The following is a 450,387-nucleotide window of genomic DNA, read 5'->3' as shown; positions in this document are numbered from 1 at the left end:
TGCCAGGAGAGGCATCAATTCATAAGCATAACATACGGAATTTCTTATAATAATTTTTGAGTCAAAAACAATCTACCCGCAAATCTACCCGCATTTCACAAGCGTGGCATAACCATTCTTATCATGCATATCGCTTGAACGACTAAGCATGATGAGCGTCAAATTACATAGGCTGCGGCTCGTTCACAGCCTGAAAAGCGGTCAACTGATTAGGAAAAGCAGAACATCTGGATTCTGAGAAAGCTGATTTTCTGTGATCAGCCCAACACTATTCGAATTTGCAAGATCCGCAGCTGCCCTCGTGAATTCAGACGTGCTAATGACCACGCCACCGTCGCAACCAAAATGCTTTGCCCCCGCAATGACTTCTTGAACGGCCTTTATTCCGATCAGATTATTGTGGTCTTTGCATTGAATCGCTATTCGCAAACCATTCTTTTCAGCAATAAGATCTACCCCGTAGTCTGGTCCTGATGGCGTTTGCTCAATTTGAAAACCGTTTTGTTTTAAGGCATTTGAAATCGCCTTTTCGAAATCAGCCCCTTTCTGATGATTTGAAATAGGTGCAGAGCGTTCTTGGAGTGCCCAATATGCGAAAGCATCGCTATCGAATGCTGCAGTCAATCGTTTGGGTAGTTCAGACCAGCGCTCGGGATAACCACTACGGTCGTATGTACCCGCTGCTTTTTGGATTGCCCTAGAAAACGTTTCGAAAATTTCCTTTTCTGATCCAAGGCCTTCCAATTTTCTTGGGTAGGCGCGGTCAATTTCCGAGCGCTTTAATTCATATAGATTCCGCGTATCTCTCAAAGCATCGTGTCGAAACTTGAAATTTCGAGCCGCCATTATCAACTGCAGGCTCTTCCAATCGAGTATCTCCGAGGCTTTTCGAACTAACTTTTCAAAAAACTCCCGTGAGTTCAGATAATAGAAGAAGTCTGAATCAATGGAATCATTAGACCAACAGTTTCCACCGACGCCGCGTTTGATAGCTGTGCGCTCAAAATACAGATCAACTTCACCATCAATGGAAAGTGCGTTGTGCAGGCATTTTGGGAAGCTTGATCCGCCAGTGTAACTGTCATGTTTTGATATGTATCCACAATCGACCTGTAGATAGAAAACAGATGTGTTGTCAGCTGAGTGAAGGTTGGTTTGCTTTATGAGACCCCGGTGACGATCAGAAAATTTACGCAGTAGACCTGAGTTGGCATCAATTGCTATTTGTTTCTCAAAATTAGCAACTTCGCTTAGATAGAGTTCGACATCCGGATCTGTTTGACCTTGTAGTTCTTCTCGCTGCTCAAAGTATAATTCGGCCAAGCAATGATTGTAACTCGACCAGTTCGCTGGGTTCGATAATCTGACAACAAATTCGGCATCGAAAAGATACTCAAGCTCACCAAGTGAATTATAGATCTTGGTGATTTCGTCGTAATTCTGGAAAGGCGTGCTCGTGCGCGGCCCCATCATGTTGGGGATGCAATCGAATTGATCAACATCGCAAATGTTTTCGAGATAGCTGGCCATCAGATCAACGTATCAAATCCAAGATTTTGAAATATCGAAACTAGTCCAATCTACCACAAAAGTTGCCCCCCCTATGGGAACGCCCAAAAACGCAACCCAATCACCTTAATGAAAAACGACCGATTGCTTGGCGTTCGACCAGCTTCGCTTGACCCGGATCATAAATAAAATTCGAAATCGTACCGTCTTTGATTCTGTTTACCGCTTCATCGATTACGAAATCCGGGACGAGGAACCATTCGCGCGCGGCCACTTTATTTCCAAAGCGATCGGGTATCTGGATATCCAGTTGAGCGGGTTGAAAGATCCGGTGAAGAAGCGTCTCGAGTTTTGTTCGGTTGATATTAAAAAGCTCATAGGTCGCTAAAACCTCGACATCAGCCATGAGAAAAGTCGGCTGAAGGCGAGCGCCAGCTATCCGTTTCTTCACTCCGATGTTTGTGACACCGATCTTGTGGACCAGATCGCGGTTTTCGGCGACGCGTGGATGATCAGATTTGCTTCGTAGAACGTAGATCGTTCCGCTGGCCTCATCGCCATCTATGGGCTCTCCGCCGAATAACGGCCCGGCCACCGGCTCTGTAATCCTGCGGCCCGCTTCATCCTTATTCAGCGCCCGCTGAAGCGACCGCATGAGCATGTTGCTCTGGGTGCCATTGTCGAAAACCACACGCAGGCGCGCATCGGTTCGGCCCTGATCAGTGAGGGTTAGTTCGCCTATCTCTGCAACATAGGCTTTCTGACCGCCGAGAATGAAAAAGGCGCCAGGCTGGATTTCCGCTTTCAATTCGAATGGGCGTGTCTCGCGGGCGCCGCTGTCCAGTTCCTGCTGGATCTCTTCGAACATCGGTTTGAACTTTTCGAAATCTGGGCACGTGTCGCGCCGGGCGATTTCTTCCGCAGCGCGCCTTTCTGCTGTGGGGCGGACATGCTTCAGCTCGGTCAGCGGCTCTGCGACACCGGCAACGCCCAACTGTTCTAACAGGGCGTCATCATCCAGATCTTCCTCGGCGTCGACGGTCTCTGGCTGATCACCAAGGAGCCCTTGGTGGTCGAGTGGCTCCAGAAGCGATCGGCATTCTTCCAGTTGACGCAGACGATCGAGCCGGACCGCATACATGCGCTCGAAAATATCACGGCCTTCGCCATGCCGCGGCAGGCGGTCATGCTCTTCGAAAAAGCGCTGGATATCTTCAAAGCCTGCAATGATACGTTCCTCACACGGCGTTCGCGTGGGAGCGGTCTTTTTCTCGTCCTCGACGCCGAGTTCACCGAGCAGCGCATCGTCTTCATCTGTGAAAGCAGATTTAGCCATTACCAGCCTCGGCCTTCATTCGTTTGAGAAACTCGATGCCCTCCGCCATACGGCGCTCCCAGGCATCCTGCGAGTTGATATCCGGCAATCGCCCGCGTTCATTTTTGAATGTCAGAGCGCGCTTTGCCAGATCGCGGGCCTCCTCCGGCGTCAATTTGATCCGCTTGCCCGAAATGATCGCACCAACCTGCCGCAAGCTCTCCTCGCTCATCGTCTTGGCGAGGATGGCATAGGCCTCGCCGAACGGGTTGATACGGTCGATCATGTCGATATCAAGATCGCGAACATCCATGGCGAATTGGCGCACGCCATCAATCAGCGCGGTATTGGCTTTGGGCTCGCCGTTATCTCCAGACAGTACCGTTTCCTTGGCCTTCTGGGTGAGGTTCAGGGCCGCAATGGCGTGCTGCCGTACGGCTTCCTGATCGCCATCATCCAGCTCCGGATACTTCTCTTGAATGATCTTGCCCATGCGAAGCTGTGTCAGCTCTTCCGGCACGAGATTTTGATCAAACATGCCGCGCTCGGTCGCGGTCTTGTCCTGTACAAAGCTGGTAATCACCTCGTTGAGGTCTTCCTTGCAGATCCGCTCGGCTTCCTTTGACTTCGGCTCGACCAGCCCGTTGATCTCGATAAGGAACTCACCCTGCTCCTCATTGACGCCAACATTGCATTGGCCTTCCTGGTAACCTCCAGGCCCATAATCAAAACCCTCTACGGGGCCGCTATCAGCACGCTTGGGTTTGAAGTTGAATCGTGGTGCCAGCACTTGCTCCATCAAAAGGCTGGCCGCGATGGCTTTCAGCGTATCGTTCACGGCTTCTGTGACGAGCTGCTCGGACGCATCCGGTTCGGCAATCAGATTGGTGAAACGCGCACGTGTCTTGCCTTCCGCATCGCGAGTGGCGCGGCCAATGATCTGGACGATCTCGGTCAGGCTGGCGCGATAACCAACGGTCAGCGCATGTTCGCACCAGATCCAGTCAAAGCCCTCTTTGGCCATGCCCAGCGCGATGATGATATCAACGTGATCACGATTATTCTTCTGCTTGGGGTCTTTCAGGGCGGCAGAGACGCGATCGCGGCGGACCGGATCATCGTCAACCAGATCCGCGATCCTCAAAGTGCGGCCATCCTCGCGCTTGACCAGCTGAAAGCCGGTGTCCTTGTCTGTCCCCTCCCAATCGCCCAGCGCCTCTATGATGTGCTCGACTTCCTTGTGCTTGTCCTTGGTGCTTTCCCGCGACTGGACACTCGGAATATGGACGATGGTTTTCTCACTGGGGTCCAGCACATTCAGGATTTCATCGGCATAGGGACCGGAATAGAAATAATATCCGATATCCAGTGATTTCAGCCATTTATAGCCGTTCAATTGCTCGTAATAGGTATAAGTGACAGGCTCGAAACGGTTCTCGTCCTCAGGCAGAAGGACAGGCACGGCATCGCCGCGGAAATAAGACCCGGTCATCGCCACGATATGGCATTTGTCTCGCGTCATTATCGCGGCCAGATGGGCGCCGAGCTTGTTGTCTTCGCTCGCCGAGACATGGTGAAATTCATCCACGGCAATCAGCCGGTTGTCGAAGGCTTCAATCCCCAGACGGTCGACCGCAAAGCGGAAGGTCGCATGGGTGCAGACCAGAATATCGTCTTTGCTTTCCAGAAATTTGCTCAGCGAATTGACCTTGCCACCATCTGTCCCCGGCGAGTTGCAGAGGTTCCAGCGCGGCGGAACGGTCCAGTCCGTCCAGAAGCCGAAATTGGACAGGGGCTCATCGTTAAAGCTGGAGCCGATCGATTTCTCCGGCACGACAATGATGGCTTGTCGCAGGCCCTGATTGGCCAGCTTGTCGAGCGCGATGAACATCAGCGCCCGGCTCTTGCCTGAAGCAGGCGGCGACTTGATCAGCAGATATTGTTCACCTCGCCGTTCGTAGGCCCGCTCCTGCATGGGCCGCATACCCATTTCGTTGGACTTCATCGACGCGCCGGTCTGGGCATAGGTGACGGAGACGGAAGGGACGGTTTTGGTCATGCTTATACCTTGTATTCTTCAAGCATTGCGCGAGACCATTTTGAGAGCCTGGGCCAAGAGTATGCTTTGGTTCCCGTCCACGCACGGGAAGAATTTATTTTGTTCAGCGACAGAACGGCGTTCAAGACGGTATCGTGCGGATAGACATAGCAAACGTCACCATCAAGAAAGGCGATGTAAATGTCCTTTCCGAGATACTTGCTGTCGATCGTCATTCTTCCTTTCAGTTGGATTTTCAGGAAGCGGTTTCCGTCAATGTGGCATGCAATGAAATCTGCGCCCTGCCAATCATCATTCAATCGAAGGCAATTATAGCCAAAATCAGCCAGCTCACCGGCGACCTTCTGAAAATTGTAATTCTCCTTCTGGCGAGAATTCAGATCCTTGTATTCAATGCGTTGAAACATCAGGCCGCGACCTCATTTGTCATCTTGGTGTAGAGCTCGAACAGTTTTCGATGCGCTCATAATCGCGACATGCCCAGCTCGTTCGATTTCATCGATGCGCCGGTTTGCGCGTGGTTGACGGAGGCGGTCGGGACAGGAGGAGCCGCGGCAGCATTGGACAACGACACTTCCATCAGAAAACTCCCCACTCGCGTCCACTGGCCATTTTGAAATCCGCGTCGATCGCCTTGCTCCTTTTTAGCCAACCAGCCTTATCGGATTTGGTACCTATCGTAAGATTGAACTTGTGGGGCGCGACCTCTCGGAACAACAAGTATTCTTTGTCATACGCCGCCGGGCCTATTGTACCGGGCATTGGGAGATTAAGCTTGTCCATCTTATTGTCGCTATAGGAGAGCGTGTATGAGGCGAATGCCCCTCCGCTAAAGGAAATTTCAGCACTGCCTATGATCGTATTCACTGGAACTGGAGAAGGGTCATATCCGAAGAAAACGCGTGAAAGGCGTTTCATCATTAGTTGATTGCCGGGCAAGTGAGCCCCCCGATTCTTAGTAATGTTTCCCGCTTCGATCCAAAAATGGGAACAAACTCTTAACTTCTGAAGGTCTTGGCTAGAGAGTGCGCGCTTTGTCGTTTCCTCACTGGCCAAGTCATCTTCGGTCGCGGCTGGGTGAGTCAGATTCGGCACGCTTTCATAAAGCGCCGCGTATCGTTTAAGCAGCGCGGAGTTCAATGGTGTCGCTTTTTCCCAAGCATCTTTATACCACCGCCAAAGAGCCTTCATTGCTGACGCTGAGGTCGGCTCAGACGGACTTTTCCGGTTTACCGTCAGCGAAAACCCTACTTCAACGCCCTTGGACAATCCTGAACGTGACATATTGCCAGAACCCGCAACGGCGAAATCATTGTCTTTGCCTCGGAACAAGAACGCTTTCGGATGGAAGGGTACCTTAGGCCTACCGCCATGAGAAAGGCAGAAATGCGCGTCGTAAACACGCACCGACGAAGCTGGCAACGAGAGCAAAGCCTCCAGAGCAACTGGTTGCGTGCGGCAGTAGTCGAAAGAGGTGAGCCACCGTTTCTTGACAACTGTCCAACGCGACCCAAGTGTCCCTTCAATTCGGTTGAGAAGGTCATATGCGCCGCTGGAGGTCACGTAGGCCGCTGCGACATCCAATTTAGTCAAGGAGCCATGCTTGGCTATCGACTCAATTGCGGCCATCGTTGTCCGTACCGCTGGCTGAGCAATAAGACTAACTTTGCTCATTCGCCGCCCCCCTTAAATTGGCGCTGGAATCGTTTAAACTCACCTCCTGCCCCTGCGCATAGAGGGCAAAGAGTTTTTCTAGACGCTCGGTGTCGTTCTTGAATTTCCGACCAATATAAATGCGCTCAAGGGTTTCATCATTGCGATCATGCGCCTCTCTTAAAAGCTCGTATTCGCTGTTGAATTTATCGGGATCATACATACTCCCGAGCGTTTCCGGGTAGTAATGCTCCCTCGCAAGAAGGATTTGGCTGGCCGAATCGAATAGATCAACTTTGTTCTTTTCAGTTAACATCGGAATGGGAAATGTGTTCCATCCGAGTGTATTCGAATAGCGATAATCTGTTTTCAACTTGCCGCAGACAGCGGCAACCCAGACTAAATGGAGGCGAGAAGCGATCATGGCTAGGTGCCAGAGCGGGGCGTCATAGAGCGCGAAGGCACTGTCGGCGATCACGGCATTCTTATCGAGTAGCCCGACGGGGAGGTAAGGGCGGCGCTCCGAACTGACCCGAGGAATAATCAGAGTAGATTGGCGAGCAGCCCCTTGAATCTGCACAAAGCGATAGGGGGCCTTTGCGAAGTCCCGTGTCGAGCCTGCTTTACTCTCTAAACGCATCTTCCGCACCGCCTCCAATCGTCCAGCAATAATTGGCGATCGGAGTGAATCTTGATACTGGCCCTGCTCTATCCAAAGGCAATATCGGATCTTTCCCTGAATAAAGTCTTCCGATCCAAAAAACGGTCTCAAATAACGCTGAAAGACGTGATCAGCTTGGCTTTCGCCATTTTTAACATCGTGAGAAACAATCAAATGCCCACCGTCCCTGGGCATGTTACCGAAGAGCATTGGCGCGATTCCCTTTGGCGGCTTGCGCTTACTCTCAACAACCAAGTTGGGCGCATCGACAAGGTAAGGGTTGATGTTGCCGCTAATTTTCTCGAGGACGGTCCCATCTGCATCAAGCGAGTAGAGCCGTTTTCTGCCACTACTGCCGGTCGTTATTCCGATCACGATCACAATCACGCCAGCATTGTGGCTGGCGAGGTTTGCCCATTTGAACGACGTATAGGCAAACTCGATTACATGACCCGTTTTGAAGATGGTTGGCCATAAAATGGGAACCTGCTGGCCCTGACAAAGAGAGTTCGTAGTCACAAAAGCTGATGCTGATTCTGTTCGGAGACCGTATTCGGCGGCCTTCATTAGCCACCCGGCAACATAGTCGAGGGATTTCCAGCCAACTACTTTACCGTCAAAAATGGCGCGAAGATCATCCTTCTGCTCTATAGATTGTAGCTTGTTCCCGAGATAGGGCGGATTCCCACAAATATAGGTCTCCCCGCCCTCATTCTCGAAATCGATCTCGGCCTGGTCCAGCGGTGTCTCGAAAAGATCATCTGAGGCCACCTTCACGCCCGTCCCGGTGGGCGGACAGATGGAGAGCCAATCGAGCCGCAGCGCATTGCCGCACGTAATCCAGTTCTTCGCATCCAGCGGCAGGAAGTCGGCCAGCGCCTCTTTCTGACCGCGATAAAGGACGTCGCACTGATATTCCGCGATGATAAGAGCGAGGCGTGCAATCTCCGCCGCAAAATCCCGCAACTCAATGCCCCGAAAATTGGTCGGCGGAATGTCCGACGCACGATCGGCCTCGCCCCTTCGCTGGTTGATTTCGGCTTCAATGCTGCGCATTTCCTTATATGCGATCACCAGAAAATTGCCCGAGCCACAGGCCGGATCAAACACCCGGATTTTCGCCATCCGGTTTCGCAGATTGAGGAGTTTGCGGGCATTGTCGCCGGCCGCTTCCAGCTGTTCTCGCAAATCATCCAGGAAGAGCGGATTCAGGACTTTCAATATATTCGGCACAGACGTGTAGTGCATGCCCAGCGCGCCGCGCTCTTCATCATCGGCAACCGCCTGGATCATCGATCCGAAAATATCCGGATTGATCTTCTGCCAGTCGAGACTGCCGCCATGCAGGAAGAGCGAGCGCGCATGCCGGGAAAAGCGCGGCGTGTCAGTGGAGCCTGAAAACAGACCGCCATTCACATAAGGGAAGGCATCGGCCCAGCGCGGCAGCGGGTCTTTCCGGCGCGCATCTGGATGGGTGTTCATCGCCGCGAAAATCGTCGCCAGAATTTCGTGCGTATTCGAGGCGTCGCGCTCGCTCATCTGCTCGACCGTGTCAGTGAAGACATCGGTCTTGTTGAAGATGCCTGTGTCCTCGGCAAAGAAGCAGAAGATTAGTCGCGCCATGAAATGGTTCATGTCGTGGCGGCGCTCTTCCGTACCCCAGTCCGGATTGTCCTTTAGAAGCTCGACATAGAGCCGGTTGAGCTTGCTCGTCGCGCGAATGTCGATCGAGCTTTCGCGGATCTGTTTGACTGTGGAAATGCCTGCCAGCGGCAGGAAGACGCCGAAATGATCCGGGAATTTTGCAAAGTCACAGGCAATGACATCGCCGGTCGCCAGGTCTTCAGCCTCGAACTGGTTCCCATCGGTTGCGAGGATGAACTTCGCCTTCGCCTTGGTTGTCGCCGGGCTGGAGCGCAATTCAGCCAGGGCCGCCGTCACCTGCCCCGGCGCGGCCACCTTGATATGGATATTATTGCGCTGGAGCACGCCGCCAACGTCGGAGCTGTTGGATGACCCCGCGCGCAGCTTCTTGATCGTGGTGGCCTTGTTCCCGAAGGCTTCCAGAAACTGATACGGGAATTCGGCCGCATCGAACACTGCCTTGGCCAGCTCGGATATCGCCTGTTCAATTTCAACGGCATTCATGCCTGAACCCATCCCCCGTGAATCGCTAGGCTACTCTATTCCCAGTTGCTAATCATCGGCAACGACAGGACCCATTCGGGGTGTCGGTGGGCGGTCACGTCACAAGCCGAATGGGACATTTTCTATTTGCCCAGACCAAGCAGAGAGGCAGTATTAGAAAGTGGCCTCGTGACACCACAGATCGTGAACTATAGCGGGCATAGGCTCGCAAAATTAACTAGGGATCAGAGAGCTCAGATCAGGATCGACCCAATTTCGCGTTTTTAATATTAGTCACGAATTCTGAAGAGTTTTTTGATTTTGCATTGGAAGATATATGCCCTCTCTGGACAAGCCCCCCCCAAAAATACAAATCCAGAAAACGCTTTCGGATGGCTAGACGATCCTGACGTTGCAGCTGTATTCGAAAAGGTTTGTGCGGAACTGCTCCCTGAATCTGATAGAGGTGCAGTTCTAATTGCGGCCGATATTGCCACACAGCAGCTGGACAAGGCTTTCGTTTCTCGTGGCCCAAAGTACATGAAGTCGCGCATCAGACGAATGCAGTCCTATCCCGGAATTGCGAGTACGCTATCGGCAAAAGCCGAAATTGCAGGGCTCTGCGGTTGGATAGATGAGAAGTGTCTAAATGCGATAGATAGTCTCCGTAAAATTCGAAACGAAGCGGCACATTCAGACGGTCAATTCTCACTCGAAACACAAACTGAACAATTAAATAATATGTTGGCTCTCGGCAAAGGGGTTTCCAATGCAGTGCACAACATGGCTGTCGAATTGCTTGTGCTGAATTTCTTCCACACCCTCCGAAAGGATGGCGAGAAATTAGTGAATGTGCTGGGCGAAAACCCGTTTGGCAGTTTTGAAAAGATCGTCGAAGAGTTGGAGAAAAGGCCGGAATGGTCGACCACGCTAGAGGCTCGGATTCCAAGAATAAAACTTGGTCTCGGCCTTTGCCTAATCGTTTGGTTGATTGCGCAGAAACAAGAGGCTCCTGATGTCTGAAGCCCGCGATGTTTGCTCTGACCGTGGATCGCAATCCTTCTGCGGTCATGAACGACCTGGCTCATAGGCCTCACTTTATTCCCTTGCTGGAGAAGAGCGTCTCTTCGAATGGAGCGTAGCGAAGCATATCACACTTCAGTTTCCGCGCGGTGGGTTAGTTCCTAGGGTTAAATTGTCTTTTTGATTCCAATTTGGCTGAGATGCACGATTACCAGCAAGGGGTCGCGTCCCCAGTGGTAAATGCAAACGTCAAACAATGGAGAGGGTTAGCTTTGGTGGACCATCAAGCGTGCCGACATGCGAATCAGAAAATGAGATCCAAAATCAAATTAGAAAACATGATGATCAAGGTTCCGAAAAACGCGAAAATATTTGAAAAAAGCGACGAAAATTTATCTGAGCTCCTTTTCCTAGAGCCATACCTTGATACGTTTTACCTTGTTGCTCTTTTGAGAGGTTTTGAGCTGAAGGCATAGGACTAGCTAGCCCTCGGATTCCTCCGAAGCCTAGCCCCATGCCTCCGCGATCTTAGCTGCTCTCCCGAGCCGGCTCGTCGCATTGGCCCAATCAGTACTACACCCTGTCTGATCGGTTGGCCGCTAAAAGCACCGGGTGCGGTGCTTGGGATCAGGCTTCGGCCTTTCGGACTACCTATGATCTGTGATCCCGCCCCGTGGTAAATCATCAAACCCAGCGCCACGGTCGTGCAACCCTCCACTGGATTTCCCCCGCTTTACCGAGGTGTCAATTATGCGATGCGTGCCTCCTTTGCCGCATTGTTCACTGAGCCGCGCTAGGCGACACCGGTTTCAATCAGCGCACGGATTTCTTCCACTCGCCAGACCGTCACGCGGGCACCCAATTTCTGCGGCTTGGGGAAACGTCCGTCCTTCACGCCAGCCCACCAAGTCGATTTACTGACAGGAATGGGGCCGTTGGGTGCCAGGATGGATTTCAGGCGAAGAAAGCCCGTTTCGGGCAAGCTTGTTTCGTGGGGCATTGTCGATCTCCGTGTATTGGTTGACGACAATGTCCAGCATGGTGCGATTGAATAATAGACACCCAAGTTTGGGTTTTTGTAGGCTTGGTTGGGCAACAACTAAATGTCGAGTTCGATATAACCCAACGGATCCGCTAGCTTCCGAAAGCGCAACTCTATGAATAAAAACAATATTTGTTGAGTTAGGTTTTGCTTACTTTTTTGGCGCTCCGCCGCCTGGCTTCCAATTTGTAAGCTTGGCAACGTCCCTAATCATTGTGTCGCTCGGTTCACCATGTTTGTTTATGAGTTCTAATCGAACAGCGTGTTCCCAAAGCCAATTTGTGATGCGTTGTTTCACACTTCCAGATGCATTGGGTTGCTCATCAAAGGCCTCCCACGCTTCAACCGCTGCTATCAGCTTAACAGAACGACGGCGATGTTTCCGATCCATATACTGCGGTCCTTGGCTATTTGATCGTGCTGACAGCGAATTCGAAAACCCGCGCTCGGAAAGCCATGTTCTCAACGCTGCCATGTCTATATTTGACGCATGGTAGTCGATAATATCATGGTCCTCAGGTGCACCGTAAACTCCCGACATATCCTCATATCTTAGCGTGCCGTCGAGCTGACCATTCTCAATCGCTGTCACAAGCACATTTCTCGTTGCCAGATAGTCAGGCGGATATTGACTAGATGCGCTACCTTCTACCCCGTGTGAGAATTCCTGCGGTTCAATTTCCAACATGAGAAGCGTTGCTTCGGCAACAGAAACAGTGACGGAGTATCTCCAGTTCGGAGACGGCTTCGCATATAATTCTGATTGATCAGTCATGGCTTTTTTCTCCGCCGTTATCGCTAGCTTAGATGAGCAAAAATTTCGTCTGCCCACCAGTCTGCCATCTTTACACGTTCCTCCCAGTAGCGCGCCCGATGGTAGGCCCGACGCACTTCGTCAGCGCCAACATGGCCAAGCTCGGCTTCAATCGCATCGGCATTCCATCGACCACTCTCATTGAGTAGGCTGGACGCGCTGGCACGAAATCCGTGCGACGTATGCTCATCCTTGTCAAAGCCCATGCGCCGGAGTGCCTGATTGAGTGTGTTTTCGCTGATTGGCCTGTCTCGCGCGATTGATGACGGGAAGACGCGGTAATTGCTGCCCGTCTCGGCCAACAGATTACGCAGAGTATCCACCGCCAATTGCGGCAAGGGCTTTGTGTGTTCCCGGCGCATTTTCGTTCGCTCGGCAGGTATGGTCCAAATCGCCCTTTCAAGGTCAAACTCCTCCCAAAGCGCCAGCCTTAGTTCGCCGGGACGTGTATAGAGCAATGCCATCAGCTTTAGCGCCGCCCGCGTGGATGGGGACCCGCCCCCATAATCCCATATCGCCTTGATCAGGCCGGCAAACCCTTTCCGGTCTGTTATCGCAGCCATGTGCGAAACCTTCGGGGCGATCAATGCGCCGCGAAGCCCATAAGTCGGATCATTCTCAGCACATGCCGTGGCGATGGCATAACGAAACACTTGTCCGATTGTTGAGCGCAGCCGCTTGGCGGTTTCGTAATTTCCTTTCGACTCCACTTTTCGGAGTGTCGTCAGAATATCCGCTGCGCTGATGGTGGTGATGGGCCGGTCGCCAAAGTCACCACTGGCCATATCCAGCAGCCATTGCTTTTTTTTCAGCGTGATTTCGGCCTTCCCCTCCATTCGGAGCTTGTCCACGAGTTCAGTAGAGATTTTCGCGAAGGTGTGTTCGGTGAGCGCGACCTGGCGGGCCTTTTTTTCCTTGGCGTGTGCGCTGGGGTCTATTCCCTCGGCAAGGAGTTTCTTTGCCTCAGCCCGCAATTCGCGCGCCCGCGCCAGGCTGATCGCCGGGTATGGACCGAAAGAGAGCACATTTTCCTTGCCATCGAAGCGGTATCGCAATCGCCAGAGTTTTGAGCCGGTGCGTTGAACTTGCACGTAGAGCCCGCCACCATCGGCCTTTTTATAGTCATTTTCGCGCGGGCCAAGCTGGCGGACCTGAATATCAGTTAGCGGCATGTGCGGGTATCTCGATCACCTAGTCCGGTCAAAAAGGCCGGGATACCCGCAAATCTACCCGCAAAATACCCGCATGCCAACGGATATACCCGCACAGCATCGGACAACAAAAGTGCCGCCTGCCTTGGTTATTCTAGTTATTTTAGTAATTTATGAAGTTCTGCGGTCGCTTTCGGAGAAAGCAATGGTGCCCAGGAGAGGACTCGAACCTCCACTTCCATACAGAAACCAGCACCTGAAGCTGGCGCGTCTACCAGTTCCGCCACCTGGGCAGGTAAGCAAGGCGGGCGACATACGAATTGCGCGCGCCCCTGTCAATTCGGATATCACCGCCGGGGCGGCTTTCCGTCAGTGATCGCTCAGCGTTTCTTGCCCGAGACGGTGTCGACGATGGCATTGGCGTCCTCCGCGCCGCGGCGCACATGCACCAGATCGCCCGGCTCGGCCCAGGCCGGCCGCAGGGAATCGGACGCCAGAATGACCGCCGAATAATCGCCCATCTGGTCCAGCGCCGCCCGGTTGAACAGGCGCTGGGAAGCAGAATCGCCCTCAAACAGGGCGCGCGGTGTATCATCCTGTCGCAGCGATTCCGGTGAGCTTGATGTGGGTGCCATGGGCAATCCATCCTTCGAGAGTTTGCGGTAGCGATACCGTTTCATTGTCTAGTCCCCCTTCCCCAGTCCGGGTCCCGTCAACGCCTCTATGGGCGCCTTGCGTTTGACCCATTTAAACCCTTCGCGCTTGGTAATCACGGCGGTATCGACGGGGCCGCCGACCCCCTCCGGCCCCAGCGACATGCGCATCTTAACAGAAGTCAGGTGAACCAGCGACTCTGCCAGCCATGCCATCTCGTCCGGCGGCATGCCCTGCAGGGTCGAGGCAAATGGCCCCAGATGCATGTCCTGAATATAATCGCGCAGATAATCGAGAAAGACCGAGATGAAATCATCCGACATTGCGGCGTTTTCATGCATCAGCCGCGATTTCTCCTGCTCATTCTTGGCAAACTGGTTGATCAGCCGGTCGCCATTGGCGCGGATGAGGTCGCGGAAAACGGTCAGGGAATAGTCCAGAAAGGACGGATCCACCCCGTGCACCATCGAGATCATCACATTGCGCACCGCAAAGGGCAGAACATCCGCCGGATGATCCACGGTGATATGGCTCTCCGAGCGCGGCGACACGGTCAGGCGTCCGGCAATGACGCCATCGGTTTCCAGATTGACCAGCGACGGAAAGGTCTCGTCACCGCCAAATCCGGCGACCACCAGGCCGGAGCGGGCCACGGTCTCGATATCCGCAATGGAGAGCCGGTGCAGGAGGCGCGGCAATTGCCGCTTGATGTCGGCATTCATCCGGTCGCCGATGCGTGAATGCAGCAGCGTTTCATAGCGCTGCATCAGATCGGGGAAATTGCGCAGGAACTCGCCTTCGCTGAGATCGGCCAGCGCCGGGTGAATGCGCCGCGATTCGACATCGCTGATCAGAGGCTCCAGCGAGCGATTGACGAGAGCGCTGGCTTCGATGGCGCGCAGGAAGGCGGCGGTTTTGGTGAACACGGCGATTTCGCTATCGCGTATGGAAAAATCGTGGAACTGGCCGGCAAAGTCGAAAAAAGCGTCGCCCCAGCCTTCAATCGTGGCGTGCCCGGTATCGCCATGACGCTCGCGGAATTCCTTGATGATGACTTCCCACGGCACCCGCATGAATTCGGCATTGCCATAGATCATCACCCCGACCGGGTGGTCCCGTGACAGGTTGAACAGCTTGTCGACGCTGTCATAGGTCTTGATATTCATGCCGGAGCCGAACGTGGCCTTGGAGTCCGCAGCCAATGCCACGGCCTGCTTGTTCAGCAAGGCGACCTCTGCCGTCATCCCCTCAAATTACCCCCGTCAAACCGTGTTTTTGTTCTGGTTAAGCCGAACCCTAGCGCCGCAAGGCGGCCAAGAGGAGTCGGTTCGCGCGCCACGGGAATGTGAAACGCAGTGACGCATGGACAGGCGCGCCGATTTCTGGTCTATGCAGACCCTCTGTTGAAACGCTTTCCGGAGGCATTTGGCTGATGCTGCGCGAAGACATGATCACGGTATTTGGCGGGTCCGGCTTTGTCGGGCGCTATGTGGTGCGGGCTCTGGTGAAAAAGGGCTATCGCGTCCGGGTCGCCACACGCCGCCCGCATCTTGCGCTGGACATGAAAGTTACCGGCGTCGTCGGCCAGGTCGAGCTGATGCAGGCCAATGTCCGCAATCCGGCTTCTGTCGCCCGCGCCGTTGCCGGCGCGCATGGCGTGGTCAATCTCGTCGGTATTCTCGCCGAAGGTGGCAAACAGCGCTTTGCCAGCCTGCAGGCCAAGGGCGCGCAGAATATTGCCGAAGCCGCCGCTGAAGCCGGCGTCGAGCGCTTTGTCCAGATCTCCGCCATTGGCGCCGATGCGGATTCCGCCTCGCGCTATGCCGCGACCAAGGCGCAAGGCGAGGCCGCAGTGAAAGCGGCCTTCCCGGGCGCTGTCATCCTGCGGCCCTCCATCATTTTCGGAACCGAGGACGAATTCTTCAATCGCTTTGCGAATATGGCGCGTTACGCCCCGGCCCTGCCTTTGCCGGGCGGTGGCAAGATGAAGATGCAGCCGGTTTTTGTTGGCGATGTCGCCGCAAGCGTCGCGACTGCGATCGAGAATACAGCGATCAGCGGTGTCTACGAACTCGGTGGCCCCCGCACCTATACCTACAAGGAATTGATGGAATTCATCCTGAAAACCATTGATCGCCCGCGTTTCCTCGTGCCGGTGCCGATGTTTGCCATGTCACTGATCGGACTGGCCGCGGAAATTGCCGCCATCATTCCTTTTGTTCAGCCTGTCCTGACGCGCGATCAGGTCACCTTGCTGGGTGAGGACAATGTGGTGGCGTCCGATGCGCACGGCATCGGTGATCTGGGTATTACCCCGGAAACCATCGAATCCATCGTGCCGGTCTATCTGGAACGCTATCGCCGCAACGGCCAGTTCCACGAAATGGCCTAGACCAGCAGCCAGAAGATCAGACCGGCGAGGATCAGTCGGTAGATCACGAAGGGCAGAAAGCCGACGCGCTCGACAAAGCGCATCATGACGGCAATCGACGCCCAGGCCGAGAGGAAGGACAGGGCCGCCACGATCAGCCCGTCCATCAGGCTCGCGCCTTCATTTCCGCCCTGCGCCAGATCGAGCCCGGCCACCAGCGCAAAGGCGGCAATCACCGGAATCGCCATCAGCATGGAAAACCGCGCGGCTTCGCTGCGGCCCAACCCCAGTGCGCGGCCCGCTGTCATGGTCACGCCCGACCGGCTCGCGCCGGGGATCAGGGCAAAGATCTGAACCAGTCCGATCAGGAACGCATCGCGATACGTCATCGTTGCGGTGGTAAAGGTGGTGCGTCCGAACTTGTCAGCCGCCCACAAGGGAACAGCGAAGACCAGAGTGGCAATGCCGATTATCAGGGGAGAGCGGAACAGATCGGTATGGCCGGTAAGATAGAGCGCGCCGGCACCGATGATGATCGGCGGCGTCGCCGCGCCGATCAGCAATGCCAGGCGTCCCCCCGGCGTCATCCGGCCGGACAGCCAGGCCAGCTTGCCAACGGCAACGTCGCGAATATCCCGCCAGAAATAGACCAGCACCGCCACGAGGCTTCCGGCATGGGCCATCACATCAATCAGCGGGCTTTGATCCTCCATCCCGGCAGCGATGGGCGCGAGGATCAGGTGTGCGGACGACGAGACCGGAAGAAATTCGGTCAGGCCCTGGACCAGCGACAGGAGAATGAGTTGGGAAAGCGGCATCAGCGCCTCGTCATGGCAGAATCAATTACGCTTTTCTGACGCCAAGTCGTGACGAAATAGAAAACGCCCGGCCGCGAGGGGTTGCGGCCGGGCGCTTGCTGTGCGCCGTCGAAACTGTTGCGCATGCATCGGGAGGGGATCCGATGCGATCAGGACGGCAGACCCGTCAGCGGGGGGACGACGCCGATCCAGCGCCCCAATCAGCCGTTACATTAAAGACACGAGTGCGAAAAAAGTGCAAATTAAAAATAATAAAGAATTTGTATGTGGCATTGATGTTACACGCTGTGAAACAGAATGTGATCGCTACTGACGGCGTCCCCGGCGATCCTCCTCCGGATCTTCCAGAACAAAAAGCCGTGGATTCAAACGCACATCGGTTTCCACATCGGTCAGTGTCACCCGCGTGGTATAGCCCAGCGAATCGGTAACGAACCATTCTTCCAGAACGTAAGTCTCCGGATTGAAGGCGAAGAGCGCCGTGCCATCCATTTCATCGCTGCGGTCGCGTGTGGCGACATAGAGATAGCCATCTTCCTGCCAGACATCGGTGACATTGGCATCTTCGGCCAGATTGACATCGGGCTTCAGCAACCACCAGAGCGGTGTGGACCGCAGCGGTACGCGGTCGACCGTGTCCAGATCAGAGTCGGAAATCGCGACGGTCGTGCCATCGGCAACGACGAGCAGCGGCGAGGGGGCATCATATTCAAAGCGCAAACGGCCGGGCCGCCGGATCGACAGCACACCGCTGGAGGATGAAAAGTCCGGCGCGATCTGGGTAAAGCGGGCCTGATAGGTCTCGATACCGTTCAGCCACGCATTGACACCGGCCAGGGCGGTTTCGGCATCAAAGGACTCTGCTTCGCCTTCTACGTTTTCAGCTGGCAGCGCTTCGGTCATAGCCTCATTGGTCACCGTGTCAGCCGCCTCGGGCGCATCCTGAGCCATGAGGGCGAGAGAGAGAAAGAGTTCGATCATCATAACCGCCATAATGCCCGCGAAAATGCGGCGGCGTCATGGCATAAGCGCAGCGTATCAGTGGCTGAACCGGATCTGCCAGGCGGAAACCTCGCCCGGCTGCCAGTGCGGAATGATCAGGACATCGCCGATCACATAGCCGTCATTCATATAGATGCCGGCCTCTCTGGTGTCGGCGATGACGGAAAACGACCCGTCCGGCATCAGGTGATACAGCTGTCCTGGCCATTCACTGGCGAAATAGGCACCCTGGCCATCGGGCGCGATCAGATCGCCATCGCCGAGACCTTCGCTGATAACGGTGATGTCTCCGTCGGCCAGACCGATGGATACAAACCGGCCCGCCATGGTGACGGCCAGCATGCGGTCCGCTTCCAGCCACAGCCCGTTGATGGCGGAAAGCGCCTCATCTTCGGCCCAGACATGCACCATGCCATCTTCCAGCACATAGATTCGCGAGGTCGCAGAATCCGACACATAGATGTGGCCATCCGGGCCGGCGACGGCATCGTTGAGAAAGCCCGCCCCGGGCGCTGGCCAGCTATCCACAATCTCGCCCGTTTCCCGATCAAGGCACACAATCCGCGTGATGTCGGTGACGTAGAGACGGTCGCCGACGAGCGCCATACCCTTGGGCGCATCCAGCCCGGTGGCCCATTCCAGCGACTCGATCTCGCCTTCCGGCGTCAGGCGGGAAATGAAACCATTGCCGTCGCTTGCATCGCCTTCGCCATTGACGTTGGACACAAAGATCAGCCCGCTTTGCGGGTCGGGCAGGACACTTTCCGGAGAGGCAAAACCCTCCGTCCGCCAGACCTCCGTCAGTTCAACCGTCTCCATCGGCGACGATGTGGATGGCGAACAGGCCAGACACAGCAATCCGGCAATCGGGGCGAGCGGGGCAATCAGCGATAATTTCATCATGCGCAGGATTATGCCCGCTTCGGTCAGCGGAATAATCTCAAAATCGCGTGAGAATCAGGCCGCGTTATGTTCAGGCAGGAAAATCTCGCGCTTGCCGGCATGGTCGGCGGGGCCGATCATGCCCTCATCCTCCATGCGCTCGATCAGCGTGGCGGCCCGGTTATAACCGATCTGCAAACGGCGCTGGATATAGCTGGTCGAGGCCTTGCGATCGCGCGCCACCACGGCCACGGCCTGATCGAACAGGTCGTCGCCAGATCCGCCGCCCGCCTCGTCAAAGGGCGAGGGCGCATCGTCATTCTCTTCGGTCACTTCTTCCAGATATTCCGGCGTGCCCTGTTTTTTCAGATAGGCAGCGACATCCTCGACTTCCTGATCGGACACGAAGGGGCCGTGAAGCCGGCGAATGCGTCCACCCCCGGCCATGTAGAGAAGGTCACCCATGCCAAGGAGCTGTTCAGCGCCCTGTTCACCGAGGATGGTGCGGGAATCGATCTTGGACGTCACCTGATAGGAGATACGCGTCGGGAAGTTCGCCTTGATCGTGCCGGTAATGACATCGACGGACGGGCGCTGTGTGGCGGTAATCATATGAATACCGGCGGCGCGGGCCATCTGGGCCAGACGCTGAACCGTACCTTCAATCTCCTTGCCGGCGACCATCATCAGATCCGCCATCTCGTCGATGACGACCACGATATAGGGCATCTTCACCGCTTCGATGGTCTCGGTCTCGTACATCGGCTCGCCGGATTCCCGGTCATAGCCAACCTGAACCGTGCGTTCGAGCGGCTCGTCCTTCTCCAGCGCCTCGGCGACCCGTTCATTGAAGCCCGCCACATTGCGCACGCCGATCTTGGACATGCGCAGATAGCGGCTTTCCATTTCGCGCACCGTCCATTTCAGGGCGGCAACGGCCTTCTTCGGATCGGTCACGACGGGCGAGAGCAGGTGCGGAATACCGTCATAGACCGACAATTCCAGCATCTTCGGATCAATCATGATCATGCGGCAGTCTTCCGGCGGCAAGCGGTAGAGCAGCGACAATATCATGGCATTGATGCCGACCGATTTCCCCGAGCCGGTGGTTCCGGCGATCAAGAGGTGCGGCATGCGCGCTAGGTCGGCGACAAAAGGCTCGCCGCCGATGGTCTCGCCCAACGCCATGGGCAGTTCGGCTTTCGAGGACTCAAAGGCCGAGGAATTGAACAGTGCTCGCAGGAAAACGGTCTCGCGATGCGGATTGGGCAGCTCGATACCGATGGCATTTTTGCCGGGCACCACCGCCACGCGGGCGGCGGTCGCGCTCATCGAGCGCGCGATATCATCCGACAGGCCGATGACGCGGGAGGATTTCACACCGGCTGCGGGCTCGAATTCGTAAAGCGTCACCACAGGGCCCGGGCGGACCTGCCCGATCTCGCCGCGGACGCCGAAATCCTCCAGCACGCCCTGAAGCAGCTCGGCATTTTGTTGCAATGCCTGCGCATCAACAGATTCCGTGCGTGCCTTGGGCCGGACCAGAAGATCCAGACGCGGCAGTTTGAACCCGCCGGACTGTGCAAAGGGCAAGGCCCCCTGTGCTTCGCGCGCTTCGCGGCCCGAGGCGCGCGGCTTGCGCGTCGGCGCCACTTTCACAGCCGGAATCACCGGTTCCATGGGCTTGCGGCGCTTGGCGCGCGGTCTGGGCGCGGCCACCACGTCATCGGCATCGCGCGCTTCGGCTTCGCGTTCGCCTTCACGCCAGGGCAGATAGCCCAGTGCGCTGTCGATCCAGACCCGTATTGTCGCCCAGACGAGGCTGGCCGTATCGGCCGCCGCGACAATATCAGACGGTCGCAGGCCGAAAGTGAAGAACACACCCAGTATCGACACCAGCAGGCCCAGCCCGGCGGCAATCGCCATCGGCGCGGGAGCACCGATGGATGTCAGCGGATCGACGAGCGTAAAGAGCAGGCCATCGCCCAGCACCCCGCCGAGGCTGACGGCGAACGGCCAGGTGTCCGGGATGGGCAGGGCGGCCACCGCCATGGCAAAGCCGAGAATGGCAAATCCGGCGGCCAGGATGCGCAAGAGCTTGAAACCGAGCGAGCGCGGCTGATAGCGGCGCGTCATCTTCATCACGCCCCAGCCGGCCAGAACCAGAGAAACACCGCCGGCGGCCCATCCGAGTGTCTGCAACAGGAGGTCGGAGAGGATCGCACCAAATGCGCCCAGCGAATGGGTCACGGCTTGCGACGAGGCGACATTCCAGCTCGGGTCCAGCGGATTATGATCCAGCAAGGCAAAACCGGTCAGCCCGGCCAGCACGACCAGCAGGCCGCCCGTGATCCAGGCACCCAGACGCGTCATCCAGCCGGAACCCGCACGGCGGACCCGGCCCGAAATATCGTCGGAAGAAACAGCATCATAACCCGCCATGCGCGTATTCAATCGCGAAAGCGTGAGTCGATGGTAAATACGGGTTAAGATAATGCGGTTGGGGGACAGACCGATGGTCCCGTATGTTTGACATCAACGCCAAGGTTGCCGATGGCCAGAGTCGTGGTTCAAGCCGGTCGCGGCTTTCGCATTCGCCAGCCAAGAATGACAGCGGCGAACAAAATGAGAAGTGACCCGATGCCCATCCACAAAAGCATGGCTTCAATGGACATCAGGAACATCAGGCTGTCGATATTGCCGGTCTTCCAGAACACCCATTCGCCTGCCAGTCGCGTGGCCAGCATTTCGCTGCCGGTCGACAGGATCACGAGGCCGTCCCCGCTTGCCGGGTCAAAGCGGGCGGCCGTATTGATGGCCGGACCATTATTTCCGTCATGACCGATTATGTAGCCACCCGTATTGTTCGGGGCGTAGAGCATGGGGCCTGCCCCCCATATATCCGCGCCCATTTGCGACGCATGAGGCGTTTGCATCAGCGCCAGTGACGCTTCGGTCAGGACGGATTGGGCGCCCTGCGCTGCCTGCGCATTGATAAACACGGCGAGATCGTCGGCGGTGGTAAAAAGCGATGTCGCCGCTAGCGCCGTATACCAGCGGAAGGGTTCGGTATGGCCGTCCAGATCATAATTCTCGGCAAGGCCCAGCCGGAGCGCCTCTTCATGGTCGAATGTCGTGCGCTCCATGCCGAGCGGAACAAATACGCGCTGGGACATGAATTCTGCAAAGGACTGACCGGACACCTCTTCGATCAGCAATTGCAGAAGGGTGTAGCCGCCGCCGGAATAATTCCACTCACTGCCCGGCTCGGACCCCAGTTCAACAATTCCGCTATTTCCCGGCGAGGCATCGCAGGCGCGTGTCAGTGAGTCTTCAAGTGTCTGAACGTCCTCCGGGCCGTCAAATCCGTCATAACCCAGACCATCGCCCAGCCCGGCCGTGTGGCTGAGTAGCCGCCGCACCGTCACACCGGAATTATCGAATTCGCTGTCAGGTAATTGCCAGCGGGTGAGATAGTCCGAGACCGGACGATCAAGATCAATGGCGCCGTCTTCGACCAGCGTCATGACACCCCAGGCCGTCAGCCATTTGCCGAGCGAGGCCACCTGAAAGACCGATGATCCGTCGACCGGATCACCCGTCGAGACGCTGTATCGCTCGGCAACACGCCCGTCTTCCAGAACCAGAAGGACCAGATTGCCAGAATGGTCGCGCTCGACAATCCGGGTAGCCGCCTCAACGAAGCTGGCGGTGTCGTCCGATGGCGTCAGAGCCGGCCGGCCCCAGCCTTCACTCGTCGCGGCAAAAACCAGCACAATCCAGGCTGCGAGTGCCACAATCGCGCCGAGGGAAAGGAAAAGTATGCGTTTCATGTCAGGTCTCCGATTCTGATGAAGCCTATGCCGGCGCGCTGCTGATGAGCGCAATTGCGGCAAGGATGTAGAGACCGGCCGTCAGAACGCTGCCGATCGTTCGGAAGTGATTGAGCCGGGTCCAGCGGCGGCCATAGACCTGCCAATAATCGGCGGCTTCAGGGCTTGCCGGATCGAATGAATCCAGCCGGTTATTCATCGGCACATTGCCAAACAGCGTCATCAGGAAGACCGATGACACATAGATGGCGGGTGCGAGAACCAGGGCGAAAAGTGCAACGCCTTCCATTGTGTAGGCGGAATGGACCGCGAACAGGATCGACAGCACCGGGATCAACAGGATTCCGGCAACAAATTGGGTCCGGATTACGGTCTTGTTGATCTGCTGCATCGCCTGGATGCCGGCTTTGGGCTCGGCCCGCAGCAGGCCGGCCATGATGAATTCGGAGAAGGCGGAAAACACACCGCCGACGACAGCGCTCCAGAGTGCCAGGAAGGCGCAGGCAAAGAGAGTCCATTCATAGGTCATGATTCTTGTCCTTGATTTGATGACAGAAAAGGAAGGCGTTCAGACGACGACACCGTCGAATTCATCCTCGTTCCGGCCTTGCTGTTTTCGGGATGGCGAAGCGAGCCAGAGCGCTGACAGCGTGGCCGCGATGCCCAGCTCGATGACTGTCGCGGCAATGAGCGAGTCAGACGGCAGACCGTGGAGTGCCATGCTGATCAATCGCCCTGCGCCATAGCTGCCATAGATGATGGCACCAATCGCCAGCGCCAGATCGGCAAAGCGGATTCTGACCGCTCCGGCCAGCATGAGGGCGCCGGAGATCAGGAGGACGCCGCCCGGGGCGGCCAGCTCGAACATCAGCCCGGGATCGCTGTCGATGACAACATGGCTCATGGAGAGGAAATCCTGCGGGACCAGGATCAGCGCACCGCCAATCCCGCCCAGAAGTGCACCGGCTGTGACCAGAGCGGATCGTGTGAGAAGCCGGTTCATTGCGCCGTCTCCCACACGCCGGTCGCCGCGACATCGCGGGCATAATCCGCGAAATCCTTGGGCGCGCGGCCCAGCGCGCGCTGGACACCGTCGGTCAGATGCGCATTGCGCCCATCCAGAACCGTCGAGAACAGATAATCCAGCATCCAGACGACATCTTTGGGCGCGCCGGATTTTTCGACTTCGGCGACGAAGCCGTCATGCGGCACATTCACATAGGCAATCTCGCGCCCGGTCGCCTGTGACAGGTCCGCGGCGACATCGGTGAGGCTCATCAAACGCGGGCCGCTGACCTCATAGATCTCGCCATTGTGGTGGTCTTCCGTAAAAGCGGCGACGGCCACATCGGCAATGTCATCGACATCAACGAAAGGCTCGACCTGATCGCCGGCCGGCAGTGTGATCGTGCCGTTCAGCACCATGTCGATAAAGGCACCTTCGGAGAAATTCTGGTTGAACCAGCTGGCGCGCACGATGGTCCATTCGAGACCCGAGGCCTGGACGATCCGCTCACAGGCCTGCGCTTCGGCTTCGCCGCGGCCTGACAACAGGACCAGCCGCTTGACGCCGGCGCGTTTCGCCAGCTCGACGAAGGCGGCAATTGCGTCGGTTGCACCCGGCATGGCGAGATCCGGCGCATAATTGATGTAGGCAGCGGATGCGCCGTCGAGACAGGCCTCCCAGCCTTGCTCATTGTGCCAGTCGAAAGACGGCACCGAGCCGCGCGATCCGATGCGGACTTCATGGCCAGCAGCTTTCAGACGGTCGGCGACGCGCCGTCCGGTCTTTCCGGTGCCGCCCAGTACGAGGGTGAGGCCTTGTGGGGTGGTTTGTGTTTTCATTGACTTGCTCCATTTGGGGTTTGCAAGTCGAGGCATAAGGCCCGGCGCCGTCAGGCTCTTGCCCGTGCGCGTCAAAGATTTGACCGATCGCGTCAAAGACGGCTTTTCAGCCCTTGCCGGACCCCAGCCGGTAGGAGCGGGGCGTTTCACCTGCCCATCGTTTGAAGGCACGGGTAAAAGCGCTCTGCTCGGAAAACCCCGTCAGGAAGGCCACTTCAGCCAGGCTGTAGCTGGTTTCGCGCAGCAATCGGCGCGCCAGCTCCTTGCGCGCCATGTCCACGACGCTCTGGAAGGAATGCCCCTGTTCTGACAGCCGCCTTTGAAGTGTACGCGTTCCAAGGCCCAGCTTGGAGGCAATTCGCGACAGAGTCGGCACGCCATCGCTGAGCTCTTCCGTCACGGCGCGGCGCACTTGCGGTTCCAGCGCGTCATCGGCGCTCAACGAGGCCAGCTGCTCCTCCAGATGTTGGTCGAAGAAGCGCGCAATCGTTTCATCGCCAACCCGGTTGGGCGCATCAACCTGCGCGGCACTCACCTGCAAGGCATCGCGCCCGGAGTCGAAATGAACCGGACACCCGAAATGCGCTTCATAGGCCGCAACCGGGCCTCTCGGCGAATGCTTGAAATGAACAGAAAGCGGCTGGAAATCGGCCGTCGTCACCTCGCGGCAGATCACATCCACTGCCGCCATGCTGGCTTCATTCGACAACAGCATGCCGGCCCGGCCGTCGCCGGCTTTCTCGAGGCAGAAGAATAATTTCCCGCCCGATTCTTCGAGGTGATAGGTTTCAGCGCTCCCCAGGACACGGCCATAGCGCTCGGACCGCCAGAAGGAATCCCGCAGCGAAGGCGCGGATTTCCAGGCGAGACCAAACGCGCCGTATTCCTCTGTCCGCATGGAGGCGCCGATGCGCCAGGGCAGGCCAAGGCCTTCCGGATCCCGATCAGCGAGCGTCTCGAAGAAATCATAATAGTCGGCCGACGCGATCAGGTGCGCCGGATTGATTGCCCCGTCAGGGTCGAGGCCCAAATCTTCCAACAGATCACGCGTCTCAACGCCGGGAGAGGCCTGGCTGATGACCTTGTAAACATAGAGAGATGTGATCTTCGTCATGGCAGACGTTATAGGACATTTCGCCCGCTGTCCTAGACGAAACCGGGTCGCGCCGGGATTATGCCATTGGAAGAGCGGTTCCGAATGTTCCTGCGGCAGCGCGCCCTCTTCCCACTCGCGGCAAGCGGTATAAAGTCCGCCTCATGACAAATTCCTTCGATAGCGATGTGATTGTGCTCGGTGGCGGGCTGGCGGGACAGACCCTTGCGTTGGCGCTGGATCAGGCAGGTGTTTCGGTGACGCTGGTCGATGCCGCGCCGCTGGATGACATGCTGGCGCCCGAATTTGATGGCCGCGCCTCGGCGCTGGCCTATACGTCCTATCGCATGCTGGAAGTGATCGGCGCCGCCGACCGCATGCGCGAGCACGTGCAACGGATCGAGCATATCCTGGTCTGTGATGGCCGGCCCTATGGCGGACCAAAGCCCGGCGGCCCGGGCCCGAACACGCTGCATTTCGACCGCCGTGAAATTCACCCGGAGGATGATGGCGAACCCCTGGGCTGGATGTGTGAGAACCGCCATACCCGCCATGCGCTGACCGCCTGTCTGAAAGCGCGCAAGGACATCCGGCTGATCGCGCCGGTCAAGGCCGATCGCTGGGAGCATATTCCCGGCGGGATTGAGCTCTATCTGGAGGATGGCCGCGTCCTGCGAGCGCGCCTCTTGTGCGCCAGCGACGGCAAATTCTCCCGTATGCGGCAACAGGCCGGCACCCGCACCGCTGGCTGGGGCTATGACCAGTCCGGCATTGTCGCGACGGTCGAACATGAAAAACCGCATAACGGCGTGGCGTATGAATATTTCCTGCCGGGCGGCCCCTTTGCCATCCTGCCCTTGCCCGGCAATCGCTCCTCCCTCGTCTGGACCGAGCGTACCCATATCGCCAACGCCATATTGAAACTGGATGCCGATGGCTTTCAAACCGAGCTCGACAAGCGTTTCGGCGATTTTCTGGGCGCGGTGAAGGAAACCGGTCCGCGCTGGGGCTATCCCCTGTCCGTGAAATTTGCCGAACGGTTTTATGAGGACCGGATCGCCTATGTCGGCGACGCGGCGCGCGGCATCCACCCGCTGGCCGGGCAGGGTTTCAATCTCGGCATCCGCGATGCGGCTGCGCTCGCTGAAGTGCTGGCGGACGCGAAATCGCTGGGTATGGAGCTTGGCTCGCCCGTCACCCTGCAACGCTATGCCAAATGGCGGAAACTGGATTCCATGGGGCTGGTTGCGGCAACCGACATGTTCAACGGACTGTTTTCAAACGATATCGGCCCGCTGCGCATGGCGCGCGGGCTGGGTCTCTCACTGGTCGACAAAATCCCGGCCGCCCGGCAATTCTTCATGCGTGAAGCGGGCGGAGAGACAGGCGATCTTCCGAAATTGTTGAAGGGCGAAAGCCTCGCGGCGTAAATCAGGCCACGCCGATGCGCGGCTCTCCACCTTCCATCGCCTCGGACGGGCCGAAAGCCCGGTCAAGGATATTGGTGGAATCCTGCGCCAGCTCGATCGCAGCGGTCAGATGCTCCAGCACCTTCATATTGTTGGACAGCACTTTCAGCGCTTCCGGGCGATGATCACCGGCAATCTTGGTGCAACGGATCAGAACGTCCGACCGCAGCTCCATCAGAATGTCTTCCAGTTTATGACCAGCCGGATTGCTATCCGATTTTAGAAAACGGGTCATGGCCGTCTCCTTTCCATCCACAGAAGACATCATGTAAGCAGAAACGCGTTAATTTTCGGCTGACACACAAGGGCAACAGAGAATTGATCCTGATCCTGGCCATACTGGGCGGCGCCATCTGCCTCTTCCTGATCGCGATTCTGCTGGCAAAACGTCCGTTTGCGGCCGCCGAGGCCAGCCTGCTCTTCTGGCTGGCAGCGCAAGGCGGCGCCTTTGCCTCTATCGCTTTTAGCGCTGGGTGGCCGGACTTCTGGCCGCTTATCTGGTTGTCGCTGGGCCAGTTCCTGCTTTTCTGTCTGGGGCCGGCGCAATTGATCTATGCGCGGGCCAGCCTGTCGCGTCCGCTGAACGTCGTGCCCCAGATGGGAGTCATGGCGGGCGTGGCAACCGTTTTGGCGCTTTTGCCTCTGACGGTGCAGCTGGAAACGCGCTCGGGCGCCATCATCGCGCAGCAGGCCCCGGTCTGGCTGGTTCTCCTGCCACTCATGGCCCTGCTGATTTCGGCCGCCTGGCCCATCATGGTCCTGCGCCTGGCGCGGCAAGCGCGCCGAAAGCTGAAAGACAGGTATTCCAATCTGGCGGAGGTCGACCCCGGCTGGATGGAAGTCTGGGCGATTTCATCGTTGATCGTCATTCTCGCAGCCTTGCTGGCTGTGCCCACGTCCACTCTGGGCATATGGCCGATCAATGTGCATGTCGGGGCGCTATTGGGCTTCCAGATTCTGCAGGTTGCCTATGTCGCGCATCGCGGCCTGACCCGCCCCGGTATTTTCCTGTCGCCGCCCGCCAGCGCCCCTCGCCCCGTCGTGGACGCCGCAGCCGCCAGAGCCGATTTTGAAGCGGTAACCCTCCGCCTTGCCGAGAGCCGCCTTTTTCTCGATCCCGTCCTGACGGCCCCTCGATTGTCCGACGAGATGGGATGGGCACCGGAGCGCCTGACACAGGCCTTCCGGGTCGGCGGCGAAACCAGTTTCCACGACGCTGTACTGAGGGCGCGCTTGCAGGAAATGGAGAAACTGGCGCGTGACCCGGCGAATGCCCGCGTGACGACACTGGCCCTTGGTCTGGATGCGGGATTCGGCTCTAAATCGGCCATGTATGAGGCCTTCCGGCGCGAATTGAACACATCACCCGCAGCCTGGCGTCGGCTTTTTGTGCATCAATAAAGTATTGAATATAATAAATAATAACGTCCGGTCTGTCTTTTTATAGCCATCCGGACGACGCGCCCGCGGAAACCGGCTTGTTTGCGCTCCGACACCTTCAACCGGTCATCACGGAGCCAGAACATGACCTCACCTCACATCGCATTCGAACCTGCCAATCGTACATTCAGGATTGTCCCGGCCTTTGCCGGCGGTCTGGAAGTCGTCCTCCTGATCGGCGCATCCACCGGCGCGGCGATCATGGCGCAATCCCTGTTCACCCCGTCACTCGGCGAAGCACTGGGGCTGGCGGGCAATGAGCAGAATCTTCTGGGCGGTGCCTGGACGATGTTGCGGATCTTCGCAATCCAGTACGGCGTGCTGATCGGTCTCGCCGCGCTATTCGGCCTTTTACGGGGCCGTCGCAGTCTAAAAAGTCACGCCCTCGGCAAGGGCAATCTCTCCACACTCGGTATCCTGAAATGGGGCGCTGCGCTGGGCTTGATTGCCGGTGCGCCTGCCACGCTGGTGCTGTTTCTTCAGGACGTCGCTCCGTTCGGGCAGGACACGCCGGTCTGGGCGGCCTTGCGTGAAGCGCCCTGGGACATGCGCTTCTGGACCTTCCTTTTTGTCGGCAGTTTCGGCCTTGTTCCGCTCCTGGAGGAAGTGACGTGGCGCGGCTATGCGCTGGGCCGGATGACGGAAGTCATCGCGCCGGGGGCCGCCATTCTTTTCACCTCTGTGCCGTTTGCGCTTCTGCACGTGCAATACGCTTCAACCGATCCTGCGATGATCGCGACCAGTATTTCGGTGATGATTGTCAGTCTCACCCTCGCGTTCGCGACCTTGCGCACGGGTACGATCTGGCCGGCTGTGATCGGCCACGCCATCACCAACTTTCCGGCGGACAGCTGGTTGGGCGCGGTTCAACTCGGCCTTGCCGTTCTGGTGCTGATTGTCTTCATCCGGCCCATTGCATCGGAAGTCGGGAAATGGCTGGCGCTGTTCTTCCGCTGGACCACGCTACAGGCCTTCGTCGCCCTGGTGCCGGTAATCGCCCTCGCTGTGCTGGCCATGACGTTCCAGGCCAATGCGATGTGGATCGGTCTGGCCGCCTTTGTCGTAACGTTGGGGCTCGGCCTGATCTATCGCTCGGCCTGGCGGCACAAGCCCGCTTGATCCGACGCGCGCAATCGGCATGCTGCCTCCCGCATTGAAAACGGGAGGCAGTCATGGCCGAAAAACTTGGCGCACAAAAAGCGGTTTCGCAATTATCCGGATGGGACATTGTTGAAGGACGCGATGCCATCCGCAAAGTCTTCCAGTTCGGCGATTTCAACGAGGCCTTCGGCTTCATGTCGCGTGTGGCGATCAAGGCCGATCAGATGGACCACCATCCGGAATGGTTCAATGTCTACAACAAGGTCGACGTTTTGTTGTCCACGCATGATGCCGATGGCGTCACAACGCTGGATCTCGATCTCGCCCGCTTCATGGACGGTATCGCCTAGTTTTCGTGAATGATCACCATGCCGAGCAGGATGTCGGCCTCGCCAGCCCCAAGAACCTCGTCTGTCGCCTGCTGAAGCAGCTCTGAAATCCGGTCGGCATCCGGCACATCGCCAAAACGGTAATTGGCACCCGTATACATGGCGAGTGCCGAGACATAGCGATCGCGCAGGCGCGGCATCAACCGTTCAGCCCGTTCTCTCTGGCGGTTGTTCGGAATTTCCAGCCCGGCTTCGATATGCATGATGCCGCGTAAGCGAAAGTCCGATTGAACTGTCGCCGTCAGGGGGGCCAGCGGTACATATCCTGCCGATGACGTAATCGGCCGATGCTGCCGGCCGCTGCCCTGTTGGGCCGGTGCGGCCCCATGAGCATCCGCGCTGGCTCCACCGCCGCCTCCGCCAGCAAAGGCGGTTGGCGTCATCAGGAGCGAGCAGATCGAGAAGGCGAGAAGAAATCTTTTCATGCCGGGATCAATATCAGATGAGCGTATAAAATCCGCTTCCGGACTCATCCGATTTCGCCGAGTTTTCGTAAGACTCTGCAAACCATGAATGGAGTGACCCCATGTTGCGTATAGCTGCCCTCGCCAGCCTGCTTATGACTGCCCCCGTCCTGGCCCAGGAAGAAGAGGGTGGCCCCGGCAATTTCGTGGCCGTCGGTGTCGCCGCCCTGCCGGAATCTCCCGGTGGAGACAGCTACCGCTTCATTCCGTTTGCGGCCGGACGTGCCACGCTGGGCGGGGTCGTCTATCAGGTTGAAGGTCCGGGCATTTCCGCCAGCTTCTACAATGAGGGCAAGGTCGAGGCCGGTGCCTATTTCCGGGTTTATGGCGGACGCGATGATGATACCGGCGATGTCGTCGTTGACCTTCTGCCGGAAGTCGATGGCGGCGTTGTGGCGGGCGGATTTGTCCGCGTCGAGGTCGCACAGGGCGTTTTGAGTCAATACGACCGTGTCTTCGTCAGTGGCCGCCTCGGCGCCGATGTGACAGGTGAGTTTGGCGGCGCTTTCTGGTCCGGCTCGGTGGCCTATGCCACGCCGCTGTCGCGCACCACATTGCTGATCGCGAACCTGTCGGTCTCCGGCTCACCGGATGATTATGCCGACCGTCTTTTCTCGGTCGACGCCGCCGGGTCTCTGGCCAGCGGTCTGCCGGTTTATCAGGCCCAATCCGGCATTCAGGATATCGGGGTCACCTTCCTCCTGGATCAGCAGATCACCGAGGACTGGTCGGTGACCGGCATTTTCGGTGCCAACCGCCTGCAGGGCGATTATGCTGACACGCCGATCGTGACCCTGCGCGGCGATGAGATGCAGTATTTTGCGGGCGTTGGTATTGGCCGGCGTTTTTAGCGGGTCCGGAACTGGGAAATGGTGCCGCTACTGCCGGGCGCAGCCTCTGTGGGGCGTTGCCGGGCCTGATCAAGGAATTGCCGGAGCTGATCGAGCGGCAAGGCCTTGGACAGGCCATAGCCCTGAGCGACATCGCATCCCATGACCCGCAGCGCTGTCAGGATATCATCATCCTCGACGCCCTCGGCCGTGACTGACATGCCCAGATTATGGGCCAGATCGATGGTCGATTTGAGTAGCGTCCGGTCCTTGGCAGACGTATGCGCGCCTTTGACAAAGACCTGATCGACCTTCAATTCCTCACACGGCAGGCGTTTGAGGTAGGCGAGCGACGAAAAGCCTGTGCCATAATCATCAATCGCCAGCTTGATCCCGGCATCCACCCAGCGGTCAAGATTGTGAATCGCCTTGTCCGGATTGGACATCATGGCGGTTTCGGTGATCTCGAAGATCAGGCCGGATGCTCCGAAGCCGACAATTTCCAGAATGCGCTGACCGAATTTCGGGTCGGCCACCAAAACGCCGGACACATTCACGGCGATGGATATGTCATGGCCCATCCGGGCCAGATGTGCCTTGTCGGCCATCGCTTGACGCACGGTCCATTCGGTCAGCTCGCGAATTTTTCCGGTGCCCTCGGCCTGGGGAATGAAGTTATCCGGACTGATATAGCCGCGTTCGGGATCATTCCACCGGCAAAGGGCTTCTGCAGCAGTAAAGACGCCACGCCGCAGATCCAGCTTCGGCTGGTAATGCATCTGCATATGACCCGCTTCTGTCGCGGCCATCATTCGGGTCATCAGGCTGAGATTTTCGGTCGGATCGCCGAAGCGGCGCTCATTATACAGCGCATGGGGAGTGGACTGATCTTCCGCCTGGCTCACGCCAATCATGGCATTGCGGACGGCCATTTCGCTATCGGCGGAATTGTCCAGACCGATCGTGGCGCTGACATCGACATCGACCCCGTCAATCATGATCGGACGCCCGAATGCGCGAAGTAATTCGTTGATCTCGTCCTCAACAACCAGCTCGTCATCGGTATCAAGCTGGATTCCGAACTCGCCAGGTCCGATAAGAGAAACGAATGTTAAGCCGTCAATATCACCCAGACGCGCCCCCAGCTGCTTCTGTAATTCCACGAAGTTCGCGAAGCCGAGAAGGCTTTCAATGTGAGAGGCGCGATTGAGGTTCACTGCGGCGACAAAAGTATTCAGGCCGTCATCGGAAACATCCCGATTGCGCCGTCTGACAAGGGCATGGCGCGTGGGCAGGCCGGTTTCGGCATCAATATTCAGCTGCTCCCGCATCAGCCGGGCCCGCGCCCGGAAACTGAGCATGGCCAGAACCATTCCGATCAGCAGGAGCAGCATCAATCCGCCGGCTCCGCTGGCGATGATCATGCGCTGGCGGGCTTCACTCTGCGCCAGCGCCAGGTCACGCGCCAGACCTTCGGCGCGCAATTGCTGGATCTGCAGATCCTGCGCAGCAAAGTCGAACTGCGCCCCGATCAGGGCGGAATTGGCATTGGCGGCGAATTCCCGGCCATCATCCTCAAGACGTTTGAACGCGCGTAAATGAGAAATCGCCAGCTCATACTCGCCCAGCGCCTCGTAAATCCGCGCGGCGGAATCATGGAAATCGGTGAAGTGATGATTGGTCGCGGAAATCTCCACACCGTCAAAGACACGCTCGATACCGGTGCGCGCAGCCGCATACTCGCCGCGGCCCAGCGCGGCCTGCGCGCGCACGCCCCACAAGAAGCGCGACCATTCTGCACCGGATGTCTCTCCGGCCGCAGCAAAGGCCTGATCCACCGCCATGTCGGCGGCCTGCCAGTCGCCACTGGCAATATGAAGCGAGGCCACATTGTTCAGAATCCGGGCCTGCAACATGCCGCTGCCCATCTCCTCTGCGGCCGCCAGCGCCTGCGTGTAGTAGTCCAGCGCATGCGGATAGTCCTCGAGCGCGGTGTACGCATTGCCGAGATTGTTGAAGGCTGCGAGGTCCAGATTGGTATCGCGGTGCCGCTCGACGGCGTCGGAGAAATACTCGATCGCGCGATCATATTGTCGGGCATCATTGTAGATGGATCCGATGGATTGCAGCACAATGGCCTGACTGCGGGTTTCGCCGATGGCGACATAGACATCGAAGGCGTTCTGGAAGCTTTCCAGCGCCTCGCCATGCTCGCCGGTCAGCTTCAGAATCCGCCCCATGGAGAGAAGAACATCGGCGTAGAGTTTGGTTGGAACCGGATTTACGCCCAGCAAGGCCAGCGCGCGCTCGGCGAGGGGCAGAGCCTCATTCGGACGCCCCAGGCGCGTCATCGCTTCCGATTGCAGCCATGCGGCGGACGCCAGCGCCATCTCCTGCGTCGCCCCGTCAAAATCCACGGGCACAAGCTGTTCAGCGTGCTGGGCATGCTCCAGCGCGGTCTGCGGATCGCTCATCATGTTGGTGCGTGCCGCCTCAATGGCGTCGGCATAGGGAGACACCACTTGAAGGTCGGATTGGGCATGAGCGGCCGAACCCGCCATCAAGGCGAGGGCCAGCAAGACACCAGAAATCCATTTCCACCACGACATCGCTGTCTCCGCGTCCGGCCAACGGTCTGGCCGACGAGGCCATAGACAACCACAAAGGGCTTAAGATTTATCGAATCAGCTGGTGTTCATTTGCGCCATGGCCCTGTGAACAAAGAAAAACCCCCTCCCGGAGACCGGGAGGGGGCGAGGTGGACCACAGGTCGTAGGCTTAGAATTCAAAGCGGAGGCGGCCGCCGGCGGTGAAGCCGCTGATATCGTCTGCCTGCTGGTCGCCGGACACTTCCACTCGCGAATAGACGCTGAATTCGGTCGATCCGCTGAAGAGATAGGTGCCATACATGGCTTCTGCGAAGAGCGGGCGCTCGCCGCCCAGACGCCAGGTCTGGGTAGAAACGTCCAGCGTGCCATTCTCGCGATCCACCACACCGGCAGCGGTGTAACGCATCTCGCCGCTTTCGATGTGCAGGGGCTGGATCAGGATGACGCGCAGCGCATCTCCGTCCGAAACCAGCCCATTGCGGGTCATGGTGACCTGGAAAGCCGTCGACAGCGTGTCCTGCGACAATTCCAGCACGTCGCTGTCAAAGTCACCGGCACGAGTGCGGGCCATCGTGGCGGACGCATCGAAGTTGAGCGCCATCGGCAAAGCCACAGACGTTCCGAACGTGACCGCGTCGGTCATCGTACCGCCGCTGAAGTCCAGCGGGCCGGTGCCTTGCGCCCCGAGGAAGCCGGTCTCTTCCCGAAGCAGGGTGTAGGAGAGATTGACCTCCAACCCGTCACGAAGCGTGTGTTCGATGCCTCCAACAAAGGCGGTTGCCTGATAGGCATCAAGCCCCTCGACGCGTGCTCGTTCCTCGCCGGAATAGGGCAGGACATACATGTCCTCATCCCGCTCGGTCGAGACACCGAAGTTGAGGCGGGTACGGGTATCCAGCGTATAGCCGGCCATGCCGTAGAGACCGCCCGAGGCAAATCCGAGGACCGGATTGACGCCGCCCGTTTCCGGACGATGGTCGGAGAAGAGGCCGAACCCGTCCTGGCCAGAGAAGGCCAGCGCGCCATTGCCAAGACCGAAGCGCATTTCGCGGCCCGACACCTCATCGCTCATGCGGATGCCGATCTGGACCGGCAATTCGCCATCGCTGATATTCTCGCGCGGATCGTGGCTGGACATCACCGCCGTGACACGGAAGGCGCCGCGGGACGCCAGCGGGGCCGCATATTCGGTGGTGTCGCGGAAATCCGCCGTACCATCGCTATCGCTGTCCGCATTGCCGTTGCGTTCCAGGAGATAGGTTTCCGCATTCACAGCGGAGGCCAGGTCTTCGTCGCCCATGTCCAGTGTCAAATCATCCAGCGAGACGACGAAGTCGCGGAAGGTGTCATTGAGGTCTTCAAACAGGACGACGCTGTTTTCATCCGCCGTATGGAAGGTCAACCGGCCCCTTGCCCATTGCGGGCCCCGCACATTGCGGCGCTGCATATCGCCGGTCACGATGTAGAGGCTGTCAGTATCCAGCGGCGACATGGCGGCACCGATGTCCAGCATGCCGCGGCCATAGACCGCATCTGTCCCAGGATCACCCAGATCACGGGCCGAGCGCAAGAGGACGTCGGCGACATCAACAGATTCCAGCCAGCCCCAGCGGCCCTGGACCAGTGCGGCGGCACCTGAGACTAGCGGCGCGGCAAAGGAGGTGCCGGACTGGCGGACAACGCCGCCCTGGCCGTCGGAAACGAGGATCAGCTCGCCCGGGGCCACCAGGAAGCGGTCCATCAGACGGTTCCCTTCTTCGCAAATCCCATTGATGGTGAAGCAGGCATCGCCCGGACGGTTGGAGAAGAAGGAGATGTTGCTGGCCGGATCGACAGAGCCGACGATGATCAGGTTCGACACATCGCCCACGCTGGTCCAGTCGACGTCAAAGTCCTGCGTGTAGCCGTCATTACCCGCCGCGACGACAAACAAGGCGTCGCTGGCATTGCGCGCAACTCGACGATGGCTGAACACATCCGCCCATTCCTGGGCGAAAGTCGTGCCCGGCACACCCAGCGACATGTTGATGACGCGGGCATGGTCCTTGAGCAGGCGCTCGACACCCATCGCCACATCGTCGAAATTCGTCGACAGACTTTCATCGAACGGGTTGTAGGTCGCCAGGGACGCGTTCGGAGCGATCCCCATCACGCCTTGGCCATCCAGCGGGGCGTTGATGAGACCGGCCACGGCGGCGCCGTGATTGATGTAGAAAGTCCCGTCGCCACGTGTCCGGCGTACATTCAGGCCTTCATCACCGCCAAAGGCGAAGTCCAGAACACCGACAACCACGTTTTCTCCGCCACCGGCACGCTGCGAGAGCGCCGGTGTCCAGTTGACCTGCGGCATCCAGTGATCGACGCGATCCAGACCGGTAAAGCCCATCAGGCCATCATAGAAGTCCAGGAAGAAGGCCGAACGGTCGGCGGCGTCCATATTGGCGAGGCTGTCCGGATTGGAAAGGTCGAGGCCATAACGGGCGAGCAAGTCGGCGAGAACCGCTTCCTGTACTGATTGTCCGGTCTCATGCGCCACCGCGCCGCCAAACACGTCTTCAGCACGGTCAAAAATTGTCTGAAGCTGTTCAGCCACCGACGCATAGTCGGATGTTGCCGTGTCCTGGAAGGGGTCGATATCGCCCCAGAAAGCGTTGATGTCGCCCCAGAACGGACCGATATCGCCCCAGAACGGGCTGATGTCGCCGTAGAACGGATTGATATCACCATAGAAGGGGTCGATGTCACCGTAGAAGGGAGAGATATCTCCCCAGAAGGGAGAGATGTCGCCATGGAAGGGATTGATATCGCCGTGGAACGGGTTGATGTCGCCCCAGAAGGGTGAAATGTCGCCCCAGAACGGAGAGATGTCGCCGTAGAAGGGAGAGATATCCCCGCGGAACGGGTTGATGTCCCCATGGAAGGGATCGATATCGCCATAGAAGGGGCTGATATCGCCGCGGAAAGGATTGATGTCTCCGCGATAGGCGAACAGGAAGGTCGGCGTTTCGGCTGACTGCTCGTCATTCTTTTTTCCGGCCCAGACGGGCGCTGTTGTCAGCGGCGTTATGGCCAGTGCCAGAACCGAGGCGGCAGCTGTGTTGCGCAGAAACTTTTTCATGTCATCCCCCATCAGGATTGCCTGAATGTGGGATCAGTTCTCGCGCATTTATTTCAAATTCGACCTAATTTTATTGGTTTCCAAAGGGTTAATTGATCTATTGGTTTACAAGCCGATAACGGATTTCTGCAGATTTTAGGGTTGGCCTGGCGCATCAGGGCACAAAAGAAAACGCCGCGCTGATGTCAACGCGGCGTTTGTTCTTTATGTCCGCTTTCGCCTTTCAGGCTCCGGCAGTAAAGATGGTGGAGCTAGTCGGAATCGAACCGACGACCTCTTGCATGCCATGCAAGCGCTCTCCCAACTGAGCTATAGCCCCGAATTTCAAAGACACCGTCGGGCCGGTATGCGGCGCGGAAACTAGTCAAAGCCTTCGCACCGATCAAGCGTCATGAGCGCCTAGATGTCATCCTCATCATCATCGTCGTCGATATCGAAGTCGTCTTCATCGTCATCATCGTCAAGAAGGACGTCGTCATCGTCGTCATCATCGTCCAGGTCGAGGTCGGCGTCCGCGTCGATATCGATGGAATCATCATCGTCATCATCGCTATCATCATCGTCGTCATCAGCATCCGAAAGCGAGACAACGGCATCGGCGTCGAGCTCGGGGACATCGTCCTCTTCCTCGTCATCCTCGTCGTCTTCATCCTTGGCCTGATCGTCCTTTTCGTTGGACTTCTCGGGCGCAGGCGCTTTGGTCACCGGCGGCAATACGGCCTCCGGCTTGAATTCGTGATCACATTTCGGGCAATGGGCAGGATCCTTGTTCAGGTCGTAGAATTTCGACCCGCATTCCGGACAAACCTGCTTCTCACCGAGATCGGTTTTAGCCATGACGATCCCCATAGACAGATGTTTTCGGCGCGCGTCGTTGCCACGATAGCCGCCTCCTGTCAAAAGCCTATGTCTGCTGACCCGTAAAAAGTTCATTTCCCTTATGATACGCACCCATCAACCTGCTCGCCGAGAGGCTGTTTCCCGACCGGGTAAACCCTTGCAAGGCTGTGTGAATACGCCGGGCGACAAGTCGGTTTCCCACCGCGCGCTCATTCTCGGCGCGCTCGCGCAGGGCCAGACCCGCATTACGGGCTTGCTGGAATCCGATGACGTTCTGGCGACGCTGGACGCCGTGAGTCGTTTGGGCGCGCGCGTCGAACGCCTGGGCGGGGGGCAATATGTTGTTCAGGGGACAGGCGGAAGATTCCGGCCGGCGAAGGACGCGCTCGACTTCGGCAATTCCGGCACTGGCGTGCGTTTGATGATGGGGGCCATTGCGGGTGCAGGTGGGCAGGCGCTTCTGGTCGGAGATGACAGCCTGTCGTCCCGGCCCATGGGCCGCGTGACAATACCGCTGGAGCAGATGGGCGCACACTGCCGCTCGACTGAAGCACGCTTGCCTGTCGAGATTCAACCGGCCCCGCTCACCGGAATAGATTATCGCCTGCCGGTCGCCTCCGCGCAGGTCAAATCTGCTATCCTCCTCACGGCGCTGGGCGCGTCCGGCGAGACCGTCGTGCGCGAAGACCGCGCGACCCGCGATCACACCGAGACCATGCTGAGATTGTTCGGCGCGGATATCTCGGTGGAGGCCGGCGGTGAGGGACGTATCATTCGGCTGAATGGCCCCCAGATTCTGACCGGTTGTCAGATCGACGTACCGGGTGACCCCTCATCGGCGGCATTCGCGGCGGTGGCAGCGTTGATCACGCCGGGCTCGGACGTGACGTTGAAACAGGTGATGATCAACCCGTCGCGCACGGGGCTCTATAAAGTGCTGGAACGCATGGGCGCGTCGATCGCCGTTACTCCGGCGGGAGAGGCGGCGGGCGAATCCATTGCCAATTTCGGCCTGCGCTACAGCACGCTGAACGCCATTGACCTTGAACCCGATATCGCCCCGTCCCTGATCGACGAATATCCCGTCCTGGCTGTGGCCTGCGCCTTTGCCAGAGGTAGGTCGCGTCTGCGCGGTCTGGCCGAGTTGCGTGCCAAGGAAAGCGATCGGCTCGCGGCCACTCATGCGCTCCTGGCGGTGAATGGCGTCGAGGCTCATATCGAAGGTGATGATCTGGTGATCGAGGGCGGCACAGTGCGCGGCGGCGGGTCTGTGCGGTCGCTGGGAGATCACCGCATCGCCATGTCGGCGCTCGTCATGGGGCTCGCTGCACGGGAGGCTGTGACCGTGGATGATATCTCCATGATCGCGACCAGCTATCCTGCCTTCATTGACGATATGACGGCGCTGGGCGCCATGATAAGAGTGCATCCATGATCATTGCGGTAGATGGCACTCTGGCGTCCGGCAAGGGCACGGTCGCGCGCGGCATCGCGAAAGCTTTCGGCCTGGCGCATCTCGATACCGGTGCGCTCTATCGTGCCGTCGCCGTGGAGGTCCTGAAAGCCGGGGACGATCCGCGTGATCATGACGCCGCATTGATGGCCGCAAAAACGCTGGACCCGTCGAGGATTGACGAAATTGCCATCCGCACGGCCGAGGCGGGGGCGGCCGCGTCAGTCGTGGCGGCGCAGCCGGACGTTCGATCAGCCCTGTTCGATCTTCAACGCCGCTTCGCCGAACAGGAAGGCGGGGCCGTCCTGGATGGCCGCGATATTGGAACAGTCGTTTGCCCCGATGCCGATGTGAAATTCTATATCGATGCCGACCCGCGCATCCGCGCGGAACGTCGCTGGCGCGAATTGACCGCCAAGGGAGAGAGCGTTCAGCTGGAGGATATCGAACGTCAGCTCGCCGAACGGGACGCCCGCGACTCGTCCCGGGAAACCGCCCCGCTGATGCGGGCAGAGGATGCCGTCTTGCTGGATACGACTCATTTGAGTATAGACGCCACGCTCGCTGAGGCCGTCCGCATGATACAGAACAAGACGGGCGTCGCACCGCGCAACTAGCCGGACCTTCTCACGATCAGGCCCGCCGCATGAGGGACTCCTCTCCCTTTGGCACCTGACCCGTTGAAAAGGCCCATTATTTAACCTCCCGCCTTTCGGCGGTACAACGCGTATGAAATTGGCTCATTGTGGCAAGACCGCCGGAGACAACCGGCTGGCCGGAATATCGTTTCATACCGGAGTTCACTTCCAACCATGTCCGATACCCAATCCCAAATCCCGTCCCGCGATGATTTCGCGAGCATGCTTGAAGCAAGCTTTGCGGGTCAGGACCTTGCTGAAGGTTCTGTGATCACTGGCCGCGTCACCGCGGTCGAAAACGATTTCGTCACCGTCGATATCGGTCTCAAGACCGAAGGCCGCATCCCGGTCCGTGAATTCACCGGCCCGGGCTCCAAGGCTCCGTCTGTCGGCGATGACGTTGAAGTCTATCTCGAGCGCATCGAAAACGCGCTGGGTGATGCCGTTATCTCGCGCGACAAGGCCCGCCGCGAAGAAAGCTGGGATCGCCTCGAGAAGGCCTTCGACAAGAAAGAGCCGACCAATGGCGCGATTGTTGGCCGCGTGAAGGGTGGTTTCACCGTCGATCTCGGCGGCGCCTCGGCCTTCCTGCCAGGCTCGCAAGTCGATATCCGCCCGGTCCGCGATGTCGGCCCGCTGATGAATATCGAGCAGCCTTTCGCCATCCTGAAAATGGACCGTCCGCGCGGCAATATCGTTGTTTCCCGCCGGGCCGTTCTGGAAGAATCCCGTGCCGAGCAGCGCGCCGAACTTGTTGGCCAGCTGGCCGAGGGTGAAGCCCGCGAAGGTATCGTCAAGAACATCACCGATTACGGCGCATTCGTCGATCTCGGCGGCATTGACGGCCTGCTGCACGTCACCGACATGTCCTGGAGCCGCGTCGGTCACCCGTCCGAAGTGGTCGAGGTTGGCCAGACGGTCAATGTCCAGATCATCCGCATCAACCCGGAAACCCAGCGCATCTCGCTCGGCATGAAACAACTCATGTCCGATCCGTGGGAAGGCATTGCGGCCAAATATCCGGTAGGTGCCACCTTCAAGGGCCGCGTCACGAATATTGCCGAATACGGTGCCTTCGTCGAGCTGGAAGCCGGTGTCGAAGGCCTGGTGCACGTCTCCGAAATGTCCTGGACGAAGAAGAATGTTCATCCGGGCAAGATCGTTTCGACGTCCGAGGAAGTGGACGTCATGGTTCTGGACGTGGATTCGGACAAGCGCCGCATCTCGCTCGGCATCAAGCAAACCCAGCGTAACCCCTGGGATATGCTGGCCGAGAAGCACCCGATCGGTTCGACCGTTGAAGGTGAAGTCAAGAACATCACCGAATTCGGCCTCTTTGTCGGCATCGACGACGAGATCGACGGCATGGTCCACCTCTCCGACATCGACTGGAACAAGTCCGGTGACGAAGCGGTCAAGGACTACAACAAGGGTGACACGGTTCACGCCAAGGTTCTGGACATCGATATCGAGAAAGAGCGCGTCTCTCTCGGCATCAAGCAATTGGCCAGCGACCCGATGGACGAGGGCGGCTATCGCCGCAACGAGACCATCACCGTGACCGTCAGCGAAATCACCTCCGGTGGTATCGAAGTGACCTTCGGCGATGACAACAATCTGAAGTCCTTCATCCGCAAGTCCGACCTGTCCCGCGACCGCGACGAGCAGCGCCCCGAGCGTTTTGCCGTGGGTGACAAGATCGATGCCCGAGTCATGAATATCGACAAGGGTTCGCGTCGTGTCTCTCTCTCCATCAAGGCGCTGCAAATCGCCGAGGAGAAAGAAGCGGTTCAGCAATACGGTTCTTCGGATTCCGGCGCTTCACTCGGGGATATCCTCGGTGCGGCCCTGAAAGATGCAGCACCTGCCGCTGAAGAGAAGAAGCCGGCGGCGAAGAAAGCCGCTGCGAAAGCAGATGACAAAGCCGAAGCCGCTGATGCGGGTGAGGACTTTGATGCGATGACAAAGGCCCAGCTGGTCGAATACGCTGAAGCCAATGACATCGAGATCGTGAAATCGGCAAAAGTTGCTGAAGTTCGCGACGCTGTGAAAGCGGCCGCCGGGAAGTAACCTGGCCCGCCATCACGGAAAATTCAGGCCGGGCGCACTGCGTCCGGCCTTTTTCTTGATATCTTTCATTGACTCATGGCCTTTTACTGGCGCAACTTAAAACCTTACGACACGCAGGGAGACACGCATGATCAAGTCGGAACTCATTGCAAAGCTGGCGGAAGAGAATCCGAATTTGTTTCAGCGCGATGTCGAGCGGGTCGTCAACGCCATCTTTGATGAAATCGGTGATGCGCTGGCCCGGGGTGACCGGGTGGAGCTTCGCGGCTTCGGGGCCTTTTCGGTCCGCCACCGCAAGGCCCGTGAAGGCCGCAACCCGCGCACCGGCGCGTCGGTTTCGGTGAAGGACAAATACGTGCCCTTCTTCAAGACGGGCAAGGAATTGCGCGAGCGGGTCGACGCTTCCGCAAAATAGGCTATTTGCCTTTTCATGACTGACATCAAATTCTGCGGCCTGCGGACGCAAGGCGATGTATTGGACGCCGTCCGGCTGGGGGCCCGCTGGGTGGGCTTTGTCCACTTCCCGCCCTCTCCCCGGCATATCGAGCCCGCTGACGCCGCGCATGCGTGGGGCACCGGTCAGGGGACGGCCGAGACCGTTTCCGTAACCGTCAATGCCGACCCCGCCTTGCTGGAGCATATTCGTATGACGCTGGCACCCGACTGGATCCAGCTGCACGGCCGGGAAACGCCCGAACAGGTTAAGGCTGCCAGACCTTTTGCCCGCAAGGGTGTGATCAAGGCGGTGCCGGTGGCAGACCGCGCCGATCTCGACGCCGCGTCCGCCTTTGATGGCGTCGCCGATAAAATCCTCTTTGATGCCAAACCACCTGAAGGCGCATCGCGCCCCGGCGGCTGGGGCGCGACCTATGATTATGCGCTGCTGAAATCGCTGAACATCACCACGCCCTGGCTCTTGTCCGGTGGGCTGGATGCCGCCAATGTCCGCGCCGCTGTCGCAGCGTCCGGCGCAAGGGCGGTCGATGTCTCATCGGGCATTGAAACGTCACCCGGCGAAAAGTCGGCAGCAAAAATGGCGAATTTCGCCACGGCATTGAACGGATGATGGCATGACCAAACCCAACGCTTTTTCGCAATATCCGGATGCGCAAGGCCGCTTTGGTGAGTTCGGCGGCCGCTATGTCGCCGAAACCCTGATGCCGAACATTCTCGCGCTGGAAAAAGCCTATGAGGCGGCCAAGGCCGACCCGGCCTTTACCGCCGAGTTCGAGGACTTCCTGACGAACTATATCGGCCGCCCCAGCCCCTTGTATTTCGCCGAGCGCCTGACTGAGCATTTCGGCGGCGCGCAGATCTGGCTGAAGCGCGACGAGCTCAATCATACCGGCGCGCACAAGATCAATAATTGCCTGGGCCAGGTCCTTCTGGCCAAGCGCATGGGCAAGACCCGCATTATCGCCGAGACCGGCGCGGGGCAGCATGGCGTCGCCACCGCGACGGTCGCGGCCCGCTTCGGACTGCCCTGCGAGGTTTTCATGGGCGCGACCGATGTGGAACGGCAGGCGCCCAACGTCTTCCGCATGAAGCTTCTGGGCGCGAAGGTGCATGCCGTCACCTCCGGACGCGGCACGCTGAAGGACGCGATGAACGAAGCGCTGCGCGATTGGGTGACCTATCCGGACGAGACCTTTTACGTCATCGGCACAGTTGCGGGTCCACACCCCTATCCGATGATGGTCCGCGATTTCCAGTCCGTCATCGGCCGCGAGGCCCGCGAACAGATGCTGCAACGCATCGGCAGATTGCCAGATGCCGCTGTCGCCTGCATTGGCGGTGGCTCCAACGCGATGGGCCTCTTCCATCCTTTCCTGGAAGACGAATCCGTCCGTCTGATCGGGGTAGAGGCCGCCGGCAAGGGGCTGGATACGCCCGATCATGCCGCCAGCCTCAATGGCGGCGAGCCCGGCATCCTGCATGGCAACCGCACCTACCTCTTGCAGGACGCCGACGGCCAGATCGTCGAGGGCCACTCCATCTCGGCCGGGCTCGATTATCCCGGCATCGGCCCCGAACATGCCTTCCTGCATGATGTGAAGCGCGCCGAATATGTTTCGGCGACGGATGACGAGGCGCTGGACATGTTCCAGCTCTGCTCCAAGCTCGAAGGCATTATCCCGGCGCTGGAACCCGCCCACGCGCTCGCCCGCGTCCGCGACCTCGCCAAAGAGCTCGGCCCGGAGGGCGTGATCCTCATGAATATGTGTGGCCGCGGCGACAAGGATGTCCCGCAAGTCGCAAGGATGCTGGGGGTGGAGGTATGAATCGCCTCACCACCACATTTGCCCACCTGAAAGCCGAAAACCGCACCGGTTTTGTCACCTACATCATGGCCGGGGATGGCGAGACGGCAGACTTGCTCGACCAACTCCCCTCCGCAGGGGCAGACGTAATTGAGCTGGGCATGCCCTTTACCGACCCGATGGCGGATGGCCCGCCCATCCAGGGTGCGGCCCTGCGCGCGCTCGACAATGGTATGACGCTGAAAGGCACGCTGGCCCTCGCCAAGACCTTCCGCGCGAACCATCCCGACACGCCGCTGGTCCTGATGGGTTATGCCAATCCGGTCCACCATATGGGCTATGCCGCTTTCGCAAAGGCAGCGGCTGACGCTGGCGTCGATGGACTCATCTGCGTGGACCTGCCGCCGGAAGAAGACACAGAGCTGCGCGAAGCCCTCGCGGCGGAAAACATCTCCATCATCCGGCTGGCCACACCCACCACGAATGACGACCGGTTGAAAGCCGTGGCCGAAGGCTCTTCCGGCTTTGTCTATTATGTCTCTACCACCGGCGTGACTGGCATGGGCAAGGGCGCGGCCACCGATGTCGCCGAGGCCGTGAAGCGCGTTCAGACCGCGACCGGTCTGCCCGTCGCGGTCGGTTTTGGCGTCAGAACGCCGGAAGAAGCGGCTGAAATTGCCTCTGGCGGAGCCGATGCCGTTGTGGTGGGTAGCGCCATTGTGAGCGCAAACCATGACGGCGGCACGAAAACTGCGTTAGAACTCGTCAGGAATATATCGGCAGCCGTGCGCGCTGCGCCCTAGAACAGGATTGTCATGAGCTGGCTGGAACGACTGACCCCTCCGGGTGTCTCGAAAATCTTCTCCAAGCGCGACACGCCGGAAAATCTCTGGGTGAAGTGCCCGATATCGGGCGAGATGGTTTTTCACAAGGATCTCGAAGCCGGGATGTTCGTGACGCCGGCCGGCCATCATATGCGCATTGGTCCGGACTATCGTTTCAAATTCACATTTGACGGTGACTGGACGACGCTGGACATGCCGGACGTGCCCAAGGACCCGCTGAAGTTCAAGGACGACAAGCCCTATACCAGCCGCCTCGCCGCCGCCCGCAAGAAGACCGGGCGCGAGGATGTCATGTCCATCGGGCAGGGCGCGATTGGCGGCGTCCCGTCCACCGTGCTGGTCCAGGATTTTGCCTTCATGGGCGGATCACTCGGCATGGCGGCGGGCGAAGCCTTCATCACTGCGGCCAATGCCGCCGTGAAAGACCGCACACCCTTGATCGCTTTTACCGCCGCCGGTGGAGCGCGCATGCAGGAGGGCTGTCTCTCCCTGATGCAGATGCCGCGCACGACGCTGGCGGTTCAGGACCTCAACGAGGCGGGCCTGCCCTATATCGTCGTGCTGGCCGACCCAACGACCGGCGGCGTCACGGCGTCCTATGCCATGCTCGGCGATGTTCATATTTCCGAACCCGGCGCGATGATCGGCTTTGCCGGCCGCCGCGTGATCGAGCAGACCATTCGCGAGAAACTGCCCGAAGGCTTCCAGACGTCCGAATATGTGCTGGAAAAGGGCATGATTGACCGCGTGGTGCATCGCCATGAAATGCGCGACACGCTGGGCCGGATGCTGCGCACGCTGATGAAGCGCGGCGGCTCCAATGTTCCGGCGATCAAGCGCAATTCCCCGCCTGCCGACTATGCCGGCGACTGACCGTCTGCAGCCGGTTCTCGACCGGCTGGCGGCCCTGCATCCGAAAAAGATCGATCTGTCGCTGGGGCGGCTGGAAGCCTTGCTGGACAAGCTTGGCCGCCCGCAGGACAGGCTGCCGCCCGTCATCCATGTCGCTGGCACAAACGGTAAGGGCTCGGTCTGTGCCTATCTGACCGCGATTGCCGAAGCCACTGGCGAGAAGGTTCATGTCTATACCTCGCCGCATCTGGTGCGCTTCAACGAGCGTATCGTGCTGGCCGGGAAGGCGGTGGATGATGCCCACCTGATCGACGCCTTCGAACGCTGTGAGGCCGCCAATGACGGTGCGCCGATCACCTTCTTTGAAATCACCACGGCAGCAGCCTTTATGCTGTTCGCCGAAACGCCGGCCGACCGCCTCATCCTGGAAGTCGGACTGGGCGGCCGGTTGGATGCCACCAATGTCATTGGCAAGCCGCAGGTCAGCGTTATCACGCCGGTCAGTCTTGATCATGCCGAGTTTCTCGGCAGCGATATCGCCGGGATTGCCGGCGAGAAGGCCGGTATTTTGAAGAAAGGCGTACCCGCCATCATCGGCCCGCAACGCAGCGAAGCCGAAGACCGCATCGGGGCGATCGGCAATGCCATTGGCGCACCCTTGCGCCTCTGGGGCCGCGACTATCGCGCCTGGTCGGAACATGACCGCCTCGTCTATGAGGAAGAAAACCTGCTCTGGGATTTGCCGCGTCCCGCTCTCGCCGGCGAACACCAGATCATCAATGCCGGCATTGCCGCCGCCGCTGCGCGCGCTGCCGGTTATAACGAACCCGCCGTGCGCTCGGGACTGGAAAACGCGGTCTGGCCCGCCCGCCTGCAGCGTCTGACATCCGGCCCGGTCGTCGCCGCTGCGGGCGAGGCCGAAGTCTGGCTCGATGGCGGGCACAATGAAGCCGCCGGACAGGCGCTGGCGCGCGCTATGGCAGATCTGGAAGCCCGTTCGCCGCGGCCGCTCATGCTGATCTGTGCCTTCTCGCCCAACAAGGATGCAGCCGCCTTCCTGAGCCATTTTGACGGGCTGGCCCGCCGGGCGCAGGCGATCAGCTTTTCCGGTGGACGCGGCGGCTCCCAGACACAGGTCGAAATCGTCGCCGCCGCGGGAAAGGCCGGTCTGCAGGCCGAGGCCAATACCGATCTCTTTTCCGCCATTGCCGATGCCACGCGCGATGCCCCGTCGCCCCGCATCCTCATCTGCGGCTCACTCTATCTGGCGGGAGAGGTTCTGGGGCTCACCGATGGCGTGACGCCGCACGCAACGAGCGGGTAAAGAAAAAGGGCCCGCCAATCAGCGAGCCCTTCATTCAAGCGTGATGGAGGCCGGATCAGGCTTCCGCTGAAACCAGCGTTTCCTTGATCCATTCCTCGATCTTGGTCTTGGCCATGGCACCGATCTTGGTGGAGACCACTTCGCCGCCACGGACGATCATGAGCGTCGGGATGCCGCGCACGCCATATTTACCTGGGGTCATCGGATTGTCGTCGATATTGACCTTGGCGATGGTGATCTCGCCCGACATGCTCGTCGCGATTTCTTCCAGAGCCGGGCCGATCTGTTTGCACGGACCGCACCATTCTGCCCAGAAGTCCACGAGGACGGGCTTGTCTGATTTCAGAACTTCGCTTTCAAACGAGTCATCGCTGACCGCTATGGTCGACATCGCAACTCTCCTTCATAAATTTCGAATCCTGCAAACCGCAGTTTTCGCTCGGGGCTGACCTAGGTATTGCGGCCCCCGCCGTCAAGCTTTCACACCCGCCGCGAGTGCCTGTTCAAGGGCTGCATCTTCCAGTTCCATCAATCGCGGACCATCGGTCCAGACCAGTGCACACCGCACTTTCCGGCCCGGGTGGATCGCCCGCAGAAGGGCTTGGTAGGCGGCCATTTGGGCCAGATAAAGGCGCGGCACGTCTTTCGCCTCGGTCGGGGGCGGACGGTTGGTTTTATAGTCCACAATCAGGATTTCGTGATCGGTGATGACCAGCCGGTCGACCTGTCCGTTCAAACGCGTGCCGGACGGCAGGCCGGGGGCGGTGCCGGTTAATGACACTTCGGCGAGACTGCCTGGCCCGAAAATCGGCGCAAAGTCGGGATGCAAGATCACCGCCAGCGTCTCATGGGCGATCTGCTCGCGCTGAGCGTCGTCCAGATCGGTTTGCGAGGCCAGATAGGCGCGTGCCGACTCTTCGCGCCGCCCCTCCGGCAGATCGGGCAGGGTTTCCAGCAATTTGTGGATCAGTGAGCCGCGCCGGAAGCGGTGGCCGCCATCATCGGCCAGCGGCGACATCACCGGGCTGTCCATCCCGTCGGCAAGGTGGGACGGCGCAATGGTGCGGGCGATGCCGGCCTCTTCCGCCGCCGGAGCCAGCGCCCAGTCCGGCAGCGTGATCCGCTCGTCCCGCCGGGTCACCTTGCCCAGTTTATCCGGGACGATGCCGAAGCGTTTGGCCGGTTCCATCTCGCCATCTTCGTTGAAAACGGGACTGTCACATTCGGCCCAGCCATCTCCCGTCCAAAGCGTATCAAGGCGTTCATACCAGCTGCGCTTTTCCACGCGGCCCGGCGCGGCATAGCGCTTCCAGCCACAGACCAGCAGGCGGTCGCTGGCTCGCGTCAGCGCGACATAGAGCAGGCGTGCATTCTCGCCATCGGCGCTGGCAGTATCCGCTTCGGAATAAGCCTCGATCAATGGCGGCTTGATCTGTCCGCTCGGTCCCCAGACGATCCCGAAATCTTCTGTGAAGTAGAGGCTGCGATCAGCGCGCGGCTTGGGCGACTGTGTGGTATCGGGAAGAATGACGATGGGCGCTTCCAGCCCTTTCGAGCCGTGCACCGTCATCACCCGGACTTCGCCGCGACCCTGATCCATCTCCCGTTTGATCTGTCCCTCGCCGGCTTTCAGATCGACGATAAAGCCCCGCAGGGACGCCGTATTCTGCTGTTCGAAGCTGATCGCGCGGGCAAGGAATTCCTCGACCGGATCGCGGGCCTCTTCACCCAGGCGCGCAAACAGACGCTTCTGGCGGGTTTCGCCGGTGGCGGAACGCTCATTCAGGAAATCCGCAAAGAAGCCATAGACGCCTGCCATCTCGATCCGGTTGCGCGCCCGCACCAGAGCTTCGCGCGCTTCAGCCAGCGCCGGATCAGTGCTGTCCTGAAGCCGGGACCAGAGGCTTTGCTTGCCGCGATTGTGGGCGAGGTTGAACACGACCTGCTCATCTATCGCCGGCGGGCTTTCGGCAGGGTCGAAGAAGGGCGTCTTCAGGAATTCCGCCAGTTTCAGATCATCCAGCGGATTGAGCGCAATTTCGGCCAGATTGATCAGGTCCTGCACGGCCAGTTCTTCGGTCAGCACCATGCGATCCGCACCGGCCACCGGCACAGAAAGCTGTTTCAGTCGCCGGATCAGCTCCCGGAAAAAGCTGCTGCGGGTGCTGACCAGAACCAGAATGTCTTTGGATTCAGCCGCTCGCAGACCTTTGGTATCCTCGTCATGCACCGCATCGCCATCATCCAGAATGCGGCGAATCTCTGCAGCCACCAGCCCGGCGAGGCGGTGGCTGGAGCTTTGCTGGCTTTCGCGGTCGACCGGTGCAGTCGGATCCGGGTTCTCGGCCTTTTTCTCCGGCGAAACCGCTGGCCAGATCTCGACGAGCCCAGGCCGCTCATCCCACGCGGCCTGATGCGGCCGATAGCGCTCGAAGGCCTGCTGTGAGGGCTCATAGCCCGCACTGACGACGTCGCCATCCGGGGCGACGAACTTGGTTTCGGGCGCAGACAGGACGGCCTTGCGTTCGCCCAGCAGGCGTTCCGGATCGAAGGCCTGATCAACGGCCGACAGAATGACCGGTGCGGACCGGAAGGAGACCGACAGGGACGGCGTTTCAAACTTTTGCCGGGCCGCGTTCGCATCGGTGCGCACGCGTTCGCCCCAGGCCAGGAATTGCCGGGGTTCGGCGCCCTGGAAGGAATAGATCGACTGCTTTTCATCGCCGACCGTAAAGACAGTTTTCGGCGTTGCGCGGTCTATGCCCGCACCGGAGAAATAATCTTCGACCAGAGCGCCAATGACGCGCCATTGCTCGGGCGCATTGTCCTGCGCTTCATCCACCAGAACATGCTCAATGCCCTGATCCAGCTTGTAGCGGACCCAGTCCCGCGCCTGGGAATCATCCAGCAATTTCACCGCAAAGGCGATCAGATCGGCATAATCCAGCCGGCGGCGGGCGCGCAGTCCCGCTTCATGGCGGCGGATATAGTCTGCACTGATCCGCGTGGCCGCTTCTGACGCCTCGGCCATATCGGCGGCGGCGACCCGAAGGCGCAAATCCGAAAGGCGAGCGGCTTCGCGATTGAGCAAATCATCAATCGCCGGAAACGCCTCGCGGATTGACTTGGTAACGAGGCTTTTCCGTAACTCGCCTTTCTGCGTGAAATAGACATCATTGATGAGCGCCAGCGCCGCCGCAGGCTCGGTCGCTCGCAGGGCCGCCCGGATACGGTCCGCCTGTTGCTGGTCTGTTTTGGACCCGGTGGCGAGCGTCTCAGCGGCCGACAGCAGCGCGTCCTGCGGTGCGTCCAGCCAGCCGCTTTCGGTCAGGCCGCTGGCAGTCTCATTGTCCGACAGACCCAGCTCGGCCCGCAGCGCTGCCCGCAAGCCCGCTTCGCCGCGTTCAAGAAGCAGGCGGGAAAAATCCAGACGTTTGCCCGCCGCCAGCCGGACGATCAGGTCAAAACTGTCCACACTGCGCGCATTGAGCACTTCCAGCGCTTCATGCAGGGCCGAGTCCGTTTGGGCGGCCAACAGCAGACCGCGCCGTGCCTCGGCAGCTATGGCGCGATTATCGGCATCATCCGCCACATCAAAACCGGGCGGCAGACCCGCTTCCAGCGGGAAGCGCTGCAGGAGCGACTGGCAGAAGGCGTGGATGGTTTGCACCGCCAGACCACCCGGCGTTTCCAGTGCGCGGGCAAAGAGCTTTCGCGCCTCGGCGAGTTCCTCACGGGAATAGTCCGCGCCTTTGACATTGTGCAGATCGTTCAGCTCTTTGGTCAGGGCCTCATCATCGGCGATTGACCAACTGCCAAGCCGGGCAAACAGGCGCGATTTCATCTCGCCCGCCGCCGCCTTGGTATAGGTCAGGCAGAGAATCTTGTCCGGCCTGGAGCCCGTCAACAGAAGGCGTGCCACCCGGCTGACCAGAACGCGGGTTTTGCCCGACCCGGCATTGGCCTCCACGTGAATGTGGTGATCGGGCCGGGCCGCCAGCGTCTGTTGCTCAGTGGCGTGTTCAATGGCGGGGGTCATGCCGGGCCTCCGTCAGAATCTTCCGCCGATGACCACTCCGCGCGGCGGCTGAGTCGGTCATAATCGCCCCATTCATTCTCGAATTGCGGGAAGACCTGCGCCAGATAGGGCGTGCTCTCCTTGCTGTATCGCTCGATCAGCCGCCGCAATATGTCTTCATACTGGACAACAAAATCCTCGGTGGATTTCGGCTCGCGCCCGCTATCATTGATCTTCACTTCGGTGCCGGCCTCGCGCCCACCGGACAGCTTGATGTAGAGAAGATCGCCCGGTTCGGCCGGGTCAATTCCCTCAAATGCGCCATCGCGCAGCATTGCCGCTTCTAGCGGCGTCTGGGGTTCAAACCCTGCTGCCGTGGCGGTCGCCGAGGGCGTGCGGCCGGTTTTGTAGTCGAGAATGTCGATCCGGTTATCCGGACGATCATCCAGACGGTCCGCCCTGCCGCGCAAGGTGAAGTCCGTGCCGGCAACCTGCCATTCCGCTCTTTTCTCCAGCCCGATAGGCCGGATGTCCCTCGCACGGCGGGCCGCCTCCCAATCGAGGAACCACCGGGCGAGGCGCTCGAACCGGATCATGTCCGGCACCAGTTCGGCCTCGTCCATCCCGGCCTCGATCGCCGCATCACGACCCAGTTTCATCAGATCATGAAGAGCATGCTCGGGCAGAGGTCCCGGGCCGGTATTTTTCAGAAACAGCTCGAATGCCTTGTGGATGGCGGTGCCACGCGTGGAGGGAAGCGCATTCTGATCGAGATCATCCTGTGGCCTCAGACCCAGAATGCGGCGCGCATAAATCGTGTAGGGATCACGGATCCAGTTGCGGATTTCAGTGACCGACAGGGTTTTCGGGCGCACCGAGACAGGCGGGCAGGGCCGCGGCTCGGTCACAGCGACCGGGTCTGGGGTATGATCCAGCGCGCGGGCGAGTGCGAGATAGTCTGTCGCCGGTGACAGGACCTTGCCGGCATCCTCGCCCAGAGCGCCTCGGGCCAGCGTTTTCAGACGCCACAGCCAGCGCGAGGCGACGGCAGGCGCGCCATCCTGTTTCACGGACCGGGTTAGCATGGCCTCGGGCGCACAAGCCAGCTGCGCAAAGTCGTGCGCGGCCAGACCCAGCCGCTTTTCGCGCGGCGGCAGTCCGGCCTCTGCGCGCATGCCGCGTGACATCCACGGATCAATGCCCAGACCGGCAGGCCAGATACCTTCATTGAGCCCCGCCAGAATAACGCGATCCGCGGACAGCAGACGCGCTTCGATTGGCCCCAGCAGACGCAGGCGTGGATGGACTTCGCCGCGCGGACGAACCGGGCGCGCGCGGGCCAGCGTATCAAACAGCTCGGCATAATCGCGCAGGGTCAGGTCCGGCAAAATCTCCGATTCGGTAATGAGTTCACGGATCAGGGTCGCGGCCGCTTCGCCGTCTTCATTGATCCAGAGCCGCTCTGCTCCGGCGCGCATGTCATCTGCGGCGAGGGCTTCTCCTGTTTCCGCTTGCAGGCGCGCCCAGTCGGCGACGGGCCGGGTCTCGCCTGCCAGACGCGACAGATGCCCCGTCAGCTGGTCCATCAGCGCCTTGTCGCCTGCTGCCTCAAGGCGCGCGGAGATCGAGGCAAAGGATCTCCCCGGCCGCGCACCGCGGAGGGCGATATCAATCGCATCAAATCGCTGCCGGGCCTTCCCGCGCGACAGGCCCAGCGCGAAAAATGGCGAGGCCCACAGCGCGGCCAGAGGCTGGGTTGCGCCGGGATCGGCGGCGGCATCCAGGATCAGCCGCAGAAAACTGCCCGCTGGCGTCTGCGACAATGGCCGCCCGGCGGAATCGTCCAGCGCCACGCCATAGCCCCGCATGGCGGCCAGGACGCGGTCCGCAATGCCCCGGTCCGGTGTCACGACCATGGCCGTTTTGCCGGGCGTTTCGAGGGTTTCGCGAACCGCAAGCGCAATCGCGCGGGCCTCCACTTCAGGTGTCGGTGCTTCCAGAATGGAGAGCCCCTTGAAGCCGGCATCTAGAAAACCCGCCCCCCAGCCGCTTTCGATCTCATCGATCCGCGACAGCCAGTCGCTCGTTTCCTCGGCGGGCCGAAGGGATTCCGCGAGGATGCGTTGCCGCGCAGCGCCCTGATTATCGGCGGCATGACCGGGCCAGTTGGCGACCTTGCTGCGCGGAAGATCGATCTTCTTCAGGAAAGCCTGCATGGCCTGCTGGGGATGCTGGTCATCATCTTCCAGCGCCGCCCAGGCCTTGTCATCCATATCCCGATCAAGACCGGGAAGGACAACCGCGCCTTGCGGCATGTGGGCGATGGCGGCCATCAGATCGGCTGCGGCCGGAATCGACCCGGTCGAGCCGGCCGCAATCACCGGGCCCGGCGGCGGGTCTTCCCGCCATCGATCTGCCAGAGCTGAGAGAAGCGCCGACCGCCGTTGAGCGGGATCGCTCATGCCCAGCTCGGCCAGACGCAGCGGCCAGGCGGCCATAACGATGGTGATGAAGTCGGCGGATTCTTTCAGATGGTCCGGCAGGAGGGCGCGAATGGTTTCGCCCAGAGCGGACACATCACCGGTTTCCTCGGTCCAGATATCATCAATCAGCTGGCTCAGCGGGCCCGCCAGTGCGATGGCCTCTGCCGTCGCCATGGTACCGCCCTGAGCGGCGTCCTTGGCGAGGATCAGCCGCGCGAGCTCGAACGTGCGGCGCACCGGGTTGATGGCTGGCGGCGCAATCGTGGCGAGCTCACCCGGCTCGAACGGCGGATCATCGGCATCCACATCGCCGATCGGACGGATAAGCGGCAGAAGCGTGGCCTCAGCACTGTTGGCGAGACTGGAAAAAGCTGCGGCCAGGGCGCGTCCGGCACGGCGGGTTGGCGTCAAAATGGTGACCCGCGCCAGCGATTCCGGTGTGGCGCCAAACTCGGCTTTCAGGGTTTCGGCCAGAAGCTTCAGGAAATCGGTTTGCGGCGGCGTTGTGAAAACGCGTGGACAATCGGGTTTGAAGATTTCGCTCATGTCAGCCGCGCCTCTGCGGCGTCGCGGGCATCAGGGTCCCCGACATGCATCCAGAAGGCGTTCATGACCAGACCATGGACACGCCCCTTTGCGAGCAGTTCATCCCAGATCCGGTTGAGCGAGAACGCCTCCTCGGGATATCCCTCAATCACCTGCGGGTTGAGAATCTGGGTTCCAGCGAAGACGAAGGGCGCGCTGTCAGCGTAGCCGCGACGGCGGACACGGCCGTCATCATCAAGAAAGAAGTCTCCTGCACCGCCATAGCCCGACGTGTCCTCGCGGCGCGCCAGCAGGAGCAGGGCGTCCATGTCATCGCCCCGCCATGCCGCGCGGAGCCGATCCAGCTCGCACGTTGCACCCTCGCTCCAGAGCGCGTCGATATTGGAAACAAAAATGGGCGCATCACCGAGCAAAGGCCGTGCCTTGACCAGTCCGCCCCCGGTTTCGAGAACCTGATCACTTTCGTCTGAAATCTGGAGGGCTGGAGGGCCGGTCCGCGCAGCGAGATGGTCGCGCATCAGATCGGTAAAATGGTGGATATTGACCACGGCATTGGAAACACCGGCAAGGGCGAACCGGTCAAGCACATGATCGAGCAGCGGCTTTCCGCACACCTCGACCAGCGCTTTGGGCCGGGTCAGGGTCAGCGGCCGCATCCGTGTGCCCAAACCCGCGGCCAGCGCCATGCCCGTTTCAATCGTGATCATCCGCTCGCCATTTCTTTCAGTTCAGGCGCGAGAGCATGGATCAGGGCGCGCACATCTGAAAGGGCAGGATGGGAGATATCTGTGAGGAAGTGGCGGGCGACACGCGGCAACAGGTCGAGATATTTCGGTTTGCCATCCCTCAGGGCCAGCCGCACGAATATACCGAGGATTTTGGCATTCCGCTGAGCCCCCAGAACCGCATAGGCGGCATCGAACGCATCCGCGTCGGAAATATGCGACGCTCTAAGAAAATGCGCCTTCATATCTGCCGCCAGATCCGGCGGCACGTCGCGGCGCGCATCTTCCAGCAGGGACACCAGATCATAGGCCGGGTGAACAAACAGAGCGTCCTGATAATCGATGAGTCCGGCACGAGCCGGACCGGTCCGTGTCGGCAGCCAGAGTAAATTCTCTGCATGATAGTCGCGGAGCGCCAGACCTGTGGCTTCCGTTCCCAGCGCCGGGAAAACGGCCGACCAGACATGCCGCCAGCTTTGCCGGTCAGCGGACGAGACCGCCCGGCCCAGATGTTTTTCGACATACCAGTCGAGGAAAAGTTCGGTCTCCGCCAGCAGGGCCGGACCGTCATAATCGAGAATATGCCATTCGCCGCCATGATGGTGGAGCTCGGACGGAAAGCTGGAGCGATAAATGGCCGCCAGCGCTTCGACGCCATGACGATAAAGCTCGCCCTCGTCCGCGCCTGCCGGAATGGCGCGGGCAAAGAGGTCATCGCCCAGATCCTCCAGCAGGAGCAGGCCGCCGGGTAGATCCGCAGACAGGATGCGGGGTGCTGAAAACCCGCGGGCCGTCAGTTCCTCGGTCAGGCCGGCAAAGGCCGCCAGATTGGGCCCGGCCAACCGCGCCAGCGCGTTATAGCCGAGGGCCGCGCGTTCCTCCGGTGTGGCATCCGGCGGGCAGGCGGGCGCTTCGGCCTGCGCGGGAGCATTCATTAGTACGGCGGTCTCATCGCCCAGATAAAGCCGACGATAACTGCGGGTGGACGCATCACCGGGAAAGGCCTGCTGTCGGGCAGTGTCCCAACCCGCCGCTTTCAGAAATCCTGAAATCTCGTTCTCGCGATCAGACATGTGTGAGCGCGTCTCCCCATTCGCCGACCGGGGAAATCTGCGCGATTCTCTGCGGCCCGTCCTGCACCAGATGTAGGTCGAGCCGCCGCCCCGGCAGATAGCGCCCCAGCCGGTCCGGCCATTCGATCAGGCAGATCGCATCTTCGAAGGCGTCATCCAGTCCGAGCTCCTCCAGCTCGCTTTCGTCTTCAATGCGGTAGAGATCGGCATGCAACAGCCAGTCGCCGCTTTCCGTGTCATAGGACTGCACCAGCGTATAGGTCGGGCTCGGCGCATCGGTCACGCCGCAAAGGGCCGCAATCATGCCGCGTGCGAGCGTGGTCTTGCCCATGCCCAGATCACCATGCAGGAGGACAATATCGCCGGGCTTCAGCACGGTGCCGAGGCGGGCACCAAGCCTTTCGGTCGCGGCGGCATCCGGCAGGGGAAAAGAGATCGGTGGAGCGGTCATCCCCTTCGATTAGTGAAGCGCGCCGCGCCCGGCAAGCACCCTCGTCTTGACTTTCCGCGCCCGAGCCGCCAATTCGCCACCGACTTGCGGAGGCGGAACATGGCGAAAATCACCTATATCGAGCACGATGGCACGAAGCATGAGATTGATGTGGCCGATGGCCTGACGGTCATGGAAGGCGCGATTCGCAACATGGTGCCGGGTATTGATGCCGATTGCGGCGGCGCCTGCGCTTGCGCGACCTGCCATGTCTATGTCGATGAAGCCTGGACCGGCAAGATAGGTGAGAAATCCGGCGTCGAGGAATCCATGCTCGATTTCGCGAGCGATGTTCAGGAGACCTCGCGCCTGTCCTGCCAGATCAAGGTCTCACCGGAGCTGGACGGTCTGATCGTCCGCATGCCCGAATATCAGGGCTAGCCTTCCGCGGCGGCCTTCTCGCCATCCGGGCGCAAGAGGCCGGTCAGGTCGAGTTCCGGCGCTGATGCCACTTTGGCGATGACCGGCAGGTGGCAGACGACCGTCGTACCTTCTTCCGGGGCTGAGGCGAGATCGACCCAGCCGCCATGCATCTCAACGATTTCCTTGACGAGGGCGAGGCCAAGCCCGGCCCCTCCGCGCTGCCCGCGCTCGAAGCGTTCAAACACGCGGGCCTGACGATCGGGCGAAATGCCCTCGCCGGTATCCGCGACGGTGATCGACGCTGAATCCTCATCGCGCTTGACGGTCAGCGTGATGCGGCCATCGCGCGGCGTATGGTTCAGGGCGTTGGACAGGAGATTGACGGTAATCTGGCGCAAGCGCTTGGCATCGCCGGTGATAACCGCCTCGCCCGACGGCGCATTCACGGCCAGACGCACACCTGCATGCTCGGCCTTGGAGGCCAGCAGCTCGACGGCATCTGATGCCAGTTCCTTCAGATCGACATCGCCGGGATCAAGCTCCAGCTGGCCGGCATCAATGGCTGCGACATCGAGAATGTCGGTGACCATTTTTTCCAGCTCGTCGGCTGCGGAACGCACATAGCCGAGATAATTCTGTTGTTGTTCGCTCAGCTCGCCGGCAATGCCCTGCAGGATCATGTCGGAATAGCCGGTGATCGTCGTCAGCGGGGTGCGCAGCTGATAGCTGACATGCTCCACAAACTCGCCCTTGATCCGCTCCGACGCTTCCAGCGCCTCTGCGCGCTCGCGAAGCGCATCCTCGATCCGGCGGCTATCGGTGACATCCTGCCAGGCGATCAGCGTGGCGCCATCCGGCAGCGGACGGGACAGCCAGACCAGAACCTTGCCGTCTTCGCGTTCCATTTCGCCTGTGACATGGCGGCGCGCTTCCGGGCTCGGATCGGCGACGCGGGCCTTCATATCCGCCCAGACGCCCGGATTATCAAACAGGGCCGAGCATTTCTCGGCGACTATTTCAAGCTCCGGCTGACCGTCGAGTTCGGCGGCTTCCAGATTCCACAATTGCTCGAATTCCGAATTGTGCAGGCGCAGCCGGCCATCCGAACCGAACACGGCGACGGCCTCATGCAGCTTGTCCAGCGTGGCGCGCTGCACATTGATCAGCGTGTTATAGCGCGAGCGCAGGGAGAGCTCGTCTGTCTTGTCCTCGAACACCAGGAGCAGGCCGCCCAGCGGGTTGCGCTGGCGGGCGACGCGCAGCGTGCGTCCATCGGGCAGATTCCACAATTCGTCCGGGATTTCGGTGTCCGGGGCATCGTCATAGCGGGCCAGCTCGGCCTTCTTCCAGCCGGCATAATCGGCCTGTTCGGGGATTTTGCGGGCTTCGCGCAAACGGTCCAGCATCTCGCCATGACCGGGGCGTCCATCCAGCATCTGCCGGTCAAGGCCGAAGAGATTGTCGAAAGCGGTATTGCGGAAGACCATTTTCTGACCGCGATCAAATACGGCCACAGCTTCAGCCAGCTGATCCAGCGTATCGTCAAAGGCGCGGCGGAAGCGTTTCAGCGCGGTCTTGGCCTCTTCGCCATCGGTGACATCCAGCGCAAAACCGGCAGCCCCGCCCGAAATCGGGAAGCTGACCAGATCCAGCGCGCGGCGCGAGCCTTCGACCACGACCGGCTTCAATGCCGAGACCGCTTCGCCGGATTTGGCCGCTTCCATCGCCAGATCCTTGATGGCGGGCTCCAGAGCGATCTGCTTTTCCAGCACGTCGGCTGGCGTATCGACCTCGACGGCGCGGGCATAGGCGGCATTGGCCCAGACAATGCGGCCGGTTGCATTCATCCGCCAGGACGGATAGGGCGCACGCTCCAGCGTATCGAGAATGGCAATCGGGTCGGCTTCCAGCTGGCGGCGGGCATCCTCGACCCGGCCGCGCGCTTCGGATTCATCCAGTCCGCGGATCGTGGCGTCCGACAGCCAGACGACAAGCTGTGTCCCGGCGGCGCGGGCATCGGCTTCCAGAAAGCGGCCTTCCGGGCCGATAATGGTCAGCGAGAAGGGTCGGCCATCGGCAATCAGCTCCGCAAAGCGGCGGCGCAGCGTGGTGTCATCTCCGGCCGCCGAGCGTGCTTCATAGTCCGCAACGCCTTCCAGCAGCAATCCCGCCGGATTGGGACCATCGCTGGCCTCGGCAAATTTCAGCAGGCTGGCGAGCGCGCTTGGCGAACCGAATATGCGCGGCGTGCCCCAGCCGGACAGCTTGCCGTCGTCGAGTTCGGGAATGTCATCCCAGACCAGGACCAGTCCGGGGAAGGCGCCGAATACGCCATCGGCGCGGGCAATCTTGTCTTCCAGTTCGCGGGATCGCTTGCGCCACAAGGCCTGTGCCGCCCGTGCGCCCGCCGTCAGGCGATAGGCCCACAGACCCGCAATCAGGCCGAACACTACGGCCGCCAGCGTGACGGAAATCGAGACGATCTCGGTTATGTTGATCCCGCCCTCGGGCATACCGGCGAAGTCCCCCATGGATAAAGACGGCGCAAGCGCGCGCCTTTTCGAATCACCACTCTACCCGCTTCGCGAATCGAGGGGGAGGGGGGATGTGGATTAGGTGTATTCTTCCAGTACCAGTGGGAAATAATAGATTCCGTCTTCGGTCGGCTGGCCGTCCATGAGACAGTCCGCCAGGAGATCTATCCTAAAACGAAATCCACAACGGATTCCAATCCTGTTTGATTGAAACCCTTCCGGGCACCCCGAGAAACTTAACCGACAAACGGTTGGTTGCGTCGGAAGGTTGGGTTCTGAACCGAACGAGTGCAATTCCTGATCCAACTCCTCCGACTCTCGAGCGAGCAAAAAACTTCTGTCGTTTCTATCGGTCCATCGAACTGCGGAAGGCGAGTTGTTGCCAGCTCTGTATTCGAAAGCAAGCTGGCCCACGCCAAAACTCGACGCCATTGGCGATTCGTGCAGTCGCGGCAAACTATCCAGCAGGGAGCCCACGTCGCAATCAGACCGCTCGTATGAGATTGCCAGTACCCGATAGAAAGCCTGAGTCTCAACCAATGGCAGATAATTGTCACCGGCGCACTCTTCACAGGGCAAAAACTGCCATGAAAACGGTTCGCGCTCTTCGCGAGGATAGTAAATCGCATATTACCGGTGAAATTCTTCGCCGGCCTCCGGGCTATCCACCTGCAAAAGAGCAGGCATGGCAAGGAAAGTCGCGACAGTGAGTATTGCCGCCCCGGCCAGTGACCCGATCCATCTAAAAATCATGTGCGCCTCCCTCTGTATGGCAGACTATCGCAGATTGCGGCCAATCTTTGACTGACGATTGGGGGCAATATCGCATTCCCCTCCCCCTCTGTAGGGAGGGGAAGGGGTGGGGGCTTCCGGATATCACCCCACCCTGACGGCTGCGCCGTCTTCCCTCCCCATAAAGGGGAGGGGAATAAGTGCACCATCACCAACACACCTCCCCATTTGACGCGCCGCCTCTCAAGCGCGATATGAGCGCCAATGACAGATGACCGCCCCCGAGGGCGAGGGAGAGACGAGATGCGCGAGATCAATCACTTCATCGATGGCAAGAGCTTTACCGGCAAGACCGGCAAGTTCGGCGATGTCTACAACCCCAATACCGGGGAGGTGCAGGCGCGCGTCCAGTTTGCCGATGAGGCCGAAGTCGCTAGGGCGATTGAGGGTGCCAAGAAAGGCCAGCGCATCTGGGCCGCGATGAACCCGCAGCGGCGTGCCCGCGTCCTGATGACCTACAAGACTCTGGTCGAAAACGAGATGGATGAGCTGGCGCATCTCCTCTCCTCCGAGCATGGCAAGGTGATTGCCGACGCCAAGGGCGATCTGATCCGTGGGTTGGAAGTGATCGAATTCGCCTGCGGCGTGCCGCATCTGATGAAAGGCGAGTACACCGAAGGCGCCGGCCCCGGCATCGACGTCTATTCCATGCGTCAGGCCTTGGGGGTGGTCGCAGGGATCACGCCGTTCAACTTCCCCGCCATGATCCCGATGTGGTTCATGGGTATGTCGATCGCGACGGGCAATGCGCTGGTTCTGAAGCCGTCGGAAAAAGACCCCTCCGTCCCGGTCCGCCTCGCCGAATTGTGGATGGAAGCCGGCCTGCCCGAAGGCGTGCTGCAGATCGTGCATGGCGACAAGCAGGCGGTTGATGCCCTGCTGACCCATGACGATATCAAGGCGGTTTCCTTCGTCGGATCGTCCGATATCGCGCACTATATCGCCCGCACCTGCACCGAGCAGGGCAAGCGCTTCCAGGCCATGGGCGGCGCGAAAAACCACGGCATCATCATGCCGGATGCGGATATGGATCAGGTCGTCAATGATTTCCTCGGCGCAGCCTATGGTTCGGCCGGCGAACGCTGCATGGCGCTGCCCGTGGCTGTCCCGGTCGGCAAGGATACGGCGGATGAATTCGTCGGCCGCATGCTGGAAGAAGCCAAGAAGCTGCGCGTCGGCGTCTCCACCGACAGTGATGCGCATTACGGCCCGGTCGTATCAGCTGCGCACAAGCAGCGCGTCGAAGACTATATCACTATGGGCGTGGAAGAGGGCGCGGACCTTCTCCTCGATGGCCGCGGCTTCAAGCTGCAGGGCCATGAAAATGGCTATTTCATCGGCCCGACCCTGTTCGATAATGTCAAACCCGGTATGAAGACTTATGAAGAGGAAATCTTCGGGCCCGTCCTGCAAGTCGTGCGTGCCGAAAACCTCGACGAAGCCGCGCATCTGCCCAGCGATCACCAGTATGGCAATGGCGTGGCGCTCTTCACCCGCTCCGGTCTGGCGGCGCGTGAATTCGCTGCGAAAGTCCAGGTCGGCATGGTCGGCATCAATGTGCCGATTCCGGTGCCGGTGGCCTATCACTCCTTCGGTGGCTGGAAGCGTTCGGCCTTCACCGACACCAACCAGTACGGCACCGAGGGCATCCGCTTCTTCACCAAGATCAAGACCGTGACCCAGCGCTGGCCGACCGGCGATATCGGCGATCAGGCGTTTGTGATTCCGACAATGCAGTAGAATTCAACCGTCATCCCGGACAGGCGTCAGCCTGATCCGGGACCCATTCCGGAACGCAGATGTCACGGTGTGGGTCCCGGGTTCGCGCATTTTGCGCGCCCCGGAATGACGAATGGAATACTTGCCTCCCGCACAGGCCCGGCTAATCTCCCGCCCATGCACAATTTTTCCTTCCGCACCGTTCCCCACATCGTCTTTGAAGCTGGCGCGTCCAAACGCCTGTCAAAGCTCGCCGCGCCTGTCCTGAAAGACGCAAAGCGCCTCTTCTTTGTCACCGACAAGGGCGTGCGCAAGGCCGGTCTGATTGATGAGGCGCTGGCCGCACTGAAGGCCGACGGTTTTGATGTCTTCGTCTTTGACGAGGTGGTCGCCGATCCGCCCGAAGCCGTAGTGCTGGGTGCCGCCGGGAAAGCCCGCGACTTCGGCGCGCAGGCGATCATCGCCTTTGGCGGCGGCTCGCCCATGGATACGGCCAAGGTGGTGTCGCTCCTCGCGGGCGGTGATCAGCCCCTGTCGGAAATGTATGGCGTCGAGCAGGTGCAGGTGACCGGCCTGCCCTCGATCATGATCCCGACCACGGCAGGCACGGGTTCGGAAGTGACGAATGTCGCCGTCCTGACCACGGGTGCGACCTCCAAGCGCGGTATCGCCGCCGGGCCGCTTTATGCCGACATGGCCATTCTCGATCCGGAGCTGACGCTGGGCTTGCCGCGCCATGCCACGGCCGCAACCGGAATTGATGCCATGGTCCACGCCATCGAGGCCTTCACCAACAAGCGCTCGAAAAACCCGGTTTCGGATGCCCTGGCGCTGGCCGCGCTGAAGAAATTGCAGGGCGCCATCCTCACCGCCTGCGATGAGCCCTCCAACATCGAGGCCCGCGGCGACATGCTGCTCGGTGCCATGCTGGCCGGCCAAGCCTTCTCGAACTCGCCGGTCGGCGCCGTCCATGCCATGGCCTATCCGCTGGGCGGGATTTTCCATGTGCCGCACGGCCTGTCGAACTCGGTCGTCCTGCCGCCGGTGCTGAAGTTCAACGCGGTCGCCGCCGAGAACCTCTATGCCGAGATGGCGGGCCATCTGGGTCTGGAGGCCAGCTCGTCCGCGCTGATCACCGAGATGGAGCGCATCGCCGATGCCACCGGCATCGAGACGCGCCTCTCGCAGCTGGGCATCTCGCATAACGATATTCCGCGCATGGCAGAGGATGTGGCCGCCAATGACCGCCTCCTGCCGAACAATCCGCGCGAATTGACCTATGACGATATCGTCCGCCTGTATGAGGAAATCGTATGAGTGGCGAGCGCACCTCTCGCGCCGACTATCCCGTCTTCATGGAAATCGCCACGCGCTGGCAGGACAATGATGTCTACGGCCACCTGAACAATGTCGTTTATTACGAGCTGCTCGATACGGTCGTGAACCGGCACCTGATCGAGGCTGGCGTGCTCGACCCGGCGACCAGCGATCAGATCGGTCTCGTCGTCGAATCCGGCTGCCGGTATTTCGCGTCTCTGGCCTATCCGGAAGTGATCGATGTCGGTCTTCGCGTGGCGCATATCGGCAATTCCTCGGTGCGCTATGAGGTCGGGGCCTTCGCAAAAGGTTCCGACACGGCCGCCGCCGAAGCCTTCTTCGTCCACGTTTATGTCGCTGCTGAAACCCGCCGGCCCAAGCCGCTGCCAGACGATTTCCGGGCGGTGTTGACGCAGCTGGCGGTTGCCTAGTCCAGGCCAGCCTGTCATTAGCGATGCCATGCGAGAGATCAAACGTCCGCTCTATCTTGTGGCCGCCGCCGCCATTGCCTTCGGCGGGCTGCTGGCCGTGTTGATTTTCGCCTCATGACCCCCATCGAGAACCTGCGGCAGCGCATTTCCGACGGCACGCTGGCCGAGGACGCCGGACAGCTGGCGGCCGCCGAAGCGTTGACGGATCTGCACCAGCGGCTGGCCAGCTGGCGCATTCGGGATGGCTGGTTCCGCCACAAGACACCGCCGCCGCGCGGGCTTTATCTCTGGGGCGGAGTCGGGCGCGGCAAATCCATGCTGATGGATCTGTTTTTCAGGACCGCACCGGTGGCGCAGAAACGCCGCGTCCATTTCCACGAATTCATGCAGGAAACCCATGCGCGGATCGGCGCATGGCGCAAGCGTCTGGAGCGCAAGAAGGGGCAGGATGACCCCATCCCGCCCGTCGCCAAGGCCATCGCCGCAGAGGCGCGCCTGCTCTGTTTTGACGAGTTCCAGGTCACAGATATCGCCGATGCCATGCTGCTGGGACGACTGTTCGAGCAATTGTTCGAGATTGGCGTCGTGGTCGTGGCCACCTCAAATCGCGTACCGGACGATCTCTACAAGGACGGCATCAACCGCCAGCTTTTCCTGCCCTTCATTGCCGAGCTGAAAGACCGGTTGGATGTCATGGAAATCGCCACCGGCGTGGATCATCGCCTGCAGCAACTCACCGCTGCGCCGGTCTATTATACGCCGCTGGGCGGGCAGGCTGAGGCCGCCCTGGACGATGCCTGGCAGCGGCTGACACAGGGTGCAGAGCCGCGCGCCTGCACCATCACCGTTCAGGGCCGCGCCGTTCCCGTGCCGCGCGAAGCGGCAGGTGTGGCGCGTTTCACTTTCGAGGAATTATGCGCAAGGCCGCTGGGCGCCGCCGACTATCTGGCGCTGGCCGCCCAGTTCCATACCCTGTTGATCGGGAATGTCCCGCAGCTCTCGCCGGAGAAGCGCAATGAGGCGAAGCGCTTTGTCACATTGATTGACGCGCTCTACGAAGCGAAAACCAAGCTGATCATGAGTGCCGCCGCCCAGCCGGATGACCTTTATCCGGCGGGCGATGGATCCTTTGAATTTGAACGCACGGCCTCGCGCCTCATGGAAATGCGGTCGGAAGACTATCTCGCCGCCGCCCATGAAGAGGCGAGACCGGAAACAGGAGAAAACTGATGTCCCGCTCCATCAGTCTCGACGAGACCCTCACCACCTATGTCCGCAACGCCAATCGCGCCGAATCCCCGGCGCTGGAACGCTGCCGCATCGAAACCGATGCGCGCGAGGACAAGATGATGCAGATCAGCCCGGAGCAGGGCGCTTTCATGAAGCTGATCGCGCGCATGGTGAATGCGAAGACAGCGGTCGAGGTCGGCGTGTTTACGGGTTATTCCGCGCTCGCCACGGCGGAAACGATGAAGGAAATGCACGGATCAAAAGCCCGGCTCTTTGCCTGCGACGTGTCCTATGACTTCATCGGCATTGCCGAAGATTACTGGAAGGAAGGCGGCGTCGCCGACATCATCCAGCCGGTGATTGGTGATGCCCGCCAGAGCCTGATCGGTCTGTTGAATGACGGGCTCTCGGAGAGCGTCGATCTGATGTTCGTCGATGCCGATAAAACCGGCTATCCCGATTATTACACCGCCGGTCTCAGCCTGCTGCGTCCGGGGGGCATCATGTTGTTCGACAATGTGCTCTGGTCCGGCTCGGTCGCGGACCCTGCCAAAAAGGATGCCGACACCGAAGCCCTGCGCGCCATTGCCGACAAGCTGCGCGAGGATGATCGCGTCGAGATCGCCTTTACCGCCATTGGCGATGGTGTGTTGATGGCGATGAAGCGCTAGTCCTCGGCCCGCTCCCACCCGAAGCTGAATGCCTGCTCGCCGGACAGATCCGAAATCGTGGCGGTCAGCGCATCGCCTTCGCGCACATAGGTGATGCGCTGCGGGAAATCGTGATCGGGATTCTCGAAGGTCACACTGTGTTCCGCGCTGTCCACGCGCTCAAAGCAGACCGCCTCGCCGCCGCCGGGCTGCGCGCAATAAGCGGCGCCATCAACGCTCTCGACAATGCGCATGAATTCAAAGGCCCGCGCCTGTCCGTCTTCGATCGTGCGATTGACGCCGAGATAGAGCCCGCCCTCGCCATTGGTCCAGATTTCTTCGGACACGCGGCCTTCCGCCTCGCTGCGCCAATGACCTTCCATCCAGGACAGGTCATCCGCGGAAGCGCAGGCGGTCATCAGCAAGGCGAGACCAGAAGCAGAAACAGATTTGAACATGGATATTCCTCCGATTTCCTCGCACATTATGGCCGGACAATCGACAGGTCTTGAAGAATATGGACACGCCGCCCGCCTATGCATTTCAGCCCGTAAACGGCCATGACGTCATTGCAGGTGTCTGGCAGCTGGAATCGGGTCCCGGCGAGGATCGTATTGCGCCGGATACGCGCTGCGAGATCATTTTTCATCTGGCCGAGCCCCCGCAGGAAAAGGCCGGAGACGCCTGGGTGCGTCAGCCATCGCATATGATCTATGGCCCGCTCACCCGGGTTCTGGAATTAAGGCGCACCTCGCCCATGCGGCTTGCGGCCATTCGCTTGCGGCCGGAGGGCATAGGCGCCATCGCACCGGACCCGCGGCATCTCCGCAATCGCAGCCGGGATCTGGCGGACTTGCTGCCGGCGCCGGCGATTGCCACCCTGGCAGGTGCCGCAAGGCGGCCGCTTGCGGACTTCGCAAAGACCGCCTGTGAAACCCTCCCCTTCCGCACGCCCGAATCTCGGGCTACCGGGCGTGTCCGCACCGCCATCGACAGGCTGGAACAGGACCCGGCTATTCGCCCATCGGCGCTGGCCCGGGTGGCCAACATCTCGATTCGGACGCTGGACCGGGATTTCATGCGCTGCACCGGGCTCACCCCCGGTGAATTCCTGCAGATCACCCGCTATCATCTGGCGCGTCAGGCGATCCGCAACGGCGCGGGCTCGCTGTCGGACATTGCAGTGGATGCCGGCTACGCCGATCAGGCGCACATGACGCGGGATTTCCGGCGCTTTGCCGGGCGGACACCGCGGTTGAAGCGCGGCGAGGATGCGTCCGACATTTTCTACGAAGCGGGATGACAATCCGCCCACTTGCCGCCGGACGCAGCGGGGTTTAGACCGTGCGCGAATTTCTGCACTTGCGAAGGAGCGCCCACATGGCCCGTAATAAAATTGCCCTCATCGGTTCCGGAATGATTGGCGGCACGCTCGCCCATCTCGCTGCGAAGAAGGAATTGGGCGACATTGTCCTCTTCGACATTGCTGAAGGCATGCCACAGGGCAAGGCGCTGGATCTTTCACAGTGCGGCCCGATCGAAGGGTTCGACGCGAAAATCACCGGATCCAACGATTATGCCGACATTGCCGGAGCCGATGTTGTGATCGTCACCGCCGGTGTGCCGCGCAAGCCGGGCATGAGCCGCGATGATCTTCTGGGCATCAATCTGAAGGTCATGAAATCTGTCGGCGAGGGCATCCGGAATAATTGCCCCGACGCCTTCGTCATCTGCATTACCAATCCGCTGGATGCCATGGTCTGGGCACTGCGCGAGTTCTCCGGCCTTCCGCACAACAAGGTCGTGGGCATGGCGGGCGTGCTCGATTCGGCCCGTTTCGCCACCTTCCTGGCCTGGGAATTTGATGTGTCGGTCCGCGATGTGAACGCCTTTGTGCTGGGCGGACATGGCGACACCATGGTGCCGGTCCTGTCCTATTCCACGATCAATGGTATCCCGGTCGCGGACATGGCCAAGATCAAGGGCGTCGATGTCAGCCGCCTCGACGAAATCGTCGACCGCACCCGCAAGGGCGGCGGCGAGATTGTCGGCCTGCTGGGCAATGGCTCGGCCTATTACGCCCCGGCCTCCAGCGCCATCGCCATGGCCGAAGCCTATCTGGGCGACCAGAAGCGCGTTTTGCCTTGCGCGTCCTTCGTTGAGGGCAAGTATGGTCTCGACGGGCTCTATGTCGGCGTGCCGACAATGATTGGCGCCGGTGGCACAGAGGACGTGATCGAGATCGATCTCTCGGACGAGGAAAAATCCAACCTCACGGTCAGCGTCAATGCGGTGAAGGAATTGCTTGAAGCCTGCAAGGCGCTGGATTCCAGCCTCGGCTAGACCGGCGCTTTATACATATTGCGTTATTGGCAGAGCCGCCCGACATCTCGGGCGGCTCTTTTTTTTATTTAGACAAATGGGTCAGAGCCCGACCAGTTGCATGCTCGTATTCAGCCGCATCAGCTCAAAGGACACGGTCAGCATGAAGGTCGTCCAGGCAAAGATCGGCCACATCAGCGCCGCCGCAAATTTCTGGGCCCGGCCAATGACAAGCAGGGCAAGTGCCGTCAGCACCCAGCTGCCGAGAATGGCATAAAATCCGAAGGTCACATCGCGCAGGATGACGAATCCGGCCAGCCATCCGCCCGAGGCCAGATAGAGCAGGACCAGGAGCCCGATTGATACCCGCCGGGCCCAGCCATGGCCGAAGCGGTCCACCACCCAGAGCGCCAGCGCCATCACCATGGTCTTGGCGATCCAAAACCAGGTCAGGATCATGACCGGCGGCAGCCAGAGCGGCCTCTGCAAATCCTCATACACCCATTCCACAACGCCGGTCGCAAAGGCGAGGCCGGAGATGATGCCGGTCATGCCTGCGGCAATGATCCAGTATACGGCGAGGCGTATGATTGTGGGACGGTTTGTATGGGCCATGCGAAGGACGGATTGCTCCAGTATTGATCAACATCCCTCCATCGCAAGGAATGCGCCAATTGTGGCATCAGCGAGGCATTGCGCTTGCCAGCCGCAGCACGGCGGCATATTCCGGCGTCCCGCTGGCACTTCTGGAGGTTAGAATGGCGCTTGATGTTTCAACTTTCGGACCGCGTCTGGAAACAGACCGTCTTGTGCTTCGAGTCCCGGAGGAGCGCGATCTGGAACCGCTGGCGGCAGCCATGGCAGATGAGGAAACTGCGCGCCATATCGGCGGCACGCAATCACCGCCCATGGTATGGCGCGCCATCGCCAGCATAATCGGCCACTGGGCCTTGCGGGGATACGGGTTCTTCACGGTCGAGGACCGGACGACCGGCGAATGGCTTGGCCGGGTTGGGCCCTGGTTTCCACATGGATGGCCGCAGCCGGAAGTGGGCTGGACCATCAAGCGCGAAGCCTGGGGAAAAGGCTATGCCAGCGAAGCTGCCGCCCGGTCGATCGACTGGGCGTTTGACGCGCTTGGATGGGATTCGGTGATCCACCTGATCGACGAAAAGAATACAGGCTCGCAAGGAGTCGCAAGGAAACTCGGCTCCCGCAATCTGGGCCGTAAGGCGGAGGTCGCGGGCTTCGGCATGATTGTCGATGTCTGGGGCCAATCGAAAGCCGACTGGCAAGCCGGTCGCCGCTAGATCCAGCCCCGGTCGCGCAGGTCCGGATAGAAGCTGCGGCTGACCGGCGCCTCGATCTCACCGGTCAGGGTCAGAACGGCACGTCCACCCGACTTTTCGGCATGGTGTATTGCGGCCCGCGCCACCCACCAGGACCGGTGGGTCTGTGCCCCCTCCAGGCCTTCGACTGCCGCTATCGCGTCGCTCAACCGCATCAGGATCAGGGCATCTCCGCGGTTGGTATGCACTCGCAGATAATGATCTTCCGATTGCAGGGCGAGGATGTCGGCAGACCTCAGCCGCACGGGCAGTTTGTCGGTCAATGCCCGTCCGGCCGTTGGCGTGGCAGCATCTTCGTTCCGGCTCTCCAGCATGTAATTGATGGCGGTCACGGCGGCCGAAATCACGAAGACCAGCCCGTAGATCATCGGCCATGTATAGATCGGAGGCGCCGGGCCCAGCACGGCCTGTATGCTGATGACGGCGATGGACACGGGTAGCGACACCAGTGCGGCAATTAAAGCGTAGGCCGCGAGTTTTGGCATGTCGGGCGCAAACCGGCTCAGGGCCCAAGCGGCGGCATTTCCGGACGCGCCGCCGAGCAGCATAAGTGACACCCAGTAGATCCAGATCCACGGCCAGCCGAGCCCGCCGGTATTATAGGGGGCGAGTATCGCCAGAAACGTTCCGATCCCGGCTACGAATAGATAGCCAGTGCCGTGATCCTTGAGCCAGTTGGTCAGTCCCTGCACGAACAAGCCCTCCATTCGCGTTTCGTGAATGGAAACCTAGCGCCATTCGCGACGGGAAACAGCCCGTTTGCGTAGTCACGCTTCTATGTCTCCAGCCGCTCTGACACTGAGGTCCCGTCATCGCAAACTGTCAGAAGGAATTTCGTCATGCACACACTTCGTCAATTTGCCTGGGCCGTGGGGCTTGTGGCGGTCGTTGTCGGGATCGCGCTCATTCAGGGCGGGCTGTTCGAAAACGGCATGCTGCAGGCTTATGGCCGCGAATTCGGGAATATGGCGGCCGGTTTCAATCCGGATTTTGCGGCGTTTTTCCGCGCGCCCCTCATCATCCAGATCCATGCCGGCGCGGCGCTATCGGCACTTTTGCTCGGCGCGGTTCAGCTGCTGGCCCCCAAGGGCACAATTCCGCATCGGACGCTCGGCTATGTCTGGGCAGGGTTAATGTTCACCACCGCGATCACGGCGATTTTCATTCGCGAAATCAACGACGGCAACTTCAGCTTCATCCATATATTCGTGCCGCTAACGCTGATGGGTTTGTATGGCATGATTACCCACGCCCGCGCCATGCGCACCGACAAGCACCGGAATGCGGTACTCGGCCTTTTTCTGGGTGCGTTGGTTGTGCCCGGCCTGTTTGCCTTCATGCCGGGGCGGTTGATGTTCCAGATGTTTTTCGGTGGCTAAAACGGTTCCGTGAACTCCTTGAACAAAGTTTCAGTTTTTCAATCCCTGGAATATGCCATGCTTTCTGGATAGCTGAAGAAATTGGGGACAATCATGAAATCTTTTCTAGTGGGCACCTTTGCAGCCTTGGGGATCGCGGCCGCCGCCTCTGCTCAGGACGACTGGCGTACCGAAGCCGTCGCGGCCTTGCCGCAGGTTGGAGAAATGCATCTTCAGCTGATCAATAATGAGGAAGCTGACGGCTTTATGCGTCTTGGCTGGGCACGGGACGACGAGAACGGCATCATCCAGTTCTACGACCGTACCATGCTGGCGAGCCAGGAAATCTACGAGACAATGGGGGGATCCATCCGGGCCGACACGCTGGCTCCCATTGATGTTGCAATCCGCTTTCATCAGCAATCTGCCATCCTCTCTGTCGAAGCTTCCGCTCAGGACGGGGTGATGATCGGCGGCCGCACCCTGACCCAACCTTTTGCCGGACAGCAATCGGCGGAAATCAACACACCCATTACCGATGGCATGATGATGCGGGCTGCCGTATTCCTGCTGTCCCAGACTTTCCCGCTGGATGCTGGCGACTCGATTGGTTTTGACTGGTTTTCATCCCTGACGGGTTCGCCGGGCACGGTCACCATCACCGCATTTGACGGCGGCCGGATCGATACGATCGGCGGTTCTTTTGACACCTTGCGTCTCGAACTGCGTGGAGCGTCGCCGGAAAACGACATCTACGTGACCGATAATGACGGGCTGCGACAGGTCGTCAGGATTGATGTGATCGGCCAGCCCATGCGCTTTGAAGCCTTCCCGGTAGAAGGGGCCGCAGCGGAATAGAGTTTTCGCTGGCAAGCCGGGGCGGGTTCGTTAAGCTCGCCCCATGCGTGCTTTGTTTGGTATTATAATATTTCTGTTGAGCGCGGCCGCCGTCGAGGCGCAAGCGGCGCGTCCGATCCTGCTGGAAGCCTGCAATGATGCACCCTTTCCAATCGGGATTGCAGCAGCCTATCGCAATGACCCAACCTCCCGGCGCGTCGCGCAGGGTTGGTTCGAAGTTGCCCCGGGAGAGTGTCTCGAAGGAGGGCTCGGCGATATTGTTGGTGATGAGATCTGGCTGGGTGCGGCGTCCGGGTCCTGGCGTTGGCCCCAAGCCGGTCAGGCCGATGTCCGGTATTGCACGCCGGCGCAGACATTCTTTGGTCTGGCCCGATCCGGTGATTGTGTTGATGTGGAACGGCTGACCGGTTTCGAGCGCGTCGCCATTTCGCCCTATCGTTCGGGATAGGGCCGTGTGCAAATTCGCTATTCCTGCGATGATTTCGGGCCGGATGATGCCGTCCTGTGCCGTCAGACGCAGATTGGGCGCGATGGCCTGGCTGTGCCGGTCAATCATCTTGAGGTCTGCAATATATGGTCCGTTGATGCCGAAGTCGCGGCAGGAGCCAGCACGGATTTCGTCGGTTTCGAAGTTTCAGGTTGGGGCCGGATTCCGCCGACGCATTGCCGGATCGTTTATCGCGGTTTTCCGGCGGGCGGCGAGGTCTGGTTTGCGAGCCGGATTGCGGAGACGGGTGAAATCGTTCCGGCCTATGAAGGAAATCTGTGTGTTGCTGCGACCAATGCGAACGCCTCGGGCCCCCGCGGGGCCTTCGTGAATGCCGGCCAGTGTCCGGTCGATGCGCCGATTAGTGCCGGGGCTGAGCGAATCCGCTTTGGTCCGAATGTCGAAAATTATCAGGCCTATGTGCCGCGCCAGCCGCGCTAGCGTCGTTTGCGTTTCACAATTCGGGTGTAGAATGCGCCTGTTCATTACGGAGCTTCCCGATGCGCGCATTCCGCCTTTGCCTGCCATTCACCTTGCTTTTTGCAGCCTCGGCCTGTGCACAGGGTCCGTCCAGCCAGGCTCATGAGGCCGCGGCTCCGCCGCGCACCGTTTTCGAGGCGCTTCGCCCCTATTATGATCAACTCGACATCGAGCGGCCGACCGCCGGACCGTCTGCATCACGCGACCCATCGCTGGCCCTGACGCGGATTGCTTTTGGCTCCTGCAGCGATCCGGCAAGGGACATGTCAATCCTGAATCGAATCGCTGCGGATGACGCTGACCTCTTTATCTATGCGGGCGACAATGTTTACGGCGATGCCTGGTCGTGGGACCCTACAATGCCGGAACTGCGCAGTGCCTATGAATCACTTGCGGCTTCATCCGAGTTTCAGGCCCTGCGTGCCCGGACGCCCATGCTGGCAGTCTGGGATGACCATGATTATGGCATGAATGATTTCGGCCGATCCTTCCTCTTCAAGGAATATGCAGAACGGCTCTTCCTCGATTTCTGGGCCGTGCCGGAAAATGATGAGCGCCGCAGCCGCGAAGGCATATATACGTCCCGCGTTTACGGACCCGAAGGGCAGCGCACACAGATCATCCTGCTGGATACCCGGTATTTCCGGTCGGATCTGACACGCACACCGGAGCGCGGAGCCGTCGGGAGAGAACGTTATATCCCGTCTGAAGCTGACGGCCAGGATATGCTGGGCGATGCACAATGGGACTGGCTGGAAGCGCAACTGGCGGTGCCAGCCGACCTTCGCCTGATCGTCAGCTCTATCCAGGTGCATGCAGATGGTCACGGCTGGGAAGCCTGGCGGACTCTGCCGCAGGAAAGGGCCCGTTTTTACGATCTTATCGAGCAATCGGGTGCCGAAGGCGTGATCCTGATGTCCGGTGATCGTCACTCGGCCGGCATATATGTTCGCGAAGACGTGATCGGATACCCGCTCTACGAGATAACCTCGTCAGCCCTGAACATGTCGTTTCAGGATGAAAACAACGAATCCGGCCCGCATCGTATCGGCGAAATGTACGCGCCTGTGAACTATGGCGTGATTGATGTGAACTGGGAGGGCCGTTCCGTGAACCTTGAAATTCGCGACGCCGAAGGCCGTGCTGTAAGGGAAATATCTGTGTCGCTCGCAGACCTCGCCCCTCGGTAGCATTACAGATCGTTCACGAAATCCCGCAGTTTGATGATAACGCGATAACGGCGACGTCAGCACGATCCATCAGACGTGATTGGCAAAGCCGCGTCTATTCAGCCAGTTTTCATCTCGCTGGCCGGGGATGGTCCCGACCGGTGAAACACATCACCCCCTGGAGGTCTTGATACCATGAATACCCAAACCAAATTTGCCGCACTTGCCGCATCCGCTCTGGCGCTGTCCCTGTCGGCGGCGGCATCCGCCGACGATTCCGACATGTCTGATGCGGGCGACATGGAGCGCTGCTATGGCGTGTCTCTTGCCGGCGAGAATGATTGCGCCGCTGGGCCGGGCACGTCCTGTGAAGGCACGTCAACGGTCGATTATCAGGGCAATGCCTGGACCTATGTTCCGGAAGGCACGTGCGAGAACATCGAAACGCCTTACGGCAATGGCTCGCTCGAGCCGGTCGAGCGCCCGTAAGCGCTGGCACCGAAGATGACCTCCGCTCACCTCCCCCTTGCTCCGGCACCCGAAATGGGTGCCGGCATCGGCCTCAAGCCGCAACATTATCGCAGTGTGCTGGAAAGCCGGGCCGAGGGGATGTGGGCGGAAGTTCATCCGGAAAACTACATGACCGAGGGCGGCCCCCGTCTGGCCTGGCTGGACGCTATCCGCCGCGAGCACGCGCTCTCCCTCCATGGAGTTGCGCTATCGCTCGGTGGGGCCGATCGTCCCGATCGCGGGCATCTGAAAAAACTGCGCGCCCTCGCTGACCGGTATCAACCGGCACTGATGAGTGAGCATCTCGCCTGGTGTGCGCATGACGGCACCTATTTCGGCGACCTTCTCCCCACGCCCTATACGAGCGCGCAACTGGATCGCTTCTGTGCCCATGTTGATGAGACCCAGGACGCGCTGGGCCGGACCATTCTGATCGAGAATCCATCCATCTATCTGCCACTGAAGTCAGAAATGACCGAGCAGGAATTCCTGGCCGAAGCGGTCAGGCGCACGGGGTGCGGATTGTTGCTGGACATTAACAATGTCTTCGTGACCAGCTGGAATCTCGGACAGGACCCCTATGCCTATATTGACCACGTACCCGGGGAAGCCGTCGGAGAAATCCATCTCGCCGGCCATGAACAGGATAAAAACCTGGGCGATCAATTGCTGATCGACACACATGGCGCGCCGGTGCGCGATGATGTCTGGAAGCTCTATGATTACGCCATTGCGAGGACCGGACCGAAGCCGACCCTCATCGAGCGCGACAGCAATCTTCCAGCCTTCGATGAGCTGATGGCCGAGCGCGATCGCGCACAGGGCCTGTTGGAGACCGCCCATGGCTGACTTCCATGATGCTTTCGCGCAGGCGCTGAAATCCGGGGATGCCTCGGCGCTGCCGGCCTTTACCGACGGCGCTCCGGATACGAATTTCAAGGTCTATCGCAATAATGTGGTCAAAGGTGCCGCGGACACGCTGGGCGATGCCTATCCGGTGATCCGGCGGCTGGTTGGCGAGGCATTCTTTCAGGGCATGGCGCGCGCCTTCTGGGCGGCGCACCCGCCGGCAGAGCGCACCCTGGCCCTTTATGGTGCAGGCTTTGCTGACTTCGTTGAAAGCTTCGAGCCGGCCCGGCCGCTGGTTTATCTTGCCGATGTCGCCCGCATTGAACGCGCCTGGCTGGAAGCCCACCATGCGCCAGATGCGGCACCGCTCGGGCTGGCGGATGTGAAGGGGTTGGCGCCCCACGATCTGGCCGCCATTGCGCCGGGCCTTCATCCCTCTGTCCGTATTCTGGCATCCGCTCTTCCCGCCTTTTCGATCTGGCGCACCAATCGCGAAGATGAAACCGTCAGGAAAATCTCGCTGGAGGCCGGGGGCGAGATGGCACTGCTGCATCGTCCGAAGATGGAGGTGCGCTACCGGCGCCTGTTTCCGGCGGAAGCCCTTTTTATCGCGCGCATAGAGGCCGGACAGAGCTTTGAGACCGCATCCAGTGCCGTTGCCGACCATTTTCCGGGCGTCGAGCCCGCTCCGCTATTCATTGCCTTGCTGAAGGAAGGCATTTTCAAAGGGACCAATCATGAGCACTGAGAAATTTGACGGCAATCCGCCGGTTCTGGGCGCGTTTGGCGCGCTCTATCAATCCGTCTATGGCAAGGTTCAGGACCTGATCGGGCACAATGGTCTGGCGCTTTTTGCCCGTCTGGCGATTGCCGGCGTTTTCTGGCGGTCCTTTCTCAACAAGGTCGAGACAAATGGGTATTTCGATTTTGTCGAGGTCATCAATAATTTCGAGATCCAGCGATCCCTGATCAAGCTGCCCGCTTTTCCCGTCACGATTACTGATCAGACCTTTGCCAATTTCGCCGACGGCGGCCGCAACGCCCTGCCACTAATTCCCGGTGATATCGCGGCGGTCATGGCGACCACCGGTGAGGGGCTATTATCCCTCCTGCTGGTCATGGGGCTGTTCTCGCGCTTTGCGGCCACCGGGCTGATATTCATGGCGCTGGTCATCCAGTTTTTTGTCTTTCCGACCAATGCCCATTTCTGGGGAACGGTCGCTTTATGGCTGATTCCGCTGCTTTACCTTGTCGGCCGCGGATCGGGCGCTATCTCCCTCGACTATGTCCTGACACGCCAACTGTCTCGATAACCCTCCGAGCGTTTGGACATGACACGCCGCTGACCGTTCCCCCGGTCAGCGGCGCTCTCCATTTGGCGTTGGCGTCCAAACCGGCTAGGACGCGGTCAGGCACGAATTTCATGGGGCAAGACGATGAAAGTCTTCTTGAAGACATTGCAGGCCCGCCTGCGCGACCCGCGTCAGTTTTCGGTAAAATCGCCGGACCGGATCTGTCCGATCTGCGGCTATGAGGGTCGCTTTTTGTCGCTCGGCACACCGCCGCGCTGGGATGGCCGCTGCCCCAATTGCTCCTCACGCGAACGCCATCGCCTGCTGCACATTTGCCTGGAGCGTGAAGGCATAGATCTAACCGACGGCCGTTCCATCCTGCATTTTGCGCCCGAAGGCTATTTCAAGAAAATGATGGGCGACAGCCCGGCCTATCACACCGCTGATCTGGTGCCCGGCAAGGCCCGTCACGCCATGGATATGGCCGACATGACGTTTGACGATGACAGCGTCGATGTCGTGATCGCCAATCACGTCCTGGAACATGTGCCGGACGACCGGAAGGCCATGCGCGAAAGCTATCGCGTGCTCAAGCCCGGCGGTCTGGCCATCTTTACTGTGCCGCAAAACTGGGCCCGGGCCGAAACCTATGAGAATCCGGATGTCACCTCAGCGGCGGACAAGTATGCGCATTATGATGATGCTAGCCATGTCCGCTATTATGGCCGGGATTTTGCCGATCGCGTAAGAGAGGCCGGTTTCGAGGTCACCGAATGGCGCCTCCCGCCGGAAGAGGAGCCGAAATACGGCCTTTTCAAGCAGGACATCATCTATCTCTGCCGCAAAGCCGCCTAGCCGCGCTCAAAGACCAGATAGACGCTCACGGGAAAGACGGGTGTGATTCCGTCCAGCCCGGCAATGCCGGCCAGGGCCTCGACGGCCGCTCCGAGTCCGAATTCACGCGCATCGATCAGCGCCGGTTCGGATGACACGACCAGGACACTGTCGGCTCCGTTCCGTATGACGCGCACGGGCGCGTAAACCGTCCGCGCTTCACCATGCAGGCTGACAGCGAGCTGTAATTCGGTTTCCAGATTGTCGCCGACCGCAAGGTCCGCAAACAGGGACGGGTCGAGATTGGCCGTGAGCTGGATGTGAGGAAATTCGCTGACTTCAAAGAATATGTCGCGCAAGCGCTCATTGCGGATATCGACATAGCTTTCAAAGCTGGCCGCATCGATATTCAGCCGGGCTTCGCCCGACGCGGAGACCGAACCGGATAGCGTCTCAAACCGGCTGGTTTCAACAACATTGCCATTCTTCACACTGATGACAGTGATATCCGACGCCGCGCCATCTAATTGCCATGACGTGCTGGTAACTGGCGTCTCGGCTGAACAGGCGACCAGAAAAGCGGCGAAAAGAATTGCGGCTACACCCTTGAACATGTCAGAGCCTTCCTGTTGCTTTGGCGAATAAGTCTAATCTGAATCTAGGACAAATATTGTGATTTTCTACCGTAACGTTTCCGTCGTCATGCTGGCCATCGCGGTCTGGCAGATCGCCAACGGGCTGCTCAACGTCGCCCTGCCGCTGGCGATGGCGGGAGCGGAATGGTCCGGCCTCGCCATTGGCGCGATTGCTTCGGCCTATGCGCTGGGCTTCATGGCGGGGGCCTTCTACGCACCGAGCCTGATCGCGCGCATTGGACATATTCGCGCCTTCGCGGCCGCTGGCGGCCTGGCCGCCGCAGCGACCCTCTTCCTTGGCGTCGACACCAATGCCTGGCTCTGGTTCGCCCTGCGCCTGTTCTTCGGTGCCAGTGCCGCGGTATTGTTTGCGGTTGCGGAAAGCTGGATTGCGGATGCCACGCCGGCAAAGAGCCGCGGCGGTGTGATTTCCGCCTATCAGATTGCAGGCCGGGCCGGGATCGTCATTGGTCCATTCCTGATTGCCGGGGGGGCTGAAGGCATTGGCGGCGCCCTGTTGATTGCGGGCGCGTTTCTGGCGCTCGCCATTTCGCCCATTGCGGCGACCAGCAAGGCCCAGCCGGCCTTGCCGGATCATCCGCAGGGCTCACCTCTGGAAGTGCTGAAAATTGCGCCATCAGCAGCGATCGCCGTATTTGCCGCCGGTCTCGTGAATACCGGTGTTCTGGCCTTCATTCCCATCTGGGCCGGGGGTCTGGGCGGCGAGAATGCCAATGAGAATGTCACAGCCGCTGCCGCTCTGGTGATGGGCGTGATCTACGCTGCTTCCATGGCCAGCCAGTGGCCGGCCGGGAAAATTTCGGATCACTATGACCGCCGGCTGGTCATTGGCGCGCTGGGCGCGGGCTGGACGCTCGTCTCCCTGGTGCTCGTCGCTTTCGTAAATCCCGGCCTGATACTGGGCGTTGTTCTGATTGGCCTCTGGGGCGCGACCTCTCTGGCGCATTATGGCGTCGCCATCGCTCACGCAGCCGACCGGGCAGAGCACGGCCAATTGCCGGCCATGGCGTCCGGCCTGCTTCTGGTTTGGGCGATCGGGTCGGTCATCGGCCCGCTCATCGCCGGCGCGCTCTATGCCAGCCCGATGGGGATGCGCGGTGTCTTTCTGTTTTCAGCCATTTCCGGCGCCTTGCTGGCCGGGGCGATGGTGTTGAGGAAGCGCAACAAGGCTGCCGCGCCGGAAGCGGAGCGGGAGGATTTCGTCAATCTGCATGCCACCTCTGCAGCGCTGGCGGAAATCGACCCGGATGAAGCCGAGGCCTGACCTCTGCGATTGAAGGGGCTAACGCGCATTGCACCGCATCATGCCGGTGTTATAAGCGCGCTATATCTTTCCGCCTGAACGCTGATTCTCCACGCGAGGCTTCAATCCATGAATATCCACGAATACCAGGCCAAATCCCTTCTGAAATCCTTTGGTGCGCCGGTCGCCGATGGCGGTGTCGCCATGACCCCGGCAGAAGCCGAAGCTGCCGCCAAAAATCTGCCCGGCCCCCTGTGGGTGGTGAAAGCGCAAATCCACGCCGGTGGACGCGGCAAGGGCAAGTTCAAGGAAGCCGAAGCCGGCGACAAGGGCGGGGTTCGCCTCGCCAAATCGACCGCCGAGGTTCGCGAATTTGCGGCGCAGATGCTCGGCAACACGCTGGTCACCAAGCAGACGGGTGAGGCCGGCAAGCAGGTCAACCGCATCTATGTGGAGGACGGCGCGGATATTTCCCGCGAGCTGTACCTGTCCATTCTCGTGGATCGCGCCACCAGCCGTGTCGCCTTTGTCTGCTCGACCGAAGGCGGCATGGATATCGAGGCGGTCGCCGAGGAAACACCGGAAAAAATCCACACCATTCATGTCGATCCGGCGGCAGGATATAGCGGCTATGTCGGCCGCAAGATTGCCGCCGCGCTGGAGCTCGACAATGCCCAGACCAAGCAATGCGTGAAGCTGATGGGTCAGCTTTACACCGCCTTTGTCGAGACCGACATGGCGCTTCTGGAGATCAACCCGCTCATCGTTACGGACGCCGGCAATCTGCACGTCCTCGATGCCAAGGTCGGCTTTGACAATAATGCCATGTATCGCCACCCGGACATTGCCGAATTGCGCGATCTGACCGAGGAAGACGAAAAGGAAATCGAGGCGTCCAAATACGATCTCGCCTATATTGCGCTGGAAGGTGATATCGGCTGCATGGTCAACGGGGCGGGCCTTGCCATGTCGACCATGGACATCATCAAACTCTATGGCGCCGAGCCGGCCAACTTCCTCGACGTTGGCGGTGGTGCGACCAAGGAAAAAGTGACCGCCGCCTTCAAGATCATCACCGCTGATCCGAATGTGAAGGGCATTCTGGTCAATATTTTCGGCGGCATCATGAAGTGTGATGTCATCGCCGAGGGCGTGATCGCCGCGGTGAAAGAGGTCGGTCTCAAAGTGCCTCTGGTGGTTCGCCTCGAAGGCACGAATGTCGAAAAAGGCAAGAAGATCATTTCCGAATCCGGCCTCGATGTAATTTCGGCCGATGATCTCGACGATGCCGCCCAGAAAATCGTGAAAGCGGTGAAGGGGTAAGTGGCTTTAGCGGACGCCCCACAAGCCATCGCCTTGGGTGATCGGGCCAGCAGCACGTCGCGCTTTCTCGCGGCGTCAATCGATCTCGGCCTGATTTTTTTACTTGTAATAGGTCTGGATCGTTTGCTCGACCTTGGAACGCTCTCCTTGCCATTCGCTGGCCAAAGCTCGACAGCAGGTATGACCGGGGTGCTGGTCGCGGGGTTGGGTCTGGCATTTATGGCAAAATTCTGGAGCACGTCGCCGGGAAAAAGTTTGCTTGGATTGCGCATCGCGCACGCGAGTTCGCAGGGAGATATCGCAGCGTGGCAGGCAGCCGTTCGGCAGGCGCTCTGGTTTGTTTCACTATTGGGTGGATGGGCTTTTCTTTGGATGCTCTGTGACCGCCGGGGGCAAGGTTTGCACGACAAGTTGGCGCGCACTGTTGTGGTGAAGGTTTAATGACCGGCCTTTTCCAGATCATCCTGATGGTGGCGCTGCCGGTTGCAGCCGGGGGCTATGCCGCCTGGTTTCTGCGAGGCCGTCTGTCGGCCATGCGCTGGAATGTCTACGCCGCCGTTTTGATGATCGGCCTTCTGGCACCAGTCCTGTTGGGCCTTCTGATCGCGCAAGCCATGATCGGCATGGTGGAAACCGGCATGACTCTAGCCATTCCCATGATCATGGGCGTGTCCGCAGGCACAGGCTGGCTGGCCGGGGCCCTGATGTTCCGCTTCAACGGAGAGGGCGCATGACCAACCGCTCCGATTTCACCTTCTTCCACGAACACCGCGTGCGCTGGGCCGAGGTCGATCCGCAGGCTATCGTCTTCAATGCGAATTATTTCGTCTTCGTCGATCACGCTGTGACCGAATATTTCCGCGTCAACAATCTGATGTGGGACGAGACGCTGAAAGCCGGCTTCGACTTCTTCACTGTCAATGCCAATTGCAATTTCCGCAGCCCGGCGCGGCTGGACGAGCTGATCCAGATCGGCTTCCGCTGCAAGCGCTTCGGCACGTCGTCTGTGGATTATGCCTTCGGCATTTTCCGGGGCGATGAATTGCTGGCCGATGGCACGATGACCTATGTCTGCGCGGACGCGAAAACCCGTCGCCCCATCCCGCTGCCGGACACCTATACCGACCGCATTCTGGCGTTTGAGCGCCATCCGATTGAAACAAAACAAGCTGCCTGAGGTTCGAATACTATGGCCGTACTCGTCGACAAGAATACCAAAGTGATCTGCCAGGGCCTGACCGGCAAGAATGGCACCTTCCATACCGAACAGGCCATGGCCTATGGCACGCAGATGGTCGGCGGTGTGACGCCGGGCAAGGGCGGTCAGACCTGGCACGGGGATGAGGATCAGAGCCTCTCCCTGCCGATCTATAATACGGTGGCCGAAGCGGTTGCCACGACCGGCGCCAATGCCTCGGTCATCTATGTGCCGCCGCCTTTTGCCGGTGACGCAATCCTGGAAGCCATTGATGCCGGCGTCGAGCTGATCGTGACCATCACCGAAGGCGTGCCGGTCTCCGACATGATCAAGGTAAAGCGCGCCCTGACGGGTACGAAATCCCGCCTTGTGGGGCCGAATTGTCCGGGCGTCATCACGCCGGGTGAATGCAAGATCGGCATCATGCCGGGCCATATCCACCAGCGCGGCACGGTCGGCGTGGTCTCGCGCTCCGGCACGCTGACCTATGAAGCGGTCAAGCAGACCTCGGATGTCGGCCTCGGCCAGTCCACATGTATCGGGATTGGGGGTGATCCCGTGAATGGCACCAATTTCATCGATTGCCTCGAGCTATTTCTCGGCGATGACGAGACGCAATCCATCGTCATGATTGGCGAAATCGGCGGCTCTGCCGAAGAAGAGGCCGCGCAATTCCTGAAGGATGAAGCGAAAAAAGGCCGCTCCAAGCCGGTCGTCGGCTTTATTGCCGGCCGCACAGCGCCTCCGGGCCGCACCATGGGCCATGCGGGCGCGGTTGTGTCCGGCGGCAAGGGCGGCGCGGAAGACAAGATCGAGGCCATGAAATCGGCCGGGATCACCGTCTCCGATAGCCCGGCGCGTCTCGGCACCACCATGATTGAGGTCTTGAAAGGCTAGCCGATCGTTCAAAATCCAGGGGAGGCGGCAGGAAAACCGGCCCCGCCCCTGTCCGGTTTGGGGTTTACAAAGGGGGTAGGCTCACCGGAAATACAATCAACAGGTCCGCCAGCGGGGGTTGGGCCAAGCAGGAAGCAACATGTCAGACGCAAAGCGCACTGATCGTAATCAGAATTTCCTCGATACCTCCTTTCTCTATGGCGGCAACGCCCATTTCGTCGAGCAGATGGCGGCCAGCTGGGCGGAAGATCCCACGTCGGTGCCTGATGAATGGCGCCGGTATTTTGACGAGAATGGTGCCGATCCGGCGGCCTCGGGCCGGGCTGCGCGCGGTGCCAGCTGGAAACGCGCTGACTGGCCGCGTGAAGCGAAAGGCGACCTGACCTCGGCGCTGGGCGCGATTGATGCCGCTGCCGAGCCCGCCCTGATCGAGAAAGTCGCGGAACGCCTGCCGGACGCGGATCCGGCAGATGTCCGCAAGGCAACGCAGGATTCCATCCGCGCCATCATGATGATCCGGGCCTACCGGATGCGCGGCCATCTTGCGGCCAATCTTGACCCGCTTTCCATGTCCGATTTCGGAGAACAGCCGGAATTGCAGCCGCAATCCTACGGCTTCGAACAGGCCGATCTCGACCGCGAGATTTTCATCGATGGCTATCTCGGTCTGCAAACGGCGACGCCGCGCCAGATGCTGGATATTCTGCGCCGCACTTATTGCTCCACCGTCGGCGTCGAGTTCATGCATATCTCCAATCCGCAGGAGAAAGCCTGGCTGCAGGAGCGATTTGAGGGGCCGGACAAGGGCGTCAATTTTACCGCTGATGGCAAGAAGGCGATCTTCTCACGTCTCGTCGAGGCCGAAGCCTTCGAGCGTTTCCTGCACAAACGCTATCCCGGCACCAAGCGTTTCGGCATTGATGGCGGCGAATCCATGGTTCCGGCGCTGGAGCAGATCATCAAGCGCGGCAGCCAGATGGGCGTCTCCGACATGATTCTCGGCATGCCCCACCGCGGTCGCCTGAATGTGCTGGCCGCCGTGATGGGCAAACCCTATCATCAGATTTTCCATGAATTCCAGGGCGGCTCGACGCAAGGCGGCGAATTCGGTTCCGGCGATGTGAAATACCATCTCGGTGCCTCATCGGATCGGGAATTCGATGGCAAGACGGTACACCTTTCCCTCACCGCCAACCCGTCTCACCTGGAGGCGGTCGATCCGGTGGTTCTGGGCAAGGCGCGCGCCAAGCAGACCAAATACCGGCGCGAACAGGGCGATGACGTGAACACGTCCGAACAGGTTCTGCCGCTGCTGCTGCATGGTGATGCAGCCTTTGCCGGTCAGGGCATTGTCGCGGAATGTTTCGGCCTCTCGGGGCTGAAAGGGCACCGCACCGGCGGCGCCATCCACTTCATCGTCAACAATCAGATCGGTTTCACCACCGACCCGAAGGATTCGCGTTCCTCGCCCTATCCATCCGACGTCGCATTGATGGTGCAGGCCCCGATCTTCCACGTGAATGGGGACGATCCCGAGGCCGTGGTCTATGCCGCCAAGATGGCGACGGAATACCGCCAGCTCTTCGGCAAGGACGCCATTGTCGACATGTTCTGCTACCGGCGATATGGCCACAATGAAGGCGATGATCCGTCCTTCACCCAGCCGCAAATGTATCAGGTCATCAAGACCCATCCGACGACGCGCGAGCTTTATCAGCAGCGCCTGGTGGCCGAAGGCGTACTCACCGAAGAGGACGCCGAGAAAATGGCGCGCGACTTCGATGACTATCTCGATGCCGAGTTCGAGAAAGGCAAGGACTTCAAGTCCAAGGATGCTGACTGGCTGGACGGGGTCTGGTCAGGTCTTGGCCTGCCGGAAGAGGATGATCGCCGCGGCGAAACGGCAGTGCCCGAAGGCAAGCTGAAAGAGCTCGGCCAGAAGCTGACCGAAATTCCCGGCGATATGGACGTCCACAAGACCTTGCGCCGTGTTCTGGAAGGCCGCCGCAATGCCATTGAGGCTGGCGAAGGACTGGACTGGGCCACAGCGGAAAGCCTTGCTTTCGCAACCTTGCTTGATGAAGGTTTCCCGGTGCGCCTGTCCGGACAGGATTCCGGCCGCGGCACTTTCTCGCAGCGGCACTCCCACATCATTGACCAGACGACGGGTGAAAAACACACACGGCTGAACCAGCTGGGCACCGACCCGATCCGTTATGAAGTGATCGACACCATGTTATCGGAAGAGGCCGTGCTCGGCTTCGAATATGGCTACTCGCTGTCCGCCCCCAATACGCTGGTCATGTGGGAAGCCCAGTTCGGCGATTTCGTGAATGGCGCGCAAGTCATCATCGATCAGTTTCTCGCCGCCGGCGAACGCAAATGGCTGCGCATGTCCGGCCTCGTCATGCTGTTGCCGCATGGCTATGAGGGGCAGGGGCCGGAGCACTCCTCCGCCCGCCTTGAACGCTTCCTGCAGCTGTGCGCGCAGGACAATATGCAGGTCGCCAACTGCTCCACCCCGGCCAATTACTTCCACATTCTGCGCCGCCAGATTCACCGCGGCTTCCGCAAGCCGCTCATCCTGATGACGCCGAAATCCCTATTGCGTCACAAGAAGTGCGTTTCTTCACTTGCGGCCATGAGTGACGGTTCTTCCTTCCACCGGGTCTTGTGGGATGATGCCGATCCCTCCAACCGCCCGGAGGGCGCCTCAGAAGTCACCACGACCAAGCTGGTCGGGGACGAGAAAATCCGGCGCGTCGTCATGTGCTCTGGCAAGGTTTACTATGACCTGCTCGAAGCGCGCGAGGAGAAGGGCATCGATGATGTCTATCTCTTGCGGGTCGAGCAATTCTATCCCATCCCGGCGCGCTCCATGCTGCAGGAATTCTCGCGTTTTCCGAATGCCGAACTGGTCTGGTGCCAGGAAGAGCCCCAGAATATGGGAGCCTGGACCTTTATCCAGCCCACGCTCGACTGGGTGCTGATCCAGACCGGAAATTCGCAATCCCGGCCCAAATATGCCGGTCGCTCTGCGGCCGCATCGACCGCTGCCGGCACCGCCGCTGCTCACAAATCCGAACAATCCGCCCTGATCGACGAAGCCCTCGCCTGATCGCGACACGAAGGACACGAACGCCATGACTGATATCAACGTCCCCGAACTCGGTGAATCCGTCTCCGAAGCCACCGTCGGCAGCTGGAATTTCTCCGAAGGCGATAGCGTGAAGAAGGATGACATTCTCGTCGAGCTGGAGACCGACAAGGTGTCCATCGAGGTGCGCGCCGAGGAAGACGGTATCCTGACCCGGATTGTCGCGGCTGAAGGTGACACGGTCGAGATCGGGGCGCAGCTCGCCGTGATCGGTGGCGACAGCAAGGACGATCAGAAGGCGGCTGACGACACGGCGAATGACAGCGATTCAAGCCAGGACGACGACACGGCCGACGAATCCGTCAAAGCGAAAGACGAGGGCGACGCCAGCTCCGGGAACGACGAGTCCACAGACGATGAGGATTCTTCTGACGAAGACGATAGCGCTTCGGCAGACGCATCATCGGGCAGCGATGACAGCCTCGTCGATGCCAAAATCCCGGAAATGGGCGAGAGCGTCTCCGAAGGCACGGTCGGCGCCTGGCTGGTCGATGTCGGCGCAGCGGTGAAGAAGGATCAGGCGCTGGTCGAGATTGAAACAGACAAGGTGGCGGTGGAAGTGCCATGCCCGGTCGACGGTGTGCTGGAAGAGCGTAAGGCCGAAGAGGGCGACATGGTCGCGCCCGGCGATGTGATCGCCCTTATCCGTGAAGGTGGCGCAGCCAAAGCCGATACTGCCGGGAAAGGCGATGCCGGAAAAGACAGCCAGAAGGATGACAAGCAGGACGATAAGTCCGACGCGTCATCCGAGGTAAAGGCCATGCCATCGGCGGCGCGTATTGCCGAGGAAAACGACCTCGATCTGGCAAAAGTTGAAGGTACAGGCCGCGACGGGCGGGTGACAAAAGGCGATGCGCTGAAAGCCGTTGAAGCCGGTGCCCGGTCTCCCGAACCGGCCCCCAAGCCGCAAGACGATGGCGAATCGTCGTCGCCGGCCTCCGGGGACCGCAGCGAAGAGCGGGTCAAGATGACCCGCTTGCGCCAGACCATCGCCCGCCGCCTGAAGGAGGCGCAGGACACGGCCGCCATGCTGACCACGTTCAACGAGGCGGACATGACGGCGATCATGACGGCACGCAAGACCCATCAGGAGGCCTTCGTTGCCAAACATGGCGTCAAGCTCGGCTTCATGAGCTTCTTCGTGAAGGCGTGTGTCAATGCGCTGAAAGAAATCCCGAACGTCAATGCCGAGATTGATGGCGACGAGATCGTCTACAAGAATTACTATGATATGGGCGTCGCCGTATCCTCGCCGCGCGGGCTGGTCGTGCCGGTTGTGCGCGATGCCGACAAGCTGTCACTGGCTGATATCGAAAAGAAAATCATCGAGCTTGGCACCAAGGCGCGTGACGGCAAGCTATCCATCGGCGAGATGCAGGGCGCGACCTTCACGCTCTCCAATGGCGGAATTTTCGGATCCCTGCTCTCCACGCCGATCCTCAATGCGCCGCAATCGGGCATTCTGGGCATGCACAAGATCCAGGAGCGCCCGGTCGCGGAGAATGGTCAGGTCGTCATCCGCCCGATGATGTATCTGGCGCTGTCCTATGATCACCGTATCGTCGACGGCAAGGAAGCCGTGACCTTCCTTGTGCGCGTCAAGGAAGCGCTCGAGGATCCGCAACGGCTCTTGTTTGATATCTGATCAGGCCTCTGATTTCGGCCAATAAAACCCCTCCCCTTTTCAGGGTTATCGCGTTAAGATGGCATCCTCTGGGGAGGGATAATCATGTCTGATACACGCGCAAAAACACCCATCTGGTTCTGGATTCTGGCCGTTATCGGCTTGCTCTGGTTTGCCATGGGTGCGTTTGACTACAGCGCCACGCAATTGCGGCTCGACTTCTATATGTCGGCGTTCACCGAAGAGCAGCTCGCCTATTTCTATGGCTTTCCAGCCTGGTATGTGGCGACCTGGGCCATCTCTGTCTGGGGTTCCTTCGCAGGCGCTGTTCTCTTGCTGATGCGCAAGAAAGCCGCATCGCTGATGTTCCTGATCAGCCTGATCAGCTTCATCATCGGTGCCATCTACAGCTATGGTTTCACCAACGCGATGGAGATGATGGGCGGGATCGGATCGGTGATTTTCTCAGCCGTCATCTTCCTGTCCATACTCGGCTATTTCTGGTTGGCGCGATCAGCCAGTGCCAGCGGAATCCTGCGTTAGCGTGTATTGCGCAAACGGCTGAGGCCGGCGATCAGTCCGCCGAGGATGGCTCCGGCCAGCCCCGCTTCGAGGCCGAGATAAAGCAGTGCCTCAAGCGCTAGCGCGTCGGTGGGTTGCACCGCAACAAGGCCAAGAATGATGATCATTGCGGCCATCAGTCCGAGGGCGCCGCCGATCAGGCGGCCCTTGAGAATGCCGCGCGCAAGCGTCCGTCTCGGACGTTTTGCGTCCTGGTTCTGGGTTGTGAAGGCCATTTTGTCCTCCTCTTCCGCTTGAGAGGATAACGTTGCTTCGCGGCCGCGGGTTCCATCGGGGCGGCGGCGCGAATTGCCGCCGGGTCAGTCGCGGGCCTTGTCGAAAACCGTCCTGAGCTTGGTCAGAAACGGCAGGGCCGCCGCCGCCTCCTCCGCAGAGATGTGTTCGGCAATCGGCACCAGAGCCGGGACCGCCATCATCAATGCTTCATTCCGGCGGGCAAGACCGGCGGGTGTGAGGCTGACCTGCTTGCTGCGGCCATCTTCCGGAGCCGGTTCGACGCAAACATAACCCTTCGCTTCCATCCGCTTCACCGTATTGGTGATCGCCCCCTTGGTGACCTGCAATGCGTTGGCCAGCCGGGCCGGGCTCCAATGGCCTCCAAGGCGCGCAAGATGATGGAGTAGGGCAAAATGCGACAACCGCATATCATCAGGCAGGACACGCTCGAACGCCGTTGAGCTCAGCTGATGGATAATCCCGATTTCCGTAAGAACAGAAAACAGGTCGTCCGGGCGGGCATGAGAATCACTCATTCCGCAAGTTTACCCGTTTTCACGTAAGCGGGACTCCAGCGGCCAGCGGGGCGCTTCAGACACCGGCCGGGCATATCCCAGACGCGCCAGCATCTGTATCGTTCCCCCCTCGGGCGCCAGCTCCTGATGGACGTCGCGATACAGGGCGGCCATCTCCGGATATTCCTGCAGGGATTGGCTCATGGGCTGCATCGCCAGGCCATCGCGGGTCGCAGACAGCGCAGCCCGCAGATAGGCGGACCCGGCATCAATCTGTTCCGCGCGGGTATTGCTGCGCGTCCGGATCCAGAAAAACGCCATGGCCGTCTGCGACCAGCCTTCCTGCATGGCGAGGCTTTCGGCAAAGGCGCGGTGGTCAGGATCGGCCATGGTTTCGGTCGTCATGATGCCCGCCATTTGCAGCGCTTCCATCATGGCGCCCGAAATGGCAATGCCGTCGGGATTGGCTTCGATCTGTCGGCGCCCGATCCGCATGACATCCAGGCTCTCCTGCCACGTCGCGGGGGTAAGCTGTTCGATCCGGCTCGCTTCCTGACACAGGGACCGAAGCGCATCCCGGCGCGTACCATTTGAAGTATAACCCGTGGTCAGGCGGCTACCCGTAGCAGATTGCATGGCGGTCAGGGCGGTTTCTGGTACATCGCGTTCAGTGTCGTAAGGGCTGCGATTGGTGCGGCGGAAGGGAATATGGGCAAAGAGGGGGTCAGCCTGACCGCCAGGTGTCAGCGCCATGCGCGCGACGGGCCGCTGATCGAGACGCGGCCGGGATTCCCCCTCAGGAAAAATCTCGATCTCTGCCACAAAACCGACCTCGGCGGCGGCGAGCCGGAATATTTCCAGAAAACACCCCAGTCCGATCGTGATCTGGCGATCAAAGGGATCGGTCTCCGGGAGCCGCCGCTCCAGATCACAATACAACACTGCTTCCGTTTCGCTGATCAGATCGACGATCCAGGGTTGCCGGTTGTGCGGGTTCGGCGCCAGAACCGCCCAGGACAGGGCGCGCCGCATGGGATCAGGATAACGACCGGCATTGCGCCACGGAGCCTGGGCCGCAACGGGTTCGCGGGTCAGGACGAAGCCGGTTCCTGCGGCTGCCAGAATGACGGCCGAACTGCCAAGGATTTGCATAAATCGACGACGGGAGGATTCCATATCTTGCCTCAATCGTTTAACATTAAACGATTAATGATTTAACGTTAAACCAATGTCAAGGCGAGGCGTTGAACCGGGGTAGATGCGTGCCTAGATTGGCGTTACACGACCGCGAGTCGCCGATTTGTTTCGTTTCACCCATTGCAGGAGCCACCCTATGTCCGAAGTCTATGATGTGGTGATTATCGGCGGCGGCCCCGGCGGCTATAACTGCGCCATCCGCGCAGGCCAGCTGGGTCTGAAGACGGCCTGTATCGAGTCGCGCAAGACGCTGGGCGGCACCTGCCTGAATGTGGGCTGCATTCCGTCCAAGGCTTTGCTGCATACCTCGGAGTTGTATGAAGCCGCCGCGAAGGATTTCGAGGGGATGGGCATCAAGGTCGACGGGCTGAGTTATGACCTGCCGAAAATGATGGAAGGCAAGGCTGAGGCCGTGAAGGGCCTCACCGAGGGCGTCGCCTTCCTTCTGAAGAAGAACAAGGTGGATCATATTCGCGGCAAGGGCCGGATTGCGGGTAAGGGGAAAGTCGAAGTTGACGGCCCCGATGGCAAACAGACCCTCGAGACCAAAAACATCGTGATCGCGACCGGATCGGAGGTCACGCCTCTGCCCGGCGTCGAGATCGACGAGGAGCGGATTGTTTCGTCCACCGGTGCGCTGGAATTGAGCGCAGTGCCGAAAAAACTTGTCCTGATCGGGGCGGGCGTGATCGGGCTTGAGCTCGGCTCGGTCTGGCGCCGCCTGGGTGCCGAGGTGACGGTCGTTGAATATCTCGACCGCATTCTTCCCGGTATAGACGGCGAAATCGCCAAACAGTCCCAGCGTATCTTCAAGAAGCAGGGCTTTTCTTTCGAGCTCGCCCGCAAGGTGACGGGCATCGACAAGACGGACAGCGGGCTGACCATCGCCACAGAGGCAGCGGACGGCGGCAAGGAAAAATCATTCGAAGCCGATGTGGCTATAGTTTGTATTGGCCGGCGGCCTTACACCGACGGCCTCGGCCTGGAGACTGTGGGGATCGAGCCCGACAAGCGCGGCTTCATTGCCAATGATCATTTCCAGACCAGTGCCGAAGGCGTCTGGGTTGTCGGCGATTGCACGCACGGACCCATGCTGGCGCACAAGGCCGAGGATGAGGGCACGGCCTGCGCCGAGCGGATTGCGGGCAAGGCCGGGCATGTGAACTACGATGCCATTCCAGGCGTCGTCTATACGCATCCGGAAATCGCTTCTGTGGGCGCGACCGAAGAGCAGTTGAAAGAACAGGGCCGCAAATACAAGACCGGCAAATTCTCATTCATGGCCAATTCCCGCGCTCGTGCCAATCACGAGACCGATGGCATGGTCAAGCTGCTGGCCGATGCCGAGACCGATGAATTGCTCGGCGCCCACATGATCGGCAAGGGCGTTGGCGAGATGATCGCCGAGCTCTGCCTCGCGCTCGAATTCCGGGCCGCATCGGAAGATATCGCCCGGACGTCCCACCCGCACCCGACCATGACGGAAGCCATCAGGCAGGCGGCGATGGGCGTCGAGGGCTGGACGATGCAGGCATAAAAAACGCTATTCTGACGAAAAGTTCAGACCGCGAATCAGCAAATCATGTTATAAACGACACAGTGAGACCCGCGTTTGCGAGACGTTTTGGTCTGTGTTCGGACATTATGATTTTTTGGCGGCCAGCTTGCGGGCCGCCTTGCTGTGCAGGAAGTTGCCCATGTTGGCTATCAATGCAGAACGACTGAAACTGGTGGCGCTTGATGCGCGCCTGGCCGGTCTGCAATCGCGCGCACCGGCGGCCTTTTTCGAAGCCCTGAATGTCATGTCCGAAGCCAGCTGGCCGCCGGATCTGATGGATCAGCCGGCCATGAATGCCTGCGAATTGAAGCTGGCAGAACACCCCGATCAGACGGGTTGGTATTTCTGGGCCTTTATCTGGCCGGACTTTATCGGCGGCATGGACCGGCTTGTGGGGGGTGGTGGTTTCAAGGGGCCGCCCGGCAAGAATGGCGTGGTTGAAATCGCCTATTCCATGCTGACCTCATTCCGCGAACAGGGTCTGGCCACCGAAGCCGTCAATGCCCTCATCGACTGGGCCTTCTCCACGGGTCAGGTCCGCGAAGTGATCGCCGAGACTCTGCCACATCTGATAGCCTCGCAAAGGGTTCTGGAGAAAACCGGCTTTATCGAGGCCGGAACGCGCGAGGAGGACGGCGTGACGATTATCCGTTTTGCCCTGCAGCGGGAACGCGCTGCAGCCTAGCCTCCGGTTAGACGCCGCAATTCCTCCAGATAGATAATCCAGGCCTTGCGCCCCACCGGAGTCAGTGAAAGCGTGGTGCGCGGGCGCCGTCCCACAAAGCTCTTGTCGACCGCGATATAGCCCGCTTCTTCCAGCTTCCGCATATGGACAGACAGATTCCCGTCCGACGCTTCGGTTTTGTCCTTCAGCTCGGTGAAACTCGCTTCGCTCACCGCCGAAAGATAGGCCATGATCCCGAGGCGCAATTTGCCGTGTATGACTTCATCGAGCTTTGCGGCATTGAAATCGGACTCAGTCATTGCTGGACGCGGGCTCCTTGCCCATCAACCGCATGCCGGGGACAACGGCCGCAAACAGAATGACCGCGGCGATCAGTAAATAGAGCTCGGGCCGGCCATAGAATGCGGGTGACAGTGCCGCCCCGGCGATCGACATCCAGGCCGGACCGAAAAGCCATTTCTCCGACGACAGTGCCGCCGTGACGGCAAAGGCAATGGCGTATCCGAACAGGGCAATGGTCAGGATGGAATCAAACAGGATGGGCGCGGCATCCAGCGCGGTCACGGAAAACAGAACGCCGGCGAAATAGAGACCGATGCCAATGCCGACATACTGCCAGGCTACGCGGTTCACGCGATTCCCGATCGAGCCAATGCCCGGCTTGTTCGACAAACCGCGCGCCGCGATGAAATTGGCCAGTAGTCCGATGACGCCATAGCCCAGCCAGACGGCGCCGACATATTGGGGTTCTATCGGAACCATTCCCGCCTGAATCGCCCAGTGCGCCACACAGGCGATGATAGCAAGTCCGCCCCATATCACCAGAAACCGTCCGCCGATAAGCGGCGCTTGCGCCCCGGATTCGGCGACGTTTCGCAGATAGTCGAGATCCGATTGGGAAGAGTCCGCCATGCTTACCTCCAAATAACTTTGAATTACAAAGTAACAGAAAGCGGGCAAGAAGCAAGGGCCATTTTTCGGGGTTCTGGAAAGTCCTGCTGGCGTCAGGAAGACGACCGCCGCGCGCGCGGATGGGCGGCGGCATGAACAGCGGTCAGATGCGCCCCTTCGACAGCGGCATAGACCTGCGTGGTCGACAGGCTGGCATGTCCCAGCAATTCCTGGATCGTGCGCAGATCGCCCCCGCCGGCCAGAAGGTGGGTGGCAAAGCTGTGACGCAGGGCATGCGGTGTCGCGCTGGCCGGCAGTCCCAATCGGGATCGCAGATTGACGACCAGCTCCTGCACCGCGCGTGCGCCGAGTACGCCGCCGCGCACAGCGCGAAAGACCGGTTCGCCAGCTTCAGGGCTGAACGGACAGAGTGCGGCATAGGCCGCCATCGCCTCGCGCACCGCCGGCAGAACCGGCACCAGGCGTGTTTTCCGGCCCTTTCCGGTCACGCGCAAGACATCTCCAAGCGGAAGATCATCGGCCGTGATTGCCAGCGCTTCGCTGATCCGGAGCCCGCAGCCATAGAGCAGGAGCAGGACGGCGGCATCGCGGGCAGCGATCCAGTCCGGCATGTCCCGGCCGCCGGTCTCGGCAATCATCTGCCGGGCGGCATCAGCGCTCACGGGCTTGGGCAGGCTGCGCGGCACTTTCGGCGTTTCGACGAGCCCGAGCGCGCTGCATTCGACGCCGCGGCGTTTTTCCAGATAGCGATAGAAGCTGCGCACCGATGACAGGAACCGCGCCAGAGAACGCGCCGACACGCCATCGCGCCGCCGATCCGCCAGCCAGGCGCGAAAATCGGTGGCTTTCAGATCGCCCAGATGTCGAAGGGTCAGGCGTGTCCCGCGATGGGCGAATTGGAAGTCGAGAAAAGCCGAGACATCCCGGCCATAGCTTTCCAGCGTTTTCGGGCTGTAGCGCTTTTCCCCCGCCAGGTAGCCCAGCCAGTCTTTCAGTGCCGTATCGGCGAGGGTGTCTAGGCCTCGCTCAGCCATCGATCCATCAGGCGCTCAACGGCGCGCGACACAAAATTCAGGATTTCCGTGCCCTGTCCGGTGAAGAACTGATCCGGTTCAGTTGCCGCCAGCGCCAACAGCCCGGTGCGGCCTCCGGCTTCTATCCGGCAAAGGGCATGGCTGCCCATGTCTTCACCATAGAGGGTCCGGGCGGTGCGCGGTGCGCAACCGCCGGTGAAATCATTTTCATCGCCCAGAAGCTCATCTGCCAGACCGTGTCCACAGGCATGAATGGCTTCGGACACAATCATCGGCGTTGCGCCTTCCAGAAACAGGCGAACCTTCTCGACGCCCAGCGCGGCCGGCGCTTCCCACGCTAGCTTGTAATCGAGTTCATCCAGATTGGCGCATTCCATGACCGACAGAACAAATGTCTGGGCCCGCGCCAGCAGGGCCAGATTATTGCGCGCATGATCGGCAATCGCCTGTTCGCGCCGTTTCAGTTCGCGAACCTCGCCGAGCAGCTTCTCGCGCACGACAAACCCCAGATCCGCCACGCCGTCTGCGGTTGGTCCTGCCGCAAGATGCGACAACAATTCGGTATCTTCGCGAACCCAGTCGGGATTATTCATCAGCATCTGGCGCACCAAAGCGCGATCCATCGCATCGGGCGCGGTGCCCGGCTGTGTCGTAAAATCTGTCAATGTCCCACCATCCGTTTTCGGATTTGTATTGAAGCCTGTCTAGCAGACAGGCATTGGCGTTCCGTAAACGCCGCAGAAGATGATTTGCAGAAGCGATGCGAACTCCCACTATGGGAGGATGAGTCGCGCGCCCACCCTCAAAGCCAAGGCCTCCATCCTGTTTCCGATGCCTTTGCCGGAACCGTTTGACTATGCAGTGCCCGAAGGCATGGAGCTGCGCGTGGGTGATCATGTGCGGGCGCCTTTGGGCAAGCGCTCGGCCCGCGGCGTGGTCTGGGCGCTCTCGTCCGATGATGGCAGCCGGAATCTGAAAAGCGTCGAAAGCGTCTATGACGCGCCGCCGCTCTCCGAAGCCATGATCGAATTTGTGAACTGGTCGGCACGTTATCTGGTGCAGTGGCCGGGCATCGTTTTGCGGATGGTCTTGCGCAGCGAGGATGCGCTATTGCCGTCTCCGACCGAGATACAGTTCGACGTCGCGGGTGATCTGCCAGCGCGCATGACCGAGGCGCGTTCGCGGGTGATCGAGGCCGTGACCGAATATGGTCCGAATTCGGCAGCCGAACTCGCCCGCCTGGCCGGTGTGACGCCGGGCGTGGTATCGGGGCTCGCCAAGGCGGGCGGACTCACGCGGCTCGAGCGTCCGGCGGACCCGCCCTTTGATGCGCCAGATCCTGACGGGCCGGGTGTCAAACTGGTCCCGCAACAGGCCGAGGCAGCTGATCAGCTCAAACGCATGATCAATGCCGGCGGATTTCAGGCGGCCTTGCTGGATGGCGTCACCGGCTCGGGAAAGACAGAAGTCTATTTCGAGGCCATCGCCCATGCGCTCCGTCAGGACCCCGAGGCGCAAATTCTCGTCCTCCTTCCCGAGATCGCCCTGACCCGTGCCGTCACCGCGCGCTTTATCCAGCGCTTTGGTGCCGAGCCTGCGCTCTGGCATTCCGACCAGGGTCACCGGGAAAGGCGCCGTATCTGGCGTGAGGTCAATGAAAACCGGGCGCGGATTGTCATCGGCGCGCGCTCGGCCCTGTTTCTGCCCTTCCAGAATCTGCGCTTCATCGTCGTCGATGAGGAACATGATGCCACCTACAAGCAGGGCGATGGCCTGCACTATCAGGCGCGCGATCTCGCCGTCGTGCGCGCCCGCGCCTCGAAAGCGCCCATCGTCTTGGCCTCGGCGACGCCCTCGATTGAAAGTCTCGCGAATGCGCGGGCCGGGCGCTATGCCTATATCCAGCTGCCAGACCGTATCGGCAAAGCGGTCCTGCCCGAAATCACGACCATCGATCTGCGCGAGCCTGAGAATCGTCCTGCCAGCGGCATGTGGCTCTCCGCTCCTCTGGTCGAGGCCATGGCCGAAACGCTGGCGCGCAAGGAGCAGGTTCTGCTCTATCTCAATCGCCGGGGCTATGCGCCTCTGGTCCTGTGCCGCGATTGCGGACACAAAATGAAGTCACCGGATGTCGACGCCTATCTCACAGAGCACCGTTATACCGGGCGGCTGGTCTGTCACCTCACCGGCTTTTCCATGCCGCGCCCAGACAAATGCCCGGAATGTGGCGCCATTGATTCCCTGGCCAGCGTCGGACCGGGCGTCGAGCGCGTGGCCGAGGAGGCGAAGGCGCGTTTTCCCGATGCGAAGATTGAAATCCTCTCCTCCGACACGGCCCACTCGGCGGAAAAATTGCTGGCCCTGATCGACCGGATGGAACGCGGCGAGATTGATATTCTCGTCGGCACCCAGATTGCGGCCAAGGGGCATAACTTCCTGAACCTCACGCTCATAGGCGTCGTCGATGCCGATCTCGGTCTGGCGGGCGGAGACCCACGGGCCGGAGAGCGGACCTATCAGACGCTGGTTCAGGTGGCGGGGCGGGCCGGCCGGGCGGATCGGCCGGGCCGGGCACTTCTTCAGACACATGACCCCGAGCATGACGCCATCGCCGCGCTGGTCGCCGGAGATCGTGATCGTTTCATGGAAACCGAAACTATGGCCCGCGAAGTGCTGGGGCTGCCGCCCTATGGGCGTCTGGCGGCCATCATCCTCTCCGCCCGGGATCCGTCGCAGGCCGACACGGTCGCCAGAGACTGGGCGCGACAGGCGCCGAATGCCGACGGCATCCAGATCTGGGGGCCGGCCGAGCCGCGTTATGGCATGGTCCGTGGCTGGCATCGGCGGCGGCTTTTGATCCGGGCAGATCGCGATGTCGATCTGTCGGCATGGCTCTGGGCCTGGAAGAAGACGATGAAACCGGTGTCCTCCGTCCGCGTCACTATCGATATCGAGCCCTACAGCTTCGTCTGATGCGCCAGCGTAAACGGCGAGAGGTCCACCGACGGCGGTAAGTCCAGCGCCAGTGCGACGGCGGCTTCGCCGATGGCCGGCGCGAACTTGTAGCCATGGCCGGAACATGCTGCGATCAACACCATGCCCGGATCATCGGGAGCCTGATCGACCACGAAGCGTCCATCCACTGTGTTGGTGAACCGGCAAACCTCGAAGCGGTCAGGCGGCGGACAATCCGGCAGAACCGCTTTCAGGCAGTCGGTCAGAATCCGCCGGTCTTCGTGATCGACCTCGCTGGGGCCACAATGAGCCGGGCCGCGCTGCTGACGATGATGATAGAGGCCAAGCTTCCATCGACCGGGATTGGCCGCCGGCAAGAGATAGATGCGGCGGCCATCGTGCAGTTCACGCTGGAAGGGCGGCACATCGCCTTCCGGCCCGTCAAAATAGGCAATGACTTGCCGTTCGACGGTCAGGATTGTCTGAAGGTCGGACGAAAATTGCTCCGCCCAGGGCCCGGCGGCGTTGATCACGCGGCGTACCGGCACTTCGTCCTGATCAGTGCGAATGACAAAGCCGTCCCCATCCCGTGTGACGTTCTGAACCGGCGTCTCCCAGTGGAGATCGGCACCGCTCTCCTGCGCCAATCTTGCCATGGCGACATTGGCGCGGTCGCTCATCAGAACCCCGCTTTCGCCAGACTTGATCGCGGCGCAATTGTCCGGCAGGTGCAGGGCGGGCCAGCACTCATTGGCCGTCGCCGCATCCATCAGGATGCAGGCGCGGTCATACGCGTCGGCGCAAGCCAGCGATTCATCCAGCAGAGATGAGCCTTTGACGGCAATGTCCAGACCGCCGAGGCGTTTGAGCAGCGTTTCGCCCGATTCTTCTTCCAGCCTGGCCCAGAGCGCATAGCTGCGATCAAGCAGCGGCATATAAACGCGCCCCTCACTGTAGAGGCCGCGAATCATCCGCGTTTCGCCGTGGCTGGAGCCCTGGCGGTGATTCTGTGGGAACTGGTCAAAACCGATGACCTTCGCCCCGGCGCGGCTTGCCGCCCACGCGCTGGCCAGGCCCATCGCGCCAAGACCCACTACCCCTATATCGTGCATGCCACTCTCCCCGTCGTGCATGCCGAACGCCCCGGGGCCACTCTCCGTGCTTTTTTTCAAGCAATCAAGCCATGCCGATAATGCCGCAAGCGGGTTGCCGCCTGATAGGCCCTATGCTAAGCGGGCGCGCAACTGGAGAAGCGCGCGTCTCAAGGGCGAAAGCGTGCTTCAGATTTCGCAATGTTCTCAAGTATTTGACGGTTGATCAAATCGGCTCGTCAATACAATCGGCAAAGGCAGGCGACAGAACGGTCAGATGAGTGGTGATCACGTAACAATCACCGGCGCAGCCGGACGGTATGCCAGCGCCCTGTTCGAGCTGGCTTCGGACGCCAAATTGGCGGACAAGGTCGAAGCCGACATGGCCGCTCTGGGCGAGTTGTTGGCCGGCAGTGAAGAGCTGTCAGCCGCGCTGAAAAGCCCGATGGTCGATGGCGACGCGAAATCCGGAATTATCACGGCCATTGCCGAGAAGGCCGGATTCCAGGACATGACGCGGAACGCGCTGAAAGTCGCAGCTGAAAATGGCCGCGCCGGTGAGTTCGGGTCAATTGCTGCCGCCTATGCCAAGATGGCGGCTGCGGCGCGCGGTGTGGTATCTGCGGATGTCACCAGCGCTGCCAAGCTGACGGCCAAGGAAATCGACGCTTTGACAGCGTCCTTGAAACGCGCCCTCGGGCGTGAAGTTGACGTCCGGACTCATGAGAATCCGGACATTCTCGGCGGGCTGATCGTTCAGGTCGGTTCGCGCATGTATGATTCCTCACTTCGGACCAAGCTCGATGGGCTCCGGACAGCGATGAAAGAGGCTTAGAAACGCCATGGACATCCGTGCTGCGGAAATTTCCGCAATCCTCAAAGATCAAGCTCGGCCGGGTCGTCAACGCACTGGGTGAGCCGATCGACGGCAAGGGCCCGATCGGCGGAAACGCAGGCGAATGACGTGTCGGCCTATATCCCGACCAATGTGATCTCGATCACCGATGGCCAGATCTTCCTGGAAACCGACCTTTTCTTCCAGGGCATCCGCCCGGCCGTGAACGTCGGTCTGTCCGTGTCCCGCGTGGGGTCTGCCGCTCAGACCAAGGCCATGAAGCAGGTAGCCGGCAAGATGAAGGGCGAACTCGCCCAGTATCGCGAAATGGCCGCCTTTGCGCAGTTCGGCTCCGATCTGGATGCGGCAACGCAGCGCCTTCTCAACCGGGGTCAGCGCCTGACCGAGCTTCTGAAGCAGCCGCAATTCTCGCCGCTGTCGATGGAAGAGCAGGTCTGCGTGATTTTCGCCGGTACGCGGGGCTATCTCGACAAGGTACCGGTTGGCGATGTGCGCCAGTACGAAGCCGAGCTTCTGCGTCACCTGCATGCCGATCATGCTGATCTTCTGTCCGCCATCCGCGACGAACAGAAGCTGAGCGATGACAGTGAAAGCAAGCTGGCCTCCGTGGTCGAAGCGTTCACGAAGAACTTCGCTTAGGGTCAGGGTTTAGGAGAGCCGCATGGCTTCGCTTAAAGAGCTTCGCAATCGCATCTCGAGCGTGAAATCCACGCAGAAGATCACCAAGGCGATGCAAATGGTGGCCGCAGCCAAATTGCGCCGTGCACAGGACGCCGCCGAAGCGGCTGGGCCCTATGCCGAGCGTATGGCGTCGGTCATGGCGAATCTGTCCACGTCGATGAAGGATTCTCCCGGCGCGTCACCGCTTCTGGTGGGGACGGGCAAGTCCGACACCGTGCTCCTTCTCGTGCTGACAGCTGACCGTGGTCTGTGTGGGGGTTTCAACACCAACATCGTCCGCAAGACTCGCGAACGCATCACGGCGCTGCAAGCTGATGGCAAGACCGTCAAGATTGTCACTGTCGGCAAAAAGGGCGCAGATCAGCTCAAGCGCCTCTACAGCAGCCTGATCGTCAAGCAATACGATCTGGCCGGTGGCAAGAATGTCGGCCGCGATGCGGCGTCCGAATTCGGCCTCATGATCCGTGAAATGTTTGCCGCCGGTGAGTTCGACGTGTGCGAGCTGATCTCGTCGGAATTCGTTTCCGTCATTTCGCAGAAGCCACGGGCCCAAACGCTGATCCCGGCGGTTGATGCAATTGATGAAAGCGTCAAGCGCCCCGATCTGGGTGGCGCTGTCTATGAATATGAGCCCGACGAGGAGGAAATCCTCAACGTGCTCCTGCCGCGTTATGTCGATACAATCATCCTGTCCGCCCTTCTGGAAAATTCCGCAGGCGAGATGGGGGCCCGCATGGCCGCGATGGACAATGCCACGCGCAATGCCGGCGAACTGATCGACAAACTGAACCTTGTTTATAACCGTACACGCCAGGCCAAGATCACGACGGAGCTGACCGAAATCATCTCCGGCGCCGAAGCCTTGTAAGAAATACGTCCGCAAAAGGAATTATGCAGATGGCACAGCTCAAAGGACGCGTCGTTCAGATTACCGGCGCTGTTGTTGACGTCGAATTTGACGGTGGATTGCCGGATATTCTGAACGCCGTTGAAACCAAGAATGGCGAGCAGAAGCTGGTTCTGGAAGTCGCCCAGCACCTGGGTGAGAACACCGTCCGGACCATCGCCATGGACGCCACGGAAGGCCTGCAACGCGGCGCCGTAGTGACGGATACGGGTTCGCCGATCACCGTGCCGGTTGGCCCGGGCGTGCTCGGTCGCATCCTGAACGTCACCGGTGACCCGATCGATGAGGCTGGCGAGGTTTCCTTCGAACAGCGCGCCCCGATCCACCGCTCCGCTCCGGCGTTTGACGAACAGGCGACCGAAGCAGAAATCCTGCCGACCGGTATCAAGGTTATCGACCTGCTCTGCCCCTATGCAAAAGGCGGCAAGATCGGTCTCTTCGGCGGTGCCGGTGTTGGCAAGACGGTTCTGATTCAGGAGCTGATCAACAACATCGCCAAACTGTTCGGCGGTTACTCGGTCTTCGCCGGCGTGGGTGAACGCACCCGCGAAGGAAATGACCTGTACTGGGAAATGATCGAATCCGGCGTGAACAAGGACCCGTCCAAGGGCTCCACGGAAGGCTCGCGCTGCGCCCTGGTCTTCGGCCAGATGAACGAGCCTCCGGGTGCCCGTGCCCGCGTGGCCCTGTCCGGTCTCGCTCAGGCGGAATATTTCCGCGATGAGGAAGGCAAGGACGTGCTGTTCTTCGTGGACAACATCTTCCGCTTCACCCAGGCCGGCGCCGAAGTGTCCGCGCTGCTGGGCCGCATCCCGTCCGCCGTGGGCTATCAGCCGACCCTGTCCACCGACATGGGCGCGCTGCAGGAACGCATCACCTCCACCAAGAAGGGGTCCATCACCTCGGTGCAGGCTGTGTACGTGCCGGCCGATGACCTGACCGACCCGGCTCCGGCCACGACCTTCTCGCACCTCGACGCCACGACCGTGTTGAACCGTGCGATCTCGGAAAAGGGTATTTACCCGGCTGTGGACCCGCTCGACTCCACCTCGCGTATCCTAGACCCGCGTATTGTCGGTGAAGAACACTATGAAACGGCCCGCGCCGTGCAGGAAATTCTGCAGCGCTACAAAGCCCTTCAGGACATTATCGCCATTCTGGGTATGGATGAGCTTTCCGAGGAAGACAAGCTGACCGTGGCCCGCGCCCGGAAAGTGGAGCGCTTCCTGTCGCAGCCGTTCGACGTGGCCCAGATCTTCACCGGCTTCCCGGGTGTTCAGGTGCCGGTCGCCGATACGGTCAAGGCGTTCAAGGCGATCGTTGCCGGTGAATATGATCACCTGCCGGAGCCGGCCTTCTACATGGTTGGCACCATTGAGGATGCCGTGAAGAAAGCTGAACAGCTGGCCGCTGAAGCCGCCTAGGCTTTGCTTTTAACCGAATTGAAAAGGCCGGTCCTCGCGACCGGCCTTTTCTTTTGCCCCGCACTCGGTCAAAGTCTGTTTCAGATCGGGGGACGCCAATGACACGACTGCAAATCATTCTGACTGCTTTTACCGCATCTTTGTTCTGCAATTTCGCCGATGCGAGTGTGCCCCCTCCACCTCCGCCGCCGCCAGAAGGTCTTCCGGCAGCCTATGACGGTTATTCGACGGAGTCGCTCTGGTATGCCTACCTATTCTGGGTGCGCGGCGAGACGGTTACCCGCCGCGAAGCAGCATTCGAGGCGCTTCGTCTGCCGGGATACAGTGATGATCCGGTGGCCTGGCGAACCGACCTGGACGGTCCGTCCTATACCTCAATCAGCTGGTGGATTCCCCACGGCACGCTTTTCGCGTTCGAAGAGGTCTGTCCGGTCGGCGACGGATATGCCAATCAGGAAAGTTGTCTCTGGCGGTATCGTTCGGCCGCCTTCGACGCGCGCGAGCGCGACATTCACGCCATCGCCTACGACACGTTTGACGGCGCCGCTTTTGCAGCGCATCTGGCAGAGCAAGGCGTTCCGCCAGAAGCGGTAACGCGCGCCTATCGCAGCGATTTCGGACAAGCGGCCAGAGTCCATGAGCGGCTCGACGCCATGATTGTCAGCCGCGATATCCGCGCCGATTCCTGTCCGGGCGTCCAGGATGGCATCGAGGCTTTGGCGCAGATATCATTGCCACTTTCGCCCTACGGCCCGCCAGACGGTACGCCGCCTCCGCCGCCGCCTGCTCCGCCCTCGGGCGATACCCAGACCCTGACGATTCCGGCCGGTTATTTTCCCGATATGGACGTCACCATTACAATCGAAAGCAATGGAGCCGGCTCGATGCGCAGTCTTCTCGACGCGCTGATCGGACCAGTTCAAGCCTGTATCGATTCGCAAGCGGATTGACTTGCACAATGGGGTTTCACATTCGCGGATTAACCTGCTAGAGAGCGCGCGAACGAAAGGTATGGCAGATGGCTGACAAACTTCATTTTGACCTCGTTTCTCCCGAACGCCGCCTGTTTCAGGGCGATGTCGACATGGTTGTGGTGCCCGGCGAAGAGGGTGATTTCGGTGTCCTTCCGGGCCATGCGCCCGTCATGAGCGCCATCCGCTCCGGCGCGATCTCCGTGCATGATGGTTCCGACGTTCGCCGCACCTTCATCCATGGCGGGTTTGCCGAAGTCACGCCGGAAGGCCTGACTGTGCTCGCCGAGGAGGCCATTGACCTGTCCGCTGTTGATCGCGATCAACTGGCGAAGGATTTGTCCGATGCGCGTGAGGATATCGGCCTCGCCCGGGATGATCACGAGCGTCATATCGCCGAAGCGAAACTCGCCAAGTTCGAGGCGCTGACCGAAGCGCTGAACGGCTGATCGACTTTCTTACCTCTCTCGGACTAACAGACTTCATCGGCTTTGCCGGTGTCGCCTGCGTTCTGTTTGCCTATTTCTGGCAGCAGACGCGGGGCGTCCGTGACGATGATTGGCGACACCCCGTCATCAACGGAGTCGGCGCTGTGCTCCTGCTCGTATCCTTGGTGTTCAAGCCCAATCCAGCGTCCGTCCTGATCGAATTCTGCTGGTTTGCGATCAGTCTGATCGGACTGGTGCGGGCGCTAAAGAATCGTCAGCGCGCGAAAGCGGAAAACGCCTCGACGACTTCTTCATAGACAGCGCGTTTCCAGCCAATGATGAGCGGCGGAATGTTGGACAGCTTTTCCCACCGCCATTCGGCAAACTCCTGTGGCGGCACCGCGGTCAGATCAAAATCTGAATCCTTGCCCGTATAGCGGAAGGCAAACCAGCGCTGTTTCTGACCCTTCCACTTGTATCGCTTCTGGTCCGGCCGTGCCGGCAGGCCCGGCGGGAAATCATAGGCGATCCAGTGATCAATGGAGCCGAGCAGGTCGAGTTGATCTGACCGCGCGCCGGTCTCTTCATAGGCTTCGCGGCGGGCGGCCGCTTCGGCGTCCTCGCCCTCATCCATGCCGCCTTGTGGAAACTGCCAGATCTGCGGGCCATTGACGTCCGCGCGGCGGCCAATCCAGACCAGCCCGTCGCGATTGAACAGGACCACACCGGCATTGGGCCGGTGTTGCGGATAGGGGTCATCCATCAATGACCGCCGGCAGAGGCCGCGGATTGTGCGCCACCGCGTTCAGCCTGCTGCCGCGCCATGACGGCAGATGGCGGTGCCAGCGCATAGCCGCGCGCTTCCAGCCCCTCGGCCCAGCGGGCGACCTGGTCGACCGTGGAGCGATAGGCAAAGCCGGCGCCGACCGAACTGCCATTCTGCAGCGCAAGCGCCTCCAGCGTCAGCAGGCGGTCATCCACGGCGGATGGTGAGGGATCTTCATCCAGCACGCGGTCAGCAATGCCCCAATGCGCACCGGCATTCCCGCCTGCCGCCTCAATCGTTGACCGGCGGCCCGTGCCATCATGCAGGAAGGAGACGCCTCGTTCCTCCAGCGTGGCCATCAGATGACCCAATGCCGGTTCGGACGTGGAGAAGCGCGCGCCCAGATAATTGGTCATGGCGAAATAGCCGGTCGCCTGGCTCATCAGCCAGTAGAGGCGGCGGGAGTTTTCGGTATTAGGCGCGTCGGCCAGCAGCGTGTGCGGTCCCGGATCATTATTGGGATAATCAAACGGCTCCATCGGAACCTCGATCAGCACTTCATGACCCGCGGCCCGCGCCTGATCGATCCAGCTTTGCAGATCGCGGGAATAGGGCGCAAAGCTGAGCGCGACTTCCGGCGGTAGATCGTTAATCGCGGCCTCGGTGACGGCACGGTTCAGCCCCATGCCGCCGATCACCACGGCAATCATCGGCATGTTGGGGTCGCCATGCCAGGGCCGGGCATAGGCCTGATCCGGGCGGGTACCATCGGGGCCAATGGCCGGCAGAGGCCCGGAGGGCCCTGGCGTGGTCAGGCCGGTCAGCGGCGCGGCCACCAGTGCGTTCGGATTGGTCTGTCCGGCATGCTGCGCTTCGGCATGCGACGGGTCAGAGCCGCTATCCGGCGGCGTGGCTTCGAAGGTTTCCGGCACGCCCGACAATGACGGTTCGATCTCTGAATCCGGCGCGGTGAATTCGACCGGGCGGCGGATTTCGGCGGTCTGTACTTCCTGAGGCGCCGGTTCGGGGATCGGCGCAAGCGCCTGACGGGCCACGGGCGGGCTTCCTGCAGGGTCGCCGAGCAGCGCGATCATCAATGCGCCGATACCAAACAGCGTCGCCGCCCCCAGCCCGGCGAGGGCAGGCGCTTTGAAAGCTTGTGTCGCGCTTGTTGTGCTTCCGCTCATCTTTACCCGGCAAGTCAGCCTGCGGGTCCGGCCGAATCAATTCGGTCGGACCTTTGCCTGATTGCTGCCCGCTGGCGGGTAAGAAAGGGTTAAGACGGGAGGCTGAAGGCCTGTCCTATTGCAGTGCGGCCTGCTCGCGTTCAGCCAGTCCGGCGAGGATTTCCAGAGCCCGCTCCAGCTGGAAGTCATTGCCTTCGTAGTCTTCCGGCGGCTGTTCGATTGCAGCAATGTTTTCGGCTTCCCGCTCCGTGCCGTCCTCATTCTGAAGAGCACCATCCAGCGCGGACTCGCTGTAACGCGCTTCGGCACTGTCCTCGATCGGGCGGAACGCCACCAGCCAGTCCGGTACAATACCGGTCGCCTGAATGGAGCGGCCCGAGGGCGTGTAATAGCGTGAGGTGGTCAGGCGCAGACCGCCATCACGGCCGCCACGCAGCGGGATTAGCGTCTGAACCGAGCCTTTGCCGAAGCTGGTCCGGCCCACAAGCGTGGCGCGCTCGCGGTCCTGCAGGGCACCCGCGACGATTTCCGACGCGCTGGCGGAGCCTTCATTGATCAGAACGACCACAGGGGCCCCATTGATCATGTCACCTGGACGGGCATTGAAGCGCTGGTTTTCGCCCGGATTGCGATAGCGTGTGGTGACGATTTCGCCGCCATCCAGGAAGGTATCGGTAACGCCGACCGCCTGATCCAGCAGACCGCCCGGATTAAAGCGCAGATCGACAATCACGCCCGGTATCGTACCGCCAAAGGCTTCGCGCATTTCAGCAATCGCTTCATGCAGCGTTTCTGTCGTGTGCTCATTGAAACCCGCAATGCGCAAATAGCCGAAGCCTTCTTCCTCGCGCCAGGCGACAGTGCGCAGCGGAATGATCTCACGCACCAGATTCAGATCGAAATTTTCCTCGTCCTCGCGGGCGATGGTGATGGTGACCGGGGCGCCAACAGGGCCGCGCATCAGATCCACGGCTTCATCGGTTGAGAACCCGATGATGGAATCGCCATCGACGGCAATGATCTGGTCGCCGGGCTGCAATCCGGCCCGGCCGGCAGGCGTATCTTCATAGGGCGAGACGATCGTGATGCGGTCATCGCGGACGGTGATTTCCATACCGAGGCCGCCATATTCACCGCGCGTCGAAACCTGCATATCCTGGAAGCTGTCGGGCGAAAGATAGGAGGAGTGCGGGTCCAGGCTTTCCAGCATGCCTTCAATGGCCGCCTCGATCAGCGCCGCATCATCGACATCGGTCACATAATCCGACTCGATCCGCGACAGGACATCGCCGAACAATTCGAGCTGGCGATATGTGTCTTCGCGGGAGTTGTCGAAGCCTTCTGCGGATACCGCGAGGGCACCGGCGCCAAGAGCGAAAGCAATGGCTGCTGCAATGAAATTCAAACGCATGATCTAACGAGTCCTTTTCTCTCGCCCGCACTACCCGGATTGCGATCTGACCCTTAACCAGGGCTCAGGGTCAACCGCTGTTTCTCCGCGCCGGATCTCCAGATACAAATCCGGTGCCACTTCATCATGATCGGGCATCTCCCCGATGGGTTCGCCCGCCAATACCGACTGGCCCGCCTCGGCATAGATGGAAGCTAGGCCAGCCAGCACAATATAGTAGTCATCGCCTGCACTCAGGATCAATAGTCCGTTATATGTATTAAATGATCCGGCGTATTCGACCCGCGCATCGAAGGGGGCGACCACCTGCCCGCCGGCGCGGGCACGAATACGGATGCCTTCCAGTGGTTCGTTATTCTCGTCATCCTGCCGGAAACGCAGCACGATCGGCCCTTCTACAGGCGGCCGCAGCTCACCCCGGCTGTCGGCAAAGCGGAGTGTTTCAATGGGAGCCATGGCCGCTCGGGCCACCACCAGACCGTCTTCCGGACGCAGGGCCGGTGCCGGAATGTCATCACTCCGGATCAGCCGCCGCGGATTAAAGCGGGGTGAAATTTCTGTCATCCCGCGCAGGGTTTCGAGTAATTGCCGCAAGGAACGCGCCTGTTCCCCCGCCGTGGCGGCGACATCGGCCAGACGTTCGGCCTCTCCCCGGCGGCGCGCTTCCAACTGCCGCCGTTCGGCGAGAAGCTGGCGGATCGTGTCTTGTCGCTCATCCAGTTCCTGCTCGGTCGAGGCCAGTTCAAGCCGCTCGGCTTCAACCTCTGCCCGCACGGCGCGCAAATTGTCGAGCTCCGCCGCCAGCACAGCGGCCCGATCCTGTAATTCCGGCGTGATCGCAGCCAGAAGGCTTGCGGCCCGAGCGGCCTCTTCGGCTTCACCCGGCGATGTCGCCAGCGCGGGCGGTGTGCCGCGTTCAATACGCTGAAGGGCCGCAAGCACATCGATCAGGGCGTCCCGATCGGCCAACAGGCGTTCCAGAATGGCATCTTCCTGCGTGGTGAGGGCCTCGATGCGGCGTTCGATATCCAGCGCCGCCTGCTCACTGCTCGAGACACGATTGGCCGCATTCACCAGCCGGGTTTGCAATTCGACAATCTCGGCCGCGAGCGCCTCGGCTTCCAGCCGCGCGGCTTCGGCGCGCTCGGCGGCCTCATCCTCCTCCTGCTCCAGACGTTCGATCTCGGCAGGATCGGGCGGCGGCGGATCGCCGGCGGTCTGGAAAGCGAGAATAAGGGCAGGAAGCCACATGGCATCAATCCCGGTGATAGGGCGAGCCGGACAGGATGGAGACCGCCCGGTAAAGTTGCTCGGCCAGCATGGCGCGAACCAGCATGTGGGGCCAGACCGCTTTTCCAAACGACATCGTCAGATCCGGATTGCCGAAGGCGGCCCGGTCAAGCCCATCAGCGCCACCAATCACGAAACAGGCGTCGCGAATGCCGTCATCACGCCAGCGCGCCAGCGCATCGGACAGGTCGCGCGAAGAGAGCGCCTTGCCCCGTTCATCCATCAGACAAACCGCCGAACCGTCTGGAATCTGGGCGGCCAGGGCCGTTGATTCTGCATTGCGGGACTTGAACGGTTTGGGATCAATCTCTGTTTCCGTCAGCGGACCCAGAGCAATCTGCGGCCTGCTGGCCCGGATGCGGTCGGCATAGCGCTGGATCAATTCGCGTTCCGGGCCGGACTTCAGCCGCCCGGATGCGATGATCCGCAATTGCATACCGGATCAGCCTTCAGGCTTTTCAGGGGAATCCACCGACCACATGCGTTCCAGATTATAGAAGGTGCGCACTTCCGGCCGGAAAAGATGGACTACGACATCCCCGGCATCGATCAGCACCCAGTCCGCCGTTGCCAGCCCTTCGGCGCGCGCGCGGCCGTGACCGGACTCCTTCAGCGCCCGGATCACATGATCGGCAATCGCGCCGACATGGCGGTGCGAGCGTCCTGAAGCGATAATCATGAAGTCGGTGACCGATGATTTTCCACGCAGGTCGATGGAAATGATATCTTCCGCCTTGTCATCCTCCAGAAGGCCCGTGATGAGGCTTTCGAGGGCTTCGCTGGTGGCATCGCCGCCTTTGGCGATGACGGGGGCGGTCTCGGCGGTTTTGGCCGTCCGATCAGTTTGCGTGGTCAGTGGTCTGCTCCTGCATGAATGTCTGAAGGATCAGCATAGCACAGACTTTACGCACGTTCGAGCCAGTAGAGTGTGAAATAGCCGCGCGCATCACTCCAGTTCTGCCGAACGGCTAGCCCGGCGCTTTCCGCCAGCGCCGTGAAGCGCTCGATCGAGAATTTATGGGAGTTTTCGGTATGGATCGTCTCGCCGGCTGAAAAGCGGAAGGTCTGGCCCGAGACAGAGAATTCCGTGTCACGATTGGCTACCAGATGCATTTCGACCCGCGCTGCTTCGCTGTTCCAGACTGCCTTGTGATCAAACGCATCTGTCTCGATCGTGCCGTTCAGCTCGCGATTGATCCGGGTCAGGAGGTTGAGATTGAAGGCGGCGGTCACGCCGCGCGCGTCGTCATAGGCATTTTCCAGAATATCCGCTGACTTGACCCGGTCGGCCCCGATCAACAGGGCATCTCCCGGCCGCAGCCAGTCGCGGATCGTCTCCAGCAGCGCCTTGGCTCCGCCCGGTTCGAAATTTCCGATTGTCGAGCCCGGAAAGAAGACTAGCCGTTTTCCATCCGGGATAGGCAGGTCTTCGAGGGGGACGGGCTGGGTGAAGTCGGCACAGATCGCCCCGACCGACAGGCCGTCATAGCGCGCCGCGAGGTCTTCACAGGCAGAGATCAGATGCTCTTTCGAGATATCGAGACCGATATAGGCTGCCGGTCGGTCCAACGCATTGAGCAGCTTGTCGATCTTCACACTTGAGCCGGAGCCCGGCTCGATCACGACCGCGCCAGGCCCGGCTTTCGCGGCGATGTCGCCGGCGATCGCGTCCAGAATACCGATCTCCGTCCGAGTGACGTAATAGTCTTCCGTATCGGTGATATCATCGAACAAAGCCGAGCCGCGCGCATCATAGAAATGCTTGGGCGGAATGGACTTCTGGGGCCGGGATAGGCCTTCCAGCACGTCATCCTGAAAGCGGGATTTGGGCGGGTGCAGGTCCTTGAAAAAGGACAGTTTGCCAGCAGGGCTCGGCGTCGTCATGAAAAGGCTCGATAGTGGCTGGCAGAACGGGGCTAGGTGTCGCGCATTTGCGACGAGGCCTCACTATGTAGGGGTTCGGTCAGATAGGTCCACCCCGGAACCCGACGGCGGGCGATCAGTTTGGCGTGAGATTCTGCAATCCGGCTGCCGGCCATGCCGCGTGCTGCCGGCGAGAGACGCGCCCGGATCGGGTCCTGAGGCCGCGCGATAATGGCAATAGGGGTGGAGGCCGCGATCTCGCGCCAACGCCGCCAGCGGTGAAATTGCTTGAGATTGTCTGCCCCCATAATCCAGACAAAGTGAACCTTGGGATAGCGCTTGTTCAGGACGTTCAAAAGCTCTGCCGTCGTGCGGATGGCGGTGCGCTTTTCAATATCGCTGATCACCATGCGCGGTCCGGGGGCGGCCATCTCGACGCTGACAAACCGCCGGGAATAATCTCCGGCCTGATGTGACTTCAGCGGGTTTTGCGGCGAGACAATCCACCAGACCCGATCCAGCCCCAGTTGTTTCAAGGCGGTCTGCGCGACATGGCGGTGACCGGCGTGCACAGGATCAAAACTGCCGCCGAACAGTCCCACCGTCATACCGGCGGCCAGAGCCTCGCTTTTCAAGGGCGAAGCGCGGCGGCCGCGCCGTATGGCGCCGGCAAAACGGACCGGACGAGACCGCGGATTCACGGCGTCCAGCGCTCTTCGGGCTCGCCGTCCGATTCCGCTTCGATCCGTTCTTCTTTCTCCTGAGCGCGGGCGGCCTTGATCTGCTCCCAGAGGGCAAACTGCGCCTCGCGCATGCCCTTATTGCTGGCTGCGGACAATTGCATCACCGGCTTGCCACATTCGGCCTCCAGAGCTGCGGATTTTTCGGCGATTGCTTCGTCGTCCATGGCGTCAATCTTTGACAGGGCGACGATCTCGGGCTTGTCGACCAGCCCCTCGCCATAGGCATCCAGTTCGGTGCGAACAGTCCGATAGGCGGCGGCGACATCGTCCTGTGTGCCATCGACGAGATGCAGCAAGGTGGCGCACCGTTCGATATGACCCAGGAAGCGGGCACCGATGCCGGCGCCCTCGTGCGCGCCTTCAATCAGGCCCGGAATATCTGCAATGATAAACCGCGCATCGGCGGCCAGATCAACCACGCCGAGATGGGGATGCAGCGTGGTAAACGGATAGGCCGCGATCTTCGGGTGCGCGCGGCTGACTGCGGACAGAAAGGTGGATTTCCCGGCATTGGGCAGCCCCACCAGCCCGGCATCGGCAATCAGTTTCAGGCGCAGCCAGATCCAGCGTTCAACGCCGGGCTCACCTTTCTGGGCGTGGCGCGGCGCCTGATTGGTGGACGATTTGAAGAAGGCATTGCCCTTGCCGCCGCGGCCGCCTTCCATCAGCAGGACACGCTCGCCCGGCTTGGTCAGGTCAAGCAGCACGGTCTCGCGGTCCTCATCGAGGATTTGGGTGCCGACGGGCAGTTTCAGGACCACATCCTCACCCGCGCCGCCCGTGCGATTGGCACCGGAGCCGCCTTCGCCCTTGGCCGCCTTGAAGTGCTGCTGATAGCGGTAGTCGATCAACGTATTGAGCCCTTCAACGGTCTCGGCCCAGACGTCACCGCCCTTGCCGCCATCGCCGCCATCCGGACCGCCGAATTCGACATACTTCTCCCGCCGGAAACCGACCGCGCCGTTTCCGCCATCGCCGGATTTGATAAAGATTTTGGCCTGATCAAGAAATTTCATGTTTCGCCGACTTTGCGTTTCGCGCCTCTATACGCGGTCTTGCCCCAAATAGCAGCCACCGCACTGAAAATCCGTGCCCGGACACGTTTTTACTTGCGTGAATCCTGTCCGGGCCAAAAACTTGGTTTGCCGTGACGCGATTCAATTGGATTGCCAGCGAGCAATTTTGTCTCCTGAAGCCACGGAGTAACGGACGCAATGGCTAGAAAACCTCGAAGCAAGAAAAGCGAAGCACTGGAGATTCGCGTTTCTCATGAGGAGAAACAAGCCTTCATGAAAGCGGTCGCCAGCCGGGGAGAGTCAGCCAGCTCCGTCATCCGGGATGCCATGCACGGTTTTGTGCGCAATGGCCGAAGCAGAAGGAGAAACATCATGATCACCACAATTCTTGTGACGGGCGCCGTCGGCCTCTTGACTTTTCAACTTTCCACAGACGGCGAGGCGTTGACCTATGCCGGTATCAGCGAATTCACCGAAATGGACGATAATGGCGACCGCATTCTGACCTTTGAGGAATACCGCACCTTCCACGATAGCGCCTACAATAATCTCACGGGGGCCAATGGTCCGGGGGCTTTTGGCTCGGCTGTCGGTGCGCTTCTCGCAATCTATGGCGGTGAACTTCCCTCCGGTTTCGGCCGCCGGGCCCGTGAAAATCCCGATAGTATTTCTACTGGGTGCTGGGCCGCCCTCGAGGACAGCTGGCATGCGCACCTGGTCCGGCGACACGGCATGATGGATGCCGATTCTGACGGCCAGGTATCGGTGCTGGAGTACAGCGAACGCCGGACAAACCAGTTGCGGGCGCAGTTCGGGTATATGGATCGTGACGGGGACGGCCTGCTCGACCCGTACGAGGTGATGCCTTCTGCCGAGGACGAGATCGCCATGCGCGCCTCTACCTCCCGCAATGAATCCGCTCATGTCGCGATCTGTTTTGGCGACACACCGCCGGAACAACGCGAACCCATGTCAGAGGCCTCGCGAATACAATCCCGCAACGCGCTGATGACCATGATGGACCTGGATGGAGATAACGAGATCAGCTGGGCGGAATTCCACGCCAGTATGGGTAGTTAGTTCTCCAAAACCATGTCCAGACTTGTCGCGTAGGCGAGGCGTCCCATGCAGAAAAGGCGCGTGGTTTCTCCTGTATAGGTGAATCCCAGGCGCGCCAATACACGGCCCGACGCCGGATTGTCGTCAAAATGCCCGGCCGTAATCCGCCGGGGCGTCAGATCGGCTGATGCGGCGCTGATCAGCCCGGCGGCGGCCTCGGTGGCGATGCCTCGCCCACGCGCATCAGGTCCGATCCAATAGCCGATTTCCCAGTCGGGCGCGTCCGGGTGCCGTTTGAACACACCGCTCGCCCCGACCAAGGCGTCGGACTGCCGGTCCGCGATGGCATAGACATAGCCAGCCTTGCGGCCGGCCCCGGCCCGGACGCTCAATACGTAGAGTTCGGCCGCCAGAAGCGGGTAGGGGTCGGGTATGCGCGCCGTATTGCGCGCAATACTGCCATCCCGGCAATGATGATGAATGGCGGGTGCGTCGCTGATCTCCAGCGGCCGCAAAATCAGCCTGTCGGTTTCGATCCTGTCCCTCATGGGTCGATCTCCGGCGGGGAAAAGAAAAGGGGAGGCGGAACCCGCCTCCCCTGAATTCTTGTCCAGCCACCGGTTCCGCCCTTGCGTGGGGCGGTCCGGGTCTGTCCGTCCGCCCTATTTGGCTGCGTCAGCCGCGACGACCGAACAGAACATCTTGCCACCGGCTTTCTTGGCAAAAGCCACACGGCCTTCGGTCAGCGCGAACAGGGTGTGATCCTTGCCCATGCCGACATTCTCGCCCGGATAATACTTGGTGCCGCGCTGACGCACGATGATGTTGCCCGGAATGACCGCCTGGCCACCGGATTTCTTGACTCCAAGGCGCCGGCCTTCTGAGTCGCGTCCGTTACGGGATGAACCGCCAGCTTTCTTATGTGCCATGGATTAGTCCTCCGACTTCTTCGCAGCCGGCTTCTTGGCCGCGGTGGATTTCTTCGGGGCAGCCTTTTTGGCGGCCGCAGCTTTCTTGGCTGCCGGCTTGGCATCGGCTTTGGCCGCTGCCTTCTTCGGGGCTGCTTTCTTGGTTGCCGGTGCGTTATCAGCGGCAGCTTTCTTCGGCGCTGCGGCTTTCTTGGCGGCCGGCTTGTCGCCCGGGGCCAGGATTTCCGAAATGCGCAGCTTGGAGAACCACTGGCGATGACCGGCCTTGCGGCGATAATTCTGACGGCGGCGCTTCTTGAAGACGATGATCTTCTTGCCACGGCCGTTTTCAACCAGCTCGGCCACGACCGACGCGCCGGTGACCATCGGTGCGCCGACGGTGACACCCTTGTCGCCGCCCAGCATCAGCACGTTCTCGAGAACGATGCTGTCACCGGCTTCACCTTCAATTTTTTCGACGGAGATCTCGTCGCCCGGAGCGACGGTATACTGCTTGCCGCCAGTCTGAATGACTGCGAACATGGAATTTTCCTTTCTACAACAGGACTTTATGCCTGCTCTTTTTCTTCCCCGCCTGTCCCGGCGGGCGTTGTGGATCGGCTTTAAGCCGGAGTGAGCGCGGGACATACCCCTGCGAGCCGTCTTTTGTCAACGCGCAACGCGCATGGCTACGGGATATTTCCAGTTCACTCTCTTGATTTTCCCAAACCACTCGGCCAAAAGGCCTGTCCCCGCGGAGAGGTGCCAGAGTGGTCGAATGGGGCGGTCTCGAAAACCGTTGAGCGCGCAAGCGTTCCGAGGGTTCGAATCCCTCTCTCTCCGCCATATTCCAGGATGTCTGATTTGAGCGATACGGCCGGTTCAAGGAGAACCGGCAAATCGCGCCGGCCGAATGGTGCCAGCTTGCGGCCTGAATTCACAAAACCCTGGCGAGCAGGGATCCGTTCGCTTTTGTCGGGCAGCGTGCCGCAGCGTTGTGCCTTATTCGCTCGCAGCCTCAGTCAGATGGGCGTTCAATTGGCCGAGTGACCAGGCGTTCGCTTGCAGGAAAAACTCCCTCATGGGGCTATCCTCGTCAGTATAGCCAACGCCTGAGATCGTCACGCGCGTCAGGTTTGGCTCCAGGCTCTCAAATTCAACAACCGATACCAACCGATCGAGAACATCCTGCGATGCGAAGTCAGGGGGGGCCTGGATGGTTTTAAGTACCAAGAACTGTTCCGGCAGATATGCCAATATCGATATGACTATGTTTGCAGGATCCCCGACAGTCGCATCGTCTGCGTAGGACGCCTCAATCGTTCCATTCACCCGAAGGTCAATGACCGCAAAGGGCGAGGCCCAGGCTTGATAGCCTTCACTTGTCGTAAACGCGGCCCATACGTCCTCAACAGGCGCAGCTATGGCAATAGCTTGAGTTGGAATCGGGAATTCGCTCAAGGTTTGGACTTCGCCTGTGGTCTCCGGCGGTGCGGCACTCAGCGAAATGGATGACTGCCCACATGCGGCAAGCACGAGGCTCAAGCCAGCAATCACGGTGCGACTGAAAAATTTCGGCATATTGTAATCCCCTCTGGACGGTAAAATTAGGCCACCCAAGGGCATTTCGCCAGCCGTAATCCAGCTCAATGCCGTTTTCAGAAGAAACTCGGTGGTCGCCGGTAGGCCGCCAACCTGGCGGCATGAGCAAGAACCCTTTTCGCCATTCCAGGATATCGCCCGAGGTGATCCGTCTTGCGGTGATGTTGTACGTCCGGTTTCCGCTGTCGCTTCGGAACGTCGAGGATCTGCTCCACGAACGGGGCATCGATATCACACACGAGACGGTGCGGTTCTGGCGGAACCGGTTCGGCCCGATGTTCGCTGCGGAGATAGGGCGAAAGCGTACCGACAATAATTCCTCGGAATGGGCGTGGCCCCTGAACGGGCAGTGTCAGATTAAACGCGCCGTTATCGGTTCGCCGGTAAAAATGCATGGATGAACAGCCCATTTCGCTACTTCAAGACGTCGCCTGAGGTGATCCGCCTTGCGGTTATGATGTATGTCCGTTTTCCATTGTCGTTGCGAAACGTCGAGGACCTGCTCCATGAGCGCGGCATCGATATTTGCCATGAGACGGTGCGGTTCTGGTGGAATAGGTTTGGGCCAATGTTCGCAGGTGAAATCCGCCGGAAGCGGGCGGATCGCCTTCGCGCCTGGCCCCAGTGGCAATGGCATCTGGACGAAGTCTTCGTGAAGATAAATGGGGTCACTCACTACCTCTGGCGCGCCGTCGATCACGAAGGCGAGGTCCTCGAAGCCTATGTCACAAAGCGCCGCGATCGCCATGCTGCGTTGAAGTTTCTGCGCAGGGCGATGAAGCGATATGGCAATCCAGAGGTCGTCGTGACTGATCGACTAAAGTCGTATCGGGCGGCCATGAAAGTGATTGGCAATGAGGGCAAACAGGATGTCGGGAGGTGGCTCAACAACAGAGCCGAGAACAGCCACTTACCCTTACGAAGACGAGAGCGAGCCATGCTTCGTTTCCGACGAATGCGAAGTCTACAACTCTTCGCTTCCGTTCATTCCTCAATCCACAATCACTTCAATCTCGAACGACATCTCAACAACAGAAACTGGTTCAAGGAGCACCGGCAAAACGCGCTGGCAGAGTGGCGGCAACTTGCCGCCTAAACTCCGATTTTCCTGGATAGGCGAGACCACTTCGCTTTAGTCTGACACCACCTTCCGGAGGCATTGCTGAGAAGCCTGCCGGGCGGCCTGGGAGACGAGATATTCCTTGCGAGTCAGAACATCTATCCGGCGCAGCTTTTGGCCACCGGCTTTGAATTTGACGCACCCGATATCGAAACGGCGTTCACGCAAATCCTCCGCGGCCCGCTGGCAAAGACACCTCCAACTGCCATCGCCATGGCTTGAGGCGCCGGCCAGACATCGCCGCAACTGGCGCTCGGGAAGAAAGCTGATCCGTCCCTCAGGGGCGCGCGCATTCGTGCGCCCGCCCCTGTATCCGGAACAGGCCCTATTCTTCGCTGTCCGCGACTTCCTCGTCTTCGACTTCTTCTTCGTCCTGACCCGGAATGATGAAATTCCGGTCGCTGAATCCGAAGGCCGGATCGGGCATGGCGCCGCTTGCCGGCGTAACAGCCAGCTGGAAGCGCTCGCCGCTGCACTCACCGGGGGCGGGCGGCATGGCCGTATTCATCACCATGAGGCCGAGATGCTCCCATCCCGTCGGATCCACCGTGCCAGACGACCCCAGCGGGATAACCTGGATCTCGCCATTGCGCTGTCCCAGTACGAAAAGGCCGATATTCTCCCCGCGATTCACGGAGATTGTGGTTGGTTCAGCCAGATCGAGCGCGAAAAAGTTGACGCCCAGTTGCTCGAGAAGCCCCTTGCTTCCGGCCCGGCTGGCCGGGCTGATCGTCCCAGAGACTTCGACCGTGCGGTTGAAAACCGGCGCCAGATCATAGTCCAGCGCATAGTTCTGGGCCCGCCAGCGGATGACGGCTTCGTTCAGGCTTGAGCCTTCTTCCCGCAAGGCAGCGTCCATGGTTTCCAGACCATCCAGATGCGCCGCATTTTCCCAGAAGCGGACAATCATCTCGTTGCCATGGACATCGGCGATGGATTGCAGCAGCGTCCACTGTCCATAATCCAGGCCTTCATCGGACGTGCTCCAGCAGCGGCCGGGGCGGGAAAAGTCCGACGACACATAATCGGTGGCGTCCTGATCATCGCCGACCGTAACCGTTTCGATCCAAGAGGCGGTGGATTCATAGAGCCAGTCGAGTCCCTCGGTGGAGTCATAACCATACTGGACGATATGGTTCAGCTCATGCGTGGCCGTCGCGCGGATCAGGCTGGACGGTCCGGCATCGCCAAGACCGGCAAAATCGTTGTCGATCACAAACACGGCGCGCGAAGCCGTTTCCTCGCGTGAGTCCGTCGTCCACGGATTGTCAAACACCGTTTCGACCGGGCGTGCAAAGCCGAGCACGCCGCCCGCCTCGGTGATGAAGGCACGGAAAACGCCTTCATCGTCGCGGATGGGTTCGGCAAAACCGATGGCAATCTGGGCATCGAGACTTTCCTGCAGGGCGGCCCCGACCTCGATCGCGTAGGCTTCGGAGGAGGCGTCTTCACCCTCCAGCGTGTAGAAGACGATGAAATCGTCCGTCCGGATTGAAAGGACTTCGCCGCTGAGCGAGATATTCTCTCGCAAGGCTCGCAATTCGTCGACGATGGCGGCGTCGACGAGTGACAGCACAAGGCTGAATTCACCCGATGAGTTGCCGCCGCGATAGCGTTCCATGCTGACGGTATAGTCACCGGATTCTTCGATGGTCAGCGCAATCGCCGAATTGAGCGATCCATCGCCGCGGTCATCATTGAGCGCAACGGGTTGACCGTCCGGACCCAGAAGCCGCAGAACCGGGTCGAGATCGCCCGACAGCGCATCGGCCAGAACCAGCAAAGTCTGTCCTGCGTCTAGCGAGACCGGGTATTCCTGCGAAGACTGGTTGTCATCGATTATCCCGGTATAGCGGGCAATCTCCGTGCCCTCGATCGCGGAAAAATCATACGGCAATTCGGCTTCGGGATCGATCGCTGCCGATATCATGACATCGCCAACATCGGCACCCGAATAGGAGCCGAGCACCAGCTGATAACGGCCGGTCTGGTTGATTTGCAGCAGAATGCGGGAATTCAGCGTGCCGCCTTCGCGGCTATCATCGTTTTGCGCGGCAACGCTGCCAGTCGGCGAGCGTAACTCCAGCGTCGTATCGACATTGGGGCTGATCGCGTAAGTGTCGGCAACGAGAATATCGCCTTCGGTCAGGTCCAGACCGACCGAATGGGTCGGGCTGCCATTGTTCAGCGTGACAACTTCCTGCGTGAGAATTTGCGCCGCATCAGACAGGCCGAAATCCACGCCATCGGTGACATGCAGTTCAAATGCGCCGAAGCTGCCGCCATACCCGGTCACCGATGCCGTATAAACACCCGGCGAAGGAGGTTGAAAAATGATCTGCGATTGCAACCCGCCACCCGCATAGTCGTCGTTTTCGGCCAGTATCTGACCATTCGCGCTAACAATGCGCAGGACGGTATCAAAGTTGGTATCCGATTCCGTTGTCAGAGTGACCATCTGGCCGTTCGACAAATCAATCTGGAAATCAACACTGGGCTGGGTCTGACTGACCTCGCCCGGGCGAATGTCGTCTTGTGCGCCTTGCGCAAATGCCGACGCTGTCGCGCATGCCAGGATAAGTGAAAGAGCCCCGTAACGCATGAACATCCCCTGTCTTTGTATGATTTCGTGCTGTTGCTGGCAGAGGGCATAGCCATGCCATTTGACGACTGCAAGGCGCAAATGTGCCGCAGCCCTTACGACCGTCCCGGTTTGGGCCCTTTGCGTTTCACGCGCTTGAAGGATTGGTTGCCGTCATCATAGCTGGCGCGATGCGGTTTGGGCTTGCCTCTGGATTTGAACTTAGACGGACTGCCGCCGGCCTTCGTTGCGGCATTCCCCGCTGCGGGACGCGCATCCGGGCTATCCGTTTTTCTGAAGTGACTTTTTCCGGCAAAGGGCGGCTTCGGCTTGTCCGAATTCGCACGGAATTTCGGCTTTCCACCATGGGCTTTTCGGGGGCGTGGCTCCGCTGACGCGGTTTCGGCTTGTTCGTCGCGGCGGCGGGGTGGTCCGTCATCGGGATTATAGCGCGGCGTGGCCGGCGAAGCCGGACGGCCCCGTTTTTCTCCGGCGGCAGGTTTGCGGAAGGGCTTGTCCTCCCGCGCTCTGGGCGGCCGCGAACCTTGCGGACGCTCCGCCCGGTCCGGTCGATCTTCGCGAGCCGGGCGCTCGACAGGCGCAGGCCGTTCCGCCGGACGGGCGGGTTGTTCGGTGACATCTACCCGCTTTGCCGGACGGGCCGGACGGTCTGTTGCCTCGGATCGCGCCTCGGTCCGGGGTTCGAACTTGCGTTTCGGCCGCTCCTCGCGGACGCGGTTTTGCGGTTTGTTGGTCGGCGCATTGGCGGGATGAATGTAGATTGAACCTTCCGCCCCGCCGGAAGCTTTGACGTGCGCAGCGAACCGTTCGGCATGATCGGCTGCAATTTCAAACAGGGTTTCGGTATCGCCAATCTCGATGGCGCCGACTTCATTACGGGTAACATCGCCCATCCGGCAGATCATCGGCAGGAGCCAGCGCGGCTCGGCGCGCTGATTGCGTCCGGCGGTCAGCTTGAACCAGGCCCCGCCGACAAAAGGTTCGCGGCGCGGATTTTTGGTGCGTTCACCAGCGGCAGGCACCACCATCAGATCTTCGGCTGACGGCGTTGAGGCCTGCATGCGGTTCAGGAAAGCCGCCGCGATTTTTTCCGGACTATGCAGCGCCAGCAATTCGCGCGCTTCGCTCAGCGCCTCTTCATCATAGTCCTGTTGCAGACTTGGATCATTCAGCAGGCGTTCGCGATCCTTCTCCTTGATATCGTTCAGGCTGGGCGCTTCACCCCACGCCGCTTCGATATGGGCGCCGCGCAAAAGACGGTTCATGCGGCCGCGCTGGTTTTGCGGCACGATCATCACGCAGACACCTTGCTGGCCTGCGCGGCCGGTCCGGCCGGATCGGTGTTTGAGAACATCGCTATTGGTCGGCAAGTCGGAATGGACGACAAGTTCCAGACCCGGCAGATCGAGACCGCGCGCGGCAACATCCGTCGCGATACAGACCCGGGCGCGGCCATCGCGCAGGGCCTGCAGGGCATGAGTGCGTTCTTTCTGCGACAATTCACCGGACAGGGCGACGGCCGCAAAACCGCGATTGCCAAGGCGGGCCGAAAGGCGGTTCACGCCTTCCCGGGTCGCGCAAAACACAATGGCGCGTTCCGCCTCGTAATAGCGCAAGACATTGATGAGGGCATTCTCGCGATCGGCCGGCGCGACGCTCAATGCGCGGTATTCGATATCGGCGTGCTGCTGGCGCTCGCTGACCGTCGACAGCCGGACGGCATTCGTCTGATAACGCCGCGCAATATCGGCGATGGATTTCGGTACGGTGGCCGAGAAGAGCAGGGTCCGCCGATCTTCCGGCGCACCTTCGAGGATGAATTCCAGATCTTCACGGAAGCCGAGGTCGAGCATCTCGTCTGCTTCGTCCAGGACCACAGCGCGCAAGGACGACATGTCCAGCGATTTACGTTCGATATGATCGCGCAAGCGGCCGGGCGTGCCAACGACTATGTGGCATCCGCGTTCCAGCGCCTTGCGTTCCGAGCGGGCATCCATGCCGCCGACGCAGGAGACGATACGGGCCCCGGCTTCGCCGTAGAGCCAGAGCAATTCGCGCTGCACCTGAAGCGCCAACTCGCGCGTCGGCGCAACGACAAGGGCCAGCGGCGCAGCGGCATGGTCAAATCGGTCATCTTCGCCCAGCAAAGTCGGGGCGATGGCAATGCCAAAGGCGACGGTCTTGCCAGAGCCGGTCTGGGCAGAAACGAGGAGGTCGGCGCCAGCGGCCTCGTCGGTCAGGACGGCCTCCTGGACTTCGGTCATCTTGGTATAGCCCTTGCCTTCAAGGGCGCGCGCCAATGCGGGCGCGATACGGGAATTCATGGTCATGACAGGTGTTTTTCCAAATGGGCGCAAGGCTTTGATCCGTCTGGACCAAGGCTCCGGTGAGTTATCAAAGTGCGCTTATCAAGCGTCACCCCATACCGAAGCTTTTCCGCGCGAGGCGCGTCTAGCACACTCTGTTTCGAAACGCGATAGGGCGGCGTGGCCTAGCCAGGAGCCGTGCCTTCGCGTTACGGTGAGCCATATATTGCACTTCACCCGTCCGGGTCAGGGTGAAGGTTATTCAGAAGATTAAATCGTGCGAGCCGGGACTCGACGAGGAGAGACAGTGTTTTTTGATGAAATGCTCGATGAGGCAGGCGCAGCCCGCGAACCCTACGCGGATTATTGCGACTGGCTGAAAGACCGCGATATTCCCGCCCTGCGGCGAAAGTCACGAGAGGCTGACGCCTTCTTTCGCCGGACAGGCATCACCTTCAATGTCTACAGTGAGGCGGCGGCCGATGAACGTCTGATCCCTTTTGATCAGGTTCCGCGGATCATCTCGGCGCGGGAATGGGCGAAATTGTCGAAGGGCATCGAGCAAAGGGTCCGGGCGCTCAACGCCTTCCTGCACGACATTTATCATGATCAGGAAATCATAAAGGCCGGGCGGGTTCCGCTCGATCTCATCGCCAACAATGAAGCCCTATTGCCGCAAATGATGGGCATGGAGCCGCCCGGCGGCGTTTATACCCACATTGTCGGCGTCGATCTGGTCCGCACCGGCAAGGATGAATTCTATGTGCTGGAGGACAATGCCCGCACACCATCCGGCGTGTCCTACATGCTGGAAAACCGGGAAACCATGCTGCACATGTATCCCGAGCTGTTCTCGCGGATCAATGTCGCCTCGGTCAGCGATTATCCCCTGAATTTGCGTCGGTCCCTGTCGCGTTGTGCGCCAGATGCCTGCGATGGCAAGCCGGTGATCGCCGTTCTGACGCCGGGCCTGCATAATTCAGCCTATTACGAGCATGCCTTTCTGGCCGAGCAGATGGGCGCTGAACTGGTTGAGGGTCATGACCTCCGCGTCATCGACGGCCGGGTCGCGATGCGCACCACGCAGGGCTATCAACCGGTTGATGTTATCTACCGCCGTGTCGATGACGACTTCCTGGACCCGCTGAATTTCAATCCCGAATCCATGCTGGGCGTGCCCGGCATTTTCGACGTCTATCGCGCCGGCGGGGTCACCATCGCCAATGCGCCGGGGACCGGGATTTCAGACGACAAGGCGCTTTATTCCTACATGCCCGATATCGTCGAATTCTATACCGGGCAGAGCGCCATTCTCGAAAACGTTCCGACCTGGCGCTGTTCGGAAAGCGACTCGCTCGCTTACGTGCTGGAACACCTCGAAGACCTGGTGGTCAAGGAGGTCCATGGATCGGGCGGCTATGGCATGCTGGTGGGACCGGCCGCCAGCAAGAAGGAGGTCGCGGCCTTCCGCGAGAAGCTGAAGGCCAACCCATCCGGCTATATCGCTCAACCTACATTGGCCTTGTCGACCGTGCCGGTACTTGCGAAATCCGGAATGGCGCCGCGCCATGTGGATTTGCGGCCCTTTGTTCTGGTTTCGCCCGACAGTATCGACATCACGCCCGGGGGGCTGACCCGCGTGGCGATGAAGGAAGGGTCGCTGGTGGTCAATTCCAGCCAGGGCGGTGGCACAAAAGACACTTGGGTATTGGAAGACTGACGGTATGCTTGGCAAAACCGCAAATGGCCTCTTCTGGATGTTCCGCCAGCTGGAGCGCAGCGAGAACACAGCGCGCCTCGTGGAGGCCGGATTCCGCATGGCGTTGACGCGCCAGGCGTCCGGCCAGAATGAGTGGGCCTCGATTGTTCGCACGGCAGGATGTGATGACACCTACCGCGCGCATCACGATGAATATACCGCCGATCGCGTAATCGATTTTCTCCTGCGGGATTCAGAAAACCCGTCCAGCGTCTATTCGGTTTTCCAGCAGGCCAGAAACAATGCCCGAATGGTGCGCCCGGCGCTGACACGTGAGGTTTGGGAGGCCACAAATGAGGGCTGGCTGACCTTGAAGGATCTGTTCGCCAAACCTGTGCGGCAAAGCGAACTGCCGAATGTTCTGGCGACGATCCGCCAGAGCAGTGCTCTGGTCCGCGGATCCTGGCACGGGACCGCGCTGCGCAATGACATATACAGTTTTGCCCGCCTCGGAACCCGGATTGAGCGCGCCGATAACACGGCGCGTATTCTGGACGTCAAATATTACGTCCTTCTGCCGACATCCGCGTCGGTCGGGTCTTCGCTGGACAATGTCCAATGGGAATCAATTTTGCGCTCGGCCTCGGCGGCACGTGCCTTCAACTGGCTGCATGGGGGCGAGACCACGCCGCTGAAGATTGCCGATTTCCTTATCTTCAACAGACAGGTGCCGCGTTCCCTGATCTACTGCTGCAAGGATATGGCGCGGGCTTGCGAGGAGTTGGGCGACAACTATGGAGCGCGGCTTGCCTCGGCTGACATGGCGCAATCCATGTTCGACCTTCTGGACGCGCAATCCGCAGAAACGGTGTTCAAAGCCGGGTTGCACGAATTTCTGACCGATTTCCTTAGCCGCAATAACGCGCTCGGGATCCAAATCGAAGCCGATTACAGGTTCAATGCGTGATCCGATGCGTCTGAAAATCTCTCACACAACCCGTTATGACTATGGCCAGCCGATCCTCTACGGCCTTCAACAATTACGGCTGACACCACATTCCTCTTCCTCGCAGCAAATCCTCGACTGGTCGGTCAGCCTTGAGGGTGCGCGGCGGGAAGCATCCTTTCTCGATCAGCATGGCAATCGGGTTGAACTCGTGAGTGTCGAGCCCGGTGCGTCTGCCATCGAGATCACCAGTGTCGGTGAAGTCGAAACAGAAGACAGGGCGGGCGTCGTCGGTGACCATGCCTGTGCCGCACCGCTCTGGTACTTCAAGCGCCAGACCGGATTTACGCAATCGGGGCCGGCTCTGATGAAATTGCTGTCGGGATTTGAGTCCGCCGACCTGAACAGCGTAGAGCGCCTGCACGCGCTGATGGCCTATATCGGCGCACAGATTGTCTATGATACCGACGCCACACATTCGGGGACGACCGCCGAAAGTGCGGCCCGAACCGGGCGCGGTGTTTGCCAGGATCACACCCATATCTTTATCGGCATGGCCCGCGAGCTGGGGTTTCCGGCGCGATATGTCAGCGGCTATCTGATGATGGATGATCGCGTTCAGCAGGAGGCCAGCCACGCCTGGGCGGAGGCCTATGTCGATGGGTTGGGTTGGGTCGGGTTTGATGTGTCCAACAAGATTTCACCGGATGAGCGCTATGTGCGTATCTCCAGCGGGCTAGACTATTCTGAAGCGGCTCCAATTTCCGGATTTATTTATGGCGGCGGCAAGGAATCAATGATTGTCACGCTTCAGGTTCAGCAGTAACGGATGAGCGGAAAAGCTGTTTCTTCGGACACAATGAAATGACTTATTGCGTCGGCATGCGCCTTGATAAAGGCCTTGTTTTTATGTCGGACACCCGGACCAATGCCGGCGTCGACAATGTTTTCACCTTCAACAAGCTCTTCACCTGGGCCACGCCGGGCGAGCGCGTCATCGCCATTCAAACCGCCGGCAATCTCGCGACCACACAGGCGGTTGTGAGCCTCTTGAATGAACGCATGAAGGCACCAGAGGATCGCAACCCCAGCATCCTGGAAGTGCCGACCATGTTCCAGGTGGCCAAACTCGTCGGCGAAACCCTGAAGGAAATTGTCAGGGCCCAGACAGGTGAAGGCCCGGTGAGCGAATCACAGTTCAGCGCCACGATCATTGTCGGCGGTCAGATTGCGGGGTCCGAACCACGCCTCTTTCTGATCTATCCCGAAGGCAATTTCATCGAGGCGTCGAAGGAAAACCCCTATTTCCAGATCGGTGAAGCCAAATATGGCCGGCCGATTCTGGTGCGGGGGTATGATCCGGCCATGACATTCGAGCAGGCTGCAAAACTTTTGCTTCTGTCCTTCGATTCAACGCTAAAGGCCAACCTTTCAGTCGGCATGCCACTGGATTTGTTGGCCTATGAAGCTGATAGCTTTGTCATCGACCGCGCAAAACGGTTTGAAAAGGACGATGCCTATTTTGCGGCTTTGTCCGAGCATTGGGGGAATGCCCTTCGCGAGGCGATTCGTTCGCTTCCCGATTTCAGCTTCTAGCGCCAGATACTCCGCTGAAACAGCATGCTGACTGTCTGGCCGCCTGCAAATTCTGCCGGATGCGCCTTTGTCATTTCAGACCGCGCGCCTATCGTTACCCAAAGCGGGGGATCAATTAATGAAAAACTGGGCATTGGAAATCGAGAAGGCTGCGATACCGATGGCTGATCTCGTCGAGGTGCCGGAACGCGCACTGATCGATGGGGAAGCGCGGCTCAAGATCGATGTTTTCGCCCTGACGGCCAACAATATTACCTATGCGGCGTTTGGCGACGCCATGCGCTATTGGGACTTTTTCCCTGCGGCGGGCGAAGGCATGGGCCGCCTGCCGGTCTGGGGATTCGCTGACGTGTCTGAAAGCCGCCACCCGGACCTACCGGTCGGAGAGCGTATTTACGGCTATTTCCCGGCGGCTTCGGAGTTGATTGTGGCGCCGGCAAAAGTCTCGGCTACAGGCTTTATCGATGCCAGCACCCACCGGGCACATCTGCCACCGGCCTATAATCGTTACATCCGATGCAGTGGCGATGCCGGCTATGATCCGGATCTGGAAGCCGAGCAAATGGTGCTTCAGCCGCTCTATCTGACGGGATGGTTGCTGGCGCGGTATCTTCGCGAGGAGGCGACCTTTGGTGCCAGCCGGGTCTATCTGACCAGCGCGTCCAGTAAAACCGCGATCGGCATGGCGAGATGCCTGAAGGATTCGCCCATTTCCGGCGTGAAGATTTGCGCACTGACCTCAGCGGGTTCACGTGAATTCGTCGACGGTTTGAATTTGTACGACGAGGTACATCTCTATTCCGACATTGATCGCATGCCGGCATCGCGGGCATCCGTTATGGTCGATTTCGCCGGCGACGCCTCTGTGAACCGCGATTTTCACACGCGTTTTGCGGACCAATTGAAAGCCAATATCCGTGTGGGCGGCGCGCATTGGGAACAAAGCGCTCCGGCCAGGAACTTGCCCGGGCCAAAACCGAATTTCTTTTTTGCGCCGGATCATCTTGAAAAGGCGCGAGCGGCATTGGGTCCTGGAGGTTTTCAGGCCGCCTATGGCAAAGACTGGGTGGCATTCGCCAGGTCCGCGAAAAGCTGGCTGCAATTTCGTGAATTCAGCGGCGCTAAAGCCTGCCTTGAAATCTACAACGGTTTGATCGCTGGGGATGCCATGGCACGGGACGGGTTGACCGTGCGGGTATAAAAAAGCCGCCGGCATTGCCGGCGGCTTTCAACACTATGAGGGCTGTATTAGCCGCCAAAACCTTGATCGGGTGACGATGGCCGAACATTGCCGCGATCCAGACCATCATGGCCTTCCTGGGCGTCACGTTCCATTTGTTCCCATTCCTCATCGGTCCGGCAAACACGGTTGCCGAGCCGGGATCCCGTCTGGCGAATGGTACGGCAACGCAGACCGCCTTCCTCGGCCGTCTGGGTTTCCTGCGCCCGTTGTTCCTGAACAACGGCCCGTTCTTCCGCTGTCATTGTGGTGCAGGCGGCAAGCGTAAGCGGCAGTACCGCAAGAAGCGAAATAGTACGAAACATGGTAATCCCCGAAAAGCTGAATTGGCGAAATTAGCCCAGTTAGGTTGTGTGTCCATTGCCCGGCACATGAAAATTCCGTAATCATTTGCGAGAGCGTCGCAAAAGCAAAAGCGCCCGCCGGTGAGGGCGGGCGCAATGCTCGGTATAGGGCGTTGGCTTAGTGATCGCCCTGGATGATCAGGGTCACATTGCCGCTGCCGCGTTGACGCAGCGTACCGCTATTGCCATTTCCGACCTGGATGATCGCACCGGCATTGTTGTTGCCAGCCTGATCGGTCACAGCCGAATTGTTCGACCCCATCTGATACGTGCCAGACAGGTTGTTATTTCCGGTCTGAACCGCCGTTGCACCGTTATTGTAACCCTGTTGGCCAATCACGGCGTCGTTGCGGCGGCCATACTGGTCAACATAGGCGTCATTATAGCTGCCCTGCTGGGCAACCGTTGTGCCGTTATGGCTGCCATCCTGCATGATCAGGATATGCTGGCGATAGCCGTCCTGGCGAAGCGAGGCGCTATTGCGCGTGCCGTACTGACGTCCGGCCACTTCATTCTGAACGCCATACTGGTTCACGCGAACCTCATTGCGGCGGGACTGAGCATCAGCAGCACCGGCCATGCTGACAACGGAAGCGGCGACGAATGCGCCTGCGATCAAGGTACGAAGTTTCATTTCTAGTCTCCTGTCAAACGGGCCGGTGCGGAATTGCTTGACCGGCTATGCCCCCTGTCTAGACGAACCGGCATGAGGCGATCCTGAGCGCCGTATTCATAATGAATTCAGCTACATAAATAGGCGCAAAAGAAAACGCCCGGCGCGGGGCCGGGCGTCAGATCCTCAGGAGGGAGAGGCGGTTAGTAGTTGAAGCGCGAAAAGTTCAGCCGCTGTGTATTGAGCGGCAGATAGGCACGGCCGCGCGGCGGCGTGGCTGGCATGGCCTGCTGATTGATGCCGTCCCGGCAGACCAGGCGGCCCGCAGCGTCGTAAACCCGCAATTCTGCGGCGACCGAGACATCCACGCCGTAGGCGCCTTCATTCAGACGTTCGTCCTGTGGGCGCACGCCATAGGGCGCTTCCGGTCCATAATGCGCAGGGCCCCGATACATTGTCGTCAGATAGTTCCGCGACAGGGTCGACATATAGCGGCTCGGACGAACCTGGCCGGATTGCGACATGTCGAGATAACCGGTCGGCGTAATCTGATAGGCCGTCATTTCCCAATGTCCGGGACGGTCCGCTGCTGCGCTGGCGGTCAGAAAGCCGCTCCCATCACCGGAGTGGCGCACATCCAGTGCGCAATCAGCGGCGCTGGCAGCGCCCGCAGAGATCGCGGCCAAAGCAGCGGCGGAGGCCAGAAGTTTCATCGTAAAGCGTGACATGACAGGCTCCTTTCGTGTTGGCGTGATCAAGTCGAGGGCCAACATGCCTGTTCCCGCCTGACCAGGACGTGAGGTCCGCGTTCACTTTCAATTCAGCCGTAGAAAGAAGCGGCGGTGTGCGCCATTCGGTCTGGAATTGAACAGTGTTTACTCTACTGTAAGCGATAGAGAAATTTCATCGGGGGAATGTGTCTTGGGCAAGGTAGATCCGCTTTACGAAGCAAAAACCTGGGGTAATCGCGCCGCCAATCTTGATATTCTGGCGGACCTGCGCGCCAATGAGCCCTACTAATTCAATCGGAAAGAGGGCTATGTCGATCTCTGGCACCTGACGCGTCACGCCGATATTTTCGAGGTCGAGAAGAATACAGACAGCTTCATCACCGCGCCGCGCATGGTGCTGATGCCGACTGCGCGAGAAGACGAGATCAAGGCCTTTACCGGCGGCACGGTCCACATCATCAAGAGCCTCGTGTCCATCGACAAGCCTGAGCACCCGCCCCTGCGCATGCTGACGCAAGGCTGGTTCATGCCCAAAAACCTGTCCCGGCTTCAGGGGGCGATGGACGCGTCGGCAGAAACGGCGCTGGAGCGCCTGGCAGGATCCGGCGGGGAATGTGACTTCGCCCAGGATATCGCGCTGGAATACCCGCTACGCGTGATCATGGCTGCCATGGGCATCCCTTCCGGCGATTATCCGAAAATGCTCAAGCTGACGCAGGAATTATTCTCCCCCGAAGACCCTGACGTTTCTGCGGATGGAAAAACACAGGAGGAGGTGACGGCGGGCATCATCAATACCTTCCTCGAATTTCACGCCTATTTCACAGCGCTCACCGCGGATCGAAAGGCCAATCCGCGCGATGATCTCGCCAGCCTGATTGCGAATGCCGAGATTGACGGTCAGCCGATCGGCGAGGCCGAGCAGCTTGGCTATTACATCATCGTTGCCACCGCCGGGCACGATACGACCAGCTTCTCGCTGTCAGAAGCCATCTGGCATCTGGCGCAACATCCGGACCTGTTTGCGGAGCTGAAAGCCAATCCGGGTGAAATGTCGAAAAAGATCGTCGAGGAAGCCATTCGTCTTGCCTCACCCGTGCGTCACTTCCTGCGGACCGCAACCGAAGACATCAGGATTGGCGACAAGCAATTCCATGAAGGCGATACGTTGATGCTGTGGTTCCCGTCCGGTAGCCGCGATGAGGCCGTTTTTGACGATCCGGATACGTTCAATCCGCATCGGGATATGTCGACCCGCCACGCCTCTTTCGGACACGGAGCCCATATCTGCCTCGGTATGCACCTGGCGCGGCAGGAAAACGCCGCTTTCCTTGCGCGGATGGCCGAACGCGTGAAATCCATCGAGCTGACCGGCGAGCCGGAATTCAATCATTCGCACTTTGTCGGCGGCATCAAACACTTGCCGGTGAAAATCGAGCTGGAATAGCGCCGGCGAGGAGACGTTATTCGGCCGCCTGACCAATCGGTTCCAATCCCTCACGGCATAGCCAGCGTGACCGGTTCTGACGGGCCGGATTGGCGTTCCATCCGGTGATATCCGCTCCCACCAGGTCGAAATTGACAGGTACGGTCAGCGGGGCATGCGGTACTTCTTCCAGCAGGACTTCTTCCGCTGCCCCGAACAGGCGTTGTCGATCTGCCGCATCGTGGGTGAGTAGTCCGGCCTCGATGAGTGCGTCGTATTCAGGATTGGTCCAGCGGCTGTAATTGATTTCGCCGGCGCGGCTCTCCCACATCAGGAGGGAGGCATAGGGATCGCCATATACCGGCGTCCAGCCATTATTGCCGAAGGTGAAATCGCCAGCCCGCATTGCGGAATAGTGAAACTGTGCGTCGCCGACGCTGATTTCGACAGAGACCCAAGGGGCGATCAGCGCCCAGTCCTGTTGCAAAACCGGCGCAATACGCTGTTGGGATGGCGTGTGTTGATAGACGACGGTCAGCGGATTGTCGGGTCCGTAACCGGCCTCGATCAAAAGGGCTCTCGCCCGTTCCCGCCGTGTCTCCATATTGTCGTCCGCATAGGACAGCCGCAGGCCCGGCGCCGCGTTCGGGACCGCTTCAGAAATCATCCGGAAACTCGGATTGGAGGCACCATTCAGCACTTCATTGGCGATAAAGCGCCGGTCGATTGCCATGGAAAAGGCTTGGCGTACGCGGACATCCACAAACGGTCCCGCCGCCGTATTGAATAGGATGTCTTCGGCAGTATAGCCTGCGGATTCCCGCAGCAATTCACCGTGTTGCTCGCGCAACATGCTGATATTCGACCCCTCAATGTCGGTGTTGAGGTCAAGCTCGCCGGTCCGGACCATGCGTTCACCGGTGACGCGATCGGATACGGGATAATAATAGACGGTATCAAAACAGACCTGGTCGGCCTCGAAGAATTCCGGATTGGCGGTCAATTCGATGAAATTGTTCGTTCGCCACTGCGACAGAATATAGGGTCCGTTCGTGACGATATTTTCGGGTTGAATCCAGGCATCGCCATGAATGTCGTAAACATGGCGAGGCAGCGGGTAGCTGTTATTTACAAGAAAACCCTCAAGATGTGGCATCGGATAGGCCAGCCGTATTTCCAGAGTCTGATCATCCAGCGCTTCAACACCGAGCGCCTCCGGCTGCAGAGAACCGGAAATGACCTCCGCACCGTTTTCGAAAACAAAGTATTTGGAGCTGTTTTCATTGAGTGTCGCCGGCGCCGCCGCCCGCTGCATTCCGGCAGCCACATCATGGGCCGTCACAGGAACACCGTCAGACCATCGGCTATCGCGCAGCGTAAACCGCCAGGTCAGCCCATCGTCCGATGTCTCGGCGTGCGTCACCAGTCCGGGTATGGTGTCGCCAAATTCATTCGCGACATAGAGGCCGGAAAACATGTCCATGATGATCGCAAACTCGACGAGCAAAATCGTCTTTTGAGGATCCAGCGTCAGCGGTTCTCCGTCATTGCCGCGATGCAGCGTTCGGGACTCATCTGAGCCGCCACTGCATGCGGCCAGAAAAGCCGCTGTAAAAACACCTGCAAGCCCAAGAAATTTTGACATGTTTTGCCCCCGCATTCACCTTGGTCAGGATGTTGTCGGGGGTCAAGCAAAAGCCAAGCGAGCGGCAAACTAAACAGAGGTGGCCAGAACGCCATCCAGCCATTTACGCGCCCGGCGATTGGCTGTCCGGCCCTCAGGCACCAATGGCTGGAATATCGGGAAGACATGCCACAGCCCTGTCCAGATCTCGCATGAGACATCGACATCTGCGGCATCAAGACGCTCGAACAGCCGCGTTGTATCATCCAGCAGGACTTCATCCGACCCGGTCTGGATCAGGGTCGGCGGGAAGCCGTCAAAATCGCCAAACAGTGGCGACACACGCGGGTCGGCGAGGTCCATCTCGCCGCCATAAAGGGGGGCGGCCTCTTGTAGCCATTCCGCTTGCAGGAGCGGATCGACGGCATTGTTGGAAAAGGTGTTCTCGCCGCTGACGGTCAGATCACACCAGGGCGAGTAGAGGATGAGCGCATCCGGCAGGGCGTCGCCCAGTTCTTTCAGGCGCAGAGTCAGGGCGAGCGCAAGGCCACCGCCGGCCGAATCTCCGGCGACTACGACGGGGCCTTCGATGCCCTTGCGCATGTCACGATAGGCCGCCAGACAATCATCGACTGCCGCCGGGCACGGATGCTCCGGTGCCAGCCGGTAATCCGGCGCGCGCGTTTTCATGTTCAACGCAGCGGCCAGCCGGGAAATGAAGGGGCGGTGGCTGTAGGCAGAACCCCGGCAATATCCACCGCCATGGATATAGAGAAGCTGCCCGTCTCGCGGCGCTTTCGGACCAAAGACCAGCGTGCGCAGCCCGGCCAGTTGCACATCCGCATACACAATGGACTTGTCCATCGGAATGCGCTTGCCCGTGGCGTCCATGATTTTGCGGCCGACCTCCATGTCGACCTCGGGGCTCAGCCCCTTCGAAGCCCGGCGCGCCATTCGGCGGCCCAGTGCGGTCCGTATTTTCAGGCCAAAGCGTGGTGGAATGGTCTCGATCATCTTGTCCCCCGTTGGACGTTATATTGCCCGCAGGAAGGAGTAGACAACCAGCCCTAAATCGCAGCGCGATTACGGTGGCCGTCCCGTCCCGGTTCAGCTCCAGCGACATGGGCATCCATGAACGATACGAGCGCCTCAAAGCCGAGCGGCCGGGAAATATGATAGCCTTGCGCGATATCGGCACCCAGGGACGCGAGGATGGCGAGGCTCATGGCGTTCTCGACCCCTTCTGCGGTGACCTTCATGCCCAGGCTATGGGCGAGATCGATCGTCGATTTCACGAGCAGGGCATCATTCTCGCGCTGGTCGAGTTTGAGAATGAAGCTCTTGTCGATCTTCAACTCCTCGGCGGGCATGGACCGCACATAGGAGAGAGAGGAGAGCCCTTCGCCGTAATCATCAATCGAGATCATCACGCCAGCTTCCCGGAAGGCATTCATGCTGTCCAGCGCGGTTTCAGGATCATCGATAACGGCCGTTTCCGTGATCTCGAAACACAGGCGCGCCGCGCTTTCTGCCAGCGTCTTCAGCGCCGAGTCGACGAAACGGGAATCCGTCAGCAACCGGCCTGAAATGTTGAGCGAGAAAAGAAGATCGTGTCCGGCCTCGCGTAGGCGATTCTGTTCGGAAATGACCTGTTGCAGCACCCATTCGGTAATCGGCGCAATATGTCCGGTTTCCTCGGCTCGTTCGATGAAGATGTCGGGCCGGACCTGGCCGAATACCGGATCCTTCCAGCGCAACAGGGTTTCAACGCCCGTGACAGATTGCTTGCGAATGTCGAATTTGGGCTGGTGCTCCAGATAGACAGCGCCGGTGCTCAGACCGGAAATCAGCCGGCTCATCATCGACAGTGTCGCACCGGGATCGCCATATGCGTCCGCATCATAACGCGCGGTTCGCTGCCGGCTGGCGCGCGTCGATCGCAGGGTTGCATTGAGGACCAGACTGTTGGCGAGATCGATCCGGGTTGCGCTGACATAGATATCAATGTCGGAATCATCCTGCGCCCCGACTGCGCGGACAATCGCATCGCGATTGGCGTCCTTGTACTGAACGCCCACGGCCACCTGCGGCAGCCAGCTATCCTGACCGTAAACCGCGTCTCCGAAGAGCCGCAGCTTGGCACCGAATACATCCTGCTGGAAGGTAAAACCCTGTCCTAGACCCAGCGCCGCACCGGCATCGCGCGTATCAAACCGCTGCCGTGTATAGGAGAGCTCGAACCGGTCATAGAAACCGATGGCGGCACCATACGTATTGACCGTGAAGTCATTGAGGAAGACAGCGCTGGTATAGGCCGTGCCGCCAATGCCGCGCTCGGTCTCGTTCCCTGTGATCAGCGCTCAGGGCACGATGCCGCCGCCGCCTGCCCCCTCGATATTGGAAATGCCACGTGTCAGCAGCAGTTTTCCACCCGTTTCGATGGATGGCATTTGCGCGGCAGCCTGTCCGGCCAGGGCCAGCAGGGCAATGCCCGCACCCAACCAACGAAGAAAAATCATGAGAGCATCCCGAATTCGCCTGGACCGATGTCTAGCAATCACTCCTTTCCAGACCCTAAAACCTGAATTTCTGTGGGGTTTTTGGGTCAGGGGGCTGGCACCCGCGCGTGCGGCTGACTATATCGGCAGGCCTTGCTTGCCTGTCCGTTCAAAGGATGGGATCAAGCAACCTTCCTTCGGCCCTTGAATCGGTATCGCCATGACACAGAAATTTCCCTCGCTGCCATCGCCCATGTCCATCCCGGCGATCGACACGGAAATTCTGGCGTTCTGGGATGAGGACAAGACGTTCGAGGCGTCGGTGTCTGAACGCCCCGAGCAGGATCAGTTTGTCTTCTATGATGGCCCGCCCTTTGCGAATGGCTTGCCGCACTATGGACACCTGCTGACCGGTTTCGTGAAGGATGTGATCCCGCGCTACCAGACCATGAAAGGAAAGCGCGTCGAGCGCCGCTTTGGCTGGGACACGCATGGCTTGCCGGCCGAACTGGCGGCGGAAAAGGAAATCGGCGTCTCCGGCCGCAAGGCGGTGCTGGATCTCGGTATCGACAAGTTCAATGAGGCCTGCCGGTCCGCCGTCCTGCGCTATACCGAAGACTGGGAGGAATATATCCGCCGGTCCGCGCGCTGGGTCGACATGGAGAATGACTACAAGACGCTGGATGTCTCCTTCATGGAGAGCTGCATCTGGGCGTTCAAGCAGCTCTACGACAAGGGGCTGGTCTACAAGGATTATCGCGTCGTTCCCTATAGCTGGGCGGTCGAATCGCCGTTGTCGAACTTCGAAACGCGGCTGGATAATTCCTATCGCATGCGCACGGATCCGGCCGTCACGGTGGCCTTCCCGCTGACCGATGGCACCGGTTTGCTGGAAGATGCGCGCGTTCTGATCTGGACGACGACACCCTGGACCTTGCCGTCCAACCTCGCCATCGCGGTTGGCGAGGACATCACCTATGCGGTGATGGGTAATGGCTCCGACAAGCTCGTTCTGTCGGCCAATGGCCTGGAAAAATACAATAAAGAGCTCGACGGCTATGAGAAGCTGGGTGAGGTCAAAGGCACAGAGCTGAAAGGCCTGCATTACACGCCGCCCTTTGACTATTTCATCAATCAGGAAAACGCCTTCCAGGTGCTGTCGGGCGACTTCGTCGTTGACGAAGACGGAACGGCCATCGTGCATATGGCGCCGGGATTTGGTGAGGATGACCTGCGCGCCTGCAAGGAGGCCGGTATCGGCGTCGTCGTGCCGGTCGATCACACCGGCAAATACACCAGTGCCATCCCCGACTACGAAGGCATGCTGGTGTTTGACGCCAACAAGCCGATCACCCAGCGTTTGAAGGATGAAGGCAAGCTCATCCGTCACGACACGATCGACCACAATTATCCGCATTGCTGGCGCACGGACGAACCGCTCATCTACAAGGCGGTCGAGTCCTGGTATCTGGAAGTCTCGAAATTCCGCGAGCGCATGGTCGAATTGAACCAGCAGATTGACTGGACGCCCTCGCATGTCAAAGACGGGCTGTTCGGCAATTGGCTCGCCAATGCGCAGGACTGGAATATCTCGCGCTCGCGTTTCTGGGGCACGCCAATCCCGGTCTGGGTGTCGGATAATCCGAATTATCCGCGCGTCGATGTCTATGGCTCGATCGAGGAATTGCAGGCGGATTTCGGCACTGAAGTGACCGACCTTCACCGGCCGTATGTCGATGACCTGGTCCGTCCAAATCCCGACGACCCGACCGGCAAGTCCATGATGCGCCGGGTCGAGGATGTCTTCGATTGCTGGTTTGAATCCGGCTCAATGCCCTATGCGGCCGTGCATTACCCGTTCGAGAACAAGGACTGGTTCGAGGATAATTTTCCGGCCGACTTCATCGTCGAATATGTCGCCCAGACGCGCGGCTGGTTCTACACGCTGATGGTGCTGGGCACGATGCTGTTTGATAGCCCGCCCTTCAAATCGGCCATCTGTCACGGCGTCGTTCTGGACGAAAATCGCCAGAAACTGTCCAAACGCCTGCGCAACTATCCTGATCCGCTGGAATTCTTCGACGATTACGGCTCGGACGTGATGCGCTGGTTCCTGATCTCCTCACCGGTTCTGACCGGGGGCGACCTTCTGGTGCCGAAGGAAGGCCGCGAAGTTGCGGCCGTTCAGCGTGAAGCAATCGCACCGCTCCTGAACGCCTATGCCTTCTTCTCGCTCTATGCGAATCTGGAAGAGCGTAAGCCGCAACTGGTCTCCAGAGCCGATGATGCGCTGGATAAATACATCCTGACCAAGACGGGCGAGCTTGCGGCGGTCGTGGCCGAGCGCCTGGATGCCTATGACGTGCCCGGCGCCTGCCGCGAGACCAAGGCTTTCATGGATGCGCTGACGAACTGGTATATCCGTCGCTCGAGGGCCCGTTTCTGGGGCAGTGAGGATGCGCAGGCGCAGGCCGCCGCGTTTGATACGCTCTACACCGTGCTGGTGCGGGTCTCGCAAATCGTCGCGCCGCTGATGCCGATCGTCGCCGAAAAGCTATACAAGAGCCTGACCGGCGAGCGCTCCGTGCATCTGACGACGTGGCCGACTGCAGATCTCTTCCCGCAGGATCACGACATGGTCGCCGCTATGGATCGCGTCCGTGAAGCTTGTTCGGCAACGCTGGCGGTGCGCGAACGTTTCCGGCTTCGTGTCCGCCTGCCCCTGAAGTCACTGGTCGTGGCGCACCCGGAAGCCATGAGCTTGAAGCCTTATGCCGGCCTGATCGCGGATGAGGTAAATGTCCGCGACGTCATTTTTGCCGAAGACCTAGCCCAATATGGCGAGCTTCAGATGAAGGTGAATCCCGTCATTGGCCGCCGCCTCGGCGCGAAGATGAAAGATGTCATGGTGGCGTCGCGACAGGGCGAGTTTACCCTCAATGATGACGGCACCGCTGTCGTCGCGGGCGAAACGCTGGGCGTGGATGATTTCGAAATGCGTCTGGAAAGCGCTGAGGGCACCGCCGCCGAGCCTTTCGACAAGATCGGCGCCGCCGTGCTGGATGTATCGGTTGATGCCGATCAGGAAAGCGAAGGACTGGCCCGAGACCTCATCCGCGCCGTGCAAACCGCGCGCAAGGAAGCCGATCTCGACGTCTCCGACCGGATTATTCTGGGCGTGGAAGGCGATGACGCCGTGGCCTCGGCCATTTCGGCGCATGGTGAGATGATCAAGACGGAAACGCTGGCCGTTGAATTGATCGCAACGCTTGGCGATGGCTTCACCACCGAAGCCAAGCTGACGGGTCATGTGGCGAAAGTGTCGGTGAAGAAGGCGTAGGCGCGACGCCGTTCGAACATAAACCGTCATTCCGGGGCGCGCCGGAGGCGTAAACCCGGGACCCAATCCGAGATGGTTTTGTTTCCGCATGGGTCCCGGATCAGGCTAGCGCCTGTCCGGGATGACGGGTTAGTTGGTATCGGGCTCCGTCAGCTCCCGGATCGCCAACAAGCCGTCCACAGATGCTTCGCCTTTCTCGGCGGACAGATCCGCCGTAGCCCGGGCGAGCGCGGCATAGAGCACCGCCCGATCCGGGTCCGCAGCCGCAAGCTTTTCCAGATGCCGCGACACCGTCTCGGCATCGCCGCGCGCGACTGGTCCGGTCAGAGCCGCGGCGGGGCCGCGCCCCAACACCGCTTCCAGCGTATCGCGCAGGATAGGGCCGGCGATGGCAAGGCCGTCTGCGCGAGAGATGCCCACCTGCGCGAACGTCTCCAGCCCGGCCTGTATGAGCGTCGGCAAATGGTTGGCCATAAACACGATCGCGGCGTGATAAAGCGTCCGGTCAATGCCGTCAGGCAATGCGAGCGTTTGCGCACCGATGGCCTGAAACGCAGAGGCCAGTTCGGCTTGCGCCGATGCTTCGCCATCCAGCGTCACCATTGTGCCGGCAAAAGTCGCCACCGAGCGGTCCGGATCGGAAAACGCCTTGACCGGATGGGTACAGACACAGCGGACAGGAAGACCGGTCAGCGAAGCAAACGCTTCCAGTCCGCGCGCGCCGGACGTGTGGGTAATAATCGTATCCGGCTTGAGATCACACAGGGCGAGGCGCGCCAGCGCGCTTTCCAGCTCCGGGTCCGGCACAGAGACCAGAATGATATCGGCCTCTGCCGGATCACCTTTTACTCGGCCCGCACCGATGAAGTCGGCGGCGTCTGCTGCGGTTTCCGGGCGTCGCGCGACGATGGCGCCTATCTCGAAGACTTGCGCCTCATGAAACAGTTTGGCCAGCGTCCGCCCGACCTTGCCGGGACCGATGATGGCGAGGCGTTTCATCAGGCTTTCAGGCGTGCGGGCAGCCAGCTCGCCGGATCGGCCACAGCCTGCTCGCCCGCACCCAAATCCTTGACCTCATGCGTGTCTCCGGCAAACCAGAAATAGGGGATGGATTTGCGCTCGGCATAGCGGAACTGGTTCTTCAGCTTCGCGGCCTCGTGATAAACCTCGACATTAATCCCGCGCTCCCGCAACTGATTGGCCAGCCGGTCGAGCTCCAGAACATCGCTTTCGGGAAAACGTGCAATCAGCACATCGGTGGGCGAGGCGCGCTCGCCTGTGATGACGCCCTCCTTCACCAGCTTGGCGAAAAGGCGTGTCAGCCCGATGGATATGCCCACGCCCGGCAGGTCGCGCTTGATATAGGCCCCGACCAGGTCAGCATAGCGGCCGCCCGCGCAGATCGTGGAATAATCCGGATAGTCGATCAGCTGCACTTCGTAGACGACGCCGGTATAGTAATCGAGCCCGCGCGCGATCGCGAGATTGGCCTCCACCACGCTGTCGCCGGTATCGGCGGCATTCAACCGGTCCATGACGGTCTCAAGCTCGGTCAGACCTTCTTCAAATAGCGCGTTTTCAACGCCCAGCTTGCGCGCCTCGTCGGCGAACGCATTGTCGGTTGACCGGATTTGCGCCAGCGCCAGACAAGCCCTGGCCGCATCAGCCGACAGGTCCAGCTCCTCTAGGAGGATACGCTCGATCTCGCCGACGGGCAGCTTGTCGATCTTGTCGACGACGCGGATGACGTCTCCGGCATTTTCAATGCCGAGACCCTCATAGAAGCCGACGAGGATTTTTCGGTTGTTCAGCATGAAGCGGACAGGGCCGGCGCCCACCGCGTTCAGCGCCTGCAGTGCGATCAGCGGAATCTCTGCATCGAAATCGTGCGAAATCCCGTCCTGATCGATGACATCGACATCGCATTGCAGAAATTCGCGGAAACGGCCTTCCTGCGGACGCTCGCCGCGCCAGACGCGCTGGATCTGATAGCGTTTGAACGGAAAGGTCAGCGCGTTGAAATGCTGGGCCACATAGCGGGCCGTTGGCACGGTCAGGTCGAAGTGCAGAGCGAGGCGCGCGCCCTTATCCTCGCCTTCCGCGTTGAGGCGTTGCAGCCCGTAGATTTCCTTGTCCACATCGCCGCCCTTGGCGGCCAGAGTTTCGACCTCCTCCACGGACGGTGTTTCGATATTCACATAGCCATAGCGCTCGAACGTCTGGCGGATGGTATCAATCCAGCGCAGCTCGGCCCGGCGTATTTCGGGTGTGTATTCCGGAAATCCGCTGATGGCGCGGGCTTTGGCGACGGGTTTTGATTTGTCGGACAAGGCGATAGGCTCTCTTCTTGTGGGCGCGGAACAGGCGATAGCGCTGCAAGGGCCTGCCTGTCCATACTCGCACGTGCTTGACGCGGCATATAGGCCTTCTATAACCCGCCTCCTTGAGTTTGTGGCGGCTGTAGCTCAGCTGGTAGAGCACTCGGTTGTGATCCGAGCGGTCGCGGGTTCAAACCCCGTCAGTCGCCCCACTCACTCCTCCAACTCAGCCCCGTGCCGTTCGGCGCGACTTGCCCAGCCGCCATCGTCTATTGGGTTGGCGGTCTGGAAGAAGAGTGCGCGGTCGCGCGCAACGACGATCAGCGCGATAAAACCGAAAACGGCAGCCATATAGAGCGCAGCCAAAGCCTCATACTGTGAGGTAACAGCTTCCAGACCAGGAAACTGCCGGGCATAGGCATATTCTGTCGTCGCATTAAACACGCCATGGGCGAAAAGTAACAGGAAGAGCGAATCGGTTTTCGCGTAGAGCCAGCTCGCCAATAGTGTCGCGGGCATCAGCAGCACTGTGAAGGCAGCAATGACGTTCAGCCCCCCACCGCTGAGCAACAGGATCGGCCAGTGCCAGAATGACCAAAGGGCCCAGATCACGAGCGATGCGGGGAAAAGGCGCATTCTTGTCAATAAAATCGCCGTCAGGAAGAAGCGCCATCCGGTTTCTTCGCCGTTTGTCACAAAGACGTAGGCGATTTCCCGCCCATAATCGATCAGGCGGCTGATCAATGTGAAATCCGATGAAGCAAGATCCGTTTCGATCAGCGCGGAAACGTCCGCGCCGCTACCCGATGCGACCAGTCCGGCAGCTATGGCCCAACCGGCGATCATGATCAGAAGAATGCCCAGATAATAGGCCGGATGGACCGCCACTCTGAAAAGCTGCGCCAGCCAGGCCCGGAAGGCGGGCGTGCCATAGACCGTGGCCATCATGAAGAGGGCCACAAGGGTCGGAGCATATCGCGAGACGGTTCCGGTGATGAGGTCATCCCGGATTCCATCCGGCATTATGTCCTGAAGCGGTTGCAAGCCGATCAATGCGGCAATTCCGAGCGGGTAGGTGACGATCATGGTCAGAATCATAAAGATCGTCACGGGCCTGCGAGCGAGAAGCTGGATCATGATGATCTCCACGGCTTGAAAAATGCAGAAAGCGTTGTTGCAGCTTCGATGGATAGATGGCCCAGCTTGCGGATGCTTAACGCCAAAGCTGATACGCCAGTGACAAGAAGAAAGCTGGTCAGTACTGGCCCAAGAAGACTTGTTGCATCTGACGAAGCTGCAAAAATACGAAGCTGGATTTCGTCGTCACCGATCAGGTGAAGCCCGAATTGACCAGGAAGCAGGAAAGCGCCGGCGAGGAAGCCCAAAAGGGCGAATCCCGCTGCTGCGAGCGACAGAAAAGCCAACAATTTCAAACTGAATAGGGCGGCTCCGATCGCGAGCCGGGTACGGCCCCGATTTCCAATATCGTCGACAGGCTGAAGTCGGATGCCGCTGATACCTTCGGCCTGCAGCAAGTCGGGCAGGAAGTCATCCAAACGGCCGAGGCGCGCCAGGGCAGCCGTGAGTCCTCCGGTGGCAGCGGCCTCGCGAACAGAGCTATTGAGATCACCAATTACGCGCCGTCGGATCTGCCGGGGAACATCCCGCAGGGCAAAACGGAGCCTTGCATTATGGGCGGCCCAGATCAGGCGCGCCCGGAACGTTGTGAAGGGAGTATGTTTCATGGCTCAGCCTCGGTCCGGTCCGGTCCGGTCTGGGTCGCAGCGATGGTTTCTGCCCAGGCGCGTTCCAATTGTTGCAGCAAGACGATACCGGTATCGGTGATCGCATAGTATTTGCGGGCCGGGCCGGATTTGGATTTCTCGTGATAGAAGCGAATGGCCTGGATGGCGGTCAGGCGGCTGAGCACCGAATATAGCGCACCATCAGAGAACTGAACGCCAAGAATATTCTTGAGTCTTTCTGACAGATCGTAGCCATAATTGTCGCCGGTTGTGAGTTCCCGCAACATCAAGAGCTCCAGCAATCCCTTGCGCGATTGCATGCGCCAGTTTTCAAGAAACGATGATGTATTCTCAGCCATGAAGCGGCTTGCTCCCGATATTTCAGGTATCAGTATACCGGTATCCGATATAGTCAAGCCCATTTGGATATCATTGCTTGGGCAGACCCCACCGATCTACTCTGGAACCGGCGCTATCTAACTGTTTTCGGCTTCGATTTCTTCCCGCAGGGCTTCCAGCTCCAGCCACTGGTTTTCCTTGGCGTCGAGCTCTTCCTGTGCGGCGGCCAGTTGTTTCGATGCGGCGGCAAACCGGTCCGGGTTTTTCGTAAACAGGTCCGGCGCGGCGAGTTCGGCTTCCAGTTTTGTGATGGTCGTGGTCAGGGAATCGATTTCGCCGGGCAGGCGTTCCAGCGCATACTTGTCCTTGTTCGCCATTTTCCGCTTTTCAGCTTTTGGAGCGGCGGAAGGCGTGCTGGATTTTGGCGCAGACGTTGACTTTGCCGCCTTGCGGGCAGCTACATCCGCACCGCGCTGCGCCATCATGTCGGAATAGCCGCCCGCATAGATCTGCCACTTGCCGCCGCCTTCCGGCGCGACCACGCGCTGGGCGATACGGTCGAGAAAATCCCGGTCGTGGGTGATGAGGATCACGGTGCCCTCATAATTGGCGATGAAGTCCTCCAGAAGATCCAGCGTTTCCAGATCGAGATCATTCGTCGGCTCGTCCAGCACCATCAGATTGGACGGGCGGGCCAGCGATCGCGCCAGCAGGAGGCGCGCCTTTTCACCACCTGACAGGGTGCGAACCGGCGTCCGGGCCTGTTCCGGGCGGAACAGGAAATCCTTCATATAGGCCATGACGTGCTTGGTCTGGCCGCCGACCTCGATCATGTCGCCACCGGGCGAAAGCGCATCCTTCACCGACCATTCCGGATCGAGCACGGCGCGGTGCTGGTCGAGCGTCGCGATTTCCAGATTGGTGCCCAGGCGGATCTCGCCGCTATCGGGTTCGATCTTGCCGATAAGCAGATTGAGCAGCGTCGTTTTCCCCGCGCCATTGGGCCCGATCAGGCCGATCCGCTCGCCGCGATCAATCCGGATCGAGAAATCGCGGACTATCGGCGTCTCACCCCAGCTTTTGTTCAGCCCCTTGGCCTCGACCACGCGCTTGCCGGACTTGCCGGCATCGGTTTGCTCGATATTGGCGAGGCCGACGCTTTTTTCGTAATTCTGGCGCTTGTCTTTCAGGTCGCCCAGTTCGCGCATGCGGCGGACATTGCGCTTGCGGCGGGCGGTCACGCCATAACGCACCCAATGCTCCTCTCGGGCAATCTCGCGCGAGAGTTTGTGCTGTTCTTCGGCCTCTTTCTCGAGAAGATCGTCACGCCAGTCTTCGAAGGCGGCAAAGCCCTTGTTCAATTCCTGTGTCGCGCCTCGGTCCAGCCAGACGGTCTTGCGCGACAGATTGGACAGAAAGCGCCGGTCGTGACTGATCAACACGAAGGCCGATCCACAGGATTTCAGCTCGCCTTCCAGCCATTCAATCGCCGGCAGATCAAGATGGTTGGTCGGTTCATCCAGCAGGAGCAGGTCGGGCGCCGGTGCCAGCGCGCGTGCCAGAGCCGCCCGGCGGCGCTCGCCGCCTGATAGCGTTCCGGTCGTCTCGTCCCCGGTCAGGCCGAGCGAGTTGAGATAATAGAGCGCACGGTGTTCATCATCGCCCGGCGTCATTCCGGCCCGGACATAGTCGAGAACGGTCGGCCAGCTGGTCAGGTCCGGGTCCTGTTCCAGATAGCGAACAGTGGCACCCGGATGCAGGAAGCGCTCGCCGCTATCGGCTTCGACGAGTCCTGCGGCGATTTTCAGGAAAGTCGACTTGCCCGAGCCATTGCGCCCGACCAGACAGATGCGGTCGCCCTCTGCCACCGTCAGATTGGCCTCACGCAGAAGCGGCGTCACCCCGAAGGTCAGCGAGGTATTTTGCAGGGTCAGGAGTGGCGGGCTGGCCATGCCGGGCTAGACGCCTTCTCCGGCGAAGGCTTTCTCGATCACGAACTGCGCTGGAGCCGCGTTCGAGCCTTCGGTAAATCCCTTGTCCAGCATGATCTGCTTGAGGTCCCGCAGCATGGCGTCGGAGCCACAAATCATCACCCGGTCAGTGGCGGGATCGAGGGGGGGGCGCCCGATGACAGAGGCCAGCTCGCCATTATGGATGAGATCGGTAATGCGACCGCGCTGGTCCTGTGTTTCATCCCGCGTGGTAGAGGTGAAATGGATCAGGCGGTCCCCGACGAGTTCGCCGACCAGCGGGTCCTTGCGGATGTCTGCCACCAGCTGCTTGCCATATTCCAGCTCGGCACCCGTTCGGCAGGTGTGGGTCAGAATGACTTCCTTGAATTTGTCATAGGTTTCCGGCTCGCGGATGACACTGGCAAAGGGCGCCAGACCCGTCCCGGTCGAGAACAGGTAGAGATGATCGCCGGGCACCAGCGCATCATGAACCAGCGTGCCCGTCGGCTTCTTGCCCAGCAGCACCCCGTCACCCACTTCAATGTGTTGAAGCTCGGTCGTCAGTTTTCCGCCCGGGGCCTTGATGGAGTAGAATTCCAGCTCTTCATCCCAGGTCGGGCTGCAGATGGAATAGGCGCGCAGGACCGGTTTTCCGTCAATCATCAGGCCGATCATGATGAATTCGCCGGCTCGGAAACGGAAGGCTGCCGGGCGCGTAATCCGGAAGGAAAACAGCGTGTCGGTCCAGTGTTTGACGGCGGTTACGCGCTCGACCGTACAGGTCTTCGGCGGCGTAAAATCGTCGGTCAGGATATTGTCGAACATGGCGGCGATCCGGCAGGTCTGTTGAACGTGCCGGTCTCTTAGCCCGCCTCGCGCTCAATTGCACGGGGACGCGCTGTCACAGCTTCAGGCCCGCTGACTCACGACTCTCATTGACTCTTTTCTGTTCTGGAACAAAACTGGAACATATGATCAATAAGAGAGGTCTTCAAAGCCTCGTGCGGCCCGCTTCCGGGCTGCGCGACGATGCCGCGACCCCCGCCTTCCCCTTCGGACTGGCGCGCGAGGGCGTGCATGAAATTGCCGAAGCCGCCTATGGCGATGCCGGGGCGGCAGCGGGATTTGCGCTTTCGGCTCTGAAAACCGCCCGGCCCGGCATCTGGCTGTGGATCCGCGAGCGCGCCCTGGTCATGGATCAGGGGCGGGTGACGGGTCTGGGGGCCGCGGCCTTCGGGCTCGACCCGGCGCGCTTTGTTTTTGTCGATGTCGGATCCTCCATGGAGGCCCTGATGGCGACCGAGGAGGGCATCAGGTCCGGGGCGGTGTCCACCGTCATCACCGAAGCCAGAAGCGCCAGTTTTACCGCGACGCGCCGTCTGATCATGGCCAGCGAGGCCGGCGGCACGCCCGCCCTCCTGCTCTTGCCGCATAATCGTCAGGGCGCGACCGCGGCCCATGCCCGCTGGCGTATATCGCCTGCGCCATCTACCCCCAACCTGTTTGATGCGCGCGCGCCCGGCTCTCCCCGCTGGACCGCCCGGCTGGAACGCTGCCGCACAGCCCCCGGACAGGCGGGCCGCCAATTTGATCTGGAGTTTGATGATGAGACGCTATGCCTGCGTCTGGTTTCCGGACTGGTCGATGGACCGGCTGCGGCGCGCCCGGCGCGGCCAGCCGATATCCTGCCATTCCGAAAAGCCGGATGAGCCCCCTTTCATTCTGACCGAGCAGGGCGTGACGGGTTTGCGTGTCGCGGCGGCGAATGCGTCCGCCACCCGCCTGGGCATTGGTCCGGGCCTGCGGTTTGCCGATGCCAAGTCCCGCGCTCCGGATGTGCAGGCTGAACCGATTGATCGCGGCGCAGATGCCGCAGCGCTGGAAGCATTGGGCCTGTGGGCCACCCGCTGGACGCCTCTGTCGGCGGTGGACGGGATGGACACTCTGCGGCTGGACATTACCGGCTGCGCCCGTTTTTTCGGCGGCGAGGGCGCGCTCCTCAATGATATCGGAGAGCGCATGGCGGCGGGCGGTCTGTCCTGCCGTCTCGGGGCTGGCCCGACGCCGGGGGCCGCCTGGGCACTGGCGCGCCATGGCGACAGCCGCGTCAATGTCTGCCGTAGTGATCAGTCCGTTGAGGCGGCCTTGAAGGATCTGCCGGTGACGGGCCTGCGCCTGACCGAAAATGCCGAGCGCCTTTTGCGCCGTTTCGGCCTGACCCGGATTGGCCAGCTTTATCCCATTGACCGCATGGCTCTGGCGCGCCGTTTTGCCTCGAAGGACGCGGCCAATGCGGTCCGCTTCCGGCTCGATCAGGCGCTGGGACTGTATGCCGAACCTCTGGTGCCATTGCGGCCGCCGCCGGATTATGCCGCCCGGCGTTCTTTCGTCGAGCCGCTGATTTCCGGGGAGGGGATTACCGCTGCCCTGGAAGGCCTCGCTGAAACCCTGTGTGACCACCTTGAACAGGATGGGTGTGGCGCGCGCGATTTCACCCTGACGGCCTTCCGTTCGAACGGATCCGCCAGTTTTGTCGCCCTGTCGACGGCGCGGCCCGTGCGTGATGTTGCGCATATTCTCCGCCTCTTCCGGGACCGGATTGAAAAGATTGATCCCGGCTTCGGCATTGACCTTCTGGCGCTGACGGCGGCCCGGCCCGACACGCTGGAAACCGAGGCCCGGCCCCTTTCGGCGGAGCTGGCGCCCGGTCCGGTTGATCGTGTGGCGCTCGCTGCTCTGGCGGACCGGCTGACGGCGCGGCTGGGGGAGGGAAGTGTCCGCATGCCGCGGGCCATTGCCAGCCATGATCCGGCCCGTGCCGAAGCGCTCGCCGTGTTCGAGGGGCAGGAAGAAGACTGGGAGGACGCCGTCCTGGCCCCGCGCAGCGATCGGCCGGCCCGCCTTCTGGAACGGCCCGAAGCGGTCGATGTGCTGGCCGAAGTGCCCGATGGCCCGCCCGTCCGCTTTATCTGGCGGCGCGTGCCAAGACGGGTCAAGCGCGCCGATGGCCCGGAACGCATCGCCCCGGAATGGTGGCGAACTTTCAATGCCGAGGCCCGCGCCCGGGATTATTACCGCGTCGAGGATGAAGAGGGCCGCCGTTACTGGGTCTTTCGCGAGGGTCTGTATCAGGATGGGCGGGGCGGAAATCCGCGCTGGTTTGTGCATGCACTCTTCTCATGACGGACTATGCCGAGCTTCAGGTCACGACCAATTTCTCCTTTCTGCGCGGGGCCTCCCATGCCGAAGAACTGGTCCTGCAAGCGCGCGCCTCTGGCCTGTCAGCCATCGGGATTTGTGATCGCAACACGCTGGCCGGTGTCGTACGCGCCCATCTGGCGGCAAAGGAGCATGGCCTCAAACTTCTGGTGGGGTGCCGGCTTGATCTCGTTTGCGGGCTCAGCCTGCTCTGCTACCCGATGGACCGCGCTGCCTATGGTCGCCTCTCCACCCTCCTCTCCCATGGCAAGATGGGGACAACAAAAAAAGGCGAGTGCCACATCACGCTGGAAGATGTAGCGGCGCACGCTGAAGGACAGATTTTCATCGCCGTGCCGCCGCGGCGTGTGGATGAGGCATTTGAAGTCCGGCTGACCGAGCTTTCAACGCTCTGGCCGGGACGATGCTATCTGGCGGTGAGCTTTCGTCATGGCGGCCGCAATCGGGAGCAGATTGCCCGGCTGATGGCGCTGGGGGATCGCACCGGCACGCCCGGCGTGGCCACCAATGATGTCCTCTATCACATCCCCCACCGGCGGCCCTTGCAGGATGTGATGACCTGTATCCGCGAGGGTAAGACGATTGAGACGGCGGGTTTCCTGTTGGAACCCAATGCCGAGCGCTATGTCAAACACCCGGCGGAAATGGCGCGCCTCTTTGCCGGGCATGAGGTGGCGCTGCATCGCACGATGGAAATCTCCGGCCGTTGCCGGTTCTCCCTCGATGAGCTGGCCTATCATTACCCGGATGAGCCGGTGCCCCCCGGAACGACTCCGCAACGGCATCTGGAACATCTGACGCGCGAAGGCGCAAAGGCCCGCTATCCCGCAGGCGTGCCGCAACGCGTGCAATCCGCGATCGACAAGGAACTCGCCCTGATCAGGGAGCTGGATTACGCGACCTATTTTCTGACCGTGAATGACATTGTCGCCTGGGCCCGTTCGCAGGACATTCTCTGTCAGGGGCGCGGCTCTGCCGCCAACTCTGCCGTCTGTTTCTGCCTCGGCATCACCAGTGTCGACCCCGACAAATCCAGCCTTCTGTTTGAACGCTTCATGTCGAAGGAGCGCCGCGAGCCGCCCGATATCGACGTGGATTTCGAGCATGAGCGCCGGGAAGAAGTGATTCAGTATGTCTATCGCCGATATGGCCGCCACCGGGCCGCCCTGACCGCCACCGTCATCTCCTACCGCCCGCGCTCGGCGGTGCGTGAAGTGACCAAGGCGCTGGGCCTGTCGGAAGATGTCGGCGCGGCGGTGGCGGGTACGGTCTGGGGCAGTTGGGGCAAGGACGTCTCCGACAAGCGCATTGCCGAAGCCGGTCTGGACCCGGCCAACCCGATGATCCGCCGGGCGATAAAACTCACCACCGAGCTGATCGGTTTTCCGCGTCACCTTTCCCAGCATGTGGGTGGTTTCGTTCTGACCCAGGGGCCGCTGATCGAGACCGTGCCCATCGGCAATGCCGCCATGGATGACCGCACCTTCATCGAATGGGACAAGGACGATATCGACGCGCTCGGCATTATGAAGGTGGATGTGCTGGCGCTGGGCATGCTGACCTGCATCCGCAAGGGATTTGACCTCATCGCCCTGCATGGTGGGCCGCGCTATGACCTGGCCAGCGTGCCGCCAGAAGATCCCGAAACCTATGACATGCTGTGTGCCGCGGATTCTGTCGGCGTGTTTCAGGTCGAAAGCCGGGCGCAGATGAACATGCTGCCCCGGCTCAAGCCCCGCAATTTCTATGATCTGGTGATCGAGGTGGCGATTGTCCGGCCCGGACCCATTCAGGGGGATATGGTGCATCCCTATTTGCGGCGGCGGAACGGTCTGGAGCCGGTGGTCTTTCCCTCGCCTTCACCCGATCACGGTCCGGCGGATGAGCTGGAGCAGATACTGGGCCGCACAAAGGGCGTCCCCCTGTTTCAGGAGCAGGCGATGCAGATCGCGATTGATGCCGCCAAATTCACGCCCGACGAAGCCAATGGTTTGCGCCGCGCCATGGCCACCTTCCGCAAGGTCGGCACCATCCAGCATTATGAGGAGAAGATGGTGAACGGCATGGTGACACGCGGCTATGAGGCCGAGTTCGCCCGGCGCTGTTTTGATCAGGTGAAGGGGTTTGGCGAATACGGCTTTCCGGAAAGCCACGCCGCCAGCTTTGCGCTTCTGGTCTATGTCTCGTCCTGGATGAAATGCCACCGGCCCGATGCCTTTGCAGCCGCCATCCTGAATTCCCAGCCCATGGGCTTCTATGCGCCCGCCCAGCTGGTCCGCGATGCCCGCGATCATGATGTCGAAGTACGGGATGTGGACGTCAATCATTCTGACTGGGACTGTACGCTGGAGCCGGCCGGTCGCGGGCCCTGGCCCTGCGCGGTGCGTCTGGGTATGCGCCTCGTTGACGGGCTCGGCCGGGACGATGCCGAACGCCTGATGCAGGCACGGGGAGAGGGCTATGACGACCCGGCCGCGATCCGGCGCCGGGCCGGTTTGCGGCGCGCGCCTCTGGAGGCTCTGGCCGCTGCGGATGCCTTCCGCTCGGCGGGGCTCGACCGGCGGCAGGCGCTGTGGTCGGTCCGGGGGGAGAGCAAGGATATGGCCTTGCCGCTTTTTGCCGCCGCCGATGCGAAGGAGCAGGGCGCCGATGCCACCGTTCAGCTGCCGGACATGCCGCGTTCTGAACATGTCCTGCAGGACTATCAGACCATCCGCCTGTCGCTGAAGGATCACCCGATGCGGTTTTTGCGTCAGGCCTATGGACATATGGGGATCAGGACCACGCAGGAGATCAATCATTTGCGCAATGGCAGCCGGGCCAGCCTGGCCGGTGTGGTGCTGGTGCGGCAGCGCCCCGGCTCGGCCAAGGGCGTGTGCTTCATCACCGTCGAGGATGAGACCGGCGTCTCCAATCTCGTCGTCTGGCCGCGCGTGATGGAGACCTATCGTCCGGTGGTCATGGGTGCGCGACTCCTTTTGGTGAAGGGGCGGGTGCAATCAGCCGAAGGCGTCACCCACCTTGTCGCCGAGGAACTCATCGACCGCACGGCCGACCTGACCCTGCTATCGGAAGATGCCAGCCGGGCGCTGGACAATGCGCTGGCCCATGCCGACGAGGTGCGCCGTCCGATCGATGATCATCGTGTGCCGGCGGCCCGTCACCCGCGTCAGGTCCGCATCATCCCGAAAAGTCGGGATTTCCACTAGACCCGGCGCATCCTTGGCAGATTACCATAGGTCAGGGCACGCCAGACCCATTCCAGCGGGCCAAAATGGAAAGCTTTCAGCCAGAAATGGCTGAACACGATCTGGAAGGCAAAGCCGGCAAACGCAATCGCCATGGCGGACGTTGCCGTCGCCTGACTCATCAGATCCAGGCCCGGCCCGATGCCGAACAGGGCAAAGCCGATGATGAAGCTCTGCATCACATAATTGGTGAGGGCCATGCGTCCGACCGGTGCAAATATTCCGAAAAGCCTCGCGCCCAATCCCGTGCGTAGGGCGAGCACAATGGCCGAAACATAACCGGCCGCAATCAGGGGTGTCGCGACCATGTGCAGGAATTCACCGAAGAAATCCCCGGCCAGACTATCGCCCAGCAGGCCGATATCATCGCCAAACTGGTTGAGAATTTCCAGACCAAGACCAAGGGGTAAAGCGATGAGCAGGACATTGCGGAAGCCCGGCAGGAAATCTCCGGCGCGGTGAAGCCATTGTTTCCGCCCCACCCACATGCCGATCAGGAAGCGGCCAAAAGTGTAAAACGCCAGACCGATGATCGGCCCGTTGAAATAATCAACCTGGTTTACGTGCCAGAAGTCCTGAACCAGCGCCCAGTAGTCTCCGGCGGCGGAGAGCGCCTGACGTTCCAGAACCGCCGCGTCAGACGACAGTGCGTCATAGACGGCAGTGTCATACAGGCCGGATAGTTCGGCGAACATGCTGAACCCCAGCCGGCCGAAAATCGCCAGAATGAGGCCCCAGAACAGGATCATCCGGTCGCTCGCCTTTCGCACCAGCAGCAGGGCGAAACCCAGAAAGGCGTAAAGGTGCAGAATGTCCCAGAACCAGATGAAGGTGATGTGCAGGACGCCGATCACCATCAGGATCAGAAGACGCCGCGCATATAACCCGGTAAAGCCCGCGCCCCGTTCGCCAAGGCGCGTCATCTGGACATAGAATCCCAGACCGAACAGAAAGGCGAACAGCGTATTGGCCTTGTCATCGACAAAAATCCGCACGGCAAGATGCACGAGCCGGTCGAGGCTGCGGATGGTGGAGGCCTCCAGCTGGGCCTCTGTCGTCACATAGCCCCAGACGACGATACCGACGAGATTGGCCAGGAAGACGCCAAAGAGCGCAAATCCCCGCAAGACATCGAGGTCGGTGATGCGCTCACCCGACCCAATCGGTGCAGCCTGCTGATCGGTCATACTTGTCCCCTGCCCCATTCACCCTTCCTGCCTAGACAATGAAAGTTGACGGATCACTCATGCCATCGTCCGCCGGGGATTCGGGGGGACGGTGCAAAAGACCATCCCCCTTTTCCGGAAACATGGACTCCTGTTCATTGGCGCTCAAAGGGGAAAATCCCCTATGGTCGATCGAACAGGGCAGGCGAGGGACGCCGCGTTTCGACGCGGTGCGGAAATCATGTTGGAAATCAGGAATCTTTCGAAGACGTATGGCAATGGCGTCAAGGCGCTGGACGATGTGTCGTTGAGCATACCGAAAGGTATGTTTGGGTTGCTGGGCCCGAACGGGGCCGGGAAATCCACGCTGATGCGGACCATTGCCACGCTTCAGAATGCCGACAAGGGCTCGATCGATTTCAACGGGATCGATGTTCTCAAGCACCCGGCAAAGCTTCGCTCGCAGCTCGGCTACCTGCCGCAGGATTTCGGCGTCTATCCGCGCATGTCGGCCCGCGCCATGCTGGACCATCTCGCCATCCTTAAGGGCATTTCCGACAACAAGGAAAGAAAGCGCGTGGTCGAAGGCCTGCTCGAGCAGACAAACCTCGCCAAGGTCGCCAAGAAAGCCGTCGCCTCCTATTCCGGCGGCATGCGCCAGCGTTTCGGTATCGCCCAGGCCCTGATCGGCGATCCGCAGCTCATCATCGTGGATGAACCCACCGCCGGTCTCGACCCGGAAGAACGCAACCGTTTCCACAACCTCCTGTCGGAGATCGGCGAGAATGTCGTCGTCATCCTCTCCACCCACATTGTGGAAGATGTCGCCGATCTCTGCCCCCGGATGGCCATTCTCAATCAGGGTCAGATCGCGGCGGAAGGCGCGCCGGCCGAGTTGATCACCCGTCTCGACGGCAAGGTCTGGAAGAAGCGGATTTCGAAGGCGGAGCTGCCAGCCTACCGGTCCAGATACAATGTCATTTCGATGCGCCTGACCCAGGGCGAGGTTCTGGTCCATGTCGAGGCAGACGAAAATCCGGGAGAAGGTTTCGAAGCCATCGCGCCTGATCTGGAAGACGTCTACTTCTCGACGATCACATCCGGCCGCGCAGAAGCCGAAGCGGCGTAAGCCCCGAGCACAAAGGAGTCCTGTCATGCTCGGTAAAATCGCCAGCTTCGAATTTCGCTATCAGATTATGGCCCCGGCCTTTTTCTGGATTTTTGCCATTTTCTTTCTGTTCGTGTTCGGCGCCGCCGCCTCCGACCAAATCCAGATTGGAGACAGTGCGACGGTTCATGCCAATTCACCGTTCGCGATTTCACTGAACATTCTGGTGTTCTCGCTGTTCGGAATGATCATCCCGATTGTCTTTCTGGCCAGCGGTATCCTGCGAGATCGCAGCTTCAACACTTACGAGCTATTCTATTCCACGCCTGTGCGTGAACGAGACTACCTGCTGGGCCGGTTTCTCGGCGGCTTTGCGGTCACGGCACTGGTCATCTTCAGTCTTCCATTAGGCAATCTCGTTGGGTCCCTGATGCCGTGGGTAGACCCGGAATCCATCGGTCCCTTCCGCGTGGAATATTACCTCTACCCCTATCTGGTAATTGGCGTCGCGAACATGTTCATCATTGGCATGATCCTGTTCACGATCGCCAATCTGAGCCGGTCTCTGGTCATCACCTGGGTGGGATTGCTGGGCCTGTTCGTGTTCAATGTGGTGGGTGGATTCCTCGATTCCCAGCCGGAATGGCGGACCCTGGCGGCGTTGACAGATCCGTTCGGCGGCAATGCGTTGGCGGATGTCACACGCTATTGGACCGCCGCCGAACAGAATACACGCCTGATCCCGATGGAAGGCATTTTTCTCCAGAACCGCCTGATCTGGATGAGCGTCGCCATCGCGCTTTTCATTTTCAATGTTGTCATTTTCTCTTTCCGCAGCGGCAATGCCCGGCTTGGCGGAAAGAAGATACGCCGCGCGGAAACGCCTTTTGTACCGACGGAAATCGAGTTGCCGAAAGCCACACCGACGCCCGAAAAGGCGGCCTGGGCCCAATTCTGGGCGCGTGTGGATTTCGAGGTTAAAGGCGTTATTTTCAATATCGGATTCTGGGTTCTGCTGGCCCTCGGCGTGCTGCTTGTGAGCGTGAATGTCTTCCTGATCGCGCCGGTCTATGGGACGCCCAGCTATCCGCTGACCCGGGTGATGGTGTTCAGCATGATAGGGGGCTTCGTGCTGATTCCGCTCGTCGTCATCATCTATTATGCATCGGAACTGATCTGGCGGGAGCGGACTGTTCGCTTCTCGGAAATCGTCGATGCGTCACCCACGCCCAGCTGGGTCTTCATGACCGCCAAACTGATCGGCATGATGGCCGTTATCGGCGGTCTTTTGATGGTTGCGGTGCTGATCACGATCACCGCCCAGCTGATCCGGGGTTACACAAGTCTGGAACTGGACCAATACGCCATTAGAACCCTGGTGGACTTGGCCATTCCTCTGACCTTCCTGTCCATGGTCGCGATCTTTTTGCAAGTGGTCAGCAACAACAAATGGGTCGGCATTGCGGCCATGGGCGCGCTTTTCATTATCACCGCATTTGTGCTGCCCAATATCGGGCTAGCCCACAATCTCTACCTTTTCCCCTTCGTGTCGATAAATCCCTATTCCGACATGAATCAGTATGGGCACTTCCTTGGCATTCAGATGTGGTTCCACCTCTACTGGGCGGCCATTTCCCTCTTTCTGTTTCTTGTTGCAGCGGTCATGTTCAATCGCGGCGCGCTGGCGCCGATCTGGCAGCGGCTGCGGTCTTTGCCCGGCGCTTTCAACGCGCCCACCGCAGGCCTTGCCGCCGCAGCGCTTCTGGTGGCCATCGGTTCGGGAAGCTGGATCTATTACAACACGGTTGTCCTGAACGATTATACGACCGGCCCACAGGTGGAACGTCAGACCGCCGAGTTCGAACGCGATTGGCGCGACCAGCTGGAAGGCTTGCCCCAGCCGACCATTACGGATGTGGAATACACCGTCGACATCTACAATAGAGAGCGCCGCTACACTGCCTCGGGCACGAATACGCTGGTCAATAATACGAGCGAGGCCATTCCCGTGGTCTGGGTATCCTACGGGTCGGCAGAGGTGCTGAACCAGTCGCTCGATGGCGATGGCGCGGAACTGCGCAGCGAGCTGGTCAACCTATACGCCTTTGAGCTGGAAACCCCGATGCAGCCGGGTGAAACGCGCACGCTCAGTTTCGAGGTCGAAGTCGCCAATCCCGGATTCCGCAATTCCGGGAATGTCAGCTCGGTCAATTTCAACGGCACCTTCTTCAATAATGGGGAATTCGCACCATCCATCGGCTTCAATCGCGGTTTCCTCCTGCAGGATCCGGCGGTGCGCCGCCGGCAGGATCTGCCGCCCATCGACCGGGCCTTCGCGCTCGAGGACGAGGAGCATTGGGACGAAAACTATATCCGTCAGGATTCGGATTACGTCACCTTTCGCACACTCGTTTCGACCGATGAAGGCCAGACGGTGGTCGCGCCCGGCTATCTCCAGCGCGACTGGGTCGAGGACGGCCGGCATTATTTCGAATACGTGATGGAGGATCGAAGCCTCAACTTCTTCAACTGGATGTCCGCCGAATACGCGTTGCTGGAAGAAGAAGAGGAGGGCATCAATTACCAGGTCTTCTACCACCCGGAGCATGACTGGAATATCGAGCGTATGATGCAGGGCGCACAGGATTCACTCGCCTATATGAGCGAGCACATCAGCCCCTATCAGTATCGGCAATACCGCATGCTGGAATTCCCGGCCTATGCCAGCTTTGCCCAGTCCTTCCCGAACACGATCGCCTATTCGGAGGCAATCGGCTTTACCGCCGACCTGCGCGACGAAGACAATATCGACTATGTCTACTACGTCACCGCGCACGAGGCCGCGCACCAGTGGTGGGCGCACCAGATCATGGGGCCGAATGTGCAAGGCGGCTCCATGCTGGTGGAGACCTTCGCCCAGTATTCGGCCCTGATGGTGATGCGGCAGGAATATGGCGACGATCATATGCGCCGCTTCCTGAAGTATGAGCTCGACAGCTATCTCTCGGCGCGCGGAAATGAAACCCGAGAGGAATTGCCGCTTTACCGGGTCGAGAACCAACAGCACATCCATTACCGCAAGGGCGCGGTCATCATGTATGCGCTGCAGGATTATATTGGCGAGGACACGGTAAACCGGGCGTTGGCGCGGCTGGTGGAAGAGTTCCAGTATCAGTCCAACCCCTATCCGACGACGCTGGATTTCCTTCGTATCCTGCGCGAGGAAGCCGGGCCCGAACATGAGCGGATCATCCACGATTTCTTCGAGCGGATCATGCTGTTCGATCTGTCCATCGATACGGACACGGCCGAACGACGAGAGCTCGAGGACGGGCGCTGGGAGACGACCTTCACTGTGAATGCGCATCTTTATGAAGCAGATGGCGAAGGCAACGAGACCGAGGAACCGATCGATTATGACATTGATGTCGGGCTCTTCATGCGCAGTCCGGACACCGTGAATGAAGGCACGGATCACATCCTCTACTTCCAGCGTCATCGCATCAATCAGGCGGAAACGACGCTCTCCATTATCACCGATGAAGAGCCTGCCTGGGTCGGCATTGATCCCTATAACAAGCTGATCGATCGCAACTCCGACGACAATATCATCCAGCCCCCGCGCGCTGAAGATGATGCAGAGGATGACGAGTCCGGAGGCGCAGAAACCGGAGAGACAGAGACCGCAGCTCTGATTACGGAATAGGGCAGGGCGAGCGGTGCTTGATGGCGCTGATCGAGAAATTCGTCTCGATCGCGCCAATGCCCGGCACGGGATGCAACTCCTCGCGCATGAAGCGCTCATAGCCGTCATGGCCGGAAACCACGACTTCCAGCAGATAGTCCTCGCCGCCTGACATCAGATGGCATTCGATTACCGCGTCGATGGCGGCGATTTTCCGTTCGAATGTCGCCACCGTGTCCGGCGAATGATCCTTCAGCCGGATCCGCACGAAGGCCGTCACCGCCAGCCCGCACGCCTTGCGGTCGATTTCCGCGAAATAGGTGCGGATCAGCCCTGCCGTTTCGAGCGCCCGCACTCGCTTCAGGCAAGGCGAAGGAGACAGGCCCACCAGATCGGCCAGCGACTGATTCGTCAGCCGGCCATCCGACTGTAGCGCCATCAGGATTTTTCGATCAATACGATCCAGGCGTTTCATAGCAGAAAATGCTCCAAATAAATAATCTGGAAGCAGAATACGGCAGCACATGGCAATGTGGAAGCGCTAATCTGATCGCAAATGGGAGGTCGACATGGACGGTTCGGGTCAGATCAAGCGCGAAAAAGGGTTTTCCACCCGCGCTATTCACGAAGGTTATCACCCGGCAGATGAGGGTGGTGCCCTCACGCCGCCCGTGCATTTCACCTCCACCTTCACCTTTCCGGATGTGGAATCGGCGGGCGCGGCTTTCTCCGGTGAACAGCCCGCCCATATCTATTCGCGGATATCCAACCCGACCGTGGACCTGCTGGAACGCCGCATGGCGTCACTGGAGGGCGCAGAAGCGGCTGTCGCCTTTGCTTCGGGCATGGGCGCGATCACGGCGGTTTTCTGGAGCCTCGTTGAGCCGGACGACGAAATCCTCGTCGACAAGACGCTCTATGGCTGCACCTACGCTTTCTTCAATCACGGCCTCGCCAGGTTTGGCGTTCGCGTCAGCCATGTCGACATGACGGATGAGGCAGCTTTGGAAGCTGCGCTGCAATCCCGGCCGAAAATCGTCTATTTCGAGACCCCGGCCAATCCGAACATGCGGATCATCGATATTCGCCGCACCGCCACGCTGGCGCACGCAGCGGGCGCGCAGGTCATTGTCGATAATACCTATGCCAGCCCGTGTCTGACGCAGCCGATTGCGCTGGGCGCGGATGTGGTGGTGCATTCGGCCACCAAATATCTCGGCGGTCATGGCGATCTGATCGGCGGGCTCGCCTGTGGCACGCAGGAAATCATGGATCAGATCCGCTTTTACGGGCTGAAGGACATGACCGGGGCGGCGCTCGCTCCCTTCAATGCCATGCTGATCCTGCGCGGACTGAAAACGCTGGGCCTGCGCATGCGCGAACACTCGGCCAGCGCCGGGATTGTTGCGCGGTTTCTGGAAGCCCGTCCGGAGGTCAGCAGTGTCGCCTGGCCCGGGCTGTATAGCTTCCCGCAATACGAGCTGGCTGCGCGCCAGATGCAATTGCCCGGCGGCATGATCGCCTTCGAGCTGAAGGCCGGAAAAGACGCGGCCATGACCTTCATGAACCGTCTGACCATGATCCAGCGGGCTGTCAGCCTGGGCGATGCCGAGAGCCTGATCCAGCACCCGGCCTCGATGACGCATTCAACCTACACGCCGGAGGAGCAAGCCGAGCACGGCATTACACCCGGCCTGATCCGTCTGTCGGTCGGTCTGGAAGATGTCGAGGACATTCTGGCCGACATCGCGCAGGCGTTATCTGCCTGACAGTCCTGTCACTTGCCGGTCATCTGACCGCGCACTAGTGTCCCCGGCATCTATCCAGTGAATGATACCGGGGAGGCATCATGTTCCGCACTTTTGCTGCGCTGACCGCAAGCGCGCTCGCTTTTTCCCTTGCCTATGCACAAGAGGCTGACACGGCGACCGACACCGCCGCCGAAGAAGAGGGGCCCTGGGATGTGGCGGCACCGCCCATGCCGACCCGCTTCATTCCGATCCGCGTCGATGAAGGCACCTGGCTGAGCCTCGATGTCAGCCCTGATGGCCAGACCATCGCGTTCGATCTTCTCGGCGATATCTACACCATGCCGATTACCGGCGGCCCGGCGACGAATATCGCGTCCGGCCTGCCCTGGGAAATCCAGCCGCGTTTCTCGCCGGATGGCTCCATGATCGCCTTCACCTCGGACCGCGCAGGCGGCGACAATATCTGGATCATGAATGCAGACGGTACCGATCGCCGGCAGGTGACGAATGAAAGCTTCCGGCTTCTGAACAATCCGACATGGCATCCGTCCGGTGACTTCATTGCGGCGCGCAAGCATTACACCACATCGCGCTCTGCCGGTGCCGGTGAAATCTGGATGTATCATATCTCCGGCGGCAGCGGCGTTCAGCTGGTCGAGCGCCCGAGCGAAGCCTTCCAGAAAGAACTGGGCGAGCCGATTTTCTCCCCCGATGGTCGCTATGTCTATTACACGCAGAACGTCACTTCCGGCAGCACGTTTATCTATGCGCAGGATTCCAACACCGACCTGTTCAATATCCTTCGCTACGAGCTCGAGACGGGTGAAATCACCACCGCGGTGTCCGGCGCAGGCGGCTCTGTCCGTCCTGCACCGTCGCCGGATGGCAATTTCATGGCCTTTGTCCGCCGTGACCGGCTGCAATCCCAGCTCTGGGTGAAGGATCTGCGATCGGGCGAAGAGCGCATGATTTATGATGATCTCGACCGGGACAATCAGGAAACCTGGGGCGTTTACGGCATGTATCCGAACATGGACTGGACGCCGGATGGAAACTCCATCGTCTTCTGGGCGGGAGGACATATCAACCGCGTCAATGTCGAATCGGGCGAAGCGCAGATCATCCCGTTCGAAGTGGATGACAGCCGCGAAGTCATCGATCCGCCGCGCCCGCAGACCGAGGTCGCCCCGGCAACATTTGAAACCCGCATGCCGCGCTTTGCGAATGTCTCTCCGGATGGGTCGCAGGTCGTGTTCGAAACGCTCGGCCGCCTCTACATTGCCAATACGTCGGGCGGTGATCCACGCCCGCTGACCCGCAATGATGGCAGCTATCGCGAACTCTTCCCGTCCTGGTCGCGCGATGGCCGCTCCATCGTTTTTGCGACCTGGGATGATGAAGAGCTGGGCTCCATTCGCGTCGTGAATGCCAATGGCCGCGGCGAACGCATTGTGACAAGCGAACCCGGTCATTACCGCCGTCCGGTTTTCTCGCCGAATGGTCAGACCATCGTGTTCGAAAAAGGCTCGGGTGGATTCCTGACGGCGCGTGAGTGGTCGGAAACGACCGGCATTTTCGCCGTTCCGGCATCGGGTGGCGACATGCGCCGTATCTCCGATTCCGGTTCGGAGCCGCAATTTGGCGCGTCGAATGACCGGCTCTTCCTGTCCACTTTCGAAGGCGGACAGAACCGTCTGGTTAGCGTCGACATGAATGGCGAGGCGCAACGCGTTCACGCCCAGTCCGACATGATCGCTGATTATCGTGTCTCACCGGATGGCCGCTATCTCGCCTTCCGCGAAAACTACGATGCCTATGTCATGCCCATGCCGCCGGGACCGCAGGAAGTCTCTGCCGGCATGTCGGCTTCCGCGCTTCCGGTTGTGGAAGTCTCGCTCAACGGCGCGACCTATCTGTCCTGGTCGGGGGGCAGTGAAAGCCTTCACTGGACCATGGGGCCGGTGCTCTATTCCGCTGCGATCGCGGACGTTATCCCCCATGCTCCAGCTGCCGAGGATGAGGAGCGCGAGGCGTTCTCTCCGCCCGAAACCGGCCGGTCTCTGGCCATCACGGTCGAGGCCGACCGGCCGACCGGCGTGGTTGCTCTGACCGGCGCCCGTATCATCACCATGTCTGATGAAGACGGCGGCATCATCGAGAACGGCGTTGTCGTGGTGGACGGCAACCGTATCGTCGCGGTCGGAACCGCCGATGAGGTGGACATCCCGGCCGGCGCGCAAAACGTTGATGTAACGGGGCGCACCATCATTCCGGGCCTGATCGATGCACACGCGCACGGCCCGCAGGGCACGGACGAGATCATTCCCGAAGAGAACTGGTCGACTCTGGCCCATCTGGCATTTGGCGTGACCACAATCTTCGATCCGTCCAGCCAGGCCAGCACTATTTTCCCGGCCAGCGAGTATCAGCGGGCCGGCCTGCAATTGCAGCCGCGCACCTATTCAACGGGCGAGGTGGTCTATGGTGCTCGCGCGCCGGGTTTCTTTGCCCGTATCGAGGATGCGTCTGATGCCGAGGAGCATGTCTTCCGCCTCGCCAGTCAGGGCGCTCACGGCATCAAGAACTACAACCAGCCGCGCCGTGAACAGCGTCAGCAAGTGGTGCTGGCTTCGCACGAAGCGGGTGTCATTGTCGTCGCCGAAGGCGGGTCCAACTACCATATGGACATGTCCATGATCGCCGACGGCAATACGTCCATCGAACACAATATTCCGGTGGAAATGATCTATGAGGATGTCCTTCAGCTGTTCTCGCAAACGCAGGTCGCCAATAACCCGACCCTGGTGGTCACTTATGGCGGCCTGGCTGGCGACCCCTATTGGCGCTCGCGCATGAATATCTGGGAGCACCCGATTCTGTCGCGGCATGCGCCGCCCGCCTATCTACGCGGCTCGATCCGCCGTCCATGGGCGCCGGAACACGATTATGTTGATGATGATGCGGCAACCGTGGCGCTGATGTTGGCGCGCCGCGGCGTCACGATGGCGATCGGTGCCCATGGTCAGCAGGAGGGTCTTGCGGCGCACTGGGAGATGTGGTCGCTGGGGCGCGGTGGTGCGACGCCGATCGAGGCCTTGCGGGCGACAACGATCGACCCTGCCCGCCATCTCGGTTTCGACCATGACCTCGGCTCGATCGAGGAAGGCAAACTGGCCGATCTCGTCATTCTCGACGGCGACATTCTCGCCGATCTGCGCAATTCGGATCAGATCGAGATGATCATGCTGAATGGCCGTCTCTATGAAGCGGAAACGCTGAACGAGACCGTCACCGGCGATCGGCAGCGGGGCGCTTACTTCTGGGAGTAAGCGGGTTCCTTTAGCCGATCTTTGAAAGCCAGGCCGCGAAGCGTTCAATCACCGCTTCGCGGCCGTTTTCATTGAGGGTCTCGTGCCGGAAGCCGTCCAGGATTTCTTGCGTCGCACCATACCCCGCCGCGCGGAGCCGCTCGCCGAGCTTTTCCATGGCTTTGGCGTTATTCGTCGCCGGATCATCCGTACCGCCGACAAGGTGGAAAGGCAGAGATTTGGGCACCCGCTTCAGATTCCTGTCGTCTGCCGCATAGGAGATGCCGCTCGCAAAGTCCCGCCAGAGTGACCAGCTGGCCGTCCAGCCACACAAGGGATCAGCGACATATTTGTCCACTTCGGCCAGGTCCCGCGACAGCCAACCGGATTCCGGCCTGTCGGATTTAAACTTCTTGTCCCAGGCCTTGAAGGTCAGGTTGTCGATCAATCCGGCCGGCTGATCGGGTTTCGAGAATAACAGGCCAAGACCGGTCACCGATTTAATCAGGCTCGCGGCGCTCTTGTCGATATTGGCGTTCCAGATAGCGCAGCCGGCAATGGTCTCAGGATACCGCATCGCATAATTCATCGAGATCGAACCGCCCATGGAATGGCCGAACACAACAATGGGAAGGCCCGGATGTCTCTCGCGCGCCTCGGCATTCACCGCAGCGGCGTCTTCCATTACTTTCGACCAGCCATTTTCATAGGCGTAGAGCCGGGGCTCGCCGTCCGGCGCGGTCGTCAGCCCGTGTCCGCGATGATCCTGCGCAATCGTCGCCCAGCCTTTCTGCGCCAGAGCATCGGCAAAGCCTTCATAGCGGGCGGCGTGCTCGGCCAGTCCGTGATTGTCGTGAACCACACCGCGGGTTTCGCCCTCGGCCTCGCGCTCGTAGAGCGCCAGAAGCGCGCCGGTCGGGCTTTCCAGTGTCCGTTTGGTAAAGGCCATGCTCATCCTCTCTTTGCCGCAACGCTATCGCGCTCTGTTCGCACGCGCCAGCCAAGTTATAGTCGTAACCGACAGGAATCGGGGAGAGCGCATGTTCAGCGACAAGACGGCTATTCTGGCCATTGATCAGGGAACGACTTCATCGCGGGCGATCGTGTTTTCCAGAAAAGGCGAGGTCATCGCGCTGGCCCAGCAGGAATTTGCGCAAATCTATCCCAAACCCGGTTGGGTGGAACATGATCCCGAAGTGATCTGGGCGACGGTTATCGCAACAGCGAGAAAAGCGCTGAAGGATGCGAGGGCAAAAGGCTGGAAAACGGCCTGCCTCGGCATCACCAATCAGCGCGAAACCGCCATCATCTGGGACAGGGAGACGGGTGATCCGATCCATAATGCCATTGTCTGGCAAGACAGACGCACAGCGAAAACCTGTCAGAAGCTGGCCGCGGACGGCCATGAAGCCATGGTCCGGCAAAAGACCGGTCTGGTGCTCGACCCGTATTTTTCAGCGACGAAATTCGCCTTCATTCTCGACTCCGTGGACGGCGCACGCGGCCGCGCCGCCAAGGGCGAACTGGCCTTTGGCACGATTGACAGTTTTCTGCTCTGGCGGCTGACTGGTGGAGCGTCTCACAAGACCGATGCCAGCAATGCCAGCCGGACATCCCTGTTTGATATGAAATCCGGGCAGTGGGATGAGGCGCTCTGTCAGCTGTTTAACGTTCCGATGTCCGGCCTGCCGGAAGTCTGCGATAATGCCGCCGCCTTCGGCACCAGCCTGAAAGCCACGATTGGCGAGGCCTTGCCGATCACCGGCATGGCCGGCGACCAGCAATCGGCCGCCATCGGTCAGGCTTGTTTCAAACCCGGCGAGGTGAAGTCGACCTATGGAACCGGCGCCTTCCTGATCATGAATACGGGCGGCGAAATGGCGGCGTCGGAAAACCGTCTGCTGTCCACCATTGGCTGGCGGATTGAGGGCCAGACCACGTTTGCGCTGGAGGGTTCCATCCTGTCCGCTGGCGCAACCGTCCAATGGTTGCGCGACGGGCTGGGCCTGTTTTCGAAAGCCTCCGAGATTGAGGCGCTTGCCGCCTCTGCCGATCCTGATAGCGGGGTCTATCTCGTGCCCGCTTTCGCCGGCTTGGGTGCGCCGCACTGGGCGGCTGACGCCCGCGGCACAATTGTCGGTCTGACCCGCGGTGCCGGGCGTGCCGAAATCGCGCAGGCGGCGCTGGATGCCGCCGCGCATCAGACCGCCGACCTGCTCGAAGCGATGGCCCGCGATGGCGTGCCCACAGCGCGCCTGAAAGTGGATGGCGGGATGGCGAATAATAATCGTTTCCTGTCACGGCTGGCGGACATCTGTGATGTGCCGGTTGTCCGCCCGGTGAATACGGAAACAACGGCCTGGGGGGCGGCTTTCCTTGCTGGAATGGGCGCAGATCTCTTCGGCGGGCTCGAAGAAGGCCGCAAACTCTGGAAAGCCGATCAGGCGTTTGAGCCGCATATCAGGGCGGCAGACCGGGACCGGCAACGGATTGGCTGGCAGACCGCGGTCAAACAAACGCTGGCCGGGATTTGACGCGGGCGTGAATTGCGCCAGATTACCGGGAAAGTCGGGGGAAACGAGATGCGCTTTATTCCAGTCATTCTGATGTCGATTTTGGTGTTGGCCGGATGTGCCGAACGCGAGGAAGTCACGGTCGCTGATCCGGTCACGCGGATTCAAACGCCCAGTGGCGCTTTGGTGGGATATGTTTCGGATGCAGGCGCCCATGTCTGGCGCGCCATTCCCTATGCGGCCCCGCCGGTCGGCGATTTGCGTTGGCGCGCACCGCGCCCGCCGGAAAGCTGGGATGGAGAACGTCAGTCGATCACAGCCCCGGATTTTTGTCCCCAGCTGGCCAACTCCCTCAGCGCCGACCTTGCCGGCGTGGAAGCGGGAGCGCTGATTGGCAATGAGGATTGCCTCTATGTCGACGTCTATGCGCCGCCAAATGCCGACAATCTGCCGGTGATGATGTGGATTCACGGCGGCAGCAACACCTGGGGCTGGGGCGATCAGTATGATGGTTCACAACTGGCCATGGACCAGAATGTGATCGTCGTCGTGCTTCAGTACCGCCTCGGACCGCTCGGCTTTTTCTCGCACCCGTCCTTGCGCGAGGATGCGCAGACCGAATCCGACCGCGCCGCCAATTTCGCCACACTGGACCAGATCGCCGCGCTGGAATGGATCCGCGACAATATTGCGGCGTTTGGCGGAGATGCGGGCACGGTCACGATCTTTGGTGAAAGCGCAGGCGGCACCAATGTCGCGGCGCTGATGGGTTCACCCATGGCCGCGGGCCTGTTCCACCGCGCCATCATGCAATCGGGTTCGGCAAACGCGATTTCCGTCGAAGAAGCCGAAGGCACGGCAGGTTCGGAAGCCAACGCCTCTCTGGATATTGCCCCGGTTATCACGGGTGGCGGCGTCAGCGCGGAAGATCTGCGCGGCGCTTCGCTGGCGGCGGTTTACAATGCCTACAGCCCGGAGGGCGAATCGGTGGATTTGCCGACCGTGATTGCAGACGGCATCACCATTCCCGAGGGCGGGCTGATGCAGGCTTTCTCCAGCCCGGAAACCTTCAATGCCGTGCCGCTGATCACCGGCACCAACCGCGACGAGGTCAAACTCTATAACGGCCTGAATCCCGATCTGGTGAACCGGCGTCTCGGCATCTTCTTCCGCATACGCGATGAGGCGCTCTATGAGGCTGTCTCCGCATATCAAAGCCGGATCTGGGCAATCAATGCGGTTGACGAAGTGGCCGCCACCATGACCGCGGGCGGCCATGACGATGTCTGGGCCTATCGCTTTGACTGGGATGAGGGCGGATCAAATCTCTTCCTCGATTCCGCGCAGATTTTCGGCGCCATGCACTCGATGGAAATCCCCTTCGTTTTCAACACATTCGAATTCTTCGGCTCCCGCCTCGACCCGATTGTGTTTAATGATAACAATGCCGAAAGCCGTATTGCCCTCGCCCGCGAGATGGGCGGCTACTGGGCGCGTTTTGCCCGGCAGGGCACGCCCGGCGGCGACTGGGCCCGCTGGAGTGAAGGTCCGGCGCGCATGCGGTTTGATACCCCGGCCGACGGTGGCTCCGTGATGATGGCGGGCGAGTTCACCATTGAGGGGCTCGCCAGTGACATCAGCTCTGATGAGCGCTTGACCGTTGAGGAGCGCTGCCGGCTCGTGGCGTCGATGGAAGGCCGCTATTTCGACGACACAAGGGAATTGCGTCCGCTGACAGGCTGCTAGAGCTCATCGCTCGCATAGGGGCCGGCGGCTTGCCGCCAGGGATTGATATTCATCTCCCGCTGCATGGACGGGAAGGCCCGATGCGCGCAGGCCTCCCGCTCGCACAGGCGGCAGGTCAGGCCCACCGGGGTGGGCGGTGTCCGCGACAGCGCGTCGGCATAGATCGTTTCTTCGGCCCGGCCCCATTCACAGCCAACCGCAATCACATGCAGGACCGGCGGTTCGCTGGCGCTGGCTGGCCGGGACACGGCGCGGGCGATGGACAGGTATTCGGAATTATCCGGCAGGGCGAAGCGCTGGGTGAGCAATTTCTCGGGCGTGCGGAACGCTTCTGACAGGGTCCATTTCGGGCAGGAGCCACCCGACCGCGCAAACGGCAAAACCCCGCCGCCAAATCGCTTCGAGACATTTCCAGCCGGATCCATTCGGACCATGAAGAAGGGGATGCCAGGCTGCTTCAGATCGTGCAGCGTGGTCAATCGGTGACATACCGTCTCGAAGCCCAGCCCGAAGCGTCTTTGCAGGCGGTCGATATCATATCGGCTCTTCTCTGCCAGTGTCAGAAACGCCTCATAGGGTGCCAGAACGGCGCCGGCGAAATACCGCGCCAGCCCGTTGCGGTAGAGCGACTCCTCAACCCGTGTGTCAAACCCGGCCGCCTCGACTTCCGCATCCAGAATGTCGGCGTGCTCCAAAAGAGCCAGCGTGGTAGCCATCTGCATGGGCCGGGCATTCGCAGACAGGCGATCCGACAGCATCAGACGCCGGGTATGAAAATCCATCCGCTGGCGTGCCCCGCCCATAATGTCGTCTTCAAACGTCCGGACGATTATTCCGTGTTCCGCCTTCAAGCGCTCTTCGAGAACCGCAGAGCGATTATCGACGGTCAGCTTCAACCGGCTGCCAAAACGTTCCGCCGCTTCCTCCAGGGCTGGGAAAAAATTATGCCGTTGGTCGAGCGCATTCCGCACGGCCTCGGTCTCATTCATCCGGCCGGCCCGATCACCGCCCTCCAGCTGCGCCGCCAGATCAGCGGACGATTCCGAGGCATTGCGATAGGCCTGATGTAGCCGGGTCAATGCTTCGGCCGCCCGCGGCTGGGTCTCGGCCAGTTCGGTCAGTTCGGTCCGGTCCAGCTCCAGCGAAGCGAGCGCGGGGTCGGCCGCCGCGGCTTCCAGATCGGTAACCAATTGCCGGTCCGATCCTTCAGCCAGACTGCGCACATCAATGTCGAAGGTTGCAGCGACAGCAAGCAGCACGCGCGCGGTCAAGGGGCGCTGATTGCGTTCCAGCAGGTTGAGATAGCTGGGAGACAGACCCAGCATGTCGGCAGCATCAGCCTGCGTCAGACTGCGCTCGCGCCGCAATCGCCGCAGCCGGGCACCGGCGAAGATTTTCTCGTTTTGCAAATCCATGTTGTCAATTATTCACAAAATAACAGAATGACAAGTAATTAATGAATACAGCCGCGCTCTTTTAGAACTTTGCCTGTGTAGACAGGGCTTATCCGTATCGTCAGGGTGATCGTCGAAACCACCGGTTATTCCGGCTGACAGACAAAAGGATTGCGCCATGACCACCTTCAACGATCTCGTCCCCGCCGCCACGCCAGACCGCTTTGCCGGTATCGACCGTGATTATTCCGCCGAAGATGTGCTGAAACTGCGCGGCTCGGTTCAGATTCAGCACACGCTTGCCGAACGCGGTGCGGTGAAACTCTGGACCCTCCTGAAAACCGAACCCTATATCAATGCGCTGGGCGCCCTGTCGGGCAACCAGGCCATGCAGATGGTTCGTGCGGGCCTGAAAGCGATCTATCTGTCGGGTTGGCAGGTCGCCGCCGACGCCAATGTCGCCGGCGCCATGTATCCCGACCAGTCTCTGTATCCGGCGAACTCCGCCCCGGAGCTGGCCAAGAAAATCAACCGCACCCTTCAGCGCGCCGACCAGATCGAAGTCGCTGAAAATGGCGAAGCCAGCCGTGACTGGTTCGCGCCGATCGTGGCTGACGCTGAAGCCGGTTTTGGCGGCACGCTGAACTGCTATGAGATCATGAAGGCCTTCATCGAAGCGGGCGCTGCGGGCGTTCACTTCGAAGACCAGGTCGCCGCGGAAAAGAAATGCGGGCATCTGGGCGGCAAGGTCCTGATCCCGACAAAGGCCCACCAGCGCAACCTCAATGCGGCCCGACTCGCGGCTGACGTCATGGGTGTACCCACACTCACCGTCGCCCGGACAGATGCGGAATCGGCGACGCTGATCAATTCCGACATCGACGAGCGCGATCATGAATTCATCGACTACGATGCCGGCCGTACGGCGGAAGGCTTCTACCGTCTGAGAAAGGGCATGGGCGTTGATCACTGCATCAAGCGCGGACTGGCCTATGCCAAATATGCCGACCTTCTGTGGTGGGAGACATCCAAGCCAAATCTGGACGATGCCCGGCGCTTTGCAGAAGCCATACAGAAAGAGTTCCCTGGCAAGATGATGGCCTATAATTGCTCGCCATCCTTCAACTGGGAAGCCAATCTGGATAAGGAAACCATCGCCATTTACCAGCGCGAATTGGGAGCCATGGGCTACAAGTTCCAGTTTGTCACCCTCGCCGGTTTCCACCAGCTCAATTACGGCATGTTCAACCTCGCCATGGGGTATCGCGATCGCGGCATGGGCGCATATTCGGAGCTTCAGCAAGCCGAATTTGCCTCCGAGAAGGACGGTTACACAGCCACCCGCCATCAGCGCGAAGTCGGCACCGGTTATTTCGATCTTGTGAACCAGACCCTTTCCGGCGGTCAGTCTTCGACGACGGCCATGGGCGAATCCACGGAATCTGCTCAGTTCGCGGCGGAATAGGTGGCGGACGGGAGCAAGATCATGAACAAGTCAAATCCCAATGGCGTCGATCTTCTGGGCCCTCTGGAGCCCGGCTATCGCGCCATCCTCGCCCCGCACGCCCTGTCATTCCTGATCGGACTGCACCGGCGTTTCGACAGCCGCCGCAAGGCGCTGCTGGAAGACCGCCAGAAACGCCAGGCCGAATATGATGCCGGCGGATTGCCGGACTTCCCGGAAGAGACCGCCGATATCCGTGCCTCGGAATGGACGGTTCGTCCGGCGCCATCCGATCTCAAGGACCGCCGCGTCGAGATTACCGGGCCGGTGGATCGCAAGATGGTCGTCAATGCACTCAATTCCGGCGCCCGCTGCTTCATGGCGGATTTCGAGGATGCCTCTTCGCCGACCTGGACCAATATGGTCGACGGCCAGATCAATCTGCGCGAGGCCATCCGCCGCAAGATCGATTTCACCGACGACAAGAACGGCAAGCGCTATCGTGTCTCTTCCGATGCCGCGACGCTGATCGTCCGTCCGCGTGGACTGCACCTTGATGAACGTCACATGCAGGTCAACGGCCAGCCGATTTCTGCCTCTCTCTTCGATTTCGGCCTGTATCTGTATCACAATCATGATGCGCTCGATGTGCGCGGCACGGGGCCTTACTTCTATCTGCCAAAGCTGGAAAGCCGGTTTGAAGCGCGCTTCTGGGCGCTGGTTTTCAGCCATGCCGAGGAAGTTCTGGGCCTGGAACGCGGCACGGTGCGCATCACGGTGCTGATCGAGACCTTGCCGGCGGCCTTTGAGCTCGACGAAATCCTCTACGAGCTGCGCGACTATTGCGTCGGGCTCAATTGCGGACGCTGGGACTATATCTTCTCCTATATCAAACGCTTGCGGGGCCACACCGATCGTGTCCTGCCGGATCGGTCCCAGATCACGATGGCAACGCCATTCATGCGCGCCTATTCCAAGCGTGTGATCGCGGTCTGTCACCGGCGCGGAGCCCATGCCATGGGCGGCATGTCAGCCTTCATCCCCGTCAAGGGCGACGAAACGGCCAATGCACTGGCCTTCGAACAGGTCAAGGCCGACAAGACCCGCGAAGCGACGGACGGTCATGATGGCTGCTGGGTTGCGCACCCGGATCTCGTCCCGGTCGCCAAGGCCGCCTTTGATGATGTCATGACGGGGCCCAACCAGATCGACCGCAAATTCGCGGTCACAGGCTCGGCGGCCGACCTGGTTGCCGCACCGGACGGCACGATCACCGAGGCGGGCGCACGCGAGAATGTGGATGTCGCCATCCGCTATATCGCGGGCTGGCTGGCCGGTCGTGGCGCGGCCCCGATCCGCAACATGATGGAAGATGCGGCAACGGCCGAGATCGCTCGCGCACAGTTATGGCAGTGGCGTGTGACGGGAGCGAAGACCGAAAACGGTATCGGTCTGGATGCCAGCTGGATGGAAGAGGCGATAAATATTGCCGAAGCTGAAATCCTTGAGGATGGTCAATATCGCCTGTCCGGTCCGGATGAAGTGAAAGCGGCCGCCAAACTGATGCGAGAGCTCGTCCTGGCAGATGACTTCGATGAATTCCTGACGCTCAAAGCCTACGACCAACTGACAAAAGGTCTGCAGGTCTCTATGCGCCTGACCGAATTCGACTAGATCACCTCGAGATGCCCACCGGCGGGACCGGGAGGCAGGCGCGGCGAACCCTTTGCAATCCGGGTTCGTCGCGCCACTTTTTATCCGGTGTAGAAATCCGGATAGGCTTCCATCCCCAGTTCGGATTTATCCAGCCCGGCGATTTCTTCATCCACACTCGGGCGCAGGCCGATCGTGTGCTTCAGTGCCAGCCAGACACCCGCACTCAGTGCCGCGACAAAAGCGCCGATGCTGAGAATGCCGACCAGCTGAACGCCCAGCTGGCTGAGAATATTCAAGCCTTCAGCCTGGGTTGTGAGAGCTGCGACCAGCGTTCCCCAGATGCCGCAGACAAGGTGCGCCGGGATGGCACCGACGACATCATCAATTTTCAGCTTGTCGAGCAGAGGCACAGTGACAACGACCAGAATTCCGCCGACCGCGCCGATGAGCATGGATTGCCAGAGGGCGGCATCCAGCGGCCCGGCTGTGATCGCCACAAGTCCGCCAATCGCGCCATTGAGCACAAGCGTCAGGTCCGGCTTCTTGAAGACAAAATAGGCCGTCGCAAACGCGCCCAGAACGCCTGCCGCCGCAGCCGTGTTCGTGTTGGCGAGGATTTTGCCGACCGCACTTACATCCTCGATCGTGCCTGCCGCAAGCTGCGAGCCACCGTTAAACCCGAACCAGCCGAACCAGAGGATAAACGTCCCCAGCGCGGCCAGCGGCAGGTTGGAGCCGGGCATGGGTTTCTGGATACGGCCATCGGCGGCGTATTTGCCATAACGGGGCCCGAGGATCAGCGCGCCGGTCAGCGCCGCCCAGCCGCCGACGGAATGGACCAGTGTCGATCCCGCAAAGTCCTGAAAGCCCATGACATGCAGCCAACCCTCGCCCCATTTCCAGGCGCCGGCAATCGGATAGATGATGGCCGTGAGAACGACGATAAAAAGGAGGAAGGGCCCCAGCTTGATCCGCTCGGCCAGTGTTCCCGACACAATGGAAGCCGCTGTCGCAACGAACGCCATCTGGAAAAACCAGTCGGCGGACGAGGCGGCCGAGCCGCCCGGTTCTCCAAGCGCATCGGGCGACCAGACGCCCAATGTTCCGATCAGCCCGCCATCGACCCCGTCATACATCAAGCGGTAGCCGACAAGATAATAGGTGAGCGCGGCAATCGAAAAGAGCGTGATATTTTTAAGAGAGATGGTCGCGGCATTCTTGGCCCGCACCAAACCAGTCTCCAGCATGCAGAAGCCGGCCACCATGAAGACGACCACCATGCCGGATATCATCAGCAACATTGTGTCGGCCACAAACGCCATGACATCGGGTTGAGACGGAGCCGCCACCGCCCCCGTGACTTGTGCTGCCAGTGCGAACATATCTTCCCCCATCATGTTGCGCTGCAGCATGATGGCCAGTCTGACCGTCTCTGTAAAGATGTCCGGGGCCGGATAATTCGAACAACTTCATTTCCGCCGCGCTAACCTTCGGTCAACCTCCCGAGCGATCGTTCGAATTTGAACAAAGCGTTTAAACGCCCCTTATCGGCTGGTGTGGTGGATTTCGCATCAGACAGCCGGAAAACCGGCGCGGATGGTGTGAGGGTAAGTATGGCGAACCGGGCGAATGTCGTCGTTTTCGCGTCGCAGAAAGGCGGGTCGGGCAAGACCACGCTCTCCGGGCATATTGCGGTTGAGGCCGAGCGCGCCGGTGACGGACCCGTGGCCCTGATCGATACCGATCCGCAAGGCTCCCTGGCGAAATGGTGGAATGCCCGCTCCAGTGCGACACCGGCTTACGCCCGCGTGTCCATTGGCGAGCTCGATGCCGGCATCAAGCATCTCGAGAAATCCGGCTTCAAACTGATTGTGATTGATACCCCCCCGGCCGTGACCGAGTCCATTGCCGGGGTTGTTCGTCATGCGGATCTGGTCGTCGTCCCGACCCGGCCCAGCCCGCATGATCTGCGCGCCGTTGGTCCGACGGTCGACATTGTCGAGAGTTTCTCCAAACCGCTCGTCTTTGTCGTGAATTCGGCCACGGAGCGCGCACGCATTACCGGCGAGACGGCCGTGGCCCTGTCCCAGCATGGCGTCGTGGCACCGGTCACCATTCACCACCGCACCGATTTTGCCGCTTCGATGATTGATGGTCGCACGGTGGGCGAGGTCAACGAAGGATCAAAGTCAGCCGAGGAGGTGTCCAAACTCTGGCGTTATCTGCGCGCCCGTTTTGTCCGCAATGGTCTGGCGCTCAATGGCAAGGATTCGATCGGGGATCTGGCTGTGGCCGCTTTGACGCCAGGCGGTGGAAGCCCGGATATCTTTGGCGACGAAGATGAAGATGAAAACCTGCCCGGTCTGGGTGAACTGGTCCTGCCGGGCTGGAATGAAGACGAATTGCCCAAGCCTCAAGCCATGGGGCAGTCCGGCTGGGACGGCGTTGACCGCCGAAAAGAGGATCGCGGCGCGCCCAAGGGCGTTCCTGATCGCCGCCAACCGCCGCGCGCGGTCTTTGGACGGCGCACCGCCTTTGTCCATCGCATTGCGGGGGAGGGCTGAATATGACGACATCGCCTTTTGCCTCCCTGCATTCCAGCCTTCTCGTGCGCAAGGGAGCGGCTGTGCCGTCGCCCGCCGGCACGCGCACAGCGCCGGAAGCTGTCTTTGATCCATACTCCATCGCCCGCCGCGATGCCTCGGATGCGGATACCGCCCCCCCACCCCAACCGCATCCGGGGCCCTGCGACGCACATCACGAGGCCGCCGCAGCCGATGAGGATTTCGGCTTCGCTCTGAGTGATCAACAGGATCGCCGTCTTCGTCTGGCCGCGGCCAAGCTCGATACGACCCGAGAGCAATTATTGTCGGAGGCGGTGGATAATCTGCTCAACCATCTCGCAGAGACCGAGCTGGCAGCCTGTTCCTGTTATCGTGCGATGGCCGATAGCAGCTAGAAACAGCTGCCATCCATTTCGGCAATCCAGGACCGGATCAGCTCGACGCCTTCCGCATGGACGAGCGAACGCCCCAGCTCCGGCATCATGATATCCCCCTGCCGCGAATCCATGCGGTAGATGAAAATCGACGCATCCGGATCGCCCGGTACGATGTCGAAACGGTGTCCGCCCGAGCCGGGCCCGGCCGCAATCGGCGGCTTGCAAATGCCCAGATTGGGGCCTACCGGCGCATCGAAATTGAGATGCAGACCGGACGTGTCCGCGGCCCCGACTGGATTATGGCAATGCGCGCAATTGATATCGAGATAGGATCGCGCCCGCGTCGCCAGCGGGATATCGGGATCATTCCAGACGGCTGCGCGGGGTGCGAGGTCGATATCCGGTGCGCCAGCCAGATAACCGGTGGCAATGAAATGCGTCAGCTGGTTTTCCACGCCTTCCGCATAGGCGAAATCCCGATTGAGGTGACGGGGCGCCGGGCCGATCGGTGACAATTCCCGCGTCGTGTTATTGGTCGCGTGACAGCCGGCGCACTGGTTCACATTCGGCACGAGGTAATGGATATCCTGAAGCGTACCATCGGCTTCCGCCAGCGTCAGTGTTTCTGAATATCCTGCCCGCATCAATTCGGCATCGCTCTCGTCTTCATTCCAGACATAGGGCAGGGCGGTCCAGCCATCCTCGCGGCGGATCAGGAGGCGGGTTTCCACCAGACGAACGCGGTCGAGGTCCAGGGTTTCCGGCGTATCCGACACCTGAATCCCGGCATCGCCACGCAATACATGCCCCGCATCATCTACCGGATAGTAGAATGTCTTGGTGATGACGGTGCCGACCGGAAAATCAAGAACCTGACCTTCCCGGTAAGTGGCGGTAACGCCCTCGGGCATCCAGATCGTCCGCAGCTTGCCGGCATGATCGGTAAAGAGCGGCGTATTGAGATCATAGGGCTCAACCCCGTCCGACAAGACCAGCTGCCCGCCCGACGTCGTGACAAGCCCCCATTCCGACAGCAATGCGGGCCGGCCCTCGGCGTGGAAGGTCGGCGTGGCCGCCTCATTTCCGCAGGCCGCCAGAATCAGGGCGAAGGCAGGAAGAAAAGCGCGCATCAGAACGGCAGGACAATCTCCGGCAGGCGTTCATGCAGGCAGGCCGTGTCCTCGACAATATGCGGGTCGGAATAGCCATTGGGCCCGTCCACATTCAGCAATTGCGCATCGCCATTATCGAGGCAAATCCGGTATTGGGCCGGCATTTCTCCGTCGGCCAACAATTCGGCATTCACATAACCATCCCAGAGAACATCCGGAATATTGCCGGTCAGGCCGAACATCAGAACGCGCAGGGCCTGAAGCTCTGCATTGTCGGGATTGCCACCGCCCTCGCCCAGCGTGTTGCCCGCGATCCAGATTGTCTCCGGATAGGGGTCGAAGTTTTCCTGAACGCCGATATCGGAAAACCCGGTCGAATAGACCGAGGAGATGATGATATTGGCCGTGCGGTGGTCGCGGATATCGTTATTGAAAATCTCGACACGGTCATTGGAGTTGATGACGATGCCGGATCCGGCAGGTACGCTGGCGACCGGCGTGCCCGGATGGCCGAAATTACCGGTATTATTTTCAAAAACCTGATTGTCGTAGACGCGCGTGGAATGGCCGGGTTGCGGCAAATTGGGCATGTTGAAGACCAGAATGCCGCCCGTATTGTTGGTCGCAACATTATTGTAGACGTCGGCGCCGATCGTATTCTCGATCTCAATGCCCGCCACATTGAATTCAGCGCGGCTGTCGCGAACGATCACATTGCGCGACTGGCCGACATAGATACCAGCATCCGAAGCGCCAATCGCGACCGCGCCTTCAATCAGCGTATTCGTCGTCTGGACCGGGTAGATGCCATAGGCGCCATTGTCGGTATCCGGGCCGTTCGTCCATTCGGTCCGCACCCGGCGGATGATGATGTTCTCGCCTTCATTGACCTTCAGCGCATCGCCGCGCGTATCTTCGATAGCCAGGTCCTCGATCGTGAAATCGCTGGCCGTGACCAGCAGGCCTTCCGCGCCGGATGTCTGATTGGCGAAGGACAGAATGGTTTCGTCCATCCCGGCACCGCGAATGGTCACACCATCCACTGTCAGGGACAGCGAGCGGTCAAAGGAAAACACGCCGGCCGGAATCTCGATGACATCGCCAGGTTGGGCATCAATCAGTTGTTCCATCAGCGTCGTCTGGAAATCAGTATCGGCGCTGGAAATGTCGCGCCCCTCATTGCCGCCGCCGCAAGATGCCAGCAAAAGGCTAGCGCCCAGTACCACCGCCGAAGAAAATTGAAACTTGACCATGGATGCCTCCCCATACGTCCGGTCTGAACAGTGTTCACTTTGCGGTAGAGTAGGCAGGCCAACCCCGGCTTGTCGAGTGTTTTAGTCCGGCGGGATCGCCGCCTTCACCCGTTCTTCCAGCTTGTCCACGGGCTCGTTGACAATATCCAACGGGACGTCCTCGATCAGACGGCGTTTGAGCTCATCGTGATAATGCGGTCGGATTGCCCCCAGCGAGTCACTATCGGCGAAAATCAGGATCTGGTCGAAGGCATTATCCAGGGCGGCGGCGTTGAGATGGTCGACCAGTTCTTCGACAAATCGCTTTTCTTCGTATTCATGGGCATCGCCCTGATCCACGGCGCTGCGATGGCCGGTACCGTCAAACATCCGACCGGGCCGGTCGGTATGAATATCCCGGTCGGCCGGAATGTCCTGCTTGTTGATCTCTACAGGCCGGAGCACCGGATACTCCGCGTCGCCCTCATTTCGGTAGATCAATCCCTTGCTGCCATCGAGAACAGCAACCCAAAGGGTTTTCCGGGGTCCATTTGCCATCGTTTGTGCTCCCTTCATGCGTGTTGCGAATATGCAGAAAGATAACGCATCCGCTGCTCCGAAGGTTCAGTCCGGGTTGCAACCGGCGCCGTTTACCGGATGATCATCCGGCAAACCGGGGGAAAACATGACGGATGCTGCGGCGCTCGACGCGATTGAAGTGACATTGGGCGGCGGCTCCACAATCGGTTTGACCGTCAGCCTGGCGATCATGATGTTTTCGGTGTCATTGACGCTGAAGCCGCAGGATTTTGTCTTTCTGGGCCGCAACCCGAAAATGTTTTTTGGCGGCCTTGCTACACAGGTATTGCTTCTGCCGCTGATGTCACTTGGTCTGGCGCACCTGATCGCGCCGACACCCTCTCTGGCTTTCGGAATGATTGTGATCGCCTGCTGCCCGGGGGGCAATGTGTCCAACTTGATGGTTTTGATGGCCCGCGGAAACGCGGCCTACTCCGTCTCTTTGACGTCCGCTTCCAGTGCGCTCGCCTTTATCATTACCCCTGTCGCGATCTTGTTCTGGGCCGGCCTGTATCCACCGACGGCAGAGCTGATCCGGACTGTGGAGATCGACACGCTGTCTTTCATTCTGCAGACGGGGTTGGCGCTGGGTGTGCCGCTCGCCCTCGGAATGTTGCTGGCGACCTTCCAGCCCGGGTTTGCGCAGCGCATCCAGCCTGCCGTCTACGCTATCGCGATCGGAATACTCTTGCTTCTTGTGGTCGTCGCCATTGTCCGCAACTGGGAAATCATTCTTTCAGCAGGATATATCATTGCGCCAGTGGCAATCATTCACAACACGGCCGCATTCGCTCTGGGCGCATTCGCGGGACGATTGATGAGACTTGAAGCGGCTTCCCGACGCGCTCTGACCTTCGAGATCGGGATTCAGAATGCGGGCCTCGGCCTCGTCATCCTGCTGACGCAGTTTCCGACATTGGGCGGCGCTGCTGCCGTCACCGGCTTCTGGTCACTCTGGCATTTGTTTGCCGGATTGGCGCTGGCGGCGGGTTTCCGCCTCTGGGATCGTCATTCGTCCATGCGCGAATAGTGGATCACCCAGAGATCGCCCCAGTCCTCATCATCGGTCGCGCGACCCTGCCAGCGCCAGGTAAATTCGTCCGCTGTCACATCCTGCCAGACCATGCGGCGGTGGGGAGCGGTTTCGGTCAGCCGGGTATTGGTCAGGACGAAGTCAAATTCGCCTGACGCATCCGGTCCGCCGGAGAGCGAAAAGAAGCCGCCCTGATCATCCACCCAGGCCTGACGCCACAGGCCGAGAGGCGCGAAATAGGTCGAGACCGACATGCCATTCAGACCGGCCCCGGAAAAGCGTTCATAGATGACGCAATCGCCAAACTCGTCGCGGGTGATGTGGTTTTCGCCATGGCCGGTGGTACCGTCGCCATTATCCCATTCCGCGTGCCAGCTACCGACCCAGAAGTCGAGCTGGCGGAATTCCTCGCTTGAGCACGGCGCTGGGGGCGTCGGCGTATTGCTTTGGCTGTGGGCTGCCGCACTCAAGCAGGTCCCGGCCACGAGAGTGGCCAGAATTACCAAGTTATTCAATGTCATAACCGTTGTCCTCCAACAGTCTCATTTACGCACTTGTTAGCGCGGCATACGGCGCGGCGTCTTGACCCCACTCCGCAAGCTGCAGATCATACGGGTATGGAAAAACGGCTGACCTTCGATCCACTGGCGCTCTCAGCCAATTTGCGCCGGAGTGCGGACTGCATTCATTTCGTGAAGGATGCAGAACGACGCTATGTCACGGCAAATATTCGGCTGGCGGCCTTTTTTGGCTCAACAGATGTCTCCGAAATTTTGGGCCGCCGGACCTCAGATTTTTTCGATGATTCCATTGTCGCGCGCTATGATCGGCTGGACCGCGAGATTTCGGAAGGCCGCACGCTGATCGACCGCTTTGATTGCACCTATGATCATACCGGGCGCGCACGCTGGTATCTGTATGCACGTACGAAGCATCATGACCCGGCCCGGCCTTGCGTAAGGGGTATTTCCTATCCGCTTCCGGAATTCACCCATTCTGATCGGGTTTACCGGCGGCTGGCGACTGCGACAGATACGATCGCCGCGTCGCTGGATGAACCGGTCAGCATGCCGGATCTCGCAGATCGGGCCGACTGCTCGGTGGCCCAGATCGAGCGCGATTTTGCAAGGGTACTCGGAGAGAGTCCGAAGCAATACCGGTCCCGCTTGCGCGTTCAATGCGCCATGGACGGCATTCGGCAGGGCCGGGCCTTCACGGATATCGCGCATGATAGCGGCTATTCCGAGCACAGCGCACTGAGCCGGGCCTTCAAGGCAGCAACAGGCTTAACGCCGAAGGAATTTCGCGCCACACTCTCCTGAGACAAAGGTTCGGGGAGCGAGCATGACCTACGACATCAAGATTAGCGGCGGCACTGTCTTTGACGGAACGGGCGCGCCCGGCCGCAAGGCAGACATCGGTATCAGCGATGGCAAGATTGTCGCCGTCGGGGCGTGCCCGGACGCGGGCAAGAGGGAAATTGACGCCAGCGGCTGTATCGTCACGCCCGGCTTTCTGGATTTGCACTCGCATTATGATGGGCAGGCGACCTGGGATGATCAGCTGGAGCCCTCCTCGCGTCATGGCGTGACCACCACCATTATGGGCAATTGCGGTGTCGGTTTTGCCCCGGTGAAGTCCACCGATCATGAGCGCCTGATCAAGCTGATGGAAGGGGTGGAGGACATTCCCGGAACCGCGCTTGCCGAAGGGCTGAGCTGGGATTGGGAGAGCTTCCCCGATTATCTCGACGCGCTGGAGGCCCAGAACCGCACCATCGATATCGCTGTTCATATCGGCCATGACCCGCTGCGCGTCTATGTCATGGGCGACCGCGCCATTGCCGATGAAGAGGCCAGCGATGACGACATCGCCACCATGCGCGCGATTGTCCGCGAGGCCATGGAGGCCGGTGCGATCGGATTCTCCACCGGACGGTCGGATGTCCACAAGACGGCAGATGGCGACTGGACGCCGTCTTCAGAAGCCACTTCGCGCGAACTGGCCGGGATTGCTCAGGCGTTTGACGGGTTGGATTATGGCGTCGTGCAGGCGGTTTCCGACTTTGACCTGGAACGCGAGGGCGACCGCTTTGAAGCCGAATGGAAGGTGCTGGAAGCCTATGCCAAGGCCGCGGGCGGCCGCCCCTTCTCCATGTCGCTGATGCAGCGCGATTTCGCCCCGGACCAATGGACGCGGATTCTGGCCAAAGCCGAGGAAATGAAGGCCGAAGGGGTGGATATGCGGGTGCAGACGGCCCCGCGCGGTATCGGCGTTTTCCTTGGCCTGCAATGCACCTTCCATTTCTTCATGGGCTATCCGAGCTACAAGAAGATTGCGGACAAGCCGTTCGAGGAACGCGTCGCAATCATGAAGACGCCGGAATTCCGGGCGCAGATCCTTTCGGAAAAAACCGACAAATTGTCGGGTCCGGGTTCGTCCATTCCGCCGCTCGCCGACCTCCTGATGGAGAATATCGAATACGTCGCGACCAAGCTCTTCCAGCTGGGTGATCCACCGGACTATGAGCAGCCGCCCGAGAACGCCCTGGCCGCAAAGGCGCAGGCTGAAGGCATTCCGCTGATGGAAAAGCTCTACGACACCATCCTTGAGCGCGATGGAAAGGAGCTGATCTACTTCCCGATCTATAACTATACCGAGGGCGATTATAACAACGTCATGAAGATGATGACGCATCCGCAAGCCCTGCAGGGTCTGGGCGATGGCGGGGCGCATGTCGGCACGATCTGCGATGCCTCCATGCCAACCTATCTCCTCTCGCACTGGACGCGGGACCGGACGCGGGGCGAGAAAATTCCCGTCGAGCGCGCCGTCCGGATGATGACCGGCGATATTGCCGAATTCCTGTCCCTGAAGGATCGCGGATTTATCCGAGAAGGCCTGAAGGCCGATATCAACATCATCGATTATGACGGGCTACAACTCGAGCCGCCGCACATGGTGAAGGATCTGCCAGCCGGTGGTCAGCGCCTCCTGCAGGGCGCGCGCGGGTATAGAGCGACGATTGTCGGCGGCGTGCCGGTTCTGCTGGACGATAAATTCACCGGCGAGAAGCCGGGGCGTCTGGTGCGGGTGGGGCGAAGCTAGCTTTCCCTCCCCCTTGATGGGGGAGGTGAATTCAGGAGTCTGATTTGAAACTTTCCCAGAAAACCAAAATTTCCACGCCGCGCATGGCCGAGGTTCAGGCCTGGTATCAACGCCTCTTCAACATGGTGGTCGTCGAGGAATGGGATGAGGCGGGCGACAAAGGCGTCATTCTGGCCTTCAAGGACGGACACAATGAGGCATTGCTGGAAATCTACGACACCGATGTTGTCTATGATTTCTCCGGCCTCAGCCTGCAATACAGGGCCGAGCCGCTGGATGATTTCATCAAGACCCTGCCGGATGATATCCAGCCGGAAGACCTCAAAGACCGGCCCTGGGGTGCGCGCTATCTCTATCTGCGCGACCCTCTGGGTATCCAGGTCATCGTTTATGAGGGTTGTTGGTAGGGCTTCAGGTGTTCAATTAGTCCTGCACGTGTCGAAATGCTCAAATAGGTGGCGAGAAGACAAGCCAAGAATAAAACGGCAAGACCTTCGACAGCTGCCAGCACACCCACGCCCAGCCAGAAAACAGCAATGGCCCCGTAAAGAATGGTCACTGTAATCGAATAAGCCGGTCGATGCGGTCGCCACACACCCATTCGGGCGGGCAATTGCATGAAGCCCACATGTGCAAGGCTTAAAACGAAGGCGGCGGGTACCAGCAACGTCAACAAGAAAGCAAGCGCAGCAAGCGGAATGGCTGCGGAGTCAGCCCAAGGCGGAACTTCCCAGCGCTCTAGCGCTTTAACTATATCGAGATAAAACTCGATGCCGATTAGCGCCACAAACACCAACCAAAGAACCAAGTATATCCATCTCTTTGGTGGTGTCTGCCAATCAAAAGAATTGTCTTGTTTGAATGCCAGCAGGCTAACCAAGATGGTCAGTGCGCCCGCTAAAAATACGCTGCCTAAATCGCGTAGGACATACTTGGCCGTCCGAAGCTCGTTCATCCGGTCATGCCAGTTCCGGGCGAATGCGTCGTAGGCTTCCCGACCATGCAAGTTGGGCGATGGCCCCCAAAAGATTTCATCCGCTAATTGCTGATCAGAAAATGCCGGCATTTCATTGGCTACAATCCAGAGCCCGACGCCCACAAGCAGGGACAGGACCGCTAATTGGCACAGAATCCGCTGCAATATAATCCTCCCTCGTTTACCGAGGGTTTTGTAAACTGATTGCGGCGACCTGGCGGCAACAATCGTATGATCGCTAGGCATTCAGGTCATTGTCTATGAAGGCTGCTGGTAACCCGCCTCCTTTGCGGGTGAATACCGCACCACCTTGGCGAACCGCGCCGCATAGTCCGGATGCTCGGTGCCCATGACACGGTCCCAGAAGGTGAAATAGAGCCCGAAATTCCAACCCGCTTGCGCATGGTGCAGATCATGATGCGTGACGGTCGTCAGCCAGCCAAAGAGCGGCTTTCCGCGCCACGCCGGAAACAGCTCATACCCGCAATGACCGACCGCATTCCGCAACATCATATGGCTGGTGAAGATCAGCATCGCCAGGGGCGATACGGGCAGAAACAGGACGATCAGCGGCAGATAGGCGGCGTTGACGAAGGCTTCGGCGATATCAAAGGAATAGGAGGTAAAGGGCGACGGATTGTTCGAGCGATGATGGCGGCGATGCACCGCACGAAACAGGCGCGGATGGTGGATCAGGCGATGCGTCCAGTAGAACCAGGCATCATGCGCCACGATCAGGATGATGACGCTCATCCAGAAATACAGCCATCCGCGTTCCGCCGGGTCCATGTAGAGATCGATCCAGCCCGCAGCGACACCTGCCGCGATCAGCAAACCGCCGGCGGTTGCAAAGATGAAGACCGTCCGCAGCGAGACGAAAAACTCGGTCACCAATTGACGGGTCTGCGGAGAGTCCGGCCGGATCTTCCGTCCGGCGAGCAGACCCGCCAGTGCCAGATTGATAAGCAGGAAAATACCGAAAGCCCCCACCAGATACCGCATCAGATCGGAGATCAGGATGGCCGACCAGATGGCGGGCAGGGAGGAGAGAAAGTCGGACATGGCAGCCTCGTTTGAAATGGAGACCGCTTCTTGATGGATCGCGCGCAGGCGGGCTCGCCGGTTTCAAAAACCGGCAGACCAATGATGAAATCGGCTAGTCTTTTCCGGAATCGGCGAGTACGGCGCGGCGATATTCGGTCGGCGTCTGGCCCGTCACCTCCTTGAAGGCGCGGTTGAACGGGCCGAGCGAAGCATAGCCCAGATCATAGGCCAGCCCCGAGACCGGCGTGAGACCGTGTTCGGGGTCTTCCAGCCAGATTTTCGCTTCAGCCACCCGCCGCTCGTTCAGAAAGGCCGAAAAATTTCGATAGCCCAGACCCTGATTGATGATTTTCCGCAGGCGGTGTTCGGGCACGCCCACGCGCTCGGCCAGTTTTGCAACGGTGAGGCCTTCCTCGCGATAGATGCCTTGATCCATCAGCGCCTTCAGCTTGTCGAGAAAATGCGCATCTTCGGGACCCATGCGGCGGCGCGCTTCCTTTTCGGGAAGCACAGCGCGCGGTGCCAGCAAGTCACGCCGCAGGCCGAGAAAAGCCGCGCCGAACAAAAGCGTGGTTCCGGTCAGGGCGAGGGTAGGCAGGCCGGTGCGCGCATTCACGAATTCAAACGAGATGATGACGACGCCCAGCACGCCGGCGGCTATGGCAAAGGCGGCACGAATGGCCCGCCGTCTCTCGATCAGGTCCGAGGCGCGGTCCTGCAGGGGCAGCCAGATAACCAGCGCAAAGACGGCGATGGAGCCGGCCGTGTGGACCAGTAGCTGCGCGAAGCTCTCCACGCCTATGATGAGCTCCCACAGCACATAATTGCCGAGCAGCACGGCCGCCGGGATCAGTCGCCAGCCGAGGACGGGAAAACGGTCCTTGAACAGGGCGCCGGTAAACCACCACAGGAAGACCGGATTGATCACCGAAAACGGGATCAGAATGCCGAACCGCCAGACATCCGGCAGAACCGTCTGCAGCGATTGGGATGCATTCAGCGTGTAACAGGCAATGCCGAAGGCGAGCAGGGCCCCGCGCCGGGCGGCATCAAACCCTTTTCCGGCCCACGCCAGAATCAGAATGTACAGCCCCAAAAGACCCAGAATAGCGCCCCGGATCAGGAGATCTAGGACAAGTCCATCCATGCCGTTCAGCCTAGTCCATCGCCTTGACGATGGATTCCGTCATCTTCTTGGCATCGCCCAGCAGCATCATCGTGTTGTCACGGAAGAAGAGCGGGTTTTCGACACCCGCATAGCCCGAGCCCAGCGACCGTTTGATGAAGAAGACGGTTCCGGCTTTCCAGACCTGCAGCACCGGCATGCCATAGATCGGAGAGGACGGATCTTCTTCTGCCGCCGGATTGGTGACGTCATTGGCGCCGATAACAAAAGCCACATCGGCGTTGGAGAAGTCCGAATTGATGTCCTCCAGCTCGAAGACTTCGTCATAGGGCACATTCGCTTCAGCCAGCAGCACATTCATGTGACCGGGCATGCGGCCTGCCACAGGGTGAACCGCATAGGCCACTTCAACCCCTTCGGCCTTCATCGTATCGGCCATGTCTTTCAGCGCGTGCTGGGCCTGGGCGACGGCCATGCCATAGCCCGGAACGATGATGACCTTGCGGGCATTTTTCAGGATAAAGGCGGCATCATCCGCCGATCCCTGCTTCACCGTGCCGGTCGGGCCTTCGCCTGCCGGGCCGGCCGCTTCGCCGCCAAATCCGCCAAGAATGACCGAAATGAAAGAGCGATTCATGCTCTTGCACATGATGTAGGACAGGATCGCGCCAGACGAGCCGACCAGCGCGCCGGTGACGATCAGCGCCGTGTTTTCCAGCGTGAAGCCGAGCGCCGCGGCGGCCCAGCCCGAATAGGAATTGAGCATGGAGACCACGACCGGCATGTCCGCCCCGCCAATCGGGATGATCAGGGTGACGCCGAGAACAAAGGCCACAATGGTCAGCGCCCAGAAGGCGAAGGTCAGCTGACCGCCGGAGGCCACCAGAAAGACCACCATCAGGGCAATAATCCCGCCTAGCGCAAGATTGAGCCAGTGCTGCCCCTTGAAGATGACCGGCGCGCCGGAGACCAGGCCCTGCAGCTTCATGAAGGCAATGACTGAGCCTGAAAACGTGATCGCCCCAATGGCCGAGCCGAGCGACAATTCCACGAGGCTGATATGCTTGATGTCACCGGCGACACCAATATGGAAGACATCCGGCCGGTAGAAGGCGGCGAGCGCCACCAGCACGGCCGACATGCCGACCAGCGAGTGAAAGGCCGCGACCAGCTGCGGCATCGCCGTCATCGGGATGCGTTTGGCAACGACCGCGCCCACGCCGCCGCCGATCGTCATCAGCACCAGAATGGTCAGGAAACCGCCAAATCCGACACCGGCCGCAAGAAGCGAGGTGATGATCGCCACCGCCATACCGGCCATGCCGAAATAATTGCCCTGCCGGGCGGTTTCCGGGTGGGACAGACCGCGTAGCGCGAGAATGAACAACACGCCGGAGACGAGATAGAGAATGGCAGCAAGATCAGCGTTCATGAGAAGGACTCAATCCGTTTCTAGTCGATGACGGCGAGAATGCGGTAGCAGGTGATGGGGGAGCGGGCACTGGCACCACGAAGCCCCGAAGCATCGCAGATTTCCTGCGTTGCGGCATCGGCGGCCTCGTAATTCACGGTGATCGTATTGCGGGCCGAGCCGCTCTGACGCGCTTCGAGCAACCAGCTCATGAAAGCGGAAATACCGCCCGGGCGTGTTCCGCCGTCTGTTGCCATCAGGACGCGGCCATCCGAACCCATGTCACAGACAAAGCCGGCGCCACCGCGCGCATAGACGATCTGCCCGACCCGGCACTGGGCCGCCCCCGGTCCAGGCCGCGCATCCTGATTGGTCATTCGGGCGCGTTGTTGTGCATCAGCCAGACCGGCGGCCGTGAATGTCAGAAGGGCGATCAGGACAGCGCGGATCATGACTTCGCCTCTGGTGCCGCCGGCTTTTCCTTTTTCTTGTACATGGCCAGCATGCGCTGGGTGACAAGAAACCCGCCGAAAATGTTCACGCTGGCAAGGATGACGGCTATTGCGCCGGAGACATTGGCAAACCCCGATGCACCGGATGTTTCTCCGATCAGCGCGGGCGCCGCCGCGGCCAGCAAGGCGCCAACGATGATGACCGAGGAGATGGCGTTGGTGACCGCCATCAAGGGCGTGTGCAGGGCCGGGGTTACCGACCAGACCACATAATAGCCCACAAAAATCGCCATCACGAAAATGGCGAGGCGGAGGGTAATCGGATCAACAGCGTCCATTAGAGTCTACTCCGTGGTTTTTATCTGTTGGCGCAACATGATGCCGCCAGCGATCAGCAATAGCGAGGCAATGAAAATCCAGCCAGGGTGCATTGGTATGACCGAATGGATACCCTGGCCATTCTGAGGTGGTCCGCCGCCCGCAATCGCCATGACATCCATCACTGCAAAGAACGAGATGATAGGCAGGACGAGTCCGGCAATGCCGAACGCAATCTGTAAGTTGCCGACCCATCGTCTCATTTCCGCGTAGTCCTATTTCAGCGTTTCGTGCACGACTTTGCCGTCGCGTGTCAGCGTCATCCCGACAATGATTTCATCGTCCCAGTGCGGCGCGATTTTCCCGTCATCGTCCACCAGAAGCGGCGTCAGATTGACCAGATTGCGCGCATAGAGGCTGGAGGCATCGGCGGCGAGACGGCCCGGCAGGTTCGAAAATCCCGCAATCGACACGCCATTATGCTCGACAATCTCATCTGCCCGGGTCAGTTCGCAATTCCCGCCCATCGGCGCGGCAATATCCACGATCACCGATCCCGGCTTCATGGCTTCCACCATGGCCTTGGTGATCAGTTTCGGAGCCGGACGCCCGGGAATGAGCGCAGTCGTCACGACGACATCCTGTTTGGCGATGTGACTGGCGACCAGCTCGGCCTGTTTGGCCTGGTACTCCTTCGACATTTCCTTGGCATATCCGCCTGCGGTTTCAGCCGCCTTGAACTCTTCATCCTCGACGGCGACAAATTTCGCGCCGAGCGAGGCCACCTGTTCCTTGGCCGCCGGGCGGACATCGGTGGCGGTCACAACCGCGCCAAGGCGGCGGGCCGTGGCAATCGCCTGAAGTCCGGCGACACCTGCGCCCATGACAAAGGCCTTGGCGGCGGCAATCGTTCCGGCGGCAGTCATCATCATCGGAAAGGCGCGGTGATAGATTTGCGAGGCTTCGATCACGGCGCGGTAGCCGGCCAGATTGGATTGACTTGAAAGTGCATCCATCGCCTGGGCGCGCGTGATGCGCGGGGTGAATTCCATGGCCAGCGCGTCGATCCCGGCATCGGCAAACGCCTTGGCCTGAGCCTTGTCGCCATGGGGTTCCAGCTGGCCGACCAGCACGCACCCTTTGGGCAGCTTGGCCAGTGTTTCGGCGTCCGGCGTCCGGACTGCATAGACAACATCCGCGCCCTTCAGTGTCGCCGCCAGCGTGCCCATTTTGGCACCGACGGCCTCATACAGGCTGTCCGGCATGCTGGCCGTGTCGCCAGCGCCTTTTTCGATCTGGATGTCATGCCCGGCTGCGATCAGCTTCTTGACCGACTCAGGCGTAGCCGCAACCCGGGTTTCCCCGTCGCGGCGTTCTTTCAGAATGGCAATTTTCATGCGTGCCGGGCTTCCCTTGGAACGCGAACAGATGACCCACCATGCGCTATTTCGTCAGGCAGGAAAAGGGGGGAAGGTTATCATCACAGACTCGCATTTTCGAACTGAAGCCAATATAAAAATCAACCGGTTGACGGAGGCTGCATATGTATTGTCGCTGGCTGATGATTTTGGCTACTTTCGTGGCCTTGGTTTCTCCGGGGTTTGCTGACCCCGAATTGCATGGTGCGACAGCTCCTGCCACGCGAACGGTCGCCACCGATCAGATGGCGACAGCGTTTTTCACGGTCTTGAACAGTGGTGATCTCGATGCCACGAATTGCCAGCTCAATACAACGACATTCGCGGGCTCTAATCTTGATGACTTCGTGATCGAAAACCGCCTGGTTGAAAATGGCGTCGCAACCGGTGACGCCAACCCGTCGTTTACCGTTTCGGCAAATGGCCGAGTCGATCTGGTGGTGGGCGTATCGAAAGCGCCTGGAAACTCCTTTATCAATGATGCCTACGTGCACCTCTTCGTCACGTGTGACAACAATCACGAGAGTCTGGTGTGGCCTGCGGTGAACGAATTCCATGCGCAGTTCCGGGACAGTTCACCGGACATCATCCTGGCGGTAGAAACCCTGTCGAATGACGGGATTGCGCGATTCAATGAAACCCGCACGGCCGCAATTGCGATCGCCGCCATGAATATCGGCGAGGGCGATGGTCCAGCGGGTGATCCTGCTGCGCCAGCCGCGAACGAGGCCACGGTGGAGGTGAGGAGCGCCTATCCGGGCCCCTGGCAGCAGGGTTTGCTCGATATTTTTGTTTGCCAGACAGATGCCAGCGGAGCCTGCATGGCGCCGCCCGTATCCTGCCTGCCTTCGGATGGTGCGTGCCTCAGCGTGCCGGTTGGAACGGACCCGGTATTCTTCACCTATCTCTTGCGTGCGCCTGATCAGGCCGGGACACCCTTCCTGCCCGCCATCCAGAGATTTCAGCCAATTCTGCGGTCGCCGACATCTTTTAATGACGCAGCAAATTCCGTGGCGCTCGGGGCGGTTTCCCCTCGCGAGGCGGAGGATACGCTCGCGGGTCAATATCTGACGGTTTCCCGAAACACCAATGAGGCCGAAGGAGGAACGATCACCAGCGGCCGCCGGGTCTTCGACGGAGAGGATGGTTTCTTCGGACGTTTCACGCGGGCGGTCGATCGTGGCGCTTTCACCCAACTGGTGGACCAGAGCCTTATCGGAATAGTCTCGGAGGCACTTTCGCAGATGGATTTCGCCGCGCTCGATACACGAGAGGAAGGCAATGACCGACCCAATGATCATTATCACGTGGATGGTGACCGAAGCACTTGTGCGCTGACCGCCGGTCAGGGCGGGCGATGTGCGTTCTCAGCCGGTCAGGCGGAACAGGTCCCCGGGCAGGAAGTGTTTTTTGATGCCGGAGAAGAATACGTCAGCATGCTGGTGCCTGATGACATTTTTGTTGACCCCCGGGTGGAAGGCGTTCTGGGCCGAATTTCAGATTGGCGGATGCGATCTTTTCGCTCCAACACGCTGTCCGTGGATTATGAAGACACTCCTTTTGGGAATCCTAGCTCGGACCTCGTATCCGGCGAGTTCGGCATCGTGATCAATGGTTGTCCCGCTGTTCTGGTCGTCCAACGAACTGATGTCGGTGTTTCCCGAACCAACGCTGATATCACGCGGCCAGTATTTTCGGCCTATATCAGAATCGACGCCGACAGGTGTGACAACGATTCGTTCCTCGGGCGCATGGCAGCGGCCCGCGGTCAGGATCTGGAGGCTGATGGCGCCACGATCGTTTTGATTACCACGGTGGAGGAGGGCCTGTTTGGCGAAGTCGCCTTCAGGTTCACGATCACCGGGGAAAACACAGATGTCCTTTCGCCGGCGCTTTTGCCAGCGGATATGGAATCTCACTCATTTATCGTGGATTTCGGACTTCAGGGCCCGGAGTAGAAGCGCCTAGAGCATCATCCCGACCAGGCTGGCAATGATGGCAGAAAAGAAGCTCACAGCCGCAAAACCGATCACGGTCGCATACCAGTTGGCTTTCAGGCCCAGCGCCAGACCCATCAGGATACCGACAATCGTGGTGATGATGAGCGACACCATCCAGCCGACATGGGCGGCAAAGGTGAGTGCCAGAAACAGGATCGTCAGAACGGTCAGACCGCCAAACCAGACGGACATGCCGATGAAGCTCGAAAACGTACGCGCTTGCTCGGTGACTTCCATCGTGCCGCGTTGATATTCAGCCATTCTTGAATCCCCCTGCAGGTCTGGACCGATTTGAAAAGCGGATTATCACGCTGTTTCGCGTCCGCCAAGTCTTTAGCGATGCGGCGTGTCAGCGCTGGCCCCAACCCGATTGCATCAGCGTTTCCAGAGCCGAGGCTACAGCCAGTGGCTGATCCAGAATCAGATGGTGCTGGGCATCGGGAATGGAGATCATCGGCGTATCGGGGCCGAAAGTATCACGCATGAATGTCCAGATTTCATCGGTGACGAGCGAGGTGTCCGAACCCCGGAAAAATGCCAGCGGGCATTTTGCGGAATCACGCAGGACTTCCGGGTCGCGTCTTTGATACTCCAGCTTGGCCCAGAGATTGGGATCAAACTTCCAGCTCCATCCGCCTTCGACGGCTTTCAGCGAATTGCGGGCAATATGGTCGACGACATACACCGTCTCGCAGGGCTGGGGCGGCAGCAGGCGGAAACGGGCAATGGCGGTTTCAAGCTTCTCATAAGTCTTTCCGCCGCGCTGCGGCGGTGAAGAGGAGCGTTGCTCTTCCGGCGGGCGCACAGGCGAATCGAGAATGATCGCGCCGGCCAGTTCATCGCCAAATTCCATGGACGACACCATAGTCACAAAGCCACCGAAGGAATGACCGACGACAAAGGGCTTGCCGGCGTCGAACAGCCCGGCGTCGTGCGCAACCGCTTTCACTTCCTGAGCATAGAGCGGCATACGATAGACATCGCGATGGCCGCTATCGCCCATGCCGGACAGGTCAATCGCGACAACGTGGCGGCCTTCCGAGATGAAAGGGGCAATCGCATCCCACCATTGCTTGTGAGCGACCCCGCCATGAACAAGGATCACGCCCCGCTGACCCCGGTCGCCCCAGGCCTTCCAGACGATCTCGGCACCTTCGACAGTTACGCGCCCGGCTTCTGTGGGCATGGCCAGCGCTTTTTCAAACCAGACCGGATGTGGCGGCATCTCGCCCTTGAAGCTTTCAAGCGGCGGGCGGATTTCGCGGAGCGCATTCGAGGCAGTAGACATGCTTATCGGCTAGCCCCGATTGTGCAGTGCGTCAATTCGGTTTTGCCCTTTACGTCAACGTCAGAAGGGCAGGGAGGCAAACACATTATTGGCGAAATGGACCACAATCGGCGCCCATAACCGCCCGGTCATCCGCCGCGCCATACCGGCCGCAAATCCCAGAACACTTGTGTAGATCACCGTCTCCATGCCTATGGCAAAGTGCAAAAGGCCGAAGGCAAGGGATGTGACCACCAGAGGCAGGATCCAGCCGCCCATCCGCGCCACCAGCATGGGCAAGAGCCAGCCGCGCATGACCAGCTCTTCCACGATCGGCGCAAAGATGATGACCGTCGCCGTCACCAGAAGCGCACCGATCACGCCGCCATGAGAATACAATTCGTCCGGCGCCGATGGCGTAACCGGCAGGACGGGAAGAAGGACATCCACCGCCGTGACGGAAAAGATCATACCGATCGCGAACAGGACAAGGCCATACCCGGTCTCGATCACCCAGCGCACCGGGCGAAGGTCAAAGACGGCATGGGTCAGCCCCTGCGGTGCGAGCCAGGCTGCAAACAGCCAGAGAAAGCCAACCTCCATCGCCATGTAGAGCGCGTAATAGGACCGGAAGAGCATGTCTGCGACACCCTCTTCCGGTACGCCTCCCAGCAGGATCAGTGCAGTGGCAGTGATACTGGCCAGATAGCCGGTGGCCAGCGACCCCAATGTCCATACAGCCAGCCAGAAGAGCCCGGTATCCGGCTGCGCCTTCTGAAAATACCGGAACATCGGATCATGTGGCTCGAACGGGTTGCGCGCGCGCGGCGGCTGCCGATAGCCGAAGGGAGGAGGTGGCGTACTCATGCCATCCTAATGATGGCGGGTCGTGCCCCGGTCAAGCGCGTGCGGATTGAGCCGGCAGTGTCGTCGCCGCTCGGCTGGATGCCGCGTAGCCGGCCAGCACGCCTGCTATAGTGCCGAGCACGACGGACGCTATGATCACCGGGTAATCGAACTGCACCGGCCATCCCAGCCAGTCGGCCGTTGGAATGCCCAGCAGCAGCGCAATTGCTATGCCGCATATCCCGCCGAGCGTGCCCAGAAAGATATTTTCCAGAATGAATTGCACGAAGATATCGCCCGCTGATGCGCCGAGCGTCATTTGCAAGCCGATATTCCTGCGGCGGAGTTCGGCCAGTGTCCAGCTGGATGCGCCATAGCCGATGATCGCCGCCATCATTGCCCCGCTGGCGACGGCGATCAGCAAGCGGGATAGCAAATCGCGTTGCTGCTCCATGTTGGCCGTTGGTGCCGAGGGGTCGGCAAAGCGGAATGGCGAGGCCTGGGATTGGGGAACGCCGTGCTGGCGCCGCAGAATCCGGTCGGCTCTGTTACGCGCCCAATGCAGGGATTCGCGGTCGCGTAACACCACGGTCAGGCGGCTGGCCTCATTAGGCGCTAGCGTGTTCTGCGACATGAAGTACCGTGCAGCGGAATCGAAAGGCGCGATGATCGCGTTCGAATACCGTGCCGCAACCAGTGTATCGCCGGGTTCAAAAACGCCTTGAATATAACAATTGACCCCGTCGACACGAATGGTCTGGCCCGCTGCGCGGCTATCGGGAAATAGCGCCGCTGCGGCGCCGGCGCCCAACATGCATTGCCGGGCGGAAGTCTCCAGTTCAGAGGCGGTGAAAGCACGTCCCTGTGCGACATCCATATCCGCTTCGTAGCGATAATCGCCGCGCACGCCAAAAACGGTGAGGTCGGCACGGCGTCCCTGGATGCTCACCGGTACCTGATATGCAATGCGCCAGGCGGCGCTACCCTCTATAAGATCCTCGCCTATGCCTTCGATAAGACGATCAAGATCAGTCAGGCGGCTGAAGCGGGCTTGATCCGATGCCAGCACATTAGGGGTGATCACAAGCGACCGGGCATAGGCTCCGAAAGATAATCGCTCGATCTCGTGACCGAAGCCGGAAATGACAGCGGCCGATAACGTAACGACGGCCACCCCGGCTCCGATCGTCAATGTCATCATGACTGAGCGTACAGGCCGGCCGGACATCGCCACCACGGCCAAACGAAACAAGTGAGGGCCGCGCGTGACGGCTTTTGGAGGGGCGGCCAACAGCCACAACACGATGAGTTTCAGGATGCGGGCGATCCGCAAGGGCAGGTATGTGAGTCCATGAAACGTCAGAGAAATCAGGCGGCGTACGCGGTTCTCAGGCCTGATTGGCAGCCCTTCGGAAACTTCCGGCTCCGTCATGCGCCGGGTCATGCGTTACGCCGGCATTTTCTGACGCGCGCGCATCCTTCATCCAGCTCAATAATGTAGTTTGCGATATTCGCTTCAATCAGGACCGGGTCGTGCGTGGCAATGAAGACACACGCGCCGCGCTCGGCTTCTTCTTCCAGAATTTTGCGCACCAGCTGGCCGGTGTCTTTATCCAGTGCGGCGGTTGGTTCATCGCAAATAACAATTTCCGCCCGCCGCGCTATCGTGCGGGCAAGGCCAACGCGGTGACGTTCGCCGCCCGACAGTTGCGAGATATGCTTGCCGATCTTGTCGGCCAGTCCCACCCGCTCCAGTGCGCGCCGGCAGGCTTCACGGCTTTCTCTGGCGTTCGCGGCTGCATAGCGAAGCGGCAGCATGACGTTCTCCATCACGCTCATTTCCTCGATCAGCCCACCGTCCTGAAAGAGGTAGCAGACTTTTTCGCGGCGATAATGTGCCAGGCCGCGATGGTCACGTGGCATGTCTCTCTGCTTGGCTTGCTGGTGCACATCCCAACGGATTCGCAACTGACCGCCCTGTGGCAGGTCCAGCCCGCCGATCAGGTTGAGAAGGGTTGATTTGCCAGAGCCGGACCGGCCGACGAGCAATGTGATATCCTGCGGTTTGAACTCGAATCGTTGGGGTGACGAAAACCAGACAGTGTGTTCGCGTTCCAGATCCTTGTAGGAGTGATTGAGGCCCTCGAAAAAGAGCACCCACGGCGGGCGGCAGCTCTCCGCCGACTCCATCAGAACCGCTCCCGGTCTCTTGTCAGAACCGGGTCGCCGACAAGAAGGTCGCCATCGACGACCTCGACAAACTGATCATCCTCGGCGCCGAGACGAACCCGGCGCATTTGCGGCTCACCGTCTTCCAGAACAAAGACGCGGCGTTGTCCGGCAATAATCAGCTGGGCACCCAGAATTCCGACATAGGCGGCGCATCGATCCGCAGTTGACATCTGCGCTGCATCATATCCCGGGGTGGCATTGATATCGTCGAAACTGATCCCTTCATCCGGGCACCAGCCGACCGGAAAAGTCGACAGGGCTTCAATTGGAATTCGCAAAACGGAGCGAGCCTCCGAGTGAACAAATTCAACCGAAGCCGTCATTCCAGGCAACAGGCGTTGCTGAGGGTCGGAGGCCTCGATCATCACCGGGTAGGATACAAAGCGCCCGCGTTGACGCGGTGCACGTCGCACCGGCCCGGATACGCCATAGAACTCCTCATTGGGATAGGCTTCGACCGTAAAGCGGACTTCCAGCCCCTCCTCGATCCGTCCGATATCATTTTCGGCGACCAGCGCCTCGATCACGACATTTGAAAGATCGGAGGAAACGATAAAAAGCGTTGGAGTGGACTGGGCCGCGGAAACGATCTGGCCAGCCTCGATCCGGCGATCCTGAATGAAGCCGTCAATGGGGCTGTGGATTTCGGTTCGGCTGAGATCAATCCGTGCCTGTTCAACCCGGCTCGTCGCCAGCTCCACCTCCGCTACGGCTTGCTCGAGGCGGGCATTGAGGGTCGCCAGCGCGAACTCCCGCGTTTCTACCAGATTGACCGGCGCGGTTCCGCGCTGGGCAAGTTCACGGGCTCTTTGCAGTTCGTTCAGGGCATTGTCCCGCTCGGCGCGAGCTGCGGCCACGCTGGCATTGGCGGTCCGCAAACTGGCTTCAGCCTGATCGAGTCTTGCCCGATAGGGAGCCGGATCAAGGCGTGCGAGTAACTCGCCTGCCTCTACGGAATCGTCAAAGTCGGCGAGTATTTCGATGACGCGCCCGGTGATCTCCGCACCTACTTCTACCTGACCGGCCGGACGAATTTCCCCGACAGCGGGTACAACATCTCGGATATCTCCGAATGAGACGGTCTCTGTTACAAATCTGGGATGATCGGCACCGGCGCGCGGGTCGCAGGCAGCAAGCGCAATGCTTGCCAGAATGAAGAGTGGCTTCGCCTGTCTCAACATATTTCCTACCCCTAATCAGGCGCAGTTTATGCCCAAAATCGCAATATGCAAGTTTAAGGCGAAAAACGGCAGGCTGGATAACCCATTTCAACGGCAGGGTTAGTCTGAGGTGAAAGCACTGCTCGCAAAGGTTTCGACCCCGGAAACATGATCTGTTTCGCCTAACCACCACCCGCTATCACGATCCAGCCAGACCTCGCGATTCTGGAGGATCTGCTCGTCATCACTCATTTGAATGATCCGATAGACGTTGGCGGGCCTTGGCGATCCGTCAATGTCCAGGCTCTCACAGCCCGTGAATGTCAACTCGATCTGATAGCGCTCGCCAGCGGCGCTACTCCGCTCGTGCACGAAGATTTCCCGGCTTTCGCCTGGCTGGAGGCTGGCCAGAACCGACTCCGGGTCCGGGCTATAAGACCATTGACGGTCGCGCCCGCCTCCCGAAACGGATCGAGGGAAAGTCGGCCCTGATATTCCGCGGATCGGGGTGCCTTGCGACATTTCAATGGCGTCATCCGATGGCCCACCCCCCTGCCGGAAGGTCGTCTGGAGCCCGCGCATTGAAACAATCTCCATTCGCATGACGATGCTCAAGGGCTGGCCATTCATTGTGCCTTCGTAGTGAAACGCATCCCCTGCGTTGAGCGGTTCCGCATCGGTGAGGGGCAGGCATTCCGTCGTCGGCAACAGGCCCAGTAGGAGAAGGTTGATCATTTCCGCACCTATTCAGAACAGGCGGGTGGATTGTCGGAATCCACCCGCAATCTGCAGTTTCAGGATCAGTTCCCGCCGGGCGGAAGCTGATTGGTGGTGCAGAAACCATAGCACTGGTTGTAACAAGTATACCACTGGGCGCCGACATGCCCCTCACACATCACAATACACGCAGACGCGCATTGCGTGGCAATCGCCATCGACGATGATGCCAGAACGGCGACAATACCGCCCAGAAGGGCTTTTCCGATTTTCAAGGTGATTTCTCCCCTGTTGGTAACAGAGTCAGAAATACAACTTTTGATATTATATGCAACTATAAATCGAATTGACGATTATCACTCACCTGTTGACAGTTATGCTTAACGCTTGGTCACCGGCGTCTTAGCGTGAATTTTACTACCCATGTCCCATAACGGCACCCGGATGGATTGCCCCCTCGACCAGAGACAACTCCGGGGAGGGAGAGGCCAAAGGCCCGGCAATTGAATTATTGGGTAGCCGAAAGGGCTTGGGTGAGATGGCAAAAACGGTGCTGATCGTCGACGACGATCCGACGCAACGCCGCCTGTTGCAGGCGGTCATCGAAAAGCAGGGTTTTGAAGTCGCGTCCGCCGACAGTGGCGAAGCCGCGATGGATGTCCTGGCGCGTGGCGGGGTGGACGTCATGCTGCTGGACCTGGTCATGCCGGGCATGGACGGGATGGACGTGCTCGATGCGGTTCAGCGCAAGGGCATTGATACGCCGGTCATCGTTCTGACGGCGCATGGCGGGATTGAAACCGTTGTCGCCGCGATGCGGGCCGGCGCAGCCGATTTCTTCATCAAGCCGGCCAGCCCCGAACGGATCACTGTATCGGTGCGCAATGCGCTGAAGATGCAAACCCTGACCGGAGAAGTGAAACGTCTCACCAAGAAGACGGTCGGCGGGTCACTGGGCTTTGAAGACATGATTGCGGGTGCGCCCGCCATGCGCCAGGTGGTTCGCCTGGGCCAGCGCGCGGCGGCGTCGACGATCCCGATCCTCATCACCGGGGAAAGCGGTGTCGGTAAGGAATTGGTGGCAGGCGCCATCCGCGCCGCCTCCGAGCGTGCCGACAAGCCCTTCGTCGCGGTCAACTGCGGCGCCATTCCGGCCAATCTGGTGGAATCCACGCTTTTCGGTCACGAGAAGGGCTCCTTCACCGGCGCGACCGGCAAGCATATGGGCAAATTCCAGGAGGCCGATGGCGGCACGCTCTTCCTCGACGAGATCGGCGAATTGCCGCTCGACATGCAGGTCAAGCTGCTGCGCGCTCTGCAAGAGGGCGAGGTTGACCCGGTCGGTTCAAAGCGCCCGGTCAAGGTGGATGTCCGTATCATCTCGGCGACCAATCGCGATCTCACTGAAGAAGTCGAGGCCGGACGGTTCCGCGAAGACCTTTTCTATCGGTTGAATGTGTTCCCGATCGAAGTGCCGTCGCTGCGTTCCCGCAAGGAAGACATTTCCGCGCTGGTTCGCCATTTTATTACGCGCTTCAACGCGCAGGAAAACCGCGCCGTGGTAGATGCCGCCCCGGAGACGATGGCGATGCTCGCGGCCTTCGAATGGCCAGGCAATGTCCGTCAGCTCGAAAACACGGTCTTCCGCGCCGTCGTCCTGTGTGAGGGCGATTATCTCAAACCCGAGGATTTCCCGCAGATTTCCGGCGTCGTTGCCGATCCGGCCGATCTGCCACCTCCGCCCTTGCCGGGTGACAACATGGCGTTCGAACATGCCGGTGCGCCCGAAGAACTGCCGCCCGTGCCGATCATGGATGAGGGCGGGCATTTGCGGCCGCTGGAATCGATCGAGCGGGATCTGATCGAATTTGCCATTGAAACCTACGCCGGACGTATGGCCGAAGTTGCCCGCCGGCTGGGGCTGGGCCGATCAACCCTCTATCGCAAGGTTCGGGAATACGACCTCGATGTGGATCAGGCGCGCACGGCCTGAACCAACAGAAATTGGTGCAACTGAACCCCCGGACGATTCCGGGGGTTTTCTTTTGACCGCTAGCCGGCGGGTGACCACACCAGCTCGAAGCGTTCAAAGCAGGCGTCAAGGTTCTCGGAAAATTCAAAGCCTTCCCGCGCCGCCTCGCGTTGCCAATAGGCTAGATGCGCCTCTTTCCACCATTTGAACGACCGGTCGCCTTCGCCCTCATCCCAGGCAAATTGCGCATCCGCTTCCCGCACCGGCTTGATCTCGACGGAGGTCGTTCGGATCACGCAGGCCGGTTGACCGCGTCCATCCAGAATGAGCGACAGATCGCCGGGCTCCGGAAATCGCGCGCCCGGCTGCTCGTACCAGCGGGCCAGCGCGCAGGTAGCCTGCTTCTGTCCGATCAGGACAAGGCCGAGCAATTCATCCGCCAACACTTCACTGTCGCCGAACTGATCGACATCAAACGGTTCGCCGGAATGCCCGGTCTCGGCGCAGAACCGTGCCCAGAAAGACTGCTGATCAGGCGTCATCATCCCCACCCTTGATCACGCGCAGCTGCGGCGGGCCGGACGGGCGCGGCGGAGAGGGCGGTTCGGTGGCCGTATCGTCCCCGACATCCTCGTTGATATCCCGCACGCGCGGGCCGGACGATCTGGCTTTCGACTTGAATGAGGAGTGCTTGAAGCCCCTGCCGCGGTTCATCGGCTTGCGGGCCTTGCCGTCGGCTTTCTTTTCGATCTCGCGCAGCTTGACGGCCTGCAGGCCGGAGAGGGCTTCGTCCAGTCTGCCCTTGTCCGGGTCGTTGAAGGCCGAGCCATAGGTTTCCAGCCGGTCGCCGACCGAGGTGATGAACTCGTCTTCCCATTCGGAAAGCGTGTCTTCGCCCTTTTTCTCGGCGATTTTCCGACGTGTGCGTTCGAGGCGGCGGAGCGCCTTGCGGGTCTTCTTGGGGTCGACCTCGCGCGTCAATCCGGGCTCAGCCCTCGACCGCGCCCAGATAGAGCTCAAGCAGGGCTTCGGTTTCCTGCCGCTCATTGCGGTCGATTTTGCGCAGGGCGACGACGCGCCGGAGGATTTTGGTGTCATAGCCCATGGATTTCGCCTCGGCATAGACTTCCTTGGTATCGTCCATCACCTGCTTCTTGTCTTCTTCCAGACGCTCGATACGCGCCACGAAAGCCTTCAATTGCTCGCGCGCGGCTTCGCCGATGGAGTGAGAATTGTCCGTAACGGCAGATTGGGATGCATCATCCATGGCGCGGCCTCTGATCAGTCAGGTTGAATTGAAGGCCGCAAGCTAGGGGCCGTCAACCGATTCCTCAAGCGCGCCATCAGCGCCAAAATCAGTTGGCATCATTTCCATGAAGGCGGCGCACTGCGTCCGCGACGACATCTGGCGCAGAATGGTGCAGCATATGCCCCCAGTCCTCGCGGACGATCAGTTCGGCATTGGGCATGGTGGCCGCCACCGGCCGCGAATGGCGATCCGTATAAACCACCCGGTCGGATTCTCCGGCGAGAAAGACCGTTGGCAGATCAAGGCTGGAATACAGGTCTTCCTGCCGGGCCAGATGATCATTGACCTGTGCCATATCCTCGGCATTCGCCTTGAAAACACTGGTGCGGAAGATGCGGTTAACCTGTACGGCTTCGGCATAACCATCCGGAACGGGTTGCGGGTGGAAAGTCTCTTCCAGCCCCGCTTCAATCCGCGACGGGCCGACCAGCGGGATGATGATGCGCGTGATAATCGGCCCGATCCCGAACCAGCGGGAGGCGCGATTATACCAGGCGGCCTCGCCGACGCCGGAATGCAGCGGCGCGCCGATCAGCACAATGCCGGAAAGATCATCGCCATGATCAATGGCCAGCCGCATGGTGATGGCCCCGCCCCAGGAATGACCCACAACCACGGGGGCATCCATATCGAGACGCTGGATCAACTCGGCCAGCAGGGCCGCTTCGCGTTCCGGAGTCCAGGCCACATCCGGCCGCTCGCTCCAGCCCAGGCCCGGGCGGTCGACATAGACAGCGCGAAACCCGTCCAGATGCCCGCTCAGCGCCAGGCGCATGTCCTCGGCGTTGGAAGAGGCGCCATGCAGAATCAGCACGTCTGGCCCGGAGCCTTCCTCGACATAGCGAATTCGGGCCTCGTCGATGTCAACAAATTGTCCGGCAGGGGGCATATCGTCAGCCAGGGCTGTGGGCAGGAAAAACAGGATTAAGAGGAAAATCGATGCCGTTCGAAAAATCAAAGCGCCCGCCCGGTCAACTGCGCGCGCATGCGGGCGGCACCGCGTCCGGCCAATTCATACGCCGGATAGATGGTCAGCGCTTCCTGATAGGCCTCCAGCGCGGCTTCCGGTTGCTCGGCCGCTTCCAGAGTGGCCCCGAGTAGATAGTAGGCATCAAAGCGCCGCGGCTCCAGCGCCAGCGTCGTATTCAGGGCTTCCAGCGCATAGCTATAGTCATTCATTTCAAAGGCCACCTGCGCCGCCCGCAGCCAGCCTTCGGCATAATCCGGCTCCAGACGGGTGACATGATCGAACATGCGCGCGGCAATGTCGGCATTTTCAGCGGCCATGGCGGTTTCACCGCGATCCATCAGAAGATCAATCGTATCGCTGCCGGATGTCGCCCACAGCGCCAGGATTTCATCGACCAGCGGCGTCGCCTGCTCCGGATTGGCGGATTGCAGGTTGTCCAGCCTTTCGCTGAGGCGCTCTTGCGGCGTCTGGAAAGGCAGTGTCTGGATCAGAAGGGCGAGGATCAGGGCTTTCATGAGCGCAGAAGATAAGCGGCTTTGCGCTGAGGTCCAGCGGGGCGCACCGTGCCTGTATGAAGTTTAATGCCGGTGCCGGAATCAAAAAAGCCCCGGCAAAACCGGGGCGCAACGCATTTCCTGTCGGCAGCCAGACTAGCCGGCGCGCGCCTTGAAACGCGGGTCTTTCTTGTTGATCACGAAGACACGGCCGCGGCGACGCACAACCTGACAGGCGGCGTGGCGGTTTTTCAGCGATTTGATCGAGCTGCGAACTTTCATCGGACTGGCCCTGTGATTTCAACAAAAAACCCGGCGCAGTCGCCGGAGAGGCGCGGTATCTACGGGGCGGGCTGCATATTGTCAACCGGATCAGGCGGCAAAAATCAGCGCCTTACAAACCCGTTAGTTGCCCTTGCGATCAACCGCGCCTAGCTTCCCGCGCCATGCGCAAGATCATAGCCATTCTGTTCGGACTGTTCCCTGCCATGGAGGCGGCGGCGCAGGACATGATCGAGGTTGATCTCGAGCTCGTGCTCGCGGTCGATATCTCCTATTCCGTAGATGAAGACGAGGCCCGGCGTCAGCGCGAAGGCTATGTCGCGGCGCTCGCCCATCCCGATGTGATTTCGGCGATCGAGGGCGGTCCGCTGGGCCGGATTGCGGTCACCTATGTCGAATGGGCCGATTCGCGCTTCCAGCGCGCGGCTGCGGACTGGACAGTGATCGCCTCTGAGGAAGACGCGCTGGAGTTCGCTGCCATTGTTGCCGCCGCGCCTCTGGAGCGCGGTCATTACACTGCCATCGGGGCGGCCATTGCCGATTCGGTGCGCCGGATCGAGACCAATCAGTATCAGGGCTATCGCCGCCTGATCGATATCTCCGGCGACGGGCCGCAAAATCAGGGCATGGCGCTTGATGAAGCCCGCGCCATGGCGGACGAGGCCCGGATCATCGTCAATGGTTTGCCGGTCATCACCGACCAGCCCGGCCGCTGGGTGCGTCCGGTTGAAGTCAATCTGGATGCCTATTTCGAAGAAAATGTGATTACCGGACCGGGCGCCTTCGTGCTGGCCGCCCGCACGGCAGACGAGTTCCGAACCGCCATTCTGCGCAAGATGACGCTGGAGATCGCCGGTGCGGCACCCGCGCCGGCCGAGCTGGTCCAGGCCGCGCCGTGATGCGTTGGGCGGTCATAGCGTTGGCGTGCGTGGCGGTCGCATCGCCCGCCTGCGCGCAATATTTTTCAGATCCGTCGGCCTATGCCGGCGAAGACAGTCTCGTTCGGGAGCGTCAATATACCGAGGACGGCCGGCTGATTGTCGATCTGGAACTGGTGTTCGCCGTCGATGTGTCAGCGTCCATTGATGAGATGGAAGCGCTGCAACAGCGCCGCGGTCATGTGCAGGCCCTGGCAGATCCCGATGTCATTTCCTCCATTCAGGCCGGAGGACATGGCCGGATCGCGGTGATGTATCTGGAATGGGCGGATGCCGACTTCCAGCGCGTTGTGGCGCCGTGGACGGTGATCGAGACGGAAGCGGACGCTCTGGCCTTCGCTGCGGTTCTCGCCGAGGCCGACTTTGTGTCCGGCCGCCGCACCGCCATCGGTGCCGCGCTCTCCAATTCGGTTCAGCTGATCGAATCCAACCCCTATCAGGGTATTCGCCGGGTCATCGATCTGTCGGGTGACGGACCGCAGAATGCCGGCCCCAGCCTGCCGGATGCACGCGCAGCGGCGGAAGCCGCCGAGATCACCATCAATGGCATCTCCATGCAGAACGATCGGCAAAACCCGTTCCGCCCGCCAGTGAACATTGATGTCGCACGGTATTTTGAGAACCACGTCATCGTTGGGCCACGATCTTTTGTTTTACCCAGCCGCACACACGAAGATTTCGTGGAAGCCTTGCGAAGAAAGCTTATTATCGAAATTGCCGGGCTGTTTCCGGTCGAGATGACGGATAAGGGATAATGCGTTTATTCATTGCTGTATTGCTTGCGGTCTGGCCGGTTGCGGCGCAGGCGCAAGAAGAGAGTTTTGCCGACTGGCTGGCTGATTTCCGTCCCCGGCTCGAGGCCTCCGGTGCAAGCAGTTCCACTGTTGCCGCCATGCTGGATGGCATCGAACCGGAATTATCCGCAATCGAACGCGATCGGACCCAGCCGGAATTTGTCCGGCCGTTGTGGGAATATCTCGATATCGCCGCCTCCGGCCTCCGGGTCAGAAACGGGGCGGATGAAATCGCCGGCCGCCGCGGCATGCTGACCAATATCGAAAACCGTTTCGGCGTCGATTATGAAATTCTTGTCGCCGTCTGGGGACTGGAAAGCTCCTACGGCGCCATTCAGGGTGACCGCGATGTGGTGCAATCCCTCGCAACGCTTGCCTGGGAAGGCCGCCGGCGGTCCTGGGCCGAAGCGCAATTGATCGCCGTAGCCCGCATGATTGATCGCGGTTATGCCACCCGTGATGAGCTTTACGGCTCATGGGCCGGGGCGATGGGACAAACGCAATTCATCCCGGAAACCTACCTCGCACGCGCCGCCGATTTCGACGGCGACGGCCATATCGACATCTGGAATAATGTCGGCGATGCGCTGGCCTCCTCGGCCAACCTCCTCAGCGAGGCCGGATGGACACGCGAAGCGCCTGTGGTCGTCGAAGTCATTCTTCCGGACGCATTTGATCTCACCACCTGGAATCCCGGCGCTGCCCGTATGACCGCTGAATGGTCGATGCGCGGCGTGACGCGGGCTGACGGGACAGACTGGTCAGCCGATACGCTGATGTATGCATCGCGGTTGAATCTTCCGGCAGGCCGGAGAGGCCCGGCCTTCCTGACCTTCCCGAATTTTCAGGCCCTGATGCGCTACAACAATTCGACGTCCTACGGTATCGGCGTTTGGCTGTTGTCGCAGCGTTTCAACGGTGAATTCACCATTCGCGGCGACTGGCCGGAAGATGATCCGCCGATCACCCGGTCGCAAACGCTGGCCTTGCAGGAAGGTCTGCTGGAGCTGGGCTATAATCCGGGTACGCCGGATGGCATGTTCGGCCCGAATACCCGCCGGGCGCTGATGGGCTTCCAGCGCGATAATGGTTATCCGGTCGACGGCTATGCGGGACGTATCATGTATGATCAGGTGATCGCCACGCTGGCGGCGTCCGGATCGACGGGCGATTGACCGTGGCGTTCGACACGAAGCTGCTCGTCCCGCTGATATTTGCCGGATTTGCGCTTCTGGAGATACTGACCCGCCGCTTTTTCCAGCATCAAAGAGGCACGGCGCGGGATGTCTGGATCGAGGCCATTGGCACGCCGGTCTTCATCCTGATCACGGTTCCGGCGATATTCTTCACGGCGCCGGTGCTGATGAACTGGGTCTTCCCGGGCAGCGAGAATGCCTGGGCTGGCCTGCCCTGGTGGGGCATGCTCGCCATTCTCCTCGTCGGTGACGACATGACCCAGTACTGGTGGCATCGCGCCTCGCACTCGAACCCGTGGCTCTACAGTTTTCACCGGGCTCATCACTCGGGAAATTATATGAGCATTCGCATCGCCTACCGGAATGCGATTGCCTATTACATCTTCATGCCCGGCCTGTGGATTGCCGCCGTGCTGGTGCACCTCGGCTTCGGGCCGGTTTATGCGATCTATCTACTGGTCAAGATGACAGTGATTTTCGGGGCCCATTCCGCCATCCGCTGGGATGAGCCCTTGTACAAGATCAAATGGCTATCGCCCGTCATGTGGGTGGTCGAGCGCACCATCTCGACACCGGCCACACACTTTGCGCATCACGGCATGCACAAGGATGATGGCGTGACTCACTACAAGGGCAATTACGGCAATCTGCTCTTCTTCTGGGATGTGTTGTTTGGCACCGCACACATCACGCGCCGTTACCCGGAAGACTACGGAATCGAAAACCTCGAGGACCGCAGCGCGGGCGGCGAACTCGCCTGGCCGCTGATCCGGAAATAGCGCCTAGATCGGCCCGCGCGGTTCGATATCCGGCTGGATGATGGTGGTGACAGACCGGATGCCGGGGTGCAGCACTGCCAATACGGCCGAAACGGCGGCAATCCCGGCGGTCAGAATGTAGGGCGTTTCCGGTCCATAGGTCTGATAGAGCCAGAGCCCGGCCACCGGTGCGATCAGAAAACCGAGCCCCGCTGTCGCGGTTGTCGTGCCCGCGGCACGGCCCTGTTCTTCCGGCGTCACCGCAATCGACGCCCCGCCCACAAATCCGGATCGCGACAGGCCAAATGCAAACGCGCTCAGCATGTAGCCAAAGACGATGGACGCGTAATTTCCCGCGATCACCATTTCTATGCTGGCGAAAATCGACAAGACACCGCCGGTGATCATCAGGGCGCGCGGACTGGCTTTCAGCGCCGGAATCACGACCAGCTGGGCAAAAATCAGCGCCCCGGCACCGGCGGTCAGAGCCACACCGGCAAGCTGCAAGCCTTCCTCCGGGCCAACCTCCATCTTGTCCATGACGTAAAAACCGATGGCTTGCAGGCTGATCGCCTGCACCAGCCATAATCCGCATCCATAGGCGAAGAATGGCGCGATCCGCTTGTCAAAGGCGAAAGCGAGCGGCGTCAGTGGATTGATTGGGCGCGCTTGCTGGCGCGGCGGTGTCTTCTCCGGCAGGAAGAGGCGCACCATCACCGCCGCTGCGGCGACCAGTATCGCCACCGCGACCATGAAGGGCGCAATGCCGATCCGCTCGACAAAGGCCGCGGCCAGAGCCGGGCCGACAACACCGCCCAGGCCGAAGGCAGCCGTCAGACCGGCGAGCGCCTCGGTTCTTTCCCCCGGAGAGGTACGATCGGCAACATAGGCCTGGGCGGCGGGATTGGTCGCCGAGCCGAGCCCGCCAAAAAGCGCGCGGGCGGCGGCCATGCCGAAAATGGCAATCAGCGGCGGCGCCCAGCCCATTTGCCCGGCAAGCGCCGCAGCCGCAAACACCAGTGTCGAGACCGCAAAACTGGCCAGGCCGAACATGATCAGGGGACGGCGGCCATATTGGTCGGACAGCGCGCCCCAGACCGGGCTCATGATCAGAAAAAGCAGCGCCGATATCGTATAGATGGCCCCGATATAGGCTTCCGCGACACCCAGATCCCGCGCCAGCGGCGGCAGGATCGCAAACAGCATGGAATTGCCGATGCCGGTGGCCATCAGGCACAGAAAGAGAAGGCGGAAAGACATGCGCCTTTCTGCGGGGCTCGACGGGTTGGCGGGATCATAAACGGGCGGCATGGGCGTGACTTAGGCCTGTTATCGCAGGCCGTAAAGCAAGCGGCCATAAATTGCGGTTACCGTGTATTTCATAACGGCCAGACCCGCCGGACCGGTTTTCTGTAAACCACCTCCTAACGCGCGCTACACCGGGCATTAAACTTAATGCGCCATATTCCGTCTCGAAACCGGACAGTCCCGTCAAAAGAGGACGCCGGGTAAAGAACAACGGGTGGTGGACGTAAGATGTTTCAGATCATTGGGATAGTTGTGGTTCTGGCCATGGTATTCGGCGGGTTCGCGCTGGCCGGCGGCCATTTCGATATCATTATCGCGGCCATGCCGTTCGAATTGATGATGATTGGCGGCGCAGCTGTCGGGGCCTTCCTCATCGGTAATTCCGGCAAGACGGTGATGAAAACGCTGGGTGATTTTGCCAAGATCATCGCTGGGCCAAAATGGAAAACGCAGGACTATCGCGATCTCCTCGCCCTGCTGTTCCAGTTGACCAAAACCATGAAGACCAAGGGCGTGATTGCGCTGGAAGCCCATATCGAGAATCCCAAGGATTCGTCGATTTTCCAGAACTATCCGCGTATTCTGAAAGATCACTTCGCGACCGATTTCATCTGCGACACGCTGCGGATGATGACGATGAATCTGGAAGACCCGCATCAGGTCGAGGATGCGATGGAAACCCAGCTGGAAAAGCATCACCATGAGGTCGCCGGGCCGGCGCATGCCATGCAGAACATGGCCGACGCACTGCCCGCTCTCGGTATTGTGGCGGCGGTGCTGGGCATCATCAAGACGATGGGCGCAATCAACTCACCGCCGGAAGTCCTGGGTGCAAAGATCGGCTCGGCTCTTGTCGGAACCTTTCTCGGCGTGTTTCTCGCCTATGGCTTTGTCGGCCCGATGGCGGCGCGCCTGAAGGAAATCTACGACGAGGAGCATACCTTCTACACCATTATTCAGGCGGTTCTGGTGGCCCACCTTCACGGCAATGCCGCGCAGATCTCTGTGGAAATCGGACGCGGCAGCGTGCCGAGCGCGGCCCAGCCGACCTTCATGGAGCTGGAAGAGGCTCTGGGGAATATCCAGACCGAAGCATAACAAATGGAAAGCTGACGCTTCCGGCGTTCTTCGCTAGACTCCCTTGTCCCGAACCGGATGAGGGAGTTTTCTTTTGGGCATTCATATTGTGGGTCCCTTGGGCCTCCTCGTTCTCGTCTTTGATATCTATGCCATCCTCAATGTGGCGCGGTCGACGGCCTCCTCGCTGGTACGGGTCATCTGGATCGCGCTCATTCTCATTGCGCCCGTCATTGGATTTATTCTCTGGGTCTTTCTCGGCCCACGGGAGGAACGCAGTCTTTTCCGCCGCTGATGACGCGTTATAAGCCGTCCCATGAAAATTCGTGACGCAGACATTCTCATCGTGCCGGGGCTTGGCAATGCCTCTCCCTTGCACTGGCAAAGCCGCTGGCAGGACAAGATGCCGACCGCCCGCCGCGTGAAGCAGGGCCATTGGGATCATCCCGTCTGTTCGGCCTGGACGGCCCGCCTGAAAGCCGAGATCGATGCGGCATCCCGGCCCCTGATTCTGGTCGCGCATTCGGTGGGCGTCTTGACCGTCGCGCATGCCGCGAAAGACTGGGCGGCGGAGAAGATTGCCGGCGCTTTCCTTGTCGGGCCTTCGGATTGGGACCGGCCAGAAATGGAGCAAAAATATCCCGGCCACGGTTTTGCGCCCGTTCCCGAAAAACCGCTGGGATGTCCGGCGATCGTCCTCGCCAGCTCCAACGATCCCGCCTGTTCGCCGGACACTGCAGAGCGCTGGGCGAAAGCCTGGTCGGCGAAATTCGCTATTGCCGGTGAGGTCGGGCATTTTGACGAATCCGACGGTTTTGGTCCCTGGCCGGAAGGCCTGCTGGCCTTCGCCCGCTTCATGAAGTCGCTGTGAAACTCTACTGCGACCCGCCCCGGCTGGAGTGGCGCGAGACCGGACCCGTTGCGCCGGACTTTGACGACATCTACTTCTCGGCGGAAGGCGGGCTTGACGAAACCCGTGCCGTCTTTTTGGTCGGGTGTGGTTTGCCGGAGCGCTGGCAGGGCCGGCGCAATTTCGTCATTGGCGAACTGGGATTTGGCACCGGATTGAACTTTCTCGCGGCCTGGCAGCTCTGGAAAGAGACGCGGCCGGAAGACGGCTGGTTGCACTTCATCTCCATCGAGAAATTTCCCCTGCGGCCAGTGGATCTCCGCAAAGCCCTGTCCGCTTTCCCCGAGCTGGCGGCACTGTCTGATCAATTGATGGCCCAATGGCCACAAGCGCTGAAAGGCGCTCACCGGCTCCGCTTCGACGAAGACCGGGTCACCCTGACGCTCTTTCAGGATGACATTACTGACGCGCTGCCGCAGATTGAGGCCCGCGTGGACGCTTGGTTTCTCGACGGGTTTGCGCCCGCCAATAACGATGCCATGTGGAGCGAAGCCGTCTGGCCGGAGCTGGCGCGGCTGTCGGCACCGGATGCGCGCGTCTCCACGTTTACGGTCGCAGGCGCGGTCCGCCGCGGCTTGGCGGCGGCAGGCTTTGCCGTCGAGAAAAAGCCCGGCTTCGGGCGAAAGCGCGAGCGTCTGGAAGCTGTGTTTCACGGTCCGTCGCCGCGCCCTCCGGCGACGCCCTATCAACGCATAAGGCCGGCAGACGGCATCGCCGTCATTCGCGGTGGTGGCATTGCTGGCGCCAGCCTCGCTCATGCTTTGCGGCGTCGCGGGCGGGAAGTCCTGATCCTTGATCCCCGCGGTCTGGCAGGAGGCGCATCCGGTGCGCCATCGGGTCTCCTGACGCCGCGCCTCGAAAACGCGGATCGTCCTCATGTCCGGGCGACACTCGCCGCATTTGAATATGCCCGCCGGCTCTATGCCGATCTCGGCGTTTTTGAAGCCGAAGGTGCTTTGCGTTTGCTGGTGAATGCAAAGGAAGAGGCACGCTATGCCGCCATCGCCACAGCCATGGGCGAGGGATATGAGATCCGGGAGGACGGACTCTGGATGGAACGCGCCGGGCGATTTGATCCGGCCGCGGTCGTCAGGGCGCTGGCCGGTGACGTCCGGGTGATTACCAAAACCGAATCCGTCATGGAGGCCTCTCTGGTCGTGGACTGCCGGGGCGCAGAGACCGCATTCCATGAGCTGGGCAAGAGCGCCGGCCGCGTCATGGTCATGGACGGCTTGCCGCCAAATCACCCACTGGTCTGGGGCGGATATACGTCCGCAACACCCGACGGAAGAGTGCTGGTTGGCGCAACGCATGAAAAGGGCGGGAAGGCCGGTGATCCGGATCTGGCGGCAAAGCGCTTGCGGTCCGATCTTGAACGGCGTGCGCCGGAGTTGTCTCGGCAGCTGGCCGGAACGCCTGAGCACTGGTCGGGTGTGCGGGCAACAACGCCGGATCGTCTTCCTGCAACCGGCGAAACCCCCGGCTGGGAATTTGGCTCACACTGGCAAGGCTGGGCCGTGGGCGGCAACTTGCCGGAAGCCGATTACGAGACATCCGGTCCACAACATATCATCTTGTCCGGCTTCGGATCGCGCGGTTTTGCTCATGCGCCCTTGCTGGCCGAGGCGCTGGCCTCCGATCTTTGCGGCGAGCCGTCTCCGCTCGAGCGTCTGGGGCGCGAAGCTTTCCACCCAGCCCGCTTCGCCATCCGGCAGCTGAAACGTGGCCAGATTTAACCGCACCTTTACCATAGCGCCCGGTTTGGCCGCCTTTGGCACAACAAGGCCCACGGCTTGCAATTAACCGTCTCGAAGCTGCGCAACTGGCGCGAAACGGGACGGTTGGGTTAATGTCACGGCGAAGCACACATCGGGATGGTTCAGAACGGCGCGTCCGCTCGCGCCATATCTGGTTTCTGAATACAGCTTTCGACAATATCGATTTTCCAACGACGGTTCTGCGCCTTGCCGAACGCAATCCGGAGGCGCCGTTCCAGTTTGTCGTGACACCGAATGTGGACCATCTCGTCCGCCTGCGCCGCGATGGCATTCTCGCACCCCTGTATGCGCAAGCCTGGCTGACCGTCTGCGATAGCCGCGTTCTGGAGCTCATCGCCTCGCTATCGGGTGAAGACGTTGACGTCACGCCCGGTTCGGACCTGACACAAACCCTCTTCGACAATGTCGTCTTGCGCCATGAGCCCGTGACCATCATCGGCGGATCGAAAGAGGTCGTCGACAATGTGAAGACGCGCTATGGCTTGCGGGATGTGCGCTGGCATGAACCGCCCATGGGGCTGCGAAACAATCCCGAAGCCATTGCCGAATGCGCGCAGTTTGTGGCCGACAACCCGTCCCGTTTCACCTTCCTGTGCGTCGGCTCGCCCCAGCAGGAAATGATCGCCGAAGCCTGCCTCGATCGCGGCGATTGCAAGGGTATTGGCCTGTGTGTCGGCGCCTCGCTCGATTTCCTGGGCGGTGCCGCAGATCGCGCACCGGTCTGGATGCAGAAATCGCGTCTGGAATGGCTCCACCGGCTGGCGCAGGAGCCGAGCCGCATGTGGAAACGCTACCTCGTCGATGGCCCCAAGATCGCTTTCCTCTGGTGGGAATGGCGCAAGGCGCGCTCGAAACTGCGCGATCTCGAAAAGCGGCTGGCGGAAGTCGGCCTCTAGGCAAATCTCCTGACCCGCGCTAATCACAAAACCGTACAGGTGGCCGCAAGGCCTTGATAGGGAAGTTGAGGTGAAAGTCCTCCGCTGTGCCCGCAGCCGTAAACGGAGAGCGGACTCACACCAAGTCACTGGCGCAAGCCGGGAAGACGTGAGACCCCGCAGAGACCCGTAAGCCGGAAGACCTGCCTGTGCCGTCGCTCGTCCACCCGTGCGGGGTCACGTGGGTATGGCGCGGTTTATCCGTTTGTAGCGACTCCTTGAAAACCGGCTGCGGGATATCTCGCGCAGCCGCAAACGGAGTTGTTTTTGATGTGCCTGAAATCCTCTTTGCGGCGAAGTTGCGCCGCGATTTTCCTCTTCTCGTCCTCAGCTTTCGCTCAGACCGGTATTATCGAGCCAGAAACCTCCGATACGATCATCGTCATCGGCGGACGCATCCCGGCCCTGGCTGAGGATATTACCTCGGCCACCAGCATTGTGGACGAAGATGACATTGCCTTGCGGGGCGGTCTCACCCTCGCCGACACCTTGCGGTCCGTACCCGGCATCGCCATGTCGCGTTCCGGCGGGACGGGCGGACTGACGGATCTGCGTCTGCGCGGGTCGGAGGCCAATCATGTACTGGTTCTGATCGACGGGATTGAAGCTTCCGTGCCTCTGACGGGGGGCTATGATTTTGCCCATGCACCGGGCTTTGGTGTTGAGCGCGTCGAGGTTTTGCGCGGGGAGCAATCGGCACTCTGGGGCTCGGATGCCATCGGCGGCGTCATCAATATCCGCACAGCGGGCTCAACCGGGCAGGATGGCCGGTCGGCCCAGATCGAAACGGGTTCCTTTGGAACAGTGTTCGCAGGCGCAAACATATCCGGTGAGCGAGGCCGGCTGCGGGGCGGCGCATCCATTTCCTGGCTTCAAACCGATGGCATTGATGTGTCGGATCTGGGCGGTGAGAAAGACGCGTATCAGCGCTTCTTTGCCTCCACGACAGGTGATCTCAATTTGGGAGAAGGAGAGTCAATTCAATGGACTGCGCGCGTCGCGGATTTTGAAAGCGAATTTGATTCCGATTCTGATTTCAATGGCTTGCTCGACAATACCAACCAGTTCAGCGTCGGCCAGCAAATGGCCCTCGGGGCACGGCTGACGCTGCAGCGTTTTGGCCTGCGGCATGATCTGGCCGTCAACGTCTCGCAGGACGATCTGGCCAACTATTCCAATGCCGCCTTTCAGAGCGAAAGCCGGGCGCGACGCTGGCAGGCCTTCTATCAACCGACAATGAACTGGCAGACCGGCGGCATCGCGCATCAGCTGACGGGGCTTGTCGAATTCGAGCGGGACACATTCGACAGCTTCTCTGGCGCGGGCGCCGGTTCGAACCAGTCGCAGGAGACCGAAAACAGTGCCGCCGCGTTCGACTACCGGCTCTCAAGCGGCCCCGCGCGTTTGTCGGCGTCCGTGCGTCAGGACTGGAATGACCGGTTTGAAGATGCAGCCACATGGCGGGTCGGCGGCGCCTGGCAGTTTGACACGATCGGAGGCCGTGTCCGCGCCAGTTTTGGAGACGGTGTCAAGAATCCCGGCATCTATGAGCTTTTCGGTTTCTTCCCCGGCTTTTTTGCGGGCAATCCAGACCTGACCCCGGAACGCTCACGGGGCTGGGAAATTGGCTGGGATCAGACGTTTGCCGATATGGCACGTGTGTCACTCACCTGGTTCGAGGCCGAACTGGAAGATGAGATTTTCACCGATTTCTCGGCGTCGCCATCGACCGCTCGAAACCGGGCAACACGCTCGCATCGGTCGGGAATTGAAATTGACGGTGATGCCCGGCTTACAGATCGGATTTCGATCTCCGGATCCGCGACCTTTCAGCAATCGGACGAAAACGGCGCGCCGGAAATCCGGCGCCCGGAATTCACCGGCAGTGTGGCGATCAACTGGCAATCAGCGGACGAACGCTGGCAGGCCGGTCTCGCGGCCGACCATACGGGAGATCAGCTGGATACCGATTTCGGGACCTTCACCAACGTCACATTGCCGGCCTACACGCTGTTGTCGGCCCGCCTTGCCTGGCAGGCGTCTCCGGCTTTGCAAGTCTATCTGCGCGGCACCAATCTGAGCGAAGAGGAGGGAAGGGATGTCTTTGGATATGAATCTGAAGGCCGTGGCCTGTTTCTGGGCCTGCGCCTCGGCCACTAGTTTCGCCGACGGTCCAACGCGCATCGTCTCTGCCGATGTGTGCGCAGACGCCTATGTTCTGGCACTGGCAGACCGGGAGGCGGTTGCGGCCGTCTCCTGGCAGGCCGGACAGACCGTCTCCGGCGCGCCGGACTGGGCGCGGGATTTGCCGCGCGCGAATGGTGAGGCCGAACGCCTGATCGCGCTTCAGCCCGACCTTGTCGTGTTCGGGCCATCGGGGGCTGGGGATGCGGCGCGCTTTCTCGATCGCGCGGGCATTGACCATGTCAGCCTTCAATGGGGCGAAGACTGGTCGGGCGTGGTGGTCAATCTTCGCACGATCGGCGAAGCGCTGGGCGAAGCGGATCGCGCCGACATATTGCTCCGCGATCTGGGGGACCGTCGACTGGCATTGGACCGGCGCGCCGCAGGGCGTCATGGCCCGCCCTCCATCTTCTATCTCAGCGTAACGGGCGGCGCGGCCGGCGCCGGCACGCTGGTCGATGAAGCGATCCGCATGGCGGGCGGACGTAACGCCGCCGCCGAAGCCGGGGCGAACGGCTGGCTGGCGGCGAATGCTGAATGGGCCTTCCGCGTCGATCCGGATATCATCGTCACCAGCTATTTCATCGATGGCTATGCCACCCGGAACGATACGGGTGCCCGGCATTCTGCCTTTCAACGCCTGATGGCCAGCCGGCCGCGCATTGATGTGCCGGCCTCGGCCTGGTCCTGTGCTGGTCCGGCCCTGATGGATGCAGCCGAACAGATCGCCGATGCACTGGACCAATTGGAGCAAGGCTCATGACGGATATCCGCCTGATCCTCGGACTTGCTGCGCTTTGCCTTTTGGCAGGCGGACTTGGGCTGGCAGTTGAGGGTTTTCCCCTTGCCGCCCTGTTGTCCGGTGACGAAACGGCCCGCCTGATCCTGATTGAATTGCGATTGCCCCGTGTGGTGCTCGGCTTCCTGGTCGGGGCGGCACTCGGTCTGTCGGGCGCAGCCTTGCAAGGCTATTTCCGCAATCCGCTGGCAGATCCGGGCGTCATTGGTGTGTCCGCCAGCGCAGCGGCGGGGGCCGTGGCAACCCTCTATTTCGGCCTTTCCGCCATTTCGGCTCTGGCCTTGCCGGTTATGGCCATTGCAGGAGCTGCGCTGGGCGGCGTGACCCTGCTGCTCATTGCAGGCCGCGGCGCGACGGCGACCACGCTGATTTTGTCCGGCGTGGCCGTCGGCGCGCTGGCCAATGCCATAGTCGCACTGGCGATGAATTTCTCGCCCAATCCCTGGGCCTTGTCCGAGATCGCCTACTGGCTGATGGGATCGCTGCGAAATACCAGCTGGACAGACGTGCAGATTGCCCTGCCACTGATCGTCCTGGGCACCGCCATCAGTCTCACCACGGCGCGGGATCTCGACAGCCTCAGCCTCGGCGAAGACGGGGCGCGTGCGCTGGGCGTCAATCTTCGGGGGGTGCAGATTCGTTTGATAGCGGGAACGTCCCTCGCAGTGGGGGCTGCGGTAGCGGTGGCCGGGGCCATCGGCTTTGTCGGACTGGTCGTCCCGCACCTTCTCCGGCCGCTTGTCCGGTATGAGCCGTCGCGATTGCTTCTGCCCTCGGCACTGGGCGGCGGCGCGCTGCTGATGATGGCAGATATGGGCACGCGACTGGTTTCCGGCGATGGCGTGCCTCTCTATCTCGGCGTGATGACCGCAATCATCGGCGTGCCCTTTTTCTTCCACCTCATCCGGAAGACGGGGAGGCTGGCGCCATGAGGCCGCGCTTTGACCTGCAGGATGTCGAGTGCCGCTATGGAGCCCGGATGGCGCTGCACTGCGATGCCCTGGCGCTCAACGCCGGTGAACTGACCGCCATTGTTGGTCCGAATGGGGCGGGCAAGTCGACGCTGATCAAGACACTGGCGGGCTTGTTGCGGCCCGCAAAAGGCGATGTCCGGCTGGAAGGGGTGGCGCTCGAGCGATTTGCCGATCGCGAGCGGGCGCGACGGATCGCCTATCTCCCGGCCGATTCGAGTCTGGCCTGGCCCATGATAGCCCGGCGCGTTGTCGAGCTCGGCCGTTATCCTTTCCTGAAGCCGCTGTCCCGGCCCTCGAAAGCGGACGACGAGGCGGTGGGCGCCGCCATTGACCGGGCGGGTGCAACCGGTCTGACAGACCGGCGCTTTGACGAATTGTCCTCGGGGGAAAAGGCCCGCATTCTTCTGGCGCGCGCCCTGGCCACGCGGGCAGACACGCTCTTGCTCGACGAGCCGGGCGCGGCGCTGGATCCCCGGCATCAACTGGCGGTTATGGATATCCTCAAGGCCGAAGCCGACCGCGGCGTTTGCGTCGTCTTTGCGGGCCATAGCCTGGAATGGGTCAGCCGCTATGTGGATCGCGTGCTGGTGATCGATCAGGGGCAAGTGGTTGCGGACGGGCGCCCCGATGCGGCGCTGTCGCCAGAAATTCTGCGCGATGTCTTTGGCCTGGAGGCCCCGAACGGGATCACCGTGCCCGACTGGACACTCGTCTAGCTGGAGAAAGCGATCTCGGGTGCCGGTTTGCGCGCCTCGTCTGCAGAGGCCAGCATGGCGTCGGCGGCGCGGGCAAAGGCATCGGCGACGGGCCCGTCCCCGAACGCCACCGGATGACCGGAGTCCGACCGTTCCCGCAGTTCGATGGTCAGCGGAATTTCGCCCAGGAAAGGCACGCCCATGGCCTCGGCTTCGGCACGGGCACCGCCATGGCCGAAAATGTCGCTGGGTTCGCCGCAATGCGGGCACAGGAAGACGCTCATATTCTCGATCAGGCCGAGAATCGGCGTGTGGGTTTTTTCAAACATGCCCATGGCCTTGCGGGCATCATCCAGCGCCAGGTCTTGCGGCGTGCAGGCAATGACCGCTCCGTCAATCGCGACCGTCTGGGCAATCGCCAGCTGCGCATCGCCCGTGCCCGGCGGCATGTCGATGAAGAGCACGTCCGGATCACCCCAATCGGCCTCGTTGAGGAATTGCTGGATTGCGCCCTGCACCATGGGACCGCGCCAGACAACAGGCTGATCGGGCTTGGTCAGAAAGCCCATGGATACAATGCGCACGCCATGTGACTCGGCCGGCTTGATGCCCTTGTCGGTCTTTTTGAGACCCTTGATGTCGCGCAGGCCGAAGAGCCGCGGAATCGACGGGCCGTAAATATCGGCGTCGAGAATCGCCACACGCAAACCCTGTTTGGCGAGGGCTGCCGCCAGATTCGCAGCAACCGTTGACTTGCCGACGCCGCCCTTGCCGGCCGCCACGGCAATGATGCGCTTGGCCGGGCGAGGCGAATCGGCCGCCGCCTGCCGCGGAGCATCGGCCTTCGTTGGCGCACCGGGCGATCGTTGAATCGTCGTAATCACCCGCACGCGCTCGACATCATTCAATTCCAGGGCTGCCGACTCGATGGCGGCCTTGAGCGTGGCCGAATCCTCGTCTGCATTGGCTTTGAGCACAATTGTGGCGACGCCCTTGTCGATCACAGCACCATCGAGCCGCGCGGCATCCACCAATCCCTTCCCGCTTGCAGGGTCGGTGATCTTGTCGAGTCGGGCGAGCAGCGCGTCAGACATGTCATTATCCTCATAGTGTTCGGCCACAAGATAGGCATGCGAAATGCCCTGCCAATGCGTCAATCGCGCAAAGGCTCACAAGTGTTCGGAAATATTGAAGAAATGGTGGGCGCGGCAAGGATTGAACTTGCGACCCCTACGATGTCAACGTAGTGCTCTCCCACTGAGCTACGCGCCCGTCCACCAAGGGAGGCGAGCTATTAGCCCCGGTCTCTCCGAGATGCAAGACGAAGCTGCATTGCGAGCTGACATGACAGCCGCCTGACGGTCCTATGACTTTTATGCAACATTCGCGGCTGAAATACGGCGAAGATGGGGCGCACGCTTTACGAGCGCGAGAGAGGCGTTGATAGTGAGGTCAGGAAAGTAGCCACTTTCCGGCTGTGCGCGTTTGCCTCGGTGTTTGTTCTGTCGCGGTGAACCAAATAAAACAAGTCATGAAGGGGTATGACAGTGAGCAATTTCTGGGATCGCGAGCGACTCTTGCGCTCAACCATTCTGGCAGGCTTCGCGGCAGCGGGTCTGGCAGGTGCGTCTGCGTACGCGCAAGACGTCGAAGAAGATGAAGAGGCTGTTGAAGAGGAAGAAGAGCAGGATACGGTTGTCGTAACCGGTTCGCGCATTCAGCGCTCCGAATTCAACTCGCTCTCTCCGGTGCAGGTCATTTCGGGCGAAGTGTCGCGCGAAGTCGGTCTTGTGAACGCCGCAGACATTCTGCAGGCGCAGTCGCAAGCGACCGGTACACAGATCGACACCACATTCGTCGGTTTCGTTCTCGACAACGGCCCGGGTTCGGTTCAGCTGAACCTGCGCGGCCTGAATGCCGAGCGGACACTGACGCTGGTTAATGGTCGCCGTCTGGCTCCGGCCGGCATCGGTGGCGCGCCGACCAGCCCGGATCTCACGCTGATCCCGGGTCTGATCATCGAGCGTATCGACCTGCTTCTGGACGGCGCTTCCTCGATCTACGGTTCGGACGCTGTTGCTGGTGTGGCAAACGTCGTCCTCCGTCAGGACTTTGAAGGCGTTGAATTCGAATATAATCGCACCACTCCGTTTGACAGCGGTGGAGAGCAAACCCAGTTTGCAGCCGCTTGGGGAATCAACTCCGACCGTGGCTTCGCCGGTTTTGCTTTCGAGTATTCGCAAACGGAAGTTCAGCTGATGGGCGATCGCGATTTCACGCGCGGCTGCCCGCGTAACCATGAAATCGGTAATGACGGCATCATTCGTTCCGTTGACGTCTCCACTTGGGATTTCTCCGGTGCCAATCCGGGTGATATCAATAATGGCCGGAATGTTGGTCTGTTCACCGGCGCCAATGCGTCCTGTAACACCAGCCTGATCAACCGTCTGTTCATTCCACTTGGCTTCGGTTCGACCTATTACACGCCGGGCTTCTCCAACATCGGCATTCCGAATTTCTCGGAATCCAATCTTGGTGGCGCTGTTGGCGGCCCGCTCGGTTCCAACGCCTGGAGCCTGGCGCGACTGCAAGGCCAGCCTGGTCCGTACACCACGGACTTTGACTTTGCCTCGCCGCTCTACAACCAGAACACGGCATCAAACTACAATACGCAGGACTTCATTCCTGAACAGCAGCGCTGGAGCTTCTACAGCTATGGCGAACACGACATCAGCTGGGGCAGCAATACCTCGGCCTACTACGAGCTGCTGGTCGCCAATCGTCAAACGACGATCAACTCGATCGATCCGGGTTTCTTCCCGACAGTTCCGGCCGCTAACCCGTTCAACCCGTGTAATCAGGCCACAAACCCGAATGGCGTGAACTGCCTCGGAACCGTCTTCGGTGCCAACCTCGGCAGCTTTGACGTTGTTCCGATCATCCAGATCAATGGTGATCGGGATCGTCAGGAAGCCGATATCACACAGATCAGCTCTGTCATCGGTTTCCGCGGCGATATGCCATTCTTCAATTCCTGGAGCTATGATATCTTCACGAGCTATGCCCGCTCGGAAGGTTTCAGCCGCTTCGTCGGGATTGATAATGACCGCCTGCAATTGTCGCTCAACACCTCTGTCCGCCTGCCAAACGGCAATGTGGTCTGCGGTATCGACATAGATGGCGATGGTATTCCGGATAACGAAGTTGGCGCATTCGGCGGTGAATTCCTGAACAATGTGCCGTGTGTTCCGGTCAACCTGTTCCAGCCATCCATCTATCAGGAAGGCGGCGGTGTTCTGTCGCAGGCCGAAATGGATTACCTGCTGGCACCGGCCACCATCCGGACCGTTTACGAGCAATTGCTCGTCGGTGGTACAACAACGGGCAATCTGTTCACGCTGAACAATGGCTCTGATGTCCCGCTGGTTCTCGGTTTCGAATATCGCCGTGATACGATCCAGTCTCAGGCCGATGATACTTTCGGCCGCGGCGACATCATCTTCCGCTCGGCTGACCAGGGCGCGACCGGTAACCGTTATCTGTGGGAATTCTTCGCAGAAACGGAATTCCAGCCAATCCTGGGCCGCCGCTTCGCTGAAGAAGTGACGATCAACCTTTCGGGCCGCTGGACGGATGAGAGCAATTACGGCTCCGACGTTACCTACTCGATCAAGGGTAACTGGCGTCCGACCAACTGGTTGAACTTCCGCGGTTCGTACGGCACGTCCTATCGTGCGCCGAATGCTCGCGAGCAGTTCCTTGCCGGACAGACCGGTTTTGCGACCGTGACCGATCCGTGTATCGTTCCGACCGCTGCTCGTGTCGATCTCGACAACAACCCGGCGACGCCGCTGACATATGATCCGAATCTCGACACACGTTCGCAGATCACGATCGCCAACTGTCAGGCCGCTGGCGTTGACCCGACCACTCTGGGTCTGGTTGGCAACCTGCTTGCCAACACGTCTGTCGAAACAGCTTCGGGTGGTACGACCCTGCTGGATCCGGAAACGTCCCGGTCCCAGACCTGGGGTGTAGTGGCAGAGCAGCCCTGGTTTGACGCCTTCGATCTGCGTCTCGCAGTCAGCTATTACGACATCGTCGTCAGTGATTCGGTCAACGAGCCGACCGCTGCCTTCATCGTCGGTGATTGCTACAACACGATCCCGGGCTTCCAGTCTGCATTCTGTAACCGTATCCAGCGTGATGGCAGTGGCTTCCTGAACTTCATCGATGCCTCCTTCATCAACATCGGTACGATCAACTCGAAGGGCGTCGACTTCAACCTTCTCTATGAAGACGAAATCCCGTGGTTCGGTGGTTGGGGCCTCACGGCTGACGTCCGCGCAACCCGCCTGAATGAGCAGGTCTTCAATGTTCAGGGTACGCCGGATGATAACGCCGGTGAAACCGAAGCGCCGCATTGGACGGGTTCGTTCCGCGTCGCTCTGGATCAGGATAACTGGCGCTTTACGTGGCTGACCCGCTACATTGGTGGCGGTGAGGAGAACAATCCGGGCACGACCGGTGTGACCTGCCGTCAGGTCAACGCCGCCGGCACGGGCCTCACGAACTGCGGTACGCCGGTCTACTACACCGACGATTACTATGTTCACACGGCTGGCATCTCCTGGACGCCGGATACGTGGGTGATCAACTTCGGTATACAGAACGTCTTCGACGAAGAGCCGCCGGTTGTTGACCCGGCTGGTGTGTTCGCTATCGGCAACGTGCCGATCGGTATCGGCCACGACCTTCGCGGTCGCCGCTGGTTCCTCGGCGTACGCAAGTCGTTCTAGTAGCGGCGTTATTGCTGAAAATGGGCGGCCCCGGAGAAATCCGGGGCCGTTTTTTCTGCGCAGACTGCTGTGTATACGGGCTTATCGGCCCTTGCCCTTGGCGCGCAATTTGCGCACTCTATCTTCTGACCGGTAGAGACAGACTCAGGGGTTTTGATATGCGTAAACTCGTTTTGGGAGCCATTGCGGGCCTGATGGCCTCGGGTTCCGCCCTTGCCGTCCAGGGCGAGGTCGTTCCGCTGGAATATTTTGCCACCTATGCGGCCGTCGCAGATGTCGGCCTGTCACCCGATGGTGAGCATCTGGCCATGCGGCGGCTGACCGCCCGCGATGGCGACTATATTATCGAAGTCTATTCGACAGACGACTTCTCGGCAGATCCCGTGCGACTGGGCGCGGAGCGGATGGAAGTCCTCGGCGTCAGCTGGATTTCACCTGAATACCTGCTGGTGAGTTTCCGGCAACAGGTTCGGGATCGGATTGAGGGCGTCAATCAGGGCGTTTACGAATACAAGCGTGCGATCGTGCATTGGTCGGGTGAGGGCGGCTTCCGCGCGCTGGACGATGATGTACAGGTCGTTCGGCGCATGGCAGACGATCCGGATCATATTATTATCCGCACCGCCGGTCTGAACAATTCCGACACGATTGAAGACCTTAGGGGCCGGTCTATCGGCCGGGTCAGCACGCCTGACTTCTATCGTTACAATGTCCGTACTGGACGGCAGACGCGGATCCTCCGCGGCAGCAGCCGGTTCGGCAATTACGTTCTCGACCAGGAAGGCAATCCGCGCTTTGCAACCGAGCTCGATGTTGGCACTGAGGAAGTAAGCTACTTCTGGCGCCCTGATCCTTCTGATCCCGAATGGCGCGAGGTTATGCGCTGGTCCCTGACGGAATACGACACCTACGGTTCAACAGGCGTCAACGTTGTCGGCTTTGATCCGGACCGCGATTACCGCGCCTACGTTCTGGCACACAATGGCGAGAACACGGTGGGTGCCCACATCATGGATCTGCGCACCGGCGAATATGTCCGCACCATCTATCAGCGTGAGGATGTCGACATTCTGGGCCCACGGTTCGAGCCTCATATCGATCGCGAGCCGGAATTGGCCGGATTCAGTTTCTATGCGGACGGCCAGCGCCAATATGCATGGATCAATCAGGAAATGGCGGACCTTCAGGCCGTCGTCGACAATGCGTTTCCGGACACGAGAAATACCATCCTCAACTGCGTGAACAATTGCGCGCAAATGCTGGTCTTCTCGCAGTCAGCTCAGGAGCCCGGCGTCTATTACTATATCGCGGGCGGGCAGCCGGTTGTTATCGGCCGCTCATTCCCGCAGCTGATGGACGCCGCTTTCGGTCGTGAGGAATTCATTACCTATCCCGCTCGCGATGGACTGCAAATTCCGGCCATTCTCACCCTGCCGCCTTTCGGCGAAGCGCCCTATCCGCTCGTCGTGATGCCGCACGGGGGGCCCTGGGTGTCTGAAACCCGGGCGTTTGACGAATGGGCCACCGTGCTCGCCAATCGCGGCTATATGGTCATGCAGCCGCAATATCGAGGATCGCTCGGTTACGGTATTGATCACTGGCTGCGCAGCTGGGGACAGTGGGGGATCACCATGTCGGACGATAAGGATGATGGTGTCCGCTACCTCATAGATGCGGGTATGACGACACCAGACCAGGTTGCCATGTTCGGCTGGAGTTATGGCGGCTATGCGGCCTTCGCAGCGGCCGTTCGCCAGCCTCCTGTCTATAATTGCGCCATCGCAGGGGCCGGCGTGTCCGACCTCGACGTGATCCAGCGTGACTTCGGTGGCGGTGGCATTCAGAGCGAACTCATCGATGAGGGCTATACCGGCATGTCGCCAAATGAATTCGCCGAGGATATGCGCATCCCGCTGCTCATCATCCACGGTGAAGTTGATCAGCGTGTTCCGCAGTATCAGAGCCAGTTCATGATCCGGGCTCTGGAACGCAATGGTATTCCGCACCGCTATGTGGAATTGCCGGACGCGGACCACTTCTCGAACACACTCAATTACGACAACCAGGTCACGCTCTACACCGAGCTGACCGGCTGGCTGGCGAATGAGTGTGGCATGCCGACGCCGCAAAACCCGGCCCGGTAGGCCGGTTCACCGCGCAAGGAAAAGGCCCGCTCGGTTGAGCGGGCCTTTTTTCATTATCGGGGCGGACGCGTCAGGCGGCCATGACCCGGTCTACCTCATCCACCAGTTCGCGCAGATGGAAGGGCTTGGACAGCACTTTCGCATTTGTCGGCGCACTCGAGCCGGCATTCAGGGCGACCGCCGCAAATCCGGTGATGAACATGATCTTCAAGGCTGGCGTCAGTTCGGCGGCCCGCCGCGCCAGTTCGATGCCATCAATGCCAGGCATCACAATATCGGTGAGCAACAGGTCAAACGCGTCCTTGTTCGCCTCGAACACGGACAGGCCTTCATCGCCATCCGCACACGCCACGACATCATGACCCGCCCGTTTCAGGGCCTTGGCCAAAAAGTCGCGCATCGACCCGTCATCTTCCGCCAGTAGTATTTTTGCCATTCCGGAATCTCCACCCGTCCGTTTCCAGAACCGTCTTTAGACCATTAAGGTAAAAGTCCGCTGAACGAATCGAAAAACGCTCTGGCATTGGCTTGACCGGACGACACTGATCCCACCAAGGTATAAACATGGTCCGAAACAACCCGATATCGCCCGATGTGGCCATGGATTCATCGCCCGCCATCATTGCGCGGATTGACCAACCCGTCATTGTGCGCCGGCCCGAGGAACGGACCTCGCCCATTCTGGCCGCATCTCCGCACAGCGGGCGCATCTATCCGCCCGATCTGCTGGCACAATCCTCACTGCCGCTGGCGCTGTTGCGGCGATCCGAGGATGCCTATGTCGATACGCTAATCGCGGCGGCACCGGATTTCGGCATCGCAACGGTCACTGCCCCCTTTCCACGGGTATTCATTGATCCGAACCGCTCCACACGAGAGCTGGATACCGTGCTGTTTCCCGATCTTCCCGGCCCGAGCGCGGGGGCAACCCCTCATGTCCAGGCGGGACTCGGCGTCATCCCGAGGATGAGTGCCGGTGGGCGGCCGCTCTATGATGGGCCGTTAAATGTGGCAGAGGCCCGCCAGCGTATTGCCGACTATTACCGGCCTTATCACGGCGCGATCGATGTCGATCTTAAAGCCTCTCATGATGTCTTCGGGATCGCCATTCTGCTCGATTTCCACTCCATGCCAGCCATCGCGGCGGGCGGGGTGGATATTGTTCTGGGCGACCGCCATGGAAGTGCCTGCGATCCCGCCATCATGGCGCATGTCGAAGCTGTCTTCCGAGATCAGGGTTTCCTGGTGCGCCGCAATCGACCCTATGCGGGCGGGTATACGACCGCCTGTTACGGCAAGCCCGGACAAAACCGGCATGCCATCCAGATCGAGATCAATCGCGGTCTCTATCTCAATGAAGAACAGGTGACCCGTTCCGGGACATTTCCCGCAACACGGGAGAAAGTCGAAGCGGTTCTTCGCGCGCTGGCAGAAGAAAGCTGGACCTGAAAATTCACATAAGGTTCTGAAATATAGCATCTAATGATTGGACGGTCGGCTACGGCATGGCCTTTGCTCTCCTCTAACGCGAACGCGTCGAGGGGACGTAGGTCAAGAAGCGATTACTGGAGCCGACACGATGACAAATGAAATCGATTTCCACATTGGCAAGAGGCTGCGCCGCCGTCGCCGCCTGCTCGGCCTGACACAGCAGCAACTGGCCGAATCGGTCGGTATCCGCTTTCAGCAGATCCAGAAATATGAGTGCGGTGCCAATCGGGTCAGCGCCAGCCGCCTCTATGAACTCTCCGAATCCCTGGATGTCCCGGCCCAGTATTTCTACGAGGGTCTTTCGCAGGATGAGGACAAGGGCGATGATCCAGACGTCATGGCTGCGGATATCCTGTCGCAGAAAGAAACCATGGATCTGGTGCGCGCCTACTATCGCCTCGGGGAGCGGCCTCGCAAGCGTCTGCTCGAACTGGCGAAATCGCTGGAACCGGCAGAGCCGGCCAACGACGCCGCCTGAACTTCCGATAGCTGACAAGCGCTGGCCGGACTGATAGGTCAGCGTCATGACAGAACGTAATCTCCAGAATGACCTCGCGTTTGCGCACCGGTTGGCGGATGCCGCCGGTGCCGCCATTTTACCGCACTTTCGCCGGCAGGCGTCGGTCGAGAACAAGGCCAGCTACGGGTTCGATCCGGTGACCATTGCTGACCGGTCCGCCGAACAGGCCATGCGGGATATCATCAATATCGAACGTCCGGACGACGGCGTGTTGGGCGAGGAATTCCCGGTCCTGGAAAGCCGCAATGGCTGGTCCTGGACGCTCGACCCCATTGACGGGACGCGCGGTTTCATTGCCGGCACCCCAACCTGGACGACCCTCATTGCCCTGACATTTGAAGATGTGCCCGTGCTCGGCGTCATTGACCAACCGCATACGGGAGAGCGGTTTTCCGGTCATGAGAGCTGGGCCGAGCTGGCGACCCGATCGGAGCGCCGCGCGATGCAGGTGTCGGACGTGACCAGCCTCGGAACGGCCATTCTGGCAACGACCGATCCCTATCTGTTTCAGGGCAGCGAAGCCGATCAGTTCGCCGCCGTGCGCAAGGCAGCCCGCCTGACGCGCTATGGCATGGATGGATATGGCTATGGCCTGTTGGCGGCCGGCGGCGTCGATCTGGTGATCGAGTCCGGCCTCGCCCCCTATGACTGGCACGCCCTCATTCCGGTCATCAAGGGCGCTGGTGGCGTCGTCACCAACTGGTCAGGTGAAGGGGAGTATAGCGACGGCGCGCTGGTTGCGGCCGCCACGCCGCAACTCCACGCAGCGGCCATCGCCACACTCAATTCGGCCTAGTCCTCGGCGTCGTCGGCCGGAACGGCGTCTGTTTCCGGCTTGCGGAACAGCAATGTCATCCGGTCGCTCTCGCCAATTGCGGCATAGGGCGATGAGTCGAAGCCTTCTGCATCCCAGCCGCTTTGCGAGGGCGGCAACGTCCACACGCCATTCGGGTGATCGGCGGGATCTGCCGGATTGGCGTTGATTTCGCTGCTGTCGACCAGTTCAAATCCGGCTTCCCGTGCAATGGCGATAACATAGGCTTCCTGCACATATCCGGATTCCGCAAGCGGATCCTGTTCGCGCGTATCGGGCAGGCGGTGTTCGACCACGCCCAGCACGCCGCCGGGCCGGAGAACGTCGTAGAAATCATCGAAGGCCCGTTCCGTGAAGCCGCCCCGCATCCAGTTATGGACATTGCGGAAGGTCAGAACCGCATCGGCAGAGGCCGGCTCGCCAAGGCCCGGATTGTCGGGGCCCCAGCTGCGGATAACCACATCGCCAAACAGGTCTGACCCTGAAAACCGCGTATCAAAAGCGGCCCGGCTGCGTTGCCGGTAGCTGCTCTGGCTGTCAGCGGCAAAGTGCGCGGCGACATATGTGCCGCCATTGGCATTGAGCCACGGTGCCAGAATCTCCGCATACCAACCGCCGCCCGGCCAGATTTCAATCACCGTATCGGTGGGCTCAATGCCAAAAAAGGCCAGCGTTTCAGCCGGGTGGCGCGCACCATCGCGCTCGCCATTCGTGCCGCGCCAATCGCCCGCCAATGCCCATTCCAGCGTCCCGGCCGGATTGGCATCGGCTGTATTCTCCGCCGTCATTTCGGCCGCTGCATTGTCTGAAGTGGCTACCTCCGGACTGTCGTCATTGACCGCTACGGGCTCTACACTGCCGGAACAGGCGGTAAGGGCAAGACTTGCCAGACCGGTCAACCAGAATGCACGCTGCATGAGAAACTCCCGAAATCGCTAATTAATTTGACTATACGCCTAAAGACTCACCGCCCCTCTTGCAAGCTGCGATCCGTCTTCCTAACTGAATTGGTGCAGGCCGCCACAATGGGGTCTGTGCATGGGCCGATCCGGCCTCAAAGGCGGATCATGTCCTGTGCAAATCCCGCCCGGTCATGGCTATGGCCGTGCGCACAACTTGTCGCTTCTGAAGGAGGATGAGACTATGAGAAACTTGGATTACACACCGCTTTACCGTTCCATTGTCGGCTTTGACCGTCTGGCGAATATGATGGACTCGGCATCCAAAACCGATCCCTCGACCGGCTTTCCGCCGTATAACATCGAACAACTTGGCGAGAATGACTATCGCATCGAGTTGGCCGTGGCCGGCTTCGGCGAGGATGACCTGACCGTCGAGGTTCAGGAAAACGTGCTGACCGTTTCGGGCCGCAAGGAGCAGAAATCGGAAAGCGAGAACCCGAATTATCTGTACCGTGGTATCGCCGAACGCGCTTTTGAACGGCGCTTCCATCTGGCTGACCATGTCGTCGTCGAGAATGCCGAACTGAAGAACGGCCTTCTGGCGGTAACATTGCGCCGCGAAATCCCGGAGAGCGCCAAGCCGCGCCGGATTTCGATTGGCAATGCCACGGCGAAAAGCCGAAAGGTCATTGAGGGCGGCAAGTCGAAAGCGGCTTAACCCTCTGATCTGATACGCACAGCAAAGCGCGCGCCTTATTCCCTTCAGGCGCGCGCTTTTTCGTGTCAGGCAGCGTCCAGATCGACGACGCCATCCGCGTCATCCACATCTTCCATGAAGGTTCGGCTGACCCGCGTACCGGTGAAACAGGATCCGGTAAAATGGGCATGGCGGACATCCGCGCCATATAGCGTCGAATAGGAAAAATCGGCGCCGGTGGCTTTCAACCGGCGAAGGTCGGCCCCGGTCAGGTCGGAATAGCGGATCTTGGCAGCGGCCAGCGAGGCCGGCAGCAGGCGGTCACCCTCCAGAAGGAGCGGGCCCAGCTTGCAGTCACGCAGATCGGCATTATTGAGCTTGGCGCCCGTCAGATCGGCTCCGCGCAAATCGGCCCCCCGCAAAGAGGTCATCCGCAGATCGGCGCGTTCCAGCCGCGCGCCCTGCAATTGCGCGCCTTCCATGTCCAGCCCGTAAAGCGTTGCGCCGCGCGCATGAAAGGCGGTCAGCGTCTTGCCGGCCAGCGATCCCAGAGGCCGCAAATCGGTCTCATCAAACGAAGAGGGCTTGCCTTCTTTTCCGCCCGTTGCGCACCAGCGGATATGATCCTCGATCATGTCTTCGACCGGACGATCAAGTTCCCGCATATTCTTGCCGACAGGCTCATCGGTGAGCGCGCCGGTCCGATCACAATTGTCCAGCCGCGCCATTGTCAGGGTGGTGCCGATGAGGACGGTATCGGTCATGTCGGCATCGGTCAGATCGGCCCCGGAAAGGTCGGCACCTTCCAGATTGGCACCCGAGAATACGGTGGATCGCAGATTGGCCCGCACCAGTTTCGTGCCCAGCATGACGGCATCGGTAAAGTCAGCGCGTTGGGCGGATGATCCCGACATTTTGGATCGAGACAGATTGGCTCCCTGAAAGTTCGCCATGGTCATTTCGCCTGGACGCTTCTGGTGCTTCAGAACGGCGAGGCCGCGTTCACGGTCCATTTGTGCAATCGTGCCTTCGCGAAGATCGCATTCGGACAGGTCCGCGCCTTGCAGGTTTGCCCCGCGCAATGCCGCGCCGCGCATATCCGCCCGGCGGAGCGTTGCGCCTTGCAGATTGGCTCTGCGCAAATCACATCCATAAAGGCTGCTGGAATTGAGAACCGAACCCGACAAATCTGCGCCGACAAGCGTCGCACCGGTAAAATCAGCGTCCGACAAGTCGCGATTGGAAAGGATCAGACCGTCCAGCACGCAATAGGTGAAGGAGGCGCGGGCACCGCCCGGCTTGCCGCTCCATAATAGCGCATGACGGCGGCAGACCTCATCGACCTGCGCCTGGTCCAGTGTCCGATATTGAACCCGTTCCGACATGAGCGGCTCTAATTCCCAGATACGAAGGAAAATTATCCGGAATTTGGGTTAACGCCGGGTGTTTAAGGCTGTGGCGGTCACATCGACGAGATGGGCCTCTTGCGCCGCCTGTGCGGCCGGTGACCCCGGAGCCAGCCGAATCCGCGTAATGCCGCTCGCACCGAGTGACTTCAGGGCGGTCAGCGCATTCGCATCGTCAAATCTTTCAACCGCAAGGTCATAACCTGCGGCATTGGCATCAATGGCGACAAGCGGCCATCCGCGCCCGATGCGGCAGAAGAAGCCGGCGTGAAGCGTCTCGGCCTCTTTACGGCGTAGTCCCGTTTCTACCGCGATGCCGGCACGGGTGAGTTTTTCGATGCCCTGACCGGCGGTGCGTGGGTCCGGGTCGCTGCAGGCGATGACCACGCGCGCAATACCGGCCTCAATCAGGGCGTCTGCGCACGGCGGCGTCTGACCGAAATGAGCGCAGGGCTCCAGGGTGACATAAGCAGTGGCGCCGCTGGCGGCTGAGCCGGCCATATCCAGAGCGCAGCATTCCGCATGGGGCCGTCCGCCCGGTGCCGTCACGCCGGTGCCGACGATCTTTCCGTCTTTGACAAGAACGCACCCGACGCTCGGATTCGGGGCTGTGGTGCCCAGCCCGGACCGCGCCATTGCCAGCGCGGTATCCATCAGACGAAGATCGCTCAGCCGGCTCAAGGAATGGCAGGCAGTTTCTGCGCGCGTTCCGTGTCCAGATAGCGCGCCGTCACCGGCAGTTTGCCTTCACCATCCATGCCGATTTCCAGCGGATTGCCCGTCGGGATTTCAATCTGGACGATTTCTTCGCCGGTCAGCTGGAACAGCAGTTTCACAATGGCCCGCAGGGAATTTCCGTGCGCGACGACCAGCACGTCTTCCCCGGCTTCCAGAAGCGGAGCGATGGTGCTGTCCCAGTATGGTTGAACGCGGTCGAGCGTGATTTTCAGGGATTCGGTGGCCGGCAATTGATCCGCGGGCAGGTCCGCATAGCGCGGATCATGCGATGGGTGGCGTTCGTCTGTTGTCTCCAGCGCCGGCGGCGGAGTGTCAAAACTGCGGCGCCAGATCTGGACCTGCGCATCGCCATGGCGTTCGCGGGTCTCGTCCTTGTTGAGCCCGGTCAGCCCGCCATAATGGCGTTCATTCAGACGCCAGGACTTTTCCACCGGGATCCAGACGCGGTCCATTTCTTCCAGCGTCAGCCAGAGCGTCCGGATCGCCCTTGTCAGAACAGACGTAAAAGCCTGTTTGGGAGCAAATCCTGTTTCGGCCAGAAGATGCCCGGCTTTGCGGGCCTGGGCTTCGCCCTCGGCGGTGAGTTTGACATCCACCCAGCCGGTGAACCGGTTTTGCAAATTCCACTCGCTCTGCCCGTGACGGATCAATACCAGCTTGGCCATGTGAACTCCTGACATTTTCCTGCTCCGGATAGCGCGCGGGCGAGGCCGGAGCAAGCCAAAGGGCAGCAATCGCCCTTTCCGCATTCCGCTGGCTTCTGCTATGCCGAATAAAGATCAAGGCAGATACTCCATGACTGACATCAACTCGCTGCACGTCGCCCGCCGCGTCATCCGCCTGGAGCAGGACGGGCTGGGGCAATTGGCCGACACTCTCGACGAGTCTTTCAATGCCATTGTTGACCGTTTGAAGGACATCAAGGGCCGGATCATCTGCGCGGGTATTGGCAAGTCCGGACATGTTGCGCGCAAGATCGCGGCAACGCTCGCGTCCACCGGCGCACCGGCGCAATTTGTTCACCCGACCGAAGCGAGCCATGGCGATCTGGGCATGATCACGCCTGATGATGCGGTGCTCGCCCTGTCGAAATCCGGAGAGACCAAAGAGCTCGGCGATCTCATGGCCTATTGCCGCCGCTTCGGAACGCCGCTCATCGGCATGACGTGTGGTGCCGATTCCGGTCTGGCCAAAGCCAGCGATCACCTCCTTTTGGTCCCTGACGCGCCCGAAGCATGCGCCGAAACCCGCGCGCCGACGACATCGACCACTCTGATGATGGCGTTGGGCGATGCGCTGGCGGTCGCCCTGCTGGAGGCCCGCGGTTTCACGGCGCAGGATTTCAAGATGTATCATCCCGGCGGCGCGCTCGGCGCCGCGCTCTCGACCGTCGGCGATTTGATGCATGCGGGCGAGGATATGCCGGTTATCGGGCTTGATGCGCGGATGAGCGATGCCTTGATCGAGATCAGCGCAAAGGGCCTGGGTTGCGTTGGCGTCGTGGCGGCCGATGGCAAGCTGGCCGGCATGGTAACGGATGGGGATTTGCGTCGCCATATGGGGCCGAATCTGCTGGACCAGCCCGTGGCGGAAGTCATGACGCGCGATCCGAAAACGGTGACCCGCCAGACGCTGGCGGCGGATGCCCTGCGCATCATGACGTCAGGGTCGGTAAAGATCACCCAGCTCTTCGCGGTGGAGAACGGCAAACCCGCTGGTCTGCTTCACATTCACGACCTTTTGCGGGCCGGTGTTAAATAGGCCTTGCGCATTGACCGTATAGCCCCCTTATCGGTAGACGGTCAGCAACACGATAAAAGAAGGAACGCCCGATGCGCGTAGCCATGATTGGGACCGGATATGTCGGACTGGTGTCCGGCGCCTGCTTTGCCGATTTCGGCCACCATGTGACCTGTATCGACAAGGATCAGGAAAAGGTGGACATGCTGCGCTCTGGCGGCATACCGATTTACGAGCCGGGCCTGGATCAACTGGTTCAGCGCAATGTGCGCGAGGAGCGGTTGAGCTTCGACACGGATCTGACGCAGGCGGTGAAGGAAGCCGATGCCGTCTTCATCGCGGTGGGAACCCCTTCGCGCCGCGGCGATGGCTTTGCGGATCTCTCCTATGTGCATGCTGCGGCACGGGAAATTGCCGCCGTGATGGACGGCTACACCGTCGTCGTCACCAAATCGACCGTTCCGGTTGGCACCGGTGACGAGGTCGAGAAAATCATTCGTGAAACCCGTCCGGATGGTGAGTTCGCGGTTGTCTCCAACCCTGAATTCCTGCGCGAAGGCGCCGCGATCGGCGATTTCAAGCGCCCGGATCGCGTGGTGGTCGGCACCGATGACACCCGCGCTCAGAGCGTGATGAGCGAGCTCTATCGGCCGCTCTATCTCAATGAAACACCAATCCTGTTTACCAGCCGCCGGACCTCCGAGCTGATCAAATATGCGGCGAATGCGTTCCTCGCGGTGAAGATCACCTTCATCAATGAAATGGCCGACCTGTGCGAGGCGGTGGGCGCCAATGTCCAAGAGGTCTCGCGCGGCATTGGTCTTGATAATCGTATCGGCGGAAAATTCCTCCATGCCGGCCCCGGTTATGGCGGATCCTGTTTTCCCAAGGATACCCTGGCCCTGACCCGCACCGCGCAGGAAGCCGGCACACCCCTTCGCCTGATTGAGACAACGGTCGAGGTGAATGACCGCCGCAAGCAGGACATGGCCCAGAAAGTCGTCAAGGCGATGGGCGGCGATGTCACCGGCAAGACCATTGCGGTACTGGGTCTGACCTTCAAGCCGAGTACGGATGATATGCGCGCTGCCCCGTCGCTGGACATCATTCCGGCGCTGCAGGCGGCGGGCGCGAAGGTGCGGGCCTATGACCCGGCGGGGATCGTCGAAGCCGAGAAATTGCTCAAGGATGTCGAGTTTACCTCCGGCCCCTATCTCTGCGCTGAAGGCGCGGATGCGCTGGTGATCATCACCGAATGGAATGAATTCCGCGCGCTTGATACCAAACGCCTCAAGGAGATCATGACGGGTGATGTCGTGGTCGATCTGCGCAATATCTACAGCCCGGACGATATGCGCAGCCGCGGTTTCACCTATGTCAGCGTCGGCCGCTAGGCCGAGCAATCAAGGAGTGCCTGCATGAGCCAGCCCCCTCGCGCCGATCTTGTGCCCAATAGTTGGGATTTTGAAACCTCGGCCCAGATCAAGCCGACCGGCTTTCGGGAGTATGACGCGCGCTGGTGGTTCGGCCATCCGGGCTCTGACAAGCCGCCCCAGATCAATCTCTATGGCATACAGGCGCTTGGGCTGGGCCTCGGCACGCTGATCCACGAGCTCGGCGTTGAGCCGAAAATCGTCACCGGACATGATTTCCGCGGCTATTCGCTCGGCGTGAAGCAGGCGCTGACGGTTGGCCTGATGTCCGCGGGTATCGAGGTCCATGACATAGGATTGGCGCTGTCGCCGACCGCTTATTTCGCCCAGTTTGATCTCGATATCGACTGCGTGGCCATGGTGACGGCCAGCCATAATTCCAATGGCTGGACAGGCGTGAAAATGGGCGTTGAAAAAGCGCTCACCTTTGGTCCGGATGAAATGGGCCGGCTCAAGGACATCGTTCTAAAGGGCGAGGGCAAGACCCGCGCCGGCGGCGGATATGTCCGCGAAGACGGTGTCGCTGAACGCTATCTCGCGGATCTGTCGAAGGATGTGAATATCACCCGGCCACTGAAAGTCGTGGCGGCCTGCGGCAATGGCACGGCCGGGGCTTTTGCGCCGAAGGCGCTGGCCGCGATGGGCGTTGAGGTCATTCCGCTGGATTGCGAGCTGGACCATACCTTCCCGCGCTACAATCCCAATCCCGAAGACATGAAGATGCTTCATGCCGTGCGCGATGCCGTGCTCGAACACAAGGCGGATGTGGGCCTCGCCTTTGATGGAGATGGCGACCGCTGCGGCGTGGTCGACAATGAAGGCGAGGAGATATTCGCGGACAAGGTGGGCCTGATGCTCGCCCGGGACTTATCGGCGCGTCACGAGGCCGCGAAATTCGTGGTGGATGTGAAATCCACCGGTCTGTTCCTGACCGATCCGGTCCTGAAGGCCAATGGCGCGACAACGGAATACTGGAAAACCGGCCATTCCTACATCAAGCGCTATTCGAAACAGACCGGCGCCCTCGTCGGCTTTGAAAAATCCGGTCACTTCTTCTTCCAGCCGCCCCTGGGGCGCGGCTATGATGACGGCATTGTCGCTGGCCGTGCCGTGCTCGACATGCTGAATCGCAATCCGCGTCAGACCATGGCCGATATGCGCCGCGCTTTACCGGTCAGCTTTTCGTCGCCGACCATGTCGCCAGCCTGCACGGACGAGGAGAAATACGGCATCGTCGATCAGATCGCGGAATCCTACAAAGCCCGAACCGAGATTCTCGGCCGGAAAGTGCGGGATGTTCTGACGGTCAATGGTGTGCGCTTCACGCTGGAAGACGGCGCCTGGGGACTGGTCCGCGCTTCATCCAATACGCCCAATCTCGTGATTGTGGTGGAAAGCCCGAATTCTGCCGAAGACATGAAGGCCATCTTCCGGGACATTCAGACCGAACTCGCCAAACATCCCGAAGTCGGCGCGTTCGATCAGGAAGTCTAAACTCGGACATTTCATCGGCCAACGGCCGCTGTATACGCGCAGGCACCCCGCCAGAAGCGAACCTATGCCCATGCCCGGTCAGCCAATCCCTGATTTACAGGGACTCTACAGGGAAAATCGCGCAATTTTTGCGACAAATTCTAGCGCAATACGCCGTTAAGCTACCGATTTCTAACAATAATAGGCGGGCGTTTGCGCGATCGCTGCGGCCAATATCAGGGAAATAACAGGGAAATCTGCAAATTTGCAGAAATATCCAATCGCCTCCAAGCTTTGACCGAAAGATAAAAGCATAATAAAAACAATAAAAAAAGATTCAACTATATTGAAAAGCTAGTGCCGACAAAGTTTCAAAATCTGCATACATCCAATCATGAGGGTGCCAAAACAGCGATTTCCGCTAAACAACGCGGCGCCTCCGAAAAGCTTCAATACCACCCCGCATGGGGACAACTCCCTTAAAAAGCCTCGAAACAGCAAAAAGGGCTACACACAGCTGATTGAACCTAGCTTCTTATGCAAAACGGCAAAATGGATAACGGTTGGCCACTTATGCAATCGCAAAAAAGCGCGCCGATACACAGGATAAAACCCAGCATGGAGCCATCGCGACTACGCCGGTTGTCCAACGCGAAAAGGGATAACGAGAGGGTTAAGCGGCGATAGCGCTTGTTTTTGGCATACATTTGTCGCCGGTATCGGGTACATTTGTCGCCGCTTACGAGATTGTCCGTTGCAAAATATGCGGTCGTTTTCTGTTTTTCCAGGTCAAGTCGCGCCCTGCGATCCGATCGTCACGACCCATCCGCATCAAGCCCGCTCCCAAGACCCTGAAAATAGCGCAAAGGTTAGGATAAGCCAACGAGCGGCCAAGACCGAATCTGTCAGCGTGGGCGGGCTCTAATCCGTATTTAAACGCTCATACACCTCATCGCCGATAGCCAAGGATGCAGTAAGCCCGGGGCTCTCGATGCCGGTTAAACACATGAGCCCCGGCACGCTATGATATTCAGGCCCAAAAATGCCAAAATCGGCAAACCCCTGACCGGCGCCTGCAAGCTTAGGCCGCACACCTGAATGATCGGGATGAAGTTTTTCACGATCGATATCCGGCCAATACTGCACGATAGCTTCGACAAAGGAATCGCGGCGCAAAGCCTCCACACCATAATCAATATTCTCGCTACATGTATCCGGCAACCATTCTACATCCGGTCCAAATTTAACGCGGCCCGCCCCATCTAATGTCGCATGGATGCCCAACCCTCCCTCAACGGGCACCGGATAGATATGACGTTTAAACGGAGAGGCACCAGCATAGGAAAAATAGCTTCCCTTAGCCCATACCTGTTCCGCGATCGGTTTTGCGAGATCAATCGCCGAGGCCGCCAAAAGCCGGTCAAAACCAAGCCCCGCGGCAAGCACCAACGTCTTACATTCAATAACGCCGCCCTGAGACTTACAGAGGACGTCAAATCCAGACGGTGTTTGTTCCACCCGTTCGACCGGAGAGTTGCAAAACACCAAACCGCCAGACGTCCCGATATCCGCATCAAAGGCGTCAATCAGCGCGTGGACATCCACCCACCCTGTATCCGGTGAAGATAACGCCATCAGCGCCTTAACGTTCGGCTCGTGGCGCTCAAGCCAGCTTGAGGCAACAAGCTCAAGGCCCTCACACCCGGATAAATGCGCATTCTCTTTAAGCGCAATCAAAGCATCAGCCTGGACCGCATTTTGCGCCAGAACAAGCTTGCCATGGCGGGTAAACGGGACCGATCGCTCGCGAAGAAACCCGTAAAGCGCTCGGCGACCCTTAACGCAAAGCCGGGCTTTTAAGGATTGGGGCGGATAATAAAGCCCGGCATGGATAACCCCGCTATTGCGCGACGTTGTGCCGGCCCCAAGGCGAGGCGCCTGTTCAAGAACAATCACCTCGCGGCCTTGTAGAGCCAGAGCGCGGGCGCAAGCTAAACCGACAACGCCTCCGCCGATTATGATAGCATCAACCCGCAATCGGTAGTTGTTTTCCGTAGCCATGAAATTGTCCGAAAATATGCGCGAAACTGGTGTTAAGGCAAAACCAAAATGTCCCTAACAAGCACTTGTCGCTATCCTAGTTTCATACATAATCAATCACCTTAGCATAGCAGGAGGCGGCCAATCGATCATCGTCACCATGCAAAACGGATTCTAAAACCTCGCTTCAGTCAACCAACACCGAATTCATTTTTTCACGTTCTTTGATGTGACCTGCGCCGCTTGGCTCCCTCGTTTATTTCGAGAGTCTGATCCTTTCATAGTCCATGGTTTGAAGGTTGGCGAGCGTGCCGGGAGCGGTGCCTTCGGTTAGCTCGAGCGACCGGCACGCTGCGGGCGTGAGCCCGTCCAGGGATGAGTGGGGCCGGTTGTGATTGTAGTCATGTCGCCAATGCGCCAGCACCTTTCTCGCGTGGGCTAAGCTGTCGAACACTTCTTCGTTCAGGCATTCGTCGCGAAGCTTGCCGTTGAAGCTTTCCACGAAGCCGTTCTGCTGGGGCTTGCCCGGCGCGATGTAATGCCATGCGATGCCGGTCTGGTTTTGCCATTCCAGAACGGCGCGGCTGGTCAGCTCTGTGCCGTTGTCGGACACGATAGTCTCAGGCTTGCCATAGAGCCGGATGCAGCGATCAAGCTCTCGAACTACGCGGGCACCTGACAGCGAAGTATCTGCCACCAGCGCCAGACATTCCCGGGTATAATCGTCGATCACATTGAGCATGCGGAAGCGCCGGGCTGGGCCGAAGACGTCGGATACGAAGTCGAGGCTCCACCGCTTTGTGGGGCCATCAGGCACTGGCATCGGTTCGCGCGTTCCTGTGGCCCGCTTGCGGCCGCGCCTGCGCTTCACCGCCAGCCCTTCTTCCTTGTAGAGCCGCCTCAGCTTCTTGTGGTTCATGGTAATGCCTTCTCGTTCCAGCATCAGACCGATCCGCCGATAGCCGAACCGGCGGCGTGTGGCCGCGATCTCACGCATACGAGCACGCACGTCCGGATTATCCGGCTCGGCTTCCCGCCGCACCGTCTTCGGATCGACGCTGACCAGACGACAGGCCCGGCGTTGCGAGATGGCATAAGTCTCCATCACCTTACACGCCGCGTCCCGCCTCATCCGGGGCGTCGTCAGGGCTTTCCCAGAAAGTCTTTCAGGATCGAGTTGTCGAGCAGGCTGTCGGCCAACAACTTCTTGAGTCGCGCATTCTCCGTCTCAAGCACCTTCAACCGGCGGGCGTCCGAGACGTCCATACCGCCGAACTTGGCCTTCCACTTATAAAACGTCGCCGAACTCACCCCGTGACGCCGGCAGACTTCCGCCGTCGACATGCCGCGTTCCTGTTCAGCAAGGATCGCGATGATCTGCTCTTCCGTGAATTTGCTCTTACGCATCGTCTGTCTCCGTATCGACAGACTCTCAATTCAAATGCGGGACCAAACGGGGCTCAGGTCAAACGCCGTGAAGCTGAAAAACAGATTTGGCCAGATCAATGCCGATTGTTGTAAGAGTTATCATGGACGGTTCCTTCCGTTGCTGCTGTCTAACAGCTCCAGCATGGCATATTGCGATGCCGTAGGTCGGGGCCGTCCTCCCCATCAGACAAGAATTTGCACAGGACAATAAATTGACACAATCAAGAACGACGATTCTGGAATCAAACAGACCGTGGGTGGGCTAAAATATTTGCCGAGGAGGCATATTATGTCCGATCTTCAGATACTTATAGTGCATGCCTGTGCATCCATGCGCCAGGCTATACGGCTGGCATTGCTAGAAGACGATGGTTTGAGTTTTTGCGAAGCTGAGAACATTGAAACAGCACAGCTTATGTGTGGGATCCAGGATTTTGACGTTGTCATATCTGGTCGGCATTTTGACAAACAAAACTGGTCCCATCTTTATAATTATCTACGCCCCGCCAATGCTCATAAACCACATGAACGCTTTATTCTGATTGGCAATTTAGGTCCGATCGATAGACTAAGGGCAATTTTCAACGGGATCGACAAGATCGAGCCAAAATCCCTTTTTGTTTCACAAGCCGCAAACAGGCTGATTGCTGCTGTAGAAGGACGGAGTGCCGCATAAGCGCAGTTTTACATCTGCGTTTTTCTACATCCGGTGACCCAGCCCCCTGATCCGGGCTGATCGTTAGTAGAGTCTGTTCGCCTTTCTTTCTGGTTTTGGTTCAAGGTTCAAGGCCCGGTGAGCGGAGCCCATGCGTAGCTCAGGCGAACCGGGCCGGTGTTTGCGGGTTTGCTGGGCGTAGATGACCGGGGCCAGCCCTCCCAGCGAGGTGTGGGGCCGGCAGGTATTGTAGTCGATCCGCCAAGCCTCGATCAGGGTTCGCGCTTCGGAGAGTGACGAGAACAGGTGCTCGTTCAGGCACTCGTCCCGCAGGCGGCCATTGAAGCTCTCCACGAAGCCATTCTGCTGGGGCTTTCCCGGGGCGATGTAATGCCATTCGACACCGCGCTCTTTCTGCCAGCGTAGGATGGCGTGGCTTGTCAGCTCCGTGCCATTGTCCGAGACGATCATGGCCGGCTTGCCGCGCCGGGCGATGATCCGGTCCAGTTCCCGGCCCACGCGCACGCCCGAGAGCGAGGTGTCGACCGTGATCGCCAGTGCTTCACGGGTGAAGTCGTCCACCACGCACAGGGTGCGGAAGCGACGCCCGTCGGTAAGCGCATCCGCCACGAAGTCCAGGCTCCAGCGCTGGTTGGCGCCGCTCGGCAGCAGCATGGGACGGCGCGTTCCCGTGGCCCGCTTGCGGCCCCGGCGTCGGCGTACCGCCAGACCTTCCTCGCGGTAGATACGGTAAAGCTTCTTGTGGTTCGCATTCAGCCCCTCCCGGGCCAGAAGAATGCCCAGACGGCGATAGCCGAAGCGGCGACGTTCGCCAGCCAGGTCGCGCAACCGCTCACGTAGACGCTCATCGCCCGCATCGCGCTTGCGATACTGGAAGGTCGAGCGGTCCAGCCGGACCAACCGGCACGCCCGACGCTCGCTCAGCCCGTGCGCCTCCACCAGGTGACGCGCGACCCGCCGCTTCACATCGGGCGTTAGAAGTTTTTTGAGGCGAGATCCTTCAGCGCCGCATTGTCCAGCATCTGCTCGGCCAGTAACCGCTTCAGCTTGGCATTCTCTGCTTCCAGCGTCCGTAGACGCTGAGCATCCGACACCGTCATGCCGCCGAACTTGGCCTTGTACTTGTAAAAGGTCGCGTCCGAGATGCCGTACTTGCGGCATAGCTCCTTCGTCGTGACACCCGCTTCGTGCTCGCGGAGCATCCCGATAATCTGTTCTTCCGAATAACGGCTCTTGCGCATCGTCCATCCTCTTCTCGATGGACTCTACCATCCCGTGGCCGGAATTCAGGGGGCTGGGTCAGGTGCATTGTGTGTAACTCCTTAACTGAACATCAGCCATTGGAGTGCTCGACGGGCGATGGAAGTCCAGTCGCTAAATCGAGACGCGCGATCATCTAAGGATGCTGTCTCATCATGGAGACAGAGGCTATCGGCAAACAGAACAAATCATCCCAAAAAATTTGGGTAGACGATTTTAGCGCGCTAATTGCTCACTCAATTTTGAAAGAATCGCGGCGGCGGATGTCACATCAACTGCATATTCTGCGGACATCGCGACTTTCCGATCGTCCAATCCATAGTCGCTTGCAGGGTCGCCGAGAATGACGTCTGCATCTCTTAGAATGTGTTTCGCGCCAACTTGCGATTCTCCGGATTCGGATTTTGTTTGACCGCTTATTGTTGCGGATTGAAAATCAGCAATAAATACAATGCCTTTGTGCAGCATAATATTTTCGACCATCCCATTATGCCATGGAGCAATAACCCAAACCGCACACGGTTTTTTTTGTGCGAGCGCTGCCCAGACTAAAAAAGAGCTAATTGTCTCAACAAGTTGATCGCGCAGACGCCTCCCATACCGGCTCGCGATAAACACCGACGCGGCAACTAAAGACCAAAACAACACCGTCATGGCCGTTGGCAAAAACCGCGTGAAATATCCAAAAATGATAGCCGCAATGATAAGTTGGCTGCCAAAAATCAGGATTGCCAAAGCGCGGTTCCGCAAAACAACGACGTTATCGGGAACATCTTTAACGCGCGACCTCTCGGCGATTAAAGAGGCAAAAAACCCTTCAGCCCGCAGTGCTTCTTCTATCCGAGACAATTGTGCATCGGCAGGATCAAAAAGGGGCGAAAAGATATAGACGAGGTTCATCGTAAAGAGTCGGCTCCTGGGGCGAGATCAAATATGAAGGGCTGTCAGAGAAGGGCGATAAAGAATAACGATTGCGGCATTTCCAGAAGAGCGGAGATCATGCGAGAATCGGACAAGGAGGAGGCGCACACTACCCATCAACCGTCTCGCGATAACGTTCCGCAACGTCTTTTGCTCCGCCGAATGCCTTAACGTGGCCCGCATCAAGCCAGAGAACACGGTCCGCCATCCGCTCAACAAGATCAAGATCGTGGCTTGCAAGAATCAAAGCGCCCGCAGCATCAACGAGCCCTTGCATGCGAGAGCGCGCTTTTTTTTGAAAGGCGCGGTCACCGGCTCCGATCCATTCATCGACGATGAGAATATCGGGATTAAAGGCGGTAGCGATAGAAAAATTAAGGCGCATTGCCATGCCAGAAGAATACGTCCGAACCGGCATTTTTATAAAATCGCCCAACTCCGCGAAAGTCGCAATATCGCTGATACGTCTTTTCGCCTCCCGCTTGGACAGACCTGCGATCATGCCTCTTAGCAATATATTGCGCTCACCTGTTGCCTCAATTCGCATCCCATGGGCGATATCGATAAGCGAAGATACCTGACCTTCAATACTTATGGTTCCTTTAGTTGCCGGCAAAAGCCCGGCAATAACTTTTAAAAGCGTCGACTTACCAGACCCATTACGGCCGATAATGCCCAGGCGCTGGCCTTCTTGCAGATCAAAATTAATGTTTGAAAGCGCTTCTACCCATCGATGCGACCGGTTGCGCTGCGCAAAAACGCCCGCACCTTCAGGGCTTGTTGTTCCCGGCGTTTTTTCATAAACGCGAAAACGCACGCTAAGATCTTTAACGTTGACCGAGCTCATCGCATCAATACCAGAACGCCATACGGTTGCGGAAAATCGCAAAAGTGAAGAAAGAAACGATGCCCAAACCAACGGTTATACCCGCTGAGACCACCCAGCTCGTCAACGGAATGATATTGTCGACAAGCGGAGCGCGAACAATATCAATCAAATATGTAAAAGGGTTCCATACAAGGAAGCCTGCGATTGGCCCCACCTGATCAACGGTCCAGACCAAAGGCGTTAAAAAGAACAAAACGCGCATTGCGGTTTGCACTACCTGCACGACATCGCGGTATCGAAGGCAAATCACGCCGAGCAGCATATGCAAAAAAAGACCGTTTAGAACCAACAATAAAAGAGCAGGCGCCACAGACAGCGCCGCCCATCCCGGAACATGTCCGGTCACCACCAACACAACGCCCGCAACAACAGCGCTATACGCAAAGATAATCAAATCCCGGCTAATACTTTCAAAGAAATAGGTCGAATAGGGCAGCTGTACCCCTTTCACCCAGGTTTCTGAATTTATCAGGGAGGTAGAGCCGTCCACAACAAATGAGCTGATAATCTGCCAGATTAAAAACCCTACCGTAACGTAAGCTGCAAACCAGGCCATGGGGGCAGGGTTTAAAGCGCCGAAAATGAAAATTTTAGCCAGAATAAAGACAAGATAGGAAAGCGTCAGCCAGGCAAGGCCGAAAACGGTTCGGCGATATCTCTGACGAAGATCGTCCTGCGCGAGTGACGTCCAAAGCTCATATCTCATAAAGCCGCGCACCACATCGATGCCAGCCGCTTTTAATAGCTCGACTAATCCTGAGCTGTTTGAAGAGCGGGTGAATGGCAGCATTATGTTCATTACAATAAACTTGATCCTTGCGCGGCAAATGCCACTGAGAGCGAATAAGGGCCCAAATTGCCGGTTATTCCAACCGGCACTGTTATAGTTTCTATAGCGTGTGTTTGTTCATTATGGCGATCGGGGCAAGGCACACTCGCAGATTTCTCAGCGCCAAAAAGAAAAACGCGAGGAATGCGGACATTCCTCGCGGGGGTCACTTTAGTAAAATGGACCTTTAGTTTTCACCCCTCAAGTCTCCAATAAGAGGCCTGAAGACCGCTACCTTCAAATTGGATGCAATAATTGTCAACGCGTTTTGCTCGCCGAGCTCAAACACTTGAGGCAGCATTTTCATCCAAAAGGCGGCGCAGCGTTGCATGCGAAGCTTCGCCTTCCAGTTGATGATCGAGCGCATATCGCAAGAAAGCACGCAAATAGCCCTGTTTGCTCCCACAATCAAAACTCTCGCCCTGATACTCAAGCGCAAAAAAGTCTTGGGTTTCCATAAGTGTTGCCATCGCATCGGTGAGCTGAATTTCTCCACCTGACCCGCGAGCCTGGTTGCTAAGGAGATTGAATATCTCCGGCTGGAGTATATACCGTCCGGTGATCGAAAGGTTTGACGGCGCATCATCGATGCTCGGTTTTTCGACCATTCCAGCCATTTCGATAATGGCGCCGTCGCGCGATTTGGGCTCAATGATTCCATACATATTGACTTGATCATGCGGTACCGGCTCAACGGCGATGATATTGCCACCGCGATCATTATAGGCCGCAATCATCTGGGTAAGACAGCTGGGTTTCGCTTTGACCAGAACATCAGGAAGAAGCACCGCAAACGGTTCATCGCCGATCACGTCGCGCGCACACCATACAGCATGGCCCAATCCCAAAGGCGATTGCTGTCGCACAAAACTCATAGAGCCGGCGATAGGCCTTTCGCCTTCCAATTGGTCTAGAATATCGGATTTGTTTTTCTCGCGCAGCGAGGATTCAAGCTCGTATGCTCGGTCAAAATGATCATCAATCGAGCTTTTATTTCGGCCCGTTACAAATACGATATGTTCGATTCCAGCCTCAAAGGCCTCATTAACGACATATTGAATCGCTGGCCGGTCAAAAACGGGCAGCATTTCTTTCGGAACCGATTTGGTTGCCGGCAGGACGCGCGTTCCAAGCCCTGCGACGGGCAGCACTGCTTTCCGAACAGTTTTCATGAAAATTTCACTTCATACTTGGGTTGAGATCGGCGGTAACTCTTATTAGAGACGCCTAACTGTAAACGATCAAGTCCGACGACAAAGGAGTGCCTGCATGAGCCAGCCCCCTCGCGCCGATCTTGTGCCCAATAGTTGGGATTTTGAAACCTCGGCCCAGATCAAGCCGACCGGTTTCCGGGAATATGATGCGCGCTGGTGGTTTGGTCACCCGGCTTCTGACAAGACGCCGGAGATCAATCTTTACGGCATTCAGGCGCTGGGGCTGGGCCTCGGCACGCTGATCCACGAGCTCGGCGTTGAGCCGAAAATCGTCACCGGACATGATTTCCGCGGCTATTCGCTCGGCGTGAAGCAGGCGCTGACGGTTGGCCTGATGTCCGCGGGTATCGAGGTCCATGACATAGGATTGGCGCTGTCGCCGACCGCTTATTTCGCCCAGTTTGATCTCGATATCGACTGCGTGGCCATGGTGACGGCCAGCCATAATTCCAATGGCTGGACAGGCGTGAAAATGGGCGTTGAAAAAGCGCTCACCTTTGGTCCGGATGAAATGGGCCGGCTCAAGGACATCGTTCTAAAGGGCGAGGGCAAGACCCGCGCCGGCGGCGGATATGTCCGCGAAGACGGTGTCGCTGAACGCTATCTCGCGGATCTGTCGAAGGATGTGAATATCACCCGGCCACTGAAAGTCGTGGCGGCCTGCGGCAATGGCACGGCCGGGGCTTTTGCGCCGAAGGCGCTGGCCGCGATGGGCGTTGAGGTCATTCCGCTGGATTGCGAGCTGGACCATACCTTCCCGCGCTACAATCCCAATCCCGAAGACATGAAGATGCTTCATGCCGTGCGCGATGCCGTGCTCGAACACAAGGCGGATGTGGGCCTCGCCTTTGATGGAGATGGCGACCGCTGCGGCGTGGTCGACAATGAAGGCGAGGAGATATTCGCGGACAAGGTGGGCCTGATGCTCGCCCGGGACTTATCGGCGCGTCACGAGGCCGCGAAATTCGTGGTGGATGTGAAATCCACCGGTCTGTTCCTGACCGATCCGGTCCTGAAGGCCAATGGCGCGACAACGGAATACTGGAAAACCGGCCATTCCTACATCAAGCGCTATTCGAAACAGACCGGCGCCCTCGTCGGCTTTGAAAAATCCGGTCACTTCTTCTTCCAGCCGCCCCTGGGGCGCGGCTATGATGACGGCATTGTCGCTGGCCGTGCCGTGCTCGACATGCTGAATCGCAATCCGCGTCAGACCATGGCCGATATGCGCCGCGCTTTACCGGTCAGCTTTTCGTCGCCGACCATGTCGCCAGCCTGCACGGACGAGGAGAAATACGGCATCGTCGATCAGATCGCGGAATCCTACAAAGCCCGAACCGAGATTCTCGGCCGGAAAGTGCGGGATGTTCTGACGGTCAATGGTGTGCGCTTCACGCTGGAAGACGGCGCCTGGGGACTGGTCCGCGCTTCATCCAATACGCCCAATCTCGTGATTGTGGTGGAAAGCCCGAATTCTGCCGAAGACATGAAGGCCATCTTCCGGGACATTCAGACCGAACTCGCCAAACATCCCGAAGTCGGCGCGTTCGATCAGGAAGTCTAAACTCGGACATTTCATCGGCCAACGGCCGCTGTATGCGCGCAGCTATCCCGCCAGAAGCGAACCTATGCCCATGCCCGGTCAGCCAATCCCTGATTTACAGGGAATTAGACCCATAAAGCAGGCGGCCGTGGAAGCGCGCCTTTTCCATAAACTGCGCGACGCTATCGTCCGGTATTGTGGAGCGAGCAGCCAGCGTGCAAAAAAAGTTAGCCCGGATCCTTTGCTCAGAACCGGTTCAAGAACATATTTTCGATAACGGATGAAAAAATCGGGCTTCGCCATGTGTTGACGGCGTCAATTTTGCACGGATTGCATTGAGCATCTTTGGCGCGCGGGCCTATCAGGAGATCGCGCGGCCGGTGCAGCATCATCACACCCTTGGCGCCAGGTAGTCTTTACCGGAACAAAAGAGCACGGGAGGGCCGCCTCGCAGATGGCTTCGGCGTCAGCCGTACTTTTTTGGACTATCCCCGGCGAGAAAGCAGATGAACTCTCGACTCACCGGCCCGGTCATAAATTCGCCGGTAGCCGAGCAGGGCCTGCGAAAGAGCGTCGACTTGGTCGTCATTGCTGCCTTCTGGAAAGGCGCGGCATTCTTCGGTGAATTCCCTCACCCAGGCGTAGCGATTGGAGTTGGGGATATGGAGACGGCCTTCCGATACCAGCAGGCTGGCCTCGTCCCAACGCGCTTCCTTGGACATGTTGGGTGTAAATGGGTGAAGCAGGGTCGTGCATTCGGAATCGATGCGTCGCCGCGTTTGCAGGAAATGATGCACTTCCTCCAGAAGAGGCTTGCCGGAGGAGGCGCTCTCAATGATTACATCCTGCGGGCGATACTTCGAAATTATAGCAATCGTCTGAGATTTTAGGTCATTGAACTCGACCCGTTTGCGCCACCTAGCCCAAAGGTAGAGATGCCCGTCGAACACGGCAAACACCAAGATTACCGAATATGATTTGGCGTAGGTGCCACCCCCTGCAGGGTCGATACTGACGAGATACAAGTCCGGATGCTTGCGGGGGAATGACGAGTAAACCTTAAATTTGGTAACATCGATGAGCCCACCACCTGCTGGCAACGGTGCCTGCATGAATTGTGCTTGATAACCGTGCAGCCCAAGCGAATGTTTCTGTTCGTCAAGCACGTGTTGTGGCAGGCGCGCCGGATGTAAGAGCGCGCCCTGCTGCCAAGTGTGATAGCTTTCAACGCCGACTTGGACTGTTGTTTTGGTAATCGCCCTAGCGGGAAGAACAAGCTTCGTCCAGTTTCCATTTTCCGTCAGTTGGGCGTGAGGGTCCCAGATGGACAAGCGCTGCATGACGCAGATCACCGGGCCGGTGGCCAGATCGTTAAATCGCGTCATGGCGCTTGTCTTCATCCATTTCGCAACCTGATCGCAGGTCTTTTGACTGGCGGCATCCTGGGCGCTGATAGGATCATCGAAAATGATCACGTCGGCCCCCATGCCGGTCAGACCTGTCCCGGAGGAGAGGCCCGTCCTGCCGCCAAGCTTTGATGTGGTGTAGATGAGTTCGGTATTCTTCGAGGCCGTCGGCTTCAGCGTCGGAAAGACCTGTTTTATCGCCGGGTTGTCAATCAGCTTTCGAAAAAGTGACGAATGTTCAGCGGCAAGCTGTTCATTGTGGCTGATTACGAAAAATCGTTTGGACGGGTTATGACCGAGCATGAAGGCCGGCCAGGCGATCGATACGATAAAGGATTTTAAGGTGCGGGGCGGCAAATTGATGGCCAGGCGGCGGGTGTCGCCGGAGCGGACGCGGTCGAGCTGATAACACAGCGCATCAATGTGAAAATTATCAGCAAACTCGGCCTCCGGATGCACCAGCTGAAAACTGAAACGCACAAAGGACTTGAGGTCCTGCCGGGCGGCCGCATAAACAACGGCCTTGGAAGCTTTAATCGTCATCTTTACCCCCCGACGTTTTAGTGGCTGATCGAAGAAGGAGATCCTCAAGAAGGGCGATATCCGACTCGCTGGTTGGCAGGGTTTCGGCTCCGTCCCCAACCTCATCGGGCCAGTAAGTTTTGATCTGGCGAAAAAGCTCACCCAGAGCCCGGGCATCGCCGTTCAACGCCTTGCTGACGAGCTGTTTTGTAACAGCTTCCATTTTGGTAAGGCGGCGCGTCTTTCCTCCCTCTTTGACCGTCAGGTGCTCGGAGAGCTCGTTGACCAGTACCGTGGCGAAGTTTTTGCAACCCTTTGGGCGTCCCTTTGGGTTGCCCGAACGACCCGGCTTAAACTGACCCTTTTTTGGCGGTTTGCCGTAGCCAACATCATAATCGCTCATCGCCGACCTCCCTTGCATTGGGTCAAGCGAAGGGAGGGTGCCCGAAGTGCCAGCGGCGGACGTTGGGTAAGCAGGATGGGTCGCTTACCGGTCAAAGTGCTCCATCGGCTGATTGCGACATCGACGTATTGTGGCTCAAGCTCAATGAATCGGGCGCGGCGCCCGGTTCGTTCGGCCGCCAAGATAATCGATCCCGACCCACCGAACCCATCAATAACAATGTCGCCCGGCCGGGAGGCATCAAGAATGGCGTCGGCCAGGAGCTGGACAGGTTTAACCGTCGGGTGGTCAGCCAAGTCCTGATCGCGCCCCGACCTGAAAGTGTTCACGCCCGCATAGGTCCACACATTTGATCGGGTGCGGCCATACCGGCCAAGCTGAACGTTATTGGTGTGCCGAGCAGTTCCCACCTTGAAGAGTGCAAAGAGCTCATGGCGGGAGCGGTAGAAGGAGCCCATCCCGGCATTGGTCTTGTTCCAGACGATCAGGTTCAGCTGGTCGGAATAGAGCCGGTCAGCTGCCGCATAGAGTTCGCGCAGATGGCGGTGGTCCATGGCGATGTAGTGGAGGGCCCCATCGCGGGAATACTTGACCGCCAACGCTATCCCTTGTTCGAGGAAGGTGGTAAATTCAGATCGGCTCATTTCGCCCGCGGCCATGGCGAACTCGGCATGCGATTTTGAGGTCACATGCCCCTTAATGGGTACGTTATAGGGCGGATCGGTTATGCAAAGCGCGGCACGCTCGGCTCCCATGAGGCGGTCCCAGCTTGGCTGCGCCAGGCACGATCCGCAAAAAATGCGGTGTTCCTCCAAGGCCCACAGGTCGCCGGGCCGGGTGATCGGGTGGTCGGGCGGTTCAGGTATCATGTCATCGGCGTCGTGTTCTTGCTGTGACGCGCCTGGACCGTTTGCCATCAATAGATCCACTTCGGGTACATCAAACCCGGTGGTTTCGATCTCGAGGTCGCCGGCGAACTCCAGGAGTTCGCATAGCTCAAGCTCAAGAAGCTCACGGTCCCAACCGCCGCGCTCCGGGAACCGGTTGGCCGCGATCACGAAGGCGCGTTTTTCGATCAGTTTGAGATGCGTGACGCGAACCGCTTGGATCGTGCCGTGTCCGAGCTTGGCGCAGATGCTTGCCCTCAAATGCCCAGACAGGATCTGGTTACTCTCATCAATTATAATTGGATCAACCAAACCAAGCCGCTCGATCGAGCGGGTCAGGCTTTGTCGCTTCGCCCGGTCATGCTTTCGGGCGTGTTGAGGAAAGGGTTGAAGCGCTTCGATCGAAACGGACTCAAGGCTTGAGCCCAAACTCGCAGTAGTCATCGCACAATACTCCCATCGCTCCGCACTAGGCGGAGGTGTTTGACGCGTTAATTTCGCGTCCGCTGATGGGGTTTTCATGCTGCTCTAATGAGCTAGGTCCATCCTTGGACCCATGGCGGACAATGTAGCGGCGGCTGGCGAACTGGAGTTCCGCGCCTGAGCGACATCCTTGTCGCTCCAAGGCACCTGATCCAGGCGGCACAGCGGTGCGCATGAGAGACAATATGCGCGATTCGGCCCACAGTGATCAAGGCTCACGAAGAGGAATGATTTGCGAGCCATCGAATCTTACTTTGACAGCTCTTGATTGAGCGCGAGGATGCGGGCCACATTCTCGTCATTGGACAGGACGTGCGGCCAACCGATCTAACGCTCGACCGTTAGATGTTGCAGGACGTCATCGAGTAAAAAGCAATAAGGCCTGAACGCAAGCGGAACAATGGTTTTCTGGTGGGCAGGAGCGTACCAATCTGAGGAGCCCGCCGGGTTCTGCCCCTTTGTGTTTGAGTGAGCGACAAGGATTTAGTTCGCGCCCTGCGGTCGTCCTCCGGATTCCACCCAGAGCTACTGAGCGATCTCAACGGGGTCCACACCCTGTGCTGCCCACCATTCCGGCTCCATCGGGATCGCGGTGTTCGAGGTCATGACGGCGCCGGCAGAGGGGCACGGTGAATTCATCGGACAATTTACTTTGCCATGGCGCGTGGTTGCATGAAGCGCAGGTGATGCGCATCGCAAGGCTGCCTTCCACAGACAAGGCACGGATAGCGGCGCACATGTCCCAAATGAGCCGGAGCCCGGACACGGCGCTGCTTCGGGAGCATTAATCCGTGTCCGTCGGTTGGCGCTGGAACCAAGTCCCATGCCTGTGCCAACGGCTTTGCTTAGTTGGCTGTTTCTGAGCGCTGGTAGCAGAGGCCGGCGCGGATACTCCTCCCAAAGTCTTCAGAGACGTTCGCTGCCGCGCTTGCACCGGTGTCAGTGCTGACGTTACCATCGTTCTCAAGCGCGCTTTGCGCCTCTTTCTTGCCCGGGAGGGGTGCCTTTGGCCGAGAGGCGGATCAGGCAGGGTGATTCGTAGGCCCGACAAGCGCGAAAGTGCCAAAGGGCTAGCCAAAACTTGCCAGCGCGCGAAGCGTGGCATCGAGCTCAGAGATGATCAGTCCTTGATTGTTGACCTCAAAAGGCGTGCTCGCTTTGCCCTTGCCGCACCCCTGCGCTTTGCGAAAGCTCTGACTGGATGCCAGGCTTAGAGAAACACGGACTTTCGCGACATAGGCGGTGGTGATTTTCGCCTCGCGCTCGCGTGTCGCCGCGCAAAGATTCCCGACGCGCTTGCGGCTCCATCTATCCGCGCCAAAACCCGGTTCGCTTCATCGATCGCTTGCCAGCCCTCTTGAGGCCTGGCGCCGGGATCAATTGAATTGGCCCCTGATTGGCGCAGAGACCTTTGTGTTTTCTCGTTGAAGTTCATCACCGGACACTCACCATGATATTCGCCTCACCATCAACGAGCTCTGCTCGCGGCACACTCGCCAACCTTCAAGCCATGAACTATGAAAGACTCAGACTTTCGAAATATACGAAGGAGCCAAGAGACACAGGTCAGTTGTCGGCCACCCAACCGGCAGCACAGCTCAGCCTAAAAAGACAAGTGCGCAGCTGCGAGCGGTTGAGCAATCCAAGTAGAAGAGGAGCCGACCTATGCGTCGACCAGATAAGCGCGAAGCTATCCAGAAATTTCTTTCCTTAGGATTTCCGGTTGCGACTGTGATCGATGTCGGCGTGCAATATGGCACGCCGGAACTGATCGACGCGTTCAAAGACCGCCTGCACGTCCTATGCGAGCCTGTAGAGGAATACCATCACGCCATTGAGACGGCATACGCCAAGCGTGGGGTGTCGTACGAGCTCGACAAGCGCGCGGTGTCGGATGCCGACGGTGAGGCCACTCTGGCGCTTTCATCCATTGCAGACGACGGCGCAATAACACATGCACGGCTAAATAAGTCGGCCGAAGGAGGGCAGCCGGCGCGGTCTATTGAGACCGTTTGCCTCGACACGCTTGTGAAGGTTGGCAACTATCCTCCGCCCTATTTCCTGAAGATAGATGTCGACGGTGCTGAGGAGTTGGTGGTGGCCGGTGCACGCGCCATGCTACCCGAATGCTCGGGCGTTATCATCGAGGCGCGCGTTGACACAATCTTTCCGCGCAGTGCTGGGATCGTTGAGGCAGGACTGAAAGTTTTCGATCTCGTAGATTTATGTTACTATAATAAAAGGCTGTCCCAACTTGACTTGTTCTTCTTCAATCCCCGCTATGCGGGAAAGGGATTGGAGTTGCCGATTCAGGGCACGTTTAATCCGGAGAAATGGTTTAAGCTGACATGACAGATGGTCTTGCGGTTCGAGCTGCCAGATCGCCCTATTTAGAGCCTCGAGTGCCACTCTCGCCTTGTACTCGGGCGCATGCCGCTTCCGTTTCGACATCAGTGATCTCCGCCTCTTCAAAGATCATCACACCGCACATCGTATCTTTCGTCAGTGACCGATTTGCTTAGGGCAGCATAATCCAGTATTTCGTGTCGCTCTATAGGGCGGAACATTCTTGCAAGAAATCATTATGAGACAAGCGATGAAAATCACTCCGTTAATTCTGTGTGGCGGCGGCGGCACCCGTCTTTGGCCGCTTTCCACGCAGCGCACGCCAAAGCAATTCCTCGCCTTGTCCAGCACCCGGTCTATGTTAGCCGAAACCGCCGCGCGGGTTGGTGATGCCAGGCAATTTCGACGGCCTATTGCTATTGGCTCCGCCCGCCATGCTGTTTTACTGAGCGAAACCTTGCCCGAAGCGCGCCTCGTCTTGGAGCCTATGGGGCGCAATTCCGCCCCCCCTATTGCTGCGGCTTGCTTGATGAGCGATCCAAGCGACTTGCTTCTAGTCTTGCCCGCCGATCATCATATCAAAGACGTCGCCGCCTTCTTGGCCGCGATTGAGACAGGTGCAGAGGCTGCGCAAGAAGGGCGCATCGTTACATTCGGCATTGAGCCAGAATATCCGGCGACCGGTTATGGCTATATCGAATCCGCCGGCGATGGTCCGGTGCGACGTGTCGCTCGTTTCGTGGAAAAACCCAACTGCGAAACCGCGGAGCAGTATATCGCGACCGGCCGGTTTTATTGGAATGCTGGGATTTTCCTTTTCAAGGCCTCGGTGATGTTGGATGCATTTGCAACGCATGCGAGTGACATTTTGGATGGCGTACGAGAGGCGTTAAGCGAAGACGCAGTTCTGGATCGAAGGAAATTTAGCAAGGTGCGCTCGGAGTCGATTGATTACGCAGTGTTGGAATTTGCAGCGAATATTGCGGTTGTCCCGGTTTCAATGGGATGGAGCGACCTTGGCGATTTTCGCGCGCTTCATGATGCGCGCTGCGACGATGAAACTCGAAATGTATTCACTGACGGCCACGTAGCGGTATCTGAGTCTTCAAACGTGTATGTGCGCAGTGAAGGTGTTAAGGTCGCGGTTCATGGTATGAATGATGTCGCCATTGTCGCGACTCCAGAAAGTATCTTGGTTTCTCGTTTGAGCGATGCATCTCGGATTAAACCGGTGACTAGGAGGTTGATGAAAAACGGGTATTTTGCGGCTACGGCTGAGCAGCGCGCCTGGCTTCAGAGCTGGCTTTGGACCGACGTCATGCCTCAGTGGGCTGCGCTAGCAATCTGCGCGAAGACCGGCGGTTGCATTGAAAGTCTTGACCAAAACGGTCAGCCTCTGGTCGGAGAAGTGCGCCGGGGGCGCATCGCGCCACGCCAGCTTTTCTCGTTCGCCCGTGCCAAACGGTCCGGTTGGAACCCAAACGGCGCTGCGGATGCGGTTATTGAAGGTGCTTTGTCCTTTATCAATGGGCCAGCGCGCCTTGAAGCGGGAGGCTGGGCGCACGCCTTCAATGCTGATGGATCAGTTAGGAATGCTCAACGCGATCTGTATGACCATGCTTTCTTGGCCTTAGCGGGAAGTGAACTGGCTGCGCTAGCCGATCCGCGCGGCGAGGCTTTGGCGTCGGAAGCTTTTGAAACGATTGACAAGCTCTTCGTCGATAAGCTCAACGGAGGTTGGAGCGATACGGAAATGGCTCCTGATCTAAAGCGGGCCAATCCACATATGCATCTACTTGAAGCGAGCTTGGCGCATTATGACGTCGTCCATGACGAGGCGTCACGGATTCGCATTGACAGGATATGCACCTTGTTTGAGCGCTATATGTTTGACCCAGCGACCGGCGCTGTGATTGAGGATTTCCAGGCCGACTGGTCGCGACTTGACACTAATCGCATTGAACCGGGGCATTGCTATGAGTGGGCTTTCCTCCTTGGAGAGGCTCAACGGGTAACGGGGCGGGACACGGCGAGCTGGCGGCGTCGATTAATCGATTTTTCCGAACGCCAAGGGGTTCGTTCGGGCTTCGCCTTGGATGCTATGGGGGCATCTCCCGCGAGCTTCCGGCTTTGGCCTCAGCTGGAGCGTATCCGCGCTCTTTCCTACACTCACCGGCCAGGCGCCGATATTCCAAATATACTACAAGGCGTTATTGACGCTTATCTCCAGCCGGGCCCTGCCCACGGTTGGGTGGACAAATTGGACAGAGATCTCGCGCCAGCCGTCACGAATGTTCCAGCCAGCATGGTTTATCACCTCATGACCGCGCTAGCGCCCATCGCTCCGCCCCCGCACGACTGAACGGACGCGGATCGAGCCGGCAGACGTGTCAATGACAACTGGCCCCTTCATCGACGCCGGGTTGATCCTTGGCCTTGTCGGCATGTTGCTATCGGGCCGTGTCGTACCGGCGCGCGCTTTCGCGCTCTTCGCCCTGGCCACTATCCTCACCGGACGGATAGGGTTTCGGGCCGCGTTCGACGCCCTAAGTTCACCGGCCATTTGGGCGGTGGTGTCGTTGGTGATCTTCTCCCTCGCTCTCGGGAAGTTGCCGGTTCTGCGTCGCGCGTTCTTCGCGCGGCGGCCTCAGGGCCTCAGAGCGACCCTTACGCGCCTGCTAGCTTCGGCCTGGTTGGCCTCCGCCGTGGCGCCAAATACGGCGGTTGTCGCCGCCATGATGGGCCCTGCCTCGCGTCGGCCCAATGTATCCTCCCACCAACTTCTGCTGCCGCTATCGTACATGGCGCTCGCTGCTGGGATGATCACTCCGTTCGGCACCTCGGCAAGCTTGATGGTCGTCGGTCAGGCTGCGGCGCAAGGCGTGTCTCTGAGCGTTATCGACTTTGTGCTGCCGGGATTTATCACAGCGGCCGGGGTGTTTATCGTCCTAATGTTGGTCGCGCCCTGGCTGTTAAAGGAAAGCCCGGGCGCAGGCTCTGAAAGCGTGGAAATCTTCGCCGTTGAGGCAAACATCAGCGAGGATTCACGCTTGGTTGGCCGCACGATCGCAGAAACTCATCTGCGCCAGTTGCACAGCTTCTACCTGGCCGAAATCATCCGCGGGGGCCGCCTGATCGCCCCGGTGCGGCCAGATCAGCAGATGTTTTCCGGCGATCGGTTGATTTTTGTAGGTGACATCAACCACATGGACGAGCTCCAAGCGATCAACGGCCTAACCCTGCATCCCGACGATGAGGAGTATCGCCATGACAATAGCTACCGCGCCGTAGTGTCCGGGGAGTCGGTCCTGGTGGGGCGGACCCTGCGCGAGGTAGAATTCCGCTCGCGCTTTGATGCCTCGGTTCTCGCGGTGCGTCGGGCCGACCAGGCGGTATCCGGCAAGCTGGGCGAGGTGCGGCTCCAACCCGGCGACTTGTTATTGCTCGCTGCGGGGCCAGATTTCCATACCCGCGATAATCTGCGCGCCAACCTCTATCTACTGGACTCCGACGACAGCGGCCTATCCAAGCTGTCGAACCGAAATGCGATCCTTCTTGGACTCGGATTTTCTGGCTTTCTCATTGCCGCGTTATTTCAGCTTGTCCCGGTCGCCCTTGCGGCGTTGATTTTGGTCGCTGCTGCGATTTTGTTTGACTGGGTCTCGCCACGCGAAGCGCGCCGGAATTTCCCCTTCGATCTGGTAATAGTGCTGTGGGGCGCGGTTCTTCTCAGCCTGCTGGTGCGCGAATCCGGGCTGTCGGGCTTCATCGCTGACCATGTCGCGGGGTTTTCGGTGGGGCTGTCGCCGTTCGCTGCGCTGGCGGCCATCTTCTTCATGGCCTGGCTGATGACGGAGTTCTTCTCGAACACCAGCGCCGCCCTTATCGCCTTGCCCGTGGCGCTCGATACTGCCAGCGCGGTCGGTGCCGACCCCACGGCGTTTGCTCTTGCAGCCGCCTTCGGCGCGAGCGCGAGCTTTTTCATGCCGTTCGGCTATCAGACCCATCTTATGGTCTTGAGCCCCGGGCGCTACAGCCTGGCCGATTACTTGCGGTTGGGCGCAGTAGTTTTTGTTGTTTACGCGGTTCTTTCGCTTGGCACGCTTTCATATTTCGCTCTTTAAGTTGTATTATTAGTTAAACTTGGGCCGTTCACACCAGATATTCATGATAACCCCGCGTGTGGCTTGGGGAATATTGATCTGAAGACCTCGGTTGCGGTCATGAAAGCCTACGCGGCAAATATCACATCGGGTCAGACGGCGGAGTAGTCCTGGGTCACGGGACCTGATCATTCCTCAGTTACCCAAAAACGCTTTTCCTGGGTGTTCCGATGCTGCGTGAAGGCTTCTCCTGCGGCCTCCATCGCATAGGGGCGGGTAGCGCCTCGGGCACGCCCATGCCGTCGCTGACTTCCGAAGGATACAATCACTCGCGCCATCATCGCCCCAACGTTATCGACCGAGACTTCGGACGGATGGGCCGAACCTCAAATGGGTCGCTGATCTCACCCATACATGGACGGCTTGTACCTGGCGGTGGTCCTCGATCTGTTCTCCTGGCGCATCGCGGGGGTTGGTTGATGAAGGACGCTATGACCACGCAAATGGCCACCGACGCGCTAATGACGGCGACGTGGCGAAAGAACGTCGCTGGACGCTGATGCCTCACTCGGATCAGGGCGGCCAGTATACCAGCGAGGCCTCCCAGCGCCTGATGACAGATCACGACACTACATGCTCTATGAACAGGCCCGGAAACTGCCGGGACAATGCAGCGATGGAGAGCTTCCGCTCACCGCTCAAGACCGAGCGGATCAGGCGCGAAGTCTACTGCACCCGTGATCAAGCGCGCCGCGATGTGTTCGATTATGTCGAGCGCCTCCACACTACCACCCGTCGACACACGCTGCTCGGATATCCCAGACCTACGCAGTATGAGGAGAAAGAAAAGGAAGCTTAAGTTGCCGTCCACGGTACCGGCAGCATCTCAAGTCTAATTTCTATATCGGCGGGCAGGCTAAACCATCAGGCCGCGCGCAACGAGTTTTTCGATAACCTCTTCAGCAGCTGCCTCTGCAGACATCTCTGCGGTCTTCACGATCAGCTCGGGAGTTTCTGGCGTCTCGTATGGGCTGTCGAAGCCGGTGAAATTCTGGATTTCTCCAGCCTGGGCTTTCTTATAGAGACCTTTAGGGTCGCGCTGGATACATACATCGAGGGGCGCATCCACGAAAATTTCAATGAATTCGCCCTCGGTGACCAGATCTCGTACCATCTGACGTTCCGACCGAAAAGGCGAAATGAACGAGCAGGTCACGATGAGGCCAGCATCGACCATCAGTCGGGCCACCTCGCCGATCCGGCGGATATTCTCCACCCGGTCCGCGTCTGTAAAGCCCAGATCCTTGTTCAGTCCGTGGCGTATATTATCGCCGTCAAGCGAGTAGGTGTGCCGACCGGCCTCTACGAGCTTGCGTTCTACCAGATTCGCGATTGTGGATTTGCCCGCTCCGGACAGGCCGGTGAACCAAAGCACGGCCGGCTTCTGGTTCTTCTGCTCGCCCCGGCGATCCTTGTTCACGTCCATTGCATGGGTATGGACATTGCTCGCGCGGCGTAGGGAAAATTCGATCATCCCCGCCGCCACCGTCTGATTGGTGAAGCGGTCGATGAGGATGAAGGAGCCAGTCTCGCGCTGATCCTTATACCGATCAAAAGCGATCGGCTTCGAGCTGTTCAGCGTGCACACACCGATTTCGTTTAGCTTCAGGCTCTTACCTGGTTCTTTCTCGAAGGTGTTGACGTTCAGTTTGTGCTTCAGAGTCGTGATCGAGGCGGGGGTGACTTGCCCGCCGGCCTTCAGAAGATAGGATCGGCCAGGAAGCATTTCTTCTTCGGTCATCCAGAGGATCTCGGCGGCGAACTGGCTGGAGACCTCAGGGCGCGCCTTGGGATCGGTGAGCATGTCGCCTCGGGCGATGTCGATCTCGCGGTCCAGAACAAGCGTTACAGCCTGGCCTGCGCTCGCCTCGTCCAGATCGCTGTCGGCGGTGACAATGCGTTTAACCTGGGTGGTCTTGCCGGAGTGGGCGACAAGCACCTCGTCGCCAGGCTTGATCGAGCCGGCCGCGATGGTTCCAGCAAAACCGCGGAAATCCAGATTGGGGCGGTTGACCCATTGCACCGGCATGCGGAAGGGGAAATCTGCCTCGTTGTCGGCCTGGGTGTCGACGCGCTCAAGATGCTCCATCAGTGTCGGGCCATCGTGCCACTTCATGGCATCGGTCCGCTCGAAGATATTGTCTCCATAGCGTGCGGAGATCGGCACTGGCATAATGGAGGCGAATCCGAGATTTTCGGCGATCTCAAGATAATCGGAGACGATTTCGTGAAACCGCGCCCGCGAATGGTCCACCAAGTCCATTTTATTCACCGCTACGACCACATGGCGGATTCCCATCATTGAGGCAATGTAGGTGTGGCGCTTAGTCTGGGTCAGCATGCCCTTGCGCGCATCAACCAAGATAATCGCGAGGTCTGCGGTCGAGGCACCGGTGGCCATGTTGCGGGTGTACTGTTCATGGCCAGGTGTGTCGGCGACGATGAATTTGCGTCTTTCGGTGTTGAAGAAGCGGTAGGCCACATCGATCGTGATGCCCTGCTCGCGCTCGGCCTCAAGCCCGTCCAGCAGCAGAGCGAAGTCAATATCCTCGCCCGCGGTTCCGTGCGCTTTGGAATCGCGCTGGAGAATCGCGATCTGATCTTCGAACAGGAGCTTGGAATCATAAAGCAGGCGTCCGATCAGTGTGGACTTGCCGTCATCCACTGAACCGCAGGTGATGAAACGTAAAACTCCGCCTTCACCGGCCCGCGTTAGCCGCTCCATGACTTCAGTGCGCAAATTGCCTTCTGTCATTAGAAATACCCCTCGCGCTTCTTCTTCTCCATGGAACCGGCTTCGTCAAAATCAATAAGGCGGCCGGCGCGCTCGGATGTCTGCGCAGTGAGCATTTCGAGAACGATATCTTCGAGCGTCGCCGCTTGGCTCTCGACGGCTCCGGTTAGCGGGTAGCAGCCCAGCGTGCGGAATCGTACCTTCTTCATCTCTGGACGCTCGCCCGGCTCCATCTTCATCCGGTCATCGTCGACCATGATGAGAGTGCCGTCGCGCTCGACCACCGGGCGTTCGGCAGAAAGGTAGAGCGGAACAATCGGGATATCGTCTTCTAAGATGTACTGCCATATATCCACTTCGGTCCAATTGGACAGCGGAAAGACCCGGATGCTCTCACCTTTGCGGATGCGGGTGTTAAAGATCCGCCATAGTTCTGGACGCTGATTGCGTGGGTCCCAAGCGTGAGATTCGTTGCGAAAAGAAAAGATTCGCTCCTTCGCGCGACTTTTCTCCTCGTCACGCCTGCCGCCACCGAAGGCAGCATCGTACTTGCCCGCGCCCAAAGCTTGCAACAAGCCGTCGGTGCGCATCACCTGGGTGTGCAGCGCCGACCCGTGCTCGAATGGGTCAAGCTCACGTGCTCGTCCTTCCTCGTTGACCCAGACGATCATGTTCAAACCAAGCTCCTCCGCGAGGCGGTCGCGAAACGCGCCCATGGCTTGAAATTCCCAAAGTGAGTCGATGTGCAGAAACGGAAAAGGGGGCCTGGCTGGCCAGAACGCTTTCATGGCAAGGTGTAGCATCACCGTGGAGTCTTTGCCGATCGAATACAGCATCACTGGACGTTCAAATTCGGCCGCGACCTCGCGCATGATGTGGATCGCTTCAGCCTCGAGCGAAGCGAGATGTGGCGAGAGGGCACGGGCGCGCGGCCGACGTTTGGATCCAAACCGAGCGGCGTAAGATCGAATGGCGTCTGTATTGGTTTCGATCATGCAAACTCCTGTCAAAAACAACGATGCCGTAGTTCAAACGCAGCGCTGGGGCAAGTACCAAGGGCGGTCGAAAAGGGGAGCCAGGTGGGCGCCATACTTTTCTGCCCGTTGAAAGATGTCGTTTGGCCGACCCCCGCCCTACGGCATATATTCGTAACCGAGTTTCGGCCTTGCATAGCTTCAGAATAGACACTTTCGACGCGCCAGAAAAATTCCGTGTCTCTATGGATTTCCGATGCTCGCCCAGCCCAAGGATATCTAGCAGACAACTTCAGTTTCAAACGATTCCGTTTTCAGGGGCAGAACACGTTCAGTTCGACAATGATTGAAAAGCGAGTAATGGAGTTGCCGCCTAATTCGTGGGAAACGCCCGCAGCATATTGATAAATAGGCTTAAGATCGATAAAAGTTGATTGGGACGATGGGGTAATAAATTGCATCGAAAACAGTTCTGCCAGCCTGAATGCCGTAGATTTAGGGCTCGCTGGATGTGCGGGAGAATTTTTGGGCTTACCCCTTTTTGAAGCATCCAGCACATCTTGTGTCTCGGGAGTAATGCTATAGCTCATCCCGTTTTGCGCAGGTTACTCGACGGAGCAAGAAGTTTACAATTAGTTTCATGATTGCGGCGTGCCTGATGTGTCAAACTGTGTTTTCCCAAAGAGCGCAAATATGAAGTGTATCAATTTTGAAATTATTCGGCAGAGTTGTTTCTTAGGGCGCTCAACTAGTCGCGACCGTTTCCAAAGCTTGCAATCATCCAAGGGTTATTATGTCTAATCACGCCTCTATCCGAGACATCGATTGGTTTAAATCCATCATCGGTCATCTAACACAGGCGGACATTGACAGACTTAATTCGGTATTCGATGGCGGAGCGTGCGCCTTTGATTCAGCGGCCGCGCGCCTCCTTGCGTTTTACATTGAACGAGCACGAAATGCGGCGCTTGACGGGGATCAATTCGCTCAGCAGCAGCGAGAGAGGTGGCGCGAGCTAGTAATCAGAAGTCAGGGTCAAACACAATCGCCATCATTAGTTGTTCCAAGCCCCCCCCCTGATCTAGAGGTGAAAGTGCGTAAAGAAGGCTCAGATCGCCTAGGGCCAAACGAGTCGACGTCAGCTACTTCTCAGGTGCCGACCCCCTCAGAGATCGCGGAAAATATCCGCTACGTCTACCGCCTGACAGTCCTTCGTGATGCGACCGACGAGGAACTCGCGATTTGGATTAATAATTTCGCGAACGGTGTACGATTTCAACAGTTTCTAAAATTGATGTGCGAAAGTGATGAGGCGAAGTCGAAGCAGGCGGAGCAGCAACTTGCTTTCGAGATGTCTGACGGTGAGTTCGTATTGGCCCTGTATGAAATAGTGTCTGCGCGAGGATGCAACGGCTACGAGCTTGAGGCCAATCGAGGACGTCTTGCTTCGGGCGCAATAAGCCGCACCAAACTACTGGCCGAATTTTTCCAAGGTGAGTTGCGGAACGCAGCCGCTCGCGCAGACGAAATGGTGCACGATGGGTTGAGCTGCAACATTATGGGCACGGGTACGTTCATCAGCCACGATGAGTGGTTTGCCAGGGCGAAAAACGCCGACGAATTGAAGGCCGCTCGTTCACAACTTGCTCCGTCGAAGCCGTTTGTCCTGACGGGTGCTGCCAACATTGAGATTACATGCATCGCTAGTCTCTACAAAGGCGGTGATTTTATCGAGCGGTTTATGGAAAATATCACATCGCAAACCTGCTTTGACCGTTACTGCGAATTGGTGATCGTGGACGCTGATTCTGATGAAAATGAAGCTGAGACGATCACGCGATACATGAAAGACCATCCCAGTGTGCGTTATCGCCGGATGGACTCCCGCGTCGGCATTTACGAGGCTTGGAACATCGGCGTGGAAATGGCGCGCGGCCAGTATTTGACCAACACCAATCTCGACGACGTACGCAGGCGTGACTCAATTGAGATTCAAGCAGGAACACTTCAGGCTTTGCCTTTCGTTGATGTGGTTTACCAAGACTTTTATTATTCCTTCGATCCACACCTTGATTGGGAGGACGTCGCGGCATTCGGTTGGAAAAGTGAGCTACCTATCGCAACACCGCATAATATGATGAGGTTTAATTCGCCTCACAATGCACCGATGTGGCGTAAAGCGCTTCATGATGAACTTGGCTTGTTTGACGCGTCTCTGCAGTCAGCGGGCGACTATGAATTCTGGCTTCGCTGCTTTGCCGCAGGCAAGAAGTTTTATAAAGTCAACGAGCCTCACGTGGTCTATTATCAAAACCCGAATGGTTTATCGACGCGCTCCGATACACGAGGGATAGTAGAGGGAAAAGCAGTAACTAAAAAGTACTCCAAGTCTTTGATGAGTGACTTTTTTTTAATGCCTATAGACGATTTTGTTGCGGAATTGCGGTCCGCCGACATCCCTTCTTCTATTGTCGCATCCAACGATCGGCATGTAATCGCTCAGTCTGGGCTCCGTAATCTCGCCAGACATTTCAAGAAAGCGATATCCTGATGCATTTGGTGGTCGACGGAGTATTTTTTCAACTTAACAACACTGGGATAGCTCGAGTTTGGCAGACGATACTGGGTATCATTGCTGCTCGGGGAGATTTTGAGATAACGCTACTGGACCGTGGCGGAGTGCCCGAAATCGACGGCGTTAATCGGATTTCGTTTCCTGCCTATAAGGCGGCAGATGTCGCGGCTGATTCAATTATGATTCAGCATTTTTGTGACCTCCTAAAAGCTGATGTGTTCACCACGACCTACTACAGCACTCCTTTGACTACGCCGATGGCTTTGATGGTTTATGACATGATCCCCGAGTTGTTCGATTTCGATATGTCGTTGCGCGGATGGATGGAAAAGGAAACTGCCATTAGCTATGCGCAGCGCTACCTTTGCATCTCCCATAATACCAAGCGTGACCTTCTTAAAATTTACGATGAGATACGCGAAGACCACGTAGGGGTTGCGTACTGTGGCGTAGACACCGCCACTTTCTTTCCGAAGCTCGCGAAGGAGATCAGTAATTTCCGTGAACGCCATGAATTGCATCGCCCCTATTTTCTTTTTGTCGGCTCCCGCGTCCAGCACAATTCCTATAAAAATAGCAACCTTTTCTTCGATGCGCTTCCGAACATGGCTACGTCGGACTTTGACATTTTCTGCGTCGGCGGTGAAAAAGAAATTGAGGCGACGGTGCTCGATAGGCTCCCCGCCGGCGTAAGCGCCCAGCGCGTCACGCTAACAGACCACGAATTATCGCTCGCTTATGGCGGCGCTATAGCGCTGGTTTATCCGTCTCTTTATGAAGGCTTTGGTATGCCAGTGATCGAAGCGATGGCCTCCGGCTGCCCAGTTATCACTACGCAACGCGGTTCTCTTGCCGAGGCTGCCGGAGATGCAGCGCTGTTGGTGGAAGGTACGTCGGTACCGGAAATGACTGCGGCGCTCAACCGTATCCAGGATCCTGCGATACAGGCCGATTTGCGCACGCGTGGCCTCGACCATGCCGCCGGGTTCCGTTGGGAACCCATGGCGGACTTGTTTTGTGAGAAGTTGCAGGAAGCTGTCGATGCTGGTAGCGCGCCAGCCACTCAAGAATTCTTTGCAGAATGGAGTCGATTGCGACGCCTGCAATCTCAGGTGGATTACAAGTAGCGGTCGGCTATGACGCGTGTCTTGATCTGTGGAATTGGTGGCCAGGACGCCTCCTTTCTTGCGCAGCACCTTTTGAATAAGCGCTGCGAGGTCTGGGGAACGTCGCGTGATGCCGAGAGTGGCCGGCTCAGTAATTTGGATCGATTGGGGATCGCCAATCATGTTAAGGTGATTTCAATGGAGCCGAGCGATTTTCGATCGGTCTTCACTGCGGTCGATCGCGCGCAGCCCGATGCGATGCATTACCTCTAAGGGCAAAGCTCGGTGGGGCTAAGCTTTGATCAACTAGCCCGCCGCCATGATCACAGCCGGAAAACTCTAGCTTCCGGCGGTCCAACTTTGGTGACCCAGCCCCCTGAATTCCGGCCACGGGATGGTAGAGTCCATCGAGAAGAGGATGGACGATGCGCAAGAGCCGTTATTCGGAAGAACAGATTATCGGGATGCTCCGCGAGCACGAAGCGGGTGTCACGACGAAGGAGCTATGCCGCAAGTACGGCATCTCGGACGCGACCTTTTACAAGTACAAGGCCAAGTTCGGCGGCATGACGGTGTCGGATGCTCAGCGTCTACGGACGCTGGAAGCAGAGAATGCCAAGCTGAAGCGGTTACTGGCCGAGCAGATGCTGGACAATGCGGCGCTGAAGGATCTCGCCTCAAAAAACTTCTAACGCCCGATGTGAAGCGGCGGGCCGCGCGTCACCTGGTGGAGGCGCACGGGCTGAGCGAGCGTCGGGCGTGCCGGTTGGTCCGGCTGGACCGCTCGACCTTCCAGTATCGCAAGCGCGATGCGGGCGATGAGCGTCTACGTGAGCGGTTGCGCGACCTGGCTGGCGAACGTCGCCGCTTCGGCTATCGCCGTCTGGGCATTCTTCTGGCCCGGGAGGGGCTGAATGCGAACCACAAGAAGCTTTACCGTATCTACCGCGAGGAAGGTCTGGCGGTACGCCGACGCCGGGGCCGCAAGCGGGCCACGGGAACGCGCCGTCCCATGCTGCTGCCGAGCGGCGCCAACCAGCGCTGGAGCCTGGACTTCGTGGCGGATGCGCTTACCGACGGGCGTCGCTTCCGCACCCTGTGCGTGGTGGACGACTTCACCCGTGAAGCACTGGCGATCACGGTCGACACCTCGCTCTCGGGCGTGCGCGTGGGCCGGGAACTGGACCGGATCATCGCCCGGCGCGGCAAGCCGGCCATGATCGTCTCGGACAATGGCACGGAGCTGACAAGCCACGCCATCCTACGCTGGCAGAAAGAGCGCGGTGTCGAATGGCATTACATCGCCCCGGGAAAGCCCCAGCAGAATGGCTTCGTGGAGAGCTTCAATGGCCGCCTGCGGGACGAGTGCCTGAACGAGCACCTGTTCTCGTCACTCTCCGAAGCGCGAACCCTGATCGAGGCTTGGCGGATCGACTACAATACCTGCCGGCCCCACACCTCGCTGGGAGGGCTGGCCCCGGTCATCTACGCCCAGCAAACCCGCAAACACCGGCCCGGTTCGCCTGAGCTACGCATGGGCTCCGCTCACCGGGCCTTGAACCTTGAACCAAAACCAGAAAGAAAGGCGAACAGACTCTACTAACGATCAGCCCGGATCAGGGGGCTGGGTCAAAATACTCTGTCACCCGTGCTCCCGAAGATTCTTCGGAGAGCAAGTCGGAACCACCCGCGAGGTTCAGAGCACGTAGCCGTAAAACCTGCCCACATCGCGAAAAACCTCGTTCAGCTCTGCGATAGTTTCAGGGCGCAGCTTTTCTTGATGATCGCCGGGTGTGCCTTTACGTATATGCTTAGTAGGATCTTCCATTTCCGGGCGAATATCAGCCAATTGCGCGACGCTATTTAATATGGATGGGTCCACCTCAACGCCAAGGTGCGCGAATGTATCTTCGAGAAGCCCGCGTTTATCGAAATAGGCATCTTCATAACGCCATAAGAGCCCAAGGTCGAAATTCAGTGCATCACGATAGGCTTGTAGCTTCTCGCGCAGGTTTGACGCGGCCGTCAGGACATACTCATCGATGGGTAGTTCGTCAGTTGCACTTAGAATTTTTTTAAACGCTTCCGGATATTTAGAGGGAAGGCGGTGGCTGCCGGATTTCGTTCCGAAAGAGAAATATTGGGAGACAAGTGCATCGCGAGGGTCGCGCACCAGGAGCACGAAACGTCGGTGCCGCAGCGCTATCGACGGATCCGTCAGCACCGGCGGCAGGGTACGGAAGCCGTAATATAGCATCCGCTTCTGAAAATATGGTAGGATGTTAGGATCTCTTTCCCACTCTGGTTCAAATATTCCATAGTGAAACAACTCGTTTGGTATCGATGTGGCGGGCAGGGCAGCTACCTTGGCAACTTGTTCGATCATAGAATGCAACATGGTACTGCCGCATTTGTGCACCGAAAACACAAAACATGGCTGGAATGTGGGGTCGCCCTCTGGCAACTTAGTCAGGATTTCATGATAGGCCATGGCATGTTCCGATTTCCGCTCGATTGCCGCCAATACCCAAAAAAAGCGCTAGCAACTCAGCGCACTGGCTAATCCGATTCGGTTATAGAGCTTAGGCGCTGCCTAAGATGAGCAGCCAAAGCGCCAATGGACACGGCGTCTTTTGTGACTTCTTCTATCAATTCCTCGTACAGCGCCGAGCTTACGCGCTCATGAAAAGCTTCCAGCTCAAGATCCTCGTGACGACATTCCTCAAGGATTTGAAGAAAGGCACCCTTATACCAGTCCTTTTTCGCCTCGGCGCTGCTCAACCATCCCGAATGCGCTGCCTTTGCCTGCTCGAGCTCACTCGCAAGGTCAGCCATCTGCGCTTTGTACTGCTTTAGCTGATCTGATAGGTCGAGATTCTCTGCTCTCCGAGAATCCAACTCGCGTGTGACCTCAAAAATCGCGTCCTTCAGATGCTCGATTTCCTCAGCCTTCTGATCAACCGAAGCGCCGAGCTGAGCTAAGCGATCCGGGGCCCATTCCCCAAGAACCGTAACTGGCGGCTCATCAAGTGGGCCGAACAAATTGATCGTGCTTTTTAGCTTACGGCGCGAGAGCAGGCCCGATTTCATCATGGCAATGTGCAGCCGACGCGCTACCGCATCCAGGCTGAAGGAGTTGGACGCCGCAAGAGCAACGCGCGCCTGTTCGCTCGCCAACCGAGACGCGTCGTCAGCCAAATCCCCAATGAAGGCCACCGCTGACCGAATCGCCATATCGTCGTCGGCATCCACTGGTCTGACCGTGAGACCCAGCCTCGCGACAAGTTCTGGCGCGGCACCGTGCCCGAGCGAAATGGGCACCGCCCCAGCAAGCGCAGCCTCGACGATGGTTTGGCCAAAGGTCTCGTCAAAGCTGGTATTGACCGCGAAATCAGCAGCTTTAAACAAGCGAGCAAGATAATCGCGATCCTTGGTATAATCAAACTGGGTTACATTCTTCGCGAAGAGCAAGGCCCGCGTATTTGACGCACCGACAATAACCGCGTGAAATAGTTTCTGATCCAGTTGCGCGAAAAGGCGCCAAGCTAACGGGGCGTTTTTGCGCTGATTAGTGTAGTCGCCGCTGGGCAAAATGACCAGGTGCTTGTCTTTGGGCAAACCAAGCTCAGCTCGGATTGTACGCTTATCCGTGGACGAAACTCGATACTCTTCAACCCTAGCGCCTAGCTCAGCAATCAACACCTTTTCTGATATTTCGCTTTCCATTAAGCCACGAGCGGCGAAGGCTGCATGAAATTGCTGGGCCGAGTAACGAGAATTCGCCAGAACTCGAACATTGGGATGGGCGAGAATATCTCGCTTCACGCGCGCCATCTTCGCAATCTGGTTAGATGGAAGTGCCGGAAACTCGAAAAATGTCGGGCATTCATGGTCGCAGCGCGCGTCGAGATATTTGTCACAGCCCCCGAAGTAGGCGCAACGCCCAGTCAAGTAGTAAAAGTCATGGCTAACAATCCACACCTCAACTTCATTCGCGAGGCGAGGAAGCCACGTAAGATCATGCGTGGCACCGTGGACATTGCCTAGGACCACGAGATCGACATCATTCCTGATGACGTCTGCAACGATGCGTTCATAGTCCGGCTGGCGCTGATGGTTACCATCGCTCGCCTCCTCGGCGAGCGCAAATGCGCCTACCTCACAACCCAGCATACGAAAGGCTGCCGCATAGCGCCCGTGTCCGATCCCTGCGCCATATTGGAAGCCAAGGTCGTTCACCATCAGAACACGTGGATTGCGCTGCCCGTCAAATTGAAGCCTAGCATACCGAGGCGGCGTCCGCTGTTCGACCGTATGGGAAGAAACATAATCGGCAAGCTCTGCTTTGAACTTCGTCGGGTCGGCGGTCTTCTGACCTTTATGCTTGCGGAACAGTGCAACCGGCGCGCCAATTCCTGCAATGCACCCGCCTGCTTGGGCAATTCGAACCCATAAATCGTAGTCCATACTGTAGTGTAACGACGCATCGATGCGGCCGCCAGCAGCCTCGTAGATACGACGCGTGAAGAAAACTTCGGGTTGGTAGAAATACTGGCCTGAGTTCCACATGGCCTCTAGATCAAGCAGCTCTCTTTCAATAAGCGGGCCGTCTGGCAAACCATATATATGACGGATCAGCGGTCCGGTTTCATCGAAAATTACGGCCTGGCCGGTGATCAGGTCAACGTCATATTGCTCAAAGGCCAAAGCCATACGAAACAACGCAAGCGGGGCCAACATATCATCGGCGTTTAGCCATGTCAGGATATCACCTGACGCGTTCCGAAAGGCTTTGTCTAGCGCACTCGCCTGACCCCCGTCAGGCTTAATCCGCGCATCGACAAAATCATAGTCTGCAAGAATGTCGGCTGTGCCATCGTCGGAGCAAGCGTCCACGACGATGTATTCGAGATTCGGGTAACGCTGCAGACGAACCGATTCAATTGCGTCGCGAATGAATTCGCCAGCTTGGAAGGCTGGAGTAACGATAGTAATTTTGGGCCAAGTTCGCGCGTTCGATAAAGCCTCGCAAACGCTTTCGAACTGGTCGTGTGGAGTCTTAATCCAATCTGGACCAACAACAAGACCGTTTTCGTTCAACATGAGCGACCTATCATCAAAGCGGCGAACAAGAGTGCAGCCCCAGGGAATGGGCAGGTGGCACCGCGATTTTCGCGCTTTCGCTAGTGCCGAATTCTAAAATAGAGACTTAGTATGAGAAGCTTCTGGTGCCAAGAATTCAGATCATTACGCCGTCATGCTTGTTTTTTCGACCACAGAGTTGACCTGCGCCCCTTGGCTCCCTCGTTTATTTCGAGAGTCTGACGCTTTCTGCACTGCTCCCCAACGTTGGACCGCCGGAAGCTAGAGTTTTCCGGCTGTGATCATGGCGGCGGGCTGGTTGCACCGCCATGATTATGCAGGTCGGCTGGGGCGTTGCACCCGATCGCGCTGTGTGGTCGGACCTCGTTGTAGTCTCTGCGCCAATGCTCCAACTTTTCACGGGCGTCGGCAAGGCTCATGAACCAGTGTGCGTTCTAGCACTCCGATCGAAGCTTGCTGTTGAAGGCTTCGATGAACCCATTGTCCGTCGGCTTACCTGGCCGTGAGAAGTCCAGCGTGACGTTGTTGGCATATGCCCAGAGATCGAGATCGCGCGAGATGAACTCACTGCCGTTGTCCACTCGGATCGTCCCAGGATACCCGATTTGGCCGCAGACGCGTTCGAGCGTCTGAACGACATCCTCGCCGCGGTAGGTGAACCGAGGATCGGCTGCCGGGCAGTAGCGCGAATGCGTGTCCACTACGGTCAGGATGCGCAGCTTCGATCCCATGGCGAGTTGGTCGTGGACGAAGTCCATCGCCCAGACCTCGTTCGGGCCGGCAGCGTCTCGGCGGTCCTCGCGAAGCTTGGCCTTCACCCGCCGCTTAGGGTGCTTGTTGCGAAGCTGCAGGCCTAACTCGCTATAGATCCTGCGGGTCTTCTTGATGTTCACCACCCATCCCTCCCGGCGCAAAAGAACGTGAACTCGTCGATACCCGTATCGCACACGAGTCTGGCATATCTCTCGTATTCTCTGTTCGAGGCCGGCCTGACCGGGTCGGCGGGACTTGTAGTGGTAGGTCGAGGTGTCGAGCGGAAGAGCCTGGCAGGCCCTTCGGATCGACACGCCCCAGTCCACCAGCATCCCGTCGACCAGCTTGCGCTTGCGGTCAGGCCTTAAAGCTTTTTAGCGGATGACGTCCTGTAACATCTCCCGGTCCAGTGTCAGGTCGGCGACGATCTTTTTCAGGCGCGCATTCTCGTCCTCGAGCTGTTTCAATCGGCGCATCTCGTCCGGCAGAAGCCCCCCATACTTTTTCTTCCAGTTGAAATACGTCGCCTGACTGATCCCCGCCTTGCGGCAGATTTCCGCAACCGGCGTGCCGGTCTCGCCCTGCTTGAGAATGAACGCCTTCTGTGCGTCCGTGAACTTCGATGCCTTCATGGAATTCCGCTCCTTTCCCAGCCAGGGAAAATCTAGCGGAAAACTCCAGTTTCAAACGATCCAGTTTTCAGGGGGCAGAGCAAGCAATTCGAATGCAAACTCGCTGCGGTCAAGGAACTTTTGCATCTTTGGGCGTACCGGATTTCGCCTCTATTGCCCAGAGATACTGCTTGTCATTGACAGGGTTCAGGAAGAGTGTCCGCGGGTGGTCTGAAAACCAATCGAGCAGTTTCTCCCGATTGATCCCAGTCCAGTCTTCCCCGGAAAAACCGAAATCCTTCTTGCCTATCCCCCCCCAATCATCGATCAGCACGGCAGCTCGGCCTGCATGCCCATTCGCAATTGCGCGTAGCTCCTTCAGTAAGGGAATCTGCCGCTCCCATTCCTCCAGGTCCGTTTCGGTATCGAGCCGTGCCGTTGCCACCGGGTATCCTGAAAACCGCGAGTTTTTCCAATCGACTCCCGCTGACCCACTCCAATGCGCGTCGAGAAAAAAGAAGCTGGTCCCGGGGAGGTCACTTACGATAGCGGGAAGAACATCGCCTGAATTGCCCTGCAGGCAGCGGATATTCGGCCTGTGCGACAAGTCTTTGCAGGCATTTTCGTAAAGCGCCCGCGACAGCTCGATAGTCGTTACCCGCTTGAACCAATTGCTTGCATGCAGGGTGGTGTGGCCGAACAACGTGCCTGTTTCAACGAAATCATCGAAACCGGCCGGCGCGAATGATATCCGCAGCTCCTCGAGCAACGCAAAGATCGACTGCGGATAGAGGGTCTCGGGTTCTAGCGTCAGCAGTACCGTTCCCGTGGCAGTGTCGACCAGCCGCACAATCCCGGGACCTGTCATTGCCAGACGACCGCCGAGCAAGATACGTTTCTCAGGTGGCTGGCCGGCAAACCAGTGGAGACCGTCCGGTGGCACCGGGGCCGGGTCGATCTCGTATGCGAGCGGCCTGCCCTCGCGGTCCAGCCACTCGGGCGTCATCGCGCTGACATCCTCTCCGACGATCATGACTTCGAGCGTCACTTGCGGGTCGAGGCGGTCGATCCAAGGGCGACGATCGGCGAAGTGTACCCAACGAACCCTCGGATCAAGCTGATTCGTCCTGATGTACTGATATCGCATGACGGAAGCGCAAACCCTTGGAAACATATGGTATTTTCACGGAGATTCAAACACGCCAACCCGCGCCACCCTGCGTTCACTATAATCAACGGCTCCGAATATAGTCAATCGGCCTCAAGGCCGTCCGGATTGGCGCATTCCTACCACCCCGTTGAATGACATCATTCGATGATCCGGTTGATTGTCTTCACATCGACCGGATGACCGAAAACCGGCGGCAACGTATATTGCGGCGGCACGTGAATGTCGGGCAGGTTCTCGGGCGCCTCGGGAAGGCGGTACCGATATGCGGACCGCACGAAAAACGCACTCAGCATTGCAGCCGACCGGGAAATACCCGAACCGGTCGAAGAGATCGGAAAAGCTTTGCAACGAGGCCCCGAAGTAGTCGCTGTTCTGCCAGCGGTGATCCTTGTCGTAGGTAATCTCGAACCGGATCGGTGGTGGAAACTTGTTGTTGACTTCGACGATAAAGAACGCTGGCCTGCACCCCGTTTTGAAATATCCGCTCGGAGATATGATAATCGTTGCCGTCCAGATCGACCGAGATCATGTCCGGGGACCGCCCGCCCAAGGCTTCCCGACCGCGCTCCAGAAGGGCATCGATTTGATATCGATTTGATAGAGCGAGATCCAGCTCTCGAAGAAAAGCAGGCGCTTCGAGTGTTCGTGATCGATCAGAAGGGATTCGCCGCCCGCCCAGTAACACGACCAGCCGAGTGCCAGCAGAATGACCCTGTCATGAGCCGAGGCGCTCGCCCCCTGTTCGGCTTTTTACGCCAGCCGGGCGCATGCAGTTCCTGGTCGCGTGCGCAAGCCATGCAACGGCTGCCCTGCGACCGCCGTTCGCTGTCGGCATGTCAAACGCGGTCAGCCCGGAGAGGTTTGTAAGTCAGCTGGAAGCCGCATCGTCAGATGGGAAATGCTCGCTCGCCGCTCCGTCTCGCCGCCGGTGCCCAGACAACGAAATGCCAACCGCAAGGTACCCTGATCGGCGGGCAGATGGAGCCTGATTGTGTCGCGCTCGGACAGGGTCATCCTGCTGATCACACGGCTTTCTCCCTGCTTCACGACAAGCTCGAGCCCCTCTGTGCCAAGCAGGCGGAACACGCGCCCGTCCAGGATCACAGCACCTGCTACACGCGCATCGGGTCCGGGCGTAAACACCGCCTCGGCGCGCTCGACGATCAAACGGCTCAGGCGGTTCGGACGCTCCACCAACCCACGGTCTTTTCCGACAAAGCGGAGCGTCCCGAGGTTGAATCGGGCGGCCACGCGCGCGACACGCGCCGTCGCGGCCGGTCCGCGAACGGCCAGTACGTCGAAGTAGTGCCGCCCCCAGGTAGCACGCTCCGCCTCCAGCGTGGCCGCATCCACGGGCCGAAGCACATGGTTCAGGTCATCGAGCTGGAATAGGGTAAAGGGACCGTGGGGTGCGAGCGCATCATCGAGCGACCAGATGTCTGGCTCCCATTCGAGCATCAGCGTGACGTTCGGGCAAGCCGCAAGGCTCTGTGCAAACCCCGACAGCGCCATGGGTTCGGACGCCTGAATGTCCATTTTGATGAATGTCGGCAAGCCCGCTTCGTTTTCCACCCGCCACCCGTCCAGCGTGACAACAGAAATGCTCTGCGCGTCTGCGACCGGCCCACTGGGCGGGTTGAGGGCCGATTGCAGGCGGTAGTCGCCGAAATTCACATCTTTTCGCACAAGCCGCCCCTCCCCGGCAAAGTCGGAGACCGCATGCGGCACCACGTCGACCCAGTCGCACAAACCGTTTTCGGCAAGGCTTCGGGACAATGCGGCGCGGTTCTGCGCGCCGGGCTCGAAGGCATAGACCTTGCCATCCCGGCCCCGCTTGCGAAAGGTCGCCGAGGCGACAAGCGCGTACCACCCGATATTTGCGCCGACGTCATAGACACGAACCGGATCGGGCGACGCCTCCAGTAAGTCCAGAAAAACCCGGGTCATGAACGCGTCCCAGATCCCGATATAATGGAGCGTGCTGGATATCGGCGCATCGACGGCTGGATCGTGCGTGGTGACCCGCAAGTTCAGATCGGCCAACCAGTCATGCGTGACGGCAACTTCGAAAACCGGTGTAAATTGGTCTTCCACGCCCTCGTTTAATGAGTCAGTCATCGATTGCCCTAACCTTCCCGGTAGACAGGCGTGTATACCGCCCTTCTCCGCGCCACAACCGGCCGACCGGGCGCACCGCAAGGTAGGGCGTTTCAGACAAAAGCGGAGCAGTCTCATAAGTCAACGGCGTACAGCCTCGTGAAGCTAGGAGCCGACGCCACTCGGCCAGCGCTTCGTCGCGGAGCGATTTGAAGCGAGGCTCGCGTCGTGCACGCGCAACATGCCGATGATCTGCTCTTCTGAATAGCGGCTCTTTCGCATGGTCCATCCTCTCTTCGATGGACTCTACCATCCCGTGGCCGGAATTCAGGGGGCTGGGTCAGCAGATGCGAGTTTTCCGCACGGTTGTTTTCATGCTGCCCTGTGACCTGGCGAGCGGCAGGCCGTCCACACGTGACACTGCCAGTTGGCATGACTGGGGAACACCCTTATGCTGAAATCATCCTATTGGGCCTATTAGTACTGGAGGCTTTTCCAACAAATGCGGCGCGCACTGATCTGCGGAATAGGCGGCCAGGACGGCAGTTATCTGGCCGCCCTGCTGCTGGACAAGGGCTATGAGGTCTGGGGCACCTCGCGCGATGCCGAGACGGCGACCTTCAGCAATCTTCAACGGTTGGGTCTGGTCGGGCGGGTCAAGCTCCTGTCGATGGCTCCTAACGATTTCCGCAGCGTCTTCATTGCCGTCGAGCATAGTGAGCCCGACGAAATCTACTATCTCTCGGGACAAAGCTCGGTGGGATTGTCATTTGGCCAGCCTACAGAGACCCTGGAAAGTATCGTGTCTGGTGTGTTGAACATGCTTGAGGTCATGCGCCTGCGCGGCCGCGAGATGCGGCTTTACAATGCCGGGTCGAGCGAATGTTTCGGCGATACTGGTGACCGAGTTGCGGATGAGGACACACCGTTTCGTCCCCGCAGCCCTTATGCCGTGGCCAAAGCTTCGGCGCATTGGCTCGTGGCGAATTACCGCGAGGCCTACGGGCTGCATTGCTGCACGGGCATCTTGTTCAACCATGAATCGCCATTGCGCCCGCCGCGCTTTGTCACCCGCAAGATCGTGTCGGGGGCGGCGCGCATCGCCGCCGGTCGGCGGGAGAGGCTAGTTCTGGGTAATCTCTCTATTGCGCGGGACTGGGGCTGGGCCCCGGAATATGTCGACGCCATGTGGCGCATGCTGGCGGCCGAAACGCCCGAGGATTTCGTCGTCGCCACCGGCCAGACTGCGTGGCTTGAAGATTTCGTGGCCGAGGCCTTTGCCTACCACGGGCTGGACTGGCGCGACCATGTTGAGATCTCGGCCGAATTTGCCCGCCCCAGCGACATCCAGGTCAGTCGCGCGGACTCGACCCGCGCCGCCGAGCGCCTGGGCTGGCGCGCGCAGACGCATATGCGCGACGTGGTGCGGAAAATGTGCGCGGCAGAGGTCCAGCAGAACGAGAGCACGGAAAAATGACCTACCTCGCTGCTTCACAGCCCCGATTCATCCTGCATATCGGCGCGAACAAGACCGGGACGTCCTCAATCCAACGGATGCTCTTAGAAAACCGGCAGGTTCTGCACGACGCCGGGTGGGAGTATCCCGATTTCCACCTGCTGCACATGGCGCACCACCGTCTTGCCTATTCGATCGGCGGGCGTCGGGACCTTGCTCTTGCCGGAGACTGGGAGAGCGAGTTCCGGAACTTGATTTCCGACCGGGACAAGCGCTTTGTTTTTTCCTCGGAACTGTTCTTCCGCGTCGTACCGCCCGAGAAGGTCGCGCATTTCTTCCCGCCTGAGGAGACCCGCATCGTCCTCTACCTGCGCGATCATCTGAGCTACATGACGAGCTGGTACGCGCAGGCGGTCCAGGAGCGCAACCTGATCGCCGATTTCAGCGACTACGTGAAGGTATTCAATACCCCGCTCACATCCTACCTGTCCCGCTGGGAAGAGGTTTATGGTCATGACCGGATCGTGCTGCGGCCCTTCGTGCGCAGTATGCTGGAGGGGCAGGACTCGCGGATCGACTTCTTGCAGTTCGTCGATGGTGTCGCTCCCTCCGCAGCTACGCTGGCTGCGGCGGAAAGCAACCTTTCGATTTCGGGAAACCTTCTATTTTTCAAGAGATTGTTAAATAATTATATGACAATTGAAGAAGCGGAGAGTTATCCAATTACGGACGAATTCGGTGCCCTTTCTGAGGTCAAGGAAACCTTTAACGGCAGGTTCAAGGCTTCCCGGGACGAGGTCGGAACGGTGCGCCGGGTGTTCCATGCGGACATTGCAGCGCTCGCACAGCGCGGTCTGGAATTTCCGCCCATGCCAGAAGAGGTCACTGGACATGCCTGCCCGAATTTCGACACGCTGCACGAAGACGTCCGGCTGATCAAGGAGATCGCGATGAACACCGGAAAGCACTTCCTGCGGTACGCAACACGCTGGCAGGACTGGCAGTCCCTTTAGATGCCTTGTTAGGTGTCTTGGGGGTGACGGTGCAGACAGACAAAGGCGGGCCCGTCTCTGTTTTGGGGGACACTCGGCGGCTTGGGCGGCGAATTGCCGCCACTCTGCTTGCGCGATTTGCCGGTTTCGCTTGAACCGGTTTCTATCGTTGATGTGGCGTTCGAGGTTGAAGTGTTTGTAGACGGAAGAATGGACGGCGACAAATTTCCGGAAGCTTCCCATTCGCCGGAAATTGAGTATCGCCCGCTCGCGTCCTCGTAAGGGCTGATGTGAGTTTTCGGCTTTGTTGTTGGGCCATCTCCCGACATCCTGTTTGTCCTCATTCCCGATGACCTTAATTGCGGCGCGCAGTGATTTCATGCGGTTCGCCAAGACGACCCCGGGATTTTTGTACCGCTTCATCGCCCTACGTAGAAACTTCAATGCAGCCTAGCGGTCCTGCCATCTTGTAACATATAGATTTCCAGCACCTCACCCTCAAGATCGACGGTCTGTCAGAGAAAGTGCGTCACGCATCGTCCGTCTCCGTTCCGACAGACTCTCAATTCAAATGCGGGACCAAACAGGGCTCAGGTCAGCTTGTCTGACTGAAGGGCCAAACGATTGAAACCGGGCAACAACGGTCGGTGACTAAGGGTGACGGAATTCGATCAGATCGAGGAAAATGCCTAGCTTGCGCTCGTCTGTCGAGATGCCCAGATCAGCAGGTGCAGGGGCGTCAGGGCTGCCAAAGCTGAGCGCGATTTCTTCGGAACACTCGGTGATCGGTACTGACAGTATAAAACGGTATTCAGTCGGCCACTCGGCCTCGGAGAGCAGGAAGCTGTTGCCGCAGACTGAGATGGTATAGGCTCCGAGCTCCGGCTCCAAATAATAGGGTAGGAGACCCGTTATCCAGATCATCACACCGTCGTCTGCCGGTCGCGGCAAAACTAGGCGGGCAGTTTCACCAGCGCGCGACCAAAGCCCGTTCGGGCCGAAATTGAACCAGCCTTCCTGAAAGCGATCTCGCATGTCGATCGGCTCGATGCGGGTGACCGAAAGGGCCTCCCCTGAAATGAGGATCTCCAGAACTTGATCATATTGGCGCAAGCGGCCATTGGCGATGGCGGCGTCCTCATGTACGAAAATCACTGTACCAATCCCATAGCGCCAGACGATTTCGGACAGCATGAAGACCAAACGCTCATCACTAACCCGATTGGTGGATACTTGGATGACTTCGGTATTGAAAATACGTGCGAAGTGGCCTGCATAAATGCTGAATGAGTTTCCAAATATTAGGATTGGGGCGTTGTTGCTGGGCGAGTTCGGGGTCCAGCGCCGTGCGGCGCTGATAGGTCCGATCTCTTCAATGAGCGCACTTCGGAAATCGCGTTGTTCGGTGTGGGAAAATTCAAAGCTGGCGGGCTCGCGAACGGTCACCATGCGTTCGATCTGATAGATGCCGCGAAGATCAGCTGGGCGTTCTACGGTCGTCAATTCCGGGCTGAGCTCGGGCAGGCCGAGCGTAGGTGCGATAGAGAGCAATGCATCCAAGATCGACTCACTGTCCGAGTGGAAATTGAGAGCCGGATAATAAAGCGGATCATCCCGCTTCTCGCGCATGATTTCGAGCGGGTAATGCGTCGCTTCTGACATCGCCGCCAATGCACTTAGGTAGCCTTCTCCTTGAAATGCCGCCGCGCAATTTCTTCGGATTTCAAACGGGACGTAACCGGGCAGCTCGTCTGCATAAAGGACCGGCTTGCTGGGAATGACTAGATTGGCGAAGGTAATGCCCTGACTCTGCCAATAGGCACTCCAGCGATTGATCTGTTCTAAAACTCCGGGGATATCAGGCCGACTGTCAGCATTTAGTGGCCGGCAGCTACCGGCAAAAGCCGCATAGCTGAGCGGCTCGGGTGCATGAGTGGATAAAAAGACAAAAGACCCTGTGCGCAGCGTGTTCACAGCTCCTGCATCGCCAAGCCAGTAATAGCGCACTTGTTGCATCAACTGAACGGCATGGACGCCTAACAGGACACGTTCAGAATACCACTCGGAAAATTGCTGGAACGCGCGGATCGGGGTGTCAGTAAACTCGCTTAGCATAGGCATTTCCGTCAGGTTGCGATTCAGCCGGAAGGAGAGGCCGTCGTCGGGCAAGAGCATGCCAAAAGACGGTACCGCGAGGCTTATTCCCAGTAGGAAGCCGGTAGTACGCGCTTGCCAATTTGTACGTGCCATCCGCTGCCCCCGCCTAAAACTGGAAGTAGATGAAAGGGCTATACGAGCCGGAGAGAACTCGGAGCGCCGAGAAAATGAACAAAACCATTGCGATCACTGTGGTGACCCAGACTTTGCTGTCGCTCATGGCGATTGGAACCCGGCCATCGTCAAGCGGCAATAGCGCCCACTGGCTCAATAGCCGAGGAATTATCGAAACCGCTAGCACGATGCCGGCACTCAGCGAGATCCAAGTCTCCGTCGAAATGTATAGCGAAGTGTAGTTTTCGCCGCCCCAGCGTGTAAACATGCCGAGGAGGTATGAATTGGCGGTGGCGAAGTCCGCGGCGCGGAAATATATCCAGCCAATCATCACCACTCCCAAGACATATACATGACGAGTCACCACGGTGCGTGCTAAGGCATTGCCGAGGCCCGCTCGCTCGACCACTAGGAATGCGCCGTGGAAGAGACCCCAGAAAACGAAGTTCCAGGAAGCGCCATGCCACAGTCCGGTAAGGAAGAAGACGATCCACAAATTGAGATAGGTGCGCACAGCGCCGCCTCGATTGCCGCCTAGCGGAATATAAACATAGTCGCGGAACCAACTAGACAGGGAGATGTGCCAACGGCGCCAGAATTCCGTGATTGAGGTCGATCCATACGGAAAGCGGAAGTTTCGCGGGAAGCGAAAGCCTAAAATCACGCCTATCCCGATAGCCATTGTCGAATAGCCAGAAAAGTCGAAATAGATCTGGATGGAATAGGCAATGGCACCGAGTATGAGATCCGGTGAGCTCAGATCCATCATGGAATCGCCGAAGGCTGTGTCGGCCAGCGGCGATACGACATCGGCGACGAGGACTTTTTGCGCCAGGCCGACCGAGAATATGACACTGCCCCACCACAAATCCCGCAATTGCACGACGCGGCGCTTCAACTGCCGTGCGACCGACGAGAAACGGACGATCGGACCGGCGATCAGTTGCGGGAACATCGCAATATAAGTGCCAAGTCGGATAATACTTTTTTCCACCATGGTGGGGCGGCGATAGCAATCAACAAGATAGGAGATCGCCTGAAATGTGAAGAATGAAATACCCGCCGGCAGCATAAGCGCTTGCAAATGATCGGGCGGCCCCAGCATGAGGACATCATCAACGAAGAAAGTGGAGTATTTGTAATACGCAAGCGGGCCAAGTGTTCCCACAATGCCGATGCCCAACATGATGCGTTTTTGATTCGGCTTTTCAATCCATTCGATCAAGATTGCGGTGAGATAGGTCCAGACTACTACTCCGATCAGCATCAAGATGACATAACCCTGCCCCCAAAAATAGAAAAAAAGGCTGAGCAGGAGGAGCGCAAGATTGCGCATGACCGCGGGAGCGATAAAATACAGCGCTAATGAAATTGGCAGGAATAGAAAAAGGAACTCTACTGAAGAAAAGACCACCGTTACTAGTCCTCTGAAGAAATGCTCAGTGTAGCGAAATTCAAGAAAAAATGCCCATCTTCATCGATCAGTTTGCATGGCCGATATGGTATGTCAATCAAGAGGTCGGGCGCAGACAGGCAAAGGCGGGCCCGTCTCTGTTTGGGGGACATTCGGCGGCTTAGACGGCAAGTTGCCGCCTAAATCGAAGAGCCCCTAGCAAGTAGAGACCGGTTCGCTTTTGTCTGACATCACCCAAATACGGTCTTTCGAAAAAAGAAGTCTGCGCAGCATCAGCCCAAGCGTTCGCTCGTCATCGGACAGTCCAAGCTCCCTAGGGGAGTTAGTTTGACTAACAAACAATTTCACCTGCAACAGCCCCTTAAACGCCGGCAGAGCCAACTGCCAGTCGACTATCGGATGATCCCCCAGAGCGATTTCGATTGGACAGGTTTCCTCGCGTCCGCTGGTTGTCTCGGTAACGGTGATTTCAGCGGGAACCGGCGTCGAGAAGTCGGTGGATATGAACATCAGAGATCCCTGAACCTCGTTAACGGACTCTGCATCGGGTATCTTCACGAACAGGCTTGCTGTGGGGGAGTTGGTCCACATCCCTTCGGGCTCAAGAGGGTTAAAGCCAATGAGGGAAGCGAAAGGCTTTGCGTTATTGGCGCCCAGAAGACCGAGGATTTCCTCCCCCAGGGGAATCGGATCCAACTGAGGATCTGCCTCGTTGCGAAGGATGTCTAGAACAGGCAGCAACTCCGTGTCCTCCAGGAGCGGGCTCTGGCGGCTAATGAGCTGCTCGTAGAGGGTTAAGTAGAAACCGGCCTCTTCGACACTTTCGGCGATTGCGGACGTGAAAGGTTCGCCCATTGCCTCGAACCCCAGCATTGCCGCCCGGCCCGGATCAAGGAGCGTCAGCACACGCCACATTGCGAGATTCGTCACAACTCCCTGAATGCTCTGAAGATATTTTGGGTAAAAGGCGTCGCGGTTGCCGTCAGCATGCTGCGACAGGAGGATCAACTGGCCTAAGGTCTCAATGGCATGGCACCTTGATAGACCGCCCAAAATGCGGCCCAGCTGCTCCATTCGATGTTCGCTGATCCGCGAGCCGAGCAGGCCGAGCGCCACGAACCGCCCCCGCTCGAGGTCGGGAACTTCGAAAAGGCTGTCTGGGAGCAACAGCTTGCGGTCGAAGAACGACGTGACCAGGCGTCTGGCGGCGACGAACTCCGACAGCCAAGCAGCGTCGCGCGGCTCTGCGTGGGGAATCCTGTTATGCCGCCGCATCTCGACGATGCCCTGACGGCGGAAGATGGAATCGATATTGTCGCGTAGGAAGGCGACGAAGTCCCGCGCATACTGCTCCGCAGTCCGATCCTCGACAGCTTTCCAGGCTCGGCTTCCCCGCTTGGCGACACCATCGGGATGGTCGAGAATTGACTGCAGCACCGCCACAATTTCGGAAACTTCGCCGAGGTTGTTGAGAAAATAGCAGGCATCCTCGGGCATCTCGGCGAAGGATCCCGTCCGATAAGCGATCACTGGTCGACCAAAAGCCATTTGCTCGACCAGTGACAACGAGGCACCTTCGGTATTGGGGTAGCGCAGATTGAAGAAGATGTCGGCAGCAGCAAGGGTGGCATTGTATTCGCGTTCGGTGGGATCGACCACAAGGTCGAAAGTATCGGTTAGGCCGGCTTGTTCGATCTCGCCGCGCAGCTGCTGCAGGAACTGCGGGTTGCTTCCATAGCCGGCGATCGTGACCTTGAAACGGCCCTGAAATTCCAGATTGGCGGCAAAAGCCGCGACCAGAAGCTGAAGGCCCTTGGTCACCTGAATATGACCAGCGCAGACGATATGAACGGGTCTGTCCCCGATCGACACCGGGGCGGGCGATTCGGCATCGGGGCGGGGCATGAAGAGCGTGCACACATCGGCCTGGTAATTCTCCCCGAGCCCGCGACGACCGTAATCGGAATGTACCACTGCTCCGACACCGAGCCGCGCCAACCGGTCGCCAAGCGGTACCTCTGTGGCCCATGCACTTTCCCACGGGACGAAGAGGACCTCGCCCTTGTCGCAACTCAGAAAGCCGCTGGAACTGAAGAACTCGAAAGCAGCCGGCCCGCCGGCGCTGAACAGCAGTGCGTTGAGCGAGGCAGAGGGGTGGTTGCCCTCCATACCTTTCGCCACGAGATAATGTTGATAGACATGGTCGTGCAGCACCACGATGCCGGGGTGAATCTGGAGCGCTTGATAGATAGGGCCATGGTGCAGGTCGTTGTTGCCCAGATGGTAGACTGCCACATCGAACAAGGCCCAGAAATCGGACCGCAGCAAGCTATCGGAAATCTCGACAATCGGATAGTCGATTTCGAGGGGCTTGTCCTCCGACGGCGGATAAAAGACCACGACGTCGATCTCGTCGCAGGGATAGGCTCTCTTCATCTCGGCCAGGACGTTGCGTGTATAGGTTGCAATCCCGGTCTTGGGCGAGAGGGGCGAAAACCAGCCAATTCTAATCAATGGGGAATCACTTTCTTCAGGTCTGCAAAACGGCCATCGATGAAGGTTTTGTTCATTTGCCTGAATCTATAAATTTCCGGGTTTCGATTAAGAACCATGTTCTTCTTTTGCATTAATATGATACGTTCTAGCATCTTCTGGCTCCTCGTGAGCGCATCAGAGATCGTATAGACGATTTCTGTATAACTCCGGCTTTGAAACTCTCTTTCCTGTAAGCTATCGACCTTTGTCGAGTTAGCGCCCTCGGTTTCTTGCAGAGCAATCGTGTAGATGGCGTTCGACATGCTGTCCAGCGGTGTGATCGCCGCTATAGGGGCAAAATAGGAAAACCCGACATGGATGTGGAGATCCGCCCGCGCGAGGATGTCCATTCCATTTTTCACCGGCGTCTCCGGAGATATGACGGTTGCCCGTGCCAGTTGGGACAGGCCCTCTCGAAGGTTCGAATGCCTCTTCGGGTCCAGTCCGGCACCATGATCGAAAATCGCGACCTCAGGAGTATCCGACATGCCGGTGGGATCCAGCAGAACAGGGAGCCGGTTGGCCATTCTCATGGGCACGAAAGGCGCCAATCCCAAGGACTGTCTGAAATGCAGGTGGTCCAGCAGAATCACGCAGTCGAAATTGCTAAGGACGTTTCTGACCCAGAAGTCCGACGCGCCGCCGCTGCCGAGATTGCGCGCCTCGAATTCCTGCAATTCGTCTGGTAGGGAGCGGGTGCAAATGAGGATGTTGCGCCCCAGCATCTTTTCAGGAGTGTTCGGAAGGCCGACGAACAAGGCCAGATTGGCGTGCCGGCCGGCCGGAAACGCGCCAAGCGCCTCAAGTTCCGCAACCGCCGCATCGCCGTCGCTGACCTCGCTGATTTGCGCGTGGGCCTGGCTGTGCAGATAGGTCTCCAAGGATTGTCGAAGCAGGGTTTCGCGAAGCGAAACCGGTGGGATTGCCGTTTTCAGGAAGAATATATTCATCTCGAGTAGTCGATCCTAATGCATCTAAAGGGACCGCCAGTCCTGCCAGCGTGTTGCGTACCGCAGGAAGTGCTTTCCGGTGTTCATCGCGATCTCCTTGATCAGCCGGACGTCTTCGTGCAGCGTGTCGAAATTCGGGCAGGCATGTCCAGTGACCTCTTCTGGCATGGGCGGAAATTCCAGACCGCGCTGTGCGAGCGCTGCAATGTCCGCATGGAACACCCGGCGCACCGTTCCGACCTCGTCCCGGGAAGCCTTGAACCTGCCGTTAAAACTTTCTTTGGCCATAGAAAGGCCACCGAATTCTTCAGTGATCGGATAACTCTCCGCTTCTTCAATTGTCATATAATTATTTAACAATCTCTTGAAAAATAGAAGGTTTCCCGAAATCGAAAGGTTGCTTTCCGCCGCAGCCAGCGTAGCTGCGGAGGGAGCGACACCATCGACGAACTGCAAGAAGTCGATCCGCGAGTCCTGCCCCTCCAGCATACTGCGCACGAAGGGCCGTAGCACGATCCGGTCATGACCATAAACCTCTTCCCAGCGGGACAGGTAGGATGTGAGCGGGGTATTGAATACCTTCACGTAGTCGCTGAAATCGGCGATCAGGTTGCGCCCCTGGACCGCCTGCGCGTACCAGCTCATCATGTAGCTCAGATGATCGCGCAGGTAGAGGACGATGCGGGTCTCCTCAGGCGGGAAGAAATGCGCGACCTTCTCGGGCGGTACGACGCGGAAGAACAGTTCCGAGGAAAAAACAAAGCGCTTGTCCCGGTCGGAAATCAAGTTCCGGAACTCGCTCTCCCAGTCTCCGGCAAGAGCAAGGTCCCGACGCCCGCCGATCGAATAGGCAAGACGGTGGTGCGCCATGTGCAGCAGGTGGAAATCGGGATACTCCCACCCGGCGTCGTGCAGAACCTGCCGGTTTTCTAAGAGCATCCGTTGGATTGAGGACGTCCCGGTCTTGTTCGCGCCGATATGCAGGATGAATCGGGGCTGTGAAGCAGCGAGGTAGGTCATTTTTCCGTGCTCTCGTTCTGCTGGACCTCTGCCGCGCACATTTTCCGCACCACGTCGCGCATATGCGTCTGCGCGCGCCAGCCCAGGCGCTCGGCGGCGCGGGTCGAGTCCGCGCGACTGACCTGGATGTCGCTGGGGCGGGCAAATTCGGCCGAGATCTCAACATGGTCGCGCCAGTCCAGCCCGTGGTAGGCAAAGGCCTCGGCCACGAAATCTTCAAGCCACGCAGTCTGGCCGGTGGCGACGACGAAATCCTCGGGCGTTTCGGCCGCCAGCATGCGCCACATGGCGTCGACATATTCCGGGGCCCAGCCCCAGTCCCGCGCAATAGAGAGATTACCCAGAACTAGCCTCTCCCGCCGACCGGCGGCGATGCGCGCCGCCCCCGACACGATCTTGCGGGTGACAAAGCGCGGCGGGCGCAATGGCGATTCATGGTTGAACAAGATGCCCGTGCAGCAATGCAGCCCGTAGGCCTCGCGGTAATTCGCCACGAGCCAATGCGCCGAAGCTTTGGCCACGGCATAAGGGCTGCGGGGACGAAACGGTGTGTCCTCATCCGCAACTCGGTCACCAGTATCGCCGAAACATTCGCTCGACCCGGCATTGTAAAGCCGCATCTCGCGGCCGCGCAGGCGCATGACCTCAAGCATGTTCAACACACCAGACACGATACTTTCCAGGGTCTCTGTAGGCTGGCCAAATGACAATCCCACCGAGCTTTGTCCCGAGAGATAGTAGATTTCGTCGGGCTCACTATGCTCGACGGCAATGAAGACGCTGCGGAAATCGTTAGGAGCCATCGACAGGAGCTTGACCCGCCCGACCAGACCCAACCGTTGAAGATTGCTGAAGGTCGCCGTCTCGGCATCGCGCGAGGTGCCCCAGACCTCATAGCCCTTGTCCAGCAGCAGGGCGGCCAGATAACTGCCGTCCTGGCCGCCTATTCCGCAGATCAGTGCGCGCCGCATTTGTTGGAAAAGCCTCCAGTACTAATAGGCCCAATAGGATGATACTAATAGGCCCAATAGGATGATTTCAGCATAAGGGTGTTCCCCAGTCATGCCAACTGGCAGTGTCACGTGTGGACGGCCTGCCGCTCGCCAGGTCACAGGGCAGCATGAAAACAACCGTGCGGAAAACTCGCATCTGCTGACCCAGCCCCCTGAATTCCGGCCACGGGATGGTAGAGTCCATCGAAGAGAGGATGGACCATGCGAAAGAGCCGCTATTCAGAAGAGCAGATCATCGGCATGTTGCGCGTGCACGACGCGAGCCTCGCTTCAAATCGCTCCGCGACGAAGCGCTGGCCGAGTGGCGTCGGCTCCTAGCTTCACGAGGCTGTACGCCGTTGACTTATGAGACTGCTCCGCTTTTGTCTGAAACGCCCTACCTTGCGGTGCGCCCGGTCGGCCGGTTGTGGCGCGGAGAAGGGCGGTATACACGCCTGTCTACCGGGAAGGTTAGGGCAATCGATGACTGACTCATTAAACGAGGGCGTGGAAGACCAATTTACACCGGTTTTCGAAGTTGCCGTCACGCAGGCCTTCCAGGACGATCCTGATCTTGTCTTCAGCCGAGAAGTGCCGCCGCGTCGCCCGGCGGATGTCCTTTACCACACGATCTGCAGGCTTTTTGGACTTTGTATATTTGGCTCTCATCTTCATTCCTTCGTCATTACGACGAGAACCAAATCCTCCTTAAATCACAACCCCAATTCTGTGCCATAGGTGCTGACGGGGAACAAGTCGCGTGGGCTGACGCAGTTCTGTTCACACCATCGCCGGTGCTCTATAGGCTTCACCGCGTGCCAGCACCGCCCACGCGATGCGCGCGGTCTTGTTGGCCATCGCCACAGCCGGAAAACTCCAGCTTCCGGCGGTCCAGCGTTGGGCGCCAGGGCAACCACCTTCGGTTGCTGGTGAGAAACTACTTGAAGGGTGGCGTGAAATCAGCGATGCACGGCAGTCGGATTTTTAATTTTTGGGCCATTGCGGGAGGAGGTATGCAGTTGATATTAAAAGGGTTTTCGGACGAGGATTGCGACCGGCTCCACACAGTCATTGTGAAGGCGCTGGAAAGGTCGCAGCTTGAGTTCGACTACAATGGCCACGCCGACTTGCATTCGCTGGCTGAACCTGAAGGTGACAAGATTGCACTGCTCGCCTATTCGACGCCGGGCGTTAGCATCGCAAGTGCCATGGCCCAGGGTATTGATCCTGAAATTGCGCTTGCGGAATGGATTGGTTCGGCGAGCCACGCTCGTGCATTGGTGGACGCTGCGCCGGATAAGATCTGCCTCATCGATTCCGATCTTGCAGCAGCTTATCCTGAGCGCCTCTTGGCGGCACTTGGAATACGGACAGGAGTAACATTGGACGCAGCAGGTGCCGGAGTGCCAGAATTACGAAACTCGATTTTAGTACAGGAGTCAGCTGAGCGTTGGGCTCGCAGCTGCCCGGAAGCGAACGACCAATTAGAGGCGCTAGATACTGCGGCTCTGACGACAGGGTTGCGCCGCAAAGCGCTAGCTCCGGATGGGTTTTTAGCTGCGGCGCGTGCTCGTTTATCGCAGGCGTCACGGCCTGTGGATCTCGTGTCTCAGGTTGAAGCGCTAAGCGCTGCTTTGGACATGTGCCAACAGGACGTCGCCGCGCTTGAGGCGGCCGGCGCTCGACCTGTGAATGAGCAGACGGGTCGCTATCCTTTATCCACCACCAGCAATGTTGCTTCTCGCCCGTCAAAGGGCAATGTTTTCAAGCGGGTAATTCGTCGAGCGCGGCGCTCCAGCAATTTGAAGTTAATAAAAAACTCTGACTTGTTTGATGCAGATTGGTATGTTGAAAAGTATCCTGATGTCGTGCAATTTGGTGGAGATCCGGCCCTTCATTACTTGCTGAATGGTGGATTTGAAGGTCGCGCGGCGGGCCCCAAATTTAATACACATCTCTATCTGCAGTTAAACCCCGACCTTGAGGGCTCTCCGATAAATCCGCTGGTGCATTACTTGCGCCGCGGTCGCATTGAGGGGCGTATTGCGATGGACATGAACGGTAATCGGTTAGGCGTTGGCCCGGGGGCTACCCCGTGACCTTCACACCTGAGATCATCATCCACCTAGGGGCCGGTGAGGGCGGGGATATTGAGCGCTATAAGCTGATGGGCGCTCGGCTTGTATTGATTGAGGCTCGCAGCGAGGCAATCTCCGCATTAAGTGAGTCGGTGGATGGCATGGACGATGCGGAGGTCGTCGAAGCAGTCGTCACTGGAGGGGGCGGCTCACGGTCATTTTTGCGGTATAATCTGCCTAATGCTTCGAGTTTGCACCTCGCTAAGGGAATGCGCTCAGTTTACTCCGGATTGGAAGAAGTGGCGCGCGAAGAGGTCGAGACAATCTCAATCAGCAGCCTTCTTGAGCGCTATGCGTCCGCGATTTTGGGCTCAGTCCGACTGGTGCTGGATGTAAATGGCGAGGAGGCAGCGTTGCTGGATACACTTGAGGCTGACGGGAGTCTCGCCTCCCTTGCCGAGGTGGAGGTGCGTTGCGGTGTCGATGCCTTGTTTGATGGTGGACTAACCATGGCAGCCACGCGGGAAAGGCTTGAGCAAGCGGGGTTCAATGTTGAAGTGGCTGGCGCGGGTATGAATCGTATTGTCAAAGCGCGGCGCGCTGAAGGGCCTTTTTCGATGGTCGAGAAATTGCATCCTTCAGCTGTCGAGGAGCTGCAGCAATTAACTGCTCGGGCAGAATTGGCTGAACGTCGGGCGGTCGAATATGAAAGTGAAGTCGAACTGCTGCGCGAGAATTTCAACGCGGTTCAGGAAGAAGCGCTTAGCTTCAAAACGCGCTGTGATGCTGCCGAGCGTATTGCTGAGAGCGCGACCGGGAAAGTAGCCAAGCTACAAGAGGACTTTAGAGCGCTAGAAGAAGACGCACTTGACTTGAAGTCGCGCTCTGAGATTGCCGAGAGGCTGGCGGCCGGACGCGCAAACGAGCTCAAGAATCTACGTAAAAATGCGCAGGATGCAGAAGCCGAGGCGGCCGAACAGTCAAGTCGTTTAGAGGAAATTGGCGCGCTGCGTGTTGACCTCGAGGCCGCTCTTGACGGCCGGGCAATGGCGGAGGCGGCGTGTGTGGATCTCAAGAAGGGGCTGCGTTCGGAACGCGGACGAACCTCGGCGGCGAAGCGCAAAGCAAATAACCTTGCCAGCAAACTGCAGAAAGCGGTCGATGCTTTAGAGATTGAACAAATCGAGCTTCAGCAGCGAGATCAACAACTGGAAGCGACCCGCCAGGAAGTTGTCTCGCTGACTGCGCAGATCGACACGTTACAGTCGGCATTGAACGATGCGCAGTCGAAAGCAGAGCAGGCTGCTGAGCAGAAAATGCGCTTGGATGCGATGCAGGCGTCGCTTCAGCAGCGAGATCAACAATTGGAAGCAGCCCGCCAGGAAGCTGCCTCGCTGACTGCGCAGATCGACACGTTGCAGTCGGCATTGAACGATGCGCAGTCGAGAGCAGAGCAAGCAGCTGAGCAGAAAATGCGCTTGGAGGTAGTACTCGAAGAGAGTGCTCAACAAGTCGCTCAACTGGAAAATGAAAAACATAATTTAGCTCAGCAGCTGCAGGCGAAGAATGCAGAAATTGATACGCTTGCGGATGGAGAGCACAGCTCAGCGGAAGCTCAAGCGGAGGTAATTCAGAAGTTGGAGGCCGAACGTGACGAGGCTCGGAATGTCATTCAAGGCTCGAAAGATGACCTAAGTCTCTCAATGCGCTCACAGGCAATGGCTCAAGCCGATCTTCGAAGCTTGCAGGAGCGCTATAATGAGTTGCTTCAACTAAAGGAGCGACAGGACGAGTTTTTAGCAAGTTTGCTTGATCGGATTGATGGGGGCCCTGTAAACGCTGCTCACCATGATATGCAGCCACTATATGCCAGCTACGATGAGGCTGACGAAAGCTCCGATGCTCAAATCTCGTCTTCATTGCAGCGGTCACCCGATTCCAGCGAGAAGAGTGAGCCAAAAAAACGATCTAAAACTAGAAGAAAAGACGTATAACGACTGTGCCCATATCAATTTTGTGTGCGCACGTCTTTGAGGGAGTAAAGTGAAGACGGTGGGAAGGCAGGATTTGACCAACGCGTATGCTGGGACGGACTTTGCCCTGCCTGAACTAATGGAAGCGGCAAGGGCGTTTCTCAATCAGAACGGAGCCGTTGGCCGCCGCCCATTGGCCTCGATCCACCACTTCGCCTGCACTGGCGGAACGTTGTTTTCGAAAGCTCTCGCGTCGATGCCAAATGTGAGCCTAATCAGCGAACTTGATCCGTTTACTTGTCGTGGTTTCGACAAACGTTCGCCCAGATTTGCTCCCACTGATCTTATTGGGCATCTAAAATATTTCCGCCAAGATCTGCCCGAAGCCGTCACGGCCCGGGCATATGAGGCTGCGCTTTGGTCAATATATAATGATCTAACCGCATACGGGCTCCAACTTCTTATCCGAGATCACCCGCACTCACACTACTGTATCGGGGCAGCAGTACCCGAACGGATCGCTCACGTTAAATTTCTTAGGAACACATTTGGTGCGCGGTCGGTCGTTACCGTCCGCGACCCGGTTGAAAGCTGGCTTTCGATTCAGCGTCTTGGATGGGTGTTTTTCAATCCTTCGACATTTGAAGAGTATTGTCGCCGTTACATCCTGTTTCTCGATGATCATAAGGGCTTGCCGGTCTTTCGCTATGAGGACTTCGTTTTGCAGCCCGAGGCAGTGATGCGAACCATGTGCGCCGCACTCGCTATCCCCTACTCAGACAACTTCAGTTTGTTGCTAGACGCAGTCTTTGCAACTGGTGATAGCGGGCGCAAGGGCTCACGAATTCAATTGCGACCTCCAAAGCCTGTTTCAGAGCATTTGCAGGCTGAGATCGACGGCAGCGAAGCCTATTCTTGCCTGAGAGAGCGGTTAGGATATTAGGCAGAAAGTGAAAAGCGCCCCGAAGAGTTGGTCCCATGGCCACGAAAGCGAGGCGTGTTGGAGTGACCAGAATGGCGTTTTCGTATTCAAGTTTCTGGGACGGCGTCGCTGCGGCGAGGCGCCTCGCCGAAGATGGAGATGTGGAGCTGTGCCGAGACGCGCTTAAATCGGCTTGGCAAGGCGCCTCCTTGAGTGGTATCGCCGGGGCCGAACCGCGCCAAGCCATGATTTTGAAGCTGGCGAAAGCGTATGGCGTGGAGTTAACCGCCCTTTCGGATTCGGGCGGGCCTGCGTCAGGTGGCGAAACAGCGAAGGTGAGCCTGGTAACTGCTTGTCGAAATCGAAACGAGAACCTCAAGGTTGCTATGGCGTCATGGACAAGTTGCCCTCAAATCGCTGAGATTATAATAGTAGACTGGAGCTCTGATGTACCTGTGGCGGATGACCTGAAGGCGTCTGGCATTGACGATGAACGTGTTCGAATAGTTCGTGTAGAAGGCGAGCCGCGATGGATCCTGAGTTACGCATTTAATCTAGGCTTTCGGTCCGCGCGTTATCCTTGCATCCTAAAAGCTGACGCCGACATCGTGCTTGAAGTAGACTTTTTTGACCGTAATGTGCTTGGTCCGAAAACATTTATTGCAGGTAACTGGCGAAACACCGACAGGGATCAGGCCTTTGTGAACGGATTCTTCTACACATGGCGGGACGCACTGGTCGAGATCGGTGGATTTAATGAATATATCACAACATATGGTTGGGATGACGAAGAGCTTTACGCGCGCCTCTTGGAGGCAGGGGTTGCTCGGAAAGATGTGGCCGAAAAGTCAATCTATCACTTGCCTCATGATGATGCTGCGCGGACCGATCAACCGACTATTGGCGACACACTACCTGCTTTGGATTACCTCAAAACGCGAACTGATTATCTCATCCGACGCAATCGAATTATCGCCTGCCTTATGCCCTCGTGGAACTCCACGCGCCAGCCTGTGCGTTACCATGCCTTAAATACTGAAGGCCCGAAGGCGACTTTGCGGCGCTTGCCAGCCACCGGCCATGTGGTTCCGGAGGCTGTAGAGCGCGAGGCGAACCTCGCGGCCGCTCGCGAGTTGCTCGCATGGCGATTCAATGATGATTGCTACGCCCTATCGCCTGAAGCGGTCGAGGCTTTGACCACCGAACATGCCTGGCCCGATCTGTCCTTAGAGCAGGTGCGCAGCACGACTTCAGTTCGAAATGCTTCGACCATGAGGGCGCCGATCGAAGCAGGGGGCCAGGCCATTCCATTGGAGCCCGGACCCCGCGCGGAGTGCCGAAAGCTGTATGTTGACGCGCAGCATGGCCTAGGCAATCGGATGCGGGCGATTGGTTCGGCGGCCGCGGTCGCGCGGGCGGAGGGCCGTGAGCTCATAATCGTCTGGCGTGCTGACCATCATTGCCAGTGCCGGTTTGAAGACCTGTTTGATTATGATGGCCCGGTGTTGAGCGATTATGATGTGCCACCCTCAACCGATGCCATGGATTTGATCAATTATATGGAAATAGAGCGAGGCGCGGCCAAAGGGGTGCCAGTATTACCGCGAGCGAACCGAGACATTTATTTCCGATCAGCTTTCGTTATGAATCATCCGGCGTCAACCTGGCCATCAGAGAACGAATTTATCCAATCGTTGATACCCACAGCTGCGGTTGCAGACTTGATTGCTTCTGTTCAAACAACAAATGAGATTGGCGTCCATGTTAGAATGGCGGGCGGTCCGCGATTTGAGCACCTCGCTTGGGAAAGCCCAGATAATTGGACTAGTAAAGCACATAGTACGGTAGCGCATTGGCGATCGCAAAGCCATGCTGACCGATTTATTCTCCGCCTTCAGCAGCTCATGGAAGTCTCTGAGGTCAACTCAATCTTCGTAGCTGCAGACTTAACCGCAACCTACAAGCAGTTCACCGACCGGTTCGGCACCAAAATTACTTACCTGCCCAGAGGCGACGACACCAGGTCACAGGCTCAGTTGCGATATGCTCTTGCCGACGCGTCACTTTTGAGCCGATCAAACCGTTTTCTCGGCAGCACTTGGAGTTCATTTAGCGAGCTTGCAATGCGCCTTTCTAAAACGGGGCTCGAAGCGGAGATGTCGGGGAAGGATTTTTAGGCGTTCAGGCTGCGTCTTGCTGCTTGATCTGACATTGCTGACGTGGCAATGACCAACCCAATGTTCTATCGAAAGCGTTCGTAGTTTTCGTGAAGACTGAGCGCATAACGCACAAAACGAACCCAAAGCGTATCGGCTTGCGCCGACGCGATGAGCAGTGAAGCAATGATTAGGAGTAAATTCAAAAATGGCTGATAAAATCGCTTTGGTTACCGGTGTAACTGGCCAGGATGGTGCCTACCTAACGGAGCTTTTGCTTTCGAAAGGGTACAAAGTTCACGGTATCAAGCGGCGCGCGTCGTCATTTAACAGCCAGCGTTTGGACTATCTATACGTTGACCCCCATGAGAAGCCGTCGAATTTCTTCATGCATTATGGAGATATGACTGATTCTACGAACTTGATCCGGTTAGTTCAAGAGATTGAGCCGACTGAGATATATAATCTTGCTGCCCAGAGCCACGTAAAGGTAAGTTTTGAAACGCCTGAGTACACTGCGAATGCGGATGGCATAGGTACTTTGCGGATTCTCGAGGCAATTCGCATCCTAAAAATGGAAGACAAAACTCGCTTTTATCAGGCCTCCACTTCGGAGCTTTACGGCTTGGTGCAGGAGGTTCCGCAAAGCGAAACGACACCGTTCTATCCGCGCAGTCCCTATGCCGCTGCTAAGCTTTACGGCTATTGGATCACGGTAAATTATCGAGAAGCATACGGCATGCACACCTCAAATGGGATCCTGTTTAATCATGAGGGGCCGACACGGGGAGAAACGTTTGTCACACGTAAGATCACGCGCGCCGTCGCAGCGATTTCCAGTGGACGCCAGTCGAAGCTTTTCCTTGGCAACCTCGACGCTAAGCGCGATTGGGGGCACGCTCGGGATTATGTAGAGGGAATGTGGCGAATTGTTCAGCAGGATCAGGGCGACGACTATGTCCTCGCGACTGGCGAGACGCATACTGTGCGCGAATTTGTTGAGCTGGCTTTTGCTGAGGTCGACATTACGCTGGAATGGAGCGGTGAAGCGGAAGCGGAAGTCGGCCGGTGCTCACGTAGTGGCCGGGAGTTGGTCGCAGTTGATCCAAGCTATTACCGTCCAACCGAGGTAGATCTTCTGATCGGTGATCCGACCAAAGCGAAGAATGTACTGGGCTGGACTCACTCGACGCCGTTTAAAGAACTAGTCTCCGAAATGGTGCAGTCCGATTTGAAGTTGATCGATCTTGAGGCAACCTATCGTCGCAACCACAGCGGGGACTAGAGCAATGGCGTACGCCCTTGAGGGTAAGCGTGTTTGGGTGGCTGGTCACCGGGGGATGGTCGGATCAGCGCTTGTACGCCGCCTAGAACGTGAAAATCCAGCCGAGATACTCAAAGTGACGCGCGCCGAGCTGGACCTAACAAGTCAGGCCGCGACGGCTGCCTGGATTGCTCAAGAGCGCCCCGATGCTGTCTTCGTGCCGGCAGCGAAGGTGGGAGGAATTTACGCCAACGATACTTACCCTGCAGAATTTCTCTATGAGAATTTGATGATCGCATCGAATATCATTCATTCGAGCCATCAAGTGGGCGTTGAGAAGCTTCTGTTCTTGGGATCGTCATGCATTTATCCCAAGCTCGCCAGCCAGCCGATCGATGAGGGCGCGCTATTGACCGGCCCGCTCGAACCTACAAATGAGTGGTATGCGATCGCGAAGATCGCCGGCGTCAAGCTGTGCCAAGCCTACCGCAAGCAATATGGCGACGATTTCATCTCAGCAATGCCAACGAATCTTTACGGTTCTGGCGATAATTATCATCCCGAAAACTCTCATGTGATTCCTGCGCTAATCCGTAAGGCGCACCAAGCAAAAGTCGATGGCGCATCGACCATGGAGATTTGGGGAAGCGGGACACCGCGGCGAGAATTTTTGCACGCTGATGACTGTGCCGACGCCCTGGTATTTTTGATGAAGGCCTACTCGGCACCGGAGCACGTTAACGTTGGGTCTGGCGAAGACATACAGATAAAGGCGCTTGCTCAGCTCGTAATGGACGTGGTTGGATTCGAAGGCGATCTAACTTATGACACGGCCAAGCCCGATGGTACTCCACGCAAGCTCATGAACGCGAACCGAATCCGATCTCTGGGCTGGTCACCAAGTATTGCATTGCGCGACGGACTCGCACACGCCTATGAGTGTTTCCAACTTGAACAGTTTGTTTGACGGAGCGGGCTAAGTATCAGCGTGAACACGTCGTTTAGAAACTATGTTTGGATTGCCGCATCGATCTTCTTCCGCCCAGGCTTCAAACACTGCGTCGATAGGGCCAAATCCGCGAACGTGCCCGCCGTCGAGCCAAAGCCCCAAATTACACACGTTCCTAATTAAAGCACGTTGGTGGCTAGCGATGACTGTAATGCCAGCCTTTTCAACCAAACCAAGCATTCGGTCTGATGCTTTACGCTGGAAACTTTCATCACCCGCGCCGATCCACTCGTCCAGAAGCAGAATATCTGGTGCAAACGCGGTGGCTGTTGCGAACGCGAGGCGCATCGTCATGCCCGTAGAATAGGTTCTCACAGGCATGTCAATGTAAGGTCCAAGTTCGCTAAATGCGATGATTTCCCCAACCTTGGATTCCACTTCTGCGCGTGTAAAACCATTTAAAAGGCCACGCAAAAAAATGTTACGTCGGCCTGTTGCCTCAGGTCTGACACCCAAGCTGATATTCAGCATTGGTGCAATACGACCGTGCGACGTGACCGATCCTGAGCTGGGTGGGTATACACCGGCCAAGATACGAAGCAATGTGGATTTACCAGAACCATTGCGGCCAAGCAGCCCGAGCCGGTCACCTGACTTTAGTTCGAAGCTGACTTCATGTAGCGCGGTGACCTTAGTGGCGCGGCCAACGGTACGGATAACCTCCCCGGCACCGCGCCAGCGACCATCAGAAAGGTGGTCCGGATCCGGCGGACGTCCGCCATTTGTTTGGGCTGGCATTGACCCCAAAAGGGGGTAGCTCAATGAAACATCGTTCACAATAATAGAGGGCATCTTAAAACCAGAACACTAGGCGGCGTCGCGCAGTGGCGTAGGCCAGCATTGCAGCGGCCCAACCAACAGCCGTAATTGCTCCGACGACGATCCAGCTATCGACTGCCAACTGTTGATCCAGGACGGGCGTTCGCAAAATCCATATAAAATGGCTAAATGGATTCCAGTATAAAATCGCCATGGCCTCCTCAGGCATCTGATCCGGAAACCAAAATATCGGCGTTAGGAAGAACATTACTCGCATTATTGCAGAAATGAGGTGAGTTAGGTCCCGAAACCGAGTGCAAATGACGCCGAGAAGCAAGCTCACCCAGAAAGCGTTAAGCAAATAGACAATTATAGCTGGGAACACCATCACGCTATAAATGGTGTCCCCAAAGCCAAGGTAAAACGTCACCGCAACGGCGACTAATCCCGTCATAAACAATTCGAACATATTACGAGCAACACTTTGGAACACAAATGCCGGTAGTTCGATCGGGTCACTTCGAATCCATAGCTCCGAATTTACGAAAACCTGTGTACCGCTATTCACTGATAGAGACATAAACTGCCATCCGAAAAAACCGAGTAGCAAGTATACGCCAAAGTATTCACTATTTAGGCTGTCCGTTATCGCTCCAAAAACAAAAACCTTTACAATCACAAAAATTGCAAATGATAATGAAATCCAAAATACACCAATAAAGGTTCGCCGGTAAGTCTGTCTTATATCTTCAACCGCCAAAGCGGACCATAGGCGCCAGCGCGCCGCCGCACGCACAATGTCGCCGATTGCGCCGGCAATGGATATCTGTTCGCTGCCCGATATTGTCACAGGTCTGAGTGAGGTGGTCATTTCATTTCCTCAGAGTGTCTCGCTCGCAGTTGTGCCAGAGTGGCGAGCCACCAAGGCCGCATGGCTATCACCGTTTCGTTCCAAGTACGATCTCAGAGGGCAGTGTGCCCAATACTTGTCGTGCGGAATTCTTTGGAACAAGCAACACATAAGACTCTGGTTCGGTAAACGCCTTCAGGCTCTTGATTGGCTCCCCGAGTGGCGTATCGGCGGGCAAGATTGGGTTCTTTATCAAATGAACTTGAAAGTGGTCCAGCATCCAATCTAAGGTCGACATGCCACGATCAAACTCTTTGTCCAACTGCCAAAAACGAAACCGGACAAGAAAAACGTTATTATAGCGCGATGGGGCCATAAGAATCGATCGGAAGGCGGCCAATTCAAGACCATTGATGTCCAGCTTGACTAGACCGACTGTGTTTTCCATAGGGATCAGATCGGAGAGACTGATCGTATCGACGCTCGCGGTAATACTTCCAATTGGTGGCGCTTCACCGGGCGCGAGGAGCCGCGCGCCGATCATCCTGGATTCCTGGTACGCTAAACTCTCCTTGGTTCCGCCTTTCCCCATCGCGGCCTCAATAACCACACCGTCAACCTTGTTTATCGACAAATTTGCGCTCAAACCGTCCAAAATCCTTGAATTGGGCTCAACGCAAGTGACTTCAGTTTCAACATCAACACTATTCGCCGCAAACTTCGCTGCGACCGCAAATGTACCCATGAAACACCCAACATCAAACACGCGCACAGGTGCCCCATCATTGTGCTGTGAGATGCCCATTAGAATCTGAGGCAATAGCGTTTGATTGCTTATGAACCGAAAATAACGCCGTGTGGATGCGGTAATGGTCTTTTCGAAATGCTTCTGGATAAAATGTTCATTGAGAAACGGATCCGAAACCGACACGAATCCTGTGTGCCGGTTAACAATCAAAGAATTTTTGAGTGTTGCTTGTCGCTCCCGAGCAACTAGGTCGCGTCCAGATAAGGGCTCAAAGCCAAAATTATTGAAATCTGCGGCATAGATGTCCTCAATAAGATTGCGGCAAGCCGGGGTTAGATAAGTCTTCAGACGAGATTTTGCATTCGTTGGCGCAAATCTGACTTCCGCTTGGCTTGGCAGCATGAAATCAGCGCCCATTTTTTTCAGTATAATGGCTGAATCTCTATTGATATTTTCAAAGCGACCAACAAAGTCGAATTTAACCAAGGGTTGGCCAAGAAGTTCGGATTGTGTAGCCCAATGCTCATCACGCGTCGACCAGGAATTGCTTTCTTTTAGCCACCGTAAAAACACTTCAAAGCTGATCATTGGGTGCTGTGTAGTATCTAGTGATTGCTGTCGGTATAACTCGATTTCCGCAATAATTTTATCCCAATGACCGAAGCGGTCACTCTCCGCTTGACCGAGACGAACCTCGATCTTGTTCAAATAGGCCGAAAGTGTTCGGGCATAAGGATCGCGCACCATCGTAAAGCGCTGGGCGCCCTCGGGCAGGCCAAGATTGGGAGCTTCCAGATCAGGCTCGAGATAGGTAAGGCCGCTTGCTTCGCGATTATGTGCTAACTCGCTGTCGAGCCAATCATCAGCTCCACCTATTCTTCTTAGAACCGATTTCCAGTTTGTGCATGCCACCTTCGGCACGTAGGCGAAGATCACGCCTTGCTTTTCGTCATAAATAAAATTCTTGTACAAATCAGAACCTGTCCGGATTTCGGGTATTTAGCGAGCTGGCTTCCCGCGAATTTACTCTAGCCCCCTGAGGTGGGAGCCGCACAGTCTGCCTAGCAGGGATACAGCGACATTTGATCCGGCGCAAACGGTTTAATCGGCTTGGTTTTCCCCTTAAAAACAAGCTTCAGCTCGAAGACCTAAATGGAAACGATTCGGTTCCATTGCCGCGTACCGCTAATGTTATCGGCTTCGGGATGCGGACCGCGGAGAACCATTTATTCCCATTCGTGCGAGGCGATCCAATTCAAGTTCGAGTTCTTGACGAAAAATCTCCGACTTCGCGCGCGACACGAGCTCGGCGGCTAAGCGGCGATCCAGTGCGTTGACAATGCGTCGTGTCTTAATAGCAATCGCAATGCTCCCGCTAAGGCACAATCCGATGCCAAATAGCAACGCGAGCCAAATGCGAAAGTCCTCAATATATATTCCTATGATGAGCGCTGCCGCAGCAGCAAACCCGGCAATAAGGAAAAAGCGCCAGTTTCGGGTAATGGTTTCGGTTAAAGAGGTTATGGCTGCCACATCAACAATATCATCAGAAGCGGGCAGGGGGCGCACCACTGGTATTCGGGAGCTTTCTGAGCGGTGACGCAAGGCTGTTAAATCAATCATAGGTGGATCATCGACACTCAGCCGGTCTTCCTTAATCGGATCTTTGTGGATCGCCTGTCGCATTGGGCTCGACGGTAGTATATCGGCTCGAGACTCGCGATAATCGGGCTTCAGGCTAAGGAGTTCGCGCTTCAAGATATCATCGACTTCTGCTTCATACTTTCGAGCCTGAACGACAGACCTTTGGCCATTGCGTATTCGAAAGCAGCCAAGCATTCGGTCGACTGTGTGAAGGTCGCAGTACCTGAAGAAGCGGGCCCATAGCTCAAAGTCGTTTGCGACTTGATAGTCGGTGTCGATCCTTCCACCAGCAGCCTCCCAAAGGCTGCGGCGCCAAAAAGTGGATTCTTGCTGAATCCAGAGATGATCGCCGCTCAAAAAGCGCAGGCGAGACCATGGGCGCGCGTTGCCGACGTAACAAACTTCGCCACGCTCATTCATGCTGCTAGGTTGCCCTGTAATCCAAGCGACGTCCGGGTGCGTGCGGAATATCCAATCAACTGTTTCAAGGCATCCAGGGTGGAGCATGTCATCCGAATTCAACCACCCCATTATCTCGCCACTGGTCTGCGCAAAACCCTTGTTCAGCGCGTCGGCATGGCCATTGTCTGGTTCGCAAATGACATGGCTCAATCTGGCCCTCCGCGCTTCGATCATCGCCATTGAAGTATCTGTGCTTCCGCCATCTACAACTACATGATCAAGCGCGGGGTAGTGTTGTGAAGCAATTGAATCAAGACAATCGACGAGGAAAGCTTCACCACCAAAATTAGGTGTAACTAGACTAATGGTCAGGTTGTCGCATTGGGGGCGTTTCATCGCGTAATTCCACGTTTCATGAAAGTTTCAAAGAAGGCCGATAGTGTCGATTTCACCGCTGCCCAAGGCCCGCGATGGCGGTTCACCAGCGCGAAAATCTCTCCCATTCGTCCGGGGGACAGGCGTTCGGTTTTGGTGCCAGCTCCCATGTAAACCTCTGACAGCATGTCTTCTATCCGTATAAAGCGGGCCCCGGATTTATAGAGTCTTATCCAGAGGTCCCAATCCATCACGTAGTGCAGATTTCTGTCCACGCCGCCCACTGACTCGACTGCTGAGCGTCGAGCAAAGCAAGAAGGTTGACTAATGGTGTTGGATCGGAGCAGAAGCGAGGAAATATCACTAACCTGCTCATGTTTCCCAAAGCGCTCTCGCGCCGCATTGACCAAGTAAGAGCCCCCGAACACGACATCACAGTCAGGGGCAGCGTCAAAAATTGCTCCAACTCGTTCTAGCGCGCCATTGATGAGGCGATCATCGGCGTTTAACCAGAATAATATGTCTGCCTGCGTGTGAGCCCAGCCTTCCGCGATCGCGAAAGCTTGCCCGGCATCAGGTCCATGGCGTCGGTACACAAAATCGATGCCGCTCGCATTCGCAGCCTCCTGCACTCGCGGATCGCCCGAACAGTCAAGTAGAGCGACTTCTAACGTCACGTTCTGCGCAACAAGGCTTCGTAAGGTCAGCGGGAGGTCTTCATGCCAGAAGCCAATCGGCACAGCGACAGCGAAATTTTGACCGATCATGGCATTGGCCTCAAAATACCTAGTTGGTAATTCGCCGACCGTTGCCTAGCAAGATGCCGTCGCATAAAAAGTGAATTGAATAGCCCCTAGATTCGTAGACGCCTTCACGAACCCATTTTAGTTCAAGAGCCTTGCCGACGCCCAATAAAAGTTGCAGCCTTGTCGCGGAGACTACAATGAGGTTCGACTGTCCGTCGTCAGGACATTTGGCACAGAAGGTGTCGTAGATTAGCGGAGCATGGGCCTCGTCTGGTTGGTTGATATTAGGCGGCGATCTTGCGGTGTTGCAAGCGTCGATGTTCGAGTGTCTGTCGCTTGATCTTTTCACGTTGTTTGATGATGGCAGGAGCCCTGCCGAAGTGTTCCCCGTCAGCACCTATGGCACAGAATTGGGGTTGTGATTTAAGGAGGATTTGGTTCTCGTCGTAATGACGAAGGAATGAAGATGAGAGCCAAATATACAAAGTCCAAAAAGCCTGCAGATCGTGTGGTAAAGGACATCCGCCGGGCGACGCGGCGGCACTTCTCGGCTGAAGACAAGATCAGGATCGTCCTGGAAGGCCTGCGCGGCGACGACAGCATCGCCGAGCTATGCCGCAAGGAAGGCATTGCGCAGAGCCTGTATTACACATGGTCGAAGGAGTTCATGGAGGCTGGCAAACGCCGGCTTGCCGGTGACACTGCGCGTGCAGCCACCAGCGCCGAGGTCAAGGATCTGCGCCATCAGGCGCGTGATCTGAAAGAATGCGTGGCTGATCTGACATTGGAGAACCGTCTGCTCAAAAAAAGCATGATTGCGGATGGGGGAGACGGCGTATGAGATATCCTGCAGCTGAGAAGCTCGAGATCATCAGGCTCGTCGAGCAGTCCCACTTGCCTACCAAGGTCACGCTTGAGAGGCTGGGTATAGCGCGGCGAACCTTCTATCGCTGGTATGACCGGTATCTGGAAGGCGGACCCGAAGCGCTGGCTGACCGGCCATCGACGCCGAGCCGGGTCTGGAACCGCATTCCCGAGAACGTCCAGCAGGAGATCGTCGACCTGGCGCTCGAACACAGCGAGCTATCCCCCAGAGAGCTGGCTGTGCGGTTCACCGACGAAAGGCGCTACTTCGTGTCAGAGGCCACGGTCTATCGCTTGCTGAAGGCCCATGATCTGATTACCAGCCCGGCCTATGTGGTGATCAAGGCTGCCGATCGCTTCCATACCCAGACGACCCGGGTGAACGAGATGTGGCAGACCGATTTTACCTACTTCAAGATCATTGGTTGGGGCTGGATGTATCTGTCGACCGTGCTCGACGATTACTCGCGCTACATCATCGCCTGGAAGCTGTGTTCGACCATGAAGGCCGAGGACGTCACCGACACACTGGATATGGCTCTAGAAGCCTCGGGTTGTGAGCACGCTCACGTCAAGCACAGGCCGCGTCAGCTGAGCGACAACGGTCCCAGCTACATCGCTGAGGAACTGGCTGACTACCTTGGCAAGAACGGCATGGATCATGTTCGCGGCGCACCCTTCCATCCGCAAACCCAAGGCAAAATCGAGCGGTGGCATCAGACCTTGAAGAACCGCATCCTGTTGGAAAACTACTTCCTGCCCGGCGATCTTGAGGCGCAGATCGAAGCCTTCGTCGATCATTATAATAATCAGCGATATCACGAGAGCCTGAATAACGTCACGCCTGCCGACGTCTACTTCGGCAGGGCTCCTGCCATCATCAAACAACGTGAAAAGATCAAGCGACAGACACTCGAACATCGACGCTTGCAACACCGCAAGATCGCCGCCTAATATCAACCAACCAGACGAGGCCCATGCTCCGCTAATCTACGACACCTTCTGTGCCAAATGTCCTGACGACGGACAATCGACAGATCATACAGGGCGCGCGTGGGGGCGCAGGTCATAGAAAGGAAACTCATGTGCGGAATTATTGGGATTGTGGGTGGAGGCCCAGTTTCCGAAAAGCTAATAGAGGGATTGCGGCGTGTTGAATACAGGGGTTACGACTCGGCCGGAATCGCCGTCGCCGATCAAGACGGGCGTGTCGAACGATGCCGTGCAACCGGCAAGCTGAGAGAGCTTGATCGGGCTCTTGTCCTGCATCCGATCGATGGTGTCAGCGGCATAGCGCATACGCGCTGGGCGACCCATGGTGCCCCGACCGAAGCGAATGCACATCCCCATAAATCTGGACGAGTTTATATAGTCCACAACGGCATCATCGAGAATTTTCGCGAGCTTCGTGAGATGCTCGAAAACGCTGGCCGCACCTTCGAGACTGAAACCGATACAGAAATTGTTGCTCAGCTGATCGACTTGGAGCTCGAGCGCTCTGGAGATCCAAGGGCTGCGTTTGAGGCTGTGCTGAAACAGTTGAGAGGAACATTCGCGCTGGCTGTTTTAATTGACGGTGTGCCTGACCTGATAATGGGCGCTCGCGAGGGGGCTCCATTGGTGATTGGCTTCGGGAACGGCGAAAACTTTTTCGGATCGGATGTTCAGGCGCTAGCTCCGTTTACTCACCGTGTCGCTTATCTGGAAGAGGGTGACTACGCTTTTGTCCGAGGTAATGAGGTGGAGATTTTTGATTGTGCAGGCGCGCCGGCGCATCGGCCAGAAAAAGTCGTCGAACATGCCGCCGCGCTTGTTGAGAAAGGAAATTATCGGCACTTCATGGAGAAGGAAATACATGAGCAGCCAGAGGTTATCGCCCGCACGCTGACCCATTATGTAGATCCTTTGCGCCTTTTTGTCCGGCCCTTCGACCAAATTGATTTTACCCGATATGACCGCGTCATCATCGTCGCCTGCGGCACCGCAGGCTATGCGGGCCAAGTCGCCGGCTATTGGATCGAACAGTTTGCAGGCCTTCCTGTACGCAATGAGGTGGCGTCTGAATTTCGTTATAGAGAGCCTGCGGTGTCCAATCGGGACCTCGCTCTGTTCATTTCCCAGTCCGGTGAGACTGCCGACACCCTTGCTGCGATGCGCTTTTGTAAGGAGCGTGGCCTGACCGCTGCGGTGATCGTAAATACTGCTCACTCCACCATGGCGCGCGAGGCCGACATCGTACTTCCGACGCTGGCCGGTACAGAAATTGGTGTTGCGTCGACCAAGGCGTTCACTTGCCAGCTCACCGCTCTCGCCATTCTGGCGATTGGTGCCGGCAAGTTGCGAGGAGTAATCGACTCCACCCGGGAAAGGGAGCTTGTGTCCGGATTGCTCGAAATGCCTCGCGATGTCTCGAAAATCTTAGAAATGGAGGATGGGGTGAGGCGCGTTGCAGCGGAAATTTCTAACTCGCAAAGCGTTCTTTTTCTCGGGCGGGGAGTGTACTATCCGATTGCGCAAGAGGGCGCTTTGAAACTGAAAGAAATTTCCTACCTGCATGCCGAGGCCTATGCGGCCGGTGAACTGAAACACGGACCGATTGCGCTCATTGAAGAGGGCGTGCCGGTCGTCATGATCGCGCCACACGACCACCTTTGGGATAAGACAATGTCAACCATACAGGAAGTCCGCGCCCGCGGAGCCCGCGTGATTCTTGTCACCGATGCGGCGGGCATGGCCCGCGCCGACACCCAGCGCGAAAGCGTTATCCTGCTCCCGGACTTTTCGCCGATTGCTGGTCCGATCGTGACTGCTGTAGCGGTTCAGTTGCTCGCTTATCATGCCGCTGTCTACAAGGGGACCGATGTGGATCAGCCGCGGAACCTGGCCAAATCGGTGACTGTCGAATAGCGAAACCATTTGTGAGTTGGTAAGCGGTCAGCGGCACACGTATAGAGCGGACACTCGCTGGTAGCTTTGCGAAAGCCGGAGACCCTTGCTAATGACCGAGATGATTCCCTTTATCGACCTGGGTGCTCAACGCGACCGTTTGCGCGCTGAGCTTAACGTGGCGGTAGCCGAAGTCCTCGATTCCGGCGCTTTCGTGCTGGGGCCTCAGGTGAGCGAATTGGAAAGCCGCCTTGCAGAGTTTGCCGGCGCACCGCATGGTATTGCCTGCGCGAATGGAACCGACGCCATTGTCCTGCCGCTTCTGGCGATGGGCATCACTAAGGGCGACGCGGTTTTTGTGCCCTCCTTCACATTCGCGTCGTCGGCGGAAGTCATCCCGTGGACTCGCGCCACCCCAGTATTCGTCGATGTCGACCCGCTTACCTACAACATGGATCCTGAAAGCTTGAAGGCGGCGGTCGAGATGGTGAAGGCCGAGGGCAGGTTGCGTCCGGCCTGCGTCATTGCGGTCGACCTGTTTGGCCAAATGGCCGATTATCCGGCGATCAAGGTGATTTGCGAACAGCATGGGATGAAGCTCATCTCTGATGCGGCGCAGGGCTATGGTGCTACACTAGATGGAAAACATTCCATCGAGTGGGCCGACGCACTGACCATCAGCTTCTACCCCGCTAAGCCGCTGGGCTGCTATGGAGATGGCGGCGCGGTTCTGGTGAAGGACGCCGAAATGCGCGACCTGATCAAGTCTTACCGTGTCCATGGCGAGGGCAAAGCGCGTTACGAATATGCCCGGATTGGCCTCAATTCACGTCTCGACACGATTCAGGCCGCCATCCTTTTGGTGAAACTCGACGTATTCGCTGAGGAACTCACCCTGCGCCAGAGGGCGGCCGACATCTATAATAAAGGCCTGAAAGACGCTGTAAAAACGCCTCAACTTGCACCCGGCGCAACTTGCACCTGGGCACAATACACAATCGAAGTAGATAATCGCGAAGCCTTCCGATCTTACCTGTCGTCGCACGGCGTTCCGACCGCAGTTTATTACCCCATCCCGTTGCACATGCAGCCGCCCTACGCAAGCTATCCGGTCGTTCCTGGCGGCTTGCCGGTGACGATGAAGAAGTGCGAACGGGTTGTGTCCCTTCCCATGCACGCGGACATTCGCAGCCAGGACCAGCAGCGCGTCGTTGAGGCCATTCAAGCGTATACAGCCGAGCAGGCGGCGCGCTAATTTCTTTATCGAACCACTTGATGGCAGATGCTGTTTTATGTGCTCTTTGATTCGAGTCACGGCTGAGCTCATGCTTGCATCCGAAACAACAGGCTTTTGATTCAAATGCAGCACCAAACTTGGCTCATGTCAGTCGCACTGCTGAAACGTTTTGGATAATTTGGTGAAACGAGGTCTGTTGGGTTAGTCGGGCATCGCAGCCCAGGCGATGAAATGCCCGTTTAGATAGCCGTCTGCGGCCTTTCCGTAGAGAAACGGTGATCCGTTGGGTTTTGTAACAGCACCGCCTGCTGCATTGAGGACGGCGTGACCAGCGCCGGTGTCCCATTCCATTGTTGGTGCGAAGCGGGGATAAATATCAGCTGCGCCCTCCGCTATCCGGCAAAATTTGAGAGAGGAGCCCGCTGATATAGTCTCAGCCACTCCATGTTCTTCGACAAAAGCACGCGTCCGGTCGTCTGCATGGGATCGACTCATAACGGCAACACTGCCGCCGGCAGGTGGTGATTTTCGCGTTTGGATAACCGAGAGAGCTGCCGCGCTAACCAAACTGCCAGGTGTAAGTGCGCCTGAAATGGCTGTCTCTCCGCCGAGATAAATTTGCTCTAAGGCAGGTGCATAAACGCAGCCGGCGGCAGGCTGTCCTTTTCGGATCAACGCAATATTCAAAGTGAATTCACCATTCTTGGCGATAAACTCTTTTGTGCCATCAACGGGATCAACAAGTAGGAAGACATCATCGATTTCTGGCCGCACGCCCGCGGCGAACTGTTCCTCAGCGAGTACAGGAATGCCAGGGCAAACCGATTTCAGAGCTTCAATTATGACCTTTTCGGCGCGCATATCGGCTTCGGTGACAGGTGACCGATCGGCTTTCTGCTCTGGAGTGAAGTCGGTTTTATAAACCTCCATTACCGGTAGCGCAGCTTGGGAGCAGATCTGGCCAAATTCGAGTGCCAGCGCGTTCATGGTTTTAGTCAAGGAAATCTCCTAGGGGCGGGGCAGGTAGTCTAGAAAGATCAGCAGGCTTACTATTCGCTTCTAGTAGACCAGAAAAATGGCGAGGCCCAGCCGAATATTGGCTCAATAAACATGTGCCGGCGCAAAATATTCTGTAGGAGTCTGCCCGTTATAAGGGAATGTGGTGTTGGCCGTTCCGGTTGATTCAAGCTATCGAGCTAGGCAAGAGTGGTTGAGAATTAAAGGTTAGGGGTTCTAAGCGTGGCAAAAATACTCATTGTGGGCGGTGCCGGCTATATCGGATCACATGTATGTCGGGCGCTCGCGGCGCGCGGCGACCTACCGATTGTATTTGATAATCTTTCATCCGGCCACGAGCATGCTGTTAAATGGGGGCCCCTTGTGCGCGGCGATATCAGGTCGTTTGCTGAGCTCGAACGGGCATTTTCCGAACACCGCCCGGATGCTGTAATGCATTTCGCTGCAAATATCGAAGTGGGTGAAGGACAAATCTATCCGCGTGCCTTCTGGGACAATAATGTTGGCGGCGTCATAACACTTTTGAACGCCATGGAGCGGGCTGACATCAAGCCGCTGGTTTTTTCCTCGACATGCGCTGTTTATGGTGAGCCGGAGATTGTTCCGATCACAGAGAAGGAAAAATGCGAGCCGGTCAGCGTTTATGGCCGTACAAAGCGCGCTGTGGAAATCATGCTGTCGGATATCGCCGCAAGAGACGGTGTCCGCTTCGCGGCGCTTCGCTATTTTAACGCCGCCGGCGCCAGCCCCGACGGTGATATTGGCGAGGAACATGACCCAGAAACGCATCTTATTCCGAACGCGCTGAAAGCAGCGGCAGGACTGGGAGGGGGGATGAAGTTGTTCGGCGCCGATTACGCGACGCGCGATGGCACCTGCGTGCGCGATTATATTCACGTTCTTGACCTTGCGACAGCGCACCTGGCGGCTCTCGATCGTGTCATGGCAGGACCGGGAGGCTTTTTCTGCAATATTGGCACAGGCAATGGCGCGAGTGTACTGGAAGTGTTATCCGCTGTGGAACGGGTAACCGGTCGGCCAGTGCCGTTTGAAAAACACGCCCGGCGCGAGGGCGATGCGCCTGAATTACTTGCGGATATTTCCTATGCGCGGAGCTGGTTAGGATTTTCGCCGCAATTTTCTGATATTGAGACGATCATTGACGACGCCTGGCGGTTTCATAAAAAAGCATGGGGCATTAGCTAATAGGCCGTACATCCGGCCCGCGTGTTAAAAGCTTAATCGGCGACCAGGTCATCGCGCGAGATATGGTAAATGAGCTGACGGTTCTTTTTTTTTGAATTTCACGCCTTGCTTTGAAAATCATGGGAAGGCCACGAAAAGCATCGATGATTGCGTTAAACGTGCATTTAAAACGGTCGTGGTAAATACTGCGAATGAGAAAAGCTATATTTGCAAGAATCATCAGCGGCGTTGCTAGCCAAAGCATGAGAGGAGGCGCGTTTTTAAACCAGACCCAAATCCGATTTCGAGTGCCATGATAGATTGTAAATTCGGAGCGTCGCCCGGATATGCCCGAGCCAACGTGGGCAACAATCGATTGGCTTGAATGGACGCATTGCGCGCCTTGCAGCCGAAGCCGAAAAGCTAAATCTACGTCCTCAACATAGCAAAAAAACTGCTCATCAAAACCACCAGCATTAACAAACGCGTCACGTCGATAAAAAGCGGCGGCAGCACAGGGACCGAAGATATATCCGTCAAATTTTGGCGCTTTTTCAACCGGCCAGCCATAACCGCCGCGCCAGGCTAAGCCGAGAGGCGAGAAAACATCGCCGACACCATCGAGCTTGGCCGGATTAGGCTTCGATATTTGCGTGCACCCTACCATTGCTACGTTATTGGTTTCACCGCAGCGAAGGGCTTGCTCTAACCAATCTTCTGCGGGTGCTGTATCGGGGTTTAACATTGCAATCCAGGGAGCCGTCCCCAGGGCGGCGCCCTGATTGCAGGCCTTTGCGAACCCCACATTCTCGTCATTTTCTATGATCGTAAATCGATCATCGTCTGTCGACATGAGCTTTATGGATTCGTCGGTCGAATTGTTATCGATCAGATAGACGTGAAACGAGGTCAGCGTCTGGTTCTTGACCGACGCGATGCACTCCTCGATGAAGGCGCCTCCATTGAAATTAACAATGACGATATCCACGAGTGGCTGGCTCGCCGTTTTCTCCATCCTGAATCAACTCCCCCGCAATCAATCAGCAATCACAAACAACCTCATCCACAACTTAGTGTGGGGCCACGCTTGGCAAGTCAATGCAGATCGCTGCTGTGTTATGCTGGCATTTGTCATAGTTGGGCCGCTAAATCCTTGCTACCGTTTTGTTCTGCGATTTATGAGATGTGATCAGGTAAAAGCTCTGCATGAAAAACAAGAAACAGTATTTTGGCACAGATGGCATTCGTGGAACCGTTAATTCCCCGCCCATGACGCCGATGCTTGCTATGCAGCTTGGAATGGCGGCGGGGCAATATTTTAAGCGTCGGGGCGATCACCGACATTCTGTCGTGATCGGCAAAGATACCCGTCTTTCAGGATATATGATTGAAACAGCACTCGTCTCGGGTTTTACCGCTGTGGGGATGGATGTCTTTCAGTTCGGGCCTATCCCCACGCCGGCCGTTGCTCAGCTAACCCGATCGCTTCGGGCAGATTTGGGTGTCATGATAACGGCGTCTCACAACCCCTATTATGATAACGGCATTAAGCTTTTTGGCCCTGATGGGTTCAAGCTCTCAGATATAGCTGAAACAAAAATCGAAGCACTTATGCAAAAGCAGGCAGACATTATGCTCGCAGAGCCGCATCGTTTGGGGAGGGCAACACGAATTGATGACGCGCAGGCGCGATATGTGGAAATCGCAAAAGCTACCTTTCCTCGGGATATGACGCTTTCAGGGCTTCGTATCGTTGTTGATTGCGCCAATGGTGCAGCTTACAAAGTGGGCCCTACGGCTTTTTGGGAGTTAGGCGCGGAAGTCATTGATATTCATACAGAACCGGATGGTTTCAACATAAACCAAGAATGTGGAGCAACCGATGCAGCCTCGCTTGCCGCGAAGGTTTTGGAGACCCGCGCTGATATCGGAATTGCTTTTGATGGCGATGCAGATCGGTTAATCATTGTTGATGAGCGCGGAAAAATTATTGATGGAGATCAAATACTTGCCCTTATTGCCTCGGAGTGGGCGTCGGCGGGAAAGCTTCGCGGAAAAAAAGTTGTGGCAACGGTTATGTCCAATCTGATGCTGGAGCAATTTCTTCATACAAAGGGGCTTGGACTTGAGCGGACAGATGTCGGTGATCGATATGTCGTTGAGCGAATGCGCGAGCTGGACGCAAATCTCGGAGGTGAGCAATCAGGGCATATAGTGCTAAGCGATTTCGCAACAACCGGCGATGGCCTGATCGCGGCTTTTCAGTTGCTCGCCATATTAAAACAAAAAGATCGGTTGGTTAGCGAAAGCTGCAAGGTGTTTGAGCCAGCACCGCAAAGAACCGAGAATCTGGCAGTGTCCAATGGTTCGGCGGTTTTAGCATCCGAGAGTGTTAGAAAAGCAGTACTGAACGCAGAAAATGAGCTTGGAAAAAATGGTAGAATTCTTGTGCGAGCTTCAGGTACTGAGCCCGTTATTCGGTTGATGGCCGAGGGAGATAAGAAGGCCTGCGAGAAGGCCATCAATATCGTATCAACTGCTATCAGACAGCATTCGCCATGATGCGTCCAATGTTGATAAGGGGTTGATTTCGTGATTTTGCGATCGCGCTCCGCCATTTTTTACCCAGCCTGCGGGTTGGTCGCGGCTGCCATGATATTCTTGCCGCTTTTAATGGCCGGACAACAGCAAACTCAACGGGTTCAGGATATCATTGACAATGGCATCGTGGCAGAATTTGACCGGTTGCAATCACTCGTGACCGGCCCTGGAATAACATCCTCGATAGCGTTTGCCGCGCACGGTGGCCAAACCGTAATTGTGACAGCTGAAAACCGATTGGGTGATCCTAATATTACACCATCTGCCGGTGGTTTCTTTCCATTAACGCGCCGTGAGCTAGAGGTAATGCAGGGGCACGTCCTTCGTGTGCTGTTTTTTATTGAAGCCGCCCCTGGAAACGAAGCTAGTTTGGTTAATGTTGGAGTCTTTCAACGGGGGATCGGGCAGAATGGATGGCAAGTACGAGACATCCAGTCTCACAATGAACCAATTATTGTCACCGTCACGCCACCTTTATGCGATGCAGAATATACCTTTTTCGGGGTTTGGCCGGCCGCTTTAGGTGAGCAGGGTTCTGTGCAGCTAAATGAGATACGCATAGAGATGCTTGATCCTATCGATTGTGACGACCAACCGTGACAGCGTCTATGCGGATTATCGTAACCGGAGCGGCCGGTTTTATCGGCTCCCATGCAGTCAAGGCGCTACTCCAAGCGGGCCATTCGGTGCTGGGCATCGACAATATGAATGAATATTATGATTCGAGATTAAAAAGTGATCGGTTGGCGAGTATTGGAGATAATAAAGATTTCCGGTTTGAGAAAACAGACATAACCGATCATAGAAAAATCGCCGAATTATTTTCCAACTACGCCCCTGAACGCGTCTTGCATTTGGCTGCTCAGGCAGGCGTTCGATATTCAATGGAAAGCCCTTTTTCTTATATAGAATCAAACCTTAAGGGCCATCTTTCCATCCTTGAGGCGGTTCGCAACACTCCATCTGTCAAACATCTGGTTTATGCATCGTCCAGCTCGGTTTATGGAAACGATACCATTGCTCCATTTTCAGAAAATGACCGAGCTGATAAGCCAATTTCGCTCTATGCAGCAACAAAACGGGCCGACGAGCTTCTGAGTGAAAGCTATTCGTCTCTCTATAAAATTAACCAAACTGGGCTTCGTTTCTTTACCGTATACGGTCCTTGGGGGCGCCCGGACATGGCATATTGGATTTTTACTAAAGCAATTCTCGAATCCAATCCTATCAAGGTATTTAATGGGGGGAATTTAGAACGCGATTTTACTTACATTGATGATGTCGTTGATGTTCTAGTTAAAATCGTTGAAGATATTCCAAAAAATAATCAGAATCGAATATATAATATCGGTGGGTCTCGGCCGCGGCCCCTTCGGGACTTCATTGAAGAGATCGCTTTGGCATGCGGAAAGCCCGCTATTTGCCAATACTACCCAATGCAGCCGGGTGATGTCTATCGTACATATGCTGATCTGACGAAAATTTCCAAAGATTATAATTATGAAGCGCGGGTTGGTATTGAAATTGGTATTCATAGTTTCGTCGATTGGTATCGAGGATATTATAAAATATAATTTTTGGACGTAGCTTGAGCTCTGTTCGTCATGCACGATTTTTTGACAGGTTCTTATGCCGCTTTGTCTAAGAGTAGTTGACCGGGTGCTGGGCTTAAACGATGATACCCAAATGGGGTAGAATGCCGACGTTATTATAGCCGGCTTCGTGGGGCGTTGTGATGTTGCGTGTAGGAATTGTTTTTCCGTTTGCCGGCGATTTTCGAGACGTTGAGCGAGCGCTTAAATCAGCATTAGTTTTGGTTCAATCTGAAACCAAGGATTGTGTGTTTTTAAAAAGAAGTGAGACTAATATCGGAACCTTCGAGGTTGCAACGGAGTCGGCTGAGGCGCTTGGTCTTATTGAAACGAACCTGCGCTCGCGGTTTGGGCGACGCTTTGTGATTCGCAGGTATGCTCAGGGGGCAGTGTAAGCGGTTCACCTGTCCGATTCTTTGTGCGTAAAAACTTAGTGGTTAATCCATCACTTGAAGTTTCAGCCAATCCAGTTGAATTTAAAGGGACATGTCTAATTCCACTGATCCCATGGCGCAGGCTATCTCGCGGCTTGATCGCGCTTTGACGCAAGTCGAGGCCCGGCTGAACCGCTTACAGGCGACAGCGCGCGAAAGCGGCGATGCCGATGCAGATCGTGCCCGTCTGGCCGAAGAGCTCGACAAGGCCCGCGCCAGCGAAGCGGCCATGACCGCCGCCGCGGAAGATGCATCGAAAGCGCTGGGCGACGCCATCGCCGAACTCCGCGCCGCTGCGAATGCCGCCGAAGCGGCTGTGGAGGCCGATAATGGGTAAGGTCTCTGTCACGCTGAATGGCCGCGCCTTCACCATTGGCTGCGAGGACGGGCAGGAAAGCTATCTGCGCGAACTGGCGCGGCATCTCGACACTCATGTCACGGATTTGTCCAAACAGGTCGGCCAGATCGGCGATCTGCGCCTTCTGTTGATGGCCTCGCTTGTCGTGGTCGACGAATTGAAAACCGCCCAGAACCGGCTGGAAGCTCTGGAATCCCACCTCAACCGGCTGAAAAGCGAGACCAGCGCCACACCGGCGGAATCAGCCGATGCGGACGGGCTGGTCGAGGCGCTCAATGGCATTTCCGAGCGGCTGGAACGGCTGGCCACAGAGGATGCCTCTTGAGGATCGGGGCGGTGAGGTCCACATAGGGAATTGGCGGTCTCTGCGACACTCGTCAGGACTTTAATTCCCCGCGGCCTTACATCTCGTCGAGGGAGCTGCCTCTGATTGGGATCGTGGTCCCTGATACGCGGCGCCCACCTACACTCGTGGGTTCGATGGGAATTTACAAAGTCCAACGGTGATTGTGGGGCCGCTGCATGTTTCTCAATTGGCGAAAAAACCGGGCAAGAAAAGCTGCATTGTCGCGCCGCAAGGCTGCGTACGCGGCCAACCCGGATGCCGCCAGCGTCCTCGTCTCGAATTTTCCCGACGAAATCTGGCCCGGCGTGGGTGAGGTCGTGGCCGGGTATTGGGCGACCCATTCCGAAATCGATGCCATTCGTCTGATCGAGACTTTCCACTGCGAACAGGCCCGGATTGTCCTGCCGCGGGTGATGGGCCCTGATCGGCCACTCGACTTTCACGCCTGGCATCCGGAAGACGAGCTGAACATCGGCGCGCACGGCATTGCCGTGCCGAAAGCCAACGCCACACGTCTGTCGCCGAAACTGGTTCTGGTGCCGCTCCTCGCCTTTGATGAACGCGGATACCGGCTGGGCTATGGCGGCGGCTATTATGACCGCACGCTGGAAGCCCTGCGCGCTGCAGGCCCGATCACGGCGGTGGGGCTCGCCTTCGCGGCACAGCGTGTGAAGAAACTGCCCGTACAGCGTCATGATCAGCGGCTTGATTGGATTATTACCGAAAAAGGGGCATATCGCTTCGCCTGAGCAAAGAGGCATTTATTATGCGGATAGCGTTTTTCGGCGATGTGATGGGCAAGGCGGGGCGGCAGGCCGTGCAGGAATACCTGCCGGGCCTTATTGAATCGCTCTCCCTCGACTTCGTTGCCATCAACGCGGAAAACGCCGCGGGTGGCTTTGGCATCACCGAGCGGACGGCGAATGAAATGTTCGATTCCGGTGCGGATGCGCTGACACTGGGCAATCATGCCTGGGACCAGTCCGAAGCCCTGTCCTATATCGAACGCGAACCGCGCCTCTTGCGTCCGGCAAATTATCCGCCGGGCACGGCACCGGGGCGGGGCGCTGGCGTGTTTCCGGCGAAGAATGGCGCGATGGTTTTCGTGATGAATGTCATGGGCCGATTGTTCATGGACCCGCTGGATGATCCCTTCGTCTCGGTTGAAAAAGAGCTTTCGGCCGCGCCGCTGGGCGAGGTGTGTGATGCCGCGCTGGTCGATTTTCACGGCGAGGCCACATCAGAGAAAAATGCCATGGGCTATTTCTGCGATGGCCGCGCCAGTCTCGTCGTAGGCACTCACACCCACATTCCCACCGCCGATCATCGGGTCTTGCCGCAGGGTACCGCCTACATCACCGACCTTGGCATGACGGGCGACTATGATTCCATCATCGGCATGGACAAGGAAGAACCCATGCGCCGCTTTACCACGCGCATGCGGTCGGGCCGCTTCTCGCCCGCCGAGGGCGAAGGGACGCTGTGCGGTGTGGTGATCGAGACCGATGACCGGACCGGCTTGTCAAAATCCATCCACCCGATCCGCATCGGTGGCATCCTGCATCAGGCCGAACCGGCACTCTAGAGCGCGCCCTTTCCGGCCGCTTTCCAGTCTTTCAGGAAGGCGTCGAGCCCCTTGTCGGTCAGATCGTGCTGGATCATGGCGTCAAAAATCTTTGGCGGCAGGGTGCAGGCATCCGCCCCGGCCAGCGCCGAGCCCTCGACATGCGCCATCGTCCGGATCGAAGCGGCGAGGATATAGGTCGTATAGCCGTGCTCGTCATAGAGCGTGCGGATATCCTTGATCAGGCCGAGCCCGTCCTGTCCGATATCATCCAGCCGCCCGATGAAGGGTGAAACGAATGTTGCGCCCGCCTTGGCCGCGAGCAGGGCCTGCGTCACCGAAAAGCACAGCGTCACATTGGTCGGATGCCCCGCCTCGGTCAGCGCCCGGCAGGCTTTCAGCCCGTCGACGGTGAGCGGCAGTTTGACGACGATATTGTCATGGATGGCACGCAGCTTCTTGCCTTCGGCGATCATCGTCTCGGCATCGGTGGCGACAACCTCGGCGCTGACCGGACCGTCGACGGCTTCGCAAATGGTTTTCAGCCCCTCGAAGAAATCGCCCCCGGCCTTGGCCACGAGTGACGGATTTGTAGTCACCCCATCGACCAGTCCACCCGCTGTGCGATCGGCAATCAGACCGGCATCGGCGGTATCCAGAAACAACATCATGGCGGCATCTCCTCTTGTATTGTCTCCCGGATATCGCCTGCCGGTGAAGGAAACGTGACGAGACGGCTTGGAGGATGCACCTCACATGCGCTAACTAGCCGCCAGAGCAATTCACGCCGCCCTTCGGGGCGTGCCACAAACGGAGGCGACCGGACATGGCCGGACACTCGAAATGGGCAAATATCCAGCACCGCAAGGGCCGTCAGGACAAGGCGCGCGGCAAGCTGTTTTCCAAACTGTCCAAGGAAATCACCATCGCCGCCAAAATGGGCGGCCCCGACCCGGACATGAATCCGCGTCTGCGTCTGGCCGTGGCCAACGCCAAGGGCCAGTCCATGCCCAAGGACAATATCCAGCGCGCCATCGACAAGGCTTCCGGCAATGATGTCGATGCCTATGAGGAAATCCGTTATGAGGGCTTCGGGCCCGGCGGCGTCGGCATCATAGTGGAGTGCTCGACCGACAACCGCAATCGCGCCGCGTCCGATGTGCGCACGGCCTTCTCCAAGAATGGCGGCAATCTCGGCGAAACCGGTGCCGTGGCCTTCATGTTCGATCAGGTTGGCGAGATCCGCTATTCCGAAGAGGTCGCCGACGAGGACGCCATGTTCGAAGCCGCCATCGAAGCCGGTGGCGAGGATGTCGCCTATGAAGACGGCGATGAGGATGAAGGCGAGCCGGGTCAGCGTATTGTGTTCTGCGCCCGCGATGACCTCAATGAAGTCTCGGCCGCCCTGCAGGAAAAGCTCGGCGAACCGAAATCGGTGAACATCATCTGGAAGCCGCAGACCATGACACCGGTCGAGGCCGACAAGGTCGATACGGTGATCCGCCTCCTGGAAGTCCTCGATGATCTCGACGACGTCCAGAATGTTTACGCCAACGCCGACTTCCCGGACGAATAGGCGTGCAACCCGGCCTGACTTTTCTCGATGCGGTCAATATCCCCTCCGGTTCCGGCACGGGGGATGACCGCTACGGATTTGATGAGGGTGCGGGTACGGCCTGGGTTGTTGATGGCGCTACCGATGTCGGCACAGCCCGCTTGTTTCCGGATATCGGCGCGGATGCGGACGCGCCCAATTTTGGCTGGGAAAGCGATGCCGCCTGGTATGCGGACCACCTGTCCGAGCGTTTCACCCGGCCGCCGGAAACGCATGAAAGCGCCAAAGCCTATCTGGAGCGCGTGATCACCGACGTCACGGCCCGCGCCCATCGCGACGCCGTGGTGTCGTTCAACGCGCAGCCCCGCCATAACTTTCCCAGTGCCGGCGGAATCTGGATGCGGCGGCAGGAGGATGTACTGGAATTTGCCGGGCTGGGCGATTGCGTCGCCATTGTCCGCACAGGCGGCCACACGCAATTCATCGGCAATCTGGACATGATCCGGGCCGAGCACGCGCTCAATCGCAAGCAATTGGCCGAACCCGCAGGCAAGGCAGGCGGCTATGCCAGCGCCCGCGAAACCCGCGGCCGGATGAATACGGATGGCGCGCATTGGGTGTTTTCACTCCATCCCGAAGCTGCCGCGCGTGCTGATGTCACACGCGTGCAAATGCGCGGCGAGACCCATGTCCTTTTGATGTCGGACGGCTTTTTCGTCTGGTCGAGACTTACGGGCTTTACGATATCGACAGTCTGATGGCGCGTGCGATGGAGGAGGACAGCCTGCCCGACCTCGCAGCGCAACTCCGCGGTGCCGAGCAGAATCCGGAAGATGATGTTCGCATTGGCCGATTGAAAACATCCGATGATGCCTGCGCAGTGCTCGTCGAAATCAGCTAGTTTTCCGGCAGCTCATACCGCCCGATCACGCCCTCGGTCAGCGAGCCGAGCCAGAGATTTCCTTCATCATCCGGCACCACATTCGCCAGCATGCCAAAGCGGCTGTCGGGATCGTGGAAGCTGTCGAGATAATTACCCTCTTCATCCATGACCAGCACGAAGGCCTTCGTTTCGCCTGGGCGCAGCCAGACCCATTCGGGCAGCTTGGTAATCATCCGCGTCAAGAACGGATTGCGATGGAGAAAGCGCATGATCGGCACGCGCTGTGTATCCATGGCGATGTAGAGCCGGCCCTGACCGTCCCCCAACAGGCCATCCGGAATGCCGGGCAGATTCTCGGCCACGATTTCGAACTCACCGGCGCGCGGGCCCTCCAGCCAATAGCGCGACAAGCGATAGCGATAGGTTTCCAGCACGAAGACGGCGCGATTATCCGCTGACATGGCCACGCCATTGGCGAAATAGAGACCGTCGGCCAGAACCTCCATTTCGCCCGTCGCCGGGTCCAGCGCATAGAGCAGGCCATAGGGACGGTTTTCGGCCATGTCATAGGCATATTGCGGCGTGCCGTCGCCCGCGCCCCAACGATACGAGGCTTCGGAGAAATAGATTGTCCCGTCGGGGCCGATATCGAGATCATCGGCAAAGGCGAGGGGGTGTTCGGTGGCCCCGGTAGAAAGCAGGGTCACCTCCCCGTTTGTCACATTGACTGCGTAAATCCCGTCAATCGCGGCCGCGATCAGGCGGCCTTGCGCATCCCATTGCAGACCCAGCACGGCCGGGCCCGACGTGGCTTGCGCGACGGTCTCGCCGGCCCAGCTCTCCCCGTCCCGCGTCAGCCGGACAATCGAACCGTCATGCTGGCCGGAATAAATGGCACCGTCAGAGCCGATGGCGACATCTTCCGAGGAATGCAGCAGCGGGTGGGAGATCAGCTCCGCCTCGGCAAGGCGTCCGCGCGGCTCCAGAACGCCGGTCAGTTCGGGCGGTTCCGGCTCGTCCCAATAGGCTGGATCAACTGTCGCTGGCCAGGCCAGCCAGACCAGGAACAGACCGGCCAACACCGCCAGAATCATCAAGAACGTGCGCATTTTCCCCACCTCCCATTGATGGTTCAGCCTATCGCTAAAGTCCGGTCTGCGGAAGCACCGCCATTAATTGTGGGAAATCCGCTCGTCGCGCGTTAGGGCAAAAGCCGAATCTCTCTATAGATTTTGCCGACCACAACACACAGGACATGGCCGCCATGACGTCTCTTGATCTCAACACCTTGAAACCCATGGCAAATGCCGTTCGCGCGCTGGCAATGGATGCGGTTGAAGCGGCCAAATCCGGCCATCCCGGCATGCCGATGGGCATGGCCGATGCGGCGATCGTCCTCTGGTCGCGGCATCTCAAATTTGATCCCACCGATCCGGACTGGCGGGACCGGGACCGTTTTGTGCTGTCCGCGGGCCATGGCTCCATGCTGATCTATGCGCTCCTGCACCTCACCGGCTATGCCGATGTGACGCTCGACGAGATCAGGAATTTCCGCCAGCTCGGTTCGAAAACGCCCGGCCATCCGGAATATGGACACACGACCGGTGTGGAAACCACAACCGGCCCGCTGGGGCAGGGCATCTCAACTGCCGTTGGCATGGCGCTGGCCGAGCGCATCCTGAATGCCCGCTTCGGCGATGATCTGGTGGATCACCGCACCTGGGTGATCGCCTCTGACGGCGACCTTCAGGAAGGCATCAGCCATGAAGCCATTTCGCTGGCCGGACATCTCGGGCTCAACCGTCTGATAGTACTGTGGGATGATAATTCCATCCAGATCGATGGCTCGACCGGATTGGCCGAAACCACTGACGTGCTGAAGCGGTTTGAAGCCGCCGGCTGGGCCACCGATGCGGTGGACGGGCATGATATGGAAGCCGTGGATGCGGCCCTCGAACGGGCCAAATCAGCAAGCAAGCCGGTCCTGATTTCCTGTAAGACGATTATCGGTTTTGGCGCACCCAACAAGGCCGGGAAATCTTCCAGCCATGGCTCTCCCCTTGGCGGAGACGAGCTGGCCGCCGCCAAGCAGGCACTCGACTGGCCCCATACCGCCTTCGATATTCCCGAAGACATTCGCGCCAACTGGCTGGCCGTCTCGGAAACCGGAAAAGCCGCGCGCGGCGACTGGGAGTCCCGCTATGAAAACGCCTCCCGCCGCGAGGAATTCGACAAGGCCTTTGTGACCGGACTGACCCCGGAAGCGGCTGCGGCGATGTCGGACTGGCGCAAGACTCTGGCCGCCGAAAAGCCGGATCTGGCCAGCCGTGCGTCATCCGGGCGTGTTCTGGAGCGGCTCGTGCCAGTGATGCCGGAACTGGTCGGCGGATCGGCAGACCTGACCGGGTCCAACCTGACCAAGACGCCCGATCAGAAAGTGATCCAGGCCGGCGCCTATCGCGGCCAGTATATCTATTATGGCGTGCGTGAGCACGGCATGGCGGCCTGCGCCAATGGCCTGTCTTTGCATGGCGGCGTCCGGCCCTATGTCGGCACATTCCTCGTTTTCGCGGATTACTGCCGCCCCGCCATTCGCCTGGCCGGTCTGATGAACCAGCCCGTCACCTATGTCTTCACCCACGATTCCATCGGGCTGGGCGAAGATGGGCCTACCCACCAGCCGGTCGAGCATCTGGCCTCCCTGCGTGCCATGCCGAATGTGCGGGTTTTCCGCCCGGCGGATGCGATGGAGACCGCTGAAAGCTGGGAGCTGGCGCTGTCGCACAAGACGGGCCCCAGCCTGCTCGCCCTCTCGCGGCAGAAACTGCATTTTGCGCGTCAGGATGACGGGTCAGAGAATCTGACCGCGAAGGGGGCTTATGTGCTGCGTGATGCGCCGGATGCAAAAGCCGTCATTATCGCGACGGGCTCGGAGATTGGCATCGCGCTGGAAGCCGCCGAAACGCTGGCGGGCAAAGGCGTGCCGGTGCGCGTTGTCTCCGCGCCCTGTCTTGAAATCTTCCTGGAAGAAGATCACGCCTATCAGAACAGCGTACTGCCGGAGGGCTTGCCGCGCATCGCGGTCGAGGCCGGGCTCCGCTATGGCTGGGACGCGATCATCGGACGCGATGGCGGCTTTGTCGGCATGACAGGCTTTGGCGCATCGGCACCGGCCGAAGCGCTCTATGAGCACTTCGGCATCACCGCGGATCGCATCGTTGAAGAGGTGAAGGCGCGGGTCTAGCCGACCCGTTCCACCACGCCATAGCCAAAGAGCTGGTTCAGCGCCTTTTGCGCTTCTTCCTCGCCGGCCGCCTCGAAGGTCGACAGATCAATCTCTTCACCGTCGAGCACCTTGTCGAGCCCGGCTTCAACCGCGCTCGGGAAGATGAGTTCGCCGCCCGCCGTGATCAGCACCAGACGGTCTTCATCTTCGGCCAGCCGCCAGGGAATGTGCGGCCGCAGGCGGAATTTCGCGCCCGGTGTGGTCGCCGCACCGCGTCCCGTGATCGCGCCTTCGGAATAGGGTGGGCGTGAGCGGATGAAATTGTCGACGAAGAGGTCAAACGCGCCTTCCATATCGGCTTCCGCGCCTATTTTCTTGACCAGCGTATCGAAATGCGCCTGCGCGATGGATCGGTCGAAATCGGCCCGCGCATAGCCTGCTGGCAGCGACTGACGGAATTCCGGATGGCGCAGTGCCACTTCCGAGACGGCTTCCAGCATCAGATCGGCCCAGGTTTTCACGATCATGCCGACCGTAATGTGCAGGCTGTCGGCCGAGCCCTGCGCCTGTGCGTCATGCATCAGACCGCGCGGCACATAGGCGCAATCGCCGGCCTTCAGAACAAACTCCTCGACGAGCTCGCCGGGCTGCACGTGATCGGGATTGAAGCCTTCCCCGCGATACGGCTTGTCGACACTCTGGTCGTACAGGCGCCAGAGTTTCTCGCCCTCGACCTGCAGGACGAAGACATCATGGTCGTCATAATGCGTGCGGAAGCCCTGATTGTTCGGCGGCGTCAGATAGATATTCGTCTGCACATGGCAGGAAAAAATGGATTCCATCGCCCGGCAGAAACTCTTCAGGCCCAGATCGGCCTGGTGCAATTGCGGCAGGATCAGCGTGGCGCCTTCCTGATAGAGATTGGCGACCGAGCCGCGATCGGCAAATCCGTTGGCCAGCACAAATTGCTCGCGGGAGATTCGCGGTTCGGCGCGGGCCATATCCAGATCATCGCCGTGAAAATCCCGGCTGGCGAGCAGGGTGTCGATCTTGGCGACGGACAACAAATCCTTGTACCGGTCCGGCTCGTCGCGAGAGACGATCAACGCTTTCTGCTCGAAATAGGTTTTGTGGAAGTCCTCAGCCCCGTTCGGGCCAATGCAATAATCCAGAACGTCCTGTCCCCAGGGATGGTCAGCCATGATAACTCCCACATAATCCGTGATTTCGCTACGCCCCGGCATAGCGATAGGGGCCTGATGACGTCATCAGGCCCTTATAATCATTACCGCTGATTTCGGCAGCGTCCATAGCCGGTTGAAGGCTGGCGGCCTTTGGTCGCATACGAATGTCACCCGCGCCGCAATGGGCCTCGGGATGGCGAAGCGCTGCGTTCCGGAACTAGCAGCGATCACCCTGGCCCACCGGATCGGCATATGTGCCGGTGTCGCTGTCCGTGCAATTACGCCGGCCCCGGCCGCCTCGTCCATTGCCGAAGGGGTCCGCATATGTGCCGGTATCGCGATCCGTGATTCCGGTATTGCGCCCACCACCGCGCCGGCCGCTCCGGCCATTGCCGACCGGATCGGCATAAGTGCCGGTGTCGCTATCGGTGATTCCGGTATTGCGGCCACCACCCCGGCGTCCGCCGCGTCCATTGCCAACAGGGTCGGCATAGGCCCCGGTATCGCTGTCGGTAATGCCGGTATTGCGGCCATATCGGCCGCGCCCATAGCCGGCAGGGTCCGCATAAGCGCCGATATCGGCATCGGTGATGCCGGTATAGGATCCGCTGGTGGCACAGCCGGTCACCAGACCGGCCGCACCTGTGGCCACACCGACCCCGGCGACGCGGGTCAGAAAGGACCGGCGGCTCAGCTTCGTTTTCTTGGCCATGGAGGCCTCCTGTATTGCATATGTGACGGAATGATCGCTGGGCAGTTAGCAGCGATCCCCTCTGCCAATCGGATCGGCATAGGTGCCGGTATCCGAATCGGTACAGCGGCGGCGTCCACGGCCATTGCCGACCGGATCGGCATACGAACCGGTATCGCTATCGGTCAGCCCGGTGCGCCGTCCGCCCCGGCCATTGCCGGCGGGGTCGGCATAGGTGCCGCTGTCACTATCGGTGATGCCGGTACGGCGGCTGCCCCGTCCATTGCCAGCGGGATCGGCATAGGTGCCCGAATCGCTGTCGGTAATCCCTGTGCGGCGGCTGCCGCGGCCATTTCCGGCCGGATCCGCATAGGTGCCAGAATCACTGTCCGTCACGCCGGTCCGGCGTCCGCGTCCATATCCGACGCGGTCGGCATTGCGCCCGCTATCGCTATCCGTCACGCCCGTGCGGCCATATCCCACCCGGTCGGCATAACGTCCGGTGTCGGAATCGGTCCGTCCGGTGCGGTTCTGTGCGAGAGCGGCGCCGGTGATCGTGCCGGCCGCACCAACGGCAACGGTGGCTCCGGCCACTGTTGTCAAAAACGAACGGCGGCTGAGTTTGCCTTTTTTGGCCATGATACGGCCTCCCCTGTTGTCTGTTTTCCGGCCAAAGCCGGGACCCTCGCAATGGTAACGTAGACCTGCGCACGGGTCAGGGTCAAACAGGAACAGGCCCTATTTTCAAATAAATCGGGAAAAAATCGGAATATTCATATAAATGAGAAGCATTCGCAATGAGTTTCCGGGAATGATAGTCAATCGCTGTTCTTGCTTATATTCAGGCACAAAAAAACCGGCGGCCCGAAAGCCACCGGTTTCTCTGAAAGTCTGGTACGGAGGACTAGCCGCCGCGACCGCGACCTGCCGGGTCGGAACAACCCGATGTGTCGCTGTCGGTGTAACCGGAATTGCCGCGGCCGTGACCGCTGGCATCCGAGCAACCGCCGGTATCGCTGTCCGTGTAGCCGGTGTAACCGGTGCCACGACCGGCCTGATCGGCGTATGCGCCACCGTCATTGTCGGTGATGCCGGTGCGGCCATTGCCGGCCGGGTCGGAATTGCCACCACTGTCGGCGTCTGTCCGGCCGCGGATCATGGATGCGCCTGCAACGGCACCGACGGCACCGGTGATGGCAACACCACCAACGACGCGCGTCATGAAGGAACGACGGCTGATTTTACCTTTTTTGGCCATGAGAATGGGCCTCCCTTAGAACTGACTGAATAAGCTGCGCATCCCCCGCGAAGCTGATTTCGGAAGCAAGGTATGCGGCTAAATGTCCGATAGTCAAACAGAAACTGGTATTTACTTGGCACATGCAAGTCATTCGCAGCCAAAAACCCCTGCAGGTTGAAAATTGGCGAGAATTTCATGAATTTGATAATCATTTTCAGAAACTACTCTTCCGTATTGAGAATAATTTGCAAGTAATGCCGGTTGCAGGCCGGGGACTGTGCGACCCGCGCGGTTCGGGGCTAGTCTTCCGCCCATGAGCGCAGCGATTCGCATTCTCGGCATCGACCCCGGCCTCCGGCATACGGGCTGGGGCATCATATCGGTCGAGGGGGCCCGTTTGAGCTTCGTGGCCGAAGGCCGGATATCCGCGAAAACCGATCTGCCGCTTTCAGATCGTCTGATGACGATCCACGCCGCGCTCGAAGTGATCATTGCCGAGCACAAGCCGGACGAAGCTGCCGCGGAAGAAACCTTCATGGCGACCAATGCCGCAAGCGCGCTGAAGCTCGGCCATGCCCGGGCGGCGGCCTTGCTGGCTCCGGCCCGGGCCGGTCTGCCGGTGGCAGAGTATGCCGCGCGCCTCGTAAAGAAATCTGTGGTCGGCACGGGCGGTGCCGACAAGGGGCAGGTTGCGGCCATGGTCGGCATCCTGTTGCCGGGCTGCAAGGCAAGGGATGATGCGGCAGATGCGCTCGCCGTGGCGATCTGCCATGCTCACCATCGCACCACACGCAATCTGGGGAGTGCGGCATGATCGGAAAGCTGCGGGGTACGGTCGATGCCATCGGCGAAAGCGAAGCCGTCATTGATGTCAATGGCGTCGGCTATCTGGTCGGCATGGGCGGGCAGGCGCTGGCCCGCCTTACCCAGGGCGCCGAGGTCGAGGTCCATATCGAGACCTATGTGCGCGAAGATGCCTTCAAGCTCTGGGGATTCCTGTCAGAGCGCGAACGGGCATGGTTCGCCCGGCTGCAACTGATCCAGGGCGTCGGCGCTAAGGCGGCGCTGGCCATCCTGGATGCCCTCGGCGTCGACGAACTGGAAAGCGCGGCCGCCCTTGGCGACGCCTCGGCCTTTGGCAAGGCCAAGGGCGTCGGGCCGAAACTCGCTGCCCGGCTCGCACTGGAGATGAAGGACAAGCCCCCGCCCACGGGCCGGGCCTTTGCCTTGGGTTTCAGCGTCGCCGCCCATGCCGGGCTCGCCTCGACCCAGCCCTCGGACACACCGTCCGGAAACAATGCCGCGCGCGAAGAAGCCGTCTCGGCGCTCACCAATCTGGGCTATGCCGAGACTGATGCGCGCCGCGCTGCCGCTGCCGCAAGCCGCACCAATCCGGATGCAGAAATCGCAACCCTGATACGACTGGCCTTGAAGGAATTGTCCAAATGAGATCGCTGATTGCTGCGGCCCTGCTCGCCGCCACTCCCGCTATCGCCTCGGCGGATGTCACCATCCGCTTTATCGCCAATGAAGGCGTCCATATCAGTGATGGCGAAACCGGCGTGCTCATCGATGCGCTGACCTGGAATTCCTATGACGGCACCTATGCCCTGCCATCGGACGAAGCCCGCGCCGCCATGATTGCGGGCGATGCACCTTATGATGATGTCGTGGCGCTGCTCTTCACGCATATTCACGGGGATCATTCAGACCCGGCCGGAGGTGCAGAATTCCTCAACAGCCAGCCGGACGTGACCGTCGCAGCGTCAGCACAGGTCACCGATGCGATCATGAATGGCGAGACAGATCTGGAAGATGGCGCTCTCGAGCGGATCTTTCCGGTCGAGTTGAGTGCGGCCAATCCCGGCCCCTGGCAGCACCCGCTCTTCGACTTCATCGAAGGTGCCTGGGTCTTCCACCGTGAAGGCATCGACAATATCACCTGGCATGTCGAATTCGACGGCATCTCCATCCTCCATCTCGGCGATACCCAGCCGCAACTGGCGGACTTCTCGGTCTGGGATGACACAGAGTTTGACGTCATTCTCTATCCCTACTGGTTCGCGCAGATGGAAGAGGGCGTGGCCTTCCTCGATTCGCGGCCCGATGCCCGCGCCATCGCCTTCCATATTCCCGCCACTGCCACACCGCTGACCATTCAGGCCGGCCTTGGCGACCGCGAAGTCTTGTTCGGCGAGGTCAGCAGTGTGGTGATCGAAACCGAATGACGGACGCGCGCGACATATCCCCGGAAATCCAGCCCGAGGATGGCCGCGACAAGGCGTTGCGGCCCCTGTCCTTTGCGGAATTCGTCGGCCAGCCAGCGGCAATCTCCAATCTCAAAGTCTTTGTCGAGGCGGCGCGCCGCCGCGATGAAGCGCTCGATCATGTTCTGCTTTCTGGCCCGCCGGGGCTGGGCAAGACGACACTCGCGCAGATCGTCGCCAAGGAGCTCGGGGTCAATTTTCGCGCGACCTCCGGTCCGGTGATCGCCAAGGCCGGTGATCTCGCCGCAATCCTCACCAATCTGGAACCGCGCGATGTGCTGTTCATCGACGAGATCCACCGGTTGGCCCCGGTCGTCGGGGAAATTCTCTACCCGGCAATGGAAGATTATTGCCTCGATCTGGTGATCGGCGAAGGACCGTCCGCCCGCACCGTCCGCATTGATCTGCCACCCTTCACCCTGGTGGGCGCGACGACGCGCGCCGGTCTTCTGGCGACACCGCTGCGGGATCGTTTCGGCGTGCCGGTGCGTCTGGAATTCTACGATACGGCGGAGCTCGCGGGCATTGTCGGGCGCGCGGCGAGCAAGCTGGGTCTGTCCATGTCGGACGATGGCGCAACAGAAATCGCCCGCCGGGCACGGGGCACGCCGCGCGTTGCAGGCCGATTGCTCCGCCGGGTGCGGGACTTTATCGAAGCCGATGGCGTCGCGACGATTGACGCTGCCGCCGCTGACAAGGCACTGAAACGGCTGGAGGTCGACGAGATCGGTCTCGACAGTCTGGATCGCCGCTATCTCAATGCGCTGACCGGCCATTTCGGCGGCGGGCCGGTGGGCCTCGACACGCTGGCCGCCGCGCTCGCCGAAGCCCGCGATGCGCTGGAGGATGTGGTCGAACCCTTCCTCATCCAGCAGGGCTTTATCCAGCGCACACCGCGCGGCCGGGTTGCCGCCGCCCGCGCCTGGTCGCATCTCGGCCTCAACATGCCGCAATCCTTGCAGAATACGCTGTTCGACGAAGGCAAATAGCGTCAGGCGGCTTTGGAATCCGGCCTTGCATCCGCTTTTTTCAGGGGCAGACGCGCGACAAAGCGTGATCCCACACCCGGCACGCTGCTGGCGTTCAATTCGCCGCCCATCAGATCGCATAATTGCCGCGAAATGGAGAGGCCGAGCCCGGTGCCGCCATGAATGCGCGTGGTCGAGGCATCGGCCTGGGTAAAAGGTTCGAACAGGCGCGCCAACTTGTCCGGCGGGATTCCGATGCCCGTATCCTGAACGATGAATTCAACTGAATCCGTGGCTACCAGCACGGACAGGCGCACCTGACCCTTCGAGGTAAACTTAACGGCATTCGAGATCAGATTGTTCATCACCTGGCTGGTCCGCAAGGGATCGCCGATAAACTGGCCATAGACCTGCTCGGGCAGATCGGTGGTGAATTTCACGCCCTTGGCTTCCGCCGACAGGCTGTGCAGGGACACAACGGTGTCGATGATTTCGGCAAGGTCGAAGGAGATGTCCTCGACCTGCAATTCACCGGCCTCGATCTTCGACATGTCCAGAATGTCGTTGAGCAGCGTCAGCAGCATTTCTCCGGACTTCTCGATGATCTCGACCTGGCCGCGTTGCGCCTCCGACAGGTCCGAGCTCTTCATCAGCGCGGCCATGCCCAGAATGCCATTCATTGGCGTTCTGATCTCATGACTCATATTTGCCAGAAACTGAGATTTTGCGACATTTCCAGCATTGGCCGCCCGCCGGGCCGAGTCCAGCTGCTGGTTGGCTTTTTCCATCTCGCGATGAAAGACGGCCATGACCAGCGACACTGTGACGACGAGCAAACTCAGCGTGATCATATTCCACCGCGCCGCGACCGCCTCGTCAAAACCGGCAGGCAAACCGGGCAGGTAAGGCCGCAGAAAATAAAGCGCGGCAATGGTCCCGATCGTCAGGACAGCCGCAATCGCGCCGGTGCGATAGCCGATCAGGAAGGTCGCCAGGATGGGAAGGGCGGCGTAATAGAGAATGACCGGATTGGCCGACCCGCCCATGGTCGCAGCCGGTATCAGGATCAGCAAATAACCGAGCGACAGCACAAATGTCGAGACCAGCTTCAATCGGCCGGTCCAGAACAGCGCGAAGGGCGCGGTCAGACAGAGCATGGGCCCGAACAGGCCGACATAGGTCTGCAGCGGATAGTCCGCGACGGTCGAACTGAAGGCCGCCAGCGCCGGCAAAGTGCCCAGTATGCCCATGGCCGTCGACAGGACGGCCAGCAATCGCCGCCGCGCCGTCCCCAGCACGTCCTGCGGGTTCGACGCGGGCCAGAAAATTTGCCTCAGCTGAGAAAGCCCCATGGATCGCTCTTTGCCTATCTGTCAGTCTGGAAACACTATGACCGGCGGACTACGAGGGAGTTAATCCATATGCCGAAGCTCAGCCCGCATTGTGGAGAATGGGGGGATGACCACATCCACCGCCTGCCCGTGCGCGTCTATTTCGAAGACACGGATTTTTCCCAGATCGTCTATCACGCCCGCTACCTGCATTTTTTCGAGCGGGGCCGGACCGAGAGCCTCCGCGCGCTGGGCGTTCATCATTCCGAGCTCGTCAATGGCGAGGATCCGGTCGCCTTCGCCGTCCGTGGCATGGATATACAATGGCAGCGCCCCGCCAGAATCGATGAAGCCCTGATCGTGGAAACGGTTTATCGCCCGAACAAAGGCCCACGCCTGCGCATGGACCAGACGATCCGGCGCGGCGAAGAGGTCTTGTGCACGGCCAGCGTCGAGGCAGTGATCATCGACCCGTCCGGCCGCCCGCGCAAACCGCCAAAATGGATGATCGAGGTCTGGACGCCTGTTCTGACACCCCGGTCAGAGTAAGGCCGGTCCCACAAACCTGCCATATTGTGAAACATATTTAAGACGCGTTTCACGTGCATCTGCTTGACGCGCCGGGTCGAGTCCGCTTGGAAGCGTCAGATTAACGCTTATCGGCGACACCTCTGCGGGATGTGCCGGGATTGAAAGGACGATTGATGGAAAACGGGATTATCGAAATTGCGCCGGTGGCGCAGGAGTTTGGCTTTCTCGAACTTTTCCTGAGTGCCGACTGGGTCGTGAAGGCTGTCATGGGCATTCTGGTCATCATGTCGGTCTGGTCCTGGGCGATCGCCGTCGATAAATGGCTGTCTCTGCGCAGTGCACGTTCGAAAGGACGCACCTTCGAGGAGGCCTTCTGGTCCGGGCGCGATCTGGACTCTCTCGCCAACGAATACGGAAAGAAGCCGCGCGATCCCTTTTCCCGGGTTTTCGCCGCCGGGCTTCGCGAATGGAAGGGCCGCAATGCCGGTGACCGGGTGGCCAAGGCGGCCAATGCCGAATCCGGCCGCGAGCTATCACAGCTTGAAGGCGGTCTGGGCATGCTCGCCACCATCGCCTCATCGGCCCCCTTTATCGGCCTGTTTGGAACGGTCTGGGGCATCATGAATTCTTTCCGCGCCATCGCCGCGTCGCAAGACACCAATCTGGCGGTTGTGGCACCGGGCATTGCCGAAGCCCTGTTTGCCACGGCACTGGGCCTTCTGGCCGCGGTTCCGGCGGTAATCTTCTTCAACGCCCTGTCCGCAAACCTGTCGGGCTATGCCACCAAGCTGGAAGCCTTCGTCGATGAATTGTCGGCGCTCGCCGCCCGGGGCGAGGACTGAGCCATGGCGGGATCTGTCTCTTCCGGAGGTCGCCGCGGGCGCTGGCAGCCCAAGGCCGAAATCAATGTGACACCCTTTGTGGATGTCATGCTGGTGCTTTTGATCGTCTTCATGATCACCGCACCTCTTCTCGCCGTCGGCGTGCCAGTTGAATTGCCGGAGACCGAAGCGCGCAGCATGCCGGCCGACGAGGAACCGCTCACCGTCACGATCGGCGCGAATGGCGAAATCTTCCTTCAGGAAACTGCCGTCGAGCTCGACCAGCTCGTGCCGCGTCTACGCGCCATTGGCGGGACCGGCTATGACGGCCGGATTTTCATCCGCGCCGATGAAGCTGCCGATTATGGCTCGGTCGTGCGCGTCATGGCCCGTATTTCCGCGTCCGGTTATACCAATCTGGGACTGGTGACCGATCCGATCAGCACAGGATCGCGTGCTGGAACCTCAGACGATAACTGACGGTCGCCGGTATGCGCACAGCTCTCGTTGTCTTTGTTTCGCTGCTTGTGCATGCCGGCTTCATCGTGGCCGGATTGTTTTATTTCCCGCAATCGGCGCGCCAGTTCACGACCAGCCAGATCGTCCCTTTGGAACTGATCACCGAAATCGCGGAAGTTACCAACCTCCCCGAAGAAGAGGTCCGGGAAGAGCCGGTGGAAGAAGAAGCTCCGCCGCCGGAACCCGAACCTGAGCCGGAGCCCGAACCCGAAATCGATTTGAATGCAGCCCCTGAAACGGAAGCCGCACCGGAACCCGAGCCCGAGCCAGAGCCGGAATTTGTGCCGGACCCGGATCCGGAAGCGCCGACCCAGCCACCGGCTCAATCCGCTCCGCAGCCGGCCCAGCCTGCGCGTGAACAATCCTTTGATGACATGTTGCGCGACCTCGCCAACTCGGTTGACCGGGATCGCAGCTCATCGTCCTCCGGCAGGACGCAGGATTCCGCGTCTTCCTACGAGGCCATTGGTGTCACGCTCGCCGACAGCATTCGCAGCCAGGCGCAACGCTGTTATCGTGGATCAGCCGATGCACCGGATCCCGAGCGTCTCATCGTTGTGGTGCGGGTTCGCCTGAATCGCGATGGAAGTCTGGATGGCCGTCCGGAAGCCCTGAACCGTCAGGCGATTGATATTTCGGGCGACCGATACTGGCGCGTTGCGCGGGACCGCGCCATCGCAGCGGTCATCGATTGCGCGCCTTATCGGCTGCCGGCCGAACATTTTTCCATCTGGCGCCGCATAGATGTCACTTTTCGAAACGAGACTTGATGCTACCCTGCTGATGAGTTTCTGGAGAACCGAGATCACATGACCCGTCTTATTCGCCTTCTGAGCCTTCTTTTCATGGTGGCCCTGCCTGCCGCGGCCCTGGCCCAGCAGCCTTTGCAGGTGGATATTGCGCGGGGCAATCTCGAACCGGTTCCGATCGCCATCCCGGCCTTCATCGATGCCGGCGGCACCGATGGCCGCGGCGGCGATATCGCCGAGGTGATTGCGGCAGACCTCGTCAGTTCCGGCCTGTTTACCACCGTCGATGAGCGCGCCTTTATCGAGGAAATTCAGGATTTCAACCTGCGTCCGCGCTTTCAGGACTGGCGCGTGATCAATGCAGATGCGCTTCTGATCGGGCAGGTCACCCGGCAATCGGATGGCCGCCTTCTGGTCGGTTTTCGCCTCTGGGATACGCGCCTGCAGGAACAGATGGTCGGTCTGCAATTTGTCACCGCGCCGGAAAACTGGCGCCGGGTGGCCCACCGCGTTGCCGATGCCGTCTATGAGCAACTGACCGGCGAAAGCGGCTATTTCGACACGCGCGTGATTTACGTCTCCGAAGGCATGGGCCCGCGCGGCGAGCCGGTGCGCCGTCTGGCCGTCATGGATCAGGACGGGGCCAACCCGTCCTTCCTGACGGACCGCTCCTACTGGTCGCTCCTGCCGAATTATTCGCCAAGCGCGCAGCAGATCACTTATGTCTCCTTCCTGGACGGACAGGCGACGACCTATGTCTACGATCTGGAAAGTGGCCGTCAGGAAGCCCTGTTTGCCTCCGGCGGTGCCGGTCTCGCCCGTATTGATCCGGACGGACAATCACTTTCGGCCCGCTTTTCTCCCGATGGCGAACGGCTGGCGGTTTCGATCGAGCTTCAGGCCGGTCACGACATTCACCTCTTTGATCTGCGCTCGCGCAGCCTGCGCCGCCTGACCGAACACCCGGCAGACGATGTCGAGCCGAGCTTTTCTCCCGATGGCGACCGGATCGTCTTCTCCTCCAGCCGTTCTGGCGGATCGCAGCTCTATGTGATGAACGCCAATGGCGGCGATGTGCAGCGCATGTCCTTTGGTGAAGGCCGCTATACCGCGCCGGTCTGGTCACCGCGCGGCGATCTGATTGCCTTCGTCAAACAGCATAACGGCCAGTTTTCTCTCGGCGTCGTCGCAGCCGATGGCTCCGGCGAGGAGCGGATTCTCTATCAGGGCTATTATGTCGACACGCCGGCCTGGTCGCCGAATGGCCGCGTCATTCTCTTCACCCGAGGCGACCGCGGACGCGAGGGAACCGAGTATGAAATCTGGAGCGTAGACCTTGCAGGCTTCAATTTGCGGCGCATGCCGATCAGCGGCCAATCGTCGGATCCGGCGTGGTCGCCCTTGATCGAATAGGGTTTTTGGCAGTAGCGTGAAAAAAGGGCGCGCAAAAAAAGCCGTCTTTGGGCGGAAAACCGGCCCGAACGGGCAGTTTGTCTCGAAAATGGCGTAATCGTGCGTATTGGTGGAGGTTCCGGGGGCTGGCACAGACCCGGGAAATAAGGGATAGGACAGACATGAAGTTCAAACTTTTACTGATTGCGGGCATGACGGCCGTATTGGCAGCGTGCGCGTCAACACCGCCGCAGACCACAACCGAAGCCCCAGCAACGGAGCCGCCGCGCACCACGCGAACGGACACGACCGGGACTGTGGATCAGGGACCGGTTCCAGGAACGGAAGCGCACTTTGTGGCGACGGCCGGCGATCGCGTTTTTTATGATCTCGACCGCTCCACTCTGACGCCCGCTGGCCGCGAGACCCTGCGCCGTCAGGCCGACTGGCTGAACGCCTATACGGGCACGACCATCCTGATTGCCGGCAATTGCGATGAGCGCGGCACGCGCGAATACAATCTGGCGCTGGGGGCCCGCCGGGCCAATGCCGCCCGCGATTATCTGGTCAGCCTTGGCGTTTCGCCATCGCGGATCCAGACCGTGTCCTATGGCAAGGAACGGCCGACCTGCCGCGAATCCGGCGAGCGCTGCTGGTCGCTCAACCGGAATGCCACCACCATGATAACCGGTGGTGTCACGGGCTAGAACCGGACATTCGTCCAGAGGAACGCCCGCAGTGCATCGCTGCGGGCGTTTTTCTTTGTTAATCTGGCCGCCGTATTTTCGCCGCCTCGATCACCTATCCCGTGCCTCTATTGGCCGAAGACAGGGATGACCTGACCCATGATCCGCTTTCTCATTCTCCCCCTCGCTATTGTCTTGTTCAGTGCGCCCGTTGACGCGCAATCGCGCCGCGAACTCGCGCGCCGTCTGGATGCTGTTGAAGCCCGCCTTGCTGAAATGGACTCGCTGCGCATTGCCCAGAATGACCAGATGCTGACGCGGATTTCCGATCTTGAATTCCAGGTCCAGGAAGCCACCGGACAGGCGGAACGGCTCGAATTCGAAAACCGCCAATTGAGCCAGCGCGTCGATGCGCAGAGCCGGGAAATCCAGAGCCTCCGTAATCAACTCGAAGCGCTGCGCTCGCGGCCGCCCCAACAATTTGATGAAGAGGGCAACCCAGTCGCTCCGGTTTCGGATAATCCCTCCATGACCGGAAATAGCGACCGCGCCAGCACCGGCTCCGGTCCGCGTGACCTGACGGGCGGCGGTCTGGCCGTCACCGATGCCGGTGATCCCTATGCCGCCGACCGCGCCGCGGCCACCCAGCCTCTGGGCGGAGCCATCGCCCGGGCCACCGACCGGGCACCGGCAATGAGCGCCAATCAGGCCTATGGTCAGGCGCGCGCCAAACTGCTCGACGGTGATTTCGACGGCGCGCAGGAGGATTTTTCCAGCTTCATCGGCAATTTCCCTGACGACGAACTCATCGACGAGGCCTGGTTCTGGCTGGGCGAGACCTATTATGTGCGCGGCGATTATTCCTCGGCGGCAGAGGCCTATATCACCTCCCTGCGAGAAGAACGGAACGGATCGGTCGCGCCCGATGCGCTGGTGCGTCTTGCCTCCTCTCTCGGCGCGCTTGGCCGCAATGATGAAGCCTGTCAGACGCTGGCCCGTTTCTCGCGTGAATTCCCGTCGGCGGGCCCGAATGCCACGGCCCGTGCCGAACGCGAGGCCCTGCGCGCCGGGTGCCGCTAGACACGCTGGACGCTCTTCCGGACATTATCCGGGCACGGCTGGACGCGCTGGGTGAGGGCGCCTGTCTCATCGGCTATTCCGGCGGCGGGGATTCCACTGCCCTTCTTCTGATGGCGGCCCGCTGGGCGGCTCATAAGGATGTGCCGCTGACGCCGGTAATCATCGACCATGCCTTGCGTCCCGAAAGCGCGCACGAAGCTGAAGTGGCCGCATCACGGGCCCGGCATCTGGGCCTGGCCCCGGAGATCGTCCGGTGGGATGGCGATAAACCGGCGACCGGCATTCAGGCCGCAGCGCGGGCTTTTCGCTTGAAAACCTTTGCCCGCATCGCCCGGGAAAAAGAAGCCAACACCATCCTTCTGGGACATACGCAGGATGATCAGGCAGAAACCGTCTGGATGCGGCTTCAGGCCGGCGGCGGGCCGGATGCGCTGGCCGGCATGTCGTCGCAAAGCCCCTTGCCCCTCTGGCCCGAAGGGATGGGGCTGTCCATAGCCCGGCCTTTGCTGGATGTCTCGCGCGCGGCCTTGCGCGACTGGCTGACGCGGCAAGGGGAAAGCTGGATTGACGATCCGTCGAATGAAAGCCGTGCCTTCACGCGCATCCGCAACCGTCAGACACTGGCCCAGCTTTCCGAAAGCGGCTTCGACGTCGCAGAGCTGTGCGCCCTGGCCGAACGGTTTCAGGCGGCAAAACAGGCGGATGCGAAAGCAGCCGCAGACATCTTTCTCAACGCGGTGAATCTCCTGCCCTGGGGCGGTGTCATTCTGAATCGGAATGCTCTGCTCGCGGCAGACGACCGCCTTGCGGCCAAAGCCCTCGATGCGGCGCGCGCGGCGGTCAGCGGCGACCCGTCATCCCGCCCGGAGGCCGCCAGACGACTGCTGGATGGATTGAACGCGTCCGCTCCGGCAACAGCGGGCGGCGCGGCGCTGACATTTTTCCAGAGCCAGTGCTGGCTTGTGCGCGATCCCGGAGCGGTTGGCGGCCGTGCAGATCAAACCGCTCCTGCGGTCAGAGCCGTCAAATTCGGGGACGAGACGATCTGGGACGGGCGTTTTGCTTTCACCCGGCCGGATCTGGCCATTTCCGTATCGGGTACGGCCTATCCCGCCGAATTTTCAACGGAAACACTCAAGGTCGTTCCGGCGCTGGCGCGTCCGGGATTGCCGGTGATCCGGCAGGGTGGACAATTTTGTGGTATACCCGGCCTGTCAGCGCAGGCGGACAAAGTGACACAGAGCCTTGCCAAAGCGCTGATCCAGCGGAATCTGTTTGAGGACAGACCGGCCGCATGGTTTGATGAACAACTGCATGCGCAAACGGCGCAAGGCTCGCATTAGCGGCACTTATACCCCATATCGGGACATAGACAGCGAACTAGCGACGGAAAACGAGATGAATATTCGCAATCTGATGATCTGGGCCATCATGATCCTCCTTCTGGTGGCGCTCTTTAATCTGCTGCAACCGGGCCCGACGGCACCGGGCGCACAGCAGATCGAATATTCGCGGTTTATCGAGCGCGTCGAGAATGATCAGATCAACCGGGTGACCATTGACGGCGACCGGATCATCTCCGGCGGCGCCGAACCGGTCTCGACCGTTTATCCCGTTGCCGACGACCAGTTGTACGAAATCCTGCGCGCCAATGATGTCGAGTTTGAAGTCACACCGGAAGCCAGCGGCTTCAACGTCTTCAGCTGGCTCCTCAGCATTTTCCCCTTCCTGCTGCTCATCGGTGTCTGGATCTTTTTCATGCGTCAGATGCAGGGCGGCGGTCGCGGCGCCATGGGCTTTGGCAAATCCAAGGCGAAGCTGCTGACCGAGAAGACAGGCCGCGTCACCTTTGACGATGTGGCCGGCATCGATGAAGCCAAGGAAGAGCTTGAGGAGATCGTCGAGTTCCTCAAGGACCCGTCGAAGTTTCAGCGGTTGGGCGGCAAAATTCCCAAGGGCGCCTTGCTGATCGGCCCTCCGGGGACGGGTAAGACGCTCACCGCGCGCGCTGTCGCCGGTGAAGCCAATGTGCCCTTCTTCACGATTTCCGGTTCGGACTTCGTGGAAATGTTCGTCGGCGTGGGCGCCTCTCGTGTGCGCGACATGTTCGAACAGGCCAAGAAAAACGCGCCCTGCATCATCTTCATTGACGAGATCGACGCGGTGGGACGCTCTCGCGGCGCCGGTCTGGGCGGCGGGAATGACGAGCGCGAACAGACGCTCAACCAGCTCCTCGTCGAGATGGACGGGTTTGAGGCCAATGAAGGCATCATCCTGATCGCTGCGACCAACCGCCCGGACGTGCTGGACCCGGCGCTGCTGCGGCCCGGCCGTTTCGACCGTCAGGTCGTCGTGCCCAATCCGGATATCATCGGCCGCGAGAAAATTCTCAAGGTCCACATGCGCAATGTTCCGATTTCCGACGATGTGGAACCGAAAGTCATTGCCCGCGGCACGCCCGGATTTTCCGGTGCCGACCTCGCCAATCTGGTGAACGAGGCTGCCTTGCTGGCCGCGCGCCGCAACAAGCGCGTCGTATCCATGGCGGAATTCGAAGACGCCAAGGACAAGGTGATGATGGGGCCGGAACGCCGCTCCATGGTCATGTCCGACAAGGAAAAGGAACTGACCGCCTGGCACGAAGCCGGTCACGCCATTGTCTCGCTGAACGTCCCGGATGCCGACCCCGTCCACAAGGCGACCATCATTCCGCGCGGCCGTGCGCTGGGCATGGTGATGCGCCTGCCGGAAGCCGACAAGCTGTCGGAAAACTTCACCCAGATGACGTCCTTCCTGGCCATTGCCATGGGCGGCCGCATCGCCGAAGAACTGAAATTCGGCAAGGAAAAGATCACGTCCGGAGCGTCTTCCGATATCCAGCAGGCGACCCGCGTGGCCCGTGCGATGATCACCCAGTGGGGTTTCTCGGACAAGCTGGGCACCATCGATTATTCCGACGGCGGGGGTCAGAATGTCTTCCTCGGACAGGAACTCACCCGGTCGAAATCCATCTCCGGTGAGACCGCCCGCATTATCGAGGAAGAAGTCCGCCGCCTGATTGATGAGGCCAATGAAACCGCCCGCAAGATTCTGACCGAGAAGCGGAAGGACTGGGAAACCCTGGCCGAAGGCTTGCTGGAATACGAAACCCTTTCCGGGGCCGAGATCACCGAATTGCTGAAAGGCAATCCGCCCACCCGCAATGCCGATATACCGCCATCGAAAGATGACACACCATCGGGGGCTGTGCCGGTCACCGAAGACGATGAGGACACCTCGACGGGTTCCGAACCCTCGGGTGGTCCCGCGCCGCAAGGGGCCTGATGGCCACCACATTCGACGTCTTGCGAGAGGCCATCCGTGTACGCGGGTGGCCTCTTGTCATGGGGATCGTCAACGTCACACCCGACAGCTTTTCCGATGGCGGGCGATACGACGAAGCCGATGCGGCGATTGATCATGCGCTGCGGCTGGGGCGCGATGGCGCAGACATACTCGACATTGGGGGTGAGTCGACCCGGCCCGGTGCCCGGCCAGTTGAGGAAGCAGAGGAGCTGGCCCGCATACTGCCGGTTATCCGGGGCGTCCGGCGTCATACCGATACGCCCATTTCCATCGACACGATGAAACCGGGGGTCGCGCGAGCGGCCATCGAAGCGGGCGCAACGATCTGGAATGATGTGAATGCCTTGCAAGCCCCCGGGGCGCTTGAAACTGCCGCCGACCTGGGCTGCGGTGTGATCCTGATGCATATGCAGGGCGAACCACAAACCATGCAGCAAAACCCGCACTATGACGATGTCGTAAGCGAGGTATCAGAGGCGCTGCAGGCGCGCGCCGACGCGGCGATGGCCGCCGGTGTGAAGTGTGAAAATATCTGGCTCGATCCCGGTATCGGCTTTGGAAAATTGCTGCAGCATAATCTGCTTTTGCTGCGCAGCATTTCCGACCTGTCAAAGGACTTTCCAGTGCTGATCGGGGCATCCCGCAAGCGTCTGATCGCCGAGCTGGACGAGGGCGCAGACGCTGATCATCGGCTGGGTGGTTCGCTTGCGATTGCGCTTCATGCTGCGCAGCAAAATGCGGTCTGCGTCCGCGTGCATGATGTGCGTGAGACGGTGCAAGCGTTGAAGCTTCAGGCGGCGATTACTCGGCCGCTCTGACCTGGGACCCTTCCAGCGTCAGAATGTCGAGCGCCAGCTCATCGCCCTTGACCATATTGACGCCCTGGACCTGCCCCAGCAGACGCACATTCTGTTCCGCCAGAGCCGCATCAAAACCGGCGCGCTCTGTGGCGTCGACAACGGCTATGCCGCACTCCGGATGGAGCAGGAGGCTGGCCGCCGCGCCTGCGCCATCGGTCAGCGCCACATCCGTGCCCAGATAGAAGACATTGGAGGGCTCGCGATAACCGGCCGTGGCAGCGGGAAAGCTCTCACATCCTTCCAGCGTTTCCACGATGCGCGCCACCCGGTTGGATGGCCAGGCGGCATCGACAGACGGAATCGCCAGCCCGAAAGCGACAAGGTATTGGACAGCGACGATGGCGCTGAGCGGCAACAGGCGCGCAAGACCCGGCTTTACGGCAAACCAGATCAGAACCATGGCGCAAAGCGCGCCCAAAGCCGTCGCCGCATAGGCGATTTCCGGGTGCGTCTCGTTCAGCTCCAGCGCGCCATAGGTCGGAATGGCCGCTATGGCCAGGCCCGCCACAACCGCCAGCCCGATCCAGACGAAATGGAGGGTTTTGGCCTTCCACCCGGCCAGCAGGGCCGGAACCTGCATCAAGCCCGCCGCCGCCAGTATCGCCAGTGCCGGAAAGGCCGGCAGCACATAATGCGGCAGCTTGGTCTGGACAAATTCGAACACGATCCAGGTCGGCAGGGCCCACATGATCAGAAAGCGGATTTCCGGTTTGCTGCGGCCCGCCCAGGCCGCCAGAAGAGCCAGGCCCAGCAAGGCAGAGCCCGGCCAGAACATGGCGGGCGACAAGAGCGAGTGATAGAGGAAGGGCCCGCCATGACTGTCGTCCGCGACGCCGACCTTGCCGAACAGGGCATGGCCCACCGCTTCCTGGAAGAAGCCCCAGTCGGTCTGGATATTGATCGCGATGAGCCAGGGCAGGGCGATGGCCGACAGGACTAGCAATCCCTTGACCCAGTGAAATTTCGCCAGTGCTGAACGGGTATCCGTGTAGAGGACCAGCACAAAGACAAACAGGCCCGCCATGCCGCCCAGCAGCACGGCAATGCCGCCGGGCAGAAAGCCAAGCCCCGCAAGCTTCAGAATTTCGATGAGGAACGCGGCGCCAAAAAGAATGAAAAGCCATTTCGCGTGATGTTTGAAAATGAAATAGCCGATCAGCGCCAGCGCGCTGACCATGGCAATGATCGGTCCCTTGATCATGATCGCCGCGCCGCTTGCCGCCCAGAAGAGGAGCGGCCAGCCGATGAATTTCAGTCGCTCGCCGGCCTCGGCTTTCAGGAGCATCATCATCAGCCCGGTCTGTGCCAATACACCGGCGGCCAGCAGCATGGCATCCGTCTTGGCGGTACGCGCCTCGACCTGCATCATCATCGCCGTCGCCATCAACAATCCCGCCGCCAGCCCCGCCTGGGGGCCGAACAGGCGCGTCGCCAGCCAGGCCGTGCCGAAGACGGCTATCAGACTGCCAATCAGTGAGGGCAGGCGGAAGGCCCAGATATCGGCATCCGTCCCGCCAAAAGGCAGTGCGGACAGGGCCTGCATCCAGTAGATTCCGGCCGGTTTGACGTGCCGGGGATTTTCCTGAAAGCGGATATCAACATAATCGCCGGTCTCGATCATCTGGGTGGAGGCTTGCGAATAGCGCGCCTCGTCGCGGTCCATGACCGGCATGGAGGTCAGGCCCGGTGACATCGCCAGAAGGGCGATAAACGCCAGAACCAGCCAGGCGCGGATGGACAGTCCCCAACGCGCGGGTCCCGCCATCAACCAGTCAGACAGAGCTTGCATCAGGCCTCATCCCTCATCCCTCATCCCTCGGGGTAAACAGTAATTCCTTTGCCGGTACATGCGTACGCCGCATCAGCCAGTTCACGCCCATCAGATCGAAGAATCCGGCAAAGGCCCGGCCAATATTCGTGTATTTCGTCTCGCCGGAAATCCGCGCCCGGTTCACCACATCCACATAGATCTGGTCAAAGCCCAGATAGCGCGTCAGCGGCGGCAGATAGCGGTGCAGAGAATCAAAGAAGGGCAGGGCGAGAAACAGATCACGCGGGATCACTTTCAAGCCGCAGGCCGTATCCGGGCACGCATCGCGCAGCATGGCGCGGCGGATACCGTTTCCGATCTTCGATGCCCATTTGCGGTTGGCCCCATCGGTGCGGTTGGTGCGGCAACCGCAAACCAGCGCCGGCGCATCCAGCGAGGTGAGATCGATCCTCGATGCCATATCCACGACCGATTGCGGATCATCCTGCCCGTCCCCGTCCATGGTCGCGACCCACAACGTTCTGGCGGCGAGAAAACCCGTGCGCAGTGCGGCGCTCTTGCCCGCACGATTGGGGTGCTGGATAGCGGTGATTTGCGGATGGCGTTGGGCCGCGGCCTCGATTTTTGACCAGGTCTCGTCCGAGGAACCGTCTTCGATGGCAATGATATTGAAGCCTTCAAAGGCCGCGGAAAAAGCCGCCACGGCCTCATCCATCACCGCATCGACATTGTCGGCTTCATTGTGCATGGCAATAACGATGGAGAGTGTGCCTGACTGCATGTCCGCCCGCCTGTTTGCATTCGGGAATGATTAGCGTGTTTTGCTTTGTGGGGATACATACAGGTTTCAGCGCAGCGGAACCCGCCAGCCTTCGCGCGCGTTACGTGTCGGGGAGACACTCATGCTGAATTTCCACCTGCGCCGCATCTGGCGCTCCATCTGGTTCCGCCCGGCGGCCTATGCCATTGCGGCGGTCTTGGCGGTGATTGCAACACCCACGCTGGGCCGGCTGCTCCCGGCCGAATGGGTGGCAGCCGTTGAAGCGGATGCGCTGGCGACGACGCTGAATATTCTGGCGTCCAGCATGCTGGCCGTCGCCATCTTTTCGCTGGCGACCATGTTCTCGGCCTTTCAGGCCGCCGCCAACGCCGCCACACCGCGCGCCCGTCCGCTGATGACCGAGGACCGCACGGCGCAAAGCGCGATATCAACCTTTGTCGGCGCCTTCCTGTTCAGCCTGCTGGGTCTGATCGGCGTGACCTCCGGCCTTTACGCGGACGAAGGGCTGCTAGTGCTGTTCGGCCTGACCCTGTTGCTTGTGCTGAATGTCGTCGTGATGCTCATCCGCTGGATCGAGCGGCTGACGGAATTCGGCGGGGTCGAGGAAGCGATCAGCGCCATCGAAGCTGCAACGCTCAAGGCCATCGAACGGGAGACGACTTGCCCCAATCTCGGCGCCCGGCCGCTGGACACCATCCCGGATGACGCCCGGCCCGTGCATCCCAAGACGGCTGGCTATATTCCGACGATCGATATCGACGCCCTGCAGGCGCTCGCAGAGACGCATGGTCAGACGATCCATTTGCCCGCCCGGCCGGGCGATTATGTCGGTCCGGGCCAGCCCGTTGCCTGTATCACGGGCAGCGAGGATATTGACGGGGACATTCTCGAAAAAATCGTCATCAAGGACCGCCGGACCATTGAAGAAGATCCGGGCTTCGGTCTGATTGCGATCTCCGAAATCGCCTCACGGGCTCTGTCGGCTTCGGTCAATGATCCCGGCACCGCCATATCGGCTATTGCCGCCAATACGCGGCTCATGTGCGCCTTGTCGGCCTCATCCGGGGACGCGGAAAACGATGCTGCCGGCCATGTTTATCTCGCTCCACTGACGGTGGAGGGGCTGATGATCGACGCCTACCGAGCCATCGCCCGCGACGCGGCCGGCAAGGTCGAGGTCGGCATTCGCCTGCAAAAGGCCATGGGCATGTTGATAGCGGCCAACCCCGACCGGTTTGAGAAAGCGGCCCGCAATGTCAGTCAGGACGCCCTGATCCGGGCCGAGGCCGCGATCTCTCATGAAGCCGATCTGGACGCTCTGCGCCAGGCCTGTCCGGACTAGTGGGCGAGGCGAGCGAGGATCATTGAGCCTCTGCCACCAAAGGTGCACAGCGTCTGCCCGCAGCGTCTGCGAGCGCGCCACAGGCGGCCTCCGCGCTGTCCAGCAGGGTATCGCGAACGCGTTGGAAATAGAGGTGGTTGGTGCGCGCTATCATCAATTCGGTGACGGCTTCCGGATCGGCGGCTAGCCCCTCAAGATCAACCTCGCTGCCGAGTCCGTCGGCGGCCTCGTCCGACCAGAACAGACGACCATGCCGTCCCAGTGCGTCAAAAACCTGCTGGTTTTGCAATTGCGAGAGTTGGTCGCGCGCATAATCGACCTCGCTGAAAAAGCGGCTGGCGGCGCGCCGAGCCGGTATGTTGCCAATCAGCCGAAGCGTGCCCGTGGCGACTAGCTCGTCATAGACCGCGCGCGACACCGGTACGGGTGGGCTCACCGCAAGGCTCATGACCCCTTCCGCCGCACTGAGTTGTATCTCCGGATCGCGCCGCAGCGCTGCATCGGCCGTCGCCCGCGCTGCCAGCTCGCGGTTCTGATTCAGCCGCGCTGTCTCGGCGTTAGCGCCGCGCAGCAGCCAGACATTGACCTCCATCTCTTCCAGTAGGTCGATCGTAGCCTGTTCCGCCCGTGCGGCCGCCGCATGTTCATGGGACCAGCCGGTGATCGTAAAACCGATCACCACACCGGCGATAACGATGACGAATTCGAGGACGACGGCGAACCAGTTTTGTGTTCGGATGGCGGTGGAGAGGCGGGAGAGGATCACTCAATAGCCTCCGTCACGATTTCGCAGGGTCGGCCAGTGTGTTCAGCGATGGCATCGCAAAGCGCGATGGCGGCTTCCAGCGTATCTTCCCACCAATCCGTGGTGGCACGCATCCGGTTATTGCCTTGCAAGAGCGCCTGCATCAGCTCTGGATCATCAGCGGCAGCCTGCCAGTCGACCGCATAGCGGCGCTCTCGGACCGTACCGGGCGCGTATTCAAGAATGACAGCAGGGAAATCCATCGTTGACGGTGCGGCCAGCCCGCTGGCACGCATATAGTCGATCTGCCCTTGCAAGAAGGTGACTTCGCGCTGATAGCGGCTCAGCGCATTGCGCAGCCGCTCGCCGGCTTCATTGTCCCCGCCCAGAGAGGATAGCATGCCGGAGCTGACGATTTCCTCATAAACGCCCTGCTGCGGCGAAAACGCCGGGTAGAGATTGATCGCCACCAGGCCGGACGCCAGCCGAGCTTCGTCCATGTCTTCGAAATCTCGGGCCAGCAGGCGCTCGATCGCTTCTGTCCGCGATACATTCAGTCCCTGATAGGCGTCCACCAGCCCGTCCAGCATGCCCGCAGATTGTTCCACTTCGACCTGGAGCCGCACCAGAGCCCGGTCCATGCGACTCTGCATGGCGGAACGTTCCGCTCCCGCCGTGATCTGGAAACCGATCACCACACCGGCAATGACAATGACGAATTCAAGGACCACCGCGAACCAGTTCTGTTCGCGCACCGCGCGGGAGAGGCGGGCGAGGATCATTCTGCGGCCTCCCGTGGCGGGAGAATCTCTTCAAACAGGGTTTGCCAGTAGATTTGTGAGCTGCTCTCGATGGAAGTTTCGATGGCTCGCTGGCGCAGGAGCGGCAAGAGCGTGTCTGTGGTGCGCAGGCGCTCTGCCATCCGCGCAATCTCTTCATCATGGCCGTCAATATCGCAGGGAAAGTCGAGTATCTCCGGCAACGACTCATAATCACCGATTGCGAGCGTTCGCGGCTCGGCACAATTATTCGCCAGCGCCTCATAAAGGGCGCGGTCCGCCAGCCGGAAAAAAGCATGCCGATAGGTCCGGTCCCGGTCCTGAAAGCTCATATCGTCCGACCCGGTTTCATAATATTCTACCGCCGCCGCCAGTAGAACATCATCCTCGATCAGATTGATCGTTCCGGTGGCGACCAGCTCCTCATAGGTCGTGCGAATGACAGGGAAGCTGAAAATCTGGGTTGCCCGGAAGGCTTCGACCACCAGGGTTCTGTCATCGACCTGTCGTCGCCCCTCCAGCGCATCGAGTGCCCGCTGGGCATTCTCGGAGACCTGAGCATAGTAGATCGTATTGCCCTCCACCCGCCATTGCTCATTGCGCAAATCCTCGATCAGCCGTTCGGTAAGGAGGCCGGCGCGCGCCAGCGCTTCGCGCTGCGTATTCCAGGCGGTGAACTGAAAACCGATGATGACACCCACAATGACAATGACGAATTCCAGCACGACCGCGAACCAGTTCTGTGTCCGGATGGCATGGGAGATGCGGGCAAGGATCATCTAGAAGCCCCGCTCTTCGATTTCGGCGCGGACCTGCGCCCGGATCGCGTCAATTTCCGTGCGGTAGCGCACGAAATGAGCCGCCTGGAAACGGTTTTGCAGGGCTGCGTAATTGAGGCGCCGCAATAGGGCGTCGTTCTGCGAAACTTCATCAAAATCGAATTGAAGGGTCTGCTCGCTAAAACCCCTCTGCGACATGTCGGCGACATCTTCCAGCCGGGCTTCGAAATGACCGGATATTTCGAAGGCGATCGGGGAAAGATCGGCCGCCATCTGCTCGAGGGATGATTGCGAACTGCTCTGCAATTGCGGAATGGACGCCAGGGCCGACCTCAACTCCCGGTCCCGGATAATGGTCAACTCTCCTGCGCTGATCATCTCGCGCAAGGCGGCTGGCTCCAGATTGACGATTTCAACAGACGTGATGGCATTCAGCCCCCAAGACCCTTGCTGCGCCCTGTCCGGGTCCCCGTTTTCCACGCCTTCGAGGAATATGGTGATCCAGTTAAAATAGGCGTCGATGGCGTCTCCCACGAAATCCAGCTCGTCCATAACAGCCTCCAGTTCCGAATCGATCTGACGCAGGTATTCGGCCTCTTGCCGGCGCTCCAGACGGGCCTCGTTCCACGCATTCATCTGGAAACCGATCACGACACCGGCAATGACAATCACGAATTCCAGCACAACCGCGAACCAGTTCTGTTCGCGCACGGCGCGGGAGAGGCGGGCAAGGATCATGGCGCGTTTTCCTCATGAACTATGCCCAGCTCGGCATCAACGGCTTCATGGAGGGTCAGGAAACTGTCATTTGGTCCACTGAGAACCGCGAGTTCAAAGAAGCCCGATTTGGAAACATTATCCGCGAGTTCGTTGAGGAAGCGACGATCATTTCGCATGCTATCCGTATCGCAGCGCGCCGACCCGTCGAATATCGGATTCCAGTTTTCAGCGTCATCCGGGACCACGAAATAAAAGTAATCGGGATGTCTCGCCGATAGATTGAAAACCTCGTGATTGAGAGCGGTATCCATCTCCGACGACCATGCGGTCGCCAAAAAATTCGCGGTGACGGCCGTTCGAATGCTTTCGCTTCTGATCAGATCCAGGTCGCCGGTCGATTCCAGCTCCGCCAGAATCGGCAAGGCCAGCGAGGGCGAATTGAAAACATGTGACTGAACCAGCGCATTACATTCTGATGGAGAAAGGTCTGAAAGATCATCGCCGAACAATTTGTGACTAGCCGAGAGTAACAGCTCGCGAGTGGCGGTGCGGTCGGCCGCCCAGTCCCAGCGCGCATTGCCGACGCTAGCGATGTCGTCATGAAGGCGTGCCATGATTTCGGCCTCGGTCGATCGTTCTGCCCGCGCCGCATTCCACGCCGTGATTTGAAAACCGATCACGACGCCCAGAATGACGATGATGAATTCCAGCGCGACGGCAAACCAGTTCTGTTCGCGGATAGCGCGTGTGATGCGGGCAAGGATCATTCGGCGGCCTCCGCTTCCATAGCCGGCTCGCAAATCTGTTCCGTCAGGCGCGCGGTTTCCCGGCACAGGGCGATCGCGCTCTCGAGTGTGTCCACCCATAAAAATGTTACGAGGCGGCTCCGCGTGTTGCTGAAAAAAATGTACTCCATCAGATCGTCGGATTGGGCCGCCCGTTCCGGATCTATTGTATAGCCGCGGCGCAGCGGGTGCTCGGGATCATACTCGATCTGTATAAACTCATCCTGGGCCGCAACGGCGCGAGGAAAGGCATACAATTCTTCCCGCCGCGCGACATTGTCGGTCCGAAGGCGGTCGATTTCCGACCAGTATTCCGCCAGCGCGATCCGCATGTCTTCATCGCCGATGCGGGAAGTCAGTCCGGCACTGACGATCTCGTCATAAACAATTCGCGAGGGCGTCGGCTCTTGCAGATTCGAAGCAGAAAAAATTCCGCGGACCATCACGCGGGGGTCAACATTCTCGAAATCGCCTGCCAGAAGAGTCTGGATCAAAACGTCCCGCAGCTCGTCCTCATCCTGCCGCCGTTCAACCTGTGTGGTGAAATAGCGGACACTGGTTTCTGCCTCGGCATGCAGCCGGGTGAGCAAGAGCGCCTCGCGCTCTGCATCGGCCCGGTGCTCGGCCCATTGCGAAATCTGGAAGGCCAGTAGCACGCCGGCCACGACCACGAAAAATTCAAGGACAACCGCGAACCAGTTCTGTTCGCGCACGGCACGGGAGAGGCGGGCGAGGATCATGGGGCTGGCTCCGCGCTCAGTCCCAACTCCTCTTCCAAGTCTTCGCGCACCGTTGCTATGGCATCATCAATAAAGCCATAGGCGTAGTCCACATGGCCCCGGTAGGTCGCGATGTTCTGAAGCAAGGCCGCCTGGAATGCTGGTGATGCCTGCATCGCGGCAAGGTCACAACTGGCGCTTACGTCCCAACCATCATCGGCTTCATCGGGTTCAGGAATGAGCAGGAGCTGCACGGCGTCGGGAAATGCGATGGGCAGGTTCACAACTTCATGCACACTTTGCTGAGCGTAGGTCCGCACCACTCCACGTTTGGCGTAAAGCTCCATCGCTGATTGCCTGAGATTAGCGGACTGAATGCTCTCCATCGCCCCGGATGTCATCAACTCGTCCAGGGAAGGAAGACCGTCTGGCACACCGCCGCTGCCGTTATCCGACACCGCGATGGCAACGCATTGTTCCCGCGTTAGAGCGTCAGCGTCGACAACGCCCATGACAATGGGGCGCGCTTCAAGCAGGTACGCGAGGCGCTCGGCCCTTGATGCGACAGAATTAGCGCGAACTTCAGACAGTCCGATCAACTCACCGAGCATACGAGTGAGCGCGTCACGCACATAGGCGCGCTGACCGGCCTTGGCGCTCCAGCTGGACACCTGAAACGCCAAGAGCACACCTGAAACCACGATCACAAACTCGATCGCAACGGCAAACCAGTTCTGTGTCCGGATGGCGGTGGTGATACGGGACAGGATCATGGCGTGGCCTCCTCGCCATCCATCTCGAATATCACGAGGGTGAAGGGCTCTGCGTTACACGGCTGACCAACCGCACGGGCGACAGCCTGACAGAGATTATAAGCTTCCTCGCGAACACCATCATAGTAACGCAGCATGTTGATCTGCCCGTAGATCGAGCCGGTAATCTCCTGGACGAAAGCCTCATTCTGTACGAGGGCGTCGAAATCCGCCTGTGTCTCCCGTCGATCAGGCAGGTCCGGCCGATAGACGGATGAGAAGGCCGCGCCGCCAATGTCGTCCGGTTGCACGGCGACCTGCCTGAAATAGGGTAGCTGCTGGGCGTAGTGGTCCAGGCGCCGATTATAGCGCGAGATCGCCTCGCGTACGTCGGCATCGGAGAGCGCGCTGATCCGTCCTGAGGCGATCAACTCGTCGGTGACGGCGCGTGGGGGTGTCAGGGCCGGGAAGCGTGTCGAGCCCCACACGCCATTCTCGAAATCATCAATACTCAGCCCGTTCAGGGCGCCTTCATTGAGCGCACGGATCGCCCGGTCCAGCAGATGTGTCGACGCCAGGCTTGCAGATATCCTGTTGTCCAGATAGGTGACCGCGTCCTCTGCCGCAGAGAGCAGCCGTAACAGGTTCCCATGTTCGTCAGCGCGGGCGCGGCGGGCGTCAGCCAGGCTGGAGAGCTGGAAGGCGAACAGGACTCCTGCGACCACGATGAAGAACTCGACAGCGACGGCGAACCAGTTCTGTTCGCGCACGGCACGGGAGAGGCGGGAAAGGATCACGACGGAACCTCGCAGGGTCGGCCGGTTTCAAGCGCTAGCCGCTCGCAGAGCTCCGCCGTCTGGTCTTCAAGCCCGATGATGTATTGCCCGAAAATAGCATGCATTCTGGCCATCTGGACCAGCGCGCTCTGACGGCGCGGATCCTCGATGAGAAGGTCCAGATCGACCCGCGCGTGCGTCACCAGGGGGTCGTCTGTCGGTTCATGGAAGACGAATTCGTTCAGCGTGTCGGTGAACGTGGTCAGCCCGGCGCGGAAACTGCCGTGCTGGGTTTCAATCCAGATGACGGCGCCCTGATAATAATTCAGCGCGGAGATCAGCTCCTGATTGTCGATCAGGGTGAGGTCCCCGGATTGCTCGAGCGCCCGGTAAGAGCCCTCCTGAATGGGAGGAGCCGAGAAATACATCAGTTGTGCGATGGCGCGCTCGAAGGTCTCGACATCTTCCGGAGTCCCTTCGCCACTCATCGCAACGCGGATCATCACTGACTGGTCCGCCGTGCGTGCTGCATTATTGTCATTCCGCACACGAAGGTTGGCAATGTTCTGCTCGGTTTCCCGCTGTAATCGCTCCAGCGCCTCGGCCACGCGCAATTGCCCCTGCCGGGTCTCGTTCCAGCCCTGGATCTGGAAACCGATCACAACACCCGCGATCACAATCACGAATTCAAGCGCGACCGCGAACCAGTTCTGTGTCCGGATGGCAGAGGAGAGGCGGGCGAGGATCATTCGTCTGTGTGGGCCTCTTCATAATGGGCCTGCAGCCAGTCAGAGCCATATTCGTTGGAGGGGTCCCGGATGACGATGTGGAAGTGGTTGGGGCGATCCTCACCCCCGGTGCGAGTAAAATCGATATGCAGGGAGGGCCCGGTAATGCGCAGCATGAAACGCCGCGACAAATCGGTATAATCGCCCCACCAGGCCAGCATGATATTGTCCATCCCGTCGGCCTCGATGCGGGCCATCTGGGCGTCCCCGGCGGCCAGCGTTGCCACGCCGACAAATTCACGGATGGCATAGGACAGCAGGATTTGCTGGTCTGCGCTCAGATCAGCGGCGGACAATCCTTCCGGTGCCGCGTCCATGTCCGGCACCCAGTCCGGCCCGGCGAAATTCGCAGAGTCCTGAACATCTTCAGACCGGACCAGCTCTTCCATCTGTTCTGTATCGAGAGCGGCCATCAGATCGGCCACCCGGTCGAGCTCGTGCTGCAGGGACCGCCGCCCGGCATAGACGCCGGTCTGGATGATCTGGGGATTGTTACCCAGGAAGACCGGCGTGAAGGCGATCCGGCCATCGACCACGGTTGCGGTCACGGCGAGATGATGCCCGTCGAGCACCAGAGACCACGTCCCGGATGCGGGATCACCGAAAATGCGGACCCAGTAGTTTTCCGGATCATAGGCCTCCATTATGGCGGTGGCGCGCGCCCGCCTCTCGTCGGACAGGTCATCGCCCCGTTCCGCTATGGCGGTTTCAACACCGGCCCGAAGGTAGGTTTCCAGCGTCATGATGTGCATGGCGTCGCCATAGCCTTCGCTCGACAGGCTGCGCGCGAGCAGTCCGTGCAGGGCAATGCGCTGTGCATCGTTGAGCGTGGCGATCTGCAAACCCGCTCTCGGTGCCATCACCGTTGGCAGATTGCTCCAGCCTTCGCGGGCCTCGGTGTCGTCCAGATCAAACATCACGCTCGCCCGCTGATCGTCATCCAGCGTGGCAAGAAACTCGGCGGCGGCCTCCGCCATGGCGGCCGCCTCCTGTTGCATACCAATTTCGGCATGGTCCGGATGCGCATGGACAGCGCCGGACAGAATCGTGCTCAGCGCGATAAGAATAAAATATTTCATGATGTTCCCCCCGACCCTCTTACTACGCCAATATGACCGGTTGTGCCATCCACTGATTGGCCGGGAGGGGATACCGGATCTCGGGCCCGGATCGTCGATTGCGGCAGACACCGCAACTCCGGGTGTCCGGATAGCGGGCGCCAGTCGATTCACATGGCCTTCAGATGGCTTGCCAGTCCCTTTCTACCAGGGCTGCATCGTCAATCCATATCGCGCGGAGGAAGGCACTCGAAATCATCCGCACCGACAGGCCGGCATTGGGGCGGGAAGCCGCGCGCCCTCCAGAGATCCACCAGACCTCCACGGCGAACCCAGGATTTCCATCGCGGATCCGCGAAAATTTCGCCGCTGAAAGTTTGCCAGAACGGATTGAAGGTCGCCCAATTGCTGGGCCGCTCGCCGGTATCTCCGACCGGGGTCCGGGAGAAATAATAGTCCGTATCGGATGCCAGCAAGGCATACACGGTGCGGATATAACCCCGGCTTTCCACGGCAAGTGGTTGCATGTCTGACAGGCTTTGCGCCGATGTGAAGCGTTCGATCAAATTCTCATCGCGCCCAACCGTGCCGCCATGGTTGAGCAAGGTGGTGAGCGCGGATTGGGTTTCGGCCATGTCACCGGCCCTCGCAAGGTTCCACATCAGGTTGGCATACGGGAAGCGTAAGTCAGGGTCGATGTCGATTGAGGCGCGGAATTGCGCGTCAGCTTCCTCGAACCGGCCCTGTATCGCGAGCACGTTTCCCAACGTGTTGCGGAAAATCGCCCCCTGCGGGTCCAGCGCGACCGCATGCTCGGAGAGCGCCAACGCTTCCGCTGCATACCCCACCTTTCCGAGTATCTGTGCGGCCGTGTCGAGGACGTCGGGATCATTGGGAGCCAGGGCCACGGCCCGGTCCAGCATGTCCAGCCCCTCGATCCAGTTCCAGTTCTCGGCCAGCGCCGATCCAAGAAAGGCATGGGCCTGCGCATCGGCCGGATTGATTGCAATCGCACGGCGCGCCGTCTCCACGGCCAGGGCATTCCATCTCACCCGAAGCTCGGGCGCAGGAGCGTTATTGCCATGACGGTAAAAGGGCATCACGCCATAAACACCAGACAACAGCGTCCAGCCGGGCCCGTATTCCGGGTCGCGCGCCAGCGTTTCGGTCAACATGGCAGCGGCGAGTTCGAGATTGGCCTGACCGCGCTCGCGAAAGAGTTGCCGGGCATGGAGGAAGGATTCGTAGGCGGCCAGATCAGAGGTGCGCGCCACGCTGATCGCACCCGTATCGAGCCCCAGCGAAGTGGCCAGCTCATCGGCAACCGCTCCGGCGATTTCGTCCTGGATATCGAAAATATCGGTCAATTCCCGGTCATAGGTTTCCGACCAGAGATGAAAGCCGTCCTCGGAACGGATCAGCTGCGCGGTGATCCGGATCCGGGTCCCGCTGCGGCGCACACTGCCCTCCAGAACATGGCTGACATTCAGCGCACTGCCGATCTCGCGCAAATCCTGGTCCTGACCGCGATAGGCAAAACTGGAGGTGCGGCCCGCCACCTGAAGGTCAGGAATACGAACGAGGACATTGAGGATTTCCTCTGAAATGCCGTCGGCGAAAAAGGCCTGATCGCCACTCTGGCTCATATCGGCAAAGGGAAGCACCGCGACCGATGATCCTTCGCCGGCCTCTGCCCGCGCAGCGAGCTCTGGACCGGTGGCCGCTTGCGGGCTCGCCATCTGCTGCCAGATGATGACGCCGACAAGCACGACCAGACCGGCGACGATAGCATAATCCAGCTTGCGCGCGGTTTGTGAGGCAATGCTGTCGTCTTCGGGCACGGCTATTGTCAGCTTCATGCCCTCGGGCGTCATCTCGAATGCCCAGGCCAGCAGCAGGGCAATGGGAAAGCCCACCGCCAATAAAACAATGAAGAATGTATCGGTCCAATCGGGAAGGCCCAGGGGGGCGGCGATCAGCGAGACGACCTGAATCAGGACCCAGCTCACCACCAGATAGGCGGCGGCCACGCGGAAGACGTTGCGGCGGCGCAGCTCCGATAAAAAAGAATTCATGTCTGATCGCCGCCCCCTGCAGAGCGTTTAGCACACGCCGCAGGGGAAAACGAGCATTTGATTTGAGGCGCTTACGCCGCCGCCAAAGCCGCAAGCCGGGCATAGAGGCCGTCGCCCTGTGCCGCGAGCTCGTCATGCGTGCCCTGTTCAACGATCCGGCCCCGGTCAAAGACCAGAATCCGGTCGGCATCGCGAATGGTCGACAGACGGTGCGCAATGACAATTGTCGTCTTGTCCTGCGTGGCACTTTCCAGCGCCGCCTGAACGTCCCGCTCCGTCTCGTTGTCGAGGCTGGACGTCGCCTCGTCGAAGATCAGGATCGGCGCATCCGACAGGATTGCCCGGGCAATCGCCACGCGCTGACGCTCACCACCCGACAGCTTCACGCCGCGTTCGCCCACCAGCGTGTCATAGCCTTGCGGCAGACGCTCGATGAAATCGTGCGCGTTGGCGCGGCGGGCGGCCGCCTTGACATCCACCCGCGAGGCATCGGGGCGCGCATAGGCGATATTCTCGGCAATCGTCCGGTGGAAGAGCGCCGGGTCCTGCGGCACCAGTGCCACAGCCTGACGCAAGCTGGCCTGCGTCACCGAACGGACATCCTGACCGTCAATCACCACGCCGCCCTCCTGCACATCATAAAGGCGCTGCAGGAGCTTCACGAAGGTCGACTTGCCCGATCCGGTCGGCCCGACCAATGCCACACGCTTGCCCGGCGCGATGCGCAGGGAGAAGCCGTCATACAGGCGGCGCTTCTGGTTCTCATAGGCAAAGCCAACCTCATCAAAGACGATCTCGCCCCGGCCCGGCGCAAAGTCCGGCGCGTCCGGCGCATCGGCGATCTGCACCGGCAATTGATCAAATCCGGCAATGTCCTGGATCTCGTCCAGACCGCGCTGCACATTCTGAACTTCCTCGCCAAAGCGGCGCATATAACCGGCCATCATCATGAAGGCGGTGATCGCGAAGACGACATCGCCCGGGCTGGCCCGATCCGCCATCCACATATTGATCAGAAGCCCCGTCAATCCGGCCTGCAGGCCGAGAATGGCGATGATCTGGATCAGCCAAGTATTCACGAAGCGCAGCCAGGTCTTCTTGACCTCGGCCCGCCAGCGCCAGGCGAGGGCCGAAAACCGGTCATCCTCGCGCGCCTCGGCGCCAAAGCTTTTCACCGTGGCAATGCCACCAATGGCATCGGCTACGGCGCCGCCCAGCTCGGAATCTATCGCATTCGACTTGATATTTTGCGGCCGGATATAGCTATTGGCCGCCCACACGGTCGCGGCGACAAACAGGGTTGTCACGCCGAGCGAGAATGCGCCCACCATCCACCACTGGGTCAGCATGTACACGCCCAGCCCGTACATAACGAAGATCGACGGAAACAGGCCAAACCACATGGTTGCGGTGATTGTGTCATAGGCCCACATGCCGCGCGTGACCTTGCGGACAACCGACCCCGCAAAGGTATTGGCGTGCCAGTCCAGCGAAAAGCGCTGCACCTTGGCAAAGGCTTCCGAGACCATATCGGCCATGTTCGCCGAGGAGAAACGCACCTCGAAACGTACGGCGATCTGGCGGAACAGATTCACCATCGCCGCGAGGCCGATAAAGGCTGCATAGGCGGACCAGTGCCCGCCCGTTCCGCTGTTGAGCGAATCGATCAGGGCCCCCGCCGCGATCGGGATGAAGACATCGGCGCAGGTGGCAATAATGGTGAAGACAACCAGCGCCGCGAAAAACCACGGACGGCGGGACCATTGCTTGAACAGGAAACCGATAACGGCAAGGCTGGAGAGAATGCGCGGGGCGCGGGAGACAGTCTGGGTCATTTCAGGATCGGGCATTCGCCGCCCGCCTCATGCTGAATTCAATTTTTAAAAGGGTGAAACGGATCGCGGGGAAACCGGTCTAGGGCGATGCGAGGGCATCGACACGTATCTGTCCGGCAAAAGGCGATCGATCAGCCGCCTCTAAAGTTGAATCTTGTGCATGGGTCTGAAACGCGCTCCAATAGCTGTCGGGGAAGAGGCTCTTACAACTGCAATTTCGTATGGGCCAGTAAAAGCTGCGCACCACATCGCCTTTAGAGCGAAAGCGCGGCATTGAGGCCACACTCCTGTGGCCGGGGGGCAATATGGCGGACCATTCAGGGCGTGTGCTGATCATCGCGGGATCCGATTCCGGCGGCGGTGCCGGCATTCAGGCGGATATCAAGACCGTCACGGCACTGGGCGGCTATGCCGCCACGGCCATCACCGCCATTACAGTTCAGAGCACGCTGGGGGTTTCCGGTGTGCACGCCATTCCGCTGGATATTGTCGAGGCCCAGGCCCGGACCGTGCTGGACGATATCGGCGCCGATGCCATCAAGAGCGGCATGCTGGGCACGCGCGAACTGGTCGAAGTTATCGCCAGACTGTTATCCGATTATCCGGACATTCCCCTGGTGCTCGATCCGGTTATGGTCGCGACGTCCGGCGATGCGCTCGTGGGTGAGGGCGTGGTCGAGGCCATCCGCGACCATCTTCTGCCGCGCGCTGCCCTGATTACGCCCAACGCGCCGGAAGCGGAAAAGCTCACCGGTTTGACGGTGTCCACCACACAGGAGCAGGCGGACGCGGGCCGGGCTCTGGTCGCTGGCGGAGCGGCGGCCGCGCTGGTGAAGGGCGGGCATCTGTCCGGTTCGGTCATTACCGATGTGCTGGTGACACCCGATACCACCATGATCTTCGAAAGCGAACGCATCGACACACGGCATACACACGGCACCGGGTGTACCCTGGCGTCTGCGATTGCAACGGGCCTTGCCAAAGGCCGCAGTCTGCCGGATTCCATAGAGGCGGGCGGCAGCTATCTGTCAGAAGCCATCCGCCGTGCGCCCGGCTTTGGTTCGGGCCACGGACCAGTTCATCACGCCTGGGTATTCGACCGCTAGAAAGTGCCCCGCCGTTAGACGCGGGCGGGTTTGACGGTCCGCCGCGCCAGCGCAATGCCGGCCAGTATGATGACAAGACCCAGATAGGCGTTCCAGCCAATGGCTTCGCCAAAGGCGAGACCGGTGAATAGCGCAACAATCGGCACCAGATAATTGACCAGCGACATGAAGCCCGCTCCGGCGCGCGCGATCAGACCGACATAGAGCACCGTTGCCAGCGCTGTGGGTCCAAGCGCCAGCCAGATCAGTGATCCCCAGCCGGAGATGGTCGCCGGAAGGTCATTGCTGGCGAGCTGCCAGATTCCGAATGGCGCGCCCCAGATCGACGAGCAGATCAGCGCGCCCGACGCCAGTATGGCGGGATGGGTCGGCGGTGCCCGGCGCGTCATGGTGGCATTCAGGGCATAGGAGAGGGCGGCACCGACGATGGCCAGTTGCGCGAGGAAGGTCGGACCGCCCAGACCGGCCAGAGCCGCCGGCCCGATCAGGATGACCGCCCCGGCAAAGCCGACGGCGAATCCTGCCAGCTTCCATCCGGTGAGTTTCTCATTGGCGAAAAAATGCGCCAACGCGACCGTGGACAGGGGCATGATCGCCAGAAGAATGCCCGCGAGGGCGGACGGCAATTGGGTCTGCCCCAGCGGGATCAGGAAGAAGGGCAGGGCGTTTCCGAAAAAGCCAAGGAAGACAAAAAACTTCCACCGGGGATCGGAAAGCTTCGGCAGGCGGTGACCGCTCGCATACGCAAAGGCCGTCACACAGACAGCCGCAATCGTCAGCCGCGTAAAGGACAGCGCTGCAGGCGGCAGGCTTTCCAGCGAGAATTCGATGAACAGGAAAGCCGTACCCCACATCCCGGCCAGAAACAGCAGAAGCGCCCAGTCCTGCCAGCGCGGGTGCTGGGGATCGCTCACGACAATTCGGCCTTCATGGCCGCCGCAAAGCGTTCGATATCCGGTCTGTCCGTATAGAGATGCGGCGTGACGCGCAGGCGATCCCCCCGCTGGGAGACCGACACGCCGCGCGCCATCAGACGCGCCGCGAGATCTTTCGGCGCATGATCCGGCAGGGCCAGGCACAGATAGTGCGCGCCGCGTTCCGGCGTATTACAATGGGCGCCAAGGGGCCGGACGGCGTCTTCAATCTCCATCGTGCGGCGCAGCAAGGCCTCGCGAAGTGAGTCCAGTCCCAGACCGTTCAGCCATTTGAGTGAATCGAGCGCTGCCGGTATGAGCTGAAAGCTGGACCGTTCGCCCATATCAAACCGGCGCGCGCCGTGCTGATAGGTGTCGGCATAATCCACCAGCCGGGCAAAATCCTCCGCGCCTTCGCGGACAATCCAGCCTTCTTCAAGCGGTAGCCCGGACTGGTATTCGGGCGCGATATAGGCATAGCCCAGCGTATAGGGACCGAGCAGCCATTTATATCCGGCGGCAATGGCAAAATCCGGCCGGATTGCTGCGAGATCAAACAGAGACGTTCCCAGCGACTGCGTCAGGTCGAGCACGAGCTTCCCGCCGCCGTCGCGCAGCTTTTCAGAGACGCGCGCCAGATCCACCCGCCCGCCATCCGCCCAGTGAACTTCCGGCAGGGCGGCAATCGCGGTTTGCGGCCCGATGGCATCCAGCACAGCTTCGGTCCAGCTCTGATTGGCAGAGCGAGACACGGTTTTGACCTCAGCGCCCGCCTGCGCCGCCTTCTCGCGCCAGATATAGACATTTGACGGAAACTGCTCCGCCAGTGTCAGAATGTGCTGCCCCGCCTGAAGCGGCAGGTTGCTGGCCGCCAGGGCGAGGCCATAACTCGCTGCGGGGATAAGGGCGATGTCATCCGCCGTCGCGCCAAACAGTTTTGCCGCCTCTGCGCGTAAGGCTTCCGGCTGATCGAAGAACTGATCCTGTATGCCCATTTCCCACGGTCGCTGGCGCCGGTCATAGGCGGTCTGACCGGCGGCTGCCGCAGACCGGGGCATCGGACCCATATAGGCGCAATTGAGATAAGCCAGATCACGCGGCAGATCGAAGAGCGGGCGGTAGTCGGAATTCATCATGCGCGAGCATCTGGACCGGCGCGCCCATCGCGTCAAATCAAGAAAGCCGGAGGTCTGAAACACATTGCGAATTGACCGTGTGTATGTGGCGGGGCTAGTCCGGAGAAAACGCCGGGACCCGTCATGACTGAATATTCCAAGCCGCACCTACGCCCTTTTGATCCGCGCTTTTCCTGCGGGCCGACGAAGAAGCATCCCGGCTGGTCAGCCGATCAGCTCGCCAATGGCATGCTGGGGCGCAGCCACCGCGCCAATGGCCCCCGCAAGCGCATCGTCGAAGCCTATGAGCGCACGGCGGCCTTGCTGGAATGCCCGGCTGACTACAAGGTCTCGATGGTGGCCGGTTCCGATACCGGGGCCATGGAAGCCGCCATGTGGTCGCTCCTCGGGCCGCGCGGCGTGGACGTCTTTGCCTGGGATATCTTCGGCGGACGATGGACCAAGGATGCGCGCGACGAGCTGAAGCTGGACGATTTGCGGCTTTTCGAAGCCAGGGGCGGCCAGACGCCGGACTTCAGTCAGGCAGATCCGTCCCGCGATACCATCTTCACCTGGAACGCCACAGCGTCGGGCGCGCGGATCCCGAATGCCGACTGGATTTCCGAAAGCCGCGAAGGGCTGACCATTGTCGATGCCACCTCGGCGGCCTTTGCCATGAAGCTCGACTGGTCGAAGATCGATGTCCTGACCTATTCCTGGCAGAAATCCCTCGGCGGCGAAGCCCAGCACGGCATGATCATTCTCGGCCCGCGCGCCATCGAGCGTCTGGCCGGGCACACGCCGGCCTGGCCGGTGCCGCGCATTCTCCAGCTGCACAATGCCGAACGGACGGGCGTTCTGGAAGAAATTTTCGACGGCAAGACGGTGAACACGCCCTCGCTTCTCTGTTTCGAGGATTATCTCCTGTCGCTGAAATGGGCGGCCCGCGAAGGCGGTTTGTCCGCATTGATCGCGCGGGTGGAGAAGAATTTCGCCGCGCTGACCGCATGGGTGGACCGCACGGACTGGATCGACTGGCTTTGCGAAGACGAAGCCACGCGCTCGCCGGTCTCGGTGACGCTGAAATTTGCCGAAGCGGATATCGCCGCTCTGGATCAGGAAATGCAATGGCAGCTGACGCGGAAAATGGTGGCGCTGCTGGAGCGCGAGAATGCCGCGCTGGACATCAATCCGCATCCGTCCGCGCCGGCCGGTTTGCGCATCTGGTGCGGCCCGACCGTGGATGCCGATGACGTTGCGGCGCTCGGCCCGTGGCTCGACTGGGCCTATGCCGAGGCGCGCGCCGAAATCTAGCTTTGCCTGAGGCGCAACGCGTTCTAGACTGAGGATCAGCGCCGGACTGGCGACATCAAGCAGGGGATAGGGTCATGAAATCATGTGTTCTGGCGGCTATGGGCGCCGTAATCTTGTCGGCGCCGGTTCTGGCGGCAGATCATGAGTGGGAATTCCGCCTCGGCGTCACCGCCCACGACCTGTCCGATCACGTCGAGGATGGTCCCAATATCACCGTGGGGCTCGTTGGCCCGCAGATCGAGGCTTTCAGCCTCATCTGGACGCCGCGCCCCTATGTCTACGGCTCCTTCAACACGAATGAGCTGACCAATTTCGGCGGGGCCGGGCTGGAATGGGATTTCAACATCACCGAGCGCCTGTCTTTCCAGCCGGCGTTCGGCCTGTCCTATAATGACGGCGTGCGCGACATTGACCGCAACGCGCCGCCGAATGATCCCAACCGCATTCGTCTGGCCACCACACGCTCGCTGATGGGCGAGCACATTCTTTTCCACACGACATTTGGCCTGAATTATGAATTGTCTGACCAGATCACCGTCGCCGCCTATTATGAGCATATTTCGCATGGCCAGATTCTCGGCAGCGGCCGCAATCAGGCGCTCGACAATGCCGGCATCCGTTTTGGTTATCGCTGGGGCCAGCGCTAGGCCGCAGGCGTCACTTTGTCAGCCCGAATGCAAGAGCGCCGCTGATCCGGGGGTGGATCAGCGGCGCAACGCATTCCGGGAGGACAGACAAAGGGACCGGGAGTCCTACTCCCCGGAATGCGTGTTCGGATCGTCTTCCTGACGGACATAGCGGCCCGTAAACCAGACATCCCAACTTTCGGTTTCAGCATTATACTGTGTGAAATGCTGTGTCACGCTTCCATCGTCATTTGGCGTCCATAGGCCACGAAATGGCGCGCGATTGCCATTCTGGTGATAGAATATTTCACCTTCAAGGAACATGGCGCCATCCGCGTTCAATCCGCCGGTGTAATCGATATATGCGCCCGCGCTCATCCAGACCTGGCGCCAGGCGTCCTGCAGCGGATCATAATAATTCATCGAAAAACCCGAAGAGCCGCTGGCGCCCGACCAGTGTTCCTCGATCAGGCAGCCGCCTTGCGTCTTCCGGATGGAATTGGTGCCGCCGAGACGGCCATCGGGCCCGTACACATTCCACTCACCCACCCAGAAATCGAAATCGGTTCGGTTGTCCATGGCATCACATCCGGGTGGCGGGGTCTGGGCGGTAGCGGCCGCGGGATAAAGGGCCAGAAGGCTGGCCAGTATTATCAGCTTGCGTAACATGATCTCCCCTTCCGTAAAGCAGGCTTCCAGAACGAAGACTAGGCTGATAGACCGCGCTTGGCGTCTCACATTACCGTGAGACAATTCGACATATGTGGAGAAATGTGAATGGCCAATGTGACCGTCGTCGGCGCGCAATGGGGAGATGAAGGCAAGGGCAAGATTGTCGACTGGCTCTCGCATCGCGCGGATGTCGTGGCCCGTTTCCAGGGCGGCCATAATGCCGGGCACACACTGGTGGTCGGCGAGGCCGTTTACAAGCTCTCGCTTTTCCCGTCCGGCGTTGTGCGCGGCAAACTCTCTGTCATCGGCAATGGCGTGGTCGTTGATCCCTGGGCCTTCCGCGACGAGAAGAAGCGGCTGGAAGATCAGGGTGTAAACATCACTCCGGATCTCGTCAGGATTTCCGAAACCGCCAGCCTGATTCTCCCCGTCCACCGCGAGCTCGATGCGCTGCGCGAAAATCGCGATGACGGCATGGCGATTGGCACAACCCGCCGCGGCATTGGCCCGGCCTATGAAGACAAGGTCGGCCGCCGCTCCATCCGGGTCTGCGATCTGGCCGATCCCGCCTCCTTGCCGGCCAAGGTGAAAGACCTGCTGCACCATCATAATGCGATCCGCCGAGGCCTCGGCCAGAGCGAATTTGACGCTGCCGAACTGGTGAGCGCGCTGGAAGAGATTGCGCCTGTGATCCTGCCGCACATGGCGCCGGTCTGGCGCGATCTCGATCAGGCAATCCGCGAGGACAAGAAAATCCTGTTTGAAGGGGCTCAGGGCGCCATGCTGGATGTGGACCACGGCACCTATCCCTATGTGACATCCTCCAACACGGTCGCCGGACAGGCTTCCGCCGGCACCGGCGTCGGACCGAAGAGCGCGGGGTATGGGCTTGGCATCGTCAAGGCCTACACAACGCGTGTCGGCGAGGGGCCATTCCCTACCGAGCTGAAGGACGCGATCGGCCAGAAGCTGGGCGAGAAGGGTCATGAATTCGGTGTCGTCACGGGCCGCCAGCGCCGCTGTGGCTGGTTCGATGCCGTGCTCGTGCGTCAGGCGGTAACCGTTGGCGGACTGGACGGTGTGGTCCTCACCAAGCTGGACGTGCTGGATGGCTTTGATGAATTGAAAATCTGCATCGCCTATGAAATTGACGGCGAACGCTATGATCGCCTGCCGCCAGAGCGCGGTCTACAGGCCCGCGCCAAGCCGGTCTACGAGACCATCGAAGGTTGGTCGGACTCCACTTTCGGCGCCCGCGAATGGGGCCAGCTTCCCGCCGCTGCCGTGAAATATGTCCGCCGCGTCGAGGAGCTGATCGGCGTGCCGGTCGCCATGCTCTCGACCAGCCCGGAGCGCGAGGATGTGATCCTCGTGACTGACCCCTTCCGGGGTTAGTCCAGTCCTGCGGCAATCTCCTGAATGGCTTTCCAGCCCGCCTCGACATGGCGTGGCTCGGTATAGATCTGGCCGGTCACCATGCGCAGCACAATCCGGCCATTTGCCGTGGTCTTGGTCACATAGAGCCGGCCGCTATCATTGATCGCCCGGACCAGACGATTATTGAGATCATCCAGCGCGGCATCTTCCAGTCCGCCGGGATTGTAGCGGAAGATCGTCAAGGCAAATCGGCGCGGTGCCATGATCTCGAAGCCCGGCGTTGCGGCAATTTCCGCCTCCAGCCATTTCGCCATGTCGATATGCTTGCGCACCATCGCCCGCAGACCATCCGCGCCATAACTGCGGATGACGAACCACAGCTTCAACGCTCGGAAACGCCTGGCCAGCGCCACGCTCCAGTCGCGATATTCCGGCATCTGCTCGCCATCCGGTGATTCCAGATAGGCGGGCGAGATGGCCAGCGCGTCCACCAGCTCGGCCGGATGGCGCATGTAGAAGGCGGAGCAATCGAAATTCGTGAACAGCCATTTGTGCGGATTGAAGACATAGGAATCGGCGAGCTCGATCCCGTCCATCCAGTGGCGCTCTTCCGGCAGGATCATCGCCGCGCCCGCCCAGGCTCCGTCAATGTGGAAGAAGACGTTCTCGCGCTGGCAAATCTCGCCAATGGCGCGGATCGGGTCCACCGAACCCAGTCCCGTCGCCCCGAGGCAGGCTACCACGCAGGCAGGTTCCAGACCGGCGGCGCGATCCGCCTTGATCACGGCCTCGAGCTCCGCCGGTTGCAGGGCATAATCGGGTCCCGGTGTCATCTTGCGCACATTGTCCGACCCGATGCCGCAAATCCGGGCCGCCTTTTCGACCGATGAGTGGGCCTCTGCCGAGGCATAGACGATGAGCGGACGGGCGCCGGACAGGCCGCCATGCGCGGCCTGACGTTTTGTCGCGCGCTCCCGCCCGGCGATCAGGGCGCAGAGATTGGACGCGGAACCGGAATCCTGGATCGTGCCGACAAATGTCTCGGGCAGGCCCGACATGTCCCGCAGCCATTCCATCATCCGGGTTTCCAGCTCATTGGCCGCCGGCGTGGTCTCCCACAACATGCATTGCGCGCCGAGCGTGGCGGTGAGCATCTCCGCAAGAACCGATGGCGGGCTGGAATTGGCATTGAAATAGGCAAAGAAGCTGGGGTGCTGCCAGTGGGTGACGCCGGGCATGATGAGGGATTCGAAATCCGAGAAGATGGCATCCATGGATTCGGAATGCGCCGGTGCGGTTTCCGGCAATTGTTTCAACAGATCACCCGGGCGGACTTGGGAACGGACCGGACGGTCTTCGACCGTTTCCAGATAATCGGTCATCCAGTCGGAAAAGCGGTGTGCCTGAGCGCGGAAGTCGTCGAAATTCATGGAGGTTGACCTGATCCCGGATGATTTTGGCGGAAAGTGCGGCATATCGGCGAAACGGGCAATCGCGATGGCGATCTTGTGAAGTGTGAAACGTCAATTCTGTCGGTAATTTAATCATCCGGCAGCGGCCCTGTCGGCATCACTTTGATGAAAGTGAGGGCAAATGACCCATCGCCGCGCCAAAACCCTGTTGTCGGACCCGGATCTGACGCTCCGTCTCAGCTGGTACGAGCCGGGAGAGGCCATGTCCGCCCATGCCCATGAGCATGAGCAGATTTCCGTGTTGCTGGCGGGCGGATTCCGGGAAATGTCAGATGCGCGGACGGCCGACATTGCCACCGCCCATATCGGTTTCAAGGCATCGGGTCTTGATCATGCCAATCACTATGGTCCGGCCGGGGCCCTGATCCTTTCGGTGAATTTCGAATCGGAAAGACGTGAGACAGACCGGGCCTGGAACTGGCGTCCGGCCGAAACGGACGAAGTGAGGTTGACCCGGCAGATTGTGGGTGAGGCACTGACTGCCGCCGAATTGCGCAATGCGGCCACCGACCTGATTGCAGCGGCGGCAGCGGCTGACTCGCCTGCCGGTCCGCCACCGGTCTGGGCGCGCCAGCTCCGTGATCAGCTGCGGACAAATGAGTGCATTGACCTCGACCGGGCGGCAGCCGGATTTGGAATCCATCGCGGACATTTGTCCCGGGGGTTCCGCAAATGGTTCGGCGCACCGCCCAGCCTCTATGGGCTGCGCTGCCGGATGAGCCATGCGGTTCAGGAATTGGCCCGGGGAGAATCCGCCGCTCAGGCCGCTGCGGCAGCAGGATTTTCCGATCAGAGCCATATGACCCGCATCATCAAGCGCGAAACCGGGCTAACCCCGCAACGATTGAGCCGGATTCTGGCCGCTTGAGGTGAAATCCGTTCAATACGGCCGTTTCAGAAGGGTGAAGGATGACGGCATCATCAGTCATTCGGAGGCTCGTCCCGTGAAACATCGCTTTCTATTCGCCTGCGCCGCAGCCATGGCGCTGGCGCCATCCGCCCTCGCTCAGGACCTGTCATCCGCAACCGAACGGATGAATGCCTATCTCGATCAGTTCTCCGATGTCGTCGGACCGGGTTTTGCCGTCGTCGTCGTGACGGAAGACGATGTGCTGATCAATCGCGTCGAAGGGCTAAGGAATGCGGCAAGTGGTGCGCCACTGACCGGCGACACGCCGATCTATATCGCGTCCCAGACCAAGGCCTATATGGGCCTCGTCGCCGCGGCGCTGGATGAACGCGGAATTCTGCCTCTCGACACGCCGATTGACACCTGGTTGCCGGGGGCCGAATGGCCGGACAATCTGAATGCGGCCGAGTTTACGCTGCGGGATTTGCTCAGCCATCAGGTGCCGTTCGAGAATGGCACCATCACCTTCCTGGAAGCCTATGTCATGCGCGTTGATCCGGCGGATTATGCCGATCTGATCAGCCAGTATTCCGAACCGCGCGAGGCCGGATTCCAGTATGACAATCTCGGCTATAACGTCTATGCGGCCATCCTCGAGAACGCCACGGGCCGGTCCTGGCAGGACTGGCTGGACGAGGTCCTCTTCGATCCGATGGGCATGGACCACACCTCGGCGCGCACCTCTGATTTCGCGCTGGATGAATTGTCATGGAGCCATATCTGGCAGGGCGAGGAGCTCGGCTGGGCGGAGATCACACCCAAGACAGACGGGATGATGCAATCGGCAGGCGGTCTGGTGACGTCGCCGGACGACATGATCACCTGGCTGCAACTGCAATTGCGCGGTGAAGCGCCCGAGGCAGGCATCACCGGCAGCATGGTGACGACGGCCCAGACCTCCTATGTCGAGACTGGCATGGAAGATGGCCGCAATGCCTATGAGATGGCGTGTTCGGGCTATTCTCTGGGCTGGAATATCTGCGAATTTCAGGGCTTTGAAGTCCATATCCATGGCGGCGGCTATACCGGCGCGCGCACCATGATGGCGTTCTCGCCGGATGCCGGTTTCGGCATTGCGGCTTTCGGCAATTCCGACAACATGACCGGCTGGTGGACCCAGACCGCCGTGCGCATGTTCCTGCAATTCCTGGCCGATGACGGGAATGCGGAACAGATGGTGGAATTGCGCCGCAACTTCTATCAGGAGCGCACGGCGCGCCTGCTGGACTTCCGCCAGAATGCCATCGCCGAACGCAATGCAGAAGAATACTGGGAAGGCTGGAACTGGGCCCCGGACGGTGACGAGCTTGCGCGCTATGCCGGCGAATATGTCTCCGCCAGCATCCCGGCCCCGGCCATGATCAGCGTCGATGGCGACGGACTGGTCTTTGCGCTGGGCGATTACGTCAATCAGCTTCGCCCCGCCCGTCCGGATCTGTTCGGTGGAACGGGTGAGGACCCGTTTGACGGCGCGGACCGGTTCGATTTCCAGCGCGATGAGGCCGGAGGCATCGTCTCCTTTACCTGGAATGACGAGACCTTCATCCGGCAGTAAACCGGACGCCCGCCGCGTGCTAGACTGCGCCGCGTCGCTTATAGGGAGAGACGCGGTGCAGGCTTTACGCTCGGCTATCGAGCCATTTGACGGGCGCTCGATCACCCTGTTGGGCGAAGCTGAAAAGCGTTTCGGCGAAGACCCGGCCTATATCGATGCGCTGATTGATCTGCTGGCGGATGACGCTGCGATGATCCCCTCCGGCGCCAGCTGGCTTCTCAAGTCGGCACTGGAAAGAGGCGAGACGCTGACCCCGCCGCAAAGCACACGGCTGGCCAGGGCAGCGGTCCGGCTGAGCGAATGGTCGGCCAGTCTCCACATTCTGCAAAGCCTGTCGCACTGGCAGGTGATGGATGAGGACGCTGACGCCCTGGCGGGCTGGGCCGGGCAGTGCATGAAATCGCCACGCCCCTTCGTGCGGGCATGGGCAATGGACGCGCTCTGCCGGATCGCCGGGCAATTCGCCCGCTTTTCAGACCGGGCAAAGGCAGCCCATGCCGCCGGTCTCGATGATAAAGCGGCCTCGGTACGCGCGCGGGCGCGCCGGATTACCCCGCCGGAATAGCGGTGTAGGCGCGTGCCTTGCGCCGCAATCGGTATTTCCACGCCAGCGCCGGCTTTTCGAACGCCACGCGCATCAGCCAGCCACCGATTGTGGCCGTGGGCACCATGACAGCAAACAGGAAAGCGGCACCCGCGCCCGGAAACAATGCCAGCGTCATCTGGCCGATGGGCCAGTGCAGGATATAGACGCCGTAGGATATATCCTCGACTTCGCGAATGGCTTTACCGGCCTTGCCGGGGATCATCAGATAGCCCGCCCACAGCGTGGCATAGGCCATGGCGATCTGGCCGGAGATCATCGAGGCGGGGGTCTCGCGCAGTAGGAAGGCGGCGGCGATCAGCATGACCGCCCAGCCGGGGGCGAGCGGGATATGGTCGCGCCATGCATACAGCACCGCACCCGTCAGGAAGGCCCCGCCAAAGCGGGCACCATAAAATAGCGTGTCATCGCCAATGCCGGCATAGGGCCAGGCCATCTCCACATCCGACAAGAGCGCGGCGCCGGCAAACAGGGCCAGGACGCCCCATTTATTCCGAAACAGGCCGATCGCGGCCATGATCCCGGCCCCCAGATAGGCCAGAAGCTCGAACCGGATCGTCCACAACGGGCCGTTCATTTCGGTCAGGGGATGGGTGGCAAACACACCCGGAAGGCTGGCTTGCGGATCGCCTTGTCCGACGATCAGGAAGGGAAAGAGCAGGGTCTGGCTCTGGCTCCAGTATTCCGTCAGCGGCAAGGCGGTAAACAGCGGCCCCACGGCCAGCCAGAGGATCAGCATCGCGGCGATCAGGCCGGGGAAAATCCGGAACATCCGCGCCAGGGCGAATTGGGTCAGATCGCGCGAGCGCATCAGGCTGGCGGCGATCATATAGCCGGACAGGATGAAGAAGCCGTCGAGTGCAAACTGCACCGAATTATCAACGAAGACAGCGAACTCGCCATATATCGGCAGGCCGATGGGCAGCATGATGGCATGGCCCGCCAGCACCAGGAAGGCGAAAGCCGTCCGGATGGCGGTGAAGTTATTGGCACGGTCTTCAAGCCGTCCGTGCCTGCCTGCAAACAGAAAACCGGTCCAGTTTGAAACGCCCATCTCGCGCCTCCGCTCCAACCAGACTTTAACCGCAAGAAACGGGCCACGCCCTTGCTCCCGTCGAACGTCTCTGCGAGGGTGAGGGCTTCCAGGGGGTGCCCAGGCGATTCTGCGCGGGCTGAGACTTTACCCTTAACAACCGGATCCGGATCATGCCGGCGGCGGGATGGAGTAGAGACGCGATGACGCGTGAGGAATTCGACGAGTATTGCGGGTCGCTGGCCCACACCACCCATGTGGTGCAATGGGGCAATGCCTCGGTCTGGAAGATCGGCGGCAAGGTCTTCACCGTCGGCGGCTGGAATGAGGATGAGGCCGCGTTCTGCGTCTCGTTCAAGACCTCGGCCACTTCCTTTGAAATCCTGTCCGAACAACCCGGCTGCCGCCCCGCGCCCTATCTCGCCTCGCGCGGGATGAAATGGATCCAGCGCACGGGTGAGGAGACCCTCTCGGATGATGATCTGAAAGATTATCTCGCCGAGAGCTATCGCATCGTTGGCACGGGTCTCACCAAGAAGCTGCAACGCGAATTGGGGCTGCTGGCATGAGCGAGGCTGAAACCGTCATCCGGAATGTGATGGTCAAAGACGAGGAATTGCTCTGGTCTGGCCAACCCGATTGGGCAAATTCTCCCCGACCCACCAAGGCAAAGGATCGTCTGAAAGCGTTTGGCATGTGCGCAGCCGCAGGCACCGCGACAGTATTGCTGGCCACGTGGGGGCTGTCTTCGCCGATTGAAGGTTTTTTGGCGATACTGCTGGGAATAGGCGTTGTCATGTCTGCGATTATTCTGCTGGCCTCGTTCATCACCATGGTGAACCCCGGGACACCTGCCTTGGACGAGGAATACTACGGGCTGACAGATCGCCGCCTCATCTGCATCAGCCGGTCGAACTGGCGCAGAACCAGCATAATGAGAGGCTTCGTCGCTGGGGTAGACTGCGTCGCCGTTGGTAAGAGATATGACGTCTATGTTGTTCTAGCGCCGGACTTCGAAGGTGACGACGACTTGGTGACTTATCCGGTCGCGATTCTGCTGCGCGCAATCCCCGACGGCCCGGAGGTCGAGAAGCTTCTGTTGGAGACATTAATGCCCGTTGATGCCGACGGCCTGTTTTTCCCGAATACGCCAAAAGAGGAGCGATTGCAGTGAAACGCCAAGCCCTAACAATTGCGGGTATTTTTATCCTCGCCGCTTGCAGCCCGGCGATCGAACCGGAGGCCGCAAGTGAAAACCTGCTCGACGAGGTGCGGGCCGATTCAGAAGCGCTGACCCCCGCCGCCCTGCACGCGACTTTGTTGGCCAACGCCGACACGATCATCCCCTCCGACTGGACGACGGGAGAGCCGGCGCCGGACACCGCGCTGGTCTACTGGTATGTGCCCGAATTGCGCGAGGGCATCACCGCCGATTCCGACTGCACGCCGCAGGACGAGCCCGCCAGCTATGACTGCACGCTCACCCTGACCGCGCCCAATCCCGAAGCCGACGAGGAGGAGCGCCGCGATGTCACGGCCATGTACCGGCTCCAGGTGCGCGTGAATGACGATAACAGCCTCACCCTGCTCAGCCCCAATGTCCGCTGGGCGGTGCAGGGCTGATGGCAGGCGAACTGGATCAAAGACCATGAGTGATCTCGCGGACCCGGAATTGCGGCAAGTCTTCGAATCGGATTTGCGAGAAGACGAAAAACTGCTCTGGGCAGGCCGTCCCAAACCGGGATCCATCGACAGCCGGTTTCTGTTCCACACCCTGTTCATCGCCTTTTGGCTGGTGGGGGCTCTTGTTCCCGGCGGCGTGAGAGGGCCTTCGCTCGGAACAGAAGGCCTGTACACTTTGCCGCTGCCATACCTGATTTTTCCGTTGATCATGATGGCCTTGGCGCTCGCCCTTTTTGCTCACTTTTTTGCTGTTTTGACTACGCCATCGCGCCAGCTCTATGCCGTCACCAACCAACGGATCATTGTTTGCAGCGGGCGGTCCAAACGCCGCTTCAATTCGAAGATGAAAGGGCGGATATCTGCCATCCTTCGCAGCGGCGACGCCGGGACCGGAACGTTGAAGTTCCGTCAGGGACCGGATTTCGGATGGGTCGCCATCCTTGCGACGATGAATGCCCCGATGGACAAATTCCACAATATCGAGCGCCCGGTCGAGGTCGAAGCGCTGATCCACGAAAACCTGTTTGATTAGGACTCCCAATGAACAAGCCCACCAGCCAGAACGCCTTCGAGACGCCGAAAGTCACCACCGGGCCGTTGCCGGGTTCATCGCGGGTCTATTCACATCCGAAGGCCGCGCCGCACCTGTCCGTGCCGCACCGCGAGATCGAGCTGCACCCGACCGCGATGGAGCCGCCGGTCCGCGTCTATGACACGTCCGGACCCTATTCAGACCCGGACGCGACCATCGACGTCGAGGCGGGCCTGCCGCGCTGGCGCACCGAGCGCATCATGGCGCGCGGCGGGGTTGAGGCGCATGAGGGCCGCGAGCCCACCCCGCTGGATAATGGCGGGGCCACCGGCAAATATCTCGCCCGCGCCTTTCCGGTCCGGCACAAGCCGCTGAAAGCCACGGGCTCTGCCCCGGTCACCCAGTTCGAATTCGCCCGCGCCGGCATCATCACCGACGAGATGATCTACGCCGCCGAGCGCGAAAATCTCGGCCGCACACACGCTCTGCCCGATGCCGCGAAAAACCTCGCCGATGGCGAGAGCTTTGGCGCGTCCGTGCCGGAATTTGTCACGCCGGAATTTGTCCGCGACGAGATCGCCCTTGGCCGCGCCATCATTCCCGCCAACATCAACCACCCGGAGCTGGAGCCGATGGTGATCGGCCGCAATTTCCTGGTGAAGATCAACGCCAATATCGGCAATTCCGCCGTCGCCTCCTCGGTCGAGGAAGAGGTGGACAAGATGGTCTGGGCCATCCGCTGGGGCGGGGACACGGTGATGGATCTCTCCACCGGCAAGAACATCCACAACACCCGCGAATGGATATTGCGCAACAGCCCTGTGCCCATCGGCACCGTGCCGATCTATCAGGCGCTGGAAAAAGTCGGCGGCGTCGCCGAGGACCTGACCTTTGACATTTTCGCCGACACGCTGATCGAACAGGCCGAGCAGGGGGTGGACTATTTCACCATCCACGCCGGGGTGCGCCTCGCCTATGTGCCGCTGACGGCGGACCGGGTGACGGGCATTGTCTCGCGCGGCGGGTCCATCATGGCGAAATGGTGCCTGGCCCACCACAAGGAGAGCTTCCTGTATGAGCGCTTTGACGAGATTTGCGACATCATGCGCGCCTATGATGTCTCCTTCTCGCTGGGGGACGGCCTGCGCCCCGGCTCGACAGCGGATGCGAACGACCGCGCCCAGTTTGCCGAGCTGGAGACGCTGGGCGAGCTGACGAAAGTCGCCTGGGATCATGGCTGTCAGGTGATGATCGAAGGCCCGGGCCATGTTCCCATGCACAAGATCAAGGCCAATATGGACAAGCAGCTTGAAACCTGTGGCGAGGCGCCGTTTTACACGCTCGGCCCGCTCACCACCGATATCGCGCCGGGCTATGACCACATCACGTCTGGGATCGGCGCGGCGATGATCGGCTGGTTCGGCTGCGCCATGCTTTGCTATGTGACGCCGAAAGAGCATCTGGGCCTGCCCGACCGCGATGATGTGAAGGTCGGCGTGGTCACCTACAAGATTGCCGCCCATGCGTCTGATCTGGCCAAGGGGCATCCGGCGGCGCGCCTGCGCGATGATGCCCTGTCACGCGCCCGCTTCGAATTCCGCTGGGAAGACCAGTTCAACCTGTCGCTCGACCCCGACACCGCCCGCGATTTCCACGATCAGACCCTGCCTAAGGAAGCGCACAAGGTCGCCCATTTCTGCTCCATGTGCGGGCCGAAATTCTGCTCGATGAAGATCACCCAGGAAATCCGCGACGAATTCGGCAGCGCCAGGGCGCCGAATGACGTCGATGCTTCCACCCCACCTCATCCTGAGGTGCGAGCGAATGCGAGCCTCGAAGGATCGGACATCACGCCAACCGACATCGAACAGGGCATGGCGGAAAAGGCGCGCGAATTCACCGAGAAGGGCGGCGAGATTTATCTGAGTGAGGACAAGGGCGACTAACCCAAACCCTCCCGTTATCCCGGACGGGCGATAGCCCGATCCGGGACCCATGCCAGACCATCGACGCTACGGAATGGGTTCCGGGTTCGCACCTGCGGCGCGCCCCGGAATGACGATCTTGACCAATTGGCACAACTTTCCCCTCCCCCTTTGTGGGGGGGGGTGGGGTGGGGGGGAATCCAGCTCCATCACAAAAAAAAATAGAATTCCGGGTCCCTCGGGCTGGCCTGCCCTCGCGAAAGCGGGGGGCAAGAGGGTCCATCTTTTCGTGATTGATGGATGCCCGGGTCAAGTCCGGGCACCCCGGTTTTTCGAATCGATTGCGTTGTTCGAAGAGCTAAATGGAAATCAACCCCTCACCCTCCAAACCGGATCGTTGATCCGTTTTCTCCCCCTCTCCCCTATAAGAGAGGAGAGGGGACGCAGCGTCACCGCCGCGCCGATTGCAAACTTCCATCAACGTCATGCCCCGGCCGCGCTGGCGCGGGTCCGGGGCATCTCCTGAAGATTGAGATCACCCGGATAAACCGGGTGATGACGGTCTGATTGAAACGCTACGCCGCCCGCACCCTTTCCCCCATCACGCCATTGGCCCTTATCGCGCGCTGGCATTCGAAACTGCCCGCGCGGAAGGCGCGGCAGGCTTCCGGGCGGTTTTCATAGACGCCGCAGAGCGCCTGTCCGCTGTCCAGCGTCAGATGCGTGCAATGCCCGCAGGAAAAATCGACAAAGGTCCGTCCGCCCTCTTCGAACAGCGAATCCGGGGGCAAAGCGCGCCCGGCATCGTCGGGCAATAGAACAAGATAGCGCGGATTGCGGCTGAAGCAGCACGCCCCGCAAGTGACGCAATCATACGCCGCACTGGACATGGGAATAGACATCCACCGCGCGGATGCGGCCGCCCGCATCGGCCCGCGGCAGCGGGCAGATAGGGCGTCTTCAGCGGTCCGGCAAGAGGGATTTCCGGGCCGATGAACAGCCCGGAAGGGCGCACGTCTATTTGCGGTTTTTCATATGCTCCAGCCCGCCGACCTGACCCGTTTTCTGGGAAGGTTCGGAGGCATTGTGCTTCTTCTTGATATTCTTTTCCGCTTTCGGCTTTTTCGCCTCGCGGCCCTGCTTTTGTTGGCCTTTGGCCATGGGATGAACCCTTCAGGAAGGCCAAGCGCCTTCCGCTGTGCGCCGGCCCGTTGCCGATGCGGATGTCAATCTATCACGTGTCGCATGCGCCGTATCCGGAAATTATCCGCTAGGGCGGGGCGGGCGTTAGACTCTGCGCGTTTCGCCCGGCCGCGCCCCGGCTGCAAAACGAAGGAGGAGTTGTAGTAGTAGTAGGAGACAAAAACCCTCCTACAGAAAATTTCGCCGCCCGGGACTGTCCGAAACCCTCGCATTCCGGAATCCGCCCGCTAGATCAGAATTGAAGCCGAACTCAGGAAACGCTCATGATTATCGTTCATCACCTCGCAAATTCCCGCTCCCAACGCGTGCTCTGGCTGCTCGAGGAACTGGGCCTGCCCTATGAGGTGAAACGCTATGAGCGCGACCCCAAAACGATGGCAGGATCGCCGGATCTCTATAAAATCCATCCCCTGGGAAAATCTCCGGTCATCGAGGAAGATGGAATCATCGTCGCCGAAACCGGTGCCATCCTGGAATATATCCGCGACGCCCATGGCCTCGGCGATCTGGCGGTCGAGCCCGGCAGCCCGCAGGCCCGCGCCGTGACCTACTGGCTGCATTATGCCGAAGGCTCGGCGATGAACCCGCTCCTCCTGAAGCTGATCTTTACCCGCCTGCCACTGGGCGCGAATGCGCTCCTGCGGCCTCTGGTGAAAGGTGTCGCCGACAAGGCGCTGAAAACCTTCGTCGATCCGCGCGTCGCCCAGCACGTCGCCTATTGGGAGGGTGAAGTGTCTAAGACCGGATGGTTTGCCGGAGACAAGATGACCCTCGCCGACATCATGATGAGCTTTCCGCTGGAAGGCGTGGCCGCCCGCGCGGGCGTTGAAAACACTCCGGCCATCGGCGATTTCCTGAAGCGCATTCACGCGCGCCCGGCCTATCAGGCGGCGCTGTCAAAGGGCGGCCCCTACGATTACGCCTGAGCCGCCGGCCGCAGGAAGGCCCAGAAATTGTCATTGGTCGGCAGATTGGTCAGCTTCGGAAACTCCACGGTAAAACCGGCCGATTCCGCCATCTCCCGAAGCGAATCCGGGGTGAAGTAATTGACGTGATCCGGCAGGCGGATACCGCACCAGTTCCGCTTCATCACCGCCGCATTCCAGGAGGCAAAATTCGGCACTTTCACCACCGCCACACCGGTCGGTTTCAACACACGGTGCAAAGCCCTCAGCACGGGCAGGGGCTCGGCTTCGTACTCCAGATAGGAATTCAGCATCGCCCCGTCGAACGTATCCGCTTCAAACTTGCCCAGACCGCCCGCCGAAGGAGCGTGCTGGCAAGCCCCGCCCCGCTCCGCAAAGGCCGCATGGGCTTGCTCGGCCAGCGTGCGGGAAATCTCGACGCCAAACGGCGTGTAATCGTCCGGCAGAGCGAGGCCCTGTTTGCCACTGCCGCAGCCAATATCAACGACCTTTCCGCCCGGCACCAGGGCCTCAAGGAAAGTCCGCGTTTCCGGCCGCGGAAATAGATGAAGCCGCCAGCGGGTTTTCTGATCCAGCCATTGCACCAGGGGCTGGGCCGACTTGCGCCGCTTCGCCTCGATGAGGATGGCCTTGTCCCAAGAATAATAATCCGACAGATCCGAATAGGATGCGGCCGCAGTCAGATACGCAAAACCGCAAGGCGAACACGCCCCGATCGTCCACGGGCTGCGGCCCAGTCCGAGATCACGTGGCGCATCAGCACCACAACTCGGACAGGCCCGGTCAACCGGCCTGAGCTCAATTGTCACGACTTCCCCTTCCCCGACCGGAAGCCTAGCCCGCCGCGAATACTCTGACCAGTGCGCAGCCCCTCTCTCGACATCCGGGAACGCAAATCGTTTTATGGTCTGAGGTAAACAGACTTCCGGGAGACGAGATGTATCGTTTATGGCTTGCAGCTCTGTGTTTGTTGGTTCTGGCCGCGCCAGTGCGCGCTTTCGATGGCGAAACAAACCCGTTTAACGAAGCCGCAGATGCGCGTGCAGACGTCGATGCCGCCCTGGCGAGAGCCGTCGACAATGCGACTCGCATAATCCTGGTATTCGGCGCGGACTGGTGTCATGACAGCCATGGTCTGGTGGATCATTTTTCCCAAGCCGACATGCAGCAAATCCTCTCCGAGAATTATGAGGTTGTTCACATCGACGTTGGGTGGCGCCATCGCAATCTCGATATTGCGCGGGAATTCGGCGTGCCAACGATTTACGGCACCCCCACCGTACTGATCATTGATCCTGATCTCGGGCTAGTGAACCGGGGCACAATGCATAGCTGGCATACCGCATTTTCGCGTGATCATCAGGACGTCGTGAATTACTTCCGGCGCTTTGCATACTCGGTCCCGGGCGGCGGCGTTGTAGAGAACTCGCAAACCTATGCGGCATTGGTCGGGCAGATCGAAGACTGGGAAAACCGGGAGGGCGCCCGGCTGTCGAATGCCTATGTAATGCTTCAGGAATGGCGGGCCACACTGGATGACGAGTTTGCCCTCGCCGGTAATGACGAGGAAGCAACCCGTATCGTCGAACTCTACCACTCAGTTGAAAATAATATTGATCGGCACAGAGGTAGAATGCGAGAGGACCGCAATGCACTCTACTCAGAGGCTCGCGAGCGCGTCCGCGATGCCCTGTTCGAGCTCGGTTCGGACCTGACGCCACAGCTTGCGGCGGAACTCGACGCCAATTCGCCCGATATCGCGCTCGATTTCCCCGATTACGGCGCCGTGCTGTTTCCCTGGGAGGATGACGGATGGGCGCTCTGACCCGCTGGGGAGTCACACTTGTGCTCGCTGTTCTGACCGGCATTGGCTCGGCGGTCTGGCTGGGCGGCTGGACACCCCTGAATCCACCCGGTCTGTTTCGCTCGATCAATATCAACAACTGGACCAGCGATCCGGCGATCGGCTCTCCGGCCGCAGACCCTTATACGCGGGCCTATGTGGCGCGCCGCGGCCTGCTGGGTTTGCGCCGCGAGGAGGCAACCTATTACCTGCGCGCAGTTGACGACGAGGGGCAGCCGCTTCTCGATCACTGCGCCTATGTGATCGAGGGCGAAGTTCCGGATGCGCGCTGGTGGTCGGTCACTCTGTATGCCGATGACTACTTTCTGGCGCAGAACGAGGACGATGCGCATTCGATCGACATGACGCGGGCCGTAATCGACTCGGACGGGATGTGGCGCGCTGTCATTCAATCGACAGACCCTGCCGACGGTTCTTTCTGGATTTCAAGCCGGAATGCCGGTCGCTTTGACCTGATTTATCGGCTCTATAATGCCAGCGAGGCCATACTCGAAACGCCCGGGAATGCGCTCGTAACGCCCCGTATCATTCGGCTGGGTTGCCAGGGGGAGATGGCGTCGTGATCCGCCACCTGCTTGCCTTTGTGCTGTTGGCCGCGAGCGTGCATGCAGCAACGCTCTGGTATTTGCCCCGCCTCGCCATGAACACCGCCATGTCGCGGTTGGAGACCGTCGGAGCGACGCCAAACACGATCGTGCATGTCCCGCCAACCGATGAAACTAGCCGCCGGGTTGTCCGGCCTTCGCCTGATTTGCTCTATTCTGTTTGCCTGTTGAATCTGTCCGATGGGCCGGTGCAAATCAGGGCGGCCGATTGGGGCGGCTACATGTCCCTGTCATTATTCTCTGGCAATACTGACAATGTGGCGGCGGTCAACGAGACGCAGACCGACGGTGACATCATCCTCTCCGTTAGCGATGGCGCGGGTGCCGATATTGACCTTGGGAGCCCTCGCGGTATCGCCATTATTCGCCGGCTGGTCACAAATGGAGATGCTCTGGCGCGCGCCGATAGCATCCGGCGCCAGGATGATAGTTGTGAAGCCATGGAGCCCACATGACACACATTCCCTACGCAGAAATGCACGCCTTTTCCGACGGTACGGCTCCGTTCACCGGAAATCCTGCGGGGGTCTGCCTGCTGGAGGCATTTCCTGCGGATGACGTCATGCTTGGTATCGCGGCGTCCAATAATCTGTCTGAAACCGCTTTTCTGGTTGATCAGGGGGATGATCATTGGGATTTGCGCTGGTTTACGCCTACCGTCGAAGTGGCGCTATGTGGGCATGCCACCATTGCTTCTGGCGCCTATCTTTTCGAAAAATCAATGGTGACCGGAAACAAGGCCATTTTCGCGACCAAGTCGGGTGAATTGACGGTTGCGCGGGTATCGGCGGATCGCTTTGCGATGGACCTCCCGGCCGTGCCATATTCGCCGGCAAACCCCGATCCGATCGTTATCGAAGCGTTGGGGGTCGGTGAGCCGATAGAGACGGTCAATGTAAATCGCGTTCATGGTGCCGACTATCAGATGATGGTCTTTGCCGACGAAGCGATCGTGGCCAATATGAAGCCGGATCAAAGTCTTCTCAAAAGCGCATTCACCAATGTCATTGTGACGGCACGCGGCCAGAGTGTGGATTTTGTATCCCGCTTTTTTGCGCCGGCCTCGGGTGTCGCCGAAGACCCGGTCACAGGATCAGCACATTGCACTCTGGCGCCATTCTGGAGCGAAAAGCTGGGACGCCCCAGACTGTCAGCCCGTCAAATCGGACCGCGGCCTGGGGCGTTGGAGGTCGAGCCGGTTGGAGATCGCGTCATACTAACGGGACGCGCCAACTGCTATCTCGAAGGAGAGATAAGGCTCTAATAGTTGTGACGGCGGGGGCGCGGACCGTAGCCGTAACCGCTACCACGATGCGGACGATTATAGTGGCCACCACCTCGATTGTTCACAACGATCTGGATCGGCACGTATCGGCCATTCCGGGCGATGCGATAGAACTGATTATAGCCGTTGGTATAGACGATGCCCGGCGTGCCGCGGCGTCCGCCGGATCCGCGCTGGATGCCGTTGCGCCGTTCATACCGGTCAGCGACATATGTCCAGGACCGTGGGGGGCAATCGATTACGCGCATGTCACGTCGGTCTTCGCGGCGATCAAATCGGCCTTCATTATAGCGCGCATCGCGCCGGTCTTCGCGCAGGTCCGGACACGAACGGGCATCCAGATGCCAGACGCCCGCATTCGCGGCCGGCGCAGCGAACGCTGCCAATGAAAGAAATCCCGCAGCGGAAAGAATTTTTGCAAAGCTTTTCATCATCAAGCCTCCAAATGCGACGTCCCTGACGCTGGAAACGAGGTAACAAAACGAACCTGTATCGAATTTGAACAGCGGGTTCAGGTAAGAGACGGGAAGCGGCGCTACCTCAACATGGCGGCATGCCATCATGGACCGGCCCGTTTTCTGCAGCTAGATTTGTCGGCAACAGGGACTGGGCTTGGGGGCAAAGCATGCGAGTTTTTTCAGCAATTATTTTGGCGCTGTCGATTTTGACGCCGGGTGCCCTGGCGGTCGAAGATGAAGGCCCGCTGTCGGCCCACGATATCGGTCTGTGGCTGCGCATTGTGCAGGATAAGCCGGGAATGACGCCGGCAACCGATATACCTGAAGACTTTCAAGGCGATGATAGTTGCCGTTGGGCCAATGATAATGAATGCGATGATCCGCGTTATGGCACTGGGGCCTGTGAAATAAACACCGATCATTCTGATTGCTGGCGCATTCTGACGGGGGCGGAAGACGATAGCTGCCAGTGGGCCAATGATGGCGAATGTGATGAGCCCAGCCTGGGAACCGGGGCTTGTGTCCAGGGGACCGATCAAACCGATTGTGCCGATGTGGCCTTCCTCCGGTTCCAGACGGACAGTTGCACAACGGCCTTCGACGGTATTTGCCAGGAAGAAGCGCTTGGCGGGGATGGAAGCTGTGAGCCGCGAACGGACCGGGCGGATTGCCTGGGCCGCGAACGCCCGATGACGTTGCAAGGGCATCATTTCGGGAATGATGATCGGATGTCCATGGATACTTCGGTGTTCCCGTGGGCCGTGATCGGCCAGATCAGGATGGATCAGGGCGGAGCGTGTACGGCCACCCTGATCGGTCCCGATATTCTGATCACGGCGGCACATTGCATCCTGCATGATGGCCGGATTGATGCGCGTGGAGAATTTGAAACCGGGGCGATGCTCGAGGGTGATACGCCCACAAGCCAGATCATCGATTATTATCTGCCACCCGAGCAAACTCGCAGTGGGACATCGACGGCAGGCGATAGCGGTTCGCATGACTGGGCACTTCTGCGGATCAACGATCGTCTCGGCGATCAGCTGGGCTGGATCGGCATTGCTTCTTATGAGGCCGATATCTGGCACGCCGGACAAGCACCGACATTGGAAACGGTCGGCCTGTTCCAGGTGGCCGCGCAGGCCGTTGCCGATGCTGATGACGGCGCTTCGGAACAGGACGCCGCCGAAACCCCAGCATTTGCAACCACGGGCTGGGTGCAGGCAAATTTTCCGCTCGTCCTTATGGCAGCAGGGCTTTTGATCTTTGTGATCGGAATGGCTGTCGGCAATAAGGCGGTGCGGGTGATATTGGCCCTATTGGGATTGGCGACGCTGATCGCTGGCGCATATCTCTTCCTGAATGGCTCCGATGAAACCCTTTCGACCGATACCGCAGCCGTAGAAGACGCGGCCGCAAATGGCGGCAAGACGCCGCCCGCAGCTGCTGAACCGGAAGCGTTGCCCGCACCCTTGCAGGCTTACTCTGAAGCCATCCTCTACCAGGCCGGTTACAGCTATGACACCGGAGACAATCTGTCCGGCAATATCGGCTGTGTGGTGGAGACCGTTTATGAAAACAACACGATGGCCCACCAGTGCGATACGGTTCAGGGAGATTCCGGCTCTCCGCTATTTACCGAACGCGACGGGCAGTTCTATATCATCGCGACGGACTCCCGGTACGGTGAAAGCGAAGCGGGCCCGACGCGCAATATCGCCACCCGCTCGGACGCCTGGGTGCCCTTTTATGAGGCGTTCGCATCCGGCGAGATCGGAGAGGGCAGCCCGCGGCCACGCGGACCCGGAAAACCGGGCGAAGGGCAGGACCCTGACGCGCCAGTGACGGGCAAGGCGGAGGATCGTTAGTCATGTCAGAGAGCCGTTCCGGATATATTCTGCTCGGCCTGTCGGCCCTTCTCGCTTTCAGCTATCTGATGGCAGGATGGGGTCTGCCGGTCGAATATCCGGGTACGGTGGCACTGAAAGCGTCCGGCATTCTTCTGCTGGCGGTCTATGCGGCCCGCAGGAATGCTTATCTGCTGGCCATGGCGCTGGCGCTGTCCGCGATTGGTGATGCGATGCTGGCGCTGGGGCCGTCACGGATGACGCTCGGAATCGCATCCTTTGGTCTGGCCCATATCCTCTATGCATGGATATTTCTGCGCGTCCTGCGTCTTCGGGGCATGCGGGGCGGTATGGGCTATGCGATGGCCGGCCTTCTCGCCGTGTTTGGCGTCGCGATCCTGATCTGGCTGCAGCCGGGCATGGGTGAACTGCGTGTCCCTGCGACGATTTACAACGGCATCATCATGGTCATGGCGATCATCGCTTGCTTGTCGAAAGCCAGATGGCTGGCCGTGATCGGGGCCTTGCTGTTTGTCGCATCCGACAGCCTGATCGCGCTGGACCTGTTCAAGGATTATGATCCCGCATGGCGTGGACCGGCCGTCTGGATCAGCTATGTCGCCGCGCAATTCTGCCTGACGCTGGGACTGATACGGGAACGCCCCTAGAATTCCCGCACGACCGAAGTATCGAAACGGGAATCGCCTTCTTCAAAGCCAGGCAGCGGTTCGAACTCGTGGCGATACCGCCAGGAAGCCTCGACCGCCCAGGCTTCGCTGAGGGCTGTAATGAAAGCGAACTTCTGTTCGGCGCGTGAGGATTCAGCGATCAGCACCGTGGTTTCAGAGGCAAAGCGGCTGGTTTCGGTGATTTGCCATTCATAGTCCGACCCCAGATCCAGCGCGAACTGGCTTTCCTCTGGTCCGGCAATTGGCGACACATAGCGGACACCGGGGCCGGCGCGCAGCACCCAGTCCATATTCTCCGGCAGGTCTGGACGATAGGCGAGGCCGGCGCTCAGAAACGCTGTGAAGTCATAGCTGGAAAGCTGATCCTGGTCATATTCGCCGCCAAGAAAAACCGAGAAACGATTGCCGATATCGCGTTCTCCACGGGCATCGATGGACAGCTGATCGCGTGAGGCGACGCCTCCGGATTCCGAATAGGCATAGTCGATATCGGCTTCAAAACCCCACTCAGCCAGATCGCGCGAAATGCCGAGACCGAGCGAATAATCCTGCTGATCGGAATTGCCGCTATCCACGCGCAAGCCGGCGGACAGGCGCCCCGACCAGCCCGAAAGCGGCGGCAGGAACAGAAAGCCATCATCGGCGGGCTCGGCAATGTCGTCCGGTTCGGCGAGCGGTGCCTCTGCGGATTCCGGCAGATCAACGAGCTGATTGGGCACGCCGACATCTGCCGCCAGGAAGCGATTTTCAGCAAGACTCAGCCGGTCGGGCGCAATCCCGGCGAGCGCATTCAGCACCGATGGCGCTCCGCCAGGTGCGACGCGCGCGATCAGGTCCACCGTTTCTGCAAACCCTGCATCATCCTGGGTCTGGGCCGCTTCGGCCAGCAAGCGCCGATAGTCCGCGGACAATTCCTGACCGAAAGCCGGAGCCGCGAAGACAAGCGGCAAAAGGATGAGAGAGATGCGCAAACACATAGGTCCTGCTCCATGAATAATGGAACAGGACCTAGTCCGCCCGGGGGGAGATGTCGAGCGAAGGCTCAGGCGTCTTCTGACACCAGACCTTTTTCGGCAGCAGCACGTTTCATCGCTTGCTGGAGTTTTTCAAAGGCGCGAACCTCGATCTGCCGGATGCGCTCGCGGGAGACCTTGTAGACCTCGGCAAGTTCTTCCAGCGTCTTGGGTTCATCGGTCAGCTTGCGCTGCTGGATGATGTCGCGTTCGCGCTCGTTCAGATCGGCCATCGCATCCTGCAATAACAGCATGCGCTGATCGAATTCATCATGTTCAACGAGCTCGGCTTCCTGATTGACGCTGTTGTCGTCTTCCAGCCAGTCCTGCCATTCGCTATCGCCTTCAGAGCCTTTGAGCGGCGCATTCAGCGAGGCATCCGGTCCGGACAGGCGGCGGTTCATATTGATGACATCATCATCAGTCACACCGAGCTTGGTGGCGATCTCGTCAACCTGTTCAGGGCGGAGATCCCCGTCTTCCAGTGCGGCCATTTTCGACTTCATGCGGCGCAGATTGAAGAACAGCTTTTTCTGGGCAGCAGTTGTGCCCATTTTCACCAGCGACCAGGAGCGCAGGATGTATTCCTGGATCGAGGCGCGGATCCACCACATGGCGTAGGTGGCCAGGCGGAACCCCTTGTCGGGATCAAACTTCTTCACAGCCTGCATCAGGCCCACATTGCCTTCGGAAATCACTTCGGCAATCGGCAGACCATAGCCGCGATAACCCATGGCAATCTTGGCCACGAGGCGCAGGTGCGAGGTGACCAGTTTCTCGGCCGCTCCCGTGTCTTCATGCTCCTGCCAGCGCTTGGCCAGCATGAACTCCTGATCTTTTTCCAGCATCGGAAATTTCCGGATGTTGGAAAGGTAGCGGTTGAGGCCTTCTTCGGGAGAAAGCGACAGGGAGATTGTATTAGCCATTTTATTGTCCCCTTACACTCCGTGGTCCTGACCTAGTTAGGAAGCACCTGAGTACATTACTAGGGTATCACGGCGAAGTTATGACACGTGAGCGAAACGCATTCGGTTACCGAATGTTTCAATGGGTTTGAGTCCTCCTTCGAGGCTCGCTTCCCCGCTTTCGCGGGGACAAGGCGTTCGCAACTCAGGATGAGGTACCCGGCACAGCCGGGTCTCGAAGCACGCACGGTTGGTTACTCACACCTCCGTCTACCCGGGGTCCCCGGACTTGATCCGGGGATCCATCAAATAAAAAAAGATGGACCCTCGGGTCGAGCCCGAGGGACCCGGAGTGAATTGCTTATGGAATGTCAGAAAAACGCCTATAACGACTCGAGAAAGTGTTCGAGCCGCAACATGTCTTTCGGGGGCGGCGCTTCAAATTCGAGCGCCTCTTTCGTGATCGGGTGGATAAAGCCCAGAAGACGGGCATGCAGGGCCTGACGGCGGAAATCCTTGAAGGCCCGGCCATCATCCAGCTCTTTCAGCTTCTGCGAGCGGCCGCGCCCATAGACCGGATCGCCCAGCAAGGGGCAGCCGATATGCGCCATGTGCACGCGGATCTGGTGCGTGCGCCCGGTTTCCAGGCGGCATTCCACCTTGGCGGCCAGACCGCGGCCCAGCATGGCCCCGCCTTCACGCCCATAGGATTTCAGCGTCTCGTAATTGGTGATCGCTTGCTTGCCGGCAATGCTGTTGCTCTTGTTCACCACCGCCATTTTCTTGCGGTCCGTATCCGAGCGGGCAATGCGGGTCACGATGCGGCCGGATCGCGGTTCCGGCGAGGAGCGGGTAAAGGCCACATAGGCGCGGGTCACCGTGTGTTCGGCAAACTGATCGGCCAGGCCATGGTGTGCGGCATCGGATTTCGCCGCGACCAGCAGGCCGGATGTGTCCTTGTCGAGACGGTGAACAATGCCGGGCCGTTCCACCCCGCCAATGCCCGACAGGCTGCCTGCGCAATGGTGCAGCAGGGCATGCACCAGCGTCCCGGTCGAATGGCCCACCGCCGGGTGCACCGCCATGCCGGCGGGTTTGTTGACGACGATCAGATGATCGTCCTCATACGCCACATCCAGGGGAATGGCCTCCGGCGTGGGTTCGGCGGCAATCAGCGCGGGAATGGTCACGACATAGACGCCGCCGGCCAGCGTTTTGGCGGCGGCATTGATGACGGGCTCACCATTGCAGGTGACGCAGCCATCCTCGATCAGGCTTTTCAGCCGCGAGCGCGAATAGTCTTCAATCTCGTCTGCCAGCCAGCGGTCGAGCCGCAGGCCTTTGGCAGACGCTGTGAGGGTGATGGGGGCGGTCATGAGCGCTTCTAGCCTAAATCAATATGGGTTATAATCTGAATATATCCATAAACCCTTTTAGCCGAAGCGCGGCAAGGCGATTAGTACAATGCCATCAAAATCAAGCTCAGATGATATAAAAAACTGGTCAAAAATTAGCGAAAAACTACCGCTCTATGAAGCGTTATGCGAAAATATTGTTGGGGCATTAAAAGCAATACTTAAAGATAGCTCCCTAAAATACTCAATGTTAGAATTTCGGGTTAAAAAAGAAGATTCTATAAAAGATAAAATCGCTAGAAAAGGATATAGTGATCCAGAATATCAAATAGAAGATATTGCTGGTGTTAGGGTGATTCTTTATTATTCTAACGATGTGGGTATTTTATCGGATCTAATTGATAAGGAATTTAATGTAATTCATAATGAAGACAAATCTAACGCCTTAGCTGTAAACGAAGTTGGATATCGATCCCACCACAAAATTGTACAAATTCCCAAGACGTGGTGCAAAGTTCCAAATTATAAAGGTATGGAAAATTTGAAATGCGAAATACAGATTAGAACTGTTTTAATGCATGCGTGGGCGGCTATTGAGCATGAGTTGCAATACAAAAATGAATCAGATATCCCGACCCAATTAAAAAGAAAAATATATTTGTTAAGTGGAAAATTGGAGGAGGCTGATGATCAATTTCTCGACGTTCGAAATCAAATATCTGAATATGAGTCGGAAGTCAAAAACAGGATGGCTGCAAATGAAGAGTTGGTAGAGATAAATGTCGACTCTCTCAGTGTTATGATTGAATCGATTTATCCGGATAGAGAGTCGCCGGACGATTATTCAAAAATTGTGGCGGAACTTTCTCCATTTTACGAGAGCATCAATGCCCTCAAAGATGATCTCACAGATCCAATTTTGGTTGAAATTATTGAAGAGCTTGAGGAAAGCCTTCCCATTAGCGGAAGTGGTCGATTCACTTCTGCAGGGCTAATACGAGTCGCTCAATTTGTCCGAAACCCGGATTTTCTTAACAAGAATTTATCTAGTGACCATATGAAAACAATCTACGAAAAATTCCATAAGAAGTACATTGAAGCGCTTGCTCAACAGAAAGCTTGAGACCCCTAAGCCCGCTCGACCAGACGCATGAAACGTCCGCGAAGCTCGTTATCGGATTTGAATTCACCGGCGAAAGTCGTGGTGATGGTCGAGACATTCGGGTGGTGCACACCGCGCGTGGTCATGCATTGGTGCTTGGCATCGACCAGCACGGCCACGCCGCGCGCATCCATCGCTTCCATGATGGAATCGGCGATCTGGGCGGTCATGGTTTCCTGCGTTTGCAGGCGCTTGGAGAAAATCTCCACCACGCGGGCAATCTTGGAAATGCCGACCACATTCTTGCGCGGCAGGTAAGCAACGTGCGCCACGCCCATGATCGGAGCGAGGTGGTGTTCGCAATGGCTTTCGACGTCGATATTGGTGAGCATCACCATATCGTCATAGCCCTGCACGTCTTCAAAGACGCGCGAGAGCTCTTTCGCCGGATCGGCATCATAGCCGGAGAACCATTCTTCAAACGCCTTGGTCACGCGCTTGGGCGTATCCAGCAGGCCTTCACGATTGGGATTATCTCCCGTCCAGGCGATCAGCGTACGAACGGCCGCTTCGGCTTCTTCGCGGCTGGGGCGGGTCGGAGCTGCGGCTTCGGGGCGCAGGCTGTCAGGTATTTTGGCGTCCATGGGGTCCATGATCCTTCCGTTTTCGGGTTGGGAATACATACGTATTCCGTGTAGTTCCGGTTTCCGGACCGAAGTACAGGACGTCAAAACTCAGCCGCCCGGTGTTCTTCCGGTTTCGCACGGGGTGCGAGACCGCTATGTAGGGCGTGAATTCGCGCCGTCCATAGGGGAAGGCGGGAGTTTATACGTTTAATCTGGAAAACGATAGGACTGGCGGACATGCCAACGCTTCAACTGCACGACACGCTGACGGGAAACAAGCGGGCCTTTGTGCCCGGCGATCCGAAACGGGTGACGATGTATGTCTGTGGCCCGACCGTCTGGTCCTATGCCCATATCGGCAATGCGCGGCCGCCGGTCGTGTTCGATGTACTCTTCCGCCTTCTGCGCCGCACCTATGGCGACGAACACGTCATCTATGCGCGCAATATCACCGATGTGGACGACAAGATCATCGAGGCCGCCCGCGATCTGGGTGAGCCGATTGATGTCATCACTGACAAGTTCGCTGCGATCTACCGGGAGGATACGGGCGCGCTGGGCGTTTTGCCGCCGACGCTGGAGCCGCATGCCACCGAGCATATCGGCGAGATGATCGACATGATCGCCCGCCTGATTGAGAGCGGCCATGCCTATGAAGCGGAAGGCCATGTCCTCTTCGCCGTACAAAGCTATGAGCGCTATGGAGCATTGTCCCGCCGTGACCGCGAGGACATGATTGCCGGTGCGCGTGTGGAAGTTGCACCGTATAAAAAAGACCCGGCCGACTTCGTCATGTGGAAACCCGCGAAAGAGGGCGAGCCCGGCTGGGACAGCCCGTGGGGCCGGGGGCGGCCGGGCTGGCATATCGAATGCTCGGCCATGGCCGAAAAACATCTGGGCGAGATTTTCGACATTCATGGCGGCGGCACGGATCTGAAATTCCCGCACCATGAAAACGAGATCGCGCAATCGGTCTGCGCTCATGGCGGCAAGGCGATGGCGCGCTTCTGGCTGCACAACGGTTTCCTGTCGATGGACTCCACCAAGATGTCCAAGTCGCTTGGCAATGTGAAACTGGTGCATGAGCTCATCAAGGATTGGCCCGGCGAAGTGCTGCGCTATGCCTTGCTGACGGCGCACTATCGCGCGCCGCTGGACTGGACGCAGAAGCTCCTGCACACCTCGCAGAAATCGCTCGACCGCCTCTATGGCGTCTTGCGCCGGATCGAGGCTAAGCCCGCCGCCGAAGTGCCGGAAACGGTGGAGGCCGCTTTGGCCGATGACCTCAACACGCCAAAAGCGCTGGCGGCACTATTTGCTCTGGCGGGCGCGGCCAACCGGGCCGAAACCGATGAGGCGCGTCAGGCCGCCGCGGCGGATTTGCTGGCAGGCGGTCATGCGCTTGGCCTGCTGGAAGGCTCGCCCGATGCCTGGTTCGGTATTGATGCCCTGTCAGAGGCCGAACGCGCCGAGATCGACCAGCTGATTCTGGATCGCACCGCCGCCCGCCAGGCCAAGGATTTTGCCAAAGCCGATGCCCTTCGCGATGAGCTCGACAAACGCAAGGTGCTGGTTGATGACGGGCCGGAAGGCACGACCTGGCGGATGGGGTAACCCCTCACCCGGCCTGCTCATTGCTTCGCGAATTCGCAGCCCTTCCCTCTCCCCTTTCGAAGGGGAGAGGGTGAGCGCGTCAGCGCGAGGGTGAGGGGTTATTGCAACCCGGCTAGCGTTTTCCGCTGAAACACCATATATCCCCCGACGCAATGAATGACGCACTCTATTCCAGCGAGATTTTACGTCTCGCCGCGGAGATTCCGCACATCGGACGGCTTGACCGCGCCGAGGGGTCTGCACGCCGTGTGTCCCGCCTGTGCGGGTCTGCGGTAGAGGTCGATGTGCGCATGGATGGCGGGACGATTGCCGATATCGGCCTCGACGTTCAGGCCTGTGCGCTGGGGCAAGCTTCAGCATCGGTTCTGGGCGCCAATGCCATCGGCGCGTCTGTCCTGGAAATCAATCAGGCACGTGATGCGCTGGCCGCCATGTTGAAAGGCGCACCTGCCCCGCAAGGCCGCTTTTCCGCGCTCGCCGCGCTGGAGAATGCGCGTGATTATCCGGCCCGTCATGCCTCCATCCGCCTGGCCTTCGAGGCCGCGGCGGAAGCCTGCGAAGCTGCACTGACCACCACCAACACCGCAACGGCGACCGGCTAGGGCCGGTGGCGTCTGCCCTGCCAGCAGACATTCCCCGCCGGTCCGGAATTCCCAAAGCAAGCCAATTCAAATACATAACTGGCCAGCGGGTGTGTCCCGATGGTGTTCAGGATCAACAAGCCGATGAGCGGTCATTCGTTCAAACCCTTCAGCGCGATACTGATCGCGGCCGTGCGCGTCTATCAATGGACGCTCTCGCCCGTCTTCTATGCGCTGGGCGTGCGCTGCCGCCATGAGCCGACCTGTTCGGCCTATGGCATGGATTGCGTGCGCCATCAGGGGGCGTGGCGGGGCATCTGGCTGACGCTGGGACGTATCGCCAGATGCCGCCCCGGTGGCAGTCATGGCTATGATCCGGCACCTGAAATGCAGACGAATGTGCCCTGGTGGGCGCTTCACCGCTTTCGCCTTCCGCGCGAAGCGGCTAGGAACACGCCAAACGGCCAGTCCGAACAACAGGACAAAGAGACATGATAAACGTAACGCTGCCCGATGGGGCTGTCCGGGAGCTTCCCGACGGCGCCAGCCCGATGGACCTCGCGGAGGGCATTTCAAAGTCGCTGGCCAAGAAGGCCATTATCGCCAAAGTCGATGGCGAGGAGTGGGACCTGACGCGTCCGCTGGACGGGGATTCCCGCGTCGAGCTGATCACGCGCGACATGCCCGAAGCGCTGGAAGTGATCCGACACGATTCCGCGCACATTCTGGCACAGGCCGTTCAGGAGCTGTTCCCGGGCACGCAAGTCACGATTGGCCCGTCCATCGAGGATGGCTTCTATTACGACTTCGCCCGCGACGAACCCTTCTCGACGGAGGATTTCGAGGCGATCGAAAAGCGTATGGCCGAGATCGTCGACCGCGATCTGCCTTTCGTGCGCGAAGTCTGGGATCGCAATGAAGCCATCGCGCATTTCGAAAAGATGGGCGAAAAATACAAGGCCGAGCTGATCAGCGATCTGCCCGAGGACGAAGTCATCACGATCTACCGTCAGGGCGACTGGATCGACCTCTGCCGTGGGCCGCACCTGCCCTCGACAGGAAAGATCGGCAAGGCGTTCAAGCTGATGAAGGTCGCGGGCGCCTATTGGCGTGGCGACCATCGCAACGCCATGCTGCAACGCATCTACGGCACGGCCTGGGCGGACGAGAAGCAGTTGAAGGCGCACTTGTTGCGGCTGGAGGAAGCGGAAAAACGCGACCACCGCAAAGTCGGCAAACAAATGGACCTCTTCCACATGCAGGAAGAGGCGCGCGGTCAGGTCTTCTGGCACGACAAGGGCTGGACGCTCTACCGCACGCTGGAAAACTATATGCGCCGCCGGCTGGAGGATGCGAATTACGAAGAGGTCAAAACGCCCTCTCTCATTGATCGCTCCCTCTGGGAAAAGTCGGGTCACTGGGAGAAATTCCGGGAAAACATGTTCACGGCGCAGACGGAAGACGGTGAAGTCCTCGCGCTGAAGCCGATGAACTGCCCGGCGCACGTCCAGATTTTCCGCACGGGCCAGAAATCCTATCGGGACCTGCCACTACGCATGGCGGAATTCGGCTCCTGCTCGCGTTATGAGCCCTCCGGTGCCTTGCATGGCCTCATGCGGGTGCGCGGCTTTGTGCAGGACGATGCGCATATTTTCTGTCTGGAAAACCAGATCGAGAGCGAAACGGCGGAATTCATCGCGCTCCTGAATTCGGTCTACAAGGATCTCGGTTTTGAAGACTTTGTCGTGAAGTTCTCCGACCGTCCGGAAACGCGCGCCGGATCGGACGAGACGTGGGACAAGGCCGAAAAAGCGTTGAAGGACGCAACGGAAGCCGCCGGCGTCGAGATGATTCTCAATCCGGGTGAGGGGGCCTTCTATGGTCCCAAGCTCGAATTCGTTCTGCGGGATGCCATTGGCCGTGACTGGCAATGCGGCACGCTGCAGGTCGATTTCGTCCTGCCGGAACGCCTCGATGCCGAATTTGTCGGCGAGGACAATGACAAGCATCGCCCGGTCATGTTGCACCGCGCCATCCTGGGGTCATTCGAACGTTTCATCGGCATTCTGATCGAGAACTATTCGGGCAAATTCCCGCTCTGGCTGGCGCCTTTGCAGGTCGTGGTCGCGACGATCACGTCGGAAGCGGACAGTTATGGCGAGGAGGTCGCGGCCACGCTTCGCAGGGCAGGGCTTCGGGTCAAGACCGACTTCCGCAATGAGAAGATCAATTACAAGGTCCGCGAACACTCCGTCGGCAAGGTGCCGGTGATTGCCGTTGTCGGCATGAAGGAAGCCGAGAACCGTCAGGTCGCCCTCCGCTTCCTGGGTGAGGGCAACAAGCAGCAGGAAATTCTGGGGCTGGATGAGGCCACGCAGCGTCTGGCTGAGAGCGCAACGCCGCCGGACCTGAAGCGGGACTAGGATATCATCACGATGACCGCCCTTCCGGATACAGGCCATAAAAGGCCCGGAATAACAGCGGTCGTCGTGATGTTTTTTGCGGGGGTGGCGGCCATTGCCGGCGGCCTTCCCCTTCCGCCTTTCATTGCGCTGGGCGGTCTCATTGCTCTGCCGTGGAAACAGATACTGCGTCTCAGAAAAGATCCGCCTTGGGAGGCGCTGCTCGGCGCGCTTTTTGTGGGCTGGGCGGCCTTCAGCTGGACATGGTCGCCATACGACCGGCCGGATCAGGCGCTCAAACTCATCGTCGGCATTCCGCTCTACGCCGCGCTCGCCTTTGCCATCGCGCATTTGCAAGGCCGGTGGCGCGCCCGCGCCGAAGCCATGTTCATCTTCATGGCGTTCATGGCGTCCATCTATCTCTTCGCCGAATTCGTGAATGAAGGCGAAGCGACACTCGCCTACAAAACCCTGATCGAAGGCGCTCCGGCGGGTGACTTGCACACCACCAATGAAGTCAACCGCAGCCTCGGTCACGGCGCTTTGCTGGCGATCCTGTTTGCCGGTCCGGCGGCGGCTCTGGCCTGGCGGGAGGGCGGCCCGCTGATTGGCCTGCTCCTGCTGGGTATTACCGGGATGATGTCGCTGGGCTTCGGGCTGGAGGTCAATACCGTCGCCTTCATCGCGGCGGTGGCCGCAGCGGCATTGGCCTATGCCTGGCCACGGGGGGCCTTGTCCGCGATTTTCGGCGGTATGGCGGGCGCGTTCATTGTCGTGCCGCTGACCTTGCCATCCGTGGCCGGGGCCTTGCCGGAAAGCATCCGGTCGCGATTGCCGGAATCCTGGGAAATCCGGCTGGAAATCTGGCGGTTTACCGGCAACCTCCTGTCTGAACGGCCATGGACGGGATGGGGGCTGGATGCCGGCCGCGTCATTGAAGGCGAAATGGAGATCCGCGGGACCGTGCAGCAGCTTCTCCCGCTTCATCCCCACAATGCGCCGCTACAGGTCTGGATGGAGACCGGGGCGTTCGGGGCCATTCTGATCGCTTTTGCGCTGGTCATGATGGGCGGGCGGATTGCTGGCGCGCCCTTGCTGTCGCGGCTTCAAGCTGCGTCGATCGCCTGGGTGGCCGTCGCCTATTTCTGCTTCATTTTCTTCAGCTATGGCATCTGGCAGGAATGGCATGCCGCTGCGCTGGCTCTGGCCATTGCCGGGACCACCTTTCTGTCGGCCCGCCCGAAAGCGCTATGACGGCCCCTTCAATAAGCGCGGTCATGGTCAGCTGGCAAACGGGGCCCATGCTGTTTGAGTCCATCCATGCTGTGCTGGCCGATCCGGATATTTCCGAGCTGATTCTGGTCGATCATCAAAATCCCGGTGAAGTGCGCGAGAAGCTGACTGAGCTGACCGCAAATCATCCTTGCTTGCGCGTGATCCGGACCGATCAAAATCTCGGATTCGGCAAGGGCTGCAATATCGGCGCGAAGGAAGCATCCGGCGACTATCTCTTTTTCATCAATCCGGATGCCAGGCCTGAAGCTGGAGCAGCGCGGCAATTGATACAGGCCCTGCCGGAGGGCGAGGCGTCCGCTCTGGCCGGCGCTCGTATTCTGGGTTCCGACGGCCGGGAGCAAAGCGGCTCGCGCCGGCGCAAGCTCACGCTCGGGCGGGCATTGGCCACATTCAGCGGGGCGGCAACGCTGGGATGGGCCAAACCTTTCGGTATGGAGGACGAGCCTTTGCCGGAGGGCCCGATAAAGGTCGGCGCCATTTCTGGAGCCGCTTTCCTGATGTCAAAAGCCGGATTTGACGCGCTCGGCGGCTTTGATGAAGGCTATTTCCTGCACGTTGAAGACGTCGATCTGTGCCGCCGGGCGACCAGTGTCTGGTTCGTTCCGGACGCCATCGTTCACCATGTGGGCGGTTCCAGCCGCGCCAGCCACTTTGCGGTCGAGCTCGAGAAAGCCAAGAGCTTCTTGCGCTATTTCTGGAAGTTCAATACCGGCCCGGCAGGGCGCATCGCAACTATCGTGGCCGCGCCCTTTATCTTTACCGCCATCATGCTGCGGGCGCTCGTGCGGGAGATCATCGGGCTTATTCGGCGCTAGATGGAAAACCACCAGCCCGGGCCAGCGCGGAATCAACCGGGTGTTTCAGGCCTTCCGCCTCCAGCCATTTGGCGGTTTCGATCAGCTTTGCCAGATCCAGGCCGGTGTCATATCCGCCGCGCTCCAGCATGTAGACCACATCTTCTGTCGCTACATTGCCCGTCGCTTTGGGCGCAAAGGGGCAGCCGCCAATGCCGCCAACCGAGGCATCAATCACATCCACACCGGCTTCGACAGCGGCATAGATATTGGCCATCGCGGTGTTGCGCGTATTGTGGAAATGCAAGCGCAGCCGGGCGTCGGGCGCGGCATTCCGGACAGCATCAATCCGGGCACGAACATCCCAGGGATTGGCCACGCCGATTGTATCACCCAGGGCAATTTCAACAGCGCCGGCTGCCGCCGCGCGGCCCGCCAGCATGGCCACACGATCAACGGGAACTTCACCGTCAAAGGGATCACCGAAGGCCACCGAAATCGTCACAGAAACCGGCACACCATCGTCGTGCGCGAGCACAGCAATCTTGTCGAACAGGTCGGCCGTCTCCTCCGGGGTGGCATTCTGATTGCGCTTTCCAAAGCCCTCGGACGCCACCATGACGAAATTCACTTCATCGCACTTCGCATCCAGCGCCCGGCGCATACCGCGTTCATTCAAGGCCAGACCGATATATTTCACGCCGTTATTGCGCGGGACTTTCGTCATGATCGTATCGGAATCCGCCATTGCCGGGACCAGTTTCGGATGAACAAAACTGGCCGCCTCCATGCGTTTCACGCCCGCTGCGATCAGGCGATCAATAAACTCCAACTTGACGTCCGTTGGCATCAGGGCGGGGTCATTCTGCAGCCCGTCGCGCGGACCGACTTCGACGATTTCAATGGGACGGGGCATGTTTCAGCCTCCCTGTTCGCAATTGTGCAGCCGGACGATCAGAACCGTCTCGCGGCCGCGGGAATAATTATAGCCTTCGACTTCCTGAACCGCGCAGACATTGGTCTCCAGCTGGTTCAGGGTGGCAATGTCGGCATCGGAACGTGATGTATCTTCAATGGATATCACGGGGCCCTCGGCTGCTGAAACCGCATCGGCCAGCTCGGTAAATTCCAGCAGGCGCGTCTCAGTTCCCAGCGCAAAGACCAGGCTGGGCTCGGTATAGCTCGACACAATTGCGACAGGCGATGGCCCCTCGGCCTCGGCCATCTGGCGAGCGGCCGACGCCGCCCGTTCCGACAGGTTGAGATCCGATGCGCCGGGAATGACAACGCCCCGCAAAAGAAAATGCCCGCCAAGGCTGGCGCAAAGGGCGAGGGTCAGAGCGGTCATGGCCCGTTTGCGGAAGACCTCGATGGCCTGACCGAGCACGAGCAATCCGAAAATCGCGGCTGCGACATATCCGGTCACGGCGGAGCCGCCATAGGTAAGGCTTCCGACAATCATGAGCGCGGCAAAGACGAGGCCCCCGGACAGCCCGACCGCGATGGAGCCATAGCGGCTCCAGACCGGAGCTTCCCGCAGCGCCTGCCAGCCCAGCCCGGCAATCAGGGCGAGCGCCGGATAGAGTGGCAATACATAATGCGGCAGCTTGGTCGGCATCAGTTCCAACACGATCCAGGACGGGATGATCCAGGCCAGTAGAAACCGCGCCGCAGAAGCGGCTTCGGGTGCCTTGAGATTGGTCCGGACGCGGTAAAGACCCGGAAGAAGAAAGAATCCAAACGGGATGGTCAGTAGCGGGATCAGGAGCAGGTGATAACCCGGCCAGGCCCCGTGACTTTCGTCTCCGGATGCCAGTTTCGGCGCGAGGTCGTCCAGAAAGGCTTCGCGGATGAAATTGCCGCCCGTGGCCATATCGATGGCGATAAACCACGGCAGGATGATCAGAGCGGCCAATACCGGGCCCGGCCAGAATAACAGGGGTTTGAGCCAGTCGATGCGGCGCTCCCAGAGCACTAGCGCGCCGATCGTCAATCCCGCGACCATCGGCGTAATCGGGCCTTTGACCAGAACGCCGAGCCCGAGCATGGCCCAGAAGACCACCGCCGCCGCCCTGCCGCCGCCATATCGAAGGTGTACCAGCGCGGCCAGAGCCATCGTTGTGAGGCCGGCGAGCATGGCATCGGTTTTCGCAATGCCGCCTTCGCTCGCCAGCAGGGCAGACACGGCGAGCATCGTCGCCGCCGCAAAGGCCGCCTCCCGGCTCATCAGGCGGGTGCCCGCCCAGAAACAGCCGAGCGCGGCCAACATCGCGCCGAGAACGGAGGGCAGCCGATAGGCCCAGATCTGGCGCGCATCCGCATCGGACAGAAGGCCGACCGTCAGGGCCTGCATCCAGTAAATGCCCACGGGCTTCTTGTGCCGCGGCGCATCCTGGTAATTGATTTCGACGAAATCGCCGGTTTCCAGCATCTGTGCTGTCGCCTGCGCGTAGCGGGATTCATCGCGGTCGAGAGGCTGGACCGTGAAGACGCCGGCAAGGGCCGCAATCGCCGCCAGCGCCGCGATAATCCACCATGCCCTTTGTCCGGCAATCAGCTGATCCATCATTGTCTTCCGCGTGTCGGGTGGAGAAACGCCTCGCACCGCCGATGTTTTCAGGTATGTAACGGGTCAGGGCTTTACCGCAAGGCACTCATCGGCAAGCAGGACCGGAAATGAACGCTACACCTGACATCTCCGTTGTCATTCCCGCGCATAACGAGGCGGGCAATGTGACGACGTTGGCAAGGGAAATTGCTGAGGCGCTGAACGGCCGCAGCTATGAAATGATTTTTGTGGATGACAAATCTACAGACGGAACGCTCGCAGAGCTGGTGGCGGCGAAGGCAGAATTTCCAGCCTTGCGGGTGCTCTCTCACCGGATCAATGCCGGTCAGTCGCGGTCTTTGCGAACCGGAATCCAGGCGGCCCGGGGCAAAGTGATCGGTATTATGGACGGCGATGGGCAGAATCCGCCGGCGGATTTGCCGGTCCTGATCGACGCGCTGACCCGTCCGGACGCGCCGGAAAGCCTGAAAGTTGTCGGTGGCCGCCGGGCGAAGCGGCAGGATTCAGCCTGGAAAAAGCTGGCATCGCGCGTTGGAAACGGTGTCCGCAAAGCCTTGCTGAAGGATGATGCCGACGACACCGGATGTGGTCTCAAGGCCTTGTATCGGGAGGCTTATTTGCAACTTCCCTATTTCGACCACCAACACCGTTTCATGTATGCCCTGATGAAGCGGGAAGGCTATACGGCCGAGTTCCGGGATGTGGGACATCGGCCACGCGGCGCGGGAAAATCGAAATATACGAACTTCGGTCGGCTTTTCGCCTCATTGTCTGACATGCTAGGGATAATGTGGCTGAACTCGCGGGCACGAAAATCCGGCGGTTCGGACGAACATTAAAGGAGTGTCGTATGGCCAATGGTGGCGATCAGGGGTTTTTCCTCGGAATGATGGCCAGCCGTCGTGCGCAGGAGCGCCGGGCGGCCGGTGGCAACGGACAACACAAAGGGGGTGGAGCCTTGTTTAATATTTTCCCGAAAATGATCATTCCTGTGATCATCTACTCGATCGTCGCCTTCATCTGGGGCGGCGAAGTCATGAATTCAGTGGTCTTCAGCCCGACCATGGTATCCGGCGCGGTCTGGACGCTCACCGTTGGTGATCTTCTGATCATTCTGGGGCTGGTATTCCTTTTTATCGAAACAGTGAAAGCGGCCGGTTCCGGCACGGCAACCATCATGAATCATGGCCTGTCCATGATCGTCTTCGTGATTTCGATGGCGCTGTTCCTGCTGGTCGGAAAATTCGCAACTTCGACCTTCTTCATCCTGATGACGATGACGCTGATCGATACGCTGGCCGGTTTTGTTGTCACCATTGTCGCGGCACGCCGCGACCTTGCCGTGGCTGACTAGGCCAACAGCAATAGCAGACCGCCGGCAATGATCGCATCCAGCGTGAAGGCCAGGCGGCGTTGAAGGATTTCGATCCGGATCATGCGCGCCGCTCCCACACCGGGGGCGGCGTTTGCATGTGCGCCGGGCGTGCATAGGCCTGATTGAAGCGGGCCCGCTCGGTCATGTCGGCGCGAAGGCCGCGACGGCGGGGCTGGTTGGCCAGTTCGACAACGACCGCCGCGGAAACCAGCGTCTCATTCGTGTGGCTGTTCTCTGTTGGGACGACAGAGAGAGACGGGAGGTCGCGCCGCGGCGGCCGGTCGTTGGAATCCGTGGCGTGACTGACCGGCGCAACGCGGTTGGCATTGCGGGTCGGGACATAGGTCAGAAGGCCACGGATCGTTGTCATGACCCTGGTATCGCAAGCGCAATGCCAGAGTTTAAGACGGAATTAACCCTGATTCAGGCGCAAAACAGGCCATTCCCCGCCCGATCCGGGCGCGGCGTTAAGATTTGCGTAACGGTTTGGGACAGCTAGTTACCTGACAATTTGTCGATCTTGGCCCGCATGGCATCCAGCTCGGCGCGCATGGCTTCCAGGTCCTTGTTTTCGTCCGATCTGGATTCAGGCGCTGCCGGTTTTTCAGCTGCGCCGGCACCGGGCACGAAGGGCGCAAACATCTGCATGGCCTGGCCGAACATTTCCATATTTCGGCGGCTCTGGTCCTGAAACGCTTCCATGATCGCCTGCGGAGATTGCAGTGTGCCGGTGAAGCGCTCTCGCATTTCTTCCTGTTGACTGGAGAAGGCATCCATCGTCGCTTCCAGATAGCTGGGCACGACGGATTGCAGGCTATCGCCGTAATACTGGATCAACTGGCGAAGAAAGGGCAGCGGCAGAAGATTCTCGCCGCGCGCTTCTTCTTCGAAGATGATCTGGCTGAGCACACCATGCGTCAGGTCCTCACCCGACTTCGCATCGACGACCGTAAAGTCGCGTCCGCTTTTCACCAGCTCGCGCACATAATCCAGCGTCACATACTGGCTGGAAGAGGTGTCGTAGAGACGCCGGTTCGCGTATTTCTTGATAACAACGGGGTCCGCAGCATTTTTATTCGCGCTCATTTCTGGCGAACTCCTTTTCGACGGGCCGCCACGCTGCTATACGCCAGAGAGGCGAACAGAGCGCGGGGCTGGTTCGCGGCGATAATTACTTTCCTTGACGATTGCTGCAAGTGCGAAACGCAAGTGCAGGAAATACAAGGCTAAAGGCGAAGAAAAGGTGGAAAATGGGACGCAGGGCACTGGTGACGGGCGGTACACGGGGCATTGGCGCGGCAATCGCCATCAAGCTCAAGGAAGCCGGCTACGATGTTGCAGCAAATTATGCCGGCAATGACGATGCCGCGAAGGCATTTTCGGACGAAACCGGCATTCCGGCTTTCAAGTGGGATGTCGGCGATTTTGATGCCTGTGCTGCAGGTCTTGCTGCGGTGGCCGACGCCCAGGGCGGCGCGCTGGAAGTTCTCGTCAACAATGCCGGCATCACGCGCGACGGCATGTTCCACAAGATGACACCCGAGCAGTGGAATGACGTCATCCGCGTCGATCTCACCTCATTGTTCAACATGACCCGTCCGGTGATCGACGGCATGCGCGAGAATGGCTGGGGCCGGATCGTCAATATCTCCTCGATCAATGGCCAGAAGGGCCAGATGGGACAGGTCAATTATTCCGCCGCCAAAGCCGGCGTCATCGGCTTCACAAAGGCACTCGCCCAGGAAACCGCCCGCAAGGGCATTACGGTCAATTGTGTCGCGCCCGGATATATCGATACGGACATGGTTGCAGCGGTGCCGGAAAACGTCCTGCAGGGCATTATTGCCGGTATTCCCGTAAACCGTCTGGGCAAGGCCGGAGAGATTGGCGCGGCGGTCACCTATCTCTGCAGCGACGATGCAGGATTTGTCACCGGGGCCACCCTTTCTGCAAATGGCGGTCAATACGTCTGCGGTTAACATTCGCGCCCTATTTTCGCCCATCTGACGGGGCAGAAACAGGCTGATGATATCGCGTAGACTTATCCTGCTGGGCATGCTTTCGGGCTTGGCCATACGACCTTCTGCCGCCTGGGCAGGGGCGGATAACCCCTTGCGGAATCGCCGAGAGCGGCGTGTGGAAGTCCCGGATGTCGCCGAGTTTCATCGGCAGGATGGCCAGCGAGGCTTCATTCTTGACCGCACCGGCGAGGTCTGGCTGCTCAAGCCGCTGGATGACAGCGAAGTGCTGGCGCTGGCTTCACAGCGCGCGCCGGGCGGCGGAACCAGCTTTGTGTCCGATTGGGGCGTGGAGGTGATTCGCGTCTCTTCGATTGGCGCCGTCACCTATTATCCCGAGGATCAGCCGAATGGCGTCATTGCCGAGGCCTGGGAGCCGGCGCGCGAGCTGAGCATTCCCGATGCCAGTGTGGATGATCTGCGTGATCGGTCGACGCGCGCCGCAATTGAGCTCGCCGAAGCCTTCGGACGTCCGGTTCAGGTCGAATATGGCGCAGCCCCGCGTGAAGGGCTGGGCCTGATGGTCGAAGCCATGGATCTGACCGTCATCGGCATGCGCCGGGCGCTTGCGGAAGGTGCGACCCTGACCGGTCTTCAACGGATGAAAATCCTGCCGTCTGACGGGCCTGATATCGAGATCGAGGGTGACCTCTTCATGGTCAAGGTTGATCCGCTCGCCGGCCATGCCGGACGGCCATCCTCCACCCGGATTGCCCGTACCCTGATGGCGGCATCATTCCCCGCCTGACGGGGCCCAGCCTTCGGCGGCCAGTTCAAATCCTGTAAATTCAAAGCCCGGCGCCACCGTACATCCGACCAGCGTCCAGTCGCCGAGGCTCTGCGCGCTCTGCCAGGCGTGCCGGGGCACAATACCGGCCGGGCGATCCCCCGCGGCCAGGTTTTGCGACAGGGTTTGAGAGCGGATCGACTGCCCGTCTTCGGAAATGTCGAGGCGCAAGGGCGCGCCTGCATACCAGTGCCAGACCTCCACGGCATCAACGCGATGCCAGTGTGACACCTGACCGGCTTCCAGAAGAAAATAGATCGCCGTCGAGTGAGCGCGCGCTCCCTTGCCGGTCTCATCGCGGAAGATCTCCCGGAACCAGCCGCCTTCAGGGTGCGGCGACAAATTTAGCTCGCGGATAATATCGGCGGCGGTCAAAAGGCATCCTTTCGCGCCCGCACTTCCGCAAAGACCGACACAGCATCCTTGCCCGCCAAACCGATTTGTGCGGCGAGTGCCGGGTCATCAGCCCGAAGGAAGGGATTGGCGGCCTTTTCCTTTGCGAGGCGGGTCGGCACGGTTGGTAACCCCCTGGCGCGAAGGGCGGCAACTTCGTCTGCATAGGTTTTCAGGGCCGCATTGTCCGGGTCGATACTCAGCGCAAAGGCCGCATTGGACTGGGTGTATTCATGCGCGCAGTAAAGGACCGTATCATCCGGCCAGCGACGTAGCCGGGACAGGCTGGTCCACATATCTGCCGGGCTGCCTTCGAAAAGACGTCCGCAGCCAAGCGCAAACAGCGTATCGCCGACAAAAGCGATATGTTCGGAGGCAAAATGATAGACGATGTGACCGGTTGTATGGCCGGGCGTGAACACAATGTCGGCCGAGATGTCGCCGAGCTGCACCGTGTCGCCATCCTCGACAAGAACATCGGCCGGGCTGATCCGGTGCTGGTCGTAGGCCGGTGCGGTAATCCGGGCGCCGGTCGCAACCTTCAGCGCAGCATTTCCGCCTGCATGATCGAAATGGTGATGTGTGTTCCAGATCTGCGTGATCGTCCAACCGGCCTCGGCGGCGGCCGCGAGATAGGCGTCTGCATCGGGCGTATCGATGGCCACAGTCTCTCCACTTGCGGGATCATGGACCAGATACCCATAATTGTCCGAGAGGCAGGGAAACTGGCGGATTTCAAGTTTAGACATCGAATGCGTCCTTTTATCCCAAAGACCTGTTAGCGTATGACCCCCAGACTGGCATGCCAGACCCGCGAATGGAAACCGCTCAATGCGTACTGACGCTCTACAGCTAGACCGATTTTACCAGACCGATCAGGGCATGGCGGCGCGGGCCATGATGGTCCGCAGGCTGGTCGCGCTCTGGCCGGATATGAAACAGCTGGATGTGCTCGCCATGGGCTATGGCCCGCCCTTGCTGGAATCGCTGGAGCCGGAAACCCGCCGCTCACTCGCCTTCATGCCGGCGGAGCAGGGCGCCATCCGCTGGCCCGGCGCGTCGCCCTCGCAAACCGTGCTCGGGGAAGAGGCGCATTTGCCCTTTCCCGATGCGATGTTCGATCGCATCATCCTCATCCATGCCTTGGAGGAATCGCAATCTCCGCCGCACATGTTGCGGGAGATCTGGCGCATCCTCGCACCGCAGGGCCGCCTTGCACTGATCGTTCCGAACCGTGCGGGATTATGGGCAAGAATGGAATCAACACCCTTTGGCCATGGCCGTCCGTTTTCAAAGGGACAGCTTTCGCGCCTCCTGACTGATGCCGCCCTGACCCCGACCGCATGGGCAAGGGCGCTGTATGCCCCGCCCTGGAAATGGTCCTGCAAGGATGACCGCGCCCGGGGTTGGGAGCAGGCGGGTGAAAAAATAACATCCCATCTCGGCGGCCTGATTCTCGCCGAAGCCGTTAAAAACACAGGTGCATTGACGCCGCGACCAGCCCGTCCTGTGCGTGTGCGGCTACCGGGCCTTGAAGGCAGGCCTGCCGCCGCGCTATCTCCCCGCAGACATTACGCCAAGGAAGACTGATATGAGCCTGGACCCGCGCCCCGGAATTCTCGACATCAAACCCTATAAGCCCGGTGCTGCCGACGCGCCCGGGATTTCAAATCCGGTGAAACTGTCGTCAAACGAGAACCCGATGGGGTGTTCGCCGCTGGCGCGGTCCGCTTTTGAATCATCGTCGAGAAATCTCAATCTCTATCCCGACGGTGGTGCTGTGCGCTTGCGCGCCGCAATCGGTGAAGCCAACAACCTTGATCCGGATCGCATCGTTTGTGGGACCGGCTCTGATGAGCTGCTCCAATTGCTGGGCCGGGCCTATCTGGAACCCGGCGACAAGGTCGTGCAATCGCAATATGGCTTTCTGGTCTACCGGCTGGTGGCGATGCAGTCCGGTGCCGAATTCGTCAGCGCGGAAGAGACTGATTATACCGCCAATGTCGATGCCATCCTGAAAGCGGCTGGCGACAATGCCCGCATCGTTTTCCTGGCCAATCCGAACAATCCGACTGGCACCTATATTTCCCACGCGGAAATCCGCCGTCTGCGCGAAGGCCTGCCGGAGAGCACCATGCTGGTCGTCGACGAGGCCTATGCCGAATATGTGGATGAACCGGATTACGAAACAGCGTTCGACCTGGCCAATGAATACGACAATGTCGTGGTCACCCGGACGTTTTCAAAGATCCACGGCCTGGCCGCCTTGCGCCTGGGCTGGGCCTATGCCGACACGTCCATCATTGATGTTCTGAACCGCGTCCGCGGACCGTTCAATGTCAATCTCCCGGCGATTGAAGCCGGTATTGCGGCCATCAAGGATACGGATTTCCAGAAGCGGTCTGCCGAACACAACCGCCAGGGTCTGGCTTTCATGCGCCAGCAGCTCGGCGGAATGGGGCTCGATGTGACGCCGAGTGTCGGCAATTTCGTGCTGGTGCACTTCCCGGAAACGAAGGGCAAGACAGCAATGGAGGCTGACGCCTTCCTGACCGCGCGCGGGCTCATCGTCCGACCGGTGGCCGCCTATGGCCTACCGAATGCCTTGCGGATCACGGTCGGCCTCGACAGGGATAATCGCAAAGTCGTGGACGCGCTGTCGGAATTCGTGGCGGCCTAATTGGCGATCGAGCTGACCTGGCCCAGCCGAACCGGACCAAAAAAAATACCGCCATTCCGGAACGATAGTGGAATGGCGGTGCCATTATCTCCACGCGGTGCCGATTGCGCGACCAGACGTAAAGCGCCGGAATTTTCTTCCGAAATAGCGCCAGACTCGATCATGGCATCGACCACGGCTTCCGGGTCGACGAGATTGAGGCTGATCCGCCCGGTCGGGCGCAGGGCGTCGTCCAGCCCCATTTCGCCTTCTGCATCCATATTCAACCGGCCCCATCCGATATGGAATTCGCGCAGCGAGTAGACACCTTCGGCACGCGACCAGGCGGCAAGATCCGCGCTGCTCGCAAGCGCCGCCCATTGGGTGATGACGAAGTCGGCCTGAAGCCGGGTAATCTGGTCCCCGAAACTGCCGAGCAGGATCGGGTCAATTTCGTCTCCGACCAATGCGACCTCATCGAGCTGCACACGGATCGCCATATTTCCGCTCTCGCCGGTTGATGCGCTCAGGCGAAGCGCGCCGACCGACGAAACGGCCGCCCGTGAATTGCCGAGGCCTTCAATGGTCAGATTGGCGACATCCGCGCCGATACGCTGGGTCACACCATCTGCGCCGGAAACACTGAAACGGGCGCTCTCACTCATCAGGGCCAGACCCTGACCGTCTTGCCGGAACCGCAAAGTGTCGCCCAACGAGATAATCCAGTGTGAGAAATCATACGGCATGGCGTCGGCTTCAAAGGAATTGAGCTCCAGCTCCCATCCGCCGTCCATTTCCGGTGCCCGCATCACAACGTTCTCAGCGGAAACCGCAAAGCGATAGGGAAAGCCACCGACACGAATCTCGCTGTGTTCGATCGTGAATCCGGCCTCGATCTGCGCCGCCTCCCAGTCTTCGACGTACTGAACGATCTGACCGCGCGCATAGACCCAATAGGCGGAATACAGGCCCAACACGAAAAGAATGGCGAGGATCGGTATCGCAAAACGCTTGGGCATGACACATCCGTTGTGGGGAGCTGAAAATCAGGTCCGGTTGGCGCGCAGAGCACGCGTTCCTGTTTCAATACGCGATTGAAGCAGTTTCATGAAGTCATCTCGTGACAAGCCCGGTGCAATGGGTTCGAGAAACTGGATAACAGCTTTGCCCGGCCGGCGAATAATGCCCTTGCCAGCCCAGTAATCCCCACTGTCCAGCGCGACCGGTACGCACGGCACATTCATCGCGCCATAAAGTCCGGCCACGCCCGGCTTCAGCGCGTCGAACTGATCGGGCTTCATCCGCGTGCCTTCCGGGAAAATCAGTATCTGGCGGCCGGCTTCGGCACGTTCGCGCGCATCGCGCAGCATTTTCCGGAGCGCCTTGGCAGCAGCGCCGCGATCCACGACAATGTTTTCAAGCTTCACCGCGAACCAGCCAAAAACCGGCAGCCACGCCAGCTCCTTTTTCAGGATGATCGCCGGATCATCGAGGATTTGCCAGAAGGCCTGCGTTTCCATCATGCTTTCATGACGAGATGCGATCAGCGCTCCGCCCTCAGGCAGGTTTTCCCGGCCCCGCACTTCATAACTCTGACCGCAGATGATTTTCAGCCCGCCGAATACCAACCACAGCCAGAAACGGTAGACCGCGCGGGTCCAGCTGCGCGGCATGAGCAGGAGCCAGATCACGGCAAAACCGACAATCATCATCGAGCCATACATCCAGAGCACAAACAGCAGGGACCGCAGAATGGTCAGGGGGCCGGCCGGTTTCATGTATCGTCTCCGCTAAAGGCACCGCGTGCCATCTCGCGGAAGAATACCGCGCTGAATTTCAGATATTCCAGGGCCCAGCGCCGCGCCGCCGTGCCATCTTCCCAGGGCCGGGCAGACCGGACAGGCCAGGCGATCAGCTCATGATCAGGCATCAGCGCGCGCAGCTCCAGAATGGCGCGCGGCATGTGGTAGTCGGAGGTCACCACGATAATGCGCCGGAAGCCGTTGGCTTCGGCCCAGCTGGCGGCTTCGCGGGCATTTCCAACCGTATCGGCGGCTTCCCGCCCGAGATCTATGCAACAGGCAAACAGGTCCGGATCAATATTGGCGGTGTCGCGAACCGCTGCCTCGCTGACGTCCGGATTAACGCCGGAGACAAGCATGCGGCGGCCCGCCTGCGCTTCCAGCAATTCGACAGCTGACTGCATGCGCCCTTCGCCGCCGGTCAGAACAATGATTGCGTCGGCTTCGACCTCGTCCGGCGGGCTCAGGGCCGAGACATGCCCGGCATAGCCGGCAAATCCGGCCAGAAGGCCGAAGACAATCAGGAAGGCCAGTGCGCGCAGGACCTGGCCATATCCCCGGGATGTCTGCCGTGACCGGCTCATATCGATATATTCCTGTTCATGCCTACCAACGCTTCCGCAATTCTTCTGACACCGCAAGGCGCGCTGACAAAGCTGAAATCGCCCCGGCCAGAAGCGGTGCGGCCAGCAAGGATGCAATCTCGACGGGCGCGAAGATCAATTCCGGCAGAAAATACAACGCATCGGCATTGCTTCCACCCACGGCGACCAGAATCGCGATCAGCGCAGCAAATCCGGCACCAGCCGCGCCGGCTTTCAGACCAAGGCTGAAGAAACGCCGTTCGAACAGCCCGGCAATATAGGCGTCGGTCGCGCCGACAATATGCAGGGCATCCGCCACATCGCGCCGTGCCGCCAGAGAGGCACGCGCGGCAAAGGCGATCACGGCGGCGGCCGCGCCCAGAATCAGCGTCAGCAATCCCAAAGCCAGAAGCCGGGCCAATTGTCCGGCGCGCGCCACGGCGTCGCTCCAGCGGCCATGATCATCGATATCGGCTGCAATTCCGGCATCTGATAGCGTCGCGGCAATGTCCTCCACCGGCAATATGTCGGGGTCGGACAACTGCACATCAATCAGTAGCGGCACCGGCAAATCGGCCGGAAGCCCCGCAGCGCCAAACCACGGCTCCAGCAAGGCTTCCGAATCGGCTCGTGTCCGCGCCGTGGCGCTAGCGATGCCGGGCAGGCCGGCGATCAGTCTCGCCGCGTCTTGCGCATCGGCAGTGGCGTCGCGCCCCTCTTCAGGCCGGATTTGCACCGTCAGACTGCCGGAGAGGTCCTCCATCCAGCGTTCGCTGGATGTCCACGCGCCACGTGCGCCGAGTGCGGCCAGACAGGCGAGAAAGACGAGAATGGCCGCCACAACAAACAGGGGACGATCCCTTCCACCATCGGGAGGCAGAAGGCGCGCATTCCCGCCCGGCGGCGGTGCAGGGGGTTTCCGTGCCGGCTCACTCATCCGTTCGCCTCGCGATAGGCCAGCCGGCCATCGGCCAGCGACATCACCGGCGCATCAAGCGCGCGGACCAGAGTGAGATCGTGAGTGGCAATCAGAATGGTTGTGCCCAGCCGGTTCAACTCGACAAACAGGCGCAAAAGCCGCCGCGCCATATCGGGATCCACATTCCCGGTCGGTTCATCGGCGATCAGCAATTCGGGCTGGTTGACGACGGCACGGGCAATGGCGACCCGCTGCTGCTCGCCGCCCGATAGTGTCGCTGGACGGGATTCCATATGATGTTCCAGCCCGACCCAGCTCACCAGCTCGGCGACATCCTCGGCATAGTCCGAGCGTTTCAGCCCGGCCACACGCAGCGGCAGGGCGACATTCTCGAAAACGCTGAGATGGTCCAGCATGCGGAATTCCTGAAACACCACGCCGATCCGGCGGCGCAAATCCGGCAAATCCTTTCGCTGCAATGCGGCGGTGTCATGGCCAAAATGCTGAACCACGCCGCGCGAGGCTTTGTGCGCCATGTAAATCAGCCGCAAAAGCGAGGTTTTACCGGCACCGGACGGCCCGGTCAGGAAGGTGAAACTGCCGCGTGGCAGCTCGAAAGACACATCTTTCAGGATTTCCGGACCCCGCCCATAGCGCATGCCGACGGCATCGAAGCGGACAATCACTTCGGATTCACTTTGTTGAAAGGGGTTCGCGCCAGTTTCAGTCACCAGAAATCCTGCAGCCTTTGCTGCCAATAAGCCGAATCGGGTCTCGATGATACTGAGCTGCCCCAGTTGTGACACGCGCTATCGCGCAAATCCCGGCGCCATCGGCGTGAACGGACGACGGGTGAAATGCGCCGCCTGCGGCCATATCTGGACCGCGCGCAATGAAGAAGAGCCGGTCCTTGAGCCGATCGACCCCATCCCGCCAAAGCCGGTGGAAAAGGTCGAGCCTGAAGCCCCCAAAGCGCCGCACAGGGCGTTTCGTGAACGGGCCGAACAGAAGCGTCAGGAGCAGTTGAAGAAAGCCGCTGCTGGTGCCTGGGGCGGTCTCGCCGTTGCGATTGCCGGCGTATTCGCCGTGTCTTTCCTGTTCCGCGCGGATATCGTCAGTGTCTGGCCGCAAACCTCCAGCGCCTATGCGGCGGTCGGCATTGATGCCAACGCCTATGGCGTCACGATTGAATCGCTGGATGTGTCGCGCGGTGAAGAGCATGGCATTCCCACCGTGGTGGTCTCGGGCGAAGTACGCAACATTGATCGTCAGGCCCGTGCGCTGCCGCAATTGCAGGCGCGCCTTCTGGGCGAAGACGGAGCGCCGGTACTGGAGTGGACCGTCATCCTGGATGGAGACGCGATTGGCCCGGGACAGCGTTATGCCTTCTCGTCTGTGGTGACCGATCCGCCTGCGAGTGCGGTGGAAGCCGAAATCACGCTCGCCGGCTTGATGGAGCTTTCGCCCGAAGCGCCAGCGGAGACGCCGCCCGCACCCGCAGAAGAGCATCATGCCGCAGAGGATACTTCTCACGGAAGCGGCCACTGAGATCAGGAACCGAAGCGGTCCAGCAAGCGCTCGATATAATCCAACTCGTCCTGATCAAGGCCCTGTTCGGCCGCGCGTTCGCGCAATTCTTCCAGAATTTCCCGCGCTCTGAGGCGTTCGGCCTCGTCGGGAATGTCCACGCCTGACCCGTTGGAGAATCCGCCGGAATCCTGCGGGCGGCCGAGCGGGTCGGTATCCTGACCCTCCGCCCCGGCCTGCGTGGCATCCTGAGCCCGCTCCAGAAGTCCCTGAGCCAGACGTTCCGCGCCATCACGCAGCGCCTGCAGGGCTTGCGCCTGCTCGCCAACGGCACCCTGAGCATCGCCCTCTTCCAGCGCTTCCTCGGCCCGGCGCATCGCTTCAGCCGCATCGCCAAAGGTTTCGCCGCTTTCACCGGGAAGGGCCTGAGCGAGCGATTCCAGACGATCCGCCAGCGAGCCTTGCGATTCTGCCAGCGCTTGCGCGCCTTCCGAACCGGCACCCGGCTGTCCGTTCTGGCTGCCGCTCTGACCGGATTGCTGGCCCTGACTTTCGCTGCCCTGCTGGCCCTGGCTTTGACCCTGGCTCTGGCCTTGCGGACCGCCTTCGGCCTGCTCGAACGTCTCGTCCTGCAATTGGCGCTGCTCGCCAATCACATCGCCCAGCTCTTCCAGCGCATCGCGCATGGCCTGGCTGATTTCGTCATTTGGCTCACCGTCGCCTTCGCCCTGTTGAAGGGTAAGTTCCATGTTCCGGAGCATTTCGCCGAGCGCCGCCAGTGCTTCGCGTGCGCCTGCGGTATCGCCGAGCTCTGCCGCATCGCGCAAGGCATCCAGCAAGCCTTGTAGGTCGTCCGTATTCATCTGCGGGCCGCCGCCTTCGGCGACACGGCCATCTTCAGCCGCTTCGCGGGCCAGCGCGGCCATATAGTTGTCCATGGCCTGCTGGTAGGCCTCGAACAAGGGCGCCAGTTCGGTTTCATCGGCCCCGCGGGCCAGAGCTTCCATCAATGCGCGTTCAGCCGCGCGCAGTGCCCGCTCGGCATCTGCCAGCGAGCCGAGCTCCGCCCGCAATGCGATCTGCCAGAGATTGGCTTCGATCGGTCCGATCTCGTTATATTCCCGGGCGCGGCGCAGGCTGTGCAATTCACGGCGCAGGCCGAGATAGACAATCGGGTCTTCAAAGAAGAATTCAGGTGCATCCGTAATCGCGTCCAGCGCCAGCGCGACGTTTTGCAGGCTATCGGGTGCTCGCTCGATGCGGCGTTCCGGCTCCTCGCCCTGAAACGGTGGCATGGCCTGAATATCTTCCACATACATCGGGTCGCGCTCGGGCAGGGGGGCATAATCTTGCGAAGAGCCAATGACGATGCGGCGTTGCTCCGAGACGGCCCGCGCCAGCGGATCAAGGAAAACCCGGGCGGGCAGGGTCAGGGCGATTTCCGGCGACAGGCCGGTATTCCCGCCGCCATCCAGCGCGGCGATCCGCAGATCAACGCGCGATCCGGCCAGCACATGCTGGGCCGTCGATACGGTGGCACGGTAGCCATCTTCGCCGCGGGTCAGATCAGCAGGATCAACGTCAATCACCGACCAATCGGCGCTGCTATCGTCTTCCGGCCGGAATTCGATACGGAATTCCGTTGCGCCATAATCATCGTCCACCGTGAATTCGAGGCTGAGCTCGCCTTCAACATTGGCTTCCGGTGTAGCGACGATCTCGACATCCGGTGCGGTATCCACGCGAGCATTGATACGATAGGCGGCGCGTTCCCGCCCTGCGCGCAGTGTCACAACGGCATCTGATTCTATGACCAGATGGCTTTGCCAGACACCGTCACCAATGGAGCGGTTTTCGGCGCGTTCATTGCCATTGCGGACATTCGGCGCGCGTCGCACGCCGGCTGTCCGGATAACAAGCTCGGATCCTTCCGGCGCTTCGGCCTCGGTCTGTCCGTCCTGAAAGAAGATCGGCGCAAGGCCGGTATAGGCGGGTGGATTGAGCCAGGCATCGACCTGCGCGGTCTCGACACCGCGATAGACCGGCGCAAATCCGAAGCTTTCAAACAAACGGCCCTTGGCCAGATCGCCGGATACCATCCAGGCCGCCGCAATCAGGACGATCACGCCGCCCCGCAGGCCCCAGCTGTCCACGCGCGCCCAGGCGGCTTGTGGACGCCGCGCTTTCGCGCCCTTGAGGCGTTCCGCCATGCGGCGCTGGTGCGCCAGCCAGACGGCCTGGGCCTCCGGTGATGTGTCAGCCGGGCGGTCCGACAGGGCTTCATGCGGGCGGGCCGAAATACCGGAATCGGTTTCAACGCGCCGCGCGGCATCTTCATCATCCGGCCAGTCGATATCGCGCCAGCGCCGCCAGCCCAGCCACAATGAGACGCCAACGACCGCCGCATAGGTCAGGGCCCGCCAGGGATCGCCCAGGCGATCCCAGAGTCCGAAAATGGAAATGCCGGCATAGAGCCCGATCAGGAGCACCGCCGGCCAGAGGGCCGGGGCGAGGCGTTCCCAGAGCAGCGCGAGGCGTGCCTGTATCAAGGGCCAGAGTTTCATGCGGATGAAACTATCACGTCAGACAGGCGCGCCTAGCGGCACCTGCATTACTTATTTGTGAGCTATTCGGCGGAATCCGACTGTTGCGGATTGCCCCAGGCCGGCGGTGGCCGTTCCAGATCGCCTCGCAGGCCACATCCCGACACCACAAGACCGCCAATGATCACGATGAGCGTTGCGAGTTTTTTCATAATGCCTGCCTTTCGCGGAGACGGTTCTGCCAGAGTGCTACCTGTTCTTTTACGCGCACGGGTGAGGTTCCGCCATAGCTGGTCCGGCTTTCCATGGAGGCGCGGGCCGAAAGCACGGAATAAACCTCATCCGTCAATCCGGGCTCGACCGATTGCATGTCTTCCAGCGACAGGCCCGCGAGGGGCACATTCCGGCTTTCGGCCAGTTTTACCATGGAGCCCGCAATATGATGGGCATCCCGGAAGGGCTTGCCCAGTTCGCGGACAACATAATCGGCGAGATCGGTGGCGTCCGAATAGGCTTCACCTGCGGCCTCTGCCATGTTGCCTGTATTGAAAGTCAGGTCCGACGCCATACCGGCCATGGCACCAAGCGCAAGCTCCAGATCGTCCATCGCCTGAAACACCGGCGCCTTGTCCTCCTGCAAGTCCTTGGAATAGGCGAGGGGCAGGCCCTTCACCACGATGATCAGTGTCTGCAGGGCACCGGCAATCCGGCCCGGCTTGGCCCGCACCAGCTCGGCGGCGTCGGGGTTTCGCTTTTGCGGCATGATCGACGATCCGGTCGACCAGGCATCGGACAATTGCGCAAATCCGAACCGGCGTGAGGTCCACAACACGATCTCTTCGGCGAAACGGGAGAGATTGACCGCGCAGATCGTGGCCGCCGACAGGAATTCCAGCGCGAAATCGCGCGTCGCCACGCCGTCCAGTGAATTGGCCATCGGCCGGTCAAAGCCGAGCGCCTCGGCGGTCTGGTGACGATCGATAGGAAAGGCGGTGCCGGCCAGCGCTGCGCATCCCAGCGGGCTCTCATTCAAACGCTTGCGGGCATCGGCAAAGCGGCTGCGGTCGCGTTCGGCCGCATCAACCCAGCACAGAAGATGATGTCCGAGGCTGACCGGTTGCGCCGTCTGCAAATGCGTGAAGCCCGGCATGACCGTATCGGCATGCGCGGCGGCCTGCGCCACGAGGGCGGCCTGATAGGCGGTGATGAGGGCGTCCGCCCGATCGCACGCTGCACGGAGCCAGAGCCGGAAATCGGTCGCGACCTGATCATTTCGCGAGCGCGCCGTGTGCAAGCGGCCCGCCGGCTCGCCGATTATCTCTTTCAACCGCGCCTCGATATTCATGTGAACATCTTCCAGCGCCGCCGACCATTTCATTTCGCCGCGTTCGATCTCGCCGCGAATCTGATTCAGCCCATTCTCGATTTTCGTCGCATCATCGCTTGAAATGATGCCCGTTGCAGCCAACATTCGAGCGTGAGCAATGGAACCGGCAATGTCCTCGAACGCCATGCGTTGATCGATATCGATCGAGGCATTGATGCCTTCCATGATCTCCGACGGGGAACCGGAAAACCGGCCGCCCCAGAGCGCGTTTGATTTATTTGTCTTTCCGTCCGTCATGGCCGGTCCCAGTCAAAAGGTTTCTGCGATGAATGTCTCGCCCATTAAAATCGGGATTATCACATGCACGGTCATATTGCTGGCGGCAATTGCTTATGTGCTGTTTTCCGGAATGCAGGGCCCTGCGCCCACCGGTTTGGCGAGCTATGCCGAAGGCGAGATGTCGGCATTTGTCTCTCTGGATGACGCCCCACCGCGGCCCAGCCATACTTTCATCGACCCGGACGGCGTTGAACGGACCTTGGCCGATTTCGAGGGCCAGGTGATTCTGGTGAATTACTGGGCGACCTGGTGTGCGCCCTGCGTTGTGGAGATGCCGGCGCTCGACGCCTTGCAGGCACGTTATGGCGGTGAGGACTTCCAGGTTGTCACCATCAGCGCCGACCGGCGTATCGAGGAGGCCGAGGCCTTTTTCGAGGAGACGGGCCTCGAATACCTGCCCAACTATCACGACAATTCCTTCGCTGGTCCGACCGCAGTGGGCGCCCGCGGCCTGCCAATGTCGATCCTCTACAACCGCAATGGCGTCGAGATGGGCCGGATGCCGCGCGATGCCGAGTGGGATAGCGAAGACGCGCATGCCCTGATAGAGGCGGCCATTCGCATGGGCTGATGGAAACCGGTCGGCATGACCATGTTTTAACGTGCGTGCGCGTATCAGCTGTCTAGAACAACTCCCGGAAAGAGGGGGAGTTGATCATGCATCATGTTAAAGGCTTGGCGCTTTGCGCCGCACTTCTGGCCCTGACCACGCCCGTGCAGGCCGACGATACCGCCAGCATCGATCGCATCGTGACCGCGGTCTATGACGTGATTTCAGGCGAGGTCGGCGAGGAGCGGGACTGGGATCGTTTCCGCAGCCTGTTTGCCGAGGGCGCTATAATGACATCGGTGAATCCGTTACCGGACGGCAGCACGCTGGCGAGCACTTTTACGCCGGAAGACTATATTGCCCGGCACGGACCGGCATTGATGCAGATCGGCTTTGTCGAACGCGAAACCCGCCGGGCGGTTTACCGCTACGGGGAGGTCGCCACCGTGCTGACCGCCTATGAAGCCTCGCGCGGCGATACGGGCGAGGTGTTTCTCACCGGCGTGAACACAATAGTGCTGGTCCATACCGGCGGCGAATGGCAGGTGAACTCCATCACCTGGCGCAATGGTCCGGCCATTCCCGTGGATGAGGCCTTCATGGTTCAGGCCGAATAGAAAAAGCCCCGGAGCGTCGCTCCGGGGCTCTTCATTTTCACAGACGCTGAAGCGGCTAGAGACCGGCTTTGGTCAGCTCGGCTTCCAGTTCCGGCAGCGCATTGAAGAGGTCTGCCACCAGACCGTAATCCGCCACCGAGAAAATCGGCGCTTCTTCATCCTTGTTGATCGCCACGATGATCTTGGAATCCTTCATGCCGGCGAGGTGCTGGATGGCACCGGAAATACCAACGGCAATGTAGAGTTCCGGCGCGACGACCTTGCCGGTCTGGCCGACCTGGTAATCATTCGGCACGTAACCTGCGTCCACCGCAGCGCGCGACGCGCCCACAGCGGCATTCAGCTGATCGGCGATCTTGTCCAGCAGAACGAAATTGTCGCCGGACTGCATGCCGCGACCGCCGGAGATGACGATCTTGGCGGCGGTCAGCTCGGGGCGGTCCGATTTGGACAGCTCTTCGGAGACGAATTCCGACTTGAACGGACCGGCCGGGGCATCGATGGACTCGACACTGGCAGAGCCGCCATCGCCGGCCTTTTCGAACGTCGTCGGACGCACCGTGATGACTTTCTTGGCGTCGGACGACTGCACCGTCATCATCGCATTGCCCGCATAGATCGGGCGCACGAAGGTATCGGCGCTTTCCACGGCGGTGATTTCGGAAATCTGCATGACGTCCAGCTTGGCCGCGATCCGGGGCGAAAAGTTTTTGCCCATGGTCGAGGCGACGGCCATCATCACGTCGTAATTATCCATCAGCGGCAGAACGAGCGCTTCCATGGCTTCAGCAGTCGGCTTGGCAAAGGCCTCGCCATCCGCATGCAGCACCTTGGATACACCCTCGATACCGGCAACGGCCTTGGCAATATCGCCCGCACCGGATCCCGCCACGAGAACATCGATATCGCCGCCGATTTCCTTGGCGGCCGTGATCGCGGCGCGCGTGGCGTCGTTCAGGGAAGTGTTGTCGTGTTCGGCAATGAGAAGAATAGCCATCTAGATCACCCCTTCCTTGTTCTTCAGCTTGTCGACCAGCTCGGCGACGCTCTCGACCTTGATACCGGCCTCGCGTTTCGGCGGTTCGGACACTTTCAGCACTTTCAGCCGTGCAGCCGTATCAACGCCGAAATCGCCCGGTGCCTTCACATCGATCGGCTTGCGCTTGGCCTTCATGATGTTCGGCAGGGAGGCATAGCGCGGCTCGTTCAGGCGCAAATCGGTGGTGATGATGGCCGGCATTTCAACGGAAATGGTCTGCAGGCCGCCATCAATCTCGCGGGTCACATTGGCCTTGCCATTGGCGACCGCGACTTCCGAGGCAAAGGTCGCCTGCGGCCAGTCGAGCAGCGCGCCCAGCATCTGGCCGGTCTGGTTGCAGTCATCATCAATCGCCTGCTTGCCGAGGATGACGAGCTCCGGGCTTTCTTCCTCGACTACTTTCGCCAGAAGTTTGGCAACCGCCAGAGGCTCGACGGCATCATCGGTCTTGATTAGAATGCCGCGATCAGCGCCCATGGCGAGCGCGGTGCGGATGGTTTCCTGGGCCTGTTGCGGCCCGATCGAGACAACGATGATTTCATCGACGCCGCCCTTTTCCTTCATGCGCACGGCTTCTTCCACCGCGATTTCGCAAAAGGGATTCATCGACATTTTGACATTGGCGAGGTCGACGCCGCTCTGGTCCGGCTTGACGCGGACTTTCACATTGTAATCGACCACCCGTTTGACGGGCACGAGTATTTTCATGGAGCTTCCCCGGTCTGCGCGGGACAGACCGCCCCGCATCAATCCACTGGTTATCGAAATAGGGCGCGAAACTGCATTTGCCTACCACGGAAGTCAACGGCTGTGCGGCACCGCACAATGCCGCATGCAAAAAGGCCGGACACGGGGTCCGGCCTTTCATTCAGAGTGACGTTGACGTCACTTATTCGGCGTCGCTCTCGGCGACTTCCAGTTCCGTATTGATGGTCAGGATGACTTCATCCGAGACAGCGACGGGCGCATAGATGCCCACTTGCGGGCTCCAATCGGTCCGAACCAGCGTGGATGTCGCGGTGAAGCCCGCCGTACCATCATCGCGCAGGCGATTGAGGGTGACATCCAGGGTCACCGGAACCGTCACGCCGACAATCGTCAGATCACCCGTCATCGTGCCGGTCACGCTATCCTCGGTCTCGAAACCGGTCGCCACGAAATGCGCGGTCGGGTACTGCGCGGTATCGAAAATATCGGGCGAATTCAGGTGGCCAATGAAGCGATCATGGTGGGCACCGGCCCACAGTCCGTCGATCAGGTTGAAGGTGATATCCACCGTGGAGTTTTCCGGATTGTCGAAATCCAGAAGCAACGTGCCTTCATAATCGGTGAATTGTAGCGACTGGCGAGACAGGCCCTGGTGCATCCAGGTGGCGCTGATCTCTGTATGGCCACGGTCGAACTCATAGGCGACCGGGTCGGCGAAGGCGGTTGCGGCGGCCAGCGCGGCGACGGCAGTAGCGGTCAGGACTTTCATGGGGGAGGCTCCCTGTCTGGTGAATCAATCTGCGGCATCGCGCCGCAACACATCCGGATATAGGCGGGGCGGGGGTGGAGACAAACCGGCCCGGAAACATATGACTGTTTCCGGTCAGGAATTAATCTGGAGCGACCAAGCGGTCGCGAATATCCATCAGGATTTGGCCGAGAAGATTTTCCCCACGCCACTGATTGGGGTCTTGCGCTCTTGGATCGTCCGCACGCAATCCAATCGCCCAGATGACATCATTGGGATTCGCTTCCGCGAGGATGGCGTTCCCCGTCCGCAATAGTTTCTTCGCAAGGCCATTATTTTGCGAAAACTTCAACCAGTTGGCCTGAAAGACAATGCGATGTCGTTCGCGCTTCCAGACCACCTCGTCGAAGCCAGAAACACGGCTGCCCATAAGTTTTTGCTCGTAGGAATTTTCGCACGCCATGATGCGAGCGGCCATGGCATGATCACCGAACAGACGGGCTTTGGCAGCCATCATATATTGTTCGGCCGAGTTGTAGGTAATGTCTTCCTCTACGAAATTCGCCGGATGCCACTGACTGAGCGGACCTTTAAGGAAAAATTCGATCTCCGGCATCATCTGTCCTTGCCCGGCACCCATTTCACATCGGCCCGGCCCTCATCATTGGCGATGCGCGCGAGCACAAAGAGCAGGTCCGAGAGCCGGTTGAGATAGCGCACGGTCTCCGAATTCAGCCGGTCATCCACCTGTTGCAGGGCGACGGTGCGCCGCTCGGCCCGGCGGCAGACCGTGCGCGCCAGATGCAGGCGGGCGGAGGTTTCCGAGCCGGCGGGCAGGATGAAACTGTCGAGCGGATCCAGATTCGCATTCCATTTGTCGATCGCGGCTTCCAGAGCCTCGACCTGCCTTGAGGTCACGCGCAGCGGCTCATAGCCGAGGTCGGCGCCGGTATCGGGTACGCACAGATCCGCCCCGAGATCGAACAATTCATTCTGTACCCGCGCCAACAGTGCATCGACAGCTTCGTCTGCAACCGCGCGGCGGGCCACGCCGATAACGGCATTGGCTTCGTCGACTGTGCCATAAGCCTCGACCCGGATGTCGGTTTTGTCGACTTCGGACATATCGCCCAGGCGCGTGCGGCCCTGATCGCCGGTCTTCGTGTAGATCTTGGTCAGCCGCACCATGGGATTCCCGTCCTTATTGTTCCGGTTGTGCCGCAAACTGGATCAGGCAGGATGGGCTTTCAAGACATGAAAAGCTTGGGGCCCGTCCAATGTTGCGATCCGTGTTTGCACTTCTTTTGCTGTTTTCGTCTGCCGCCTATGCGCGGCAGGATGTACAGGCGCTGGCGGATGAGCTGGTTGAGGCCGGTTCGCCGGGTGCGGTGGTTTTGCTGATCACGAGCGATGTTCAGCTGACATCCGTGGCCGGAGAGCGTCAGGCCGGCAGTGGCGACATGATTGAGCTGAATGACCAATGGCATCTCGGGTCGAACACCAAGGCCATGACCGCGCTGCTGGCGGCCCGGCTGGTTGAACGCGGTCTGATCGCCTGGGACACCACGCTCGGCGAAACGCTGGGGCCACGGTTCGACCGGATTGATCCGGTGCTCGCGGATGCGACGCTGGCAGACCTTCTGCAACACCGGTCGGGCTTGCAGGCCAATGCGGGCCGGCTGACCTCGCTGGCGCTGGCCGGCATTCTGGGGGACCGGGATCCGCAGGCCGATCGCCATCCCTATCTGCGTGAATTGCTCCGCAATCCAGCCAATAATGGCGGTGAATTCCTTTATTCCAATGCTGGCTATGTCGCTGCCGCGATGATGCTGGAAACCGTCTCCGGCGAAAGCTGGGAAAGCCTCATTCAAACAGAGCTATTCGACGAGCTGGGTCTCGAAAGTGCGGGCTTCGGCCCTCCGCAAGGCGATCAACCGCAAGGGCACCGGACCAGCTGGGGCCGTCTGACGGCGGTCGGAACGGATGCCGGAGCTGATAACCCGCCGGCCATGAACCCGGCCGGGCGCGTTCACATGTCGATGCCGGATTACGCCGTCTTTCTGCGCCTGGTCATGGCCGGCGCGCGCGGCGAGGAAAGCGATTATCTGTCGCCGGAAAGCTGGCAGACCCTGCTGACGCCGCCGGACGGTGCCGACTATGCGATGGGCTGGGGCATGGGCGCGGATGGATCGCTGCGCCATGCCGGGTCGAACACGATGTGGTTTGTACAGGCTGCGATCTGGCCGGAGGAAGGCCGGATAGCGGTCGCGGGCGTCAATGAGGGACGCATCGATCAGGTCGCACCGCGTATCCGCGGCGTCCTGAACCAGCTGGCGCCCGACTAGGCCGTTAGCCCGCCATCGATTGCTTGATCATGAATCCGACGACCATCAGCATGATGGCGACAAACTGGATGCCGACGCGATAACGCATCAGGATGTTTGATCGCGCCGAAGCACCTTCGCCACCTCTGGCCATGTTGAAGAAGCCGAGAAACAGCGTCACCAGCACGGCCAGCATCGCCACGACAATCAGGATGTTGAGAAATATAATCATGACGCCTCACATAGGCCCGGCAATGCCATTGGTCCAATCACGGATTGTCGCACCTGCGGGGTCTAGCTCCGCCATCGCAGCGTCGTCGGTTTTTTCACCGGATTGACGAAGTCCGCGCCGTCTTTGCGGTGCTTTTCCCAGTTCCGCCGCAGCGCCAGATACCATTTCGCCGGTATGTCGCTGTCATGGATGAACATTTGTGGTGGATCATAGGACATGCCGATGGCTTGCGAATCCACGGCCGCTGAATCCTGTTCCATGAAGATATGCATGCCCCGCCGGATCAGCCATTTCGGTACGAAGCTGACCGCGGGATGGTTCCAGTAGAGAATGACCGAGATGATGGTCTTGGCCGCATTCACCGGCGTCACAATCGTCACCGTGGTGACATGCTTGTCGCCCGCCTTCATGTATTCCGGCCGCAGGCCCGGCAATTCCAGCCTGATCTCGGTCGTGATGTCCGTGCCGAAGAGCTTGTAGATGAAGGAATTCGATGACGGCTTGTGCGGCAGCATGGAAAAGCCGCGCTCGATTGGCCCGAACGTCTTGGCCTTTTCATGCATGGTTTTCGGCGTACGCCACCAGGACTGGTTATGGATATAGGGAATATGCGCCGGATCCATCAGGCTGATGACGGCGGCATCCATATCGCAGTTGAAGTCGCACTCATCATGCATGCGGATTTTTGAATCGGCGGGGATGTCGAGGGTCGGCGGATCAAGGCAGGGCTCGGCCTCCGCATCATAGCCAAACCAGATCCAGATCACGCCATAGCTTTCATGCACGGGGTAGGTGCGCGCTTTGATCTTTGAAATATCCATGCCCTCGGTCTGCTCGGCCGTCAGAGAGGGAATGTTCGCGCACTGGCCATCGGGGTGGAAGCGCCAGCCATGATAGGGGCATTGCACTTGTGTGCCGGTTTCGGTTTTCACAATCTCCCCGCCGGACAGGAGGATCGCCCGGTGCGGGCAGATATCTGTCATCGCGAAGGCCTCACCGTCATGGGTGCGGCCAAACAGGACCAGCTCGCCGAGGCGTTCCTTCTGGACCATCTGGCCGGGTTTGATCTCGCTGCCGACCATTCCGAAATACCAGAGGTCGCGCAGGAAGACGTCATCTTTGCCGTTTGCGTTTGTCATGGCTCTGTCTCTAGCCGCCCGGAGGCGGTTTCGCCAAGCCGCGAGATGCCGCAGTCCGCGATTTGCGCTGCACCCACCAGACGCCGGTCAGAACCAGCGCGGCCCCGGCATACTGGATCGGGGCAAAGGCCTCGCCGAACATCAGCCAGCCCGCGATTGAGGCAACAACCGGTTGGATCAGGATAATGATGGAGGCCACAGGCGCCGGAACTCGGCCCAGCCCGAAGGCCACGCCGCCTTGTCCGATAATCTGCACACCGACCGCCAGCCCGATCAGCACCAGCCAGTCGGTCAGGGAGCCGGGCAGAATGGTTTCGCCAAATCCCAGAGCCGTCAGGCCGAGGATTGGAGAGCAGACGAGGACAGTGAAAAAGATCACCGTACCCGTCGACGCAAATCGCCGGGCCTGCCGCACGGCAAGGATATAGGCGGCATACCAGACGGCGGTAGCCATGGAGAGCACATCGCCCGGCCAGCGCTCCGGCGCGACGGTGATATTGCCCGCGGACAGGAGCGAAGCCCCGGCAACGGCCAGCCCGGCGGCGAACATGAATTGTCTGGTGATCTGCTCCTTGAAGATCAGCCAGGCCGCCAGCACCACAAAGACTGGCTGGAGATTGGCGAGGAAGGTCGCATTGGCGACACTCGTGATCTTGATGCCGGCATGCCAGAAGGCGAGATCGCCGGCGAACAGGAGGCCGGGCAGGGCCAGATAGAGCCAGCGTTTCCAGCCGGATGGCGTGTCCGGCTTGCGCGGTGGATCGCGGTCAAACTGCATCCACAGGAAAGCGAACGGGATGGCCAGCGCCATGCGCCAGAAGCCGACGGTTTGCGGGCCCAGTTCGGACAGCTTCACCAGGGGCGCGGCCATACCGATGGCAACAGCCCCCATGATCAACACGAGAAGGCCGATCAGCGCGGATTTTTCATTTGGCTCGCTCATGCCCCCTCCCTGAAATTCCCGCATATACCCCTTGCGGGAAAAGGGAAATCACCAATCGAAGCCAAGCTGCTGTCGAATGTCAGCAGCCTCTGCGCCGGCCTCACGCAGGGATCGGAGTGTCTGGGCCTTGTCGCGCTTGGCAAAGCGCGCTCCGTCCGCGCCGGTCAGCAGGTCATGATGCCGGTAAACCGCAGCGGGCAGGTCCAGCAAAGCCTGCAAAATCCGGTGCATGGTTGTGGCAAAGAACAAATCCTGCCCGCGAATGACATGGCTGATATTCTGCGTCGCATCATCCAGCGTGACGGCGAGGTGATAACTGGTGCCGATATCCTTGCGCGCCAGAATGGCATCGCCAATCAGGTCCGGCTGAATGGCGCAGATACCCGTTTCGCCATTCGGTCCCTCTCCGGTCTCCTCAAAGGTCAGGCGGGACAGATCGCCCAGCCGCTGCTGTACCGCCGCCATCGACAACCGCCAGGCATAGGGTTCTCCGGCAGCGATTTTCTCCGCTTCCGCGTCGGCGCTGAGCGGTTCGGCGGGGCCGGGATAAATGACGCCTTCCGGGCCTTCGCCGGGATGGTGCGGGGCACGACCGATATCCTCGAGGATTTCCTTGCGGGTTTTAAAGCAGCGATAAACGACGCCCATCGCCTTCAACCGCTCCAGTCCGGCACGGTATGCGTCAAAATGTTCGGACTGGCGCCGGACGGGTGCCTCCCATTCCAGCCCCAGCCAGTCCAGGTCCTCGAAAATGGCCTCTTCGAATTCCGGCTTGCAGCGGATCGTATCAATGTCTTCGATCCGTAATAGAAACCGCCCGCCCGCTTTTTGCGCGGCCGCGAAGACGGTCAGCGCCGAAAAGGCATGGCCCAGATGCAGATGCCCGGTGGGCGAGGGCGCAAAGCGGGTGATGAAATCCGTCATGACATCTGTTTCGCGCCTGCGCTTGCCCGCTTCAAGTCCTCAATCCGCGCTCTATAGTCCGCGCCATGATGATTGACGGACCCCGACAACCGCCCGCAAACGGCCAACGCCCGCGCAAGCTCGCCATTCTGGTCCATGGCTATGGCGCCAATGGCGAGGACCTGATCGGTCTCGCCGGCCAATGGGCGCAGCAATTGCCGGACGTGCAATTCGTGGCGCCCAACGCGCCGCAGCCTGTGCCGGGCGCGCCCAATGGCTATCAGTGGTTCCCGATCACGCGGCTCGATCCGCAAGAAGCGAATCGCGGTGTGGAGTCCGCAGCGCCCGTCCTCGATGCCTTTATCGATCAGGAAATCACGCGCTATGGCCTGGCCGCAGGCGATGTGGCGCTGGTCGGTTTTTCACAAGGCACGATGATGTCCCTGCATTGCGGCCTGCGCCGCGCGCAGAGCCTGGCGGGTATTCTCGGCTATTCCGGAGCCATGCCAAGCCGCATGACGCTGAAGGAGCAGATCCGCTCGCGCCCGCCCATCCAGCTGATCCACGGTGATCGGGACGATGTCCTGCCGCTCGGCATGATGTTCGACGCCGGACAGGGCCTTTGCGATGCCGGCGCCTCCTGTCAGTGGCACATTTCGCCGGGTATTCCGCACGGCATCGGCCCGGACGGGCTTGAAATCGGCGGCCGTTTCCTCGGCAAGGTCTTTTCCGGCGCCTATTCCTGACGCACCTGAAAAGGTTAACGCCGGTGTCATAGGCGTGTTACGCTATTCGCGGTATAAATTGATCAAGTTGGACTTCGGCGTGATTCGCTGGGAATCCCGCCGGTTGGCCGGACCGGGAGGTGTGTGTTCAGGACTTTTGATCGGCATATGCATTTAACTGGCCCCGCTCGGGATATGGGAGGGTGTCATGCAAGTGCTTGATAAAGCCCCTTCGGGCTGGCCCTGCCTCGTTCTGAACGCCGATTATCAGCCATTATCCTATTGGCCGCTCTCCATCTGGAGCTGGCAGGAGGCGGTGAAAAACGTCTTCCTGGAACGTGTGACCGTCGTCTCCAATTATGACGATCTGATCCATTCACCCTCCATGGAGATGCATGCGCCGTCCGTTGTGGCGCTGCATGAATACGTCACCCACAACCGTGCGCCGGCCTTCACCCGCTATAATGTCTGGCTGCGCGATGGCTTCAGCTGCGTCTATTGCGGCCGCGACAAGGTCGAGGATCTGACCTTTGACCACGTCCTGCCGCGCTCGCAGGGCGGCGATACGTCGTGGGAGAATATCGTTGCCGCCTGTTCGCCCTGCAATCTCAAAAAGGGTGGCCGCACGCCGCAACAGGCGGGCATGAATCTGCCGCGCCCCTACCGGCCCAACATGCATCAATTGCAGGCGCAGGGCCGGCGCTTCCCGCCGAAATACCTGCATGCGAGCTGGCTCGATTATCTCTACTGGGACAGCGAGTTGGAGCGCTAAATCTTGGTCGTAATGCCGATGGCGGTGCGGCAACCGGCTTCAATCAGCTTTGAGAGCACCGGATAGCCGAACGCATCTTTCGCGCCTTCATCAACAGCCAGATTTTTGTGCGCAACTTCCTCGTCGCGGAAAGTTGTGAAGGTCTCGGCCAGATCGGCTTCGCCGGAAACTTCCAACTCGGCAATCTGGTCGGTGTAATGGCCTTCAATGACTGTTTCGACGGCTTCGGTGCAGGCATGGGCGGCTTTCTCGCCCATCAACGCCGTTGCCACGCCAAGCGTGCGCCCGGCGATTTTCCAGATCGGCATCAGGGCGGTCGGGCGAACCTTGCGTGTGCGGATAAAGCCGTCAAACGCATCCAGGTGAGCCTGCTCATCTTCCGCCATATGGCGCAGCTGATTGGCAATGCGCACCTTGGACGGGATTTTGCCGAACACCGCCAGCTGGCCTTCATAGATCGCGACCGCGCCGTATTCCCCCGCATGATCGACGCGGATCATCTCGGCGATTCGGGTTTCGTCGGACTTGTGGCCGGGCAAAGGCGGGCGAGGGGCGCGGCTCATCGGCGTTTGATCCCGATGAAGACCGAGGCAATCGCCAGCCCGGCGGACATCAGCGCATTATACCCGGCCATCGAAATGCCCAGCAGTGTCCACGCTGCTTCATCACACAGAACGATCGGGCCGCCCGTGCCATCCAGTATTGCGAGCAGGTCGCTTGAGTTGACGTCGACATTGGCAGTGGCACCGGCCGTGCAGGTGGCCGGACCATCCCACCAGTCATATTCGATCCCGGCATGCCAGCCGGCAAACCCGGCCGAATAGACAAAGATCGCGCCAATGATCAGGCAGATCCACATGGCATAGGGCTGAACCGGCTTTTGCGTCAGCGCCAGACCGCCGATCAATCCCACCGCAATCACCGCCTGATGAATATGCCGTTGATCATAGCAGAGCGCGCACGGGTCATAACCCAGCACATACTGGAAGAAATACGCCCCGCCGAGGATGAGCGCGGAGGCCAGCGCGGCCAGAAACGGCCAGCGCTGTGCGGTCAGGCAGGTCATGAGCGTTTTCATGAAATGAAGTTTAGTCTCACGCCGCGCCTTGGCAAAGCGCGCATTCAGCCGCAGGGTGCGTTCCCAGATCACTATACCGAGATCGACCTACATGGGTTATTTGAGCCAGAAAGACCGAGTCTATACTTTGCGGTCGGACGATTACGATATCGGCGGAACGTATACTGCCCGTATATTGTCGGAAGCGCACGCCAGAAATGGCGCGGAAGCATACTTTATCGAAATCGAGCCAACCGGCGATTTCTCACGATACGGGATGAGTGACAGCGTTTCCGAGCTTATCGTTTCCAGTCGCCATAAAGGTGTTGGTTTTAGCGACATCCAAAAGAACGGCAGGATCTTCGTGAACGTATTTTCGATCAGAACCGGGCTATTTGGGCGCAGGCTTTCAACTGCGGGTCGGGCCAATCACATTGCCATCGCTGTTTTGTCCACAGTGGACTAATTGCTGACTGCGCTGCGAATCCATTCAATCACCGCATAGATCAGGGCGGGTCCGCCGACGACCAGTATCGTGATCCAGACGAGGCCGAGTATCAGACCCGCAAGGATCAGCAATCCATCCCGCGTGATCAGGCCCAGCGAGGCAATGGCCACGGCAACCCCGGGAGTTGAATTGGTCAACGGCAGCGGCACGAGGATCGACGCGCAGAACAGGCAGTATACACCGCCTACAATCCGCTCGCCGATCTGGCCGGACAGAAAGAGCAGGCGCGGGCGCGCAATCGCCTCGATCCAGCCAAACCAGCGCCTCGCCTGACGCCCCATTGTCTGCAGCCCGTCTTTCGACAATTGCCGCGACCGGAAGCGTTCCGGCATCCAGGGTTCGCCGCGCCCGGCGGCCATCTGGAAGGCCAGCGCCATCATCGGCAGGGAAATGATTTGCGGAATGCCATAGAGAAAGGGAATACAGACCGGAATGGCGAGCGCGAACAGAATGACGCCGAAGGCCCGTTCGCCCAGCGATTCCATGAAATCGCCGAGCGTCAGCCCCTCATCCGGTGCCGTTTCGCCAATATGGACCAGACGGGCCACAAGGCCCTCGGGGACATCCGGGTTCGGAATATGCGCGTCGCTCATGCGCTTCCTCATAAGTCGATCTGCAATCCAATGCGAGCCCTCAGCGCGCCGCTATTGAAATTCCGCACAAGTGAAGGCAGTTTCCGCCCCCTGCTCAGGATTGCCCCTGTGGCGGAACTGGTAGACGCGCCGGATTCAAAATCCGGTTTCTTCGGAAGTGCCCGTTCGATTCGGGCCAGGGGCACCATTCCTAGCCGGTCTGCCGGAGGCAGAAAAATTGATCCAGTGAATCAATTTTAGGCGGAGAATGCCCCGGCAGGGGCCTTCGCTCGCTGCGCGAGCTTCGGCTTGGCAAGCCAGCCTTCGCGTGTGAGGGAACCCTTCGGTGGGAATATCGGTTTTCATCCATGCCGCGGCCATTCCGCACGCGGTCATTTGGTCGCCTCGCATTGCACCAGCCGGGCATTTATATCCGAAAAGGATTAAGCCGGTCAGGACGACCGGGAAAGGTTTTCGCAATGAATACCCAAAGCGCCGATATCGGCATCGATTATCACCGCAAGGCGACCGGACCGAGCGACCGTATCGCTTTTGGCTTTGTGAAGATGTTGCGCTTCATCGCCGATCGCTTTTTCCGCAAGCGTTACGGGCACCGCGCCGTCGTCCTGGAAACGGTGGCGGCCGTGCCGGGCATGGTTGGTGGCCTCCTCCAGCACCTCAGCTCATTGCGGCATATCCGCGATGATCACGGATGGATTCGCGACCTTCTGGACGAGGCCGAGAATGAGCGCATGCACCTGATGACCTTCGTGAAAATCGCCCGGCCAAACGTCTTCGAGCGCCTGCTGATCATGATCGTTCAGGCCATATTCTATAACGTCTACTTCTTCATCTATCTGTTTGCGCCCCGCACGGCGCACCGCATTGTCGGTTATTTTGAGGAAGAAGCCGTCACCAGCTATACGCGGTATCTGGAAGAAATTGATGCGGGCGCGCTCGAGAATGTGGCTGCACCACGGATCGCGATTGAGTACTGGAACCTTCCTGAAGACGCCCGTTTGCGCGATGTGGTCATTGCCGTCCGGGCCGATGAGGCCGGGCATCGCGACAAGAATCACCAATTCGCGGATGATTTCGATGCGGGCCGCCAGCCGGGCCGGGCTCGAAATCATGATCGCGACGATGACAGATAGCGTTTGCTGAAGCGGTGCCCAACACCTAGGTTTGCACCATGACCCAGCCTGCCGACATACTCCGCTTCTGGTTTGATGACACCGACCCGAAACTGCGCTTCGTATCCACACCGGAATTCGATGCAAAAATCCGGCGTCAGTTCGCCAAAGCGATTGAAGAGGAGGCCCGGCGCGTAAAGGCGGGGAGCCATCCCTGGCTGGAAACCGCCGATGGCGGCCTCGCGCTGATCCTGTTGTTTGACCAGTTCACCCGTAATGTCTGGCGCGGATCCGGCAAGGCGTTCGAGTTTGACCCGCTGGCCCGGCAAATCGCCCGGGCCATGATTGAGGCGGGGCAGGATCTCGACATTCCCGATGACCGCCGCTCCTTCGTCTACATGCCCTTCATGCATTCAGAGGAACTCGCGGATCAGGACACGTCGATCGAACTGTTTTCCACGCGCCTGCCGGAGGGGAATAACAATCTCCATCACGCGCGCCTGCATCGCGACGTCATCATCAAGTTCGGCCGTTTCCCCTATCGCAATGAGGCGCTGGGGCGCACCTCCACACCCGACGAACGCGCCTATCTCGAAGGCGGCGGCTATGCACCCGGCACGAAACGTCCGGCAGAAAAGACCTGACGGCAAAGCTGGCCCGCTTCCGGTCATCCGGCATTCAGCCAAGTTATTGAAACTGCGTCCCTGAAATCTTCTTTCATCTGGCGCGCCGCTTGCGTGGCAGTGGGCCAATCTCAATTCCGGAGCCGGATAAACCCATGAATATCGCCCGCCACATCACCCCCGCCGACATGTTGTCTCTCGCCTTCCTGCTGGTCGACCGTCATGGCGCCAAGGCGCTGGGCTATGCCGACCTGGCTGTTGGTGAGATGGAAGAGGCCGGCGATGATCAGCGGGCGGATGCCTGGAGGGCGTTGAAATCCGTAGTCGAGGATGCGCTGGCCGGTCGTCTAGAACGCGATAGCGACGTGACGCTTCACTAGAGCGATTGCGAAACGCCGCCATCACGCCTAATTCCGGTACATGGCAAATTCATTCAACTGGTCTGATCTGATTTCCCGTGCCGGGCTGAGCGATCCCTTCGCGCCGGACACAAGCGCGAGGAATGGCCGCAAGGCTCTGCGCAAACTTGTGCCGGTGATGGAAACATCTCCACCGGATGTGGCGGAAATTCGCGATCTGACTCTGCCCGGACCCGATGGCGAGGTCGCGGCGCGGCTCTACGTACCCGAAAATACGTCGGAAACCGGACCGCTGACCGTGTTCTTTCACGGTGGCGGCTATGCCTTCGGTGATCTCGAAAGCCATCACCGCGTTGCGCAGAGACTCGCCGCTCAGGCGGACTGCCGGGTGCTGGCCATCGATTACCGGCTCGCGCCGGAGCATCCCTTTCCGGCGGCTTATGACGATTGCCTGGCCGCCCTCGACTGGGTGGCGGGGGAGGGCGGGAATAGCCTGGGTGTGGACCCGGATCGCATCGCCGTGGCCGGTGATTCTGCCGGAGGCGGTCTGGCGGCGGCGGTTGCGCAGGCCCGGCGCGACCGGATCGCCTTCCAGCTTCTCATCTATCCGCTGATGCAGCTGGCCGAGACGCGCAAGATCAAACCCAAAATGCTGGAAGGACACATGCTCTCGACCGGCGCGCTGGACTGGATCCGCGACGTCTATTGTCAGGACCATGATCCGATGGATCCGCGTATCTCGCCATTGTTCGAGAGTGATCTGACCGGCCTGCCGCCCACCTTTATCGCCGCCGCCGAGCTCGATCCGTTGCTGGACGAAGGGCAGGCCTATCGCGATCGCATGCAGGCGGCGGGCGTCAGTGTCGGCTATCATCTCTCGAAAGGCTTGCCGCACGGCTTTTTCAACATGACCCGCATCGCCAAAGGCGCGGAAAAACAGGCAGCGCTGGCCGCTGCGGCATTGAAAGCCGGGTTGTCGATTTGACCTTCACGCCTGAATCCGCCTTCGCCCTGCTGGGCCCGGATTTCGCCGATGCGGTAGACCCGGCAGACTTTCCGGATCTGAAGCTGCGCTGGTGGAACAAACGTTGGGCCAGGGAGATCGGCCTGGGTGAGCTGACACCGGAGCAGATCGCGGATCATTTCGGCCGCTTTGACCGCCCGAAGGGCTATCCCCATACGCCGCTCGCCATGCGCTATCACGGCCATCAATTCCGGCACTATAATCCGCAGATCGGCGATGGGCGCGGCTTTCTTTATGCCCAGATGCGTGATCCGAAGGGACGTTTGCTGGATTTCGGCACCAAGGGCTCCGGTCAGACGCCATGGTCGCGCACCGGCGATGGGCGGCTGACGCTGAAGGGTGCGGTGCGGGAAATCCTCGCCGCGGAGATGCTTGAAGCACTGGGCGTCTATTCCTCGAAAGCGTTTTGCGTGTTCGACACGGGCGACCAGCTCGCCCGCCATGATGAGCCCTCACCGGCGCGCGGCGCGGTCCTGACGCGCTTGCAACATTCCCATGTCCGCTTTGGCACCTTCCAGCGCCATGCCTATGAAGAGGCGCCGGACCGGATCGAGGCGCTGATCGATCATGCGATCGCCCATTATTATCCGGACCTGTCCGGCTTGCAGGGTACGGAGAAAACTGCTCGCTTTCTCGAAAAAGTTTGCGCAGCCTCGGCCCGGCTGGCAGCCCAATGGATGGCGGCAGGCTTTGTTCATGGCGTGTTGAACACGGATAATCTCAACGTCACCGGCGAAAGTTTCGATTACGGGCCCTGGCGTTTCCTGCCAACCTACAAGCCCGGCTTTACCGCGGCCTATTTCGACGAGAACAGGCTCTACGCCTATGCGCGCCAGCCCGAGGCTGTCTTCTGGGCCTTGCAACAGCTGGCCATCGCACTCCTGCCGGTGGGTGAAAAGGACCAGCTGGTCGATGTGCTCAACACCTTCCCGGATATCTATACCCGCGAGATGACGGCCGCCTTCTGCGCGCGGCTGGGCGTGGCGGTGCAGGACAATTCCGAGGATATGGTCAAGGCATATCTCGCTTTCCTGTTGGCCAGCCAGTTGCCATTCGAGGCGGTCTTCTTTGATCATTTCACCAATGATCCCGGGCGCATCAAGGCGGCTGCCCGAGACTATACCGGGCCGGAATATACGGCCTTTGCGGAACTGTTTGCCGATCACACACCCGTCCGGCCAGAGCGCCTCGGTCATGCCTGTTTTGCGCGCGAAAACCCGGTCCACATGACGATCGAGACCATGGAATCAGCCTTTGCGCCTATCCATGAGCGCGATGACTGGTCAACGCTGCACGGCCTGCTGGACGACATCGCACAGGCGCGCGCCGACTATGATCTGGGCCGCGGACGGACCGGTTTTCTGCCGGAGCAGGGCGAGACATGGTAAAGCTGATCACATCGCCGAACCTGACCGATCCGGGTCTGAGTCATGGTTTCACCACGCGGCTGGGCGGGGTTTCCACGGGAGATTTCGAAAGCCTCAATCTTTCCCGGCGTGACGGCGAAGCCGACGGTGCGGTCGACGAGAACCGCGCCCGCGTGACAGCCGCTTTGGGTCTGAACGCGCTCGCCTTCACAAAACAGGTGCACGGCAATACGGTCATCCGGCTGGATAGCGCGCCCGCAAACGGCGTCGCCGGCGAGCGCGATGCGATGATGACGAATGTGCGGGGTTTGGGTCTGGCCGTTCAGACGGCGGATTGCGTCCCGCTGCTCATTTTCGACCCGGAAAACCGCGCCATCGCCGCCGTTCATTCCGGCTGGCGCGGCACGGTGCAGGAAATCGCGCGCCATACGCTGGAAGCGATGGCCGCGGCCTATGGCACCAAATCGAACCAAATCCGCGCCGCCATTGGCCCCTCGATCAGTCAGCAGAATTACCGCGTCGGGCCGGAAGTGCTGGCGCAATTCGAGGCTCTGTTTGACGACACGACCGGCCTCATCGGTCCACGCGATGGTGATGGCGGCGGCCATCTGGACAATGCCGCTGCCGTCCGGCGGCAATTGATCGAAGCCGGTGTCTCACCGGACGCCATCTGGATGTCGGGCGACTGCACCTTTGCCGATGACGCCCTCTTCTCCTGCCGCCGCGCCAGGGGCGGCCCCTTCGGCGGTCAGGCGGGAGTGATTGGGCTAGTCTAAATCGTCCGCCCGCCATTCATCTCCATCAGCATGCGGCGCAGCTTGCGCATGCCGCCCAGCCAGCGATTGCGGTCGCCCGCCTTCTTGGCGGAGTGATCGGCGACCACCGGATGGGTGAGGATAAGGAAGTCATTCTTCTCCACCCCGTCAGCAATCGTCCGCGCGGCATCTTCGGCGCTGATCATGCCATCGACGGATGTCATCACCTCGGGCAAATCCTTGGTCATGTTGGTTTTGACATATTGCGGGCAGACCGCGTGCGCCTGAATACCGTCATCGCCATGGCTGATGGCGATGCTCTCCGCAACCGAGATCGCCGCCGCCTTGGTGGCCGAATAGGCGGCATCGCCGATCTGCGCGAGGAGGCCGGCGGCCGACGCGGTGATCAGGAAGGCGCCTGAGCCGCGCTTCGTCATGCCGGGCAGAACGTGGCGCGCCGCATAAACGCCATGCATGACATTGATCTGCCAGGCCTTCTCCCAGTTTGAATTGGGGGCGCCCGCCGCGCCGCCATTGGGGCCGTCCGTATAACCGACCCCGGCATTGGCGTAGAAAATGTCGACCGGGCCCAGATCGCGTTCGACCTCGGCGATGAAGACCGCCATTTCGCCTTCATCGGCGACATTCACGCGCTTTCCAAATCCGCCGCATTCTTTCGCGACGGCATTGGCGGCTTCGCCATTCAGGTCGCAACAGGCGACTCGTGCCCCGCGCTTGTGAAACTCGCGCGCCGCGGCGGCACCAATGCCGCCCGCCCCGCCCGTGACGATGGCGACCTTGTTTGCAAAATCCATGTGTCTCTCCCCGGATGAGTGGGACGCAGCATGGCCGCGAAAGCGCGCCCCTGTCGAGCCTTGATCACCGGTCACCCATCGCGAAGGTCACGGGAATGTGAATCTCTCCCGCCGGGAGGCGGTGCTAGCTTTTTCGCATACGTCTGGGGAGCGACACATGCTGAAATGGATTCCGGGGCTTCTGGCCGCCTTTCTGGTCTCACAATCTGCCACGGCACAGGACCTGCTGGACCGCGCTGCCGGGGCCGCGCCGGATCACTATATGGCGCTGTCTGATCAGGCTTTCCGGATGCAGCCCGGCGAACGTCTCTTGCTCACCCTTCCGGACGGGGGAGCGCAGGAAATTGTCTTCGACCGGTCAGAGATTTCCGCGACGGGTGACCGTCTGTGGGTCGGCCATCTTGCCGATGCCGGAGAGCCCTGGCGCGTCATCCTCACGCGCGGTCCTGCCGCGACATTCGGCTATATCGCGACACCCGAAGGCGCCTGGACACTGGCCCCGGAGACTCCCGGCGGGCCCCTGATTCTGAACCGCGACCTCGGCGCGCCGCTGGAGCCCGGCAGCGATGCATTACATCGGTCAGTCGGCGGAATCCAGACGCCCGCAGAAGCCGTGCAACACGCGCAAATCGCAGAAGCCTTGCCGGTCGGGTCCAATGGCACGATTGACGTCGCCATTACGTATACGCAAGGGATGCAGCTCTTTTACGGGCTCGGCCTGACCACCCGCATGCAGCACCTCGTCAATGTGCTCGATCAGGCCCTGGTCGACAGCGATACCGGATTGCGCGCCCGCTTTGTCGGCGCGACACCGATGCCGGCCGCGTGGGATGAATTCACCTCGACGCTCGAATCCATTGACGATCTCTATGCAGGCGCCAGTTACGGCCATCCCGGCACGGAGCGCGATGTCGGCGATGGCAGTTGCTCCGGCGGCCCGACGGCCTGCATCAATAATGGCGATTTGTCCTACCTGCTGGAATTCCGCAATGCGGTTGGCGCGGATATCGTGGTGATGCTGCGCCGCTACTGGCGCGCCCAGCAAACCTATTGCGGCGTCGCTTACGTGCCCGGATTTGGCGGCGAGGGAAATATCGATCCGGCCGAGGACTGGGTGCTGGGCGTGGCCGTGACCGGCGATGGTCCGGATGGCAATGGCACGGGCCGCAGCTGCGGTGATCTCACCTTCTCGCACGAGGTCGGGCACAATCTCGGCTCCACCCACAATATCGAGAACACGACCAGCCCGGGCGTCTTCAATTTCTCCTACGGACACCGCGTGGATTGTAGCTTCCGCACCATCATGGCGTATGATTCCACGCGCTCCAATGTGGGGTGCGTTGGAAGTTTCGGGCAGAACGAAACCTGGTTGCCGCGCTTTTCCAACCCCTTGCAGGGTGATTGCCTGAATCAGGCTTGCGGAACGCTGGCAGGCTTCCCGCACGCTCCCGGTTCCCCGCAGGATGACACCACAACGCCGACGGAAAATGCCCGTTCCATGCGGGAGGCCGGCCTGAATGTGCGCGATTACCGCCCGGAAGGGCAGACGGTTCGCTCGGCGCTTCTGCCGTATAGCCGGACTGTGTCGTCAGGCACGGCGGCGACGGCCTTTGTGTCGGTGGTCAATCCGGCCTCGACCGGGTCCACGGCCGAAGGGTGCGGCTTGCAGGTGCATGGCGCGTCCGGCTTTACCTTCCAGCGCACCGATCCGGCCACCAATGCCGTGATCGGAGCACCCGGCGATTTGGCCGATATTCCGGCCGGCGGCGTGCAGACCTTCGTCATTTCCCTGGTTCAGCCCGGCCCGTTTGCCGCAAGCGATATCCGGATTGATACGTCCTGCCGGAACCGCGCCAGCGCCCCGGCCATAAACGGCTTGAACACGCTGCTCTTCACCTCCACCACGCTTTCGCTTCCGGACGTCATTGCGCTGGCGGCCACCACGTCGAACAATGGCATTGTCGAATTGCCATCGGGCGGCGGCGCCAATGCGTTTTCGGTCGCGACGGCCAATCTCGGATCCGTCGGGAATGTGATTGTATCAATCGCGCCCGGAGCGGAGGCACCGGCGTTTGATCTGCTGGAAATCTGCCGCACCAATGCGGCGACCGGCCAGTGCGAGACGCCCCGGGCCACCAGTATCAATCAGCTCTTCAACGCAAACGAGACACTGACCTTCGCCGCTTTTGTGCGCAGCAATGCACCTGTCGGGAATGTGCCCGCGACCAATCGTGTCTTTGTGCATTTCCGCACGCCGGCCGGCCAGTCGGTTGGCGCGACCAGCGTTGCCGTGCGCAGCCAGTAGCGACTAGTCCTCGAACAGCTCGTTGAGATAGGCAGCGAGCCGGATCCCGCCTTGCGACAGGCGTGTCCGCATTGTGCCGCGGTGCTCGTAGACATACTCCCAGCGCAAATCGGCGTCGTCGGGATACAGGCTCGGGCGGATTTCTGCGCTTTCCGAGATCCAGACGCGCGGATCGGTCACGGACCATTCCGTCACCTGTTCCGGCGTGATGCGCCGATCCAGCCATTCGGTCATTTCCGTATAGGAGAGCTGTTCGTAATCGACCATGTCCTCGTCCCAGACGAGGTGCAGCGTGGTGACATGATCAAAGAAGATGGCGGTGACATCATTGCCGCCGCGATCCGTCCCGTCGCCGACATGCATGGGCTGGTGCAGATCGCCGACCAGATGGACCACAAAGCGCAAGGCGCGTTGGCGCTCTTCCAGCGGCGCATTTTCATCCGTCAGAATGCCGGAAAACATCTCCAGAGCTGTGTAGGCATCGCCGGCTTCGGGCGCCATGGAGAGATCATATTCCGTGCCCTCCGGGATGGTCACATAGTGTAAAGGGCCGGCTTCGCGCCAGAAATCGTCCTGACTGGACCGCATGAAATCCGGCCAGTTTGACGCTTCCGCCAGATCCTCCACGCCCAGAATGTCGCGAATAGCGGTGCGCGCCTCTTCAGACAGATGGCGTTCGGCAATCGCACCGGTGACGCGGTGGCCGGTCTTGCCCCAGGCAAGCGCAGGCGCAGCAGACAGAAGAAGGGCGGCGGTCGTGGCAGTGAGAATCTTTTTCATGGCATCCGTTTAGCTGGCGTGTGTGACAGAATATATGCGATCAATCATCCGCCCACATGCGCATCAGATTGGATCTGGTTTTGGCGAGCGTATCGTAAAGCGGCGACTTGCCTTCGGCTTCAAAGACACTGCGTGTGGCAATGTCCAATTCAAACAGGATTTCGCGTTGTTGCGGGGAGCGGATGTAGCTGCGGACCCAGCCGACAACCGCAAGCCGCTCGCCCGATGTGACGGGTTTGACCTCGTGCAGTGCATGGGTCGCATAGAGCACGGCATGACCCGCCGGCAGCTTGATTTCGACCGAACCGCTCGGTTCGATCAGGGTCAATTCTCCGCCCTCATAGGCGTCCGGCGATGACAGGAAGAACGTGAAGGACAGGTCCACCCGCTTGCCACCCATGACCGGCTCATCGACATGGGCGCCATAGGCACCGCCCGCTTCATATCGCGAGACCAGCATGCGGATGGTGGATTTGGGCTGGGCAAACGCCTTGTAGAGCGGATGACGATCGAGCGCGCGCTGAACGGTCTGGCGAACCGTGTCGAGCACGCCGCCGGTTTGCAATTGTTCATTCAGTTTGACCTGACGCGCTGCGCGCCCTGCTGTCTTGCCGCCATCTGCATAATCACCACGGGAAATGAGCTGGGCCAGCGCGGCGACTTCGTCAGGGCTGCAGAGGTTTTCCAGCTCGATCATGGACTCATCAGTTGCGAATGAATGTCAACGGCAATAGGAAGGGGCTAACGCCACATTTTGGATTGGAGCAAAAACGTCATGGCCATCGAACGCAAGAAGAATTTGCTGGGACAGGCAGGCGTGACCGCCCTGCTGATCGGACTGGCTGCCTGTTCCCCCATGAATGAGGGGGAAGGCGAAGGTGAGCGTGCCGCTCCGGCCGGAGGTGAAGGCGGGGGCTATTCGGCATCCGCCGGCGAAGGCGAGGGTGAAGGCGAAAGCGGCGAGGGTTCGGCCGGCGGTGAGTTCGGTATCAAGGCCGACCAGGCGGCCCAAAACCCGGTCACCTACCTGACGGCGCTGGAAGTGATGCGCGCGCACTATCTGGCCGGTCTGGCGGCATATGACGCGGATCGCCGCGCAGTCGCAGCGGAAATGTTCACCCATCCGATTTCGGAAATCTATGTCGATCTTGAAGCCGCCCTGATCGAACTTGACGCGCCGCTCTTCGGCGATCAGCTCGAACGCGCTGCCGCCGCGCCCTATGATGGCAGCACAGACGAGGAAATCCGCGCTGCGGCCGCCGCCGTCATCGCCGCGATCGACGCGGCGGAAAGCCATGCGCCGCAAACGGAGTATTCCGAGGCCGTCGTCGAGGCGCAGGTCCTGACCAATATGATCATCCGCGCCGCGCTTCAGTATGAATTCGCCATGGCCTCCGATGCGCCGAACAGCCCGTATCTGGACGGATACGGCTTTTTCAAATCGGCCGAGGTGATCGCCAACCGGCATATGGATGAAATCCGTGAGGAGGACAGCGTTGTTGCGGAGGCGCTGTCCGAAGCCATGACATTGCTGGCGGCGGCCTATCCGTCGGTTCTGGCACCGGAAGAGGCGATTGTGGACGCAGATGAACTCGTCGGTCTGGCGGATGCCGCGTCTGCCGCCGCCGAGCGTCTGGAGTAAGCGTTCGCAGCATTCGGTTTTGCGGTTGTGTGCCGGGTCTTCTAGGATTCCCACTCGGATTGTTCTGGAGCCCGCCGCATGCCTCGCCCGGTGATAATTGATTGCGACCCCGGCATTGACGATTGCGTTGCGCTGATGGTGGCTTTGGCCTCCCGCAATGAGCTGGGCGTTGAGGCCATTTGTACGGTGGCGGGCAATGTAAATGTCGCAACCTGCACCCGCAATGTGCTGGGCTTGCTAGCATTGCTGGGCCGTGTCGACGTGCCGGTTTATTCCGGCTGCGAGCGCCCGATGAGCGTAAATCCGGTCTTTGCCGATCACATCCATGGCGAAAATGGATTGGGATCCGTCTGTTTTCCGGCTGCGCAAACATCGGCTGCTACAGAAGATGCAGTGGATTATCTGATCCGGCGTCTCGCGGATTCGGGCCAGCCGCCCGCAACGCTTGTGATCGTCGGGCCGTCCACCAATCTCGCGACAGCTTTGCAAAAAGCGCCGGACATCACCGCTGGAATTGAACAGATTGTGCTGATGGGCGGGGCCCGTCGCGAAGGCGGCAATATCACGCCGTCTGCCGAGTTCAACATCTATGCCGACCCGCATGCGGCGCAAACCGTCTTCCACGGCGGCCGTCCACTGACCGTGATCGGCCTCGATGCGACCTTGCAGCTACGCTGTTCACCCGACCGGATGGCAGCACTGCGCGCTATCGGAAATGCGGCGTCGAAAGCCGCTGCGGACATGATGGAGCACGTAAACGCCATCTATGGCGAAATCTACGGCACGGCGGGTGCCGCCATGCATGACCCGTGTACGATTGCCTGGCTTCTGGCCCCGGACCTATTCCATGCGCGGCCGGTGCGGATCGAGGTTGAAACGGCATCGGCTTTGACGCGCGGGCATACGGCAGTCGATTATCACCATACCGATGATCGGCCGGCCAATGCCAATTGGGTCGACGGGCTGGAATCGGACAAGGTCTTTGCCCTTCTGCTCGAAAGGATCGCCAGATTATGAGCGCGCCCGGCATCACCGTGATCGGATCGATCAATCTGGACCTTGTTGCGCATTGTCCGAAACTGCCAGAGCCCGGTGAGACTATTCTCGGCGATGACTTTTCAATCTCGCCCGGCGGAAAGGGTGGCAATCAGGCGCTGGCGGCACGGCTTCTGGGTGCAGAGGTCAGTTTCATCGGCTGTATTGGCGCGGATGATCATGCGACGGCGGCCACGGCGTTATTGCGCCAGGCGGGCGTCAACATGGATCAGTGCCGCATCAGCACCAGCCACCCGACCGGGGTGGCGCTGATTGCGGTCAGTGCCGATGGTGAAAACCAGATTGTTGTCGCGCCCGGCGCCAATTTTGCGCTGGGCGAAGCCGACATACCGCCGCAAATCGACACCGCCCTGATCGGTCAGCTGGAAATACCGGTACCGGCCCTGACGGCAGCGGTAGATCGCTGCCCGGGGCTCAAAGTGCTCAACCTCGCCCCGGCCTGCGAATTGCCCGACGCACTGCTGGCGCAGGCCGACCTGCTGATCGTCAACGAGACCGAGGCGGCCTTCTACGGTCAGGACAAACTTCTCGGTTTCAACAAGCGCGTCGCCCTGACGCTGGGCGGCGAGGGTGCCGTCATGTTTCATGCAGGCCACGAAGTCGCGCGCGCCCGTCCGCCGAAAGTTGACGTTCTTGATACGGTCGGGGCGGGCGATGCCTTTGTGGCGGCGATCACACTGGCTCTACTGGAGGGCAGGGGCGATCAGGCGGCTCTGGAATTTGCCTGCGTCGTCGGGGCGCTGGCGACCACCAAGGAGGGGGCCCAGACCGGTTTGCCGGACCGGGATGCTGTTGAAACCTTGTTGGGTAAGGAGGGCGGCCAATGACGGAATCCGTCATGACGATCAACTACGTACGTCTGGAGCACGGCAATCAGCTCGATTATCAGGTTTTCAGATCGGAGCTGATATCCGGATTGCGCGAGCAGGGCTTTGTCCGGCTGGTCAATCACGGCATTGATCCGGCATTCCTGCGGCGATGCTATCACCTTTCTGAAGCCTTCTTTGCTCAGGATGAATCCGAGAAACGGAAATATGCTGGTGCGCTGCGTGGCTATACGCCGTTCGGCACCGAGCACGCGAAAGATCATGCCGCACCCGACCTGAAGGAATTCTGGCAGATCGGGCATGAGGCCGAAGACGGACACCCCGTGGCCCGGCCCAATGTCTGGCCCGACACGCCGGCGGATTTCCGGGAAACATTCCAGACTCTCTTCCAGGACTTGTTCACCCTGGGCCAGCGCCTGCTTGGCGTGATCGCGGACGATCTGAAGCTTGAGCATGACTATTTCGATCAACGCATCGAAGGCGGCACGTCGCTTCTGAGGCTGCTGCACTATCCGCCCATCCCGGACGGCGTGGATCCCGATTGCATCCGTGCCGCCGCGCATGAGGACATCAATCTGATCACGCTATTGGTCGCAGCAGAAGGGGCGGGGCTGGAAATTCTCGATGCGGACGGAAACTGGTTGCCGGTGGAGAATGGTCCGAACGAGATTATCGTCGATACCGGCGACATGATGAAGCGGCTGACCAATGGCTATTTCCCGGCAACGACGCACCGCGTGGTGAACCCGTCCGGCCCGAATGTCAGCCGCTATTCCATGCCCTTCTTCGTCCAGCCGCGCCCGGACGTCTCGCTCGCTTGCCTGCCGGGTTGCCGGCATCTGAAAACGCCGGAGCCGGATATTACGGTCGGGGAATTTCTCAATCAGCGCCTCAAGGATATCGGCCTGCCAGGGGTCTGATAACGTGCCAGCCGAAACTCGCGCTAGCGAGCGAAAGTAAGTTTTTTTGAAGCAGATACGTGGTGGTCCGCCTTCGCCAAGGCTTCGGCGCGACAGCCTTCGCCCGAATTCCATGGGCGGGCTGGTGACCCCGGCGCGATTCGAACGCACGACCCTCAGATTAGGAATCTGATGCTCTATCCTGCTGAGCTACGGGGCCCGACACCTCTTGTCGGATAAATTTCCGATGGCTGCAACTGCAACAAGCCGGACGATTATCTTATGGCTCTGGCAACTGTGTCAGACGTCTTTTTCTGGCAAGCGGCGACGGAAAGCCGTAGCGTGCACCGTACTGGAATCGGTTCGTCGGCGAAAACGGGAGGCACGCGGTCCATGCGCATCCAGACTTTGATTGCAGGAACGATTGCTGGATTGGCCCTCTGTGTAACGCCGTCGGCGCTTGCAGGCGAACTCGCCGCCGCCATTTCTCCGCCGGTTCGGTCCGTCGCTCTGCCCGATGGCGGCAGGGCAACCGCGACGACATTTGCGACCGTCATCAACCGGACGGATGCGGCGCTTGGCAATTGCGAGGTCGATCTGCCCGGGCGCTTCAACAATCTCGATCTCGATTATGGATGGACGGATCCGGCGACAAATGCGCTGGTTCCCGGAAGCGAGAATACGCCCTTTTCGCGCGGACCCCGCGCGTCACAATCGCTCGTCATCGCCGTCTCTTCAGACGCGGAATTTGACGGGGTTGTTCCGCCTGTCTTCCGGTGTGCCGGCGGCGCGACAGCCGATTCACTCTATGGCGTGAACACGTTCGAGCTCAATGTGGCGAGCAAACCGCCGACGGACATTGTCTCCATCGGTCTGACATTGAGCGGCGATGGGGTCATCCGAGTGCCACGCGAAGGGGGACGGCAGGCCTTTGCCGTCGCGGCGCTCAATATCGGGGGTGCCGGAACCGTACGGATCACGCCGGTGGGCCTTTTCGGCCAGAATGCGAACCTTCCCGCCGACCTGACCGTGTGCATGACCAATGCGCAGGGCCAGTGCTTCATCGCGCCTGAGCCCTTCATCGATACTTTCTTTGGGACCAACGACGTTTATACCTTTGCTGTCTTTGCGCAGGCTCATTCCGGATTTGCCATTCCCCTTGCACCGGCGAGCAATCGCGTCGAGCTCCAGTTCCGGGTCGATGGCGAGTTGGCGGCAGCTACAAGTGCGGCGATAACGGCGCCAGGACCGGACTATATTCTCGGATCGACTGAAGCGCTGAGATTGGCCCAACAAGCTACATTTGGTGCCAATCAGACGCTCATAGAGAATATTCGCAGGGTTGGCGTTGAAGCCTGGGTCGATGAGCAGCTTGGTCTCAGCCAGTCGACCTATGCCGATCTGGGGGCGCAGGCCGTTCCGACCAATTTTTGCCGCGATATGCCCAATCCCTGCCGCCGCGATCATTTCACGGCTTTCCGTTTGCAGATGCGTTTCTTCCAGAACGCGATGGAACAGCCCGATCAGCTGCGCCAGCGGGTGGCATGGGCCTTGTCGCAGATTGCGGTGGTTTCCGAATATGAAGTGCCGCTGAACTATGCGCTGGCGAACTATCAGGAAATGCTGCTGACCAATGCCTTGGGAAATTATCGCGACGTCCTTGAGGGCACAGCGCGTTTCGCCGGTGATGGGTGACTATCTGGACATGGTAAATTCGCGCGCCGAGGCGCCGAACGAGAACTTCCCGCGAGAACTGCTTCAGCTTTTTTCGCTGGGTGAAGCGCGCCTGAACCGGGACGGCACCCCGCAGGTCGACGGCACGGGCCGGGTCATTCCCGCCTACACCGAACAGGATGTTCTGGAATTATCGCGCGTGTTGACCGGGTGGGTATATCCGTCGGCGGGTAATTTCATTCCCTCCTTCAACAATCCGCCGAATTTTACGGGCCCGATGGAATCGGTTGCCTCCCAGCACGATAACGGACCCAAGACCTTCCTTGGCGTCGGCATGATTGGCGGCCAGAGTGCTGATGCCGATCTTGAACAGGCCATCGACATCATTTTCAACCACCCGAATGTGCCGCCCTTCATTTCGCGTCAGCTGATCCAGCATCTGGTAATGTCCAATCCGTCGCCCGCTTATGTCGACCGTATCGCATCTGTTTTCGAAAATAACGGGCAGGGCGTTCACGGCGACCTGCGCGCGGTGGTTCGCGCCATCTTGCTGGACCCGGAAGCGCGCAATCCCAATCCGGACCCGAATACAGCGGGCAAACTCCGCGAGCCTGTCCTTCTGATGACCTCTGTCATGCGCCTGATCGGTGCTGACACGGATGGATATGCCTTTCTGCGGCGTCTGGGTGGCATGGGGCAGGTGCCCTTTGAAAGCCCGTCTGTTTTCAACTATTATCCGCCGGATTATGTGCTTCCCGGATCGGACGGCCTCGTCAGTCCCTCTCAGGGTCTGATGAATATGAGCACGGTCTTCGAGCGCCACAATGTGGTGTTGGACTGGACCCTCAACGGCTCGTTGAATCGCTGGGACTGGAGAGCGCTCTCTGATTATCCCGGAGCCACCGGGACGCAGGTGGACTGGTCATCCTGGGGCCGATTGGCGCAAACGCCGGATCGCTTGCTGGATGTGCTGGATGAAATCGCGCTTGAAGAAACGCTCACAGCGGCTCAGCGGGCTGCCATCACTGACGCCATGTCTGCCCAGACATATTGGGGAAACCCGCTGATCGAGGCCGAATTGCGCGCCCGTCTGGCGATTTATCTGATTACCACCTCCTCGCAATTCCAGCTTGATCACTAGGAGGTCGGCCATGACGATGAATCGACGCGATATTCTCAAACTGGTTGCCGGCTCCAGCCTTTCGGCCTTCATGCCTGCGCTCGCGAGAGCGCAATCCGTTGGCGGTGGTTCCGGCTACAAGGCGATCGTCACGCTTTTCCTTTATGGCGGCAATGACAGCAACAATATGATCGTGCCGACAGATGCCCGCTATGCCGATTACGCCAGCATCCGGGGGGGATCGATTGCTCTCGAACAATCGGCGCTTGTCCCATTGCAAGGCACCTCATACGGCCTTCACCCGGCCTTATCCCCGCTGGCGAGCATCTGGGATGAGGGTGCTTTGAACTGGGTGTTCAATTCCGGTCCCTTGCTGCAGCCGCTCACGCGCGAACAATATGAGACCCGGCCGGACTTGCGGCCCGCCAATCTCTTTTCTCATGATGCCCAGCAGAATCTTTGGCAAACCGCCGGAGCGGCCTCGGAACTGCCGACCGGTTGGCTTGGACGTGTCGGTGACCGCTTGATTGATGCCGGTCTGCGTGCGCCTTCAATCTCACTTGCAGGCGCGCAGAGAGCTATGATCGGGGACCGGAACAGCCCGCTCCTCATCTCCGGAAGCAATCTCGAGCGCAGGGGGTATGACCCGGATGATATGGGGACGGCCGCGATCGCCCGCCGGAACGCTGTGGATACGATGATGGCCGCCAGCCAGAGCGCGACCCTGTCGGAAATCACCACCGCCATCATGCGTGGAGACATAGATGCCGGCTTGCAGCTGAATACGATTCTGAACAGCGATCAGTCGGCGGTCGACGCAGCCTTTGTCGATCCCGACGGCGCGGCTGTCACCGGAAGCCTTGCAGACCAACTCAAGCGCGTTGCGCGCCTGATCGAAGGCCGCACCCAGCTTAACGCGACTCGTCAGACCTTCATGGTCTCAACCGGCGGATTTGATAATCACCGCGGTCAGGCGGGAACGCACGCCGGGCTTCTGGCCAATGTCGGCCGCTGCGTCTACGGATTCTACAATGCGCTGAAGGCCCTCGGCATGGAAAACGACGTGGTCCTGTTCACCATGTCGGACTTCAATCGCGTGTGCAAAGGAAATGGTTCGGCCGGGTCGGACCACGCATGGGGCTCCCATCACTTCGTCGTCGGCGGCGGACTGCAGCCCAACCAATTGCTCGGCCAGTTTCCGACTCTGGCCATGGGTGGGCCGAGTGATGCCCGCTCGGATGGTCGCTGGATTCCCACCACGTCCATCGAGGAATATGGCGGCGCACTCGTGCGCTGGCTGGGCGTGTCCGATGCCGACATGCCGTATGTCTTCCCCAACTGGTCGAACTGGAATGGCGGCGGCAGGGGGCCAGTCGGCTTGTTTGCGTAAGGTCAGACTCGACTCCAGCGCGTGTCCGGGTTTTCCTGCCCGGTATGCGGGCAGGGTGGGTGCTCATAACAATCTGCATCTGGACAGGTGCAGCAGCCGGTGCGATGGCGCAGTCAGGCACAGCGCATCGCCTGAATGATTTCGGGCTGCTCGAATATACCTTCCCGGAGGGAGAGACGCTGACTGTGCGCCTGCCGGGCGTGGAATTGCCGCGGGATGGCACACCGGGCCATGCCCTTGCCATGCAATTCATGGATCGCGAGCTCGATGGTGTCTCCGTTGGGCTGGTCATTGGCGACACCGAACGTGTGGACCGTTTCGGTAATCTGATCGCGGATATTGATCTGGGCGGATCGACTCTGTCCGAGGCGCTGGTTCGGGCGGGTTATGCGATGGCCTATTCCTGGCCGGACACGCGCGTGGAAGCCGCCAGTTTCCTACCGATGGAAGGCGAGGCTCGCGACGCGGAACGTGGGCTCTGGGGTGCCGGTATTTTCGCGATCCGCTCGCCTGAGCCCAACGGGCTCGCCCTCTACCTCGAGACCGTTCAGATCATTGAAGGGCGTGTCATATCCATTGGGGACACGCGGGACCGGCTCTATCTCAATTTCGGATTTGACTACCGCACCGACTTCACGGTCTCTATCGAGCAGAGCGATGTTGCCCGCTTTGCAGAGGCGGGGATCAATCTACGCGAACTGGAGGGCCGCATAATTCGTGTTCGCGGCTGGATACAGGCCATAAACGGTCCGTCCATCTCCATCGACCACCCGGAACGGATCGAAGTGTTGACGCCCTAGATCAGGCCGGCAGCTTCCGGATCTCCAAAGCGCGTTGTCAGCGACTTTTTCAGCTTGGTCAGCGCCTGATGCTCGATCTGGCGCACCCGCTCCTTGGAGATACCGAGCCGATCGCCAAGCGATTCCAGTGTCACGACATCTTCACCCAGCTTGCGCTCGCGGATAATCAGCTGTTCGCGTTCGGTGAGGCTCGTCATCGCCTCGTGGAGCCATTGGCCCCGCTTTTCAGCGTCATGAGATAGCATGACGGCCTCTTCGGGGGCCGGACGGTCATCTTCCAGCAGGTCCTGCCATTCGCCATCGCCATCTTCGGTAAAGGGGGCGTTGAGCGAGCGATCCGATGCCGCCAGACGGGCCGCCATCGTATCCACATCCTTTTCCGGAACGCGGAGCGCCTTGGCGGTCTTCTTGCGGTTTTCCGGCGACATGTCGCCACCATTGATATCGTTGATCATGGCCCGCACGCGGCGAAGGTTGAAAAAAAGCGTCTTCTGAGCCGACGTTGTGCCCGTGCGCACAATGGACCAGTTGCGCAGGACATAGTCCTGGATGGACGACCGGATCCACCATGCGGCATAGGTGGAGAAGCGGACTTCCCGCTCGGGCTCGAAACGCGCCGCCGCCTGCATCAGGCCGACATTGCCCTCCTGCACCAGATCGGCAAAGGGCAGGCCGTATTTGCGGAATTTCGATGCAATCGCGATCACGAGGCGCATATAGGCCTGCGTCAGGGCGTGCAGCGCTTTCTCGTCCCCGTCATCTCGCCATCGGATGGCGAGAATTTGTTCCTCTTCACGTTCGAGCAGCGGCTCGGCCATGGCATTGCGAAGAAAGGCACGGTCCGGATCAACAGAGCGTGGGCGGGCGGGGGTTTGTGAGTTCTGAGCCATGTACCGGTTTACGAATGTGGCCAGAATGTGGATCACAGCGATGCTGAAAATAAAACACCCGGCCCAAGGGCCGGGTGTTTGAACTCTCAAACGTCTTCGAAAAAGAGCCGATCAGGCCGCTTTCTTCAGAAGCGTTTTCGATAGCATGTCGCGTGCCGCATCATGCTCGATGCTCTCCACGGCCGCCACTTCGCGTACCATCCGGTCAATCGCCGATTCATAGAGCTGGCGCTCGGAATAGGATTGCTCGGGTTGGTCTTCCGCGCGGTGCAGATCGCGAACGACCTCGGCGATGGAAATCAGATCGCCTGAATTGATTTTCGCTTCATATTCCTGTGCGCGACGGCTCCACATGGTCCGCTTCACCTTGGCTTTGCCTTTGAGGGTTTTCATCGCGTCCTTGACGATCTTGTCGGAGGACAATTGGCGCATGCCGGACGTATCGGCTTTTGCGGTTGGAACCCTCAGGACCATTTTGTCCTGTTCGAAAGACACGACATAGACTTCGATTTCGAAGCCCGCGACCGCATCTTTTTCCACGCCTACGACGCGGCCGACGCCATGCGCCGGATACACAATAAAGTCGCCCTTTTTGAAGGACCGGTTGTCATTAGCCGTCTTATTGCTCATGGATGCTCTCATCTGGACAAGGGAAAAGGCACACAATTCCGCCGCCTCTGAAGACCTCTTTTCAAAAACAAAGTGGCCCTCAAAAGGGTGTGAAACCTTCTCCCCCGGAAAAAAGGCGTGCGTTACACGCCGCCCAACGCCCGCAGGGTATATCATAATTTTTGGTTAAAAACAATTCGTTGCCGGACGAATAGTTTACGTACCCTTGCCGGGCTTTTCCGAAAAGTATTTTTCGAACTTGCCGGTTTCGGTCTCGAATTTCTCGGCGTCAGGGGGCGGGTCGATCTTGAGAGAGATGACCGGCCAGATCTCGGCGTACTTGGAATTGATTGCCAGCCACTTGCCATCGGGATCATCTTCCGTGTCCGGCTTGATGGCTTCGACCGGGCATTCCGGCTCGCAAACGCCGCAATCAATGCACTCGTCGGGATGGATGACGAGGAAATTTTCGCCCTCATAGAAGCAATCGACCGGACACACCTCTACGCAGTCGGTGAATTTACAGCGCACGCACGCGTCGGTGACAATGTAAGTCATCGAATTGGGGTCCCGATCTCTTCGTAATTGGCCATACGCGACATGTGCCGAAGCAGCTAAAATGTCAACTTTTCCGGGCTGCGGCCTCTGCACGAGACCGGGCAAGTACCCGTTCGCGATCGCTGACGGCGAGCAGGGGCGCTACACGGCGGATAAAGGAATCCTCGAACGGAGATTTTTCGCCGTCCGCCAGAGCCACGCTCCAGAGGTGCTCAACCAGAGCAATGCGTTCCGGTGCCGGCAGGCAGGCCTTCACCACCTTGGTAAATTGATGGTGGTCGGCGGCATTCTCGGCCAATTCCTCGGCTTTGGTCTGCATGGCGGTGGCCGCATCATCATCCAGATTGAAGGCGGCGATCAGAATATTCCGGATCTGCCGGGCCTCGACATCGGCATAAATGCCATCAGATAGCGCGGCTTCGACCAGCAGCGCCGCGGCGGCGACCTGCGGATCCATTTCCGAGCGCGCCTCGGCCTTCTCCCCACCGGTCATCATCTTCTTGATGGCGTCAAACATCTGGCGCGTCCTCTTCGTCGACGAGTTGATATAAAGCGCGGGCTTCGTCCGCAGGCCCGCGCCGCTCACCCAGAGCCATGACCTTCAGGCTTACAATCCGGCTTCGCAAGGGGAAGGTCAATGTGTCACCGGGGCGAATGGCTGCGGAAGGTTTCTCGATTCGCCGCGTTTGCGGTCCGTCACCCACACGGACGCGGCCTTTGCCGACATAGGCCGCGGCGAGTGCCCTTGTTTTCATGAAGCGCGCGCGCCAGAGCCAGATGTCGATGCGAACCGACGCCTCGCTCATTTGCGCACCCGTCGTTTCGGCTGCTTTTTCGGGCGTCGGGAGGCGAAGTCTGCCTTCAGCGTCGCAAGCGCGGCAAAAGGCGTATCGGCAACCGGCGCCGCAGCAACCTTGATCGGAGCCTTGCGCATGCGCCGCCGGGCCCAACGCTCGCCTTGCGCCTTTTCGGGGTCGGGGCCTTTCTTCACGCGGCGGAAGCCGAGACTGGCCAATACACCGCGCAAATCCTGCACCGAACACCCCAGCAAGGAGGTCATCGCCGGCGACAATTCGAAGTCCCGCGCCTTGCCCGTTTCGCGTGCATCGCGCACCGCATCCGCGAGGCGTTCCAGCATATCAATCCGGATGGCGCGGGGCCCACATCGCTGAAATCCGGCCGCTGCATAGTCTGCCCGGGACCGGGACTCGTCGGCGGCGATGCTCATCAACCCCGGTGCTGGCAAAAACATGCGCTGCATATTTCCGGCATGAACCGCGCGCAAAAGCGCCGACAGCGCAGCTGTCTTCGGTTTGATCAGCGCGGGAATGAAAACCGAGAATTCGCCAATACGGATTCCGAGCTTCCGCATCGCGCGGCGTTCCGCCTGGGACAACAAGCGGACGTCATCTTCCACCTCGCGCCGGGCCATGGCACCGCCACTTTCGGCCAGCCGGAAAGCCAGCCCCCGTGCCAGACCGGTCAGGGCGACGGAAGAATTGTCTGATGTCACCCGCAGAAGAGGGGCCATCTGGGCGGCGATGTGTTGCTGGATCCGGCGTTCAACATTCTCCTGCGCCCGAAGCCGCGCCTCGGAGGCCCCCAGCTCACCGCCCATCAGGGCGATGCCGGGGCGGTCCGGCGTTGAGCCGGCGACCAGTTGCGCGATGGTCCAGTCCTGCCAGATTATCCGGCCCTCAACGTCTAGCGTCAGATCTGTCAGCGCGGCCTTGGCGAGTGCGCCCAGGCGGCGATTGACCTCGGGCCGAAGGGCCTTTTCGGCCGCCTGGCGCAGAGCGCGCGCTTCCAGCGCCGCGCCCTCGACATCGGCCTTGAAAACCAGGCCTTCCAGATGGCCGACCGCATGGCCTTCGACCCTCACCGCGCCATCCGCGGCAAGGTCGGTCTCGAGCGCCTTGTCGGCGCGCAGCCCCTTGACCAGCGCCGCTGTACGCCGGTCCACAAAGCGCTGGGTCAGATTTTCATGCAAGGCATCGGAGAGCCGGTCCTCGACCTCCCGCGCCCGCTCGCGCCAGAAATCGGCGTCCTGCGCCCAATCACCGCGATGCGCGACATAGGCCCAGGTCCGGACCTGAGCGAGGCGTTGCGAAAGCACATGCACATCGCCGCCCATCTTGTCGAGCCGGTCAAACTGGGCCGCCATGAAGTCGGTTGGCAACCGGCCATGCGGCCCGCGCAAATGCGTCAGGATCTGACTGATCAGCCGCACATGAGCATCCAGCGAGACTTTGCGGAAGTCGGGAATCCGGCAGATATCCCAGATCAGTTCCGTGCCTTGCGGTGTGCGGCCGAGATCCCGTACCGCTTCATCTTTTGCCAGCAAATCCAGCGACAATTCATCAATCGTTTCGCGCGTGCGCCTCAGAAGCGGATTGCGGGATGGCCGCGACAGGCTGCGTTGCAGCTGGTCGATGGAGCGCAGATCCAGATCACTATTGCGCCACTGGATCTGATCGAGATGCGGAAAGGTGTGATTTTCTATCGCCCCGATCAGTTCGTGTTCAAACGGTTTGGACTGACCGGTCTCGCCAAATGTCCCGTCCTGCCGGAAGCGGCCCGCCCGGCCGGCAATCTGACCCATTTCGTTGGCGAAGAGACGGCGCCGCCGGCGGCCGTCAAACTTTTCCCGCTCGGCGAAGGCAACATGATCGACATTCATGTTGAGGCCCATGCCGACCGCATCCGTGGCGATGAGATAGTCCACCTCACCGGATTGATAGAGGTCGACCTGCGAGTTGCGGGTGCGCGGGCTGAGCGCACCCATCACCACGGCCGCCCCACCGCGTTGCCGGCGGATCAGCTCGGCAATCGCGTAAACGCTCTCCGAAGAAAAAGCGACGATGGCCGAGCGCCGCGGCAGGCGGGCCAGCTTGGTCGGTCCGGCATAGCTCAGGGTCGAAAACCGTTCGCGGGTAACAATATCGGCGTCAGGCACCAGATGCTGGATGATCGGGCGCATGGATTCCGCGCCCAGCAGCATGGTCTCTTCGGTCCCGCGTGAATGCAGGATGCGGTCGGTAAAGACATGCCCGCGTTCTGGATCGGCCGCCAGCTGGATTTCGTCAATCGCGACAAAGGCGGCCTCGAAGCTCAAAGGCATGGCTTCAACGGTGCAAATGAAATAACGCGCTGTGGGCGGTACGATTTTTTCTTCGCCCGTGACCAGCGCCGTCGCGCGATAGCCCTTCTCCTTCACCACACGGTCATAGATTTCCCGGGCGAGGAGGCGCAGCGGCAAGCCGATCATTCCGGACCGGCGTGCCAGCATGCGTTCTACGGCTAGGTGGGTCTTGCCGGTATTCGTCGGGCCGAGAATGGCGGTGAGGGGCGCATAGGCAGTCATGCCCGCCATATAGAGGGGTTTGGCCTATTCGGCGACCGGCTCCACGGAAATTGACCGGGCTTCGATCGTGATCGCACCGAAACCGGAATTCGTGCGGATGCGTACGGGCAGGTAAATCTGCTCGTCATTGAAGGGGGCCAGCCACAGCACCACCGGCTCTGCAATATCCGATTCGGATGGCATGTCCTCGGGATCATAGCCGGCAATGGGCTCGTAAAAGGCATGGCACCGCACGGCATTGCCCCGCCAGGCGCGGGTGCGAATGTCGTTCGAGCCTGCCACTTCCAGCCGCAAGTCATAGCGTGCCTTGCCGTCAAACACCGGGATCCGGCCCGAGCATATCTCACCCGGTTCGGATGACTGCCGCAGCCCAAGGCGCAGTAGTGCGCTGACCGGATCTATGGCACCGTCGCGCTGGCTTTCATTGGCCGGGGGCTCACCCATGGATCCAAAAGGCGGGACCACGTCCGGCACGGCCATCCCGTCCGGAAAATCAATGCCGACAACCCGTCCCGATCCGCTGGAATGGTTCAGATGTTCATACCGCCACGGCCGCAAGGCCCCGTCGGAATAGCCCGAAATCCCGGCTTCGATATCGGCATCGGAAAACAGGGCGGCGAGACCCGCCGTCGTGAACCGCGCTGTGGCACCATAGGTCTCATCGCCGATTTCACCGCTCAGCTGGATATTCGCAACGCGGAAGACGATGACCGAGCCCGAATAGACGATATTGAGGTTCATCGGCGCCGGGGCCGGTGCATCCACCGCATCACGGGCGTGGGATACAGTTGACATGGCAAGGGCGAAGGATGTTGCCGCCAGGATAGAAAGACGCATAGGCATTACTCCAAAAAACACATCCCGCCCGCTGAAATCGAATGAAACCCGTATCGCGCATTCCACATGGCTGCAAGATGAATGCTTAAGCCGCCCCGCAGTGCTTGACGAATGCATCCGCCTTGGGTAAGTCCCGCGGCTCCTCGCCGCACGGTTACGTTTGGCGTGAAACGAATTTTTTGAATGAAGGTATAGGCCATGTCACGCCGTTGCGAACTTTCTGGTGTTGGTCCCGCTGTTGGAAACAATGTCTCCCACGCGAAGAACAGAACCCGCCGCCGGTTTCTGCCGAATCTCTGTGATGTGACCCTGGCCTCTGAAGCACTGGGTCAGTCCTACAAGGTTCGCATTGCGGCCAAGACGCTTCGCAGCGTCGACCATGTCGGCGGTCTGGATGCCTATCTGTTGAAGGCCAAGGACGAAAACCTGTCCGACAAGGTCATGAAGATCAAACGCGCCCTGAAAAAGAAAGTGGCTGCGGCCTAGGTCTCCGGACCCGGCAAGAGTTGAGCGCCCGCAGCTTCGGCCGCGGGCGTTTTTCGTTTGGGGAAGAATCCATGCTGGTCATCATGCCGGTTGATATTCAGCAGGGCCTCGATGAATGGCCGTATTGGGGCGGTGATCGCTCCACACCGGACTTCGAGCGCAATGTCGCCACGCTTCTGGCTGCGGCGCGCGCGGCAGGCCAGTCGCTTATCCATGTCAAACACAATTCCACGAATCCGGACAGCCTGCTGCGGCCCGGACAGGCCGGGAATGAATTCAAACCGGAAGCCCGGCCATTGGACGGCGAGCCCGTGATTGGCAAATCGGTGAACTCCGCCTTTATCGGCACCGGCCTTGAAACGCGCCTCAAGGAAATGGGCGCAAATCGCCTGATCATTTTCGGCCTGACGACCCAGCACTGCGTCTCCACCACAGTCCGCATGGCCGGCAATCTGGGTTTCGAGACGTTTCTGGTGAGCGATGCCACCGCTGCCTTCCCGATTCGCGATGCCAATGGCCATGTCATGGATGCCGAAACCGTTCACCGCGTTCACCTCGCCAGCATTGACGGAGAATTTGCGACCGTCATTTCCACGCAGGAAGCAGTTTCGCTTATCCGGTCTGCAGGCTAGGGTCTCTCCACACATCGAGGGGAAGACAATGCGTTTAGCGATTCTGGCATCCACACTCATTCTGGCCGCCTGTTCCGGGGAAGGAACGGTTCCGCCTGAAACCATGGCGGCAGAGGCCGCCGACAGCATCTATTCCGGCGGGCCGATCTATACGGCTGATGATGCGCAGGCGATGGTCGAGACCGTGGCCGTGCGCGACGGCCTGATCGTCTATGCCGGCGATGAGGCGGGTTTGCCCGACGGTTTGATGGGGGAGGACACTCAACGGGTCGATCTGGACGGCGCGGCCATGTATCCCGGCTTCACGGATGCCCATGTGCATGTCATGGGGCTGGGCGCGCGCGAGCGTTTGCTCAATCTGGAAGGCACATCCTCCATCGCCGACCTGCAGGCACGGGTGGCGGAGGCTGCCGAAGGGTTGCCGGAAGGAACCGTGCTGGAAGGCCGAGGCTGGATTGAAACGCATTGGCCTGAAGAGCGTTTTCCGAACCGCCAGGATCTGGATGAGGTCGCGCCAGGCATAGCGGTTTTTCTACGCCGGGCTGACGGCCATGCGCTGGTCGCCAACTCGCTGGCGCTGGAAATGGCGGGTATCACGGCCGAGAGTGTCGCACCGGAAGGCGGCGATATTCTGCGCGATGAAGATGGTGAACCCACCGGCATGCTGATTGATGCCGCCATGGGCCCGGTTGGCGCGCTGGGCAGCAATTTTGAGGGCGAAGACCGCGCCAATGTCTATATGGAAGGCGCCTGGTCGGCCGCCCGCTATGGCTGGACCGGGGCACACGACATGTCCGTACCCTGGGCCGATGTGGCCATGATCGAGGCGATGTCGGAAGACTTGCCGGTGCGCGTCTATATCTCTGCCAATCCGGACGCCTTCGGTCCGCTGGTGCGCGATGGATATGTCATCAGCGAGAACCGCCGGGTGATTGCGCGCGCGATCAAGCTTTACATGGATGGTGCGCTCGGCTCGCGCGGGGCGGCACTACTGGCACCCTATAGCGATGATGCGGGCAATTCCGGTCTGATGCTCAGCCGTGAAGACGAGACGCTTTCCGGCATGGTCACAGCGCTGCAGGAAGGCATCCAGCTGAACATTCACGCCATCGGGGACCGGGGCAATCAGCTTCTGCTCGACTGGATTGAGGAAGCCCAGGCGGTCGTCCCGGAAGATCAGCGCGCCATCGTGGAGGCCCGCTGGCGCGACGAACACACCCAGATCGTTGATCCGTCGGACATTCCGCGCTTTGCCGAGCTGGGCGTGATCCCGTCCATGCAGCCCAGCCACGCCATTGGCGACCTGTTTTTCGCCCCTGACCGGCTGGGGCCGGACCGGCTGGACGGCGCCTATGCGTGGCGGTCCTTCATCGATTCCGGCGTCGTCATCGCCGGCGGGTCGGATGCCCCGGTCGAGCGCGGCGATCCGCGCATTGAATTCTATGCTGCTGTTGCCCGCCGCGCGCTGGATGGCACCCAGAATGAAGACTGGCGTCCGGATCAGGCCGTGACGCGGGACGAAGCCCTGCGCATGTTCACCGCCTGGCCGGCCTATGCGTCATTCCGGGAGGATGAGCTGGGCCGTATCGTGGAAGGCCTGCGCGCGGATTTCACGGTGTTTTCGGACGACATCATGACCATTCCCGAGGAAGACATTCTGACGGTGGAACCGGTGATGACCGTGCTTGATGGCGAGATCATCTGGCAGGCGGAGTAATTGCGTGCTTCGAGGCTTTCCTGACGGAAAGCACCTCAGCATGAGGTGAGTATTTACACGTCACCCTCCGACTTGCCTGCCCTCGCGAAGGCGGGGGATCGGAGGGCCTCTATGACGAGATCGTCCGGTCAAGCCGGACGATGACGATGTTATTGAACATCTATACCTCATCCTGAGGAGCTCGCGATAGCGAGCCTCGAAGGAGGGCTGTCAATCGGCCTGCCCGGAAAACCCAAAACTCAGAAGCAGCGTCCGCTGGCTGCCATTGTAATTGTCGTCCGAGAGGATGAAGAGGCGCGCCTCGCCATTCACTTCGCCGAGGGCAATGCCCTCGAAATTATCAGCCGTCATGTCCGGGGTCAGGATGGCGAGCGTATCGATATTGTTGCGCTGCTCTTCGGTCTCCAGACCAAATTCGTCAAAACGCATGATGCGGATCGTATTGCCAACACCGCTGATATAGATGCGCTCCAGGAGATAAATCTCGCCATCGGGCGCACGGTCCAGACCGGTAACGCCAAATCCGGATTCCGCCGGATAGGGCAGGCCGGTAGCTTCGCCATCATCAGGCATCACCCAAAGCGTATGCGGCCGGCCATCAATGATGGGGTATTCGACGCCCGCCCAGAGGCCGTATTCGGCAGATGCCAGGCCTTCAATCCCGCCATTATCGCGCAGGCGGTCCGTGCCCGGCGGCGGCGTGATCGGGGTGGGCGTGGCAATGGCCACACCGGACCAGTCCGGCGCAATGTCATAACGCGCGATCCGGTGTTCGCGTTCGAAGCTGACGGCATAGGCGCCATTGCCAAGCGCAGCGAGGCCCTCGGCATCGGCGGCCCGGTCGACCAGTGGCTGGCCCGCGGCATCCAGCATCGGGGCATAAAACACATTGGACAGACCGGTCAGCTGGCCCGCTGCGTCAAATTCCAGATGTGTCGTCAGCCAGTAGGCGGAATCGGAAATCGCCAGCATCCGGTCGCCTTCAATCTCCATGCCGGACAACCCGCCGAAGCGTCCGTCGGAAGATGAGAGCACCAGCCCGCCGCGATATTCGAGCACGCCGATATCCAGCCGCTCGGGCGCGTCGGGGTAGAGCGGGACGCTGGCCGTTTCGACCCGGATCGGCCCCGCACCCGGATCATTGGAACAGGCCGCAAGGCCGGCGGCGAGGATCAGCGTTGCAGCGCACCCGGTCAGAAATCTCACACTTTTGCTCCCAGCTCGGCCCAGTCGGCCTTGGTCAGTCCGCGTGTACCGCCCGGCGATGACGCATTTATGGCAGGCCCGCGAAGGCCCGGCCCGTCCTTGTCGAACAGGGCGGCCAGCTGCTCGGTCATGGCGCCGCCCAATTGCTCGACATCGGTGATGGTCACCGCACGGCGATAATAGCGCGTCACATCGTGGCCGATACCAATGGCCAGCAATTCCACATCCGAACGGTTCTCGATCAGCGCGATCATCTCGCGCAAGTGCCGTTCCAGATAGGCACCGGGATTGGCCGATTGCGTGCCGTCATCCACGGGTGCCCCGTCGGAGATCACCATCAGAATGCGGCGTTGTTCCGGACGCATGGAAAGGCGTTTCCAGGCCCAAAGCAGGGCCTCGCCATCGATGTTTTCCTTGAGCAGGCCCTCGCGCATCATCAGGCCGAGATTGACGCGGCTGCGCCGCCAGGGCTCGTCGGCATTTTTATAGACGATATGGCGGATATCATTGAGGCGGCCGGGATTGACGGGCTTGCCCGCCTCGACCCAGGCTTCCTTGGCGCGGCCGCCTTTCCACGAGCGGGTGGTAAAGCCGAGCACTTCGGTCTTCACGCCGCAGCGCTCCAGCGTGCGGGCGAGGATGTCTGCACAGGAGGCCGCCGTCATGATCGGCCGTCCGCGCATGGAGCCGGAATTGTCGATCAGCAGGGTGACGATCGTGTCGCGGAAATCGGTTTCCTGCTCCTGCTTGAAGGAGAGGGGCGAGGTGGGATCGGTAACAACGCGTGTCAGGCGCGCAGGATCCAGCACACCTTCCTCCAGATCAAAGCTCCAGGAGCGCGTTTGCTGGGCCATCAGGCGGCGTTGCAGGCGGTTGGCGAGGCGTCCAACGACATTCTCCACGCCCTTCATGTGCTGGTCGAGATAATGGCGCAGGCGGGCCAGCTCTTCCTCGTCGCACAAATCTTCGGCGCGGATGATCTCGTCGAACTTGGTGGTGAAAATCCGGTAGGTTTCCGCCGGCCGGTCCTCGAAGCGGGCATAATTCGGGCGTTCGGCGCGCGCCGCCTCACCCGCGTCTTCATCGCTATCGAGCTCGCCAAGCGTTTCATCCGACTGATAGTCGATCTCGTCCTCGTCTGCGCTATCGCCATCGGCATCGACATCATCGCCCTGATCGCTGTCAGGCTCGGATTCGCCATCGTCCTCGCCGGTCTGCTGCTCGCGCTCTGTGCCGGCATCCTCGTCATTGTCGCTATCGGACTCTTCGGGATCGCCGCCCAGCTCATCGGCGAGGTCCAGATCGCGGATCACCTCTTCCAGCGCCCTGGCAAAAGCTTTCTGATCATCCGCGCTTTGCGCCAGCGCATCCAGCGCCTCGCCCGCGCGGGTTTCCAGATCCTCGCGCCAGACATTCATCAGGCCTTCGGCCAGCTTCGTCGTCGGGCGGCCGGTGATGCGCTCGCGGATCATGAGGCCCACCGCCTCGTTCAGGGGCGCTTGCTGACGGTCCTCGACCCGGTTCCAGCCTTTCTGGACAGCTTTCGCCTCCAGCGCCGCCTCCAGATTGGCCGCGACGCCGCGCATTTCGCGCGCGCCCAGACTTTCGACCCGCGCCTGCTCGGCGGCTTCGAAGATCGCCCGCGCCTGTGATCCGGGCGGCAGGGTCTCGGCATAGGTCTGCTTGTTGTGATGCAGGAGCTTCAGCGCCATGGCATCGGCCCGCCCGCGCGCCGCCCTGGCCGATCCGGCATCCACCTCGCCCGGATTGGGCAAGGTCATCTTGCCCTTGGCGTAGCTCGCAATCTCGCCGCCAAAGCGCACTTCCAGATCCTTGTCCTGGGCAATCGCCCGGGCGGAAATGGCAAGAGCGCGCTTGAACGCATCGGCGAGGGGATTATCGGTCATTCGTTCAGTCTTTTCGCTAGCCGGTTTCGCAGAGTCCGTATGTTTCTGGCTCGTACTTGAATTTCAGCATAGGCGCTCGGCTCCAAAACTTGCCGCAGGTGTTTCCATAAATGCGAAATGTGTTTGCGGCCTTTCTTTCGATTGCATGGGCCACA

General features: G+C 59.5%; 424 protein-coding genes, 7 tRNA genes, 1 other RNA gene, 7 pseudogenes and 2 riboswitches (1 of these 441 running past the window's edge). Of the genes and pseudogenes, 216 read left to right on the top strand and 223 right to left on the bottom strand.

Going from position 1 to position 450,387, the window contains the following annotated elements:
- Positions 1–201: 201 nt before the first annotated feature.
- The 6 genes from P0D52_RS13035 to P0D52_RS13010 form a co-directional block, all read right to left on the bottom strand.
- Entirely contained in the window at positions 202–1,530 is a 1,329-nt protein-coding gene (locus tag P0D52_RS13035) for a restriction endonuclease (RefSeq protein ID WP_394693081.1), read from the bottom strand.
- A gap of 100 nt (positions 1,531–1,630) precedes the next feature.
- On the bottom strand, positions 1,631–2,845 hold the full coding sequence (locus P0D52_RS13030; protein ID WP_394693080.1) for a GIY-YIG nuclease family protein: 1,215 nt from the start codon (positions 2,843–2,845) through the stop codon (positions 1,631–1,633).
- Entirely contained in the window at positions 2,838–4,883 is a 2,046-nt protein-coding gene (locus P0D52_RS13025) for a DEAD/DEAH box helicase (RefSeq protein ID WP_394693079.1), read from the bottom strand. The genes P0D52_RS13030 and P0D52_RS13025 overlap by 8 nt, the downstream gene beginning before the upstream one ends.
- A gap of 2 nt (positions 4,884–4,885) precedes the next feature.
- Entirely contained in the window at positions 4,886–5,290 is a 405-nt protein-coding gene (locus P0D52_RS13020) for a hypothetical protein (RefSeq protein ID WP_394693078.1), read from the bottom strand.
- Between the two features lie 172 nt (positions 5,291–5,462).
- The gene (locus P0D52_RS13015) at positions 5,463–6,557 is read right to left on the bottom strand and encodes a hypothetical protein (protein ID WP_394693077.1); all 1,095 of its coding nucleotides are present in this window, start codon (positions 6,555–6,557) and stop codon (positions 5,463–5,465) included.
- The gene (locus P0D52_RS13010) at positions 6,544–9,345 is read right to left on the bottom strand and encodes a class I SAM-dependent DNA methyltransferase (RefSeq protein ID WP_394693076.1); all 2,802 of its coding nucleotides are present in this window, start codon (positions 9,343–9,345) and stop codon (positions 6,544–6,546) included. The genes P0D52_RS13015 and P0D52_RS13010 overlap by 14 nt, the downstream gene beginning before the upstream one ends.
- 294 nt (positions 9,346–9,639) lie before the next feature.
- Between P0D52_RS13010 and P0D52_RS13005 the strand changes: the two genes are divergently transcribed.
- Complete coding sequence (locus tag P0D52_RS13005; RefSeq protein WP_394693075.1) at positions 9,640–10,347, top strand: hypothetical protein; 708 nt, start codon at positions 9,640–9,642, stop codon at positions 10,345–10,347.
- A gap of 793 nt (positions 10,348–11,140) precedes the next feature.
- Here the strand turns inward: P0D52_RS13005 and P0D52_RS13000 are convergent.
- From P0D52_RS13000 to P0D52_RS12975, 6 genes are all read right to left on the bottom strand, one after another.
- Complete coding sequence (locus P0D52_RS13000) at positions 11,141–11,347, bottom strand: helix-turn-helix transcriptional regulator (RefSeq protein ID WP_394693074.1); 207 nt, start codon at positions 11,345–11,347, stop codon at positions 11,141–11,143.
- 193 nt (positions 11,348–11,540) lie between these two features.
- On the bottom strand, positions 11,541–12,164 hold the full coding sequence (locus P0D52_RS12995) for a hypothetical protein (RefSeq protein WP_394693073.1): 624 nt from the start codon (positions 12,162–12,164) through the stop codon (positions 11,541–11,543).
- Positions 12,165–12,187: 23 nt separating this feature from the next.
- On the bottom strand, positions 12,188–13,375 hold the full coding sequence (locus P0D52_RS12990; protein ID WP_394693072.1) for a tyrosine-type recombinase/integrase: 1,188 nt from the start codon (positions 13,373–13,375) through the stop codon (positions 12,188–12,190).
- A gap of 185 nt (positions 13,376–13,560) precedes the next feature.
- Positions 13,561–13,647 (bottom strand) — tRNA-Leu (locus P0D52_RS12985).
- Positions 13,648–13,734: 87 nt separating this feature from the next.
- Positions 13,735–14,034 carry a hypothetical protein gene (locus P0D52_RS12980; protein WP_394693071.1) on the bottom strand — a complete coding sequence of 100 codons (300 nt, stop codon included), beginning with the start codon at positions 14,032–14,034 and terminating at the stop codon, positions 13,735–13,737.
- Between the two features lie 3 nt (positions 14,035–14,037).
- Positions 14,038–15,252: a hypothetical protein gene (locus P0D52_RS12975; protein WP_394693070.1), complete on the bottom strand. Its 1,215-nt coding sequence runs from the start codon at positions 15,250–15,252 to the stop codon at positions 14,038–14,040.
- A 188-nt stretch (positions 15,253–15,440) separates the two neighbouring features.
- On the opposite strand from P0D52_RS12975, the gene P0D52_RS12970 reads away from it, so the two are divergent.
- On the top strand, positions 15,441–16,400 hold the full coding sequence (locus P0D52_RS12970; RefSeq protein ID WP_394693069.1) for a complex I NDUFA9 subunit family protein: 960 nt from the start codon (positions 15,441–15,443) through the stop codon (positions 16,398–16,400).
- Here P0D52_RS12970 and P0D52_RS12965 read toward each other — a convergent pair.
- The 9 genes from P0D52_RS12965 to P0D52_RS12925 all read right to left on the bottom strand — a co-directional run bounded on the left by P0D52_RS12965 (position 16,397) and on the right by P0D52_RS12925 (position 25,873).
- Positions 16,397–17,197 carry an undecaprenyl-diphosphate phosphatase gene (locus P0D52_RS12965; RefSeq protein WP_394693068.1) on the bottom strand — a complete coding sequence of 267 codons (801 nt, stop codon included), beginning with the start codon at positions 17,195–17,197 and terminating at the stop codon, positions 16,397–16,399. The two genes, P0D52_RS12970 and P0D52_RS12965, sit on opposite strands and share 4 nt — an antisense overlap.
- Before the next feature lie 306 nt (positions 17,198–17,503).
- Positions 17,504–18,181: an outer membrane lipoprotein carrier protein LolA gene (locus P0D52_RS12960; RefSeq protein ID WP_394693067.1), complete on the bottom strand. Its 678-nt coding sequence runs from the start codon at positions 18,179–18,181 to the stop codon at positions 17,504–17,506.
- Between the two features lie 54 nt (positions 18,182–18,235).
- The gene (locus P0D52_RS12955) at positions 18,236–19,102 is read right to left on the bottom strand and encodes a gluconolaconase (RefSeq protein WP_394693066.1); all 867 of its coding nucleotides are present in this window, start codon (positions 19,100–19,102) and stop codon (positions 18,236–18,238) included.
- A 54-nt stretch (positions 19,103–19,156) separates the two neighbouring features.
- The gene (locus tag P0D52_RS12950) at positions 19,157–21,523 is read right to left on the bottom strand and encodes a DNA translocase FtsK 4TM domain-containing protein (protein ID WP_394693065.1); all 2,367 of its coding nucleotides are present in this window, start codon (positions 21,521–21,523) and stop codon (positions 19,157–19,159) included.
- Between the two features lie 128 nt (positions 21,524–21,651).
- Complete coding sequence (locus P0D52_RS12945) at positions 21,652–22,914, bottom strand: serine hydrolase domain-containing protein (protein ID WP_394693064.1); 1,263 nt, start codon at positions 22,912–22,914, stop codon at positions 21,652–21,654.
- 25 nt (positions 22,915–22,939) lie between these two features.
- Positions 22,940–23,443: a DUF1772 domain-containing protein gene (locus P0D52_RS12940; RefSeq protein WP_394693063.1), complete on the bottom strand. Its 504-nt coding sequence runs from the start codon at positions 23,441–23,443 to the stop codon at positions 22,940–22,942.
- A 39-nt stretch (positions 23,444–23,482) separates the two neighbouring features.
- The gene (locus P0D52_RS12935; protein ID WP_394693062.1) at positions 23,483–23,917 is read right to left on the bottom strand and encodes a DUF4345 domain-containing protein; all 435 of its coding nucleotides are present in this window, start codon (positions 23,915–23,917) and stop codon (positions 23,483–23,485) included.
- Entirely contained in the window at positions 23,914–24,759 is an 846-nt protein-coding gene (locus tag P0D52_RS12930; RefSeq protein WP_394693061.1) for an NAD(P)H-binding protein, read from the bottom strand. The genes P0D52_RS12935 and P0D52_RS12930 overlap by 4 nt, the downstream gene beginning before the upstream one ends.
- 106 nt (positions 24,760–24,865) lie before the next feature.
- Positions 24,866–25,873, bottom strand: a complete 1,008-nt coding sequence (locus P0D52_RS12925; protein ID WP_394693060.1) for an AraC family transcriptional regulator — start codon at positions 25,871–25,873, stop codon at positions 24,866–24,868.
- Positions 25,874–26,016: 143 nt separating this feature from the next.
- Between P0D52_RS12925 and P0D52_RS12920 the strand changes: the two genes are divergently transcribed.
- On the top strand, positions 26,017–27,282 hold the full coding sequence (locus P0D52_RS12920) for an FAD-dependent monooxygenase (protein ID WP_394693059.1): 1,266 nt from the start codon (positions 26,017–26,019) through the stop codon (positions 27,280–27,282).
- 1 nt (position 27,283) lies between these two features.
- Here the strand turns inward: P0D52_RS12920 and P0D52_RS12915 are convergent, their stop codons facing one another.
- Complete coding sequence (locus P0D52_RS12915; RefSeq protein ID WP_394693058.1) at positions 27,284–27,556, bottom strand: histidine kinase; 273 nt, start codon at positions 27,554–27,556, stop codon at positions 27,284–27,286.
- 83 nt (positions 27,557–27,639) lie between these two features.
- Here P0D52_RS12915 and P0D52_RS12910 point away from each other — a divergent pair, with 83 nt between their 5' ends.
- The 3 genes from P0D52_RS12910 to P0D52_RS12900 all read left to right on the top strand — a co-directional run bounded on the left by P0D52_RS12910 (position 27,640) and on the right by P0D52_RS12900 (position 30,212).
- Positions 27,640–28,722 (top strand): helix-turn-helix domain-containing protein, encoded by a 1,083-nt coding sequence (locus tag P0D52_RS12910; protein ID WP_394693057.1) that lies wholly within the window; start codon positions 27,640–27,642, stop codon positions 28,720–28,722.
- 123 nt (positions 28,723–28,845) lie between these two features.
- Entirely contained in the window at positions 28,846–29,880 is a 1,035-nt protein-coding gene (locus P0D52_RS12905; RefSeq protein ID WP_394693056.1) for a CPBP family intramembrane glutamic endopeptidase, read from the top strand.
- 53 nt (positions 29,881–29,933) lie between these two features.
- Positions 29,934–30,212, top strand: a complete 279-nt coding sequence (locus P0D52_RS12900) for a 4a-hydroxytetrahydrobiopterin dehydratase (protein ID WP_394693055.1) — start codon at positions 29,934–29,936, stop codon at positions 30,210–30,212.
- Here the strand turns inward: P0D52_RS12900 and P0D52_RS12895 are convergent.
- Positions 30,209–30,676, bottom strand: coding sequence for a hypothetical protein (locus P0D52_RS12895; RefSeq protein ID WP_394693054.1), 468 nt, complete (start codon positions 30,674–30,676; stop codon positions 30,209–30,211). The genes P0D52_RS12900 and P0D52_RS12895 overlap by 4 nt on opposite strands.
- 101 nt (positions 30,677–30,777) lie before the next feature.
- On the opposite strand from P0D52_RS12895, the gene P0D52_RS12890 reads away from it, so the two are divergent.
- On the top strand, positions 30,778–31,566 hold the full coding sequence (locus P0D52_RS12890; RefSeq protein WP_394693053.1) for a MipA/OmpV family protein: 789 nt from the start codon (positions 30,778–30,780) through the stop codon (positions 31,564–31,566).
- On the opposite strand, the gene P0D52_RS12885 is transcribed toward P0D52_RS12890, so the two are convergent.
- From P0D52_RS12885 to P0D52_RS12870, 4 genes are all read right to left on the bottom strand, one after another.
- Positions 31,563–34,154: an EAL domain-containing protein gene (locus P0D52_RS12885; RefSeq protein WP_394693052.1), complete on the bottom strand. Its 2,592-nt coding sequence runs from the start codon at positions 34,152–34,154 to the stop codon at positions 31,563–31,565. The genes P0D52_RS12890 and P0D52_RS12885 overlap by 4 nt on opposite strands.
- Before the next feature lie 169 nt (positions 34,155–34,323).
- Positions 34,324–37,272 (bottom strand): S8 family peptidase, encoded by a 2,949-nt coding sequence (locus tag P0D52_RS12880; RefSeq protein WP_394693051.1) that lies wholly within the window; start codon positions 37,270–37,272, stop codon positions 34,324–34,326.
- Between the two features lie 243 nt (positions 37,273–37,515).
- Positions 37,516–37,591 (bottom strand) — tRNA-Ala (locus P0D52_RS12875).
- Positions 37,592–37,671: 80 nt separating this feature from the next.
- Entirely contained in the window at positions 37,672–38,109 is a 438-nt protein-coding gene (locus P0D52_RS12870; protein WP_394693050.1) for an FYDLN acid domain-containing protein, read from the bottom strand.
- Between the two features lie 103 nt (positions 38,110–38,212).
- Here P0D52_RS12870 and aroA point away from each other — a divergent pair, with 103 nt between their 5' ends.
- The 9 genes from aroA to P0D52_RS12825 all read left to right on the top strand — a co-directional run bounded on the left by aroA (position 38,213) and on the right by P0D52_RS12825 (position 47,555).
- Positions 38,213–39,547 carry a 3-phosphoshikimate 1-carboxyvinyltransferase gene (gene aroA / locus P0D52_RS12865; protein WP_394693049.1) on the top strand — a complete coding sequence of 445 codons (1,335 nt, stop codon included), beginning with the start codon at positions 38,213–38,215 and terminating at the stop codon, positions 39,545–39,547.
- Positions 39,544–40,182 (top strand): (d)CMP kinase, encoded by a 639-nt coding sequence (gene cmk / locus P0D52_RS12860; RefSeq protein WP_394693048.1) that lies wholly within the window; start codon positions 39,544–39,546, stop codon positions 40,180–40,182. Before aroA ends, cmk begins: the two co-directional genes overlap by 4 nt.
- Positions 40,183–40,377: 195 nt before the next feature.
- Entirely contained in the window at positions 40,378–42,273 is a 1,896-nt protein-coding gene (rpsA, locus tag P0D52_RS12855; RefSeq protein ID WP_394693047.1) for a 30S ribosomal protein S1, read from the top strand.
- 127 nt (positions 42,274–42,400) lie between these two features.
- The gene (gene ihfB, locus P0D52_RS12850) at positions 42,401–42,688 is read left to right on the top strand and encodes an integration host factor subunit beta (RefSeq protein WP_394693046.1); all 288 of its coding nucleotides are present in this window, start codon (positions 42,401–42,403) and stop codon (positions 42,686–42,688) included.
- Between the two features lie 15 nt (positions 42,689–42,703).
- Complete coding sequence (locus tag P0D52_RS12845; RefSeq protein WP_394693045.1) at positions 42,704–43,339, top strand: phosphoribosylanthranilate isomerase; 636 nt, start codon at positions 42,704–42,706, stop codon at positions 43,337–43,339.
- Positions 43,340–43,343: 4 nt separating this feature from the next.
- Entirely contained in the window at positions 43,344–44,555 is a 1,212-nt protein-coding gene (trpB, locus tag P0D52_RS12840) for a tryptophan synthase subunit beta (RefSeq protein WP_394693044.1), read from the top strand.
- Positions 44,552–45,337 carry a tryptophan synthase subunit alpha gene (gene trpA / locus P0D52_RS12835; RefSeq protein ID WP_394693043.1) on the top strand — a complete coding sequence of 262 codons (786 nt, stop codon included), beginning with the start codon at positions 44,552–44,554 and terminating at the stop codon, positions 45,335–45,337. Before trpB ends, trpA begins: the two co-directional genes overlap by 4 nt.
- 12 nt (positions 45,338–45,349) lie before the next feature.
- Entirely contained in the window at positions 45,350–46,252 is a 903-nt protein-coding gene (gene accD / locus P0D52_RS12830; protein ID WP_394693042.1) for an acetyl-CoA carboxylase, carboxyltransferase subunit beta, read from the top strand.
- Positions 46,239–47,555, top strand: coding sequence for a bifunctional folylpolyglutamate synthase/dihydrofolate synthase (locus P0D52_RS12825; protein ID WP_394693041.1), 1,317 nt, complete (start codon positions 46,239–46,241; stop codon positions 47,553–47,555). The genes accD and P0D52_RS12825 overlap by 14 nt, the downstream gene beginning before the upstream one ends.
- A 55-nt stretch (positions 47,556–47,610) precedes the next feature.
- On the opposite strand, the gene trxA is transcribed toward P0D52_RS12825, so the two are convergent.
- The 6 genes from trxA to tsaE form a co-directional block, all read right to left on the bottom strand.
- Positions 47,611–47,946: a thioredoxin gene (gene trxA, locus P0D52_RS12820; RefSeq protein WP_394693040.1), complete on the bottom strand. Its 336-nt coding sequence runs from the start codon at positions 47,944–47,946 to the stop codon at positions 47,611–47,613.
- A gap of 81 nt (positions 47,947–48,027) precedes the next feature.
- Entirely contained in the window at positions 48,028–51,594 is a 3,567-nt protein-coding gene (gene addA / locus P0D52_RS12815; RefSeq protein WP_394693039.1) for a double-strand break repair helicase AddA, read from the bottom strand.
- Complete coding sequence (locus tag P0D52_RS12810; protein WP_394693038.1) at positions 51,591–54,602, bottom strand: PD-(D/E)XK nuclease family protein; 3,012 nt, start codon at positions 54,600–54,602, stop codon at positions 51,591–51,593. Before P0D52_RS12810 ends, addA begins: the two co-directional genes overlap by 4 nt.
- The gene (locus P0D52_RS12805; protein WP_394693037.1) at positions 54,599–55,309 is read right to left on the bottom strand and encodes a nucleotidyltransferase family protein; all 711 of its coding nucleotides are present in this window, start codon (positions 55,307–55,309) and stop codon (positions 54,599–54,601) included. Before P0D52_RS12805 ends, P0D52_RS12810 begins: the two co-directional genes overlap by 4 nt.
- A complete protein-coding gene (locus P0D52_RS12800) occupies positions 55,306–56,400 on the bottom strand; it encodes an aminoglycoside phosphotransferase family protein (RefSeq protein ID WP_394693036.1) in 1,095 nt (364 codons plus the stop codon). The genes P0D52_RS12805 and P0D52_RS12800 overlap by 4 nt, the downstream gene beginning before the upstream one ends.
- Complete coding sequence (gene tsaE / locus P0D52_RS12795; protein WP_394693035.1) at positions 56,393–56,851, bottom strand: tRNA (adenosine(37)-N6)-threonylcarbamoyltransferase complex ATPase subunit type 1 TsaE; 459 nt, start codon at positions 56,849–56,851, stop codon at positions 56,393–56,395. The genes P0D52_RS12800 and tsaE overlap by 8 nt, the downstream gene beginning before the upstream one ends.
- Positions 56,852–56,950: 99 nt before the next feature.
- On the opposite strand from tsaE, the gene P0D52_RS12790 reads away from it, so the two are divergent.
- Complete coding sequence (locus P0D52_RS12790) at positions 56,951–57,271, top strand: 2Fe-2S iron-sulfur cluster-binding protein (RefSeq protein ID WP_394693034.1); 321 nt, start codon at positions 56,951–56,953, stop codon at positions 57,269–57,271.
- On the opposite strand, the gene P0D52_RS12785 is transcribed toward P0D52_RS12790, so the two are convergent.
- Entirely contained in the window at positions 57,268–59,766 is a 2,499-nt protein-coding gene (locus P0D52_RS12785) for an ATP-binding protein (protein ID WP_394693033.1), read from the bottom strand. The genes P0D52_RS12790 and P0D52_RS12785 overlap by 4 nt on opposite strands.
- 651 nt (positions 59,767–60,417) lie before the next feature.
- Positions 60,418–60,540 (bottom strand): hypothetical protein, encoded by a 123-nt coding sequence (locus P0D52_RS12780; RefSeq protein WP_394693032.1) that lies wholly within the window; start codon positions 60,538–60,540, stop codon positions 60,418–60,420.
- 282 nt (positions 60,541–60,822) lie between these two features.
- Here P0D52_RS12780 and P0D52_RS12775 point away from each other — a divergent pair, with 282 nt between their 5' ends.
- From P0D52_RS12775 to P0D52_RS12755, 5 genes are all read left to right on the top strand, one after another.
- A complete protein-coding gene (locus P0D52_RS12775) occupies positions 60,823–62,319 on the top strand; it encodes a CoA-acylating methylmalonate-semialdehyde dehydrogenase (protein WP_394693031.1) in 1,497 nt (498 codons plus the stop codon).
- A 156-nt stretch (positions 62,320–62,475) separates the two neighbouring features.
- The gene (locus P0D52_RS12770) at positions 62,476–63,615 is read left to right on the top strand and encodes an iron-containing alcohol dehydrogenase (RefSeq protein ID WP_394693030.1); all 1,140 of its coding nucleotides are present in this window, start codon (positions 62,476–62,478) and stop codon (positions 63,613–63,615) included.
- Positions 63,612–64,046, top strand: a complete 435-nt coding sequence (locus P0D52_RS12765; RefSeq protein WP_394693029.1) for an acyl-CoA thioesterase — start codon at positions 63,612–63,614, stop codon at positions 64,044–64,046. The genes P0D52_RS12770 and P0D52_RS12765 overlap by 4 nt, the downstream gene beginning before the upstream one ends.
- Positions 64,047–64,160: 114 nt before the next feature.
- Positions 64,161–65,276, top strand: coding sequence for a cell division protein ZapE (gene zapE, locus P0D52_RS12760; RefSeq protein ID WP_394693028.1), 1,116 nt, complete (start codon positions 64,161–64,163; stop codon positions 65,274–65,276).
- A complete protein-coding gene (locus P0D52_RS12755) occupies positions 65,276–65,947 on the top strand; it encodes an O-methyltransferase (RefSeq protein WP_394693027.1) in 672 nt (223 codons plus the stop codon). The genes zapE and P0D52_RS12755 overlap by 1 nt, the downstream gene beginning before the upstream one ends.
- Here the strand turns inward: P0D52_RS12755 and P0D52_RS12750 are convergent.
- On the bottom strand, positions 65,944–66,384 hold the full coding sequence (locus tag P0D52_RS12750) for a DUF6265 family protein (RefSeq protein ID WP_394693026.1): 441 nt from the start codon (positions 66,382–66,384) through the stop codon (positions 65,944–65,946). The genes P0D52_RS12755 and P0D52_RS12750 overlap by 4 nt on opposite strands.
- A gap of 59 nt (positions 66,385–66,443) precedes the next feature.
- On the opposite strand from P0D52_RS12750, the gene P0D52_RS12745 reads away from it, so the two are divergent.
- Complete coding sequence (locus tag P0D52_RS12745) at positions 66,444–67,229, top strand: helix-turn-helix domain-containing protein (RefSeq protein WP_394693025.1); 786 nt, start codon at positions 66,444–66,446, stop codon at positions 67,227–67,229.
- Positions 67,230–67,306: 77 nt separating this feature from the next.
- Positions 67,307–68,269 carry a malate dehydrogenase gene (gene mdh, locus P0D52_RS12740; RefSeq protein WP_394693024.1) on the top strand — a complete coding sequence of 321 codons (963 nt, stop codon included), beginning with the start codon at positions 67,307–67,309 and terminating at the stop codon, positions 68,267–68,269.
- Between the two features lie 81 nt (positions 68,270–68,350).
- Here the strand turns inward: mdh and P0D52_RS12735 are convergent, their stop codons facing one another.
- A complete protein-coding gene (locus P0D52_RS12735; protein ID WP_394693023.1) occupies positions 68,351–68,863 on the bottom strand; it encodes a TspO/MBR family protein in 513 nt (170 codons plus the stop codon).
- Between the two features lie 143 nt (positions 68,864–69,006).
- Here P0D52_RS12735 and P0D52_RS12730 point away from each other — a divergent pair, with 143 nt between their 5' ends.
- Positions 69,007–69,558 (top strand): GNAT family N-acetyltransferase, encoded by a 552-nt coding sequence (locus P0D52_RS12730; RefSeq protein WP_394693022.1) that lies wholly within the window; start codon positions 69,007–69,009, stop codon positions 69,556–69,558.
- Here P0D52_RS12730 and P0D52_RS12725 read toward each other — a convergent pair.
- Entirely contained in the window at positions 69,555–70,304 is a 750-nt protein-coding gene (locus P0D52_RS12725; RefSeq protein WP_394693021.1) for a LytTR family DNA-binding domain-containing protein, read from the bottom strand. The genes P0D52_RS12730 and P0D52_RS12725 overlap by 4 nt on opposite strands.
- Positions 70,305–70,436: 132 nt before the next feature.
- Between P0D52_RS12725 and P0D52_RS12720 the strand changes: the two genes are divergently transcribed.
- From P0D52_RS12720 to P0D52_RS12675, 10 genes are all read left to right on the top strand, one after another.
- Positions 70,437–70,976: a DUF2306 domain-containing protein gene (locus P0D52_RS12720; protein WP_394693020.1), complete on the top strand. Its 540-nt coding sequence runs from the start codon at positions 70,437–70,439 to the stop codon at positions 70,974–70,976.
- Positions 70,977–71,069: 93 nt separating this feature from the next.
- Positions 71,070–71,813: a hypothetical protein gene (locus tag P0D52_RS12715; RefSeq protein ID WP_394693019.1), complete on the top strand. Its 744-nt coding sequence runs from the start codon at positions 71,070–71,072 to the stop codon at positions 71,811–71,813.
- 43 nt (positions 71,814–71,856) lie between these two features.
- On the top strand, positions 71,857–72,261 hold the full coding sequence (locus P0D52_RS12710) for a DUF1036 domain-containing protein (RefSeq protein ID WP_394693018.1): 405 nt from the start codon (positions 71,857–71,859) through the stop codon (positions 72,259–72,261).
- 6 nt (positions 72,262–72,267) lie between these two features.
- The gene (locus P0D52_RS12705) at positions 72,268–72,741 is read left to right on the top strand and encodes a DUF1036 domain-containing protein (protein ID WP_394693017.1); all 474 of its coding nucleotides are present in this window, start codon (positions 72,268–72,270) and stop codon (positions 72,739–72,741) included.
- A 59-nt stretch (positions 72,742–72,800) separates the two neighbouring features.
- Positions 72,801–73,970 (top strand): alkaline phosphatase D family protein, encoded by a 1,170-nt coding sequence (locus tag P0D52_RS12700; RefSeq protein ID WP_394693016.1) that lies wholly within the window; start codon positions 72,801–72,803, stop codon positions 73,968–73,970.
- Positions 73,971–74,144: 174 nt separating this feature from the next.
- A complete protein-coding gene (locus P0D52_RS12695) occupies positions 74,145–74,438 on the top strand; it encodes a DUF2282 domain-containing protein (protein WP_394693015.1) in 294 nt (97 codons plus the stop codon).
- A gap of 15 nt (positions 74,439–74,453) precedes the next feature.
- Positions 74,454–75,308, top strand: a complete 855-nt coding sequence (locus P0D52_RS12690) for a DUF692 domain-containing protein (RefSeq protein ID WP_394693014.1) — start codon at positions 74,454–74,456, stop codon at positions 75,306–75,308.
- A complete protein-coding gene (locus tag P0D52_RS12685) occupies positions 75,301–76,056 on the top strand; it encodes a DUF2063 domain-containing protein (RefSeq protein WP_394693013.1) in 756 nt (251 codons plus the stop codon). Before P0D52_RS12690 ends, P0D52_RS12685 begins: the two co-directional genes overlap by 8 nt.
- Entirely contained in the window at positions 76,046–76,621 is a 576-nt protein-coding gene (locus P0D52_RS12680; RefSeq protein ID WP_394693012.1) for a DoxX family protein, read from the top strand. Before P0D52_RS12685 ends, P0D52_RS12680 begins: the two co-directional genes overlap by 11 nt.
- 123 nt (positions 76,622–76,744) lie before the next feature.
- On the top strand, positions 76,745–77,455 hold the full coding sequence (locus P0D52_RS12675; protein WP_394693011.1) for a class I SAM-dependent methyltransferase: 711 nt from the start codon (positions 76,745–76,747) through the stop codon (positions 77,453–77,455).
- Here P0D52_RS12675 and P0D52_RS12670 read toward each other — a convergent pair.
- Positions 77,452–78,048 carry a YceI family protein gene (locus P0D52_RS12670; protein WP_394693010.1) on the bottom strand — a complete coding sequence of 199 codons (597 nt, stop codon included), beginning with the start codon at positions 78,046–78,048 and terminating at the stop codon, positions 77,452–77,454. The two genes, P0D52_RS12675 and P0D52_RS12670, sit on opposite strands and share 4 nt — an antisense overlap.
- 58 nt (positions 78,049–78,106) lie before the next feature.
- Here P0D52_RS12670 and P0D52_RS12665 point away from each other — a divergent pair, with 58 nt between their 5' ends.
- The 9 genes from P0D52_RS12665 to P0D52_RS12625 all read left to right on the top strand — a co-directional run bounded on the left by P0D52_RS12665 (position 78,107) and on the right by P0D52_RS12625 (position 88,075).
- Positions 78,107–79,354: an MFS transporter gene (locus tag P0D52_RS12665; RefSeq protein WP_394693009.1), complete on the top strand. Its 1,248-nt coding sequence runs from the start codon at positions 78,107–78,109 to the stop codon at positions 79,352–79,354.
- 108 nt (positions 79,355–79,462) lie between these two features.
- On the top strand, positions 79,463–80,656 hold the full coding sequence (gene sucC, locus P0D52_RS12660) for an ADP-forming succinate--CoA ligase subunit beta (RefSeq protein ID WP_394693008.1): 1,194 nt from the start codon (positions 79,463–79,465) through the stop codon (positions 80,654–80,656).
- On the top strand, positions 80,657–81,097 hold the full coding sequence (locus tag P0D52_RS12655) for an RDD family protein (protein WP_394693007.1): 441 nt from the start codon (positions 80,657–80,659) through the stop codon (positions 81,095–81,097).
- Complete coding sequence (locus P0D52_RS12650) at positions 81,097–81,390, top strand: hypothetical protein (RefSeq protein ID WP_394693006.1); 294 nt, start codon at positions 81,097–81,099, stop codon at positions 81,388–81,390. The genes P0D52_RS12655 and P0D52_RS12650 overlap by 1 nt, the downstream gene beginning before the upstream one ends.
- Entirely contained in the window at positions 81,387–81,833 is a 447-nt protein-coding gene (locus P0D52_RS12645) for an acyl-CoA thioesterase (RefSeq protein ID WP_394693005.1), read from the top strand. The genes P0D52_RS12650 and P0D52_RS12645 overlap by 4 nt, the downstream gene beginning before the upstream one ends.
- A 12-nt stretch (positions 81,834–81,845) precedes the next feature.
- The gene (gene sucD / locus P0D52_RS12640) at positions 81,846–82,751 is read left to right on the top strand and encodes a succinate--CoA ligase subunit alpha (RefSeq protein WP_394693004.1); all 906 of its coding nucleotides are present in this window, start codon (positions 81,846–81,848) and stop codon (positions 82,749–82,751) included.
- Between the two features lie 139 nt (positions 82,752–82,890).
- Entirely contained in the window at positions 82,891–85,869 is a 2,979-nt protein-coding gene (locus P0D52_RS12635; protein WP_394693003.1) for a 2-oxoglutarate dehydrogenase E1 component, read from the top strand.
- 25 nt (positions 85,870–85,894) lie between these two features.
- Positions 85,895–87,553, top strand: a complete 1,659-nt coding sequence (gene odhB, locus P0D52_RS12630; RefSeq protein ID WP_394693002.1) for a 2-oxoglutarate dehydrogenase complex dihydrolipoyllysine-residue succinyltransferase — start codon at positions 85,895–85,897, stop codon at positions 87,551–87,553.
- 84 nt (positions 87,554–87,637) lie between these two features.
- Positions 87,638–88,075: a hypothetical protein gene (locus P0D52_RS12625; RefSeq protein ID WP_394693001.1), complete on the top strand. Its 438-nt coding sequence runs from the start codon at positions 87,638–87,640 to the stop codon at positions 88,073–88,075.
- On the opposite strand, the gene P0D52_RS12620 is transcribed toward P0D52_RS12625, so the two are convergent.
- The 3 genes from P0D52_RS12620 to P0D52_RS12610 all read right to left on the bottom strand — a co-directional run bounded on the left by P0D52_RS12620 (position 88,072) and on the right by P0D52_RS12610 (position 90,021).
- A complete protein-coding gene (locus P0D52_RS12620; protein WP_394693000.1) occupies positions 88,072–88,329 on the bottom strand; it encodes a hypothetical protein in 258 nt (85 codons plus the stop codon). The genes P0D52_RS12625 and P0D52_RS12620 overlap by 4 nt on opposite strands.
- A gap of 84 nt (positions 88,330–88,413) precedes the next feature.
- On the bottom strand, positions 88,414–88,866 hold the full coding sequence (locus P0D52_RS12615; RefSeq protein WP_394692999.1) for a MarR family winged helix-turn-helix transcriptional regulator: 453 nt from the start codon (positions 88,864–88,866) through the stop codon (positions 88,414–88,416).
- A 9-nt stretch (positions 88,867–88,875) separates the two neighbouring features.
- A complete protein-coding gene (locus tag P0D52_RS12610) occupies positions 88,876–90,021 on the bottom strand; it encodes an Acg family FMN-binding oxidoreductase (RefSeq protein WP_394692998.1) in 1,146 nt (381 codons plus the stop codon).
- 157 nt (positions 90,022–90,178) lie between these two features.
- Between P0D52_RS12610 and lpdA the strand changes: the two genes are divergently transcribed.
- Complete coding sequence (gene lpdA / locus P0D52_RS12605; RefSeq protein ID WP_394692997.1) at positions 90,179–91,579, top strand: dihydrolipoyl dehydrogenase; 1,401 nt, start codon at positions 90,179–90,181, stop codon at positions 91,577–91,579.
- A 160-nt stretch (positions 91,580–91,739) separates the two neighbouring features.
- Positions 91,740–92,285, top strand: a complete 546-nt coding sequence (locus tag P0D52_RS12600; protein ID WP_394692996.1) for a GNAT family N-acetyltransferase — start codon at positions 91,740–91,742, stop codon at positions 92,283–92,285.
- Here the strand turns inward: P0D52_RS12600 and P0D52_RS12595 are convergent.
- The 4 genes from P0D52_RS12595 to P0D52_RS12580 form a co-directional block, all read right to left on the bottom strand.
- Positions 92,282–92,584 carry a winged helix-turn-helix domain-containing protein gene (locus tag P0D52_RS12595; RefSeq protein WP_394692995.1) on the bottom strand — a complete coding sequence of 101 codons (303 nt, stop codon included), beginning with the start codon at positions 92,582–92,584 and terminating at the stop codon, positions 92,282–92,284. The two genes, P0D52_RS12600 and P0D52_RS12595, sit on opposite strands and share 4 nt — an antisense overlap.
- The gene (locus tag P0D52_RS12590) at positions 92,577–93,197 is read right to left on the bottom strand and encodes a hypothetical protein (RefSeq protein ID WP_394692994.1); all 621 of its coding nucleotides are present in this window, start codon (positions 93,195–93,197) and stop codon (positions 92,577–92,579) included. Before P0D52_RS12590 ends, P0D52_RS12595 begins: the two co-directional genes overlap by 8 nt.
- 92 nt (positions 93,198–93,289) lie before the next feature.
- Positions 93,290–94,231 carry a tyrosine recombinase XerC gene (locus P0D52_RS12585; protein ID WP_394692993.1) on the bottom strand — a complete coding sequence of 314 codons (942 nt, stop codon included), beginning with the start codon at positions 94,229–94,231 and terminating at the stop codon, positions 93,290–93,292.
- Positions 94,213–94,896, bottom strand: a complete 684-nt coding sequence (locus tag P0D52_RS12580; RefSeq protein WP_394692992.1) for a DUF484 family protein — start codon at positions 94,894–94,896, stop codon at positions 94,213–94,215. The genes P0D52_RS12585 and P0D52_RS12580 overlap by 19 nt, the downstream gene beginning before the upstream one ends.
- A 118-nt stretch (positions 94,897–95,014) precedes the next feature.
- Between P0D52_RS12580 and P0D52_RS12575 the strand changes: the two genes are divergently transcribed.
- Positions 95,015–97,204 (top strand): primosomal protein N', encoded by a 2,190-nt coding sequence (locus tag P0D52_RS12575; RefSeq protein ID WP_394692991.1) that lies wholly within the window; start codon positions 95,015–95,017, stop codon positions 97,202–97,204.
- On the opposite strand, the gene solA is transcribed toward P0D52_RS12575, so the two are convergent.
- A complete protein-coding gene (solA, locus tag P0D52_RS12570) occupies positions 97,189–98,298 on the bottom strand; it encodes an N-methyl-L-tryptophan oxidase (protein ID WP_394692990.1) in 1,110 nt (369 codons plus the stop codon). The two genes, P0D52_RS12575 and solA, sit on opposite strands and share 16 nt — an antisense overlap.
- A gap of 256 nt (positions 98,299–98,554) precedes the next feature.
- Here solA and P0D52_RS12565 point away from each other — a divergent pair, with 256 nt between their 5' ends.
- The 6 genes and pseudogenes from P0D52_RS12565 (at position 98,555) to P0D52_RS12540 (ending at position 103,565) form a co-directional block, all read left to right on the top strand.
- Entirely contained in the window at positions 98,555–99,112 is a 558-nt protein-coding gene (locus tag P0D52_RS12565) for a F0F1 ATP synthase subunit delta (RefSeq protein ID WP_394692989.1), read from the top strand.
- Between the two features lie 111 nt (positions 99,113–99,223).
- Positions 99,224–99,772 (top strand): annotated as a pseudogene (locus P0D52_RS12560) (F0F1 ATP synthase subunit alpha); the annotation flags it as partial.
- A 22-nt stretch (positions 99,773–99,794) separates the two neighbouring features.
- The gene (locus P0D52_RS12555; protein ID WP_394692988.1) at positions 99,795–100,682 is read left to right on the top strand and encodes a F0F1 ATP synthase subunit gamma; all 888 of its coding nucleotides are present in this window, start codon (positions 99,795–99,797) and stop codon (positions 100,680–100,682) included.
- Between the two features lie 29 nt (positions 100,683–100,711).
- On the top strand, positions 100,712–102,145 hold the full coding sequence (gene atpD / locus P0D52_RS12550) for a F0F1 ATP synthase subunit beta (protein WP_394692987.1): 1,434 nt from the start codon (positions 100,712–100,714) through the stop codon (positions 102,143–102,145).
- 98 nt (positions 102,146–102,243) lie between these two features.
- The gene (locus P0D52_RS12545; protein ID WP_394692986.1) at positions 102,244–103,095 is read left to right on the top strand and encodes a hypothetical protein; all 852 of its coding nucleotides are present in this window, start codon (positions 102,244–102,246) and stop codon (positions 103,093–103,095) included.
- A gap of 68 nt (positions 103,096–103,163) precedes the next feature.
- The gene (locus P0D52_RS12540) at positions 103,164–103,565 is read left to right on the top strand and encodes a F0F1 ATP synthase subunit epsilon (protein ID WP_394692985.1); all 402 of its coding nucleotides are present in this window, start codon (positions 103,164–103,166) and stop codon (positions 103,563–103,565) included.
- Positions 103,566–103,818: 253 nt separating this feature from the next.
- On the opposite strand, the gene P0D52_RS12535 is transcribed toward P0D52_RS12540, so the two are convergent.
- The 9 genes from P0D52_RS12535 to obgE form a co-directional block, all read right to left on the bottom strand.
- Positions 103,819–104,307: an RNA pyrophosphohydrolase gene (locus P0D52_RS12535; protein ID WP_394692984.1), complete on the bottom strand. Its 489-nt coding sequence runs from the start codon at positions 104,305–104,307 to the stop codon at positions 103,819–103,821.
- Positions 104,307–105,497 (bottom strand): divergent polysaccharide deacetylase family protein, encoded by a 1,191-nt coding sequence (locus tag P0D52_RS12530; RefSeq protein WP_394692983.1) that lies wholly within the window; start codon positions 105,495–105,497, stop codon positions 104,307–104,309. Before P0D52_RS12530 ends, P0D52_RS12535 begins: the two co-directional genes overlap by 1 nt.
- 115 nt (positions 105,498–105,612) lie before the next feature.
- Positions 105,613–106,908: a S41 family peptidase gene (locus P0D52_RS12525; protein WP_394692982.1), complete on the bottom strand. Its 1,296-nt coding sequence runs from the start codon at positions 106,906–106,908 to the stop codon at positions 105,613–105,615.
- A gap of 30 nt (positions 106,909–106,938) precedes the next feature.
- The gene (locus P0D52_RS12520; RefSeq protein WP_394692981.1) at positions 106,939–108,159 is read right to left on the bottom strand and encodes a murein hydrolase activator EnvC family protein; all 1,221 of its coding nucleotides are present in this window, start codon (positions 108,157–108,159) and stop codon (positions 106,939–106,941) included.
- 4 nt (positions 108,160–108,163) lie between these two features.
- The gene (gene rlmH, locus P0D52_RS12515; protein ID WP_394692980.1) at positions 108,164–108,634 is read right to left on the bottom strand and encodes a 23S rRNA (pseudouridine(1915)-N(3))-methyltransferase RlmH; all 471 of its coding nucleotides are present in this window, start codon (positions 108,632–108,634) and stop codon (positions 108,164–108,166) included.
- Between the two features lie 6 nt (positions 108,635–108,640).
- The gene (rsfS, locus tag P0D52_RS12510) at positions 108,641–109,003 is read right to left on the bottom strand and encodes a ribosome silencing factor (protein WP_370543771.1); all 363 of its coding nucleotides are present in this window, start codon (positions 109,001–109,003) and stop codon (positions 108,641–108,643) included.
- 98 nt (positions 109,004–109,101) lie between these two features.
- Positions 109,102–110,082 carry an L-histidine N(alpha)-methyltransferase gene (egtD, locus tag P0D52_RS12505; RefSeq protein ID WP_394692979.1) on the bottom strand — a complete coding sequence of 327 codons (981 nt, stop codon included), beginning with the start codon at positions 110,080–110,082 and terminating at the stop codon, positions 109,102–109,104.
- Between the two features lie 32 nt (positions 110,083–110,114).
- On the bottom strand, positions 110,115–110,669 hold the full coding sequence (locus tag P0D52_RS12500) for a nicotinate-nucleotide adenylyltransferase (protein ID WP_394694796.1): 555 nt from the start codon (positions 110,667–110,669) through the stop codon (positions 110,115–110,117).
- Between the two features lie 89 nt (positions 110,670–110,758).
- Positions 110,759–111,820: a GTPase ObgE gene (gene obgE / locus P0D52_RS12495; RefSeq protein WP_394692978.1), complete on the bottom strand. Its 1,062-nt coding sequence runs from the start codon at positions 111,818–111,820 to the stop codon at positions 110,759–110,761.
- Between the two features lie 372 nt (positions 111,821–112,192).
- Here obgE and P0D52_RS12490 point away from each other — a divergent pair, with 372 nt between their 5' ends.
- Positions 112,193–112,900 carry a hypothetical protein gene (locus tag P0D52_RS12490; RefSeq protein ID WP_394692977.1) on the top strand — a complete coding sequence of 236 codons (708 nt, stop codon included), beginning with the start codon at positions 112,193–112,195 and terminating at the stop codon, positions 112,898–112,900.
- Here the strand turns inward: P0D52_RS12490 and P0D52_RS12485 are convergent.
- The 3 genes from P0D52_RS12485 to rplU form a co-directional block, all read right to left on the bottom strand.
- A complete protein-coding gene (locus tag P0D52_RS12485) occupies positions 112,897–113,427 on the bottom strand; it encodes a GNAT family N-acetyltransferase (protein ID WP_394692976.1) in 531 nt (176 codons plus the stop codon). The two genes, P0D52_RS12490 and P0D52_RS12485, sit on opposite strands and share 4 nt — an antisense overlap.
- Positions 113,428–113,541: 114 nt before the next feature.
- Entirely contained in the window at positions 113,542–113,808 is a 267-nt protein-coding gene (gene rpmA / locus P0D52_RS12480; RefSeq protein ID WP_394692975.1) for a 50S ribosomal protein L27, read from the bottom strand.
- 3 nt (positions 113,809–113,811) lie between these two features.
- Positions 113,812–114,435 carry a 50S ribosomal protein L21 gene (rplU, locus tag P0D52_RS12475; RefSeq protein WP_394692974.1) on the bottom strand — a complete coding sequence of 208 codons (624 nt, stop codon included), beginning with the start codon at positions 114,433–114,435 and terminating at the stop codon, positions 113,812–113,814.
- 108 nt (positions 114,436–114,543) lie between these two features.
- Between rplU and P0D52_RS12470 the strand changes: the two genes are divergently transcribed.
- Positions 114,544–114,633, top strand: a tRNA-Ser gene (locus P0D52_RS12470).
- Positions 114,634–114,789: 156 nt separating this feature from the next.
- Here the strand turns inward: P0D52_RS12470 and P0D52_RS12465 are convergent.
- A complete protein-coding gene (locus P0D52_RS12465; RefSeq protein WP_394692973.1) occupies positions 114,790–115,368 on the bottom strand; it encodes an SRPBCC domain-containing protein in 579 nt (192 codons plus the stop codon).
- Between the two features lie 122 nt (positions 115,369–115,490).
- Between P0D52_RS12465 and P0D52_RS12460 the strand changes: the two are divergent.
- From P0D52_RS12460 to P0D52_RS12450, 3 genes and pseudogenes are all read left to right on the top strand, one after another.
- Positions 115,491–115,676 (top strand): annotated as a pseudogene (locus P0D52_RS12460) (IS6 family transposase); the annotation flags it as partial.
- 110 nt (positions 115,677–115,786) lie between these two features.
- Positions 115,787–116,485 (top strand): IS6 family transposase, encoded by a 699-nt coding sequence (locus tag P0D52_RS12455; RefSeq protein ID WP_394692972.1) that lies wholly within the window; start codon positions 115,787–115,789, stop codon positions 116,483–116,485.
- 63 nt (positions 116,486–116,548) lie between these two features.
- Positions 116,549–116,731 (top strand): DUF1731 domain-containing protein, encoded by a 183-nt coding sequence (locus P0D52_RS12450; RefSeq protein WP_394692971.1) that lies wholly within the window; start codon positions 116,549–116,551, stop codon positions 116,729–116,731.
- Between the two features lie 103 nt (positions 116,732–116,834).
- On the opposite strand, the gene P0D52_RS12445 is transcribed toward P0D52_RS12450, so the two are convergent.
- Together P0D52_RS12445 and P0D52_RS12440 are read right to left on the bottom strand one after the other, a co-directional pair.
- Positions 116,835–119,111: a DVUA0089 family protein gene (locus P0D52_RS12445; RefSeq protein ID WP_394692970.1), complete on the bottom strand. Its 2,277-nt coding sequence runs from the start codon at positions 119,109–119,111 to the stop codon at positions 116,835–116,837.
- A gap of 95 nt (positions 119,112–119,206) precedes the next feature.
- Positions 119,207–121,441, bottom strand: a complete 2,235-nt coding sequence (locus tag P0D52_RS12440) for a DEAD/DEAH box helicase (RefSeq protein ID WP_394692969.1) — start codon at positions 121,439–121,441, stop codon at positions 119,207–119,209.
- A gap of 298 nt (positions 121,442–121,739) precedes the next feature.
- On the opposite strand from P0D52_RS12440, the gene P0D52_RS12435 reads away from it, so the two are divergent.
- The 5 genes from P0D52_RS12435 to P0D52_RS12415 all read left to right on the top strand — a co-directional run bounded on the left by P0D52_RS12435 (position 121,740) and on the right by P0D52_RS12415 (position 126,859).
- Positions 121,740–123,137 carry a circularly permuted type 2 ATP-grasp protein gene (locus P0D52_RS12435; RefSeq protein WP_394694795.1) on the top strand — a complete coding sequence of 466 codons (1,398 nt, stop codon included), beginning with the start codon at positions 121,740–121,742 and terminating at the stop codon, positions 123,135–123,137.
- 4 nt (positions 123,138–123,141) lie between these two features.
- Positions 123,142–124,083, top strand: coding sequence for an alpha-E domain-containing protein (locus tag P0D52_RS12430; RefSeq protein WP_394692968.1), 942 nt, complete (start codon positions 123,142–123,144; stop codon positions 124,081–124,083).
- 4 nt (positions 124,084–124,087) lie between these two features.
- The gene (locus P0D52_RS12425) at positions 124,088–124,888 is read left to right on the top strand and encodes a transglutaminase domain-containing protein (protein WP_394692967.1); all 801 of its coding nucleotides are present in this window, start codon (positions 124,088–124,090) and stop codon (positions 124,886–124,888) included.
- 38 nt (positions 124,889–124,926) lie between these two features.
- Positions 124,927–125,658: a peptidase gene (locus P0D52_RS12420; RefSeq protein WP_394692966.1), complete on the top strand. Its 732-nt coding sequence runs from the start codon at positions 124,927–124,929 to the stop codon at positions 125,656–125,658.
- A gap of 118 nt (positions 125,659–125,776) precedes the next feature.
- Entirely contained in the window at positions 125,777–126,859 is a 1,083-nt protein-coding gene (locus P0D52_RS12415; RefSeq protein WP_394692965.1) for a DUF2855 family protein, read from the top strand.
- Positions 126,860–126,906: 47 nt separating this feature from the next.
- On the opposite strand, the gene P0D52_RS12410 is transcribed toward P0D52_RS12415, so the two are convergent.
- The 3 genes from P0D52_RS12410 to P0D52_RS12400 all read right to left on the bottom strand — a co-directional run bounded on the left by P0D52_RS12410 (position 126,907) and on the right by P0D52_RS12400 (position 128,583).
- Positions 126,907–127,203, bottom strand: coding sequence for a hypothetical protein (locus tag P0D52_RS12410; RefSeq protein WP_394692964.1), 297 nt, complete (start codon positions 127,201–127,203; stop codon positions 126,907–126,909).
- Positions 127,204–127,360: 157 nt separating this feature from the next.
- Positions 127,361–127,876, bottom strand: coding sequence for a curlin-associated protein (locus tag P0D52_RS12405; protein WP_394692963.1), 516 nt, complete (start codon positions 127,874–127,876; stop codon positions 127,361–127,363).
- Between the two features lie 182 nt (positions 127,877–128,058).
- Entirely contained in the window at positions 128,059–128,583 is a 525-nt protein-coding gene (locus tag P0D52_RS12400; protein WP_394692962.1) for a hypothetical protein, read from the bottom strand.
- A gap of 403 nt (positions 128,584–128,986) precedes the next feature.
- Between P0D52_RS12400 and P0D52_RS12395 the strand changes: the two genes are divergently transcribed.
- Positions 128,987–130,033, top strand: a complete 1,047-nt coding sequence (locus tag P0D52_RS12395) for a cytochrome P450 (protein ID WP_394692961.1) — start codon at positions 128,987–128,989, stop codon at positions 130,031–130,033.
- Between the two features lie 16 nt (positions 130,034–130,049).
- On the opposite strand, the gene P0D52_RS12390 is transcribed toward P0D52_RS12395, so the two are convergent.
- From P0D52_RS12390 to P0D52_RS12375, 4 genes are all read right to left on the bottom strand, one after another.
- Complete coding sequence (locus tag P0D52_RS12390; protein WP_394692960.1) at positions 130,050–131,657, bottom strand: peptide ABC transporter substrate-binding protein; 1,608 nt, start codon at positions 131,655–131,657, stop codon at positions 130,050–130,052.
- 69 nt (positions 131,658–131,726) lie between these two features.
- Positions 131,727–132,650, bottom strand: coding sequence for an alpha/beta hydrolase (locus P0D52_RS12385; RefSeq protein WP_394692959.1), 924 nt, complete (start codon positions 132,648–132,650; stop codon positions 131,727–131,729).
- A 53-nt stretch (positions 132,651–132,703) separates the two neighbouring features.
- The gene (locus P0D52_RS12380; protein WP_394694794.1) at positions 132,704–133,990 is read right to left on the bottom strand and encodes a DUF3034 family protein; all 1,287 of its coding nucleotides are present in this window, start codon (positions 133,988–133,990) and stop codon (positions 132,704–132,706) included.
- A gap of 6 nt (positions 133,991–133,996) precedes the next feature.
- On the bottom strand, positions 133,997–134,155 hold the full coding sequence (locus P0D52_RS12375; protein WP_394692958.1) for a hypothetical protein: 159 nt from the start codon (positions 134,153–134,155) through the stop codon (positions 133,997–133,999).
- 199 nt (positions 134,156–134,354) lie between these two features.
- Between P0D52_RS12375 and ileS the strand changes: the two genes are divergently transcribed.
- Positions 134,355–137,474: an isoleucine--tRNA ligase gene (gene ileS, locus P0D52_RS12370; RefSeq protein WP_394692957.1), complete on the top strand. Its 3,120-nt coding sequence runs from the start codon at positions 134,355–134,357 to the stop codon at positions 137,472–137,474.
- A 129-nt stretch (positions 137,475–137,603) separates the two neighbouring features.
- On the opposite strand, the gene P0D52_RS12365 is transcribed toward ileS, so the two are convergent.
- Positions 137,604–138,473: a Rossmann-like and DUF2520 domain-containing protein gene (locus P0D52_RS12365; protein WP_394692956.1), complete on the bottom strand. Its 870-nt coding sequence runs from the start codon at positions 138,471–138,473 to the stop codon at positions 137,604–137,606.
- Complete coding sequence (gene hisS, locus P0D52_RS12360; protein WP_394692955.1) at positions 138,473–139,804, bottom strand: histidine--tRNA ligase; 1,332 nt, start codon at positions 139,802–139,804, stop codon at positions 138,473–138,475. The genes P0D52_RS12365 and hisS overlap by 1 nt, the downstream gene beginning before the upstream one ends.
- 124 nt (positions 139,805–139,928) lie before the next feature.
- On the opposite strand from hisS, the gene P0D52_RS12355 reads away from it, so the two are divergent.
- A tRNA-His gene (locus tag P0D52_RS12355) sits at positions 139,929–140,004 on the top strand.
- A gap of 1 nt (position 140,005) precedes the next feature.
- On the opposite strand, the gene P0D52_RS12350 is transcribed toward P0D52_RS12355, so the two are convergent.
- The 5 genes from P0D52_RS12350 to P0D52_RS12330 form a co-directional block, all read right to left on the bottom strand.
- On the bottom strand, positions 140,006–140,929 hold the full coding sequence (locus tag P0D52_RS12350) for a CPBP family intramembrane glutamic endopeptidase (RefSeq protein ID WP_394692954.1): 924 nt from the start codon (positions 140,927–140,929) through the stop codon (positions 140,006–140,008).
- Positions 140,926–141,537, bottom strand: a complete 612-nt coding sequence (locus tag P0D52_RS12345; RefSeq protein ID WP_394692953.1) for a hypothetical protein — start codon at positions 141,535–141,537, stop codon at positions 140,926–140,928. Before P0D52_RS12345 ends, P0D52_RS12350 begins: the two co-directional genes overlap by 4 nt.
- A complete protein-coding gene (locus P0D52_RS12340) occupies positions 141,534–141,896 on the bottom strand; it encodes a PadR family transcriptional regulator (RefSeq protein ID WP_394692952.1) in 363 nt (120 codons plus the stop codon). Before P0D52_RS12340 ends, P0D52_RS12345 begins: the two co-directional genes overlap by 4 nt.
- Before the next feature lie 117 nt (positions 141,897–142,013).
- Complete coding sequence (locus P0D52_RS12335) at positions 142,014–143,828, bottom strand: ABC-F family ATP-binding cassette domain-containing protein (RefSeq protein ID WP_394692951.1); 1,815 nt, start codon at positions 143,826–143,828, stop codon at positions 142,014–142,016.
- A gap of 6 nt (positions 143,829–143,834) precedes the next feature.
- Positions 143,835–144,653, bottom strand: a complete 819-nt coding sequence (locus P0D52_RS12330) for a ferredoxin--NADP reductase (RefSeq protein WP_394692950.1) — start codon at positions 144,651–144,653, stop codon at positions 143,835–143,837.
- A gap of 146 nt (positions 144,654–144,799) precedes the next feature.
- Here P0D52_RS12330 and P0D52_RS12325 point away from each other — a divergent pair, with 146 nt between their 5' ends.
- From P0D52_RS12325 to P0D52_RS12315, 3 genes are read left to right on the top strand one after another with little or no spacing between them, the layout of a single operon-like run.
- On the top strand, positions 144,800–145,537 hold the full coding sequence (locus P0D52_RS12325) for an ImuA family protein (RefSeq protein ID WP_394692949.1): 738 nt from the start codon (positions 144,800–144,802) through the stop codon (positions 145,535–145,537).
- Positions 145,431–147,011 carry a Y-family DNA polymerase gene (locus P0D52_RS12320; RefSeq protein WP_394692948.1) on the top strand — a complete coding sequence of 527 codons (1,581 nt, stop codon included), beginning with the start codon at positions 145,431–145,433 and terminating at the stop codon, positions 147,009–147,011. The genes P0D52_RS12325 and P0D52_RS12320 overlap by 107 nt, the downstream gene beginning before the upstream one ends.
- On the top strand, positions 147,008–150,256 hold the full coding sequence (locus P0D52_RS12315; protein ID WP_394692947.1) for an error-prone DNA polymerase: 3,249 nt from the start codon (positions 147,008–147,010) through the stop codon (positions 150,254–150,256). Before P0D52_RS12320 ends, P0D52_RS12315 begins: the two co-directional genes overlap by 4 nt.
- Here the strand turns inward: P0D52_RS12315 and P0D52_RS12310 are convergent.
- The gene (locus P0D52_RS12310; protein ID WP_394692946.1) at positions 150,253–151,482 is read right to left on the bottom strand and encodes a DUF418 domain-containing protein; all 1,230 of its coding nucleotides are present in this window, start codon (positions 151,480–151,482) and stop codon (positions 150,253–150,255) included. The two genes, P0D52_RS12315 and P0D52_RS12310, sit on opposite strands and share 4 nt — an antisense overlap.
- A 220-nt stretch (positions 151,483–151,702) precedes the next feature.
- On the opposite strand from P0D52_RS12310, the gene P0D52_RS12305 reads away from it, so the two are divergent.
- Positions 151,703–152,590 carry an ABC transporter ATP-binding protein gene (locus P0D52_RS12305; protein WP_394694793.1) on the top strand — a complete coding sequence of 296 codons (888 nt, stop codon included), beginning with the start codon at positions 151,703–151,705 and terminating at the stop codon, positions 152,588–152,590.
- A gap of 25 nt (positions 152,591–152,615) precedes the next feature.
- Entirely contained in the window at positions 152,616–156,275 is a 3,660-nt protein-coding gene (locus P0D52_RS12300; protein WP_394692945.1) for a M1 family aminopeptidase, read from the top strand.
- Here the strand turns inward: P0D52_RS12300 and P0D52_RS12295 are convergent.
- Positions 156,265–156,729, bottom strand: a complete 465-nt coding sequence (locus P0D52_RS12295; protein WP_394692944.1) for an Lrp/AsnC family transcriptional regulator — start codon at positions 156,727–156,729, stop codon at positions 156,265–156,267. The genes P0D52_RS12300 and P0D52_RS12295 overlap by 11 nt on opposite strands.
- A gap of 94 nt (positions 156,730–156,823) precedes the next feature.
- Between P0D52_RS12295 and P0D52_RS12290 the strand changes: the two genes are divergently transcribed.
- On the top strand, positions 156,824–158,023 hold the full coding sequence (locus P0D52_RS12290) for a methionine gamma-lyase (protein WP_394692943.1): 1,200 nt from the start codon (positions 156,824–156,826) through the stop codon (positions 158,021–158,023).
- Between the two features lie 80 nt (positions 158,024–158,103).
- On the top strand, positions 158,104–161,334 hold the full coding sequence (locus P0D52_RS12285) for an amidohydrolase family protein (RefSeq protein ID WP_394692942.1): 3,231 nt from the start codon (positions 158,104–158,106) through the stop codon (positions 161,332–161,334).
- A 10-nt stretch (positions 161,335–161,344) separates the two neighbouring features.
- Here the strand turns inward: P0D52_RS12285 and P0D52_RS12280 are convergent, their stop codons facing one another.
- Positions 161,345–162,262, bottom strand: coding sequence for an alpha/beta fold hydrolase (locus P0D52_RS12280; protein WP_394692941.1), 918 nt, complete (start codon positions 162,260–162,262; stop codon positions 161,345–161,347).
- Between the two features lie 91 nt (positions 162,263–162,353).
- Between P0D52_RS12280 and glpK the strand changes: the two genes are divergently transcribed.
- Both glpK and P0D52_RS12270 read left to right on the top strand, forming a co-directional pair.
- Entirely contained in the window at positions 162,354–163,847 is a 1,494-nt protein-coding gene (glpK, locus tag P0D52_RS12275; RefSeq protein WP_394692940.1) for a glycerol kinase GlpK, read from the top strand.
- A gap of 48 nt (positions 163,848–163,895) precedes the next feature.
- Positions 163,896–165,572 carry a carboxylesterase/lipase family protein gene (locus tag P0D52_RS12270; protein WP_394692939.1) on the top strand — a complete coding sequence of 559 codons (1,677 nt, stop codon included), beginning with the start codon at positions 163,896–163,898 and terminating at the stop codon, positions 165,570–165,572.
- On the opposite strand, the gene P0D52_RS12265 is transcribed toward P0D52_RS12270, so the two are convergent.
- Positions 165,569–166,987 carry a short-chain fatty acyl-CoA regulator family protein gene (locus P0D52_RS12265; RefSeq protein ID WP_394692938.1) on the bottom strand — a complete coding sequence of 473 codons (1,419 nt, stop codon included), beginning with the start codon at positions 166,985–166,987 and terminating at the stop codon, positions 165,569–165,571. The genes P0D52_RS12270 and P0D52_RS12265 overlap by 4 nt on opposite strands.
- A gap of 157 nt (positions 166,988–167,144) precedes the next feature.
- Here P0D52_RS12265 and aceA point away from each other — a divergent pair, with 157 nt between their 5' ends.
- The gene (gene aceA, locus P0D52_RS12260) at positions 167,145–168,431 is read left to right on the top strand and encodes an isocitrate lyase (protein WP_394692937.1); all 1,287 of its coding nucleotides are present in this window, start codon (positions 167,145–167,147) and stop codon (positions 168,429–168,431) included.
- Between the two features lie 21 nt (positions 168,432–168,452).
- Complete coding sequence (aceB, locus tag P0D52_RS12255; protein ID WP_394692936.1) at positions 168,453–170,084, top strand: malate synthase A; 1,632 nt, start codon at positions 168,453–168,455, stop codon at positions 170,082–170,084.
- Between the two features lie 80 nt (positions 170,085–170,164).
- Here the strand turns inward: aceB and amt are convergent, their stop codons facing one another.
- Positions 170,165–171,478: an ammonium transporter gene (gene amt, locus P0D52_RS12250; RefSeq protein ID WP_394692935.1), complete on the bottom strand. Its 1,314-nt coding sequence runs from the start codon at positions 171,476–171,478 to the stop codon at positions 170,165–170,167.
- Positions 171,479–171,679: 201 nt separating this feature from the next.
- Between amt and P0D52_RS12245 the strand changes: the two are divergent.
- A pseudogene (locus P0D52_RS12245) lies at positions 171,680–172,312 on the top strand (AAA family ATPase); the annotation flags it as partial.
- Between the two features lie 320 nt (positions 172,313–172,632).
- The gene (locus P0D52_RS12240) at positions 172,633–173,025 is read left to right on the top strand and encodes a hypothetical protein (protein WP_394692934.1); all 393 of its coding nucleotides are present in this window, start codon (positions 172,633–172,635) and stop codon (positions 173,023–173,025) included.
- Here the strand turns inward: P0D52_RS12240 and P0D52_RS12235 are convergent.
- The 3 genes from P0D52_RS12235 to P0D52_RS12225 form a co-directional block, all read right to left on the bottom strand.
- On the bottom strand, positions 173,022–174,137 hold the full coding sequence (locus P0D52_RS12235) for an SO2930 family diheme c-type cytochrome (protein WP_394692933.1): 1,116 nt from the start codon (positions 174,135–174,137) through the stop codon (positions 173,022–173,024). The genes P0D52_RS12240 and P0D52_RS12235 overlap by 4 nt on opposite strands.
- Complete coding sequence (locus P0D52_RS12230; RefSeq protein WP_394692932.1) at positions 174,137–175,372, bottom strand: parallel beta-helix domain-containing protein; 1,236 nt, start codon at positions 175,370–175,372, stop codon at positions 174,137–174,139. The genes P0D52_RS12235 and P0D52_RS12230 overlap by 1 nt, the downstream gene beginning before the upstream one ends.
- An 81-nt stretch (positions 175,373–175,453) precedes the next feature.
- A complete protein-coding gene (locus P0D52_RS12225) occupies positions 175,454–175,909 on the bottom strand; it encodes a host attachment protein (protein ID WP_394692931.1) in 456 nt (151 codons plus the stop codon).
- Positions 175,910–176,036: 127 nt separating this feature from the next.
- Here P0D52_RS12225 and P0D52_RS12220 point away from each other — a divergent pair, with 127 nt between their 5' ends.
- On the top strand, positions 176,037–176,960 hold the full coding sequence (locus P0D52_RS12220; RefSeq protein ID WP_394692930.1) for a bile acid:sodium symporter family protein: 924 nt from the start codon (positions 176,037–176,039) through the stop codon (positions 176,958–176,960).
- Here the strand turns inward: P0D52_RS12220 and P0D52_RS12215 are convergent.
- Positions 176,939–177,484 carry a hypothetical protein gene (locus tag P0D52_RS12215; RefSeq protein ID WP_394692929.1) on the bottom strand — a complete coding sequence of 182 codons (546 nt, stop codon included), beginning with the start codon at positions 177,482–177,484 and terminating at the stop codon, positions 176,939–176,941. The genes P0D52_RS12220 and P0D52_RS12215 overlap by 22 nt on opposite strands.
- Before the next feature lie 96 nt (positions 177,485–177,580).
- On the opposite strand from P0D52_RS12215, the gene P0D52_RS12210 reads away from it, so the two are divergent.
- The 3 genes from P0D52_RS12210 to P0D52_RS12200 are packed head-to-tail and all read left to right on the top strand — an operon-like array spanning position 177,581 to position 180,478.
- Positions 177,581–178,285 carry a helix-turn-helix domain-containing protein gene (locus tag P0D52_RS12210; protein WP_394692928.1) on the top strand — a complete coding sequence of 235 codons (705 nt, stop codon included), beginning with the start codon at positions 177,581–177,583 and terminating at the stop codon, positions 178,283–178,285.
- Between the two features lie 22 nt (positions 178,286–178,307).
- Positions 178,308–180,071 (top strand): amidohydrolase family protein, encoded by a 1,764-nt coding sequence (locus P0D52_RS12205; protein WP_394692927.1) that lies wholly within the window; start codon positions 178,308–178,310, stop codon positions 180,069–180,071.
- A 44-nt stretch (positions 180,072–180,115) separates the two neighbouring features.
- Positions 180,116–180,478 carry a VOC family protein gene (locus P0D52_RS12200; protein ID WP_394692926.1) on the top strand — a complete coding sequence of 121 codons (363 nt, stop codon included), beginning with the start codon at positions 180,116–180,118 and terminating at the stop codon, positions 180,476–180,478.
- On the opposite strand, the gene P0D52_RS12195 is transcribed toward P0D52_RS12200, so the two are convergent.
- From P0D52_RS12195 to P0D52_RS12160, 8 genes are all read right to left on the bottom strand, one after another.
- Positions 180,460–181,212: a hypothetical protein gene (locus P0D52_RS12195; RefSeq protein ID WP_394692925.1), complete on the bottom strand. Its 753-nt coding sequence runs from the start codon at positions 181,210–181,212 to the stop codon at positions 180,460–180,462. The genes P0D52_RS12200 and P0D52_RS12195 overlap by 19 nt on opposite strands.
- 93 nt (positions 181,213–181,305) lie before the next feature.
- Entirely contained in the window at positions 181,306–182,109 is an 804-nt protein-coding gene (locus tag P0D52_RS12190; protein ID WP_394692924.1) for a sterol desaturase family protein, read from the bottom strand.
- A gap of 94 nt (positions 182,110–182,203) precedes the next feature.
- The gene (locus tag P0D52_RS12185) at positions 182,204–183,238 is read right to left on the bottom strand and encodes a helix-turn-helix domain-containing protein (RefSeq protein ID WP_394692923.1); all 1,035 of its coding nucleotides are present in this window, start codon (positions 183,236–183,238) and stop codon (positions 182,204–182,206) included.
- A 10-nt stretch (positions 183,239–183,248) separates the two neighbouring features.
- Positions 183,249–184,649, bottom strand: a complete 1,401-nt coding sequence (locus tag P0D52_RS12180) for an NAD(P)(+) transhydrogenase (Re/Si-specific) subunit beta (RefSeq protein ID WP_394692922.1) — start codon at positions 184,647–184,649, stop codon at positions 183,249–183,251.
- 20 nt (positions 184,650–184,669) lie between these two features.
- Entirely contained in the window at positions 184,670–185,080 is a 411-nt protein-coding gene (locus P0D52_RS12175) for a hypothetical protein (RefSeq protein ID WP_394692921.1), read from the bottom strand.
- Positions 185,077–185,418 (bottom strand): NAD(P) transhydrogenase subunit alpha, encoded by a 342-nt coding sequence (locus tag P0D52_RS12170; protein ID WP_394692920.1) that lies wholly within the window; start codon positions 185,416–185,418, stop codon positions 185,077–185,079. The genes P0D52_RS12175 and P0D52_RS12170 overlap by 4 nt, the downstream gene beginning before the upstream one ends.
- Positions 185,419–185,424: 6 nt before the next feature.
- The gene (locus P0D52_RS12165) at positions 185,425–185,661 is read right to left on the bottom strand and encodes a hypothetical protein (protein WP_394692919.1); all 237 of its coding nucleotides are present in this window, start codon (positions 185,659–185,661) and stop codon (positions 185,425–185,427) included.
- 12 nt (positions 185,662–185,673) lie between these two features.
- Positions 185,674–186,795: a Re/Si-specific NAD(P)(+) transhydrogenase subunit alpha gene (locus P0D52_RS12160; protein WP_394692918.1), complete on the bottom strand. Its 1,122-nt coding sequence runs from the start codon at positions 186,793–186,795 to the stop codon at positions 185,674–185,676.
- On the opposite strand from P0D52_RS12160, the gene P0D52_RS12155 reads away from it, so the two are divergent.
- Complete coding sequence (locus tag P0D52_RS12155; RefSeq protein WP_394692917.1) at positions 186,794–187,006, top strand: hypothetical protein; 213 nt, start codon at positions 186,794–186,796, stop codon at positions 187,004–187,006. The two genes, P0D52_RS12160 and P0D52_RS12155, sit on opposite strands and share 2 nt — an antisense overlap.
- A complete protein-coding gene (locus P0D52_RS12150; protein WP_394692916.1) occupies positions 186,978–188,774 on the top strand; it encodes a hypothetical protein in 1,797 nt (598 codons plus the stop codon). Before P0D52_RS12155 ends, P0D52_RS12150 begins: the two co-directional genes overlap by 29 nt.
- Before the next feature lie 6 nt (positions 188,775–188,780).
- Here P0D52_RS12150 and P0D52_RS12145 read toward each other — a convergent pair whose 3' ends face one another.
- The 8 genes from P0D52_RS12145 to P0D52_RS12110 form a co-directional block, all read right to left on the bottom strand.
- Positions 188,781–189,077, bottom strand: a complete 297-nt coding sequence (locus P0D52_RS12145) for an aa3-type cytochrome c oxidase subunit IV (RefSeq protein WP_394692915.1) — start codon at positions 189,075–189,077, stop codon at positions 188,781–188,783.
- An 88-nt stretch (positions 189,078–189,165) separates the two neighbouring features.
- Positions 189,166–190,104 (bottom strand): alpha/beta fold hydrolase, encoded by a 939-nt coding sequence (locus P0D52_RS12140; RefSeq protein WP_394692914.1) that lies wholly within the window; start codon positions 190,102–190,104, stop codon positions 189,166–189,168.
- A 60-nt stretch (positions 190,105–190,164) separates the two neighbouring features.
- The gene (locus P0D52_RS12135) at positions 190,165–190,950 is read right to left on the bottom strand and encodes a CPBP family intramembrane glutamic endopeptidase (protein ID WP_394692913.1); all 786 of its coding nucleotides are present in this window, start codon (positions 190,948–190,950) and stop codon (positions 190,165–190,167) included.
- 31 nt (positions 190,951–190,981) lie between these two features.
- Positions 190,982–192,373 carry an ABC transporter permease gene (locus P0D52_RS12130; protein ID WP_394692912.1) on the bottom strand — a complete coding sequence of 464 codons (1,392 nt, stop codon included), beginning with the start codon at positions 192,371–192,373 and terminating at the stop codon, positions 190,982–190,984.
- On the bottom strand, positions 192,370–193,119 hold the full coding sequence (locus P0D52_RS12125) for an ABC transporter ATP-binding protein (protein WP_394692911.1): 750 nt from the start codon (positions 193,117–193,119) through the stop codon (positions 192,370–192,372). The genes P0D52_RS12130 and P0D52_RS12125 overlap by 4 nt, the downstream gene beginning before the upstream one ends.
- A complete protein-coding gene (locus tag P0D52_RS12120; protein WP_394692910.1) occupies positions 193,119–194,342 on the bottom strand; it encodes an efflux RND transporter periplasmic adaptor subunit in 1,224 nt (407 codons plus the stop codon). Before P0D52_RS12120 ends, P0D52_RS12125 begins: the two co-directional genes overlap by 1 nt.
- A 99-nt stretch (positions 194,343–194,441) precedes the next feature.
- Positions 194,442–195,056, bottom strand: coding sequence for a hypothetical protein (locus P0D52_RS12115; protein ID WP_394692909.1), 615 nt, complete (start codon positions 195,054–195,056; stop codon positions 194,442–194,444).
- Between the two features lie 65 nt (positions 195,057–195,121).
- A complete protein-coding gene (locus P0D52_RS12110) occupies positions 195,122–195,313 on the bottom strand; it encodes a hypothetical protein (RefSeq protein WP_394692908.1) in 192 nt (63 codons plus the stop codon).
- A gap of 263 nt (positions 195,314–195,576) precedes the next feature.
- Here P0D52_RS12110 and P0D52_RS12105 point away from each other — a divergent pair, with 263 nt between their 5' ends.
- Positions 195,577–197,031 (top strand): sigma-54-dependent transcriptional regulator, encoded by a 1,455-nt coding sequence (locus P0D52_RS12105; RefSeq protein WP_394692907.1) that lies wholly within the window; start codon positions 195,577–195,579, stop codon positions 197,029–197,031.
- Between the two features lie 59 nt (positions 197,032–197,090).
- Here the strand turns inward: P0D52_RS12105 and P0D52_RS12100 are convergent, their stop codons facing one another.
- The 6 genes from P0D52_RS12100 to ykgO form a co-directional block, all read right to left on the bottom strand.
- Positions 197,091–197,555: an ASCH domain-containing protein gene (locus tag P0D52_RS12100; protein WP_394692906.1), complete on the bottom strand. Its 465-nt coding sequence runs from the start codon at positions 197,553–197,555 to the stop codon at positions 197,091–197,093.
- Positions 197,542–197,991 (bottom strand): hypothetical protein, encoded by a 450-nt coding sequence (locus P0D52_RS12095; protein ID WP_394692905.1) that lies wholly within the window; start codon positions 197,989–197,991, stop codon positions 197,542–197,544. The genes P0D52_RS12100 and P0D52_RS12095 overlap by 14 nt, the downstream gene beginning before the upstream one ends.
- 7 nt (positions 197,992–197,998) lie before the next feature.
- Positions 197,999–198,277, bottom strand: coding sequence for a DUF2312 domain-containing protein (locus P0D52_RS12090; protein WP_394692904.1), 279 nt, complete (start codon positions 198,275–198,277; stop codon positions 197,999–198,001).
- Between the two features lie 88 nt (positions 198,278–198,365).
- Positions 198,366–199,208 carry an alpha/beta fold hydrolase gene (locus P0D52_RS12085; protein WP_394692903.1) on the bottom strand — a complete coding sequence of 281 codons (843 nt, stop codon included), beginning with the start codon at positions 199,206–199,208 and terminating at the stop codon, positions 198,366–198,368.
- A 65-nt stretch (positions 199,209–199,273) separates the two neighbouring features.
- The gene (locus tag P0D52_RS12080) at positions 199,274–199,804 is read right to left on the bottom strand and encodes a tetratricopeptide repeat protein (RefSeq protein WP_394692902.1); all 531 of its coding nucleotides are present in this window, start codon (positions 199,802–199,804) and stop codon (positions 199,274–199,276) included.
- Positions 199,805–199,939: 135 nt separating this feature from the next.
- Complete coding sequence (gene ykgO, locus P0D52_RS12075) at positions 199,940–200,065, bottom strand: type B 50S ribosomal protein L36 (RefSeq protein WP_330198477.1); 126 nt, start codon at positions 200,063–200,065, stop codon at positions 199,940–199,942.
- 164 nt (positions 200,066–200,229) lie between these two features.
- Here ykgO and P0D52_RS12070 point away from each other — a divergent pair, with 164 nt between their 5' ends.
- The 4 genes from P0D52_RS12070 to P0D52_RS12055 are packed head-to-tail and all read left to right on the top strand — an operon-like array spanning position 200,230 to position 203,772.
- Positions 200,230–200,964 (top strand): DUF1194 domain-containing protein, encoded by a 735-nt coding sequence (locus tag P0D52_RS12070; RefSeq protein ID WP_394692901.1) that lies wholly within the window; start codon positions 200,230–200,232, stop codon positions 200,962–200,964.
- The gene (locus P0D52_RS12065) at positions 200,964–201,758 is read left to right on the top strand and encodes a DUF1194 domain-containing protein (protein WP_394692900.1); all 795 of its coding nucleotides are present in this window, start codon (positions 200,964–200,966) and stop codon (positions 201,756–201,758) included. Before P0D52_RS12070 ends, P0D52_RS12065 begins: the two co-directional genes overlap by 1 nt.
- Positions 201,758–202,972 carry a lytic murein transglycosylase gene (locus tag P0D52_RS12060; RefSeq protein WP_394692899.1) on the top strand — a complete coding sequence of 405 codons (1,215 nt, stop codon included), beginning with the start codon at positions 201,758–201,760 and terminating at the stop codon, positions 202,970–202,972. The genes P0D52_RS12065 and P0D52_RS12060 overlap by 1 nt, the downstream gene beginning before the upstream one ends.
- A 2-nt stretch (positions 202,973–202,974) precedes the next feature.
- Complete coding sequence (locus tag P0D52_RS12055) at positions 202,975–203,772, top strand: sterol desaturase family protein (protein ID WP_394692898.1); 798 nt, start codon at positions 202,975–202,977, stop codon at positions 203,770–203,772.
- Positions 203,773–203,775: 3 nt separating this feature from the next.
- Here P0D52_RS12055 and P0D52_RS12050 read toward each other — a convergent pair whose 3' ends face one another.
- Entirely contained in the window at positions 203,776–205,011 is a 1,236-nt protein-coding gene (locus tag P0D52_RS12050) for an MFS transporter (RefSeq protein WP_394692897.1), read from the bottom strand.
- A 276-nt stretch (positions 205,012–205,287) separates the two neighbouring features.
- Here P0D52_RS12050 and motA point away from each other — a divergent pair, with 276 nt between their 5' ends.
- The 9 genes from motA to P0D52_RS12005 all read left to right on the top strand — a co-directional run bounded on the left by motA (position 205,288) and on the right by P0D52_RS12005 (position 214,432).
- A complete protein-coding gene (motA, locus tag P0D52_RS12045; RefSeq protein ID WP_394692896.1) occupies positions 205,288–206,157 on the top strand; it encodes a flagellar motor stator protein MotA in 870 nt (289 codons plus the stop codon).
- A gap of 73 nt (positions 206,158–206,230) precedes the next feature.
- The gene (locus P0D52_RS12040; RefSeq protein ID WP_394692895.1) at positions 206,231–206,431 is read left to right on the top strand and encodes a PLDc N-terminal domain-containing protein; all 201 of its coding nucleotides are present in this window, start codon (positions 206,231–206,233) and stop codon (positions 206,429–206,431) included.
- A 21-nt stretch (positions 206,432–206,452) separates the two neighbouring features.
- The gene (locus tag P0D52_RS12035; protein ID WP_394692894.1) at positions 206,453–207,007 is read left to right on the top strand and encodes an RBBP9/YdeN family alpha/beta hydrolase; all 555 of its coding nucleotides are present in this window, start codon (positions 206,453–206,455) and stop codon (positions 207,005–207,007) included.
- Complete coding sequence (gene mnmD, locus P0D52_RS12030) at positions 207,004–208,782, top strand: tRNA (5-methylaminomethyl-2-thiouridine)(34)-methyltransferase MnmD (protein WP_394692893.1); 1,779 nt, start codon at positions 207,004–207,006, stop codon at positions 208,780–208,782. Before P0D52_RS12035 ends, mnmD begins: the two co-directional genes overlap by 4 nt.
- A 113-nt stretch (positions 208,783–208,895) precedes the next feature.
- Positions 208,896–209,720, top strand: a complete 825-nt coding sequence (locus P0D52_RS12025) for a WecB/TagA/CpsF family glycosyltransferase (RefSeq protein WP_394692892.1) — start codon at positions 208,896–208,898, stop codon at positions 209,718–209,720.
- A gap of 20 nt (positions 209,721–209,740) precedes the next feature.
- Positions 209,741–209,925: riboswitch (cobalamin riboswitch) on the top strand.
- Between the two features lie 104 nt (positions 209,926–210,029).
- Positions 210,030–211,919, top strand: a complete 1,890-nt coding sequence (locus P0D52_RS12020) for a TonB-dependent receptor plug domain-containing protein (protein WP_394692891.1) — start codon at positions 210,030–210,032, stop codon at positions 211,917–211,919.
- A complete protein-coding gene (locus P0D52_RS12015; protein WP_394692890.1) occupies positions 211,858–212,706 on the top strand; it encodes an ABC transporter substrate-binding protein in 849 nt (282 codons plus the stop codon). The genes P0D52_RS12020 and P0D52_RS12015 overlap by 62 nt, the downstream gene beginning before the upstream one ends.
- Positions 212,703–213,674: a FecCD family ABC transporter permease gene (locus tag P0D52_RS12010; protein ID WP_394692889.1), complete on the top strand. Its 972-nt coding sequence runs from the start codon at positions 212,703–212,705 to the stop codon at positions 213,672–213,674. The genes P0D52_RS12015 and P0D52_RS12010 overlap by 4 nt, the downstream gene beginning before the upstream one ends.
- On the top strand, positions 213,671–214,432 hold the full coding sequence (locus P0D52_RS12005; RefSeq protein WP_394692888.1) for an ABC transporter ATP-binding protein: 762 nt from the start codon (positions 213,671–213,673) through the stop codon (positions 214,430–214,432). The genes P0D52_RS12010 and P0D52_RS12005 overlap by 4 nt, the downstream gene beginning before the upstream one ends.
- On the opposite strand, the gene P0D52_RS12000 is transcribed toward P0D52_RS12005, so the two are convergent.
- Together P0D52_RS12000 and P0D52_RS11995 are read right to left on the bottom strand one after the other, a co-directional pair.
- The gene (locus tag P0D52_RS12000) at positions 214,429–215,505 is read right to left on the bottom strand and encodes a P-loop NTPase (protein WP_394692887.1); all 1,077 of its coding nucleotides are present in this window, start codon (positions 215,503–215,505) and stop codon (positions 214,429–214,431) included. The two genes, P0D52_RS12005 and P0D52_RS12000, sit on opposite strands and share 4 nt — an antisense overlap.
- A 103-nt stretch (positions 215,506–215,608) precedes the next feature.
- Positions 215,609–215,683, bottom strand: a tRNA-Val gene (locus P0D52_RS11995).
- A gap of 275 nt (positions 215,684–215,958) precedes the next feature.
- Here P0D52_RS11995 and P0D52_RS11990 point away from each other — a divergent pair.
- Positions 215,959–219,210, top strand: coding sequence for a TonB-dependent receptor domain-containing protein (locus P0D52_RS11990; RefSeq protein WP_394692886.1), 3,252 nt, complete (start codon positions 215,959–215,961; stop codon positions 219,208–219,210).
- A 158-nt stretch (positions 219,211–219,368) separates the two neighbouring features.
- Positions 219,369–221,354, top strand: a complete 1,986-nt coding sequence (locus P0D52_RS11985; RefSeq protein WP_394692885.1) for an alpha/beta hydrolase family protein — start codon at positions 219,369–219,371, stop codon at positions 221,352–221,354.
- 70 nt (positions 221,355–221,424) lie between these two features.
- Here P0D52_RS11985 and cpdR read toward each other — a convergent pair whose 3' ends face one another.
- Positions 221,425–221,790: a cell cycle two-component system response regulator CpdR gene (gene cpdR, locus P0D52_RS11980; protein ID WP_394692884.1), complete on the bottom strand. Its 366-nt coding sequence runs from the start codon at positions 221,788–221,790 to the stop codon at positions 221,425–221,427.
- A 128-nt stretch (positions 221,791–221,918) separates the two neighbouring features.
- Between cpdR and P0D52_RS11975 the strand changes: the two genes are divergently transcribed.
- The 3 genes from P0D52_RS11975 (at position 221,919) to hisN (ending at position 224,161) form a co-directional block, all read left to right on the top strand.
- Positions 221,919–222,803, top strand: coding sequence for an N-formylglutamate amidohydrolase (locus tag P0D52_RS11975; RefSeq protein WP_394692883.1), 885 nt, complete (start codon positions 221,919–221,921; stop codon positions 222,801–222,803).
- Between the two features lie 130 nt (positions 222,804–222,933).
- Complete coding sequence (locus tag P0D52_RS11970; RefSeq protein WP_394692882.1) at positions 222,934–223,323, top strand: helix-turn-helix domain-containing protein; 390 nt, start codon at positions 222,934–222,936, stop codon at positions 223,321–223,323.
- A gap of 46 nt (positions 223,324–223,369) precedes the next feature.
- Positions 223,370–224,161, top strand: coding sequence for a histidinol-phosphatase (hisN, locus tag P0D52_RS11965; protein WP_394692881.1), 792 nt, complete (start codon positions 223,370–223,372; stop codon positions 224,159–224,161).
- Here the strand turns inward: hisN and P0D52_RS11960 are convergent.
- A complete protein-coding gene (locus P0D52_RS11960; RefSeq protein ID WP_394692880.1) occupies positions 224,158–225,096 on the bottom strand; it encodes a class I SAM-dependent methyltransferase in 939 nt (312 codons plus the stop codon). The genes hisN and P0D52_RS11960 overlap by 4 nt on opposite strands.
- 226 nt (positions 225,097–225,322) lie before the next feature.
- On the opposite strand from P0D52_RS11960, the gene P0D52_RS11955 reads away from it, so the two are divergent.
- The gene (locus P0D52_RS11955; RefSeq protein WP_394692879.1) at positions 225,323–225,799 is read left to right on the top strand and encodes an Hsp20 family protein; all 477 of its coding nucleotides are present in this window, start codon (positions 225,323–225,325) and stop codon (positions 225,797–225,799) included.
- A gap of 65 nt (positions 225,800–225,864) precedes the next feature.
- On the opposite strand, the gene P0D52_RS11950 is transcribed toward P0D52_RS11955, so the two are convergent.
- The 3 genes from P0D52_RS11950 to gpmA are packed head-to-tail and all read right to left on the bottom strand — an operon-like array spanning position 225,865 to position 228,587.
- Positions 225,865–227,163 carry a pentapeptide repeat-containing protein gene (locus P0D52_RS11950; protein ID WP_394692878.1) on the bottom strand — a complete coding sequence of 433 codons (1,299 nt, stop codon included), beginning with the start codon at positions 227,161–227,163 and terminating at the stop codon, positions 225,865–225,867.
- 48 nt (positions 227,164–227,211) lie between these two features.
- A complete protein-coding gene (gene ribD / locus P0D52_RS11945; RefSeq protein WP_394692877.1) occupies positions 227,212–227,865 on the bottom strand; it encodes a bifunctional diaminohydroxyphosphoribosylaminopyrimidine deaminase/5-amino-6-(5-phosphoribosylamino)uracil reductase RibD in 654 nt (217 codons plus the stop codon).
- Complete coding sequence (gpmA, locus tag P0D52_RS11940) at positions 227,862–228,587, bottom strand: 2,3-diphosphoglycerate-dependent phosphoglycerate mutase (RefSeq protein ID WP_394692876.1); 726 nt, start codon at positions 228,585–228,587, stop codon at positions 227,862–227,864. Before gpmA ends, ribD begins: the two co-directional genes overlap by 4 nt.
- 130 nt (positions 228,588–228,717) lie before the next feature.
- Between gpmA and P0D52_RS11935 the strand changes: the two genes are divergently transcribed.
- From P0D52_RS11935 to P0D52_RS11925, 3 genes are all read left to right on the top strand, one after another.
- A complete protein-coding gene (locus P0D52_RS11935) occupies positions 228,718–229,683 on the top strand; it encodes an SIS domain-containing protein (RefSeq protein WP_394692875.1) in 966 nt (321 codons plus the stop codon).
- Between the two features lie 71 nt (positions 229,684–229,754).
- Positions 229,755–231,056 (top strand): UDP-glucose dehydrogenase family protein, encoded by a 1,302-nt coding sequence (locus tag P0D52_RS11930; RefSeq protein ID WP_394692874.1) that lies wholly within the window; start codon positions 229,755–229,757, stop codon positions 231,054–231,056.
- A gap of 24 nt (positions 231,057–231,080) precedes the next feature.
- Entirely contained in the window at positions 231,081–232,589 is a 1,509-nt protein-coding gene (locus tag P0D52_RS11925) for a phosphomannomutase/phosphoglucomutase (RefSeq protein WP_394692873.1), read from the top strand.
- Between the two features lie 900 nt (positions 232,590–233,489).
- Here P0D52_RS11925 and P0D52_RS11920 read toward each other — a convergent pair.
- Complete coding sequence (locus tag P0D52_RS11920; protein WP_394692872.1) at positions 233,490–234,629, bottom strand: NAD(P)/FAD-dependent oxidoreductase; 1,140 nt, start codon at positions 234,627–234,629, stop codon at positions 233,490–233,492.
- 235 nt (positions 234,630–234,864) lie between these two features.
- A protein-coding gene (locus P0D52_RS11915; RefSeq protein WP_394692871.1) for an IS3 family transposase occupies positions 234,865–236,015 on the bottom strand; the annotation gives its coding sequence in 2 pieces (ribosomal slippage) (positions 234,865–235,766 and positions 235,766–236,015; 1,152 coding nt in all).
- Positions 236,016–236,325: 310 nt separating this feature from the next.
- Between P0D52_RS11915 and P0D52_RS11910 the strand changes: the two genes are divergently transcribed.
- Positions 236,326–236,712 carry a hypothetical protein gene (locus P0D52_RS11910; RefSeq protein ID WP_394692870.1) on the top strand — a complete coding sequence of 129 codons (387 nt, stop codon included), beginning with the start codon at positions 236,326–236,328 and terminating at the stop codon, positions 236,710–236,712.
- A 63-nt stretch (positions 236,713–236,775) separates the two neighbouring features.
- Here the strand turns inward: P0D52_RS11910 and P0D52_RS11905 are convergent.
- The 5 genes from P0D52_RS11905 to galU form a co-directional block, all read right to left on the bottom strand.
- Positions 236,776–237,953 (bottom strand): IS3 family transposase gene (locus P0D52_RS11905; protein ID WP_394692869.1). Its coding sequence is split into 2 segments (ribosomal slippage): positions 236,776–237,701 and positions 237,701–237,953, totalling 1,179 coding nucleotides; the frame shifts between segments, so codons are not numbered across the junction.
- A 235-nt stretch (positions 237,954–238,188) separates the two neighbouring features.
- Positions 238,189–238,872, bottom strand: coding sequence for a hypothetical protein (locus P0D52_RS11900; RefSeq protein WP_394692868.1), 684 nt, complete (start codon positions 238,870–238,872; stop codon positions 238,189–238,191).
- 130 nt (positions 238,873–239,002) lie between these two features.
- Positions 239,003–239,740, bottom strand: a complete 738-nt coding sequence (locus P0D52_RS11895; protein ID WP_394692867.1) for an ABC transporter ATP-binding protein — start codon at positions 239,738–239,740, stop codon at positions 239,003–239,005.
- 4 nt (positions 239,741–239,744) lie between these two features.
- Entirely contained in the window at positions 239,745–240,581 is an 837-nt protein-coding gene (locus P0D52_RS11890) for an ABC transporter permease (protein ID WP_394692866.1), read from the bottom strand.
- Positions 240,582–240,892: 311 nt separating this feature from the next.
- Positions 240,893–241,783, bottom strand: a complete 891-nt coding sequence (galU, locus tag P0D52_RS11885; RefSeq protein WP_394692865.1) for a UTP--glucose-1-phosphate uridylyltransferase GalU — start codon at positions 241,781–241,783, stop codon at positions 240,893–240,895.
- A 97-nt stretch (positions 241,784–241,880) separates the two neighbouring features.
- On the opposite strand from galU, the gene P0D52_RS11880 reads away from it, so the two are divergent.
- On the top strand, positions 241,881–243,389 hold the full coding sequence (locus P0D52_RS11880) for a phosphomannomutase/phosphoglucomutase (protein ID WP_394692864.1): 1,509 nt from the start codon (positions 241,881–241,883) through the stop codon (positions 243,387–243,389).
- A 464-nt stretch (positions 243,390–243,853) separates the two neighbouring features.
- Here P0D52_RS11880 and P0D52_RS11875 read toward each other — a convergent pair whose 3' ends face one another.
- From P0D52_RS11875 to P0D52_RS11865, 3 genes are read right to left on the bottom strand one after another with little or no spacing between them, the layout of a single operon-like run.
- Positions 243,854–245,317 (bottom strand): hypothetical protein, encoded by a 1,464-nt coding sequence (locus P0D52_RS11875; protein WP_394692863.1) that lies wholly within the window; start codon positions 245,315–245,317, stop codon positions 243,854–243,856.
- Positions 245,307–245,699 (bottom strand): DUF5681 domain-containing protein, encoded by a 393-nt coding sequence (locus P0D52_RS11870; RefSeq protein ID WP_394692862.1) that lies wholly within the window; start codon positions 245,697–245,699, stop codon positions 245,307–245,309. The genes P0D52_RS11875 and P0D52_RS11870 overlap by 11 nt, the downstream gene beginning before the upstream one ends.
- Positions 245,696–247,030, bottom strand: coding sequence for a DNA modification methylase (locus P0D52_RS11865; protein ID WP_394692861.1), 1,335 nt, complete (start codon positions 247,028–247,030; stop codon positions 245,696–245,698). The genes P0D52_RS11870 and P0D52_RS11865 overlap by 4 nt, the downstream gene beginning before the upstream one ends.
- A 1,704-nt stretch (positions 247,031–248,734) precedes the next feature.
- On the opposite strand from P0D52_RS11865, the gene P0D52_RS11860 reads away from it, so the two are divergent.
- The 4 genes from P0D52_RS11860 (at position 248,735) to P0D52_RS11845 (ending at position 254,377) form a co-directional block, all read left to right on the top strand.
- Complete coding sequence (locus P0D52_RS11860; RefSeq protein ID WP_394692860.1) at positions 248,735–249,421, top strand: FkbM family methyltransferase; 687 nt, start codon at positions 248,735–248,737, stop codon at positions 249,419–249,421.
- A 217-nt stretch (positions 249,422–249,638) separates the two neighbouring features.
- Complete coding sequence (locus tag P0D52_RS11855; protein ID WP_394692859.1) at positions 249,639–251,777, top strand: AGE family epimerase/isomerase; 2,139 nt, start codon at positions 249,639–249,641, stop codon at positions 251,775–251,777.
- A 31-nt stretch (positions 251,778–251,808) separates the two neighbouring features.
- Positions 251,809–253,539 (top strand): SLC13 family permease, encoded by a 1,731-nt coding sequence (locus P0D52_RS11850; protein WP_394692858.1) that lies wholly within the window; start codon positions 251,809–251,811, stop codon positions 253,537–253,539.
- A gap of 511 nt (positions 253,540–254,050) precedes the next feature.
- The gene (locus P0D52_RS11845) at positions 254,051–254,377 is read left to right on the top strand and encodes an integrase core domain-containing protein (RefSeq protein ID WP_394692857.1); all 327 of its coding nucleotides are present in this window, start codon (positions 254,051–254,053) and stop codon (positions 254,375–254,377) included.
- A gap of 57 nt (positions 254,378–254,434) precedes the next feature.
- Here P0D52_RS11845 and cysN read toward each other — a convergent pair whose 3' ends face one another.
- From cysN to P0D52_RS11830, 3 genes are all read right to left on the bottom strand, one after another.
- Entirely contained in the window at positions 254,435–256,333 is a 1,899-nt protein-coding gene (cysN, locus tag P0D52_RS11840) for a sulfate adenylyltransferase subunit CysN (RefSeq protein WP_394692856.1), read from the bottom strand.
- Positions 256,333–257,184 (bottom strand): sulfate adenylyltransferase subunit CysD, encoded by an 852-nt coding sequence (gene cysD, locus P0D52_RS11835; RefSeq protein WP_394694792.1) that lies wholly within the window; start codon positions 257,182–257,184, stop codon positions 256,333–256,335. Before cysD ends, cysN begins: the two co-directional genes overlap by 1 nt.
- A gap of 416 nt (positions 257,185–257,600) precedes the next feature.
- A complete protein-coding gene (locus P0D52_RS11830) occupies positions 257,601–257,876 on the bottom strand; it encodes a hypothetical protein (RefSeq protein WP_394692855.1) in 276 nt (91 codons plus the stop codon).
- A 503-nt stretch (positions 257,877–258,379) separates the two neighbouring features.
- Between P0D52_RS11830 and P0D52_RS11825 the strand changes: the two genes are divergently transcribed.
- From P0D52_RS11825 to P0D52_RS11810, 4 genes are all read left to right on the top strand, one after another.
- Positions 258,380–259,837 carry a glycosyltransferase gene (locus tag P0D52_RS11825; protein ID WP_394692854.1) on the top strand — a complete coding sequence of 486 codons (1,458 nt, stop codon included), beginning with the start codon at positions 258,380–258,382 and terminating at the stop codon, positions 259,835–259,837.
- Complete coding sequence (locus P0D52_RS11820; RefSeq protein ID WP_394692853.1) at positions 259,837–260,988, top strand: glycosyltransferase family 4 protein; 1,152 nt, start codon at positions 259,837–259,839, stop codon at positions 260,986–260,988. The genes P0D52_RS11825 and P0D52_RS11820 overlap by 1 nt, the downstream gene beginning before the upstream one ends.
- A 9-nt stretch (positions 260,989–260,997) precedes the next feature.
- Positions 260,998–261,240 (top strand): GDP-mannose 4,6-dehydratase, encoded by a 243-nt coding sequence (locus P0D52_RS11815; protein WP_394692852.1) that lies wholly within the window; start codon positions 260,998–261,000, stop codon positions 261,238–261,240.
- A 152-nt stretch (positions 261,241–261,392) separates the two neighbouring features.
- A protein-coding gene (locus P0D52_RS11810) for an IS3 family transposase (protein ID WP_394692203.1) occupies positions 261,393–262,570 on the top strand; the annotation gives its coding sequence in 2 pieces (ribosomal slippage) (positions 261,393–261,645 and positions 261,645–262,570; 1,179 coding nt in all).
- Between the two features lie 93 nt (positions 262,571–262,663).
- Here P0D52_RS11810 and P0D52_RS11805 read toward each other — a convergent pair.
- The 5 genes and pseudogenes from P0D52_RS11805 to P0D52_RS11785 all read right to left on the bottom strand — a co-directional run bounded on the left by P0D52_RS11805 (position 262,664) and on the right by P0D52_RS11785 (position 270,723).
- Positions 262,664–263,458 carry a sulfotransferase domain-containing protein gene (locus P0D52_RS11805; protein ID WP_394692851.1) on the bottom strand — a complete coding sequence of 265 codons (795 nt, stop codon included), beginning with the start codon at positions 263,456–263,458 and terminating at the stop codon, positions 262,664–262,666.
- Positions 263,459–263,526: 68 nt separating this feature from the next.
- Positions 263,527–266,070, bottom strand: coding sequence for a glycosyltransferase (locus P0D52_RS11800; RefSeq protein ID WP_394692850.1), 2,544 nt, complete (start codon positions 266,068–266,070; stop codon positions 263,527–263,529).
- A gap of 281 nt (positions 266,071–266,351) precedes the next feature.
- A pseudogene (locus tag P0D52_RS11795) lies at positions 266,352–267,455 on the bottom strand (IS3 family transposase).
- A gap of 109 nt (positions 267,456–267,564) precedes the next feature.
- Positions 267,565–268,581, bottom strand: coding sequence for a hypothetical protein (locus P0D52_RS11790; RefSeq protein WP_394692849.1), 1,017 nt, complete (start codon positions 268,579–268,581; stop codon positions 267,565–267,567).
- An 870-nt stretch (positions 268,582–269,451) separates the two neighbouring features.
- Positions 269,452–270,723 carry an FkbM family methyltransferase gene (locus P0D52_RS11785; protein ID WP_394692848.1) on the bottom strand — a complete coding sequence of 424 codons (1,272 nt, stop codon included), beginning with the start codon at positions 270,721–270,723 and terminating at the stop codon, positions 269,452–269,454.
- A gap of 481 nt (positions 270,724–271,204) precedes the next feature.
- Between P0D52_RS11785 and P0D52_RS11780 the strand changes: the two genes are divergently transcribed.
- Positions 271,205–272,179 (top strand): GDP-mannose 4,6-dehydratase, encoded by a 975-nt coding sequence (locus P0D52_RS11780; RefSeq protein WP_394692842.1) that lies wholly within the window; start codon positions 271,205–271,207, stop codon positions 272,177–272,179.
- Positions 272,176–273,171 (top strand): hypothetical protein, encoded by a 996-nt coding sequence (locus P0D52_RS11775; protein ID WP_394694817.1) that lies wholly within the window; start codon positions 272,176–272,178, stop codon positions 273,169–273,171. The genes P0D52_RS11780 and P0D52_RS11775 overlap by 4 nt, the downstream gene beginning before the upstream one ends.
- Before the next feature lie 228 nt (positions 273,172–273,399).
- On the opposite strand, the pseudogene P0D52_RS11770 reads toward P0D52_RS11775, so the two are convergent.
- From P0D52_RS11770 to P0D52_RS11735, 8 genes and pseudogenes are all read right to left on the bottom strand, one after another.
- Positions 273,400–273,573 (bottom strand): annotated as a pseudogene (locus P0D52_RS11770) (IS6 family transposase); the annotation flags it as partial.
- 228 nt (positions 273,574–273,801) lie between these two features.
- Entirely contained in the window at positions 273,802–275,400 is a 1,599-nt protein-coding gene (locus P0D52_RS11765; RefSeq protein ID WP_394692847.1) for a hypothetical protein, read from the bottom strand.
- 13 nt (positions 275,401–275,413) lie between these two features.
- Complete coding sequence (locus P0D52_RS11760) at positions 275,414–276,835, bottom strand: MBOAT family O-acyltransferase (protein WP_394692846.1); 1,422 nt, start codon at positions 276,833–276,835, stop codon at positions 275,414–275,416.
- 195 nt (positions 276,836–277,030) lie between these two features.
- Entirely contained in the window at positions 277,031–279,349 is a 2,319-nt protein-coding gene (locus tag P0D52_RS11755; protein ID WP_394692845.1) for a glycosyltransferase family 4 protein, read from the bottom strand.
- Positions 279,346–280,320, bottom strand: a complete 975-nt coding sequence (locus tag P0D52_RS11750) for a hypothetical protein (protein WP_394692844.1) — start codon at positions 280,318–280,320, stop codon at positions 279,346–279,348. The genes P0D52_RS11755 and P0D52_RS11750 overlap by 4 nt, the downstream gene beginning before the upstream one ends.
- A 24-nt stretch (positions 280,321–280,344) precedes the next feature.
- Positions 280,345–281,340: a hypothetical protein gene (locus P0D52_RS11745; protein ID WP_394692843.1), complete on the bottom strand. Its 996-nt coding sequence runs from the start codon at positions 281,338–281,340 to the stop codon at positions 280,345–280,347.
- A complete protein-coding gene (locus tag P0D52_RS11740) occupies positions 281,337–282,311 on the bottom strand; it encodes a GDP-mannose 4,6-dehydratase (RefSeq protein WP_394692842.1) in 975 nt (324 codons plus the stop codon). The genes P0D52_RS11745 and P0D52_RS11740 overlap by 4 nt, the downstream gene beginning before the upstream one ends.
- Before the next feature lie 801 nt (positions 282,312–283,112).
- Positions 283,113–283,199 (bottom strand): annotated as a pseudogene (locus tag P0D52_RS11735) (hypothetical protein); the annotation flags it as partial.
- Between the two features lie 146 nt (positions 283,200–283,345).
- On the opposite strand from P0D52_RS11735, the gene P0D52_RS11730 reads away from it, so the two are divergent.
- The 6 genes from P0D52_RS11730 to P0D52_RS11705 all read left to right on the top strand — a co-directional run bounded on the left by P0D52_RS11730 (position 283,346) and on the right by P0D52_RS11705 (position 291,692).
- Entirely contained in the window at positions 283,346–284,431 is a 1,086-nt protein-coding gene (locus P0D52_RS11730) for a hypothetical protein (protein ID WP_394692841.1), read from the top strand.
- Positions 284,428–286,404 (top strand): hypothetical protein, encoded by a 1,977-nt coding sequence (locus P0D52_RS11725; protein WP_394692840.1) that lies wholly within the window; start codon positions 284,428–284,430, stop codon positions 286,402–286,404. The genes P0D52_RS11730 and P0D52_RS11725 overlap by 4 nt, the downstream gene beginning before the upstream one ends.
- A gap of 73 nt (positions 286,405–286,477) precedes the next feature.
- Positions 286,478–287,326 carry a sulfotransferase gene (locus P0D52_RS11720; RefSeq protein ID WP_394692839.1) on the top strand — a complete coding sequence of 283 codons (849 nt, stop codon included), beginning with the start codon at positions 286,478–286,480 and terminating at the stop codon, positions 287,324–287,326.
- 71 nt (positions 287,327–287,397) lie between these two features.
- The gene (locus tag P0D52_RS11715) at positions 287,398–289,482 is read left to right on the top strand and encodes a galactosyltransferase-related protein (protein WP_394692838.1); all 2,085 of its coding nucleotides are present in this window, start codon (positions 287,398–287,400) and stop codon (positions 289,480–289,482) included.
- 187 nt (positions 289,483–289,669) lie between these two features.
- Entirely contained in the window at positions 289,670–290,746 is a 1,077-nt protein-coding gene (gmd, locus tag P0D52_RS11710) for a GDP-mannose 4,6-dehydratase (RefSeq protein ID WP_394692837.1), read from the top strand.
- Between the two features lie 4 nt (positions 290,747–290,750).
- Positions 290,751–291,692 (top strand): GDP-L-fucose synthase family protein, encoded by a 942-nt coding sequence (locus P0D52_RS11705; RefSeq protein WP_394692836.1) that lies wholly within the window; start codon positions 290,751–290,753, stop codon positions 291,690–291,692.
- Positions 291,693–291,701: 9 nt separating this feature from the next.
- On the opposite strand, the gene P0D52_RS11700 is transcribed toward P0D52_RS11705, so the two are convergent.
- The 6 genes and pseudogenes from P0D52_RS11700 to P0D52_RS11675 form a co-directional block, all read right to left on the bottom strand.
- Entirely contained in the window at positions 291,702–292,511 is an 810-nt protein-coding gene (locus P0D52_RS11700; RefSeq protein WP_394692835.1) for an ABC transporter ATP-binding protein, read from the bottom strand.
- Positions 292,512–292,527: 16 nt separating this feature from the next.
- A complete protein-coding gene (locus P0D52_RS11695) occupies positions 292,528–293,364 on the bottom strand; it encodes an ABC transporter permease (RefSeq protein ID WP_394692834.1) in 837 nt (278 codons plus the stop codon).
- Between the two features lie 67 nt (positions 293,365–293,431).
- Positions 293,432–295,063, bottom strand: coding sequence for an FkbM family methyltransferase (locus P0D52_RS11690; RefSeq protein WP_394692833.1), 1,632 nt, complete (start codon positions 295,061–295,063; stop codon positions 293,432–293,434).
- A gap of 219 nt (positions 295,064–295,282) precedes the next feature.
- Entirely contained in the window at positions 295,283–296,533 is a 1,251-nt protein-coding gene (locus tag P0D52_RS11685) for a glycosyltransferase family 2 protein (protein WP_394692832.1), read from the bottom strand.
- Positions 296,530–297,279: a glycosyltransferase gene (locus P0D52_RS11680; protein WP_394692831.1), complete on the bottom strand. Its 750-nt coding sequence runs from the start codon at positions 297,277–297,279 to the stop codon at positions 296,530–296,532. Before P0D52_RS11680 ends, P0D52_RS11685 begins: the two co-directional genes overlap by 4 nt.
- Before the next feature lie 263 nt (positions 297,280–297,542).
- Positions 297,543–297,641, bottom strand: a pseudogene (locus P0D52_RS11675) (pyruvate, phosphate dikinase); the annotation flags it as partial.
- An 83-nt stretch (positions 297,642–297,724) separates the two neighbouring features.
- Between P0D52_RS11675 and P0D52_RS11670 the strand changes: the two are divergent.
- The 3 genes from P0D52_RS11670 to P0D52_RS11660 all read left to right on the top strand — a co-directional run bounded on the left by P0D52_RS11670 (position 297,725) and on the right by P0D52_RS11660 (position 302,263).
- A protein-coding gene (locus P0D52_RS11670) for an IS3 family transposase (protein ID WP_394692830.1) occupies positions 297,725–299,076 on the top strand; the annotation gives its coding sequence in 2 pieces (ribosomal slippage) (positions 297,725–298,060 and positions 298,063–299,076; 1,350 coding nt in all).
- Positions 299,077–299,205: 129 nt separating this feature from the next.
- A complete protein-coding gene (gene glmS, locus P0D52_RS11665) occupies positions 299,206–301,029 on the top strand; it encodes a glutamine--fructose-6-phosphate transaminase (isomerizing) (protein ID WP_394692829.1) in 1,824 nt (607 codons plus the stop codon).
- Between the two features lie 91 nt (positions 301,030–301,120).
- Positions 301,121–302,263, top strand: a complete 1,143-nt coding sequence (locus P0D52_RS11660) for a DegT/DnrJ/EryC1/StrS family aminotransferase (RefSeq protein WP_394692828.1) — start codon at positions 301,121–301,123, stop codon at positions 302,261–302,263.
- 183 nt (positions 302,264–302,446) lie between these two features.
- On the opposite strand, the gene cysQ is transcribed toward P0D52_RS11660, so the two are convergent.
- Complete coding sequence (gene cysQ / locus P0D52_RS11655; RefSeq protein ID WP_394692827.1) at positions 302,447–303,244, bottom strand: 3'(2'),5'-bisphosphate nucleotidase CysQ; 798 nt, start codon at positions 303,242–303,244, stop codon at positions 302,447–302,449.
- Between the two features lie 240 nt (positions 303,245–303,484).
- Here cysQ and galE point away from each other — a divergent pair, with 240 nt between their 5' ends.
- Positions 303,485–304,468 (top strand): UDP-glucose 4-epimerase GalE, encoded by a 984-nt coding sequence (gene galE, locus P0D52_RS11650; RefSeq protein WP_394692826.1) that lies wholly within the window; start codon positions 303,485–303,487, stop codon positions 304,466–304,468.
- On the opposite strand, the gene P0D52_RS11645 is transcribed toward galE, so the two are convergent.
- Positions 304,461–305,462 carry a glycosyltransferase family 2 protein gene (locus P0D52_RS11645; protein WP_394692825.1) on the bottom strand — a complete coding sequence of 334 codons (1,002 nt, stop codon included), beginning with the start codon at positions 305,460–305,462 and terminating at the stop codon, positions 304,461–304,463. The genes galE and P0D52_RS11645 overlap by 8 nt on opposite strands.
- Positions 305,463–305,653: 191 nt before the next feature.
- Here P0D52_RS11645 and glmM point away from each other — a divergent pair, with 191 nt between their 5' ends.
- From glmM to P0D52_RS11600, 9 genes are all read left to right on the top strand, one after another.
- Entirely contained in the window at positions 305,654–307,009 is a 1,356-nt protein-coding gene (gene glmM / locus P0D52_RS11640) for a phosphoglucosamine mutase (RefSeq protein ID WP_394692824.1), read from the top strand.
- A gap of 90 nt (positions 307,010–307,099) precedes the next feature.
- On the top strand, positions 307,100–307,648 hold the full coding sequence (locus P0D52_RS11635; RefSeq protein WP_394692823.1) for a hypothetical protein: 549 nt from the start codon (positions 307,100–307,102) through the stop codon (positions 307,646–307,648).
- A gap of 8 nt (positions 307,649–307,656) precedes the next feature.
- On the top strand, positions 307,657–308,622 hold the full coding sequence (locus P0D52_RS11630; protein WP_394692822.1) for an NAD-dependent epimerase/dehydratase family protein: 966 nt from the start codon (positions 307,657–307,659) through the stop codon (positions 308,620–308,622).
- Between the two features lie 161 nt (positions 308,623–308,783).
- Positions 308,784–309,035, top strand: coding sequence for a hypothetical protein (locus P0D52_RS11625; protein ID WP_394692821.1), 252 nt, complete (start codon positions 308,784–308,786; stop codon positions 309,033–309,035).
- 91 nt (positions 309,036–309,126) lie between these two features.
- The gene (locus P0D52_RS11620) at positions 309,127–309,411 is read left to right on the top strand and encodes a DUF4164 family protein (RefSeq protein WP_394692820.1); all 285 of its coding nucleotides are present in this window, start codon (positions 309,127–309,129) and stop codon (positions 309,409–309,411) included.
- Complete coding sequence (locus tag P0D52_RS11615) at positions 309,404–309,757, top strand: cell division protein ZapA (protein WP_394692819.1); 354 nt, start codon at positions 309,404–309,406, stop codon at positions 309,755–309,757. Before P0D52_RS11620 ends, P0D52_RS11615 begins: the two co-directional genes overlap by 8 nt.
- Before the next feature lie 34 nt (positions 309,758–309,791).
- Positions 309,792–309,952, top strand: a non-coding RNA gene (ssrS, locus tag P0D52_RS11610) — 6S RNA.
- 2 nt (positions 309,953–309,954) lie between these two features.
- Positions 309,955–310,527, top strand: coding sequence for a 5-formyltetrahydrofolate cyclo-ligase (locus P0D52_RS11605; protein ID WP_394692818.1), 573 nt, complete (start codon positions 309,955–309,957; stop codon positions 310,525–310,527).
- Positions 310,528–310,544: 17 nt separating this feature from the next.
- Entirely contained in the window at positions 310,545–311,363 is an 819-nt protein-coding gene (locus P0D52_RS11600; RefSeq protein ID WP_394692817.1) for a TIGR00282 family metallophosphoesterase, read from the top strand.
- Here P0D52_RS11600 and fsa read toward each other — a convergent pair.
- A complete protein-coding gene (gene fsa / locus P0D52_RS11595; RefSeq protein WP_394692816.1) occupies positions 311,360–312,013 on the bottom strand; it encodes a fructose-6-phosphate aldolase in 654 nt (217 codons plus the stop codon). The genes P0D52_RS11600 and fsa overlap by 4 nt on opposite strands.
- 155 nt (positions 312,014–312,168) lie before the next feature.
- On the opposite strand from fsa, the gene P0D52_RS11590 reads away from it, so the two are divergent.
- The 3 genes from P0D52_RS11590 to P0D52_RS11580 are packed head-to-tail and all read left to right on the top strand — an operon-like array spanning position 312,169 to position 313,798.
- Positions 312,169–312,918 (top strand): YebC/PmpR family DNA-binding transcriptional regulator, encoded by a 750-nt coding sequence (locus P0D52_RS11590; RefSeq protein ID WP_394692815.1) that lies wholly within the window; start codon positions 312,169–312,171, stop codon positions 312,916–312,918.
- 2 nt (positions 312,919–312,920) lie between these two features.
- A complete protein-coding gene (locus P0D52_RS11585; protein WP_394692814.1) occupies positions 312,921–313,655 on the top strand; it encodes a hypothetical protein in 735 nt (244 codons plus the stop codon).
- Complete coding sequence (locus P0D52_RS11580; RefSeq protein ID WP_394692813.1) at positions 313,655–313,798, top strand: hypothetical protein; 144 nt, start codon at positions 313,655–313,657, stop codon at positions 313,796–313,798. Before P0D52_RS11585 ends, P0D52_RS11580 begins: the two co-directional genes overlap by 1 nt.
- On the opposite strand, the gene P0D52_RS11575 is transcribed toward P0D52_RS11580, so the two are convergent.
- Positions 313,795–314,889 carry an SMP-30/gluconolactonase/LRE family protein gene (locus P0D52_RS11575; RefSeq protein WP_394692812.1) on the bottom strand — a complete coding sequence of 365 codons (1,095 nt, stop codon included), beginning with the start codon at positions 314,887–314,889 and terminating at the stop codon, positions 313,795–313,797. The two genes, P0D52_RS11580 and P0D52_RS11575, sit on opposite strands and share 4 nt — an antisense overlap.
- A gap of 146 nt (positions 314,890–315,035) precedes the next feature.
- Here P0D52_RS11575 and tkt point away from each other — a divergent pair, with 146 nt between their 5' ends.
- Positions 315,036–317,024 carry a transketolase gene (gene tkt / locus P0D52_RS11570; RefSeq protein WP_394692811.1) on the top strand — a complete coding sequence of 663 codons (1,989 nt, stop codon included), beginning with the start codon at positions 315,036–315,038 and terminating at the stop codon, positions 317,022–317,024.
- Here tkt and P0D52_RS11565 read toward each other — a convergent pair.
- From P0D52_RS11565 to P0D52_RS11550, 4 genes are all read right to left on the bottom strand, one after another.
- Positions 317,021–318,208, bottom strand: coding sequence for a cupin domain-containing protein (locus P0D52_RS11565; protein ID WP_394692810.1), 1,188 nt, complete (start codon positions 318,206–318,208; stop codon positions 317,021–317,023). The genes tkt and P0D52_RS11565 overlap by 4 nt on opposite strands.
- A 199-nt stretch (positions 318,209–318,407) precedes the next feature.
- Positions 318,408–318,902 (bottom strand): hypothetical protein, encoded by a 495-nt coding sequence (locus tag P0D52_RS11560; protein ID WP_394692809.1) that lies wholly within the window; start codon positions 318,900–318,902, stop codon positions 318,408–318,410.
- 45 nt (positions 318,903–318,947) lie between these two features.
- Positions 318,948–319,520 (bottom strand): hypothetical protein, encoded by a 573-nt coding sequence (locus P0D52_RS11555; protein ID WP_394692808.1) that lies wholly within the window; start codon positions 319,518–319,520, stop codon positions 318,948–318,950.
- Between the two features lie 265 nt (positions 319,521–319,785).
- The gene (locus tag P0D52_RS11550; RefSeq protein ID WP_394692807.1) at positions 319,786–320,139 is read right to left on the bottom strand and encodes a hypothetical protein; all 354 of its coding nucleotides are present in this window, start codon (positions 320,137–320,139) and stop codon (positions 319,786–319,788) included.
- A 295-nt stretch (positions 320,140–320,434) separates the two neighbouring features.
- Here P0D52_RS11550 and ruvC point away from each other — a divergent pair, with 295 nt between their 5' ends.
- The 4 genes from ruvC to ruvB are packed head-to-tail and all read left to right on the top strand — an operon-like array spanning position 320,435 to position 323,377.
- Positions 320,435–320,935 carry a crossover junction endodeoxyribonuclease RuvC gene (gene ruvC / locus P0D52_RS11545; RefSeq protein WP_394692806.1) on the top strand — a complete coding sequence of 167 codons (501 nt, stop codon included), beginning with the start codon at positions 320,435–320,437 and terminating at the stop codon, positions 320,933–320,935.
- Complete coding sequence (ruvA, locus tag P0D52_RS11540; RefSeq protein WP_394692805.1) at positions 320,932–321,570, top strand: Holliday junction branch migration protein RuvA; 639 nt, start codon at positions 320,932–320,934, stop codon at positions 321,568–321,570. The genes ruvC and ruvA overlap by 4 nt, the downstream gene beginning before the upstream one ends.
- Positions 321,567–322,349: an MBL fold metallo-hydrolase gene (locus P0D52_RS11535; RefSeq protein ID WP_394692804.1), complete on the top strand. Its 783-nt coding sequence runs from the start codon at positions 321,567–321,569 to the stop codon at positions 322,347–322,349. Before ruvA ends, P0D52_RS11535 begins: the two co-directional genes overlap by 4 nt.
- Positions 322,346–323,377: a Holliday junction branch migration DNA helicase RuvB gene (gene ruvB, locus P0D52_RS11530; RefSeq protein WP_394692803.1), complete on the top strand. Its 1,032-nt coding sequence runs from the start codon at positions 322,346–322,348 to the stop codon at positions 323,375–323,377. The genes P0D52_RS11535 and ruvB overlap by 4 nt, the downstream gene beginning before the upstream one ends.
- Before the next feature lie 2 nt (positions 323,378–323,379).
- Here the strand turns inward: ruvB and P0D52_RS11525 are convergent, their stop codons facing one another.
- Positions 323,380–324,708 (bottom strand): ATP-binding protein, encoded by a 1,329-nt coding sequence (locus P0D52_RS11525; protein ID WP_394692802.1) that lies wholly within the window; start codon positions 324,706–324,708, stop codon positions 323,380–323,382.
- Positions 324,709–324,777: 69 nt separating this feature from the next.
- Here P0D52_RS11525 and P0D52_RS11520 point away from each other — a divergent pair, with 69 nt between their 5' ends.
- The 10 genes from P0D52_RS11520 (at position 324,778) to folP (ending at position 334,628) form a co-directional block, all read left to right on the top strand.
- A complete protein-coding gene (locus P0D52_RS11520) occupies positions 324,778–325,236 on the top strand; it encodes a YbgC/FadM family acyl-CoA thioesterase (protein WP_394692801.1) in 459 nt (152 codons plus the stop codon).
- A gap of 155 nt (positions 325,237–325,391) precedes the next feature.
- The gene (tolQ, locus tag P0D52_RS11515) at positions 325,392–326,060 is read left to right on the top strand and encodes a protein TolQ (RefSeq protein ID WP_394692800.1); all 669 of its coding nucleotides are present in this window, start codon (positions 325,392–325,394) and stop codon (positions 326,058–326,060) included.
- 3 nt (positions 326,061–326,063) lie between these two features.
- The gene (locus tag P0D52_RS11510; RefSeq protein ID WP_394692799.1) at positions 326,064–326,519 is read left to right on the top strand and encodes an ExbD/TolR family protein; all 456 of its coding nucleotides are present in this window, start codon (positions 326,064–326,066) and stop codon (positions 326,517–326,519) included.
- A gap of 11 nt (positions 326,520–326,530) precedes the next feature.
- Complete coding sequence (locus P0D52_RS11505) at positions 326,531–327,328, top strand: cell envelope integrity protein TolA (protein WP_394692798.1); 798 nt, start codon at positions 326,531–326,533, stop codon at positions 327,326–327,328.
- Between the two features lie 39 nt (positions 327,329–327,367).
- Positions 327,368–328,720 carry a Tol-Pal system beta propeller repeat protein TolB gene (gene tolB, locus P0D52_RS11500; protein WP_394692797.1) on the top strand — a complete coding sequence of 451 codons (1,353 nt, stop codon included), beginning with the start codon at positions 327,368–327,370 and terminating at the stop codon, positions 328,718–328,720.
- A 161-nt stretch (positions 328,721–328,881) separates the two neighbouring features.
- Positions 328,882–329,406: a peptidoglycan-associated lipoprotein Pal gene (gene pal / locus P0D52_RS11495; RefSeq protein WP_394692796.1), complete on the top strand. Its 525-nt coding sequence runs from the start codon at positions 328,882–328,884 to the stop codon at positions 329,404–329,406.
- 138 nt (positions 329,407–329,544) lie between these two features.
- Entirely contained in the window at positions 329,545–330,465 is a 921-nt protein-coding gene (gene ybgF / locus P0D52_RS11490) for a tol-pal system protein YbgF (protein ID WP_394692795.1), read from the top strand.
- Positions 330,456–331,808: a tRNA lysidine(34) synthetase TilS gene (gene tilS, locus P0D52_RS11485; RefSeq protein ID WP_394692794.1), complete on the top strand. Its 1,353-nt coding sequence runs from the start codon at positions 330,456–330,458 to the stop codon at positions 331,806–331,808. The genes ybgF and tilS overlap by 10 nt, the downstream gene beginning before the upstream one ends.
- A 55-nt stretch (positions 331,809–331,863) precedes the next feature.
- A complete protein-coding gene (gene ftsH / locus P0D52_RS11480; protein WP_394692793.1) occupies positions 331,864–333,789 on the top strand; it encodes an ATP-dependent zinc metalloprotease FtsH in 1,926 nt (641 codons plus the stop codon).
- Positions 333,789–334,628, top strand: a complete 840-nt coding sequence (gene folP / locus P0D52_RS11475; RefSeq protein WP_394692792.1) for a dihydropteroate synthase — start codon at positions 333,789–333,791, stop codon at positions 334,626–334,628. Before ftsH ends, folP begins: the two co-directional genes overlap by 1 nt.
- Here folP and P0D52_RS11470 read toward each other — a convergent pair.
- Together P0D52_RS11470 and P0D52_RS11465 are read right to left on the bottom strand one after the other, a co-directional pair.
- Positions 334,612–336,459 carry an ArnT family glycosyltransferase gene (locus tag P0D52_RS11470; protein WP_394692791.1) on the bottom strand — a complete coding sequence of 616 codons (1,848 nt, stop codon included), beginning with the start codon at positions 336,457–336,459 and terminating at the stop codon, positions 334,612–334,614. The two genes, folP and P0D52_RS11470, sit on opposite strands and share 17 nt — an antisense overlap.
- A 13-nt stretch (positions 336,460–336,472) precedes the next feature.
- Positions 336,473–337,222, bottom strand: coding sequence for a glycosyltransferase family 2 protein (locus tag P0D52_RS11465; protein WP_394692790.1), 750 nt, complete (start codon positions 337,220–337,222; stop codon positions 336,473–336,475).
- 121 nt (positions 337,223–337,343) lie between these two features.
- Between P0D52_RS11465 and P0D52_RS11460 the strand changes: the two genes are divergently transcribed.
- Entirely contained in the window at positions 337,344–338,564 is a 1,221-nt protein-coding gene (locus P0D52_RS11460; RefSeq protein ID WP_394692789.1) for a DUF2254 domain-containing protein, read from the top strand.
- Positions 338,565–338,583: 19 nt separating this feature from the next.
- Here P0D52_RS11460 and P0D52_RS11455 read toward each other — a convergent pair whose 3' ends face one another.
- The 12 genes from P0D52_RS11455 to P0D52_RS11400 all read right to left on the bottom strand — a co-directional run bounded on the left by P0D52_RS11455 (position 338,584) and on the right by P0D52_RS11400 (position 350,390).
- Positions 338,584–339,330 carry a hypothetical protein gene (locus P0D52_RS11455; RefSeq protein ID WP_394692788.1) on the bottom strand — a complete coding sequence of 249 codons (747 nt, stop codon included), beginning with the start codon at positions 339,328–339,330 and terminating at the stop codon, positions 338,584–338,586.
- Entirely contained in the window at positions 339,327–340,091 is a 765-nt protein-coding gene (locus P0D52_RS11450) for a hypothetical protein (RefSeq protein ID WP_394692787.1), read from the bottom strand. The genes P0D52_RS11455 and P0D52_RS11450 overlap by 4 nt, the downstream gene beginning before the upstream one ends.
- Positions 340,088–340,867 (bottom strand): hypothetical protein, encoded by a 780-nt coding sequence (locus P0D52_RS11445; RefSeq protein WP_394692786.1) that lies wholly within the window; start codon positions 340,865–340,867, stop codon positions 340,088–340,090. Before P0D52_RS11445 ends, P0D52_RS11450 begins: the two co-directional genes overlap by 4 nt.
- Positions 340,868–341,605, bottom strand: coding sequence for a hypothetical protein (locus tag P0D52_RS11440; RefSeq protein WP_394692785.1), 738 nt, complete (start codon positions 341,603–341,605; stop codon positions 340,868–340,870).
- A complete protein-coding gene (locus tag P0D52_RS11435; protein WP_394692784.1) occupies positions 341,602–342,354 on the bottom strand; it encodes a hypothetical protein in 753 nt (250 codons plus the stop codon). Before P0D52_RS11435 ends, P0D52_RS11440 begins: the two co-directional genes overlap by 4 nt.
- Positions 342,351–343,112 (bottom strand): hypothetical protein, encoded by a 762-nt coding sequence (locus tag P0D52_RS11430; protein WP_394692783.1) that lies wholly within the window; start codon positions 343,110–343,112, stop codon positions 342,351–342,353. The genes P0D52_RS11435 and P0D52_RS11430 overlap by 4 nt, the downstream gene beginning before the upstream one ends.
- Complete coding sequence (locus tag P0D52_RS11425; protein WP_394692782.1) at positions 343,109–343,864, bottom strand: hypothetical protein; 756 nt, start codon at positions 343,862–343,864, stop codon at positions 343,109–343,111. Before P0D52_RS11425 ends, P0D52_RS11430 begins: the two co-directional genes overlap by 4 nt.
- Entirely contained in the window at positions 343,861–344,640 is a 780-nt protein-coding gene (locus P0D52_RS11420; RefSeq protein ID WP_394692781.1) for a hypothetical protein, read from the bottom strand. Before P0D52_RS11420 ends, P0D52_RS11425 begins: the two co-directional genes overlap by 4 nt.
- Entirely contained in the window at positions 344,637–345,368 is a 732-nt protein-coding gene (locus P0D52_RS11415; protein ID WP_394692780.1) for a hypothetical protein, read from the bottom strand. Before P0D52_RS11415 ends, P0D52_RS11420 begins: the two co-directional genes overlap by 4 nt.
- A complete protein-coding gene (locus P0D52_RS11410; RefSeq protein ID WP_394692779.1) occupies positions 345,365–346,486 on the bottom strand; it encodes a DUF3500 domain-containing protein in 1,122 nt (373 codons plus the stop codon). Before P0D52_RS11410 ends, P0D52_RS11415 begins: the two co-directional genes overlap by 4 nt.
- 200 nt (positions 346,487–346,686) lie before the next feature.
- Positions 346,687–348,540 carry a hypothetical protein gene (locus tag P0D52_RS11405; protein ID WP_394692778.1) on the bottom strand — a complete coding sequence of 618 codons (1,854 nt, stop codon included), beginning with the start codon at positions 348,538–348,540 and terminating at the stop codon, positions 346,687–346,689.
- A gap of 71 nt (positions 348,541–348,611) precedes the next feature.
- Positions 348,612–350,390, bottom strand: coding sequence for an ABC transporter ATP-binding protein (locus P0D52_RS11400; RefSeq protein WP_394692777.1), 1,779 nt, complete (start codon positions 350,388–350,390; stop codon positions 348,612–348,614).
- 290 nt (positions 350,391–350,680) lie between these two features.
- On the opposite strand from P0D52_RS11400, the gene thiD reads away from it, so the two are divergent.
- Positions 350,681–351,481, top strand: a complete 801-nt coding sequence (thiD, locus tag P0D52_RS11395; protein WP_394692776.1) for a bifunctional hydroxymethylpyrimidine kinase/phosphomethylpyrimidine kinase — start codon at positions 350,681–350,683, stop codon at positions 351,479–351,481.
- A gap of 14 nt (positions 351,482–351,495) precedes the next feature.
- On the opposite strand, the gene P0D52_RS11390 is transcribed toward thiD, so the two are convergent.
- Together P0D52_RS11390 and P0D52_RS11385 are read right to left on the bottom strand one after the other, a co-directional pair.
- Complete coding sequence (locus P0D52_RS11390) at positions 351,496–352,395, bottom strand: DMT family transporter (protein WP_394692775.1); 900 nt, start codon at positions 352,393–352,395, stop codon at positions 351,496–351,498.
- Positions 352,392–353,531: an aminotransferase class V-fold PLP-dependent enzyme gene (locus tag P0D52_RS11385; RefSeq protein ID WP_394692774.1), complete on the bottom strand. Its 1,140-nt coding sequence runs from the start codon at positions 353,529–353,531 to the stop codon at positions 352,392–352,394. The genes P0D52_RS11390 and P0D52_RS11385 overlap by 4 nt, the downstream gene beginning before the upstream one ends.
- Positions 353,532–353,654: 123 nt before the next feature.
- Here P0D52_RS11385 and P0D52_RS11380 point away from each other — a divergent pair, with 123 nt between their 5' ends.
- Positions 353,655–354,824, top strand: coding sequence for a phosphoserine transaminase (locus tag P0D52_RS11380; protein ID WP_394692773.1), 1,170 nt, complete (start codon positions 353,655–353,657; stop codon positions 354,822–354,824).
- Positions 354,825–354,898: 74 nt separating this feature from the next.
- Positions 354,899–355,471: an acyloxyacyl hydrolase gene (locus tag P0D52_RS11375; RefSeq protein ID WP_394692772.1), complete on the top strand. Its 573-nt coding sequence runs from the start codon at positions 354,899–354,901 to the stop codon at positions 355,469–355,471.
- Positions 355,472–355,576: 105 nt separating this feature from the next.
- On the opposite strand, the gene P0D52_RS11370 is transcribed toward P0D52_RS11375, so the two are convergent.
- Positions 355,577–356,119, bottom strand: a complete 543-nt coding sequence (locus P0D52_RS11370) for a hypothetical protein (protein WP_394692771.1) — start codon at positions 356,117–356,119, stop codon at positions 355,577–355,579.
- A 108-nt stretch (positions 356,120–356,227) separates the two neighbouring features.
- On the opposite strand from P0D52_RS11370, the gene P0D52_RS11365 reads away from it, so the two are divergent.
- Complete coding sequence (locus P0D52_RS11365) at positions 356,228–357,517, top strand: adenylosuccinate synthase (RefSeq protein ID WP_394692770.1); 1,290 nt, start codon at positions 356,228–356,230, stop codon at positions 357,515–357,517.
- On the opposite strand, the gene P0D52_RS11360 is transcribed toward P0D52_RS11365, so the two are convergent.
- Positions 357,514–358,929, bottom strand: coding sequence for a pyridoxal phosphate-dependent decarboxylase family protein (locus tag P0D52_RS11360; RefSeq protein ID WP_394692769.1), 1,416 nt, complete (start codon positions 358,927–358,929; stop codon positions 357,514–357,516). The two genes, P0D52_RS11365 and P0D52_RS11360, sit on opposite strands and share 4 nt — an antisense overlap.
- 163 nt (positions 358,930–359,092) lie before the next feature.
- Between P0D52_RS11360 and P0D52_RS11355 the strand changes: the two genes are divergently transcribed.
- From P0D52_RS11355 to P0D52_RS11345, 3 genes are all read left to right on the top strand, one after another.
- Positions 359,093–359,839, top strand: a complete 747-nt coding sequence (locus tag P0D52_RS11355) for a helix-turn-helix domain-containing protein (protein ID WP_394692768.1) — start codon at positions 359,093–359,095, stop codon at positions 359,837–359,839.
- A gap of 76 nt (positions 359,840–359,915) precedes the next feature.
- Positions 359,916–361,436 carry a serine hydrolase domain-containing protein gene (locus P0D52_RS11350; RefSeq protein ID WP_394692767.1) on the top strand — a complete coding sequence of 507 codons (1,521 nt, stop codon included), beginning with the start codon at positions 359,916–359,918 and terminating at the stop codon, positions 361,434–361,436.
- Positions 361,437–361,491: 55 nt separating this feature from the next.
- Complete coding sequence (locus P0D52_RS11345) at positions 361,492–362,001, top strand: hypothetical protein (protein ID WP_394692766.1); 510 nt, start codon at positions 361,492–361,494, stop codon at positions 361,999–362,001.
- On the opposite strand, the gene P0D52_RS11340 is transcribed toward P0D52_RS11345, so the two are convergent.
- A complete protein-coding gene (locus tag P0D52_RS11340; RefSeq protein ID WP_394692765.1) occupies positions 361,985–363,094 on the bottom strand; it encodes an acyltransferase family protein in 1,110 nt (369 codons plus the stop codon). The genes P0D52_RS11345 and P0D52_RS11340 overlap by 17 nt on opposite strands.
- Positions 363,095–363,175: 81 nt before the next feature.
- Positions 363,176–363,278: riboswitch (TPP riboswitch) on the top strand.
- Here P0D52_RS11340 and P0D52_RS11335 point away from each other — a divergent pair.
- The 5 genes from P0D52_RS11335 (at position 363,277) to thiC (ending at position 367,234) form a co-directional block, all read left to right on the top strand.
- Positions 363,277–363,642, top strand: coding sequence for an MmcQ/YjbR family DNA-binding protein (locus P0D52_RS11335; RefSeq protein WP_394692764.1), 366 nt, complete (start codon positions 363,277–363,279; stop codon positions 363,640–363,642). (Overlaps the previous riboswitch by 2 nt.)
- Positions 363,639–364,247 (top strand): hypothetical protein, encoded by a 609-nt coding sequence (locus tag P0D52_RS11330; RefSeq protein ID WP_394692763.1) that lies wholly within the window; start codon positions 363,639–363,641, stop codon positions 364,245–364,247. The genes P0D52_RS11335 and P0D52_RS11330 overlap by 4 nt, the downstream gene beginning before the upstream one ends.
- On the top strand, positions 364,244–364,696 hold the full coding sequence (locus P0D52_RS11325; RefSeq protein WP_394692762.1) for a hypothetical protein: 453 nt from the start codon (positions 364,244–364,246) through the stop codon (positions 364,694–364,696). The genes P0D52_RS11330 and P0D52_RS11325 overlap by 4 nt, the downstream gene beginning before the upstream one ends.
- Positions 364,697–364,721: 25 nt before the next feature.
- Positions 364,722–365,288 (top strand): hypothetical protein, encoded by a 567-nt coding sequence (locus P0D52_RS11320; RefSeq protein ID WP_394692761.1) that lies wholly within the window; start codon positions 364,722–364,724, stop codon positions 365,286–365,288.
- 8 nt (positions 365,289–365,296) lie between these two features.
- The gene (gene thiC / locus P0D52_RS11315) at positions 365,297–367,234 is read left to right on the top strand and encodes a phosphomethylpyrimidine synthase ThiC (protein WP_394692760.1); all 1,938 of its coding nucleotides are present in this window, start codon (positions 365,297–365,299) and stop codon (positions 367,232–367,234) included.
- A 554-nt stretch (positions 367,235–367,788) separates the two neighbouring features.
- Here thiC and P0D52_RS11310 read toward each other — a convergent pair.
- Both P0D52_RS11310 and P0D52_RS11305 read right to left on the bottom strand, forming a co-directional pair.
- A complete protein-coding gene (locus P0D52_RS11310) occupies positions 367,789–368,103 on the bottom strand; it encodes a YkgJ family cysteine cluster protein (RefSeq protein WP_394692759.1) in 315 nt (104 codons plus the stop codon).
- Positions 368,104–368,230: 127 nt separating this feature from the next.
- Positions 368,231–368,374 carry a hypothetical protein gene (locus tag P0D52_RS11305; protein WP_170108313.1) on the bottom strand — a complete coding sequence of 48 codons (144 nt, stop codon included), beginning with the start codon at positions 368,372–368,374 and terminating at the stop codon, positions 368,231–368,233.
- Between the two features lie 305 nt (positions 368,375–368,679).
- On the opposite strand from P0D52_RS11305, the gene P0D52_RS11300 reads away from it, so the two are divergent.
- On the top strand, positions 368,680–369,342 hold the full coding sequence (locus P0D52_RS11300; RefSeq protein ID WP_394692758.1) for a glutathione S-transferase family protein: 663 nt from the start codon (positions 368,680–368,682) through the stop codon (positions 369,340–369,342).
- On the opposite strand, the gene P0D52_RS11295 is transcribed toward P0D52_RS11300, so the two are convergent.
- Positions 369,333–370,151 (bottom strand): class I SAM-dependent methyltransferase, encoded by an 819-nt coding sequence (locus P0D52_RS11295; RefSeq protein ID WP_394692757.1) that lies wholly within the window; start codon positions 370,149–370,151, stop codon positions 369,333–369,335. The genes P0D52_RS11300 and P0D52_RS11295 overlap by 10 nt on opposite strands.
- A 128-nt stretch (positions 370,152–370,279) precedes the next feature.
- On the opposite strand from P0D52_RS11295, the gene P0D52_RS11290 reads away from it, so the two are divergent.
- From P0D52_RS11290 to P0D52_RS11275, 4 genes are read left to right on the top strand one after another with little or no spacing between them, the layout of a single operon-like run.
- Entirely contained in the window at positions 370,280–371,167 is an 888-nt protein-coding gene (locus P0D52_RS11290; protein WP_394692756.1) for a thioredoxin family protein, read from the top strand.
- Entirely contained in the window at positions 371,155–371,769 is a 615-nt protein-coding gene (locus tag P0D52_RS11285; protein WP_394692755.1) for a DUF1214 domain-containing protein, read from the top strand. The genes P0D52_RS11290 and P0D52_RS11285 overlap by 13 nt, the downstream gene beginning before the upstream one ends.
- Positions 371,766–372,266: a DUF1254 domain-containing protein gene (locus tag P0D52_RS11280; RefSeq protein ID WP_394692754.1), complete on the top strand. Its 501-nt coding sequence runs from the start codon at positions 371,766–371,768 to the stop codon at positions 372,264–372,266. The genes P0D52_RS11285 and P0D52_RS11280 overlap by 4 nt, the downstream gene beginning before the upstream one ends.
- Positions 372,263–373,075 (top strand): PhzF family phenazine biosynthesis protein, encoded by an 813-nt coding sequence (locus P0D52_RS11275; protein ID WP_394692753.1) that lies wholly within the window; start codon positions 372,263–372,265, stop codon positions 373,073–373,075. Before P0D52_RS11280 ends, P0D52_RS11275 begins: the two co-directional genes overlap by 4 nt.
- On the opposite strand, the gene P0D52_RS11270 is transcribed toward P0D52_RS11275, so the two are convergent.
- Positions 373,072–373,530 carry a hypothetical protein gene (locus tag P0D52_RS11270; RefSeq protein ID WP_394692752.1) on the bottom strand — a complete coding sequence of 153 codons (459 nt, stop codon included), beginning with the start codon at positions 373,528–373,530 and terminating at the stop codon, positions 373,072–373,074. The genes P0D52_RS11275 and P0D52_RS11270 overlap by 4 nt on opposite strands.
- A gap of 191 nt (positions 373,531–373,721) precedes the next feature.
- Here P0D52_RS11270 and P0D52_RS11265 point away from each other — a divergent pair, with 191 nt between their 5' ends.
- Together P0D52_RS11265 and P0D52_RS11260 are read left to right on the top strand one after the other, a co-directional pair.
- On the top strand, positions 373,722–375,422 hold the full coding sequence (locus P0D52_RS11265; protein ID WP_394692751.1) for a trypsin-like serine peptidase: 1,701 nt from the start codon (positions 373,722–373,724) through the stop codon (positions 375,420–375,422).
- A gap of 2 nt (positions 375,423–375,424) precedes the next feature.
- On the top strand, positions 375,425–376,069 hold the full coding sequence (locus tag P0D52_RS11260) for a lysoplasmalogenase (RefSeq protein WP_394692750.1): 645 nt from the start codon (positions 375,425–375,427) through the stop codon (positions 376,067–376,069).
- Here P0D52_RS11260 and P0D52_RS11255 read toward each other — a convergent pair.
- From P0D52_RS11255 to P0D52_RS11245, 3 genes are all read right to left on the bottom strand, one after another.
- A complete protein-coding gene (locus P0D52_RS11255) occupies positions 376,066–377,067 on the bottom strand; it encodes a YdiY family protein (protein ID WP_394692749.1) in 1,002 nt (333 codons plus the stop codon). The two genes, P0D52_RS11260 and P0D52_RS11255, sit on opposite strands and share 4 nt — an antisense overlap.
- A 65-nt stretch (positions 377,068–377,132) precedes the next feature.
- Entirely contained in the window at positions 377,133–378,029 is an 897-nt protein-coding gene (rpoH, locus tag P0D52_RS11250; protein WP_394692748.1) for an RNA polymerase sigma factor RpoH, read from the bottom strand.
- A 362-nt stretch (positions 378,030–378,391) separates the two neighbouring features.
- Positions 378,392–379,384: an RluA family pseudouridine synthase gene (locus P0D52_RS11245; RefSeq protein ID WP_394692747.1), complete on the bottom strand. Its 993-nt coding sequence runs from the start codon at positions 379,382–379,384 to the stop codon at positions 378,392–378,394.
- Between the two features lie 88 nt (positions 379,385–379,472).
- On the opposite strand from P0D52_RS11245, the gene P0D52_RS11240 reads away from it, so the two are divergent.
- Complete coding sequence (locus P0D52_RS11240) at positions 379,473–380,486, top strand: GTP pyrophosphokinase family protein (RefSeq protein WP_394692746.1); 1,014 nt, start codon at positions 379,473–379,475, stop codon at positions 380,484–380,486.
- A gap of 5 nt (positions 380,487–380,491) precedes the next feature.
- Here the strand turns inward: P0D52_RS11240 and folE are convergent, their stop codons facing one another.
- Positions 380,492–381,109 carry a GTP cyclohydrolase I FolE gene (folE, locus tag P0D52_RS11235; RefSeq protein ID WP_394692745.1) on the bottom strand — a complete coding sequence of 206 codons (618 nt, stop codon included), beginning with the start codon at positions 381,107–381,109 and terminating at the stop codon, positions 380,492–380,494.
- A gap of 219 nt (positions 381,110–381,328) precedes the next feature.
- Here folE and cysS point away from each other — a divergent pair, with 219 nt between their 5' ends.
- The 6 genes from cysS to P0D52_RS11205 all read left to right on the top strand — a co-directional run bounded on the left by cysS (position 381,329) and on the right by P0D52_RS11205 (position 387,799).
- Positions 381,329–382,705 carry a cysteine--tRNA ligase gene (cysS, locus tag P0D52_RS11230; protein WP_394692744.1) on the top strand — a complete coding sequence of 459 codons (1,377 nt, stop codon included), beginning with the start codon at positions 381,329–381,331 and terminating at the stop codon, positions 382,703–382,705.
- A gap of 152 nt (positions 382,706–382,857) precedes the next feature.
- Complete coding sequence (locus tag P0D52_RS11225; RefSeq protein WP_394692743.1) at positions 382,858–383,307, top strand: iron-sulfur cluster assembly scaffold protein; 450 nt, start codon at positions 382,858–382,860, stop codon at positions 383,305–383,307.
- Positions 383,308–383,406: 99 nt separating this feature from the next.
- Complete coding sequence (yidD, locus tag P0D52_RS11220) at positions 383,407–383,781, top strand: membrane protein insertion efficiency factor YidD (RefSeq protein WP_394692742.1); 375 nt, start codon at positions 383,407–383,409, stop codon at positions 383,779–383,781.
- Positions 383,778–385,709, top strand: coding sequence for a threonine--tRNA ligase (thrS, locus tag P0D52_RS11215; protein ID WP_394692741.1), 1,932 nt, complete (start codon positions 383,778–383,780; stop codon positions 385,707–385,709). The genes yidD and thrS overlap by 4 nt, the downstream gene beginning before the upstream one ends.
- A gap of 12 nt (positions 385,710–385,721) precedes the next feature.
- Positions 385,722–386,942: an O-antigen ligase family protein gene (locus P0D52_RS11210; protein WP_394692740.1), complete on the top strand. Its 1,221-nt coding sequence runs from the start codon at positions 385,722–385,724 to the stop codon at positions 386,940–386,942.
- Positions 386,870–387,799, top strand: coding sequence for a glycosyltransferase family 2 protein (locus tag P0D52_RS11205; RefSeq protein ID WP_394692739.1), 930 nt, complete (start codon positions 386,870–386,872; stop codon positions 387,797–387,799). The genes P0D52_RS11210 and P0D52_RS11205 overlap by 73 nt, the downstream gene beginning before the upstream one ends.
- Here P0D52_RS11205 and P0D52_RS11200 read toward each other — a convergent pair.
- Complete coding sequence (locus tag P0D52_RS11200) at positions 387,786–388,694, bottom strand: hydroxymethylglutaryl-CoA lyase (RefSeq protein WP_394692738.1); 909 nt, start codon at positions 388,692–388,694, stop codon at positions 387,786–387,788. The genes P0D52_RS11205 and P0D52_RS11200 overlap by 14 nt on opposite strands.
- A gap of 3 nt (positions 388,695–388,697) precedes the next feature.
- Entirely contained in the window at positions 388,698–390,347 is a 1,650-nt protein-coding gene (locus tag P0D52_RS11195) for an ArnT family glycosyltransferase (RefSeq protein ID WP_394692737.1), read from the bottom strand.
- Positions 390,348–390,454: 107 nt separating this feature from the next.
- On the opposite strand from P0D52_RS11195, the gene P0D52_RS11190 reads away from it, so the two are divergent.
- Both P0D52_RS11190 and P0D52_RS11185 read left to right on the top strand, forming a co-directional pair.
- The gene (locus P0D52_RS11190) at positions 390,455–391,186 is read left to right on the top strand and encodes a glycosyltransferase family 2 protein (protein WP_394692736.1); all 732 of its coding nucleotides are present in this window, start codon (positions 390,455–390,457) and stop codon (positions 391,184–391,186) included.
- Between the two features lie 119 nt (positions 391,187–391,305).
- Positions 391,306–391,701 carry a hypothetical protein gene (locus P0D52_RS11185; RefSeq protein ID WP_394692735.1) on the top strand — a complete coding sequence of 132 codons (396 nt, stop codon included), beginning with the start codon at positions 391,306–391,308 and terminating at the stop codon, positions 391,699–391,701.
- Between the two features lie 79 nt (positions 391,702–391,780).
- Here the strand turns inward: P0D52_RS11185 and P0D52_RS11180 are convergent, their stop codons facing one another.
- Together P0D52_RS11180 and phaR are read right to left on the bottom strand one after the other, a co-directional pair.
- Complete coding sequence (locus tag P0D52_RS11180) at positions 391,781–392,092, bottom strand: hypothetical protein (protein WP_394692734.1); 312 nt, start codon at positions 392,090–392,092, stop codon at positions 391,781–391,783.
- Positions 392,093–392,217: 125 nt separating this feature from the next.
- The gene (phaR, locus tag P0D52_RS11175; RefSeq protein WP_394692733.1) at positions 392,218–392,808 is read right to left on the bottom strand and encodes a polyhydroxyalkanoate synthesis repressor PhaR; all 591 of its coding nucleotides are present in this window, start codon (positions 392,806–392,808) and stop codon (positions 392,218–392,220) included.
- Positions 392,809–392,972: 164 nt separating this feature from the next.
- On the opposite strand from phaR, the gene phbB reads away from it, so the two are divergent.
- Together phbB and P0D52_RS11165 are read left to right on the top strand one after the other, a co-directional pair.
- Entirely contained in the window at positions 392,973–393,701 is a 729-nt protein-coding gene (phbB, locus tag P0D52_RS11170; protein WP_394692732.1) for an acetoacetyl-CoA reductase, read from the top strand.
- Between the two features lie 133 nt (positions 393,702–393,834).
- Positions 393,835–394,488, top strand: a complete 654-nt coding sequence (locus tag P0D52_RS11165; RefSeq protein ID WP_394692731.1) for a DUF4908 domain-containing protein — start codon at positions 393,835–393,837, stop codon at positions 394,486–394,488.
- Here the strand turns inward: P0D52_RS11165 and P0D52_RS11160 are convergent.
- Together P0D52_RS11160 and gloB are read right to left on the bottom strand one after the other, a co-directional pair.
- Positions 394,474–394,902 carry a cupin domain-containing protein gene (locus tag P0D52_RS11160; RefSeq protein WP_394692730.1) on the bottom strand — a complete coding sequence of 143 codons (429 nt, stop codon included), beginning with the start codon at positions 394,900–394,902 and terminating at the stop codon, positions 394,474–394,476. The genes P0D52_RS11165 and P0D52_RS11160 overlap by 15 nt on opposite strands.
- Positions 394,899–395,669: a hydroxyacylglutathione hydrolase gene (gene gloB, locus P0D52_RS11155; protein WP_394692729.1), complete on the bottom strand. Its 771-nt coding sequence runs from the start codon at positions 395,667–395,669 to the stop codon at positions 394,899–394,901. The genes P0D52_RS11160 and gloB overlap by 4 nt, the downstream gene beginning before the upstream one ends.
- 82 nt (positions 395,670–395,751) lie before the next feature.
- Here gloB and P0D52_RS11150 point away from each other — a divergent pair, with 82 nt between their 5' ends.
- Positions 395,752–396,510, top strand: a complete 759-nt coding sequence (locus P0D52_RS11150) for a class I SAM-dependent methyltransferase (protein ID WP_394692728.1) — start codon at positions 395,752–395,754, stop codon at positions 396,508–396,510.
- A gap of 1 nt (position 396,511) precedes the next feature.
- Positions 396,512–397,600: a histidinol-phosphate transaminase gene (hisC, locus tag P0D52_RS11145; RefSeq protein WP_394692727.1), complete on the top strand. Its 1,089-nt coding sequence runs from the start codon at positions 396,512–396,514 to the stop codon at positions 397,598–397,600.
- Here hisC and P0D52_RS11140 read toward each other — a convergent pair.
- The 5 genes from P0D52_RS11140 to ftsE are packed head-to-tail and all read right to left on the bottom strand — an operon-like array spanning position 397,597 to position 401,567.
- Complete coding sequence (locus P0D52_RS11140; protein WP_394692726.1) at positions 397,597–398,598, bottom strand: DUF2125 domain-containing protein; 1,002 nt, start codon at positions 398,596–398,598, stop codon at positions 397,597–397,599. The genes hisC and P0D52_RS11140 overlap by 4 nt on opposite strands.
- A gap of 27 nt (positions 398,599–398,625) precedes the next feature.
- Entirely contained in the window at positions 398,626–399,357 is a 732-nt protein-coding gene (locus P0D52_RS11135; RefSeq protein ID WP_394692725.1) for a lysophospholipid acyltransferase family protein, read from the bottom strand.
- Positions 399,354–399,965, bottom strand: coding sequence for a YdcF family protein (locus tag P0D52_RS11130; RefSeq protein WP_394692724.1), 612 nt, complete (start codon positions 399,963–399,965; stop codon positions 399,354–399,356). The genes P0D52_RS11135 and P0D52_RS11130 overlap by 4 nt, the downstream gene beginning before the upstream one ends.
- A gap of 22 nt (positions 399,966–399,987) precedes the next feature.
- Positions 399,988–400,902: a hypothetical protein gene (locus P0D52_RS11125; protein WP_394692723.1), complete on the bottom strand. Its 915-nt coding sequence runs from the start codon at positions 400,900–400,902 to the stop codon at positions 399,988–399,990.
- Complete coding sequence (gene ftsE, locus P0D52_RS11120) at positions 400,899–401,567, bottom strand: cell division ATP-binding protein FtsE (protein WP_394694791.1); 669 nt, start codon at positions 401,565–401,567, stop codon at positions 400,899–400,901. Before ftsE ends, P0D52_RS11125 begins: the two co-directional genes overlap by 4 nt.
- 94 nt (positions 401,568–401,661) lie before the next feature.
- Between ftsE and P0D52_RS11115 the strand changes: the two genes are divergently transcribed.
- The gene (locus P0D52_RS11115) at positions 401,662–402,432 is read left to right on the top strand and encodes a DUF3426 domain-containing protein (protein WP_394692722.1); all 771 of its coding nucleotides are present in this window, start codon (positions 401,662–401,664) and stop codon (positions 402,430–402,432) included.
- A gap of 2 nt (positions 402,433–402,434) precedes the next feature.
- On the opposite strand, the gene P0D52_RS11110 is transcribed toward P0D52_RS11115, so the two are convergent.
- From P0D52_RS11110 to argH, 3 genes are all read right to left on the bottom strand, one after another.
- On the bottom strand, positions 402,435–404,975 hold the full coding sequence (locus P0D52_RS11110) for a DUF4175 domain-containing protein (protein ID WP_394692721.1): 2,541 nt from the start codon (positions 404,973–404,975) through the stop codon (positions 402,435–402,437).
- Positions 404,976–405,037: 62 nt separating this feature from the next.
- A complete protein-coding gene (locus tag P0D52_RS11105; protein WP_394692720.1) occupies positions 405,038–405,166 on the bottom strand; it encodes a lipoprotein in 129 nt (42 codons plus the stop codon).
- A complete protein-coding gene (gene argH, locus P0D52_RS11100) occupies positions 405,163–406,578 on the bottom strand; it encodes an argininosuccinate lyase (RefSeq protein WP_394692719.1) in 1,416 nt (471 codons plus the stop codon). Before argH ends, P0D52_RS11105 begins: the two co-directional genes overlap by 4 nt.
- Positions 406,579–406,606: 28 nt before the next feature.
- On the opposite strand from argH, the gene P0D52_RS11095 reads away from it, so the two are divergent.
- Both P0D52_RS11095 and P0D52_RS11090 read left to right on the top strand, forming a co-directional pair.
- Entirely contained in the window at positions 406,607–407,191 is a 585-nt protein-coding gene (locus tag P0D52_RS11095) for a TlpA family protein disulfide reductase (RefSeq protein ID WP_394692718.1), read from the top strand.
- An 86-nt stretch (positions 407,192–407,277) separates the two neighbouring features.
- Positions 407,278–407,787 (top strand): nuclear transport factor 2 family protein, encoded by a 510-nt coding sequence (locus P0D52_RS11090; protein WP_394692717.1) that lies wholly within the window; start codon positions 407,278–407,280, stop codon positions 407,785–407,787.
- Between the two features lie 55 nt (positions 407,788–407,842).
- Here the strand turns inward: P0D52_RS11090 and P0D52_RS11085 are convergent, their stop codons facing one another.
- The 5 genes from P0D52_RS11085 to P0D52_RS11065 all read right to left on the bottom strand — a co-directional run bounded on the left by P0D52_RS11085 (position 407,843) and on the right by P0D52_RS11065 (position 411,470).
- Positions 407,843–408,784 carry an electron transfer flavoprotein subunit alpha/FixB family protein gene (locus tag P0D52_RS11085; RefSeq protein ID WP_394692716.1) on the bottom strand — a complete coding sequence of 314 codons (942 nt, stop codon included), beginning with the start codon at positions 408,782–408,784 and terminating at the stop codon, positions 407,843–407,845.
- Positions 408,785–409,534, bottom strand: coding sequence for an electron transfer flavoprotein subunit beta/FixA family protein (locus P0D52_RS11080; protein ID WP_394692715.1), 750 nt, complete (start codon positions 409,532–409,534; stop codon positions 408,785–408,787).
- Positions 409,535–409,715: 181 nt separating this feature from the next.
- Positions 409,716–410,303, bottom strand: coding sequence for a YceI family protein (locus P0D52_RS11075; protein WP_394692714.1), 588 nt, complete (start codon positions 410,301–410,303; stop codon positions 409,716–409,718).
- 121 nt (positions 410,304–410,424) lie between these two features.
- Complete coding sequence (locus P0D52_RS11070) at positions 410,425–410,898, bottom strand: NADAR family protein (protein ID WP_394694790.1); 474 nt, start codon at positions 410,896–410,898, stop codon at positions 410,425–410,427.
- Entirely contained in the window at positions 410,898–411,470 is a 573-nt protein-coding gene (locus tag P0D52_RS11065) for a cob(I)yrinic acid a,c-diamide adenosyltransferase (RefSeq protein WP_394692713.1), read from the bottom strand. The genes P0D52_RS11070 and P0D52_RS11065 overlap by 1 nt, the downstream gene beginning before the upstream one ends.
- 101 nt (positions 411,471–411,571) lie before the next feature.
- Here P0D52_RS11065 and P0D52_RS11060 point away from each other — a divergent pair, with 101 nt between their 5' ends.
- Positions 411,572–412,627, top strand: a complete 1,056-nt coding sequence (locus tag P0D52_RS11060; protein ID WP_394692712.1) for a serine hydrolase domain-containing protein — start codon at positions 411,572–411,574, stop codon at positions 412,625–412,627.
- Between the two features lie 4 nt (positions 412,628–412,631).
- On the opposite strand, the gene P0D52_RS11055 is transcribed toward P0D52_RS11060, so the two are convergent.
- The 4 genes from P0D52_RS11055 to gluQRS form a co-directional block, all read right to left on the bottom strand.
- Positions 412,632–412,838, bottom strand: a complete 207-nt coding sequence (locus tag P0D52_RS11055; RefSeq protein ID WP_187166597.1) for a twin transmembrane helix small protein — start codon at positions 412,836–412,838, stop codon at positions 412,632–412,634.
- 62 nt (positions 412,839–412,900) lie between these two features.
- The gene (locus tag P0D52_RS11050; RefSeq protein WP_394692711.1) at positions 412,901–413,977 is read right to left on the bottom strand and encodes a Rieske 2Fe-2S domain-containing protein; all 1,077 of its coding nucleotides are present in this window, start codon (positions 413,975–413,977) and stop codon (positions 412,901–412,903) included.
- Between the two features lie 10 nt (positions 413,978–413,987).
- Positions 413,988–414,920 (bottom strand): DMT family transporter, encoded by a 933-nt coding sequence (locus P0D52_RS11045; RefSeq protein WP_394692710.1) that lies wholly within the window; start codon positions 414,918–414,920, stop codon positions 413,988–413,990.
- Positions 414,921–414,968: 48 nt separating this feature from the next.
- Complete coding sequence (gluQRS, locus tag P0D52_RS11040) at positions 414,969–415,844, bottom strand: tRNA glutamyl-Q(34) synthetase GluQRS (protein ID WP_394692709.1); 876 nt, start codon at positions 415,842–415,844, stop codon at positions 414,969–414,971.
- A 65-nt stretch (positions 415,845–415,909) separates the two neighbouring features.
- Between gluQRS and P0D52_RS11035 the strand changes: the two genes are divergently transcribed.
- Together P0D52_RS11035 and P0D52_RS11030 are read left to right on the top strand one after the other, a co-directional pair.
- The gene (locus P0D52_RS11035) at positions 415,910–416,569 is read left to right on the top strand and encodes an alpha/beta hydrolase (protein WP_394692708.1); all 660 of its coding nucleotides are present in this window, start codon (positions 415,910–415,912) and stop codon (positions 416,567–416,569) included.
- Positions 416,570–416,756: 187 nt separating this feature from the next.
- The gene (locus tag P0D52_RS11030) at positions 416,757–417,320 is read left to right on the top strand and encodes an HNH endonuclease (protein ID WP_394692707.1); all 564 of its coding nucleotides are present in this window, start codon (positions 416,757–416,759) and stop codon (positions 417,318–417,320) included.
- On the opposite strand, the gene P0D52_RS11025 is transcribed toward P0D52_RS11030, so the two are convergent.
- Together P0D52_RS11025 and P0D52_RS11020 are read right to left on the bottom strand one after the other, a co-directional pair.
- Positions 417,317–417,883, bottom strand: coding sequence for a demethoxyubiquinone hydroxylase family protein (locus tag P0D52_RS11025; RefSeq protein WP_394692706.1), 567 nt, complete (start codon positions 417,881–417,883; stop codon positions 417,317–417,319). The genes P0D52_RS11030 and P0D52_RS11025 overlap by 4 nt on opposite strands.
- Positions 417,880–418,398 (bottom strand): disulfide bond formation protein B, encoded by a 519-nt coding sequence (locus P0D52_RS11020; protein WP_394692705.1) that lies wholly within the window; start codon positions 418,396–418,398, stop codon positions 417,880–417,882. The genes P0D52_RS11025 and P0D52_RS11020 overlap by 4 nt, the downstream gene beginning before the upstream one ends.
- A gap of 91 nt (positions 418,399–418,489) precedes the next feature.
- Between P0D52_RS11020 and P0D52_RS11015 the strand changes: the two genes are divergently transcribed.
- Positions 418,490–418,843, top strand: a complete 354-nt coding sequence (locus P0D52_RS11015) for a hypothetical protein (RefSeq protein WP_394692704.1) — start codon at positions 418,490–418,492, stop codon at positions 418,841–418,843.
- On the opposite strand, the gene P0D52_RS11010 is transcribed toward P0D52_RS11015, so the two are convergent.
- Positions 418,840–419,478, bottom strand: coding sequence for an exopolysaccharide biosynthesis protein (locus P0D52_RS11010; RefSeq protein ID WP_394692703.1), 639 nt, complete (start codon positions 419,476–419,478; stop codon positions 418,840–418,842). The two genes, P0D52_RS11015 and P0D52_RS11010, sit on opposite strands and share 4 nt — an antisense overlap.
- 102 nt (positions 419,479–419,580) lie before the next feature.
- On the opposite strand from P0D52_RS11010, the gene P0D52_RS11005 reads away from it, so the two are divergent.
- The 7 genes from P0D52_RS11005 (at position 419,581) to pgeF (ending at position 424,739) form a co-directional block, all read left to right on the top strand.
- Positions 419,581–419,665, top strand: a tRNA-Leu gene (locus P0D52_RS11005).
- Between the two features lie 271 nt (positions 419,666–419,936).
- The gene (locus P0D52_RS11000; RefSeq protein ID WP_394692702.1) at positions 419,937–420,611 is read left to right on the top strand and encodes an alternative oxidase; all 675 of its coding nucleotides are present in this window, start codon (positions 419,937–419,939) and stop codon (positions 420,609–420,611) included.
- Between the two features lie 38 nt (positions 420,612–420,649).
- Positions 420,650–421,234 (top strand): DUF924 family protein, encoded by a 585-nt coding sequence (locus tag P0D52_RS10995; protein ID WP_394692701.1) that lies wholly within the window; start codon positions 420,650–420,652, stop codon positions 421,232–421,234.
- Positions 421,235–421,368: 134 nt separating this feature from the next.
- Positions 421,369–421,593, top strand: a complete 225-nt coding sequence (locus P0D52_RS10990) for a hypothetical protein (RefSeq protein ID WP_394692700.1) — start codon at positions 421,369–421,371, stop codon at positions 421,591–421,593.
- A gap of 40 nt (positions 421,594–421,633) precedes the next feature.
- A complete protein-coding gene (locus tag P0D52_RS10985) occupies positions 421,634–422,557 on the top strand; it encodes an alpha/beta hydrolase (RefSeq protein WP_394692699.1) in 924 nt (307 codons plus the stop codon).
- Complete coding sequence (locus tag P0D52_RS10980) at positions 422,554–423,984, top strand: protein adenylyltransferase SelO family protein (RefSeq protein WP_394692698.1); 1,431 nt, start codon at positions 422,554–422,556, stop codon at positions 423,982–423,984. The genes P0D52_RS10985 and P0D52_RS10980 overlap by 4 nt, the downstream gene beginning before the upstream one ends.
- Complete coding sequence (pgeF, locus tag P0D52_RS10975; RefSeq protein WP_394692697.1) at positions 423,978–424,739, top strand: peptidoglycan editing factor PgeF; 762 nt, start codon at positions 423,978–423,980, stop codon at positions 424,737–424,739. The genes P0D52_RS10980 and pgeF overlap by 7 nt, the downstream gene beginning before the upstream one ends.
- Here pgeF and P0D52_RS10970 read toward each other — a convergent pair.
- Positions 424,736–425,533, bottom strand: a complete 798-nt coding sequence (locus P0D52_RS10970) for an SDR family NAD(P)-dependent oxidoreductase (protein ID WP_394692696.1) — start codon at positions 425,531–425,533, stop codon at positions 424,736–424,738. The genes pgeF and P0D52_RS10970 overlap by 4 nt on opposite strands.
- Before the next feature lie 157 nt (positions 425,534–425,690).
- Between P0D52_RS10970 and P0D52_RS10965 the strand changes: the two genes are divergently transcribed.
- A complete protein-coding gene (locus P0D52_RS10965) occupies positions 425,691–427,838 on the top strand; it encodes a reprolysin-like metallopeptidase (RefSeq protein ID WP_394692695.1) in 2,148 nt (715 codons plus the stop codon).
- Between the two features lie 3 nt (positions 427,839–427,841).
- On the opposite strand, the gene P0D52_RS10960 is transcribed toward P0D52_RS10965, so the two are convergent.
- Together P0D52_RS10960 and P0D52_RS10955 are read right to left on the bottom strand one after the other, a co-directional pair.
- On the bottom strand, positions 427,842–428,618 hold the full coding sequence (locus P0D52_RS10960) for a S1/P1 nuclease (protein ID WP_394692694.1): 777 nt from the start codon (positions 428,616–428,618) through the stop codon (positions 427,842–427,844).
- 40 nt (positions 428,619–428,658) lie between these two features.
- Positions 428,659–429,315: a Fe2+-dependent dioxygenase gene (locus P0D52_RS10955; protein ID WP_394692693.1), complete on the bottom strand. Its 657-nt coding sequence runs from the start codon at positions 429,313–429,315 to the stop codon at positions 428,659–428,661.
- 78 nt (positions 429,316–429,393) lie between these two features.
- Between P0D52_RS10955 and P0D52_RS10950 the strand changes: the two genes are divergently transcribed.
- From P0D52_RS10950 to P0D52_RS10935, 4 genes are all read left to right on the top strand, one after another.
- The gene (locus tag P0D52_RS10950; RefSeq protein WP_394692692.1) at positions 429,394–430,260 is read left to right on the top strand and encodes a hypothetical protein; all 867 of its coding nucleotides are present in this window, start codon (positions 429,394–429,396) and stop codon (positions 430,258–430,260) included.
- A 78-nt stretch (positions 430,261–430,338) separates the two neighbouring features.
- Positions 430,339–431,277, top strand: coding sequence for a nucleoside hydrolase (locus P0D52_RS10945; RefSeq protein WP_394692691.1), 939 nt, complete (start codon positions 430,339–430,341; stop codon positions 431,275–431,277).
- Positions 431,274–432,143 (top strand): ribokinase, encoded by an 870-nt coding sequence (locus tag P0D52_RS10940; protein WP_394692690.1) that lies wholly within the window; start codon positions 431,274–431,276, stop codon positions 432,141–432,143. Before P0D52_RS10945 ends, P0D52_RS10940 begins: the two co-directional genes overlap by 4 nt.
- Complete coding sequence (locus P0D52_RS10935; RefSeq protein ID WP_394692689.1) at positions 432,140–433,063, top strand: isopenicillin N synthase family dioxygenase; 924 nt, start codon at positions 432,140–432,142, stop codon at positions 433,061–433,063. Before P0D52_RS10940 ends, P0D52_RS10935 begins: the two co-directional genes overlap by 4 nt.
- 122 nt (positions 433,064–433,185) lie before the next feature.
- On the opposite strand, the gene P0D52_RS10930 is transcribed toward P0D52_RS10935, so the two are convergent.
- Positions 433,186–433,262, bottom strand: a tRNA-Arg gene (locus tag P0D52_RS10930).
- Positions 433,263–433,435: 173 nt separating this feature from the next.
- Between P0D52_RS10930 and P0D52_RS10925 the strand changes: the two genes are divergently transcribed.
- The 4 genes from P0D52_RS10925 to P0D52_RS10910 are packed head-to-tail and all read left to right on the top strand — an operon-like array spanning position 433,436 to position 438,026.
- Entirely contained in the window at positions 433,436–434,737 is a 1,302-nt protein-coding gene (locus P0D52_RS10925; RefSeq protein ID WP_394692688.1) for a DUF1800 family protein, read from the top strand.
- Positions 434,676–435,857 (top strand): DUF1800 family protein, encoded by a 1,182-nt coding sequence (locus P0D52_RS10920; protein WP_394692687.1) that lies wholly within the window; start codon positions 434,676–434,678, stop codon positions 435,855–435,857. Before P0D52_RS10925 ends, P0D52_RS10920 begins: the two co-directional genes overlap by 62 nt.
- Positions 435,858–435,867: 10 nt before the next feature.
- Positions 435,868–437,226, top strand: a complete 1,359-nt coding sequence (locus P0D52_RS10915) for a DUF1501 domain-containing protein (RefSeq protein WP_394692686.1) — start codon at positions 435,868–435,870, stop codon at positions 437,224–437,226.
- Positions 437,227–437,285: 59 nt separating this feature from the next.
- On the top strand, positions 437,286–438,026 hold the full coding sequence (locus P0D52_RS10910) for a thermonuclease family protein (protein ID WP_394692685.1): 741 nt from the start codon (positions 437,286–437,288) through the stop codon (positions 438,024–438,026).
- On the opposite strand, the gene P0D52_RS10905 is transcribed toward P0D52_RS10910, so the two are convergent.
- The 7 genes from P0D52_RS10905 to P0D52_RS10875 form a co-directional block, all read right to left on the bottom strand.
- Positions 438,023–438,916: an RNA polymerase factor sigma-32 gene (locus P0D52_RS10905; RefSeq protein ID WP_394692684.1), complete on the bottom strand. Its 894-nt coding sequence runs from the start codon at positions 438,914–438,916 to the stop codon at positions 438,023–438,025. The genes P0D52_RS10910 and P0D52_RS10905 overlap by 4 nt on opposite strands.
- 111 nt (positions 438,917–439,027) lie before the next feature.
- Positions 439,028–439,546: a CarD family transcriptional regulator gene (locus tag P0D52_RS10900; RefSeq protein WP_394692683.1), complete on the bottom strand. Its 519-nt coding sequence runs from the start codon at positions 439,544–439,546 to the stop codon at positions 439,028–439,030.
- Positions 439,547–439,741: 195 nt separating this feature from the next.
- Positions 439,742–440,083 carry a ferredoxin FdxA gene (fdxA, locus tag P0D52_RS10895; RefSeq protein WP_394692682.1) on the bottom strand — a complete coding sequence of 114 codons (342 nt, stop codon included), beginning with the start codon at positions 440,081–440,083 and terminating at the stop codon, positions 439,742–439,744.
- 64 nt (positions 440,084–440,147) lie between these two features.
- Positions 440,148–440,600, bottom strand: coding sequence for a TerB family tellurite resistance protein (locus tag P0D52_RS10890; protein ID WP_394692681.1), 453 nt, complete (start codon positions 440,598–440,600; stop codon positions 440,148–440,150).
- Entirely contained in the window at positions 440,593–440,889 is a 297-nt protein-coding gene (locus P0D52_RS10885; protein WP_394692680.1) for an RNA-binding S4 domain-containing protein, read from the bottom strand. Before P0D52_RS10885 ends, P0D52_RS10890 begins: the two co-directional genes overlap by 8 nt.
- Positions 440,886–443,456, bottom strand: a complete 2,571-nt coding sequence (locus P0D52_RS10880) for a helicase-related protein (protein ID WP_394692679.1) — start codon at positions 443,454–443,456, stop codon at positions 440,886–440,888. Before P0D52_RS10880 ends, P0D52_RS10885 begins: the two co-directional genes overlap by 4 nt.
- A 15-nt stretch (positions 443,457–443,471) precedes the next feature.
- The gene (locus tag P0D52_RS10875; protein WP_394692678.1) at positions 443,472–444,284 is read right to left on the bottom strand and encodes a DUF3108 domain-containing protein; all 813 of its coding nucleotides are present in this window, start codon (positions 444,282–444,284) and stop codon (positions 443,472–443,474) included.
- A gap of 198 nt (positions 444,285–444,482) precedes the next feature.
- Between P0D52_RS10875 and rpmB the strand changes: the two genes are divergently transcribed.
- The 3 genes from rpmB to P0D52_RS10860 all read left to right on the top strand — a co-directional run bounded on the left by rpmB (position 444,483) and on the right by P0D52_RS10860 (position 447,119).
- Positions 444,483–444,770, top strand: a complete 288-nt coding sequence (gene rpmB / locus P0D52_RS10870) for a 50S ribosomal protein L28 (RefSeq protein ID WP_394692677.1) — start codon at positions 444,483–444,485, stop codon at positions 444,768–444,770.
- A gap of 71 nt (positions 444,771–444,841) precedes the next feature.
- Positions 444,842–445,402: a cysteine hydrolase family protein gene (locus tag P0D52_RS10865; RefSeq protein ID WP_394692676.1), complete on the top strand. Its 561-nt coding sequence runs from the start codon at positions 444,842–444,844 to the stop codon at positions 445,400–445,402.
- Between the two features lie 28 nt (positions 445,403–445,430).
- Entirely contained in the window at positions 445,431–447,119 is a 1,689-nt protein-coding gene (locus tag P0D52_RS10860) for an amidohydrolase (RefSeq protein WP_394692675.1), read from the top strand.
- A gap of 210 nt (positions 447,120–447,329) precedes the next feature.
- On the opposite strand, the gene P0D52_RS10855 is transcribed toward P0D52_RS10860, so the two are convergent.
- The 3 genes in view from P0D52_RS10855 to P0D52_RS10845 are tightly spaced (each overlapping or abutting the next) and all read right to left on the bottom strand, a layout consistent with a single transcriptional unit that may run on beyond the window.
- Complete coding sequence (locus P0D52_RS10855; RefSeq protein ID WP_394692674.1) at positions 447,330–448,325, bottom strand: esterase-like activity of phytase family protein; 996 nt, start codon at positions 448,323–448,325, stop codon at positions 447,330–447,332.
- Entirely contained in the window at positions 448,322–450,232 is a 1,911-nt protein-coding gene (gene cobT / locus P0D52_RS10850; protein ID WP_394692673.1) for a cobaltochelatase subunit CobT, read from the bottom strand. The genes P0D52_RS10855 and cobT overlap by 4 nt, the downstream gene beginning before the upstream one ends.
- On the bottom strand, positions 450,229–450,387 hold the final stretch of the coding sequence (locus tag P0D52_RS10845; protein ID WP_394692672.1) for an HNH endonuclease. 462 nt of this gene lie beyond the right edge of the window; the window shows 159 of its 621 coding nt (coding positions 463–621); its start codon lies off the right edge, out of view; it ends in the stop codon at positions 450,229–450,231. The genes cobT and P0D52_RS10845 overlap by 4 nt, the downstream gene beginning before the upstream one ends.

Origin of the sequence: Hyphobacterium sp., from assembly GCF_043584775.1 — a bacterium.
GTDB lineage: Bacteria > Pseudomonadota > Alphaproteobacteria > Caulobacterales > Maricaulaceae > Hyphobacterium.
This window is presented reverse-complemented; position numbering and strand designations above follow the sequence as displayed.

What these genes read in the sequence shown, in the direction of transcription:
- amt (WP_394692935.1), bottom strand. Translation starts at nt 171,478, where the DNA reads ATGCTGCAGCGCAACATGATGGGGGAAGATATGTTCGCACTGGCAGCA.
- P0D52_RS11465 (WP_394692790.1), bottom strand. Translation starts at nt 337,222, where the DNA reads ATGCAGTCAGGCACACTCTCCATCGTTATTGCCATGCACAATGAAGCC.
- P0D52_RS11090 (WP_394692717.1), top strand. Translation starts at nt 407,278, where the DNA reads ATGCATCATGTTAAAGGCTTGGCGCTTTGCGCCGCACTTCTGGCCCTG.
- P0D52_RS12320 (WP_394692948.1), top strand. Translation starts at nt 145,431, where the DNA reads ATGATGAGACGCTATGCCTGCGTCTGGTTTCCGGACTGGTCGATGGAC.
- P0D52_RS12425 (WP_394692967.1), top strand. Translation starts at nt 124,088, where the DNA reads ATGCGTCTGAAAATCTCTCACACAACCCGTTATGACTATGGCCAGCCG.
- fsa (WP_394692816.1), bottom strand. Translation starts at nt 312,013, where the DNA reads ATGATGTTGTTTCTGGATACCGCCGATGCCGGTCTGATTGCCGATCGC.
- ruvC (WP_394692806.1), top strand. Translation starts at nt 320,435, where the DNA reads ATGAGCGCAGCGATTCGCATTCTCGGCATCGACCCCGGCCTCCGGCAT.
- P0D52_RS11625 (WP_394692821.1), top strand. Translation starts at nt 308,784, where the DNA reads ATGTTGCGTGTAGGAATTGTTTTTCCGTTTGCCGGCGATTTTCGAGAC.
- folP (WP_394692792.1), top strand. Translation starts at nt 333,789, where the DNA reads ATGGCCACCACATTCGACGTCTTGCGAGAGGCCATCCGTGTACGCGGG.
- P0D52_RS11425 (WP_394692782.1), bottom strand. Translation starts at nt 343,864, where the DNA reads ATGATCCTGTCCCGTATCACCACCGCCATCCGGACACAGAACTGGTTT.
- P0D52_RS12115 (WP_394692909.1), bottom strand. Translation starts at nt 195,056, where the DNA reads ATGATCAACCTTCTCCTACTGGGCCTGTTGCCGACGACGGAATGCCTG.
- P0D52_RS11590 (WP_394692815.1), top strand. Translation starts at nt 312,169, where the DNA reads ATGGCCGGACACTCGAAATGGGCAAATATCCAGCACCGCAAGGGCCGT.
- P0D52_RS10905 (WP_394692684.1), bottom strand. Translation starts at nt 438,916, where the DNA reads ATGGCTCAGAACTCACAAACCCCCGCCCGCCCACGCTCTGTTGATCCG.
- odhB (WP_394693002.1), top strand. Translation starts at nt 85,895, where the DNA reads ATGACTGATATCAACGTCCCCGAACTCGGTGAATCCGTCTCCGAAGCC.
- P0D52_RS11470 (WP_394692791.1), bottom strand. Translation starts at nt 336,459, where the DNA reads ATGCAAGCTCTGTCTGACTGGTTGATGGCGGGACCCGCGCGTTGGGGA.
- P0D52_RS12500 (WP_394694796.1), bottom strand. Translation starts at nt 110,669, where the DNA reads ATGACGGTGGGACTGTTCGGCGGCAGTTTTGATCCTGTGCACGCCGGT.
- P0D52_RS11285 (WP_394692755.1), top strand. Translation starts at nt 371,155, where the DNA reads ATGGGCGCTCTGACCCGCTGGGGAGTCACACTTGTGCTCGCTGTTCTG.
- P0D52_RS11270 (WP_394692752.1), bottom strand. Translation starts at nt 373,530, where the DNA reads ATGATGAAAAGCTTTGCAAAAATTCTTTCCGCTGCGGGATTTCTTTCA.
- P0D52_RS11050 (WP_394692711.1), bottom strand. Translation starts at nt 413,977, where the DNA reads ATGACAAACGCAAACGGCAAAGATGACGTCTTCCTGCGCGACCTCTGG.
- cysD (WP_394694792.1), bottom strand. Translation starts at nt 257,184, where the DNA reads ATGCGCGAGGTCGCGGCCGAATTTGAACGTCCAGTGATGCTGTATTCG.
- P0D52_RS12105 (WP_394692907.1), top strand. Translation starts at nt 195,577, where the DNA reads ATGGCAAAAACGGTGCTGATCGTCGACGACGATCCGACGCAACGCCGC.
- P0D52_RS12340 (WP_394692952.1), bottom strand. Translation starts at nt 141,896, where the DNA reads ATGGCTGAGAATACATCATCGTTTCTTGAAAACTGGCGCATGCAATCG.
- P0D52_RS11880 (WP_394692864.1), top strand. Translation starts at nt 241,881, where the DNA reads ATGAGCCAGCCCCCTCGCGCCGATCTTGTGCCCAATAGTTGGGATTTT.
- P0D52_RS12530 (WP_394692983.1), bottom strand. Translation starts at nt 105,497, where the DNA reads ATGAGCGGAAGCACAACAAGCGCGACACAAGCTTTCAAAGCGCCTGCC.
- P0D52_RS11275 (WP_394692753.1), top strand. Translation starts at nt 372,263, where the DNA reads ATGACACACATTCCCTACGCAGAAATGCACGCCTTTTCCGACGGTACG.
- P0D52_RS12645 (WP_394693005.1), top strand. Translation starts at nt 81,387, where the DNA reads ATGACCAACCGCTCCGATTTCACCTTCTTCCACGAACACCGCGTGCGC.
- P0D52_RS12585 (WP_394692993.1), bottom strand. Translation starts at nt 94,231, where the DNA reads ATGGCTGAGCGAGGCCTAGACACCCTCGCCGATACGGCACTGAAAGAC.
- P0D52_RS12330 (WP_394692950.1), bottom strand. Translation starts at nt 144,653, where the DNA reads ATGTTCGACAATATCCTGACCGACGATTTTACGCCGCCGAAGACCTGT.
- P0D52_RS12805 (WP_394693037.1), bottom strand. Translation starts at nt 55,309, where the DNA reads ATGATCACGATTGAAACGGGCATGGCGCTGGCCGCGGGTTTGGGCACA.
- P0D52_RS11445 (WP_394692786.1), bottom strand. Translation starts at nt 340,867, where the DNA reads ATGATCCTTGCCCGCATCTCCCATGCCATCCGGACACAGAACTGGTTC.
- P0D52_RS12335 (WP_394692951.1), bottom strand. Translation starts at nt 143,828, where the DNA reads ATGGCCAGCCCGCCACTCCTGACCCTGCAAAATACCTCGCTGACCTTC.
- P0D52_RS11860 (WP_394692860.1), top strand. Translation starts at nt 248,735, where the DNA reads ATGCGTCGACCAGATAAGCGCGAAGCTATCCAGAAATTTCTTTCCTTA.
- tolB (WP_394692797.1), top strand. Translation starts at nt 327,368, where the DNA reads ATGACCCGTCTTATTCGCCTTCTGAGCCTTCTTTTCATGGTGGCCCTG.
- P0D52_RS11895 (WP_394692867.1), bottom strand. Translation starts at nt 239,740, where the DNA reads ATGAGCTCGGTCAACGTTAAAGATCTTAGCGTGCGTTTTCGCGTTTAT.
- P0D52_RS10915 (WP_394692686.1), top strand. Translation starts at nt 435,868, where the DNA reads ATGACGATGAATCGACGCGATATTCTCAAACTGGTTGCCGGCTCCAGC.
- gluQRS (WP_394692709.1), bottom strand. Translation starts at nt 415,844, where the DNA reads ATGACGGATTTCATCACCCGCTTTGCGCCCTCGCCCACCGGGCATCTG.
- P0D52_RS11070 (WP_394694790.1), bottom strand. Translation starts at nt 410,898, where the DNA reads ATGCCGGAGATCGAATTTTTCCTTAAAGGTCCGCTCAGTCAGTGGCAT.
- P0D52_RS12060 (WP_394692899.1), top strand. Translation starts at nt 201,758, where the DNA reads ATGCGTTTATTCATTGCTGTATTGCTTGCGGTCTGGCCGGTTGCGGCG.
- P0D52_RS12265 (WP_394692938.1), bottom strand. Translation starts at nt 166,987, where the DNA reads ATGGATTTGCAAAACGAGAAAATCTTCGCCGGTGCCCGGCTGCGGCGA.
- P0D52_RS10865 (WP_394692676.1), top strand. Translation starts at nt 444,842, where the DNA reads ATGCTGGTCATCATGCCGGTTGATATTCAGCAGGGCCTCGATGAATGG.
- P0D52_RS10995 (WP_394692701.1), top strand. Translation starts at nt 420,650, where the DNA reads ATGACCCAGCCTGCCGACATACTCCGCTTCTGGTTTGATGACACCGAC.
- P0D52_RS12980 (WP_394693071.1), bottom strand. Translation starts at nt 14,034, where the DNA reads ATGAAACGGTATCGCTACCGCAAACTCTCGAAGGATGGATTGCCCATG.
- P0D52_RS10935 (WP_394692689.1), top strand. Translation starts at nt 432,140, where the DNA reads ATGACGGAATCCGTCATGACGATCAACTACGTACGTCTGGAGCACGGC.
- trpB (WP_394693044.1), top strand. Translation starts at nt 43,344, where the DNA reads ATGACCAAACCCAACGCTTTTTCGCAATATCCGGATGCGCAAGGCCGC.
- ileS (WP_394692957.1), top strand. Translation starts at nt 134,355, where the DNA reads ATGACACAGAAATTTCCCTCGCTGCCATCGCCCATGTCCATCCCGGCG.
- cobT (WP_394692673.1), bottom strand. Translation starts at nt 450,232, where the DNA reads ATGACCGATAATCCCCTCGCCGATGCGTTCAAGCGCGCTCTTGCCATT.
- P0D52_RS11520 (WP_394692801.1), top strand. Translation starts at nt 324,778, where the DNA reads ATGCCGAAGCTCAGCCCGCATTGTGGAGAATGGGGGGATGACCACATC.
- P0D52_RS11150 (WP_394692728.1), top strand. Translation starts at nt 395,752, where the DNA reads ATGCGTACTGACGCTCTACAGCTAGACCGATTTTACCAGACCGATCAG.
- pal (WP_394692796.1), top strand. Translation starts at nt 328,882, where the DNA reads ATGAAGTTCAAACTTTTACTGATTGCGGGCATGACGGCCGTATTGGCA.
- P0D52_RS12175 (WP_394692921.1), bottom strand. Translation starts at nt 185,080, where the DNA reads ATGATCCGCGCTGTCCTGATCGCCCTTCTGACATTCACGGCCGCCGGT.
- P0D52_RS11105 (WP_394692720.1), bottom strand. Translation starts at nt 405,166, where the DNA reads ATGAAAAAACTCGCAACGCTCATCGTGATCATTGGCGGTCTTGTGGTG.
- P0D52_RS10920 (WP_394692687.1), top strand. Translation starts at nt 434,676, where the DNA reads ATGCCTTGGGAAATTATCGCGACGTCCTTGAGGGCACAGCGCGTTTCG.
- P0D52_RS12190 (WP_394692924.1), bottom strand. Translation starts at nt 182,109, where the DNA reads ATGTCCGACTTTCTCTCCTCCCTGCCCGCCATCTGGTCGGCCATCCTG.
- P0D52_RS12635 (WP_394693003.1), top strand. Translation starts at nt 82,891, where the DNA reads ATGTCAGACGCAAAGCGCACTGATCGTAATCAGAATTTCCTCGATACC.
- P0D52_RS12845 (WP_394693045.1), top strand. Translation starts at nt 42,704, where the DNA reads ATGACTGACATCAAATTCTGCGGCCTGCGGACGCAAGGCGATGTATTG.
- rplU (WP_394692974.1), bottom strand. Translation starts at nt 114,435, where the DNA reads ATGTCCCGCGCTCACTCCGGCTTAAAGCCGATCCACAACGCCCGCCGG.
- P0D52_RS11085 (WP_394692716.1), bottom strand. Translation starts at nt 408,784, where the DNA reads ATGGCTATTCTTCTCATTGCCGAACACGACAACACTTCCCTGAACGAC.
- P0D52_RS11560 (WP_394692809.1), bottom strand. Translation starts at nt 318,902, where the DNA reads ATGGCCAAGAAAACGAAGCTGAGCCGCCGGTCCTTTCTGACCCGCGTC.
- P0D52_RS11200 (WP_394692738.1), bottom strand. Translation starts at nt 388,694, where the DNA reads ATGCCCCGTCCCATTGAAATCGTCGAAGTCGGTCCGCGCGACGGGCTG.
- ybgF (WP_394692795.1), top strand. Translation starts at nt 329,545, where the DNA reads ATGATCCGCTTTCTCATTCTCCCCCTCGCTATTGTCTTGTTCAGTGCG.
- ruvB (WP_394692803.1), top strand. Translation starts at nt 322,346, where the DNA reads ATGACGGACGCGCGCGACATATCCCCGGAAATCCAGCCCGAGGATGGC.
- obgE (WP_394692978.1), bottom strand. Translation starts at nt 111,820, where the DNA reads ATGAAATTTCTTGATCAGGCCAAAATCTTTATCAAATCCGGCGATGGC.
- P0D52_RS11685 (WP_394692832.1), bottom strand. Translation starts at nt 296,533, where the DNA reads ATGAAACGCCCCCAATGCGACAACCTGACCATTAGTCTAGTTACACCT.
- P0D52_RS12160 (WP_394692918.1), bottom strand. Translation starts at nt 186,795, where the DNA reads ATGAAAATTGCCATTCTGAAAGAACGCCGCGACGGGGAAACCCGGGTT.
- P0D52_RS11385 (WP_394692774.1), bottom strand. Translation starts at nt 353,531, where the DNA reads ATGATGAATTCCGACTACCGCCCGCTCTTCGATCTGCCGCGTGATCTG.
- P0D52_RS11255 (WP_394692749.1), bottom strand. Translation starts at nt 377,067, where the DNA reads ATGTGTTTGCGCATCTCTCTCATCCTTTTGCCGCTTGTCTTCGCGGCT.
- P0D52_RS12600 (WP_394692996.1), top strand. Translation starts at nt 91,740, where the DNA reads ATGTTGGCTATCAATGCAGAACGACTGAAACTGGTGGCGCTTGATGCG.
- thiC (WP_394692760.1), top strand. Translation starts at nt 365,297, where the DNA reads ATGAACAAGCCCACCAGCCAGAACGCCTTCGAGACGCCGAAAGTCACC.
- P0D52_RS11920 (WP_394692872.1), bottom strand. Translation starts at nt 234,629, where the DNA reads ATGGCTACGGAAAACAACTACCGATTGCGGGTTGATGCTATCATAATC.
- P0D52_RS12420 (WP_394692966.1), top strand. Translation starts at nt 124,927, where the DNA reads ATGACTTATTGCGTCGGCATGCGCCTTGATAAAGGCCTTGTTTTTATG.
- P0D52_RS12120 (WP_394692910.1), bottom strand. Translation starts at nt 194,342, where the DNA reads ATGTTGAGACAGGCGAAGCCACTCTTCATTCTGGCAAGCATTGCGCTT.
- P0D52_RS12155 (WP_394692917.1), top strand. Translation starts at nt 186,794, where the DNA reads ATGCGTGCCGGGCTTCCCTTGGAACGCGAACAGATGACCCACCATGCG.
- P0D52_RS12145 (WP_394692915.1), bottom strand. Translation starts at nt 189,077, where the DNA reads ATGGCTGAATATCAACGCGGCACGATGGAAGTCACCGAGCAAGCGCGT.
- P0D52_RS11300 (WP_394692758.1), top strand. Translation starts at nt 368,680, where the DNA reads ATGATTATCGTTCATCACCTCGCAAATTCCCGCTCCCAACGCGTGCTC.
- addA (WP_394693039.1), bottom strand. Translation starts at nt 51,594, where the DNA reads ATGACCCCCGCCATTGAACACGCCACTGAGCAACAGACGCTGGCGGCC.
- P0D52_RS11335 (WP_394692764.1), top strand. Translation starts at nt 363,277, where the DNA reads ATGACGCGTGAGGAATTCGACGAGTATTGCGGGTCGCTGGCCCACACC.
- P0D52_RS11890 (WP_394692866.1), bottom strand. Translation starts at nt 240,581, where the DNA reads ATGAACATAATGCTGCCATTCACCCGCTCTTCAAACAGCTCAGGATTA.
- P0D52_RS11875 (WP_394692863.1), bottom strand. Translation starts at nt 245,317, where the DNA reads ATGACGATTAAAGCTTCCAAGGCCGTTGTTTATGCGGCCGCCCGGCAG.
- P0D52_RS12085 (WP_394692903.1), bottom strand. Translation starts at nt 199,208, where the DNA reads ATGCCCCCTGCCGGACAATTTGTTGACATCGACGAGGCCCGAATTCGC.
- P0D52_RS11780 (WP_394692842.1), top strand. Translation starts at nt 271,205, where the DNA reads ATGCGGCGCGCACTGATCTGCGGAATAGGCGGCCAGGACGGCAGTTAT.
- P0D52_RS11870 (WP_394692862.1), bottom strand. Translation starts at nt 245,699, where the DNA reads ATGAGCGATTATGATGTTGGCTACGGCAAACCGCCAAAAAAGGGTCAG.
- tolQ (WP_394692800.1), top strand. Translation starts at nt 325,392, where the DNA reads ATGGAAAACGGGATTATCGAAATTGCGCCGGTGGCGCAGGAGTTTGGC.
- trpA (WP_394693043.1), top strand. Translation starts at nt 44,552, where the DNA reads ATGAATCGCCTCACCACCACATTTGCCCACCTGAAAGCCGAAAACCGC.
- P0D52_RS12675 (WP_394693011.1), top strand. Translation starts at nt 76,745, where the DNA reads ATGAAAGTCTTCTTGAAGACATTGCAGGCCCGCCTGCGCGACCCGCGT.
- P0D52_RS12310 (WP_394692946.1), bottom strand. Translation starts at nt 151,482, where the DNA reads ATGACCGATCAGCAGGCTGCACCGATTGGGTCGGGTGAGCGCATCACC.
- P0D52_RS11450 (WP_394692787.1), bottom strand. Translation starts at nt 340,091, where the DNA reads ATGATCCTCGCCCGCCTCTCCCGCGCGGTGCGCGAACAGAACTGGTTC.
- P0D52_RS12165 (WP_394692919.1), bottom strand. Translation starts at nt 185,661, where the DNA reads ATGAGACGATGGGTCGGCAACTTACAGATTGCGTTCGGCATTGCCGGA.
- P0D52_RS11080 (WP_394692715.1), bottom strand. Translation starts at nt 409,534, where the DNA reads ATGAAAATACTCGTGCCCGTCAAACGGGTGGTCGATTACAATGTGAAA.
- P0D52_RS11555 (WP_394692808.1), bottom strand. Translation starts at nt 319,520, where the DNA reads ATGGCCAAAAAAGGCAAACTCAGCCGCCGTTCGTTTTTGACAACAGTG.
- P0D52_RS11955 (WP_394692879.1), top strand. Translation starts at nt 225,323, where the DNA reads ATGAGAAACTTGGATTACACACCGCTTTACCGTTCCATTGTCGGCTTT.
- P0D52_RS12735 (WP_394693023.1), bottom strand. Translation starts at nt 68,863, where the DNA reads ATGGCCCATACAAACCGTCCCACAATCATACGCCTCGCCGTATACTGG.
- P0D52_RS12825 (WP_394693041.1), top strand. Translation starts at nt 46,239, where the DNA reads ATGCCGGCGACTGACCGTCTGCAGCCGGTTCTCGACCGGCTGGCGGCC.
- P0D52_RS11245 (WP_394692747.1), bottom strand. Translation starts at nt 379,384, where the DNA reads ATGACCGCCCCCATCACCCTCACAGCGTCTGCCAAAGGCCTGCGGCTC.
- P0D52_RS11030 (WP_394692707.1), top strand. Translation starts at nt 416,757, where the DNA reads ATGCAAGTGCTTGATAAAGCCCCTTCGGGCTGGCCCTGCCTCGTTCTG.
- P0D52_RS11210 (WP_394692740.1), top strand. Translation starts at nt 385,722, where the DNA reads ATGACCGCCCTTCCGGATACAGGCCATAAAAGGCCCGGAATAACAGCG.
- P0D52_RS11330 (WP_394692763.1), top strand. Translation starts at nt 363,639, where the DNA reads ATGAGCGAGGCTGAAACCGTCATCCGGAATGTGATGGTCAAAGACGAG.
- cysS (WP_394692744.1), top strand. Translation starts at nt 381,329, where the DNA reads ATGCCAACGCTTCAACTGCACGACACGCTGACGGGAAACAAGCGGGCC.
- P0D52_RS12990 (WP_394693072.1), bottom strand. Translation starts at nt 13,375, where the DNA reads ATGCCGCTAACTGATATTCAGGTCCGCCAGCTTGGCCCGCGCGAAAAT.
- thiD (WP_394692776.1), top strand. Translation starts at nt 350,681, where the DNA reads ATGGCGGACCATTCAGGGCGTGTGCTGATCATCGCGGGATCCGATTCC.
- P0D52_RS10970 (WP_394692696.1), bottom strand. Translation starts at nt 425,533, where the DNA reads ATGGATTTTGCAAACAAGGTCGCCATCGTCACGGGCGGGGCGGGCGGC.
- P0D52_RS12955 (WP_394693066.1), bottom strand. Translation starts at nt 19,102, where the DNA reads ATGATGAAATTATCGCTGATTGCCCCGCTCGCCCCGATTGCCGGATTG.
- P0D52_RS11130 (WP_394692724.1), bottom strand. Translation starts at nt 399,965, where the DNA reads ATGAGCCGGTCACGGCAGACATCCCGGGGATATGGCCAGGTCCTGCGC.
- gloB (WP_394692729.1), bottom strand. Translation starts at nt 395,669, where the DNA reads ATGTCTAAACTTGAAATCCGCCAGTTTCCCTGCCTCTCGGACAATTAT.
- P0D52_RS11575 (WP_394692812.1), bottom strand. Translation starts at nt 314,889, where the DNA reads ATGCGCACGTTCTTGATGATTCTGGCGGTGTTGGCCGGTCTGTTCCTG.
- galU (WP_394692865.1), bottom strand. Translation starts at nt 241,783, where the DNA reads ATGAAAACTGTTCGGAAAGCAGTGCTGCCCGTCGCAGGGCTTGGAACG.
- P0D52_RS12935 (WP_394693062.1), bottom strand. Translation starts at nt 23,917, where the DNA reads ATGAACCGGCTTCTCACACGATCCGCTCTGGTCACAGCCGGTGCACTT.
- P0D52_RS12205 (WP_394692927.1), top strand. Translation starts at nt 178,308, where the DNA reads ATGACCTACGACATCAAGATTAGCGGCGGCACTGTCTTTGACGGAACG.
- P0D52_RS12400 (WP_394692962.1), bottom strand. Translation starts at nt 128,583, where the DNA reads ATGTCACGCTTTACGATGAAACTTCTGGCCTCCGCCGCTGCTTTGGCC.
- P0D52_RS12925 (WP_394693060.1), bottom strand. Translation starts at nt 25,873, where the DNA reads ATGACGAAGATCACATCTCTCTATGTTTACAAGGTCATCAGCCAGGCC.
- P0D52_RS11550 (WP_394692807.1), bottom strand. Translation starts at nt 320,139, where the DNA reads ATGGCCAAAAAAGGTAAAATCAGCCGTCGTTCCTTCATGACGCGCGTC.
- P0D52_RS11765 (WP_394692847.1), bottom strand. Translation starts at nt 275,400, where the DNA reads ATGGCACGTACAAATTGGCAAGCGCGTACTACCGGCTTCCTACTGGGA.
- P0D52_RS12720 (WP_394693020.1), top strand. Translation starts at nt 70,437, where the DNA reads ATGCACACACTTCGTCAATTTGCCTGGGCCGTGGGGCTTGTGGCGGTC.
- trxA (WP_394693040.1), bottom strand. Translation starts at nt 47,946, where the DNA reads ATGTCGACCATAGCGGTCAGCGATGACTCGTTTGAAAGCGAAGTTCTG.
- P0D52_RS11195 (WP_394692737.1), bottom strand. Translation starts at nt 390,347, where the DNA reads ATGATGGATCAGCTGATTGCCGGACAAAGGGCATGGTGGATTATCGCG.
- P0D52_RS12890 (WP_394693053.1), top strand. Translation starts at nt 30,778, where the DNA reads ATGTTGCGTATAGCTGCCCTCGCCAGCCTGCTTATGACTGCCCCCGTC.
- P0D52_RS12485 (WP_394692976.1), bottom strand. Translation starts at nt 113,427, where the DNA reads ATGAGGGACAGGATCGAAACCGACAGGCTGATTTTGCGGCCGCTGGAG.
- P0D52_RS12015 (WP_394692890.1), top strand. Translation starts at nt 211,858, where the DNA reads ATGTCTTTGGATATGAATCTGAAGGCCGTGGCCTGTTTCTGGGCCTGC.
- P0D52_RS12970 (WP_394693069.1), top strand. Translation starts at nt 15,441, where the DNA reads ATGCTGCGCGAAGACATGATCACGGTATTTGGCGGGTCCGGCTTTGTC.
- P0D52_RS11110 (WP_394692721.1), bottom strand. Translation starts at nt 404,975, where the DNA reads ATGAAACTCTGGCCCTTGATACAGGCACGCCTCGCGCTGCTCTGGGAA.
- P0D52_RS11925 (WP_394692873.1), top strand. Translation starts at nt 231,081, where the DNA reads ATGAGCCAGCCCCCTCGCGCCGATCTTGTGCCCAATAGTTGGGATTTT.
- P0D52_RS12545 (WP_394692986.1), top strand. Translation starts at nt 102,244, where the DNA reads ATGACACGACTGCAAATCATTCTGACTGCTTTTACCGCATCTTTGTTC.
- P0D52_RS11055 (WP_187166597.1), bottom strand. Translation starts at nt 412,838, where the DNA reads ATGATTATATTTCTCAACATCCTGATTGTCGTGGCGATGCTGGCCGTG.
- P0D52_RS12920 (WP_394693059.1), top strand. Translation starts at nt 26,017, where the DNA reads ATGACAAATTCCTTCGATAGCGATGTGATTGTGCTCGGTGGCGGGCTG.
- P0D52_RS12575 (WP_394692991.1), top strand. Translation starts at nt 95,015, where the DNA reads ATGAGTCGCGCGCCCACCCTCAAAGCCAAGGCCTCCATCCTGTTTCCG.
- rpmA (WP_394692975.1), bottom strand. Translation starts at nt 113,808, where the DNA reads ATGGCACATAAGAAAGCTGGCGGTTCATCCCGTAACGGACGCGACTCA.
- P0D52_RS12035 (WP_394692894.1), top strand. Translation starts at nt 206,453, where the DNA reads ATGAAAATTCGTGACGCAGACATTCTCATCGTGCCGGGGCTTGGCAAT.
- P0D52_RS12300 (WP_394692945.1), top strand. Translation starts at nt 152,616, where the DNA reads ATGCTCGGTAAAATCGCCAGCTTCGAATTTCGCTATCAGATTATGGCC.
- P0D52_RS12010 (WP_394692889.1), top strand. Translation starts at nt 212,703, where the DNA reads ATGACGGATATCCGCCTGATCCTCGGACTTGCTGCGCTTTGCCTTTTG.
- P0D52_RS10945 (WP_394692691.1), top strand. Translation starts at nt 430,339, where the DNA reads ATGCCTCGCCCGGTGATAATTGATTGCGACCCCGGCATTGACGATTGC.
- P0D52_RS12290 (WP_394692943.1), top strand. Translation starts at nt 156,824, where the DNA reads ATGGACGGTTCGGGTCAGATCAAGCGCGAAAAAGGGTTTTCCACCCGC.
- P0D52_RS12565 (WP_394692989.1), top strand. Translation starts at nt 98,555, where the DNA reads ATGAGTGGTGATCACGTAACAATCACCGGCGCAGCCGGACGGTATGCC.
- P0D52_RS10885 (WP_394692680.1), bottom strand. Translation starts at nt 440,889, where the DNA reads ATGAGCGAGGCGTCGGTTCGCATCGACATCTGGCTCTGGCGCGCGCGC.
- P0D52_RS11405 (WP_394692778.1), bottom strand. Translation starts at nt 348,540, where the DNA reads ATGAATTCTTTTTTATCGGAGCTGCGCCGCCGCAACGTCTTCCGCGTG.
- P0D52_RS12620 (WP_394693000.1), bottom strand. Translation starts at nt 88,329, where the DNA reads ATGGCCTTCACAACCCAGAACCAGGACGCAAAACGTCCGAGACGGACG.
- P0D52_RS12800 (WP_394693036.1), bottom strand. Translation starts at nt 56,400, where the DNA reads ATGTCTGATCGCGAGAACGAGATTTCAGGATTTCTGAAAGCGGCGGGT.
- P0D52_RS12965 (WP_394693068.1), bottom strand. Translation starts at nt 17,197, where the DNA reads ATGCCGCTTTCCCAACTCATTCTCCTGTCGCTGGTCCAGGGCCTGACC.
- P0D52_RS12975 (WP_394693070.1), bottom strand. Translation starts at nt 15,252, where the DNA reads ATGACGGCAGAGGTCGCCTTGCTGAACAAGCAGGCCGTGGCATTGGCT.
- P0D52_RS12790 (WP_394693034.1), top strand. Translation starts at nt 56,951, where the DNA reads ATGGCGAAAATCACCTATATCGAGCACGATGGCACGAAGCATGAGATT.
- P0D52_RS11815 (WP_394692852.1), top strand. Translation starts at nt 260,998, where the DNA reads ATGACGCGTGTCTTGATCTGTGGAATTGGTGGCCAGGACGCCTCCTTT.
- P0D52_RS12945 (WP_394693064.1), bottom strand. Translation starts at nt 22,914, where the DNA reads ATGAAACGCATACTTTTCCTTTCCCTCGGCGCGATTGTGGCACTCGCA.
- P0D52_RS12745 (WP_394693025.1), top strand. Translation starts at nt 66,444, where the DNA reads ATGGACACGCCGCCCGCCTATGCATTTCAGCCCGTAAACGGCCATGAC.
- P0D52_RS11440 (WP_394692785.1), bottom strand. Translation starts at nt 341,605, where the DNA reads ATGATCCTTGCCCGCCTCTCCCGCGCCGTGCGCGAACAGAACTGGTTC.
- P0D52_RS12595 (WP_394692995.1), bottom strand. Translation starts at nt 92,584, where the DNA reads ATGACTGAGTCCGATTTCAATGCCGCAAAGCTCGATGAAGTCATACAC.
- phbB (WP_394692732.1), top strand. Translation starts at nt 392,973, where the DNA reads ATGGGACGCAGGGCACTGGTGACGGGCGGTACACGGGGCATTGGCGCG.
- P0D52_RS11380 (WP_394692773.1), top strand. Translation starts at nt 353,655, where the DNA reads ATGACTGAATATTCCAAGCCGCACCTACGCCCTTTTGATCCGCGCTTT.
- P0D52_RS11115 (WP_394692722.1), top strand. Translation starts at nt 401,662, where the DNA reads ATGATACTGAGCTGCCCCAGTTGTGACACGCGCTATCGCGCAAATCCC.
- P0D52_RS11045 (WP_394692710.1), bottom strand. Translation starts at nt 414,920, where the DNA reads ATGAGCGAGCCAAATGAAAAATCCGCGCTGATCGGCCTTCTCGTGTTG.
- P0D52_RS12615 (WP_394692999.1), bottom strand. Translation starts at nt 88,866, where the DNA reads ATGAGTGATTCTCATGCCCGCCCGGACGACCTGTTTTCTGTTCTTACG.
- gpmA (WP_394692876.1), bottom strand. Translation starts at nt 228,587, where the DNA reads ATGGCCAAGCTGGTATTGATCCGTCACGGGCAGAGCGAGTGGAATTTG.
- P0D52_RS11460 (WP_394692789.1), top strand. Translation starts at nt 337,344, where the DNA reads ATGCTGAATTTCCACCTGCGCCGCATCTGGCGCTCCATCTGGTTCCGC.
- P0D52_RS11000 (WP_394692702.1), top strand. Translation starts at nt 419,937, where the DNA reads ATGAATACCCAAAGCGCCGATATCGGCATCGATTATCACCGCAAGGCG.
- P0D52_RS12625 (WP_394693001.1), top strand. Translation starts at nt 87,638, where the DNA reads ATGTCTGATACACGCGCAAAAACACCCATCTGGTTCTGGATTCTGGCC.
- P0D52_RS11730 (WP_394692841.1), top strand. Translation starts at nt 283,346, where the DNA reads ATGCAGTTGATATTAAAAGGGTTTTCGGACGAGGATTGCGACCGGCTC.
- P0D52_RS11410 (WP_394692779.1), bottom strand. Translation starts at nt 346,486, where the DNA reads ATGAAATATTTTATTCTTATCGCGCTGAGCACGATTCTGTCCGGCGCT.
- P0D52_RS13035 (WP_394693081.1), bottom strand. Translation starts at nt 1,530, where the DNA reads ATGGCCAGCTATCTCGAAAACATTTGCGATGTTGATCAATTCGATTGC.
- P0D52_RS12555 (WP_394692988.1), top strand. Translation starts at nt 99,795, where the DNA reads ATGGCTTCGCTTAAAGAGCTTCGCAATCGCATCTCGAGCGTGAAATCC.
- P0D52_RS12090 (WP_394692904.1), bottom strand. Translation starts at nt 198,277, where the DNA reads ATGGATGATGCATCCCAATCTGCCGTTACGGACAATTCTCACTCCATC.
- P0D52_RS12305 (WP_394694793.1), top strand. Translation starts at nt 151,703, where the DNA reads ATGTTGGAAATCAGGAATCTTTCGAAGACGTATGGCAATGGCGTCAAG.
- P0D52_RS11205 (WP_394692739.1), top strand. Translation starts at nt 386,870, where the DNA reads ATGGCATGCCGCTGCGCTGGCTCTGGCCATTGCCGGGACCACCTTTCT.
- P0D52_RS11340 (WP_394692765.1), bottom strand. Translation starts at nt 363,094, where the DNA reads ATGGGCGTTTCAAACTGGACCGGTTTTCTGTTTGCAGGCAGGCACGGA.
- P0D52_RS12765 (WP_394693029.1), top strand. Translation starts at nt 63,612, where the DNA reads ATGAGTGGCGAGCGCACCTCTCGCGCCGACTATCCCGTCTTCATGGAA.
- P0D52_RS11025 (WP_394692706.1), bottom strand. Translation starts at nt 417,883, where the DNA reads ATGAGCCGCGCCCCTCGCCCGCCTTTGCCCGGCCACAAGTCCGACGAA.
- ruvA (WP_394692805.1), top strand. Translation starts at nt 320,932, where the DNA reads ATGATCGGAAAGCTGCGGGGTACGGTCGATGCCATCGGCGAAAGCGAA.
- P0D52_RS12230 (WP_394692932.1), bottom strand. Translation starts at nt 175,372, where the DNA reads ATGGTCAAGTTTCAATTTTCTTCGGCGGTGGTACTGGGCGCTAGCCTT.
- P0D52_RS12065 (WP_394692900.1), top strand. Translation starts at nt 200,964, where the DNA reads ATGCGTTGGGCGGTCATAGCGTTGGCGTGCGTGGCGGTCGCATCGCCC.
- P0D52_RS12780 (WP_394693032.1), bottom strand. Translation starts at nt 60,540, where the DNA reads ATGATTTTTAGATGGATCGGGTCACTGGCCGGGGCGGCAATACTCACT.
- P0D52_RS11930 (WP_394692874.1), top strand. Translation starts at nt 229,755, where the DNA reads ATGCGCGTAGCCATGATTGGGACCGGATATGTCGGACTGGTGTCCGGC.
- P0D52_RS12220 (WP_394692930.1), top strand. Translation starts at nt 176,037, where the DNA reads ATGACGGATGCTGCGGCGCTCGACGCGATTGAAGTGACATTGGGCGGC.
- hisN (WP_394692881.1), top strand. Translation starts at nt 223,370, where the DNA reads ATGACAGAACGTAATCTCCAGAATGACCTCGCGTTTGCGCACCGGTTG.
- P0D52_RS12080 (WP_394692902.1), bottom strand. Translation starts at nt 199,804, where the DNA reads ATGAAAGCCCTGATCCTCGCCCTTCTGATCCAGACACTGCCTTTCCAG.
- P0D52_RS11435 (WP_394692784.1), bottom strand. Translation starts at nt 342,354, where the DNA reads ATGATCCTTGCCCGCATCACACGCGCTATCCGCGAACAGAACTGGTTT.
- P0D52_RS12960 (WP_394693067.1), bottom strand. Translation starts at nt 18,181, where the DNA reads ATGATGATCGAACTCTTTCTCTCTCTCGCCCTCATGGCTCAGGATGCG.
- phaR (WP_394692733.1), bottom strand. Translation starts at nt 392,808, where the DNA reads ATGAGCGCGAATAAAAATGCTGCGGACCCCGTTGTTATCAAGAAATAC.
- P0D52_RS11820 (WP_394692853.1), top strand. Translation starts at nt 259,837, where the DNA reads ATGCATTTGGTGGTCGACGGAGTATTTTTTCAACTTAACAACACTGGG.
- P0D52_RS11020 (WP_394692705.1), bottom strand. Translation starts at nt 418,398, where the DNA reads ATGAAAACGCTCATGACCTGCCTGACCGCACAGCGCTGGCCGTTTCTG.
- P0D52_RS12125 (WP_394692911.1), bottom strand. Translation starts at nt 193,119, where the DNA reads ATGGAGTCGGCGGAGAGCTGCCGCCCGCCGTGGGTGCTCTTTTTCGAG.
- P0D52_RS11600 (WP_394692817.1), top strand. Translation starts at nt 310,545, where the DNA reads ATGCGGATAGCGTTTTTCGGCGATGTGATGGGCAAGGCGGGGCGGCAG.
- P0D52_RS12285 (WP_394692942.1), top strand. Translation starts at nt 158,104, where the DNA reads ATGTTCCGCACTTTTGCTGCGCTGACCGCAAGCGCGCTCGCTTTTTCC.
- P0D52_RS12880 (WP_394693051.1), bottom strand. Translation starts at nt 37,272, where the DNA reads ATGAAAAAGTTTCTGCGCAACACAGCTGCCGCCTCGGTTCTGGCACTG.
- P0D52_RS10900 (WP_394692683.1), bottom strand. Translation starts at nt 439,546, where the DNA reads ATGAGCAATAAGACGGCTAATGACAACCGGTCCTTCAAAAAGGGCGAC.
- P0D52_RS11715 (WP_394692838.1), top strand. Translation starts at nt 287,398, where the DNA reads ATGGCGTTTTCGTATTCAAGTTTCTGGGACGGCGTCGCTGCGGCGAGG.
- P0D52_RS11750 (WP_394692844.1), bottom strand. Translation starts at nt 280,320, where the DNA reads ATGAATATATTCTTCCTGAAAACGGCAATCCCACCGGTTTCGCTTCGC.
- P0D52_RS11960 (WP_394692880.1), bottom strand. Translation starts at nt 225,096, where the DNA reads ATGCAGCGTGCATTCTGGTTGACCGGTCTGGCAAGTCTTGCCCTTACC.
- P0D52_RS11985 (WP_394692885.1), top strand. Translation starts at nt 219,369, where the DNA reads ATGCGTAAACTCGTTTTGGGAGCCATTGCGGGCCTGATGGCCTCGGGT.
- P0D52_RS12185 (WP_394692923.1), bottom strand. Translation starts at nt 183,238, where the DNA reads ATGGATGGACTTGTCCTAGATCTCCTGATCCGGGGCGCTATTCTGGGT.
- P0D52_RS12440 (WP_394692969.1), bottom strand. Translation starts at nt 121,441, where the DNA reads ATGACCATGAATTCCCGTATCGCGCCCGCATTGGCGCGCGCCCTTGAA.
- thrS (WP_394692741.1), top strand. Translation starts at nt 383,778, where the DNA reads ATGATAAACGTAACGCTGCCCGATGGGGCTGTCCGGGAGCTTCCCGAC.
- P0D52_RS12180 (WP_394692922.1), bottom strand. Translation starts at nt 184,649, where the DNA reads ATGAACGCTGATCTTGCTGCCATTCTCTATCTCGTCTCCGGCGTGTTG.
- P0D52_RS10955 (WP_394692693.1), bottom strand. Translation starts at nt 429,315, where the DNA reads ATGATCGAGCTGGAAAACCTCTGCAGCCCTGACGAAGTCGCCGCGCTG.
- glmM (WP_394692824.1), top strand. Translation starts at nt 305,654, where the DNA reads ATGAAAAACAAGAAACAGTATTTTGGCACAGATGGCATTCGTGGAACC.
- tkt (WP_394692811.1), top strand. Translation starts at nt 315,036, where the DNA reads ATGGCCGCCATGACGTCTCTTGATCTCAACACCTTGAAACCCATGGCA.
- P0D52_RS12710 (WP_394693018.1), top strand. Translation starts at nt 71,857, where the DNA reads ATGCGTGCTTTGTTTGGTATTATAATATTTCTGTTGAGCGCGGCCGCC.
- P0D52_RS12725 (WP_394693021.1), bottom strand. Translation starts at nt 70,304, where the DNA reads ATGGAGGGCTTGTTCGTGCAGGGACTGACCAACTGGCTCAAGGATCAC.
- P0D52_RS12215 (WP_394692929.1), bottom strand. Translation starts at nt 177,484, where the DNA reads ATGACATTGAATAACTTGGTAATTCTGGCCACTCTCGTGGCCGGGACC.
- P0D52_RS13030 (WP_394693080.1), bottom strand. Translation starts at nt 2,845, where the DNA reads ATGGCTAAATCTGCTTTCACAGATGAAGACGATGCGCTGCTCGGTGAA.
- P0D52_RS12750 (WP_394693026.1), bottom strand. Translation starts at nt 66,384, where the DNA reads ATGTTCAAATCTGTTTCTGCTTCTGGTCTCGCCTTGCTGATGACCGCC.
- P0D52_RS12730 (WP_394693022.1), top strand. Translation starts at nt 69,007, where the DNA reads ATGGCGCTTGATGTTTCAACTTTCGGACCGCGTCTGGAAACAGACCGT.
- P0D52_RS11065 (WP_394692713.1), bottom strand. Translation starts at nt 411,470, where the DNA reads ATGGTGCGGCTGACCAAGATCTACACGAAGACCGGCGATCAGGGCCGC.
- P0D52_RS11900 (WP_394692868.1), bottom strand. Translation starts at nt 238,872, where the DNA reads ATGAACCTCGTCTATATCTTTTCGCCCCTTTTTGATCCTGCCGATGCA.
- P0D52_RS11375 (WP_394692772.1), top strand. Translation starts at nt 354,899, where the DNA reads ATGAAATCATGTGTTCTGGCGGCTATGGGCGCCGTAATCTTGTCGGCG.
- P0D52_RS11240 (WP_394692746.1), top strand. Translation starts at nt 379,473, where the DNA reads ATGCCATCAAAATCAAGCTCAGATGATATAAAAAACTGGTCAAAAATT.
- P0D52_RS12210 (WP_394692928.1), top strand. Translation starts at nt 177,581, where the DNA reads ATGGAAAAACGGCTGACCTTCGATCCACTGGCGCTCTCAGCCAATTTG.
- pgeF (WP_394692697.1), top strand. Translation starts at nt 423,978, where the DNA reads ATGGTAAAGCTGATCACATCGCCGAACCTGACCGATCCGGGTCTGAGT.
- P0D52_RS12130 (WP_394692912.1), bottom strand. Translation starts at nt 192,373, where the DNA reads ATGACCCGGCGCATGACGGAGCCGGAAGTTTCCGAAGGGCTGCCAATC.
- P0D52_RS11970 (WP_394692882.1), top strand. Translation starts at nt 222,934, where the DNA reads ATGACAAATGAAATCGATTTCCACATTGGCAAGAGGCTGCGCCGCCGT.
- P0D52_RS10965 (WP_394692695.1), top strand. Translation starts at nt 425,691, where the DNA reads ATGCTGAAATGGATTCCGGGGCTTCTGGCCGCCTTTCTGGTCTCACAA.
- aroA (WP_394693049.1), top strand. Translation starts at nt 38,213, where the DNA reads ATGATACGCACCCATCAACCTGCTCGCCGAGAGGCTGTTTCCCGACCG.
- P0D52_RS11015 (WP_394692704.1), top strand. Translation starts at nt 418,490, where the DNA reads ATGGGTTATTTGAGCCAGAAAGACCGAGTCTATACTTTGCGGTCGGAC.
- P0D52_RS12410 (WP_394692964.1), bottom strand. Translation starts at nt 127,203, where the DNA reads ATGTTTCGTACTATTTCGCTTCTTGCGGTACTGCCGCTTACGCTTGCC.
- P0D52_RS12070 (WP_394692901.1), top strand. Translation starts at nt 200,230, where the DNA reads ATGCGCAAGATCATAGCCATTCTGTTCGGACTGTTCCCTGCCATGGAG.
- P0D52_RS12870 (WP_394693050.1), bottom strand. Translation starts at nt 38,109, where the DNA reads ATGGCTAAAACCGATCTCGGTGAGAAGCAGGTTTGTCCGGAATGCGGG.
- P0D52_RS11620 (WP_394692820.1), top strand. Translation starts at nt 309,127, where the DNA reads ATGTCTAATTCCACTGATCCCATGGCGCAGGCTATCTCGCGGCTTGAT.
- P0D52_RS11975 (WP_394692883.1), top strand. Translation starts at nt 221,919, where the DNA reads ATGGTCCGAAACAACCCGATATCGCCCGATGTGGCCATGGATTCATCG.
- P0D52_RS12395 (WP_394692961.1), top strand. Translation starts at nt 128,987, where the DNA reads ATGCCGACTGCGCGAGAAGACGAGATCAAGGCCTTTACCGGCGGCACG.
- P0D52_RS12690 (WP_394693014.1), top strand. Translation starts at nt 74,454, where the DNA reads ATGACCTCCGCTCACCTCCCCCTTGCTCCGGCACCCGAAATGGGTGCC.
- P0D52_RS12895 (WP_394693054.1), bottom strand. Translation starts at nt 30,676, where the DNA reads ATGAAAAGATTTCTTCTCGCCTTCTCGATCTGCTCGCTCCTGATGACG.
- lpdA (WP_394692997.1), top strand. Translation starts at nt 90,179, where the DNA reads ATGTCCGAAGTCTATGATGTGGTGATTATCGGCGGCGGCCCCGGCGGC.
- aceB (WP_394692936.1), top strand. Translation starts at nt 168,453, where the DNA reads ATGAACAAGTCAAATCCCAATGGCGTCGATCTTCTGGGCCCTCTGGAG.
- P0D52_RS12100 (WP_394692906.1), bottom strand. Translation starts at nt 197,555, where the DNA reads ATGATGACGCCTGATCAGCAGTCTTTCTGGGCACGGTTCTGCGCCGAG.
- P0D52_RS11225 (WP_394692743.1), top strand. Translation starts at nt 382,858, where the DNA reads ATGAATGACGCACTCTATTCCAGCGAGATTTTACGTCTCGCCGCGGAG.
- P0D52_RS11580 (WP_394692813.1), top strand. Translation starts at nt 313,655, where the DNA reads ATGGCGCGTGCGATGGAGGAGGACAGCCTGCCCGACCTCGCAGCGCAA.
- P0D52_RS11370 (WP_394692771.1), bottom strand. Translation starts at nt 356,119, where the DNA reads ATGTTACGCAAGCTGATAATACTGGCCAGCCTTCTGGCCCTTTATCCC.
- P0D52_RS11430 (WP_394692783.1), bottom strand. Translation starts at nt 343,112, where the DNA reads ATGATCCTCGCCCGCCTCTCCCGTGCCGTGCGCGAACAGAACTGGTTC.
- cysN (WP_394692856.1), bottom strand. Translation starts at nt 256,333, where the DNA reads ATGACAGAAGGCAATTTGCGCACTGAAGTCATGGAGCGGCTAACGCGG.
- P0D52_RS11510 (WP_394692799.1), top strand. Translation starts at nt 326,064, where the DNA reads ATGGCGGGATCTGTCTCTTCCGGAGGTCGCCGCGGGCGCTGGCAGCCC.
- P0D52_RS12940 (WP_394693063.1), bottom strand. Translation starts at nt 23,443, where the DNA reads ATGACCTATGAATGGACTCTCTTTGCCTGCGCCTTCCTGGCACTCTGG.
- cpdR (WP_394692884.1), bottom strand. Translation starts at nt 221,790, where the DNA reads ATGGCAAAAATACTACTGGCGGAAGATGACGGGTCGATGCGCGACTTT.
- P0D52_RS10890 (WP_394692681.1), bottom strand. Translation starts at nt 440,600, where the DNA reads ATGTTTGACGCCATCAAGAAGATGATGACCGGTGGGGAGAAGGCCGAG.
- egtD (WP_394692979.1), bottom strand. Translation starts at nt 110,082, where the DNA reads ATGACGACGCCGAGCCCTGCTGGCAAACTGTCCTTTTTCAAGGACCTG.
- P0D52_RS11645 (WP_394692825.1), bottom strand. Translation starts at nt 305,462, where the DNA reads ATGGAGAAAACGGCGAGCCAGCCACTCGTGGATATCGTCATTGTTAAT.
- P0D52_RS11535 (WP_394692804.1), top strand. Translation starts at nt 321,567, where the DNA reads ATGAGATCGCTGATTGCTGCGGCCCTGCTCGCCGCCACTCCCGCTATC.
- aceA (WP_394692937.1), top strand. Translation starts at nt 167,145, where the DNA reads ATGACCACCTTCAACGATCTCGTCCCCGCCGCCACGCCAGACCGCTTT.
- P0D52_RS12685 (WP_394693013.1), top strand. Translation starts at nt 75,301, where the DNA reads ATGGCTGACTTCCATGATGCTTTCGCGCAGGCGCTGAAATCCGGGGAT.
- ftsH (WP_394692793.1), top strand. Translation starts at nt 331,864, where the DNA reads ATGAATATTCGCAATCTGATGATCTGGGCCATCATGATCCTCCTTCTG.
- rlmH (WP_394692980.1), bottom strand. Translation starts at nt 108,634, where the DNA reads ATGCAATTGCGGATCATCGCATCCGGGCGGCTGAAGTCCGGCCCGGAA.
- P0D52_RS11310 (WP_394692759.1), bottom strand. Translation starts at nt 368,103, where the DNA reads ATGTCCAGTGCGGCGTATGATTGCGTCACTTGCGGGGCGTGCTGCTTC.
- P0D52_RS13000 (WP_394693074.1), bottom strand. Translation starts at nt 11,347, where the DNA reads ATGCCCCACGAAACAAGCTTGCCCGAAACGGGCTTTCTTCGCCTGAAA.
- P0D52_RS12695 (WP_394693015.1), top strand. Translation starts at nt 74,145, where the DNA reads ATGAATACCCAAACCAAATTTGCCGCACTTGCCGCATCCGCTCTGGCG.
- zapE (WP_394693028.1), top strand. Translation starts at nt 64,161, where the DNA reads ATGACCCCCATCGAGAACCTGCGGCAGCGCATTTCCGACGGCACGCTG.
- yidD (WP_394692742.1), top strand. Translation starts at nt 383,407, where the DNA reads ATGGTGTTCAGGATCAACAAGCCGATGAGCGGTCATTCGTTCAAACCC.
- rpsA (WP_394693047.1), top strand. Translation starts at nt 40,378, where the DNA reads ATGTCCGATACCCAATCCCAAATCCCGTCCCGCGATGATTTCGCGAGC.
- P0D52_RS11305 (WP_170108313.1), bottom strand. Translation starts at nt 368,374, where the DNA reads ATGGCCAAAGGCCAACAAAAGCAGGGCCGCGAGGCGAAAAAGCCGAAA.
- P0D52_RS12350 (WP_394692954.1), bottom strand. Translation starts at nt 140,929, where the DNA reads ATGATCCAGCTTCTCGCTCGCAGGCCCGTGACGATCTTTATGATTCTG.
- P0D52_RS11680 (WP_394692831.1), bottom strand. Translation starts at nt 297,279, where the DNA reads ATGATCGGTCAAAATTTCGCTGTCGCTGTGCCGATTGGCTTCTGGCAT.
- motA (WP_394692896.1), top strand. Translation starts at nt 205,288, where the DNA reads ATGTTTCAGATCATTGGGATAGTTGTGGTTCTGGCCATGGTATTCGGC.
- P0D52_RS11805 (WP_394692851.1), bottom strand. Translation starts at nt 263,458, where the DNA reads ATGGCCTATCATGAAATCCTGACTAAGTTGCCAGAGGGCGACCCCACA.
- P0D52_RS12785 (WP_394693033.1), bottom strand. Translation starts at nt 59,766, where the DNA reads ATGCCCGAGGGCGGGATCAACATAACCGAGATCGTCTCGATTTCCGTC.
- P0D52_RS11785 (WP_394692848.1), bottom strand. Translation starts at nt 270,723, where the DNA reads ATGACTGACTCATTAAACGAGGGCGTGGAAGACCAATTTACACCGGTT.
- solA (WP_394692990.1), bottom strand. Translation starts at nt 98,298, where the DNA reads ATGCACGATATAGGGGTAGTGGGTCTTGGCGCGATGGGCCTGGCCAGC.
- P0D52_RS12435 (WP_394694795.1), top strand. Translation starts at nt 121,740, where the DNA reads ATGCTCGATGAGGCAGGCGCAGCCCGCGAACCCTACGCGGATTATTGC.
- fdxA (WP_394692682.1), bottom strand. Translation starts at nt 440,083, where the DNA reads ATGACTTACATTGTCACCGACGCGTGCGTGCGCTGTAAATTCACCGAC.
- P0D52_RS12490 (WP_394692977.1), top strand. Translation starts at nt 112,193, where the DNA reads ATGATCACCACAATTCTTGTGACGGGCGCCGTCGGCCTCTTGACTTTT.
- P0D52_RS12235 (WP_394692933.1), bottom strand. Translation starts at nt 174,137, where the DNA reads ATGCGCGCTTTTCTTCCTGCCTTCGCCCTGATTCTGGCGGCCTGCGGA.
- P0D52_RS10860 (WP_394692675.1), top strand. Translation starts at nt 445,431, where the DNA reads ATGCGTTTAGCGATTCTGGCATCCACACTCATTCTGGCCGCCTGTTCC.
- argH (WP_394692719.1), bottom strand. Translation starts at nt 406,578, where the DNA reads ATGACGGACGGAAAGACAAATAAATCAAACGCGCTCTGGGGCGGCCGG.
- P0D52_RS12390 (WP_394692960.1), bottom strand. Translation starts at nt 131,657, where the DNA reads ATGTCAAAATTTCTTGGGCTTGCAGGTGTTTTTACAGCGGCTTTTCTG.
- P0D52_RS11775 (WP_394694817.1), top strand. Translation starts at nt 272,176, where the DNA reads ATGACCTACCTCGCTGCTTCACAGCCCCGATTCATCCTGCATATCGGC.
- P0D52_RS11830 (WP_394692855.1), bottom strand. Translation starts at nt 257,876, where the DNA reads ATGAGCTATAGCATTACTCCCGAGACACAAGATGTGCTGGATGCTTCA.
- P0D52_RS10985 (WP_394692699.1), top strand. Translation starts at nt 421,634, where the DNA reads ATGGCAAATTCATTCAACTGGTCTGATCTGATTTCCCGTGCCGGGCTG.
- P0D52_RS12590 (WP_394692994.1), bottom strand. Translation starts at nt 93,197, where the DNA reads ATGGCGGACTCTTCCCAATCGGATCTCGACTATCTGCGAAACGTCGCC.
- P0D52_RS10990 (WP_394692700.1), top strand. Translation starts at nt 421,369, where the DNA reads ATGAATATCGCCCGCCACATCACCCCCGCCGACATGTTGTCTCTCGCC.
- P0D52_RS12280 (WP_394692941.1), bottom strand. Translation starts at nt 162,262, where the DNA reads ATGGCCTTTACCAAACGGACACTGGAAAGCCCGACCGGCGCGCTTCTG.
- P0D52_RS12140 (WP_394692914.1), bottom strand. Translation starts at nt 190,104, where the DNA reads ATGTCTACTGCCTCGAATGCGCTCCGCGAAATCCGCCCGCCGCTTGAA.
- P0D52_RS11095 (WP_394692718.1), top strand. Translation starts at nt 406,607, where the DNA reads ATGAATGTCTCGCCCATTAAAATCGGGATTATCACATGCACGGTCATA.
- P0D52_RS12270 (WP_394692939.1), top strand. Translation starts at nt 163,896, where the DNA reads ATGCGCTTTATTCCAGTCATTCTGATGTCGATTTTGGTGTTGGCCGGA.
- P0D52_RS11415 (WP_394692780.1), bottom strand. Translation starts at nt 345,368, where the DNA reads ATGATCCTCGCCCGCCTCTCCTCTGCCATCCGGACACAGAACTGGTTC.
- P0D52_RS10925 (WP_394692688.1), top strand. Translation starts at nt 433,436, where the DNA reads ATGCGCATCCAGACTTTGATTGCAGGAACGATTGCTGGATTGGCCCTC.
- P0D52_RS12240 (WP_394692934.1), top strand. Translation starts at nt 172,633, where the DNA reads ATGACGACATCGCCTTTTGCCTCCCTGCATTCCAGCCTTCTCGTGCGC.
- P0D52_RS13020 (WP_394693078.1), bottom strand. Translation starts at nt 5,290, where the DNA reads ATGTTTCAACGCATTGAATACAAGGATCTGAATTCTCGCCAGAAGGAG.
- rpmB (WP_394692677.1), top strand. Translation starts at nt 444,483, where the DNA reads ATGTCACGCCGTTGCGAACTTTCTGGTGTTGGTCCCGCTGTTGGAAAC.
- ihfB (WP_394693046.1), top strand. Translation starts at nt 42,401, where the DNA reads ATGATCAAGTCGGAACTCATTGCAAAGCTGGCGGAAGAGAATCCGAAT.
- P0D52_RS12315 (WP_394692947.1), top strand. Translation starts at nt 147,008, where the DNA reads ATGACGGACTATGCCGAGCTTCAGGTCACGACCAATTTCTCCTTTCTG.
- P0D52_RS10960 (WP_394692694.1), bottom strand. Translation starts at nt 428,618, where the DNA reads ATGAAAAAGATTCTCACTGCCACGACCGCCGCCCTTCTTCTGTCTGCT.
- P0D52_RS11355 (WP_394692768.1), top strand. Translation starts at nt 359,093, where the DNA reads ATGACCCATCGCCGCGCCAAAACCCTGTTGTCGGACCCGGATCTGACG.
- P0D52_RS12670 (WP_394693010.1), bottom strand. Translation starts at nt 78,048, where the DNA reads ATGTTCAAGGGTGTAGCCGCAATTCTTTTCGCCGCTTTTCTGGTCGCC.
- P0D52_RS12295 (WP_394692944.1), bottom strand. Translation starts at nt 156,729, where the DNA reads ATGAAACGCCTGGATCGTATTGATCGAAAAATCCTGATGGCGCTACAG.
- P0D52_RS12915 (WP_394693058.1), bottom strand. Translation starts at nt 27,556, where the DNA reads ATGACCCGTTTTCTAAAATCGGATAGCAATCCGGCTGGTCATAAACTG.
- P0D52_RS11125 (WP_394692723.1), bottom strand. Translation starts at nt 400,902, where the DNA reads ATGAGTGAGCCGGCACGGAAACCCCCTGCACCGCCGCCGGGCGGGAAT.
- tsaE (WP_394693035.1), bottom strand. Translation starts at nt 56,851, where the DNA reads ATGACCGCTCCACCGATCTCTTTTCCCCTGCCGGATGCCGCCGCGACC.
- P0D52_RS11660 (WP_394692828.1), top strand. Translation starts at nt 301,121, where the DNA reads ATGACCGAGATGATTCCCTTTATCGACCTGGGTGCTCAACGCGACCGT.
- P0D52_RS12950 (WP_394693065.1), bottom strand. Translation starts at nt 21,523, where the DNA reads ATGGCGGGTTATGATGCTGTTTCTTCCGACGATATTTCGGGCCGGGTC.
- P0D52_RS11565 (WP_394692810.1), bottom strand. Translation starts at nt 318,208, where the DNA reads ATGGCTGACCATCCCTGGGGACAGGACGTTCTGGATTATTGCATTGGC.
- P0D52_RS12050 (WP_394692897.1), bottom strand. Translation starts at nt 205,011, where the DNA reads ATGTCTTTCCGCCTTCTCTTTCTGTGCCTGATGGCCACCGGCATCGGC.
- P0D52_RS12465 (WP_394692973.1), bottom strand. Translation starts at nt 115,368, where the DNA reads ATGCCGAAATTTTTCAGTCGCACCGTGATTGCTGGCTTGAGCCTCGTG.
- P0D52_RS12020 (WP_394692891.1), top strand. Translation starts at nt 210,030, where the DNA reads ATGTGCCTGAAATCCTCTTTGCGGCGAAGTTGCGCCGCGATTTTCCTC.
- P0D52_RS12680 (WP_394693012.1), top strand. Translation starts at nt 76,046, where the DNA reads ATGAGCACTGAGAAATTTGACGGCAATCCGCCGGTTCTGGGCGCGTTT.
- P0D52_RS11790 (WP_394692849.1), bottom strand. Translation starts at nt 268,581, where the DNA reads ATGCGATATCAGTACATCAGGACGAATCAGCTTGATCCGAGGGTTCGT.
- P0D52_RS13015 (WP_394693077.1), bottom strand. Translation starts at nt 6,557, where the DNA reads ATGAGCAAAGTTAGTCTTATTGCTCAGCCAGCGGTACGGACAACGATG.
- P0D52_RS11865 (WP_394692861.1), bottom strand. Translation starts at nt 247,030, where the DNA reads ATGACTACTGCGAGTTTGGGCTCAAGCCTTGAGTCCGTTTCGATCGAA.
- P0D52_RS12135 (WP_394692913.1), bottom strand. Translation starts at nt 190,950, where the DNA reads ATGAGTACGCCACCTCCTCCCTTCGGCTATCGGCAGCCGCCGCGCGCG.
- P0D52_RS11745 (WP_394692843.1), bottom strand. Translation starts at nt 281,340, where the DNA reads ATGACCTACCTCGCTGCTTCACAGCCCCGATTCATCCTGCATATCGGC.
- P0D52_RS12770 (WP_394693030.1), top strand. Translation starts at nt 62,476, where the DNA reads ATGCACAATTTTTCCTTCCGCACCGTTCCCCACATCGTCTTTGAAGCT.
- P0D52_RS11910 (WP_394692870.1), top strand. Translation starts at nt 236,326, where the DNA reads ATGTCCGATCTTCAGATACTTATAGTGCATGCCTGTGCATCCATGCGC.
- P0D52_RS11935 (WP_394692875.1), top strand. Translation starts at nt 228,718, where the DNA reads ATGACTGACATCAACTCGCTGCACGTCGCCCGCCGCGTCATCCGCCTG.
- P0D52_RS10940 (WP_394692690.1), top strand. Translation starts at nt 431,274, where the DNA reads ATGAGCGCGCCCGGCATCACCGTGATCGGATCGATCAATCTGGACCTT.
- P0D52_RS12365 (WP_394692956.1), bottom strand. Translation starts at nt 138,473, where the DNA reads ATGAAACGCCTCGCCATCATCGGTCCCGGCAAGGTCGGGCGGACGCTG.
- P0D52_RS11850 (WP_394692858.1), top strand. Translation starts at nt 251,809, where the DNA reads ATGACAACTGGCCCCTTCATCGACGCCGGGTTGATCCTTGGCCTTGTC.
- P0D52_RS12005 (WP_394692888.1), top strand. Translation starts at nt 213,671, where the DNA reads ATGAGGCCGCGCTTTGACCTGCAGGATGTCGAGTGCCGCTATGGAGCC.
- P0D52_RS11505 (WP_394692798.1), top strand. Translation starts at nt 326,531, where the DNA reads ATGCGCACAGCTCTCGTTGTCTTTGTTTCGCTGCTTGTGCATGCCGGC.
- P0D52_RS10950 (WP_394692692.1), top strand. Translation starts at nt 429,394, where the DNA reads ATGGCCATCGAACGCAAGAAGAATTTGCTGGGACAGGCAGGCGTGACC.
- cmk (WP_394693048.1), top strand. Translation starts at nt 39,544, where the DNA reads ATGATCATTGCGGTAGATGGCACTCTGGCGTCCGGCAAGGGCACGGTC.
- rpoH (WP_394692748.1), bottom strand. Translation starts at nt 378,029, where the DNA reads ATGGCTAATACAATCTCCCTGTCGCTTTCTCCCGAAGAAGGCCTCAAC.
- P0D52_RS12520 (WP_394692981.1), bottom strand. Translation starts at nt 108,159, where the DNA reads ATGTGGCTTCCTGCCCTTATTCTCGCTTTCCAGACCGCCGGCGATCCG.
- P0D52_RS11265 (WP_394692751.1), top strand. Translation starts at nt 373,722, where the DNA reads ATGCGAGTTTTTTCAGCAATTATTTTGGCGCTGTCGATTTTGACGCCG.
- P0D52_RS12455 (WP_394692972.1), top strand. Translation starts at nt 115,787, where the DNA reads ATGAACAGCCCATTTCGCTACTTCAAGACGTCGCCTGAGGTGATCCGC.
- P0D52_RS11365 (WP_394692770.1), top strand. Translation starts at nt 356,228, where the DNA reads ATGGCCAATGTGACCGTCGTCGGCGCGCAATGGGGAGATGAAGGCAAG.
- P0D52_RS11290 (WP_394692756.1), top strand. Translation starts at nt 370,280, where the DNA reads ATGTATCGTTTATGGCTTGCAGCTCTGTGTTTGTTGGTTCTGGCCGCG.
- P0D52_RS11320 (WP_394692761.1), top strand. Translation starts at nt 364,722, where the DNA reads ATGAGTGATCTCGCGGACCCGGAATTGCGGCAAGTCTTCGAATCGGAT.
- glmS (WP_394692829.1), top strand. Translation starts at nt 299,206, where the DNA reads ATGTGCGGAATTATTGGGATTGTGGGTGGAGGCCCAGTTTCCGAAAAG.
- P0D52_RS12375 (WP_394692958.1), bottom strand. Translation starts at nt 134,155, where the DNA reads ATGATTTTTCTTCGTTGGTTGGGTGCGGGCATTGCCCTGCTGGCCCTG.
- P0D52_RS12610 (WP_394692998.1), bottom strand. Translation starts at nt 90,021, where the DNA reads ATGGAATCCTCCCGTCGTCGATTTATGCAAATCCTTGGCAGTTCGGCC.
- sucC (WP_394693008.1), top strand. Translation starts at nt 79,463, where the DNA reads ATGAATATCCACGAATACCAGGCCAAATCCCTTCTGAAATCCTTTGGT.
- sucD (WP_394693004.1), top strand. Translation starts at nt 81,846, where the DNA reads ATGGCCGTACTCGTCGACAAGAATACCAAAGTGATCTGCCAGGGCCTG.
- gmd (WP_394692837.1), top strand. Translation starts at nt 289,670, where the DNA reads ATGGCTGATAAAATCGCTTTGGTTACCGGTGTAACTGGCCAGGATGGT.
- folE (WP_394692745.1), bottom strand. Translation starts at nt 381,109, where the DNA reads ATGGACGCCAAAATACCTGACAGCCTGCGCCCCGAAGCCGCAGCTCCG.
- P0D52_RS11605 (WP_394692818.1), top strand. Translation starts at nt 309,955, where the DNA reads ATGTTTCTCAATTGGCGAAAAAACCGGGCAAGAAAAGCTGCATTGTCG.
- P0D52_RS12775 (WP_394693031.1), top strand. Translation starts at nt 60,823, where the DNA reads ATGCGCGAGATCAATCACTTCATCGATGGCAAGAGCTTTACCGGCAAG.
- P0D52_RS13025 (WP_394693079.1), bottom strand. Translation starts at nt 4,883, where the DNA reads ATGACCAAAACCGTCCCTTCCGTCTCCGTCACCTATGCCCAGACCGGC.
- P0D52_RS11740 (WP_394692842.1), bottom strand. Translation starts at nt 282,311, where the DNA reads ATGCGGCGCGCACTGATCTGCGGAATAGGCGGCCAGGACGGCAGTTAT.
- P0D52_RS11135 (WP_394692725.1), bottom strand. Translation starts at nt 399,357, where the DNA reads ATGAAACCGGCCGGCCCCCTGACCATTCTGCGGTCCCTGCTGTTTGTG.
- P0D52_RS12000 (WP_394692887.1), bottom strand. Translation starts at nt 215,505, where the DNA reads ATGTCTGACGCGCTGCTCGCCCGACTCGACAAGATCACCGACCCTGCA.
- P0D52_RS11075 (WP_394692714.1), bottom strand. Translation starts at nt 410,303, where the DNA reads ATGAAAGTCCTGACCGCTACTGCCGTCGCCGCGCTGGCCGCCGCAACC.
- P0D52_RS12885 (WP_394693052.1), bottom strand. Translation starts at nt 34,154, where the DNA reads ATGTCGTGGTGGAAATGGATTTCTGGTGTCTTGCTGGCCCTCGCCTTG.
- accD (WP_394693042.1), top strand. Translation starts at nt 45,350, where the DNA reads ATGAGCTGGCTGGAACGACTGACCCCTCCGGGTGTCTCGAAAATCTTC.
- P0D52_RS11010 (WP_394692703.1), bottom strand. Translation starts at nt 419,478, where the DNA reads ATGAGCGACGCGCATATTCCGAACCCGGATGTCCCCGAGGGCCTTGTG.
- P0D52_RS12930 (WP_394693061.1), bottom strand. Translation starts at nt 24,759, where the DNA reads ATGAAAACACAAACCACCCCACAAGGCCTCACCCTCGTACTGGGCGGC.
- P0D52_RS12535 (WP_394692984.1), bottom strand. Translation starts at nt 104,307, where the DNA reads ATGGATGACCCCTATCCGCAACACCGGCCCAATGCCGGTGTGGTCCTG.
- P0D52_RS12995 (WP_394693073.1), bottom strand. Translation starts at nt 12,164, where the DNA reads ATGACTGATCAATCAGAATTATATGCGAAGCCGTCTCCGAACTGGAGA.
- P0D52_RS12445 (WP_394692970.1), bottom strand. Translation starts at nt 119,111, where the DNA reads ATGCGTTACGGGGCTCTTTCACTTATCCTGGCATGCGCGACAGCGTCG.
- P0D52_RS11615 (WP_394692819.1), top strand. Translation starts at nt 309,404, where the DNA reads ATGGGTAAGGTCTCTGTCACGCTGAATGGCCGCGCCTTCACCATTGGC.
- P0D52_RS12905 (WP_394693056.1), top strand. Translation starts at nt 28,846, where the DNA reads ATGACCTCACCTCACATCGCATTCGAACCTGCCAATCGTACATTCAGG.
- P0D52_RS10880 (WP_394692679.1), bottom strand. Translation starts at nt 443,456, where the DNA reads ATGGCGGGCATGACTGCCTATGCGCCCCTCACCGCCATTCTCGGCCCG.
- P0D52_RS12405 (WP_394692963.1), bottom strand. Translation starts at nt 127,876, where the DNA reads ATGAAACTTCGTACCTTGATCGCAGGCGCATTCGTCGCCGCTTCCGTT.
- P0D52_RS11260 (WP_394692750.1), top strand. Translation starts at nt 375,425, where the DNA reads ATGTCAGAGAGCCGTTCCGGATATATTCTGCTCGGCCTGTCGGCCCTT.
- P0D52_RS12810 (WP_394693038.1), bottom strand. Translation starts at nt 54,602, where the DNA reads ATGAGCGAAATCTTCAAACCCGATTGTCCACGCGTTTTCACAACGCCG.
- P0D52_RS11705 (WP_394692836.1), top strand. Translation starts at nt 290,751, where the DNA reads ATGGCGTACGCCCTTGAGGGTAAGCGTGTTTGGGTGGCTGGTCACCGG.
- P0D52_RS12415 (WP_394692965.1), top strand. Translation starts at nt 125,777, where the DNA reads ATGAAAAACTGGGCATTGGAAATCGAGAAGGCTGCGATACCGATGGCT.
- P0D52_RS11695 (WP_394692834.1), bottom strand. Translation starts at nt 293,364, where the DNA reads ATGACCACCTCACTCAGACCTGTGACAATATCGGGCAGCGAACAGATA.
- P0D52_RS12170 (WP_394692920.1), bottom strand. Translation starts at nt 185,418, where the DNA reads ATGGACGCTGTTGATCCGATTACCCTCCGCCTCGCCATTTTCGTGATG.
- P0D52_RS11180 (WP_394692734.1), bottom strand. Translation starts at nt 392,092, where the DNA reads ATGACAACGATCCGTGGCCTTCTGACCTATGTCCCGACCCGCAATGCC.
- P0D52_RS12025 (WP_394692892.1), top strand. Translation starts at nt 208,896, where the DNA reads ATGTCACGGCGAAGCACACATCGGGATGGTTCAGAACGGCGCGTCCGC.
- P0D52_RS12540 (WP_394692985.1), top strand. Translation starts at nt 103,164, where the DNA reads ATGGCTGACAAACTTCATTTTGACCTCGTTTCTCCCGAACGCCGCCTG.
- P0D52_RS11035 (WP_394692708.1), top strand. Translation starts at nt 415,910, where the DNA reads ATGATGATTGACGGACCCCGACAACCGCCCGCAAACGGCCAACGCCCG.
- P0D52_RS11635 (WP_394692823.1), top strand. Translation starts at nt 307,100, where the DNA reads ATGATATTCTTGCCGCTTTTAATGGCCGGACAACAGCAAACTCAACGG.
- P0D52_RS11630 (WP_394692822.1), top strand. Translation starts at nt 307,657, where the DNA reads ATGCGGATTATCGTAACCGGAGCGGCCGGTTTTATCGGCTCCCATGCA.
- P0D52_RS11525 (WP_394692802.1), bottom strand. Translation starts at nt 324,708, where the DNA reads ATGGGGCTTTCTCAGCTGAGGCAAATTTTCTGGCCCGCGTCGAACCCG.
- P0D52_RS12715 (WP_394693019.1), top strand. Translation starts at nt 71,070, where the DNA reads ATGAAATCTTTTCTAGTGGGCACCTTTGCAGCCTTGGGGATCGCGGCC.
- P0D52_RS12700 (WP_394693016.1), top strand. Translation starts at nt 72,801, where the DNA reads ATGCGCGCATTCCGCCTTTGCCTGCCATTCACCTTGCTTTTTGCAGCC.
- P0D52_RS11800 (WP_394692850.1), bottom strand. Translation starts at nt 266,070, where the DNA reads ATGTTGAACGAAAACGGTCTTGTTGTTGGTCCAGATTGGATTAAGACT.
- ykgO (WP_330198477.1), bottom strand. Translation starts at nt 200,065, where the DNA reads ATGAAAGTTCGCAGCTCGATCAAATCGCTGAAAAACCGCCACGCCGCC.
- P0D52_RS11360 (WP_394692769.1), bottom strand. Translation starts at nt 358,929, where the DNA reads ATGAATTTCGACGACTTCCGCGCTCAGGCACACCGCTTTTCCGACTGG.
- P0D52_RS13010 (WP_394693076.1), bottom strand. Translation starts at nt 9,345, where the DNA reads ATGAATGCCGTTGAAATTGAACAGGCGATATCCGAGCTGGCCAAGGCA.
- P0D52_RS12325 (WP_394692949.1), top strand. Translation starts at nt 144,800, where the DNA reads ATGATCAATAAGAGAGGTCTTCAAAGCCTCGTGCGGCCCGCTTCCGGG.
- mdh (WP_394693024.1), top strand. Translation starts at nt 67,307, where the DNA reads ATGGCCCGTAATAAAATTGCCCTCATCGGTTCCGGAATGATTGGCGGC.
- P0D52_RS12900 (WP_394693055.1), top strand. Translation starts at nt 29,934, where the DNA reads ATGGCCGAAAAACTTGGCGCACAAAAAGCGGTTTCGCAATTATCCGGA.
- glpK (WP_394692940.1), top strand. Translation starts at nt 162,354, where the DNA reads ATGTTCAGCGACAAGACGGCTATTCTGGCCATTGATCAGGGAACGACT.
- P0D52_RS12345 (WP_394692953.1), bottom strand. Translation starts at nt 141,537, where the DNA reads ATGAAACATACTCCCTTCACAACGTTCCGGGCGCGCCTGATCTGGGCC.
- P0D52_RS11400 (WP_394692777.1), bottom strand. Translation starts at nt 350,390, where the DNA reads ATGCCCGATCCTGAAATGACCCAGACTGTCTCCCGCGCCCCGCGCATT.
- P0D52_RS11140 (WP_394692726.1), bottom strand. Translation starts at nt 398,598, where the DNA reads ATGCCCAAGCGTTTTGCGATACCGATCCTCGCCATTCTTTTCGTGTTG.
- P0D52_RS12650 (WP_394693006.1), top strand. Translation starts at nt 81,097, where the DNA reads ATGACCGGCCTTTTCCAGATCATCCTGATGGTGGCGCTGCCGGTTGCA.
- P0D52_RS12525 (WP_394692982.1), bottom strand. Translation starts at nt 106,908, where the DNA reads ATGCGTTTGAATTTCATTGCAGCAGCCATTGCTTTCGCTCTTGGCGCC.
- P0D52_RS12755 (WP_394693027.1), top strand. Translation starts at nt 65,276, where the DNA reads ATGTCCCGCTCCATCAGTCTCGACGAGACCCTCACCACCTATGTCCGC.
- P0D52_RS12385 (WP_394692959.1), bottom strand. Translation starts at nt 132,650, where the DNA reads ATGATCGAGACCATTCCACCACGCTTTGGCCTGAAAATACGGACCGCA.
- hisC (WP_394692727.1), top strand. Translation starts at nt 396,512, where the DNA reads ATGAGCCTGGACCCGCGCCCCGGAATTCTCGACATCAAACCCTATAAG.
- P0D52_RS12225 (WP_394692931.1), bottom strand. Translation starts at nt 175,909, where the DNA reads ATGGCAAATGGACCCCGGAAAACCCTTTGGGTTGCTGTTCTCGATGGC.
- P0D52_RS11950 (WP_394692878.1), bottom strand. Translation starts at nt 227,163, where the DNA reads ATGTCGGAACGGGTTCAATATCGGACACTGGACCAGGCGCAGGTCGAT.
- P0D52_RS10875 (WP_394692678.1), bottom strand. Translation starts at nt 444,284, where the DNA reads ATGCGTCTTTCTATCCTGGCGGCAACATCCTTCGCCCTTGCCATGTCA.
- atpD (WP_394692987.1), top strand. Translation starts at nt 100,712, where the DNA reads ATGGCACAGCTCAAAGGACGCGTCGTTCAGATTACCGGCGCTGTTGTT.
- P0D52_RS11190 (WP_394692736.1), top strand. Translation starts at nt 390,455, where the DNA reads ATGAACGCTACACCTGACATCTCCGTTGTCATTCCCGCGCATAACGAG.
- P0D52_RS12430 (WP_394692968.1), top strand. Translation starts at nt 123,142, where the DNA reads ATGCTTGGCAAAACCGCAAATGGCCTCTTCTGGATGTTCCGCCAGCTG.